Origin of the sequence: Xanthobacter sp. YC-JY1 (genome assembly GCF_021730305.1) — a bacterium.
Classification (GTDB): Bacteria; Pseudomonadota; Alphaproteobacteria; order Rhizobiales; family Xanthobacteraceae; genus Xanthobacter; species Xanthobacter flavus.
Map to the genome: position 1 here is coordinate 4788319 of NZ_CP032674.1, position 354182 is coordinate 5142500.

324 protein-coding genes, 3 tRNA genes and 8 pseudogenes (2 of these 335 only partly in view) are annotated in these 354182 nt (G+C 68.0%); 171 read left to right on the forward strand and 164 right to left on the reverse strand.

Annotation, left to right across the window (positions count from 1 at the left end; genetic code table 11):
* The 8 genes from D7006_RS22495 to D7006_RS22530 all read left to right on the forward strand — a co-directional run.
* Positions 1–251 carry the end of a phage major capsid protein gene (locus D7006_RS22495; RefSeq protein ID WP_237354635.1) on the forward strand. 964 nt of this gene lie to the left of the window's left edge, so only the last 251 of its 1215 coding nucleotides appear in the window; its start codon lies off the left edge, out of view; it ends in the stop codon at positions 249–251.
* Between the two features lie 12 nt (positions 252–263).
* The gene (locus tag D7006_RS22500; RefSeq protein WP_237354636.1) at positions 264–644 is read left to right on the forward strand and encodes a hypothetical protein; all 381 of its coding nucleotides are present in this window, start codon (positions 264–266) and stop codon (positions 642–644) included.
* A gap of 172 nt (positions 645–816) precedes the next feature.
* Entirely contained in the window at positions 817–1200 is a 384-nt protein-coding gene (locus tag D7006_RS22505; RefSeq protein ID WP_237354637.1) for an HNH endonuclease, read from the forward strand.
* Positions 1197–1496, forward strand: a complete 300-nt coding sequence (locus D7006_RS22510) for a head-tail connector protein (protein WP_237354638.1) — start codon at positions 1197–1199, stop codon at positions 1494–1496. Before D7006_RS22505 ends, D7006_RS22510 begins: the two co-directional genes overlap by 4 nt.
* A gap of 11 nt (positions 1497–1507) precedes the next feature.
* Positions 1508–1933 (forward strand): phage terminase small subunit P27 family, encoded by a 426-nt coding sequence (locus D7006_RS22515; protein ID WP_237354639.1) that lies wholly within the window; start codon positions 1508–1510, stop codon positions 1931–1933.
* Complete coding sequence (locus tag D7006_RS22520) at positions 1887–3494, forward strand: terminase large subunit (protein ID WP_237354640.1); 1608 nt, start codon at positions 1887–1889, stop codon at positions 3492–3494. The genes D7006_RS22515 and D7006_RS22520 overlap by 47 nt, the downstream gene beginning before the upstream one ends.
* Before the next feature lie 224 nt (positions 3495–3718).
* Entirely contained in the window at positions 3719–4480 is a 762-nt protein-coding gene (locus D7006_RS22525; RefSeq protein ID WP_237354641.1) for an ATP-binding protein, read from the forward strand.
* Positions 4474–4785, forward strand: a complete 312-nt coding sequence (locus D7006_RS22530) for an STAS-like domain-containing protein (RefSeq protein ID WP_237354642.1) — start codon at positions 4474–4476, stop codon at positions 4783–4785. Before D7006_RS22525 ends, D7006_RS22530 begins: the two co-directional genes overlap by 7 nt.
* Before the next feature lie 73 nt (positions 4786–4858).
* On the opposite strand, the gene D7006_RS22535 is transcribed toward D7006_RS22530, so the two are convergent.
* Complete coding sequence (locus tag D7006_RS22535; RefSeq protein ID WP_237354643.1) at positions 4859–5095, reverse strand: helix-turn-helix transcriptional regulator; 237 nt, start codon at positions 5093–5095, stop codon at positions 4859–4861.
* A 92-nt stretch (positions 5096–5187) separates the two neighbouring features.
* On the opposite strand from D7006_RS22535, the gene D7006_RS22540 reads away from it, so the two are divergent.
* The 7 genes from D7006_RS22540 to D7006_RS22570 all read left to right on the forward strand — a co-directional run bounded on the left by D7006_RS22540 (position 5188) and on the right by D7006_RS22570 (position 8695).
* Positions 5188–5586: a hypothetical protein gene (locus D7006_RS22540; protein WP_237354644.1), complete on the forward strand. Its 399-nt coding sequence runs from the start codon at positions 5188–5190 to the stop codon at positions 5584–5586.
* Positions 5579–6139 carry a hypothetical protein gene (locus D7006_RS22545; protein ID WP_237354645.1) on the forward strand — a complete coding sequence of 187 codons (561 nt, stop codon included), beginning with the start codon at positions 5579–5581 and terminating at the stop codon, positions 6137–6139. Before D7006_RS22540 ends, D7006_RS22545 begins: the two co-directional genes overlap by 8 nt.
* Positions 6140–6231: 92 nt before the next feature.
* Positions 6232–6915, forward strand: a complete 684-nt coding sequence (locus D7006_RS22550; RefSeq protein WP_237354646.1) for a hypothetical protein — start codon at positions 6232–6234, stop codon at positions 6913–6915.
* The gene (locus tag D7006_RS22555; protein ID WP_237354647.1) at positions 6915–7103 is read left to right on the forward strand and encodes a helix-turn-helix domain-containing protein; all 189 of its coding nucleotides are present in this window, start codon (positions 6915–6917) and stop codon (positions 7101–7103) included. Before D7006_RS22550 ends, D7006_RS22555 begins: the two co-directional genes overlap by 1 nt.
* 1 nt (position 7104) lies before the next feature.
* The gene (locus D7006_RS22560; protein ID WP_237354648.1) at positions 7105–7386 is read left to right on the forward strand and encodes a hypothetical protein; all 282 of its coding nucleotides are present in this window, start codon (positions 7105–7107) and stop codon (positions 7384–7386) included.
* Between the two features lie 4 nt (positions 7387–7390).
* A complete protein-coding gene (locus tag D7006_RS22565; protein ID WP_237354649.1) occupies positions 7391–7597 on the forward strand; it encodes a hypothetical protein in 207 nt (68 codons plus the stop codon).
* A 9-nt stretch (positions 7598–7606) separates the two neighbouring features.
* Entirely contained in the window at positions 7607–8695 is a 1089-nt protein-coding gene (locus tag D7006_RS22570) for a tyrosine-type recombinase/integrase (RefSeq protein WP_237354650.1), read from the forward strand.
* A gap of 23 nt (positions 8696–8718) precedes the next feature.
* Here D7006_RS22570 and D7006_RS22575 read toward each other — a convergent pair.
* The 5 genes and pseudogenes from D7006_RS22575 to D7006_RS22595 form a co-directional block, all read right to left on the reverse strand.
* Positions 8719–8803 (reverse strand) — tRNA-Leu (locus D7006_RS22575).
* 134 nt (positions 8804–8937) lie between these two features.
* Complete coding sequence (locus D7006_RS22580) at positions 8938–9708, reverse strand: enoyl-CoA hydratase (RefSeq protein ID WP_169121954.1); 771 nt, start codon at positions 9706–9708, stop codon at positions 8938–8940.
* A gap of 135 nt (positions 9709–9843) precedes the next feature.
* Complete coding sequence (gene mutM / locus D7006_RS22585; protein WP_169122220.1) at positions 9844–10722, reverse strand: bifunctional DNA-formamidopyrimidine glycosylase/DNA-(apurinic or apyrimidinic site) lyase; 879 nt, start codon at positions 10720–10722, stop codon at positions 9844–9846.
* Between the two features lie 123 nt (positions 10723–10845).
* Positions 10846–11197 (reverse strand): annotated as a pseudogene (locus D7006_RS22590) (DUF2200 domain-containing protein).
* Between the two features lie 9 nt (positions 11198–11206).
* Positions 11207–12361 carry a DNA recombination protein RmuC gene (locus D7006_RS22595; protein WP_169121956.1) on the reverse strand — a complete coding sequence of 385 codons (1155 nt, stop codon included), beginning with the start codon at positions 12359–12361 and terminating at the stop codon, positions 11207–11209.
* Positions 12362–12461: 100 nt separating this feature from the next.
* On the opposite strand from D7006_RS22595, the gene def reads away from it, so the two are divergent.
* On the forward strand, positions 12462–12980 hold the full coding sequence (gene def / locus D7006_RS22600; protein ID WP_229643429.1) for a peptide deformylase: 519 nt from the start codon (positions 12462–12464) through the stop codon (positions 12978–12980).
* A gap of 37 nt (positions 12981–13017) precedes the next feature.
* Positions 13018–13941: a methionyl-tRNA formyltransferase gene (gene fmt / locus D7006_RS22605; RefSeq protein ID WP_237354651.1), complete on the forward strand. Its 924-nt coding sequence runs from the start codon at positions 13018–13020 to the stop codon at positions 13939–13941.
* Here fmt and D7006_RS22610 read toward each other — a convergent pair.
* Positions 13934–14167: a methionyl-tRNA formyltransferase gene (locus D7006_RS22610; protein WP_169121959.1), complete on the reverse strand. Its 234-nt coding sequence runs from the start codon at positions 14165–14167 to the stop codon at positions 13934–13936. The two genes, fmt and D7006_RS22610, sit on opposite strands and share 8 nt — an antisense overlap.
* 30 nt (positions 14168–14197) lie before the next feature.
* Between D7006_RS22610 and truA the strand changes: the two genes are divergently transcribed.
* Both truA and D7006_RS22620 read left to right on the forward strand, forming a co-directional pair.
* Complete coding sequence (truA, locus tag D7006_RS22615) at positions 14198–14935, forward strand: tRNA pseudouridine(38-40) synthase TruA (protein ID WP_237354652.1); 738 nt, start codon at positions 14198–14200, stop codon at positions 14933–14935.
* A 142-nt stretch (positions 14936–15077) separates the two neighbouring features.
* Positions 15078–15428 carry a hypothetical protein gene (locus tag D7006_RS22620; protein WP_169121961.1) on the forward strand — a complete coding sequence of 117 codons (351 nt, stop codon included), beginning with the start codon at positions 15078–15080 and terminating at the stop codon, positions 15426–15428.
* 75 nt (positions 15429–15503) lie between these two features.
* Here the strand turns inward: D7006_RS22620 and trxA are convergent, their stop codons facing one another.
* From trxA to D7006_RS22660, 8 genes are all read right to left on the reverse strand, one after another.
* Positions 15504–15824, reverse strand: coding sequence for a thioredoxin (gene trxA, locus D7006_RS22625; RefSeq protein ID WP_024276966.1), 321 nt, complete (start codon positions 15822–15824; stop codon positions 15504–15506).
* Positions 15825–15909: 85 nt separating this feature from the next.
* Entirely contained in the window at positions 15910–19440 is a 3531-nt protein-coding gene (addA, locus tag D7006_RS22630; protein WP_237354653.1) for a double-strand break repair helicase AddA, read from the reverse strand.
* Entirely contained in the window at positions 19437–22484 is a 3048-nt protein-coding gene (gene addB, locus D7006_RS22635) for a double-strand break repair protein AddB (protein WP_237354654.1), read from the reverse strand. Before addB ends, addA begins: the two co-directional genes overlap by 4 nt.
* Before the next feature lie 98 nt (positions 22485–22582).
* Positions 22583–23284 carry a nucleotidyltransferase family protein gene (locus tag D7006_RS22640; protein WP_237356977.1) on the reverse strand — a complete coding sequence of 234 codons (702 nt, stop codon included), beginning with the start codon at positions 23282–23284 and terminating at the stop codon, positions 22583–22585.
* 77 nt (positions 23285–23361) lie between these two features.
* A complete protein-coding gene (gene tsaE, locus D7006_RS22645) occupies positions 23362–24933 on the reverse strand; it encodes a tRNA (adenosine(37)-N6)-threonylcarbamoyltransferase complex ATPase subunit type 1 TsaE (protein WP_169121964.1) in 1572 nt (523 codons plus the stop codon).
* Positions 24930–27449, reverse strand: a complete 2520-nt coding sequence (locus D7006_RS22650; protein ID WP_237354655.1) for a PAS domain-containing sensor histidine kinase — start codon at positions 27447–27449, stop codon at positions 24930–24932. The genes tsaE and D7006_RS22650 overlap by 4 nt, the downstream gene beginning before the upstream one ends.
* 147 nt (positions 27450–27596) lie before the next feature.
* A complete protein-coding gene (locus D7006_RS22655) occupies positions 27597–28031 on the reverse strand; it encodes a VOC family protein (protein WP_237354656.1) in 435 nt (144 codons plus the stop codon).
* A 14-nt stretch (positions 28032–28045) separates the two neighbouring features.
* The gene (locus D7006_RS22660) at positions 28046–29029 is read right to left on the reverse strand and encodes a tyrosine recombinase XerC (RefSeq protein ID WP_237354657.1); all 984 of its coding nucleotides are present in this window, start codon (positions 29027–29029) and stop codon (positions 28046–28048) included.
* Positions 29030–29268: 239 nt separating this feature from the next.
* Between D7006_RS22660 and D7006_RS22665 the strand changes: the two genes are divergently transcribed.
* The 8 genes from D7006_RS22665 (at position 29269) to D7006_RS22700 (ending at position 37441) form a co-directional block, all read left to right on the forward strand.
* Positions 29269–29865 carry a PadR family transcriptional regulator gene (locus D7006_RS22665; RefSeq protein ID WP_169121968.1) on the forward strand — a complete coding sequence of 199 codons (597 nt, stop codon included), beginning with the start codon at positions 29269–29271 and terminating at the stop codon, positions 29863–29865.
* A gap of 142 nt (positions 29866–30007) precedes the next feature.
* A complete protein-coding gene (locus D7006_RS22670) occupies positions 30008–30271 on the forward strand; it encodes a helix-turn-helix domain-containing protein (protein WP_237354658.1) in 264 nt (87 codons plus the stop codon).
* 1 nt (position 30272) lies between these two features.
* On the forward strand, positions 30273–32294 hold the full coding sequence (gene hyfB / locus D7006_RS22675) for a hydrogenase 4 subunit B (protein WP_237354659.1): 2022 nt from the start codon (positions 30273–30275) through the stop codon (positions 32292–32294).
* Positions 32291–33238, forward strand: a complete 948-nt coding sequence (locus D7006_RS22680; protein ID WP_371744984.1) for a respiratory chain complex I subunit 1 family protein — start codon at positions 32291–32293, stop codon at positions 33236–33238. Before hyfB ends, D7006_RS22680 begins: the two co-directional genes overlap by 4 nt.
* On the forward strand, positions 33238–33963 hold the full coding sequence (locus tag D7006_RS22685) for a hydrogenase-4 component E (RefSeq protein WP_156026286.1): 726 nt from the start codon (positions 33238–33240) through the stop codon (positions 33961–33963). The genes D7006_RS22680 and D7006_RS22685 overlap by 1 nt, the downstream gene beginning before the upstream one ends.
* Positions 33960–35417, forward strand: a complete 1458-nt coding sequence (locus D7006_RS22690) for a hydrogenase 4 subunit F (RefSeq protein ID WP_237354661.1) — start codon at positions 33960–33962, stop codon at positions 35415–35417. Before D7006_RS22685 ends, D7006_RS22690 begins: the two co-directional genes overlap by 4 nt.
* Positions 35418–35426: 9 nt before the next feature.
* Positions 35427–36929 (forward strand): nickel-dependent hydrogenase large subunit, encoded by a 1503-nt coding sequence (locus tag D7006_RS22695; protein WP_237354662.1) that lies wholly within the window; start codon positions 35427–35429, stop codon positions 36927–36929.
* A complete protein-coding gene (locus tag D7006_RS22700; RefSeq protein WP_237354663.1) occupies positions 36929–37441 on the forward strand; it encodes an NADH-quinone oxidoreductase subunit B family protein in 513 nt (170 codons plus the stop codon). Before D7006_RS22695 ends, D7006_RS22700 begins: the two co-directional genes overlap by 1 nt.
* 429 nt (positions 37442–37870) lie before the next feature.
* Here D7006_RS22700 and adh read toward each other — a convergent pair whose 3' ends face one another.
* Positions 37871–39391: an aldehyde dehydrogenase gene (gene adh / locus D7006_RS22705; protein WP_237354664.1), complete on the reverse strand. Its 1521-nt coding sequence runs from the start codon at positions 39389–39391 to the stop codon at positions 37871–37873.
* A 275-nt stretch (positions 39392–39666) separates the two neighbouring features.
* Here adh and D7006_RS22710 point away from each other — a divergent pair, with 275 nt between their 5' ends.
* Positions 39667–41601, forward strand: a complete 1935-nt coding sequence (locus D7006_RS22710; RefSeq protein WP_237354665.1) for a sigma-54-dependent Fis family transcriptional regulator — start codon at positions 39667–39669, stop codon at positions 41599–41601.
* A gap of 189 nt (positions 41602–41790) precedes the next feature.
* Here the strand turns inward: D7006_RS22710 and D7006_RS22715 are convergent, their stop codons facing one another.
* A complete protein-coding gene (locus tag D7006_RS22715; RefSeq protein ID WP_237354666.1) occupies positions 41791–42597 on the reverse strand; it encodes an RNA methyltransferase in 807 nt (268 codons plus the stop codon).
* Positions 42594–43691 (reverse strand): LacI family DNA-binding transcriptional regulator, encoded by a 1098-nt coding sequence (locus D7006_RS22720; RefSeq protein ID WP_229645564.1) that lies wholly within the window; start codon positions 43689–43691, stop codon positions 42594–42596. The genes D7006_RS22715 and D7006_RS22720 overlap by 4 nt, the downstream gene beginning before the upstream one ends.
* A 111-nt stretch (positions 43692–43802) precedes the next feature.
* On the opposite strand from D7006_RS22720, the gene D7006_RS22725 reads away from it, so the two are divergent.
* The 4 genes from D7006_RS22725 (at position 43803) to D7006_RS22740 (ending at position 48882) form a co-directional block, all read left to right on the forward strand.
* On the forward strand, positions 43803–44723 hold the full coding sequence (locus D7006_RS22725) for an NAD(P)-dependent oxidoreductase (protein ID WP_237354667.1): 921 nt from the start codon (positions 43803–43805) through the stop codon (positions 44721–44723).
* A 222-nt stretch (positions 44724–44945) separates the two neighbouring features.
* The gene (locus D7006_RS22730; RefSeq protein WP_237354668.1) at positions 44946–46082 is read left to right on the forward strand and encodes an OpgC family protein; all 1137 of its coding nucleotides are present in this window, start codon (positions 44946–44948) and stop codon (positions 46080–46082) included.
* Positions 46079–46768, forward strand: a complete 690-nt coding sequence (locus D7006_RS22735; protein ID WP_237354669.1) for an SGNH/GDSL hydrolase family protein — start codon at positions 46079–46081, stop codon at positions 46766–46768. Before D7006_RS22730 ends, D7006_RS22735 begins: the two co-directional genes overlap by 4 nt.
* 905 nt (positions 46769–47673) lie before the next feature.
* Complete coding sequence (locus tag D7006_RS22740; RefSeq protein WP_305852689.1) at positions 47674–48882, forward strand: site-specific DNA-methyltransferase; 1209 nt, start codon at positions 47674–47676, stop codon at positions 48880–48882.
* 106 nt (positions 48883–48988) lie between these two features.
* Here the strand turns inward: D7006_RS22740 and mutY are convergent, their stop codons facing one another.
* A complete protein-coding gene (gene mutY / locus D7006_RS22745) occupies positions 48989–50083 on the reverse strand; it encodes an A/G-specific adenine glycosylase (RefSeq protein ID WP_371745137.1) in 1095 nt (364 codons plus the stop codon).
* A gap of 87 nt (positions 50084–50170) precedes the next feature.
* On the opposite strand from mutY, the gene D7006_RS22750 reads away from it, so the two are divergent.
* Together D7006_RS22750 and D7006_RS22755 are read left to right on the forward strand one after the other, a co-directional pair.
* On the forward strand, positions 50171–50677 hold the full coding sequence (locus tag D7006_RS22750; RefSeq protein ID WP_229645556.1) for a DUF721 domain-containing protein: 507 nt from the start codon (positions 50171–50173) through the stop codon (positions 50675–50677).
* Between the two features lie 226 nt (positions 50678–50903).
* Positions 50904–51563 (forward strand): DsbA family protein, encoded by a 660-nt coding sequence (locus D7006_RS22755; RefSeq protein ID WP_024276938.1) that lies wholly within the window; start codon positions 50904–50906, stop codon positions 51561–51563.
* Positions 51564–51632: 69 nt separating this feature from the next.
* Here D7006_RS22755 and D7006_RS22760 read toward each other — a convergent pair whose 3' ends face one another.
* The gene (locus tag D7006_RS22760) at positions 51633–52040 is read right to left on the reverse strand and encodes a 4-oxalocrotonate tautomerase (RefSeq protein WP_237354671.1); all 408 of its coding nucleotides are present in this window, start codon (positions 52038–52040) and stop codon (positions 51633–51635) included.
* Between the two features lie 110 nt (positions 52041–52150).
* Between D7006_RS22760 and D7006_RS22765 the strand changes: the two genes are divergently transcribed.
* Positions 52151–53026: a LysR substrate-binding domain-containing protein gene (locus tag D7006_RS22765; protein ID WP_169121985.1), complete on the forward strand. Its 876-nt coding sequence runs from the start codon at positions 52151–52153 to the stop codon at positions 53024–53026.
* Positions 53027–53284: 258 nt separating this feature from the next.
* A complete protein-coding gene (locus tag D7006_RS22770) occupies positions 53285–54787 on the forward strand; it encodes a YdiU family protein (protein WP_237354672.1) in 1503 nt (500 codons plus the stop codon).
* A gap of 295 nt (positions 54788–55082) precedes the next feature.
* Here the strand turns inward: D7006_RS22770 and groL are convergent, their stop codons facing one another.
* The gene (groL, locus tag D7006_RS22775; RefSeq protein ID WP_029556584.1) at positions 55083–56729 is read right to left on the reverse strand and encodes a chaperonin GroEL; all 1647 of its coding nucleotides are present in this window, start codon (positions 56727–56729) and stop codon (positions 55083–55085) included.
* 70 nt (positions 56730–56799) lie between these two features.
* Entirely contained in the window at positions 56800–57090 is a 291-nt protein-coding gene (gene groES, locus D7006_RS22780; protein WP_024281106.1) for a co-chaperone GroES, read from the reverse strand.
* Between the two features lie 304 nt (positions 57091–57394).
* Here groES and D7006_RS22785 point away from each other — a divergent pair, with 304 nt between their 5' ends.
* Positions 57395–57934, forward strand: a complete 540-nt coding sequence (locus D7006_RS22785) for a hypothetical protein (protein ID WP_229645552.1) — start codon at positions 57395–57397, stop codon at positions 57932–57934.
* A 100-nt stretch (positions 57935–58034) separates the two neighbouring features.
* Here the strand turns inward: D7006_RS22785 and glsA are convergent, their stop codons facing one another.
* On the reverse strand, positions 58035–59033 hold the full coding sequence (gene glsA, locus D7006_RS22790; RefSeq protein WP_169121987.1) for a glutaminase A: 999 nt from the start codon (positions 59031–59033) through the stop codon (positions 58035–58037).
* Between the two features lie 429 nt (positions 59034–59462).
* Between glsA and D7006_RS22795 the strand changes: the two genes are divergently transcribed.
* Entirely contained in the window at positions 59463–61502 is a 2040-nt protein-coding gene (locus D7006_RS22795; protein WP_237356978.1) for a TonB-dependent siderophore receptor, read from the forward strand.
* Positions 61499–62764 (forward strand): PepSY domain-containing protein, encoded by a 1266-nt coding sequence (locus D7006_RS22800; RefSeq protein WP_237354673.1) that lies wholly within the window; start codon positions 61499–61501, stop codon positions 62762–62764. The genes D7006_RS22795 and D7006_RS22800 overlap by 4 nt, the downstream gene beginning before the upstream one ends.
* Positions 62765–62773: 9 nt before the next feature.
* Here D7006_RS22800 and lepA read toward each other — a convergent pair whose 3' ends face one another.
* From lepA to hemC, 5 genes are all read right to left on the reverse strand, one after another.
* Positions 62774–64579: a translation elongation factor 4 gene (gene lepA, locus D7006_RS22805; RefSeq protein WP_169121990.1), complete on the reverse strand. Its 1806-nt coding sequence runs from the start codon at positions 64577–64579 to the stop codon at positions 62774–62776.
* Between the two features lie 407 nt (positions 64580–64986).
* Entirely contained in the window at positions 64987–66765 is a 1779-nt protein-coding gene (locus D7006_RS22810; RefSeq protein ID WP_237354674.1) for a heme biosynthesis protein HemY, read from the reverse strand.
* Positions 66762–68309, reverse strand: a complete 1548-nt coding sequence (locus D7006_RS22815) for a hypothetical protein (protein ID WP_237354675.1) — start codon at positions 68307–68309, stop codon at positions 66762–66764. Before D7006_RS22815 ends, D7006_RS22810 begins: the two co-directional genes overlap by 4 nt.
* A 110-nt stretch (positions 68310–68419) precedes the next feature.
* Positions 68420–69118 (reverse strand): uroporphyrinogen-III synthase, encoded by a 699-nt coding sequence (locus tag D7006_RS22820; protein ID WP_237354676.1) that lies wholly within the window; start codon positions 69116–69118, stop codon positions 68420–68422.
* Positions 69119–69257: 139 nt separating this feature from the next.
* On the reverse strand, positions 69258–70202 hold the full coding sequence (hemC, locus tag D7006_RS22825) for a hydroxymethylbilane synthase (protein ID WP_237356979.1): 945 nt from the start codon (positions 70200–70202) through the stop codon (positions 69258–69260).
* Positions 70203–70288: 86 nt separating this feature from the next.
* Here hemC and tsaD point away from each other — a divergent pair, with 86 nt between their 5' ends.
* Together tsaD and D7006_RS22835 are read left to right on the forward strand one after the other, a co-directional pair.
* Positions 70289–71392 carry a tRNA (adenosine(37)-N6)-threonylcarbamoyltransferase complex transferase subunit TsaD gene (gene tsaD / locus D7006_RS22830; protein ID WP_169121995.1) on the forward strand — a complete coding sequence of 368 codons (1104 nt, stop codon included), beginning with the start codon at positions 70289–70291 and terminating at the stop codon, positions 71390–71392.
* Between the two features lie 36 nt (positions 71393–71428).
* On the forward strand, positions 71429–72379 hold the full coding sequence (locus D7006_RS22835) for an NAD(P)H-dependent glycerol-3-phosphate dehydrogenase (RefSeq protein WP_237356980.1): 951 nt from the start codon (positions 71429–71431) through the stop codon (positions 72377–72379).
* Between the two features lie 233 nt (positions 72380–72612).
* Here D7006_RS22835 and D7006_RS22840 read toward each other — a convergent pair whose 3' ends face one another.
* The gene (locus D7006_RS22840; RefSeq protein WP_210257620.1) at positions 72613–73362 is read right to left on the reverse strand and encodes a YkgJ family cysteine cluster protein; all 750 of its coding nucleotides are present in this window, start codon (positions 73360–73362) and stop codon (positions 72613–72615) included.
* Positions 73363–73548: 186 nt separating this feature from the next.
* On the reverse strand, positions 73549–73848 hold the full coding sequence (locus D7006_RS22845) for an antibiotic biosynthesis monooxygenase (protein WP_237354677.1): 300 nt from the start codon (positions 73846–73848) through the stop codon (positions 73549–73551).
* 150 nt (positions 73849–73998) lie between these two features.
* On the opposite strand from D7006_RS22845, the gene D7006_RS22850 reads away from it, so the two are divergent.
* Entirely contained in the window at positions 73999–74418 is a 420-nt protein-coding gene (locus tag D7006_RS22850; RefSeq protein WP_237354678.1) for an EVE domain-containing protein, read from the forward strand.
* A complete protein-coding gene (locus tag D7006_RS22855; protein ID WP_237354679.1) occupies positions 74379–75068 on the forward strand; it encodes a methyltransferase in 690 nt (229 codons plus the stop codon). Before D7006_RS22850 ends, D7006_RS22855 begins: the two co-directional genes overlap by 40 nt.
* A 249-nt stretch (positions 75069–75317) precedes the next feature.
* Here the strand turns inward: D7006_RS22855 and D7006_RS22860 are convergent, their stop codons facing one another.
* Positions 75318–75611: a helix-turn-helix transcriptional regulator gene (locus D7006_RS22860; RefSeq protein ID WP_229645500.1), complete on the reverse strand. Its 294-nt coding sequence runs from the start codon at positions 75609–75611 to the stop codon at positions 75318–75320.
* A 129-nt stretch (positions 75612–75740) separates the two neighbouring features.
* On the opposite strand from D7006_RS22860, the gene D7006_RS22865 reads away from it, so the two are divergent.
* From D7006_RS22865 to D7006_RS22880, 4 genes are all read left to right on the forward strand, one after another.
* Positions 75741–75944 (forward strand): DUF2892 domain-containing protein, encoded by a 204-nt coding sequence (locus D7006_RS22865; RefSeq protein ID WP_024281123.1) that lies wholly within the window; start codon positions 75741–75743, stop codon positions 75942–75944.
* A gap of 45 nt (positions 75945–75989) precedes the next feature.
* Entirely contained in the window at positions 75990–77018 is a 1029-nt protein-coding gene (locus D7006_RS22870) for an efflux RND transporter periplasmic adaptor subunit (protein ID WP_324255537.1), read from the forward strand.
* Between the two features lie 2 nt (positions 77019–77020).
* Positions 77021–80278, forward strand: a complete 3258-nt coding sequence (locus tag D7006_RS22875) for an efflux RND transporter permease subunit (RefSeq protein WP_237354680.1) — start codon at positions 77021–77023, stop codon at positions 80276–80278.
* Between the two features lie 113 nt (positions 80279–80391).
* Positions 80392–80467, forward strand: a tRNA-Ala gene (locus D7006_RS22880).
* 592 nt (positions 80468–81059) lie between these two features.
* On the opposite strand, the gene D7006_RS22885 is transcribed toward D7006_RS22880, so the two are convergent.
* Together D7006_RS22885 and D7006_RS22890 are read right to left on the reverse strand one after the other, a co-directional pair.
* Entirely contained in the window at positions 81060–82457 is a 1398-nt protein-coding gene (locus D7006_RS22885) for an MFS transporter (protein ID WP_237356981.1), read from the reverse strand.
* Between the two features lie 158 nt (positions 82458–82615).
* The gene (locus tag D7006_RS22890) at positions 82616–83548 is read right to left on the reverse strand and encodes a dihydrodipicolinate synthase family protein (RefSeq protein WP_168459619.1); all 933 of its coding nucleotides are present in this window, start codon (positions 83546–83548) and stop codon (positions 82616–82618) included.
* Positions 83549–83716: 168 nt separating this feature from the next.
* Here D7006_RS22890 and D7006_RS22895 point away from each other — a divergent pair, with 168 nt between their 5' ends.
* The 3 genes and pseudogenes from D7006_RS22895 (at position 83717) to D7006_RS22905 (ending at position 86085) form a co-directional block, all read left to right on the forward strand.
* A complete protein-coding gene (locus D7006_RS22895) occupies positions 83717–84793 on the forward strand; it encodes a LacI family DNA-binding transcriptional regulator (protein WP_237354681.1) in 1077 nt (358 codons plus the stop codon).
* 47 nt (positions 84794–84840) lie between these two features.
* Positions 84841–85014 (forward strand): annotated as a pseudogene (locus D7006_RS22900) (IS5/IS1182 family transposase); the annotation flags it as partial.
* A 120-nt stretch (positions 85015–85134) separates the two neighbouring features.
* Positions 85135–86085 carry a glutathione S-transferase family protein gene (locus D7006_RS22905; protein ID WP_237354682.1) on the forward strand — a complete coding sequence of 317 codons (951 nt, stop codon included), beginning with the start codon at positions 85135–85137 and terminating at the stop codon, positions 86083–86085.
* 19 nt (positions 86086–86104) lie between these two features.
* On the opposite strand, the gene D7006_RS22910 is transcribed toward D7006_RS22905, so the two are convergent.
* Complete coding sequence (locus D7006_RS22910) at positions 86105–86668, reverse strand: TetR/AcrR family transcriptional regulator (RefSeq protein WP_237354683.1); 564 nt, start codon at positions 86666–86668, stop codon at positions 86105–86107.
* A 191-nt stretch (positions 86669–86859) separates the two neighbouring features.
* Here D7006_RS22910 and D7006_RS22915 point away from each other — a divergent pair, with 191 nt between their 5' ends.
* From D7006_RS22915 to D7006_RS22925, 3 genes are all read left to right on the forward strand, one after another.
* Positions 86860–88395 (forward strand): efflux transporter outer membrane subunit, encoded by a 1536-nt coding sequence (locus D7006_RS22915; RefSeq protein ID WP_237354684.1) that lies wholly within the window; start codon positions 86860–86862, stop codon positions 88393–88395.
* A 73-nt stretch (positions 88396–88468) separates the two neighbouring features.
* On the forward strand, positions 88469–89590 hold the full coding sequence (locus D7006_RS22920) for an efflux RND transporter periplasmic adaptor subunit (RefSeq protein ID WP_237354685.1): 1122 nt from the start codon (positions 88469–88471) through the stop codon (positions 89588–89590).
* A 72-nt stretch (positions 89591–89662) separates the two neighbouring features.
* A complete protein-coding gene (locus tag D7006_RS22925) occupies positions 89663–92686 on the forward strand; it encodes an efflux RND transporter permease subunit (protein WP_237356982.1) in 3024 nt (1007 codons plus the stop codon).
* Positions 92687–93117: 431 nt separating this feature from the next.
* On the opposite strand, the gene D7006_RS22930 is transcribed toward D7006_RS22925, so the two are convergent.
* The 5 genes from D7006_RS22930 to D7006_RS22950 all read right to left on the reverse strand — a co-directional run bounded on the left by D7006_RS22930 (position 93118) and on the right by D7006_RS22950 (position 97574).
* Positions 93118–94050, reverse strand: a complete 933-nt coding sequence (locus D7006_RS22930) for a carbon-nitrogen hydrolase family protein (protein WP_237354686.1) — start codon at positions 94048–94050, stop codon at positions 93118–93120.
* Between the two features lie 5 nt (positions 94051–94055).
* Positions 94056–94742, reverse strand: coding sequence for a flavin reductase family protein (locus D7006_RS22935; protein WP_237354687.1), 687 nt, complete (start codon positions 94740–94742; stop codon positions 94056–94058).
* Between the two features lie 98 nt (positions 94743–94840).
* A complete protein-coding gene (locus D7006_RS22940) occupies positions 94841–95893 on the reverse strand; it encodes an ABC transporter substrate-binding protein (protein WP_229645479.1) in 1053 nt (350 codons plus the stop codon).
* A gap of 2 nt (positions 95894–95895) precedes the next feature.
* Positions 95896–96735: an ABC transporter ATP-binding protein gene (locus tag D7006_RS22945; RefSeq protein WP_169122004.1), complete on the reverse strand. Its 840-nt coding sequence runs from the start codon at positions 96733–96735 to the stop codon at positions 95896–95898.
* A 20-nt stretch (positions 96736–96755) separates the two neighbouring features.
* Positions 96756–97574, reverse strand: coding sequence for an ABC transporter permease (locus D7006_RS22950; RefSeq protein WP_237354688.1), 819 nt, complete (start codon positions 97572–97574; stop codon positions 96756–96758).
* 292 nt (positions 97575–97866) lie between these two features.
* Here D7006_RS22950 and D7006_RS22955 point away from each other — a divergent pair, with 292 nt between their 5' ends.
* Positions 97867–98610 carry a TrmB family transcriptional regulator gene (locus D7006_RS22955; RefSeq protein ID WP_229645477.1) on the forward strand — a complete coding sequence of 248 codons (744 nt, stop codon included), beginning with the start codon at positions 97867–97869 and terminating at the stop codon, positions 98608–98610.
* Between the two features lie 9 nt (positions 98611–98619).
* On the opposite strand, the gene D7006_RS22960 is transcribed toward D7006_RS22955, so the two are convergent.
* Positions 98620–100923 carry a heavy metal translocating P-type ATPase gene (locus D7006_RS22960; protein WP_237354689.1) on the reverse strand — a complete coding sequence of 768 codons (2304 nt, stop codon included), beginning with the start codon at positions 100921–100923 and terminating at the stop codon, positions 98620–98622.
* 65 nt (positions 100924–100988) lie between these two features.
* Here D7006_RS22960 and D7006_RS22965 point away from each other — a divergent pair, with 65 nt between their 5' ends.
* Positions 100989–101480 carry a helix-turn-helix domain-containing protein gene (locus D7006_RS22965; RefSeq protein ID WP_237354690.1) on the forward strand — a complete coding sequence of 164 codons (492 nt, stop codon included), beginning with the start codon at positions 100989–100991 and terminating at the stop codon, positions 101478–101480.
* A gap of 453 nt (positions 101481–101933) precedes the next feature.
* Here the strand turns inward: D7006_RS22965 and D7006_RS22970 are convergent, their stop codons facing one another.
* The gene (locus D7006_RS22970; RefSeq protein ID WP_237354691.1) at positions 101934–102974 is read right to left on the reverse strand and encodes an AraC family transcriptional regulator; all 1041 of its coding nucleotides are present in this window, start codon (positions 102972–102974) and stop codon (positions 101934–101936) included.
* A 579-nt stretch (positions 102975–103553) separates the two neighbouring features.
* Here D7006_RS22970 and D7006_RS22975 point away from each other — a divergent pair.
* From D7006_RS22975 to D7006_RS23005, 7 genes are all read left to right on the forward strand, one after another.
* A complete protein-coding gene (locus D7006_RS22975; protein WP_237354692.1) occupies positions 103554–104285 on the forward strand; it encodes a hypothetical protein in 732 nt (243 codons plus the stop codon).
* A gap of 122 nt (positions 104286–104407) precedes the next feature.
* Entirely contained in the window at positions 104408–105658 is a 1251-nt protein-coding gene (locus D7006_RS22980) for an Hsp70 family protein (protein ID WP_237354693.1), read from the forward strand.
* A gap of 123 nt (positions 105659–105781) precedes the next feature.
* A complete protein-coding gene (locus tag D7006_RS22985) occupies positions 105782–108316 on the forward strand; it encodes an alpha/beta hydrolase (RefSeq protein WP_237354694.1) in 2535 nt (844 codons plus the stop codon).
* 76 nt (positions 108317–108392) lie between these two features.
* Positions 108393–109247, forward strand: coding sequence for an alpha/beta fold hydrolase (locus D7006_RS22990; protein WP_237354695.1), 855 nt, complete (start codon positions 108393–108395; stop codon positions 109245–109247).
* Positions 109248–109411: 164 nt separating this feature from the next.
* A complete protein-coding gene (locus tag D7006_RS22995; RefSeq protein WP_237354696.1) occupies positions 109412–110449 on the forward strand; it encodes an AraC family transcriptional regulator in 1038 nt (345 codons plus the stop codon).
* A gap of 133 nt (positions 110450–110582) precedes the next feature.
* Positions 110583–111581: a formylglycine-generating enzyme family protein gene (locus D7006_RS23000; protein WP_371744985.1), complete on the forward strand. Its 999-nt coding sequence runs from the start codon at positions 110583–110585 to the stop codon at positions 111579–111581.
* An 11-nt stretch (positions 111582–111592) separates the two neighbouring features.
* Positions 111593–113062: an arylsulfatase gene (locus D7006_RS23005; RefSeq protein WP_237354697.1), complete on the forward strand. Its 1470-nt coding sequence runs from the start codon at positions 111593–111595 to the stop codon at positions 113060–113062.
* A 33-nt stretch (positions 113063–113095) separates the two neighbouring features.
* Here D7006_RS23005 and D7006_RS23010 read toward each other — a convergent pair whose 3' ends face one another.
* On the reverse strand, positions 113096–114535 hold the full coding sequence (locus tag D7006_RS23010; protein ID WP_237354698.1) for an ATP-binding protein: 1440 nt from the start codon (positions 114533–114535) through the stop codon (positions 113096–113098).
* On the reverse strand, positions 114532–115251 hold the full coding sequence (locus tag D7006_RS23015; RefSeq protein WP_237354699.1) for a response regulator: 720 nt from the start codon (positions 115249–115251) through the stop codon (positions 114532–114534). Before D7006_RS23015 ends, D7006_RS23010 begins: the two co-directional genes overlap by 4 nt.
* A 272-nt stretch (positions 115252–115523) precedes the next feature.
* On the opposite strand from D7006_RS23015, the gene D7006_RS23020 reads away from it, so the two are divergent.
* From D7006_RS23020 to D7006_RS23035, 4 genes are all read left to right on the forward strand, one after another.
* Positions 115524–117737, forward strand: a complete 2214-nt coding sequence (locus tag D7006_RS23020; protein ID WP_237354700.1) for a PepSY domain-containing protein — start codon at positions 115524–115526, stop codon at positions 117735–117737.
* 176 nt (positions 117738–117913) lie between these two features.
* Positions 117914–119425 (forward strand): efflux transporter outer membrane subunit, encoded by a 1512-nt coding sequence (locus tag D7006_RS23025; RefSeq protein ID WP_237354701.1) that lies wholly within the window; start codon positions 117914–117916, stop codon positions 119423–119425.
* Complete coding sequence (locus tag D7006_RS23030; protein WP_371744986.1) at positions 119422–120711, forward strand: efflux RND transporter periplasmic adaptor subunit; 1290 nt, start codon at positions 119422–119424, stop codon at positions 120709–120711. Before D7006_RS23025 ends, D7006_RS23030 begins: the two co-directional genes overlap by 4 nt.
* Positions 120712–120724: 13 nt before the next feature.
* On the forward strand, positions 120725–122725 hold the full coding sequence (locus D7006_RS23035; protein WP_237354702.1) for a MacB family efflux pump subunit: 2001 nt from the start codon (positions 120725–120727) through the stop codon (positions 122723–122725).
* Between the two features lie 7 nt (positions 122726–122732).
* Here D7006_RS23035 and D7006_RS23040 read toward each other — a convergent pair whose 3' ends face one another.
* Entirely contained in the window at positions 122733–123590 is an 858-nt protein-coding gene (locus D7006_RS23040) for a tetratricopeptide repeat protein (RefSeq protein WP_237354703.1), read from the reverse strand.
* Between the two features lie 476 nt (positions 123591–124066).
* On the opposite strand from D7006_RS23040, the gene D7006_RS23045 reads away from it, so the two are divergent.
* Positions 124067–126421 carry a TonB-dependent siderophore receptor gene (locus tag D7006_RS23045; protein ID WP_237354704.1) on the forward strand — a complete coding sequence of 785 codons (2355 nt, stop codon included), beginning with the start codon at positions 124067–124069 and terminating at the stop codon, positions 126419–126421.
* Between the two features lie 77 nt (positions 126422–126498).
* Positions 126499–127182: a Fe2+-dependent dioxygenase gene (locus D7006_RS23050; RefSeq protein WP_237354705.1), complete on the forward strand. Its 684-nt coding sequence runs from the start codon at positions 126499–126501 to the stop codon at positions 127180–127182.
* Positions 127183–127205: 23 nt separating this feature from the next.
* On the opposite strand, the gene D7006_RS23055 is transcribed toward D7006_RS23050, so the two are convergent.
* The 6 genes from D7006_RS23055 to D7006_RS23080 all read right to left on the reverse strand — a co-directional run bounded on the left by D7006_RS23055 (position 127206) and on the right by D7006_RS23080 (position 134693).
* Positions 127206–127649 carry an SRPBCC family protein gene (locus D7006_RS23055; protein WP_237354706.1) on the reverse strand — a complete coding sequence of 148 codons (444 nt, stop codon included), beginning with the start codon at positions 127647–127649 and terminating at the stop codon, positions 127206–127208.
* Between the two features lie 95 nt (positions 127650–127744).
* Positions 127745–129958, reverse strand: a complete 2214-nt coding sequence (gene paoC, locus D7006_RS23060; RefSeq protein ID WP_237354707.1) for an aldehyde oxidoreductase molybdenum-binding subunit PaoC — start codon at positions 129956–129958, stop codon at positions 127745–127747.
* Between the two features lie 3 nt (positions 129959–129961).
* Complete coding sequence (locus tag D7006_RS23065) at positions 129962–130912, reverse strand: xanthine dehydrogenase family protein subunit M (protein ID WP_237354708.1); 951 nt, start codon at positions 130910–130912, stop codon at positions 129962–129964.
* Entirely contained in the window at positions 130909–131553 is a 645-nt protein-coding gene (gene paoA / locus D7006_RS23070; protein ID WP_237354709.1) for an aldehyde dehydrogenase iron-sulfur subunit PaoA, read from the reverse strand. Before paoA ends, D7006_RS23065 begins: the two co-directional genes overlap by 4 nt.
* Positions 131554–131811: 258 nt before the next feature.
* Positions 131812–133407: a DHA2 family efflux MFS transporter permease subunit gene (locus D7006_RS23075; protein WP_371744988.1), complete on the reverse strand. Its 1596-nt coding sequence runs from the start codon at positions 133405–133407 to the stop codon at positions 131812–131814.
* Between the two features lie 35 nt (positions 133408–133442).
* Positions 133443–134693, reverse strand: coding sequence for an HlyD family secretion protein (locus D7006_RS23080; RefSeq protein WP_371744989.1), 1251 nt, complete (start codon positions 134691–134693; stop codon positions 133443–133445).
* 144 nt (positions 134694–134837) lie between these two features.
* Here D7006_RS23080 and D7006_RS23085 point away from each other — a divergent pair, with 144 nt between their 5' ends.
* Entirely contained in the window at positions 134838–135521 is a 684-nt protein-coding gene (locus tag D7006_RS23085) for a TetR/AcrR family transcriptional regulator (RefSeq protein WP_169122027.1), read from the forward strand.
* A gap of 106 nt (positions 135522–135627) precedes the next feature.
* Here D7006_RS23085 and lldD read toward each other — a convergent pair whose 3' ends face one another.
* The 5 genes from lldD to D7006_RS23110 all read right to left on the reverse strand — a co-directional run bounded on the left by lldD (position 135628) and on the right by D7006_RS23110 (position 140106).
* On the reverse strand, positions 135628–136803 hold the full coding sequence (lldD, locus tag D7006_RS23090; protein ID WP_237354710.1) for an FMN-dependent L-lactate dehydrogenase LldD: 1176 nt from the start codon (positions 136801–136803) through the stop codon (positions 135628–135630).
* Positions 136800–137552: an FCD domain-containing protein gene (locus tag D7006_RS23095; RefSeq protein ID WP_237354711.1), complete on the reverse strand. Its 753-nt coding sequence runs from the start codon at positions 137550–137552 to the stop codon at positions 136800–136802. Before D7006_RS23095 ends, lldD begins: the two co-directional genes overlap by 4 nt.
* 134 nt (positions 137553–137686) lie before the next feature.
* On the reverse strand, positions 137687–138610 hold the full coding sequence (locus tag D7006_RS23100; protein WP_237354712.1) for a cation diffusion facilitator family transporter: 924 nt from the start codon (positions 138608–138610) through the stop codon (positions 137687–137689).
* A 103-nt stretch (positions 138611–138713) separates the two neighbouring features.
* A complete protein-coding gene (locus D7006_RS23105; RefSeq protein WP_237354713.1) occupies positions 138714–139190 on the reverse strand; it encodes a zinc-binding dehydrogenase in 477 nt (158 codons plus the stop codon).
* Between the two features lie 40 nt (positions 139191–139230).
* Positions 139231–140106, reverse strand: coding sequence for a LysR family transcriptional regulator (locus D7006_RS23110; protein ID WP_237354714.1), 876 nt, complete (start codon positions 140104–140106; stop codon positions 139231–139233).
* Positions 140107–140351: 245 nt separating this feature from the next.
* Here D7006_RS23110 and D7006_RS23115 point away from each other — a divergent pair, with 245 nt between their 5' ends.
* A complete protein-coding gene (locus tag D7006_RS23115; protein WP_237354715.1) occupies positions 140352–141215 on the forward strand; it encodes an alpha/beta fold hydrolase in 864 nt (287 codons plus the stop codon).
* A 43-nt stretch (positions 141216–141258) separates the two neighbouring features.
* On the forward strand, positions 141259–141963 hold the full coding sequence (locus tag D7006_RS23120; protein WP_237354716.1) for an alpha/beta fold hydrolase: 705 nt from the start codon (positions 141259–141261) through the stop codon (positions 141961–141963).
* 176 nt (positions 141964–142139) lie between these two features.
* Here the strand turns inward: D7006_RS23120 and D7006_RS23125 are convergent, their stop codons facing one another.
* From D7006_RS23125 to D7006_RS23145, 5 genes are all read right to left on the reverse strand, one after another.
* A complete protein-coding gene (locus tag D7006_RS23125; protein ID WP_169122054.1) occupies positions 142140–143027 on the reverse strand; it encodes a MurR/RpiR family transcriptional regulator in 888 nt (295 codons plus the stop codon).
* Positions 143028–143143: 116 nt separating this feature from the next.
* Entirely contained in the window at positions 143144–144100 is a 957-nt protein-coding gene (locus tag D7006_RS23130; RefSeq protein ID WP_237354717.1) for an ABC transporter substrate-binding protein, read from the reverse strand.
* 13 nt (positions 144101–144113) lie between these two features.
* Positions 144114–145163: an iron ABC transporter permease gene (locus D7006_RS23135; RefSeq protein WP_237354718.1), complete on the reverse strand. Its 1050-nt coding sequence runs from the start codon at positions 145161–145163 to the stop codon at positions 144114–144116.
* Positions 145160–146218 carry an iron ABC transporter permease gene (locus tag D7006_RS23140; RefSeq protein ID WP_237354719.1) on the reverse strand — a complete coding sequence of 353 codons (1059 nt, stop codon included), beginning with the start codon at positions 146216–146218 and terminating at the stop codon, positions 145160–145162. Before D7006_RS23140 ends, D7006_RS23135 begins: the two co-directional genes overlap by 4 nt.
* Positions 146215–147054: an ABC transporter ATP-binding protein gene (locus D7006_RS23145; RefSeq protein ID WP_237354720.1), complete on the reverse strand. Its 840-nt coding sequence runs from the start codon at positions 147052–147054 to the stop codon at positions 146215–146217. The genes D7006_RS23140 and D7006_RS23145 overlap by 4 nt, the downstream gene beginning before the upstream one ends.
* A 440-nt stretch (positions 147055–147494) precedes the next feature.
* On the opposite strand from D7006_RS23145, the gene D7006_RS23150 reads away from it, so the two are divergent.
* Positions 147495–149690, forward strand: a complete 2196-nt coding sequence (locus tag D7006_RS23150; RefSeq protein WP_237354721.1) for a TonB-dependent siderophore receptor — start codon at positions 147495–147497, stop codon at positions 149688–149690.
* Between the two features lie 412 nt (positions 149691–150102).
* Here D7006_RS23150 and D7006_RS23155 read toward each other — a convergent pair whose 3' ends face one another.
* The 5 genes from D7006_RS23155 to D7006_RS23175 all read right to left on the reverse strand — a co-directional run bounded on the left by D7006_RS23155 (position 150103) and on the right by D7006_RS23175 (position 156054).
* Entirely contained in the window at positions 150103–151257 is a 1155-nt protein-coding gene (locus D7006_RS23155) for an acyl-CoA dehydrogenase family protein (protein WP_237354722.1), read from the reverse strand.
* A 10-nt stretch (positions 151258–151267) separates the two neighbouring features.
* Positions 151268–153376 carry an acetate--CoA ligase family protein gene (locus D7006_RS23160; protein WP_237354723.1) on the reverse strand — a complete coding sequence of 703 codons (2109 nt, stop codon included), beginning with the start codon at positions 153374–153376 and terminating at the stop codon, positions 151268–151270.
* Positions 153377–153510: 134 nt separating this feature from the next.
* Positions 153511–154365: a p-hydroxycinnamoyl CoA hydratase/lyase gene (locus D7006_RS23165; RefSeq protein ID WP_237354724.1), complete on the reverse strand. Its 855-nt coding sequence runs from the start codon at positions 154363–154365 to the stop codon at positions 153511–153513.
* Between the two features lie 187 nt (positions 154366–154552).
* Positions 154553–155488: a LysR family transcriptional regulator gene (locus tag D7006_RS23170; RefSeq protein ID WP_237354725.1), complete on the reverse strand. Its 936-nt coding sequence runs from the start codon at positions 155486–155488 to the stop codon at positions 154553–154555.
* 47 nt (positions 155489–155535) lie between these two features.
* Entirely contained in the window at positions 155536–156054 is a 519-nt protein-coding gene (locus D7006_RS23175) for a MarR family winged helix-turn-helix transcriptional regulator (protein WP_237354726.1), read from the reverse strand.
* Positions 156055–156347: 293 nt separating this feature from the next.
* On the opposite strand from D7006_RS23175, the gene D7006_RS23180 reads away from it, so the two are divergent.
* From D7006_RS23180 to D7006_RS23205, 6 genes are all read left to right on the forward strand, one after another.
* Positions 156348–157235, forward strand: coding sequence for a fumarylacetoacetate hydrolase family protein (locus D7006_RS23180; protein ID WP_237354727.1), 888 nt, complete (start codon positions 156348–156350; stop codon positions 157233–157235).
* Positions 157236–157248: 13 nt separating this feature from the next.
* Positions 157249–158229 (forward strand): cupin domain-containing protein, encoded by a 981-nt coding sequence (locus D7006_RS23185; RefSeq protein WP_237354728.1) that lies wholly within the window; start codon positions 157249–157251, stop codon positions 158227–158229.
* A gap of 93 nt (positions 158230–158322) precedes the next feature.
* On the forward strand, positions 158323–159525 hold the full coding sequence (locus D7006_RS23190; RefSeq protein WP_237354729.1) for an FAD-dependent monooxygenase: 1203 nt from the start codon (positions 158323–158325) through the stop codon (positions 159523–159525).
* Positions 159526–159663: 138 nt separating this feature from the next.
* Positions 159664–160641, forward strand: coding sequence for a tripartite tricarboxylate transporter substrate binding protein (locus D7006_RS23195; protein WP_237354730.1), 978 nt, complete (start codon positions 159664–159666; stop codon positions 160639–160641).
* Positions 160642–160907: 266 nt separating this feature from the next.
* On the forward strand, positions 160908–161369 hold the full coding sequence (locus tag D7006_RS23200) for a tripartite tricarboxylate transporter TctB family protein (RefSeq protein ID WP_237354731.1): 462 nt from the start codon (positions 160908–160910) through the stop codon (positions 161367–161369).
* A 10-nt stretch (positions 161370–161379) separates the two neighbouring features.
* Entirely contained in the window at positions 161380–162879 is a 1500-nt protein-coding gene (locus D7006_RS23205; protein ID WP_237354732.1) for a tripartite tricarboxylate transporter permease, read from the forward strand.
* Between the two features lie 230 nt (positions 162880–163109).
* Here the strand turns inward: D7006_RS23205 and D7006_RS23210 are convergent.
* Positions 163110–163466, reverse strand: a pseudogene (locus D7006_RS23210) (IS3 family transposase); the annotation flags it as partial.
* 383 nt (positions 163467–163849) lie between these two features.
* On the opposite strand from D7006_RS23210, the gene D7006_RS23215 reads away from it, so the two are divergent.
* Both D7006_RS23215 and rutC read left to right on the forward strand, forming a co-directional pair.
* On the forward strand, positions 163850–164653 hold the full coding sequence (locus D7006_RS23215; protein ID WP_237354733.1) for an alpha/beta fold hydrolase: 804 nt from the start codon (positions 163850–163852) through the stop codon (positions 164651–164653).
* Positions 164654–164714: 61 nt separating this feature from the next.
* Positions 164715–165098 carry a pyrimidine utilization protein C gene (gene rutC, locus D7006_RS23220; protein WP_237354734.1) on the forward strand — a complete coding sequence of 128 codons (384 nt, stop codon included), beginning with the start codon at positions 164715–164717 and terminating at the stop codon, positions 165096–165098.
* Here rutC and D7006_RS23225 read toward each other — a convergent pair.
* Positions 165091–165978, reverse strand: a complete 888-nt coding sequence (locus tag D7006_RS23225) for a LysR family transcriptional regulator (protein ID WP_237354735.1) — start codon at positions 165976–165978, stop codon at positions 165091–165093. The genes rutC and D7006_RS23225 overlap by 8 nt on opposite strands.
* A gap of 305 nt (positions 165979–166283) precedes the next feature.
* On the opposite strand from D7006_RS23225, the gene D7006_RS23230 reads away from it, so the two are divergent.
* The 9 genes and pseudogenes from D7006_RS23230 to D7006_RS23265 all read left to right on the forward strand — a co-directional run bounded on the left by D7006_RS23230 (position 166284) and on the right by D7006_RS23265 (position 173209).
* Positions 166284–166700 (forward strand): cupin domain-containing protein, encoded by a 417-nt coding sequence (locus tag D7006_RS23230; RefSeq protein WP_237354736.1) that lies wholly within the window; start codon positions 166284–166286, stop codon positions 166698–166700.
* A gap of 14 nt (positions 166701–166714) precedes the next feature.
* Entirely contained in the window at positions 166715–167413 is a 699-nt protein-coding gene (gene gstA / locus D7006_RS23235) for a glutathione transferase GstA (RefSeq protein ID WP_237354737.1), read from the forward strand.
* A gap of 73 nt (positions 167414–167486) precedes the next feature.
* Positions 167487–168479, forward strand: a complete 993-nt coding sequence (locus D7006_RS23240) for an SMP-30/gluconolactonase/LRE family protein (protein ID WP_237354738.1) — start codon at positions 167487–167489, stop codon at positions 168477–168479.
* A 64-nt stretch (positions 168480–168543) separates the two neighbouring features.
* On the forward strand, positions 168544–169800 hold the full coding sequence (locus D7006_RS23245) for an amino acid ABC transporter substrate-binding protein (RefSeq protein WP_237354739.1): 1257 nt from the start codon (positions 168544–168546) through the stop codon (positions 169798–169800).
* Positions 169801–169871: 71 nt separating this feature from the next.
* On the forward strand, positions 169872–170768 hold the full coding sequence (locus D7006_RS23250) for a branched-chain amino acid ABC transporter permease (RefSeq protein ID WP_237354740.1): 897 nt from the start codon (positions 169872–169874) through the stop codon (positions 170766–170768).
* A gap of 121 nt (positions 170769–170889) precedes the next feature.
* Positions 170890–171774, forward strand: coding sequence for a branched-chain amino acid ABC transporter permease (locus D7006_RS23255; RefSeq protein WP_237354741.1), 885 nt, complete (start codon positions 170890–170892; stop codon positions 171772–171774).
* A 95-nt stretch (positions 171775–171869) separates the two neighbouring features.
* Positions 171870–172199 (forward strand): annotated as a pseudogene (locus D7006_RS25455) (ATP-binding cassette domain-containing protein); the annotation flags it as partial.
* A gap of 151 nt (positions 172200–172350) precedes the next feature.
* Entirely contained in the window at positions 172351–172431 is an 81-nt protein-coding gene (locus tag D7006_RS25460) for a hypothetical protein (RefSeq protein ID WP_371745138.1), read from the forward strand.
* Between the two features lie 13 nt (positions 172432–172444).
* Positions 172445–173209, forward strand: coding sequence for an ABC transporter ATP-binding protein (locus D7006_RS23265; protein WP_237354743.1), 765 nt, complete (start codon positions 172445–172447; stop codon positions 173207–173209).
* 47 nt (positions 173210–173256) lie between these two features.
* Here D7006_RS23265 and D7006_RS23270 read toward each other — a convergent pair whose 3' ends face one another.
* On the reverse strand, positions 173257–173820 hold the full coding sequence (locus D7006_RS23270; protein WP_237354744.1) for a Spy/CpxP family protein refolding chaperone: 564 nt from the start codon (positions 173818–173820) through the stop codon (positions 173257–173259).
* A 261-nt stretch (positions 173821–174081) separates the two neighbouring features.
* Between D7006_RS23270 and D7006_RS23275 the strand changes: the two genes are divergently transcribed.
* From D7006_RS23275 to D7006_RS23295, 5 genes are all read left to right on the forward strand, one after another.
* Positions 174082–174381, forward strand: a complete 300-nt coding sequence (locus D7006_RS23275) for a helix-turn-helix transcriptional regulator (RefSeq protein ID WP_237354745.1) — start codon at positions 174082–174084, stop codon at positions 174379–174381.
* Complete coding sequence (locus D7006_RS23280; protein WP_237354746.1) at positions 174378–175442, forward strand: permease; 1065 nt, start codon at positions 174378–174380, stop codon at positions 175440–175442. Before D7006_RS23275 ends, D7006_RS23280 begins: the two co-directional genes overlap by 4 nt.
* Before the next feature lie 19 nt (positions 175443–175461).
* Complete coding sequence (locus D7006_RS23285; RefSeq protein ID WP_237354747.1) at positions 175462–175698, forward strand: thioredoxin family protein; 237 nt, start codon at positions 175462–175464, stop codon at positions 175696–175698.
* Between the two features lie 8 nt (positions 175699–175706).
* Positions 175707–176111, forward strand: a complete 405-nt coding sequence (locus tag D7006_RS23290) for an OsmC family protein (RefSeq protein ID WP_237354748.1) — start codon at positions 175707–175709, stop codon at positions 176109–176111.
* A 279-nt stretch (positions 176112–176390) separates the two neighbouring features.
* The gene (locus D7006_RS23295) at positions 176391–176963 is read left to right on the forward strand and encodes a hypothetical protein (protein WP_237354749.1); all 573 of its coding nucleotides are present in this window, start codon (positions 176391–176393) and stop codon (positions 176961–176963) included.
* Positions 176964–177109: 146 nt separating this feature from the next.
* Here the strand turns inward: D7006_RS23295 and D7006_RS23300 are convergent, their stop codons facing one another.
* From D7006_RS23300 to D7006_RS23385, 19 genes and pseudogenes are all read right to left on the reverse strand, one after another.
* Positions 177110–177583: an acyl dehydratase gene (locus D7006_RS23300; RefSeq protein ID WP_237354750.1), complete on the reverse strand. Its 474-nt coding sequence runs from the start codon at positions 177581–177583 to the stop codon at positions 177110–177112.
* Entirely contained in the window at positions 177576–178790 is a 1215-nt protein-coding gene (locus D7006_RS23305; RefSeq protein ID WP_237354751.1) for a CaiB/BaiF CoA-transferase family protein, read from the reverse strand. The genes D7006_RS23300 and D7006_RS23305 overlap by 8 nt, the downstream gene beginning before the upstream one ends.
* Positions 178787–179689, reverse strand: a complete 903-nt coding sequence (locus tag D7006_RS23310) for a CoA ester lyase (RefSeq protein WP_237354752.1) — start codon at positions 179687–179689, stop codon at positions 178787–178789. The genes D7006_RS23305 and D7006_RS23310 overlap by 4 nt, the downstream gene beginning before the upstream one ends.
* Positions 179679–180179 (reverse strand): MaoC family dehydratase, encoded by a 501-nt coding sequence (locus tag D7006_RS23315; protein ID WP_237354753.1) that lies wholly within the window; start codon positions 180177–180179, stop codon positions 179679–179681. Before D7006_RS23315 ends, D7006_RS23310 begins: the two co-directional genes overlap by 11 nt.
* A gap of 70 nt (positions 180180–180249) precedes the next feature.
* Complete coding sequence (gene dctP / locus D7006_RS23320; protein WP_237354754.1) at positions 180250–181287, reverse strand: TRAP transporter substrate-binding protein DctP; 1038 nt, start codon at positions 181285–181287, stop codon at positions 180250–180252.
* 36 nt (positions 181288–181323) lie between these two features.
* On the reverse strand, positions 181324–181695 hold the full coding sequence (locus tag D7006_RS23325; protein WP_237354755.1) for a cupin domain-containing protein: 372 nt from the start codon (positions 181693–181695) through the stop codon (positions 181324–181326).
* Between the two features lie 20 nt (positions 181696–181715).
* Positions 181716–183002, reverse strand: a complete 1287-nt coding sequence (locus D7006_RS23330; RefSeq protein WP_237354756.1) for a TRAP transporter large permease — start codon at positions 183000–183002, stop codon at positions 181716–181718.
* A 51-nt stretch (positions 183003–183053) separates the two neighbouring features.
* Positions 183054–183554, reverse strand: a complete 501-nt coding sequence (locus tag D7006_RS23335; protein WP_237354757.1) for a TRAP transporter small permease — start codon at positions 183552–183554, stop codon at positions 183054–183056.
* The gene (locus tag D7006_RS23340; protein WP_237354758.1) at positions 183551–184306 is read right to left on the reverse strand and encodes an IclR family transcriptional regulator; all 756 of its coding nucleotides are present in this window, start codon (positions 184304–184306) and stop codon (positions 183551–183553) included. The genes D7006_RS23335 and D7006_RS23340 overlap by 4 nt, the downstream gene beginning before the upstream one ends.
* A gap of 526 nt (positions 184307–184832) precedes the next feature.
* Complete coding sequence (locus D7006_RS23345) at positions 184833–185081, reverse strand: hypothetical protein (RefSeq protein ID WP_371744992.1); 249 nt, start codon at positions 185079–185081, stop codon at positions 184833–184835.
* A 169-nt stretch (positions 185082–185250) separates the two neighbouring features.
* Positions 185251–185464, reverse strand: a pseudogene (locus tag D7006_RS23350) (IS3 family transposase); the annotation flags it as partial.
* Positions 185465–185785: 321 nt separating this feature from the next.
* Positions 185786–186244, reverse strand: coding sequence for an AAA family ATPase (locus D7006_RS23355; protein WP_237354759.1), 459 nt, complete (start codon positions 186242–186244; stop codon positions 185786–185788).
* 27 nt (positions 186245–186271) lie between these two features.
* A protein-coding gene (locus D7006_RS23360; RefSeq protein WP_237354760.1) for an IS3 family transposase occupies positions 186272–187461 on the reverse strand; the annotation gives its coding sequence in 2 pieces (ribosomal slippage) (positions 186272–187212 and positions 187212–187461; 1191 coding nt in all).
* Between the two features lie 61 nt (positions 187462–187522).
* The gene (locus tag D7006_RS23365; protein WP_237354761.1) at positions 187523–188443 is read right to left on the reverse strand and encodes a hypothetical protein; all 921 of its coding nucleotides are present in this window, start codon (positions 188441–188443) and stop codon (positions 187523–187525) included.
* Positions 188434–188751, reverse strand: a complete 318-nt coding sequence (locus D7006_RS25465; RefSeq protein WP_371744993.1) for a DUF6538 domain-containing protein — start codon at positions 188749–188751, stop codon at positions 188434–188436. The genes D7006_RS23365 and D7006_RS25465 overlap by 10 nt, the downstream gene beginning before the upstream one ends.
* Before the next feature lie 277 nt (positions 188752–189028).
* Positions 189029–189361: pseudogene (locus D7006_RS23370) on the reverse strand (IS110 family transposase); the annotation flags it as partial.
* Between the two features lie 223 nt (positions 189362–189584).
* A complete protein-coding gene (locus D7006_RS23375) occupies positions 189585–190118 on the reverse strand; it encodes an autotransporter outer membrane beta-barrel domain-containing protein (RefSeq protein ID WP_063112050.1) in 534 nt (177 codons plus the stop codon).
* The gene (locus D7006_RS23380; RefSeq protein ID WP_082772844.1) at positions 190069–193353 is read right to left on the reverse strand and encodes a S8 family serine peptidase; all 3285 of its coding nucleotides are present in this window, start codon (positions 193351–193353) and stop codon (positions 190069–190071) included. The genes D7006_RS23375 and D7006_RS23380 overlap by 50 nt, the downstream gene beginning before the upstream one ends.
* A gap of 129 nt (positions 193354–193482) precedes the next feature.
* A protein-coding gene (locus tag D7006_RS23385) for an IS5 family transposase (RefSeq protein ID WP_133866454.1) occupies positions 193483–194240 on the reverse strand; the annotation gives its coding sequence in 2 pieces (ribosomal slippage) (positions 193483–193904 and positions 193904–194240; 759 coding nt in all).
* Positions 194241–195078: 838 nt separating this feature from the next.
* On the opposite strand from D7006_RS23385, the pseudogene D7006_RS25470 reads away from it, so the two are divergent.
* Both D7006_RS25470 and D7006_RS25475 read left to right on the forward strand, forming a co-directional pair.
* Positions 195079–195231, forward strand: a pseudogene (locus D7006_RS25470) (transposase); the annotation flags it as partial.
* Between the two features lie 29 nt (positions 195232–195260).
* Positions 195261–195935: an IS5 family transposase gene (locus D7006_RS25475; protein ID WP_371745139.1), complete on the forward strand. Its 675-nt coding sequence runs from the start codon at positions 195261–195263 to the stop codon at positions 195933–195935.
* A gap of 135 nt (positions 195936–196070) precedes the next feature.
* On the opposite strand, the gene D7006_RS23395 is transcribed toward D7006_RS25475, so the two are convergent.
* From D7006_RS23395 to D7006_RS23415, 5 genes are all read right to left on the reverse strand, one after another.
* Positions 196071–198752, reverse strand: coding sequence for a molybdopterin-dependent oxidoreductase (locus tag D7006_RS23395; RefSeq protein ID WP_063112045.1), 2682 nt, complete (start codon positions 198750–198752; stop codon positions 196071–196073).
* Positions 198749–200242, reverse strand: a complete 1494-nt coding sequence (locus D7006_RS23400; protein WP_063112044.1) for an NADH-ubiquinone oxidoreductase-F iron-sulfur binding region domain-containing protein — start codon at positions 200240–200242, stop codon at positions 198749–198751. Before D7006_RS23400 ends, D7006_RS23395 begins: the two co-directional genes overlap by 4 nt.
* Complete coding sequence (gene phnC, locus D7006_RS23405; RefSeq protein ID WP_082772846.1) at positions 200226–201029, reverse strand: phosphonate ABC transporter ATP-binding protein; 804 nt, start codon at positions 201027–201029, stop codon at positions 200226–200228. The genes D7006_RS23400 and phnC overlap by 17 nt, the downstream gene beginning before the upstream one ends.
* Positions 201030–201050: 21 nt before the next feature.
* Entirely contained in the window at positions 201051–201932 is an 882-nt protein-coding gene (gene phnE / locus D7006_RS23410; RefSeq protein WP_063112043.1) for a phosphonate ABC transporter, permease protein PhnE, read from the reverse strand.
* A 96-nt stretch (positions 201933–202028) separates the two neighbouring features.
* Positions 202029–202910: a phosphate/phosphite/phosphonate ABC transporter substrate-binding protein gene (locus tag D7006_RS23415; RefSeq protein WP_082772847.1), complete on the reverse strand. Its 882-nt coding sequence runs from the start codon at positions 202908–202910 to the stop codon at positions 202029–202031.
* A 332-nt stretch (positions 202911–203242) separates the two neighbouring features.
* Between D7006_RS23415 and D7006_RS23420 the strand changes: the two genes are divergently transcribed.
* Both D7006_RS23420 and D7006_RS23425 read left to right on the forward strand, forming a co-directional pair.
* Positions 203243–204112 carry a LysR family transcriptional regulator gene (locus D7006_RS23420; RefSeq protein WP_200671161.1) on the forward strand — a complete coding sequence of 290 codons (870 nt, stop codon included), beginning with the start codon at positions 203243–203245 and terminating at the stop codon, positions 204110–204112.
* A 26-nt stretch (positions 204113–204138) separates the two neighbouring features.
* A complete protein-coding gene (locus tag D7006_RS23425; RefSeq protein WP_063112041.1) occupies positions 204139–205134 on the forward strand; it encodes a phosphonate dehydrogenase in 996 nt (331 codons plus the stop codon).
* Between the two features lie 266 nt (positions 205135–205400).
* On the opposite strand, the gene D7006_RS23430 is transcribed toward D7006_RS23425, so the two are convergent.
* Positions 205401–205628, reverse strand: coding sequence for a conjugal transfer protein TraD (locus tag D7006_RS23430; RefSeq protein WP_063112040.1), 228 nt, complete (start codon positions 205626–205628; stop codon positions 205401–205403).
* A 1-nt stretch (position 205629) separates the two neighbouring features.
* Entirely contained in the window at positions 205630–205956 is a 327-nt protein-coding gene (locus D7006_RS23435; RefSeq protein WP_197430434.1) for a conjugal transfer protein TraD, read from the reverse strand.
* Between the two features lie 171 nt (positions 205957–206127).
* Between D7006_RS23435 and traA the strand changes: the two genes are divergently transcribed.
* The 6 genes and pseudogenes from traA to D7006_RS23465 all read left to right on the forward strand — a co-directional run.
* Positions 206128–209043: a Ti-type conjugative transfer relaxase TraA gene (gene traA / locus D7006_RS23440; RefSeq protein WP_063112038.1), complete on the forward strand. Its 2916-nt coding sequence runs from the start codon at positions 206128–206130 to the stop codon at positions 209041–209043.
* A 128-nt stretch (positions 209044–209171) separates the two neighbouring features.
* On the forward strand, positions 209172–209390 hold the full coding sequence (locus D7006_RS23445; RefSeq protein ID WP_063112037.1) for an AlpA family transcriptional regulator: 219 nt from the start codon (positions 209172–209174) through the stop codon (positions 209388–209390).
* Between the two features lie 85 nt (positions 209391–209475).
* Positions 209476–209622, forward strand: a complete 147-nt coding sequence (locus tag D7006_RS23450; protein ID WP_229644492.1) for a hypothetical protein — start codon at positions 209476–209478, stop codon at positions 209620–209622.
* Positions 209623–209708: 86 nt separating this feature from the next.
* Positions 209709–209957, forward strand: a complete 249-nt coding sequence (locus tag D7006_RS23455) for a type II toxin-antitoxin system Phd/YefM family antitoxin (protein WP_082772848.1) — start codon at positions 209709–209711, stop codon at positions 209955–209957.
* The gene (locus tag D7006_RS23460) at positions 209954–210415 is read left to right on the forward strand and encodes a type II toxin-antitoxin system VapC family toxin (RefSeq protein WP_063112035.1); all 462 of its coding nucleotides are present in this window, start codon (positions 209954–209956) and stop codon (positions 210413–210415) included. The genes D7006_RS23455 and D7006_RS23460 overlap by 4 nt, the downstream gene beginning before the upstream one ends.
* A pseudogene (locus D7006_RS23465) lies at positions 210412–212040 on the forward strand (recombinase family protein); the annotation flags it as partial. The gene D7006_RS23460 and the pseudogene D7006_RS23465, both read left to right, overlap by 4 nt.
* Here the strand turns inward: D7006_RS23465 and D7006_RS23470 are convergent.
* Positions 212011–212100 (reverse strand) — tRNA-Ser (locus D7006_RS23470). The pseudogene D7006_RS23465 and the gene D7006_RS23470 sit on opposite strands and share 30 nt — an antisense overlap.
* A 204-nt stretch (positions 212101–212304) precedes the next feature.
* Complete coding sequence (locus D7006_RS23475; RefSeq protein WP_371744994.1) at positions 212305–214743, reverse strand: transketolase; 2439 nt, start codon at positions 214741–214743, stop codon at positions 212305–212307.
* Positions 214744–214914: 171 nt separating this feature from the next.
* Here D7006_RS23475 and D7006_RS23480 point away from each other — a divergent pair, with 171 nt between their 5' ends.
* The 5 genes from D7006_RS23480 to D7006_RS23500 all read left to right on the forward strand — a co-directional run bounded on the left by D7006_RS23480 (position 214915) and on the right by D7006_RS23500 (position 221280).
* The gene (locus D7006_RS23480) at positions 214915–215379 is read left to right on the forward strand and encodes an Lrp/AsnC family transcriptional regulator (RefSeq protein ID WP_024281234.1); all 465 of its coding nucleotides are present in this window, start codon (positions 214915–214917) and stop codon (positions 215377–215379) included.
* Positions 215380–215404: 25 nt separating this feature from the next.
* Positions 215405–216214, forward strand: a complete 810-nt coding sequence (locus D7006_RS23485) for a DUF72 domain-containing protein (protein WP_237354763.1) — start codon at positions 215405–215407, stop codon at positions 216212–216214.
* A gap of 137 nt (positions 216215–216351) precedes the next feature.
* Positions 216352–217389, forward strand: a complete 1038-nt coding sequence (locus D7006_RS23490) for an HlyD family secretion protein (RefSeq protein ID WP_169122069.1) — start codon at positions 216352–216354, stop codon at positions 217387–217389.
* A complete protein-coding gene (gene rbbA / locus D7006_RS23495; protein WP_237354764.1) occupies positions 217386–220115 on the forward strand; it encodes a ribosome-associated ATPase/putative transporter RbbA in 2730 nt (909 codons plus the stop codon). Before D7006_RS23490 ends, rbbA begins: the two co-directional genes overlap by 4 nt.
* A gap of 1 nt (position 220116) precedes the next feature.
* Positions 220117–221280 carry an ABC transporter permease gene (locus D7006_RS23500; RefSeq protein ID WP_237354765.1) on the forward strand — a complete coding sequence of 388 codons (1164 nt, stop codon included), beginning with the start codon at positions 220117–220119 and terminating at the stop codon, positions 221278–221280.
* A gap of 217 nt (positions 221281–221497) precedes the next feature.
* Here the strand turns inward: D7006_RS23500 and D7006_RS23505 are convergent, their stop codons facing one another.
* The 3 genes from D7006_RS23505 to D7006_RS23515 all read right to left on the reverse strand — a co-directional run bounded on the left by D7006_RS23505 (position 221498) and on the right by D7006_RS23515 (position 223401).
* On the reverse strand, positions 221498–221944 hold the full coding sequence (locus tag D7006_RS23505; RefSeq protein WP_169122072.1) for an Rrf2 family transcriptional regulator: 447 nt from the start codon (positions 221942–221944) through the stop codon (positions 221498–221500).
* A 75-nt stretch (positions 221945–222019) separates the two neighbouring features.
* Positions 222020–222619: a septation protein A gene (locus D7006_RS23510; protein WP_237354766.1), complete on the reverse strand. Its 600-nt coding sequence runs from the start codon at positions 222617–222619 to the stop codon at positions 222020–222022.
* Positions 222620–222729: 110 nt separating this feature from the next.
* Positions 222730–223401, reverse strand: coding sequence for a transglycosylase domain-containing protein (locus D7006_RS23515; RefSeq protein ID WP_237354767.1), 672 nt, complete (start codon positions 223399–223401; stop codon positions 222730–222732).
* A 128-nt stretch (positions 223402–223529) separates the two neighbouring features.
* On the opposite strand from D7006_RS23515, the gene D7006_RS23520 reads away from it, so the two are divergent.
* Positions 223530–224456 carry a polyprenyl synthetase family protein gene (locus D7006_RS23520; protein ID WP_237354768.1) on the forward strand — a complete coding sequence of 309 codons (927 nt, stop codon included), beginning with the start codon at positions 223530–223532 and terminating at the stop codon, positions 224454–224456.
* Positions 224457–224508: 52 nt separating this feature from the next.
* Here the strand turns inward: D7006_RS23520 and D7006_RS23525 are convergent, their stop codons facing one another.
* The 7 genes from D7006_RS23525 to D7006_RS23560 all read right to left on the reverse strand — a co-directional run bounded on the left by D7006_RS23525 (position 224509) and on the right by D7006_RS23560 (position 229339).
* Positions 224509–225132, reverse strand: coding sequence for a 2,3-bisphosphoglycerate-dependent phosphoglycerate mutase (locus tag D7006_RS23525; RefSeq protein WP_169122075.1), 624 nt, complete (start codon positions 225130–225132; stop codon positions 224509–224511).
* 18 nt (positions 225133–225150) lie between these two features.
* Complete coding sequence (gene dapB, locus D7006_RS23530) at positions 225151–225978, reverse strand: 4-hydroxy-tetrahydrodipicolinate reductase (RefSeq protein WP_237354769.1); 828 nt, start codon at positions 225976–225978, stop codon at positions 225151–225153.
* A 26-nt stretch (positions 225979–226004) separates the two neighbouring features.
* Entirely contained in the window at positions 226005–226649 is a 645-nt protein-coding gene (locus tag D7006_RS25480; RefSeq protein ID WP_371744996.1) for a DUF1330 domain-containing protein, read from the reverse strand.
* Between the two features lie 13 nt (positions 226650–226662).
* The gene (pyrF, locus tag D7006_RS23545) at positions 226663–227385 is read right to left on the reverse strand and encodes an orotidine-5'-phosphate decarboxylase (protein WP_237354770.1); all 723 of its coding nucleotides are present in this window, start codon (positions 227383–227385) and stop codon (positions 226663–226665) included.
* Positions 227382–227963, reverse strand: coding sequence for a histidine phosphatase family protein (locus D7006_RS23550; protein WP_237354771.1), 582 nt, complete (start codon positions 227961–227963; stop codon positions 227382–227384). The genes pyrF and D7006_RS23550 overlap by 4 nt, the downstream gene beginning before the upstream one ends.
* Before the next feature lie 49 nt (positions 227964–228012).
* A complete protein-coding gene (locus D7006_RS23555) occupies positions 228013–228630 on the reverse strand; it encodes a class I SAM-dependent methyltransferase (protein WP_169122078.1) in 618 nt (205 codons plus the stop codon).
* Positions 228631–228694: 64 nt separating this feature from the next.
* A complete protein-coding gene (locus D7006_RS23560) occupies positions 228695–229339 on the reverse strand; it encodes a TetR/AcrR family transcriptional regulator (RefSeq protein ID WP_237354772.1) in 645 nt (214 codons plus the stop codon).
* A 107-nt stretch (positions 229340–229446) separates the two neighbouring features.
* On the opposite strand from D7006_RS23560, the gene D7006_RS23565 reads away from it, so the two are divergent.
* Complete coding sequence (locus D7006_RS23565) at positions 229447–230397, forward strand: NAD-dependent epimerase/dehydratase family protein (protein ID WP_237354773.1); 951 nt, start codon at positions 229447–229449, stop codon at positions 230395–230397.
* Between the two features lie 13 nt (positions 230398–230410).
* Here D7006_RS23565 and dnaJ read toward each other — a convergent pair whose 3' ends face one another.
* From dnaJ to dnaK, 3 genes are all read right to left on the reverse strand, one after another.
* Positions 230411–231553 carry a molecular chaperone DnaJ gene (gene dnaJ, locus D7006_RS23570; RefSeq protein WP_169122081.1) on the reverse strand — a complete coding sequence of 381 codons (1143 nt, stop codon included), beginning with the start codon at positions 231551–231553 and terminating at the stop codon, positions 230411–230413.
* A gap of 4 nt (positions 231554–231557) precedes the next feature.
* Positions 231558–231998 carry a hypothetical protein gene (locus tag D7006_RS23575; RefSeq protein WP_237354774.1) on the reverse strand — a complete coding sequence of 147 codons (441 nt, stop codon included), beginning with the start codon at positions 231996–231998 and terminating at the stop codon, positions 231558–231560.
* A gap of 85 nt (positions 231999–232083) precedes the next feature.
* Positions 232084–233979, reverse strand: a complete 1896-nt coding sequence (dnaK, locus tag D7006_RS23580) for a molecular chaperone DnaK (protein ID WP_169122082.1) — start codon at positions 233977–233979, stop codon at positions 232084–232086.
* Positions 233980–234197: 218 nt separating this feature from the next.
* Here dnaK and pncA point away from each other — a divergent pair, with 218 nt between their 5' ends.
* Positions 234198–234860 (forward strand): bifunctional nicotinamidase/pyrazinamidase, encoded by a 663-nt coding sequence (pncA, locus tag D7006_RS23585; RefSeq protein WP_229645198.1) that lies wholly within the window; start codon positions 234198–234200, stop codon positions 234858–234860.
* Positions 234861–234881: 21 nt separating this feature from the next.
* Here pncA and D7006_RS23590 read toward each other — a convergent pair whose 3' ends face one another.
* Positions 234882–235265 (reverse strand): VOC family protein, encoded by a 384-nt coding sequence (locus D7006_RS23590; RefSeq protein ID WP_169122084.1) that lies wholly within the window; start codon positions 235263–235265, stop codon positions 234882–234884.
* Positions 235266–235343: 78 nt separating this feature from the next.
* The gene (locus tag D7006_RS23595) at positions 235344–235871 is read right to left on the reverse strand and encodes a hypothetical protein (RefSeq protein ID WP_237354775.1); all 528 of its coding nucleotides are present in this window, start codon (positions 235869–235871) and stop codon (positions 235344–235346) included.
* 218 nt (positions 235872–236089) lie between these two features.
* Between D7006_RS23595 and D7006_RS23600 the strand changes: the two genes are divergently transcribed.
* From D7006_RS23600 to D7006_RS23650, 10 genes are all read left to right on the forward strand, one after another.
* The gene (locus D7006_RS23600) at positions 236090–236731 is read left to right on the forward strand and encodes an alpha-ketoglutarate-dependent dioxygenase AlkB (protein WP_237354776.1); all 642 of its coding nucleotides are present in this window, start codon (positions 236090–236092) and stop codon (positions 236729–236731) included.
* A 111-nt stretch (positions 236732–236842) separates the two neighbouring features.
* Positions 236843–237793, forward strand: a complete 951-nt coding sequence (locus D7006_RS23605; RefSeq protein ID WP_237354777.1) for a hypothetical protein — start codon at positions 236843–236845, stop codon at positions 237791–237793.
* A gap of 69 nt (positions 237794–237862) precedes the next feature.
* On the forward strand, positions 237863–239260 hold the full coding sequence (locus D7006_RS25355; protein WP_169122088.1) for a sensor histidine kinase: 1398 nt from the start codon (positions 237863–237865) through the stop codon (positions 239258–239260).
* Positions 239257–240267: a HupU protein gene (locus tag D7006_RS23620; RefSeq protein ID WP_237354778.1), complete on the forward strand. Its 1011-nt coding sequence runs from the start codon at positions 239257–239259 to the stop codon at positions 240265–240267. The genes D7006_RS25355 and D7006_RS23620 overlap by 4 nt, the downstream gene beginning before the upstream one ends.
* Before the next feature lie 10 nt (positions 240268–240277).
* Positions 240278–241735, forward strand: coding sequence for a nickel-dependent hydrogenase large subunit (locus D7006_RS23625; protein WP_237354779.1), 1458 nt, complete (start codon positions 240278–240280; stop codon positions 241733–241735).
* Positions 241736–241741: 6 nt separating this feature from the next.
* Positions 241742–244051 (forward strand): carbamoyltransferase HypF, encoded by a 2310-nt coding sequence (gene hypF / locus D7006_RS23630; protein WP_237354780.1) that lies wholly within the window; start codon positions 241742–241744, stop codon positions 244049–244051.
* A gap of 55 nt (positions 244052–244106) precedes the next feature.
* Entirely contained in the window at positions 244107–245066 is a 960-nt protein-coding gene (gene rsmI / locus D7006_RS23635; RefSeq protein WP_237354781.1) for a 16S rRNA (cytidine(1402)-2'-O)-methyltransferase, read from the forward strand.
* A complete protein-coding gene (locus D7006_RS23640; RefSeq protein WP_169122092.1) occupies positions 245059–245460 on the forward strand; it encodes a YraN family protein in 402 nt (133 codons plus the stop codon). The genes rsmI and D7006_RS23640 overlap by 8 nt, the downstream gene beginning before the upstream one ends.
* A gap of 70 nt (positions 245461–245530) precedes the next feature.
* Positions 245531–246475: a glutathione synthase gene (gene gshB, locus D7006_RS23645; protein ID WP_237354782.1), complete on the forward strand. Its 945-nt coding sequence runs from the start codon at positions 245531–245533 to the stop codon at positions 246473–246475.
* Positions 246476–246599: 124 nt separating this feature from the next.
* The gene (locus D7006_RS23650; protein ID WP_169122093.1) at positions 246600–246911 is read left to right on the forward strand and encodes a polyhydroxyalkanoic acid system family protein; all 312 of its coding nucleotides are present in this window, start codon (positions 246600–246602) and stop codon (positions 246909–246911) included.
* 6 nt (positions 246912–246917) lie between these two features.
* On the opposite strand, the gene D7006_RS23655 is transcribed toward D7006_RS23650, so the two are convergent.
* Positions 246918–247700 carry a class I SAM-dependent methyltransferase gene (locus D7006_RS23655; protein WP_237354783.1) on the reverse strand — a complete coding sequence of 261 codons (783 nt, stop codon included), beginning with the start codon at positions 247698–247700 and terminating at the stop codon, positions 246918–246920.
* Between the two features lie 143 nt (positions 247701–247843).
* On the opposite strand from D7006_RS23655, the gene D7006_RS23660 reads away from it, so the two are divergent.
* On the forward strand, positions 247844–249376 hold the full coding sequence (locus D7006_RS23660) for a YifB family Mg chelatase-like AAA ATPase (protein WP_237354784.1): 1533 nt from the start codon (positions 247844–247846) through the stop codon (positions 249374–249376).
* A gap of 24 nt (positions 249377–249400) precedes the next feature.
* On the opposite strand, the gene D7006_RS23665 is transcribed toward D7006_RS23660, so the two are convergent.
* Positions 249401–250009 carry a hypothetical protein gene (locus tag D7006_RS23665; protein WP_237354785.1) on the reverse strand — a complete coding sequence of 203 codons (609 nt, stop codon included), beginning with the start codon at positions 250007–250009 and terminating at the stop codon, positions 249401–249403.
* 322 nt (positions 250010–250331) lie between these two features.
* On the opposite strand from D7006_RS23665, the gene D7006_RS23670 reads away from it, so the two are divergent.
* Together D7006_RS23670 and arfB are read left to right on the forward strand one after the other, a co-directional pair.
* Positions 250332–251450: a GNAT family N-acetyltransferase gene (locus D7006_RS23670; RefSeq protein ID WP_237354786.1), complete on the forward strand. Its 1119-nt coding sequence runs from the start codon at positions 250332–250334 to the stop codon at positions 251448–251450.
* 55 nt (positions 251451–251505) lie between these two features.
* On the forward strand, positions 251506–251928 hold the full coding sequence (arfB, locus tag D7006_RS23675; protein WP_237354787.1) for an alternative ribosome rescue aminoacyl-tRNA hydrolase ArfB: 423 nt from the start codon (positions 251506–251508) through the stop codon (positions 251926–251928).
* 18 nt (positions 251929–251946) lie between these two features.
* On the opposite strand, the gene recN is transcribed toward arfB, so the two are convergent.
* The 8 genes from recN to murB form a co-directional block, all read right to left on the reverse strand.
* The gene (gene recN / locus D7006_RS23680) at positions 251947–253629 is read right to left on the reverse strand and encodes a DNA repair protein RecN (RefSeq protein ID WP_237354788.1); all 1683 of its coding nucleotides are present in this window, start codon (positions 253627–253629) and stop codon (positions 251947–251949) included.
* Positions 253630–253635: 6 nt separating this feature from the next.
* Positions 253636–254493, reverse strand: coding sequence for an outer membrane protein assembly factor BamD (locus D7006_RS23685; RefSeq protein ID WP_237354789.1), 858 nt, complete (start codon positions 254491–254493; stop codon positions 253636–253638).
* Between the two features lie 485 nt (positions 254494–254978).
* Entirely contained in the window at positions 254979–255914 is a 936-nt protein-coding gene (gene lpxC, locus D7006_RS23690; RefSeq protein ID WP_237354790.1) for a UDP-3-O-acyl-N-acetylglucosamine deacetylase, read from the reverse strand.
* 476 nt (positions 255915–256390) lie between these two features.
* Positions 256391–258175, reverse strand: coding sequence for a cell division protein FtsZ (ftsZ, locus tag D7006_RS23695; protein ID WP_237354791.1), 1785 nt, complete (start codon positions 258173–258175; stop codon positions 256391–256393).
* Between the two features lie 85 nt (positions 258176–258260).
* Positions 258261–259586: a cell division protein FtsA gene (gene ftsA / locus D7006_RS23700; RefSeq protein ID WP_210257633.1), complete on the reverse strand. Its 1326-nt coding sequence runs from the start codon at positions 259584–259586 to the stop codon at positions 258261–258263.
* Positions 259583–260401 (reverse strand): cell division protein FtsQ/DivIB, encoded by an 819-nt coding sequence (locus D7006_RS23705; RefSeq protein ID WP_210257634.1) that lies wholly within the window; start codon positions 260399–260401, stop codon positions 259583–259585. The genes ftsA and D7006_RS23705 overlap by 4 nt, the downstream gene beginning before the upstream one ends.
* Positions 260402–260574: 173 nt before the next feature.
* On the reverse strand, positions 260575–261495 hold the full coding sequence (locus D7006_RS23710; RefSeq protein ID WP_237356989.1) for a D-alanine--D-alanine ligase: 921 nt from the start codon (positions 261493–261495) through the stop codon (positions 260575–260577).
* A gap of 106 nt (positions 261496–261601) precedes the next feature.
* Positions 261602–262561, reverse strand: a complete 960-nt coding sequence (gene murB, locus D7006_RS23715) for a UDP-N-acetylmuramate dehydrogenase (protein ID WP_237354792.1) — start codon at positions 262559–262561, stop codon at positions 261602–261604.
* Between the two features lie 122 nt (positions 262562–262683).
* Here murB and D7006_RS23720 point away from each other — a divergent pair, with 122 nt between their 5' ends.
* Entirely contained in the window at positions 262684–263346 is a 663-nt protein-coding gene (locus tag D7006_RS23720; RefSeq protein WP_229645181.1) for a sulfite oxidase-like oxidoreductase, read from the forward strand.
* Positions 263347–263355: 9 nt separating this feature from the next.
* On the opposite strand, the gene D7006_RS23725 is transcribed toward D7006_RS23720, so the two are convergent.
* Positions 263356–264276: a LysR family transcriptional regulator gene (locus tag D7006_RS23725; RefSeq protein ID WP_229645180.1), complete on the reverse strand. Its 921-nt coding sequence runs from the start codon at positions 264274–264276 to the stop codon at positions 263356–263358.
* A gap of 152 nt (positions 264277–264428) precedes the next feature.
* Here D7006_RS23725 and D7006_RS23730 point away from each other — a divergent pair, with 152 nt between their 5' ends.
* The 4 genes from D7006_RS23730 to D7006_RS23745 all read left to right on the forward strand — a co-directional run bounded on the left by D7006_RS23730 (position 264429) and on the right by D7006_RS23745 (position 270766).
* Positions 264429–265271 carry an alpha/beta hydrolase fold domain-containing protein gene (locus tag D7006_RS23730; RefSeq protein WP_237354793.1) on the forward strand — a complete coding sequence of 281 codons (843 nt, stop codon included), beginning with the start codon at positions 264429–264431 and terminating at the stop codon, positions 265269–265271.
* Positions 265272–265297: 26 nt separating this feature from the next.
* Positions 265298–266563, forward strand: a complete 1266-nt coding sequence (locus tag D7006_RS23735) for an efflux RND transporter periplasmic adaptor subunit (RefSeq protein ID WP_237354794.1) — start codon at positions 265298–265300, stop codon at positions 266561–266563.
* Positions 266564–266796: 233 nt separating this feature from the next.
* Positions 266797–270006: an efflux RND transporter permease subunit gene (locus D7006_RS23740; protein WP_237354795.1), complete on the forward strand. Its 3210-nt coding sequence runs from the start codon at positions 266797–266799 to the stop codon at positions 270004–270006.
* A gap of 445 nt (positions 270007–270451) precedes the next feature.
* Positions 270452–270766: a hypothetical protein gene (locus D7006_RS23745; protein WP_237354796.1), complete on the forward strand. Its 315-nt coding sequence runs from the start codon at positions 270452–270454 to the stop codon at positions 270764–270766.
* A gap of 167 nt (positions 270767–270933) precedes the next feature.
* Here the strand turns inward: D7006_RS23745 and otnK are convergent, their stop codons facing one another.
* The 3 genes from otnK to D7006_RS23760 form a co-directional block, all read right to left on the reverse strand.
* Positions 270934–272223: a 3-oxo-tetronate kinase gene (gene otnK, locus D7006_RS23750; protein ID WP_237354797.1), complete on the reverse strand. Its 1290-nt coding sequence runs from the start codon at positions 272221–272223 to the stop codon at positions 270934–270936.
* Between the two features lie 238 nt (positions 272224–272461).
* A complete protein-coding gene (gene ppc, locus D7006_RS23755) occupies positions 272462–275242 on the reverse strand; it encodes a phosphoenolpyruvate carboxylase (RefSeq protein WP_237354798.1) in 2781 nt (926 codons plus the stop codon).
* Positions 275243–275345: 103 nt separating this feature from the next.
* A complete protein-coding gene (locus D7006_RS23760; RefSeq protein ID WP_237354799.1) occupies positions 275346–276296 on the reverse strand; it encodes a hypothetical protein in 951 nt (316 codons plus the stop codon).
* Positions 276297–276397: 101 nt separating this feature from the next.
* On the opposite strand from D7006_RS23760, the gene D7006_RS23765 reads away from it, so the two are divergent.
* The 3 genes from D7006_RS23765 (at position 276398) to D7006_RS23775 (ending at position 277720) form a co-directional block, all read left to right on the forward strand.
* Positions 276398–276736 carry a hypothetical protein gene (locus tag D7006_RS23765; RefSeq protein ID WP_371744997.1) on the forward strand — a complete coding sequence of 113 codons (339 nt, stop codon included), beginning with the start codon at positions 276398–276400 and terminating at the stop codon, positions 276734–276736.
* A 35-nt stretch (positions 276737–276771) separates the two neighbouring features.
* Positions 276772–277044 (forward strand): hypothetical protein, encoded by a 273-nt coding sequence (locus D7006_RS23770; protein ID WP_169122109.1) that lies wholly within the window; start codon positions 276772–276774, stop codon positions 277042–277044.
* 166 nt (positions 277045–277210) lie between these two features.
* Positions 277211–277720 carry a prolyl-tRNA synthetase associated domain-containing protein gene (locus tag D7006_RS23775; protein WP_237354800.1) on the forward strand — a complete coding sequence of 170 codons (510 nt, stop codon included), beginning with the start codon at positions 277211–277213 and terminating at the stop codon, positions 277718–277720.
* A 24-nt stretch (positions 277721–277744) separates the two neighbouring features.
* Here D7006_RS23775 and D7006_RS23780 read toward each other — a convergent pair whose 3' ends face one another.
* Complete coding sequence (locus tag D7006_RS23780; protein WP_237354801.1) at positions 277745–278371, reverse strand: hypothetical protein; 627 nt, start codon at positions 278369–278371, stop codon at positions 277745–277747.
* Positions 278372–278441: 70 nt separating this feature from the next.
* Here D7006_RS23780 and D7006_RS23785 point away from each other — a divergent pair, with 70 nt between their 5' ends.
* Positions 278442–278996, forward strand: coding sequence for a DUF2975 domain-containing protein (locus D7006_RS23785; protein ID WP_237354802.1), 555 nt, complete (start codon positions 278442–278444; stop codon positions 278994–278996).
* 22 nt (positions 278997–279018) lie between these two features.
* Entirely contained in the window at positions 279019–279255 is a 237-nt protein-coding gene (locus tag D7006_RS23790; protein ID WP_229645170.1) for a helix-turn-helix transcriptional regulator, read from the forward strand.
* A 15-nt stretch (positions 279256–279270) separates the two neighbouring features.
* Here the strand turns inward: D7006_RS23790 and D7006_RS23795 are convergent, their stop codons facing one another.
* A complete protein-coding gene (locus tag D7006_RS23795; RefSeq protein ID WP_229646796.1) occupies positions 279271–279603 on the reverse strand; it encodes a helix-turn-helix domain-containing protein in 333 nt (110 codons plus the stop codon).
* A 230-nt stretch (positions 279604–279833) separates the two neighbouring features.
* Between D7006_RS23795 and D7006_RS23800 the strand changes: the two genes are divergently transcribed.
* Positions 279834–280670: an SDR family oxidoreductase gene (locus D7006_RS23800; protein ID WP_237354803.1), complete on the forward strand. Its 837-nt coding sequence runs from the start codon at positions 279834–279836 to the stop codon at positions 280668–280670.
* 6 nt (positions 280671–280676) lie between these two features.
* Here D7006_RS23800 and D7006_RS23805 read toward each other — a convergent pair whose 3' ends face one another.
* The 3 genes from D7006_RS23805 to D7006_RS23815 form a co-directional block, all read right to left on the reverse strand.
* Positions 280677–281135, reverse strand: a complete 459-nt coding sequence (locus D7006_RS23805) for a GNAT family N-acetyltransferase (protein WP_237354804.1) — start codon at positions 281133–281135, stop codon at positions 280677–280679.
* Positions 281136–281152: 17 nt separating this feature from the next.
* Positions 281153–282844 carry an acyl-CoA dehydrogenase family protein gene (locus D7006_RS23810; protein WP_237354805.1) on the reverse strand — a complete coding sequence of 564 codons (1692 nt, stop codon included), beginning with the start codon at positions 282842–282844 and terminating at the stop codon, positions 281153–281155.
* 204 nt (positions 282845–283048) lie between these two features.
* Positions 283049–284251 (reverse strand): FUSC family protein, encoded by a 1203-nt coding sequence (locus D7006_RS23815; protein WP_237354806.1) that lies wholly within the window; start codon positions 284249–284251, stop codon positions 283049–283051.
* 158 nt (positions 284252–284409) lie between these two features.
* On the opposite strand from D7006_RS23815, the gene D7006_RS23820 reads away from it, so the two are divergent.
* A complete protein-coding gene (locus D7006_RS23820; RefSeq protein ID WP_169122118.1) occupies positions 284410–285282 on the forward strand; it encodes a YihY/virulence factor BrkB family protein in 873 nt (290 codons plus the stop codon).
* Between the two features lie 7 nt (positions 285283–285289).
* On the forward strand, positions 285290–285766 hold the full coding sequence (locus tag D7006_RS23825; protein ID WP_169122119.1) for an MmcB family DNA repair protein: 477 nt from the start codon (positions 285290–285292) through the stop codon (positions 285764–285766).
* Positions 285767–285776: 10 nt separating this feature from the next.
* Here the strand turns inward: D7006_RS23825 and D7006_RS23830 are convergent, their stop codons facing one another.
* Positions 285777–286475 carry a helix-turn-helix transcriptional regulator gene (locus D7006_RS23830; protein ID WP_237354807.1) on the reverse strand — a complete coding sequence of 233 codons (699 nt, stop codon included), beginning with the start codon at positions 286473–286475 and terminating at the stop codon, positions 285777–285779.
* Positions 286476–286607: 132 nt separating this feature from the next.
* Between D7006_RS23830 and D7006_RS23835 the strand changes: the two genes are divergently transcribed.
* Positions 286608–287501, forward strand: coding sequence for a DMT family transporter (locus D7006_RS23835; RefSeq protein WP_237354808.1), 894 nt, complete (start codon positions 286608–286610; stop codon positions 287499–287501).
* A gap of 66 nt (positions 287502–287567) precedes the next feature.
* Here the strand turns inward: D7006_RS23835 and D7006_RS23840 are convergent, their stop codons facing one another.
* Positions 287568–288116, reverse strand: a complete 549-nt coding sequence (locus tag D7006_RS23840) for an ActR/PrrA/RegA family redox response regulator transcription factor (protein WP_169122122.1) — start codon at positions 288114–288116, stop codon at positions 287568–287570.
* Positions 288117–288196: 80 nt separating this feature from the next.
* Positions 288197–289537 carry an ActS/PrrB/RegB family redox-sensitive histidine kinase gene (locus tag D7006_RS23845; protein WP_169122123.1) on the reverse strand — a complete coding sequence of 447 codons (1341 nt, stop codon included), beginning with the start codon at positions 289535–289537 and terminating at the stop codon, positions 288197–288199.
* A 188-nt stretch (positions 289538–289725) separates the two neighbouring features.
* Between D7006_RS23845 and D7006_RS23850 the strand changes: the two genes are divergently transcribed.
* Positions 289726–291150 carry a polyhydroxyalkanoate depolymerase gene (locus tag D7006_RS23850; RefSeq protein ID WP_305852697.1) on the forward strand — a complete coding sequence of 475 codons (1425 nt, stop codon included), beginning with the start codon at positions 289726–289728 and terminating at the stop codon, positions 291148–291150.
* 133 nt (positions 291151–291283) lie between these two features.
* The gene (locus tag D7006_RS23855) at positions 291284–291982 is read left to right on the forward strand and encodes a M48 family metallopeptidase (RefSeq protein ID WP_229645161.1); all 699 of its coding nucleotides are present in this window, start codon (positions 291284–291286) and stop codon (positions 291980–291982) included.
* A gap of 13 nt (positions 291983–291995) precedes the next feature.
* Here the strand turns inward: D7006_RS23855 and D7006_RS23860 are convergent, their stop codons facing one another.
* The 3 genes from D7006_RS23860 to D7006_RS23870 all read right to left on the reverse strand — a co-directional run bounded on the left by D7006_RS23860 (position 291996) and on the right by D7006_RS23870 (position 294805).
* Complete coding sequence (locus D7006_RS23860; RefSeq protein WP_237354809.1) at positions 291996–292403, reverse strand: DoxX family protein; 408 nt, start codon at positions 292401–292403, stop codon at positions 291996–291998.
* 96 nt (positions 292404–292499) lie between these two features.
* On the reverse strand, positions 292500–293573 hold the full coding sequence (locus D7006_RS23865; protein WP_237354810.1) for an AbrB family transcriptional regulator: 1074 nt from the start codon (positions 293571–293573) through the stop codon (positions 292500–292502).
* Positions 293570–294805, reverse strand: a complete 1236-nt coding sequence (locus D7006_RS23870; RefSeq protein WP_237354811.1) for a pyridoxal phosphate-dependent aminotransferase — start codon at positions 294803–294805, stop codon at positions 293570–293572. Before D7006_RS23870 ends, D7006_RS23865 begins: the two co-directional genes overlap by 4 nt.
* A gap of 274 nt (positions 294806–295079) precedes the next feature.
* Here D7006_RS23870 and D7006_RS23875 point away from each other — a divergent pair, with 274 nt between their 5' ends.
* Complete coding sequence (locus D7006_RS23875; protein WP_237354812.1) at positions 295080–295682, forward strand: malonic semialdehyde reductase; 603 nt, start codon at positions 295080–295082, stop codon at positions 295680–295682.
* A 63-nt stretch (positions 295683–295745) separates the two neighbouring features.
* Here the strand turns inward: D7006_RS23875 and D7006_RS23880 are convergent, their stop codons facing one another.
* The 9 genes from D7006_RS23880 to D7006_RS23920 all read right to left on the reverse strand — a co-directional run bounded on the left by D7006_RS23880 (position 295746) and on the right by D7006_RS23920 (position 307139).
* The gene (locus tag D7006_RS23880; protein ID WP_237354813.1) at positions 295746–297353 is read right to left on the reverse strand and encodes an ABC transporter substrate-binding protein; all 1608 of its coding nucleotides are present in this window, start codon (positions 297351–297353) and stop codon (positions 295746–295748) included.
* Positions 297354–297430: 77 nt separating this feature from the next.
* A complete protein-coding gene (gene truB, locus D7006_RS23885; RefSeq protein WP_237354814.1) occupies positions 297431–298537 on the reverse strand; it encodes a tRNA pseudouridine(55) synthase TruB in 1107 nt (368 codons plus the stop codon).
* Complete coding sequence (gene rbfA, locus D7006_RS23890) at positions 298534–298974, reverse strand: 30S ribosome-binding factor RbfA (RefSeq protein WP_237354815.1); 441 nt, start codon at positions 298972–298974, stop codon at positions 298534–298536. Before rbfA ends, truB begins: the two co-directional genes overlap by 4 nt.
* 20 nt (positions 298975–298994) lie before the next feature.
* The gene (locus tag D7006_RS23895) at positions 298995–299555 is read right to left on the reverse strand and encodes a hypothetical protein (RefSeq protein WP_237354816.1); all 561 of its coding nucleotides are present in this window, start codon (positions 299553–299555) and stop codon (positions 298995–298997) included.
* A gap of 54 nt (positions 299556–299609) precedes the next feature.
* Complete coding sequence (gene infB / locus D7006_RS23900) at positions 299610–302786, reverse strand: translation initiation factor IF-2 (RefSeq protein ID WP_237354817.1); 3177 nt, start codon at positions 302784–302786, stop codon at positions 299610–299612.
* The gene (locus D7006_RS23905) at positions 302783–303430 is read right to left on the reverse strand and encodes an RNA-binding protein (protein WP_237354818.1); all 648 of its coding nucleotides are present in this window, start codon (positions 303428–303430) and stop codon (positions 302783–302785) included. The genes infB and D7006_RS23905 overlap by 4 nt, the downstream gene beginning before the upstream one ends.
* A gap of 137 nt (positions 303431–303567) precedes the next feature.
* Complete coding sequence (gene nusA, locus D7006_RS23910) at positions 303568–305160, reverse strand: transcription termination factor NusA (RefSeq protein WP_169122133.1); 1593 nt, start codon at positions 305158–305160, stop codon at positions 303568–303570.
* Entirely contained in the window at positions 305160–306023 is an 864-nt protein-coding gene (rimP, locus tag D7006_RS23915) for a ribosome maturation factor RimP (RefSeq protein ID WP_237354819.1), read from the reverse strand. Before rimP ends, nusA begins: the two co-directional genes overlap by 1 nt.
* 603 nt (positions 306024–306626) lie before the next feature.
* Positions 306627–307139 carry a universal stress protein gene (locus D7006_RS23920; protein WP_169122135.1) on the reverse strand — a complete coding sequence of 171 codons (513 nt, stop codon included), beginning with the start codon at positions 307137–307139 and terminating at the stop codon, positions 306627–306629.
* A 183-nt stretch (positions 307140–307322) separates the two neighbouring features.
* Between D7006_RS23920 and D7006_RS23925 the strand changes: the two genes are divergently transcribed.
* The 5 genes from D7006_RS23925 to D7006_RS23945 all read left to right on the forward strand — a co-directional run bounded on the left by D7006_RS23925 (position 307323) and on the right by D7006_RS23945 (position 312027).
* Positions 307323–307760, forward strand: coding sequence for a heme-binding protein (locus tag D7006_RS23925; RefSeq protein WP_169122136.1), 438 nt, complete (start codon positions 307323–307325; stop codon positions 307758–307760).
* A gap of 331 nt (positions 307761–308091) precedes the next feature.
* Positions 308092–308361 (forward strand): 30S ribosomal protein S15, encoded by a 270-nt coding sequence (rpsO, locus tag D7006_RS23930; protein WP_024281319.1) that lies wholly within the window; start codon positions 308092–308094, stop codon positions 308359–308361.
* Positions 308362–308593: 232 nt separating this feature from the next.
* The gene (gene pnp / locus D7006_RS23935; protein WP_169122137.1) at positions 308594–310774 is read left to right on the forward strand and encodes a polyribonucleotide nucleotidyltransferase; all 2181 of its coding nucleotides are present in this window, start codon (positions 308594–308596) and stop codon (positions 310772–310774) included.
* A gap of 145 nt (positions 310775–310919) precedes the next feature.
* Entirely contained in the window at positions 310920–311300 is a 381-nt protein-coding gene (locus D7006_RS23940) for an antitoxin Xre/MbcA/ParS toxin-binding domain-containing protein (RefSeq protein WP_237354820.1), read from the forward strand.
* Positions 311260–312027, forward strand: coding sequence for an RES family NAD+ phosphorylase (locus D7006_RS23945; protein WP_237354821.1), 768 nt, complete (start codon positions 311260–311262; stop codon positions 312025–312027). The genes D7006_RS23940 and D7006_RS23945 overlap by 41 nt, the downstream gene beginning before the upstream one ends.
* A 2-nt stretch (positions 312028–312029) precedes the next feature.
* On the opposite strand, the gene D7006_RS23950 is transcribed toward D7006_RS23945, so the two are convergent.
* Positions 312030–312350 (reverse strand): YbaB/EbfC family nucleoid-associated protein, encoded by a 321-nt coding sequence (locus D7006_RS23950; RefSeq protein ID WP_169122140.1) that lies wholly within the window; start codon positions 312348–312350, stop codon positions 312030–312032.
* Between the two features lie 15 nt (positions 312351–312365).
* The gene (locus D7006_RS23955; RefSeq protein ID WP_237354822.1) at positions 312366–314225 is read right to left on the reverse strand and encodes a DNA polymerase III subunit gamma/tau; all 1860 of its coding nucleotides are present in this window, start codon (positions 314223–314225) and stop codon (positions 312366–312368) included.
* A 199-nt stretch (positions 314226–314424) separates the two neighbouring features.
* Between D7006_RS23955 and D7006_RS23960 the strand changes: the two genes are divergently transcribed.
* A complete protein-coding gene (locus tag D7006_RS23960) occupies positions 314425–315648 on the forward strand; it encodes a TIGR03862 family flavoprotein (RefSeq protein WP_371744998.1) in 1224 nt (407 codons plus the stop codon).
* On the opposite strand, the gene D7006_RS23965 is transcribed toward D7006_RS23960, so the two are convergent.
* From D7006_RS23965 to D7006_RS23980, 4 genes are all read right to left on the reverse strand, one after another.
* Positions 315638–316195 carry a DUF924 family protein gene (locus D7006_RS23965; protein ID WP_237354823.1) on the reverse strand — a complete coding sequence of 186 codons (558 nt, stop codon included), beginning with the start codon at positions 316193–316195 and terminating at the stop codon, positions 315638–315640. The two genes, D7006_RS23960 and D7006_RS23965, sit on opposite strands and share 11 nt — an antisense overlap.
* The gene (locus D7006_RS23970; protein ID WP_237354824.1) at positions 316192–317370 is read right to left on the reverse strand and encodes a GTP-binding protein; all 1179 of its coding nucleotides are present in this window, start codon (positions 317368–317370) and stop codon (positions 316192–316194) included. The genes D7006_RS23965 and D7006_RS23970 overlap by 4 nt, the downstream gene beginning before the upstream one ends.
* A 133-nt stretch (positions 317371–317503) precedes the next feature.
* Entirely contained in the window at positions 317504–318874 is a 1371-nt protein-coding gene (locus D7006_RS23975; RefSeq protein WP_237354825.1) for a D-alanyl-D-alanine carboxypeptidase family protein, read from the reverse strand.
* Positions 318875–319095: 221 nt separating this feature from the next.
* Complete coding sequence (locus D7006_RS23980; protein ID WP_237354826.1) at positions 319096–320892, reverse strand: glucan ABC transporter ATP-binding protein/ permease; 1797 nt, start codon at positions 320890–320892, stop codon at positions 319096–319098.
* 145 nt (positions 320893–321037) lie between these two features.
* Between D7006_RS23980 and D7006_RS23985 the strand changes: the two genes are divergently transcribed.
* Entirely contained in the window at positions 321038–321739 is a 702-nt protein-coding gene (locus tag D7006_RS23985) for a TetR/AcrR family transcriptional regulator (RefSeq protein WP_237354827.1), read from the forward strand.
* Between the two features lie 4 nt (positions 321740–321743).
* Here D7006_RS23985 and D7006_RS23990 read toward each other — a convergent pair whose 3' ends face one another.
* Together D7006_RS23990 and D7006_RS23995 are read right to left on the reverse strand one after the other, a co-directional pair.
* Entirely contained in the window at positions 321744–322760 is a 1017-nt protein-coding gene (locus D7006_RS23990; protein ID WP_237354828.1) for a phosphotransferase family protein, read from the reverse strand.
* Positions 322757–323974, reverse strand: coding sequence for an acyl-CoA dehydrogenase family protein (locus D7006_RS23995; RefSeq protein WP_237354829.1), 1218 nt, complete (start codon positions 323972–323974; stop codon positions 322757–322759). Before D7006_RS23995 ends, D7006_RS23990 begins: the two co-directional genes overlap by 4 nt.
* Before the next feature lie 366 nt (positions 323975–324340).
* Between D7006_RS23995 and D7006_RS24000 the strand changes: the two genes are divergently transcribed.
* Positions 324341–324835: a PRC-barrel domain-containing protein gene (locus tag D7006_RS24000; RefSeq protein ID WP_229645124.1), complete on the forward strand. Its 495-nt coding sequence runs from the start codon at positions 324341–324343 to the stop codon at positions 324833–324835.
* A gap of 205 nt (positions 324836–325040) precedes the next feature.
* The gene (locus tag D7006_RS24005; protein ID WP_237354830.1) at positions 325041–327917 is read left to right on the forward strand and encodes a response regulator; all 2877 of its coding nucleotides are present in this window, start codon (positions 325041–325043) and stop codon (positions 327915–327917) included.
* Positions 327918–328019: 102 nt separating this feature from the next.
* On the opposite strand, the gene D7006_RS24010 is transcribed toward D7006_RS24005, so the two are convergent.
* A complete protein-coding gene (locus tag D7006_RS24010; protein ID WP_237354831.1) occupies positions 328020–328322 on the reverse strand; it encodes a YqjD family protein in 303 nt (100 codons plus the stop codon).
* Positions 328323–328513: 191 nt separating this feature from the next.
* Positions 328514–329299: a response regulator gene (locus tag D7006_RS24015; protein WP_169122152.1), complete on the reverse strand. Its 786-nt coding sequence runs from the start codon at positions 329297–329299 to the stop codon at positions 328514–328516.
* Positions 329300–329689: 390 nt separating this feature from the next.
* Between D7006_RS24015 and D7006_RS24020 the strand changes: the two genes are divergently transcribed.
* From D7006_RS24020 to metW, 5 genes are all read left to right on the forward strand, one after another.
* The gene (locus D7006_RS24020) at positions 329690–331510 is read left to right on the forward strand and encodes a sensor histidine kinase (protein WP_169122153.1); all 1821 of its coding nucleotides are present in this window, start codon (positions 329690–329692) and stop codon (positions 331508–331510) included.
* Between the two features lie 199 nt (positions 331511–331709).
* Entirely contained in the window at positions 331710–332006 is a 297-nt protein-coding gene (locus D7006_RS24025) for a general stress protein (RefSeq protein WP_024281337.1), read from the forward strand.
* Between the two features lie 239 nt (positions 332007–332245).
* Positions 332246–332800: a sigma-70 family RNA polymerase sigma factor gene (locus D7006_RS24030; RefSeq protein WP_169122154.1), complete on the forward strand. Its 555-nt coding sequence runs from the start codon at positions 332246–332248 to the stop codon at positions 332798–332800.
* Positions 332801–332872: 72 nt separating this feature from the next.
* Positions 332873–334078, forward strand: coding sequence for a homoserine O-acetyltransferase (locus tag D7006_RS24035; protein WP_169122155.1), 1206 nt, complete (start codon positions 332873–332875; stop codon positions 334076–334078).
* Between the two features lie 2 nt (positions 334079–334080).
* Positions 334081–334734 (forward strand): methionine biosynthesis protein MetW, encoded by a 654-nt coding sequence (gene metW / locus D7006_RS24040; protein ID WP_237356993.1) that lies wholly within the window; start codon positions 334081–334083, stop codon positions 334732–334734.
* Between the two features lie 47 nt (positions 334735–334781).
* Here the strand turns inward: metW and D7006_RS24045 are convergent, their stop codons facing one another.
* The 3 genes from D7006_RS24045 to D7006_RS24055 all read right to left on the reverse strand — a co-directional run bounded on the left by D7006_RS24045 (position 334782) and on the right by D7006_RS24055 (position 336167).
* Entirely contained in the window at positions 334782–335126 is a 345-nt protein-coding gene (locus tag D7006_RS24045) for a hypothetical protein (protein ID WP_237354832.1), read from the reverse strand.
* 63 nt (positions 335127–335189) lie between these two features.
* Positions 335190–335423 (reverse strand): hypothetical protein, encoded by a 234-nt coding sequence (locus D7006_RS24050; protein ID WP_237354833.1) that lies wholly within the window; start codon positions 335421–335423, stop codon positions 335190–335192.
* A 12-nt stretch (positions 335424–335435) separates the two neighbouring features.
* Complete coding sequence (locus D7006_RS24055; protein WP_169122158.1) at positions 335436–336167, reverse strand: class I SAM-dependent methyltransferase; 732 nt, start codon at positions 336165–336167, stop codon at positions 335436–335438.
* Between the two features lie 138 nt (positions 336168–336305).
* On the opposite strand from D7006_RS24055, the gene gloB reads away from it, so the two are divergent.
* Positions 336306–337079, forward strand: coding sequence for a hydroxyacylglutathione hydrolase (gloB, locus tag D7006_RS24060; protein ID WP_237354834.1), 774 nt, complete (start codon positions 336306–336308; stop codon positions 337077–337079).
* 3 nt (positions 337080–337082) lie between these two features.
* Positions 337083–337523, forward strand: a complete 441-nt coding sequence (locus tag D7006_RS24065; RefSeq protein WP_237354835.1) for a cupin domain-containing protein — start codon at positions 337083–337085, stop codon at positions 337521–337523.
* Positions 337524–337535: 12 nt separating this feature from the next.
* Here the strand turns inward: D7006_RS24065 and D7006_RS24070 are convergent, their stop codons facing one another.
* From D7006_RS24070 to D7006_RS24080, 3 genes are all read right to left on the reverse strand, one after another.
* The gene (locus D7006_RS24070) at positions 337536–337754 is read right to left on the reverse strand and encodes a hypothetical protein (protein ID WP_237354836.1); all 219 of its coding nucleotides are present in this window, start codon (positions 337752–337754) and stop codon (positions 337536–337538) included.
* 120 nt (positions 337755–337874) lie between these two features.
* Complete coding sequence (locus D7006_RS24075; RefSeq protein WP_229645134.1) at positions 337875–338345, reverse strand: SRPBCC domain-containing protein; 471 nt, start codon at positions 338343–338345, stop codon at positions 337875–337877.
* A 178-nt stretch (positions 338346–338523) separates the two neighbouring features.
* Complete coding sequence (locus D7006_RS24080) at positions 338524–338967, reverse strand: hypothetical protein (protein WP_237354837.1); 444 nt, start codon at positions 338965–338967, stop codon at positions 338524–338526.
* A gap of 71 nt (positions 338968–339038) precedes the next feature.
* On the opposite strand from D7006_RS24080, the gene D7006_RS24085 reads away from it, so the two are divergent.
* Complete coding sequence (locus tag D7006_RS24085) at positions 339039–339368, forward strand: hypothetical protein (protein WP_237354838.1); 330 nt, start codon at positions 339039–339041, stop codon at positions 339366–339368.
* Between the two features lie 10 nt (positions 339369–339378).
* Here D7006_RS24085 and D7006_RS25485 read toward each other — a convergent pair whose 3' ends face one another.
* Entirely contained in the window at positions 339379–339885 is a 507-nt protein-coding gene (locus tag D7006_RS25485; RefSeq protein ID WP_371744999.1) for a type II toxin-antitoxin system HicB family antitoxin, read from the reverse strand.
* A 304-nt stretch (positions 339886–340189) separates the two neighbouring features.
* Between D7006_RS25485 and D7006_RS24095 the strand changes: the two genes are divergently transcribed.
* Complete coding sequence (locus D7006_RS24095) at positions 340190–341008, forward strand: exodeoxyribonuclease III (protein WP_237354839.1); 819 nt, start codon at positions 340190–340192, stop codon at positions 341006–341008.
* A 22-nt stretch (positions 341009–341030) separates the two neighbouring features.
* On the opposite strand, the gene D7006_RS24100 is transcribed toward D7006_RS24095, so the two are convergent.
* Positions 341031–341702, reverse strand: a complete 672-nt coding sequence (locus tag D7006_RS24100) for a hypothetical protein (RefSeq protein WP_237354840.1) — start codon at positions 341700–341702, stop codon at positions 341031–341033.
* 858 nt (positions 341703–342560) lie between these two features.
* Between D7006_RS24100 and D7006_RS24105 the strand changes: the two genes are divergently transcribed.
* From D7006_RS24105 to phoB, 7 genes are all read left to right on the forward strand, one after another.
* Positions 342561–343796 carry an ATP-binding protein gene (locus tag D7006_RS24105; RefSeq protein WP_237354841.1) on the forward strand — a complete coding sequence of 412 codons (1236 nt, stop codon included), beginning with the start codon at positions 342561–342563 and terminating at the stop codon, positions 343794–343796.
* A 119-nt stretch (positions 343797–343915) separates the two neighbouring features.
* Positions 343916–344956, forward strand: coding sequence for a phosphate ABC transporter substrate-binding protein PstS (gene pstS, locus D7006_RS24110; protein WP_237354842.1), 1041 nt, complete (start codon positions 343916–343918; stop codon positions 344954–344956).
* Between the two features lie 101 nt (positions 344957–345057).
* Entirely contained in the window at positions 345058–346035 is a 978-nt protein-coding gene (gene pstC / locus D7006_RS24115; RefSeq protein WP_169122167.1) for a phosphate ABC transporter permease subunit PstC, read from the forward strand.
* Positions 346036–346053: 18 nt separating this feature from the next.
* Positions 346054–346887 carry a phosphate ABC transporter permease PstA gene (gene pstA, locus D7006_RS24120; protein ID WP_169122168.1) on the forward strand — a complete coding sequence of 278 codons (834 nt, stop codon included), beginning with the start codon at positions 346054–346056 and terminating at the stop codon, positions 346885–346887.
* Between the two features lie 87 nt (positions 346888–346974).
* A complete protein-coding gene (pstB, locus tag D7006_RS24125; protein WP_169122169.1) occupies positions 346975–347799 on the forward strand; it encodes a phosphate ABC transporter ATP-binding protein PstB in 825 nt (274 codons plus the stop codon).
* 20 nt (positions 347800–347819) lie between these two features.
* Entirely contained in the window at positions 347820–348554 is a 735-nt protein-coding gene (phoU, locus tag D7006_RS24130; RefSeq protein WP_169122170.1) for a phosphate signaling complex protein PhoU, read from the forward strand.
* Between the two features lie 54 nt (positions 348555–348608).
* Positions 348609–349310, forward strand: a complete 702-nt coding sequence (gene phoB / locus D7006_RS24135) for a phosphate regulon transcriptional regulator PhoB (protein WP_024281354.1) — start codon at positions 348609–348611, stop codon at positions 349308–349310.
* 213 nt (positions 349311–349523) lie between these two features.
* Here phoB and D7006_RS24140 read toward each other — a convergent pair whose 3' ends face one another.
* The gene (locus D7006_RS24140; RefSeq protein WP_237354843.1) at positions 349524–350906 is read right to left on the reverse strand and encodes an FAD-dependent oxidoreductase; all 1383 of its coding nucleotides are present in this window, start codon (positions 350904–350906) and stop codon (positions 349524–349526) included.
* 190 nt (positions 350907–351096) lie between these two features.
* Here D7006_RS24140 and D7006_RS24145 point away from each other — a divergent pair, with 190 nt between their 5' ends.
* The 4 genes from D7006_RS24145 to D7006_RS24160 all read left to right on the forward strand — a co-directional run.
* On the forward strand, positions 351097–351588 hold the full coding sequence (locus D7006_RS24145; RefSeq protein WP_169122171.1) for a MarR family winged helix-turn-helix transcriptional regulator: 492 nt from the start codon (positions 351097–351099) through the stop codon (positions 351586–351588).
* Between the two features lie 216 nt (positions 351589–351804).
* A complete protein-coding gene (locus D7006_RS24150; RefSeq protein WP_237354844.1) occupies positions 351805–352557 on the forward strand; it encodes an SDR family NAD(P)-dependent oxidoreductase in 753 nt (250 codons plus the stop codon).
* 8 nt (positions 352558–352565) lie between these two features.
* The gene (locus D7006_RS24155) at positions 352566–353462 is read left to right on the forward strand and encodes a DMT family transporter (protein ID WP_237354845.1); all 897 of its coding nucleotides are present in this window, start codon (positions 352566–352568) and stop codon (positions 353460–353462) included.
* An 82-nt stretch (positions 353463–353544) separates the two neighbouring features.
* Positions 353545–354182: the 5' portion of a type 1 glutamine amidotransferase gene (locus D7006_RS24160; RefSeq protein ID WP_237354846.1), read on the forward strand. The gene runs 232 nt beyond the window's last position; the window shows 638 of its 870 coding nt (coding positions 1–638); the start codon lies at positions 353545–353547; the stop codon falls past the right edge of the window.

Below are 354182 nucleotides of genomic sequence, written 5' to 3' on the forward strand. Positions count from 1 at the left end.
CCGAGACCATCCTCGGCCGCCCGGTGGTTGAGGCGGTGGACATGCCCGACGTGGCGGCGAACGCCTTCCCCATCCTGTTCGGCGACTTCGCCACCGCCTATCGGATCGTGGACCGCCTCGCGCTCTCGATCCTCGTGAACCCGTATTCCCGCGCCACTGAGGGCGTCACCCGCATCCATGCCACCCGCAGGGTGGGCGCGGGCGTGGTGCAGCCCAAGGCTTTGCGCAAACTGAAGATCGCCGCGAACTGAGGAGGGCCGACCATGCGTGACCTGGTGCACAACATCTCCGCCGTCCCTGCTCTCGCACCGGCGGTGCAGGCTGCTGCCGCCGATGGCGCCGCCATCGATCTGCGTGGGTTCAACCGCGTCGCCTTCGTCGTCAATACCGGCGCTATCGTCGGCGCGGGCGACTTCGGCGTGAAGTTGCAGGAGGGCGACGACGGCGTGACCTTTGCCGATGCCGCGGCTGCCGTGGTGCAGGGCTCGGTGCCCGCGACGTTGGCGGCGGCAAGCACCTACAAACTCGGCTACGTCGGGTTCAAGCGCTTTGCGCGCCTGTCCCTGACGAAGGCCGGCGGCACCTCGCTCGCCATCGGCGCCGTTGCCGTGCTGGCGGATCCCGCGACCGTTCCCGTTTCGTAATCCCGGCGCGTTCAGGTGAGGGCGCGTAGCGGCCCGCCCAACAACGGTAATCCCACCTCCCCGGCGCCGGCCGAGCGATCGGTTTTCATGGCGGGGTCAAGGCGGGAACGGTCGCAATTCTAGGGGGGGGCCACGCCCGGCGCTGGCCTCCCCGTCATTCGGAGCAAACATCATGGCGGTGCGTCCCCCACGGATATGCTCTTGCGGCTGCGGCAAGGTGCTGCGCGACGGCGAGCGTTGCCCGGCCCGGGTGGCCCGCAAGAAAGCCGCCGAGCAGGCCGCAGATGCGGCACGCCCGACTGCCCGGGAGCGTGGCTACACCACCAAATGGCAGAAGGAGTCAAAGGCCTTCCTCGCCATCCCTGGGCATGAGCGGTGCGTGCACTGCGGAGGCGTAGCGACGCTGGTGGATCACAAGGTGGCGCACAAGGGCGACATGAAGCTGTTCTGGAGCCGCAGCAACTGGCAGCCGAGTTGCGGGCGCTGCAATCGCGCCAAGGCCGTCCGCGAGGAAGGCGCCTTCGGCAGGCCTGTCAAAGCCGGAGTGCTGGCATGACCGCGACCCTCGACATTCTCCCCCTCGCCGATCTGAAGGCCCATGCACGGATCGACACCAGTGAGGAAGATCCGGACCTCGCGCAGCTGATCGAGGCGGCGCGTGGCTTCGTGGAAGGTTGGTGCGGTCCCCTCGACGACTTCGCGAGCCCGGTGCCGCCGGCGCTGGTGCACGCCATGAAGCTCTATGCCGCGCACCTTTACGAAAACCGCGAGGCGACCTCTGCCGGTGGCGTGGCCGAAGTGCCCCTCGGCTTCTTCGACCTCATCGACCCGCATCGCCTGCGGGTGTTCTGACGGAGCCCGCCATGAAAGGCCGCAAGCCTGAGATCCCCGCTGCCCAAGAACCGCTTCCCGATGGCGTCCCGGAGCCGCCCGAATGGCTCACCGAGGACGCCCGCGCGGAATGGGCGCGCGTGTTGCCGGTGCTGCTGGTGGAGAGGCGCACCATCACCATGACCGACCTGTCCATCTTTGCGAACTATTGCACCGCCATCGGGCAGGTCGCGGAGGCCAACCGCATCTTGTCGGATGAAGGCCTCACCTTCAAAGGACCGAGCGGGCCTAAGCGTCACCCCGCCATCGCCATCCGCTCGGATGGCATGACACAGGCGCGTCAGATGGCAGCCGAACTCGGCTTGACGCCCGCCAGCCGTGGGCGCCCGGCCATCAAGAATGGAGGCGGCGATGACCTCTTCAGCGGCGGCCTGTTCGGCGACCTTGGCCTCAACTGAGCCGGTGGCCGATCCGTTCGGCTATGGCGAGCGGGCAGTGAAGTTCCTGCGCGCGCTGCGCCATCCCAAAAGCCGCCTCGCGGCGCGCGCCTTCCAGCTCGATCCCTGGCAAGAAGATATCGTGCGACGCATCTATGGTCCCTGCGATGAAGGCGGCGCGCGCATCGTGAAGACCGTGGTGCTGCTGCTCCCGCGCGGCAACCGCAAAACCTCCCTGTGCGCGGCGCTTGCCTTGCTCCACACCTTCGGCCCGGAGCGCCTCCCCGGTGGCGAAATCATCTCGGCCGCCTCCGACCGCAAACAGGCGCGCATCGCCTTCGAGGAGGCCCGCGGCATCATCGAAGCGACGGCGCCACTCAAGGCCATCACCGCCCCGCAGGAGTACAAGAACCGATTGGTGAACACGAAGTGGCGCAGCTTCTATGAGGCCATCAGTTGCGACGCTGGCACCCAGCACGGGCGCACCCCGGCCTTCGTCCTGGCCGATGAGCTGCACGCCTGGAAGAAGCGCGATCTTTGGGACGTGCTGAAGTCGGGCTTGGTGAAGACGCCCGGTTCACTCCTGATTGTCGCCACTACGGCAGGGCGCGGACAGGAAAACCTCGCCTTCGACATCGTGAACGATGCCCGCCGGGTAGCGCGCGGCGAGGTGGACGATCCTTCCATCCTGCCCGTCCTGTACGAGGCCGGGAAGGATGACGACTGGCGCGATGAGCGGGTGTGGCGCCGGGTCAATCCCGGCCTTGCCCACGGCTATCCCGACATCGCCGGCTTGCGTCAGCTTGCGCGCGAGGGCGAACGCCGGCCGGGCGACCGCGATGCCTTCCGCCAATTGAACCTCAATGTGTGGCTGGATCATTCCGTCGATCCATTCGTGGACATGGGTGTCTATGACGAGGGCGCGCAGCTCGTGGACCTCGACGCGCTCGTTGACGCCCCGTGCTGGCTGGCGGTGGACCTCTCCTCAAATGGCGACCTCACCTGCATTGTCGCCGCCTGGCGCGAGGGTGAGGATGGCTTCGTAGTGCACCCGTGGTTCTTCTGCCCCGCCGACAATCTGCGCCTGCGCGCCGAGCGCGACGGCGTGCCCTACCCCGCCTGGGCCGAGGCCGGCCACATCACGCCGACCCCCGGAAACGTGGTGGATTTCCGTCATGTCGAGGACACCATTCGCGACCTCTGCGAGCGCTTTCAGGTGCAGGAGATCGCGTTCGATCCCTACCTCGCCCGCAATATGATGATGAACCTCGCCGACGATGGTCTGCCCGCCGTCGAGATGCGGCAGAACTGGGCAACCATGGCGCCGGCCGTCAAGGAACTGGAGCGCGCGATTGTCGGCCGCCGGCTTGTCCACGGCGGCCATCCGGTGCTGCGGTGGAACTTCGACAATGTGGCCGTACACACGGACAGCGCCGGCAACCGCGTCTTCCACAAGGGCAAGAGCCGAGATCGCATCGACGGCGCCGTCGCCTGCGCCATGGCCGTCAGCCGCGCCTCTGCGGGCGATGGTGGCTCGATCTATGACAGCGAGGAGTGGTCGGCCGAGCTGATGGTGATGTGAGATCGGTACGGAAGCGCTTGATTTTCAAGTGAGTTGCTGAAAACAATCGGACAGGTTGTGTGTTGAAATCGATTCAAACGAGACTGGCCTTACAAAAAATGCCCGCGCCTGCGACCCCGATTATCAGAATACCGTACAGATTATGCGACTACACTCTCCCTAAGGTTTTGGCAGAAGTTTTGAGCCAATGCGGGGGTAACTTGCCTCCGACATTGGATTTCGACATGAGCTCTCTGTCGTTTATCGAGCCTGCTGGAGTGACATTTCTAAGCAATATTGGATACTGGCTGGTATCTCGCGGCTGCAATCCACGCTTTATCAATATTGATAACAGAAACCAATCTATTATATATCTCGATGATTCCCTATTTTTCGAACAGCATTGCGGCTCTCGGCTAAGGGTGGAAGCGTGCCCCCGTCGCACAACGCAGCCTCTCCAAAGGATCGACCACGATCGGATTCATAGCTGGCTTCGGATGGAATTGATCCCCTGGCTGAGCAGCTGCCTCGGGATGACGCAAAGTTCTCTATCTATGTTTCAAGTGTGTATCTCTGAATTATTCAATAATATTAATGATCATTCTATTCCTAATACGGGCAGTATTTTCGTTCAACATTATCCAAATAAGAATGAAATAAGGATTGCCGTTGCGGATTTTGGCCCCGGAATTCCATCTACTGTGGCTAGGAGGGCGCCAAACCTGACTGACGTTCAAGCTATTCTAAAGGCTGTTGAGCCGGGCTTTTCTTCTCTCAGTTCGCCCCGCAATCGAGGGGCGGGGCTTGATATTTTGCTTGAGACGGCGGTGAGGAGGAACGGCGGCAGGGTCACCATATTTTCGCAGAGTTCCTATGTTGTATTCTCTCAGCAAGGCTGCCATGTCCATGGTGGCGTCGGTTTCTGCCCCGGCACCACGATTGACATTTGCCTTAGAACTGACACGATCGAGCAGATAGAGGACGGCCCGGAGGATTTGGAATGGTAATCCGAGTTGTCGATTTTTTGCCGTCGGCCGACACTGCTGAGCAGGGCGCCGTGCTTCACAACATGCTGTTGGACGAGCTGAAGAGCGGCACGACAATCACGGTATCATTTTACCATATTCAGAGTGCCACTTCATCGTTCGTGAATGCTGCGTTTGTGGATCTGCTAAGCCATTTCGGCTTCGATGAACTAAAGAAGCGGCTTCGCATCGTAGAGTCGAGCCGGCAGATCAATGAAATGATTAAATCGCGCCTGTCTTTCGAGTCAGATCGAGTGTCGCGCGATGTGTCACGACTGCACGCATGATGCACAAGGTCCGAGAATGATTAAAAGCCCCGCTCTGGCGGGGTTTTTTGTGCCCATATGAGCTAAATATATTTTACTCCAAGCTCAACTTGTTCCTTAACCGCACTCCCGGCCCGCCGCCATTCTCCGGGATGAACTCGACGCCAGCAGCTTCGAGAGCGTGCTGGATGGCCTCGACGGTGCGGGGCTTCAGCTCTTCACCGGCTTCGAGGCGAGAGACGGTCGCCGGGGCAACCTTTGCAATCTCGGCCAATTCACGGATGCCGAGACCCAGCGCAACGCGCGCCATCTTGCATTGGACAGCCAGCATTTTAGAGCACCGCTCTCATTTTAGCTTGACGTTCTAATATCAACGCTCCATTTTTAGAGCGTCGTTATCATTCGTACCACAGGAGCACGCGCATGGGCACCCATGTTCGCGAACAGGAGAAGTGCGTCTCTCGCCGCCCGGTCCTCAAGAGCGTCGCAACTGGGCTGGTTGGAATGCCCCTTGGCATTTGGGTCGCGGCCGAGCCGGATCCGGTCTTCGCTGCGATCGCGTTGCACTCTCAGCTTTGGCGCGCCGTCGAGCAAGTCTGCTGCCAAGGCGGGTTGACCGATCAGGTAAAAAAGGCCTCCCTCCGGGAGGGCGAGGCCTTGCATTACTTCCTTGCAACCGTCCCCACGACCAGAGCGGGCTTGCTCGCCTACATCGATCATCTCGGCTCGCCCATGGGGTTCGGCGAGGACGGGCCATCCGATGAGGAGATGCCCGCGATCCTCAAGACCATCCGCGCCTTCGCGGAGGCTCGCCATGCGTAGCGCCTCGCCTCGCACCTTCGAGATGGTGGAGACGACACGTTTCCGCGCCCGCGTCGTCGCCGCCATCGAAACCCTTGTGGACCTCCTCGACGAGCTGGACCTCGATCCGGACCTTGAGCCGGACAATGACGATGAACCCTCCCTCGGCTGGCGCGAAGCGCGCGGGGGTAATGGCCTGTGCCCGACCTTCACTGATGAAGCCGAACTCGGCTCCTGGATCGAGGGCGCTCGGCAGCAGCATATCGGGCGCTTCACCGCGCATACCGAGGACGAGGAGCACACGGCCCCCGAGCGGTATGGGAAAGGCTTCGTCGATGCCGGTCCCGACGACGATGAAGACAGCGACCCCGGCGGCGGCGACATCCTCGATATCGCCGCGGATCAGGACGCGGTGGACCTCCTACAGGAAGAATTGGCCTTCCATCGCTGGATGGATGACACCCGCCCGGCGAGGCTCAAAGCCCATGAAGCCACTCGCGCACAGATCGCCAAAGCCACCGGCCGGAAGCCCGGATCGCACTGGTGCATCTCAACACGGATCCAGCCGCGGTGAGGAAACTCTCGGCCTATTGGATTTTATTTCCAATGGGGTTTTCGGCTCCCATTGGCTATGATATCTAATGGAGGTTCAAAGAGGATCTTCTTATGGCTTCCCCCGGAGATTTGGTTGCGGCTGTCGCGGCGGTGCTCGGCTATCCGCTGGTGACGATCTCCACCTATTACCGCCATCTCCGCGAGGCAGGGCTCGTGACCAAGGGCGGGCGTGGCCCCAGCGCCGCGCAGATGAGCCCGCGCGATGCTGCGCTTCTTCTGCTGGCCGTGGCGGCTTCGGACGAGGCTAAGACGGCAGCAGAGCGGACGCTGGCCATGGGGTTGATCCCCCTTGTCTATCGTTCCAGGGAGCGGGGACAGGAAACTTCCCTGCTCTCAGTTTTCGATGACTTGCCTGCCAGCCACACCTTCGCCGACGCACTCACCATGCTGTTGGATTGTGCCGGCCAAGGATCGTTGCAATCGGCGATCAACGCCACCCTGTCCTCTACCGATGGCAGCGTAAAGGTCTGGAATATCCGAGTCACGATCCTGGGACCTCTTCCTCAGGCGCGTATCGATATCTTCGTCGGTGGCAGGCATGAAACGCTCTCCTATTCGAGCATTCCCAGCGAACTATTCTCGGAATTCGATCCGGGTGAGGGGTTGGATGCCCTGAAGAATTGGAGCAGTGAAACCGAGCACTCGTTTCCCGGCGATATGAGCTTCACGCGTGAGTTCACCAGCCGGGCAATCTTGCGCATCGGCGCGCTGGTTGCGGGCAAGGTGAAGCAGTGATGTCTTCGGTCGTGCGCCCCCTCAAGACGGCGAAGCAAATCGCCCACGCGCTCGGCGTCTCCGAGCGCACAGTGAGCCGCATGGTTCGCAAGGGTCTCCTCCCCGCCACCAAGGGCGGCTGCGGCGGGCGCACGAGCCCGCTGGTGATCGAGCGCAAGGCGCTGGAAACCGTGAAGAAGGCACGCTGACATGGATGATCTCCCGATCCGCCATATCGCAGTGGGGTGCGCTTCCTGGGTGGGAAACGGCGGCTGGTCAAAGCGCCCGCCGAGCGCATCCGCAATGAGGCTTCAGCGCAAGCTGGATGCGGAGGCGGCGGCCGGCACTCTGCAATTTCCGCCCGAGAACGCCGTGCGCTCGATGCGCTTCGGTTTCCCCTGCCGCATTGTCCTGTGGGACTGGGAGGAGAACTTCAAAGCGCGCGCCGAGCGCGCTCGCGCGGCCCGGGCCAAAAAGCGTGGGAAGGGCTGAGGCCATGGCGCGCACGCCGTCCAACTTCGTCCAATCCGACCTCAGCCGGACCCTCCGCGCCTGCAAGGATGCCGGCGTGCTCGATCGTGTGGTGGTACGCGTCGAGAAGGGCGTCTTCATGATCATGCCAGTCGGAACGGCTTCGTCCATGCCCGCCACCTCTTCCGATGAGGAGCCTTCCGAGGATCTTCCCGAGCTGCCCGAGTTCTGAGGGTAACCCATGCCGCGGCCTCTTCCCCCATCCCTTCATCGCGAGCGCACGCGCCACGGACAGGTTGTCTATTACGTCCGGCGGAAACACGGGCCGCGCGTCCGTATCCGCGCCGAGTTCGGAACGCCTGCCTTCTATGAGGAGTACCGCGCGGCGCTCGCGGCGGAACCCACGCCCCGCGCGGGTAAAGGCCCGCAGGCGGGTTCTATCGAATGGGCGATCAAACGCTACATGGCCAGTTCGGCTTGGGCGGGCCTGTCGCCGGCAACGCGACGCGCACGTGAGAACATCTTCCACCAGATCACGGAGGCGGCGGGCGACAAGATGCTGTCGCAGGTGACCCAGCGCACAATCATCGGCGGCCGGGAAAAGCGGGCGAAGACGCCGCATGCCGCGAACAACTACCTCAAGGCCATGCGCGGACTGTTCGGCTGGGCGGCCGGCGACGGCGGGTTGGTCAAGGTCAATCCCGCTCTGGGCGTGAAGCTCCTCAAGGGCGCCAACGACGCCGAGGGCTTCCACACTTGGACGGAAGAGGAGGTTGCGCGCTTCGAAGAGGCTTGGCCCCTCGGGACGCGGGAGAGGCTCGCTCTCGACATTCTGCTCTATACGGGGCTGCGGCGCGGAGACGCGGCGAAGCTCGGCCGCCAGCACGTCCGCGATGGCGTTATCACGATCCGCACCGAGAAGACGGGGGAGGTGGTAAGCCTTCCCGTGCTTGAGCCCCTGGCGCGATCCATCGCAGCCACCACAACAGGCGACTTGACCTTCCTCATCACCGAGCGGGGCACGCCCTTCGCCAAGGAGAGCTTCGGCAACTGGTTCAAGAAGGCCTGCGTCAAGGCCAAGGTGCCCGGTTCGGCGCATGGGCTGCGGAAGGCGGGGGCGACGCGCGCCGCCGAGAACGGCGCCAGCGAGCGCGAACTGATGGCCCTGTTCGGCTGGAACACTGGGAAGATGGCTGTCCACTACACCAAGGCGGCGAGCCAGAAGCGCCTTGCCCAAGAGGCGGCCCAACTGCTGCTGCCGAAACGGACGCGGAACAAAAGCGCCCGTACCCCACGCCCCGGTGCGGGCGCTAGCGCTAAAAATCGTTGATTTTCAGGAGCTTAGAAAATGAATGGTGCCCAGGAGAGGACTCGAACCTCCACGGCTTTCACCACTGGTACCTGAAACCAGCGCGTCTACCAATTCCGCCACCTGGGCCCCGTCCGGTTGTGGCCGGCTGGGAGCGCGACACATAGAGGGGGGGCGGCTTGCTTGTCAACACGCTCTTTGCGCTCTTCCTCGGAAAGATGGGGAAGGCGGGTGCGGCCGGCTGGGCAGCACCCGCCTTGCCGTCAGGCCTTGAAGTCGGGCGGGCGCTTTTCGATGAAGGCACTCATGCCTTCCTGCTGGTGGGCGAGGCCGAACTGGGACTGGAACACCCGGCGCTCGAAGCGGATGCCCTCGGCGAGGGAGGTCTCGTAGGAGCGGTTCACCGCCTCCTTGGTCTGCATGGCCACGGGCAGCGACATGCCGGCGATCACCTTCGCCACCTTCAGTGCCTCGGTCATCAGCTCGGCGGCGGGGATGATGCGGGAGACGAGGCCGGAGCGCTCGGCTTCCACGGCATCCATCAGCCGGCCGGTGAGACACATTTCCATGGCCTTGGACTTGCCGATGAAGCGGGTGAGGCGCTGGGTGCCGCCCGAGCCGGGCATGACGCCGAGCTTGATCTCCGGCTGGCCGAATTTCGCGGTGTCGGCGGCGAGGATGAAGTCGCACATCATCGCGAGCTCGCAGCCGCCGCCGAGGGCGAAGCCGGCTACCGCCGCGATCACCGGCTTGCGGGTGCGCGAGAGGCGCTCCCAGGAGGTGATGTAGTCGTCGAGATACGTGTCGGGATAGGTGAAGTTCTGCATCGCCTTGATGTCGGCGCCGGCGGCGAACGCCTTCTCCGAGCCGGTGAGGATGATGCAGCCGATGGCGCGGTCGGCCTCGAGCACGTCGAGGGCGGCGTTCAGCTCGTTGATGAGCTGGGCGTTGAGCGCGTTGAGCGCCTGCGGGCGGTTCAGCCGGATGATGCCGACCCGCTCGTCCACCTCCAACAGGATCGTCTCGTAAGCCATCCCTATCTCCTCCTCAGCCGGCGTGACACCGGTCGATAGCCTCGGCGGCGCTTCGCGCGCACGGGTGACGTGCTCTAGCGTGTCCCGGCTTTGATGCGAAGTGGCAGCCTCGCACAGCGGCCGTGCGGAGCTGCGCTATCTCTGGCAGACCGGGCAATAGAAGGTGGAGCGCCCGGCTTGCACGATGCGCTGGACGATGCCCTTGCAATGCCGGGTCCGGCAGGGCTCGCCCTCGCGGCCGTAGACGCGGAACGTGTGCTGGAAATAGCCGAGTTCGCCGCTCACCTGCTTGTGGTCGCGCAGCGAGGAGCCACCCGCCTGGATGGCCTCGCGCAGCACGTCGCGAATGGCGGTGACGAGACGCTCCACCCGTGGCGTGGGCTTGCCGTCCTTGGTGACGATGGTGTGGGCCAGACGACGCGGCGAGAGACCGGCGCGGAACAGAGCCTCGCAGACATAGATGTTGCCCAGCCCCGCCACCAGCTTCTGGTCGAGCAGCGCGGCCTTCAGCGCGGTATTGCGGCGGGCGAACGCTGAAGCGAGATAGTCCGCATGGAAGGCGTTGCCCAGCGGCTCCGGGCCGAGCCCGGCGAGGAGCGGATGGCTCTCCAGCCGGTCGTAGGGAACGATCAGGATCGCACCGAAGCGGCGCGGATCGTTGAAGGTGACGGTGGTGCCGCCGGCGAGGTGCAGCACCACATGGTCGTGGGGGCCGGCCGCGGCGCGCGGATAATGGAAGGCGCCGGGCCGGCGGGTTTCCGTGCCCTCGACCCGGATGGAGCCGGACATGCCGAGGTGCAGGATCATCACCTCGCCGCCGTCCAGATCGGCGAGCAGATATTTGGCGCGGCGGCCGATGGCCTCCACGCGGCGGCCGGCGAGGCGTTCGGCGAAATTCTCAGGCAGCGGCCAGCGCAGGTCCGGGCGGCGCGCCTCGGCGCTTTCGATCACGGCGCCCTGCAAGACGGGCATCAGGCCGCGGCGGACAGTTTCCACCTCGGGCAGTTCGGGCATTTCGTCCTTAAGGGTCACGGGCGCGCCACAACCGGCGCGTGATTCATTTCGGCCTCCAGCATCCCGCCTTGGGCGGCGCGGCGCAAGATGCCGCAGCCCCGACAGGGGCCACATCAACAGGGCTCAGCCCTTGCGCAGGATCTTCTCCAGCGGCCGCCCCCGCGCCAGCTCGTCGATCAACTTATCCAGATACCTTATCTCGCGCATGGTCGGCTCGACGACCTCCTCCACCCGCACGCCGCAGACCATCCCGGTGATGAGCGCGCGGGCCGGGTTCGGCGCGAGCGCCTCGGCGAAGAAGGTCTCGAAATCGGTCTTTCCGGCGAGGAGGGCGCCGAGCGCCACGTCGGAATATCCGGTCAGCCAGCGGATGACCGCGTCCACCTCCGCCTTGGTGCACCCCTTCCGTTCCGCCTTGGCGACATAGAGCGGGTAAACGCTGGCGAAGCTGGGTGTAGATGCGGTGCTTCGGCATGAAGCCCTCTCACTCGGGCGGAGCGGAGGGCGCCGGGCCGGGGGTGTCGAAATCCAGCTGCTCCAGCCGGAGCCCCCGCCGGGCGATCTTGTCGGCGGAGATGATGACGCGCTGCACGTCGTCGCCCACCTGGGAAAAGTGCTTGGCGAGGTCGCCCACCCGCTCGCGCAGGCGGCTCACGTCGTCCACCAGCGCGGCCACCTCCGCACGCACGCGGTCGGCCTCCTCGCGCATGCGGGCATCCTTGGCGATGGCCTGTACCACCTGCACGGCCAGCATCAGCAAGGAGGGCGAAACCAGCACCACCCGCAACCGGTAGGCCTCCTGCACCACACCGTCGAAATGCTCGCTGATCTCGGCATAGACGGATTCGGACGGCACGAAGATGAGCGCCACGTCTTGCGTCTCGCCGGGGATGAAATAGCGCTCGGCCACGTCATAGACGTGCTTCAGAAGGTCGTTGCGCAGGCGCTGGCCGGCGGCCTTGCGGTGCTCGGCGGATGGCGCCTCGCGAAAGGCGGTGACGGCTTCCAGCGGGAATTTGGAATCGACGAGGAGCGGGCGCGGGTCCCCCGGCAGGAAGATGGCGCAGTCCGGCCGCTTGCCGTTGGAGAGGGTGTACTGGAAGGCGAAGCTGCCGCGTGGCAGGCCGTCGGCGACGATGGCCTCCATCCGCGCCTGCCCGAAGGCGCCGCGCGCCTGCTTGTTGGCCAGCGTCTCGCGCAGCGAAACCACCTGCGCGGAAAGATCGCCGAGCGTGCGCTCGGCCGTCTCCACCATCACGAGGCGCTCGGCGATGCGGGTCAGGCTCTCATGGGTGGCGCGGGCGGCTGTGGAGAGGGTCTCCCCCAGCCGGTGGGAGGTCTGGTCGAGGCGGTCGGAGACGGCGCGGGCGAGCTCGCTCTGCCTTTGGGCGAGGATCTCCGTCATGCTCTGCACGCGGCCGGCGGTCTCGGACTGGACGCGGACCAATTCGCGCAGGCGGCGGTCCATCTCGTCGCGCCGGAGCGCCTCCTCGGCGACCACGGCGGCGCGCGCCCGCGACTGGCGCACGAGGCTCACCAGCACCAGAAACAGCAGCAGCGCCAGCACCGCCGCGGCGACCGCAGCGGCCTCGGCCACGGTGAAGGGCCGTCCGCCGAAGGTGAACAGCACAACCGGCATGCCTTGCTCTTGCGTGAACCTTCTCTTCTTACGTGATTCTCTTCCTTGAACAAACGGCGAACATGTTGACCTATGCGGCAGCTTCGCTTATCTCGCTCGAATGACGATCCGGCCCATCCTCATCATCCCCGAGCCCAAGCTGCGCACGCTTTCCACCCCGGTCGAGACCATCGACAGCGAGGTGCGCAAGCTGGTGGAGGACATGTTCGAGACCATGTACGACGCCCCCGGCATCGGGCTGGCGGCCATACAGGTGGGTGTGCAGCGCCGCGTCATCACCATCGATGTCGCGCGCGACGGCGAGAACAAGAAGCCCATCGCCCTCATCAATCCGGAGATCATCGCCGCTTCGGAGGAGACCTCCGTCTACAGCGAGGGCTGCCTCTCCATCCCCGAATATTACGAGGAGGTGGAGCGCCCGGCGAAGGTGGCGGTGCGCTTCCTGGACATCGAGGGCAAGACGCGTGAGGTGGAGGCAGAGGGCCTGTTCGCCACCTGCGTGCAGCACGAGATCGACCACCTCAACGGCGTGCTCTTCATCGATCACATCTCCAAGCTGAAGCGCGACCGCGTCATCAAGAAGTTCACCAAGCAGGCGAAGCACAAGGCCGAGGCCTGATCCCGCCGCGGCGGGAGATCACGGGGCACGAGGGTTCATGCGCATCGTCTTCATGGGCACGCCGGATTTCGCCGTCCCCACCCTCTCGGAGATCGTCGGGCGCGGCCATGAGGTCGTCGCGGTCTACACACGCGCCCCGGCCCCGGCCGGCCGGCGCGGGCTCGACCTCACCCCCTCCCCCGTCCATGCGGTGGCCGAGCGTTTCGGCCTGCCGGTGTTCACGCCCAAGAGCCTGAAGGGCGAGGAGGCGGCGGACGCCTTCCGCGCCCACGAGGCGGACGTGGCGGTGGTGGTGGCCTATGGCCTCATCCTGCCGCAGGCCATCCTCGATGCGCCGCGCCTCGGCTGCCTGAACCTGCACGGCTCCCTGCTGCCGCGCTGGCGCGGGGCCGCGCCCATCCAGCGCGCCATCATGGCCGGCGACAGGGAGACGGGCGTCGCGGTGATGCAGATGGAGGCCGGGCTGGACACCGGCCCCGTGGGCCTCGTGGAGCGCATCCCGATCGGCCCGGACATGACCGCCGGCGAATTGCACGACCGGATGATGGTGATCGGCGCCGACCTCATGGGCCGGGCGCTGGCCGCGTTGGAGCGCGGCGGCCTCGCCTTCACGCCCCAGCCGGCGACCGGCGTGGAATATGCCGCCAAGATCGAGAAGGCCGAGACCCGCATCGACTGGTCGAAGCCCGCCCAGGAGGTGCACGACCGCATTCGCGGCCTCTCCCCCTTCCCCGGCGCCTGGTTCCCCCTCGGAGCGGAGGAGGCGCGGGTGAAGGTGCTGCGCTCGACGCTGGTGGAGGGTTCCGCAGCGCCCGGCACGGTATTAGACAACCGCCTCACCATCGCCTGCGGGGCCGGCGCGGTGCGTCTCGTGGAACTGCAGAAGGCCGGCAAGCAGCCCATGGGGGCGGAAACCTTCCTAAGGGGAAACAAGCTCGCACCTGGGTCGCAGCTCACTTGAAGCCGAATTCGGCCTTCAGAATTTCATAGAGCTGTCCAGCGCTCCGGCGATCCAGTTGCACCGATTGGCTTATCTTGTGCGGGTTGGCTCTCGTGCCACGGCCATAGGTGTCGATTTGAAGTACCCGCCCACCCTCGGCTTCGAAGGAGCAAACGTGTGCCTCAATGGCCTCATGAACTTTGAACCGCTCTTTGTCCTGCCTGACAAAATTCTCAATAAGTGCCACGAGCGTTCTCTCCGTTGGAATTAGCCGGAAGTGCCTAGATATAAGCTCACCATCGAATATGACGGCACCCCCTTCGCCGGCTGGCAGATGCAGGCGGATCTGCCCACCGTGCAGGGCGTGCTGGCCGAGGCTTTTCAGCGCTTCTGCGGGGAAAAGGTGACGGTGGCGGGCGCCGGGCGCACCGATGCCGGCGTCCATGCCACCGGGCAGGTGGCCCATGTGGACCTTGCCAAGGAGTGGCGCACGGACACGGTGCGCGACGCCATGACGGCCCAGCTTCGGCCCCACCCGGTGGCCGTGCTCTCAGCCGAGCGGGTGCCGGACAGCTTCGACGCCCGCTTCTCGGCCACCAAGCGGCACTATCTCTACCGCATCGTCAACCGCCGCCCCGATCTCGCGCTGGACCGCGACCGGGCGTGGCGCATTCCCCAGAAGCTCGATGCGGAGGCCATGCACGCGGCGGCGCAGCGGCTGCTGGGCAAGCACGATTTCTCCACCTTCCGCGCCGCCGAGTGCCAGGCCGCCTCGCCGGTGAAGACACTGGACCAGCTGGACGTATCCCGCCACGGCGACGAAATCCGGGTCGTCACCTCGGCCCGCTCCTTCCTGCACCATCAGGTGCGCTCCATGGTGGGCTCGCTGATGCGGGTGGGGGAAGGCCGCTGGAGCGCGGACGATCTCGCCGCCGCCCTCGCCGCCGCCGACCGCACGCGCTGCGGCCCGATGGCCCCCGCGGCGGGGCTCTATCTCGCCGCCGTCAGCTATTGAGGCTGCACGATTCCGACGGCTTGAGCCTCGCACTGGGCAACATCCTGTAAACGTTCATCGCGTCGCAGGTTGGAACGGTCCGGCCCTCTTGAGCATTTCCACTGGGAAGACACCTCAGGGGCGATAGAGGACAACGGGTCCGATGTTCAGTTTCCGTATGCCGCGCTGGCAGCCTTCGCGCCGCCGCGTTCCCCTCTCCCTCGCCCATCTGGTCGCCCGCGCCGTGCCGGGTGCGCCGTGCGGATGGATCTTCTTCGACGGCAGCGAAACCCGGATCGATACTCAGGAAGGCGAGGCCGTCATCATCCCCGGCGGCGCCTTCTTCCCGCGCGAGGCCCATCGCTTCGCCAACGAAAGCGAGGCGCAGGCGGAGGCCGCCCGGCTCAACGATGCCAGCCTCTGCCTCGACCGCCCGTGGCGGGTGCGCCCTGCCTCCGCCTTCGCGGTGGAGCGCGTCGCCGCCTCCGGCAAGATGCTGGAACGCCACGGCTGAGGCTGGTGTCGCCGGCCCAAACGCAAAAAAGCCCCCGGTGACGGGGGCTTTTTCGCATTCGGAGACTGGAAAAGCTCAGATCGAGCCGTTGATCCACTGCACCAGCTTCGCCTTGGGGGCGGCGCCCACCTGACGGGAGGCGATCTTGCCGTCCTTGAAGAGGAGCAGGGTGGGGATGGACATGATGCCGTACTTGGATGCCGTCTGCGGATTCTCGTCCACGTTCAGCTTCACGATGCGGACCTTCTCGCCCAGCTCGCCGGACACTTCCTCCAGGATGGGGGCAACCATGCGGCAGGGGCCGCACCACTCCGCCCAGAAATCGACGATGACCGGCGCGCTGGACTTCAGCACGTCCTGATCGAAATTCTGATCGGAAACTTTCTCGACGGCCATGACATACCTCGTAGGGCAGAACGGGGAGAACCACTGGATGTTGGGGAGAACGTAGGTAGCCGCTCCCCTCCCCGTCAAGGCGGGTTCACGCGCCCTTGACGCCGAGGGAGGCGAAAGGCGGGGACGGAACCCCCAGCCGGTCCAGCGCCGCACCGAGCCGGGAGGCGGCGAGCGGCACCACCAGCGGCCCGGCCGTATAAACAAGCCGTGCCTCCACCGGCCGCCCGCCGAACGCCTGCGACAGAATGGCGCCATAGACCGCAAGCTGGGAAACATAGCTTTCGCCGGCCTCCGCAGGGTCCCCTGGCGGCGTCCGATCGGTCTTGAAGTCGGCCACGAGGATGCAATCGGGCAGGACGACGAGCCGGTCGATGCGGCCGTTGACGGCGAACACCTCCCCGCTCCCACCCGTGATACGGCCGATCACCGGCACTTCGGCCCGGCTCCCGGCGCCGAACAGCTCCGCGAGGGGCGCATGGCCGAGCACGCCGAGCGCCTCGGCGAGAATCGCCCGGTGCGCCGCCTCGTCCACCCCGTCCGCCGCATGGCGCAGCAGGCGCAGGCCCACCGCCTCCCGCTCGGCCGCCGCCACCTCCGGCAGGCCGGCCAACAGCCGGTGGACCAGATCGCCGCGCACGGGGGGGGACAGCGCACTCTCGGGCAGCGGCGCCGGCATGGCCGGTCGCTCGGGCCGGGGGTCAGCGCCGTCGATGCCGGAGGGCCGCAGGCGCCGCAAGGCGGGCTCGGGCGGCGGGGGATTGGGGAACGATAGCGCCTCAGCCTCCTCGACCGCCGCTGGCACGGGCGCGCCCGCCTCTGCCACCTTCAGCCCAGGCCCCTTGCGCCAGCGCAGCACCTTGCCCTCGAAGCCCAGCGGCTCACCCTCGTCGGCGTCCGGCTCCAGCGCCGCGCGGGCGAGGTCGTACCAGCAGCCCTCGGGCCGGGCGTGGGGCTTGTCCTTGGCCGGCGCGCGGGTCTCGGCGCCACAGATCACCAGCGCATCCTCGGCGCGGGTGAGGGCGACGTAGAACAGGCGGCGATATTCCTCCAGCTCGCGCGCGGCGGCTGTAGCGCGAGCGGTGGCGAGCACCTCCGGGTCTTCCGCCTTGCGCGGTGCCAGCACCGGTACCCCCTCCCCCGGCAAGGTGAGCAGGCCGCCGGCGATGCGCGGGCGCGGCATGTCCACGGTGTCGGCGAGGATGACGAGGGGCGCCTCCAGCCCTTTCGCGCCATGGGCGGTCATCACCCGCACCTCGTCGCGGCCGCTCTCCATGTCGCGCTTGGTCTCCGCCCCGCCGCGCCTGAGGAAGGCGAGGAAGCCGGCAAGGCTCGCCGGCTCGGCGCCCTCATACGTGCGGGCCAACGCCATGAACTCGTCCAGCACGTCCGCCGCCTCGGGGCCGAGCCGCGCCAGCATGGCCCGCCGCCCGCCATCGCGGCCGAGGACGCGGCCGTAGAAATCGAACGGCCGCAGCCCCTCCGCTTCGCCCTTCCAGCCGGCGAGGCGGGCGGCGGCGGCGCGGTGGCGCGCGTCCTCGGAGGTGGCGAGGACGGAGGCGAGCGTGCCCTTGCGCTGCGGGCACAGGGCCATGAGATCGTCGTCGGTGAAGCCGAACAGCGGGCTCTTGAGCACGGACGCGAGGGAGAGATCGTCGTGCGGCGAGAGCAACGCGTCGCCCAGCGCCATCAAATCGAGGGCGGCGATGTGCTCCGGCACCACGAGCCGGTCGGCGCCGGCCACCTGCACGCGCGGGTCCTTCAGTTCCTTCAATGCTCGGATGACCGCCTCGAACACCCGCCCGCGCCGGCGCACCAGCACCAGCACATCGCCGGCCCGCATGGGCCGTCCGTTGCGGGAGGGGATGGCGAGGCCGTTCGCAATCCCCGCCTGGATGAACCCGGCGATGCGCGCAGCGAGCCGGCTGACCGGATCATCGGAGGGCACCTCGTCCAGCGGCCGGCGCCAATTGTCCGGCTCGGGATGGGGCTCGGGCACGGTGGTGGGCCAGATCTCCACCAAGGCCGGCGCATCGGCGCGGATGGCGGCGTGGACGGGGCCCACCCCATCCAGCGTCAGCCCCGCATGGGCCACCGCGCTCTTGAAGATGGCATCCACCGCCTCCAGCACACCCGGTGCCGAGCGGAAGGAATGAGGCAGCTCCACGCGGCGGAAGCCCTCGGCCCCCACCTTGCGTTCGAAGGTCGAGCGCATGGCGCCGAAGGCACGCGGATCGGCCCCCTGGAAGGAGAAGATGGACTGCTTCTCGTCGCCGACCACGAAGATGGTGCGCGTCACGCCCGCCCGCGCGCCTTCGCCGGAGAAGAAGTCGGAGGCGAGGCCCTCCACCACCTTCCATTGCTCCGGGCTCGTATCCTGCGCCTCGTCCACGAGGATGTGGTCGATGCCCTGGTCGAGCTTGAACTGCACGAAGGTCGGCTGCTCGGCGAGCAGGGCCGCGGCCTTGGTGATGAGGTCGTCGAAATCCAGCAGGCCCCGCGCCGCCTTCTCCGCCTCGTAGCGGCGGCAGGCCTCGGCGCCGAGGGTGAGGGCCGCGCCGGTGCGCTCCAGCGTCCAGGCCGCCTTGAGGCGGTCGTCCAGGCCGGCGAGGCGGTCGCGCTCGGCGGTGAAGCGGGCGAGAAGGTCCGGCTCGCGCGTGCCCATGCCCTTGGTGAGCAGGTTCTTGTCGGAGCGCGGACCATCCGAGCCGAAGAACACGCCGCGATAGGCGGCGAGCGCCGAGGCGTCGTCCCCAGCGGCAGCAGCGGCGGCGAGGTCGTCGGCGCGCTTGCGGTCGGTGGCCTTGTCGGAAGTGGCGAGCGTCGCCGCGACGCTCTCCCATTCCGAGCGCGGCAGATGCGGGCTCGCCAGCATCTCGGCGTCCACGTCCGCCACGGTCAGTCCCGCCGGCAGCCCCAGCGCCCGCGCCACGGCGGCGCGGCGGGCGGCGGGCGTGTCGCCCAGGGGCGAGATGCGCGCGCGCAGAGCCACCGCCGCCTCGATGAGGCCGGTCAGCCCGGTGTCGGACATTTCCTCGGTCAGCCGCGCCAGCGCCTCGCCGGCCGGAGACGCGGGGGCAAGGCTCGCCGCCACCACGAGGTCGGCGCGGATGCGCGCCATCAGCTCGCGGCGGGCCACCTCGTCCAGCTCGCGGAAGCCGGCCGCCACGTCCGCCTCGAACGGGAAGCGGTGCAAAAGGCCGCCGCAGAAGGCGTGGATGGTCTGGATCTTCAGCCCGCCCGGCGTCTCCAGCGCCGCCGCGAACAGCCGGCGTGCGCGGGCGCGCAAAGCTTCATCCGGCGCCTCGCCCACCGTCTCGACGATGGCGGAGTCAAGCGCGCCATCGTCCATGCGCGCCCAGCGGCCGAGGATGGCGAGCACGCGGTTGGCCATGTTGGCCGCCGCCGCCTTGGTATAGGTGAGGCACAGGATGCGCCCCGGCGGCGTGCCGGCGAGCAGCAGGCGGATAACCCGGCGGGCGAGTACATGCGTCTTGCCCGAGCCGGCATTGGCCGAGACCCAGGCAGAAACGGCGGGGTGGGAGGCCTCCGACTGGCGGCGGGTGGCCTCGGACTTGGGGTCGCGGGCCAGATCGGGGCTGGTGTCGGAGGCGCTCATTCGCCCTCCTCCCCGGCCAGCGCCCATTCGCGCACGCGGGCGAGGTGGTCATAATCGCCATAGCGGCCGGACCATTGCGGCGCGGCGAGTGAGCGATAGCCCTGCGCCACGTTCTCGAACGCCTTCAGCAGGCTTTCGAGGCCCGCGAGGGCATCCTCGGCGAGGTCGTGGGTGGAGCGGTCTTTCACCTTCACCGGCTTTTCCGCGCCACCGTCGGCCCCGCCCTTCAGTTCCACATAGGTGAGCTCTTCCACCGGCGCTCCCGGCACTCCCTCGAAACCGCCACGACGGGCCATAGCCGCTTCCAGCGGCAGTTGCGGGGAGAGGGAGGCGGCCTGCTTCGCGCTCGGCGCGGTGCCGGTCTTGTAGTCGATGATGGCCAGCGTCCCGTCGCGCTTGATCTCGATGCGGTCGGCGCGGCCGGTGAGGCGGAAGGTGGAGGCGGCGAGGGGAATGTCGAGGCTGCCCTTCGTCTCCGCGACAATGCGGTCCAGATGGAGGCGCCGCTCATGCTCGAAGGCGACGAGGAAGGCCGCCGCCCGCTCGAACCGCGCCCACCACAGAGCATGCTCGGCGGGGAACGCCTTCAGCGGCGCGAAGGCGCGGGCGCCCTCCTCGATCAGCCGCACCAGCGCGTCGGGGGGCAGCTCATCGGGAAACGCCTGCGTGAAGCGGCCCACCGCCTCGTGCAGCGCACTGCCGCGCTCCGCGCCGCCCGGCGGGGCGTCGAGGTCGTCGAGCGGGGACAGGCCGAGCACATGGCGGGCATAGATGGAATAGGGATCGCGCAGGAAGGTCTCGATCTCCGTCACCGAGAGCCGGCGCGGGCGAAGCTCCAGTGGCGGCGCGGGTGCGGGCCGGGTCGCACGGGGCACGGCCGGCGCCTCGTCGAGGCTTCGGGCGGCGCGGACGAAGCGGGCGCCCCGCGCGCGGGCGGCGTTCCACTCGGCCTCCCCGGCCACGGTCTTCAGCCGCTGCACGAAGCGCGAGGGGACGCTCTGTGTGCCGCCGACCTTGGCGGCGAAGCTCAGCACCAGCTCGCGCGCGCCGAAGCCTTGCGCGAAATCGTGGGCGGAAAGGCCGATGCGCCGCTCCGGCAGATCCAGCCCCAATTGCGCCCGCATGGGGCGGCTGAGCCACGGGTCGGTCTCCGGAATGGTCGGCCAGGAGCCCTCCACCAAACCACCAAGCACCATGCGGTCCACATGAACGAGGCGCGCCTCCAGCGGGCCGAGAATGCGGATGCGCGCATGGGGCTCGGCGCGCGGGCGGACCATGGTGTCGGAGAAGAGCGCGCCCGCCGCATCGGCATAGGATGAGAGGTCGAGGGCCGGGCCGTCGCCGGCCACGCGCTCCAGCGTGTCGAAGGTGCGGGCCAGCGCCGCCTCGGCCGCATCCTCGGCCTCGGGATCGAGACGGCCGGCGGTAGCCTCAACTGCGGCGCGATGGGCGGCGACGAGTTCGTCGAGGGGAACGGCGCCGTGCCGGTCGCCCAGCGCCAGCAGCGGGCCGAGAGCCGCCTCCAGCCGCTGCACCAGATCGCGCGCGGCCGCGACCGCTGTGCCATCGATGCGGCTGCGCGGATCGGAGCGGCGGTAGCCTTCCGGATCGTGTGCGTCCAACGCCGCGCGCAGCCCCGCGATGCCGGTGGCGGGGCGGGGTCCGCGCAGGGCCGCCAGTTCCAGCGCCCCCACCGCGTCCGCCTTTACCTGCCCATCGAGGCCGAAGCGCGCCAGCGGGTGGGTGAGGAGCGCGAACAGCGGCACCGGCGCCAGCCCTTCGGCCGCCGCCGTCACCAGCAGGCCGGCGAGGCGCCCGGCGGGAGCATCGGCCAGCGGCGTTCCGGCGGAATCGTCCAACGCCACGCCGAAGCGCGCCATCTCTGCCGCCACGCGCCGCGCGAGATCGCGCTCGGGGGTGACGAGGGCCGCCGTCTCGCTCGGCCGCTCCAGGCTGTCGCGCAGCAGGAGGGCCACAGCCAAAGCCTCGGCGCGGGGATCGTCCGCCTCCACCACGCTGATGCCAGCCATGGCGGCGGCGAGACCTTCCGGGGGCAGACGCTCGGGAAGGGTGGCCCAGAGGTCGGTCGTCTCGGCCTGCCGCAGGGCCTCGCCCATCAGCCGCTCGCGGCCGAAGGGGGCCGGCGGTGCCAGCGGGATCACCTCGCGCCGCTCTACGCCGAGCGTGCCGAGGAGACGGGCGAGGCCGTATTGCGGATGATCGGGCGCGCCGAGCACGGGATCGGCAAGGCGATCGAAGGACGGCACATCGAGATCGAGGTCCAGCCCCGGCAGCACCACGGCGCCGTGGGGCAGGCTGGCAATGGCCTTCAGCAGGCGCGCGGTGGCCGGCATGGAGCCGGTGGAGCCGGCGGCGATCACCGGGCCGGCCGCCGTGCCCAGCGCCGTCAGCCGGCGCGCCTCGGCATCCACCAGCGCATCGCGGCGGGCAGCGGGCTCCACCAGCCCTTCCTCTGCCAGATAGGCGGAGAAGGCGCGCCGGGCGATGCGCACGAAATCCAGCCCCACCTTGAAATAGCGATCCAGCTCGTCCGGCACGAGCCCATCCATCCGCTCGACGCCGAGGCCGGCGGTGGTGAGATCGTCGAACAGGGAGCCCAGCGCATCGGCCAGTGCGAAGGTGGAAGCGGTGCCGGCGGCGACCGCCTCCCGCTCCACCGCCTTGGACAGCGTATCGCGCCAGTGCGCCACGAGCCGTGCCAGCACCAGCCGGCGATGCACCGGCGCGATGGCGTGGGGCGCGGCGAGCACCGGGGCATCCTCGGAGAAGGCGAGCGCATCCTCGTCCACGTCGCCGAGGGGCACAATGCGCGGCAGCAGCAGCGCCGTTCCGCCGGACGCTTCCAGCAGCGCCTCGGCGAACAGCCGCCCGGCGCGGCGGGTGGGCAGGAAGACGGTGGCGCCGGCCAGCGCGAGCGGATCGTTACGCGGCGCGAAACCCTCCACAAGCGTGCCATCCAGCAAGGCGCGCGCGAGCACCGGCAGGAAGGGCGCGGAAGGCGGAATGGTCAGCACGCGCGGCACGGCTTCACTCCTGTCGAGGCGCGAGCGCCTCTTCGCTCAAACGCCGCGCGGGCTTTCTCGTGGTCCCCGCTCAGACGCCGCGCGGGCTTTAGGGGGCTTCAATCGCTCGACCGCTCGATGGCGTCCTCGGCCAAGGCGATGGCGTCCGGCGTGCCCACATGCATCCAGATGCCGTCGAGCCGCAAGCCGTAGAGCCGCTCCGCCGCGCCCGCGCGGTCGAACACGCGGTTCAGCGAGAAGGCGCCTTCCGGCGTGCCGTCGAACAGCTCCGGCTTGAGAATGGCGGCGCCGGCATAGACGAAGGGGGCGATGGTGCGCTCGCCCCGGCGCTCCAGATGGCCGAGCTTGTCCATCTGGAAATCGCCCATGCCGTCATAGCCGATGGAATGGGCGGCGGAGGCGAGCAACAGCAGCGCGTCCATGCGCTCCGGGTCGAACTGCTCCATGAGCCGCATGAGGTTCGGACGCGCGCCTTCGATCCAGATGGTATCGGAATTGATGACGAGGAAGGGCGTCTCGCCGATCAGCGGCAGCGCCTTGCGCACGCCGCCGCCGGTCTCCAGCAGAACCCCGCGCTCGTCGGAGAGCAGGATGTCGGGCGCGCCCGCGCGCGCCTTGAGGTGCGCCTCCAGCAGGTCGGCGTGGTGGTGCAAATTGACGATGGCGCGCGGAATGCCTGCGGCAGCGACACGGTCCAGCACATGGTCCACCAGCGGGCGGCCCTCCACCTCCACCAGCGGCTTGGGCCGGGTGTCGGTGAGGGGGCGCATCCGCGTGCCGAGGCCGGCAGCGAGCACCATCGCGGTGGCGATTCGGGCGGTATCGATCCGGACAATTCCGGCGGCGGGCTCGTCAAGCAGCGTGTCGGGGGCAGCGGTCACGCGGAGAGGTCCTTCGATGGCAGCACCGCCTCATACCACATGCGCAGCGATCCCAGCTCCTCATGGGCGAGGCAGCGGGCGAGATAGCGCCGGATGCGCGGCAGGTGCCGGAGATAATGCGGCTTGCCATCGCGATCGTTGAGGCGGGTAAAGATGCCGAGGATCTTGCTGGCCCGCTGGGCGCCCATGAGCGCGTAGGTGCGGGCAAAGCCGCGGGGATCGAAGGTGGGGTCCGCCTCGCGGCGCATCGCCACGTAGCGGCGCACGAGTTCGAGCTCCAGCTCCTCCGGCACGTCCACCCGCGCATCCTGCGCCAGCGACACCACGTCGTAGGCCGCCGGCCCCATCACCGCGTCCTGGAAATCGATGAGGCCGATGCGGCGCAGCCCCTCCCGCTGGGGCAGCCAGATGAGGTTGGGCGAGTGATAGTCGCGCAGCACCCAGGTGGGCGGCTCGGCCATGGCGGGGTTGAGCGCGCTGCGCCACAGCAGGCGGAATTCCTCCCGCACCACCCCGTCGAGCCGGATGCCGCGGGACGGCAGGTACCAGTCCAGCATCAGGTCGATTTCGGTGAGCATGGCGGCGACGTCGTAGGACGGCAGCGCCCGCTCGACCCGCGGCGCGATGTTCAGCGTGCGCGGCAACGGCCGGCTGTGCAGGGTGGCGAGCACTTCCACCGCGAGGCGATAGCGCTCCGGCACCGGGGCGGGCGGGGTGCCGGCCACCACGAATTCCGGTCCAAGATCTTCCAGCACGAGGATGCCGGCTTCCAGATCCGCCGAATAGATGAGCGGCGCGGACAGGCCCTGCGCCAGCAGCGCCCGGTCCATGGCGACGAACGGCTTCACATCCTCCGCCAGATGGACGAGCTGGCTGTAGGGCAGGCCGCGCTTCAGTGGCGGCCCGTCCGGCTGGCGCGGCGCGTTCATCACGATGGCCGAGCGGTCGCCGAGCACGAGGCGGCTGTAGGAACGGGCGGAGGCGTCGCCCTGCAGGAAGCGGTGGGCCGCCTCGGCAAAGCCGCTCTGCTCGATGAGCGACTGGGCGATCATCAGCCGGTCGAGGCGCGGGCCGAAGCTGCCATAGCCGGTGACGATGGCGATGCGCGCCTCCGGGCCGAGCGTGGCCGCGTCCCGGGTGCCGGCGGCGAGGTAGAGCGCGACGTCGAGGCGGTCGGCCGGCAGGCGCTCCTCGGCGCGCTCAGGCCATTCCACCATGAGGAGCGCGTTCTCGCGCAGCTCGTCCCAGCCGAGCTCGTCCAGCTCGTCCGGCTCCTGGATGCGGTAGAGGTCGGCGTGCACCACCCGGCCGCGGGGAAAGTCGTAGGAAATCAGGATCGGGAAGGTGGGGCTGGGCACGTCCACGCCAGCATCGTCGGCGAAGGCGCGGATGAGCGCGCGGGCCAGTTCCGTCTTGCCGGCGCCGAGGTCGCCGGTGAGGGTGATGGTGTCCTTGCCGCCGAACCAGCTGGCGATCAGCGAGGCGAGGCGGCTGGTGGCGGCGAGGTCCTTCAGCACCACGCGGCAGGCCACCGGCTGTCCTTCGAGGCGTTCCAGCACGATGCTCATTCGGCAGCCTCCCGCCGGCGCTCGCCGTCGAGCGGAAAGATGCAGGTGGCAAGCGTTCCGCGCGTGGCGGAGGCCGGCCCCACCGTGACCGAGCCGCCATGCAGGCTCACGAACGAGCGCACGATGGCGAGGCCGAGGCCCACCCCGCGATGGCGCGGGCCGGCGCTGCGGCTCTCGAAGCGGTCGAACAGCGTCTCCTTGACCTCCGCCGGCACGCCCGGCCCCTCGTCGCGGACGGTGAACACCAGCGCCCCGTCGCGCCGGTTGGCACCGAGCGTCACGGTGCCGCCCTCGGGCGAGACGGCGATGGCGTTGGACAGGAGATTGAACAGGATCTGCCGCAGCCGCCGCGCATCGGCGACGAAGACGCCGGCGGCGGGATCGATGTTCACGGCGAGGGAAAGCCGCGCCTCGTCCACGCTGTCGCGCACCGCCTCGGCGACGGAGAGGACCAGCTCGCGCACGTCCACCTCGGCGAGGTCCAGCTCCATGGCGCCGGCATCGATGGTGGCGAGGTCGAGGATATCGTCGATGAGGGCGCGCAGCAGGTCCGAGGACTGGCGCATGTGGTCGAGATAGTCGCGCTGGCGGTCGTTGAGCGGGCCGGCAAGGCCCTCACGCAGCATATCGGCATAGCCCATCAAGGTGTTGAGGGGCGTGCGCAGGTGATAGGAGACGTGGCCGACGAAGGCGTTCTTCAGTTTGTCCGCCGCCTCCAGCGCCTCCGCGCGCTCGGTCAGCGCCCGCTCCACCTTCACGCTGTCGGTGACATCGCGGAACGTCACCATGGTGCCGCCGTCCGGCAGGGGCTGGGTGGCGCCGTCGAGCACCCGGCCGTCCGGCCGCTCGAAGCGCAGGGTCATGGCCTCGCGCGGGCCGATGGCCGTCACCGCCTGCCGGATGCGGGAGAAGGCGGCCGTCTCGCCATAGAGCGGGCGACACATGGCCGCCACCGCATCCACATGGGGCTTGTCGCCCATGGCCTGGGCGTCGAGGGACCAGAGCGCGAGGAAGGCTTCGTTGTAGAGGTTGAGCCGCCCGTCGGCGCCGAACACCGCCACCGCCTCGGCGAGGCCGTCCAGCGTCTCGCCCTGGATGCGGATGAGGCTGTTGTAGCGGCTCTCCAGTGCCAGATGCTCGGACAGATCGTCGAACAGATAGGTGATGCCGCCTTCGGCATTGGGGGTGATGACCACGCGCAGCATCTGCCCGCCGGGCAGGTGCCACCAGTCGTTCACCGGCTCGATGGCGCGGTAGGCCTCGCGTAGTTGCGCGCGCCACGCGCGGAAATCGGCCTGCTCGGGCACCTTGCGGCGGCGGCGCAGGTCTTCGAGAATTTCGTTCTCCGGCGGGCGCTGGTCGAGGAGGCCTGGGGCGAGATCGAACAGGCGCTCATAGGCCGCATTGTGGAAGACGAGGCGCTCGTCGGCGCCGAAGATGGCCACGGCGGTCGTCAGCTGGTCCAGCGTGCGCTGGTGGGCGGCCACCGTGCGGGCGGTCTCGGCCTTCGCCACATCCTCGCCGGTCACGTCGATGGCGATGCCGGCGGTGCCGAAGGGCCCGGCCACCTCCACCACATCCATCTGCCGGCGCTGGCCGCTCGCCACCGCTTTCACCCGCTGGCGGAACGTGCCGGCCGTGCCTTCGGCGGTCAAAGCGGCGCTGCGGATGCGGGCGTCGAGCAGATCGAGACCAGCCGTGCGGGCCTCCGCGGCTGAAGGCGCGCCCACCGCGGTGGCGAAGGCGGGATTCACATAGACCAGCGTGCCGTCCGGCCGCCGGAGCCAGGCCGGCGCAGCAGCCGCATCGAGCGCGGCGGCGAGGCCATGGGCCATCCGCTCCGCCTCGGCGAAGTCGGCAGTATCGGCTTTTCCGGAGAGTTCCGCCGCATCGGCAGGACGCAGAAGCAGAACGCCCGCACCGCCGAGGCTGCGGCCTTCCAGCCGCACGGGACCGGCCGGGGTCTCCACCAACTGGGAGAGGGTGCCGTCTTCCCGCCGCAGCTGCTCCAGCGCCCGGTCGAGGGCGACGGAGGCGGCGCCAAGGCTGGCGCGGAAGGCTTCCGGCGTCGCGCCGTGCACGTCCACCGGCAGGGTGCGGCCGCTCCAGGCCATGAAGGCGGGCGCGCCGGCGGTGAGGAGGATGCGCGCGGCATGGGCTTCCGCCCGGGCCCGGGCGGCGGCGGCGCCGGCATCGCGGGCCTCCGCCTCGGCCTTGTCCATGCGCGCGCCGAGATCGGCGGCCACCCGGCGGGACCGCAAGGCGACGAGGCCGGCGACGGCGCAGGCCGACAAGGCGATCACCGGCCACAGCGCCTCTGCGGCGCCCATGGCGATGGTCCAGCCGTCGGCGGAAGCCGGGGTGCCGGCGAGGGCGGTGGTGGCGAGGAGAACTCCGCCGAACAGCGCGGTGCGGGAGCCGACGCAGAAGTTCGCGCATCCCGTCGCCGGGGCGGGCCCCTGCCTGCGCCCGCGCGCCGGGCGCCGCGCGCCGCTCCTCCGGATGCGCTCCGCCATTCGCCCCGGTGTCCTTCCCCTGCCCTGCGGTTGCCGCAGCCTCTCTGTGGCGCGCCGCGAATCACTTGCGAAGGATAACGGAGCGTTTACCAGCATTGAAAGGGCAGACCGCCGCCGGCCCACAGCCGGCAAATGGCTTTGCCGCTTCTAAACGTAGGTCAAGGCCTCGATGCGCCAGCCGTCCGGGTCCATGAGGAACGAGGCGTAATAGCCGGGTCCGTATTGGGGCCGCAGGCCCGGCGCGCCGTAGTCCGCGCCCCCATGGGCGAGGCCCGCCGCATGGAAGGCCTCCACCGCCGCCCGGTCCGTCGCACAAAAGGCGATATGAGTGCCCGGCGGCGGCGTCACCGGCCCGTCGCGCAACTGCACCCAGAAGGGCGCCGCGCCCGGCACACCCTCAGGCGCCGGCAAGGTGCCCGGCGGACCCCAGCAGGCGGAGGCGCCCTCCGGCTCGTCATAATCCGCCACCCGCACCAGACCGAGGGGCGCCAGCACCGCATCGTAGAAACGCACGGCGCGGGCAAGGTCCACCGTGGTCACGGACAGATGCTCGATGACGGGGCGGACGGGCGTGAACGTCATGCTTCAGCTCCTGTCTATGCGCGCGCCCTGGGATGGGCCGCGCGCCAGGCATTCATGAGGGCGGCGGCATCCACCTGCGTATAGATCTGCGTGGTGGAGAGGGAGGCGTGACCGAGCAGTTCCTGAATCGCGCGCAGATCGCCGCCGCGCGACAGGAGATGGGTGGCGAAGGAATGGCGCAAAGCGTGGGGCGTCGCGCTGTCGGGAAGGCCCAGCGCGCCGCGCATCCGCTCCACCGCCAATTGCACGATGCGCGGCGAGAGCGGCCCGCCCTTGGCCCCGCGGAACAGCGGCTTGTCCGGCGCCAGAGGATAAGGACAGAGGCCGCGATAGGCCTCCACCGCCGCGAGCACCGGGGCAATCAGCGGCACCATGCGTGTCTTGTTGCCCTTCCCCGTCACCGTGATCTGCGTGGTGCCGGGCGACATCATCCCGGCCGTCAGGCCCAACGCTTCCGAGATGCGCAGGCCCGCCCCGTAGAGAAGGCCGATGACCGCCGCGTCGCGCGCCAGCACCCAGGCCTCCCGTGCCTCGCCGGCCCGGGTATCGGGATCGGCCAGCGCACGGGCGGCGGCGACGGAGACGGGCTTGGGCAGGCCCTTCGGCACCTTCGGCGCGCGCACGGCCGTGAGCGCTCCCACCTTGCCCTGCCCTTCCCGCTCGAGATGCCGGCCGAAGGACCGCGCGGCGGCGAGCAGGCGCACCAGCGTGCGCGGCGCCACGCCCTCGGCCCGGCGGGAGGCGAGCACGGCGCGCACATCCGCCGGGGTCAGCGCGGCAAGATCGGGAAGCGTCGGGCGCTTGCCGAGATGGTCGGTGAGCCGGACGAGCACAACGGAGAGATCGCGCGCATAGGCCTCCAGCGTCTTGGCGGAGAGGCGGCGCTCGTGGGCGAGCCGCGCCAGCCAGCCCTCGACGGCTGCCGCCACATCGGGCGCTGCGGCAGCGGCGAGGCCGTGGGCCGCGCGGGCGGCTCTGTCCTGATCGGTCATGGCCATACGGGAACACTCCGGCGATCCGGCCGATCCTGCAAGCACGGGCCTTCAGAAAGCCTGAACGGAATTTTCGGAGAGCCCTCTTGCGCGATAGATATATCGAACGATATAACCATCGTCGCTATATCTAACGACATATCTAAGGAGACTTCCGAATGTTCGGATGCAGACGAGACTGGCGGGACGCCCGCCGTGGCCGCGGTTTCGGTGGCGAAATGGGCGGCGAGTTTGGTGGCCGCGAGATGGCAGAACATGAGTTCGCCGGCCGTGGCCATGGCGAGTTCGGCGGCCATCGCGGCGGTGGCGGACGCGGCGGGCGCGGCGGCGGCGACATGTTCCGCATCGGCCGCATGCTGGCCCAGGGCGACCTCAAGCTTCTGGCCCTGTCGCTCATCGCCGAGCAGCCGCGTCACGGCTACGAGATCATCAAGCTGATCGAGGAGAAGACCGCCGGCTGGTATTCGCCGAGCCCGGGCGTGGTCTATCCCACCCTCACCTTCCTGGAAGAGGCCGGCTACGTGACCGCCGAGGCGGACGGCTCGAAGAAGCGCTACGCCATCACCGAGGAAGGCCGCGCCTATCTCGCCGAGAACCGCGACTTCGCCGACGCCATCATCGGCCGGCTGTCCGAGATCGGCCTCAAGATGGGCCGCGTGAAGAAGTGGATGGGCTGGAGCGAGAACGGTCCGAGCCACGGCGCCGAGTTGCCCCGCCTGGTGGAAGCCGCGCTGGAGAACCTGCGCGACGTCTCCCGCGAGAAGCTGGAGCAGAATCGCGGCGCCGAAACGCGGATCGTCGAGATCCTCGCCCGCGTGGCCAACGACATCCGCGAGGCGTGAGCCGCGCGGCAAGGGCGGGCGCCGACCCCAGCGCCCGCCCTCGCGACGATGTGATGTTTTAAACATCACTAATAATGCTTGATCGCTTAATAGACCGGGTGTAAGCAGCATAAATCACGCTTCACGCCTGCCGTTGGCGATCATGATTACTGCTGCCCAGCTCCGTGCCGCCCGCGCCCTTCTCGGCCTCGACCAGCGCGCCCTTGCCGGCCTGTGCGGCCTCTCGCTCCCCACCATCCAGCGCATGGAAGCCAGCGACGGCGTGATCCGCGGCAACGTGGATTCGCTGATGAAGCTGGTGGGCGCGCTCGATGCCGCCGGCGTCGATCTCATTGGCGAAGGCGGCGTGAGCGACGGCGGCGGGCGCGGTGTGCGCCTCAAGGCGCCGCGCGTGACGGGGGAGTGAGATGACCCTCGCTCCCACATTCCAGCTTCTGGTCGCGCTCGCGGCGGTGGCCGCCCTGCTGCTGCTGGCACTGGCCGGCGCAGCGCTGGCGCGCGGACCTTACGGACGCCCCGTGGTCTATGGCGGCGCGCTGGTGGTGACGCTCCTTGCCGCCGTCTCCGCCCTCACCGCCATCCCGGCACCCACGGGCGGCCTCGTGCTGCCGCTGGGCATTCCGTGGATCGGCGCCAATCTCAGGCTCGACGCGCTCTCCGCCGTCTTCCTGTTCGTGGTGAACCTCGGCGGCGCGGCGGCGAGCCTCTACGGCCTCGGCTACGGCCGGCACGACCATGCGCCCGAGCGGGTGCTGCCCTTCTTCCCCGCCTTTCTCGCCGGCATGAGCCTCGTGCCGCTGGCGGCCGATGCCTACACCTTCCTCCTCGCGTGGGAATTCATGTCGCTGGCCTCCTGGGCGCTGGTGGTCTCCCACGACAAGGAGGCCGGCAACGTGCAGGCCGGCCTCGTCTATATCCTCATGGCCTCGTTCGGCACGCTGGCGCTGATGCTGGCCTTCGGCCTTCTGGCGGGGGGCGGCGGGGGCTTCACCTTCGAGGCCATGCGCGCCGCGCCACCCACCGGCTGGGCGGGAGCGGTGGTGCTGGCGCTCGCCATGCTCGGCGCGGGATCGAAGGCCGGCCTCGTGCCGCTCCATGTGTGGCTGCCGCTCGCCCACCCCGCCGCGCCGAGCCATGTCTCCGCGCTCATGAGCGGGGTGATGACGAAGGTGGCCGTCTACGGCTTCATCCGCATCGTGTTCGATCTCGCCGGCCCGCCGGACTGGTGGTGGGGCATTCCAGTGATCGTCGCAGGCGCCATTGCCGGCGTCGTCGGCGTGCTGCAGGCGCTGCTGCAGAGCGACACCAAGCGCGTGCTCGCCTTCTCCACCATCGAGAATATCGGCCTCATCTTCGTCGGCCTCGGCCTCGCCCTCGCCTTCAAGGCCTCGGGCTTCGGCGGCGCGGCGGCGCTGGCATTCACCGCGGCTTTGTTCCACGTGTTCAACCATGCGGCCATGAAGAGCCTGCTCTTCTTCGGCGCCGGCGCCGTGCTCACCGCCACGGGATCGCGGGTGATGGACCGCCTCGGCGGGCTCATCCACCGCATGCCCGTCACCTCGGTGGCCATGCTCATCGGCGCGGCCGCCATCTCGGCCTTGCCGCCGCTCAACGGCTTCGCCTCCGAATGGCTGGTGTTCCAGGCCATCCTGCTCAGCCCCGAGCTGCCGGCCTGGGGCCTGAAGCTCTCGGTGCCCGCAGCCGGCGCCCTGCTGGCGCTGGCCGCGGCGCTGGCGGCGGCGTGCTTCGTGCGGCTCTACGGCATCGTCTTCCTCGGCCGGGCGCGCAGCGAACAGGCGGCGAACGCCCATGAGGTGGACGTCTTCTCCCGCGCGGCCATGCTCGCCCTTGCCGGCATCTGCGTCGCCGCCGGCCTGTTCCCCGGCCTCGTCATCGATGCGCTGCAGCCGGCGGTGACGGCGCTGGTCGGGGTGAGGATGCCGGCGCAAAGCGAGGTGGCGTGGCTCTCCATCGTGCCTGTCGCGGAAAGCCGTTCGTCCTATAACGGCCTCCTTGTCTTCCTCTTCATCGCCTCCTCGGCGCTGCTCACCGCCTTCATCATCCACCGGCTCGCCACCGGAGCGGTGCGCCGCGCGCCGCCGTGGGACTGCGGCTTTCCCAATGCCGATCCGGTGACGCAATATTCCGCCGGCTCCTTCGCCCAGCCCATCCGCCGGGTGTTCGCCCGCACGCTGTTCGCCGCGCGGGAACGAGTGGAGATGCCGCCGCCCGGCTCGCTCGCCCCGGCGCGCATCGAGATCACCGCGCGCGATCCCGCCTGGGCCTTCCTGTTCCTGCCGCTGGCCGGGCTGGTGGAGCGCATCGCGACGCGGGCCAACCGCCTGCAATATCTCACCATCCGCCAATATCTGGCGCTGGTCTTCGGCGCCCTCGTCCTCCTGCTGCTGGTGCTGGCGCTATGGACATGATGGCGAACCTTCTGGTGCAGGGCACCCAGATGCTGCTGGTGCTGGCGCTGGCGCCGCTGCTCACCGGCCTCGTGCGCAAGGTGAAGGCGCGCCTCACCCGGCGGCGCGGCGCCTCCGTGCTCCAGCCCTATCGCGACCTCGCGCGGCTCCTGAACAAGGAGGCGGTGCTGGCCCACAACGCCTCCTGGCTGTTCCGCGCCGTGCCCTACCTCCTTTTCGCGGCGACGTGGGTGGCGGCGGCGCTGGTGCCCACCTTCGGCACCGGGCTCATCTTCTCCTGGTCGGCGGACCTCATCGTCATCACCGCGCTGCTCGGCTCGGCCCGCTTCTTCCTCGCGCTGGCGGGCATGGATGTGGGCACCAGCTTCGGCGGCATCGGATCGAGCCGGGAGGTGATGATCTCCTCCCTCGCCGAGCCGGCGATGATCATGATCGTCTTCTCCCTCGCCCTCGTCGCCCATTCCACCCAGCTCTCCACCATCGCCTCGGTGATGGTCGCGGGCGTCGGCCTGCGCGTGTCGCTGGCGCTGGCGCTCGTCGCATTGGCCATCGTGGCGGTGGCGGAGAACGGGCGCATCCCGGTGGACAATCCCGCCACCCATCTGGAGCTGACCATGGTGCACGAGGCCATGGTGCTGGAATATTCCGGCCGCCACCTCGCGCTCATCGAGCTGGCCGCGCAGCTGAAGCTGCTGCTCTTCATCTCCCTCGTCGCCTGCGTGTTCCTGCCGTGGGGTCTGGCGCCGGCCGGCGCCGGGGCGGGCGCGGTGGTGCTGGGCATGGCGAGCTATGGCGCCAAGCTCGCGGCGGGCGCGGTGCTGCTCGCGGTGTTCGAGACGTCGATTGCCAAGATGCGGGTGTTCCGCGTGCCGGACTTCTTGGGCGCCGCGCTGATGCTGGGGCTGCTCGGAACCCTGCTCCTCTTCGTGTCGAGGATCCTGTGATGGACCGCACGCTGGAAATCGCGCACGGAACGCCGCTGGACGCCGCCCTCTCGGCGAGCCTCGTGTTCGACGTGGCCCATCTGTTCGCCGGCGCGCTGGTGCTCATCAGCTTCCTGATGCTCTATCAGGACCGGCTCTATGCCCTCCTGAAAGTGTTCGCTTTGCAGGCGGTGGTACTGTCCCTCTCCGTGGGCTGGCAGGCGCTGGCGCAGGATGCGCCGCATCTCTACGTGACCGCCGCCATTGCCCTCGTCTTCAAGGCGGTGGTGATCCCGCTGGCGCTGGCGCGGATGGTGGCCCGCCTCGGCATCCACCGGCAGGTGGAGACGGTGGTCTCCATCGGCCCCACCATGCTCGCCGGCATCGCCCTCGTGGCGCTCTCCCTCGTCGTCATGCTGAAGGCCACCGCCGCGGTGGGCGGCGCGGCCGATGCGCTGGCGCGGGAAGACCTTGCCTTCGCCCTCTCCGTGGTGCTGCTCGGCCTCCTGATGATGGTGACGCGGCGCAATGCCGTCAGTCAGGTCATCGGCTTCATGTCGCTGGAGAACGGCCTCATCCTCGCCGCCACCGGCGCCAAGGGCATGCCGCTGGTGGTGGAGATTTCCGTCGCCTTCTCGGTGCTCATCGCCCTCATCGTCATCGGCATCTTCCTGTTCCGCATCCGCGAGCGGTTCGACACCGTGGACGTGGACGCCCTCGACCGCTTCCGGGGAGGGCGCGCATGAACCTCCTGTCCGGCCTCCTCGTAGATCCCGCCCCCGTGCTGGTGGCCGTGCCGGCCGCAAGCGCGGTGCTGCTGGCGCTGGTGCCCTCCTATCGCGTGGGGGCGTTCCTCAATGTCGCCGCCTGCGGCCTCACCTTCGCGCTGGCGCTGCTGCTGCTCGGCGCGCCGCGGATTCAGGGGCCGTTCCTCATCGTCGACGATCTCAACATCGTCTTCGTGGTGCTGAACACCTTCGTCGCCTTCACCACCGCCTGGTTCAGCGCCGGATACATCGCCCACGAACTGGAGACCGGGCGGCTGACGCCGCTCAACCTGCGCTTCTACCACGCCATGTATCAGGTGCTGCTCGGCGCCATGACGCTGGCGCTGCTCTCCAACAATCTCGGCGTCATGTGGGTGGCCATCGAGGTGGCGACGCTCACCACCGTGCTCATGGTCGGCCTCTACCGCACCGAGGCGGCCATCGAGGCGGCGTGGAAATACTTCATGCTCGGCTCGGTGGGCATCGCGCTCGCTCTGTTCGGCACCATCCTCGTCTACATGGTGGCGCAGCCCGTGGTGGGCGAAGGCACGGACGGGATGATCTGGAGCGTGCTGATGAAGCACGCCCGCGAATTCGACCCCGCCTTGCTCAACGTCGCCTTCGTGTTCCTGCTGCTCGGCTACGGCACCAAGGTGGGCCTCGCGCCGCTCCATGCCTGGCTGCCGGATGCGCATTCCGAAGGCCCCACCCCCATCTCGGCGGTGCTGTCGGGCCTCCTGCTCAACGTGGCGCTGTTCGCGGTGCTGCGCTTCAAGTCGCTGCTCGCCGCCCATCCCGGCACGTTGGCGCCGGGGCCGCTGATGATGGCCATGGGCCTCGGCTCCCTGCTGCTGGCCGGCTTCATGCTGTACCGGCGGCGCGACATCAAACGGCTCTTCGCCTATTCCTCCATCGAGCACATGGGCATCATCGCCTTCGCCTTCGGGCTCGGCGGGCCGCTGGCGAATTTCGCCGGGCTGCTGCACATGACCATGCACAGCCTCACCAAGTCCGCCATCTTCTTCGCCGTGGGCCATGCCTGTCAGGTGAAGGGCACGCAGGAGCTGGCGAAGATCCGCGGGCTCACCACCTCCCACCCGCTGCTCGGCTGGAGCCTGGTGGCCGGCGTCGTGGCCATTGCCGGCCTGCCGCCGGCCGGTGTGTTCATGAGCGAGTTCCTGGTGGTGACGAGTGCGTTCGCCGCGCGGCCCTGGCTGGCGCTGATCCTCGTCCTGGGGCTGCTGATCGCCTTCGGGGCGCTGATGGTGAAGCTCTCAGCCATCGCCTTCGGCGAGCCGAGCCCGGGCACCGATCCGGTGAAGGCGAGCTATGTGCCCATGGGCGTGCACCTCGCTCTGGTCTTCGCTGCCGGTCTTTATCTACCCCCGGAGCTGGTCGCGTGGTTCCGCCACGTGGCCGCGGTGCTGGGCTAGGAGGGCGGCATGGTCAACCTCTCCGATCTCTTCGCCCGCAACGGCTCCACCTGCCGCCCCTGGCCGCGCGTGAGCGTGAACGAGGCCGAATGGACCGGCCTCTGCGTGGAGCTGGCCGCTGGCCGCCTCACCCTCTCCGCTCTGTTCGGGGATAGCGGCGCCGTCCACATGGCGCTGCTAGAGGAAGCAAACGGCCGCCTCGCCCTCGCGAGCCTCCCCTGCCCCACCGGCGCCTTTCCCTCGGTGGCGCGCCACCATCCGCCCGCCGCCCGGCTGGAGCGGACCATCCGCGATCTCTTTGGCCTGGCGCCCGTGGGCGCGCCCGATCTCCGCCCGTGGCTGGATCATGCCCGCTGGGGCGTGCGCGCGCCGCTCGGCGCCGCCATCCCCGATGCGGGCGCGGGCGAGGCCTATCCGGTGCTGCCGGTTGAGGGCGAGGGGCTGCACCAGATCCCGGTCGGCCCGGTCCATGCCGGCATCATCGAGCCCGGCCATTTCCGCTTCTCCGCCTATGGCGAGACGGTGGTGCGGCTAGAGGAGCGCCTCGGCTATGTCCACAAGGGCATGGAAGGCCTGATGGCCGGCCGCACGCCGGAGGAAGCCGCCCGCATCGCCGGGCGCCATTCGGGCGATGCCACGGTGGCCTATGCGCTCGCCTTCTGCCGCGCCGTGGAAGCCGCGCGCGGCGTCGCCGTGCCGGAGCGCGCCCATGCCTTGCGCGGTCTGATGGCGGAACTCGAGCGCCTCGCCAACCATCTCGGCGACATCGGCGCCATCTGCAACGATGCTGCGTTCGCCATCATGCTGGCCCATTGCGGCGTGCTGCGCGAGCGTGTGCTGCGCGCCTCCGCCCGTGCCTTCGGCCACCGGCTGATGATGGACCGCGTGGTGCCCGGCGGCGTCGCGCAGGACATACCGACGGAGGCCATTGCGGGCGTGAAGGCGATGGTGGCCGAGGTGCGCCGCGCCTTCCCCGCCCTCGTCCGCCTCTATGACGAGACCGCCTCGCTGCAGGACCGCACCGTGGGGACCGGCTTCACCAAGCCGGACTATGTGCGCACATTCGGCGCCGGCGGGTTCGTCGGCCGCGCCTCGGGCCGCGGCTTCGACGCCCGCCGCGCCTTGCCCTATCCGCCCTACGACCGCCTGCCGTTCGAGGTGCCGGTGCGCGCGGATGGGGACGTGAACGCCCGTGTGTGGGTGCGCATCCGCGAGGTGGAGGAAAGTCTCGGCCTCATCATCCGCCTCCTCGACACACTGCCCAAGAGCGACATCCTCGCGCCCGTGCCGGCGGGCGGCGGCGAGGGCGTGGCGCTGGTGGAGAGCTTCCGGGGCGATGTCTTCGCCTTCGTGGCGCTGGAGGGCGACGGGCGCGTGCGCCGGGCGCATCTGCGCGATCCCTCCTGGTTCCAGTGGCCGCTGCTGGAGACCGCGATCGAGGGCAACATCGTCGCCGACTTCCCCCTCTGCAACAAATCCTTCAACTGCTCCTATTCGGGAGTAGATCTCTGATGCGGAAGCTCCTGCTCCAGGGCCTCCTCAAGGCCCCCCTCACCGAGACCGCCCCGGACGACGCGGCGGTGGAAGCGCTGGCGCGCGAGCTGGACGCGGCCGCCCGCGCGCGGCTCGGCCGCAGCCTCTCCATCCGCGAGGTGGATGCGGGCTCCTGCAACGGCTGCGAGCTGGAAATCCACGCGCTGGGCAACGCCTTTTACGATCTCGACCGCTTCGGCATCCGCTTCGTCGCCTCGCCCCGCCATGCGGACGTGCTCTTGGTGACGGGACCGGTGGCGAAGAATATGGCCGAGGCGCTGAAGCGCACCTATGACGCCACGCCCGGCCCGAAATGGGTGGTGGCGGCCGGCGACTGCGCCATCAATGGCGGCGTCTTCGCGGGCAGCTATGCGGTGACGGATGGCGCCGGGGCCGTGGTGCCGGTGGATCTCAAGATCCCCGGCTGCCCGCCGACGCCGGTGGACTTGCTCACGGGGCTCCTGGCGCTGCTGAAGGCGGGGAAGGGGTAGGCACCCGATCGTCCCGCGGTCTCGCGCGCCCTCGCATCCCGGCTGACTGCAACGGGCGCAGCGGAGTGGAAGGAGAGCCGGGATCCAGCGCTAGGGACTGCCGAAGGCGCTTCGCCGTCCAGCCACCGGCAAGGCATTGCCCGCTGCGCGGTTTTTCTCCTGGACCCCGGATCGGCGCTCCGGCTGCGCCGTCGCTGGTCCGGGGCGCCCCCAAACACCGACGCCGCAGACCCGGGGGAAACGGGTCTGCGGTCGAGGCGCATGGCTGTCGGCCCTCCGTGTTTTTCTTCAATCACTCACGCAAAGGAAAAGCCGGGGATGGCCGCTTTTTGAGGCCACCGCGCGCGCCGATGGGACGGTGAAACGAAACGCGCGCGGGGCCACGGCCACCCCCGGTTAAGCCCCGGGAGGGGGCAGTCGGATCGCCGCTCAGAAGAAGCCGAGCTTCTTGGGCGAATAGCTGACCAGCAGGTTCTTGGTCTGCTGGTAGTGATCGAGCATCATCTTGTGGGTCTCGCGGCCGATGCCGGACTGCTTGTAGCCGCCGAAGGCCGCGTGGGCCGGGTAGGCGTGGTAGCAGTTAGTCCACACGCGGCCCGCCTCGATCTCGCGGCCGACGCGGTAGGCGCGCGAGCCGTCGCGGGTCCACAGGCCGGCGCCGAGGCCGAAGAGGGTGTCGTTGGCGATGTGCAGCGCCTCTTCCTCGTCCTTGAAGGTGGTGACGGAGACCACCGGGCCGAAGATCTCTTCCTGGAAGATGCGCATGTTGTTCTTGCCAAGGAACACGGTGGGCTTCACGTAGAAGCCGTCCGCCAGCTCGCCGGTGAGCACGTTGCGCTCGCCGCCGGCCAGAACCTGCGCGCCTTCCGCACGACCGATGTCGATGTAGGAGAGGATCTTGTGCATCTGCTCGGAAGAAGCCTGCGCGCCGATCATGGTCGAAGGATCGAGCGGCGAGCCCTGCTTGATGGCGGCGACGCGGGCGAGCGCCTTCTCCATGAACTTGTCGAAGATGCTCTCCTGAACCAGCGCGCGGCTGGGGCACGTGCAGACCTCGCCCTGGTTGAGGGCGAACATGACGAAGCCTTCCACGGCCTTGTCGAGGAAGTCGTCATCCTCGGCCGCCACGTCGGCGAAGAAGATGTTGGGCGACTTGCCGCCGAGTTCCAGCGTCACCGGAATGAGGTTCTGCGCGGCATAGCCCATGATGAGCCGGCCGGTGCCAGTCTCGCCGGTGAAGGCGATCTTGGAGATGCGCGGCGAGGAGGCGAGCGGCTTGCCGGCCTCGAGGCCGAAGCCGTTGACGATGTTGAGCACGCCGGGGGGCAGCAGGTCGGCGATGAGTTCAGCGAGTACGAGGATCGAGGCGGGGGTCTGCTCGGCCGGCTTCAGCACCACGCAATTGCCGGCGGCGAGCGCAGGGGCGAGCTTCCACGCCGCCATCAGGATGGGGAAGTTCCAGGGGATGATCTGGCCGACCACGCCGAGGGGCTCATGGTAGTGATAGGCGATGGTGTCGTGATCGATCTCGCCAAGCGTGCCTTCCTGGGCACGGACGCAGGCGGCGAAATAGCGGAAATGGTCGATGGCGAGGGGGATGTCCGCCAGGGTCGTCTCGCGGATCGGCTTGCCGTTGTCCCAGGTCTCAGCGCGGGCGAGGAGTTCGAGATTGGCCTCGAGCCGGTCGGCGATCTTCAGCAGCACCAGCGCGCGGTCGGCGGCGGAGGTGCGGCCCCAGGCCTTCTTGGCGGCATGGGCGGCGTCGAGCGCGCGCTCGATGTCGTGCTCGTCGGAGCGGGGAACCTCACAGATCACCTTGCCGGTGATGGGGGAGGTGTTCTCGAAATAACGGCCGTTCACCGGCTCGACGAAGGTGCCGCCGATGAAGTTGCCGTAGCGCGGCTTGAAGGGCGAGGTGTGGGCGCTCGAGAGAAAGGCTGGGCTGTTCATTATTCCCTCCCATGGGTGGTGCCAGAGGGTTTGCAGCGGCCGTGCCAGTTCTCGAAGCTGCACCGCACGCCTTTATTTGCAGCGCGGGAAGATCCTGTCACATCTTGATTTTGTCGGCGCCAGACGGACCTACGCAGAAGCCCGACTTTACGCGCGACGAATAGTCGTGCGAGACTGTCGCGCATAAGAACAGGGTGCCGCGACACCTGTCGCAAAATGCGACAGTCGGCACCGCATAATGTCGCGTTGGGGAAGCGAAACGAGCCGAGGGACGAATGCCTGCGCCATTTCCGCCCCTCTCGCCGGTGCCGCCACCGGACGAGCTGCTCACCGCCCGCCGCCGGTTCTTTTCCGGTGCGCCCGGGGCGGAGCAGGCGCTTGCCCTTCCCATCATCCGCTCCTGGACCCGCTGTGCCGAGCGCGGCCTGCCCGTGGGCGGCCGGCTGAAGGCCGAGCCGCTGACGCAGGGGGAATTGTCCATCCGCCGCGAGCGGTATGAGGCGCTGCGCCGCCGCTGCCGGCCGGAGCTGGAGGCGCTGCATCTCAGCGCCAGCGCCGCGGGCGGCATCGTCATCCTCACCGATCCCACCGGCCTCGTGCTCGACACCGTGGGCAGCGCCGATTTCGCGGATCGCGCGGCGCAGGTGGCGCTGCGGCCGGGCGTGAGCTGGAGCGAGGCGGACAGCGGCACCAACGCCATCGGCACGGCGCTCATCGAGCGGCGGGGCATCGAGGTGCGCGGTGCCGAGCATTATGCCGAGCCGCACGGCATCCTCACCTGCGCCGCCGCGCCCATCCACGACCCCTTCGGCGAGCTGGTCGGCCTGCTCGACCTCTCCGGCCCGGCCGCCGTGCCGCATCATCATGCGCTGGCGCTGGTGGAACTGGCCGTGGGGCAGGTGGAGCACCGGCTGTTCGAGGGCGCCTTCCCCGGCCGGGACGTGGTGCGCTTCCACGCCGACCCCTCCTTCCTCGGCACCGCGCGCGAGGGCGTGCTGGTGTTCGAGGACCACCGCCTCGTCGCCGCCAACCGCCCCGGCCTCTCTCTGCTCGGCCTCGGCTGGGATGCGCTGGGCGCGCGGCGCTTCTCCGAACTGTTCGAGGGCAGCCTCGGCCGCCCGGGCGATGCCCGCCGCGCCCGCACGCCCAACGGCCCCGTCATGCTGCGGCTGGAGCGGCAGGCCCCCGCCCCCGTGCGGATGGCGGCGGTGCCCGCCGTCGCGCCGCCTGCTGCCCCGGCCCCTGCCGGCCCCAGCTTCGATGCGGAGACCGAGCAGGCGCTGGGCCGCGCCATCCGGCTGATGAATGCGGGCGTGCCCGTGCTGATCCAGGGCGAGACCGGCTCCGGCAAGGAGGTGTTCGCCCGCCAGATCCACGCCCGCGGACCGCGCGCGGACCGCACCTTCGCCGCGGTGAACTGTGCCGCGCTGCCGGAAGGGCTCATCGAATCCGAGCTGTTCGGCTATGAGGACGGCGCCTTCACCGGCGCCCGCCGCGCCGGCTTCAAGGGCCTGTTCCGCGAGGCGGACGGCGGCGTGCTGTTTCTCGACGAGATCGGCGACATGCCGCTGGGCCTGCAGAGCCGCCTGTTGCGCGTGCTGCAGGAGCGGGAGGTGACGCCGCTCGGCGGCGGCAAGGCGGTGAAGGTGGATTTCGCCCTCGTCTGCGCCTCCCACCGCGATCTGAAAATGCTGGTGGAGCAGGGCAGCTTCCGCGCCGACCTCTATTTCCGCATCGCCCAATACACCGTCACCCTGCCGCCCCTGCGCAGCCTCGCGGACCGGGAAGCGCTGGTGGAGCGGCTGTGGCGCGACATGGCCGGCCCGGGGGCGGACGCGCCCCTGCTGTCGCCCGCATGCCGCGAGGCGCTGGCGCGCCATACGTGGCCGGGCAATTTCCGCCAACTCACCGGCGTGCTCAAGGTGCTGCTCGCCCTCGCCGAGCCGGGTGAGACGGTGGGGCCGGAGGCGCTGCCCGCCGACATCAGCGCCGCCGATCTGCGCAGTCCTGCGCAGCCCGCCGCCTCAACGCTCCCGGCGTCTCAGGCGGGAGATCCCGCGCCCGGCCTGTCCGGTGATCTCGGCAGCGTCACCCGCGCCGCCATGGATGCCGCCCTGAAGGAATGCGACGGCAACATCTCCCGCGCCGCCCGCCGCCTCGGCATCCACCGCTCCACGCTCCACCGCCACCTCGCCTCGCGCGGGCATTGAGGGGCGGCTGGGGGAACCGCCCCGGCTTTTGCGCCGTCATCCCCGGCTGTTCACCGTCATCCTCCGGCTCGTCCGGGGGATCCACCCCTCCGCTCGTCCAGTTTTCGCCGATGGGCACCCCTTTCGCGGCATCGTGGATCGCCCGCATGAAGCGGGCGATGACCAGGGCGGGGCACGCGCATCGTCCGCTCAGACCCCCGCCAGATGGTGCAGCACGATCCCGGAGGTGGTGGCGACGTTGAGGCTGTCGAAGCCCTCCGCCATGGGGATGGCCACCGTGCGCACCCGCGCCATCACCGCATCCGGAAGGCCCGGCCCCTCCGTGCCGAACAATGCGGCGACGCGCGGCGGGCGGGTGAGACGGGACAACGTTTCCCGCCCGGACGGCGAAAGCGCCACCGCCTCGAAGCCCCGCGCGGCGAGAAGCGCGATGAGCACGCCGGCATCGGGCACCCGCGCGAACGGCACCACGAGGCTCGCCCCCACGGAGACGCGGATCGCCTTGCGATAGAGCGGATCGCAGGAGGCCTCATCGAGGATCACCGCATCGGCGCCGAAGGCCGCGGCATTGCGGAAGATGCCCCCCATATTGTCGTGATTGGTGAGGCCAAGGGCCGCCACCACCAGTGCGCGCGGCCCCAGCCTTTCAAGCAACGCGCCGGCTTCCGGCAGCGGGCGAGCGGCGCCCAGCGCGAGGATGCCGCGATGGATGTGAAAGCCGACGATGGCGTCCATCACCGCCTGCGGCGCCACAAGAACGGGCAGGTCTTCCGGCAGTTGCGCGATGAGGTCGGACAGCCGCTCCGCCTGCGCCTGCGACAGCAGCACGGAGGAGAGGCGATGGCCGCCGCGTGTCCCCAGCCGGCTGGCGAGGAGGCGCAGCACCACCTCGCCCTCGGCCATGAAGCCGCCCTGCCGCCCCACCAGATCGCGCTCGCGCACGGCGCGGAAGCCGGCGATGCGCGGATCGTCGGCCTCGGATACCGGAACGATCATAGGGGCCGGCGCTTCACCGGCACGGGGGCGCAGGTGCTGGCGCGCACCACCAGCTCGGGCGTCATCACCGCCCGCTCCACCGGCCGTCCGGGATCGGCGATGCGCTTGAGGGCCAGCGTCGCGGCGGCGCGGCCATATTCGGGAATGAAGGTGTGCACCGTGGTCAGCGGCGGGTGCCACACCCGCGCCTCCTCGATGTCGTCATAGCCGACGAGGGAGAAATCCCGACCGGCGGTAAGGCCGGCCGCCTGCAGCTCCATCAGCGCGCCGAAGGCGGAAAGGTCGTTGAAGCACACGGCGGCAGTGGGCGGCTCGTCCAGCGCCAGCAGGCGGGCCATGGCCTTGCGGCCCTCCGCGCGCAGGCCCGGCCCTTCCATCACCAGCGTCGGATCGAGCGGGATGCCGGCGGCGGCAAGGCCAGCCTTGTATCCGGCGAAGCGCTTGCGGCCGGTGGAGATGGCGCCGAAGCCGCCGATCATGCCGATGCGCCGGTGCCCCAGCGCCACGAGGTGCGCCACGCCCAGCGCCACGCCGGTCACGTCGTCGGAGCCGGCGAAGTCGAAGCCGGAGCCCTCGATCTCGCGCGTCACCTGCACCACGGCGATGCCGGTGGAGGCGAGCGCCTTCAGGTCCTCCACCCGCGAATGGGCGGCCGGAGAGACGAGGAAGGCGTCGGGCCGATATTCCGCCAGCGTGCCCAGTGTGCGGGTCTGGCGCGCCACGTCCTCCTGGCTCACGCCCAGAAGTACGGTCTTGCCGGCCTCGGAGAGAGCATCCTCCACCGCCGCCAGAAGCTCGGTGAAGGAGGGGTTCACGATGTCATGCAGGCCGAGGGCGACGATGTTGGTGCGCGCCGTGCGCAGCGCGGCGGCACCACGGTTCGCCACATAGCCGCGCGCCCGCGCCGCCTCCTGAACCTTCAGGCGCGTCGCCTCGGCGACCATTGGGCTGTCGCGCAGGGCCAGCGAGATGGTGGCCGTGGACAGCCCCAGTTCTCGGGCGAGGCCCTGGAGCGTCACCTTGCCGATGGGCGCACCGGCGGGAGATGCACCGGGGTGAGCGGCACCCGGCGGAGGAGGAATCGTCTCGTCCATGGGCCATCCCTATAGCGGATCTGTCGCGTCTCGCGCCGTCCTTTCGGCCATGCTAAACGATTTAGCGGCAACGGCAACGACAGCTGCGACGATACGAATCGGGAGGACGCCATGGCGGGTACGCGGGTTGGTTTCATCGGGGTCGGCCTCATGGGCCACGGCATGGCGAAGAACATCCTCGCCAAGGGCTTTCCGCTGGCCGTCATGGGCCACCGCAACCGGGCGCCGGTGGAGGATCTGGTCTCCCGCGGCGCCACCGAGGTGAAGACCCCCGCCGAGATGGCGGCCCAGTGCGACGTGATCGTGCTCTGCGTTACCGGCGCACCGCAGGTGAATGAGGTGCTCAACGGCGAGAACGGCATCCTGAAGGCCGCCAAGGCCGGGCTCCACATCATCGATACCTCCACCTCCGAGCCGACGCTGACCATGGCTCTGGCGGCAGAGCTCGCCAAGGACGGCATCTTCCTGTGCGACGCGCCGATGGGCGGCACGCCCATCCAGGCAGAGGAAGGCGCCCTTTCCGCGATGGTGGGGGCGGAAGATGCGGCGTTCGCCGTGATCGAGCCGGTGGTGGCGGCCTTCGCTAGCCGCATCGTGCGCGTGGGCGCGCCGGGCGCGGGCCACACCATGAAGCTGCTCAACAACTTCCTGTCGCTGGGCTACGGCGCCATCTATGCCGAGGCGCTGGCCATCGCCGGCAAGGTCGGCGTCACGGCGGAGGTCTTCGACAGCGTCATCCGCGGCTCGCGCATGGATTGCGGCTTCTACCAGACCTTCATGGGCTACGTGCTGGAGGGCAATGTGAATGCCCACCGCTTCACCATCACCAACGCCCACAAGGACATGCGCTACGTCACCAACCTCGCCACCAACACCGGTGCCTCGGCCTTCATCAGCGCCACGGTGAAGAACCTGTATGCGGCGGCCGAGGGCCTCGGCAATGGGGCTAAGAACGTGCCGCAGATCACCGACGTGCTGGCGCAGATGAACGGCCTGCCCACCGTGCTCGAGCTGAAGGCGGCGGCCGAGTAGCGTTACCGCAATTTACCGTCGCCCAACCCGGGGCTTCACACTTCCGACACCGCCCCACGCCAGCCTCTCCGGGCACGGCGTGCGGCGCGATGACTCACGGGCAAGGCGGAACCTTCGGGCCCCGAAAGCATTAGCTGCCCTATGGCGCCCCCTCGCCGGGGGGCCGTGCGTGGCAATCAGGTCGGGAGGCTCCTGGGCGTGTCGCAGAGCGGGCAAAGATTGGTGAGCATCGATTTCTGGCGGGGCTTCGCCCTGCTGACGATCTTCATCAACCATATTCCCGGCCACGTCTTCGGCGGCTTCACCTATCGCAATTTCGGCTTCTCGGACGCGGCCGAGCTGTTCGTCTTCCTCGCCGGCATCTCCGCCGCCTTTGCCTATCTGCGGCCTTTTTCCGCCGGCGAGCGCGTGCGCACCACGGCAAGGGTGTGGATGCGCGCCTTCACCCTCTATGCCGCCCATCTGGTACTGGTGGTGATGTCGGTGGTGGTGGTGGGCGGCTTCGTGGTGCTCACCGGCGACGAGCGCATGCTCGAATGGATGCACCTCGACATCATCCCGCAATATCCGCTGGAATCCCTCGTGGGCATCGGGCTGCTCACCTACCAGCCGGGCTATCTCAACATCCTGCCGCTCTATGTGGGGCTTTTACTGCTGGCGCCGATCCTGCTGCTGCTGGCGCGGCGCAGCCTGGGCCTTGCCCTTGTGGTCTCGCTCACGCTCTATCTCGTCACCCAGATCGCCGATCTCGCCTTGCCGGTATGGCCCGGGCCGGGCGGCTGGTTCTTCAATCCGCTGGCGTGGCAGCTCCTGTTCACCTGTGGCCTCGTGATCGGCGCGCTGATGGACCGGGGCCTGCGCTCCGCCGCCCACCGGGTGCTGGATGTCGCCGCACCGCTCTATCTACTGGTGGCGCTGGTGTGGGCGGTGCTCGGCTATCCGGTAACGCCGGATCTTTCCCCCGTGCCGCCCTTCCTGTGGGATTTCGACAAGACCAACCTCGCTCTGCCGCGCCTGCTGCACGTGCTGGCGCTGGCCTATTGCGTGTCGCGCCTGCCGCTGGAAGCCTGGCTGAAGAAGAGCGGATCGGCCGCGCCGCTGATCCTCATGGGCCGCCACGCGCTGCCGGTGTTCTGCCTCGGCACCGTGCTCAGCCTGGGCGCGCAGGTGGTGCGCCCCTTGGTCGATGGCGCGCTGGCCGTGGATTTGCTAATCGTTGCCGCAGGTTTCTCGCTCCAGTGGTCCCTCGCATGGGCACTCGAATGGCAGGCGCGCGGCCGCAAGCCGACGCAGGCGTCATCCCTCCAGGCGACGCCCGGTGCCGCTTCTCCGGCCCCGGCATTCGCGCACGGGCAGTGAGGCGCGCAGCCGGCGCCGTTCTCGCCGCATGGGTGCTGCTGTGCCCGCTCGCGGCCGGGGCCGCCATTTCCACCGCCTGCCGGGTGCCGGACATCTTCCTCACCTTCGACAGCGATCTCGGCCGCACCGAGCGGCTGGTGGACCGCTCGGCCCCCGTGCGCATCCTGATGATCGGCCCCCAGCCCGACCGTCAGGCGCTGTCGGACAAGAAGCGCAGCCGCCTTGAGGTAGAGCTGAGCCGCCGCCTGCCCAACATCACCTTCACCATCATCGACGAGGGCGCGACGCAGGGCCTCGCGCGGGATGATTTCGGCCGCATCCGCTCGGCCGTGGAGCGGGTGGAGCCGGACCTCATCATCTGGCAGGTCGGCACCGCCGACGCGCTCGCCGCCACCGATCCGGAAAGCTTCGCCCACACGCTGGAGCAGGCGGCCGACTGGCTGCGCGGGCGCAACATCGACCTCGTCCTCATCGACCCGCCCTTCGTGCCGGGCGTGGACCACGAGCACCTCTACGGCCGCATCGTGAGGCAGATCGATGCGGTGTCGGACAGGGAGCGCATGAACGTGGTGCAGCAATACGGCGCCACCTCCTATCTCCAGTCCTCCGCCCGCTCCCCCGCCGAGGGCCGCGCCTGCATGGCGGAACTGGTGGCAGAGGCCATCGTGAAGGCCGTGACGCGATAGGTGCAGGAAATCTCTATATGAAAGGTCTAAACAAGATTCGATTTCATTACTTAATTTTATCATAAACATAATTTGAAACAATACTGACAAGTATAGAAACAATTACGGAGAACAATACAAAATTTATTAGTCTATTTTTGTTATTATATTTAATAGAAGATCGTCCGATATTAACGATAAGCGGAGGAAATAAAAATCTATTTATCGGGTCAAAAATTGCAGATAATGTCATCATACATAGGAAAAATAGAGTACCAACTTGATTCATTATAAGATCGTAAAATTTGTAAAATAAAATGAACGATGCTGAGCTAAAAGCGAAGACAAAAGATAATCCGGAATATAGAGAAACTTCATATTGACTAAGAATGAAAGGAGAATACCACATCCTAATTGAATCAATTTCTTCAATTATTTCATTATAAATTGACTTTGAGCGATCTCGATCTCCGCTAACGTATAGCCGTATCGGTATACTCCTATTTACATCAAACGAAATGATCAATTTAAAATCTGAATACAATGATTCTATTTTAAATGCGTCTATATAACTTCTTTCTATATGGTTATCTGACAAAAGAGCGTCTATTGACGGGCAAATTATAGTAGTTGAATCGCTGAGTGTCATAGATAATGACAGCGGTAGATTCATTTTTTTATGCAAAAATTCAACGAGCCTTCGTATCGAAGCTTCGTCGAGAACAAAGCCGCCGCCAACCTTCCGCTCTATGGTAAGCGCGTTCTGCAAGAGCCCATCCCCAAAATTGACATGAAAATCGAATCTTAGCGCTCGCTTAGCCTACCGAATTTGAAATCGATCAACCAGCACCCCCTCCCCTTCACCCGCCCTTAACCCATTGCCGCCATTCTCACGATCGTGAGTAAGCGTTGCGTAGGGTTGCGTCATGCGTAGTGTGGCCAAGGGGGCGGCCGGGCGGACGGCGCGTCAATGTCGTCCGGAGTATCCCGCAATCGCCCCCTTGGCGGCCACACCGGCCGCACCTCGGGGAGCGGTTTCGGACCGCGCTCTCCCCCTCAATGAAATTCTGATCGGCGACACCATCGCCCGCATGGCGGCCCTGCCCGCCGGCTCGGTCGATCTCGTCTTTGCCGATCCGCCCTACAACCTCCAGCTCGGTGGCGAGCTGAAGAGGCCGGACGAAAGCCGCGTGGACGCGGTGGACGACCATTGGGACCAGTTCGAGAGCTTCGCGGCCTATGATGCCTTCACCCGCGCCTGGCTGCTCGCCGCGCGGCGGGCGCTGAAGCCCAACGGCACGCTCTTCGTCATCGGCTCCTATCACAACATCTTCCGCGTCGGCGCGCTGATGCAGGATCTGGGCTTCTGGATCCTCAACGACATCATCTGGCGCAAGGCGAACCCCATGCCCAACTTCCGGGGCCGGCGCTTCACCAATGCGCACGAGACCCTGATCTGGGCCGCCCGCAGCGCCGATTCGAAATACACCTTCAATTACGAGGCACTGAAAGCCGGCAACGAGGATGTGCAGGTGCGCTCCGACTGGCTCTTCCCGCTCTGCACCGGGCAGGAGCGGCTGAAGGACGAGAAGGGCCGCAAGCTCCACCCCACCCAGAAGCCCGAGGCGCTGCTCGCCCGCGTGCTCCTGTCCTCCACCAAGCCCGGCGACGTGGTGCTCGACCCCTTCTTCGGCTCCGGCACGACGGGCGCGGTGGCGAAGCGGCTGCGGCGGTCCTTCATCGGCATCGAGCGCGAAGAGACCTATGCCGAGGCGGCGCGCCAGCGCATCGACGCGGTTGAGCCGCTGTCGGAAGAGGCATTGGTTGCCCCGCCGAGCGCGCGGGAGGCCCCGCGTGTCGCCTTCTCGGCGCTGGTGGAGCGTGGCCTCGTCACCCCCGGCGCCGAACTCACCGACGCCAAGGGCCGCTTCCGCGCCGTGGTGCGGGCGGACGGCACCATCTCGCTCGCCGACAGCCCGAACGTGGGCTCCATCCATCGCGTCGGCGCCCTCGCCCAGGGGGCGGAGGCCTGCAACGGCTGGACCTTCTGGCATGTGGAAGAGGCGGGCCGGCGCCACCCCATCGACATCCTGCGCGCCCGCCTGCGGGCCGAGATGGGCATCGCGGCCGAATAATCTCTTGACCATCGGTCTCGGTGTTTGACCGAGACCGAGTGGGTTACGCTCAAGCGCCGCGCGGGCTCGACCAAATGCCCGTGAGTCAGGCTCACGGGCATTTGGTTCATTCCACGCCCCCGTGCGCCAGCACCTTGCGCATGACCGAGGGCAGCGCCTCCGCATCAAACCTATCCGGCGTCACCCAGCGGTGGCCCTCCGGGGCCGGCATTCCGGCCGGCAGATCGGCGCGGAGCACCTTCAGCGTCAGCGCGAAATGGGTGAAGACGTGCTCCACCGCGCCGGGCAGCGCCCGCCAGCGGGCCTTGAGCGGCGCGTGGCCCTCCGGCGCCTCCGGTTTCGGCCCCCAGGGGGTGGAAGGCACTTCCGTCATCTTCGCCAGAAGCCCCTTGTCGGGCCGGGTGCGCAGCAGCACCGCGCCATCCGCCCGCACGGCGAGGAAGGCGACGCCCTCCCGCTTCGGCTTGTCGCCCTTGGGCGCCTTCACCGGATAGAGCGCGGCATCCCCCGCCGCCCGCGCGTCGCACGGCTCCATCCACGGGCAGAGCGAGCAGGCGGGCGAGCGCGGCGTGCAGATGGTGGCGCCGAGATCCATCATCGCCTGCGCGAAATCGCCCGGTCGCTCAGCGGGCGTCAGCGCGGCGGCGAGCGCCTTGATGCGCGGCTTGGCGCCGGGCAGCGGCTCGGCCACCCGATAGAGCCGTGAGACGACGCGCTCGATATTGCCGTCCACCGGGCTCGCCTTGAGGTCGAAGGCGATGGCCGCGATGGCCGCCGCCGTATAGGGGCCGATGCCCGGCAGATCGAGCAGCGCCGCCTCGTCGTCCGGAAAGCGACCGCCATGCCGCGCCACCACCGCCTGCGCGCAGGCATGCAGGTTGCGGGCACGGGCGTAATAGCCGAGCCCCGCCCAGGCGGAGAGCACCTCCTCCAGCGGCGCGGCGGCGAGGTGGGAGACCGTCGGCCAGCGGGCGAGGAAACCGGTGAAATACGGGCCCACCGCCTTCACCGTGGTCTGCTGGAGCATGATCTCGGAGAGGAAGACGTGATAGGGGTCGGCCTGCCGGCCCGGCTCGGCGCGCCAGGGTAGGCGGCGGCGGTGGCGGTCGTACCAGGCGAGGAGCGCGGCGGGGGCCGGGGCTGCGGTTCCGGACTTTTGGGCACCGCTTGCGGCCGCGCGTGCGGCGGGGGAGGATGTCATGCGGCCAAGGTGGCCGCGCCCGCGTGCCGGGGCAAGGGGCTCCGGCACCACATCGTCCACCATTCCCATCCGTTCGCCGGAGACGCCTTGAACACGTCCAACTTCACCCGCCGCTATCGTGGCCCGCGCCCCCTCGCCGATTTCGTGGCGCCGGGGATCAGCGACCTGTGCGGCCGCGCCGGCTTCTCGGTGGTGGAGGTGGTGACCCACTGGGACGAGATCGTCGGCCCCGACCTCGCGCCCCGCTGCATCCCCCTCAAGCTGCAATGGCCGCGGGAGGACGGGGCGGCGGCGACCCTCGTGGTGCGGGTGGAGGGCGCCTACGCCATCGAGCTGCAATATGCCGCCGGCGTGGTGGTGGAGCGAATCAACGCCTATTTCGGCTGGCGCTGCGTCGGCCGGCTCACTTTGCGCCAGGGCCCGGTGCCCCCGCGCCACGCGCCGCCCCCCGTGCCGCCGAAGCCCGACAAGGCGGCGGTGGCGGCCGTGCGGCAGGAGCTCAACGAAGAGATCGGCACCTTCGAGGACGAGGCATTGGCGGACTCCCTCGCCAAGCTCGGCGCGCTGGTGCGGCGCGAGCGGAGCGGCGGCTGAGGCGCGCGACGCGCCGGTGGCGTTCACCGGTCCGTTATCTCGGCCGGACGGCGCAGGCCTTTCCCGCCATAAGGGCGACATGATAGAGCGCGAAAGCTCTCATGCAGGTTCGGCGGTGCAGCGCCGGACTGACCCCGTTTCCTATTCTGATGCCCTAACGGAACCGGCGATGCGGCCAAGATCGGGAAAGCCCGGTCGCCAGCCGCCGGACCATTCGGAGATGTCCATGATTGTCGATCGCCGCCGTTTCCTGGTCACCGCAGGTCTCGCCGCGCTGGCGGCCGGGCTCGGCCTGCCCCTCTCGTTTGATCCGGCCGCGGCCCAGACGGTGGAGCAGGCCAAGCTGATCGCGCCCGCCGCGAGCCCGCTGCCGGAGAAGGCGCTGGGCAGCGCCACGGCGCCGGTCACCGTCATCGAATATGCCTCGATGACCTGCAGCCACTGCGCCGCCTTCCACACCGGCACCTTCCCCGAGCTGAAGAAGAAGTACATCGACACCGGCAAGGTGCGCTTCATCTTCCGCGAATTCCCGTTCGAGCCGGTGGCCACCGCCGCCTTCATGCTCGCCCGCTGCATGCCCGAGGACAAATATTTCCCGATGGTCTCGACCCTGTTCGAGACGCAGAAGACCTGGGCCTACAGCACCGATCCGGCCGCCGGCCTCCTCGCCGTGGCCAAGCAGGCCGGCATGAGCCAGGCCGATTTCGAGAAGTGCCTCACCGACCAGCAGCTCGGCGAGAAGGTGCAGGAAAGCGCCCTCTACGCCAACAAGGAGCTGGGCGTGAACGCGACCCCCACCTTCTTCATCAACGGCAAGAAGGTCTCCGGCGCCCTCGGCATTGCCGAGTGGGACAAGGAACTGGCGCCGCTGCTCGCCGGCAAGTGAGGCGAGCCACGCTCATCTTCAAGGGTTCAAGGGCCGGCGCACCACGCCGGCCCTTTTGATTTAAAGGGCTCACGCCGCCCGGAGCTTCTTCTCCACATAGCGGCTTTCCTGCGTGCGCCCGCCATAGCCATAGGCATCGGCCTTCACCTCGCGCACGAGGATGTAGCTCTCCTCGTCCAGGTTCGGCAGCAGGCCGGACATGGCGGCGAACACCGCTTCCAGATAGGCGGCCTTCTCGTCCTTGGTGTTGGTGCCATCAACCACGAGGATGTCGAGGGAGAAGGACGAACGCCCCTTCGCCGACAGCGGCTCCCCGCCCACGAACCACTGCTCCGCCGGAACGAAGGAGACCGACACCGCCGTCACCTTGGGGTCCTTGCGCAGGGTGCGGGCGGTGAGATCGGACAGGGTGGCGGCGACGGTCGCCGCGAGGGTGGCATCCGGGGCGCCGGACAGTTGCACGTTCAGAATGGGCATCTCTTCCTCCATCGGCGCGATGACTTCGGCCGCGATGGCTGCTTGTACGCCGCCCCAACTCATGAGAAAAATTGAATTCTAAAATCCCAGAGTTTTGCTAATCTCATATCATGATCCGCAATCTCGACCTCGACCTCATCCGCAGCTTCGCCGCCGTGGCCGACCTCGGCTCCATCTCCGCGGCGGCGCGCAAGGTGGGTCGCAGCCAGTCGGCGGTGAGCCTGCAGATGGATCGCCTCGCCGAGGCGGTGGGCTTTTCGCTGCTGGAGCGGCGCGGGCGGGCCGTGTCGCCCACGCCGCGGGGCGCGGCCTTCCTGGAGGACGCGCGGCGTCTCCTCGACCTCAATGACCGCATCCTCACCCAGCACGTCCACGGCGCCTTCGCCCAGCCGCTGCGCCTGGGCTTCGTGCAGGATGTGGGCGAGCAGGTGCTCCAGCGCATCCTCTACCGGCTCTCGGCCAGCTTCCCGCAGGCGCCCATCACCGTGCGCGTCTGCACCACCACCCACATGCTCGACATGCTGCGCGCCGAGGAGCTGGACGTGGCCGTGGGCTTCCGCAGCGAGAGCGAGCTGCCGGCCTCCCTGCTGCTGCGCGAATCCATGGTCTGGATCGCGGCGCGACAGCTGCGCCTCGACCGGGAGGCGCCGGTGCCCCTCGTGCTGTTCGAGCACCCGTGCAGCTGCCGCACCGCCGCCATCGCCGCGCTCAACGCCGCGGGGCGGCCGTTCCGCATCGCCTTCACCAGCCCCAGCCTGCCCGGTTTGATGGCGGCGGTGGGGGCGGGCATGGGCGTCACCGTGCGCTCGCCCCGGGCGCTTCGGCCGGACCTCGCCGTCGTCGCTGACCTCGACCGCGCGGCGCTGCCGGACATGGAATTCCTGCTCTACACCCGCCCCGGCGCCCGCCCGCCGGCGCTGCAGAAGGTGGAGGAGGTGCTGCAGGAGGAATTGCGGCGCGAGCATCCGCTCTACGCCGTGGCTTAAGCCCGTGTTCGGACGATCATCCGGCGCGGGCAGCACGTCCACCCCGCACCCCCGTCATGGCCGGGCTTGTCCCGGCCATCCACGTGGCCCGGCCGGGCACACATTCCGGGCTAACCGCTCCATCGGCCCGACGTGGATGCCCGGGACTAACCCGGGCATGACGACACCGCAAATCTGGACACACCGGGACGAACCCGGCAGGCTTTTCCCATCGTTCGGTCCGGGACTGCCCATTTCGAGCCCGGCGGAGATTGCCCCATGAGCACCACACAGCCGACCCTCAAGACGGGCCCTGCCTTCCCGTTCGACAATTCCTATGCCCGCGACCTCGCCGGCTTCTACGCGCCCGTCCTGCCCACCCCGGTGGAGGCGCCAGCGCTGGTGAAGGTGAACACCGCGCTGGCCGAGCTGCTGGGCCTCGACCCCGCCGATCTCGCGACGCCGGAAGGCGTGGCGGTGTTCGCCGGCCTCGCGGTGCCGGAAGGGGCGGAGCCCATCGCGCTCGCCTATGCCGGGCACCAGTTCGGCCATTTCTCGCCGCAGCTGGGGGATGGCCGCGCCATCCTGCTCGGCGAGGTGGTGGGCCGGGACGGGCTGCGCCGCGACATCCAGCTCAAGGGCTCCGGCCCCACCCCCTTCTCCCGCCGGGGCGACGGGCGGGCCGCGCTCGGGCCGGTGCTGCGCGAATACATCGTCAGCGAGGCCATGGCGGCGCTGGGCATTCCCACCACGCGAGCGCTGGCGGCAGTGACCACCGGCGAGCGCGTGGTGCGCGATCGCGCTTTGCCCGGCGGCGTGCTGGCGCGGGTGGCGGCGAGCCACATCCGCATCGGCACCTTCCAGTTCTTCGCCTCCCGCAAGGCGTTCGACGCGGTGAAGCAGCTCGCCGACTACACCATCGCCCGCCACTATCCCGACCTCGTGGGGGCGGAGAACCCGTATCTCGCTCTGCTGGACGGCGTGATCGGCCGGCAGGCGGCGCTGGTGGCGCGCTGGCTGTGCGTCGGCTTCATCCATGGGGTGATGAATACGGACAACATGTCGGTCTCCGGGGAGACCATCGATTACGGCCCCTGCGCCTTCATGGACGCCTACGACCCCAACACGGTCTTCTCCTCCATCGACGAGATGGGGCGCTATGCCTATGGCAACCAGCCGGACATCGCCCACTGGAACCTCGCCCGCTTCGCCGAGTGCCTGATCCCCATCATGGGCGAGGATCGCGAGGCCGCCATCGCCGCCGCCAATGCGGCGCTGGGCACCTTCCCCGCGCGCTTCTATGCCGCCTACCACGCCGGGCTTGCCGCCAAGATCGGCCTGCCGGAGGCCAGCGAAGAGGATGTGGCCCTCGCCCATGACCTCCTCAACGTGATGAACGGCTCCAAGGCCGACTTCACCCTCACCTTCCGCCGCCTCGGCGCGCTGGCGGAGGACGAGGACGCGGGCGGGCCTGTGCGCGACCTGTTCCTCGATCGGGCGGCCTTTGACGCCTGGGCCGAACGCTGGCGCGCGCGCCTCGCCGAGACCGGCCGATCCGGCGCCGACATCCGCGCCGGGATGGATGCGGTGAACCCGCTCTTCATCCCCCGCAACCATCTGGTGGAAGAAGTCATCGCCGCCGCCATCGAGCGCGGCGACCTCGGCCCCTTCGAGCGGCTGAACACGGTGCTGGCGCGGCCCTATGCGGATCAGCCCGACTTCACCGCCTATGCGGGGCTGCCGCCGTCCATGGAGGGGTATCGCACGTTCTGCGGGACGTGAGGGGGGCTCCCTCTCCCCTTGCGGGAGAGGGCCGGGGTGAGGGGTATCGCGCCGCCCGAACCGACATCGGACATGCGGAGGCAGCCCCCTCACCCCCAGCCCCTCTCCCGCAAGGGGAGAGGGGAGCAGCGTCGCCCCATCGCTCGTCTGTACCGCACAGCCCAAAAGAAAAGGGCGCGGCCGAAGCCGCGCCCTCTCTCATTTCTGGACCGGAGGATGGATCAGAAGTCCATGCCACCACCGAAGCCGGCGCTGCCGGCTTCGGCACTTAACATTCCGGTCGGCGCGGACTTCCTCAGAAGTCCATGCCACCCATGCCGCCCATGCCGCCGCCGGGCATGGAGGGCATGCCGGAGTCGCGCTTGGGCAGCTCGGCGACGAGCGCCTCGGTGGTGACGATCAGGGCCGCGATGGAGGCGGCGTCCTGGAGGGCGGTGCGCACGACCTTGGCCGGATCGACGATGCCGGCGGCGATCATGTCCACATACTCTTCCGTCTGGGCGTTGAAGCCGAAGGACGGATCGTTGGACTCCTGCACCTTGCCCACCACGATGGAGCCTTCCACGCCGGAATTCTCGGCGATCTGGCGGATGGGGGCCTCGAGGGCGCGCAGGACGATCTTGATGCCGGCCTTGATGTCGGCGTTGTCGGAGGTGACCTTCTCCACCGCCGCCTTGGCGCGGAGCAGGGCAACACCACCGCCGGGGACGATGCCCTCTTCCACCGCAGCGCGGGTGGCGTTGAGCGCGTCGTCAACGCGGTCCTTCTTCTCCTTCACCTCGACCTCGGTCGAGCCGCCGACGCGGATCACCGCGACGCCGCCCGCGAGCTTGGCCAGACGCTCCTGGAGCTTCTCGCGGTCGTAGTCCGAGGAGGTCTCCTCGATCTGCGCCTTGATCTGGTTCACGCGGGCCTCGATGTCGGCCTTCTCGCCGACGCCGTCCACGATGGTGGTCTTTTCCTTCTCGAGGATGACCTTCTTGGCGCGGCCGAGCTGGGCGATGGTGACGTTCTCGAGCTTGATGCCGAGATCCTCGGAGATCACGGTGCCGCCGGTGAGGATCGCGATGTCCTCGAGCATCGCCTTGCGGCGATCACCGAAGCCGGGGGCCTTCACCGCCGCGACCTTCAGGCCGCCGCGCAGCTTGTTGACCACGAGGGTGGCGAGCGCCTCACCTTCCACGTCCTCGGCGATGATGACGAGGGGACGGCCGGTCTGCACCACGGCCTCAAGGACCGGCAGGATCGGCTGGAGGCCGGAGAGCTTCTTGTCGAAGATCAGGAGGAAGGGCTCTTCCAGATCGGCGATCATCTTCTCCGCATTGGTGATGAAGTACGGAGAGAGATAGCCGCGGTCGAACTGCATGCCCTCGACCACTTCGAGCTCGGTCTCGGCGGTCTTGGCTTCCTCGACGGTGATGACACCCTCGTTGCCCACGCGCTGCATGGCGCCGGCGATCATCTCGCCGATGGAGGCATCGCCGTTGGCGGAGATGGTGCCGACCTGCGCGACTTCGGCGGAGGAGGAGACCTTCTTGGCGCGGGCGCGGATGTCGGCGATGGCCGCGGCGACGGCGAGGTCGATGCCGCGCTTCAGATCCATCGGGTTCATGCCGGCGGCGACCGACTTGGCGCCTTCCTTCACGATGGCCTGGGCCAGAACGGTGGCGGTGGTGGTGCCGTCGCCGGCGAGGTCGTTGGTCTTGGAGGCGACCTCACGCACGAGCTGGGCACCGAGATTCTCGAACTTGTCCTCGAGCTCGATCTCCTTCGCCACCGACACACCGTCCTTGGTGATGCGGGGGGCGCCGAAGCTCTTCTCGATCACCACGTTGCGGCCCTTGGGACCCAGGGTGACCTTTACGGCGTTGGCGAGGATATCGACGCCGCGCAGGAGCTTCTCGCGCGCGTCGGAAGAGAACTTCACTTCTTTGGCAGCCATGACGGCCTCCTTATGATTCTGTTTCTGTGGAGCGGCTCAGCAACTCACACGGCACATCACTTGGCCAAGCTCACTTGGCGATGACGCCGAGGATGTCGCTTTCTTTCATGATGAGCAGATCCTGGCCGTCGATCTTGACCTCGGTGCCGGACCACTTGCCGAACAGCACGCGGTCGCCGGCCTGCACGTCGAGGGGGACGAGCTTGCCGCTCTCGTCACGGGCACCGGCGCCCACCGCGATCACCTCGCCCTCCTGGGGCTTTTCCTTGGCGGTGTCGGGGATGATGATGCCGCCGGCGGTCTTCTGCTCGGCTTCGATGCGCTTGACGACCACGCGGTCGTGCAGAGGACGGAAGGACATGGGTCGTTACCTCTTCGAGGGGAGCGCGGGCACTGGCCCGCCGTTCTGGCACTCCCGAATGAAGAGTGCCAAGCTCGTCGCGGAGATAAGGGCGCGCCCGGCCAACGTCAAGGCGCGCTGCAGCAATCAGGGAGCTAGCAAAGCGGTAACGAGCCGTGGGATAAGCTCTTTGGGAGCTGAGGCTTGACGGCGGACGGGGGCGGATGCAGACGGCATCGACGACGACGGCGCAAGCCTTTATGGTCAGGCGACTGTCTGGGTGGTCGCATTCTTGTTCCAGGCGGCGGGAGGCCTCGGAAAGCACATGACGAAGATGGTTGCGGGATCCAAGTCTGCTTTCGGGCGGTCCGCTTTCGGATGGACGGCCTTCGGGCGGCCGCGCGCCGCGCTGGCCGGCGCCGCCCTCACCGTGCTGGCCCTCGGCCTCGCCGGCTGCGAGACGACCCCCTCCGCGCCGCCGCCGGCCGCGCGCCCGGTCTATACCAGCCCGATCCCGCCCGACCGCCTCGTCGGCCGCTGGGGCCTTGCCGCCTACCACCGCCCGGACGACGCCACGCGCACCGAAGCCCAGGCCAAGGCCTCCTGCGGCAACCAGCCCTACGTCATTACCGCAGGGACCAATGGCGGCGTGATGATGTATCTCGCCGACGACAACAAGCTGACCGAGCTGGTCTCCAAGCAGGTGGGCAACGGCCCGGTCTATATCGGTCCGCCCGACGACCCGGCCGGCGGCGAGCGCGACCGTCAGGTGGTGCGCTTCGACAACAACATCCTGGTGCTGAAGTTCGTCGACCCGGAAGTGGCCAAGCGCTACGGCACCATGGTCTACGTGCGCTGCGCGTGACCTGAGGGGCCACGCGCCCTCTTTCGCGCCAAGCGCCCGACGGCGCTGAAGCATCCTGAAAAGCTCACCGCCCGAAGGCGGCGAAATCACAGTGATCAGCTCACCGCCCAAAGGCGGTGAGCATGGCAGACCCCCGGTTGGTGGGGTCGAACAGGTGCAGGCCCAGTTCCTCGGCCAGTTCCCGGAAGGCGGCGATGCCGCGCACGGAATTGCCCCGCCCGTCGAGCCGGGGTGAATAGGTGGCGATGCCGAGCTGGCGGTTGACCACCCCGAGGATACCGCCGCCCACCCCGCTCTTGGCCGGAACGCCCACGTCGAAGGCCCAGTTGCCGGCGAAATTGTACATCCCGCAGGTGAACATCACGGCGAGCGTTGAGCGCACCGCATCCACCGCGAAGGCCGTCGTGCCGGTGAGCGGGTTCTCGCCGATATTGGCGAGCGTCGCCCCCATGCGGGCGAGATCGCCGGCCGTCACCAATATGGAGCACTGGCGGAAATAGAGGTCCAGCGTCGCGTCCACCCCGGCGGTGAGCGCGCCGGCGCTGGTGAGGAGATGGGCGATGCCGCGGTTGCGGTGCGCCGTCTCGGCCTCCGAGCGGAACACCGCCTCGTCCACCACCAGCCGCCGCCCGGCCGCGGCGGAGAAGCGGTCCAGAACGAAATCCAGCGCCTCCGCGCCGAGATGCTCCACCAGCAGGCCCGAGACGGTGATGGCCCCGGCATTCACCATGGGGTTGAAGGGCCGGTTGGTCTCGGCATCGAAGACGATGGCGTTGAAGGCATCCCCCGAAGGCTCCACCCCGACGCGGGAGAGCACCTTTTCGCGGCCGGCCACCTCGAGGGCGAGACAGAAGGCAAATGCCTTCGAAATCGACTGGATGGTGAACGCCACGTCGGCATCCCCCACCGAGACCACCTCCCCCTCCACCGAGACGGCGGCAATGCCGAAGCGATCGGGGTCCACCAGCGCCAGTTCGGGAATGTAGTCGGCGAGCGCACCCGACGTGTCGGTGCGGGTGCGCTCATAGGTGTGGCGCACCACCGTCTCCAGCCCGTAGCCGGCCGGCACCGCGGGAGCCGCATGCAGGCTCGAATCCATCTCTTCCCCCTTGCCGACCACAGGCATGGACCAGGCGGCCGCGTCGCGGTGAGCAAAGCACAAGGCGTGCCACGACGGCCCGCGCGACCCGTCCAGCCCGTCGCGCCGCAAGGAGGAAACGGCATCAGCTGGAATTAGTCTATTTCGATTCTCGGGGAAGATCAGAACAGTTATCGTTTTGAGACAATCCAATATTACCCGACATCATCCCCCGCATATTGCCCCAGCGGTATCCGATTAATAAAAGAGCAGGAAGTCGCCTCAATTGCGTCGAGCCCCGCGATGCCCGTCTTTACACCTCATCCGTACGACCATCGCCGCCGGAACAAGGGCTCCTTGGGTCGCAAAAGCCGGCATAGTCTCGCCGGAAACCCATTCTCGACCATTGCGCTTACGGCCAGATCTCTGCTCGCCACGTCCGCCTTGATCGTGCCCGTCAGCTTCGGCATGGCGCAGGCACAGGAGGCGGCGCCGTCCGTCGCGCTGCCCACGGTGAACGTCGAGGGCGTGGCCGAGACCGCCTGGGGGCCGGTGGAGGGCTATGTGGCGACCCGCTCCGGCGCCGGCACCAAGACCGACACGCCGCTCATCGAGACGCCCCGCTCCATCTCGGTGGTGACGCGGCAGGAGATGGACGACCGGGCGGTGCAGAACGTGGTGGATGCCGTCTCCTACACCGCTGGCGTGCTCACCGGCGCCTACGGGTATGATCCGCGGTTCGACGACATCTACATCCGCGGCTTCGCCGTAACCTCGCGGGGCGACTTCCGCGACGGCCTGTCCCAACTCTCCGGCAATTTCGCCTATTGGCGCACCGACCCGTACGGCCTCGAGCGCATCGACGTCATCAAGGGACCGGCCGGCGTGCTCTACGGCCAGACCGTGCCGGGCGGCCTCATCAACCGCATCTCCAAGATGCCGGTAGACAAGACCTTCGCGGAAGTGGAGGCGCAGCTCGGCGACCCGGCCTGGTCGCAGGCCGCGTTCGACGTGGGCGGCCGTGCCAATGCGGACGGCAGCGTGCTCTACCGCCTCACCGGCCTCGCCCGCGCCGCCGACGGCACCGTGAGCTACACCACCAACAACGCCCTCTACCTCGCCCCATCGGTGACGTTCCAGAACGACACCACGCGCCTCACCATCCTCGCCAACGTGCTCGACAGCCGGGTGCCGTCCAACACCCAGTATTGGCAGACCCCCACCACGCTCACCCGCATCCCCATGGGGACCACCTACAACTCCATCCAGCAGACGCAGGAGCAGATCGGCTACCAGCTGGAGCACGCCTTCAACGACGTGTGGAGCGCCAAGCAGAACGTCCGCTACGGCCACATCGACAACCAGAGCCTGTGGATGGACGCCAACGGTGTCGTGACCGGCCCGCTCATCTCCATGACGGCGGCCAACTACATCGAGACCGTGGACAGCTTCCAGGCCGACAACCAGTTGCAGGCCAAGTTCACCACCGGCCCGGTCGAGCACAAGGTGCTGGGGGGCGTGGACTATCTCTGGCTGGACAGCTCCTACGGCATGGGCGACGGACCGGCAGGGGACGTGAACATCTTCAACCCCAACGTGCCCAACCTCCTGGTCATGCCAGCCATCACCTCGCGGGACGGCGCGGGGCTCAATCAGGTCGGGCTCTATCTTCAGGACCAGATGGCGTTCGGCGACGGCTGGCGTTTCCTCATCGGCGGGCGGCAGGACTTCGCCTCCACCAGCCAGAGCAGCTTCGGCATCGAGACCGCCGGCCGCGACGACCAGGCCTTCACCTGGCAGGCCGGGCTGCTCTATGCCTTCGAGAACGGCGTCTCGCCTTATGTGAGCTACGCGACGTCCTTCCTGCCCTCCATCAACGTGGACCAGAGCGGCCAGCTTCTGGAGCCGTCCAGCGGCGAGCAGTACGAGGCGGGCGTGAAGTATCAGCCCAAGGGCGGGCGCAGCTTCTTCACCCTCTCAGCCTATCAGATCACCCAGAACAATTACGCCGTGCCGGACCCGGTGAGCTTCTTCTACCTCCCGGTGGGCAATGTCCGCGTGCGTGGCTTCGAGGCGGAGGCGCTGGTGGAGCTGGCGCAGGGGCTTGATCTGACCGCCGCCTACACCTTCACCCAGGGCCGCATCATCAACAGCCTCGATGTTCCGACCATCGGCAACACGCCGCCCAACATGCCCGCGCACATCGCCTCGCTCTGGGCGAAATACACCGTGCAGGATGGCGACTGGAAAGGCTTCGGCGTGGGCGGCGGCATCCGCTATATCGGCCCGTTCTGGTCGGATACGAACAATCTCTACAAGAACGGCGCGCAATATCCGGTGGATGCCGCGCTTTATTACGAGAAGGGCAACTGGAACTTCCAGTTGAACGCGAAGAACGTCTTCGGGCAGCAGAACGCGCTGTTGAACGAGGGCTACTGGTACTGGCAGCAGGGACGCTCGGTGATCGCCTCCGTGCGCTATCGCTGGTGAGCCCCGGGGCAAAGCCGGCGCCGGCGAAGCGTTTCAGCCTACGGCCGGGGCTGGTGTGGGCGCATCGCATCCTCGGCCTGTCCACCGCGCTGTTCCTGGTGATCGCCGGGCTGACCGGCAGCATCCTCGCCTTCCACCACGAACTGGACGAGTGGCTGAACCCCTCCGCCTACCGCGCCACCGCGTTGGGCACGCCGCTGTCGCCGGACGCCTTGGCCCGGGCGGTGGAGGCCGGCCATCCCGACTTTCGTGTCTGGTACCTGTCGCTGCCCCACGAAGCCGGCGAGGCGGCGGAGGTCGCAGCTCTCGGCCGCATCGATCCGGCCACGGGCGAGCCGGTGCCGATCCCGGCGGATACCTTCCTGGTGGATCCGGTGAGCGGCGAGGTGCTGGCGGCGCGCCTGTGGGGCGCGTGCTGCTTCTCCGCGCTCAAGATCATGCCCTTCCTCTATGAGCTGCACCACAATCTGAGCCTGCCCGGCATCTATGGCACGCTGCTCATGGGCGGGGTGGCGCTGCTCTGGCTGGTGGACGGCTTCGTCGGCTTCGCGCTGACCCTGCCGCGCGGGCGGCCGTTCCTCACCAAATGGCGATCCGCCTTCACCATCAAGGGCGGCAGCGCCTTCCGCCTCAATATCGACCTGCACCGGGCGGCCGGGCTCTGGCTGTTCGTGGTGCTGATCGCCCTCGCGCTCTCCTCCGTGGCGATGAACCTGCGGCAGGAGGTGGTGGAGCCGGTGGTGGGCCTCGTCTCGAAGCTCACGCCCACGCCCTTCTCCGGCGGACCGCTGGCGCCCCTGCGCGAGCGCACCCTCTCCTTCGATACCGTGCTGGAGGCGGGGCTGAAGGAGGCGCGCGGACGGGGCTGGCAGGAGCCGGCGGGCGAGATCTTCTACTCGCCCCATTATGGGGTGTTCGGCGTCGCCTTCGGCGATCACGACGACCCCATGGACAGGCGCTGGCTCTATTTCGACGGTGCCACCGGGGCTTTCCGCAGTGCCAGCCTGCCGGGCGTGGGCACGGCCGGGGATGTCTTCATCCAGCTCCAGTTCCCCATCCATTCGGGCCGCGTCTTCGGCCTGACGGGGCGCATCATCATCGCCGTGATGGGCGTGGTGATCGCCGGCCTCGCCATCACCGGCGTCGCGGTGTGGTGGATGAAGCGCAAGGGACGCGTGGGCCGGAAGGGAAAGGCGCGGACGGCGCAGGCGGGAACGGGGAAAGAGCCCCGCGCCCGGGCCAAGGCGATGCCGGCGGAGTGAGGCTCAGCCTCACTCGTCCATCTTCAGCGCGGCGATGAAGGCTTCCTGCGGAATCTCCACCTTGCCGAACTGGCGCATCTTCTTCTTGCCTTCCTTCTGCTTGTCCAGAAGCTTGCGCTTGCGCGTGATGTCGCCGCCGTAGCACTTGGCGGTCACGTCCTTGCGCAGGGCCTTGATGGTCTCGCGGGCAATGATCTTGGCGCCGATGGCGGCCTGGATGGGGATGTTGAACAGATGCTGGGGGATGAGATCCTTCAGCTTCTCGCACATCACCCGGCCGCGCGCCTCGGCCCGCGTGCGGTGGACCAGCATGGAGAGGGCGTCCACCGGCTCGGCATTGACGAGGATGGACATCTTCACGAGGTCGCCGGGGCGGTATTCGGTGATCTGGTAGTCGAACGAGGCGTAGCCCTTGGAGATGGACTTCAGCCGGTCGTAGAAATCGAACACCACCTCGTTGAGCGGCAGGTCATAGGTGACCATGGCGCGCGCGCCGACATAGGTCAGCTCGATCTGGTTGCCGCGCCGGTCCTGGCAGAGCTTCAGCACGGAGCCGAGATAATCGTCCGGGGTGAGGATGGTGGCGCGAATCCACGGCTCGTGGATCTCCTCGATCTTCACCACGTCCGGCATGTCGGCCGGGTTGTGCAAATCGATGGTCGTGCCGTCCGTCATCTCGATCTGGTAGATGACCGAGGGGGCGGTGGCGATGAGGTCGAGATTGAACTCGCGCTCCAGCCGCTCCTGGATGATCTCCAGGTGCAGGAGCCCGAGGAAGCCGCAGCGGAAGCCGAAGCCCAGCGCGGCGGAGGTCTCCATCTCGAAGGAGAAGCTGGCGTCGTTGAGGCGCAGCTTGCCCATGGCGGCGCGCAGATCCTCGAACTGGGCCGCGTCCACCGGGAACAGGCCGCAGAACACCACCGGCTGGGCCGGCTTGAAGCCCGGCAGGGCGGCGTCGGTCTGGCGCTTGTCCTCGGTGATGGTGTCGCCGACGCGGGTGTCCGCCACTTCCTTGATGGAGCCGGTGAGAAAGCCGATCTCGCCCGGGCCCAGCTCGCTCATCACCACCATCTTGGGGGTGAACACGCCCACGCGGTCCACGTCATAGACGGCGCCGGAGCCCATCATCTTGATGCGCTGGCCCTTCTTGAGCACGCCGTCGACGATGCGCACCAGCACGACCACGCCGAGATAGGTGTCGTACCAGCTGTCCACCAGCAGCGCCTTCAGCGGCGCCTCGCGGTCGCCCATGGGCGGCGGCAGGCGGGTGACGATGGCTTCCAGCACCTGATCGACGTTGAGGCCGGTCTTGGCGGAGATGCCGATGGCGTCGGAGGCGTCGAGGCCGATCACGTCCTCGATCTGCGCCTTCACCTTCTCCGGCTCGGCGGCGGGCAGGTCCACCTTATTGAGGACCGGCACGATGTCGTGGTTGTTGTCGATGGCCTGGTAGACGTTGGCCAGCGTCTGCGCCTCCACGCCCTGGGAGGCGTCCACCACCAGGAGCGAACCCTCCACGGCGGCAAGCGAACGGTTCACCTCATAGGCGAAGTCCACATGGCCGGGGGTGTCGATGAGGTTGAGGACGTAGGTCTCGCCGTCCAGCGCCTTGTAGGAGAGGCGCACCGTCTGGGCCTTGATGGTGATGCCGCGCTCGCGCTCGATATCCATGTTGTCGAGCACCTGCTCCGTCATCTCGCGCTCGGAGAGCCCGCCGGTCATCTGGATCAGGCGGTCGGCGAGGGTCGACTTCCCGTGGTCGATATGGGCGACGATGGAGAAGTTGCGGATGTGCTTCTGGGCGGTGGCGGTCATCCGGGCCGCATAGCATCGGCGCGGGGCGGCCACAAGGCGAAGGCTGATCGAGGGGCCGATGCAAGGGGACTCTCGGGGGCCTCTCTCCCCTTCGCCGCACCGCCGTGAAGACCGGAACCGGCGTCCTCATCCGCCGTGGGAGAGCCATACCATCCGCTAGCGCCCCCTCTCCCTTGAAGCCGGCGATTGCCGGCTTCAAACTCCACGAGCCAAACTCGGCAACAGCCGAGTTTGGGCGGGAGAGGGCCGGGGTGAGGGGTATGCCTCTCCGGTTGCCGCGTCCTGCGAGGACCGGCGCCAGCCCCCTCATCCGCCGCGCGGCATACGCCGCGCGCCATCTTCTCCCGAGAGGGGAGAAGGGAAAGGCCTCGGCGGCGGGTCTTCAGGCTTCAAGAAAAAACCTGCGCTCAGAGCCCCATAAGGCGGCGGGACTTGGAACTGGGGTCCGGCTCCTCCGTCGCGTCCGCCTCGGGGCCGGGATCATCCGGCAAGGGCGGCAAGGCGACGATGGCGTCGGCCTTCTTTCCAGTCTCGGGCTTTCCGTTCTGCCGCGACCGGCCGCGGGCGTCCGCGCCATTGCCGGCGGGCGGGGCGAGGATGACCGGCACCGGCTCCGCGGCCTTGGGTTCGGGACCCTTGGGCTCGGGCGCCTTCGCTGCGACGGTCGCGACAGGCGCGGGCGCCTCGACGACGACCACCGGCGCCCCGGCAGCCACAGCTTCGGCCGAAGCGGCCGGCGCGGACTCGGCCGGCTTGGGCTCCGCAGCCTTGAGCTCGGCCAGTTTCTTCTCGGCGAGCTTCTGCTCCGCGATCTTCTTCTCGGCGACCTTGGCTTCCTCGCTGGCGCGCACGGCGGCAATCGCCGCCTTCACCCGCTCCGCCTCGTGCTCCAGGATCGGGGTCGCGGAGACGCCGGGCGGCACCTCCCACACGAAGGCATCGAGCCGGCCGGACACCGGCGAGACCGGCGCCCAGCGGTCAGAGACCACGCCATCGGCGATCCAGGCGGGATCGCGATTGGCGCGCACCGCGCGGGCGGTCCACTCGCGCGCCTTGCCGATATCTGCGTGCTCGGCCGCTTCCAGTTCCGCCATCAGCAGGCAGACGCGCTGGCTGGGATCGTCCAGCAGCGGCTCCAGCACGAGGCGGGCCTGGCGGAACTCCTGCGCATCGATGGCGGCGCGGGCAAGCGCGATGGCGCTTTCCCGCTGGGACGGCGCCCGGTTGGCGAGGGTTCGGATGCGCTTCAGCCGGTCGAGGGCTGCATCGCCGGGGCGCAGATAGGCCTCCACGTCGGCGAGTTCCGGATGCGGGTTGGCGGCGAACGCCGTCTCGACGATTTTCGCCGCCTTGCGCAGCTCTCCGGCGGCGCCCAGCAGGCGGCCGGCGCAGGCGGCGGCGGGCACGAGGGTGGGCGCGAGGCGCACCGCCTCCACCGCCTTCTCGCGGGCGACCAGCGGGTCGGTCTGTTCCAGCGCGATGGCCTCGGCGGCGAGCAGCACGGCGCGGCGGCGCTTGTACTGCGCCTTGTCGATGCCCTTCTGCGCCATCTGGCGTTCGAGCACCGCGCGGGCGCCAGCATAATCCCCGGCGGAGCAGCGCGCCTCGATCACCGCATCGGCGGCCCAGCCGAGCGTCGGGGCGGCCGAGGCGGCCTCCTCGGCGATGGCATAGGCGGCGGCCTTGTCGCCGGCCTTGCGGGCTTCCATGTGCAGCCCGCGCAGGCCGAGGAGGCGGGTGGAGGGATCGTCCACCATGGCGCGGAAGGCGGCGATGGCCACTTCCGGCTTGCCGTCGAGCTGGGCGGCCTGGGCGGTGAGGAGATGGGTGAGCGGCTCGTGCGGCAGGAGCCGCGCCGCGTCATGGCGCGCCTGACGCACGGCGGCATTGTCGCCGATGCCCACCGCGAGCAGGCCGCGCGACACCGCCTGCCAGCCCTTCTCGCGCTTGCGACGGCGGGAGAAGGCGGCGATCAGCTTGGGCGAGCGCACGAGCAGCGACAGCAGCCGCCAGAGCAGCAGCAGCACGCCGGAGACGACCGCGATGACGGCGAGGGCCACCGGCACGGTGGTCTCCACCCGCCAGCCCTCCCACACCACGGCGATCTCGCCCGGCCGGTCGGCGAGCCAGGAGACGCCGAAGGCGGCAGCGGCGAGGAGGATGAGGAGCAGGACGAGGCGGATCACGGCACCTTCCCCGAAATGGCGGCCAGCTGCTGCTGGAAGAGAGTTCCGGCGGCACGCACCGCGGCGGCCCGCGCCTCGATGTCGCGGAGAACGGCGAGGCGCTGCTGCACGCTTTCGGGCAGCTGCTTCAGCGTCTTCAGGGCCTCGTCGAGCTGGCCGGCGCGCACCTGGGTGACGGCGGTGGCGATGAGCCCTTCCGAATCCACCGAGCCGGGGCCGGTGGCGGGGCGCACCTTCACGAGGCTTTCGGCCGAGGACATCAGGCGGTCCACCAGCGAGGCCCTGGCATCGCTCGGGGCGGGGGCGGCGGCGCCGAGCGCGGCGGCCCCTTCCTGCGCGAGGCGGGCGGCGAGCGCAGCGGAGGGCGCGAAGCCCTTCTCCGCCGCCGCGGCGAAGGCGTCGAGCTGGCCGGCATTGGCGCCGAGCGTGGCGCGGGCGGCGGCGAGTTCGGCGGCGAAGGGGCGGCCGGAGACCACCGCATCGCGGAAGGCGGCGACCACCACGAGGCTGGACGCCGTGCGGTTGAACTGGGTGGCGGCGGCGCTCGCCTCCTCGATCTGCTTCTTCAGAGCGTCGAAGCGCGGGCCGATGGCCTCGGCCTGCTTCTCCAGCCCCTGCACCTGCGGCCCGAGGGCCTGGGTCTGGGTGGCGAGGGCCTGCACCTGCGGAGCGAGCGACTGGGTGGCGCCGATGAGCGCCTGCACCTGCGGGGCCAGAGCCTCGACCTTAGGAGCCAGAGCCTCCACCTTGGCACCGGCCTCGCGGGTTCCGGTGGTGGCGGCGGCGACCGCCGTGCGCAGGGCGCTGTCGCTGCCCTTCAGCGCATCCACGTCGCGGCGCAAGGCGGCCAGCGCCTCGCGGCCCTGCTCGGCGGCGGTCTTGAGATCGTCCACGCTTTTCACAAGCGCCGGCGGGATGGCCGGAGCTGCCGAGGCAGCGGACGGCGCGGCAGCGGGCGCGGTCTTCAGCCCGGCGAGGGCGTCCTGCACGGCCTTGAGCGCGGCCTCGTCGCGATCGAGCCGCTCGGAGAGGGCGGCGATGGCCCGGGGATCGACGGCGGGCCGGGCCTCCAGCGCGGCGATGCGCGACTGCAGCGGCGACAGATCGACCTTCGGCGCGGCCACCGGGGCCGGGGGATAAAGGATGGGCAGGGCGTACCACAGCCCGCCGGCCGCCGCGCCACCGCCGATAAGGCCGGCGATCAGCGCCGCGAACACGGTGCCGCCGCCGCCCTTGCGGGGTGCTTCCGGAGCCGAATGCGGCGGGGGCGGGGGGTCGGCCGGCGTGTCGCCGTCCTGCCGCACCTCGGTCTCGGCCACCTGCTCGGCGCTCTTCTCGGGGGCGTCAGTGCCGACGGAAGCGTCGGCCAAAGCGGGGGCCGCCACGGGCTCTTCAGCCGGCGTGCCGGACGCGGCCGGCTCGGACGTAACCGGCGCGCGGGCGATTTCCTGCGCCTTCAGGTCGAGGGTGGGCGGGGTGCGGGGCGGTCGGGAGGAGAAGTTCTCCGCCTTCGGATCGTCGCTCGCCGGCGTATTGGTGGCCATCGGCGTCGCTCGTGCCTCCCTATTGGGTTCGGACCCGTCTTCGGGACCGGGATAGACCGGCCGGGGCCGGGCCGCAACCGCGGCGCCCGCCCCCGTCCCTCACAGCCGCGTCACAGCAGCGCGAACAATGCGTCCTCATTGGGCGCGGCGGCGACTTCCACCGCCAGACCCTTGCGAACGAACGGCTCGGCCACCTGCTCGGACAGGCACAGTTCCCTCACACCGGTCAACGCGTCGTTAAGCCCCGCGCCTTCGACGCACCTGAGCAGCGTCTTCACCGTTCGCTGGGAGAAGTGCAGCGCGGCCTTAACGGTTCCGCTCGCCAGCGCCGCACGTGCCTCCTCGCTCAGCGCGTCGGCCGGTTCCGCGGCGTAAACGATGGCGAGGTCGAGCGAGATGCCGGGGGCGGCGAGCAGGCCGGCGAGATCCGCGGCGCGGTCCTCCCCCGCCGGGTTCAGCACCCGCGCGCCGGACGGGAGCACCGCCGCGATGCGCCCGGCCAGCGCCGAGGCGTCGCCGTCGCAATCGGTCACCTGGGCGAAGCCGATGGCGCGGGCCTCCTTGGCCGTGCGCGGCCCCACCGCGAAGGCCGGCAGATGCAGGAAGCGCTTGCCGTCGGGATGGGCGGCGAAGGCGGTCACCCCGTTGATGGAGGTAAAGGCCACCGCATCGAACGGGCGATCCGGCAACGGTGTCGTGGTGGGGGCGATCCGCAGCATGGGATCGACGATCACGTCATGCCCCAGCGCCCGAAGACGCTTGGCGGTCTGGTTCGCCGCAGGCAGCGGCCGAGTGACGAGAACATGCATGGGCAAAATCAATCGAGCGGAAGAACGGGGCAGAACAACGGCCGACGCGACCCGTGCCGCGCCGAAAAACACCGGACGCGGCAGCAGCCGCGCCCGAAACCCGAAATGCGGCGCGACCCGAAACGGCCACGCCGGAAACTCACAATCCCAACGCCCTGGCCGGGGCGCTGGCGCGCAGCTCGGTGCCGAGCGCCGTGCCCAGCGCCGCCGCGTCCGCGATGGGGGCGGCGCCGGAGGCCTCCGCCGCGTCCGCGCCATCGGGCGTCATGACGAGGCCGGAGAGGCGCACCTGATCGCCGTCCACCTTGGCAAGCCCGGCGATGGGGGTGCGGCAGGAGCCGTCGAGCGCGGTGAGGAAGGCCCGCTCGGCGGCAAGGGCGATGCCGGTGTCACGGCAGGCGATGGCGGCGATGGCGGCATTGGTGGCGGGGTCATGCACGCGGCATTCGATGGCCACGGCCCCCTGCCCCACCGCCGGCAGGAATTCCGATGTGGCCAGCACCGCGCTCGCCACCTCGGCGAGGCCGAGCCGCGTGAGGCCGGCGAGGGCGAGGAGCGTGCCGTCGAAATCCCCGTCCCTCACCCGCGCAAGGCGGGTGTGCACATTGCCGCGCAGCAATTCGACCTTCAGGTCCGGCCGCAGGCGCCGCAATTGCGCCTCGCGTCGGAGCGAGGCGGTGCCGACCCGCGCGCCGGCCGGCAGATCGGCGAGGCCGGCGCCGGATTTCAGGATCAGCGCGTCGCGCACATCGGCGCGCGGCAGGTAGCCGGCGAGGTGCAGGCCCTCGGGCAGGTAGGTGGCGACATCCTTGGCGGAATGCACGGCGAGGTCCACGCGGCCATCCAGCAGCGCTTCCTCAAGCTCCTTGGTGAAGAGCCCCTTGCCGCCGGCCTCGGACAGTGCCCGGTCCTGAATCTGGTCGCCGGTGGTGCGGATGACCTCGACGGCGACCTCGGCCGGCGCGACGTTCAGCGCCGTGGCGAGAGCCGCCTGCACCGCGTGGGCCTGCCACAGAGCGAGCGGGCTGCCACGGGTGCCGATGCGCAAGATTGGAGGCGCGACAGGGGATTTTCCGCCGGACATTTCTTCCAATTTCGTATTCTCGTTCAGGGATGCGTAGAATGCGCGAGGGATTCGAAACGGGATAGGCGGCGTTGCGGCGCAGCGCAATGGCGGCGCGCAAGGCTCTGGAGGATCAAGGTTTGCCCGATCTCATGGTGCTCGGCATCGAGACCACGTGCGACGAGACGTCGGCCGCGGTGGTGACGCGCTCGCCCTCGGGCGCGTCGGACATCCGCTCCAACGTCATCCGCTCGCAGGTGGAAATCCATTCGCCCTATGGCGGCGTGGTGCCGGAGATCGCGGCCCGCGCCCATGTGGAGGTGCTGGACCATGTGATCGCCGAGGCCATGCGGCAGGCGAACGTGGATTATTCCGAGCTTTCCGGCATCGCCGCGGCGGCCGGCCCCGGCCTCATCGGCGGGGTCATCGTGGGCCTCACCACCGCCAAGGCCATTGCGCTGGCGGCCAAGAAGCCGCTGGTGGCGGTGAACCATCTGGAAGCCCACGCCCTCACCGCCCGCCTCACCGATGGCGTCGCCTTCCCCTATCTGCTCCTCCTCGTCTCGGGCGGCCACACCCAGCTTCTCGCCATCGAGGACGTGGGCAAATACACCCGCCTCGGCACCACTTTGGACGACGCGGTGGGCGAGGCCTTCGACAAGGTGGCGAAGATGCTGAGCCTGCCCTATCCGGGCGGCCCGCAGGTGGAGGAGCAGGCCAAGCACGGCTATTCCGCCCGCTTCGCCTTCCCGCGCCCGCTTCTGGGGCGGCGCGAGCCCGATTTCTCCCTTTCCGGCCTCAAGACGGCCGTGCGGCTGGAGGCGGACCGCCTCGCCCCGCTCTCGGACGAGGACGTGGCGGATCTGTGCGCCAGCTTCCAGGCGGCGGTGGTGGACCTCATCGCCGATCGCGTGCGCGCCGGCGCCCGCGCCTTCCGCGACCGGCTGGGTCGCGGCCCCACCGCGCTGGTGGTGGCCGGCGGCGTCGCCGCCAATGGCATGATCCGCGAAAGCCTCGCCAAGGTGGCGGCCGAGCTGAACACCCGCTTCGCCATGCCGGCGCCGGTGCTGTGCACCGACAACGGCGCCATGATCGCCTGGGCCGGGGCCGAGCGGCTCGCCCGGGGCATCCGTGACCGGCTCGACGTGAGCCCGCGCGCCCGCTGGCCGCTCGATCCGGCGGCCGCCGCCTCTGCCACCGCGCGGGCCTGAACGGTGTCGGGTTCCAGCTTTCGCCGCATCGGCGTGATGGGCGCGGGCGCCTGGGGCACCGCGCTCGCCAATGCCGCCGCCCGCGCCGGGCGCGAGGTGGTGCTGTGGGGGCGCGACGCCACGGCCATGGCCGACATGGCGGCGGCCCGCGAGAACCGGGCCGATCTGCCGGGCATCGCCCTTGATCCCGCCGTCTCGCCCGTGTCGGACCTCGATCTGGTGGCCGATTGCGACGCCGTGCTGCTGGTGGTTCCGGCCCAGGCCTGCCGGGAGGCGCTGGGCCATCTCGGCGCCCGCGTGCCGGCGGGAATGCCGGTCATTTCCTGCGCCAAGGGAATCGAGCGCGGCACCCGCGCCTTCATGAGCGAGGTGATCGCCGAGGCCCTGCCCGGCGCGCGGCCCGCCGTGCTCTCCGGCCCAAGCTTCGCCACCGATGTGGCGGCGGGCCTCCCCACAGCGGTGACGCTGGCGGCGCGGGACGGGACGCTGGCGAAGGATCTCGCGCAGGCGCTCGGCTCGTCCACGCTGCGGCTCTATCACTCCACCGATGTGCGCGGCGCCGAGATCGGCGGGGCGGCGAAGAATGTGCTGGCCATCGCCGCCGGCATCGTCTCCGGCCGCAGGCTCGGGGCGAGCGCCGCGGCCGCGCTGGTGGCGCGGGGCTTTGCCGAGCTGATGCGATTCGGCGCGGCCTATGGCGCGCGGCCGGAGACCATCACCGGCCTCTCCGGCCTCGGCGACCTCATCCTCACCACCTCCGGCCCGCAATCGCGCAACTTCGCCTTCGGCCGCGCGCTGGGGGCGGGCGAGGCGGTGGCGGGCAAGCTGGCGGAAGGCGCCTTCACCGCCAGCGTGCTGGTGGAAATGGCAGCGGCGAAGGGCGTGGACGTTCCCGTCAGCGCCGCCGTGGACGCCGTGCTCGCCGGCCGCCTCGGCATCGACGGCGCCATCGAGGCGCTGATGGCGAGGCCGCAAAGGGCGGAGTGAGAGGCAGGGACGGGGAAACGCGCCGGCATTCGCAGCCGTCATCCCCCGGCGCGTTGTTCCCGCCGTCATCGCCCGCCTCGTGCGGGCGATCCACCGTGGGGCCGGAACGCTTCCGGAAGGTCGAAAACCGGACGAGCGGCAGGGTGGATCCCCCGGACAAGCCGGGGGATGACGCGCTGAGAAGACGTCGCGCGGGGTTTGCGAGCTGCCTCCGCTCAGGCGCCGCGCGGGCTTCAGGCTTTCAGCCGGTCGAAGGTGCGGCCCATCTCCTCGCGGCTCACATGGGCGATGATGGCGGGGTCGAGCACGTCCTCGCCGGCGCGGAAGGCGGCTTCGGCGTCGGGGTGGGCGAGCGCGATGCGCAGCGCGCCGAGAAGATCGTAGAGCGCCCAGGGCTTGCCGGCATCCCGCAGGGCCGATTGCAGCGCCCCCTGCACCAGCGCCCGCACCGTGCGATGAGATTCGGAGACCGGCACCTCGTCCGCCTCGCCTTCCAGCGCGGCGATGCAGGCCTCGGCATCGAAGGAGACATGGCCGCGGCAGGCCAGCGGGCGCACCGGATAGATCACGCAGATGCCCTCGGCGAGGAACGGGCATTCCCCGCCCAGCGCCATGGTGCCGGAGGCGGCGGGCGCGGTTGCCTGCGCGGCGGCGAGGCGGGCAGGCAGGTCGATGCCCACCTTGCGGAAGCCCTCGGACATGGCGCGGACATAGCGCGCCACCATCAGCACCTCGGGCATGGTCGCCGCCACCTGGATGCGGCAGCAGGTGCCGCAGCCCTTGTGGCAGGCCAGCGGCGGCAGATCCTTCGCCTGCTCGGCCACATTGTGCTCGTAGCTGGAGAAGGCCTGCATCCAGATGCGGTCGACGATCTCGGCCGAGCCCGCATGGGCGCCGAGGGTCGCGCCGAACGCGGCGTGCTGGGCACGGAAAAAGGCGGCAGGACCATCGGACGCGGGGTCTGTCCCGGAAGCGATCGCCACGGCAAGCCTCCAAAAATGCGTCGCGCCCCAAACGGGCGATCCGGCACGCTGGCCAAAAGCCGGAGCCGGAGCATTGAGATGGAACAAGCTATGTACGATCGGGAATAGCCAACAACTCCGGGAAACTGCGTAGGACCCCGCCCCCGTAACGGTGGGGGCGGGGAAAGCCGTCAGAACCGGTGCACCTCAGAAGTAGGTGGCCGCCACGCTGGTATGCTCCACGGACGGCGGATTGGCGAAGTGCGGGCCGGCGAGGCGGCGCCATTCCTGGAATTCAGGGGAGTTGCGGAAGTGCACCATATGGTCTTCCACGCTGTCCCAGGTGACCACGAGATAGTAGCGCGAGGGCGTCTCCACGCAGCGCTCAAGCGACATCCCGCGGCAGCCGCGCGACTTCTGGAAATAGGGCGCCGCTTCCTTCACCGCCGCCTCGAAGGCGGCTTCGGAGCCTTCCTTGATGTCGAGCGTGGCAATCTCATAGACCATCGTGCGTTTCCTTGTGGTGCGGCGCCCGTCCGCGCCGCCGCGGCGGAGATTAAGGCCTCGCGCGTCGCAGGCAAGCCGTGACAAGAAGCCTTGCCAAGCAAGGCGGGAAACGGCACATCCGCTCAATCGATTGCGAACGCGAGCATTGCCATGGCCCACTGGCTCTACAAGTCCGAACCCTTCAAATGGTCCTGGGAGATGCAGGTGAAGGCGGGCGCCAAGGGCACCCATTGGGACGGGGTGCGCAACCACCTCGCCAAGCAGCAGCTCCTCGCCATGAAGATCGGCGACACCGGCTTCTTCTACCATTCCAACGAGGGCAAGGAGATCGTCGGCATCGTCGAGGTCATCAAGGAGGCCTATCCCGACCCCTCCGACCCCACCGGCAAGTTCGTGATGGTGGACATCAAGGCGGTGAAGCCGCTGAAGACGCCCGTCACCCTCGCCGCCGTGAAGGCCGAGCCGCGGCTTTCCGAAATGGCGCTGATGAAGTTCTCCCGCCTCTCGGTGCAGCCGGTGACGGACGAGGAATGGGCCCTCGTCTGCGCCATGGGCGGCCTGAAGGCGTGAGCCGCGCGATCAGCGATCCCAACGCCTTCATCCGCGCCGAGACACGCCTGCGCCCGGTGCCGCTGGTGCCGGAGATCTCGCTCCATGTGGCCGACGAGGCGGTGCCCATCTGGCATCGCACGGAGGAGGAACTGGGCGAGCTCGGCCTGCCGCCGCCCTTCTGGGCCTTCGCCTGGGCCGGCGGGCAGGCCCTCGCCCGGCATGTGCTGGACCATCCCGAGACGGTGCAGGGCAAGCGCGTCCTGGATTTCGCCTCCGGCTCCGGCCTCGTGGGCATCGCCGCCATGAAGGCGGGAGCCACCTCCGTCACCTGCGCCGACATCGACCCGTTCGCGGTGGCCGCCATCGCCCTCAACGGGGCGGCAAACGGCGTCGCGCTCTCCCCCGCGCAGGACGACCTCATCGGCCGGGACGAGGGATGGGACACGGTGCTCGCGGGCGACATCGCCTATGAGCGCGATCTTTCGGAAAAGGTCTTCTCCTGGCTCCTCGCCCTCGCGGCGCGCGGCGCCAGCGTGCTCATCGGCGATCCCGGCCGCACCTATCTGCCCAAGGACCGGCTGACGAAGCTGGCCGAATACTCCGTCCCGGTGACGCGGGAGCTTGAAGACATGGAAATCAAGCGCACGGCGGTCTGGCGGCCGGCGTAAGGGCCTGTCTGGCGGGCAAGTAGGAGCCTCGCCGCAACTCCATCGTCATGCCCGGCCTTGTGCCGGGCATCCACGTCGGGCCGATGGGACGATGTCCGAATGATGTTTCCGGCCGCACCACGTGGATGGCCGGGACAAGCCCGGCCATGACGGCCTGTGTGGAACCATTCCGCTGCGCTCCATGCGTCCGGGGCGCGAGAGCGGTTCTCGGGACAAGCGACAGCGTGTCCGATACGCGAGGGCTGCCCCTCAGCACTCCACCCGGTTCGGGCAGAACGCCTTGTGAAGCGCGGCGATCACCGCCAGCACCTCCTCCCGGGCGATGCGGTAGAACACGCTCGTGCCTTCGCGCCGCGCCTCCACGAGGCCGTCGGCGCGCAGGCGCATGAGCTGTTGCGACATGGGCACCTGCTCGATGGCGAGTTCGTCGCGCAGCTGCGCGACGGATTTCTCGCCATCCACCAGCGCGCACAGAACCAGCAGGCGCTGCGGGTGGGATAGGCTGCGCATGAGTTCGGCCGCCCGCTCCGAAGCGGGGATCATATCAACAACATTCATAGTCTTGAATTTATGATAATTGAATGTTAGATGCAATGGCAACGCGGGGAAACCCGCACGCAAGGGGCGCCCGAACGGCGCGCCCCGACGAAGCAGGATTTCGGGAGCAGCATAATGTCTGTCGATCGCATCGTCATGATGTTTGCGGGTTTCATGGTGCTGGCGTCGCTCGGCCTCGGCCTCACCGTCTCCCCCTATTTCTTCTGGCTCACCGCCTTCGTGGGTGCGAACCTGATGCAGGCCTCTGTCACCGGCTTCTGCCCGGCGGCCATCCTGCTCAAGAAACTGGGCGTGAAACCCGGCGTCGCCTTCACCTGAACCGCTAGAGCCGTCCGGCACGAGGCCGGTCAGAGAGAGCCAACCATGTCCCTGCGCTTCACCCCACCCGCCGCGGCCCTCGCGGTGGCGATGGCTGTCCTTTTGCCTGCGCCCGGCACCGCCCACGCCGCCGATTTCACCGTGCGCAGCGTCGAGGTGCCGGAGCTGAAGGGCGTCTTCGGCGAGGTCAAGAGCCGCACGGTGGTGCCCGCCCGGGCTCGTATCGGCGGCACCGTGCGCTCCGTCACCGTGTCGGAAGGCGACAGCGTGAGGGAAGGCGATGAGATCGCCTTGGTGGTAGACGACAAGAATGCGCTCAACCTCAACGCCGCGGATGCGAAGCTCAAGGAGCTGCAGTCCCAGCTCGACAATGCAAAGCTAGAGCTCGATCGTGCCCAGCAATTGCTTGCCCGGGGCGCCGCCAGCCAGGCGCGGCTCGATACCGCAAAAACCCAGTTCGATGTCGCCACCAACCAGGTGACGGCCTCAGAAGCCGACCGCGCCGTGATCCTCCAGCGCGCCCGCGAGGGCGCCGTGCTCGCCCCCGCCGATGGCCGCGTCCTGACCGTTCCGGTCACGCCCGGCAGCGTGGTTCTGGCCGGCGACGAGATCGCCCGCGTCGCCTCCGGCCCCTATTCCCTCCGCCTGTCTTTGCCCGAGCGCCATGCCGCCTCCATCCGCGAGGGCGGCACGGTGCGCATCGGCGAGCGCGGCATCTCGCAGGACAAGGCCGGAACGCCCGCCACCGCCCGGCCAGGCCGGATCGTGAAGGTCTATCCGGAAATCTCCGCCGGCCGCGTCATGGCCGACGTGGAGGTGGACGGCCTCGGCAGCTACTTCGTCAACGAGCGCACGCTGGTGTGGGTGGAGATCGGCCGGCGATCGGTGCTGGCCGTTCCCGCCGCCCTCATCCGGACGCAGCACGGCATCGACTATGTGACGCTGGCGACCGCAGGCGGCCCGCTCGACGTGCCCGTCATCCTCGGCGAGCGGTTTGCCGGCGATGACGGCGAACGGGTGGAAATTCTCACCGGCCTCAAGGACGGGGACGTGATCTCCGCGGCGGGGCGCTGACCATGAGCGAGACTTCCAAGGGCGAGCCCCATGCGGGCGAGAACCGCCCCCTCGGCATCGCCGGCGTGCTCACACGCACCTTCATCGCCTCCCCCCTCACGCCGCTGCTGCTGCTCGCGGCCTTCGCCTTCGGCCTCATCGCGCTCATCACCCTGCCGCGCGAGGAGGAGCCGCAGATTTCCGTGCCCATGGTGGACATCCGCGTCTCGGCCCAGGGGCTGAAGGCCGAGGATGCGGTGAAGCTCGTCACCGAGCCGCTGGAAACCATCGTCAAGGCCATCGACGGGGTGGAGCACGTCTATTCGCAGACCGAGGACGACGGCGTCCTCGTCACCGCGCGCTTCCTCACCGGCACCAGCCCGGATGCCGCCATCCTGCGCGTGCACGAGAAGGTGCGGGCCAATCTCGACCGCATCCCGGTTGGGATCACCGAGCCCCTGATCGTCGGCCGATCCATCGACGACGTGGCCATCCTGGTGCTCACCCTCGTGCCCAAGCCCGAGGCCGCGAGCCGCTGGACCGCCAACGACCTCACCCGCGTCGCGCGGGAGCTTCAGGCCGACATCTCCAAGCTGCCGGACATCGGCCTCACCTACATCGTCGGCGAGCAGCCGGAGGAGATCCGCGTCGCGCCCGATCCCGAGCGCCTCTCCCTCTACGGCATCACCCTCGCTCAGCTGCAGGGCAAGCTGGAAGGCGCCAACCGCACCTTCAACACCGGCACCGTGCGCGAGGCCGCCGGCCAGCGCACCCTCGTCGCGGGCCAGACCCTGCAGACCCCCTCCGAGATCGGCGGCATCCTCCTCACCTCCCGCGACGGGCGCCCTGTCTATGTGCGCGACGTGGCGAACGTCACCCTCGCCACCCAGCCGGCCGAGCACTACGTCACCCATATCGAGAAGGGGCCGGATGGCCTCACCCGCCGCCCAGCGGTGTCCCTCGCCATCGCCAAGCGCCCCGGCACCAATGCGGTGGTCATCGCCGAGGAGGTGCTGCGCCAGATCGAGGCCGCGCACGGCTCCACCCTCCCCGCCGACGTGGAGGTGAAGGTCACCCGCAATTACGGCGAGAGCGCCAACGAGAAAGCCAACGAGCTGCTGCTGCATCTCGGCCTTGCCACGGTCTCCATCGTCGTGCTGGTGGGCTTCGCCATCGGCTGGCGCGAGGCGCTGGTGGTGGCGGTGGTCATCCCCACCACCATCCTCCTCACCCTCTTCGCCGCCCGCCTCATGGGCTACACGCTGAACCGCGTGAGCCTGTTCGCGCTCATCTTCTCCATCGGCATCCTGGTGGACGACGCCATCGTCGTCATCGAGAACATCGCCCGCCACTGGGCCATGAAGGACGGGCGCTCCCGGGCGCAGGGCGCCATCGACGCGGTGGCGGAGGTGGGCAATCCCACCATCGTCGCGACCCTGACCGTGGTGGCGGCCCTCCTGCCCATGCTGTTCGTTTCGGGCATGATGGGCCCCTATATGAGCCCCATCCCCGCCAACGCCTCGGCGGCGATGGTCTTCTCCTTCTTCGTCGCCGTCGTCCTCACCCCCTGGCTGATGCTGAAGATCGCCGGCCGGGCGGGGCAAGGTGATGCCGGCCATGGCGGCGACCATGGCGAAGCCGCCGATGGCGGGCGGCTGGGGCGCTTCTATGTGCGGGTGGCCCGGCCGATCCTCGCCTCCCGCGCCCGGGCGGGTGCCTTCCTCGCCACCGTGGGGGTCGCGACCCTCGCCTCCCTCAGCCTCTTCTACACCCACGCGGTGACGGTGAAGCTTCTTCCGTTCGACAACAAGACCGAACTGGCCGTCATTCTGGACATGCCGGCTGACACCCCTGTGGAACGCACCGATTCCACCCTGAATGCCATGGTGAACGCGCTGTCGGACCTGCCGGAGTCGGTTTCCTTCCAGACCCATGCCGGCACCGCCGCACCCTTCAATTTCAACGGCTTGGTCCGCCACTACGGCCTCAGGTCCGCGCCGAAGCAGGGCGACATCCAGATCAACCTCAAGGAGAAGGGCGAGCGCTCCCGCTCCAGCCACGAGATCGCGCTCGATGTGCGTAACAGACTGAAATCAATAGCACTTCCGCCGGGCTCGTCGCTCCGGGTGGTGGAGCCGCCCCCCGGCCCTCCGGTGCTCGCGACCCTCCTCGCCGAAATCTACGGCCCCGACCCGGACACCCGCCGCGCAGTCGCCCGAAAGGTGCGGCAAGCCTTTGAAAGTGTTCCATTTATCGTCGACGTGGACGACAGCTTCGGCACCCCCGGAGAGCGCGTCCGCCTGGCCATCGACCAGGACAACCTCGAATTTTACAAGGTGGAACAAGGGGATGTGTACGACGCCATTCGCGGCATCTTCGCCGGCGGCACCTTGGGCTATTCCCACCGCGGCGGCGGCCGGGCGCCGATCCCGATCCGCCTCGAAATGTCGAAAGGAAACAAGGCTGTAGACGAGCGCACCCTGGCGACCCCCGTCCCCGCCAACGCCCTGCCCGGCGGGCGCGGCGTGGTGGAACTCGGCGATGTCGTCCGCGTCGTCCGTGAACCCGCCTCCTTCCCCATCTTCCGCCACAACGGCCGCCCCGCCGAGATGGTGACAGCCGACCTCGCCGGCGCCTACGAAGCCCCGGTCTACGGCATGATGGCCGTGTCTAAAGCTTTGGAAAACATGGATTTCGGTATGCTGCCGAAGCCCGTCATCGCCCTCCATGGCCAGCCCTCCGACGAGACGAAGCCGACCCTCCTGTGGGACGGCGAGTGGGAGGTGACGTGGGTGACGTTCCGCGACATGGGCGGCGCCTTCATCGTCGCCATCCTCGGCATCTACATCCTCGTCGTGGCGCAGTTCGGCTCGTTCAAGCTGCCGCTCGTCATCCTAACGCCTATCCCATTGACATTCATAGGGATCATGACCGGCCACTGGCTGTTCGGCGCCCCCTTCTCCGCCACGTCCATGATCGGCTTCATCGCGCTTGCCGGCATCATCGTGCGGAACTCCATCCTGCTGGTGGACTTCATCCGCCACGCCCGCACCCCCGGTCGTCCGCTCGAAGAGGTGCTGCTCCAGGCTGGCGCGATCCGGTTCAAGCCCATCCTTCTCACGGCTTTGGCGGCGATGATCGGCGCGGCGGTGATCCTGACCGACCCGATCTTCCAGGGCCTCGCCATCTCCCTCCTGTTCGGCCTCGCCTCCTCCACGGCGCTGACCGTGCTGGTCATCCCGGCCATCTACGTGGTGCTGAGAGGCCGGCGCACGGACTGACCGAAGACGGTGTGACGCGGAACGGTGGACAGGCTGAAGATCCCGTCCTCGCCGGGATTTTCCCCGCTTGACAGCATAGGGCGCCAAATCATAAATGGCGCCTCCCACGGTTCGGGGCCGTAGCTCAGATGGGAGAGCGCTGCAATCGCACTGCAGAGGTCAGGGGTTCGATTCCCCTCGGCTCCACCATCCCGGACCGCATCTCAGATTTATAAAAAGCCAGATATTTGACGCACTGCGAAATCAGGTGCGTACCCAAGCTTGTACCCGCACTGCGTACCTGACCTTCCGCGGATAGCGCCTATGATCGCGCAATCGCGTCAGGGAGCAACTTCCTATTATCAATTTCATGCACCGCGTGATGCGGAAAACGGCTCAGCTTGGTAGCCGTTCGAGCAAGGCCCTCGATATCAGATCGGCAGAGCTTTGGACGTCGGAAGCTCAGAGAACCGCCCGGCGACGTGTCTATCTCTACGATCTCTATCAAATGTGGGGCGGCCATTTTATCTGCCCATGGACCATCATGTGCCGCGTCCACTCGCGCCGCAAAGCGATCCAGGAACAGATGGCCCATGCTGAGATAGGGAGCCCGCAGCCATGGAGCCCCGAGGAGCAATCTCCTGGCCCAGATACACGCCGCAGCCCTTCGGACCCTCTCCTTCGCATTATATTTGTCAGCCACCTCGAAACGGCCACCAACAGCCCACCCGGCCCACGCCAATACACCTGCCGGGCCTTCCGATCCGGCAGGTGCCATTCGTGACTGGCGCGTAGCCAACCGCTACGGAGAAAGCTCCTCCAGCACCCGGCCCTTCGTCTCGATGGCGAAGAGCATGGTGACGAGGGCGCCGACGATCAGGATGCCGGCGAAGGCAGCGAAGACGTACTGAATCCCTGCAGCGCCCATGATGGTGCCGACCACGATCGGACCGGCCGAGGAGCCGAGGCGCAGCCATGCGCTGCCGAGGCCGGTGCCGATGGCCCGGAGACGCGTCGGGTAGAGTTCCGCCGAATAGAGGTAGAGCGAGAAGGTGATGGTCTGCACGATCGCATAGGCGAGACCCGCGAGGATCAGAACCTCGGTCGGAGAGGTCGCCCCGATCCAGGCCAGGGCCAACAGCGGGATCGGCGCCGCGAGGAAGGCGAAGGTATACCAGCGCTTGCGGCCCACCTTGTCGATCAGGAGCGCGCAGGCCACCGAGGCCACCACGCCGGCCACCGAGGTCAGGAGCCCATAGAGCAGTGCCGTTTCCAGCGGCAGGTTGAAGGTCTGCCGGTAAAGGGTCGGCAGCCAGGCGATCATGCCATTTGCCACGAGGTAGGAGCAGAACCACATGGACCAGATGGTCAGCGTTCGCCGGCGATAGATGCCGGAGAACAGCTCCCGGACGCCCGAGCGCTCGACCGCCTTCATGGGCACCGGCTTCGGCTCCGGCAGCACATGGCCCCGCGCCGTGGCGCTGCGCTCCAGATCCGAGACGATCCTGTCGGCCTCGGCGTAGCGCCCCTTGGCGGCGAGCCAGCGCGGCGATTCCTTCATGAAGAAGCGCAGGGGAATGAGAATGGCGGCGGGCACGAGCCCGACGATGAACATGGCCTGCCAGCCATAAACAGGCACGAGCGCGCGGGCGATGAGGCCGGCCCCTACGAGGCCGAACAGGAACATCACTTCGTACAGCAGGAAGAAGCGGCCACGCCCCTTCGAACCGATGTACTCGTTGATGTAGGCGCTCGCCACCGGCACCTCGCCGCCGGTGCCAATGCCCTGGATGAAGCGGAACGCCATCATTGAGGCAGCGCCCCAGGCGAACAGGCAGGCGATGTCCATGCTGACGAACAGGAGGATGGTGAACAGCAGCACGGAGAGCCGGCCGATGCGCTCGGCCAGCCAGCCGAAGAAGACCGCGCCGATGAGCTGCCCGAGGTAGCCCATGGAGAGGATCAGGCCCGTCTGCTCAGGCTTGAGACCCCACTCCCGCACCAGCACCGGCATCGCATAGGCGATGGCGATGACGGTATAGCCGTCGAAGAAGGTGGCGGCGCCGATGATGTTGCGGGTCCAGAACACGCGTCGGGTGATTGGGAGCCGTTCCAGGCGGGCGCTGATGTCGGCTTGCCGCTCGGCATCGCTGCGCAAATCGGGTGTCCCGCCGGCACTAAGGTGCGGCGGCGTCTGCATGAGCATTGGCGTTTCCTCCAGGGATGATCTTGATTTTTCTTTTTGCCGGAGGCCAGAGGCACACCCGGAGATAGGGCGCGTTCCGGCCCGGAGCCGGCACGCGCTTCTCACCCGAAAGGGCCCGGAGGCGGCAGAAGCCGCCTCCGGGAGGGTAATGATCAGGCCGCGAGGGCGTCGGCGACCACGGTGAGGCCGGAGGCCTTCACCGCCGCGCGGATTTCGGCGTCGGCCGCTTCGCCGAGGGGCTTCAGGGGCTCGCGAATGTTCACGTTGTCGATGAGGCCGCGGGCGCGCAGCGCATGCTTGAGGGCAACCGTGCCCTCCATATGCGAGCCGCGGTGGTAGACGGCGCGGGTCACGGGCAGGAGCTGCTCATGATACTTGCGGGCGAGGGTGTAGTCCTGCGCCTTGCCGGCCTTGAGGTATTCGATGAGCAGCTCAGGCGCCATGTTGCCGTAGCCGACGAGCAGGCCGTCCACGTCGAACATGGTGGGCAGCAGCCACTCGTCATGGCAGGACATGATGGCGAGGTTCGGGAAGGCCTTCTTGAGGGCGGGGATCTCGTTGTACCAGCGCTTCATGTCGCGCACGCCGTTCTTGGTGGCGGTCACGCCCGGAATGGCGGCGATCTCGAGCTGGGTGTCGAGGTCGTAATTGGCCTTGGTCACGGCCGGGTACTGGAACAGGATGCACTCAAGGCCGGACTGGGCGATGGCCTTGTAGCGGTCCTGCGGGGCGCCCTTCTGGTAGCCGAAGCGCAGCCAACCGTGGTTGGGATATACGAGCGCGCCGCTCGCGCCGGCGTCGAACTTCTTCTTGGCCTCGATCTCGGCGACCTTGGTGCCTTCACCGGTGATGCCGGCGATGACCGGCAGGGGAGTGGCATCCTTGTAGACGCGGATAAGCTCGATCTGCTCCTCGAAGGTCAGGAAGGTGCCCTCGCCGGCATGGCCGAGGATGACAAGGCTCTTCACGCCGGGGATGGCGGCCAGCCACTTGGCGAGGCGCGCGTTGCCGTCGAAATCGACGTCGCCATTGTCCTTGAAGAGGGTGACGGGGGCGGGGTTCAGGCCCTTCCAGTCGATAGCCATGGTTTCAGTTCCTTCCTTGGGATCGTTCAGACCGAAATTCGGTCCCGCTTCCTCCGACCCGCAGTCTCCTTAGGATCGTTAGCGGGAACGTTCCCATAATTGCCCTTGTGTCCATCGTCTGTCAATCGCTAACGTGTCGCCGGGCCCCCGATCGAAGGACACACGCCGTTGAACGATGACGAACCGCAGGAGCGGCAGGGGCGCGTGACCATCCTGGATGTCGCGGCCGCCGCGGGCGTCTCCAAGTCCACCGTCTCGCGCATCCTCGACGAGCGCCTGCCGCGTTCGGAGAATGCGACCGCCCGGCGCGTGCGACAGGTGGCGGAAAGCCTCGGCTATGTGCGCGACGTGTCTGCCGCGAGCTTGCGCCGCGGCCAGACCAATACCATCGGCGTCATTGTCCCGCGGTTGACGGACACCGTAATGGCCATGCTCTACGAGGCCCTCGCCCGGGCCTGCGCGCGGACCGGACAGTTCGCCATCGTCGCTACCACCGACGACGAACCGCGCGCCGACCGCAAGGCGGCGCAGACGCTCCTGCAGCGGGGCGTTGACGGCCTCGTGCTCTCCACCGCCCGGCAGGGCGACGACTTCGCCCAGGAACTGGCGGAGCGCGGTGTGCCCTATGTGCTCGCCCTGCGCAGTGACGGGCGCAGTCTTGCATCCGTGGGCGACGACCGGCTGGGCGGATATCTCGCCACGCGACACCTGATCGATCTCGGCCATCGCCGCATCGGCCTCATTGCCGGCCCCTCTTATGCCTCCAGCAGCCGGGGGCGGGTCGAGGGTTACCGGCAGGCGCTCAAGGAGGCTCACATTGTTGAGGACCCGGCGCTCGTGGTCGAATCCACCTTCGACATCGATTCCGGAGCGGATGCAGCCGAGCGGCTGATGCGCCTTCCTCAGCCGCCCACTGCGCTCTTCGCGGTCAACGACAATACCGCCATCGGCGCCCTTTCCACGCTCGCACGGCTCGGGCTCTCGGTCCCCGGTGACGTCTCCCTGGTGGGCTACAACGACATCCCCATCGTCAGCCGCCTGCCGACCCCGCTCACCTCGGTGCGCGTGCCGTTCGACCAGATCGCCGCCGACGCGCTGGATCTCCTGACTCGGGGCGCCGCAACGCGCGCCGACCACCTGCGGATCGCCGCGCCGACCCTCATCCCCCGTCAGTCAACGGCGGTTCCGGGACCGACGCTCGGCAGAGCTGAAAAGGCCAGACACCGAGGGCGGGAACGCCACTAATTAACGGGATCGGTGCCGACGTTTTATTTAAAGTTCTGGTGAGTTGGCGCCGATTACTGGTCAAGACAAGTCACAATACTGGACTGATGCTGGACCTCGATCACGCTGGGCGCGAGGCGTACCCTCCGGCCGCCGTGATCGACAGTCAGTCGGCGAAGGCACCCAATGCCGGAACATGGGGTTACGATGCCGGCCAGAAGATCGTCGGACGCAAGCGCCATACAAGGCGGGGGAACGAACGGCTGCGGCCGCAGCGCGACTCAAATTGTGCTGGGCCACCTTCGGAGCGCTCTCCCATGAAGTGGCTCCCGAGATACCTACAGCCAGAGGGGCGATGACCGATGGGTGAACTCGTAGGCGGCAGGTGGCAGCGCGGCGGTATCGATACCGCCATAAAAGACGGGCAATTGCGGCGCCCTCCGTCCCTGTTTCGCAACTGGATCGTCGACGGCGAAGGACCTGCTGCGTTTCCCGCCGAACCTGGCCGATATCACCTCTACGTGTCGCTCGCTTGCCCCTGGGCGCACCGCACCCTCATCATGCGACGACTGAAAGGCCTCGAAGCGCTGATCGGCCTTTCGGTCGTACACTGGCTGATGGGAGAGGATGGCTGGTCATTTCAGCCGGGTGTCGGTGTCGTGCCGGACACGGTAAACGGCACCCAATGGCTTCATCAGCTTTATACCCTGAGCGAACCGCACTGCACGTCGCGAGTGACCGTGCCGGTGTTGTGGGACAAGGCGACCCGGAAAATCGTCTCCAACGAATCCGCGGACATCATTCGCATGTTCAATACCGCCTTCGATCGCGTGGGCGCGGCCGAGGGCGATTACTATCCGCTGCCGTTCCGCAACCAGATCGACGCCGTCAACACGCGGATTTATGACACTCTCAACAACGGCGTTTATCGCGCCGGATTCGCGACCACACAGTCCGCCTACGAGAATGCCGTGGCGGATGTCTTCGCGACGATGGACTGGCTGGACGAGCACTTGGCGCAGCGGCGGTTCCTCGTCGGCGAGCGGCTGACCGAAGCTGACATCCGGCTGTTCACCACGCTCGTGCGGTTCGATCCGGTGTATTTCGGCCACTTCAAATGCAATCGGCGGGCGCTCGTCGACTATCCAGCGCTCTGGCGCTACACGCGCGCGCTCTACCAACACCCCGCCATCCGTCCGACTGTCGATTTCGAGCACATCAAGCGGCACTACTACGCCAGCCATTCCTGGCTCAATCCGAGCGGCATCGTCCCCGTCGGACCTGACCTCGACTTCGAAACGCCGGTCACTTGACGTTGCCCTCACGTTTCGCTCAGGCCTTGTAGAAATCGAGGAACATGGCAACGCCGCTATCGATCAGCTGATTGGCATCACGGGCGCGCGGGGGTGGAAAGGCGAGCGCGCCTGCGAGTTTTGCATCTTCTGCGACGAGTGCGAGAAACTGGTGCGCAGCCAGGTCGGGATCGGGGATGCGCACGCGCGCGGTGTCGTTGAGCGCAGCCAGATAGGTTGCGATCTGGCGGATCGATGCGCCCGGGCCCTCGTCGTAAAACACTTCCGCTAGACGCGGAAACCGGGGCGCGACCGGAATCAGAATGCGGAAGATGTCCAGCCCTTCGCGCTGGGCGAAGATGCGCCGGTAATTGATTGCGACCTTTCGCAACTCCGACTCGACAGAAGCGTTCTGGGGGTCCGGCACATAAAGGTTCGCATTGACCGCGCGGCATTCGACACGGATCAGCTCCTCGAAGAGGGCGGCTTTGCTGGAGAAGTGCGCATAGAGCGTCGCTTTGGAAAGCGCGCCGACGCGGGCGATCGCGTCCATCGTCGCGCCGTCGTAGCCCGCCTCGAGGAACACCGCGCGGGCCGCCTTCAACGCCTCCCGAGCTTTGGGTCTCAGGCTGCTGGAGGCTTGCGGTACAAGGGTTGATGCGTTGCATTCCGACATGCCTTCAACTTAATCGAACTGTACGGTTCAGTCCATATTGACTCTCGATTTATCTGGCCCTAGTCGTTGGTCGAACTGAACGGTTCGGTTCAGATTGGTTGTATGCGGGTGCCTTTGATATGCGAGACCTGTCTGCCCTCTCCCGGCTCGCCCCCCGCCTCAAGGGGGGCGTCGTCGCCGCTTCCCTGCTGCTGATGAACGGCTGCATGGTCGGGCCGGATTTCGAGGCGCCCGATGCACCGCGCGTCAGCGGCTACCTGCCCGAAGGCACGCCCCGTCCCACGACCTCGGCTGACGTCCATGGCGGGCGCAGCCAGGTCCTTCTTCGCGGCCGCGATCTGCCCGGCGAGTGGTGGCGGGTCTTCCGCAACAAGCAGATCGACGCCTTCGTGGCGGAGGCGATCCGCAACCATCCGGACATCGCCGCCGCTCAGGCTGCGCTTCGGGCGGCGCGCGAAAACGCGCTGGCGGGAGAGGGCAGCCTGTTTCCGCAGGTGTCGGCAAACGGCAGCGCCACCAGGCAGGTCACCTCGCTGGCGAGCCAGGGCGAGAGCGGCAACACCAGCCCCTACAATCTCTACAATGCCTCGGTCAGCGTCAGCTATGTGCTCGACGTGTGGGGCGGCACCCGCCGGAATGTCGAGGCGCTGGAGGCGCAGGCGGACTACCAGCGCTTTCAGCTGGAAGCGACCTATCTCAGCCTCACCGCGAATGTGGTGACGGCGGCCATCACTGATGCCTCCCTGCGCGCGCAGATCGAGGCAACCAACGACATCATCAAGTCGGAGCAGGAGCAGCTCAAGCTCGTCCAACGCCAGTTCGAGCTGGGCGCGGTGGCCCAATCCGATGTGCTCTCCCAGCAGTCGAACCTCGCCCAGACACAGGCCACGCTTCCGCCACTGCAGAAGCAGCTCGCCCAGCAGCGCAACCAGCTGATGGCCTATCTCGGCCGGCTGCCGAACCAGGACCGGGGCGAGCACGTGACCCTCGCCAGCCTCACCCTGCCGCGCGATCTTCCCGTGAGCGTGCCGTCCGCTCTGGTGCGGCAGCGGCCCGATATCGGCGCGGCAGAGGCGAGCCTGCACAAGGCCACCGCCACAGTGGGCGTCAACGTGGCCAACATGCTGCCGCAGGTTCAGCTCACCGGCAGCTACGGCAGGGCCGGCCTCACCCCCGACAGCCTGTTCTCGCCGGGCACCGCCGCCTGGAGCATCGCGGGCAGCGTCGCACAGACGGTGTTCGACGGCGGGACGCTCTATCACGACAAGGAATCCGCCGTCGCGAGCAACGAGCAGGCGTTGGCGCAATACAAAAGCACGGTCATCACCGCCTTCCGCGACGTGGCGGATTCGCTGCGCGCCATCGAGGCCGATGCCAGCACGCTGAAGGCCCAACTCGCCTACGAGAAGGCGGCGCAGGAGAGCGTGAAGATTTCCCGCACCCAGTATCTCGCCGGGGCGGTGACCTATCCCTCGGTGCTCACCGCCGAGCAGAACTTCCAGCAGGCGGTGGTGGCGCGGGTGAAGGCGCAGGCCGCCCGTTTCACCGATACCGCGGCGCTGTTCCAGGCCCTGGGGGGCGGCTGGTGGAACCGGGTGGACCAGACGGCGCAGGCCGAGCCCCGCACCAACGCCGGCTATTTCCAGGACCACTGAGAGGGCTGCAACGCCCCTCGCGAGCGCGCCCTCAAAACGACCCCTGCGCCGCAGCCGCAAGAAGAGACGTCAGATGAAGAAACGAATGATCATCATGCTGGCCGCCGTCGCCCTGGTTTTCGGGGCGCTGTACGGCTTCCAGCTCTTCAAGGCGAGCATGATCAAGCAGGCGCTGGCCTCGCTGCGCGACCCGCCACAGACCGTCGCCACCACGGTAGCTGCCCTCTCGCCCTGGCAGTCCACCGTCAAGGCGGTGGGCAGCGTGCGCGCAGAGGCGGGCGCAGATCTGGCGCTTGAGAGCTCCGGCACGGTCGCGAAGATCAATTTCAAGTCCGGTGACGAAGTGCGCGAGGGACAGGTGCTGCTCCAACTGCGCGACGAGCAGGAGGTGGCCAATCTCGCCGCCCTGAAGGCGACGGCGGATGTCAGCGCCATCATCCTCAACCGCGATCAGGAGCAGTTGAAGATCCACGCGGTCAGCCAGGCGACCATCGACAGCGACACCGCCAACCTCAAGAAGGCGCTGGCCCAGGTGGCCGAGCAGCAGGCTGTGGTGGACAAGAAGACGCTGAAGGCGCCCTTTTCCGGCCGCCTCGGCATCCGCTCCGTCGATCTCGGCCAGTATGTGAGCGCGGGCACGACCGTGGTGACGCTGCAGTCCCTCAACCCCATCTTTATCGACTTCTACCTGCCGCAGCAGGCCCTCGCCGAGGTGAAGGCCGGGCAGACGGTGAAGGCCACGGTGGACACCTATCCCGGCCAGGCATTCGAAGGCACGGTGACGGCCATCAGCCCCAAGGTGGACGTCACGTCGCGCAACGTTCAGCTGCGCGCCGAATTCAGGAACGACGACCACCGCCTCACCCCCGGCATGTTCGCGACCGTCGAGGTCGCCGTGGGAACACCGGACGCGTTCGTCACCGTGCCGCAGACGGCCATCATGGCCAATCCCTACGGCGACATCGTCTTCGTCGTGGAGAAGAAGGAGGGGTCGGCCACGGGCCTCGCCGCGCGTCAGGTGTTCGTGAAGACTGGCGCGACCCGTGGCGACCAGATCGCCGTCCTCTCTGGCATCAAGGCGGGCGACCAGATCGTCGCCGCGGGACAGATGAAGCTGCACAACGGGTCCCTGGTCAGCGTGAACAATGCGGTGCTGCCGGCCAACGACCCCGCTCCCTCCATCGTCGATCGCTGAACGGAGGCGCCCGTGTCATCCTTCACCGACATCTTCATCCGCCGGCCGGTGCTGGCGATCGTGGTCAGCCTGATGATCCTGGTGCTGGGCCTGCGCGCCATGAGCTCCATGCCCATCCTGCAATATCCGCGCACGCAGAATGCCATCGTGACGGTCTCGACCACCTATCCCGGCGCCGATCCGGACGTGGTGGCGGGCTTCATCACGACGCCGCTGGAAAATGCCATCGCCCAGGCGAACGGCATCGACTACATGACCTCCACCAGCACCACCGGCACCAGTACCATCACCGCCAACCTGCGGCTCAACTACGATACCGGCAAGGCGCTGACCGAGATCAACACCAAGGTCAATTCGGTACTTAACCAGCTGCCCTCCGGTACTCAGCAGCCGGTGCTGACGGTCAAGGTGGGGCAGACCATCGATGCCATGTATATCGGCTTCCGAAGCGACGCCATTGCCGGCAACCAGATTACCGATTACCTGATCCGCGTGGTGCAACCGAAGCTGCAGGCGGTGCAGGGGGTGCAGACGGCGGAACTGCTCGGCAGCAAGACTTTCGCCATGCGCGCCTGGCTCGATCCCATCCGCCTCGCGGCCTATGGCGTGACCGCCTCGGAGGTCTCCACCGCGCTCACCCGCAACGACTACATTGCGAGCCTCGGCAACACCAAGGGCCAGATGGTGCAGGTGAATCTCACTGCGTCCACCAGCCTGCACAACGTGGAGGAGTTCAGGAACCTCATCGTCAAGGAGGCGAACGGCGCCATCGTGCGTCTGAAGGACGTGGCCAACGTCACCCTCGGTGCCGACGACTATGATTCCGCCACCATGTTCGACGGGCGGGAGTCGGTCTATATCGGCATTCAGATCGCCCCCACCGCCAATCTGCTCGATGTCATCAAGGGCGTGCGCGCGGTGCTGCCGGACATCGAGAGCCAGCTGCCCACCGGGCTTTCCATGGGCGTGATCTACGATTCCTCCGCCTTCGTGAATTCCTCGATCGAGGAGGTGATCCACACGCTGGTGGAGGCGCTCGCCATCGTGACCCTGGTGGTGTTCGCCTTCCTCGGCTCCTGGCGCTCGGTGCTCATTCCCGTCATCGCCATCCCCCTGTCGCTGATCGGCACCTTCCTGATGATGCTGGCCTTCGGCTTCAGCATCAATCTCCTCACGCTGCTCGCCCTCGTGCTCGCCATCGGCCTCGTGGTGGACGACGCCATCATCATGGTTGAGAGCGTCAATCACCACATGGAGGAGGGGATGAGCGCGCTTCAGGCCGCCTTCGCCTCGGCCCGGCAGCTCGCCAATCCGATCATCGCCATGACCGTGGTGCTGATCGCGGTCTATGTGCCCATCGGCTTCCAGGGCGGGCTTACGGGTGCGCTGTTCACGGAATTCGCCTTCACACTGGTGGGGGCGGTAACGATCTCGGCCGTGGTGGCGCTGACGCTGACGCCGATGATGTCCGCCTACATGCTGAAGCCGGTGGACCATGCGGGCGGGGATCTGGAATCCCGCATGGTGCTGGCAGTGGACCGGGTGATGGGCGCTGTCACCGCCGCCTATTCCCGCTCGCTTACGGGCGCGCTCAATTACATGCCTGTCACTGCCGTGTTCGCCGGCCTCGTGCTGTGCAGCGTTTACTGGCTGTACGGCACGGCGCAGAGCGAGCTGGCGCCCGAGGAGGATCAGGGCATCATCCTCGCCCAGAGCATTTCCGCCCCCAATGCGACACTGCAGCAGAAGTTGCTCTACAATCGGCAGACCTACGAGACCTTCGCCAAGCATCCCGAGACCGAGACGGTCTTCCAGGTGGAGAGCACCGGCACCAGCATCGCCGGCTGGGTGCTGAAGCCCTGGGACGAACGCAAGGCAACCACCAAGACCCTCCAGCCGATGATCCAGCAGGAGCTGAACGCCATCGCCGGCCAGAAGATCGTTGCGTTCCAGACATCGCCTCTGCCCGGCTCCAATGGCTTGCCCATGCAGATCGTGATCGGCACCTCGGATGGGTTCGACAAGCTTAACGAGGTGGCCGCGAAGTTCATGCAGGAGGCGCTGGACACCGGCCTGTTCATCTTCCTCAACAACGATCTCAAGATCGACCAGCCGCAGGCCTCCATCGTCATCGACCGGGAGAAGACCTCCCTCCTCGGACTCTCCATGAGCGACGTGGGCGGCGCCCTCTCCTCGCTGCTGGGCGGCGGCTATGTGAACTATTTCAGTCTGGACGGACGCTCCTACAAGGTCATCCCGCAGGTGAAGCAGGAGGCCCGGCTCAATACGGACCAAGTGCTCGACTATTACATGCGCATGAGCGACGGGACCATGATCCCGCTGTCGACGGTGGCGCGCATCGAGACCAAGACCGTGCCGGAATCCCTCAACCACTTCCAGCAGGTGAACGCCGCCACCATCGCCGGCGTCGTCGCGCCCGGGGTGACCACGGGTGATGCCATCACGGTGCTGAAGGATCTCGCCAAGCGCACCCTGCCCACGGGCTATACGCTCGATTTCGGCGGTGCCTCGCGGCAATATGTGCAGGAGAGCGGCGGCTTCGTGACGACGTTCGCGTTTGCGCTGATCGTGATCTTCCTGTCGCTGGCCGCACTGTTCAACAGCTTTCGGGACCCGGTGGTGATCCTGCTGTCGGTGCCCATGTCGCTCGCCGGCGCGCTGCTGTTCATCAGCGTCGGCATCGGCGGGGCGAGCATCAACATCTATACCCAGGTGGGGCTCACCACACTCATGGGGCTCATCAGCAAGCACGGCATTCTGATGCTAGAGGTGGCGAACGAGTTGCAGCTTGACGGCAAATCCAAGCGCGAGGCCATCATCGAGGCCGCCACGCTCCGCCTGCGGCCCATCCTGATGACGACGGCGGCTATGGTGCTCGGCGTCGTACCGCTGATCTTCGCGTCCGGCGCGGGCGCCGCCTCGCGCTTCAACCTTGGCCTGGTCATCGCCACCGGCCTCGCCATCGGCACGCTGTTCACCCTCTACGTCGTGCCCACGGCTTATGTGTTGATGGGCCAGACTCACCGCCGCGAGGAAGGCGAGGGGGCCACGCCGACATTGGCTACTGCCGAATAGGTTCCGGGTGGATGCGGGGCCGGCGAACTGACGGCGGTGGTGGAGATGCCCTGGTATCCGCTGGCGCTCGAAAACCCCTCCGATCGGGGGCTAACCCCAATGGGAATCTAAACAATCCAACCCCACTATAAACCCCGCCTCTTTCGCGCGTTTCCGCGCGGACGCTCCAGGATGGTTGGGGACAAGCGGTCTTTTATAGATCTATGTTTCCATGCATTTTCCCCACGTCGCCGAACGCCGATGGAGGATAGTTCGGCGGACTTCGGCCCCACCAATTAAATTCCCACATCATCGACTGCTCAGACGACCGCAAGCGGGCGCCATGGCATCCCTGTATCACGGCCACGCCAGTGCATCCCCGCCAGCTTCTGCCGATGGGGATGCACTTCAAAGCCTCGCTCCGTGGAACGCAATTTGCTGACCTGCGCGCCCTAGCCTTCGCCGCGGGCGATGACGGGGAGCTGCGGCGCTTCGTCGACATTGAGGCTGAACAGATCGGGCCGCGCATAGTGGCCGATGGGATCGAAATCCAGCTTGGCGCCGATGATGTCGTCGAGGTCGATCTCGGCGGTGAGGATGGTCTCCTCGTCCAGCACAGGTCCGGCCAGGACTTCGCCGAGGGGACCGACGATCACCGAGCGGCCGTGCATCATCCAGGCGTCGGGGGCAGCCTCGATGCGGCTGGCGTAGTCCTCCGGAAAATCGGAGCGACGCATCACCTGGCAGGCGCTGATCACGAAGCAGCGGCCTTCCATGGCCACATGCCGCATGGTGGAGATCCAGGTCTCCCGGTCGTCGGCGGTGGGCGCGGCCCAGATCTCGACGCCCTTGCCGTAATAAGCCGCGCGCAGCAGCGGCATGTAATGCTCCCAGCAGATGGCGCCGCCAAGCTTGCCATAGGGCGTGTCGACCACGGTCAGGGTGGAGCCGTCGCCAAAGCCCCACACCAGGCGCTCGGAGCCGGTGGGCATCACCTTGCGATGCTTGCCGAGAAGACCATCGGGGCCGAGATAGAGCACGGTGCAATGGAGCGTTCCGCCGTCCCGCTCGATGATGCCGACCACGACATGGATGTCATGCTCCGCACAAGCCGCGGCCAGCTGGTCCACTTCCGGCCCGGGCACCGTAATGGCGCCGCGCACGTAGCGGACGAAATCCGCCCGCCCCTCGGTCGTCCGCCGGCCAACGCTGCAGCCGAAATCCAGCCCCTTGGGATAGCCGCCGATAAAGGCCTCCGGGAATACCGCGATCTTAGCCCCCGTGGCGGCAGCCTCGGCGATGAGGGCGACGATGCGCTGGGTGGCGGCCGGGCCGTCGAAGGGGATGGTTGCGGCCTGGACAGCGGCCACCTTGATCCTGGGCATTTCGCTCATTCCTTGTTGTGTGCTGCGCCGTTCCACAGCGGGCGATCGAGGTCGAAGAGGTCGCGCGTGCGCGTGTAGGCGGTCGGGCCGTGCATCCGGGCGACGAGATCAAGGGCGAGGCCGTCCACGCGCGGGCGGGCGGGATCGCCGGTCAGCACATGGGCGGCATAATGGGCGTGCAAGACCTCGCCGACGACCAGAAGCTGGCCCGGGCCGGTCTCCAGCAGATGGGTCATCCGGCATTCGAGGGCAACAGGGGATTCGGCGATGCGCGGTGGACGCACACCGATGCTGGGGGCGGCGGAAAGGCCCGCCAGCGCGATCTCATCCACCTCGGGCGGCGCATCCACGCAGGTCGCGTTCATGGCCTCCACGAGGGCATGGGGAACGAGGTTGACGACGAATTCCCCGGTCGCGCGGATGTTGGCGGCCGTGTCCTTCTCCGGCTCCGGCCGCGCAAGGATGCCGAGGGCCACCACCGGCCGGTCCGCGCCGAAGACGTTGAAGAAGGAATAGGGCGCGGCGTTCACGACGCCATCGGCGCTCATGGTCACGACCCATGCGATGGGTCTCGGCAGGACGGTGGACGCCAGCAGCCGGTAGCGCATCTCGGCGGAGAGGAAGCTGAAGTCGAAATGGCGCGCGGCGGGGCCATCCGGGGGCGCCGCGGCCTGTGTCTGGGTATTGGTCATGATGTCCCTGCGGCCGGCGTCAGGCGCTCCGGCCAGCCGGCGGACGATGGCCCTCGCGCGGGGCGGGACCATCGTCTCCATGGTGACGGACGGTAGCCTCAGGCGCGAAGGATCTTCACGCTCTTCACATCGAAGCTGCCGGTGGCGATCTCCTTGTCCACCTCGCCGGCGATGGCCGTGTTGACGAACTTCGGCACATCCGGGAGACGCGGCAGGAGCTTGGCTTCCACGCCCCATTTGGCGAGGGTCTCCATCTGCGCGATCTGGGCGGGGGACAGTGCCACCTTGATGTCGGTGAAGGTCTTCGCGCTCCACGCCGGATCGTAGCTCGACGCCTTCTGGAGCACGGGCTCGGGAATGTTCTTGGCCGGCTCCAGCGAGCGGAACCAGCTGTTGGCAAGGTCATTGTTCTGCGCAGCGAAGAACAGGGCCTGCGCATTGGCGAGCAGCAGACGGCGCAGCACATCCGGCTTCTGCAGGAAGCGGTTGTTGGCGGCGAGCACGATGACCGGGCTCAGATTCTCCGAGACGACGACCGCATTGCCCGTGCTCTCGAAGAAGCTCACGAACGGATCGTAGGTGAAGAAGGCATCGATGCGCTGCGCGCCCACGGCATCGGCGAGCTCCGCCGGGCCGACGTTCACGAAGGTCATGTCCTTGCCGGGCACGAGGCCGGCCTTCAGCACGGCATCCTGCGCGTTCTGGAAGGCGGTGATGCCGAAGGTGCCGTAGACCTGCTTGCCTTTCAGGTCCGACATCTTGGTGATGCCGGACTTCTTCGTGGCCAGTACCGCCGAGCGGAAGCGGGCCTGCGAGGAAACCGTCGTCACCGGCGCGCCGATGGCCATGGTGGTCACGGCGGCGAAATCGGAGAGCGTGCCGACATCACCCGCGCCGGAAACCAGCGCCTCGGTGATGGCCGGCGAGGCGGCGAGCTGGATCATCTCCATCTTGAGCCCGTTGCGGGCGGGGATGTCCGTGCGCATCAGCACATGGGCGATCTGGGCCGACACGGTGGTCGTGTTGAACCAGCACATGCGGACCACGTCCCCCTCCTGCGCGCGCAGGATCGAGGGGGCGGCCAACGGGAGGGAGGCGGCAAAGCCGGCGGCCAGCTGGCCGAAGCGGCGGCGCGAAAGTCCTGAGGTCACGATTATTCCCCTTTCTGCCATTCCGGCTTGAGCGTTTCCCACAGGTCGTTGACCGTGGAGACGAACCATGGATCGGACCGCATCTCGGCCGTGCGGGGCCGCGGCAGCGGAACGAGAACCTCCTCGCGCACCCGTCCCGGACGCGGGCTCATGACCACCACGCGGTCGGCGAGGAACACCGCCTCGTCGATGCCGTGGGTGACGAAGATCACCGTCTTGCCGGCCTCCGAGGAGATGCGGGCGATCTCCTCCTGCAGCAGCACGCGGGTCTGCGCATCGAGGGCGCCGAACGGCTCGTCCATCAGCAGGATGTCGGGGTCGGGCGCGAGTGCGCGGGCGATGGCGGCGCGCTGCTTCATGCCGCCGGACATCTGGTGCGGGAACTTGTCCTCGAACCCGTTCAGGCGGACCGTCGCGATGAGGGCGCGGGCGATCTCGGCCCGCTCGGCCTTGGGCATGCCCTTGGCCTTCAGGCCGAATTCCACGTTCTGCTGCACCGTCATCCAGCCGAACAGGGCATAGTCCTGGAACACCACCGTGCGCGAGGGATCGGGCTTGGTGATCGGCCGGCCATCCTGGAGCAGTTGCCCGCTGGTGGCGGACTGGAAGCCGGCGATGATGCCGAGCAAGGTGGACTTGCCGCAGCCCGACGGCCCCAGCAGCGAGATGAACTCGCCGCGGCGGATGCGCAGCGTCACGCCATCAAGCGCGATGACCGGCGCCTCGACCTTGGACCCATAGACCTTGCCGACATTGCGGATGTCGATCTGCACGTCCTCGGGAGAAAACTGGGGCGCAAGGCCCGGCGCGGCGGGAGACATGAGGGAGGCGTTGGCAAGCATGGCTGTTCCTTTCGCTTTCCTCAGTTGCGTTCGGAGGGGGCCCAGGCATTCACCCGCCGCTCGATGCGCTCGAGGATGGCGGACATGGCGAAGCCGACGAGGCCAATGGTGACCATGCCGGCCACCACGTTATTGATCTGGAACAGCATGCGGGACTGCTGGATCAGGTAGCCGAGGCCGGTCTGCGCGGCGATCAGCTCCGCCGTCACGACGCACATCCAGCCGACGCCGAGAGCAATGCGCAGGCCCGGCAGGATAATCGGCAGCGAGGCGGGGATCAGCACGTCCCAGAACAGCTGCCAGGGCTTGGCGCCGAGGCACAGGGCCGCGTTCATCTGGTTGCGATCAAGCCCACGCACCGCGGTGTAGGTGGCGACGAAGGCCGGGAAGACGGCGCCGAGGAAGACGAGGAAGTAGGACGCCGCATCCCCGAGCCCGAACCAGAGGATGGTGATTGGGATCCACGCCAGCGGCGGGATCGGCCGCAGCGCCTCCACGACCGGCCGCACGAAATCCGATACCGAGCGCCACCAGCCGCAGACGAGACCCAGCGCCAGCCCGACCACGCAGGCGAGAAGGAAGCCGACGGCGACGCGCTGCAGGCTGGCGGCAAGATGGATCCACAATGAACCATCAAGGGCCATTTCCCACAGCGCCTGCGCCACGGCGAAGGGCGACGGCAGGAGGAAGCCGTCCACGAGGCCGAGCCCCGTCACCGCCTGCCAGAAGGCGAAGAAGGCGGCGAGCCCGAGGCCGGCACGGACCGACTTGTCGGCGAGCAGCCGGCTCCAGGGCATTTTCCGGGCCGCCGGGGCCGAACTGTCGGGAACTGCCGTCATCGCGCCCGCTTCAGCGTTCGCTCCCATCGAGACATCCTCCCTCACTCCGCCAGCCGGCGGCACGTCAGTGCGATCAGCCATGTTCAAAGGCTAAGATATGTCGGTGATTTCCGTCAATTCCTGGAAGTCGGGAAATTGATGATTGATAGGGCAATAGCGCCGACAAATGCGATCAAACGAGCATCAGCGCGCTCATTCTTTGGGCGCTACGTCGGTATTTTTATCGGCTAAAACCGACGATGGACGTCGCCGACGAGATCGGACATGCTGCATCCATCGGGGGAAAGTGACAGTGACGGCGGACATCGAAGAGAAGCTGGCCCGGATCGGCATCACCGGGACTCTCTACAAGCTCTATCTGACGGCGGTGGGCCTCGGGGGCGCGTCCATCACGGAGGTGGCGGCGAAGGCCGGGCTCGCGCGGACCACGGCGCACGATGCGCTGGCCAAGCTGGAGGAAGAGGGGCTGATCCGGTTCGTGGACCACGGCAAGCGCCGCTTCGTGGTCGCCCAGGATCCCGGCGTGCTGCTGGAGCGCATCGAGGCGCGCCGGCAGATGCTGGAAGACGTGATGCCGGTGCTGCGGTCCATGTACCACCACGAGACCGGCAAGCCGAACGTGCGCTTCCATCCCGGCCCGGAGGGCATCCGCACCACGCTGTGGGACACCCTTTCCGGCGGCGACACGGTGCTGCGGGCGACGCTTTCCATGAAAGAGCTGATGGCCGAGCCGGGCCTCGACGAAATGGAGCGCTATCTCACCGAGCGCGCGCGGCGGGGCATCTGGCTGCACGTCATCCGCTCGGCGGAGCGCGACATCGCCCCCATCTGGCCGTCGAGCCAGGAGCAACGGCGCGAACTGCGTTATGCGCCGCCGGCCCACCAGTTGGCGATGACCTGCTTCATCTACGGCAACAAGGTCGCGCTCATCTCCTCCGCCCGTGAAAGCTACGGCATGATCATCGACAGTGCCGAGTTCGCAGCCTTCCAGGCGTCCATGTTCGACGCGATGTGGAGCCTCAGCATCCCGACGTGACGCGGGGCATCACCCCTCCGTCCGTTGCAGAAGCCGCAGCGCATTGGCGGTCACCAGCACGGTCGCGCCGGTGTCGGCGAGGATGGCCGGCCACAAGCCGGTGATGCCGGCGACGGTGGTGACCAGGAACACGGCCTTCAACCCCAGCGAGATGCCGATGTTCTGGCGGATGTTGCGCATGGTCCGCCGGGACAGGTCGATCATGCCGGCAATGTCCCGGACGCGGCCATGCAGCACGGCGGCATCCGCCGTCTCCAGCGCCACGTCGGTGCCGCCACCCATGGCGATGCCGATATCGGCGGCAGCCAGTGCCGGCGCATCATTGATGCCGTCACCCACCTTGGCGACGATCTCACCCTGCCGCTTCAGCTCGGAGACGATGCGCTGCTTGTCCTCCGGCAGAAGCCCGGCGCGCACCTCGATGCCGAGCGCGCGGCCGATGGCGGCGGCGGTGCGGGCATTGTCGCCCGTCAACATCATCGTGCGCAGCCCGCGCGCCTTGAGCGCCGCAAGTCCTGCCGCCGCATCAGCGCGCGGCTCGTCGCGCATGGCGATGGCGCCCGCCAGCGCGTCGTCCACGATGAGAAGGGACACGGTCTTACCCTCGTCGTTCAACGCCGCGAGGCGGGCCTCCAAGTCGCGATCCAGCGCCACCCGTGCCGCGCCCGCCGCGACGGAGCCGAGGAACACATCGCGCCCCTCAACGAGGCCCGCCACGCCCTTGCCGCCCAGCGCACGACCATCGCTCGCAGCGGGAATAGCCAGACCTTCGGCGGCCGCACGCTCCAGGATGGCCTTCGCCAGAGGATGGCTCGATCCACCCTCCAGAGCGGCCGCAAGGCGCAGCACCTCAGGCTCGGGCAATACGAGGCAGATCACGTCCGTCACCTTCGGCCGCCCCTCGGTCAGGGTGCCGGTCTTGTCGAGACAGACCACGGTGACCTTGCCTGCCGTCTCCAGCACCGCGCCGCCCTTCAGGAGCAGCCCGCGTCGCGCGCCGGCGGAGAGGCCCGATGCGATGGCGGCGGGCGTGGAGATGACCAGCGCGCACGGGCAGCCGATGAGCAGGATGGCGAGGCCCTTATAGACCCACTCGCCCCAATCCCCGCCCAGCAGCAGCGGCGGGACGGTCGCCACCAGCCCACCGATGACCACGACAGCGGGGGTATAGACCCGCGAGAAACGGTCAATGAGCCGCTCCGTGGGCGCACGGGCCTCCTGCGCCTCTTCCACCAGCTTCACCACGCGGGCGATGGTGTTGTCCTCGGCAGTCGCCGTGACGCGCACGGTGAGCGCTGCATCCCCATTGACGGTGCCGGCGAAGACATTTGTGCCCACGCCCTTGGTCACGGGCGCGCTCTCGCCGGTGACCATGCTCTCGTCGATTCCGCCCTCTCCCGCGACGATCTCGCCATCGGCCGCGATGCGGTCTCCCGGGCGCACGAGCATGGTGTCGCCCACGGCAAGCTGCGCCGCCGGCACTTCCACGAAATCGCAGCTCCGCGCCACCAGCGCCGTCTTCGGCACCAGCGCGGCAAGTGCCTTGATCCCGTCGCGCGCCCGGCCTGCGGCGAAGCCTTCCAGCAGCTCGCCGACAAGGAAGAGGAACACGACGGCTGCAGCCTCCTCCGCCGCGCCGATGATGACGGCGCCCACGGCCGCAATGGTCATCAGCGTTTCGATGGTGAAGGGCATGCCGACGGCCGCCGCGGCGAACGCGCGGCGGGCGATGGGCACAAGGCCGACCAGCATCGCGGCGATGAACAGGGGCGTCTGAATCTGCGGCAGGACGAGGCCCGCCAGGAAGGCCGCTGCGAAGGCGCCACCGCTGGCAAGGGTCAGCCGCAGCTTGCCGTTGGACCATAAGCCGCCCGCGCCCATCTCCGCACCCCGGGCGTGATCGTGGCCTGCGGCAGTCGCCGTTCGATCTGGATGGCCGGAATGATCGTGTCCGGCGTGGTCGTGATCCGCGTGGGAATGGTCCGCGTGATCGTGGCCGCCACTGTCGTGGCTCCCGAGGTCGGAAGCGTGATCATGCCCGCAGCAGGCGTCATGCGCCGAAACCGGAGCCGGCACGCGGGCGGGCTCGGCGTTCGCAAGCGCGAGGCCATAGCCCATGGGCTTCAGCCGCGCCGGCAAGGCAGAGAGATCGGCATCAGAAACGTGCCGCACGACCAAGGTCGCCGCCGCCACGGACACGCTCGCCGCCGCCACCCCGTCCAGACGGCTTGCGACGGCCTCGATCTTCGCTGCGCAGGACGCGCAATCCATGCCCGAGACGCGATAGCGGGTCTGAACCTGCCCGGCTGTCATGATGCCGCCTTTCCTTTGGTCATGGTGGCAGCCTAGATGCTCTAGTAACTAGAGGAGCAAGCCCCATGGCCCCGGTGCAGGCGCACCTCACCATCGGCGATGCCGCCCGCATCAGCGGCGTGAAGGTGCCCACCATCCGCTTCTACGAGGAGACCGGCCTGCTGCCGCATCTGCCGCGCAGCGAGGGCAACCGCCGGCTCTATGACGACGCGCAGGTGAAGCGCCTCGCCTTCATCCGCCATGCCCGCGAGCTGGGCTTCGGCCTCGACGCCATACGAACATTGCTGACCTTGCAGGATCGCCCCGACCAGTCCTGCGCCGAGGCCGACGCCATCGCCGGCGCACGTCTCGACGAGGTGCGCCGGCGGATTTCCTCGCTCAAGGCGCTGGAGGCAGAGCTGGAGCACATGGTCCAGGCCTGCGCCCACGGCCGGGTGGCGGAATGCCGCGTGATCGAGACGCTGGCCGACCACGGCCAGTGTTCGTTCCACGGAGAGGCCGAGATTTCTTCCAGCCGGAACGACGGTTCCAGGTCCAAGATGCTCAGGCCGGCCTGATACACCCCCAACCGCCCGATCAGTCGGACGTTAGGAGCAGAAACAACAACAGCTGAGACGGAACCATAACGATGATCGACATCCGGAAAATCCAGACCTGCCTCACGAGGGTCGTATCACGAATTCCGAATGAGCCTGGCCTGAACGCCCGCCATCCAAGACGAAAGCCCGCGACCTTCTGCGCGACCTCGTAGGAAAGGCTCCGGTGAATTCGGAACCTCCGGGTATCGGGGGAGCCAAGGCGGGTCCACTCGGCGGGGGCAACATCCTTCAGCCGTCGCGCGATGGACCACTTGGCGCCACTTCCAACGAAGCCCGAGACGAGGGCGACCGCCAGCAGGACGAAAGGCAAGGAAACAAACATCGCTGTCCATCATTGCGCCGGGCGGCGGGTTGCGGAGACTGTCCAGCCGGCGAGACCAAACGAAGCGCCTCCGAGAACGCGACGATGCACTACTCAGCTACCTCCTCGGCGCCCGCCTGGCCAGAGAGCGCATTGCGCCTCAGGCGGCTGGGCGAGGTTTTCGTCCAGCGGCGGATGGCGCGGCTGAAGCTGGCATTAGAGCCATAGCCCACCTCCGCCGCCACGGTCCGGATGGCATTGCCGCTGGCGGTGAGGCGCGCGATGGCCTGTTCGGCCCGCATCTTATCGATCAGATCCGAAAGGCTCGTCCCCTCGGCCGCCAGCCGGCGCTGCAGGGTGCGCCGGCTCATGAACGCAAGCTCGGCGATGTTGGCGAGGCCCGGCTCCGCGCCGGCCTCCATCAGGCCCGGCAGGATGGTGGTGATCGAGCCGGCCAGCGTGCCGTCGCCGCGGATCACGGCGGAACCCGCGGGGATGACGACGTCGGCAACCTGGCGTCCGTTCACATAGGGCCGGTCGAGCACCGCGTCGGAGAACACCATGGTCACGGTACGGTTCGCCGACGGCACCACCTCGCAACCGAACTCGGCGCTCATGCCTTCCACCCCGTTGCGCGGGTGAGGCGTCAGTTCGACCCGCTCGATCAGCTGGCCCTCATGGCCCGTGCGCAGGACCACGGTGCGGATCAGCGCGGCCACATACTGTTGGACGAAAGACAGGCGCTCGCAGTCCACGGGCACGCGAAACGCGTGGCGGACCGCGCCGTTGCCGGAACCGGGCGTCAGGGTGAACAGCTCGTGAGAGCCGTGATGCAGATAGGCGCGCTCGACCTTGGTGAAGGCTTCCCGCGGCGTTCGGGAGGACATGACGATCTGGCCGAGGAGACCCAGCTCCTCGATCCCGGCATGGGCGACCATGCGGCAGGGCACGTCCTGCCCCTCCCGCGCTACGACCTCCATCAGCAGGTGGATGCCGGCCATCAGCGGGATCGGACGGTCGCGATCCTCGATGAGCCCGGCCGGCAATCCGGCGTCGAGCAGCATCTGGTCGAGCGGATAGCCGCTGTCGCGCAGCCAGACCATGAGCGGCGCGATGGCCGCGGCGCGCACCAGAGGCAGTGTCGTGGTCACGGGCGCCCTCGTCTCCGATCACAGTCTCGACCGACCTTGCTACCAGCGAGCCTGACGGCGGCCACCGCCGTTCAAGCCGGACAGTAACGAGGCCTGTTCACACGCTTTCGCCGTGGCGCGCAAGATCAAAACCCGCGCAGCGTGTGGAGTTGGCTTCACACCCGCGCGAACGCAGGCCCCATGACGAAACGTCAATGATTGCAACGACGCACGCGAAAAACCGCATTTCTGCAGAACTGCCCTTGCGCAAGCCGACGCCGCCGTGGCGGCGAGGCCACACCCGGCCGGGAATAGCGTGGGCGGGGCATTTCCACTTCCGCGGCTGCGCTAGGATGGCGCGGCCGGGGCGTGACAAGCCCCGGCGGGGCGCCCCGAGACGGCGCCGCTCAAGACGGGGGAATTATGGTCCGGGGGCATCAGTTCGAAACAACGGCCGCACACCGCTCGGCTGGCGCAGAGGGCATGGCTCCCACGCGCCGGGGGGCGCGAACAGGATTGCGCGCCCCCCTCGCCATGCTGGTCGGGGGCGCGATGCTGGCGATGGCACCCGCACATCCTGTCCACGCGGCGGACCTCGGCGTGGCACCCGCTTCGCAGCCCCAGGCGGCATCCGGCTGGCAGTATCAGGCCACCCTGTACCTGTGGGCGACCGGCATCGACGGCGACATCGGCATCCGTCGCCTACCGGCCATTCCGGTGGACATCACCTTCGGCGACGTGATGCAGAACTTCCAGGGCGCGGTGATGGGCAACTTCATCGCCAAGAAGGACAACTGGACCCTGTTCGCCGATGTGTTCTGGTCGCAGCTCGGCACCAGCAAGAACCTGTCGACCGCTGGCCAGCCCCTCCTCGATTTCTCCCAGCGCCTGTTCATCCTGTCCGGCGCCGCCGGCTACCGGCTGCCGGTGGGCGATGCCGATTTCGACCTCTCCGCAACGGCCGGCTTCCGCTATCAGCGCCTGTCGGCCAACACGTCCCTCAGCTCCATCTTCGTGCCCTTCGCCATTTCCGAGTCCGACACCAAGGACTGGCTCGACCCGACGTTCGGCCTGGCGCTGCAATGGAAGCTCAACAAGCAGTGGTTCCTGAACGCTCTGGCGGACGTCGGCGGTTTCGGATTGCCGGCGAGCTCCAAGCTCTCGGCGCAGGGCCTCGTGGCGGTGGGCTACAACTGGAATGAATCCTGGTCGACGGCGCTCGGCTATCGGGCCCTCTACACCGATTACGAATCCATCACCTCGCCCACCCGCGACTTCCGCTACAACACCACCATGCATGGGCCGTTCATGAGCATCGGCTACCATTTCTGAGGACGAACACCGCCCCGGGTGACGGCATCCACCCGGGTCTGCCGCCGCTTTCTCTTGCGCTGCAGCGAGACTTGGTCTAGCTAGCCCGGCCTTCCGCACCCGCATACGGCAAGGAGGCCCCGATGACCGCCTGCGGCCTCGATTTCGGCACCTCCAACACAACCCTCGGCCTGAACGGACCCAACGGCCCGCGCCTCGCACGGCTGGAAGGCACCGCGGATACGCTGCCGAGCGCCATCTTCTTCCCCTGGACCGGCACGCCACTGGTGGGCCGCGCCGCCATGGCCGCCTATGTGGGCGGCGAGCAGGGCCGCCTGATGCGGGCCTTGAAATCGGTGCTCGGCACCTCCCTCATCGAGGAGACGACGCCGGTCGGCCGCCGCCGGCTCGGCTTCAAGGGCGTCATCGGTGAATTCCTCGCCGAGGTGAAGGCTCGCGGCGAGGCCGAGACGGAGGGAGCGCTGAGCGCAGTCGTCCTCGGCCGGCCGGTACATTTCGTGGATGGCGATGCGGACGGCGACAAGCGCGCCGAGGAGACCCTGGGCTCGATCGCCCGCGACATCGGTTTCACCGCCCTCTCGTTCCAGTTCGAGCCCATTGCCGCCAGCCTCGACTACGAGCGGCAGGTGGCTGGCGAGGAACTGGCGCTGATCGCCGATATTGGCGGCGGCACCTCGGACTTCTCCATCGTGCGCATTGATCGCGGCCACCAGAACCGCGCCGACCGCGCCTCCGACATCCTCGCCAATGAGGGCGTGCGCATCGGCGGCACGGATTTCGACCGGCACCTGTCGCTCGCCGTGGTGATGCCGCTGCTCGGCCATGGCAGTCCGCTGAAGCGCAAGGGCCTCGCCATGCCCGCGGCGCTCTATCACGACCTCGCCACCTGGTCGGCCATCAACCGTCTCTATGACGGGCGCACCGCGCGCTCGATCCGCGAGCTGGAGCGCGCCGCGGCGCGGCCGGAGCTGGTCTCCCGCCTTGCCCGCGCGGTGGAGGAGGAGCGCGGCCACGGCCTCGCCCTCGACGTGGAGGCGGCGAAGATTCGCGTCGCGGAGGACGGCGCCACGGTGCTCGATCTCGCGGTGCTTGAGGCCGGGCTTTCGGTCGGCATTTCCCATGACGATCTCATCGCCCATACCGGCCTCCTCGCCGAGCGCATCGCCGGGCGCATCGCGTCGTGCCTTACGGCGGCGGGGCTCAAGGCGGAGGCCATCGACGCCCTGTTTCTCACCGGCGGCTCGACCCGGCTGGCCCATGTGCGCGCGGCCATCTGCGCCTGCGTCCCCCAGGCCCGGGTGATCGAGGGCGACACCTTCGGTTCGGTGGGCACCGGCCTCGCCATCGAGGCGGCGCGGCGCTACGGCGGCTAAGGGGTTCGCGCCGCCCACAGGTTGCGCGGACCCTCCCAACGGCCATGCTTCCCTTGGGCGCGCCGGCATGCTGTTCTCTCCTCCGGACGGCGGCGATGACAAAGACCGGCCGCAGGAGGAAACATGAGGTATGCCATAGCCTTGGGCCTCGCGCTCGCCGCGACGGCCCTGTCCGCGACCACCCCTGCCGCCTATGCCCAGACGCCGGCCGCACCGGCCCCGGCGGTTCAGGCGCCGCAGCCGCCCCTCACCGGCACGTGCTCGCAGCAGCGGCTTTGCCAGCTCAAGAAATTCTACGAGGTCGCCAACTTCAGGATCGGCGGCCGCTATGACCTGTCGAGCCCGGACAAATGGGTGAACGGCGGGGAAGGCGGCACCACGCTGGAATCCCTTGGCGGCGGCCCGGTGAAGACCGCCTACATCGCTTTGGGCACGCCGAAGCGCAACGCCGCGGGCGAGATCACCAACGCCGTGGTGGTGAACTCCTTCTATTCCGGCGACGCCACCGACATGTATGCCCAATGGGTGGAGGGCACGGCGCTTTCCGGCGGCTCGGTGATCGGGCCGGGCAAGCCCATCGACACCGACCAGTATTACGTTGTGCTGGTGGACGCCCTGGGCCTGTGGGGCACCAGCAAGCCCTCGGAAGGGCTTGGGCAGAAGTTTCCGCAATACAGCTACCAGGACATGGTGCAGGCCAATTACCGGATGCTGCGCGACCATCTGAAGGTGGCCCGCGCCTCCCTCGTCACCGGCGTCTCCATGGGCGCCACCCAGACCTATGTCTGGGGCGTGATGCATCCCGACTTCATGGACGGCCTGATGCCCATCGGCGGCACCAGCCAGTCGGACGGCGAGGACCCGGTCGGCAACTGGACCTTCCAGCTCATGTCGGCCGCCATCGAGAGCGACCCGCAGTGGCGCGCCACCGGCGGCAACTACTACAACCTGCCCAAGGACAAGCACCCCAACCAGGGCGTCGCCTTCGGCTGGTCGATCCTCAACCTCACCGGGTTCGACTTCCAGCACCGCTCGCAGCAGGACTGGTCGACGGTGCAGCGGGATGTCTTCTACTGGAACCCGCCCAACCCGCAGGCCGGCGCCTCCATCGCCGCCCGCTCGCTGCTGTTCGATGCGGTCGACCTGCTGTGGCGCAACCGCGCCGGCGAGACCTACAACATCAATGCCGAGCTGAAGCGCATCAAGGCGCGCACCCTCGTGATGCACATCGAGAACGACCAGTGGCTCACCTTCGACCGCGCCAGGCGCACGGTGGAGAAGGTGCCCGGCGCCGACTTCGTGCATGAGAAGAGCCCGGTAGCCCATTACGGCGTCTTCCCCATCCTGAAGAACCGCCAGTTCGATCCGACCGTGGCCGCCTTCCTCGGCGACGTCTCCCGCCTCACCCGCAATCGCGAGATGGCGGCGAAGACCTACCGCACGCCCTCGGTCGCGGCGGACATCACCCCCGACAAGTCGTTCTGGAACAGCTTCGTCACCTATCCCTTCCCGGTGAAGAAGACCAAGGCGAAGGACAGCCGCGGTGTCGAGTGGGACATCGGCTACATGGACGAATATGCCGGCACGGCCGCCAATCCGGATGTGCTGGTCATCGTCCACGGCAAGGGCGCGTTCGGCGGCCACTACGGCAACATCATGCGCATCGCGCTGGAGCGCGGGCTGCGCGTGATCGCCGTGGACATGCCCCATTACGGCATGTCCGGCCCCGGCAACCTCGACAAGAGCCCGGCCCGCACCCTGCAGGACATGCGCGACGTGCTGCACGAGGTGGTGGTGAACCAGCTGAAGGTTCCGAAAGCCGCCTATCTCGGCCATTCCATGGGCGGGCAGATCGTGCTCGGCTATGCCCTCTCCTGGCCCGAGGCGGTGACCAAGCTGATCCTCGAAGCCCCGGCCGGTCTTGAGGAATATCCCCGCGAGGTCACGATCGCGCCGGGCAAGAAGCTCGATTTGTTCGATCCCGCCTTCGCCCACGATTTCGACGCATGGAAGAAGGCGTGGGACCAGACCGGCCTGCGCGAGCGGGAAAAGAACCTCACCGCCCAGCAGATCGACGATTTCTACCACTTCCGCAGCCGCGATCCCGTCACCGGGGCGGTGACGCCCCAGCGCAACGGCTACTTCCTGCGCGACAGTGAATATGCCCGCCTCCACACCGCCCAGCGCATCGGCATGATCAAGGGTGATCCGCGCGAGCTGCAGCAGTGGGTGGACGTGTTCACCTTCGACATCTACGCCATGGTGGCGGAGCTGCAGGAGAAGGACCCCAAGAGCCTCTACAAGCGGCTGACCGAGATCAAGGCGCCCATTTTCCTCGCCTTCGGCGACAAGGAGCCCTTCATCCCCGGCACCGCATTCAACGGGCTCACCGATCTCTCCCGCCAGCTCGTGCTGCCGTTCATGCGCCGCATGAACACGGCGGGGCGCGACGTGCAGGTGAAGATCTATCCCGGCACCGCCCACTTCATCCACACGGACGAGCCGGTCGCCTTCGCCGAGGATGTGGTGGACTTCGTGGAGACCGGGCGCGTCCCGACCGGCGCGCCAGCCACCATCGACCGCCTCATCCACGGCGCCCCCGCCGCTGCGGAGGCCGCCCCGGCCAAGGCTGCGGCACCGACCGGCCTGAACAAGTAGGCGCCGGACGAAACAGCGGGCTTGCGCCCCGGTATCGGTGCGCAAGCCTTCCCCCGCACGCCAGAACGAGGCCTCAATGCAGACGCTCGACGTGAACGGCCTTCGCCTCGCCTACCGGGAATGGGGCGCGGGGGACACGACGGTCCTCTTCATCCACGGCAATCTCGCCAGCAAGGAGTGGATCGAGCTGGCGGCACCCCATTTCCCGCGCGGGGTGCGTACCGTGGCGGTGGACTGGCGCGGCTGCGGCGACAGCGACAAGCCGGCGCCCGCTGCCGACTTCTCCAACTATTCCATCGCCCAGCATGCCGACGACATGATCGCGGCCCTCGACGCGCTCGGCATTCCCTTCTGCCACCTCGCCACCCACTCCACGGGCGGCATCATCTCCACGCGCATGCTTCTGAAGCAGCCAGACCGCTTCGGCCGCGTGTTCTCGCTCTCGCCTGTCGGCCCGCAGGGCATCGACTTCCCGCCCGAGCAGTCCGCCTTCTTCGGCCAGATGAAGGAGAGCTTCGACCTCACCCGCCAGATCATGGCCGCCACCGCTCCCAGCCTGTTCGTGGACGAGACGCTGGCGAACGGCCCCGCCCGCTTCATTCCCGACGCCGGCCCGCGCGCCGGCCTGTTCGACAAGATCGTCGATCAGGTCTGGGCGGTCTCCGACGGCATCTGGTTCGGCACGCCCGACACCCTCACCAAGGAAGCGAAGAGCGGCGAGCTGAAGGGGAAAATGGCCTCCATCCGCCATCCCCATCTCGTGGTCTGGGGGACGCGCGACGTGGTGATCAAGGAAGCGGACCTGAAGGAGATGGCCGCGCTGATGCCTGATTGCCGCTTCGTCGCCGTGCCCGGCATCGGCCATTCCATGAACCTGGAGGCACCGGAGCTCTATGCCGGCTATTTCGGCGCCTGGTTCGGCGGGCTCTGAGCCTGCCGAACCGCCTCCAACAGGTGACGTAACCGGAACTTGACCACAGCGTCGCAGGTAGGGTTCAAAGGCAGGGGGGCGCCGGATCATCCGGAGACCGGTCGCGAGCGATGAACGCCCGACACACCGGACCCTGATGCCCGCCGATTTGGAGTCCGCAGCCCATGTGGGACCGCCATCCGATCCGGCTCTCGCTCGTCCACATGCTGCCGAAGGTCGCTGACGTCCGGGGCGTGCCGCTCGCGCCGCTGTTCGGCCGGGCCGGGCTTGCCGATGCGACGCCCCGTGATTGCGATGAAACTTCGCTCGGCGGCGATCGCGTCGTAGCCCGCGGCCAGATCTCGACCCTGCTATTCCACCTCGCCCGGCGCAGCGGCGAGGCCACCATCGGGCTTGATCTCGCCGATGCCGCCGACCCCATGCGGCTGGGCCTTGCGGGTCGCGCGCTCTTCGCCGGCCGCACCCTGCGCGACTGCTTTTCCGCCCTGCACCACCAGATGCCGGACCTGCAGGGCGGCGTCTCGGCTGCGATCGAGGAGCGCGACGGCGTCGCCGTCTGGCGCCATCGCCTCGCCGACAGCGATCCCGAGCACGCGCAGGTGCTGAACGAGGGCATCGGCGCCTTCACCCTGCGCGCGCTGCGCGCCATCGCGGGCGCGGACGCCGGTCCGGTGCACCTGCGCTTCGCCCATCGTGCCAAGGCGCCGGCAACGCTTTACGAGGATCGTCTCAATGCCGGCGTCAGCTTCGGCACGGGCGACGGCATCGAGATCAGGTTCGATGCCCGCTGGCTCGACCAGCCCAACCTGCTGTTTGTCCCTTCTCCTGAAGGCACCGCGACCGACCGGCCTCCCGCGCCCGTGTCCCTGGGCGACGACGCCCTCATCGCGATGATTGAGGCCCTGTTCGACAGCACCGCCCTCACCGGCACCCTCTCCCTCGTGGATACGGCCCGCAGCCTCGGCCTCTCGCCCCGTACTCTGCAGCGGCGGCTCGCCCGGCTGGGCACGTCCTACGAAGTGCAGTTGGACATCTGGCGGCATGCACAGGCGCGGCTCTATCTCGGCGGATCGACGACACCGGTCGCGTCGGTGTCGCGCGCTTTGGGCTATGGCCATCCGGCACATTTCGTCCGCGCATTCCGGCGCTGGGAAGGCCGCACGCCCCTCGCCTTCCGAACGGCCGCGCGGATAGACCGCTGAGCCTTCGTGGCGCCAAATGGCAATTGAGAAGCCCCCGCCCCTGCCGCTAGAGCAAAAGCCGGCTAAGACCGTGGCATGCGGGGGACATGAACGGGCCCAGGCCGAGAGCGGAACGGTCGCTGGCGGAGAGGTCATGGACGGGCAGAGCTGCACCGTCGCACATCAGGGGACTGGCTCCGTCGAGGACGCACCAGCCGCGGCCGGCGATCCGGAGATGATCCGGATCGCCGGCGGACTGTTCCGCATGGGCTCGGACGATCATTATCCGGAAGAGGCTCCCGTCCATCAGGTGCATGTGGATGCCTTCCTCATGGATCGCACCCCCGTGACCAATCGCGGCTTCGCGCGCTTCGTCGCCGCGACGGGCTACGTCACGGTCGCCGAGCAGGCGCCGCGGGCCGAGGACTATCCCGGCGCCGACCCCGACCTGCTGGTGCCCGGCTCGCTGGTATTTCGCATGCCCATCGATGCAGGCGATCCCGACGACTGGACACGCTGGTGGCAGTTCGTGCCCGGTGCATCCTGGCGCCATCCGCAGGGCCCCGGCAGCGATCTTTCCGGCATCGATGACCACCCCGTCGTCCACATATGCCACACCGACGCCGCCGCCTATGCCGCATGGGCCGGCAAGGCGCTGCCCACGGAGGCGGAGTGGGAATTCGCCGCCCGTGGCGGGCTCGAGGGAGCAGCCTTTGCGTGGGGGGACGAACTGGCGCCCGACGGCGTCCACCGCGCCAACACCTGGCAGGGGCGCTTTCCGGTGGAGAACCTCGCCGAGGACGGCTTCGTCGGCACCTCTCCCGTAACCGCCTTCCCGCCCAATGGCTACGGCCTCCTCGACATGATCGGCAATGTCTGGGAGTGGACCGACGACTGGTATCGCCCGCGCCATCCCGCTCCCGCGGCGAAGGCCTGCTGCCTGCCCCGGAACCCGCGGGGCGGCGCCCTTGAGGACAGCCTGGAATGGGTCGCTCCCGGTCTCGCCTTGCCGCGCAAGGTGCTCAAGGGCGGCTCGCACCTGTGTGCGCCCAGCTATTGCCGCCGCTATCGGCCGGCCGCGCGCCAGCCGCAATCCGTCGATACGGGCTCCACGCACATCGGCTTCCGGTGTGTGCGTCGCCTCACCAGCTGACGAGGTTTCAAGTGACCGATCGGACCGAGAAGACAGAAGAACAAGCGCCCAGCCGCCGCGACGTGCTGGCGGGCAGCGCGGGCTTCCTCGCAGCCGTTGCCGGCCTTTCCCTGCTCGCCCCCGGGGCGCGGGCGCAGGGCGCGACCCGACCGCACATCCTCTACATTCTCGCCGACGATCTCGGCTTCGCCGACGTGGGTTTCCACGGCTCGGACATCAAGACGCCGAACCTCGACCGCCTCGCGGCCGGCGGCGCGAAGCTCTCCCAATTCTACACCCAGCCCCTGTGCACGCCGACCCGCGCGGCGCTGATGACGGGGCGTTATCCGCTGCGCTACGGCCTGCAGGTGGGCGTGGTGCCCTCCGGCGGCACCTACGGGTTGGCCACCGATGAATTCCTGCTGCCCCATGCGCTGAAGGAGGTGGGCTACCGCACATCCCTCGTCGGCAAATGGCACCTCGGCCATGCGGACCGGAAATACTGGCCCCGCCAGCGCGGCTTCGACAGCTTCTACGGTCCGCTGGTCGGCGAGATCGACCATTTCAAGCATGAAGCGCATGGCGTCACGGACTGGTATCGCGACAACACGCTGGTGAAGGAAGAGGGCTACGACACCGAGCTGTTCGGTGCCGAGGCGGCGCGGCAGTTGAGCGCGCACGATCCCAAGACGCCGCTCTTCCTCTATCTCGCCTTCACCGCCCCGCACACGCCGTTCCAGGCGCCGCAGCGCTATTTGGACATGTATGCGAACATCGCCGATCCCTCGCGCCGGGCCTATGCGGCGATGATCACCGCCATGGACGAGCAGATCGGCAAGGTGGTCGCGGCGCTGGACGCGCGGGGCATGCGCGAGAACACGCTCATCGTCTTCCACTCGGACAATGGCGGCACCCGCAACAAGATGTTCGTGGGCGAGGGGGCGTTGGCCGGCGACCCGCCCGCCAGCAATGCCCCATATCGCGACGGCAAGGGCTCCCTCTATGAAGGCGGCACCCGCGTCGTGGCGCTCGCCAACTGGCCGGGCCGCATCAAGCCCGGGCAGGCGGATGGGGTGATGCATGTCGTGGACATGCTGCCCACCCTGGCGAAGCTTGCGGGCGCGGACCTCAAGCAGTCGAAGCCCCTCGACGGCACGGATGCCTGGGCGGCGCTGGCGGCGGGTGATCCCGGCCGCGGCGAAGTCGTCTACAACGTGGAGCCCACCACGGGCGCCTTACGCGACGGCAAGTGGAAGCTCGTCTGGCACGTCCTCCTGCCGCCGAAGGTGGAGCTGTTCGACCTCGACGCCGATCCGGAGGAGAAGACCGACCTCTCGGCCCAGAACCCCGCGAAGGTGGCCGAGCTGAAAGACAAGGTGGTCGCCCTCGCCCGCACCATGGCGCCACCCCTGTTCTTCGCCACCGCCCTCAAGGCCACCCTCTCCGCCCCGCTCGCGACGCCCGACGCCGCGCTCTACGAGCTGGAGATGCAGGACGATTGAGTTGCCGCTGCTAGTGGGCTGAAGATCGCACCTTCAGCTCCGCTCGGCCGTCGGAAGCACGATCTCGGCGCAGAGGCCGCCGCCGGGGCGGTTGGCGAGGGTCAGCTCCCCGCCATGCGCCTTGACGATGCTGCGGGCGATGGCGAGGCCGAGGCCGATGCCGCCGGTCTCGGTGCTGCGCGAGGGCTCCAGTCGCACGAACGGCTGGAAGGCCTCCTCGAAGCGGTGCTCCGGCAGGCCCGGCCCTTCGTCCTCGACCCGGATGGAGACCGCGCCCGCCCCCGTCTGGCCCACGGTGACTTCGGCGCGGCGCCCATAGCGCACCGCATTGTCCACGAGGTTGCGCAAGGCGCGCCGCATGGCGACCGGCCGGCAGGGCAGCAGGACGCGAGCCGCCGTTTGGTCCGCCATCCGGGCATCGGCGCCGACACTGGCGAACTCCTCCACCACGTCCGCGCACAGATCCTCGATGTCCACCGTCCGGGTCTCCTCGCTCGTCGCCTCGGCCCGGGTGAAGGCGAGGGTCGCCTCACAGATGGCGACCAGTTCGTCGATGGTGGCGACGATGTCGTTGCGCACCTCCGCATCGTCCACGAACTCCGCCTTGAGGCGCAGGGTGGTGAGCGGCGTGCGCAGGTCGTGGCTGATGGCGGCGAGCAGGCGCATGCGGTCGCGCACGAACTGGCTGAGCCGCTGCTGCATCGTGTTGAACGCCCGCGTCGCCGCCGCCACCTCGGAGGGGCCGCGCACATCGAGCGGCGGGACGCTCTCGCCGCGGCCAAAACGTTCGGAAGCATCGGCGAGGGAGCGCAGGGAGCGGGTCTGGAAGCGCACGCAAGCCACCGTCACCAGCGAGACGGCCAGTGCGGAGATGAGGAAGGAGAGCACGATGGGCCGGCTCCAGATGCCCGGCAGGCCCACCACCGCATCCACATGCAGCCAGCGCTGGCCCGACAGCGGCACGCTGAGCGCCACCACTCCGAGTCCCGGCCGCAGCGGCTGGCTGGGGCCGCCCGTGCCGCGGCGCAGCCAGGGAAAGTCCTCGCTGCTGCGCTCGGGGCAGCGGCGGTCCCACAGGCCGTCAGTGTCGATGTGAACGGCCGGCGCTCCATTGCCGACGCCGTGCAGGCGCCGCGACAGGAGGCGGGCAAGCCCTTCCTCCGTGGAGGTCATCTCGTGAGGGTCGGGCGGATCGGCGGAAACCCATGCGCAGGTGCCGCGCGTGGTGAAGGCGCCGGCCAGACGGTCGGCCTGCTCCTGCGGCATGGATTCGATGAGGCGGGTGAGCGTCACCGTCTGGCTGAGCGCCTGCCCGCGCACGATGCCCGCCACCACCGCGTCGTGCTCGTTCTGGAGAACCAGCACCAGGAGCACTTGCGCCAGCGCCAGCGTCGCCACCAGCAATAGCACCAGCCGCCCGGCGAGGCTCCCCGGCCAGAGGAACCGCAGCAGCTGCTTCAGCCGCCCGCTCACGCCTCCACCTCCACCGGCGCGGCGAAGACGTATCCGTCGCCCCACACCGTCTTGATGAGGGTGGGATTTTGCGGATCGCGCTCGATCCGGCGCCTCAGGCGGCTCACAAGGTTGTCTATGCTGCGGTCGAAGACCTGGGCCGGTCGGCCGGCGGTGATGTCCAGAAGCTGGTCGCGCGACAGCACCACCGAGGGGCGCGTGACGAAGGCAAGCAGCAGGCGGAACTCGGCGCTCCCGAGCCGCACCTCGCTGCCGGTCTCGTCCAGCAGCAGGCGCCGGCCGGGATCGAGCTGCCAGCGGTCGAAGCGATAGAGCGCCGGCTCGCCCTGCTGTGCCCGCGCCGGCCCCTGCGCCCGGCGCAGGATCGCGCGGATGCGGGCGAGCAACTCGCGCGGATTGAACGGCTTGGTGACGTAATCGTCCGCGCCCAGTTCCAGCCCGACGATCCGGTCCGTCTCCTCCGCCACCGCGGTCAGCAGCACGACGGGGATGTCGCTCGCCTGCCGCAGCTGGCGGCACAAAGTGAGCCCATCCTCGCCCGGCATCATGATGTCCAGCACGACGAGGTCGAAGGTGCCGGTGCGCATCTGCTGGCGCATGTCCACGCCGCCGGATGCGACGCTGACCCGAAACCCGTTCCGCGTCAGGTATTTGGCCAGGAGTTCGCGGATCTCGCGGTGATCGTCGACGACGAGGATGTGCGGCGTGCGTTCCATTTTCCCGTTGGGCTGCTGTTCTCTGGGGCGTGGACGCCGGGCGTGCCGCCAGTTCCCTTCGATGCGACTTGAGCCGACGGGCGGGCGCCCGGCCACCGTGAAATTGTATCCAACTGTATCAGCACCGCCCCGTGGGACGAACATTTACGAAGCGACCGCTGCGGGACAAATTTTCCGGACGCGGATGAGGCATGAACATCCGGAACGAACCCGTAGCCAGACCGCCCCGCGCGTCCAGCCAGCACGCTCAGGTTTCGTCTGGAGTTGCAAAGATGTCGTTTGCCGCCGTGCGCCGCACGCTGATCCTTCTCCATCGCTGGATCGCGCTGATCCTGACGCCCATCTTCCTCGTCATCATCCTCACCGGCGCGGTGCTGTCCTTCCGGCCCATCGTGAACAGCGGGCAAGGGCCGCGGCCGGGAGCCACGCTGGATGTGACGGCCCTGAGCCAGCTCGTCGGCGCCATCGAGAAGGCCGGGCAGCCGGCCGGGATCAGCGTAATAGAGGGTGGCCGCGCGCTTCAGGTCATGTCCCAGGACCCGGCGGTGGCAGGCCGCTGGGACATGGCCAGCGTCGCCCACACGCCCGCCCCCGCCGGCGGCATCGACATCTTCCGCACGGCCGAAGGGCTGCACAAGACGCTCCTGCTCGGCCTCGGCATCGTGGTGGAGGTGGCGAGCTTCCTCATGCTTGGAATCATGGTGGCCGGGCCCTTCCTCGCCTGGCTGCGCTTCCGCAACACCCTGATGGGCTGGCACACCGCCATGGGCTGGCTCCTGCTGCCGCTCACGCTGACCTCACCGGTCACGGCGGTGATGCTCTCGCTCCACATCGGCACCGGCTCGCGCCCCGAACTGCCGCGCACCAAGCGGCCGGTGGCCATCAGCCAGGCGCTCGCCATTGCCGGGCGCGATCTCGATTTGAACCGTCTCGCCGGAGCCCGCCGGTTTCGTGGCGGCACGGTGATGCTGCAGGTTGCGCCGGATGCGACCGGCAGGAACGGGGGCGGCTTTGTGGTCACCGATAGCGGCGTCACGCCGCTCGTCGGCGGCCCGAGCCTCGTCAAGCAGATCCATGAGGGTACCTGGGGCGGGGCGTGGTCGGGCGCCATCAATTTCGGAATTTCTCTGGTTCTTCTGGGCCTTACGGTTACGGGCCTCTGGTCCTGGGTTCGGCGCAAGTCCCGCAACCGGGTGCGGCCGGTGGCGGCGGGTGGCGAGATCCTCGTCGCGCACGCCAGCCAGACCGGCACCGCCGCGCGTCTGGCGGGGGTGGTCTTCGAGGGGCTGATCGCGGGCGGGGAGAAGGCGACGCTCGCGCCCATCGGCGCGCTGAAGCCGGCCGAGATCGCCCGCTTTCCCCTCGTCCTCCTCATTGCGTCCACCACCGGCGAGGGCGAGGTGCCGGACGGCACCCGTGCGCTGCTCAGGCAGTTGAAATCAAGCGATTTCAAGGGGGTCCGCTTCGCCATGCTCGCCCTCGGCGACCGCAGCTACGCCCATTTCTGCGGCGGCGGCCAGCGCCTGAAGGCGGCGCTGCTGGCGGCGGGCGCGGTCGAGGCGCTGCCGCTCCGGGAGGCCGATGGTGATCCCTCCGGCGCCTTCCTCGGCTGGGTGGACACGGTGCGCAGCGAACTTGCGCTGAACTGCAAGATTGCCGGCCTGCCCGCGGTCTCGCCGCCGGTGGCCCTCACCGTCGCCGACCGCCAGCGCCTCGATGTGCCCGGCACCGGTAACACTCAGGAAACATGGCGGATTTGGCTGGAAGGCACGCAGGACATCGCGTTCCGCCCTGGCGATCTGGTGCGGATCGCGGCGGGTGCGGGGGAGCGGCCGCGCTCCTATTCGGTGGGGAGTTCCAGCCGCGTCGATCCGCGACGCATCGCCCTCACCGTCCGGTTGCATGAATGGACCTCCGATGATGGCGCGCGGCGGCTCGGGCGGGTCTCCGGATTTCTGTTACGTGAGGCGGAACAAGGCGTTACGGTCGAGGCCCGGCTTGATCCGCATCCCGGCTTCAATCCCCCGACCGATCCTAAATGGCCCATCGTGATGATCGCCGCCGGCTCGGGCATCGCCCCCTTCCCCGGCTTCATCGCGGAGCGCCGCGCCTCGGGGCGGGCGGGGCCGGCGTGGCTGATCTTCGGCAACCGCCATCGTGACGGCGATTTCCTGTGGCGCGATGTGTTCGAGGAGGCCCTCGCCGACCGCACGCTGACCCGCATGGACACTGCATTCTCACGCGATCCCGACGACGGTGCGCGGGTGCAGGACCGGCTCCGGCAACATGCCCCGGAGGTATTCGAATGGCTCGTTGAGACGAAAGCCATCGTCTATATCTGCGGTCGGCGGGCCATGTCGGAGGCGGTGCTTGAGGCCCTTGCGGAGGTGCTGGTGACGGAGGGCGGGCTGAAGCCGGAGGCCGCGCGGGCGGAGATCGGGCAGTGGGTCGCCGAGGGGCGGGTCCGCGTGGACACGTTCAACTGATGCCCCATAGTGGCGCAGTTTCACCGGGTGTCAGGTGGGTGTCAGGCCGGCATTCAGGTGCAGGTTCAGTGTCAGGTTCAGATTCGGGGCGGGAAGGTAGGTTGCGCGTGCATCGTTCAGACGGCCAATCCGGCTCGGCGCCCCCCTCCCCCGCCGGCGGCTCCCCGCGCAGACCCATGCGGGCCGCCGTGGGCTGCCTCGCTCTCGGGGTGCTGACGGCCCTCACGCTCTCCGCCTGCGCGGTCGGGCCGGAATACGACACCCCGGACCTCACTCTGCCCGGCCACTGGGGAGCGACGGCGAAGCGGGCGGAGCCGGCCCCTAAGCTCAAGGCGTGGTGGCAGCGCATGGGAGATCCCATGCTTGATGCCCTGATGGCGGAGGCGGTGGCCGGCAATCTCGATGTCGCCACCGCGAAGGCCAATGTGCGCGCCGCCCGCGCCTCCTTCCGCCAGCAGGTGGGAACGCTGTTCCCGCAAGTCACCGGCAACGCCTCCGGCACAAGGGGCGACAGCGGCGGCGGGGTGAGTCCCAATGGCGACATCACCGTGTCCAACGGCTACGGCCAGTATCAGGCGGGCCTCGACGCCAGCTGGGAGATCGACCTGTTCGGCGCCAACCGCCGGGGGGTTGAGGCGGCGGCCTACAATGTGGATGCGGTGGTCAACGACCTCGACGCCGCGCTGCTGACGCTGGTGGGCGATGTCGCCTCCTACTATGCCGACGTGCGCGGCTACCAGGCGCAGATCGCTCTCGCCCGCCGCACCGCCGCCTCGCAGAAGGAGACGGAGGCGCTGACGCGGCGCAAGCTCGATGCGGGCGCCGCCTCGGCCGTGGACCTCGCCAATGCCTCCGGCCTCGTCGCCTCCACCGAGGCCAACATTCCGGAGCTGGAAGCCTCCCTCGCGGCGGCCATCCACCGCATCTCCGTGCTCACCGGCCAGCCGCCGGCGACGCTCATGCTGCGGCTGTCGCGGGTCAAGCCCATCCCCACCCCGCGCCTGCCGGTGCCGCGCGGCATTCCCGCCGACGTGCTGACCAACCGCCCGGATGTGCGGGCGGCCGAACGGCAGCTCGGCCAGACCACCGCCCTCATCGGCCAGGCTGAGGCGAACCGCTACCCGTCCATCAGCATCACCGGCAATATCGACACCACCGGCTCGCAGTTGGGCAATCTCGGCCGCGCCTCGTCCATCAGCTGGGCGTTCGGGCCGACGCTCACGGTGCCGATCTTCACCGGCGGCCAGCTCAAGGCGCTGGTGGATGTGGCGGAGGCCAATCGCGACGTTTCCTTCCTCGCCTACCGGGCGAGCGTGCTGACGGCGCTGGAGGACGTGGAGAACGCCTCCGTCTCCCTCTCCCAGCAGCGCCTCAAGACCGGCAAGCTGACCATCGCCGTCACCTCCTACGGGGAGGCGGCGCGGCTCTCCCGGACGCTCTACGAGAACGGCTCCACGAGCTTCCTCGACGTGCTCACCGCGGAGCGCTCGCTCTATTCCGCACAGACCCAGCTCATCCAGAGCCGGGTCGCGACCACCAAATATTACATTGCCCTCAACAAGGCGCTCGGCGGCGGCTGGGACGGGGTGGTCGACACCTCGAAGCCCGAAGTGGTGGACCAGAACACCGGCCCCCACTTCGCCCGCATCGTGCCGCCCGCGAGCAGTGACGGGAGCGCCCGACCGTGAATGCCCTGCCGCCCCTCGACGAAACCCGCACGGCGCCGGCCGCCGGCGCGACCCGCCCGAAGCCGAAGCCCCGCCGCCGGCTGTGGCGCTGGGGACTGCTCGCGCTCCTTATCGCCGCCGGCGCCTACGGCTACAGCCGCTACACCGCCCCGGTGCCCGGCACCGGGCTGATGACCGCGCCCGTCACCCGCGGCAATCTGGAGGAGACGGTGCTGGCCTCCGGCACGCTGAAACCCTCCAACCTCGTGGCGGTGGGCTCGCAGGCCTCGGGCCGCATCCTTTCCATCAAGGTGAAGCTGGGGGATGAGGTGAAGAAGGGCGACCTCATCGCCCAGATCGATTCCGTGACCCAGGAGAATTCCCTGCGCACGGCGGAGGCCGCCCTCGCCAACACCCGCGCGCAGAAGGCGGAGAAGGAGGCGACCCTCGTCCTCAACGAGCAGACGCTGGCCCGCCAGAAGACCATGGTGGCGCAGAAGGCGGTCTCCCAGGCGGATTTCGAGGCGGCCGATTCCGCAGTGAAGGTGACCCGCGCGCAACTTGCCGCGCTGGATGCGCAGATCATCTCGGCACAGGTGGCGGTGGACACCGCCCGCGCCAATCTCGGCTACACGCAGATCACCGCCCCGGTGGACGGCACCGTGCTCGCCCTCGTGGCGCAGCAGGGCCAGACGCTGAACGCCACGCAGACCGCGCCCACCGTGGCCATCCTCGGCCAGCTCGACGTGATGATGGTGCGCGCGGAGATTTCCGAGGCCGACATCATCAAGGTCGCGCCCGGAATGCCGCTCTGGTTCACCGTGGTCGGCGCGCCGGACGAGCGCCACAACGCCAAGCTCGGCTTCATCGAGCCGGCGCCGGAAAGCCTGAAGAACGACAGCATCTTTTCCACCACCAGCAGCAGTTCGTCGTCCTCGTCGTCGTCCTCCACCACGTCGTCGGCGATCTATTACATCGGCGTGTTCGACGTGCCGAACCCCAAGGGGCGGCTGCGCACCTACATGACGCCCGAGGTCCATATCATCCTCGGCCGGGCCGAGAACGTGCTCACCGTGCCCTCCACCGCGCTGGAGCGGGCCGGCAAGGGCTGGCGCGTGCGCGTGCTGCACGGCGACGGCACGGTGGAGCGTCGCCCGGTGGAGGTCGGCCTGAACGACAAGGTGACGGCGGAGATCCGCTCCGGCCTTTCCGAGGGCGAGCGGGTGGTGACGGGCGAGGCCGTGGGCGGAACGGCCGGCGCCGGGCAGCAACGGCGCCCGCCCGGCCCACCCATGGGCGGGCTGTGAGGGAGGGGCGGGCATGAACGTGTCCCTTCCTCCGCCCGTGGCGGAAGCCGGCGAGGCGCCGCTGATCCAGCTCAAGGGCGTATGGCGCGAATATCCCTCCGGCGAGGGCACCATTGCCGCGCTCAAGGGCCTCGACCTCGACATCGCCCGCGGCGAGATGGTGGCCATCGTCGGCGCCTCGGGCTCCGGCAAGTCGACCCTCATGAACATCCTCGGCTGCCTCGACCGGCCCACCTCCGGTAGCTACCGGGTGAGCGGCAAGGAGACCGCGGCGCTGGAGCCGGACGAGCTGGCGGCGCTCAGGCGCGAGCATTTCGGCTTCATCTTCCAGCGCTACCATCTGCTCGGGGAACTCTCTGCCCTCGGTAATGTGGAGATCCCGGCCGTCTATGCCGGCGCCAATGCCGAGGCGCGGCGCGAGCGGGCCGAAGCCATCCTCGCGCGGCTCGGCATGGCGGATCGCACTGGCCACCGGCCGGGCCAGCTTTCCGGCGGCCAGCAGCAGCGCGTGTCCATCGCCCGCGCACTCATGAACGGCGCCGACGTGATCCTCGCCGACGAGCCCACCGGCGCGCTCGATTCCCGCAGCGGCGCCGAGGTGCTGCGCATCCTCGACGAGCTGAATGCGGAAGGCCGCACCATCATCATCGTCACCCACGACATGAAGGTGGCCGAGCGGGCCCAACGGGTGATCGAGATCCGTGACGGCGAGATCGTCGCCGACCGCCCCTCGGCCGCCGCCCGCACCCGCATCGTGAGCGAGCCCAAGCCCGCCGCGGCACCGGCCTCGCGCCTCGCGCGCTGGCGGGCCTTCGGGGACCGGCTCTACGAGGCCTTCATCATGGCGCTGCTGGCCATGAACGCCCACCGGCTGCGCACCTTCCTCACCATGCTCGGCATCATCATCGGCATCGCCTCGGTGGTGTGCGTGGTGGCGCTGGGCGAGGGCTCGCGGCAGAAGGTGCTCGCCAACATCTCCAGCCTCGGCACCAACACGCTGGAGATCTTCGCCGGCCGCACCTTCGGCGATACGCGATCGGGCAAGATCACCACGCTGGTGGTGGCGGACGCCGACGCCCTCGCCCGCCAGCATTATGTGGCGGCGGTGACGCCCACCGTTTCCAAATCCACCACCGTGCGCTTCGGCGGCACCGAGGCCAGCGCCCTCATCAACGGCGTGGGCGAAGGCTATTTCGCCGCCAAGGGCGTGCGGCTGACGCAGGGCCGGCTGTTCGACGCCGACAGCGTGCGCGCCCGTACCCTCGAGGCGGTGATCGACGAGAACACCCGCAAGACCCTGTTCGCGGACGTGCCCGGCGGCCCGCTCGGCAAGGTGATCCTCATCGGCGACGTGTTCGCCCGCGTGGTGGGGGTGGCGGCGCCGCAGCAGGGCGGGTTCGGATCGAGCCAGAACCTCTCCGTCTACCTGCCCTACACCTCGGTGCAGTCGCGCTTCGTCGGCTCCAACTCGCTGCGCTCCATCACCGTGAAGGTCGCCGACGACGCGCCCATGGATGTGGCCGAGCAGCAGGTGACGCGCTTCCTCACGCAGCGCCACGGCACCAAGGACTTCTTCATCATCAACACCGACGACATCCGCAACACCATCACCGCCACCACCGAGACCATGACGGTGCTGATCGCGGCCATCGCCGTCATCTCCCTCATCGTCGGCGGCATTGGGGTGATGAACATCATGCTGGTGTCGGTGTCGGAGCGGGTGGGGGAGATCGGCGTGCGCATGGCGGTGGGCGCGCGGCAGAGCGACATCCTCAACCAGTTCCTCATCGAGGCGGTGCTGGTGTGCCTCGTGGGCGGCGTCACCGGCATCGCGCTGGCGCTGGGGTTCGGCGTGCTGTTCGCCTATTCAGGCTCCAACTTCACGCTGATCTATTCGGCGAGTTCCATCATCGCCGCCGTGGTGTGCTCCAGCCTCATCGGGGTCGGCTTCGGCTATCTGCCCGCGCGCAACGCCTCGCGGCTCGACCCGGTGACCGCGCTGGCGCGGGACTGACGCGCCCTCACCGCCGCCGCAGCCAGCGGCCGAAGCCGCGCCGCGGACGCGCCTTGCGGACGGCCGCCTCCCGCTGCGCGGCCTCCGCCTGCGCCGCTTCGGCCTCATCCGTCTCGGCCTGGCGCACCCGCTCCAGCGCCCGATCCGCGATGGCCACGAGGGCGGGATCGCCCGACGCGCGCAAGCCCTCCGCCGCCAGCCGGCAGAAATCCGGGACGGCGGTCTCCATCGAGCGGGCGAACCAGGCGATGGCCTCTTCCGCCGCGCCGTCCGCATAGCGCGTGCGGGCGTAATCGAACTGGCCGCGATAATCCCCGCCCAGCGCCGCGCGGCGATACCAGCGGCGCGCGGCCACGGGATCGGCCGGGCGGCCCCAGCCCTGCTCCAGGAAGCGGCCGACCATGGCCATGGCCTTGGGATGCCCCCGCCGCGCCGCCCGCACGAACCAGTGGAGCGCGCGGGCGGGATCGGCGGCGAAATCGTCCGCATTGACCAGCAGGGTGCCGAGGTTGAACTGCGCCCAGACATGCCCCTCGACTGCGGCCGCGCGATAGCGGCGCCCGGCCGCGTCGAAGTCGCGCGGCACGCCCCAGCCCAGCTCATGGCAGCGGCCGACCATGTTCACCCCGTCGAGGCTGCCCGCATCGGCGGCGATGACGAACCAGCGGTACGCGGCCTGCGGATCGCGCGCGACGCCGGTGCCGTCCAGCAGCATCTGGCCATACACCACCTGCGCGCTCCGGATGCCATTGTGCGCCGCCGCCCGCACCAGCGCGGCGCTCCGCGCCGGCTCGGCGGAAAGCTCCGCGCGCAGCTCATCCGCGCTCATGCCCTTCAAGGCGCTGTAGGAAATCCGCTCGTTCATGCTGCCGCCCCGTCGCCGCCCGCGAGGGGTCGGAAGACGGGCGATTGACCGTCGCACCGGGCCGCCCTGTCAACCCGGCGGCGGCAGTTCTTAAATGGAAGAATTATGAATTGGAATGGCTATAGCCGATGTAATCATGTGTAGCACTGCGTATTACATCGTCTCCATAAGCCGTTTTTCCGCCTTTCTTAGACCCGATCAAAAACATAATCGTTGCGCTGCGGAATGTGTGGACCTTATACCTCCTGCAACAGATTGATGACCGCGATTACATGGCCCCGATGAGAGCGGCCAGAGACTCCCTACAGCCAAGATCACGCCGGACAGACCAGGACTGCGTCTTGAAGCCATTCGTTTCTGCCAGATATTTCACCACAACTTATTCGCGAACATCCTCATCTCTCAAATATTGACGATGTGAGCCCGTGGCGCGCCGCCGCCGATTGCCGGGCCTTCTCACCTTACGGGGAAAGATCATGGGAGCGTTGAGCACACTTCGGCCCGCCATGTCGCGTTCGACGGTGAGCGCCGGCCTTGCGATGACCCTGTCGGCGGTGCCGCTGGCGGAGGCCTTCGCGCAGCAAGCGACCGCCCCCTCGGGCACCGACGCGGACCTGCCGACCATCGTCGTCGACGCCGATGGCGAGCCGGTCAATTCGCTCGAGGCGACCACCGGGCTCTCGCGCCTGCCCGGCACCCTCCAGGACACGCCGCAGACCGTCACCGTCATCTCCCAGCAGACCATGCAGCAGCAGGGCGTGACGACCTTGGAGCAGGCGCTGCGCAACGTTCCGGGCGTCACCGTCGGCATCGGCGAGGGCGGCGGCGGCATGAACGGCGACCAGTTCCGCATCCGCGGCTTCCAGGCCAAGGGCGACGTCTTCGTCAACGGCCTGCGCGACTTCGGCGTCTATGTGCGCGACAGCTTCGCCTACGAGAACGTGGAGGTGTTCAAGGGGCCAAGCTCGGAGAGCTTCGGCTCCGGCACCACGGGCGGCGCCATCAACATGCAGCTGAAGCAGGCGCATCGCGGCGACAAGTATGACGTGGACGGCCAGTTCGGCTCCGGCCCGCTCTATCGCGGCGTGTTCGACTTCAACAAGCAGATCGACGACACCACGGCGGCCCGCATCGTCGGCATGTTCAACGATCAGGACATCGTGGACCGCGACCATGTGGAGGCCAACCGTTACGGCCTCATGGGCTCGCTGGGCTTCGGCCTCGGCACCAACCAGACGCTCTATCTCAACTATCTCTACCAGCACGGCGACCGCACGCCGGATTACGGCGTGCCCGTGGTGACGCCGCTGTTCAACGACGTGAAGAAGTTCGGTGCCGTCGGCCAGCCGGTGACGGAATGGGGCGTGCCGCGCTCCAATTTCTACGGCAAGGAGACCGACCGCGACATCACCGACACCAACATGTTCACGGCGAACTACAAGAAAGAGATCAACGACTGGCTGACCTTCACCAACGACAGCCGCGTCGGCTACTACACGCGTGATTTCGCGACCTCCGTCCCCGGCTGCAGCAACGGCTCCACCAACACCGTGCCCGCGACGCCGAAGACCTATGCCGCGAGTTGCACCGGCCAGTTCTTCGCCGGCAACAACCCGGCCATCACCTTCGGCGGCGGCAATCCCGGCTATCTGCAGGAGAGCCTCGCGGCCGAGAATGTCGCGACCATGGTCGCCAAGTTCAACACCGGATTCCTGCGGCACGAGCTGGTGGCGGGCATCGACTATTACTTCGTCAACGACAGCCGCAACCTGATTGCCCTTTCCGGCAGCAAGGGCCTCTCCACCATCTGGAACCCGGTCTACGCCAATACGACCGGCTACTTCCTCTATGAGAACCCGTTTGGCAACAACGGCCAGAAGATCAGCAACACCTACGATTTCGGCGCCTTCGCCAGCGATCGCATCTGGTTCACCGACCAGCTCTCCATCCTCGGCGGCATCCGCTGGGACAATTACTCCACCGACTACAAATACTGGTGCGTGGACGCGCAGGGAACCTCCACCGTGCCGGGCTGCCTGAAAAGCAAGGGCACCTGGATCTATGCGGATTCCGACACCCGCTTCTTCAGCCCCAAGGCCTCGCTGATCTGGGAGCCCACCAAGACCCAGACCTATTATGTCTCCTACGCCAAGTCCTTCAGCCCGCAGGGCGGCTTCCCGACCAACGACGTGACCGTCGTCAATCCTGTGCAGAACAATCTCTCGCCGGAAGACAACGAGACGTGGGAGGCCGGCGCCAAGGTCTCGGTGCTGGACGGCAGGCTCGGCCTCACGGCCGCGCTCTTCCGCATCGACAAGAGCAACGTCTTCTACACCGATCCCGTCACCGGCGATTCCGTGGAGAGCGGCGAGAACCAGCGCGTGCAGGGCGTCGAACTGGGCGTGACCGGCACCATCACCGACGCCTGGACCATCCAGGCCGGCTACGCCTATTACGCCAGCGAAATCCTCACCTCGACCACGCTGAGCTATGTGGGCAATCAGGTACCCTTCGTCTCGCCCAACAACTTCACCTTGTGGACCACCTACGATCTCATCAAGGGCGGCGTGGTGCGGGCCATCCCCGGCCAGCTTCTGGTGGGCGGCGGCATCACCTATGCCGACGGCTATTTCACCAACAGCGCCAATACGGCCATCATTCCCGAGACCTTCTCGCTCGATGCGCTGATCTCGTACAAGCACGAGAATTACCGTGTGGCGCTCAACGGATACAACCTCACCAACGCGCTGAACTACTCGGCCGGCTGGGGCAACCGCGCCATTCCCGCCTCGGGCCGCTCCTTCACCCTGAGCGTCGGCTACACCTTCTAGTGGCCCTTCGCTGACCCCTCACGATCCGGCGGCGCGGTCAGATGGCCGGGCCGCCGCTCCCCGTTTTTGGATGCGCGATGCTCGTTGAAATCCCGAACCTGCTCAATGCGACCGAGGTCGCCCACTGCCGCCGCGTGCTGGAAGCTTCCGCGTGGGTGGATGGCCGCGTGACGGCCGGCGAGCAGGCGGCCAAGTCCAAGCAGAATTTGCAGATCCCCGTGGACTCGGCCGAGGCGCTCGAGCTGGGCGACCTCATATTGCGGGCGTTGGGCCGCAATCCGGTCTTCAACTCGGCGGCCATGCCGCTCCATGTGCTGCCGCCCCTGTTCAACCGCTACGACGTGGGCATGAAGTTCGGCGCCCATGTGGATGGCGCCATCCGCGCCGTGCCGGGCGCGGGCCGGCGGATGCGGGCGGATGTCTCCACCACCGTCTTCCTCACCGATCCCGCCGACTATGACGGCGGCGAACTGCTGATCGAGGACAGTTTCGGTGTCCACGAGGTGAAGCTGCCGGCCGGTCATGCGGTGGTCTATCCCGCCAGCAGCCTGCACAGCGTGCGCGAGATCACCCGCGGCAGCCGCTGGGGCTCCTTCTTCTGGACCCAGTCCATGATCCCGGACGATGGCCGCCGGGCCCTGCTCTACGACCTCGACCTCGCCATCATGGCCGTGCGCAGCCGCCTGCCGGACGAGGAGCCGGCGGTGCTCCAGCTCACCAACGTCTATCACAACCTGCTCAGGAGCTGGGCGCAGATGTGAGGAGGCCCGCGCGGCGCCGGCGCCTACTGGTTGATCTCCGGCTCCACCAGCTTCGCCAGATTGCGCAGGGATTCCTGCCAGCCGAGATAGCAGGCCTCGACGGGAATGACGTCGGGAATACCGGACTGCGTGATGTCCACCTCGGTGCCCATGGAGACCTTCTTCAGCACGATGGTCACCTCGATGTCGCCGGGCAAGGCGGGATTGTCGAAGCGGTCGGTGTAGCGCACCAGCGCGCCGGGAACGAGCTCGAGGAACTCACCCCCGAAGGCATCGCTGTGGCCGGTCGTGAAGTTGCGGAAGGACATGCGGAAGGTGCCACCCACCACAGGATCGAGATGATGCACCGTGCAGGTGAAGCCGTTGGGCGGCAGCCACTTGGCGAGGGCATCGGCCTCGATGAAGGCGCGATAGACCTTCTCCGGGCTGGCGGTGAGGATGCGGTGCAGGCGCGCGGTTCCGGGCATGTCTTGATCTCCCTTCCAGGGCGGCGGCGCCGCCCGTCACCCTGAAGGACGGACGGCGCAGGGCACTCCCGACAGTCGCGCGCGCGTTTTCCCGCTCACCCCACCTCAGGCAGGCGGTGGATGTATTTGTCGAGGGTGATGGGATAGTCCCGCACCCGCACGCCCGTGGCGTTGTAGAGCGCATTGGCCACCGCCGCGCCCACCCCGCACAGGCCGAGCTCGCCCACGCCCTTCGCCTTCATGGGCGAGGAGATGGGATCGGCCTCGTCGAGGAAGATCACCTCCTGATGCGGGATGTCCGCATGCACGGGCACTTCGTAGCCGACGAGGTCGTGATTGACGAAGAAGCCGTGCCGCGTGTCCACGGCCAGTTCCTCGAACAGCGCGGCGCCGACGCCCATGGTCATGGCGCCGATCACCTGGCTGCGGGCGGTCTTGGGGTTCAGGATGCGCCCGGCGGCGCACACCGCCAGCATGCGGCGCACCCGCGCCTCGCCGGTGGCCGCATCCACCGCCATCTCCACGAAATGTCCGGCGAAGGTGGATTGCTGGTAGCGCTTGGCGAGGTCGCCATACTCGATGGTGTCCTCGGCCGTCAGCCCCTCCGCGCCCGCCGCCTGCGCCAGCGGCACGGCGCGGTTGCCCGCGCGCACCTCGCCATCGGCGAACACCGCCTCCTTGGAATTGAAGCCGAGCTTGCGGGCCACCTCCTCGCGCAGCTTCACGCAGGCGGCATAGACGCCCGAGGTGGCGTTGTTGGCGCCCCACTGGCCGCCCGAGCCGCAGGAGGCGGGGAGCGCGGAATCCCCCAGCACCACGCGCACCCTGTCCAGCGGCACGCCCATCATCTCCGCCGCCGTCTGGGCGAGGATGGTGTAGCTGCCGGTGCCGATGTCGGTCATGGCGGTCTCGACCGTCACCCGGCCCTCGCCGTCGAGCCGCACCCGTGCGCCGGACTTCATGAGGAGGTTGTTGCGGAAGCCCACGGCCATGCCGATGCCGATCAGAAGATCGCCCTCGCGCACCTGTCCGGGCTTCGGACTGCGCCGGCTCCAGCCGAACCGCTCGGCGCCGAGGCGCAAGCAGGCGACCAGCTGGCGCTGGGAGAAGGGCCGGTCGGGATTTTCGGGGTCGCGCTCGGTGTCGTTGAGGATGCGGAACTCCACCGGGTCCAGCCCCAGCTTCTCCGCCATCTCGTCCATGGCCACTTCCAGCGCCATCAGGCCGGGCGCCTCGCCCGGCGCGCGCATGGCGTTGCCTTCCGGCAGGTGGAGGGTGGCGAGCCGCATGGCGGTGAGGCGGTGGGCGCCGGCATAGAGCAGCCGGGTCTGGTTGACCGCCGTCTCCAGCCCGCCGCCGGGCAGGTCGCCGGACCAGCTTTCGTGACCCATGGCGGTGATGCGCCCGTCGCGCTCCGCGCCGATGCGGATGCGCTGGATGGTGGCGGGACGGTGGGTGGTGTTGTTGAACATGAGGTGCCCGTGCAGCGCCACCTTCACCGGCCGCCCCGCCGCCCGCGCACCCAGAGCCGCGAGGAGGGCGTCGGCGCGGACGAACAGTTTGCCGCCAAACCCGCCGCCGATATAGGGCGAGATCAGGCGCACCTTCTCCTTGGGCAGGCCGAGCATCTTGGCGAGGTCGCCCCGGCCCCACTCGACCATCTGGTTGGAGGTCCACACCGTCAGCCGGTCGCCCTCCCAGGCGGCGGTGGTGGCGTGGGGCTCCATCATGGCGTGGGCCTGGTCGGGGGTCGAATAGGTGGCGTCCAGGCGGACCGGGGCGGCGGCGAAGGCGCCGTTGAAATCCCCCACCATTGTGTCGGCCGGCCCGCCCATGCCGTCGCCCTTCTCAGGTCTAACGGCGCCGTCCATGGCCTTGGCGAGATCGAAGGCGCCGGCGACGGGGGCATAGGCCACCTTCACCAGCGCCGCCGCCGCACGGGCCTGCTCGAACGTATCGGCCACCACCAGCGCGACCGCCTGGTGATAATGCTCCACCTCCGGCCCGGCGATGAGGTGGGCGGTGTTGAAATTGCCCTTCTTCAGCGGTCCGGCATTGGCGGCGGTGACGATGGCAAGGACGCCCGGCGCCGCCTCGGCCGCCGAGGCATCGATGGCGGTGATGCGGCCTTTCGCGGTGGTCGCGCCCACCACGAAGCCATGGGCGGCGGCGGGCGCCACGTCGTGGCGCTCATGGGCGTAGGGGGCCGTGCCGGTGGTCTTGAACGGCCCGTCGATGCGCGAAGCCGGCTGCCCCACGACCTTCATCTGGTCGATGGGATTGAGGGTGGCGGGATGCTCGAACTTCATCGCTCAGGTCCTCCCGTCCGCGAGCACGCCGGCGAGAGTGCGCTCCACCAGTGTCACCTTGAATGCATTGTCGGGGGTCGGCCTCGCACCGGCGAGCAGACGCTCGGCCACCGCCTTGGCACCCCGGGGAAGCTCGGCCTCGGCCGCCTCCACCCGCCACGGCTTGTGGGCGACGCCGCCGAGGGCGATGCGGCCTGAGCCATCCTCCCGGATCACCGCAGCCACGGAGACGAGGGCGAAGGCGTAGGAGGCGCGGTCGCGCACCTTGCGATAGACCTGCCGCCCACCCACCGGCTTCGGCAAGGTGACGGCGGTGATGAGTTCGCCGGGCTCCAAAGCGGTCTCGATGTGCGGGGTATCGCCGGGCAGGCGGTGGAAGTCCGCCATCGCGATCTGCCGGGTGGCGCCGGTGGGCCCCACCGTCTCCACCACCGCATCGAGGGCGCGCATGGCCACCGCCATGTCGCTCGGATGGGTGGCGATGCAGGCGTCGCTGCCGCCGATGATGGCGAGCTGGCGCGAATAGCCGCCCATGGCCGCGCAGCCGCTGCCGGGCGCGCGCTTGTTGCAGGCCTGCGCGGGGTCATAAAAGTAGGGGCAGCGCGTGCGCTGGAGGAGGTTGCCGGCGGTGGTCGCCTTGTTGCGCAACTGGGCGGAGGCGCCCGCCAGCAAGGCGCGGGAGAGCACCGGATAGTCGCGCCGCACCCGCGCGTCGGCCGCAAGGTCGGTGTTGCGCACCAGCGCGCCGATGCGCAGGCCGCCGTCCTCGCTCGCCTCGATGCGGTCGAGGCCGAGGCCGTTCACATCGATAAGGTGGGCGGGCGTCTCGATCTGGAGCTTCATGAGATCGAGCAGATTGGTGCCGCCGGCGATGAAGCGGGCGCCGGGGGTCGCGGCAGCCGCGCCCGCGGCATCGGCCGGGGTCAAGGCGCGCTCGTAGGTGAAGGGCCTCATGCGCGCCTCCCGGCCACCTCGACGATGGCCTCCACGATGTTGGAATAGGCGCCGCAGCGGCAGATATTGCCGCTCATGCGCTCGCGGATTTCCGCCTCGCTGAGGTCGATGGGCGCGGTGAGATCCTCGGTGACGTGGCTCGGAATGTCCGCCTTCACCTCGGCGATCACCGCCACCGCCGAGCAGATCTGCCCCGGTGTGCAATAGCCGCACTGGTAGCCGTCATGTTCCACGAAGGCCGCCTGCATCGGGTGGAGCTGATCGGGCGAGCCCAGCCCCTCGATGGTGGTGACGCTCTGGTGCTCGTGCATGAGCGCGAGCGACAGGCAGGAATTGATCCGCCGCCCGTCCACGATCACCGTGCAGGCGCCGCACTGGCCGTGGTCGCAGCCCTTCTTCGTGCCGGTGAGGTGGAGGTTTTCGCGCAGCAGATCGAGCAGCGTGGTGCGGGTGTCCACCTCCAGCTCGCGGATCACGCCGTTGACCGTGAGGGAGACCGTCGCGTGATTGGGGCCGGACCCCGCCGGCAGCGGCGCCGGCGCGGCTGCCGCCACGCCCGGAAGGGAGGAGGCCACCGCCGTTGCGGCCCCGGCGAGGATCACGTCGCGCCGGTTGATATCGAGATCATGGGGGCTCGCCATGGGTGCCTGATCCTCCTTCGGATGGGTGCCTGTGGCTGGAATCGGATGTGGTGCGGCGCGCAGGGCCGTTGCCGTCAGGATGCGCACGGATCGGCTCGGCCTGCCAGACCAGCCCGGCCGAACCGGCTTCCAACGCGAGTGAGAACGTGCGGTTCCGCAAATGGGATCACGGAAGCGTCAGGCCGCCTCGGCGCGCGGGATTGGCCGGGTCCAGCCCGGCCATGACGAGGATGAAAAGAGCGCCTGCGGCCGGACCCTTCAGTGGCCCCCACCGCCTCCGGCGCCGGGCTTCGGCCGGCGCATGAGCGGCGAGGCGATCACCAGCGCGAAGAACAGGAAGGTGAGGAGGTAGAAGACATCCGCGAAGGCCATCACCAGCGCCTGCTGACGCACCAAAGCGGCCATCTGCTTCAGCGCCGCCGCCGAGGCATCCGAGCCGAGCTTGGCGAAGCCGGCGGTGATGGTATCGAGCCGCTCCACCGCCGTGGCGCTCGCCCATTCCACATGCTCGTGCAGCCGGGCGATGTGCAGGTCCCAGCGGTTGTTCAGCACCGTGTTGATGAGCGCGAGGCCCACCGCGCCGCCAAGGTTGCGCATGAGGTTGAACAGGCCGGAGGCGTTCTTCATCTGCGCCGGTGGCATGGTGCCGAGGGAGATGTTGTTGATGGGGATCATCGCGATCATCAGCCCGACGCCGCGCAGGATCTGCGGGACGAACAGCTCCCAGAAGTCCCAGTCCTTGGTGATGAAGGTCACCCACCACGTACCGACCGCGAAGGCGGCGAAGCCCGCGCCCATCATGATGCGCGGATCGATCTTGGTCATCAGCCGCCCGGCGATGGGCGCGGTGAGGAACATGGCGATGCCGGTGACGAACATGGTCTCGCCGATCTGCAGCGCCGAGTATCCGCGCACCCGCCCGAGGAAGACGGGATAGAGATAGGTGAGCCCGTAGAGCCCGATGCCCATGATGAAGCTGAAGGCCGAGCCGATGGAGAAGTTGCGGTTCTCGAACGCCCTGAGGTCCACCACCGGATGGTCGGTGGAGAAGACGCGGGCGAAGAAGGCGAGGGACGACACGGCGCAGACGATGGCGAAGGCGACGATGTACTGGTCCTCGAACCAGTCGTTGGTCGGCCCCTCCTCCAGCACGAATTCGAGGCTGCCGAGGAAGCCCGCCATGAAGATGAGGCCCCACCAGTCGAACTTGTCGAGCAGCGAAAAGTCCGGCTCGTCGAAGTCGATCAGCGTCACCGCCGCCAGCACCACGAACATGCCGGGGATGACGTTGATGAGGAACAGCCAGTGCCAGGAGAACAGGTCGGTGAGATAGCCGCCCACCGTCGGGCCGATGGTGGGCGCCAGCGTCGCCACGAGGCCGATCATGGGCGCCACGATGGGCTGCTTCTCACGCGGGAAGACGGAGTAGGCGGCGGCGAAGACGGTGGGGATCATGCCGCCGCCGAGGAAGCCCTGCAGCGCGCGATAGACGATCATCTCGTTGATGGACGAGGCGGTCGCGCACATGAAGCTCATGATCGTGAAGCCCGCCGCCGAGGCCGCGAACAGCCAGCGGGTGGACAGCGCCCGCGACAGGAAGCCCGAGAGCGGGATCATCACCACCTCGGCGATGAGGTAGCTGGTCTGCACCCAGGAGATTTCATCCGAGGAGGCGGCAAGGCCGGCCTGGATCTCGGCCAGCGAGGCGGAGACGATCTGGATGTCCAGGATCGCCATGAACATGCCGAACACCATGCACAGGAAGGCGAACATGCGCCGCCCGTCCACATGCGCGGAGGGGGTGGCCGGAGGGGCGCCGGCCGCGGATGGCTTCAGTGTCAGGGTGTCGGCCATGGCCGCGACTCCTGTCCGGGCTCAGGGCGCGCGCGTCAGGACGCGGGCGAAGGGGTGGGCGCGGCGGCCGTGGAGGTGGCGGGGGCGGACTTGGTGTCCACAGTCGCCGTCACCGACATGCCGGGGCGCAGCTCGTGCTTGGCCAGCACCTTGGGATCGATGGCGATGCGCACGGGAATGCGCTGCACGATCTTGGTGAAGTTGCCGGTGGCGTTCTCCGGCGGCAGCAGGCTGAACACCGAGCCGGAGGCCGGGGACACGCTCACCACCTTGCCGGCGAAGTCGTGGTCCGGATAGGCGTCCACATAGACGTTGACGCTCTGGCCGGGCTTCAGGCGACCGAGCTGGGTCTCCTTGAAGTTGGCGTCCACATAGACGCTCTCCAGCGGCACCACGGCGACGAGGCGCGTGCCGGTCTGCACCAGCTGGCCCACCTGCGCGGCGCGGTTGCCGACCACCCCGTCGATGGGCGCACGCACGACGGTGAAGTCCAGGTCGCGCTTCGCCTGGTCGCGGGCGGTCTTCAGTTCGTCGAGCACGTGCGACGCCTCGGTGCGCTGGGCGGCGAGCACCACCACCTGCGCCTCGGCGGAGGCGATGGCGGCCTTGGCGGCCTCCACGCTCGCGGCGGTCTTGTCCTTGTCGGCGCGGGCATTGTCGAGGGTGGAGCGGCTGGCGAAGTCGGAGCGGGCGAGCTTGTCCTGCCGGTCGAATTCCGCCTGCGCGCGCCTCTGGTCGGCCTCGGCCGAGGCGAGCTGCGCCTTCATCTGGTCGACAGTGGCGCGGGCCGCCATCTCCTGCTGGTCGAAGCGGGACAGGGTCGCCTCCTGGGTGGCGATCTTGTTTTCCGCCGACTGGAGGGCGAGGCGATAGTCGCCGTCATCAATGCGGGCGATCACGTCGCCGGCCTTGACCCACTGGTTGGTATCCACGTCCACGCTCTTCACGTAGCCGCCGACCTTGGCCGCGATGACGGAAGTGTCGGCCGCCACATAGGCGTCGTCCGTCGACACCTGGAAGCGGCCCACCTGCCACCAGTTCAGGCCATACCAGCCGCCGGCCACCGCGAGGACGGCCAGGACCGTGCCGAAGATGAAGGGCTTGCGCGAGCGCGCCTTGGCCGGCGCCGGAGCCTCCGCTTCCACCGCAGGCGCGGCGGGATGGGTCTCCTCCCGCCGCGCCTTGAGCACGGTCACGCCAGCCGAGGGGGTTTCGGACTGGGCATCCGGCTGCGGTTCGGGTGCAAGAGCGGGCGCGGCCGCTTCCTTCTTGATGATCTGAGCCACCTTGGTCTCTCCCGGCCAGCTGGGGCCTGACTGAACGGTTTAGTCAAAATCTGCGGGCACTATATTGAACTGAACGGTTTAGTCAATTACTTTGACAAAATGTTGGAACGGTCCCATGCAGGAACCCGCCGAAGGAGGGCGGACATGAACGAGGCACTCGAACGCGCCAAGGAGCGCGCCACGGACGGCAACGCCCCCTCGCCCGCCGAACAGGATATGGAGGCGAAGAAGCGCCTCGACATCATCGACGGTGCGCGCCGCGTCTTCTTCCACAAGGGCTTCGACGGCGCGAGCATGGACGAGATCGCCCGCGCGGCCGCGGTCTCCAAGGCCACCATCTACGTCTATTTCCAGAGCAAGGCGGACCTGTTCCGCGCGCTGGTGGAGGCCGACCGCCGCCAGTCCGCCGAACGCCTGTTCGAGTTCGACGAAGCGGATGCGGATGTCGAGAGCCTGCTGCGGCGCATCGGCGTCACGTTCATGAACATGATGATCCGGCCGAACCACATCCGGCTCGTGCGCATGGTGTTCGGCGTGGCGGAGAAATTTCCGGCCATCGGCCAGACCTTCTTCGAGACCGGCCCCTGCCACGGTGGCCGCCGCCTCGCCGAGCTGCTTCAGCGGCAGGTGGAGCTGGGCCGGCTGGACGTGGACGACTGCCAGGCCGCCGCCTTCGAGTTCTTCAACCTCTGCCAGGGCAATCAGGTGAAGGCGCTCATGTTCGGCGTGTCCGAAGGGCCGACGCCCGAGGACATCGAGCGCACGGTCGGCCGCGCCGTCCGGGTGTTCCTGGCCGCCTACGGGCCCAAGGACAAGCCCGCCGGCTGATGCCGGGCGCGGGTCCATGAAAGTCGAGGTCGGCCAAAGCCGGCCCCGAGGAGCGTAAGGCGCGACCGCGCGGAGCGGTCGGCGGGGGCAGCTGAGCCCCCTCCCCTCACTCCGCCGCGGCGGAGATGTTCTTCAGCGGCTGTTCCACCTCGCGCACGAGGCTTTCGCTGGAGATTTCCGAGAGGTTGCGCGCGCCGGTGAGCGTCATGGCGACCCGCATCTCCTTGGCGAAGAGATCGAGCAGGTTTTCCACGCCCTTCTGGCCGTCGGTGGCCAGCGCATAGACGAAGGCGCGGCCCAGCAGCACGCCGTCCGCCCCCTGCGCCACCATGCGCACCACGTCGAGGCCGGAGCGGATGCCGGAATCGGCGAGAATGGCGAGGCTCCCCTTCACCTTGTCGGCGATGGGCGGCAGCGCGCGGGCCGAAGAAAGCACGCCGTCGAGCTGCCGGCCGCCATGGTTCGATACCACGATGCCGTCGGCGCCGAAGCGCACCGCGTCCTCCGCGTCCTCCGGATCGAGGATGCCCTTGATGACCATCGGGCCCTTCCAGAACTCGCGGATCCATTCCAGATCGCGCCAGCCGATGGAGGGGTCGAAATTGGCGCCGAGCCAGCCGACATAATCTTCCAGCGTGGTCTTGTTGCCGCGATAGGCGGAGACGTTGCCGAGATCGTGCGGCGTACCCATCAGGCCCACGTCATAGGCCCAGAAGGGATGAAGCGCGGCCTGCACCATGCGGCGCACGGCAGCGTTGGGGCCAGACATGCCGGAATGAGCATCGCGATAGCGCGCGCCGGGCACCGGCATGTCCACGGTGAAGACCAGCGTGCGGATGCCCGCCGTCCAGGCGCGCTCCAGCGCGTTCTTCATGAAGCCCCGGTCCTTGAGCACATAGAGCTGGAACCAGAAGGGCTTCTCCACCTTGGCGCGCACTTCCTCGATGGGGCACACCGAGACGGTGGAGAGGGTGAACTGGATGCCCTTGTCGAGCGCGGCCTTGGCCGCCTGCACCTCGCCACGGCGGGCGAACATCCCGCACAGGCCGACCGGGGCCAGCGCCATGGGCATGGCGAGCTTTTCGCCGAGCAGCGTCGTGGACAGATCCACCTCACCCACGCTCTTGAGCACGCGCTGGCGCAGGGCGAGCTGGGTGAGGTCGGAGACGTTGCGCCCGAGCGTCACTTCCGCATAGGCGCCGCCGTCGATGTAGTGGAACAGGAAGGGCGGCAGGCGCCGGCGGGCGGCTTCGCGATAGTCCGAGGCGGAGGAGATGATCACGGCGTCAGTTCTTTCTCTTGCTGGCGTAGGGCGACGCGGGACGAGCGACGGCGGCGCGCCGCGTCGTCCTCGATCTCCCGCAGGGTTTCCTCGACGAATTCGAGATGCAGCAGCGCGGCCTTGCGCGCCTCTTCGGGCCGCCCCGCGATGATGGCGGCGGCGATGGCGCGGTGCTGGTCGTCCAGCGCCTGCGCGGTGCTCGCAATGAGGTAGAGCTTTTCGAGGCTGCGGGAGATGGAGTGGCGCAGCAGGTCGAAGAGGCCCGCCATCACCTGCCGCATCACCGCATTGTGGGAGGCTTCCGCCACCGCCATGTGGAAGGCGGAATCGGCTTTCGCCTGCGTGGCCGCATCGGTGGCGCCGGCGGAGATGACATTCTCCAGCGCCGCCTGAAGGTTCGCCTTGTCCTGCGGGCCGGCACGCAGCGCGGCGTGGAAGGCCATGTCCGCGTCCAGCGACTTGCGGATTTCCATCACGTCGTGCCAGTAGCCCGGCTCCCCCGCCGCCTCCGCCGCCAGCGGACCGAGCGCCTGGGCCAGCGGCGCATCGGCCGGCGCGGCCACATAGGTGCCCCCGCCCCTGCGGCTCACCAGCCGACCGCGACTCGCAAGATGCCGGATGGCCTCGCGCAGCGTGGGCCGCGACACGTTCAGCTCCGCCGCCAGCGCCCGCTCGGCCGGCAGGCGCGCGCCGGGCTGAAGGCCGCGTTCGGCGATGAGGGCTTCGATGGTGTCGGTCAGGTCGGCCAAGGGGCGGCTCCCGCGCGGCATCAGGATATTGGTCAGTCCAATATCGTCATATGGCACGTGAAAACTCTATGAACGGAGTGACGCCATGCCGCAAGTGGAAAATTGGCCTGACCAATTCACGCGACACCGAAGGCTCAGTCCGCCCATTCCGGATCCGTGGTGAAGGCGATGGTCAGCCAGCGGTCGGGCGTGTCGTTGCCGATGGCGGCGCCGATCTCGTCGCGGATCACGTCCCACTGCTCCAGCCGCATGGCCGGCCAGCCCTGGGGCACGATGAAGTAGAGCTCGATCTGCCGCCCCCGCCCCACCCGCGCGACATAGGAGCGGAAGGAGAGGAAGCCGTAGCGCGCGACGATGCCGGCGGCCACGGCATCCACGTGCTCCTTAAGCGCCGGCGGGGTGACGAGGAGGATGTCCGCCAGCGCCTGCTTCACCGTGGCGAACGGCAGGGGGATGATGACGAGGCAGACCACCGCCAGCGCCACCGGATCGATATAGGGCGAGATCCACGCGCGCGGCGTGCCCTGCACCGCGAGGCCGACGAGGAACGCCACCAGCAGCGCGAAGGTGAGCCCGGCCGACATCAGCCACGCCTTGGCGTCGAGCGCGAGGAAATCGGAGCGGATCGTCCGGTTCGCCCGCCGCACGAACAGCGCCATGAAGAGCGCCACCGCGACCGTGATGACCGCGTAGAGGATCGCCTGATCGAAATCGAGCGCCCGGCCACCCGACATGAGGCTGCCCACGGCATTGATGAGCGCATAGACTGACGCGCTCATGAGCAGGATGCCGTTGAGCCCCAGCACCATGGGCTCCAGATGCCAGAACCCCATGGTGAAATGCGCGACGAGCCCCTTGGCCGACGCCCCCGGCGCGGTGGAGGTCGCAATCAGCCGCGCCACCACGAGGGCGAGCACCGTCATGCTGGCGTCGGTGAGGGCGTAGACGCCATCGAACACGATGGCATAGGAGCCCGACAGCAGGCCGAACACGATGCCCAGCAGCGCCAGCAGCAGGGTGACGCCGATGGATATGCGCAGCACCCCCTGCTCGGTCATCCCCGCCCCTCCCCCACCCCGGTTCGGGCCCACACTAGCCCGGGCCGGCGCCGGCTTGAAATCGCCACGTTGAAGCTGGGCACGCGGAGGGTTCGCCGCGGCTCTACTCCGCGACCTTGAGAACGATCTTTCCGAACCCGCCGCCCTCTTCCATGGCGCGATGCGCCTCGGCGGCCTGTGCGAGGGGATAGACCCTGCCGACCAGAGGCGTCAGCCGGCCATCGGCGAACAAAGGCAGCGCGCCTTCCGCGAAGCGCCGCACCATGGCGCGTTTCTCGTCCGCCGTCCGCGATTTCATCACCGTCCCGATGAGGCGAAGATGATTGTGCAGCAGGAGGGCCAGCGGAATGGTCGTGCTGTCCTGCCCGCCCAGCAGACCGACCTGAACGAGACGACCGCCCGGCGCGAGGCTCCGCAGATTGCGCGGGAGATAGTCGCCGCCGACGAAGTCGACGACCACGTCGACCCCTATTCCCCCGGTGGCGTCGCGCACGCCCTTTTCAAAGTCCTCGGACCGATAGTCGAACACCGCCTCCGCGCCGAGGGCAAGAACGTCGTCGCGTCGCTCGGCATCGACCATCTGCCGTGTCCACACCAGGAAGCACACTAAACAATCGCGCTCACCTCTTGAGCCGAGCCGCCAGCGCGTCGATGAACAGGCGGACCTTCGACGGCACCATCCGGCTGGTGGGATAGACGGCCCAGACATCCAGCGGCTCGGGGTGTGCGTCCTGAAGTTCGATGACCTTCACCCGGCCGTCGGCGATCTCGTCCCGCACAAACCAAAAGGACAGGTTGGCGACACCCAGTCCGCCCATGCAGGCCTGTAACAGGCCTTCGATGGAATTGGCCGAGAACCGCCCCTCGATCCTTGCCGTGGTCAAGAGTTCAGCAGTCTTGAAAGACCAGTGCGTCGTCCCGCTGATGGCGAGGCATTCGTGCCGCGCGAGATCGCTCAGTCTCTCCGGCACGCCGTGCTGTTCCATATAGTCCGGTGAGGCAAGCAACACGCGCGGATTATCGGCGAGCCGCCGCGCGACCAGGCTGCTGTCGTTCAGCTTGGCGATGCGGATGGCGAGGTCCAGCCCCTCGGTGACGAGATCGACGAGGCTGTCGGTCATCATCAGATCCACCTTCAGCGCCGGATTGGCGCGCATGAAGTCGGGGATCATCGGCGCGATGACCTTGCGCCCGAAAGCGACCGAGCTGGTGAGCCGCAGCAGGCCGAAGCCGCCTTCAGTGACCGGGCGCACGCTCGCATAGGCGCTGGCGCGCTCCTCGAGCAGGGCCCGTGCATGCGGCAGGAAGGACTGGCCCTCGGGGGTGAGGGCAAGCGAGCGGGTGGTGCGGTGGACGAGCCGGGCGCCCACTTCGGTCTCCAGCGCGGAGAGCTGGCGCGTCGCCGCCATGGGGGTGATGCGCAAGGTCCGGGCCGCCTTGGACAGGCTGCTCCCCCCGGCCACCTCGGCAAGGATCGACAGGGCGAGGAAATCCATTCTAACGGCTCGCGATATAATCCTTATCCGGCGACCGTATCACACCCGCGCCCGCAAGCCGCTAAGTTCGCTCGCGACGAACAGCATTCCACGGCGTCCAGCAAGCAGATTGAGAATGGCCCATCGCGCCCGGTGTCTCACCGGCTGCATGGACTTTCCGTGCGGCGCGCGGCCGGCGGACCCGACCGCCGGGACGGCGTTTCAGAACCGCCCCGTCCCGCGCCGCCATCCCGAAAGCACATCCGATGACCGAGATCCGCCACCATACAGTTCGCGCCAACGGCATCCGCCAGCACTATCTGGAAGCGGGTGCGGGCGCCCCCGTCGTGCTGCTGCACGGCTTTCCCGAGACCAGCTTCGCGTGGCGCCACCAGATCCCGGCACTCGCCGCGCATTACCGCGTCATCGCTCCCGATTTGCGCGGCTACGGCGAGACCGACAAGCCCGCTGCCGGCTACGACAAGCGCACCATGGCGAACGACCTCGTCGCGCTCCTCGAGAGCCTCGATATCGAGAAGATCGCCTTGGTCGGTCATGATCGCGGCGCCCGTGTCGCCACCCGCTTCGCCAAAGACCATCCCGAACGGCTCGACCGCCTCGTGGTGATGGACAATGTGCCGACCCGCATCGTCGCGGGCTCCATGAATGCGCAGATCGCCAAGGCCTACTGGTTCTTCATGTTCCATCTGGTGCCCGACCTGCCCGAGGCGCTGATCGCCGGGCGCGAGGACCTCTGGCTGCGCCACTTCTTCTCCGACTGGTGCTTCAACCCGCACACGATCAGCGGCGCGGATTTCGACACCTATGTCGCCGCCTATCGCGCCCCCGGCGCCGTGCGGGGTGCAATGGCCGACTACCGCGCCAATGCCGAAGACAATGCGCAGGACCTCGTTGACGCTGAGGTGAAAATCGCCTGCCCCGTGCTTTCGCTCTGGGGCGCGGACTTCGGCGCGGTGGGCAAGAGCTTCGACATGGCGCAGGTGTGGGCCGAGATGGCCGAAAATCTTGTCGCCGTCCCCATCGAGCGCTGCGGCCATCTCCCCCACGAAGAACAGCCGGCGGTCGTCAACCGCCTCCTCCTCGACTTCCTCGACGGCTGGCGTGGCTGACGCCCGCTTCATCGAGCCCCCTCAATCCAAGAGGAACACGTCCATGACCACCCCCTCGAAAGACGTCGCCGTCGTCCTTGTCCACGGCGCCTGGGCCGATGCGTCCAGCTGGCGCCTCGTCATCCCCTATCTCCAGCGCGAGGGCATTGCCGTCGTTGCGGTGCAGAACCCCACCACGTCTCTCGCGGACGACGTGGCCGCCACCCGGCGCACGCTCGCCACCATCGACGGTCCGGTTGTTCTGGTCGGCCACAGCTGGGGTGGCACCGTGATCACCGAGGCCGGCAACGACCCGAAGGTGAAGGCTCTGGTCTATGTCGCGGCGTTCGCCCCCGATGCCGGCCAGTCGACCGGCGACCAGGTGAATGCGCATCCCACCCCGCCCGGCCTCGGCGGCGTCACCCCGTTCGGCGAGGGTTTCCTCAAGATGAGCGAGGCGAGCTGGATCGCCAATGTCGCGCAGGACCTTCCCGAACAGGACGCGCGCGTGCTCTCCGCCGTGCAGACCCCGCTCTCGCTGACCACGTTCGGCGACAAGATCAGCACGCCGGCCTGGGCCGACCGTCCCAGCTGGTACATCGTGTCGAGTCAGGACCGCGCGGTGAGCGTGGAGCTGCAGCGCGATCTCGGCCGCCGCATCAACGCCCAGACGGTGGAACTGGTGGCGAGCCACATGTCGCTATTGTCCCTGCCGCAGGCGGTCGCCAACATCATCCGCGACGCCGTGAACCACGTCTCGGAGGGTTGAGGGAAGGTGGGGTGCCACCACGCCATGATCGGGCGTGGGCGCTGCCGGAAATCGCTCCCTGGGGGGTCTCAGCTTCGCCGAGGTGAAAGCGGGCGCGGGGCAGCTCCACAGCCAAGCGCCGGATGCTTCCGGCTCATGCCGGGGAAGCAACCGATAGACAAGGCCTTCGCCGCCCTTCAATTCCCGCGCGGGGGGCGGCGGATGTCTTCATAAAGCACGTGCAGCCGCTCCAGCGACCGCAGCGAGCGTTCCGGCTCCGCCGCGGCGAGGCCGAACACGATCATCTCCAGGCAGGCGAGCACCACCCCGTGCAGCGGAACAGTCTCCGACTTGCCCCGCGGCACCTTCACCACCACCTGGGCCTGCTTGCCGAAGGCGGGCGAGGCGGCGCCGGTGAGCAGGATCATCGGCACGTCCAGCCGCCGCGCCTCCTCAAGCGCCGCCACGCCCTCGCGATGGGCGCTCGCCTGTCCCATCATGATGAGCACATCGCCGCGCCGCATGGCGAGCAACTGCTCTCCGAGCGCGATGCCGGTACGGTTCAGCGCGTAGGCGTGACGGCCGTTTCGGACCAGGAGACGGGCGACATAGTCGGCGAGAATGGCGGATGCGCCGATCCCGAAGATACCGATCCCCTCTCGCGCGCGCATCAGTTCGATGGCCGCGGCGATGGCCCGCCGATTCTCGGGGCGCGTGACCTCTTCGATGCCGGCCATGTGTCCGGCGCGGACGAAATCGATGGAGGCGTCCACGTCGCGGGCAAGCTGCTCGGTCGTGGAGGTCATCTTGTCGGCCGAGGAGACGATGCCGCCCAGGAAGCCGGCGAGCGTACCCTTGAGGTCCTTCAGTCCATCGAAACCGAGTGCCTGCACGGCGCGGATGACGGTGGCGTCCGAGGTGCCGGTCTCCGCCGCGATCTCCAGCGCCGACTGGCCGAGCACGGTGCGGCGGTTCTCATTGATGTAGTCGGCAACGACCTTGAGCTGCGGCGAGAGACTCGCGCCCCGGCTGCGCAGCCGCGCGCCGAACCTGTCCGTCCTGGCCTTGCGTCCCTGTGACGTCATCCCCCTGCCGGCCCTGCCCCGCCTGCCTTCCGAGGCCGGGATGCTGGCACAGGCGAACGCGGTTTTCCATGCGTGCGCAAATGTTTGGAACGAGTCCGAAGTGATGCGGGGCCGCGCTAGCGGCGCGCGAGCCGGAGCCGGATGACCTCGGCCTCCACCACGGCCGCCACCAGATTGAGCGCGGCAAAGGTATTGGAAATGGTTTCATCACGCGGCAGCAGCACGTAGCGGCCCTCCCGGCATGCCTTCATCAGGCGGCACCAGCCGGGCATCACCTTCTCCATGTCCGCCATTTCCGCCGCCGGTCCGTGGCCGAGGTCGGAACGGAAGGTGCCGAAGGCGAGATCAGCCTCAAGGTCGGGCAGGCGCTCGGCGCTCACGTCCATGCGCCCCCCCTCGGGGATGCCCTCCACGATCTTCGGAAAGCGGAAGCCGGCATCGCGCAGCACCCTGCCGAGGGCGCGGTCGGTATGGAAGACGGTGATCTTGCCCTGGTTCGCCTGGAAGCTCACCACGGTGATGCCTGCCGTGTCGACGAGCCCGCGCAGCTGCGCGATCTGCGCCGCATAGCGGGCCTTGAGGGTCGCCAGCCGGCCCTCGGTGCCGGTGAGCGCGGCGAGCTTCCCATAAATGGCGTCCGGCCCGCCCTTCAGGTGCTCGATACTGACGGTGGGGGCGATGCGCTCCAGCTGCGAGACGGGCGTGTCGCGGGTGGGCGACGTAATGATGAGGTCGGGCTTCGCCGCGGCCACCGCCTCGATGTCGATGGCGTTGGCGCCGATAAAGGCGATGGGCGCGGTGTCGAAATCGACGCCGGTCAGCAGCTTTCCCGCCCGCAGGAAGCGCGTGCCGTCCGAGCGCACCCGGCCATGGCTGGCCACCGGCAGGACGCCGAGCTCGATCAGCGGCAAGGTGATGTCGAGGTCGTGCAGGGAGACGATGCGCTGCGGGCGCGCCGGCACCTCCACCGTCCGGCCGAGATCGTCGGTGAACAAGCGGGTCTGCGCGTGGGCGGGGGCCAAGTGGACGGCGAAGGCGAGCGCGAGGGCCGCGAGGCGGAGCAGGGCGATCATGGGCTGGATCCGGTCATATCTGGTCGCGCCGCCGCCACAGCAGGAAGAGGAAGAGCGGCACGCCGGCCAGCGTCATCACGATGCCGGCGGGGATCTGCAGCGGGGCGAACAGGAGACGGCCGGCCGTGTCCGCCACCAGCACCAGCGCCGCGCCGAGGAGACCACTGGCGGCGAGCACCGCAGCCTGCCCGCCACCCACCACGAGCCGCGCCATGTGCGGGGCGATGAGGCCGACGAAGCCGAGGCTGCCCACGCAGGACACCGCAGCCGCAGTCATCAGCACCGGCGCCGCCAGCCCGAACAGGCCGGTGCGTTGGAGGCGCACGCCGAGCCCGGTGGCGGCGGCGTCGCCCAGCAGCGCCACGTCGGCGGCGCGGGCGGTGGCGAACAGCGCGCCCGCGCCCAGCGCGCCCCACACTGCGAGGGCGGGGATAAGCGTCCACTCGGCGGCATGAAGGCTGCCGGCGAGCCAGACGAGCGCCGTCTCCACATCGTTGATGTCGGCGGTGGTGATGAAGACGAGCAGCGCCGAGGCCAGCAGCCACGACACGCCGATGCCCACCAGCACGAAACGCACGCCCGACAGGTCGCGGGCGATCAGCACCACGGCGAGCGCCACCGCGAGCCCGCCCGCCATGCCCACCGGCAGCCGCCACGCCGCCCCGAGGGCCGGAAAGGCGAGGATGAGCACCAGCACGGCGAGGCTCGCTCCCTCCTTCACCCCCACAAGACCGGGATCGGCGAGCCCGTTGCGCGTGAGCGCCTGCAATGCGGCCCCGGAGAGGCCCAGCATGGCGCCCGCGATCAGGGCCAGCACCACCCGCGGCAGCCGCACGCCGGTGATCACGTGGGCCACCTCTGGCGGCACGTCGCCGCCGAGGAGCGCCGCCATCACGGCGCGCAGCGGAATAGGCAGGCTGCCCGAGGCGAGGGCGAAAGCGGCTCCGGCGCAGATCAGCGCCACGAGCGCTGCCGCCACCCCCGCCGCGCGGGGCCGCAGGCGCAGGCTCACGGGGCCGGCGCTGAACCGGCGGTAGCCCGCCGCGCGGGCGACGGTCCTCATGGTCGCCGCCGTGCGGCGAGGGCGATGAAGACGGGCACGCCGACAAGCGCCGTCACGATGCCGGTCGCCAGCTCCCGCGGCGCGAACAGGCTGCGCGCGGCGAGGTCCGCCGCCACCAGCAGCGCCGCGCCGGCCAGCGCGCTCAGGGGCAGCACGACCCTCATGTCGCGCACGCCCAGCGCCTTGACGACATGAGGCACCACCAGCCCGACGAACCCGATGGGCCCGGCCAGCGAGACGGCCGCGCCGCAGAGCAGACCGGCGGCGACAAGCGCCATCAGTCGGGTGCGTGCCACGTGGATTCCCAGCCCCGCCGCCATTTGATCGCCCATGGCCAAGGCATCGAGCCGGCCCGCGAGCACCAGCGCGAGCGCGAGGCCGGCCATGGCGGGCGGCAAGGCGGCCCACAGCGCGCCATAGCTGAGGCCGGAGAGGTCTCCGGCGAGCCACAGGCGCACGGTCGCGAGCGTCTGGTCGTCCAGAAGCAACTGCGCGGAGGTGAGGGCCGCGGCGAAGGCGGAGAAGGCGACCCCGCACAATGTCACCTTCAGGGGCGTCATGCCGGTGCGCCCCAGCGCGGCAACGCCGAGCACCGCCGCGCACAGAAGAATCGCCCCGAGGCCGGCCACCAGCGGCCGCCCGGCGGCGAGCGCCGGAGCCGGCAATACCGGCCCGAGGAACGAGGAGAGCGTGAGCGTCGTAACCACCGCCAGCGCCGCACCGGCGTTCAGCCCCAGCACATGGGGCTCTCCCAGCGGGTTGCGGGTGACGGACTGGATGAGTGCCCCGGTGAGGCCGAGCCCCGCGCCCACCACCAGCGCCGCGAGGAGCCGCAGCAGGCGCAGCTCGACAATCACGTTGTGGTCGAAGCTGTCGGCATCGAAGGCGATCAGCGCACGCACCACCACCTCCGGCGCGATGGCCCGCGCGCCGAAGCCGAGATGGGCGATGGCCAGCCCGACGAGCAGCAGCATGAGGCCAGATGCGATGAGGACGGGGCGCGCGAGACGCCTCCGGGGCCGGGTGGTGGCGAGGCCCGTCACCGCGAGGCTCACGTGCCCGCTCCGCGTGCAGCGCCGAGGGGCACGAACACCGGCTTGCCGGTGCGCGGATGGATGAGCGCCTCCACCTCCACGCCGAAGATGTCGGCCACGTCCGCCGCAGCAAGGCTTCGGCCCTCCCCGGCCACGGCGCGGATGCGCCCGTCCTTCAGGCAGAGCACGGTGTCGGCATAAGCGAGGGCCATGTTGAGGTCGTGCAGCACCACCACCACGGTGCGTCCGAGATCGCGCGCGAGGCGGGCGAGCAGATCCAGCACCTCCACCTGATAGCGCAGGTCGAGGAAGGTGGTGGGCTCGTCCAGCAGGATCACCGACGTTTGCTGCGCCATGGCCATGGCGATCCAGCAGCGCTGGCGCTGCCCGCCCGAGAGCGCCGCCACCGGCGTCGCGGCGAAGTCGCGCGTGCCGGTGAGGTGCATCGCCTTCTCCACGGCCGCATCGTCCGCGTCGCTCCATTGGCTGAGGAAGCCCTGATGGGGGTGGCGCCCGCGGGAAACCAGCTCGTAGGCGGTGAGCCCCTCCGGCACCAATGGGCTCTGGGGCAGGAGGCCCAGCTCCCGCGCCAGCGCCCGCGTCGGCTGCCCATGCACCGCGCGGCCATCGAGCAGGACTGTTCCGCCCATGGGCTGGAGCAGGCGCGCCATGGTTGCGAGCAGAGTGGATTTTCCGGAGCCGTTGGGACCGATGAGCGCCGTCATGCGGCCGGCCACGACGGTGAAGCTCACCCCGTCCACCACCAGTCGCTGGCCATATCCGGCCTTGAGCGTGTCGATGCGCAGGCGGACGGCCTCCGCTCCCGTGACATCTTCCGCCCGCGCCGTGTTCAGCACAGCTTCCTCGCAATACCTGATCGCCGCAGTGCCCGCGGCTAAAAAAATCGGCGCCCGACCGTTGGCCTCGCCCCCTCTCCTGTGTCGCGTGCCCATGTAGTAGTCAAAGCGCGTGACGGCGGACATGTTTGAGGAAATCCAAGCTCATCCACAATAGGCGGCCATGCGGGGCTCGGCATATTTATATTGGAATAATTTAAATGTGAGATGTCCGCTTCATGACAACACTGGACCGGGGGACATTCGCGGGATTTTCTGTCGCGAAGCTGACCTCATTTGCATTGGAGTGCATCTTCGGCTTGGATGCGCGCAAGCTTTCATTCCGGCGCCTTTGATGGGTTCCAGAATTTACTACTACATCTGGGTTTGAAGAACTCGGCCTGACACGAACGCGGATCGGCTCTCGCCGCCGCGCGGCTCGGACCGGGATTTTGGGACTGATGACTTCTCCTTTGCCATTGGGCGCGCGCCTATCCCTTTCGGCCTCACTGCTTGTGCTGGCTCAGCTCGGCGCCGGCACGGCTGAGGCCCAGACGCCACCCGCGCAACCCACCGCCCCGCCCGCCTGGGATGTCCCCGGTTCCGACACCGACCTTCCGACCATCGTGGTGAATGCCGAACGCGGCGACGGCGTCGTGGTGGGCTACCAGGCCATCACCACCTCCACAGCCACCCTCACCCAGATGCCCGTGCTGGACATTCCAGCGGCCATCAACACGGTGACGCAGGAGGTCATCCAGGACCAGAACGCCACCACGCTCGAACAGGTGTTGCAGAACATCTCGAACGTGACGGTGGCCAACACGCTCGGCGGCACGCAGGATGCCTTCATCCGCCGCGGCTTCGGCGACAATCGCGACGGCGGCGTGCTCACCAACGGCCTGCGCACCGTGCTGCCGCGCAGCTTCAACGCCACCACCGACCGGGTGGAAGTGCTCAAGGGGCCGGCCTCCACCCTCTATGGCATCCAGGAGCCGGGCGGCATCATCAACGTCATCACCAAGAAGCCGCAGGAAACCTTCAACGCCTATCTCAACGGCTCGCTGTCGAGCTTCGGCGGGGGATACGGCGATTTCGACGTCACCGGCCCCATCAACGGCACGGGGCTCGCCTTCCGCTTCATCGGCGAGTGGCAGGACCAGAACTACTGGCGCAATTTCGGCGACATCGAGCAGGGCATCCTGGCGCCCTCGCTGGCCTGGTACGGCGAGAACACCACGGCCACCCTCGCTTATACCCACCGCGAATATTCCGTGCCGTTCGACCGCGGGACCATCTTCGATCTGACCACCGGCAAGGCCGTGCCGGTAGACCGGCGCATCCGCTTCGACGAGCCCTACAACGTCACCAACGGCACGTCCGACCTTGTGCTCGCCGGTGTCGAGCATGCCTTCAACGATGCCTGGAAGCTGAAGGTGAATTACGCCTGGAGCCAGGACGTCTACGCGGACAACCAGGCCCGCGTGATCGCCTACGATTCCGCCACCGGCATCCTCACGCGGCGGGCGGACGCGACCCAGGATTCCACCCAGCACGACCAGAACCTGCGCGCCGACCTCACCGGCACCGTGACGATCGCCGGCATGAAGAACGAGCTGCTGTTCGGCGCCAACGTCAACGACTACGACGTGCTGCGCACGGACATGATCCGCTGCAAGAACAAGAAGGGCTTCAACATCTACCACCCGGTGTACGGCACCCTGCCCGCCTGCACCACCGTCTCCGCCGCCGACAGCGACCAGCAGGCCAACCAGACCCTCTACAGCGGCTATGCGCAGGACGCGATCTACCTGACCGACCAATGGATCGTCGTCGCCGGCGGCAGCTATGCCTGGTACACGCAGACCGCCGGCAAGGGCCGCCCGTTCAACCTCAATACGGATGGCGAAGGCGGCGAGTTCATGCCGCGGGCGGGCCTCGTCTACAAGGCCACCGACAAGCTCTCCTTCTATGCCAACTACGCCACCTCCTTCGTGCCGCAGATCTCCATCGCCAGCGAGATCGGTTCGCTGCCGCCGGAGACCGGCGTCTCCTACGAGGCCGGCATGAAGTTCGAGGTGCTGAAGGGCCTCACGGGCACCGTCGCCATCTTCAACATCGAGAAGGAGAACGTGCTCTACAACGAGGTCATCAACGGCGAGACCTTCGCCCGCACCGCCGGCAAGGTGCGCTCGCGGGGCTTCGAGTTCGACATTTCCGGCGCCGTCACGGACCAGATCAATCTCATCGCGAGCTACGGCTACACCGACGCGAAGATCGTCGAGGATCCCCAATATGCCGGCAACGTGCCAGCCAACGTCGCCGCGCACACCTTCTCGCTGTTCGCGACTTACGATTTCGGCAAGGTGTGGGGCGAGAATTCCCTGAAGGTGGGTGGCGGCTTCCACGGCCAGAGCGAGGCGCCGGGTTCGGCGGCCAACAACTTCTGGCTGCCGGGCTACGTGGTGTTCGACGCCATGGTCGCCTACACCATCGAAAAACCGACCCCCTGGGCGGTGACCCCGCTCACGATCCAACTCAACGTGAAGAACCTGTTCGACACAACCTACTACGTGTCGTCCATCGGGACCAACAACCTCGGCGTCGCCGTGGGCGCTCCGTTCGAGGCCGTTCTCTCCGCCCGGATGAAGTTCTGACGGATGTGTTCTGAGTCACCTCAACCGATGATGGGCCGGCGTCCATCCACCTCGGGCCGCAGCTGGCCGACGTGCTGAAGTTTTAAGGATATCTGGCGGCGGCCGCAGTCGGCTGCGAACTCGTCTCCGCTGAATTTCCCTGTTTCCCGGTAATTTGCAGGAAATTTTCCGATTCCGGATCTCATTCAGGACTTTTGGCTCGTATATGATATTGATATCATGATTTTCTATCGAAAATTCCAATAAATTGGAACAGCGAATATTTTTCAGAAAACAGGGAACGTGCAAGCACCTGCAGGGAAAGGTCCGCCGAGATCGATTCTATCGCTCAATGCGTCTTGTCCAGCGCTATCGTGCCGCTAATCTGACACGCCGGAACACACCGCTGGGTGCCCTGTGTCCGTGAGCAGCCTCACCTTCGGGCCTTCAGTCCCATGAGCCCGGCCACCAGGGTCCGCAGTGTCTCCGATGTCCCGGCCGCGATGGTCGCCGAGCGGGCATCCCGATAGTGCCTCTCCATGGCATATTCGGTGCTCAGCCCGTAGGCCCCCATGATCTGCACGCCCTGGCCGGCCACCTTCACGAAGGTTTCGGAGGCGAACAGCTTGGCCTCGGTGATCTCGCGCAAGGCGTCGCGCCCACGGGTCACGAGGAAGACGGCGCGCAGCATCAGCATCCGTGCCGCGTCTACCGCCGTCTGCATGTCTGCGACGGCGTGGCCGATGGCCTGGAAGCTGCCGATCGGCGCGCCGAACTGATGGCGCTGGCGCGCATAGGCCACGGCGAGGTCCACCACCGCCTGCGCGCCGCCGCAGCTGCTCGCGGCCGAGACCGCCCGTTCCAGCTGAAGTCCGGACATGAGGCAGCCCCATCCACCGCCCTCTCCGCCGACGAGGCGGGTGGCGGGCACGCGGACATCGTTGAAAAAGACCTCATAGGTGCCCGTGCAGCGCCGTCCCAGCATCTCCAGCTTGCGCAGTTCCACCCCGCTCGTGTCATTGTCCACCAGCAGCAGCGACATGCCGTCCCGGAACGGCGCGTTGCGATCCGTCTTCAGATAGACGTTGAGCACCGCATCCTGGAGACCGGCGCCGGTGTTCCAGAGCTTCTGGCCGTTGACGACATAGTCCTCACCGTCCTGCCGGGCGTGGGTGGTCATGGCGCCCACGTCGGTTCCGGCGCCGGGCTCGGAGATGGAGATCACGTGTTTGACGGCACCCGACATGATGCGCGGCAGCCAATACTGCTTCTGGTCTTCGCTTCCCTTGCGCAAGACGTTGAGGCCGCAGAACACCGTGCTGGAATAGTTCATCGACAGGTCTGTACTGAAGCGCGAGATGGCCTCCACCGCCAGCGCCACGTCCATGGCATCGCCGCCGAGGCCGCCATATTCGACCGGGAAGGGCAGCTGAAGCAGGCCCGCCGTCACCCATTCGCGATATAGCGCCTCGGGAAAGCTACGCGCCGCATCCCAGGACCGCAGCCGTTCCTCGGGTGCATGCCGCCGCATGAGGGTGTCGATGCTGGCAACCAGCAGTTCCTGTTCCTCGGTCAGGTCGAGATCCATGGCGCCCCCCTCAGCGCACGACGATCAGCGCGTCGAGGGGGAGCGCGCCCTCCCCCTCGGCGAATACCATCAGCGGATTGATATCCACCTCCGCCACCTCCGGATGGGCGCGCATGAACGCGCCGAGCGCGGCGGCGATCCGCCCCACCGCCGTCACGTCGCGGGCCGCGGCGCCGCGGAAAGGGCCAAGCACCTTCGCACTCTTTAGCTGCCGGAGGGCGAGGACGATATCGGCCGGCTCGGCGTCTGCGGGAACAAGGCGGACATCGCCCAGCGCCTCCGCGAACACGCCACCGAGCCCCACCGCCAGCACCGGTCCCCAATCGGGATCATTGCGGGCGCCGAGGATCAGCTCCGTGCCGGCCGACGCCATGCGCTCCACCAGCACGCCATCGAGCGCGATGCCCGGCGCCGCCGCGGCAATGTTGGCGTTGAGCTTCTCCCAGCCCTCGGCCAAGGCGGCGGGATCGCGCAGGTTCAGCACCACCCCGCCCACGTCGCTCTTGTGCGGCAGGCCGGGAGCCTGCGCCTTCAAGGCCACCGGATAGCCGAGCGACTCGGCCGCGGCACCCGCCGCCTCGACGGTAGGGGCGAGGATACGCGGCGGCATGGGCACACCGGCGGCCTCCAGCACGGATTTCGACGCATATTCCGGCATCACCCCCAGCGGCAGGGGCTCGCCGGCCGGCACGGGCGCACTTTCGCGCACCGGCCGAGCGGCCCAGGCCGAGAGGCGCGCGAGGGCGCGCAGGGCGCGCTCGGGCGAGCGGAAAAAGGGCACGCCCAGAGCGCGCACGGCATCAATGTATGCGTCGCCGATGCCTGCATCGTCGCCGAGCATGGCGAAGATCAGCGCCCGACGGTCGGCAAACGTGCGAATGAGGTCGAGCAGCGGCGGCATCTTCCGCTTCGCCATGCCCGGACTGGTGAGGCTGATCGCAAGCAGCACGGCGCCGCTGCGCGGGTCTTCAAGCAACGGCGCGAGAGCACGCGCGTAGAGGCTCGGATCCACCAGAGCCTGGGCGGTGAGGTCGAGCGGGTTCACTGGCAGGATGAGGCCTGGCGCGAGGCTTGCCAGGGCCTGCGCGACCTGCCCCTCGGGCTGGGGCAGGACGAGGCTGATCTCCTCGCAATAGTCCAGGATGAGGGCCCTGAGCGCCCCGGACTCGCCTAGGACCGAGACGCCGCCGAACGGCCGCTGCCGACATCGCTGCAGACATTCGCTGAGGTCGATGAGTTCCTCGAGCGTGTCGGCCACGAGCACTCCGGCGGCCTCCGCCAACGTGCGCATGACGGCATGATCGCCCGCCATCGCGCCGGTGTGGGTGCGCGCCGCCTCCCGCGCCGGGCCCGACTTTCCCGGATGCAGCAGCACAATGGGCTTGCCCGCCGCATGCGCGCGCCGGGCGAGGTCCAGAAATCTACGCCCTTGACGGAAATGCTCCACGACAAGGACGATCACCCGTGTCTCGTCGTGGTCCACAAGGTATTCGACATAGTCCTCCACTCCGCTCGCCGCCTCGTTGCCGGTGGAAACGGAGAGCGACACGTCGAGACCGCGCCCGTGGAGTGCTGCGCGCACGCCCGCCGCCATGATGCCGCTCTGGGAAACGACGGCGATTCCGGGTCCCGCCAGCGGATGCGGCTCGGTGGCGCTGAAGCTGAGGGGAATGCCGTCCGCATAGTTCAACGTGCCGAGACAGTTCGGTCCCTCGATGACCATGCCCGTGGCGCGGCTGATGGCGGCGAGCTCTGCCTGCGCCGCCCGGCCATCCGCGTCCTGCTCGGCAAAGCCGGCGGCGAAGATGATGACGCCGCCCACCTTGCGCGACGCGCAGCCTCTGACCGCCTCCAGGACCCCCGCGGCCGGAATGGCGAGCACCACGCAGTCGACGCCCTCGGGCAGATCCGCCGTGGATCGCACGCAGCGCCGGCCGCGGACCTCGGCCTCGCGGGCGTGGACCAGATGGATGTCGCCGGCAAAGCCGAAGCGTTCGAGATTGTCGAGCACATCGCCGCCGAGCGATCCGGGCTTCGATGAGACCCCGACGATGGCCACCGAGCGGGGCCGCAGCAGCCGGTCGAGGAGCCGGCGCGCGGGGCGCACTTGCTGTTCCAAGGTTTCCTCCCTGCTGGCGCGGGCCGATGCCCGGCGCCGGTCCTGTTTCCCCTGCCCCGCGCGCCCTGTGGCCGGGCGCTGCATTCTCTTCGCGAGGCTGCCGCAGGAGTAGCCCGCACGGCAGCGCCCGAACGTCAGCGCTGATAGGCGCCGAGGCCGGGCTTGTAGGTCTTGTCGTCGAGGAACTGTTTCAGGCCCTGCTCACGCCCGCGCTCCGGGTCGAGCGCCGTGGTCTGGTCGCCCTTGGCGTGCAGATATTCGGCCGCCTGCTCCCAGCTCATGTCCTGGGCGAAACGGTAGGAAATCTTGGTCGCGCGCAGCACCGCGGGATTCTTGCCGAGCAGCACCCGCGCCAGCGCCCGGGTGCGCTCCACCAGCTGCGCCGCCGGAACGGATTCGTTGACGAGGCCGAGTTCGGCCGCCTTGCGTCCGTCGAACTGCTCCCCGGTCATGGAGTAATAGAGCGCCTGCCGATGGTTCATCAAAGTCGAAATGGCCTTCGGCACCACGCCGCCCGGGATGATTCCCCAGTTGATCTCGGAGAGACCGAAGACCGCCTCGTCCGCGGCGATGGCCAGATCGCAGCACACGAGCGGCGTGAAGGCGCCGCCGAAGCACCAGCCGTTGACCATGGCGATGGTGGGCTTGCCGTAGACCATCAGCTTTCGGAACTGCCAGTCTCGGTTCTTGCGGTAGGCCTGGATGCGCTCCACGTCCGACATGGCATCGACCGTCCGGAAGAAGCCCTTGAGATCCATGCCGGCGGACCAAGCCTCGCCCTCTCCGGTGAGCACCACCACCCCGGCGCGGTCATCGACCTCAAGCGCGTCCATGACCTCGTTCATCTCATAGGCGAGTTCGAGGCTCATGGCGTTGCGCTTCTCGGGGCGGTTGATTTTCAACCAGGCGATGCCGTCCTCGAACTCCACCTTCACCGTCTTGCCGCCCGGAACCGGCCGCTCAGCTGCCTGCGCGTCGTTGCTGCCCATGGTCGTGTCCTTTCCCTGCGGTGATCATCCCCCGCCCCGGGGACCGGCGCGAAGGTGCACTATAATCAGGATTCCTGATATAAGGATTCCTTATATATTCCGCGCGATTGGCGTCAACGCAAAAAATCTCGTCGCCGAGATCCCGTCCCGCAGGCGGAAGCAAAGCAGGTGGGCGCGGCGCGCCGACTCAGGCGGGATTGCCGCGCCAGAAGCCGCGGGCGCGGAGCACGTCTACCTGCTCGGTGATGGCCTTACGCACCTCCACGAGCGCCCGGGAGATCTGGGTGGATCGCCGCTCGGCCATGGCTAGCGTCCAGTAGAGTGGGGGCGTGAAGGGAATGGTCTTCAGTGTCCCGGCGTTCACTTCCTCATAAACGCCCGCATAGCTGAAGGCTGTGAATCCGAGCCCTGCCTCCACCACCGCCTTGGTGGCGCGCATGCCGTCAATCTCGGTCACGATGTCGAGCGCGACCCGGTGCTCGGCCGCGGAGCGTTCCATGAGCGCACGCAGGCTGTGCGTCGGTCCAGGCAGGACCAGCGGCAGAGCGCCGATCTTCTTCAGTCGGAAACGCCCGCGACCCATGGTGCCCTCCGGAAAGGGCGGATGGTCCGCGGGGGCAATCAGGTAGACCGGCTCCCGCAGGAAGGGCGTGATCACCAGTTCCGCGCTATCCTCCGGATTGTAGAGAAGAGCGATCTCCACGCGTCCTTCGAGTAACCAGTCGTGGATCGCCCCGCTGAACCCCTCGCGGATGTGCAGCCTCACCCGCGGGAATTTGCGCCGGATCTGGGCGAGGACCAGCGGCGCCAGCACGGTGGCAGTGGTGGGTGGAAGAGCGATGCGGATCTCCCCGCTCGCCTCCTCCGCGCGAGAGAGCATGTCGCGCTCGATCTCCTTCAGTTCAGCGACGAGGCCGCTGGCCCGGTCGAGCAGCGCGATGCCGTGCTCGGTCAGCCGCACGCCGCGGCCGTGCCGCTCCAGGAGGCGCACGTTGAGGTGATGCTCCAGCCGCATGACGCGCTTGCTCAGGGCGGACTGGGCGACCCGGCGCTGGGTGGCCGCGCGGGAAAAACCGCCGTGCCGCGCCACCAAGATGAAGGCTTCCAGATCCTCGAAGTTCATGGCCGGATGTCCGAAGGGGCCGGCAGCTGCGCCGGGCGCTTCACGGGTCAGCCCGCCTCGTCCGTATCCGGCGAAAGGGCATTCAGCATGCGCTTCAGGGTCACGCGGAAACGCTCCAGCTCGTCGGCCTCGATGTCGGCGAAGAGGTCCGCCTCCAGCGCCTGCACCATGGCGTCGCAAGCCTGCAGCGTGGCATCGCCGGAATCGGTCAGCGTGATGCGCAGCGTGCGGCGGTTGCGGGGATCGGGCGTGCGGCAGATCAGGTCGCGCCGCTCAAGGGCGAAGATCACCTCGTTCATGGACTGAGGCTTCACATGATAGTGCCGTGCAATGTCGGCCGACGAGAGCTGCGCGCGGCCCTTCAGCAGGCTGAGGATGGTGTATTGCACCCCGGTCAGCCCCGCCGACGACAGCACATGATCGATGCGCCCGCGCACCGCATAGTGCGCGCGCGACAGGAGGTAGAGCGTCCGCGTGGACGCAGGCGCGCCTCCCGGGCGGGGCGCGGCCTTCGCGGGCTTCGCCGATCTGCGCGGCACCACGGCCTTCGATTTCGCTGTCGCCATGGCCGGGTTGGCCCTTCTGAATAAGGAAGCCTGATACCGGATGCTAGCCGATGCCGAGCGTCGCGACAATGCGGAAGCCGGAGCCTCGACCATTCTCGATCCGAGATCGGTTCCATCCCTTTATGCGTCTTGTTCGACGGCATCGCGCCGCTAACGTGACCCGTGACGAACGCAGCTGCAGACAGGTCGTTTCCAGTTGTCTGCGGTCCTTGCGCAAATATCCGAGGAAAAGAAATCCGCGATCTACTGCTGCACCGCAGCATGGACAACAGCGGCGCGGAAGGAGACCCTAGATGAAGCTGGTGCGGTTCGACGGTTGGCGTGTGGGCGTGACCGACGGGGTGAAGATCGTCGATCTCAGTGCCCTATGTGGCGCCTCCGAGGCGGATTGGCCGCCTGTCGCGATGAACCGGCTGATCCGCGACTTCGATACGCTGCGACCGCGCATCGCCGCCCTGCTTGCGGGGGAGGTGGGCGTCCCCCTCGCCGGCGCGCGGCTCGAAACGCCGGTGCCGTGGCCGAACAAGCTCGTCGCGTTCCCGGTCAACTATCACGACCATGCACGAGAGATGGCATCGACCGGCCTTGCCAACATCCAGGGCTTCTTCCTGAAGGCCAATTCCTCGCTCTGCGGCCCGCACGACGCCATTGAGTTACCGGACCTGCCCGGCCGCCAGATCCACCACGAATGCGAGATCGGGCTTATCATAGGCAAGACCGGACGCGAGATTCCGCCCGAGAAGGCGCTCGACCACGTGTTCGGCTATTGCTGCCTGCTCGACATCACCGTGCGCGGCAAGGAAGAGCGGGTGATGCGCAAGTCCTACGAGACCTTCACGCCGGTCGGCCCTTGGATCGTGACGGCAGACGAGATCGCCGACCCCGGCAATCTCGACATGCGGCTTTGGGTGAACGACGAGTTGCGGCAGTCGGCCAACACGCGGGATCTCATCGTCGACATCCCGAACATGATCGCCATCACCTCCTCCGCCACCACGCTCCATCCCGGCGACATCTTCGCCACCGGCACGCCTGCGGGGGTCGGACCCATCGTCGATGGCGACGTGGTGACGATTGAGGTCGGCGGCGTCGGGCGCATGAGCGTGCCGGTGGTTCAAGGCCGGCGCGGCCACAACGTCGTCTTCGCCAAACCTTACGATTTCCAGAAGATGCCTGTCTGAGGCGGGGCAGAAGATGAAAAGCACGACAATCTCAGAGATCCGCGCCGCCGACAGCCTTGACGATCTCTACAGGATCTTCAGCGAGAACTGTCTGACGGCGGGCTGGCACAAAAAGCGTTCCTCCCTGTGGTCCGAGCCGCGTACTGCGTTCCGCCCGCGCAACTGGCGCTACGCCGAGGCCGCCGAGGCCATGGACCGCGCCGGCGAATGGATGAGCACCGAGGATGCCGAGCGCCGCAACCTGCTCATGTTCAACCCGGTCGACGACAACGACTACGACACGGTGCGAACCATCGTTTGCGCCTACCAGATGATCAAGCCGGGCGAGCATGCCCGCGCCCATCGCCACACCGCCAACGCCATGCGGCTCATCCTCGATGCGCAGGAGGGCGTCCATACGGTGGTGAACGGCCTCAAGCTGCCCATGCGCGCTGGCGACTTCCTCCTCACCCCCAACTGGCATTGGCACAGCCATTTCAACACGGGCGGCGCCAACGCCTACTGGATCGATTTCCTCGATGTGCCGCTGGTGCATCGGCTGGAGCCGATGTTCTGCGAGAACCTGCCCGGCGGGCACCAGACGGTGGTCGAGGAGCCCGATCCGGAGGCATCGCCGTTCGTGTTCCCGCTGGCGGCGATGCGCGCGCGTCTCGCCTCTACGCCGCGGAGTCCGGACGGCAGCCGGCGCCACCGCATCGAGATCGATCGGCATATCCCCACGCTCGCCGTGACCTATATCGAGATCCCCGCCGGGTCCGAGGTCGCCACACCCCGCACCACGGCGAGCCGCATCTTCGCAGTGATCGAAGGCGAGGGCTCAGCACAGGTGGGCGGGCACGCCTTCGAATTTGGCCGGGGCGACGTCTTCTGCGCCCCCTCCTGGCACGCCTCCACGGTGAAGGCGGCCACGGACATCCTCGTCCTGGAAGTCAATGACGAGCCGACGCTGAGCAAGCTCGGCTTCCTCATCTCCGACGCGGCACGGCCCGCCTGAGGGCCCCCCTTCGCATCAACTGCCGGAACCGCCGGCCCCGCGCATCGCAGCACGGTGAGCGGGTGGTGGCGTCCGCAACCAAACGAGAGTGTCATGGGATCGCAATCGGGTCGTATCTTGATCGCCGGCGGCGGCATCGGAGGCATGGCCGCGGCGCTGTCGCTGCTCCGGCGCGGCTTCGACGTGGACGTGTACGAGCAGGCCGGAGCCCTGCGCGAGGTGGGGGCCGGAGTGCAGATCAGCCCCAACGGCAACCGCGCGCTCCAGGCGCTCGGCGCCTTCGAGCCGCTCCGGGCCCTGTCCTGCGATGCAGACGGCAAGGAAATCCGGCTCTGGAACAGCGGCCAGACCTGGAAGCTGTTCGATCTCGGCGAAGAGGCGGAAGCCCGTTACGGCTTCCCCTATCTCACAGTGTTCCGGCCAGACCTCTTGCAGGTGCTGGTGGACGAGGTGCAGAAGCTGAAGCCGGACGCCCTGCACCTCGGCAGCCGGGTCGCCGGCCATGTCGAGACAGGGGAGAAGGTGGCACTCCTGCTGGAAGACGGCACGCGCATCGAGGGCGATGCGCTGATCGGAGCCGATGGCGTGCATTCGTGCATCCGCCGAAGCCTGTGGGGCGACAGCGCGGCACAATTCTCCGGCATGATGGCGTGGCGTGGCGTCATTTCCATGGAGCGCCTGCCCGACCACATGAAGCGCCCGGTCGCGACCAACTGGGTAGGACCTGGCGCGCACGTCGTCTGCTATCCCCTGCGCGGCGGCGCGCTGATGAACTTCGTCGCCACGGTGGGCCGCGACGACTGGCAGGTGGAATCCTGGAGCACGCAGGGCACACGGGAGGAATGCGCGGCGGACTTCGTCGGCTGGCATCCGGACATCCAGACCATGATCGCCACCGCGCCCTCCCTGTTCAAATGGGCGCTCATGGGACGCCCGCCGATGGCGGCGTGGACGCGCGGGCGAGTGACGCTGCTCGGCGACGCCTGCCATCCCACCCTGCCCTTCCTCGCACAGGGCGCAGTCATGGCCATCGAGGATGCGGTGGTGCTTGGGCGGAGCTTCGAGAGGCACACAGGCGACATTCCAGCGGCACTGGCGGGCTACGAGGCGGCACGCATCGAGATCACCGCCCGCAAGGTGCGTGGCGCCTCGGCGAATACGGAACGCTTCCATAACGCCGCCCTCGCCACGCAGGACGGCGCCGAGGCCTACGTGGACAAGGAGTGGAGCCGCGAGGCGATCCTCAACCGCTATGAATGGATCTTCACCTACGACGTCGACACTGTGGCGGTGTAGCGACCGGACGAGGGGAGGAACGCGGGCCGCGCAGCCCGGACGAAGACGGAGAGCGCGACGATCCGCCGGCAAGCGGGCCGGACGACGCGCGCTCCCAAAGATCAAGGCCGGCTCGATCCGGCTCCAGGGAGGACCAGGATGTTCCGCTTCATTGCCTCTGCGGCTTGCGCCTTATCGCTGCTCGCCGCGCTCCCGCATCCGCTCGCGGCGGCGCAGAATTATCCGTCCCGCGCGGTGACGGTCATCGTCCCGTTCGCTGCGGGCGGCCCGACCGACGCGGCAGGCCGCATCATCGCGCGCGCCATGCAAGGCCTTTCGGGCGAGCCGTTCGTGGTGGAGAACGTGGCCGGCGCGGGCTCCACAATCGGCGCCGCTAAGGTCGCCCACACCCAGCCGGACGGCTACACGCTGCTGCTCGCAACATCGAGCGCCATGGTGGTGGCGCCGCATCTCTATGCGAAGATCGCCTACGACGGATTCAGGTCCTTCGCGCCCATCGGGCTCATCACCGAAGCCCCCTTCATCCTGCTGGTGCCGGCGAATTCCCGGTTCGACAGCTATGACGCGCTCGTCGCATACGCACGGGCTCATCCCGGGCAGCTGAACTACGGGACCCCCGGCCTCGGCACCGTCCAGCATCTTGGCCTCGAGCGCCTGCTGGAAGCCAGCGGCGTGAAGGCGACCCATGTACCCTACAAGGGCACCGCCCCCTCGCTCATTGGCTTCCTGGGCGGCGAGGTGGACTTCATCGTCGAAACGCCGAACGCGGCCATGCCCATGATCAAGGGGGATCGCGCGCGGCCACTGGCAGTGACCGGCCCGGCCCGCCTGCCCGCCCTGCCCGACGTTCCAACCGTCGCGGATCTCGGGGTCAAGGGGGCAGACATGCGCTCCTGGTTCGCCCTGATGGCGCCGCGGGACACCCCGGCTCCCGTGCTTGCCACCCTGCGGTCGATGCTTGAAAGGTCCCTCGCCGACCCGGCGAACGTGAAGGCGCTCCGCGAAGCGGGCTTCGAGGTGGCGACAATGGACCTGCCGTCCCTCCAGAAGATGATGGAGCAGGAATACGGCCAGTTCGGCCAGATCATCAAGGCTCAAAACCTGGTCATCCGCTAGACGACCAGCCTGTTGTGAGGGCGCGGCAACCCGCCGGGGGAGCGCGTCCTCTCTTGCCGAAAAGCCCTCCAGAGCTTTCTCCGCCGGAAACGATTGATAAACGCTCCGGATACTCGTCCTCGCGAAGGCATTTCGCGCGAACGCTGGCCCGCCTCGCCCGAAGAACCTCTCAGACAGCGCGGGATGGTGCCGATCGCACGGGGCTGGCTTCCGGCAAACGCAGGCGCGTGATCGCGCCGGCTCCCCCCTCTCGGCGATCCGGACACATGAAAACGATCATCAACTCAAGAGACGTCCTCTCGGGGCTCCTTTTCATCGCCCTCGGGCTGCTGTTCGGCTGGCAGACGCAGGAACTGCCGATGGGCACGGCGGTGCGCATGGGGCCGGGCTATTTCCCGCTCCTGCTCTCGGCCCTCCTCGGCCTGCTCGGGCTCATCATCCTCATCAACGGACTGCGCTTTCCCGGCGAGATGCCGAGCGGCATCGCCTGGCGGGCCCTGCTCATCATCACCGGTGCGTTGGTGTTCTTCGGCTTCGGTGTACGGCCCCTCGGCTTCCTCCCCGCCCTCGGCGTCTCCGTGTTCGTCTCGGCGCTGGCCTCGCGCCTGTTCACCTTCAGGACGGCGCTGCTGAACACCGCCGTGATGGTGGTGTTCGCCTGGGCCGTCTTCATCAAGGGCCTCGGCCTGCCGCTGCCGCTGCTCGGCCCGTGGCTCGGCGGATACTGAGGAGGGCGGGATGGAACTGTTTGACAACCTCGCCCTCGGCTTCTCCGTCGCGCTGTCGCTGCAGAATATCTTCTACTGCTTCGTCGGCGCGCTGCTCGGCACGCTGATCGGCGTTCTGCCCGGCCTCGGCCCGGTGGCGACCATCGCCATGCTGCTGCCGCTCACCTTCGGCCTGCCGCCGGTCTCCGCTCTCATCATGCTCGCCGGCATCTATTACGGCGCGCAATATGGCGGCTCCACCACCGCCATTCTCATCAACCTGCCGGGCGAATCCTCATCGGTGGTCACCGCCATCGACGGCCATCAGATGGCCCGCAAGGGCCGGGCGGGCGCGGCGCTCGCCACGGCGGCGCTGGGCTCCTTCTTCGCCGGCTCGGTGGCCACCCTGCTGCTGGCCCTGTTCGCGCCGCCGCTCGCCAACCTCGCGCTGCAGTTCGGGCCACCGGAATATTTCTCGCTGATGGTGCTCGGCCTCATCGCCTCGGTGACGCTGGCCTCGGGCTCGGTGGTCAAGGCCATCGCCATGATCGTGCTCGGGCTGATCCTCGGCCTCTCCGGCCAGGACATCTACACCGGCACGCCGCGCTTCACCTTCGATCTGCCCGAGCTCTCCGACGGGTTCGATTTCGTGGCACTGGCCATGGGCATGTTCGGCATCAGCGAGATCATCCGCAACCTCGAGGACGAGCACCAGCGCTCGCTCGTCGCGGCCAAGGTGAAGAGCCTGATGCTCACCAAGGAGGAGTTCAAGCGCATCATCGCCCCGGTGCTGCGCGGCACCGCGCTCGGCTCCTTCCTCGGCATCCTGCCGGGCGGCGGCGCCATGCTCTCCTCCTTCGCCTCCTATTCCATCGAGAAGAAGCTTTCGCGCCATCCGCAGGAGTTCGGGCGCGGCGCCATCGAGGGCGTGGCGGGGCCGGAGAGCGCCAACAATGCCGGCGCGCAGACCTCCTTCATCCCCATGCTGACGCTGGGCATCCCCTCCAACCCGGTGATGGCGCTGATGATCGGCGCGCTGATCATCCAGGGCATCACGCCCGGCCCCAACGTGGTGACGGAAAAGCCCGACCTGTTCTGGGGCGTCATCGCCTCCATGTGGGTGGGCAACTTCATGCTGGTGCTGCTCAACCTGCCGCTCATCGGCATGTGGGTGAAGCTGCTCACCGTGCCCTACCACGTGATGTTCCCGGCCATCATCGCCTTCTGCTGCATCGGCGTGTACAGCGTGAACAACAACGTGTTCGACGTGTACACCATGGCCCTGTTCGGCCTGCTCGGCTACGCGCTGGTGAAGCTCGATTGCGAGCCCGCGCCGCTGCTGCTGGGCTTCGTCATCGGCCCCATGCTGGAAGAGTATCTGCGCCGGGCCATGCTGATCTCGCGCGGCGATCCCACCGTGTTCGTCACCCGCCCCATCTCGGCCGTGCTGCTGCTGCTCGCATTGGCCGCTCTGGTGGTGGTGCTGCTGCCCGCCGTGCAGAAGGGCCGCGAGGAGGCCTTCAAGGAGTAGCGTTTCTGGATGCCGGATAGTCCGAGAAACCCGGAACAGGGTTTTCCAGATCGTGCCGTCCGCTAGTGGAAATCGAACCCGCGGTGGAAAGCGCCTGGCGAGGGGCCTGGCAACGGGCGTCTTCCAGACCGATCGGACCGTCGCCTTCGAATACCCATCGCAACCTCCTTAGCTCAGGGCTGCAACGACCGATTGAATCCGCATTGGATGGCACGATCTGGGTGTGCAGGGGTCTCGCGCATGGACCAGCCGACCAGCTTGCGGGTGTGCATGTCGAGCGCGCCGGCCAGGTAGAGCCACCCCTCGCCGGTTGGGAGGTCGGTCAGGTCCGCCAGCCAGACCTGGCTCGGAGCCGTGGTCGTGAAGTTCCGGGCGAGCCTGTTGGAAGCGATCGGATAGGAAGGCCAGCTGGTCGTCCTGGCGCGACGCGGCAAGACGGCCATGCTCCGGATGCCGGAACGGCGCATCAGCCGCTCGATGCGGGCACGGCCCACGCGCCGGCCGTGCCCTAGCAGGACCGCATGGATCCGCGGGGCACCATAGGTCCCACTACTCTCAGCGTGGATCATCCGGATGTCATCGATGAGCTCCGGCCGGCGCCGCTCACCGGGAATCGCCCAGCTGCAATGCTCGCCGCTTCCAGCCGCTCGCATGCGTGACCGCATTCACAATCGGCGCGCCGGCCGGGCCCATGGCCGCTTCGCCGACACCCAGATAGCGCGCCCGGATGGTCGATCAGGCTAACGGCGATGTCGGGCGCCTCAGGGATGCTCATCCTGAACTCAGCGGAATACGTGTTGCCCGTTTGGCAACGCGGCGTTTCCGACAAGCTGTTACATGCCCGACGGATTGACATCTAACATGTGCGCAGCATGTTTGGCTCGCAGCATCGGCAAATAAATCAAGCAACATGCGGCGGGACGGGACGGTTTAACGTTAATTATTTGGAATATATATTCGGAGGTACGCTGTGTCTTTAGCGCCGATCGGGGATGCAGAAATTTACTATGAAGTCGACGGCTTGGGTGAGCCGTTGATCCTGATCACGGGGATGGGTGGGCTGGCGTCATATTGGGCGCCGCAGGTCCAAGCGTTCGCGAAGCACTTTCGTGTCTACCGATTTGATCACCGCGGGGCCGGTCGATCAACACATAGCGATGTTGCGTATTCGATCGAGCTTCTCGCGTCGGACACGATCGGGCTCATGTCAGCGCTAGACATACCGTCCGCACATTTCGTCGGGCATTCGACGGGCGGAATGATGCTGCAGGTTATCTCCTCGCAGCATCCTGAAATGGTCGCGAGTCAGGTCCTCTATGGCACCCGAGGCCGAACCGACGCATTCTCCCGCCGCGCCATGGGGCTGCGCAAGGAAGCTGCGCTGCACATTGGGGTAGAATCCTATGTGCGTTCTTCGCCCATTTTCCTTTATCCGAGCGCGTGGGTGCATGAGCACGATGCAGAGCTGACTCAAGCCGAACGTCAAGCGGTGGCATCGTCGGCACCGGCTAAGATCATCGCCAGCCGTCTCGATGCGGTGCTGCAGCATGACCAGATGCATGCGTTGGGGAAAATCATGGCGCCGACACTTGTCACCTGCGCACGCGACGACTTTCTCACCCCGCCCTACTACTCGGAAGAACTGGCGGCGGCGATACCCAATGCCACCCTTGAGTTCGTATCAAAGGGGGGGCATGCATGCTCGATTACGAACGCTGGAGAATTCAACGACCGTGTTCTGAACTTTCTGCGCCAGCAGAGCAGCATCGCATAGCCGTCCAGCCCGATCAGAACGCCCGCGACCACGATCCCGCACCTCAAGACAGGAACACGCCATGCCGAAGCAGATCATCCTTCCCCCCGGCAGCCCGCCGCCGCTGGCGCCCTATTCTCCTGGCACGCGGGCGGGCAATGTCGTCTACGTCTGCGGCGTGCTTGCCATGGCATCGGACGGCACGACCGTCGGCGTCGGCGACGTGGAAGCCCAGACTCGTTATGTGCTCTTGACGATCAAGTCCGTCGTCGAGACCGCTGGCGGAACGATGGACGACATCACGTTCAACAGTATTTTCTTGAAGTCGCTCGACGATTACGCCGCCATGAACCGTGTCTATGCGGAGTTCTTTCCCTCCAGTCCGCCTGCCCGCTACTGCATCCGCGCCGATCTCGTGCGGCCGGAGTTCCTGGTGGAGATAGCGTCCATTGCGCACCTCAGTTGAGGGCGCGTTCAAGATGGGACAGGAGCGCGTGGGCGGCGAACGGAAGTCGCCGATCGCGGTGAGCTTGAACCTCGAGACGATACGGACCAAGCGGCTCAGGAGTCACCGGCCGCGCGCACAGCACACCCCGTGAGAGCTCGTCGCCGATGAACATTGGTGACATGAAGGTCAGGGCGCCCCCGTGCTGGACCATGGCCTTCAAGGCGACGACCGAGTTCGATGTCAACAGTTCGCGCGGCGCGAGACCTCGCCGCGCGAACTGCGCGTCCATGAACTGGCGCGCGCCGAAGGATGGCTGCAACAGCGCCATGGGATATGCTGCCGCTTCCTCCACTGTGATCGACGCACGTTCCGCGAGCGGATGCCCGGGCGCAATGACCACTTCGAGGGTGTCGGTCCGCGACGCAACGGTCTTGATATCCGGCCTGGCTATGGCATTGATGGTGATGCCGAAATCACACTCGTCCTTGACGATGGCCTCGATGATGCGGTCCGTCGGCGCGGTGACGACGCGATAGTCGATGCCAGGGTTCTCGCCATGAAAGGCGGCAAGAACCCTGGGCAGGAATTCTACCACCAGACCCTCGACACAGAAGATGTCGATCTGGCCTCGGCGCAGCCCCTTCAGGTCGTCGACGAGGGCGCGGATGCGCTGGAATTCCCGGAACGTCGACCGGCAGTGCTGTGCCACGACCTCCCCGGCCGCAGTCAGGCGGATGCCGCTCGGACCGCGCTCGATCAGTTCAGCACCCAGCTCATGCTCCAGATTGGCAATCTGCCGGCTGATCGCGGAGGCCGCGACATGCAGCCTGTTGGCCGCCTGCCGGATTGAGTGGCAATCGGCGACCTCGACGAAATAGCGCAGGGCCGTGTGGTTCATCTTCCCTCAGTGCGCAACGAAGGCGCCGCACAAGCCCGAAACCTGCCCGCGTCGATGCGAGTCAGCGCGCGGCGTTGGCCGGACCGCGGCCTGAGCAAAGCACAGGCGCATACCTATCGCAATTGACCGCGAAGGGGTGATGCCGATTCGGCAACAGCGTGTACAGCACACGGTTCTACCCGCCAGCGCGCGGGTGATGATCTATTCTCGTGAATGACCGGGGTCTGCCACAGATGGAGCTGATGATGACAGTAAACCAGATGCGTGACGGCGTCACGAAGAGCTTGCGACTGCCGGAAGGCAAAATGCGGATCGCTTCTCCCACAACGGCGCAGAAGATCGTGTTTGCACCGCGCTCGTACTACAATCCGTTGATCGACCGGGGTGAGACGCCCGTCTTCATCGGCATGCAGACATGTGAGCCCGACTATCAGATCGGCCCTCACTGGCATCCCTACACCGAATGCCTCGTGGTGCTGGAGGGGGAGGCTTTTGCGTGGCTGATCGGCAAGGAGGACGAAGGTGGCGTCGCCCGCGCCGGCGACGTCATCGAATTCCCGCCGATCCTGCCCCACGCCTTCCGCACCCATGGCGACAAGCAGCTTCGCTTGCTCGGCATCCACTGCTCGCCCACGCGGATCGTGCACTTCCTGGACGAAAGCCTCGTCCTCAAGAACGGCTACCAGGTGCTGAACGACGAGCTCCAGCCGACCTACATGTGACGCCTCCCGTCCACGTGGCTGGCCATACCCGACTGGATACCGCGCCGGCTTCGTCCGGCGCGGGCTTCCGGACCGGTTACGATCTCGAGGAAGCGATGAAATTTTATTCCGCTGAAAACACCTGCTCGCTCTCGCCCCATATCATCCTGCGAGAGCTTGGTCTCGACTTTGATCTGGTGATGATCAACAACAAGACGAAGCAGACGGCGACAGGCGAGGACTTCCGCACCATCAATCCGAAGGGCTACGTCGCCGCGCTGCAACTCGATGACGGCCAGGTGCTGACAGAGGGGCCCGCCATCGTGCAGTTTCTCGCCGACCTCAAACCGGAGGCAGGTCTCGCCCCGCCGTCCGGATCGTGGGAGCGGGTCCGGCTCCAGGAATGGCTCAATTTCATCACCAGCGAGGTGCATTCGGGTTCGGCGCCGCTGTTCAACGCCTGGCTGCCCGAGGCGGTGCAAAGTCATTTCAAGGACCGGCTGTTCCGCCGCTTCCGCGAGATCACGGCGGTTCTCGATACGCAGCCCTATCTGCTGAACGGCCATTTCAGCGTGGCCGACGCCTACCTCTACACCGTCTTGCGCTGGATGAAGTTCTTCGCCATCGATCTTCGGGACTGGCCAGCCATCTGGGCCTTTATGGAGCGGGTCGAGGCGCGTCCGTCGGTGCAGGCGGCGCTAGAGGCCGAGCGGCTCGCCCCGAAGCCGGACTGACTCCCTTTTTTGTTCGAAACACGCGGTTCTTGCGACCGGGCGCCTGACGCGTGCTCGGCGAGAGGAGATTGTCATGTCGTCTTCCCCTGTCAGGGCTCTCGATCCCCGCTTTGCCGGCCTCGTGTCGGCCACGGCAGACCTGCAGCAGGTCGCCACCGGATTCGGCTTCACTGAGGGCGTGACTTGGGTCCAAAAGGGCGCCCATGGGCATCTCCTGTTCAGCGACATTCCCGCCAACGTGATCTACCGCTGGACCCCGGACGGGGAAGGCACCGGTACCATCGACGTGTTCCTTGAGAAGGCCGGGTACCAAGGGCACGATGTCTGGCGCGTTGGCATGCCGTTCACCAACGGCAAGGCGCCGGATGATCCCGGCTACGAGCAGTTCAACATGTTCGGCTCCAACGGCATCACGCTCGACCCGGAGGGGCGCGTCGTCATCGCCACGTGGGGTGGCAGATCCATTGATCGGATCGAGCATGATGGCAACCGCTCCGTGCTTGCCGACAGCTTCGGCGGAAAGCGATTCGGCGGTCCGAACGACGTGGTTGTCTGCAGGAATGGCGACATCTATTTCACCGATACGTTCGGCGGCATGCTCGGGCTTGGCGAGGACCCCTCGCGGGAGCTCGACATCAACGGCATCTACCGTATCCGCGGAAGCGAGGTCGTCCGCGTCATCGACGACATCCCCAATGTGAACGGTCTCGTCTTCTCGCCCGACGAGACGGCGCTCTACGCCAACGGCTCGATCGACAATTACATCAACCGCTACACCGTCGACTCCTCCGGCAATATCGGCAACGGCACGCTGTTCTACGACTTCGCGGATACCCCCGGTGCAGGCATCACCGACGGGATGCGGGTCGACGTCGCGGGAAATCTCTGGACGACCGCGCCGGGGGGCGTCTGGGCATTGTCGCCCGATGGTGCACCGCTCGGAATGATCGCGCTGCCGGAGGGCGGCAGCAATCTGGTGTTCGGCGGCCCCGACCGCAAGACGCTCTATATTTCGGCGGCCACCAGCATCTACCGCATCGAGACCAAGATTGCGGGCGCTCGGTAACGATAGCCGCAACACGACTGCGAGAAGAAAGACTCATAAAAACTAATAAATCCAGGGGAATTCAATGAAACGGCGTCAGTTTCTGAAGATGTCGAGAGGCATCGGATTTCTTGCGGCCGGAGCGGCGGTCGGACCGTTCGTCGCTCCGACGCATGCGCAAACCAGCGGGCGCAAGTCGATCCGGATCGGCATGTCGGTCGCTTCGACGGGGACATTCGCGCACGATTCCCAGTCCGGCCGTCGGGCGATCGATCTGTGGCTCGAACAGGTCAACGCGCAGGGCGGCCTGCTCCATCAGGGGCAGCGCTACCAGGTCGAGCTTTTGGTCCGCGACGACCGCAGCGACAAGCAGCTGGCGCCGCGCGTTTACGAGAGCCTGATCTTCGACGAAAAGGTCGACCTAGTGCTCGCGCCCTACGGTTCGACCCTGACGGCGGCTGCGGCGACGATTACCGACCGCAACGACATCTTCATGATGGGGTGGGCCGTCGCCGCCGATTCCGTGTTCATGCAAGGCTACAAATATATCGTCAACGGGGGCACCACCCCCGTGTCGCGGGTGCCGGAGATGCCGGTTCAGGCGCTGAAGCGCTTCGGCGGCAAGGTCGTTTCCACCATCGCGGTCGACGAGCCCTATTCGGACGCGCTCGCCGGCAGCTTCCGTGCGACGGCCGAGAAGCACGGCCTCGCCATCGGCGCTACGGAGAAGTACAGCCGGGGCGCGAAGGATTTCACCACCATCCTCAACAAGGCTGCGGCCGCAAAGACCGGTCTCCTGTGCATCACGTCCTACGACACGGACATGATCGTCATGCTGCGGCAGATGAAAGAAAACGACATCAACTTCCCGGCGATTTTTTCGACCTTCTCCCAGAATTCATCCATCCTCGCGCTCGGCAACGATGCCATCGGCCTCTGGGGACAGTCGAACATCGATCCGCGCGTCGCCTACGCGGTCAATCTCGGACCCACCGCCGCGCAATACCTCGACGCCTACAACGCGAAGTATCCGAACGGGCCGCAGTCCGACATCAACTCCGCAGTCGCCTTTGCGAGCCTCATGGTGCTGGGGGCGATGATCGAGCGTGCGCCGAGCCTGAAGGCGCGCGACCTCAAGGCTGCAGCCCTTGATCTCAGCGGCCATCTCACGGTGCTGAACGGCACATACCGGATCGACGAGACGGGCTTCCAGACCGGCTACGACATCCTGGTCATTCAGAATACCGCGAAGGGTGGAAGGGAGGTCATCGCGCCGGCTGCGGTCGCGACTGCGGCGCCGCTCTTTCCCATGCCCACCTGGGACCAGAAGGCGAAGATGTAGCCTTGCCTCGCCTGCGGCGGATGGATCCGCCGCTCCTCGTCCTGAATACGGCGGCCACGCAGGAAGTCTCGATGTCCATGGTCATGCAATCTGTCCCTCCAGCCGAAGCCGCCCCATCCGTGCGGCAACGTGCGCCGCTGTTCCGGCTGCATCGCGCCAGTGTCTCCATCTGGTGTCTCACGCTTGTAGGTATCGGCCTCATTGCGGTCTCGATCCCGGCCGTCTCGGCGGGTGTCTCGTTCTGGTTCTACCTGTTCCAGTGGATCGCGCTCGCGTCCGCGCTCAATCTGATGGCTGGGATGACAGGCTATGTGCCCTTCGGTTTTGCCGCCTTCTTCGGCATCGGCGCCTACGCCGCAGCGGTGCTGAACCAGTTCCACCACGCGCCGACCTGGGCGGCGCTCGTCGGAGCTACGGCAGCCGGAGCGCTGCTCGCGGTGCTGTTTGCACCCACGCTGCGGCTGCGCGGCGTGTTCTTCTCGGTGGTCAGCCTGTCGCTCGCCATCGTGCTGCGCAGCGTTATCGTCCTCCTGCCGGAGGACGTTGCCGGGGGCAGCAGCGGGATCACCATCACCGGGCGGCATGATCCGATCCTCCTCTATTATCTGATGGTCGCCGTCTCCATGGGGGCGGTGGCGATCGCCACGGCGATCTCGGTCACGCCCCATGGGCTGCGGCTCAAGGCGATCGGCGACGACCTCGATGCGGCGCAGATCATCGGCGTCAACGCGAAGGGGCTGCGGCTCGCCATGTGGGTGCTTTCCGGCACCATCGCGGCGGTGTGCGGGGCGATCGAAGGCCTCTATTCCTCCGCCATCGACCCTGCGGCCGCGTTCAACATCCTGATCTCGACCAAGGCGATCATCTATGCAGCGCTGGGCGGCCTCGGCACCGTGATGGGGCCGGTGGTTGGCGCTGTCATCATGACCATCACCGACGAGCTCATCTGGGCGCTTTCCCATTGCTAGCCTCTTCATCCTCGGGTTGATCGTCTCGGCGACGGTCCTGTTCTTCCCAAGGGGCATCGTTGGCTCGCTGCTGCAGCGCCAACCGCGGTTCCTCCGCAGCTGGTTCTTCTAGGAGCGCCCCATGCCCCCCCTGATGACAGGCGCTATCGTCAACGCCGTCGCCCTCGGCATCCTCTACGGCCTGCTGGGCCTCAGCCTCACCATCATCTACGGCGCCATGCGCATCGCCAACCTGGCCCATGGAGAGATGGTCCTGGCCGGCAGCTACGTGGCCTACGTAGTGACAACCCAGCTCGGCTATTCGCCTCTGGCGGCGATCCCGGTCGCGTTCACACTGCTGTTCCTGCTGGCGTTTGCGCTGTTCGCCGTCGCCGGACGCCGACTGCAGACGGCGCGCGATCCGGAGATGGCGTCCTTCCTATTCTTCTACGGCGTTTCGCTGATGGTCGGGTCGGGGCTGCTCTTTCTCTTCGACGCGGATGCCCGGTCAGTCATCTTCCAATTCCAGCCCATATCGTACCGGGTGCTGGGGCTGGTGATCCCCAAGGCGCGGGCCGTCGCGGTGGGCGTCGCCCTGGTGCTGGTTCCGGCGCTGTTCCTGTTCCTCTACCGCACGACCCCCGGCAAGGCGCTGCGCGCAGCCGTCATGAACCGCGACGCGCTGCGGATCGTCGGCGTCGATGTCGAGCGCCTCTCGCTCGTCGCCTTTTCGGTCAGCGCGGGGATCGCCGGTGTGACCGGGGTGCTTCTTGCGCTCGTCTTCCCGGCCTTCACGCCGTTCTCCGGGCTGGACTACACCATCACCGGCTTTGTCGTGATCGTTCTGGGTGGTCTCGGTAGTCCTCTTGGAGCGTTGCTCGGCGGGATGCTCTTCGCCTTCTCGGAGCAGCTCACCACCCTTTGGATCGGGCAGAGCGCGGGCGTCCTCGCCGGCTTTCTGATCCTCGTCCTGGTCGTCGCAATCCGTCCCGCGGGCCTCATCGGCCAAGCCGAGTGGAAGTCATGAGCCTTCAGATCTCCAATCTCTCCAAAAGCTACGGCCGGGTCCGCGCGCTGAACGACGTATCTCTCGCCGTCAATCCCGGCGAGGTCCTCGGCATCATGGGGGTGAATGGTGCCGGCAAGTCCACCCTTCTGAACTGCATCTGCGGTTTTGCCACGCCGGATGCAGGAGCCATCGAACTGGGCGGCCGTGGCATCTGCGGGCAGCGGCCCGATCACGTCAGCCGTGCGGGCGTCGGGCGAACCTTCCAAGTCCCGCGCTCGTTCCGGAGCCTCACAGTGCTGGAAAACCTGCTCGTGGTTCCCGCGCGTGGGGAGCCCTCCGGCATCCTGTTCGACCGGGCGCACCACGCCCTCGAAAAGGTGAAGCTCGCGACCCTCGCAAATAACTATGCAGGTGAGCTTTCCGGCGGCCAGCAGAAGCTGCTGGAACTCGCCAGGATCCTGATCCTCGAGCCGCAGGTGGTCCTGTTCGACGAGCCGCTGGCGGGGATGCATTCCGATCTGTGCCGCGTCTCCCTCGATGAGGTAGCAGAGATGCTGTCGCGGTCCGTCGCGGTCATGCTCGTCTGCCACGATCCTGGCATCCCCTACCGGCTCGCCTGCCGCGGTCCGAAACGACCCGGCCGTCATCGAGGCCCATCTGGGCGTCCAGCATTGATCGGGGGCTAATCTTGAACGACTTGGCACAAATTGCATCCGATCCGGCCCTGATCTCGTTCCGCAATGTGTATGCCGCCTATTTCGGCGACATCCATGTTCTGAAAAATCTTACCCTGTCCTTCCGCTCCGGCGAAGTGACCAGCATCATCGGCCCCAATGGCGCGGGCAAATCGACCGTCCTCAAGACGCTGATGGGCTTCTTGAAGCCCATCGCCGGGGATATCGTGTTCGATGGCCGCTCATTGCTCGGAACACCTTCGCACGGCATGGTGCATGTCGGCGTCGGCTACGTGCCCCAGAACAGCAGCCTCTTCCTCGACTTGTCCGTTGAGGACAATCTGATCCTCGGGTGCTGGCCGATTCGTCGCGATGGCGCGCGGGTGCGGCGGGCCATCGACAGGGTGATCGGCGACTTTCCCATGCTGGCCCCCGTCCGCCATGGGCTGGCGGGCGAGTTCAGCGGAGGCCAGCGCCGCTTTCTGGAGATCGCGCGGGCGTTGCTGCTCGAGCCCAAGGCCCTACTCTTCGACGAGCCGACGGCGATGATCGCTCCGAGATATGCCTCCGAGGTCTACGATCACATCGCTCGACTGGCGCGCCAGGGCATTGCCGTAATTCTCGTGGATCAAAACGTGCGCCCCTGTATCCAGGTCTCCGACTATGTCTACATCCTGGAACTTGGACAGAAGACCATGGAAGGCGATGCGAATGCGTTTCGCTCCGACGAGCGCATCCGTGCCGAGATCGGCCGCTGGCTCGAAGTGTCGGCGGGCTGAGGACACTTTTGACGGGCCTTCCGGCGGCGCGTCTCGTTCCGTCACGCTCACATCATGCATCCCATGCCGGTGAGCAGGTCGTTGGCCTTCTTCTTCTGGCTATCGCTGAGCGCGGCGTAGAGGTCACTTAGCGGCTGCTTCATGTCCTTGAGAGCGGCGGCGCGGGCTTCCATCACCGCGATACGGGACTCCAGGCGCTCCACCGGCGTGTCGGCGTCAAAGCTGGCGCGCATGGCCTGACGCAGGCCCTGCATGCTGATGAAATTGTTCTTCATCGCCGCCACATAGACGTCCCACACCTTGGCCTGCGCATCGGTGATGCCGAGCTCGGCCTTTAGGAAGGCGACACGCCCCTCGATGAAAGTGGGCAACGGGGCGTCGGCATCACCCGCCGTCCAGCCTCTGCAGCCACCCATCGTGCTCCGAGCCGAGCGATGGAATCCTGAGCCCCAGCCCCCCTGGCCGGGACCCATATAACCCTCACCCTGGCCCATCATGCCCGGACCATAGCCGAGCCCACCGCCCATCTGGGCACTCGCCGGCACAGCGTACAACGCCGCGGCCAGCGCGAACGCTGCGAAGCGTGCAACGGAAACGGATTTGATCATCATGACACTCTCCCTACCTGCGGGCGGACATGTCCGCCCCTCCGAATTACGCTGGGGGCGAGCCCGAATATCTTAGGCCGCGCTTGCGCCTTCCTGCCGTATCGATCAGTCGCGGCGCCACACTCGTGATGCGCCGCGGACCGCTTCTTCATCCTCCCGTGCGAAGCAGGGCGGCGGGTTGTCGGACCCGAACCGGTCGTCATCGATGGCCGAAACTCCGCTAATGCGCTTGCGCGCATATGCGCATGAGAGTAACTTCATCCCATGCAGTCCGCCCTCACCCTCCTGTCGGCCCTGGCCGAGCCCACCCGCCTCGCGGCGGTCCGCCTCCTGTGGGACGGGCGCGAGCATTGCGTCTGCGAGCTCGTGCGCGTCCTCGGCGTCACCCAGTCCCGCATGTCGCGCCATATGGCGGTGCTCAAGCAGGCCGGCGTGGTGGTGGACCGGCGGGATGCCCAATGGGTGCGGTACCGTCGCAATCCCGAATTGCCGGCCGAACAGGCCGCCATCGTCGATGCCGTCATCAACAGCCTGAATACTTTGTCCGATAGGAGAGCCGCATGAGCGCTGACCTGTCATTGACCGAGCGCAAGCCGCCGCGGGAGGCATCGCCTTTGGCCTGGGCGGCGGTGACGATCGCGGCGATCGCCCTGTGGTTCGTGGTCTATGCCCAGCTCGCGCCATTCTCCCAGTGGCTGGTGGCCCGCCTGCCGGTGGAGCCGGGCAGCCATCTTGCCGAGGCGGTCACGTTCTTCATCTACGACACGCCCAAGGTGCTGATGCTGCTGACGCTGGTGGTGTTCGCCATGGGCGTGGTGCGCAGCTTCTTTTCCGCCGAGCGCACCCGTGCGCTGCTCGCCGGAAAGCGCGAGGGACTCGGCAACATCGCGGCGGCCGGCCTCGGGATCGTGACTCCCTTCTGCTCCTGCTCGGCGGTGCCGCTGTTCGTCGGCTTCGTCTCCGCCGGCGTCCCCCTCGGCGTGACGTTTTCCTTCCTCATCGCCGCGCCCATGGTCAACGAGGTGGCGCTGGGCCTGCTGTTCGCGCTGGTCGGCTGGAAGGTGGCGCTCACCTATCTGGCATTCGGCCTTGCGGTGGCCATCGTCGCCGGCTGGGTCATCGGGCGGCTGCATCTGGAGGGCTGGCTGGAAGACTGGGTGCGCAACGTGCGCGCCGCTCCGGTTGATCTGCCGCCGAACGGCATGACGCTGGTGGATCGCATCAAGGCCGGCCTCGAGGCGGTGCGCGACATCGTCGGCAAGGTGTGGATGTGGATCATCGCCGGCATCGCCGCGGGCGCCTTCATCCACGGCTACGTACCGGCAGACCTTCTGGCCTCCATCATGGGGCGGGATGCGTGGTGGTCGGTTCCGGCTGCGGTTCTGCTGGGCATTCCCATGTATTCCAACGCCGCGGGCATCATTCCGGTGGTGGAGGCCCTGCTGGCCAAGGGGGCGGCGCTGGGCACCGTGCTCGCCTTCATGATGGCGGTGATCGCCTTGTCCCTTCCGGAAATGATCATCCTGCGCAAAGTGCTGAGCCTGAAGCTGATCGCCGTGTTCATCGGCGTGGTCGCCACCGGCATCCTCGCCGTGGGCTTCCTGTTCAACGCGCTGTTTTCTTAAGACAAGAAAGGCAAAAGCCATGAAAGACGTGAAGGTGCTCGGCCCCGGCTGCTCCCGCTGCGAGGCAACGGCACAGATGGTGCGGGACGAGGCGGCCAAGCTCGGGCTCGACGTCACGGTGGAAAAGGTCACCGACTATGCGGTGATCGCCGGCTACGGCATCGCCTCGACCCCCGGCATCGTCATCGACGGCAAGGTGGTGCACGCTGGCGGCCTGCCGAAGCCGGACGATGTCGCCCGCTGGCTCGCGGCGTGAGCGCCGCCATGCTGGAATACAAGGTTCGTGCGTCGCGCATCGACGCTCACGGCAGCCTCGCCCGCACCAAGGAAGCCGAGATCACTCTCGACACCGACATTGGCGGGCGCGCCGATGCGTTCAACCCGGCGGAACTGTTTCTCGCCGCCATCGCGGCCTGCATGATCAAGGGCATCGAGCGGGTGACCCCGATGCTGAATTTCGAGTTGCGCGGGGTGGATGTCACGCTCCACGCCGTTCGGCAGGACGCGCCACCGAAGATCGTCTCGGTGGATTACGAACTGATCATCGATACCGACGAGACGGAGCAGCGCCTGGCTTTGCTCCACACCAACGTCCGCAAGTACGGCACGATTTCGAACACTGTGGCGGAAGCGGCCCGATTGGACGGCACCATCCGAAGGAAGGCGTGAGCGTCGTCGGCGCGCCGGTGCGTACTCCGATCAGCATACCCCTCCGGCGGTAGTGATCTGTTAGGCATCACCCACAAGCAGACGTTCCCTAGGTCCGCAAAAGGATCAGCGGCGCCTGCAATCCTTCAACTGCCGGCGCCAAGCGTCAGATCTCGGTCTGCTCCGATATGTTAAAGGCATCGTCAACCAACCACCAGGGCGAACTCAGAGCTGGGTAAAGCCTGGGGGCAACTTCAGACGGCCTGAACGGCCTGACCCGCACCTCGTGTGCCCGACGGGATGCTGCCCAAGCTGAAGCGGGCCGCCAGCCTGTTTGCAGGGGATCAGAAGGTCGACGTGCAGGCGATCGTCAATGCCAATGCCAACGTGGTGGATGTCGAGATCGCTTTTCCGGCCGAGGCCGGCAGCCGCAGCGTGCCCCGAATCGACATCGCCACCGTCGAGGACGCCGGGACGAGCGTAAAGCTGATGTTCTGGGAAGCGAAGATGCTGGGCAACCCAGAGCTGCGCACCTCCGGGGAGAAGACCATCGTCCGGCAGATCGAGACCTACCGCACGCGTCTTGGACAACGGGCGGCAGCGGTAATCGATAGCTACGCGCTCATCGCCCGCAACCTCGTAGCCCTGGCCCATATGAGCGAGGGCGCGCGGGCTGTGGCACCGGTGGTGCGCAAAGTAGCGGAAGGTGCTGCGCTCACGCTGCCCTCCCCTCCCGATGTCCGCATGATCGTCTACGGCTTCGACAAGGACCAGCACGACAGCGTCTGGAAGAAGCTGTTGGCCGACAATGCGGAACAATTCAAGAGCATCGAGATTCTGGCTCGCGGCAATCCGGGGGACATCAGGCTGTAGAGGTCGGGTCACCCGATGACCGCGATCTCCGCTGCGATGGCGTGCACGAGTTGCTCGGCGTCCGCCCCGGCCCGGTGCCGGGGCGGGGCGGCTTCCAGAACCGCCATGGCGCGTTGGCACGGGCCCCTTTTGGGCGCAAGGCTCGGTCAGCTGCGTACCTTGATCATGCGCAAGGGATTGTAGGTGAGCACTTCCTTGCCGTCGGCGCGGCGCACGCAATTGAGGGTGCGCACCAGGCCGCGGTCGCCGCGGGAGGTGAGGCGCGCCTCCACCACCTCGCAATAGACGGTGATGGTGTCGCCCACCACGGTCGGCCCCTTCACCTTCACGTCCGCCTCAAGGAAGGCGAGCCCGGTGTCCTGCATCATGGGGAGCATCAGCCCTTCGGCGAAGGCATAGACCAGCGAGCCCGGCACCACGGCGGAGGGCAGCGCCATCCCGTCGCGGTGCGCGGCGTTGGTGAACAGCTCCTCGGTGAGCCAGGTGAGATTGCAGAAGGCTGAAAGATCGGATTCCAGGATGGTGCGCCCGGCGCTGCGGAACCGCATGCCGAGCGTCAGATCCTCGAAGTGGAAGCCGGTGCCGATCTTGGGCCAGAGCGAATCGGCTGCGTCAGACATGGTCGGTCTCCCGCGCGCGTCCCACTGCACCCTCGTCCTGAAGGGCGGTGATTTCCGCCGCACTGTAGCCGAGACCGTCGAGCACCGCGCGCGTATCGGCGCCGATACGGACCGCCGGCCGGTCCGGCACCGTCTCCGCGCCGCGGAACACCACCGGCTGGCGCAGGGCGCGGGTGGCGCCGGCCGCCGCCTGGGGACCTGGGGCGAAGAAACCCACGGCAGCCAGGTGCGGATCGGTGAGCAGGTCGTCCAGGTCATTGACCTTGGAATAGGGAATGTCGAGGCGCGCGAACGCCTCCAGCCAGTCCGCCGTACTGCGCTCCACCACCGCGGCGCCAAGCACGGCATAGAGCTCGCCCACCCGCCGGCTGCGCTCGCCGGCGTCCTGGAACCAGGGCTCGGCGGCCACGTCCTGCCGGCCGATTTCATGGAGCAGCCGGCGCCACTGGTCGCCGGTATAAGGCAGCGCGGCCACCCAGCCGTCCTTAGTCCGGTAGGGCTTGCGGTCGGGCGAGAACAGGCGGTGATAGCCCGCCCCCTTCGGCTCGGGCGCGAAGGATGCGGCCGCCAGATGCTCGTTGAGCAGGAAGCCCACCAGGCTTTCGAACATGGGCACCTCCACGTCAACCGCCTCGATCAGGCCGCGCGCCTGGGCGGAGACGGCGGCGAGTACGCCATAGACCGCATAGAGCGCGGCCACCTTGTCGGCCACCACGCTCGGCACGTAGGCGGGGGTGCCGCCCACATGGGCGGGGAGCATGGCGAGGCCGCTCGCCGCCTGGATCACGTCGTCATAGGCCGGCCGGTCGCGATAGGGGCCATCCTGGCCGAAGCCGATGGCGGAGCAGTAGATGATGCGCGGATTAATCGCCTTCACGGCTTCGAAGCCGAAGCCAAGGCGGGTGATGGCGTCCACGCGCATGTTGTGCAGCAGCACGTTGGCGGAGGCGACCAGCCGGCGCAGGACCGCCTTGCCCGACTCGGATTTGAGGTTGAGCGCGAGGCTCTTCTTGTTGCGGTTGTTGTTGGCGAACATGGCGCTCATGCCGTCCGGCGAGACCGGATGGACCGAGCGGGCGAGTTCGCCCTCGAGCGGTTCCACCTTGATGACCTCGGCGCCGAGATCGGCCAGCACCTGCCCCGCGAAGGGCCCGAGCACAATGGAGGTGATGTCGACAACGCGAATGCCGGAAAGCAGCGGGGTCATGGCACCTTGATCCGAGAGAGGATGGCCTGGGCGGTCTTGATGTGCGGCCGGTCCACCATGCGTCCGTCAAGCTTGAAGGCGGAGGCGCCGGGATTGTCCGCGGCGAGCGCAAGCACGCGGCGCGCCCAGTCGAGGGTGGCTTCGTCCGGCGCGAGGCCGGCATGGATGGGCGCGATCTGCGCCGGATGGATCGCCATTCGGGAGCGGAAGCCGAGCTCGGCGGCCCGGCGGGTATCGCCTTCCAGCGCAGGCAGATCGCGGAAGTTCGCATCCACCGCATCGATTGGGGTGATGCCGGCTGCGGTGGCCGTCAGAAGGCAGAAGAGCTGTACGTGGCTGGCGAGTGTCCGCTGCGCATCGGTGCGTCCGGGGAGCGGCGCGCGCCCCAGTTCAGCGGACAGGTCCTCCATGCCCCAGGTATAGCCGGTGAGGCGCGGGTGGCCCCGACCGAGGTCGGCGCCCGCGAGAAGGGCGGCAGCGGTCTCGGTGATGATGCCGACGATCCCCACATGGCCAGGCGCGATCCTGTCCCGGGTCTCCAGTGCGTCGAGGAAGCTGGCGACCGGCGCGAGCTGGGCGATGGCGGCGAGCTTCGGCCAGACGATCCCGGTGAGCGGCGCGAGGGGCAGCGCCGCGAGCTCGCTCAACGCGCGCGCAGGCTCTGTACCATTGAGCCGCACGAAAAGCTGCGGCCCGGCGTCCTCCCCGCGCGCGGCGTGCGCCGCCAGCAGGTCGGCCACCATCCCCACCGCCGCATCCTTGCGCTCGGGAGCAACGGAATCCTCCAGGTCGAGGATGACCGCGTCGGCGGCGCCGGCGAGCGCCTTAGCCATCTTCTCCGGCGCGTCGCCCGGCACGAACAGATAGGAGCGCGGTACGCGCCTCAGATCAAGCGACATGGGTCGATCCGGGCTGGCTCGCTCTGGTCAGGCTCTCACCGGCTGGCCGGCGCCGCATGAACGCCTGGCGGCGGCAGATCGCCACCTCGACGCCGCCCTGGTTGAACGCCTTGTGTTCGAACTCCACCAGCCCGGCATCGGGCCGCGAGCGGCTCTCGCGCTTCGAGACCACCGTGGTTTCCACGCGGATCGTGTCGCCCTGGAACACGGGCTTGGGGAAGCGCACGTCGCTCATGCCGAGATTGGCGATGGTGGTGCCGAGCGTGGTGTCGGCGACCGTGATGCCGATCATAAGACCAAGCGTGAACAAGCTGTTCACCAGCGGCTGGCCGAACTCGGTCTTGGCGGCGAAGTGCCGGTCGATGTGCAGCGGCTGGGGGTTCATGGTCAGGCAGCTGAACATCATGTTGTCGTATTCGGTGACGGTGCGGGTGATCGCATGGGCGATCACCCTGCCCTCCACGAACTCTTCGAAATAGAGGCCAGCCATGGGTCGGCTCCTCGGCGTTCGATCGAAGGGGGCGGGACGGACGGACCCTGCCGCCCGTCCCGCGACGGGCTTAGCGCTGGGCGGCGATGGCGGTGCGGAAGGCGGCGAGCACCTGGTCCGCCGGCTTGCCGCGCTTCTGGAGGTTGGCGGCCCAATCCTTCGAGACTTCCTCGAAATTCTGCTGGAGCACCTTCTCCTGGTCCGGCGTGAACTTCACCAGCAGGGCGCCCTCCTTCTCGAGGCGCTTGGCCAGCTCGCCCTCCTCGGTGTCGAACTTGCCGCAGGCGTGCGAGACGGTCTCATCGCCGGCCTTGGTGAGCGCGTCCTGCACGTCCTTGGGCAGCGCGTTCCACTTGCTGAGATTGATCGAGTAGGTGATACCGACCGTGCCGAAGTTCTGGCCGACGGTGGCCGACTTCACCACTTTGTCAAGGCTGTAGGAGAAGGTGGAGGTGAAGGGCAGCAGCGCGCCGTCGATCGTCCCCTTGGTCATGGCGTCGAAAATTTCCGGCGGCGTCATGCGGATCGGCACCGCGCCGAGATTGCGCAGGCCGAGCTCCATGGGGCCAGGATTGGAGCGGATCTTGCGGCCCTTGAAATCCTCGAAGCCCTTGAAGCCGGCCTTCTCGGAGAACACCGCCTGGTAGGGCGAGAGCGCCACCACATAGAGCACCCGCACGCCGTTGGGCTTGAATTCCAGGGTGTCGAGCAGGCCGCCGGGTTTGGCCAGCGCCCAGAACGCCTTGGCGCCCTCGCAGGAGGAAGTGAAGCCGCCGGGCAGTTCCGCCACGGCGCCGAGCGGCATCTTCTCCGAGGCATAGCTCGGCACGACGTAGCCGATGTCGGCGAGGCCGGACTGGGTGACGGACAGCAGATCCTTGGCCTTACCGAGCTGCTCGGCCGGGAAGTGTTGGAAGTCCACCTTGCCGCCCGAAAGTTCCTTCACGCGGTCGAAGAAGAAATGGGTGGCGTTCTTGGTGATGGAATGGCCCGCCGGCAGGGAGTCGGCGAGCTTAAGCGTCACATCGGCGGCGGAGGCCGGCAGCGCAGCGAGGGCGAAGGCGGCGGCACCGGCGGCGAGGCCGAGGCGCTTGGAAAGAGTGGTCATGGGGTGATCCTCCTTGAGATTGGGCGGGGTCGTTGGTCAGACCTTCTCGGCGTATGGCGGGGCGTAGATCACCAGCACGCGCACCGGCTCCTCGCTGGTGGCGATGAACACGTGCTCCATGCCTGCGGGAAAAAAACAGCTGTCTCCCGGCCCCATCTCCAGCACCTGCCCGTCCACCTCGGCGCGCGCGGAACCGGCGAGGATGTAGCAGACCTGCTCTATGCCGACGTGATGGTGCGGCTGGGCGCCGTGGCCCTTCTCGATGGTGCCAAGCACCACTTCGAGCTGCTGCGCCCCCACCGTCTCGCGGCTGATGAGCCGGCGGTTGACGGTTCCAGAATGGTTGGCGGGCGAGTAGGTGCACACGTCGGCTTCGCGCACCAGGTAGTTGCGGGCGGGTTCGGACAAGCTCTCCTCCTTTTATGGCTTTAGTTCATGGTGCTCGGCAGCCAGAGCACGAGGCCCGGCCAGGCGATGAGCGCGGCGATGACGAGCAGGTGCGCGACCACGTGCGGCGCGATGCCGGCGAAGATCTCCTCCAGCGGGCGTCCGCTGTAGCGCGCGACGACGAACACGTTGAGGCCCAGCGGCGGCGTCACCATGCCTACCTCCGCCGTCACCACCACCACCACGCCGAACCACACCGGATCGAAGCCGAGCGCGGTGATGGCCGGCACCACGATGGGAACGGTCAGGATCAGGATCGCCAGTTGGTCCATGAAGCAGCCGAGGATGATGTAGACGAGCACGATCATCGCCATGATCACGTAGGGCGACACGTCGAGGCTGGTGATGAAGGAAACGGTCATCTGCGTGACCTGGCTGAGGGTCAGGAAGAAGCCGAAGATGTGCGCGCCGATGACGATCATCAGGATCATGCAGGTCGCACGCGCCGAGCGGGCGAGCACGTGGCGCAGCGTCGGGTAGCTGAGCTTGCCCACCGCCGCCGTGAGCACCAGCGCCCCGAACGCCCCGAGTGCAGACGCCTCGGTGGGCGTGGCGATGCCCACATAGATCACCCCGGTGACGAGGAAGAGCAGGAGCAGCATGGGCCCGACCTGCTTCAGGACGACGAGCTTCTCCTTCCAGGAATAGGAGCGTCCCGCGGGAGCCAGCGAAGGATCGTGCCAGAGCAGCGCATAGACCGTGGCGATGATGGCCAGGGTGACGAGGATGCCGGGGATCACGCCGCCGATCAGAAGGTCGGCGATCGAGACCTCGGCGATGATGCCGTAGAGCACCAGCGCGATCGAGGGCGGGATCAGCATGGCGAGCGTGCCGGAGATGGCCACCACGCCGCAAGAGAAGCGCGGCTCGTAGCCGGCCCGCAGCATGGCCGGGATGGAGGTGGCGGACAGCGCCGCGGCCGAGGCGGTGCTCGACCCGGAGATGGCGCCAAACCCGGCGCCGGCGAGGGCCGTCGCGACCGCAAGCCCGCCCTTCACCCGCCCGATCCAGACCGCCAGGGCGTGGAACAGCCCGTCGGCGACGCCGCTCGCCACCACCAGCTCGGCCATGAGGATGAACATGGGAATAGCGATCAGCTCGTAGGAATTGGTCACCGAGAAGGGCGTGGTCTCCAGCACGCCGACGGTCGCCGCCACGCCGGCGGTGGCGAGCAGGCCGAGTGCGCCCGACACCGCCATGGCGAAGCCGACCGGCATGCCGATGGCGAGCAGCGCGAACAGCAGGCCGATGATCGCTAAGGATGTCATGACGTCTCCCTGGAGGCCATTTTTTGATCTTCGTTTCGTCGGGCGCGGCGCTCAGGCCGGGTGCTGGGCTTTCCCGGGCGGAGTGATGAAACGCAGCAGGCACAGGAGCACGATGGGCGCGGTGCCGACAGGCACGATCCAGTAGGCCACCCAGATCGGCCACGGGATGAGCGTCGCCATCACCTCGCCCTGTGCGGTGCTGTGGACCGCCCGCAGCAGGCCGGTCCACAGCACGACGGCGAACAGGACGGCGCTCAACCCGTAGGAGATGCGGTCGCACAGGCGTCGCACACCCTCCGGCATGCGCAGATAGAGGATGTCCACGCGCACGTGTTCGTCGTGGCGCAGCGTGTCGGAGAGCGCGAAGAAGAACACGCCCACCATCAAATAGAGCGAGATGAGATCGTAGGAGAAGCCGAGCGGACTGTTGAAAAGATAGCGCATGGCCACGTCGACGAAGACGATGACCATCATGGCGAACAGGCAGATGGCGCCGAGCGCCAGGAGCGCCGCCTCGTAGCGGGCGAGCGCGAGGGAGATGCGGCGGATCATCGGGTGTCGGCTCCCTTTTCGAACAGCGATTGGATGCGGCCGACCGCCTCGTGCGCGCAGGCCGCGATCTCCGCCCGGCGGTCGAGCAGGCGGAAATTGGGTCCTGCCACGGAAACTGCGAAGCGCTCTCCGTCCAGCACCATCGGCACGCCGACGCCGAGCACGTCAGGCGTGTATTCGGACAGGTTCTCGAACCAGCCCCGCTGTGCCGAGGCGACCACGTCGGCCTCCACCGCGGCGGCGTCGGGCAGTGTCGCGTCGCGGAATTTCGTGAAGGCGATGGTGTCGTACAGGCGCGCGCGCTCGGCCGGCGTGTAGAGGCTGAGAATGGCTTTGCCTGCCGAGGTCACCTGGAGCGGACGGCGGTCGCTCACCTGCGCGAAGTAGCGCACCGGGTGCTGGCTCGCGACCACCTCCAGATAGACGATCTCCGCATCCACCCGGTGGGCGAGGAGCACCGTCTCGCCGGTCTGCTCCTGGAGCCGCACCAGTTCGGGGCGCACGCGGTCCACGAACGGATCGTTGCTGGCGATATCCTGCGCCAGAACCAGCAGGCGCCGCGTCGGATAATAGCCGCCCCACGCCCGCATTTCGTGGATCAGGCCCTTCGCCTCCAGCGTCGCCAGCAGGTTGAAGGTGGAGGATTTCGGGAGGCTCAACGCCTCGCTGATCTGCGACAGAGTGCGCGGACGGCGCACCGCCGCGAACAGCTCCAGGATGGAAAGGAGGCTTTCTGCTTGTTTCACAATCATGAACTTTTTTTCATATATCAGAACAAAAGAGTCAAGATAGGTATTATATTGCGGCGCAACCGTGTTTCCCGCGGCGCACAATGGATTGTGATGGTCAGTCGGACCTGTGCAGCCAGCGCATCTTCGCCAGCGCTCGACGGCATGGTCCTGGCGGCGGGGCGCGGCCGACTGCATCGTGCCGTTCTCTTCCGACCTTCCAGCGAATGGCGTTGCTGACGCAGCCCTTGTCGCGTTGGAGGTCGCCGTGGAGAACGCGCGCGGCGGGCATCGGCTTCAGTCGGGTCGCGCCGGGCGCCCATCGGCGATATGGCCGCGCGGATTCGGCGGGAACGCTGTCAGCAGCGACAGTGCAGGCACGCTGAGCACGGTTCGTCTCGCCCGTGCTCTATTGCGATCGAAATATCATCGAGTGCAGGTCCTGCCGCCACAAGGACTTTCGCCGCGTCGCCACACATTCTCTATCCTGGAGTTGAGATGGCACTCCAATCAAATAGATTGGATCTGATCGGAGCGCGATTCAAGTAATTCAGGCATGTATCATCTGTCGCAAAATAGAGGGGGATGCTTTTCGACAAGGGCTGCCATTCCCTCTTTTTTGATCCAGGATTGCCAACAGGGCTTGGAAGGTCCGACGCTCGAACAAGAGCCCCTCCGAAAGAGAGGTCTCAAAGGCACGGTTGACGGCTTCCTTGATCGCCATCGTATTGATGCGGGATTTTGCCGAAATCTCTTCGGCGACCGCCTGGGCTTCGGCGAGCAGATCCGAAGCGGGCACAATACGGGAAACCAGCCCGGACCGCTCCGCCTCCGCGGCGTGGAAAGCTCGATCTTCTCCAGGCCCGCTTGGTTAGCGCCCTTTAGCTCTTCACCACCAAAACTGCGTCAGACCCAGGTTTCCACGCCGATTGGCACCCCACATCGCTGTGACGCTAGCGATAGCCTTAGACCTTGCCGCTCTCGCTACATGCCGCGCGGATCAGCTCGGTCTGTCGTTTGTCTTCCTGCGCGCTTGTTCAGCGGGTCCTTCTGCCAGGCATAGAAGCCGCTGGACTGGACTCGGAGGCACCAACACATGGCGCGGATCGAATATAGCAGGCGACGCTCGGCGATGAACGCGTACTTCACTTTGCATCCTTGGCGAAATACGCGGCCGCTTTCATGGAATGGCACGCCCCTCAGTTCCCGGCATCATGACGATGTCGGATTTGGAGGAGACGACCGATGACGAAGCACTCTATCGCCGTGCTCGGGATCGATCAATGGTTTCAAGCTATCGAACATTCGCATTCTTACCTTAGAGCCTACTTCCAGATCAAAAATTTGCTGCATTTGCACGATATGATGATGAATTTCTTGGCATACTTAAATCTAATATTCATTAATTCTGGAATATCGCCACATGCTCTTGGATCGGCGCGGGCAACGACATTACTTATTCGAATACAGCTGTATTCGAGACCTTTCCTTTCCCTGAAGGACTCACGCCCAATATCCCCGCCGCCGAAACCGGGCGGCTTCGGGCTTGGTCATGCGAGACAAGGCCCGGCCGGATCGAGCCGCCGCCATGAGCGCCGAACCGCCCCGGGCTTCTTCGATCGCGGCTTCCGCGCCGGTGAGCTTTCGGACGTGGTGCACCAATTCGACGGCGGCACCGGAGGAGTTCGCGATTGATGCCCATCGCTTCGCCACAAGATCGATGTCGCCATTGTCGTTCTCGGGCACGCGGTGGGAAGAGACGAACGGATCTATGATGACGACATCAATCTGGTTGTGCCGGATCGTCCCGAGCGTTGCGGCTTCGACGGGTTCGGCGATCTTCGTCCCGTCGCGCGATGTCGTAGCAAGCGCAATCTCCATATCCCGTCCGCAGTTCACGAACAGGCGGGAAGAGCGGTCGGGGTCGCACAGATCCGCGCTCGTCAGGCCGTAGTGCAGCATGGCGGCGATTGACGTTGCCCCCAACTTCTATCCAGCTTTGAGTTCGTTCTGGCGGTTGGATTTGCCCTTTCGGGCGTGCTGGGCGGCGGGGGCAGACGCGGAACCACTCATGTTGCGGAGCGTCTGATCCCGCCGCGGGTGGAACGTTGAGGCGAAAGCGCTTGGCGTCTGCCATCCGAGCTTCGAGTGCGGCCGGTCGGTGTTGTAATCGACCTGCCATCGGGCGAGGGCGGCCCTGGCCTGGGACAGGCTGGAGAACAGCGTCTCGTTCAACAGCTCGTCCCGCAGGCGGCCGTTGAAGCTCTCGATGAAGCCATTCTGCATCGGTTTGCCGGGCGCGATGTAGTGCCACTCGACCCGGGCCGCGTCGGTCCAGGCCAGAATGGCATTGGAGGTGAACTCGCTGCCATTGTCGCTGACGATCATCTTGGGCCGGCCGCGCTCTGCTAGAAGCCTGTCGAGTTCGCGAGCGACCCTGACCCCGGACAGCGACGTGTCCGCCACCAGCGCCAGGCACTCGCGAGTGCAGTCGTCCACGATGGCCAGCATCCGGAAGCGCCGGCCATCGGTCATCTGGTCGGCGACGAAGTCGAGCGACCAGCGCTCGTTCGGTCGCAGCGGGATCATCATCGGCGCCCGCGTTCCGATGGCCCGCTTGCGACCACCGCGCTGGCGCACCATCAGCCGTTCCTCACGATAGAGCCGGAACAGCCGCTTGTGGTTGACCGTGAAACCCTCCCGCCTGAGCAGGACGTGGAGACGGCGATACCCGAACCGCCGCCGTTCCTGGGCGATGGCCTTCATCCGCTCACGCAGCAAAGCGTCATTCCCGCGCTTGGCTCTGTATCTCATGGTCATGCGGCAGAAGCCGGTGGCTTTACACGCCCGCCGTTCGCTCATCCCGTGATGCTCCACGAGATGGGCGACAGCTTTGCGCTCGGCAGCGGGCGTCACCACTTCTTTCCCAGGAGATCCTTCAGCGCGACGTTGTCCAGCATGACGTCGGCGAGCATTCGCTTCAGCTTGGCGTTCTCGTCCTCCAGCGCCCGCAGCCGCTTGGCCTCTGATATGTCCATCCCGCCGAAACGGGCCTTCCACTTGTAGATGCTGGCGTCGCTGACCCCGTGCTTCCGACACAGGTCCGAGACCGGCACCCCGGCCTCGTGCTCCTTCAGGATCCCGATGATCTGCTCCTCGGTGAACCGGCTGCGCCTCATGTTCTGGTCCTCTCATTGGGCCAGAACGAACTCAAAGCTGGATTAGCCAGGAGGGGCAACGTCAGACGCCATCGATTTCGATCACGTCCGCAGCCTTCAGCCCGAGCAGTTCGGCAAAACGCGCGCCAGTGAAGAGAGCAATGCCGGGCAGCCAGTACATCCAGCCTTTGCCTCGCGCGGACGAGAAGGCCGGCGCCGCAAATAGGCGGTTCAGCTCGTCCACCGTGAACGGGCGTCGATCTGTCTCGGCCGGGAGTGGTGGGGCCTTCAGTCCAACAGCCGGGTTGCGCTGGGCCAGCTCTTCCTTGGTGAGCCAGCGGAATAGCGCCGACAGCGCCTCCACATAGAGGCCGACGCTCTTCGGAGACATCGGCTCTAGGCCATTCTTGTCCGCGATCTCGGCAACCTGTCGGAGGCCAATGTCGGGAAAGCGTTTGGTCGCATTTGGCGGGAGCTTCATCAAGAGATCGCGGACCTCCCGAACATCCGCTCTGCTGATCTCGTCGACTGCCTTCTGAGGCCCTAGCAGTTCCAGGAGCATCGCAAACCGAAACTCATAAGCAGCGCGGGTCTTCGGAGACACCCCTACCCTGTCAGGTTCGGCCTTGTACAGCTCGACCGCTCGCGCAAGAGTCAGGCGCGAAGTCGGTGGCGGTGACATGCGATCGACGTTGGCGAAAAGCGGATCGTAGGCCTGCTCCTTCGCGAGGTCGGCTCGATCGATCTCACGCGAGTAGTGCTCGATCAGCGCCCTCTGCACATACTCCGCCAGCCGCGGAATGATAGTGGCGTCTCGGCCGAGATCGATAAGGGCCTCCTCGGCCAACGCCGTTGCAACCCGTTGCAGCGAAGCGTCTTCCGGGGATTGGCCGACGAGCATAATTTTCTCGGAGGCTTCAGACGCAAGGTCTCCCCGCAGGGACGCACCCAAAGGCATCGGCTCCGCCCCCGCCTCCAGCCGGTGGAGATAGGTCAGCGCCAAGTGCTGGAGATCCGCATCGGAGATTTGGCTGAGAGCGATCTTGGATGCGGGCGCGCGAGCCTCGCAAACAGGGCATCAGCTTTCACGCTTTCGATACGCGCCAAGCGGCGTGCCTCAGCGTGGGGAACGTCGCCGAGCGACTTCCAGATTTCCTTCTTGCCGATTTTGCCTTGGATGTCGGCCGGAACCCGAACGCGAAAGGTCCACTTTCCTGCTCTTTTGAAGAGCCTGCTATCCCTTGCCATTTCGCCGCCTTGTGTAGCAGGCGTGCGTAGCAAGCGGCTTCGTAAGCTCTTGATCTTTCGCATCAAACAGCGATTTCAATGCGTTAGGGGAAACTGGCGGGCCGCGTCCGATAGTGATGATCACTACGTTTTCGCTATAGCACTATGAAATCGCTCGCCGCCCCATGTTGCGCGCGAGATCGAACGAATTGCGCAGCGTGTGGCTTTGATTGTATGGGGACCACCTCAAGTCGGACGACGCGAAATTCAACATGACTTTCGTATTTTCGATATGGCATTTCGCGTTCGCGGTTGCTGGCGTGCGAGGGTACGTGCTTTCCCATGCAGCCATGACTTTTCAAACCGCGACGCAATGCATGTTCGGACGCAGCGCGGCTTCGGCGATCGCGGCCGCGTCAGCGGCATCATTCTTCTGCCGCTTCACAAAGGGCTTCACGTAGATCGGCGGAACCAGCCGCACGTGGCGTCCAAGGCCTTGAGCGACGCGGCCCCAATAATGGCTCGTTGCGCAGGCCTCCATCGCCACGATGCAAGGCGGCTGCGCGCTCAACAGTTGGATCAGCTTCGCGCGGGACACCGTCCGGTTGAACAGAACCGCCCCGCCCCGATCCGTGCCGCAGACCTGGAAACTCCGCTTGGCCAGGTCGATCGCAAGGACATGAACATCTGGCATGTGCCCCTCCCTTGAAAGCGCCACCACGGCGCTGCCCGGACACAATACGAGCCCGCAGGAGGGGGCATCCACCCCATCAGTTCACGCCCTCCAGGCTCGGAACATCCCCTGTAACCTTACGTAAAAAAGGTGAGCCAGGACACCCACTTACCCATACATGTTATCGGCAGTGATGAGGACGGCATCCGATGCAGGATGCCGTCCTCTTTGTCTGGGGGATGGCTCAGAAATTGACCCGCAGATTGCCCTTGAGCGTGTTGCTCTGCGCATCGGAGCCGAGCACGCCGTCATAGGCGAAGCCGGCGCTGACCGCGTCGTTGAAGGCATAGCTGAGGCCCACATTGAGCGCCAGCGCATCGCGGGCGATGGGCGTGCCGGAGACCAGGAACGGGGTGGAGCCGTTCAGCCACATCACCGACGTCGTGTCCACGTCGCCGAAGGCATGCTGCCAGCCCAGCTTGAGGCTGGGGGTGAAGAGGCCGTTGCCCACCACCATGTCGGTGCTTAGCCGCGCGCCCAGGGTGGTAAGCGTGGTGCTCATGGACTGCGCCGAGCCTGAGAGTGCGGCGGCGCCGCCGGTTTCGGAGAAGGCGTCGAAGTTCTGGTTCACATAGGCCACCGCCGCGAACGGCGACACCTGAGCCGGTCCGAAAGCGAACGGACGCGAGACTTCGCCGAACACCTGGGCGGTGTTGCCGTTGTAGCTGCTACCCAGGCCGTTGGAGAAGGTGCCGAAGGCGACGTTGCGAGACGCCATAGAGCGCCAGGTCGGTGTGGCTGTTGTCGGCCTTGGAGTTGAGGCTGTCCACATGGCCATCGGACTGGCCGAAGCCGGCGGCGATGCCGAGGCGGGTGGTGTCGAACACCTTGACGTCGGCACCGGCGATGAAGCCGCTCTGGGTCCAGCCCAGGGAGGCGAGGCCGTCGCCGGAGGCATTGCCCCAGCCGCCGTAGCCGGTGGCCCACACGGCGACGTTCAGGCTCGACGAGAGCTTGGCGGTGGCCTTGTCGGGCTTGGGCCCGGTGGCGTCGTCCAGGCGCTCGTTGATGGCGGCGCGCACCTGGCGGGCGTCATCGAAGGTCTGGGCGGCGGTGGAGGCATAGACCTCGCCGGTCATCTGGCTGAGGGCGGCGGCCAATGCCGTCGGGGCCAGGCTGTAGAGGCTGTTGAACAGCCCGGCATTGGCTCCGGTCAGAGCAATGCCGGCCACCGGGCGAATGCTGTCCACCGCGCTGCCGAGCGCGCTGGCATTGGCGGTGGTGGCCAGGCCGTTGGCCGCCAGGTTGCCGTACCACAGCGGGGTGACCACCAGCGCCAGGCTGGTGGGGCCGTAGAGGGCATCGAAGCGGGTGGAGGCGGGCAGGCCGCTCGCCGGCTGGGCCAGGCCGGCGAAGGAGCCGGAGAGGCCGGCGCTGCTCTGGATCACCGTGAAGCTGGTGCCCAGCGGCGGGGTGTAGCTGTTGGTTGCGCTGCCGGTGATGCCGCGCAGGGTGGGCGCCAGGGTTCCGGCCACGGTGACTGTGCCGTTGGTGCCGGTGGTGACGAGGCGGGAATAATTGCCCGCGCCGGTTCCGGTGCCGGTGCCGTCGATGTCGGTCTGGAAGGTGGAGGTGCTGGCGAGCGTCACCGGCCCGTTGACGGTGAGGGTGCCGGGCGAGTTGCCCGGCGCCAGCCGCCCGGCCACCACCAGCGGGCCGGAGAGGGTGCCGGAGCCGCGCAGGGTGCCCGAGGTGCCGATGGCCAGCGTCGAGGAGAAGGCGCCGTTCACCGACAGCAGGCCGCCGGTGACGGTGGTGAGGCCGGTATAGGAGTTGTTGCCGGTGAGGGTGAGGGTGCCGGCACCGGCCTTGGTGAGGCTGGTGCGGCTGGCGCCATCGACGATCTGTCCGGCATAGCTGGCGGAGCTGCCGTCTGTGCCTACCGTGAGCTGGCCATTGCCAATAACGGCGGTGGCTGTGGTGCCGGTGAGCGATCCGACCGTCAGGGCGGTGCCGCCGAGATCGATGGCGCCGTTATTGCTTAGGCGGGTGATGCCTGTGGTGCTGCCGGTGAGGGCGACGGCTGCGCCGGAGGCATTGCTCACCGTTCCGGCGAGCACGCCGGCGGCCTGGACAAAGCCGGTATTGCTGAGCCCGCCGGCAATGGTGCCGGTGGTGATCAGGGTGCCGGCATTGGTGACGCCGCCGGCCAGGGTTCCTGCGTTGGTGAGGGTGGTTCCTGCCAAGGTGACGACCGGGGCGATGAGGCTCGCGGTTTCGGTAAGCTGGAGGCCGCCGCCGGCGAGGGTCGCCTGGCCGGTGAAGCTGTGGGTGGCGGTGAAAACCAGGGTTCCTGCCCCGAGCTTGGCGAGGCCGCCGGTGCCGGAAAGGGACTGGTTCAGGGTGAAGGTATTGTCCAGGCTGGCAATATCGAAGCCGCCGCCGCCGTTGCCCCAGGTGATGGCCCGGCCGGTGGTGGTGAAGCTGGTGCCGGTGACCTGGAGGATGCCGCCGTCAAAGGTAAGGCCCCCCGCCGCCGCGCCGAGGTTGGCGTCACGGGCCACCGACAGAATACCCCCAGCGAATGTGGTGCCGCCGGAATAGCTATTGGTTCCGGTGAGCGTGAGAATGCCGTCTCCGGCCTTAATCAGGCTGCCGCGGGTAGGGACATCGGCGAAAGCCGCGACGCGCGTGGTCTCCACCTGAATCTCGGTCTGCCACTCGGGGGTGAGTGTCGGATCATGGGCGGCCTTGCGGGCTGCCCATGCGGCCGCCGCTGCGTCATTCTCCTGCTTGCGCTGGATGAGGGCGTCCTCGGAGATGTTGTTGGACCAGGTATCGCGGGTGCCGGCCGGGAGGTTCGCGGCGACTGAGCCAAGAAATTGCCCTGGGCCATTCATGGCCTTATTGAGATCGATCACGCCCCAACCCCAGACGGCGTTGGGAGCATTGGGATTGGCATCCGCCACGCCGGCGACCACGTTGCGGTGATAGGCCGTGGTGAGCAGGACATCGCGGGCCTGCTGGTTGGTCATATAGGGAAATCGCTCCATGATCAGGGCCAGCGCGCCAGTGGCATGGGGCGCGGCCATGGAGGTGCCGTTCACTGTTGTGTAGCCGGTCTGCTTGTTTGGATTGATAGCCCATTCACCGAGATTCCATCGAGCGCCTGGCGCATAGGTAGGAACCGTACTGTTGATAGCGCTGCCTGGTGCGACAACGTACCAATATTTGGCGACGCCGGCTCGATTTGAATAGCTCGCGAGGACAAGATCTCCGGGATTTAGGCCGCCATTGCCCCCCTTAGCAGCTGCGCCTACGGCAAGCCAATTGCTCTCAAGATCCGGTCTGAAATAAGGTAGCGAAGATCTAACGTTTGGGTTGCTGTATCCGGTGTTTCCCGCCGCAAATACCTGAATAATATTGTATTGTTTTGTGGTCTCGGAAAGCGCGTCGACGTAGCTGAGCTTGCCAGAAAATTTAGAATAAGCTGTGCGTAAGCCTTGGATGGTGTTGTAATTGTCTCCAGTAGGCGGGCTGCCCCAAGAGGAATTAATCACACGTGCGCCGGCCGCCGCTAGGCTACCATAAGCGTTTTTGAAGTAGGCATAATCAACGTTCGTTCCGTATCGTGCCGAGTCGTTCGTTTGTGTGTTGGTGACGTAGACATTGGCATTGAACGCCACGCCTTGCATGCCGACGCCGTCTCGGGAGGCCCCGATCGTCCCTGTGACGTGTGTCCCGTGTGGATCGTTGTAGATGGGGCTGTACGTTCCCGGAGCGGTATAAGAATCACCCGCCTTGAAGAAGCTTGGTTGTGGCGACTGATTCTGCGGCTTTCCGGACCCGTCCATAAAATAGAAGCCGTCCGATCCGAAGGTCCCGGTGATGGTGAGCGGCTTGACGCGGCCATCGGCGAATTCCGGGTGGGCACTATAGACACCTGAATCAACAACACCCACCGTCACACCCAGGCCGGTGTAGCCCGCCGCATAGGCGTTGGCGGCGTGCATGGCTTCCAAGCCCCAATCGGCCTTGTATTCCGGCGTGCGCCAACTCGCGGGATCGGCGGTGGACAGACTCTGCGCCAAGGCGTTATGCGACACCGACGCGCCGAGCGCGGCCAGCCCTAGGGTCCAGACTCATAACCAGTAGCTGACGGTTGCCGCGATGCTGACTGCTGCAAGGAAGTTGATGGCGAGGCGGTCATATCGTGTGGCGATGCGCCGGAAGTCTTTCAGGCGGCAGAACATGCGCTCGATGGCGTTTCGGTCGCGGTAGAGCACGGGAGAGAAGCAGTTCTTCCAGAGCCTGTTGGAGCGGGGCGGAATGTTCGGCATGGCGCCCATGCCCTCGACCTGTCGGCGGATCGCATCGCTATCGTAGCCCTTGTCACCATGGAGGATGCGGGCACTGGACATCTGGCGCAGCAGAACCGCTCCAGCGGTGCAATCTGCGACCTGTCCGCCGGTCAGCAGGAATGCGACCGGTCGGCAGTGGCGGTCTGTCAGCGCATGGATTTTGGTCGTGCGCCCGCCCCGCGAGCGGCCGATCGCCTGACTGCTCTCCCCCCTTTTCCACCAGAAGCGGAGCGATGAGCTTTGACCGCAGAACTGTCGATCAGCACCTGGGCGGGAGGACCTCCTGCGCTGGCGAGAGCATGGAAGAGGTCTGTCCAGATCCCCTTGGCAGCCCATCGGACAAAGCGGTTGTAGAGCGTCTTGCGCGGCCCATATTCGGGCGGCGCGTCGATCCATCGGCCGCCCGATTTCAGGACATGCACGATGCCGCTGATCACCCGCCGGTCATCGACACGCGGCTTGCCGCGCGTGTCCCTGGGCAGATACGGCTCAAGCCGCGCAAACTGCGCATCCGTGAGCCAGAAACGGTCTCCGCTCATCATCAGATCCTCCACGGACTGATGAATCACAACATGCTGCGAAGGCCAATTATTTTATGGGTCCGAGCCCTAGGCCGGTGTGCCGCAGCAGCGAGGCGATAGATGTCCGCCGGCCCCTGCGATCCGTTGGGATTGATCGAACAAGCCTTTTCACGCGCATTCCACTCACCGCTTGATAGGAAACAGGATCGGCCATCCGTGACGGAGTGGACCGAATGCTCGAAATTCAGGTCAGCTTGCCGGTCACCCGCGACTTGGGCGTGGGAGGGTCTATGATGGCAGAAAGGGGACGCGACGATTGCCTTCGGCGCCAGACATGGCACATCAGTCGCGCAGGAATCTTGATGCGCACACGTGCAGCCAATCGCTCTCTTGGGTGCTTTTTTGTTGAGCTATCGCTCAGTTTGAGTGCTGGTGCCAGGGATGTGAAAGCCCTGGTCGGCGGCTGCCGGTAACATGGCATCGCCTGTCGCTCGCCGCTGGTGGAGAGCGAGCGCAGCCCAGCATGTCAGGCATTGTATCTCTATCCCTTTGTCACTCATTGGCTCGGAGAGCCATCGAGCATGGCGGCAATGGAAAAATTCGTCACCTAATTAGTCTAGGTTACGGTTCATAAAATCTGCTTGTCCAGAAAATTTAAGCAACTTTCAGAAACTATCTCTGGATATATTGGGTTGCGGTCGGATCGATATTATAATCAATTGGTGTAAGGCCTCGACACCTCACGCTAGGCCGTGTGGACGGATTGCGGTGGGTTTAGGCAGAGGGGATTCCCTTCTGCCCCTTTCGGTGATTCATAGCGGGTCGGCTTTTGGCGAGATCGACCATGCTGACGCGGATGACGGACGAGGATTGGGCGCTGGCGCTGGAGGTGTTCCGCGCCTGCCGTTCACGGCGCGGCGACAAGGGTCGCGACGATCGCAAGTTCCTCGAAGCCATGCACTATTTCACTGTGCACAACATCACCTGGCGGGCACTGCCTGCCGAGTTCGGCGCGTGGAATAGCGTCTGGAAACGGTTCTGGCGGCTACGTCAGGCCGGCGTGTTCGAGCTTTACTTCGAAACCCTGGCCTCGCTGAGCCGCACGGCCCATCTGGTCCAGATGTTCGATTCCACCGTGGTGCGCGCCCACGTCTCCGCCGCCGGAGCAAAAGGGGGCAGGACGGCCAAGCCCTCGGCCGTTCGCGCGGCGGCTTCTCCACCAAGATCCACCTCAAGAGCGACTTCGACGGCCTGCCGATCGCCTTCCACCTGACCGGCGGGGAAGCCGGCGACAGTCCGCTCTTCAAGCTGCTGCTGGATCTGGGTCCCGATGTCACGCCGCGCGCGGCGCTCGCCGACAAGGGCTATGACGCCAAGGCCAACCGGGCCATCGCCCGGGCGCGCGGCATCGCGTCCGCCATCCCTTTCAAATCCAACGCGAAGGAGCGCCCAGCCTTCTTCCCGAAGGCGCTTTACAGGGGGCGCGCCCGCATCGAGCAGTGCTTCGGAAAGCTCAAGCGCTTCAAGCGCGTCGCCCTGCGCTGCGAGAAGACCGAATGCGGCTTCGCCGCCATCGTCGCTCTCGCCTTCAGCTTCATCCTCATCCTCATCCTCATCCTCATCCTCATCCTCATCCTCATCCTCATCCTCATCAAAATCCGTCCACACAACCTAATATGGCGCAGTGGCACTCCACAAACCGATTACACATGAATTGCGCAAGATGGTCAATTAATTTCCAATTCGGTGCCAATTATAAACGATAAGATATAGTATTATTATATGAAGATCTGGCCATTAATATGGCAGCGATCGGCAGTGTGTCGTGGAACTTATAGTCTATCGTGGTCAGGTATATGTTTTTTTCTCCACCGCCGCCGCGCAGAACTTGAAGTCCGGCACGCGGGTGGTGGGATCCAGTCGGTTCACCGTCAGTTCGTTCGCAGCCGCCTCGAAGAAGGACATGGCCATCCACACGACGCCCGGCCGCACCGCCCGATCGGGCATAGCGGCGAGATGCACCATCCCGCGGCGCGTGCGTACCTCCACTTCCCCTCCGACGGTCACGCCCAGCCGGGCGAGGTCGTCAGGATGCATGTGGGCCTGCGGCTCCGGGCTCAGGGCCTCCAGCACCGGCGAGCGGCGGGTCATGGTGCCCGTGTGCCAGTGTTCGCGCAGGCGGCCGGTCATCAGGATGAAGGGATAGTCGGCGTCCGTCATCTCGTCCGCACCACTCGCGTCGAGAGGCACGATGGCGGCCTTGGCCCCGCGGGGAAAATCATCGCCGAACAGGCTCTCGCCGGCGCCGGCTGGGCGCAAGGGGTAGCGCGCATGGTCGTCTTGGACCATCATCCGCCAGCTGAAGCCGGCAAGGGTGGGCAGTTCCTGCGCCATGTCCTCGAACAGGCTCTCCACAGTCAGATTTGCCCACGATAGGCCGAGGCGCGCGCCGATGTCGCGAATGATGCGCCAGTCCGGTCGCGCGCCGCCGGGCAGGGGCAGCGCCGGTGCGATGCGTTGCACCAGTCGGTCGGTATTGGTCACGGTACCCGCCCGCTCCGCCAGCGCCGCTGCGGGCAGGATCACATCGGCGAAGGCCGCGGTCTCGGTGGGGAAGATATCCTGCACCACCAGATGCTCCAGGCAGGCCAGCCCGGCGCGGGTGACGGCGAGGTCCGGGTTGGCCATGGCCGGGTTGCCACCCACCACATAGAGCCCGCGCACCGCCCCTCGACGGGCCGCATCGAACATTTCCACCACCGTGTGACCTGCCTGCGCAAGCGGCCGGTAGCCGGGGAGATAGTTGGGCAACAGGCCGGCGTCGCAGGAGCCCTGCACGTTGTTCTGCCCGCGCAGGGGATGGAGGCCCGCGCCGGGACGACCCACCTGCCCGCACACGAGAGCGAGGGCGATGACGGCCCGGATGTTGTCCGCGCCGAAGGCGTGCTGCGAGGCACCCATGCCCCAGAAGGTCATGGCCGCGCGCGTCCCGGCGAACAGGCGGGCGGCGGCCACGATGTCCTGCGCCGGAACGCCCGTGAGGCCGGCCGCCATCTCCGGCGTGAAAGGTGCGACCCGCGCGCGCAGCGCCTCGAAGCCCTCCAGCCGCCCAGAGACGAAATCCCGGTCGTGGAGCCCCTCCTCAATCACCACGCGCGTCATGGCGGAGAGCAGGGCCACATCCGTCCCCGGGGCCGTCCTGAGGTGATGGGTGGCGAACCGCGACAGGGCCTGAATGCCGGGATCCACCAGGATGAGCTTCGTCCCACGCCGAAAGGCATTCTTCATGAAGGAGGCGGCCACCGGATGGTTGCTGTCCGGGTTGCTGCCCACCATCAGCACCACCTCGGCGCAGGCGATCTCCTCGATGGGGGCGGTCACGGCGGCGAAGCCGGTGGCCTCCGCCAGCGGCGGCACCGAGGCGCACAAGCGTGTGCAGTGGTCAACATGGGGGGTGCCCAAGCCCATGCGTGCGAGTTTCTGCAGGAGATAGGCATCTTCGTTCGAACCCTTTGCCGACCCTAGCACCGCCAGAGATCCGGGGCCGTGCGCCGCGCGCAACCGGGCGAAGCCACGAGCGGCGGTGTCCAGCGCCTCGTCCCAGTCAACGGGACGGAACAGGTCCAGCACCGCGGCGCCGCGCAGGGCGAGGGCCGGATCCTTGGGCGCATCCGCCCGGCGCACCAGGGGCACGGTGAGGCGATCCGGATGCCTCAGGTAGGAAAAGCCGAAGCGGCCCTTGACACACAACCGACCGCGGTTCGCCGGGCCGTCGGCACCTTCCGCCCACGCCACCTCGTCGTCGACCATATGCAGGGTGACCCGGCAGCCGACGCTGCAGAAGGGGCAGACCGTTTCGCCCTTGGCCGTCACCGCGGTCCGTCCACCGGCCCGCTCCAGCGCCTTGGGCGCCAGCGCGCCGGTGGGGCAGAGCTGGGCGCATTCCCCGCAGGAGGCGCAGTTGCTCTCCCCCATGGCCATCCCGGCATCGAATGTCACGTGGATGCCGTCGCCTCGCCCGGCGAGGGCGATGACCCCATTCACCTGCACGTCACGGCATCCCGCCCGGCACTTGCCGCAGCGGATGCACGCCTCCGGGTCGAGGACAATGGCGGGGTGGCTGGCATCCGCGGGACGGCCTGCCGCCCGGTGGCCGAAGCGATCGGGATCGGCTCCGGTGCGCGCGACGAGATCGAGGAACGGCGTGTCGGGGTGGCGCGCCTTCGCCGCGGCGCTCATCTCGGAGGCGAGCAGGCTGACCGCGAGCCGCCGCACCCGCGCGGCGCGCGGCGTGTCGGTGCGCACGGCGAGTCCGGTCCGGACCCTGTGGCGGCAGGCAGGAACCAACTCGGCTTCGCCCTCCACCTCCACCAGGCAGGTGCGACAGCTGCCCATGGGCGCGAAGCCATCGCGCGTAGAAGCGCACAGGTGAGGTAGGTCGAGTCCGGCGGCGGTGGCCGCCTGCAGCAGGCTCTGCCCGTCCTGCGCGGCAACGGGCTGGCCGTCGATGGTGAAGTTGATGAGGCTCATGCGCTAACACCGCGGCCGGGGATGGACAGCCGCCCGAGGAAGCGGCCCGCATTGCGCCCGAGCGCGCACAGGGAGGCTTCGCCCATGACCGCTGCGAGGTCTTCGAGAAGATGCTGATCCAGCGGGCCCGGCGCAGCCAGGGCGCGCGAGGCGTGCGCGGTGCCGATGCGGCAGGGCCCACACTGGCCACAGCTCTCCCGTGCCAGATAGGCCGCCATGCGGGCGGCAATGGCGCGCGGCTCGTCTGTCGCGCCGAACACGATCGCCCCGCCCGTGCCGAGGCGCAGCCCTTCGTCCAGCAGATCGGCAAGCGGCCTGTAGCAGTCTGCGGCGCTCACCAGCGCCCCCGCCGATCCGCCGATCACCATGCCGCCGAGGGCATGGCCGTCCTGCATTCCACCGGCGATCTCCACCAGGTCGGCGAGGCGCAACAGACCGCGCATCGGCTTCGGCCCCGGTGCGCACACCCGGCCCGAGACGCTGAACAGCCGAACCTCGGGATCCAGGAGGGCCGAGGCAGGCGAGCCCAGCGTGCCGCCCCACGCTGCAGTGACGCGATAGAAGGTCTCCACGTTGTGCAGCAAGGTGGGCCGGCCGAGATAGCCGCAGGCGGTGGGAAAGGGCGGGCGCTCGACAGGGCGGGCCGGGCGTCCCTCGAGGCTCGCGATGAGCGCCGTTTCCTCGCCGCAGATGAAAGCACCACCGCTGCGCCGCAGCTCCAGGGCGAGGCCCTCCGCGAGGCCGGCCCCCGCCACCTCCATCAGCGCTTGACGCAGGATGGCGTGGATGGGGACGTAGTCGTCGCGCACGTAGAGGAACACCTGGTCCGCGCCTATCACCCGCGCGGCCACCAGGGCCGCCTCGATCACGCCGTGCGGGTCGTTCTCCAGGATGAAGCGGTCCTTGAAGATGGCAAGCTCGCCCTCGTCGCCGTTCACGATGACCACCGGCGTGCCGCCGGCAGCGATCACCTGCCGCCACTTCTCCGCCACCGGGAAGCCGACGCCCGCCCGCCCCACCGCCTGGTGCACCGACAGCCGCTCCAACATCTGCGCCGCCGCGCCGGGATCGGCCATGATGCGGCCGAGCTGCCCGTAGCCCCCTGCCGCCCGGTAGGCCGCGAAGGAGCGCGGAACGGGTTCGGGGCGGGGCCCGTCACAACGGTTGCGGCACACTCCGGCGCCGAGCGCGCCGTGCAGCAGGCCGCACACCAGATCGCCGCAGCCGTCGGCGGCATAGGGCGTGGTGGCGGCGTAGTTCACCGCCGGAAATGCGGTGGCCACCTCGTATGCCTCGGAGGGGAACAGGCGCAGGCGCTCGGCCAGCGCCAGAAGCCCGGCCTGAGAGATGCCGATCCCGCCCTTGGCGTCGCGGACCTCCAGCAGGATTTCCAGAAGCCGGCCGCGATCATCGCCGCGGGCAAGCACGGTGGCGATCGCGGCCCATTCTGCGGTGTCAGCGGGCGTCGCGGTCTCAGGAACGGGCGGCACGATACAGGTCCTCCCGCAGGCCGGGGGTGAAGGCGGCCGCCGGGCCGTCGAAGAACAGGCGCCCCTGGCGCAGGGCGATGATGCGGTCGGCGTAGCGCACGGCGAGATCCACCTGATGCAGGCTGCACAACACCGAGAAGCCGCGCTCCCGCGCCGCCCGCTGCAGGATCTGCAGCACGTTCTCGGAGGATTCCGGATCGAGGCTGGATATGGGCTCGTCGGCGAGGATCAGTTCCGCCTGCTGGGCGAAGGCGCGGGCGATGGCGACCCGCTGCTGCTGCCCGCCGGAAAGACGCTCCGCGCGCTGATAGGCTTGGTCCATGAGGCCCACGCTGTCGAGGCAGGCGAGCGCCAATTGCCGGTCCCGCGCGCGGAAGCGGCGCAGCAGCACCCGCCACAGGGGCGTCGTCGCGAGCCGGGCCGCCAGCACGTTGTCGATGGCGCTGAAGCGCTTTACCAGATTGAACTGCTGAAACACGAACCCCACCTCCCGGCGCAGCGCCTCAAGGGCAGCGGGCTTCAGGGCAGTCACCTCGGTGCCGCGGATGGTGACGCTTCCGGCATCCGGCTCCACCAGGCGGGTCAGGCAGCGGAACAGGGTGGACTTGCCGCACCCGGAGGGGCCGAGCAGCACCACGAACTGGCCGGCAGGCACGGTGCAGGAGACGCGATCCAGCACCACGCGACCGTCGAACGCCTTGCTCAGGTCGCGCACGACGATTGCGGCACCCTCCTCCTCGCCCAGGGAACGGTCGTGCGGCAGATGCGCAGGGGCGATGCTCTTCATCGGTCAACTCCCATGGGCCGCTCAGGCGCGGCTTTCGCCTTCGAAAAGGCGCGTCGGCGTGCCGGCGCGGGTGGCGGCGGTCTCGGGGCTCAGCACGAGACGGCGCAAGTGGGCGCTCAGGGTGTCGATGGCGATCACCATGGCGAGGATGACGCCCAGCACGGTGGCCAACTTAGGAAAGTCGAGCAGGTCGATGGAGTCCTTCAGCGTCTGGCCGATGCCGCCGGCACCGACGATGCCCAGCACCGTGGAGGCGCGCACGTTGAACTCCCAGATGTAGAGGGTGACGGCGACGATGTTCGGCCACACGTCCGGCAGGAGGGCGTAGCGGAACGCGCGCACCGGGCCGGCACCGGTGAGCTCCAACGCCTCCACCGGGCCGCGATCGGCCGGCTCGATCACCTCAGTGAGCAGCTTGCCGAGGGCGCCCACCATGTTGAACATGACGGCCAGCACGCCAGTGAAAGGGCCGAACCCCACCGCCGCCACGAAGATGAGGGCGAATACCAGGATCTCGGTGCCGCGCAGCACCCCGAACACCGCCCGCACCAAACGATAGACCAGAAGATTCGGCGTGGTGTTGCGCGCGGCAAGCGGCACCAGTGGGATGCACACGAGAAGGGCGCCGATGGTGCCCACCGTGGCCATGGCGAGGGTCTGGAATGCGTCGCGCAGCACCCGGTCGATATCCCGTACGTCCGGCGGAAACATCTGCTGGAACCAGGAGGCGATCTTCGGCAGCCCGTCCACGAGCTTCGCCAGGTCCACCTTCGCCGCCGCGAAGCACATCCCGAGGAACAGGGTCACGGCGAGGAAGACGAGCCCCCGCCGCAGATTGTGCCACGTTAGTAGCGACCGGGCCGGCTCGACGTAGCGTGTCTCCTCGAAGCTTGCGATGGTCATGGACGGTCTCCCCTGGCTCGGCGCGCTATGAAACGGACGCCCGGCTTCATGCCGGGCGCGACGTGGCCGGTGCCCGAAGGCACCGGCCCGCGCGGATCAGGACTTCAGCTTGCCGGTGACGCGGCCGGCTTCCTCTATGATGCCGTAATCGGCATGGGTGGCTGGCACGAAGCCGTTGTAGCCGCTGCCCATGAGCGCCTGCGCCTTGTCCTCCGGGAGGGAGACGAGAATGTCGCGGATCTTCGTCTTCAACGCCGGGTCGAAGCCCTTGGGCACACAGATTGCGTCATTGGGCAGTTCCTGGGAGGTCCAGTAGACGACCACCTTGGCCGGATCCATCTCGCCGGCCTCGATCATGCCGTTGCGGCCGCGGTCCATGTCGGAACCGAGGTCGATGAGGCCCTGCTGGATCATGGACACGTTGTTGCCGAAGGTGGCCCCCTCGCGCAGTTGGAAGAAGTCGCGCGGATCGATGCCGCTCTTCACCAGGAAGGCGTAGGGGATGAGCCAGCCGGAGGTGTTGCCCTGGTCGCTTAGGGACAGCTTCATGCCCCTGGCATCCTTTGGAAACTCCTTGATGGGGAGATCCGGCCGCCCCTCGATGATGGCGTGGTAGAACGGCTTGCCGCGATACTTGGCGGTGGCGATCACCTCGGTGCCGGCGTGCTGGTTGGCCAGCACGTAGCCCCACGGGCCGAGCCAGCCCACATCCACGTGGCCGTTGCTCATGGCCACCGAGATGGCAGCCCAGCTCTCCGGGCTGACCAACTCGTAGGTGGCGCCGAGTTCGCCCGCCAGATAGCGGAACACCGGTTCAAATTCCTTGATGGTGATGGCGGGAGTTGGCCGCAGGGGGGCGATGGCGAAGCGCAGGTGGAGCTTGCCGTCGCGCATCTGCTGGCCGTGCGCGGCACCGGAAACGAGGGGAAGCGAGAGCGCGGAGGCGGCAAGCGCCCCGAAGCGACGACGCGTGATCATGTCGACCTCATGGGTTTATGGCGTGCGCGCCGAGACGGCCCGCCGGCGGGGCTGCCGCACGATGCAACTCCGTGGGCGCCTTCTTGGCGGCAGATAGATTACATATCTCAATGAAAAATAGACAACAATTGCATTTCATTTTGATGACGCTGGCGGCGAAGAGGGCGCGCGGATGCGATTTTATCCATATGTTTCCGACACAATATGAATGAGCTCACCAACGTGCGGGAAATGCCAATTAAATATGAAGTTGCAACATACATTCGTTTAATGCATACATTCCGGTGCAAGGGATGGAGCGGCTGTGGCCGCACAAGGGCGGGGGCATGCGCATGCTGAATCTGTCTCAGGTTCAGACCTTTCTGGCGGTCATCGATGAGGGCGGCATCCAGTCGGCAGCGGAGCGCCTTGCCTGCTCGCAGCCGGCCGTCTCGCAGCAGTTGCGCAAGCTCGAGGAGTTCGTCGGCGTGCCCCTCGTGGTGCGCAACCGCAGCCGCGCGGTCCCCACCCGTGACGGCGAGTTGTTCCTGCCGAAGGCCCGCTCCCTCATAGCCAGCGCCGACCGTGCCCGCGCCGTCGTCTCCGATCGCCGCCTGGTGGTGCATGCCAGCGGCAACGTAGGAGTCTATCTTGCGCCGCGCCTCATCGCCGTGTTCGAGCGCGACCTGGATCGGCCCGGCACGGTGGACCTCGTCATCACCACCAACCGCCATGCGGTGGACGCCCTCATCGCCGGCGAGGCGGACATCGCTCTCACCGAATGGAGCGAGGACCACCCGGCCGTGGAATGGCAGGGCTGGCGCCGAGAGAAGTTGGTGGTGATTGCCGGCCCCGACCATCCGCTCGCGAAGGAGCGCTGCATTCCGCGCCAGGCACTGCTCGACCATCCCATCATCGGCGGCGAGCCCGGCACCGGCACCGGCCGGGCGCTCGCCGGCATGTTCGGGCCCGATGCTGGGCGCCTGCGCGTGGCACGCCAACTCGGCAGCACCGCCGCCGTGAAGGAGGCGGTCAAGGCCGGGCTCGGCCTTTCCGTGGTGTTCGCCTATTCCGTGGCCGAGGAGGTGAAGGCCGGCACGCTCACCATGCTGGAACTGGAGGAGGCCGACATCTTCAAGACCTTGTTCATCGGCCTCGGCCGCGAAAGCCCGCAATCCTCCATGGCCCGGCGCTTCGCCACCTTCTGCCTCGCCTCCGCTTGATCCCACTCCTGCCGCAAGAGACATCCATGGCTCGCAAGACCCTCGTCACCAACTGGGTCCACCCCGAGGTGCTAGATCTGCTTTCCACCCGCGGTGCGGTAGAGGCCAACACCACCCGCGAGCCGTGGCCGCGCGCGGAACTCCTGCGCCGCGCGCGCGACGCCGACGCCATCCTGGCCTTCATGACGGACCACGTGGATGGCGCCTTCCTCGAAGCCTGCCCGGATCTGAAGGTCGTCGCCTGCGCCCTGAAGGGAGCAGACAATTTCGACATGGAGGCGTGCCGGGCGCGCGGCGTCGACGTGACCATCGTGCCCGACCTGCTCACCGCGCCCACCGCAGAACTCGCCGTCGGCCTCATGATCGCCCTCGGCCGCAATCTGCTCGCCGGCGACCGGCTGATCCGCCAGCACCCGTTCGCCGGCTGGCGGCCGGTACTCTACGGCATGGGGCTCGATGGGGCGGAGGTGGGCATCGTGGGCATGGGTGCCGTGGGCCAGGCCATCGCCCACCGCGTGCGGCCATTCCGCTGCCGCATCTCCTATTGCGACGCGCACCCGCTTTCTCCCGCCGCGGAGGATGCGCAGGGGCTCCTGCGGCGCGATCTGGCAGAGTTGCTGGCACGCAGTGACTATCTGGTGTTGGCGCTGCCATTGAACGCGGAGTCGCGCCACCTGATCGATGCGGCGGCGATCGCGGCCATGAAGCCGGGCGCGCTCCTCATCAACCCCGCCCGCGGATCGCTGGTGGACGAGGCGGCGGTCGCCAACGCCCTAGAGGCGAACCATCTCGGCGGGTATGCGGCCGACGTGTTCGAGACGGAGGACTGGGCCCGGCCTGATCGGCCCGCCGGCGTCGAGCCGCGACTGCTCTCTCATGCCCGCACGGTTCTGACCCCCCACATTGGCTCGGCGGTCGACAGCGTGCGGCGGGACATCGCCCTCGCCGCCGCTCGCAACATCCTGCGCCATCTGGACGGATTGCAGCGGGAGCCACCTTCGCACGATCGCTCTGCCGCCTGACACGGCCCGTCGGTGGCCATCAAGCAATACCAGCGCGACAGCAGCCTTCAAAGCATCATCATGACCAATGCGGAAATTGCGATCGCATCTTCAATCACCTCTTCAGCCGGGCCTTGCGCGAGGTGCGCGAAACCTCGAGCCCGTGATGTGCGTCGCCGTTGCGCGGCGTTGCCGCGCGATGACGGGTGGCGCTGCGATATGTGATGTCTCCGCGCCGCCCGCCATCGGTCATACCCTGCCATGCCGATCCTGCGCGGTGATGGGATTCATGCCGTAGCTTCATGCTCGAACGCCTGCTTTCCCTTGTCGGCCCAGAGCGCCAACGCCTTGTCGCGTTCATCGCTTTGGAGCTTGTCGGCCGCCCAGAGCAGGGCGCCGTAGATGATGGCGCGATCATCGCAGGTCAGGTCCACGATCCCGGCTTTGACGACGAGACCGCCGAGTTCGATCAGATGCCGCGTGCGTTGGCGGCGTTCGACCTGCCAGGTTCGCATATCATGCCGCGCTCGTGCTGCCTGATGCCGGTTGCGCACCGTCCGGTTGCGGTTGAGCGCCGCCCGCGTCGCGGTCAGATGCCGATGCAGATCGCCGCGCCCGGCTTTGAAAGAACGCGGCCCCGCGCTTGGCCCACGCCTCCCTCTTTCCGGCGTCCTTGGTTTCGGCCAGCACGATCAGCGCGCCCGCCAGTTCGTCGACGGTGAGCGCGTCGGCTCCGGTCAAGATCACCAGTTCGCCGAGTTGCTGCACCTTGCGCGTTTTAAGTTCCCGCGCCTTGTCCTCCAGCGCCTTCAGTTCAGCGCCATAGTCCCGTGGTTTCCGCATCGTCGTCTCCATAAGCAATGGATGGAGCGATGATAGTTTCGTGTCGGCCGGAATGCTGTAAGGTTGCCGGGACGGCCTGGAACGGCGCGGACCGTCCCGAGAAATTCATTTCGAGGGCGCGCTTATACGTCGTTCCGACGTGCGCTTGGGAGCAGTATCTGGTCGGTCGCCATGGCGATCTACCATTTCTCCGTTCAGGTCATCGGACGCGCGGCGGGCCGCAGCGTGGTGGCTGCCGCCGCCTACCGCTCGGCCTCGCGGTTGCGCGACGACCGGCTGGGCCGCGATCAGGACTTTTCCGCCAAGCGCGGCGTCGTCCATTCCGAGGTCATGCTGCCGGAGAACGCACCGGAGGAATGGAACGACCGCGAAAAGCTTTGGAACGATGTCGAGGCGTTCGAGAAAAGGAAGGACGCCCAGCTTTGCCGCGAGGTGGAGTTCGCCCTTCCGCGTGAGATGACGGAGCGCCAAGGCGTCGAACTGGCCCGCGATTTTGCCCAAGCCGAATTTGTCGATCAGGGCATGATCGCCGATGTGAACGTGCATTGGGATATCGGCGAAGACGGAATGCCGAAACCCCATGCCCATGTCATGCTGACCATGCGCAGCGTGGACGACAACGGGTTCGGCCAGAAGGTGCGGGAGTGGAACCGCACCGAGCTGGTCGAACGTTGGCGCGAACGCTGGGCCGATCACGTCAACGAGCGTCTTGCCGAACTCGACATCGACGCGCGGATCGACCACCGCAGCCTTGAGGCGCAGGGCATCGGTCTTGAGCCGCAGACCAAGATCGGCGCACCGGCGCAGCGCATCGAGGCTACCGGGATCGAGGCCGACCGCGCCGAGGATCACCGGCGCATCGCCCGCGAGAACGGCGCGCGCATCATCCAGAACCCGAACATCGCCCTGGACGCGATCACCCAGCAGCAATCGACCTTTACACGGCGCGACATGGCGATGTTCGCGCACCGGCACAGCGATGGCATCGACCAGTTCAACGAGGTCATGGGCGCGATGCGCGGCGCGCCCGATCTTGTCGAACTCGGCAAGGACGATGTTGGGCAGGACCGCTTCACCAGCCGCGGCATGATCGAGGCCGAACAGCGCCTGCATCGCGCCACCGCGATGATGGCCGAGCGCGAACGCCATGAGGTGAATGACAGGGGCCGAGAAGCCGCGTTGGCGCGCGCGGCGGATCGCGGGCTGACCCTTTCCGGCGAGCAGACCGAGGCGCTGGCGCATGTCACGGACGGGCGCGACCTTGGGATTGTCGTCGGCTATGCCGGGACGGGGAAGAGCGCGATGCTGGGTGTGGCGCGCGAAGCCTGGGAAGCGGCGGGCTATGAGGTTCGCGGCGCGGCGCTCTCCGGCATCGCCGCCGAGAGTCTGGAAGGCGGATCGGGCATCGCCTCGCGCACCATCGCCAGCCTGGAGCATCGCTGGTCGCAGGGCCGCGACATGCTCACCAGCCGCGACGTGCTTGTCATCGACGAGGCCGGGATGGTCGGCACGCGGCAGTTGGAGCGCGTGCTGTCCCATGCCGCCGAGGCCGGCGCGAAGGTGGTGCTGGTCGGCGATCCGGAACAGCTTCAATCCATCGAGGCGGGCGCGGCGTTCCGCTCGATCCACGAACGCCACGGCGGCGCGGAGATCAGCGAGGTTCGCCGCCAGCATGAGGACTGGCAGCGTGAGGCGACCCGCGACCTCGCCAGCGGCCGGACGGGCGAAGCCCTGAACGCCTACCGCGCCCGCGACATGGTGCATGAGGCTGGAACGCGGGAAGAAGCGCGGCGTGACCTGATCGACCGCTGGGACCGTGACCGGCAGGCCAGCCCAGACGCAACCCGTATCATCCTCACCCACACCAATGCTGACGTGCGGGAATTGAACGAGGCGGCCCGCGAACGGGTGCGCGATGCAGGCGAGCTTGGCGCGGATGTGCATATCGCCGCCGAACGCGGCGTGCGGAATTTCGCCACCGGCGACCGCATTATGTTCCTGCAAAACGAGCGCAGCCTTGGCGTGAAGAACGGCACGCTCGGCACCATTGAGCAGGTCAGCGGGCAGAGCATGACCGTCCGCGCCGACGATGGGCGCAATGTCACGTTCGACCTGAAGGGCTACAACAAGATCGACCACGGCTATGCCGCCACGATCCACAAGGCGCAGGGCATGACCGTGGACCGCGCCCATGTGCTGGCGACGCCCGGCATGGACCGCCATGGCAGCTATGTCGCCCTGTCAAGACACCGCGACGGCATGGACCTGCATTACGGCCACGACGACTTCGCCAGCCGGGACCGGCTTATCAACACCCTGTCGCGCGACCGCGCCAAGGACATGGCAGCGGATTACCAGCGGATCGACCCGGCCCAGGATTACGCCGAGCGGCGCGGCATCACCTTCCGCGAGCACGTCGAGCGTGTTGTGGAGATCGCCCGCCGAGTTCCCGAGAAGGTGCGCGGCATCTTCGACGACTTGCGCCTGCCCGCCGCAGACGGACAGGGGCCGGAAAGGAAGGTGGAGGAAGACCCGGAGGCGGCGTTACGCCGGGCGCGTGGGCGGGCGCTCGTCCGTCATGCCCGCGCCGTCGATGCGATCTTCGCGGCGCAGGATCAGGGCGGCGAGGCCAGACCTGATCAGGTCAGGGAATTGCAGGAGGCGCGCCAGCGGTTCGAGGAGGTGCGCCCCCACGGCTCGCATGACGCCGAAGCGGCCTACAAGAAAAACCCGCAGCTTGCGGCGGAGGCGGCGTCAGGTGACGCCCGGCGCGCGATCCACGCCCTGCAACTGGAAACCGAGTTGCGCACCGATCCCGGCCTGCGAGCCGACCGTTTCGTGGAGCGCTGGCAGAAACTCCACCGGGCCAGCGACCAACGCTATGCGGCGGGCGACTATGCAGGTCACAGGGCGGCGCGGGCGGCGATGGGGAACATGGCGCAGAGCCTCGAACGCGACCCGCAGATGGAATCCCTGCTCGCCAACCGCAAACGCGAACTCGGCATCTCATTCGATTCGGGAATGGGCGTCGCCCGTGACCTCACCCTCACGTTCGGGCTTGGCCGGGGCCGGGGTCTCGGGCTGTAAACCGTCCTATTTACCGCCCCCTCTGCGCCACGGCCCTACGACGGCTAAATCCCTATTGCACAACAATAAACCCTTGCCTTTGCCTCTCCTGGCAGTCCCACGAAAAGCCAGCAGGAGGCAGCCCAGCCATGCGCCAGCCAGATCGTATCATCCGCATGAACACCGTCCGCGACCGCACCGGCCTGTCCCGGTCCACCATCTACCGCAAGATCGCCGAGGGTACGTTCCCGCCCCAGATCAAGATCAGCATCAACGGCGCGGGCTGGCGGGAATCCGACATCGACCGTTGGGTCGCCAACCCCGTGGCGTGGCGGCCCGGAAGCGGGCGCGGCCGCGATGGCGTCTGATCGCGGAGCGCGCTCCCGCGCCCGGCGCGTCAGGCCGCCCACAGCGTCGGAGCAGCTTGAGGCGCTGCTGGGATACCATGTTCCCATGGGCCGACCGCCCAAACACGACCTGTCCATCTGGACCGTCACCGACGATTGGCCGCGCCCCGTTCCGGTCACAGAGGCTGAGATCGAGGTGTTCGAGCAATGGTTCGGCGACCTGTTCGATGAACTATTCTGTTCCGGCGGCTGATGCTTCAGGCGTCGAAATCGACGTTGAAATCTGCCCTCCGACAGACTACTTGTAGTCACAAGTGTCTACATATGTGAGGGCGCAACATGCTGACCATCAACCTCAGAGACGCCAAGGCTGGATTTTCGAGCCTGGTCGATGAAGCCGTCAAAGGAGAAATCGTGACCATCACCCGTCATGGCAAACCCGTTGCGGCCCTGGTCTCGGTTGAGGCGGCGGAGATCGCGCGCAAAGCGCTCGAACGTAAACGGGCGGGCCTTGTCAGTTATCTCAGGACGTTCCCAGGCGGAGAGTTCCCGCGCAACCGCAAACCATCGCGGGATGTCGAGCTTTGAGCGGCTTCCTTCTCGACACCAACGTCGTCTCCATGCTCGCGCCGTCGAAGGCGGAAGCATCCACTGACTTCCTCACCTGGCTGGACCGTATGGACGCCGATGGTCGGCTATTTCTGTCGGTCGTTTCTATCCACGAGATCGAGAAGGGAATCGCGCTCCTCGACCACAAGGGGGCGACGACGAAAGCCGCGAGCCTGCAAGCATGGCTCAGTGGTCTCGTCTCCACATACGATGACAAGATCATTGGCTTCGACGCGCAGGCCGCCGCAATCGGCGGGCGGCTGGAGGCGAAGGCGCTTGCGGCCGGTCACGACCCCGGAATGGCCGATGCCGTGATTGCCGGTATCGCCGCAGCGCATGAACTCGTCATCGTCACCCGAAACACGAAGCATTTCCTTCCGTTCGGCGTCGCCGTGTTGTCGCCTGACGAGGCGGCTGCACAAGGAGGCCCGGCATGACCGCTTCCACAATCCCTCTGCGTGCCGCCCTTTATCTTCGGGTTTCGACGGCGCGGCAGGCCGAGCATGACGTTTCCATCCCCGACCAGAAGCGGCAGGGCGAAGCCTACTGCGCCTCACGCGGCTATCAGCTTGTCGAAACCTATGTGGAGCCAGGCGCATCCGCCACCAACGACCGCCGCCCCGAGTTCCAGCGCATGATCGAGGCGGGGACCAGCAAGCCCGCGCCATTCGATGTCGTCGTAGTCCATTCGTTCAGCCGCTTCTTCCGCGATCACTTCGAACTGGAGTTCTATGTCCGCAAGCTGGCGAAGAACGGCGTCAAGCTGGTTTCGATCACTCAGGAAATGGGGGACGACCCCATGCACGTCATGATGCGCCAGATCATGGCTTTGTTCGATGAATACCAGTCGAAGGAAAACGCCAAGCACGTCATGCGCGCCTTAAAGGAGAACGCCCGGCAAGGCTTCTGGAACGGCGCGCTCCCACCTATCGGCTACCGGGTTGTCGCCGCCGAGCAGCGCGGGGCCAAGGTCAAGAAGAAGCTCGAAATCGATCCGCTGCACGCCGACACGGTACGGCTGATCTATCGGCTTGCGCTGGAAGGTGACGGCACCACCGGCCAGATGGGCGTCAAGAACATCGTCTCCTATCTCAACAGCCGCCGCATCTTCACCCGCGACGGCGGGCGCTGGGGCATCGGTCAGGTTCACCGCATCCTGACCCGTCGCACCTATATGGGCGAGCATGAGTTCAACAAGCGCAGCAAGACCAAGGAACTGAAACCCGTCAGCGAGATCGTCACGGTTCCGGTGCCGCCGATCATCGACCGCGAGACGTTCGACACCGTGCAGGCGCTCTTGAAGGCCCGCAACCCCAAGCTCATCCCTTCCGCCGTTATCAGCGGCCCGACCATGCTCACCGGCCTGATCCACTGCGCCAAGTGCGGCGGCGCCATGACCATCCGCACCGGCAAGGGCGGGCGTTATCGTTACTATGCCTGCTCCATGAAGGCGCGGCAGGGACCGACCGCCTGCGAGGGCATGGCTGTGCCGATGGACAAGCTGGACAATCTTGTCGCCGATCACCTTGAAAGCCAGCTTCTCCAGCCCGAGCGGTTGGAAGCCATCCTCGCCAGTGTTCTCGACCGCAGGCAGGAGCAATCCCAGCGCCGCCGCGAGCACATCGCCGAACTGAACAAGCGTGCTACCGAATCGGAACTGCGCCTGAAACGCCTCTACGATGCCATTGAGGCGGGCGTGGCCGACATCGACGATCCGGCGCTCAAGGACCGCATCGACGGCCTCAAGGCCATCCGCGATCAGGCCAAGGCCGACGCCGAGCGCGCCCAGGCCATGCTCGACAGCTCCGGCTCCAAGGCCGTCACCCCGCAAATGGTCCGCACCTTCGCCAAGACAGCCCGCCAGCGCATCCGCCTCGAAGGCGGCGGCTACCGCCGCGACCACCTGCGCGCGCTAGCCCAGCGTGTCGAGGTCGCGGACGGCGAGGTTCGGATCATGGGATCGAAGACCCAGCTGCTTCAGGCGCTGGTGTCGGGCGGCGGCGTAAGCGCAGTGCCCACTCAGGGACTGAAGTGGCGGAGAGGGGGGGATTCGAACCCCCGATACGGTTGCCCGTATGCCGCATTTCGAGTGCGGTGCATTCGACCACTCTGCCACCTCTCCGCAGAGCCGGCGCCGGAGGAGGTCCGCGAGGGATCCGTGGGCGCCGGTGGCGTGGTTCTGCGCTTCTAGCGGACGTTGGCGCGAAGGACAAGCGGTCGCGCAAAGGTCCGGCGTGGAGACACGAACCGATCTTCACGGCCGGGACGGGGAGCCACCGCCCGGGCTGCCGGAGCCCAACGACGCCATGGGGTGCCGCGCCGCCCCTCACACCGCCTTCAGGTGCCGCAGCGGCCGGCCCGACGATATGCCCTGGGCGGCGGCGATGATGGCGGCGGTGTCTAGGCCGTAATGGGCGTAGAGGTCGGCCAGCGTTCCGGTCTGGCCGAAATGCTCCACCCCCAGCGCCCGCACCCGGTGGCCGGCCACCGCGCCGAGCCAACCCAGCGTCGCGGGATGCCCGTCGATGACGGTGACGAGCCCGCAATGGCGCGGCAAGGGCGACAGCAGCCGCTCCACATGGCTCTGCGCCCCGGCAAAGCCGCGCTCGCGGGCGCGGGCGGCAGCGGTCCAGCCAGCGTTGAGGCGATCGGCGGAGGTGACGGCGAGGAGCCCCACGTCGCGCCGGTCCTCGGCGATGAGGGCCACCGCATCGATGGCCTCGGGCGTCACCGCGCCCTGCACGGCGATCACCACGTCGCAATTGGGGCCGGGCTCGCGCAGCCAATAGGCGCCATCCACGATGGCGCGCTTCTGCGCATCGCTGAAGACGCGCTTCGGCTGCTCCAGCGGGCGGGTGGAGAGGCGGAAATAGACCGAGCCGCCGGTCTCGTCGCGCAGCCAGTTGCGCTCGTCGGCGGCGCCTTCGCCGTCCCGCTGCACATAGTCGAACGCGAATTCCATCAGCACCGCCAGCTCGTCCACGAAGGCCGGCTCGAAGGCGGCGAGGCCATCCTGCGCCATGCCGATGAGCGGAGTGGCGATGGACTGATGCGCCCCGCCCTCGGGGGCGAGGGTGATGCCGGAGGGCGTCGCGACGAGGATGAAGCGGGCATCCTGGTAGCAGGCATAGTTCAGCGCATCGAGCCCGCGGCAGATGAAGGGGTCATAGAGCGTGCCCACCGGGACAAGGCGGGCGCCGAACAGGGAATGGGAAAGGCCGAAGGCGGAGAGCGTCAGGAACAGGTTCATCTCGGCGATGCCGAGTTCCATGTGCTGGCCCTTGGGCGAGAACTCCCAGGCGAAGGTGGAGGGGATGCGCTCGCGCCGGAACACGTCGGCCAGCGCCTCATGGGCGAACAGGCCGCGCCGGTTCACCCACGGCCCGAGATTGGTGGAGACGGTCACATCCGGCGAGGTGGTGACGATGCGGTCCGCAAGCGGGCTCTCGCCCTTGGCGAGGTCCTGCAGGATGAGGCCGAAGCCGGCCTGGGTGGAAATGCTGGGATTGGGCGGCGGGGCGAGCGCCGGCACCTTGAGCGCCGGGTCGGCATAGCGGCGCGGGCCGCCCTGCGCGAAGGGCACGCGATCAAGGAAGGCGCGCAGCTCGCCTTCCGGGCGCTTCAGCCCCTCGAAGGGCTCCCACTCGCGGCCAGAGCCCACGTTCATGGACGCGCGCAGCGCCTCCATCTGGGTCGGGGTCATAAGGCCGGCGTGGTTGTCCTTGTGGCCGGCCAGCGGCAGGCCGAAGCCCTTCACCGTGTAGCAGAGGAAGGCCACCGGCCGGTCGTGATCGATGGCATCGAAGGCGGCGATGAGGGAGGCGATGTCGTGGCCGCCGAGATTGGTCATGAGCGCGGAGAGCTCGGCGTCCGAGCGGCGGGCGATGAGGGCGGAGACCTCGCCCTGGTCGCCGAGGTCGTCCATCAGGCGCTTGCGCCAGGCAGCACCGCCCTGGAAGGTGAGCGCGGAATATTCGGCGTTGGGGCAGGTGTCGATCCAACGCTTCAGCGCCTCCCCGCCCGGCTCGGCGAAGGCGGCCTGCTGCAGGGTGCCGTACTTCAAGACGACCACCTGCCAGCCCATGGCCTCGAAGATCCCGGTGAAGCGCTCGTAGAGGCCTTCGCGCACCACGCCGTCGAGGCTCTGGCGGTTGTAGTCGATGATCCACCAGGTGTTGCGCACCTCGTGCTTCCAGCCCTCCAGAAGCGCCTCGAAGACGTTGCCTTCGTCCAGTTCCGCATCGCCCACGAGGGCGATCATTCGCCCCTTGGGGCGGCCGCCGGCGAGGCCGTGGGCGTGGACGTAATCCTGCGCGAGGCTGGCGAACAACGTCTGCGCGACGCCGAGGCCCACCGAGCCGGTGGAGAAGTCCACGTCATCGGCATCCTTGGTGCGCGAAGGGTAGGACTGCGCGCCCTTGAAGCCGCGGAAATTCTCCAGCCGCTCCCGGCTCTGGCGGCCGAACAGATACTGGATGGCGTGGAAGATGGGGCTGGCGTGGGGCTTCACCGCCACCCGGTCCTCGGGGCGCAGCACATGGAAATAGAGCGCGCACATGATGGCGGCCAGCGAAGCCGAGGAGGCCTGGTGGCCGCCGACCTTCAGGCCGTCGGTGCCGGGCCGCAGGTGATTGGCGCTGTGGATCATCCAGCTCGCCAGCCACAGCACCTTCTTCTCCAGCTCGGCCAAAACCGCGAGATCGGCGGCCGAAGGCGGGGCGAGCGGGGGCCGGGGGGCGGGAGCGGCGGAACGGGGGGAGGCCATAGCGTTTCCTCGGCGCGTTGATATTCGGCGGTTTCTTCTTCAGCCGGCGGGCCGGGAGCACCCGCGGCAACCCGATTGTAGCGTGGGCGGAGCGGCGTTTCCGGTCGAATCGGCCTTACCTTGCCACGACCTGAGCCATAAAATGCCGCGCAACGCAGCCAACGGAGCAGGATCATGCGCCTCGACGCCATCGACCGGAAGATCCTCGCCGTCCTGCAGGCGGATGGGCGCAAGAGCATCGCGGAACTGTCCGGCGAGGTGGGGCTTTCCCCCTCGCCGTGCCTGCGGCGGGTGAAGGCGCTGGAGGAGGCGGGGCTTATCTCGCGCTATGCGGCGGTGCTGGACCAGCGCAAGGCCGGCCTGCCGGTGAGCGTGTTCGTCTCCATCAAGCTGGAGCGCCAGCAGGAGGAGGCACTGGATGCGTTCTCCGCCGCCATACGGGGCTGGCCGGAGGTGCTGGAATGCTATCTGATGACCGGCCCGCGCGATTACCTTTTACGGGTGGTGGCGGCCGATCTCGACGCCTATGAGCGCTTCCTGAAGGAAAAGCTCACGCGGCTCGACGGCATCGCCTCCATCGAAAGCTCCTTCGCGCTGGAACAGGTGAAATATTCCCACGTCCTGCCGCTGCCGTGACGGCCGGATGCGCAAGGAGGAAGCGATGGCCATACGCGTCGGCATCGGCGGCTGGACGTTCGAGCCGTGGCGCGGCGTCTTCTATCCGGAAGGCCTGCCCCACGCGAAGGAGCTGCCCCACGCGGCTTCCCTGCTGAAGACCATCGAGATCAACGGCACCTTCTATCGCACGCCCTCCGCCAAATCCTGCGCCGACTGGGCGCGGCAGGTGCCGGACGGCTTCGTGTTCGCGCTCAAGGCGACGCGCTACGTCACCCAGCGCCGCGTGCTGGCGGAGGCGGGGGAGAGCGTCGGCAAGTTCATCACCAGCGGCATCGTCGAGATGGGCGACCGGCTCGGCCCCATCAACTGGCAGTTCGCGGCGACGAAAGCCTTCGATCCGGACGACATGGCCGCCTTCATGGCGCTGCTGCCGAAGGCACACGAAGGCGTCGCCCTGCGCCACGCGCTGGAGGTGCGGCACCCCTCCTTCGTCGTGCCCGAATTCGTCGAGCTGGCACGGAAGCACGGCGTCGCCATCGTCTTCGCCGATCATGAGACCTATCCTGCCATCGCCGACCTGACGGCGGACTTCACCTATGCCCGCCTCCAGCAGACCGCCGAGGAGATCGAGACCGGCTATAAGGCCGCCGACCTCGCGCGCTGGGCCAAGGCAGCGAAAGACTGGGAGATCGGCAAGGTGCCCGAGGGCCTGCCGCAGGCGGGGACGCCAGCCAAGGCCGCGAAGGGCAAGAAGGCCGACACGCGCGATGTCTTCCTCTACCTCATCGGCGGTGCGAAAGTGCGCAACCCGGCGGGCGCCATCGCCCTGCAGCGGGAGGTGGACGGCAGGTGAACAGCCGTTGACCTCAATCAACGCCAGGCGTGTGCGCTGCGGTAAAGTGTTGACACAGAGACGGTTCCCGACGCCCCGCGGGAGTGCCATTCTCGATCGGCATCGCGGGGGCGTGCCAGCCCCCTGAAGGTGTCCTCATGAAGCGCTCCCTTGCCATCCTCGCCGTCATCGTCGCCCTCGCGGCCGCAGGCGGCGCCGGGGCGTGGTATCTCGCGCACCGCAGCCGCGCTCTGCCCCCCGGATTCGCCGAAGGCAACGGGCGCATCGAGGCCACCGAGGTTGACGTGGCCACCAAGGCCGCCGGCCGCCTGCTGGACGTGCTCGCCGAGGAAGGCGACTTCATCAAGCAGGGGCAGGTCATCGCGCACATCGACGTCTCGGACCTCGAGGCGGCCCTTCGCACGGCGGACGCGCAGGCGGCGCAGGCGCGCCAGTCCCGCGACACCGCCTTCCATGTGGTGGAGCAGCGCAAGGGCGAGCTGGACCTCGCCACCAAGGAGCTGGAGCGGCAGGAGACGCTGGTCGCCAAGGGCTTCGCCACCGAGCAGAAGGTGGACCAGTATCGCACCACCAAGCTCACCGCCGCCGCCGCGCTCGCCGCCGCCCAGTCGAGCCTTGCGGCGAGCGAGAGCGCCATCCGCGCGGCGGAAGCCGAGGTGGACCGCCTGAAGCGCCTCGTGGCCGACGGCACCCTCATCGCCCCCAAGTCCGGCCGGGTCATCTACCGGCTCGCGGAGCCGGGCGAGGTGCTGGGCGCGGGCGGCAAGGTGCTGACCTTCATCGACCTCTCCGACGTCTACATGACCATCTTCCTGCCCGCCGCCGACGCCGGACGCATCGGGGTCGGCACGCCGGCGCGCCTGCTGCTGGAGCCCCTGCCCGACCGGGCGGTGCCGGCCGCCGTCTCCTTCGTGTCGGCCCGCGCCCAGTTCACCCCCAAGCAGGTGGAGACCCAGCGCGAGCGCGACCGCATGATGTTCCGCGTCAAGCTCCGCGTCGCCCGGCCGCTGGTGGAGAAGTATCTGGAGCAGGTAAAGACCGGCGTCACCGGCGTCGGCTATGTGCGGCTCGATCCCGCCGCCCAATGGCCCGCCTGGCTCGATTCCGACCTCGTGCAGGAATTCGGCGAGCCCGGAAAGGACGCCGGAGCGAAGGATACGGGAGCAAAGAAGTGAGCGAGGCCGCTCCGGCGGCACGCCCGGACGCCGTCCGGCTCTCCGGCATCCGCCACGCCTATGGCCGGACGCAGGCGGTGGACGGGGTGGACCTCGCCATCGAGGAAGGTTCCGCCGTCGCCCTCGTCGGGCCGGACGGGGTGGGCAAGTCCACTCTCCTCGGCCTCATCGCCGGGGCAAAGCGCATCCAAAAGGGCGGGGTCGAGGTGCTGGGCGCGGACTTCGCGTCGCGCAAGGCGCGGGAAGAAGCCCAGCCGCGCATCGCCTTCATGCCGCAGGGGCTGGGGCGCAACCTCTATCCCAACCTCTCGGTGGCCGAGAACATTGCCTTCTTCGCCCGCCTGTTCGGCGAGGATGCGGCGACCAAGGGTGCCCGCGTCGCCCCGCTGCTCGCCGCCACCGGGCTCGACCCCTTCGCCGACCGGCTCATGCGCAAGCTCTCGGGCGGCATGAAGCAGAAGCTCGGCCTGTGCTGCGCGCTGGTGCATGACCCTGACCTGCTGCTGCTGGACGAGCCGACTACCGGCGTCGATCCCCTCTCCCGCCGCCAGTTCTGGGACTTCGTCGACACCATCCGCGCCGACCGGCCGCACCTGACCCTCCTCGTCGCCACTGCCGACATGGAGGAGGCCGCCCGCTTCGGCCGCGTGGTGCTCATGGACCAGGGCCGCATCCTCGCCGACGGCAGCCCGGCCGAGCACCTGGCCCGCACCGGCCAGCCGACGCTGGAGCGCGCCTTCATCGCTTTGCTCCCAGAAGGCCAGCGCGGCGACGGCGAAGCCGCGCTCCCGGTGGCGGCCATCCCGGCCGATGCGCCGGTGGCCATCGAATCCCGCGGCCTCACCCGTCGCTTCGGCGATTTCGTGGCGGTGGACGATGTGAGCTTCACCATCCGCCGCGGCGAGATCTTCGGCTTCCTCGGCTCCAACGGCTGCGGCAAGTCCACCACCATGAAGATGCTCACCGGCCTTCTGCCGGCGAGTTCCGGCGAGGCGCTCCTGTTCGGCGTGCCGGTGGACCCGAAGGACATCGAGACCCGCCGCCGCGTCGGCTACATGTCGCAGGCCTTCTCGCTCTATGGCGAGCTCACCGTGCGGCAGAATCTGGAGCTGCACGCCCGCCTGTTCTCCCTGCCCGAGGAAGCGGCGGCCAAGCGCATCGCCGATCTCGTCGCCACCTTCGACTTGAAGGACCATTTCGACGCCCTTTCGGACGGCCTGCCCCTCGGCGTGCGCCAGCGCCTGTCGCTGGCGGTGGCGGTGCTGCACGAGCCGGAGGTGCTGATCCTCGACGAGCCCACCTCCGGCGTCGATCCGGTGGCCCGGGACGGTTTCTGGGACCATCTCCAGCGGCTGTCGCGGGACGAGGGCGTCACCATCTTCGTCTCCACCCATTTCATGGGCGAGGCGGAGCGCTGCGACCGCATCTCCTTCATGCATGCCGGCCGCGTCATCGCCACCGGCACGCCGCAGGCCCTGAAAGAGGCGCAGCACGCAACGAGCCTGGAAGAGGCGTTCGTCGCCTATATGGAGATGGGTGGCCGCGCCGCGGGCACCGAGGCCCGCCTGCCCCCGCCCCTGCCACGGCCCGCCGGGCGGCCCTCCGCCTTCTCCCCCCGCCGCCTCGCCGCCTATGCCTGGCGCGAGACGCTGGAGCTGAAGCGCGATCCGGTGCGCCTCGCCTTCGCGCTGCTCGGCACGGCCTTCCTGATGATCATCTTCGGCTACGGCATCACGCTGGACGTGGACCGCCTGCGCTTCGCCGTGCTCGACCGCGACCAGACGCCGGAAAGCCGCGCCTATATCGACGGCTTCGCCCACTCCACCTATTTCCGCATCCAGCCGCCGCTGACCTCGCCCGACGACCTCGACCGGCGGCTGAAATCCAACGCCATCGCCTTCGCCATAGAGCTGCCGCCGAGCTTCGGTGCCGATCTGCGCTCCGGCCGGCAGACGGAGGTGCTCGTGACCATCGACGGCGCCATGCCGTTCCGCGCCGAGACCATCAAAGGCTATGTGGAGGCGGTACACACCCTCTTCCTCGCCGATGCGGCGCAGGCGGCCGGGCGCGCCTATTCCGCCTTCGCGGGGCTGGAGATGCGCTACCGCTACAACCAGTCCTTCCGCAGCCTCGACGCCATGGTGCCGGCCAACATCGCGCTGATGCTCATCTTCATCCCGGCCATCCTCACCGCGCTCGGGGTGGTGACGGAGAAGGAGCTGGGCTCCATCACCAATCTCTACGTCACCCCGGTGACGAAGCTGGAATTCCTGCTCGGCAAGCAGGCGCCCTATGTGGGGGTGGCGCTGTTCAATTTCGTCGTCATGGTGCTGATGGCGCTGTTCCTGTTCGGGGTGCCGCTGAAGGGCTCGTTCCTGGGCCTGGCGCTCGGGGCCTTCGCCTATGTGCTGGCGACGACCGCCATCGGGCTCGTCTCCTCCACCCTCACCAACACCCAGGTGGCGGCGCTGTTCGGCACGGCCATCGGCACCATGATGCCCGCGACGCAATTCTCCGGCATGCTTCAGCCGGTGACCTCGCTGGAGGGCGGGGGATGGGTGCTCGGCACCTTCTTTCCCACCACCTATTTCATGCGGGTGAGCGTGGGCGCCTTCACCAAGGGGCTGAGCTTCACCGAGCTGCTGCCTTTCATCATGGCCACCGCCGCCTTCTGGCCGGCGCTACTCGCCATCGCCTTCCTCATCCTTCGCAAGCAGGAGACCTGACATGGCCGCGCCTGCTCCCTCCGCGAAAGCCGCCCCCCGGCGCCTGCCCCTCGGCAACGTGCGCTGGCTGGTGGGCAAGGAACTGCTCGGCCTGTGGCGCGACCGCGCCCTGCTCGTGCTGGTGGTCTACGCCTTCACCCTCGCCATCGTGCTGCAGGCGAATGGCATGAAGCACGATCTCAACCGCGCCGCCGTGGCGGTGGTGGACGAGGACAATTCCGCCCTTTCCAACGCCATCCTCGACGCGCTGCTGCCGCCCTCCTTCCAGCGCCCGGTGCCCATCGCCCCGCAGGACGTGGACCCGATGATGGACGCGGCGCGCTACACCTTCGTGCTGAATTTCCCGCCAAACTTCCAGGCGGACGTGCTGGCCGGCCGCAGCCCCGAGGTGCAGCTGCTCATCGACGCCACGGCGCTGATGCAGGCCGGGCTCGGCGCCAACGACATCTCCGCCATCTTCCAGACCGAGGTGAACCGCTTCGTGCTGCGCCATTCCGAAGGGGTGGCGAGCCCGGTCAATCTCCAGATCCGCGCCGCCTTCAACCAGGGGCTGGAATCCTCCTGGTTCACCGGCACCATGGGCCTCATCACCAACATCACCATGCTGTCGGTGCTGCTCGCCGGCGCCGCGCTGATCCGCGAGCGCGAGCACGGCACGCTGGAGCATCTGCTCGTGCTGCCGGTGCGGCCGTCCGAGATCATGCTGGCGAAGGTGGTGGCGAACGGGGCGGTGATCCTCGTCGCCACCCTCGTCAGCCTCGTCGCGGTGCTGAAATGGGTGCTGGGCGTGTCCATCGCGGGCTCGATCCCGCTGTTCCTTGCGGGGGCCGCGCTCTATCTGTTCTTCACCGCGTCGCTGGGCATCTTCCTCGGCACGCTGGCCGGCTCCATGCCGCAGTTCGGCCTGCTGTTCTTCCTCGTGGTGCTGCCCATGAACATGCTGTCGGGCGGGTTCACGCCGCTGGAAAGCATGCCGCAATGGCTGCAGGTGACCATGCAGGCCTCGCCCTCCACCCAGTTCGTGGCCTTTGCGCAGGCCATCCTCTATCGCGGGGCGGGGCTGGAGACGGTATGGCCGCGTTTCGCCGCCACCTTCGGCATCGGCGCTTTGTTCTTCGCCGTGGCGCTGGCCCGCTTCCGCACCTTCCTCGCCGCGCAGCAGTGAGGGAAGCCGCCCTTGCCGGCCCGTCATCCCCCGGCTCGTCCGGGGGATCCACGCCTCCACTCGTCCTGTCCCCGGCAATCCGGGCACCGTGGCGCACCACGGTGGATCGCCCGCACAAGGCGGGCGATGACAAAGGGAAGAACAGCGAGGAATCGGTTTGTTTCGGCTCAGGCGCCGCGCGGGCTTGGGTTGCCTTCGCTCAAGCGCCGCGCGGGCTTCAGATGTAGTCCACGAAGGAGGCGAGCTGCTCCTGGGAGAGGTCGCGCATCTGGGCGAGGGTGTAGGTGTCGAGCACCGTGCCGATGGCGTCGCGCACCCGCACCATGAGCAGGCGCACCTCGCAGGTGGCGATGTCGCAATCCTCGCACGGCTCGTAGGCGTTGCGGCTGGCGCAGGGGAAGGGTGCCAGCGGACCGTCGAGGGCGCGGATCATTTCGCCGACGATGATGTCGTCCGCGGGCTTGGCCAGCCGGTAGCCGCCGAGCTTGCCCTTCTTGGACGACAGGAAGCCGGCGTTGCGCAGCTCGCCCAGGATCACGTCGAGGAATTTCTTCGGGATCTGGTTGGTCTCGGCGATATCCGCCACCTGCGTGGAGCCGCCAGGCGGCAGACGCGCCAGGTGGACCGCCGCCTTGAGACCGTATTTTCCCTTTTTCGTCAGCATGGAGCGCCCTCTTTCGGGCTTATGGGGACATAGCGCGACGCCGTCAACGGCGACCGAGTGAAATTTCGCGCGGCATCACTGGGGGCCGGAGGCATCCTTCAGCTCATAGCGGCTCATCAGCGGCGCCTGGGCGATGGCGAAGGCGAAGGTCAGCGGCAGGTAGCCGAAGGTCTTGAAGGTGACCCAGGTGTCGGTCGAGACCGACCGCCACACGATCTCGTTGAGCACCGCCATGACCAAGAAGAAGATGCCCCAGCGGATGGTGAGCTTGCGCCAGCCCTCCTCGGTGAGCTTCACCATCCCGTCGAAGACGTAGGGCAGGAGCGGTTTCTTGAAGTAGAGCCCGCCCAGCAGCAGCACGCCGAATAGGGCATTCACCATGGTCGGCTTCAGCTTGATGAAGTGGTCGTCCTGCAGCCAAAGCGTCAGGCCGCCGAACACCATCACCACCAGCGCCGACACCAGCGGCATCACCGCGATGCGCCGCGCCAGCACCCACATGGCGCCGAGCGCCAGCAGCGTCGCCACCATGAAGACGCCGGTCGCCACATAGATGCCGCCGCGCCCGTTGGCGATGAAGAACAGCACCAGCGGGCCGATCTCCAGGCCGATCTTGAGCCACGGGCTCATCTTGCGGGGGGCGGACGCGGGCACTGGGGCTTGTGATTGGGTCATTCAGGCGGGCCGGCAGGAGAAAAATACCGCCGGGCCCGGTGGTTCAGCCGGAACGGCGCGACGTCCCCCATGTGGCGCGTGTCGGGCCAACAATCAAGCGGGGCGCGGGTTCAGCGCAGCGGACCGAGGCACGCGACCAGTTCCGGCCCCTCCTTCGGCACCCGCGCCTGCAGCCGGGCGGCGAGCCGCTGGACGCCGGCGGTGGGGTTGCCGGCGTCGCGCCGGTGCGGATTGGGCAGCATCACCGCCAGCAGCGCCGCCTGCCGGGCATCCACCTGGGCGGCCGGGATGCCGAAGGCACGCCGGGCCCCCGCCTCCACGCCGAATTCCCCGTTCGGGCCCCATTCGGCGATGTTGAGATAGATCTCGATCAGCCGCCTTTTGCTCACCACTAGATCGAGCCAGATGGCGAGCGGCATCTCGATGGCCTTGCGGATGTAGTCCCGCCCCGGCCACAGGAACAGGTTCTTGGCGATCTGCATGGGGATGGTGGAGGCGCCGCGCGTGTCCTCCAGATCGTCCGCCTTCTCGATGGCCTCGCGCAGCTCGGCAATGTCGATGCCGATGTTGTGGCAGAAGCTCGCATCCTCCGAGGCGATGACAGTGCGCACCAGCGCCGGCGACATCTTCTCGATGGGCGTCCACACGCGCTCCACACGCTCGCCCGTGAGCCAGCGGCCGATCATCAGCGTCGAGACCGGATTGACGACGTTGTAGAGGACGGCGAGCAGCAGCGGGATGGCGGCGAGGACGAGCACCACCCGAAGCACCAGACGGATCATCCTCAGCCCTCCCCACCGCCATGCGGCTTGACCTTGCCCCCTGGTTGGGGCACCCGGTGGCCCCCGTCAACGGTGCGCCCCGCTTGGGCGTTCCCACCTTGCCCTTCTCAGCCACGCTAGGCCAAACGGTGACCTCTTCCCTCAAGGATCGGCTCGACGCCGCCGCCGCCATCACCGAAACCCGGCTCGCCGCCGCGCTCGGCGATGCGGCGCTGCCCGGCGAACGGCTGCGGCCGGAGCGCCTGATGGGCGCCATGCGCCACGGCGCGCTGGGCGGCGGCAAGCGGCTGCGGCCCTTCCTGGTGATCGAGGGGGCGGCCCTGTTCGGCCTCACGGCGGAAGCCGCCGTGACCACCGCCACCGCCATCGAGTGCGTGCACTGCTATTCCCTCGTCCATGACGACCTGCCGGCCATGGACGACGACGACCTGCGCCGCGGCCGGCCCACCGTCCACAAGGCCTATGACGAGGCGACCGCCATCCTCGCCGGCGACGGTCTGCTGACGCTCGCCTTCGACCTGCTGGCCGGCGAGGATGTCCATCCCGATCCGGCCGTGCGCATTGCGCTGGTGCGGGCGCTGGCCCGGGCGGCGGGCATCGGCGGCATGGTGGGCGGGCAGATGCTGGACCTCGCCGCCGAAGGGCGCTTTTCCGGCGGCACGCCCCTCGCTCACGGCGAGGACGCCATCCGCGACCTGCAGGCCATGAAGACCGGCGCCCTGCTCGCCGTCTCGGCCGAGGCGGGCGCGCTCCTCGGCGGCGCGGACGCGGGCCAGCGCGCGGCGCTCCTCGCCTATGGGCGGGCGCTGGGCGCGGCGTTCCAGATCGCCGACGACATCCTCGACGTGGAAGGCACGGCGGAAGAGGTGGGCAAGAAGGTGGGCAAGGATGCCGCCGCCGGCAAGGCGACGCTGGTCTCCCGCCTCGGCCTGCCGGAGGCGCGCCGGCTGCTGGACCGTCTCGTGGCGGAAGCGGCGGACGCCCTTGCCCCGTTCGGCGCGCGCGGCGAAATCCTCGCCGAAGCCGCCCGGTTCGTGGCCGCGCGGCGCAGCTGAGATCGTTTCGGGATGGGAGCGGCCGGCGAACCGGCCGCCTCCGCAGGCGTCCTCAGACCGCGAGGTCGCGCCGGTCCTCGACGGTGGAATCGGCGCGCATCCGGTAGACCATCGGCACGCCTGTGAGCACCTCGCGCTTCATGATGCCTTCGGGAGAAAGCTTCTCCAGCACCATTATGAGGGCGCGCAGCGAATTGCCGTGGGCGGTCACGATCGTGGTCTGGCCCCTCAGCACGCGCGGCAGGATCTCCTGATTGTAATAGGGCAGCGTGCGGGCCACCGTATCGCGCAGGCTCTCGCCGCCGGGCGGGGGGATGTCGTAGGAGCGGCGCCACACATGCACCTGCTCCTCGCCCCACTTGGCGCGGGCGTCGTCCTTGTTGAGGCCGGAGAGGTCGCCGTAGTCCCGCTCGTTCAGCGCCTGGCTGGCCAGCGTCTCCACGCCCTCCTGCCCCATCTCGCCGAGCACCAGCGACAGGGTGCGCTGGGCGCGGGAGAGGAGCGAGGTGAAGGCGACGTCGAACTTCAGGCCTTCGGCCTTCAGGAGCGCGCCCGCCCGCTTCGCCTCCGCGACGCCCTGCTCGGTGAGGTCGGGGTCACGCCAGCCGGTGAAAAGGTTCTTCAGGTTCCACTCGCTCTGCCCGTGACGGACGAGGACGAGGATGCGATCCGACATGGAAAAGTCTCCAGACACTCAGAAATCGGCGAGGCCGAGCACGTCGGCCATGGAATAGAGCCCCGGCTCCCGCTTGGTCTCTCCGCATTTCGTCCAACGGGCGGCGACAAGCGCGCCATTGGCGAAGAGCGCGCGGTCCTCGGCCTTGTGAACCAGCTCGATGCGCTCGGAGGTGCCGGCGAAGATCACCATGTGCTCGCCAACCACCGAGCCACCGCGCAGGCTGGCAAAGCCGATATTGCCCTTCACCCGCGGGCCGGTGATGCCGTCGCGGCCGCGCTCGGAGCAGTCGTCGAGCTTGCGATTGCGGCCCGCCGCCGCCGCCTCGCCCAGAAGCAGCGCGGTGCCCGAAGGGGCATCCACCTTCCGGTTGTGATGCATCTCCACGATCTCGATGTCGAAATCGTCGCCCAGTGTCGCCGCCACCCGGCGGGTCAAGGCGGCAAGGAGATTCACGCCGAGGCTCATGTTGCCGGACTTGACGATGACCGTGCGCAGCGCCGCATCGGCGATGGCGGCGTTGTCCTCGTTGGACAGGCCGGTGGTGCCGATGACATGGGCGATCCCGGCCTCGGCGAGGCGGCCGGCGAGGCGCACCGTCGCGGCGGGGGTGGAGAAGTCGATCACCACGTCGGCGCCGTTCAGCGAGGGCGCGACGTCGCTTTCGACGGTGACGCCGTTCGGGCCCGCACCCGCCATCAGGCCTGCATCCTCGCCGAGATGGGCGGAACCGGAATATTCCAGGGCGCCCACGAGCTTCAGCCCCTCGCTCTCGGAGATGGCGCGGATGAGGGTGCGGCCCATGCGGCCGCCGGCCCCGGCGATGACGATGCGCAGATCAGTCACGGGTGAGGTCCTTCGAATGGCCGCCCTCAGGCGGGTGGCAGCTCGTGCCCGGTATAGCCGGAGATGATCAGGAGGTCGGCGACCGATGCCTCCTGCCGGATCGCCCGCGCCTTCTGGTAGCCGGGAGAGAAGTAGCAGGCGCGCGCGGTCGCCAGGTCCTTGAACGCGGTGACGACATACCGCGAACGGCCACGGCCTTCCAGCAGGTGATTGCGCCCGCCGCGCACCAGGAACCAGGCGCCGTACTCGGCGAAGGGTTCCGCGGCGGCCGCGACGTAATCCTTGTAGCGGTCGGGGTCGGTCACATCGACCTTGGTCATCCAGTAGCCGCGCGGATGCTCCGGCGTGCCCTCGGGCGGCGGGGCCGGTGACAGCTGGGCGCCGTCGAAGCCTTCCACCGCGGCGAGGTCGGCAATGGCCGTGTTCCGGCGCAGATCGCGGATATTCTGGTAATCCGGCGCGCTGTAGAGGCTCAGCGCGTCGTCGTAGGATGGCAGTTCCACCAGCACGTTGCGATGGCGCTTGATGCCTTCCAGCTGCTCGAAGTCCCCGCCGCGGATGACGAAGCGCAAGTCGTGCGTCCGCGCATAAGCGAGGTTTGCCTCCCGGTAGGTGATGTAGTCCACCGGGTTGACCACATCCAGATTGAGGAACCAGTAGCCCTTCGCCATCGCTCCGCCCCCGTCACGCGCCCTGAAGTTCGGCAAGGATCGCCTGCGCCGCCGCGACCGGGTCCTCGGCCGCCGTCACCGGCCGGCCCACCACGATGCGGTCGGCGCCCGCCGCCAGCGCCTCGGCCGGCGTGGCGATACGCTTCTGGTCGCCTACCGCAGCGCCCTTCGGCCGCACGCCCGGCGTCACCACCCGGCGGTCGGGACCGAGGATGGCGCGCACCATGGCGGCATCAGTGGGGGCGCAGATGACGCCGGCGATGCCGGCATCCCGCGCCTGCCCGGCGCGCAGGCGCACCGTCTCGGTGACGCCGCCAACGACGCCGGTGGCGGCGAGGTCGGCATCGTCATAGGAGGTGAGCACGGTGACGCCCAGCACCTCCAGCTTGCTCCCGGCGGCGCCACGCGCGGCGGCGGCCATGGTCATGGGATAGGCGTGGACGGTGAGGATGTCGAAGCCCCGCTCGGCGGCGGCGGCGGTGGCCCGCTCCACCGTATTGCCGATGTCGTGGAGCTTGAGGTCGAGGAACACCTTCTTGCCGGCGGCGATGAGGTCCGCGGCGAGATCGATGCCGCCCGAGACCGCCAGCTCCAGCCCGATCTTGTAGAAGCTCACCACGTCGCCAAGCTGGGCGACCGCGGCCTCGGCGGCGGCGACGGAGGGATAGTCGAGGGCGACGATGAGCTTGTCGCGGACATCCGCGCGGATCGGGGTGCCCTGAACAACCTGCGTCATGCCGTCTCCTCCATTGCGCGCCAGCGGTCCGGCCGTCGCGCGGGACCCGCGCGGAACCAGCAGCCGCCCCCGACCGGTGGCTGGTCGTGGACGCGGGAGATGGGGTAGCCCGCCAGGTGGCACAGAAGCAAGGTGCCCACGCCGCCATGGCCGACGAAGAGAAGGCGCTGTCCCGCCCCGCCATAGGCCGCGAGCGCCGCCTCCACCGCCGCGACGATGCGCGCCTGCGCGTCCACCGCCCGCTCCCAGCCCCGCACGCTCTCGGTGGGGCGGGCGAAGAAGGCGTCGGCCATCTGCTGGAATTCGGCTTCGGGCAGGTAGCCGGTGGCGGAGCGGTCGTTCTCCTCCATTCCGTCGCGGATGACGACCGGAAGCCGGAGGGGCGCCGCAAGGAGCGCTGCTGTCTCCTTCGCCTTCTCCTCGGTGGAGGAGATGACATGGCTGATGCCGGAGAGATCGAAGCGCGTGGCAAAGGCCAGTGTGCGCGCCCGCCCCACGGCGGACAGGCCCCAGCGCGGCACGGGGACGGCGGGGTCCACCTGGACCTGGGGATGGGTCAGATACAGGAAATCCGTCACGGGCGGCACCGGCGGCGTAAGGCCGGCGCCGGACCGGCCGGGAAGAGGATCAGGGCCGGCGATAGGCCCAGACACGGGCCGGGGGGATGTTGCGCCACACCCGCGGCGAACGCTCGCCCTCGATGGCGCCCGGCAGCAGCGGCACGGGCGAGACCACCGCATAGGTGAACTGCACGAAAGGCATACCAGAATGGGAGAGGTCGAACGCCTCGTTGACCATCCGGTGGCGCTCGCTCTCCGGCATGGTGAAGAGCGGCAGCGAGGACACGGTGCCCACCGCCTTGCCGGGCAGGCGGTCCTTCAGCGTCTTGCCGAGCTGGTAGGCATCGCCGTTGATGACGGTGACGCCGGGATAGCGCAGGCGCAGCAGGGCGCAGAATTCGGGATTGTACTCGATCAGGAACAGGCGCTCGGGGGCAAAGCCGCGCTGGAGCAGCGCCTTGGTGACCGGGCCGGTGCCGGGTCCAAGCTCGATGACCGGGCCGTCCATCTTGGGATCGAGATAGCTCGCCATCATCTTGGCGAGCGCCGGGCTCGAAGGCGCGACCGCGCCGGTCTTGAGCGGATTCTGGAACCACGACTGCAGGAAACGCACCTCGTCCTTGAGGTTCGGCTTCTGGAGCAGGGGCTTCTGGAGCGGCCTGCGGTGGTCGTGGGACTGGAGCATCAACTGCACCTCGGGCGCCCGAGCGGGTCGGATATCAGGCGCTTAGACGGGAAAGGGGGCCGGGTCAAGGTTCGCGGTTCGGGCGCAGGGCCCCGTGAAGCAGGTTGTCGAGGGCTGCCGCTAGGAGATCCTCCTCGGGAGCGACGAGAAAGGCGGAGCAGGTCAGCTTCAGGCTCACCATGCCGTGCAGGACGATCCAGAAGGTCAGGGCAAGGCCCTCCAGGTCGAGCCCGTCCCGCAGCCGTCCGGCGGTGGTGAGATCCTGGAACACGCCGCCGATGAGCGCGAAGGCCGCCGCCCCGGCCGCATCCTTGCCGCCCAGGGCGGTGGTCGCGAAGCCCGGCTCCATGAAGATCAGCCGGTAGGTCTCGGGCTCGGCGCGCCCGAACGCCGCATAGGCCAGTGCGAGGGCCTTGAGCCGCTGCAGCGGATCCACCGTCTTGCCGGCCTCGGCCAGGGCTTCGAGGAGGGCGCGCATGCCGGCCTCGCCGAGTTCGCGGGCGATGGCCTCGCGATTCTCGAAATGCAGATAGAGCGCGGCCGCCGAATAGCCGGCGGCCTCGGCGATCCGGCGCATGGTGAGCGCTTCGAACCCCTGGTCGAGAACGATCCGGCGCGCCTCGGCGAGGATCCGGGCGCGGGCGTCTTCCTTCCGGCGGGCGCGCGGCGAACCGCCGACGGGCGGAGGCGAGGACTTCACTTCGGACACGACGGATCCCTGCCGCTTGACATGAACGACGTTCAGTTTATGAACGATGTTTAGTGAACACTGTTCAGGGCCCCACCTTAATGACCTCCCCCGCCCCCCTGCAAGCCGTGGACGCGCCCCGAATCGCACTCGTCGGGGCGACCGGCGCCATCGGCGGCAGCATCGCCCAGGCCCTGGGCGCGGCCGGCACGCCGTTCGCCGTGATCGGGCGCTCCGCCGCCAGCCTCTCCGCCGCCTTCCAAGCGCATCCCCTCGCCACCCCGCGCGTCTGGAACCCCGAGGACATGACGAGCCTGCGTGACGCCGTGCGCGGGATGGATACGCTCGTGTACATGGTGGGCGTGCCCTATGACGCCTTCCACCTCCACCCCCGTCTCATGCTGGCCGTGGTCGAGGCGGCCGAGGCGGAAGGGGTGCGGCGGGTGCTGCTCATCGGCACCGCCTATCCCTTCGGCCGGCCGCAGGCGGCGCGCGTCGACGAAAGCCATCCGCGCCTGCCGCATACCTTCAAGGGGCGGATGCGCAAGGAGCAGGAGGACATCCTGATGGAGGCGGACGCGCGCGGCGCGCTCAAAAGCCTTATCCTGCGCCTGCCCGATTTCTACGGCCCCGGCGTGGAGCGCAGTTTCCTCGCCGACATTTTCGCCGCCGCCGCGGCGGGGCGCCGGGCCAAGGTGGTGGGGCCCATCGACACCCCGCACGAATTCGTCTTCGTGCCGGACGTGGGGCCGGTGGTGCGGGCCCTGCTCGGCCGGGAGGACGTTTTCGGCCGCAGCTACAATCTCGCGGGGGCGGGCACCATCACGGTACGGGAGGTGGCGCGGCAGGCGTTTGCCTACGCCGGCCGCGCGCCGAAGCTCATGGTCGCGGGCAAGACCATGCTGCGCCTCGCCGGACTGTTCGATCCGGTCATGCGCGAACTCGTGGAGATGCACTATCTGATGACCACGCCGGTGATCTTCGACGGCAGCGCCCTCGAACGGGCCATCGGCCCCGTCGCGAAGACGTCCTATGCGGACGGCATCGTCCAATGCATGGCAGCGGCGCGCGCCGGCTGACCGCCGGCGCCGATCACGCCCCCTCGCCGGCCGCGCCCTGGAAGAATTCCTTCACCTTGGCGAAGAAGCCGGCGGATTCGGGATGGGTCTCGCCGGAACTTTCCTTGTCGAATTCGGCGAGGAGCTCCCTCTGACGCTTGGTCAGCTTCTGCGGCGTCTCCACCACCACCTGCACATACATATCGCCAGCGGAGCGCGAACGCAGGATGGGCATGCCCTTGCCGGAGAGGCGGAAGCGCTTCTGCGACTGGGTACCCTCGGGGATCTTCACCTTGGTCTTGTCGCCGTCGATGGTCGGCACTTCCACCGCGCCACCCAGCGCCGCCGTGACCATGGAGATGGGCACGCGGCAATAAAGGTCCGCCCCCTCCCGCTGGAAGAAGGCGTGCTGTTCGATGGACAGGAAGATGTAGAGGTCGCCCGCCGGCCCGCCGCGCACGCCGGCCTCACCCTCGCCGCCGAGGCGGATGCGCGTGCCGTCCTCGACGCCGGGCGGGATCTGCACCGAGAGGGTGCGCTCGCGCGTCACGCGCCCCGCGCCGGCGCAGGCGCCGCACGGGTCCTCGATGACGCTGCCGCGGCCCTGGCAGGTGGGGCAGGTGCGCTCCAGGGTAAAGAAGCCCTGCGCGTGGCGGATCTTTCCGGCGCCGCCGCAGGTGCGGCAGGCCTTCGGCTGGGTGCCGGGCTTGGCGCCGGAACCGTTGCAGGCCTCGCAGGCGACGGAGGTGGGGATCTTGATCTGCGCTGTCTTGCCGACGAACGCTTCCTCAAGGGTGATCTCCATGTTGTAGCGCAGGTCCGAGCCGCGCCCGCGCTGCTGGCCGCCGCCACCGCCACGCCCGCGGCCCATGGCGCCGCCGAAGAGGTCGTCGAAGATATCCGCGAAGGAGGAGGCGAAATCGTTGCCGAAGCCGGGGCCGCCGCCGCCATTCTCGAACGCGGCATGGCCGAAGCGGTCATAGGCGGCGCGCTTCTGGGGGTCCTTCAAGACCTCGTAGGCCTCGTTGACCTCCTTGAACATCACCTCGGCTTCCGCATCGCCCTGGTTGCGATCGGGATGCCACTTCATGGCGAGCTTGCGGTAGGAGGCCTTCAGCACCGTCTCGTCGGCGCCGCGATCGCAGCCGAGGGTTTCGTAATAGTCGCGCTTGGCCATGACCTCAGAAGACCTCACTCAATTTCTCCGGCAGCGTCCGGTCAAAGACCACCACGCCGGGCTGTCTCTCGCACTGCGCAACATCCCGCCGATAATTCATCCAGGCGCTGTTGGCCATACTGGAAGGCGCGGTCCGCTTTTCAACGTCGTCGTGGACGGCCGCCGCGACCACGGCCAGCGCTGAGATCAATCGGGCACACAGGCGCCCATCTGTCTCTGCCGCCCGGCCCCACGTGACCTCGTACTCGTCAAGGAGCGCGTCATACAGCGTCTGGAGACGACGCGGCTTGTTGCTCCGGATTGCGTCGACGAGAACCATCTCCACCACGATAGCCCGGTCGTAAAACGACTGGGCTGTCAGGCGTTTCGGCTGGTCAGCGCCCGCCGATGAAACAAGAAGGGCGCCTACTGCGGCGCCCATGATGACCTTCGCCGCGCCCTTCATCCCTCACGCCCCGATGCGATGCCTGCCCCGGCAAGGAACCGGGACAGGCATCATATTGCCATCACCTTCGCTCTTGGCGAAGGGATCAGGCCGACTTCTTCTTGTCGTCGTCGACCTCGGTGAACTCGGCGTCCACCACGTCGTCCTTCTTGGCCGCGCCGGGCTCCGCGCCGCCCTGCTGGGCCGCGTACATGGCCTCGCCGAGCTTGAGGGAGGCCTGGGCCAGGGTGTTGGTCTTGGCGGTGATCGCCTCCACGTCGTCGCCTTCCAGCGAAGACTTGAGATCGGCCAGAGCCGCCTCGATGGCACCCTTCTCCGCCGCGCCGACCTTGTCGCCATGCTCGGCGACGGCCTTCTCGGTGGAGTGGACGAGCGCTTCCGCGTGGTTCTTGGCTTCCACCAGGGCCCGGCGCTTCTTGTCCTCGGCCGCGTGGGCCTCGGCGTCCTTCACCATCTTCTCGATGTCGGCGTCATTCAGGCCGCCCGAGGCCTGGATGCGGATCTGCTGCTCCTTGCCGGTGCCCTTGTCCTTGGCGGAGACCTGCACGATGCCGTTGGCGTCGATGTCGAAGGTCACCTCCACCTGCGGCACGCCGCGGGGCGCCGGGGGAATGCCCATGAGGTCGAACTGGCCGAGGATCTTGTTGTCCGCCGCCATTTCGCGCTCACCCTGGAACACGCGGATCGTCACCGCGGTCTGGCCATCCTCAGCCGTGGAGAACACCTGGCTCTTCTTGGTGGGGATGGTGGTGTTGCGGTCGATGAGGCGGGTGAACACGCCGCCCAGCGTCTCGATGCCCAGCGACAGCGGGGTCACGTCAAGCAGCAGCACGTCCTTCACGTCGCCCTGGAGCACGCCCGCCTGGATGGCGGCGCCGATGGCGACCACCTCGTCCGGGTTGACGCCCTTGTGGGGCTCCTTGCCGAAGAACTGCTTCACCACTTCCTGCACCTTGGGCATGCGGGTCATGCCGCCGACGAGGACGACCTCGTCGATCTGCCCGGCGGTGAGGCCGGCATCCTTCAGCGCGAGCCGGCAGGGCTCGACGGTCCGCTGGATGAGGTCGTCCACCAGCGCCTCGAACTTGGCGCGGGTGAGCTTCATGGTGAGGTGCTTCGGGCCGGTCGCATCCGCCGTGATGAAGGGCAGGTTGATCTCGGTCTGCGTCGCGGACGACAGCTCGATCTTGGCCTTCTCGGCGGCTTCCTTCAGCCGCTGGAGGGCGAGCTTGTCGTTGCGCAGGTCGATGCCCTGCTCCTTCTTGAACTCGTCGGCGAGGTAGCCGACGAGGCGCATGTCGAAGTCCTCGCCACCGAGGAAGGTGTCGCCATTGGTGGACTTCACCTCGAACACGCCGTCGCCGATCTCCAGCACCGACACGTCGAAGGTGCCGCCGCCGAGGTCATAGACCGCGATGGTGCCGGCCGACTTCTTGTCGAGGCCATACGCCAGAGCAGCCGCGGTGGGCTCGTTGATGATGCGCAGCACCTCGAGGCCGGCGATGCGGCCGGCGTCCTTGGTGGCCTGGCGCTGGGCGTCGTTGAAGTAAGCGGGGACGGTGATGACCGCCTTTTCCACCTTCTCGCCCAGGAACGACTCGGCCGTCTCCTTCATCTTCTGAAGGATGAAGGCGGAGATCTGCGAGGGCGAATACTTCTTGCCGTCCGCCTCGACCCAGGCGTCGCCGTTGTCGGCGCGCACGATGGAGTAGGGAACGAGCTTCTTGTCCTTCTCGACGGTCGGATCGTCGTAGCGGCGACCGATGAGGCGTTTCACCGCGAAGAAGGTGCGCTCGGGATTGGTGACGCTCTGCCGCTTGGCAGGCTGGCCGACGAGACGCTCGCCGTCCTCCGTGAAGGCGACGATGGAGGGCGTGGTGCGCGCGCCCTCGGCGTTCTCGATGACTTTCGGGGTGGACCCCTCCATCACCGCAACGCAGGAATTGGTGGTGCCGAGGTCGATACCGATGATCTTGGCCATATGGTTCTCCTTGCCGGCAGGCCGACCGGGCCCTTGCGGCGCCCGAGGTGGAACGTCGCGAGCCCCTCCCGCGACCGATCCGCCGGCCCCCTGAAACTTAGAATTGGGGTTCGCCGCGAAAACGGCGATCGAGGCGCATATAGGGGGGGTGATTTGGCCCCGCAAGGCGTGGTAGCAGGCGCCACGCTCCATTTTTCACAGCCGCGCGAGGAAATCGGATGGCCCTTTCGAAGCCAACCGCCGTGCCGGGTCCCGGAGCCGATCCGCGCGCAGCCCTCATCCTCGTCGATCTCCAGGTGGACTTCCTGCCCGGCGGTGCCCTTGCGGTACCCGGCGGCCACGAAGTGGTGCCCCTCGCCAACCGGCTCGCCGCCGGTTTCCGCAACGTCGTCCTCACGCAGGACTGGCACCCGCAGGGGCACATTTCCTTCGCTTCGACCCATCCCGGCCGGGCGATCTACGACATGATCGACCTCGCCTACGGCCCGCAAATCCTGTGGCCGGACCATTGCCTGCAAGGCACGCCGGGCGCCGGCTTCGCGCCGGGCCTTGAGGTGCCCCATGCGCAACTGGTGGTCCGCAAGGGCCACCACAAGGGCATCGACAGTTATTCCACCTTCTACGAGGCCGACCGCACCACGCCCACCGGCCTTGCCGGATACCTCCGGGAGCGAGGGATCGATGCCGTCTATCTCGCCGGCCTCGCCCTCGATTTCTGCGTATCGTGGTCGGCGGTGGATGCCGCGCGGCACGGTTTTACCACTTACGTGATCGAGGACGCCTGCCGGTCCATCGACGTGGACGGCTCGCTCGCGGCCGCCCTGGCCGACATGGACAGGGTCGCGGTCCGCCGGCTGGCGGCGGCGGACCTTCTCGCCTGAGCTTGGGACCGGGACGGCGGATTATCCCTGATCGGCGGCGGTCATCATGCCGAAGGGGGCGCCGGTGGCGTCGCAGACGATGGCGATGCGGCCGACGCCGGGAATGTCGAACGGCTCACGCACCACCTGCCCGCCGGCGGCCTTCAGAAGCTCCACGCGCGCACCCACGTCGTCCACATTGATGTAGCTGAACCAGTGGGGCGGCACCTGCGGCGGCAGGATGTCGGTCTTGTCCATCATCCCGGCCACGGGCTCGCCGCCGAGGGTCGCGACATAATAAGCGTGGCCGCCATCCATGGGCATCTCGCTGAAGGTCCAGCCCAGCGTCGCGGAATAGAAGGCCCGCGCCTTCTCCACATCGTCGGTCAGAAGCTCGTTCCAGTAGAATTTCCCGTGCGGGCCCATCGGCGCCTCCCTCGAACCGGCCGGATGGCCGGCGGCACTATGCCCGAGGCACGGCGCCGCCGCCACGCGGCCGGAGCCTTACTCCACGATCAGGATGATCCGGCGCGAGCGCGGCTCCACCACCGCCGCCTCATTGCCGGGCAATGTGACGTAGCGGTATTGCGAGAGGCCGGCGCCGGGCGCGTATCCAGCCTCGTCCAACGTCTGGTAGCCGTCATCATCGTCGAAATCGGGCTCATATCCCGGCTGGCCATAGCCCGGCTGCGCCACCGCCTGACCGTAGCGGCCATAGGGCTCGGGAGCGTCGCCGAAGCGGCGCAGGTCCACGTCGGGCGGCACCACCGCCCCGACCTCGGCCACGAAACCGCCGGGGATGTAAGCCGGCGGAACCGGGTGGCGCACCACATAGGTCTCGATGTAGCGCCGCTGCACCGGCGTGAACGTCACATAGCCGCCGGGCACCGCCACCGTGGTCTGGGCGGAGGCCGGGGAGACACCGGCGGCGAGCACGATCGGCACGAAGGCGACGGCGGCAAGGCCGGCCATCAGCAGCGGACGCGTCCGACCACGAGGGAAAAGACCATTCGACAGGAGATGATTGCGCATGACGACAACTCCTCTTCCCGAGCCCAGCCCCGGGAAGACATCGTCCGCGTGGATTCTGTCGGCATATGGCCGAAACTTCAGATGAAATATATAGTTACTACCTTGTTAAAACCGGCGCCAGGACAAGTGAAAGCCACCATGCCGCTGCCGCTTCCTCTTCAATCCGCCAAGATCATGTGCGCAAGGGTCACGTGCGCAAAGATCCCAGCGTTCCGGCGATGACGGGATCTGCGGCGATAGCGCCGGCTCCCCTCGAACTGCAGCCCGGCGCCCTCTGGTTCCGCGAGGCGCTGGACCGGGAGGCGCAGACGGCATTGATCGCCGACATCCGGGCAGTGCTGGACGAAGCGCCCCTCTTCACCCCCACCATGCCCCGCTCCGGCCAGCCGTTTTCCGTGCGCATGAGCAATTGCGGGCCACTCGGCTGGGTGTCGGATGCCGCCGGCTACCGCTACCAGAGCTTCCACCCGGACACGCGCCGACCCTGGCCGGCCATGCCGCCACGGCTGATCGCGCTTTGGGAGCGCCTCGCCGGCGGGGCGCCGCCGCCCGAGGCGTGCCTCATCAATTATTATGCGCCGGACGCCCGCATGAGCCTGCACCAGGACCGCGACGAGGCGGATTTCACCGCGCCGGTGCTGTCGGTGTCGCTGGGCGATACCGCCATCTTCCGCGTGGGTGGCGAGACTCGACGGGGGCCGACGCGCTCCATCCACCTCTCGTCGGGCGACGTCTTCCTGCTGTCGGGACCGAGCCGCCTCGCCTTCCACGGCATCGACCGCCTGCTGCCCGGCACCTCCCGGCTGGTGGAAGAGAGCGGGCGTTTCAATCTCACGCTGCGGCGCGTCACCGCCGCGTGATCGGCCACTTTTCCGCCACGTCATTCACAGAAAAGCCGGATTGCCGCCGGACACAGGCAGACCGGCCCGCAGGCGAAGGCCCGCTTTGGCCGGGTCCCGCCGGAGCCCTCGATGCGCCTCGCTTCCAAGTCCGCCTTCCTCTCCGCCGCCTTTGCTGTCCTTTTCGCCTTCGCGCTGGTCCTGCCGGCGGGTGCGACGGAGGTGATGTTTCCGCGCGGCTCGGCCCTCGGCCTCGTGCCGCCGCCGGGCATGGTGGAGAGCAACCAGTTCGCGGGCTTCGAGGACGACGCGACGAAGTCCTCCATCCTGGTGGTGGACATGCCGGCCGATGCCTATGACCAGCTCCTGCCCGGCTTCAGCGAACAGGCCCTGAACACGCGGGGCGTGACCCTGGAAGACCGCGAGGACTTCCCGCTCAAGGACGCGAAGGCGGTCCTGTTCATCGGCCGCCAGACCGCAGGGCCGGTCACCGTGCGCAAATGGGTGCTGCTGGTGGGCAGCGAAAAGGGCACGGGCATCGTCACCGTGCAGGTGCCGGAGGCCGGCGTCTCCACCTATCCCGACAAGGTGGTGCGGCAGGCGCTCTCCACCGTCACGTTCCGGAGCGTCGCCGATCAGGCGAACTCCCTGCCCTTCGCCGTCACCAATCTCGCCGGCTTCCGCCCCGTGCGGGCGCTGGGCGGCACCACCCTGCTCCTGACCGACGGACCGAAGGATGTGCTGGACGGCCCCGACCAGCCGGTGTTCGTCGTCTCCATCGCCGGCGGCGCGCCGCGCGACGACGAGCGCCGCCAGTTCGCTTTGCGCGCCCTCTCCACCATTCCCGGCGTGAAGGACCTCAAGCTCGACCGCGCCGAACCCCAGCGCATCAACGGACAGGCCGGCTTCGAGGTGATGGCCACCGGCGCAGACGCCCGCACCGGCGTGCCCATCAAGGTGGTGCAGTGGATCCGCTTCGGACCCACCGCATACATCCGCATGGTGGGCGTGACCAAGCTCGACGCCTTCCCGGATGTCTACGACCGCCTGCGCGCGCTGCGCGACGGCGTGGAGGCGCGCTGAGGGGCGCATTGCGCCGGTACCACCCGCGGGACTACGCTTCGCGGTCACTTCCTCCGACGGGGACCGCTCATGCCCATGTCCGGGCGCAAGGATACGCCGAGGGAACAGCTGCCCGACAGTCCGCTCGCCGGCGCGCTTTCCCTGCCGCGGGCGGGGTCGGACTTCGGCGCCATCGATGCGGACGAGGCGTGGATCGCCGTCATCCGCAAGATGGACGAGACCTATGCGGAGCTTGTCCGCCAGCAGGTTGAGCTGGAGGCCAAGAACACCGCGCTGGAAGAAGCGCAGGGCTTCATCGCCGGCCTGCTCGGCTCCATGACCGACGTGCTGGTGGCGTGCGACCTCTCCGGCCGGGTGGAGCAGGTGAACCTCGCCGCCGAGCGCGCCTTCGGCCTCAGGGCCGACGCCCTCCTCGGCCGTCCCCTGTCCGATCTGCTCGACCCCTCATCCGAGACCACGGCGGCCGACGTGCTCGCCACCGTCGCCCGCCGCCAGCGCATCGCCGACCGCGAGTTCACATTGGCGACGCCGGACGGGCCGCTCGCCATCGCCGTCAACGGCGCGCTCAGGTTCGATCCGCGCGGGCGGGCGGTGGGCATCGTGCTGGTGGGCCGCCCCATCGGCGAGCTGCGCGCCGCCTACGGGGCCCTCGCCAAGGCCCATGAGCATCTGAAGCGCACCCAGCAGCAATTGGTCCATGCGGAGAAGATGGCGTCCCTCGGCCGCCTCGTGGCCGGCGTCGCTCATGAGCTCAACAATCCCATCTCGTTCGTCTACGGCAACGCGCATGCGATGAAGCGCTATGCCGAGCGGCTGATCGCCTATCTCGATCAGGTCCATGCCGGCGCGGACGCGACCGCCCTCGCCAAGGCGCGGGGGGAATTGCGCATCGACCGCGCGCTGTCCGACATCCCCGCCACCCTCTCCGGCATGCTGGAGGGCGCCGAGCGGGTGCGCGACATCGTGGCGGACCTACGCCGCTTCTCCTCCGACCGGCGCGAGGCGCGGGAGGTGTTCGACCTCGCCGGCGTGGTGCGCTCGGCGGTGGACTGGGTGGCAAAATCCCAGATGCCAGACCTGCCCATCACGGTCGCCGTGCCCGAGGGGCTGGAGGCGGTGGGGCATCCCGGCCATATCCATCAGGTGATGATGAACCTCGTGCAGAATGCCGTGGACGCCATGGAGGGCCGCGCCGACCGCCGTCTGGAGATCACCGGCGCGCGCTTCGAGACGCCGGACGGGCTGCAGGTGGCGGTGCGGGTGCGCGACACCGGGCCGGGCATTCCTGACGCCCTCATGGACCGCATCTTCGACCCCTTCTTCACCACCAAGCCGGTGGGGAAGGGCACCGGCCTCGGCCTCTCCATCTGCTACCGCATCGCTGAGGAACATGAAGGGCGGCTTGAAGCCGCGAACCATCCAGAAGGTGGCGCCATCCTCTCCCTCGTGCTCCCGGCAGCTCCATGAGAAATGCACCCTTCACCGTGCTCTGGCTGCAGTCGGGCGGCTGCGGCGGCTGCACCATGTCGCTGCTCTGCGCCGAGGCGCCGGACCTCGCCGCGACCTTGGCCTCCGCCAACATCCGCTTCCTGTGGCACCCCACCCTCTCGGAGGAGACGGGGGACGAGGCAATCGCCCTTTTCGAGGCGGTGCTTTCCGGCGACATCCGGCTCGATGCCCTGTGCATCGAGGGCGCGCTTTTGCGCGGGCCGAACGGCACCGGCCGCTTCCATACGCTCGCCGGCACCGACACGCCGACCATCGACTGGGTGCGCCGGCTCGCCGCCGTGGCGGAGCATGTGGTGGCGGTGGGCACCTGCGCCGCCTATGGCGGGGTGACGGCGGCGGGCGTCAATCCGGCGGATGCCTGTGGCCTGCAATATGACGGGCGCCGGCCGGGCGGCGCACTGGGCACCGACTTCCGCGCCCGTGCCGGCCTGCCGGTGATCAATGTCGCCGGCTGCCCGACCCATCCCAACTGGGTGACGGAAACGCTGATGCTGCTCTCCGCCGGCCTGCTGCACGGCGGCGACCTCGACAGCTACGGCCGCCCGCGCTTCTACGCCGACCACCTCGTGCACCATGGCTGCCCGCGCAACGAATATTACGAGTACAAGGCCAGCGCCGAGAAGATGAGCGATCTCGGCTGCATGATGGAGCACCTCGGCTGCCTCGGCACCCAGGCCCATGCGGACTGCAACACCCGCCTGTGGAACGGCGAGGGCTCCTGCACCCGCGGCGGCCACGCCTGCATCAACTGCACCGCGCCCGAGTTCGAGGAGCCGGGCCACGCTTTCATCGAGACGCCGAAGATCGGCGGCATCCCCGTGGGCCTGCCCACCGACATGCCCAAGGCCTGGTTCATCGCCTTGTCGTCCCTCGCCAAGGCGGCGACGCCCGAGCGCCTGCGCCGCAATGCGGTGAGCGATCATGTCGTCACCCCGCCCGCCGTCCGGGACATCAGGAAAAGATGAGCCGGACACTATGAACGACGGTACCAAACGGCTCGTGGTCGGCCCCTTCAACCGCGTGGAGGGCGACCTGGAGGTGCGCCTCGACGTGGCGGATGGCGCCGTGCAGCAGGCCTTCGTCTCCTCGCCTTTGTTCCGGGGCTTCGAGCGCATCCTGGAAGGGCGCGACCCGCGCGATGCTTTGGTGATCGCGCCACGCATCTGCGGCATCTGCTCGGTGTCGCAGTCGCACGCGGCGGCGCTGGCGCTGGCGGGGCTGGAGGGCGTCGTTCCCACCGACAACGGGCGCGTCGCCACCAATCTCATCCTCGCCACCGAGAACGTGGCCGACCACCTCACCCACTTCCACGTCTTCTTCATGCCGGACTTCGCCCGCGCGGCCTATGCCGACCGGCCGTGGTTCGCGGAGGCCGAGCGGCGGTTCAAGGCGGCCCACGGGCTGAGCGTGCGCGATGCCCTGGCCACCCGCACGACGCTCCTCCACGTCATGGGCCTGCTCGCCGGCCGCTGGCCGCACACCTTGGCGCTCCAGCCCGGCGGCGTCGCCAAGGGGGCGGACGCACGGGACAAGATGCGCCTAATGGCCACGCTCGGCTCCGTACGGGCGGACCTTGAGGCGCGGCTCTTCGGCGCCCCGCTGGAGCGCGTTGCGGCGCTCGCCGACGTTGAAGAGCTGGACGCCTGGCGCCGCACCGGGCCGGACGGCGACTTCCGCCTGTTCCTCACCATCGCCGAAGACCTCGGCCTCACCGCGCTGGGCCGGGCCGACGACCGCTTCCTCTCCTACGGCGCCTATCCGCAGGAGGAGGGCCGGCTCTATGCGGGCGGCACCTTCGCGGCGGGGCGCGTCGGCACGGTCGATCCTTCTGCCATCGCCGAGGATCATTCCTTCGCCCGGATGGAGGGGCGGGAGGCGCCGCACCATCCGTTCGAGGGCTCGACCTTTCCCGATGGCGCCGACGAGATCGGCTACACCTGGTGCAAGGCCCCGCGCCTCTCGGGCCTGCCCTTTGAGACCGGCGCCTTCGCCCGGCAGGTCATCGCCGGCCAGCCGCTCGCCCGCGATCTCGCGGCGAAAGAGGGGGCCAACGTGCGCGCCCGCGTCGTCGGGCGGCTCATCGAGACCGCGCGCACGCTCCTCGCCATGGAGGGCTGGGTGCGGGCCTTGAGGCCCGGCGAGCCCTGGTGCGCGCAGGGCTCCCTGCCGCAGGAGGGGCGCGGTTTCGGCCTCACCGAGGCGGCGCGCGGCGCGCTCGGCCACTGGATGGTGGTGGAGCGGGGCCGCATCGCCCGCTACCAGATCATCGCCCCCACCACCTGGAACTTCTCCCCCCGCGACGCCTCCGGCCAGCCCGGACCGCTGGAGACCGCCCTCGTCGGCGCGCCGGTGCGGCAGGGGGAGACGACGCCCCTCGCCGTGCAGCACATCGTGCGCTCGTTCGATCCCTGCATGGTCTGCACGGTGCATTGAGGGGCCATGGACGCGGGCGAAATGGACGAGGCGCTGGGCGAGACCTTCGAGATTTCCGGCATTGTGCAGGGCGTGGGCTTCCGGCCCTTCGTCTATCGCCTCGCCTTGCGCCTCGGCCTCGACGGCACCGTCTCCAATGCCGGCGGGCGGGTGCTGATCCATGCGGGTGGCCCGCGCGCGGCCCTTGAGGCCTTCGCCGCGGCTCTGGTGGCCGAGGCGCCGCCGCTGGCGCGCATCGAGCGGGTGGAGCGCCGACCGGCCGCCTTGCCGGAGCCGGGCTTCCGCATCGTTGAGAGCGGGGCCGGCACCGTCTCCATCGGCGTGGTGCCGGATGTGGCGACCTGCCCGGCGTGCCTTGCGGAGATCGCCGATCCCACCGCCCGGCGGCATCGCTACGCCTTCACCAATTGCACGGATTGCGGCCCGCGCTTCTCCATCGTCGCCGGCCTGCCCTATGACCGGCCGGCGACCACCATGGCCGGCTTTCCCATGTGCCCGGCCTGTCGCGCGGAATACGAGAACCCCGCGGACCGTCGCTTCCACGCCCAGCCCATCGCCTGCCCCGCCTGCGGCCCACGCCTGTGGCTGGAACGGGAGGGGACGGAGATCGCCTCCGTCGATCCGATCCTAGAGGCGGCCGAATGGCTGCGGGCGGGCGGCATCCTCGCGGTGAAGGGCATCGGCGGCTTCCACATCGTCTGCGACGCCACCGATGCCGGGCCCGTCGCCACCCTGCGTGCCCGCAAGCACCGCCCCACCAAGCCGCTGGCGGTGATGGCGGACCTTCGCACCGCACACCGCCTCTGCGTCATCTCACCGGAGGAAGAGGCGGCGCTGCTCGCCCCCTCCGCACCCATCCTGCTGCTGCCGCTCCGGCCAGACGCAGACCTTCCCCCCGGCCTCGCGCCGGGCCAGAGCCATCTCGGCCTGATGCTGCCCTATACGCCGCTGCATCATCTGCTGATCGCGGCGGCCGGCCGCCCGCTGGTGATGACCTCCGGCAACCGCTCCAGCGAGCCGCAGATCTTCCGCGATGACGAGGCCCGCGCCGGCCTTGCCGGCATCGTGGACGGCTTCCTCCTGCACGACCGCCCCATCGCCCGCCGGCTGGATGACAGCGTGGCGCGCATGGCCGGCGGCGGACTGCGCGTGATCAGGCGGGGGCGCGGCTTCGCTCCGCTTCCCCTCGCGCTGCCGGAGGATTTCGACGGGGCGCCGCCGGTGCTCGCCATGGGCGGCGAGCTCAAAAGTGCGCTCTGCCTCACCCACGGCGCCCGCGCCCTTCTCTCCCACCATCTCGGCGACCTCGACGAGCCGGCCACCGGCGACGCCTTCGAGACCGCATTGGCCGATTATTCCGTCCTCTTCGCCCATGTGCCGCAGGTGATCGCGGCGGACCTCCACCCGGACTATCGCGCCAGCCGCCTGGGCGCTGCCCTTGCCGAGGCGCGCGGGCTCCCGCTGGAAAGCGTGCAGCATCACCATGCCCACATCGCCGCCGCCATGGCCGAGAATGGCTGGCCGCGTGCGGACGGCAAGGTGGTGGGCATCGCCCTCGACGGGCTGGGGCTGGGCGAAGACGGCACTGTCTGGGGCGCCGAGGTGCTGGTCTGCGACTATCGCGAGAGCCGCCGCCTTGCCCGCCTCTCCCCCATCCCGCTCGCTGGCGGGGATGCGGCGAGCCGCGAGCCGTGGCGGGTTCTGCTCGCCCATCTGGATCGGGCGCTCGGCCGCGCGGCGGTGGACGGGGACGCTCGGCTCGCCGCGCTGTTCGCCGGCAAGCCCGTGCCCACCCTGCGGGCGATGATGGACAAGGGCCTCAACGCCCCCCTTGCCTCCTCCGCCGGCCGCCTGTTCGATGCCGTGGCGGCGCTCCTCGGCCTCGCGCCCGACCGGCTCTCCCATGAAGGCGAGGCGGCCATGGCGCTGGAAGCCGTGGCGGAGGGCGAGGCGGCGCCCTATCCCTTCGCCATCGCCGCGCAGGGCGACCTCATGGAGATCGATCCCGCCCCGCACTGGCGCGCCCTCCTCGCCGACCTCGCCTCCGGGCGCCCCCTGCCCGCCATGGCCGCCGCCTTCCATGCCGGTCTGGCGGACGCCTTCGTCTCGGTCGCGGCAAAGGCGGCGGACGAGGCCGGCATCCCCGCCGTCGCCCTGTCCGGCGGCGTGTTCCAGAATGTGCGGCTGCTGGAGGAAACCGTCGCCCGGCTGCGGGCGCGCGGCCTCACGCCCCTCATCCCGTCGCACGTGCCGGCCAATGACGGCGGCCTGGCCTTTGGGCAGGCGGTGGTCGCCGCAGCGCGACAAATGGCGTGAAACCATGCGGGCGGGGCCGTTCCCGTCCGGCGCGGGCGGGACTATGGTGGGGGTCATGACCACGCCCCATCGTCCGCACCCGCACAGCCGCCCCGAAGGCCGCGCCGCGGGAGCCGTGAAGACCTTCCTCCTCGCCGGCTCCACCCTGCCCGCCCCCGGCCTCTCGCCGGGCCTGCATGTGGTCGCGACGCCCATCGGCAACCTCGCCGACGTGACGGTGCGCGCGCTGGAGACGCTGGCGGCGGCCGACGTGATCGCCTGCGAGGACACTCGCATCTCCCGTCGCCTGCTAGACCGCTACGGCATCCAGACGCATCTCGTGGCCTATCACGACCACAACGGCGCCAGCGCCCGGCCGAAGCTGCTCGCCCGCCTCGCCGCCGGCGAGCGGGTTGCGCTCATCTCCGATGCCGGCACGCCGCTGGTGTCGGACCCCGGCTTCAAGCTGGTGGTGGAGGCGGCCGAGGCGGGCTTCCCCGTGCACCCCGTGCCCGGCGCCTCCGCGCTGCTCGCGGCCTTGGTGGCGGCGGGCCTGCCCACCGACTGCTTCCTGTTCGACGGCTTCCTGCCGCCCAAGGCCGGCCAGCGCCGCAACCGCATCTCCGCCCTCGCCGGCGTGCCGGGCACCCTCGTCTTCTACGAAACCGGCCCGCGCCTCGCAGAGAGCCTCGCGGACCTTGCCGACGTACTCGGCCCGCGCCCCGCCGCCGTATGCCGCGAGCTGACCAAGGCGTTCGAGGAGGTGCGGCGCGCCGACCTGACCGCCCTCGCCGCCCATTATGCGGACGCCGAACCGCCCAAAGGCGAGATCGTCCTCGTCATCGGGCCGCCCCTGGAAGAGGCGGCTGGCGATGCGGACGTGGACGCGGCGCTCATCCGCGCGCTGAAGGACACGTCCCTGAAGGATGCCGTCGCCGCTGTCGCCGGCGCCACCGGCCGGCCGAAGCGCGAGGTCTATGCCCGCGCCCTCGCGATCACGCAGGCGAAAAGCGGGGACGCCGACGCGGATGCCTGAGACGCCGGCTGGCCCTCCGCCCGACGCGGGAAAGCTGCGCCGCCGCGCGGCCCACGATCGCGGCCTTGCCGGGGAGGAGCGCGCCGCGACGCTGCTCGGCGCCCACGGATTCCACATCCTCGCCCGGCGGGTGCGCACCAAGGCGGGCGAGATCGACCTCATCGCCCGGCAGGGGGATCTGCTGGTCTTCTGCGAGGTGAAGCTGCGGGCGCGGCTCGATGATGCCGCCTTCTCCCTGCAGCCCCGCCAGCGGCGGCGCATCGCGGCGGCGGCGGAGGCCTACCTCGCGGAGCACCCCGAGCTTTCTGCGCTGAACATGCGCTTCGACGCCGTGCTGCTCGCCCGCACCGGAGAGGCCGAGCACCTGCCCGGTGCCTTCGAGATGGACGTGTGAGCCGAGTGGCGGTGGGCGCCGCCCGACTATAGATAGGATCCAAGCCCCCATGGGGCAGCGGGAGATTGCCATGGCCCTGAAGGTCGCGGTCCAGATGGACCACATTGCCAGCATCAATATTCAAGGGGATTCCACCTTCGCCCTCCTGCTGGAGGCGCAGCGGCGGGGCCATGCGCTGTTCCACTACACGCCCGACCGCATGGCCATGCGCGACGGCGAAGTGTTCGCCGCCGTGGAGCCGCTGACCGTTAAGGACGAGGCCGGCGCCCACTTCACCCTCGGCGCGCGTGAGCGCATTCCCCTCACCGAGATGGACGTGGTGCTGATGCGCCAGGATCCGCCCTTTGACATGGCCTATGTGACGGCGACCCACCTGCTGGAGCGCATCCACCCCAAGACGCTGGTGGTGAACGACCCCGGCCATGTGCGCAACGCGCCGGAAAAGATCTTCGTCACCGAGTTTCCGGACCTGATGCCGCCGACCCTGATCTCGCGCGACCTCGCGGAGATCAAGGCCTTCCGCGCCGAGTTCGGCGACGTGGTGATGAAGCCACTCTACGGCAATGGCGGCGCCGCCGTGTTCCGCCTCACCGCCGACGACCTCAATTTCGGCTCGCTCTACGACCTCTTCTCCGCCACCTTCCGCGAGCCGTGGGTGATCCAGCGCTTCCTGCCGGCGGTGAAGCACGGCGACAAGCGCATCATCCTGGTGGATGGCGAGGCGGCGGGCGCGGTGAACCGGGTGCCGAGCGAGGGCGACCTACGCTCCAACATGGTGCGCGGCGGTGCGGCGCGGCCCACCGACCTCACTGATCGCGAACTGGAAATCTGCGCCCGCATCGGCCCCTCCCTGCGCGAGAAGGGGCTCATCTTCGTTGGCATCGACGTGATCGACGGCAACCTCACCGAGATCAACGTGACCTCCCCCACCGGCCTGCGCGCCATCAAGCGGCTGGGCGGACCGGACATCGCCGCGCAGATCTGGGACCGCATCGAGGCCCGCCGCGCCGCCTGAGGCCACACCAGCCATCAAGCTCCAACTTCGTCGCGGCGGCCCCCACGGCCCGCCGCGCGAACCGCTGTGCGGGGACAGGCGTTGTCCAACGAAACGCTCTGCCGGGACATAACAGGACCGATTCATGGGACAGCCCTTCACCGCCTCCATCCCCCACCGCCTTGGCAAGGCCGAGGCGACACGGCGCCTGCAAGTGGGGCTGTCAGGGGTACGCGAGCGCTTCTCGCGCCACATCTCCATTATCGAAGAAAACTGGACGGGCGATCACCTGAACTTCCGCATCGCGGCGCTGGGGCAGACCGCGAGCGGCAAGCTCCAGGTGGCGGACGACGCGGTGCATCTCTCCGTGGAGCTGCCCTTCATGCTGGATCTGGTCGCCCGCAAGGCGAAGGACCTCATCCAGAAGCAGGGCCGCCTGATGCTGGAGAAAAAGTAGGCCGGCTCAGGCCGTCTCCAGCTCCAGCGTCAGCGTGTCGATGGAGAAGGAGCCGTCCGCCTCGAACTCGAAATGAGCCGCCACATCCGCGCTCGCGCCCGCCATCAGCGAGCGGATGGCGGCGACATGCAGTTCCGGCGTGCGGATGCGCGCCACCCAGGAGGCGAACTCCAGCCTCAGGCGCCGATGTGCCGTGCGCACCACCCGGAACCCCGCCTCCTCGGCGAGGCGGGTCCATTCGGAGGCGCTGTAGTCCCGCCCGTGGGAGGGATCGCGCAGCAACTCCACCGTCTGCAGGAAGGTGTCGGCCACCGGCCATTCGGGGGCGATCACGTCCATCATGACGAACTGTCCGCCGGCCTTCACCACCCGCCGCACCTCCGCGAGCGCCTGCGGCACGTCACGCCAATGGTGCGCGCTGTAGCGCGAGGCCACCAAGTCGAAGCTGCCGTCGGCGAAGGGCAGGCGCTCGGCGACGCCCTGCCGCGTGGCGATGTTGGCAAGGCCGCGCGTCTTGGCCTCGGCCGCGACGGCGCCCAGCATGTCCTCGGAAAGATCGTAGGCCACCACCTCGCCCGCGAAGGGTGCGGCGGTGAAGCTCACATGCCCGCCGCCACAGCCGAGATCGAGCAGCCGGGCGGGCCGCGCCTCCTCCACCAGGGCCTTCAGGGCGTCGAGATCAGCGCCGCGCGCATGGACGGCGCTCGCCACATAGGCCGCCGCCTGCGGGCCGAACATCTCGACCACATGAGCCTCATGACTGCGCACGCCTGCACCTTCGGCGGCCATGGCCGTTCTCCCAATCCTCTTGCTACCTCCAGCATAGACACGGCGGTGCCGGGCGCAAGCACGCCTGTTCCGCTTTCGTTCTTGCCTGCATGGGCGCCCTCCGCTACCTTGGGATGCAGACAGGCAGCAGGCAGGGGGCGGCTGTGATCCAGCGGGTGGCGACGGTCGCGTTCGAGGGCGTCGAGGCGCGCCCGGTGGATGTGCAGGTGCATGTGGCCGCGGGCCTGCCGGCCTTCACCATCGTTGGCCTGCCGGACAAGGCGGTCACCGAGGCCAAGGAGCGGGTGCGCGCGGCCTTGATCGCGTCAGGACTCGCCCTTCCGGCGCGGCGCATCACGGTGAATCTGGCGCCTGCCGACCTGCCCAAGGAAGGCTCCCATTACGACCTGCCCATCGCGCTCGGCCTGATGGCGGCCATCGGCGCCATTCCCGGCGACGCCCTCACCGGCTTCACGGTGGTGGGCGAGCTGGCGCTCGACGGTGCCATTGCGGCCGTGGCGGGCGTGCTGCCGGCGGCCATCGGCGCTAACGCCCGCGGGCACGGCCTCATCTGCCCCGCCCCGTGCGGCGCCGAGGCCGCGTGGGCCAGCCCCGACATGGACATTCTTGCCCCGCAATCCCTCATCCAGCTCGCCAACCACATGACCGGCCGCCAGGTGATGGGCCGGCCCGAGCCACGGATGAAGCCGCCGGGAGACACCATGCTCGACCTTCGGGACGTGAAGGGCCAGGAGACCGCCAAGCGGGCGCTGGAGGTGGCCGCGGCCGGCGGCCACAATCTATTGTTCGTCGGCCCGCCCGGCGCCGGCAAGTCCATGCTGGCGCAGCGCCTGCCCTCCATCCTGCCGCCTTTGTCGCCGGCCGAGATGCTGGACGTCTCCATGATCGCCTCGGTGGCCGGCACCATCGAGGACGGCGCGCTGATGGACCGGCGCCCGTTCCGCGCCCCGCACCACTCCGCCAGCATGGCGGCCATGGTGGGCGGCGGCGCCAAGGCGAAGCCGGGCGAGGTCTCGCTCGCCCACAATGGCGTGCTCTTCCTCGACGAACTGCCGGAATTTGCCCCGCAGGTGCTCGATTCCCTCCGCCAACCGCTGGAGACGGGCGAGGTGCTGATCGCCCGCGCCAACCATCGCGTCACCTACCCGGCGCGCTTCCAGCTTATCGCCGCCATGAATCCGTGCCGCTGCGGCCGCGCCGGGGAGCCCGGCTTCACCTGCAAGCGCGGGCCGCGCTGCGCCGACGAATATCAGGCGCGGCTCTCCGGGCCGTTCCTCGACCGCATCGATATCCATCTGGAGGTGCCGTCGGTCTCGGCCTCCGACCTCGTGTTGCCGGCGCCCACCGAAGGCTCGCGGGAAGTGGCGGCGCGCGTCGCCATGGCGCGGGAGATCCAGCTGGAGCGCTACGCCGCCCTCGGCCGGCCCGATGTGCGCACCAATGCGGAGGCCTCCGGGCCGTTGCTGGAGACGGTGGCGACGCCCGATTCGGCCGGGGCGGTGCTGCTCCGCGATGCCGCCGATGCCATGCGGCTCAGCGCCCGAGGCTACCATCGCGTGCTGAAGGTGGCGCGCACCCTCGCCGATCTCGAGGGCGCGGAGGGGGTGGGCCGCCGCCATCTGGCGGAAGCCCTCGCCTATCGCGCCGCAGCCGAGCGGCCCCGGGCCGCGGCGTAGACCGGGAGCGGAACGACCGCCGCCTCAGCGCATGGCGTTGACGGCGAGGCCCTCGATATAGGTGATCTGGGCGAGGTCGCCCGGCTGCACCTTCTGCACGTCCGCGAGCACTTTGTCGTTGGCCGCCCGCACCACGCGGACATTGCCGTCCGGACCCTCGAAGGTGACGGTGCCGGCGGCCGGGTCGAGACCCACGAAGATGGAGGTCAGCCTGACCTCGCGGATGCCGAAGCCCTCCGGCCAGCCCGGCAGGCCGTCATTGATGGCGACCTCGGCCATCACCTCGCCCGGCTTGCCCTGATGCGCCTTGCCGAGCGCCGTGACGACGCCCGGCGCCACACGGATGAGCAGGTTCTCGCCCACCCGGTACAAGGAGAGGTCGCCGAGCAGCGGGGGCGCGATCACCGCCCAGCGGCGACCGGCGGGATCCTCCAGCACCACGCGGCGGGTGACGGGATCGGCCGACACGAACTTGGCCTTGTAGGCGAGCACGTTGACCTGCCCGATGCCCTGCACGAACACCTGGGTCACCTCCACCGGCATCGGCCGCTGCTGCGCCTGCGCCCCCGCCGGCGCGAGGAAAGCGAAGCTGGCGAGGAGCGCGGCCGTAAGGTGCATGCGCGTGAAAGTCATGGTGTCCCCCAACGAATCACAGGCGCCGACGCGCCGTCACCCTGCCGCTAACACCTGGGGCACCGTAGCGGCAAGGCGCGATCGCAAGGCTCTGGCGCGACCGGTCCACCCATTGTCACAGTGGCGTCGGAAAACTATGGTGATGCTGGCGTTCAAGTCCTGGGCACCCGCAAAAGCGGGCCATCTTCCAGGTCGCTCCTCGCAGCCATTGCGGCGCGTCTGCCGGGCCGGAAGACCCGGCGGCGCACTGGCGGAAGGGCGATACCAGCGTTGGTTGAGGCACGCCCGCCGACGGCGGCGGCCCGGAGTGGGGGTCGTTGCAATGAAACGAATGGGACAACCGGATCCCGGCTTCAACCTGCCAGCTTTGTTCGGCCGCGGCTTCGACGTCGCCCGCGACGCCGCGCGGGATTTCGCCCGCGACTTCGCCAAGGACCTGAAGAAGGATTTCGGCCGCGAGGGCGCCGCGCCCATGTTCGGCACCGAGCCCGGCGCCTTCCCTTTCCTACGCGCCCAGCAGGCGACGCCCGCCGGCCGCCCGGTGCTCCCCGGGCCGCAGAAGCTGGTGACGGATTTCCGCGCCTATTCGGGCCTGCGCCACCGCGATGCGGTGCCGACTGAGCCCGAGAGCATCGTCCTTGGCCGGCTCGGCGCGCTTGAGGTGCGGCTCGCCCGTACCGCACGCGACGTGCGCCGCGCCCAGCGCCTGCGCTACAAGGTGTTCTACGAGGAGATGTCGGCCACGCCCGACGCCACCACGCGCCTCGCCCGGCGCGACATGGACAGCTTCGACACCATCTGCGACCACATCCTGGTGCTGGACCACGACGCCGGGAAGATCGTTCTCGGCCGGCGCAAGCCCAAGGTGGTCGGCACGTACCGCCTGCTGCGGCAGGAGGTGGCGAACCGCCACGGCGGTTTCTACACCCAGGGCGAGTTCGACGTGGGCGGGGTCATCGCCGCCCATCCCACCCTGCGCTTCCTGGAACTCGGCCGCTCCTGCGTGCTCAAGCCCTACCGCAACAAGCGGACCGTCGAGCTGCTGTGGCACGGGGTGTGGACCTACATCCTGCGCAACAAGATCGACGCCATGTTCGGCTGCGCCAGCCTCGAGGGCACCGACCCCGCGGAACTCGACCTGCCCCTGTCCTTCCTGCATCACAACGCCATGGCCCCGGAAGAATGGCGCGCGCGGGCCGTCGAAGGCCGGCATGTCTCCATGGACCGCATGGCCAAGGCCGACATCGACATGAAGAAGGCGCTGCAGGCCTTGCCACCCCTCATCAAGGGCTATCTGCGGCTCGGCGGCTTCGTCGGCGACGGCGCGGTGGTGGACCACCAGTTCGGCACCACGGATGTGCTCATCATCCTGCCGGTCTCGGTCATCAGCCCGCGCTATGTGGAGCATTTCGGACCCACCGCGAATCGCCACGCCATCTGAGCGTTGGCAGCCCGTGCCGGGCCGTGCATAAGCTGCGCCCTCAGGAGAGGGCGCCATGATCGAGATCACGCCCCGCATCGCCATCGCCGAGGACGAGATCGAGCTCGTCTTCGTGCGCGCGTCCGGGCCGGGCGGGCAGAACGTCAACAAGGTGTCGAGCGCGGTCCAGCTGCGCTTCGACGCGGCGCGCTCGCCCAACCTGCCCGAGGGCGTGAAGATGCGCCTCGCCCGCCTCGCCGGCCGGCGCATGACGCAGGATGGAGTCATCGTCATCCAGGCCCAGCGCTTCCGCACCCAGGAGCGCAACCGGGAAGATGCCATCGAGCGGCTGGTGGAGCTGATCCGCGCCGCCACGGTGGTCATGCCCGTGCGGCGGCCCACGCGCCCCACCCTCGCCTCCAAGGAGCGGCGCCTTGCCGCCAAGGACCGGCGGGGCCAGGTGAAATCCATGCGGCAAACGAAGCCGGACGCGGACTGAAGCGCCTTCAGGAGCCGGTCAGCGCGCCGCCTTCAGCAGGCGGTCGGCAGCGGCCCGCGCCTCCTGCGTCACGGTCGCCCCGGCAAGCATCCGGGCGATCTCCTCGCGCCGCGTGCTGGCGGTGAGGGCGTTGACGCGGGTGGTCACCGGCGCGTCCGGGTCCACCACGTCCTGGGCGCTCGCCTTGGCGATGAGCAGGTGGTTGCGCGCGCGGGCGGCGACTTGCGGCGCGTGGGTGACGCACAGCACCTGCACCCGCTCGGCGAGGCGGCCGAGGCGCTGGCCGATGGCGTCGGCCACCGCGCCGCCCACGCCGGTGTCGATCTCGTCGAAGATCAGCGTCGGGGCCGAGCCGCGATCCGCCAGCACCACCTTCAGCGCCAGGAGAAATCGTGCCAGCTCGCCGCCGGAGGCCACCTTCATTAGCGCACCCGGTCGCGTGCCGGGATTGGTGCGCACCCAGAACTCCACCTGATCGTGCCCGGCCGGCCCGGCCGCGGCGGGATCGCTGGTGACGCGGGTGATGAAGCTCGCCCGCTCCAGCTTGAGCGGCGGCAGCTCCGCCGCGACGGCCTTGTCGAGCACGGCGGCCGCGCTGTGGCGGGCGCGGGAGAGTTCTTCCGCGGCGGCGTGATAGGCGGCCCCGGCCTCGTTCACGCTCGCTTCCAGCCGCGCCAGCGTCGCGGCGCTGCGGTCGAGGCGCTCCAGATCGGACTGGTAGCGGGCGGCGAGGGCGGGCAGGTCGTCGGCACTGACATGATATTTGCGGGCGGCGGCGCGGAGCGCGAACAGTCGCTCCTCGATCCGCTCCAGCTCGCGCGGGTCGAACGCCGCATCGGCACGGGCGGCTTCCAAATGCTGGCGCGCCGTCTCCAGCGCATCCAGCGCCTGGTCGATGGCCTCGACCGCCGGACGCACCAGCGCCTGCGCTTCGCCCGCCCGGCGCTCCAGCCGGCGCACGGCGGCGGCCAGAGAGGGTATGGGCGAGCTGCCGCCGGAGACCGCATCCAGCGCCTCGTCGAGATCGCCGGCGATCTTCTCCGATCGCATCATCGCGGTGCGCCGCTCGGACAGGGCCAGTTCCTCGCCCGGCTCCGGACCTAGCGCGGAAAGCTCTTCCACCGCGTGGCGAATAAAATCGGCCTCGCGGGCGGCGATCTCCAGCCGCTCCCGCTCGTCCTTCGCCTCGGCAAGGGCGGTCCGCCATGCGCGCCAGAGGTCTCCCACGGCCGCGACCTGTGTTGCGAGGCCACCGAAGGCGTCGAGCAGGAGCCGGTGGCTCGCGGCGTCCACCATGGCGCGGTCGGCGTGCTGGCCGTGCAGCTCGATGAGGCTCGCGCCGATGAGGCGCAGCGTCTGCACGCTCACCGCCTCCTCGTTGACGCTGGCGCGGGTGCGCCCGTCAGCCATCTGGATGCGGCGAATCACCAGCGGCCCCTCGTCGGGCAGCTCGGCGGCGGCAAGGATGTCGTGGGCGGGATGGTCGAGGGCGAGATCGAAGGTGAGCGTCACCTGCCCCTTGGGCTGCCCGTGGCGCACCAGGGCTCCGTCACCCCGCCCACCAAGGGCGAGGGACACGGCATCGAGCAGTATCGATTTGCCGGCACCCGTCTCACCGGTCAGGACCGTGAGGCCCTCCGACAGGGTGAGATCGAGCTTCTCGATGAGGACGATGTCCCGGATCGAGAGCGTCGCCAGCATGGAATATCAGCCAAGCCCCATCTTCTTGAACGCCTGGCTGATCCAGGACGCCTTGTTCTCCTGCGGCTCGGCCCCACCGGACTGAACCAGCTTGTAGGCGTCCTTATACCACGAGCTGTCGGGGAAGTTATAGCCAAGCACGGCGGCCGCCGTCTGCGCCTCGCCGATGATGCCCATGGCCATGTAGCACTCGGTGAGGCGATAGAGGGCCTCCTCCACCTGCCGCGTGGTCTGGTACTGGGTCACGACCACCTTGAAGCGGTTGATGGCGCCCGTGTAGTTGCGCTGCTCCAGATAGTAACGGCCGATGGCCATTTCCTTGCCGGCGAGCTGATCGCGCGCGACTTCGATCTTCCGCTTCGCGGTGGCCGCGTATTCCGTATTGGGATACTTGCGCACCACGGCCTCGAGCGCGTCGAGCGCCTGCCGCGTCTTGCGCTGGTCGCGGGTGATGTCGGGAATGTTCTCGTAAAGCGCCGAAGCGACGAGATACTGGGCATAGGCCGCGTCAGCCGAGCCGGGATAAAGCGCGATGTAGCGCTTTCCGACGCCAATGGCCTCGTCGTACTTGCCCGCCTCGAAATACGAGTAGGTGGTCATGAGCAGCGCCTTGCGCGCCCATTCCGAATAGGGGTGGGCCCGGTCCACGTCCTCAAAGCGCTTGGCTGCCTTTTCCGGCTCCTGCCGGCGCAGCAGGGTGAGGCCCTCGTTGTAGATCTTCTCGGCCGGCTCGTCAGGGGGGATGGTGTCGTCCTTGTCGCTGGCACAGCCGGAGACGAGGAGACCCATGGCCAAGGCAAGCACCAGCATCCCGCCGCGCACGAGCGCAGACGCCAGCGCGGCACCTCGCAGAAGGGTGCGCATGGGCAGGACATCGTTCAAGAATCGCATCACGGTTCAGCTTCCGTCCCGCGCCTCAAGGCGCCGCTTGTAACCGAAGGATCGCGCCGGGTAAAACCGCTCGGCCGGCAGGCTGCCAGCCGGGCGCCTCCGCCCACTCCTCGACACGCTCCCCTGCTCGTTTCCCCCATTTCCGCCCGCCACAGGCATCGCCTGCACACGTCCGGAATGCCTCGGCCCCCGCGCCCACGGCCACGGCAGGAAAACAGCCCCTCCGCGCTATCGGTGCTTTCAGTCGGCAATGTGGCGGCGGGCGCTCCCACCCGCCTTCGGCGACAGGAGTGTGGCCGCCCCGCAACGCCGGCTCACGCAGCGCGAGGTGCGAGCGGCATCTAAATCGAGACGAGGTTAAGACTTCGCAAGCGCGCGGCTGCCAGAGCCCGCGACGCAGGCGGCCAAAACAGAAGCGGCGCCCGAGGGGGCGCCGCAGCTTCAGGATGCGAGGAAGATCAGATTTCCGGGGCGAACACCGGCACCGGGCTGGACACGCCGATCTCGGCACCCACGGTGTCGCGGACGGGCCGGACCGGAGCCTCGACGATGGCATAGTTGGAGCGGTCGGCGAGCAGGGCGTCCACCACCTGGAAGTTCAGCTTGTGGCCGCCGCGGAAGGAGCGGTAGCGCGCCATCAGGGGCATCCCGGCGAGGGCGAGGTCGCCCACCGCGTCGAGCGCCTTGTGGCGGACGAATTCGTCGGAGAAGCGCAGGCCATCGGGGTTCAGCACGCCGCTCTCGTCGAGGCAGACAGTGTTCTCAAGGGCGGCGCCGCGGGCGTAGCCGGCAGAGCGCAGGCGCTCCACATCCTTGAGGAAGCCGAAGGTGCGGGCCGAAGCCAACTCACGGCGGAACACGGCCGGAGACATGGTGGCGGCGAAGCGCTGGCGGCCGATGAGATCGTGGCCGAACTCGATCTCCACTTCGAGGCGGAAACCGGCTTCGTAGGGCAGAAGCTCGCCGAAGGACGCGCCGTTCTCGACGCGGACGGGCTTGAGCACCTTGAGGAACTTGCGGCGGCCGCGCACTTCGGTGACGCCGGCGGCGTCGATGGCGGCCACAAAATCGCCCGCGCTGCCGTCGAGGATCGGAACTTCGGGGCCGTCGATCTCGACCGTGGCATTGTCCACGCCGAGGCCGCTCAGGGCCGCGAGGACGTGCTCGACGGTGGAGACAAGGGCGCCGGAGCGATCGCCGAGAACGGTGGCGAGGTCGGTGGCCTGCACGGAACGGCGGCTGACGGTGGCCTTGCGGGGCGCCTGATCGGCGAAGGAGCGGATGAAGACGACACCAGTGTTCGCGGACGCGGGCTTCAGGGTGATGGTCGCTTCGACCCCGGCGTGAACGCCGACACCCTTGAGTGCGATTTCGCGAGCCAGAGTGGTCTGCATCTTTGGTGCGTCCCGTTTCGGGGAAGTTTCCGGCTAACGGGTGTGTCCCGCTTGCCGCACTCCTTCCCTCAAACCTTCACCTTGGGTCCCAACTTTCGCCCCGGTTGTACAAAGAAATTGTCAACACGGTCGGCGAGTCGGTCCCTCAGGATGGGTGCACCCTAGTCGTCACGGGGGGTGACGCCAAATCACGCTTGCTTACCCTCTGTTACGAACACCCTTTCTCAATTTCCCATTAACTATCAGATAGTTAGCGGCGAGTTTCAAGGTGCCGGAGAGGCCTCTGTTACAGCCTTCCGCGGGGGTGAAGCCACACGAATCGGGGGAGATGTGGCGCGAAAGCCACAGGGTTGCAGCGTGATCAAGCCAGCGCGTGGGCGTCTGATCGGCTGCCGCGGAATGGACGCGAAAACGGCGGGAGGGCGGCCGGCAGCCGGCACCGGAGAGACCAGCGCCGGCTAAGCCTTCATCGAACTTCAGTTCGCCTGGCGACGCAGGAAAGCCGGGATTTCCAGCTGGTCGTCGTCATGGTGCGGGCCGGGACGCGAGGGCACTTCGGCGGCCGGACGCATGGGCGGACGCTTGGCGAACTCGGACACCGGCGGCTCACCGCCACGCGAGGGCATGGTCGGGCGGGCATCGCGGGGCTCGCCACGGCCTTCACCGCGGGGATCGGGCCGCTGCTGCTCGGGACGACGCTCGGGGGCACGCATGCTGGGCTGTTCGCGGCGCGCGGGCTCGGGTTCGGGCTCCTCGCGGCGACCAACGTGCGCAAGACGCTGAAGAAGGGTCATGCGCTTCTTGTCCGGCTGGGCCTGCTCCACCGGCGGCTCGCCCCGCTGGGCGCGGATCTGGTTCTGCGCGGGCAGCGGCAGCTCGTCGACACGGGGCATGCGCGGGGAACGCGGACGCTGACCGGCCGGCGGGATGTAGGGGGCGAACTCGTCTTCCACCATCGGCGCGGGCTGGGGCGCGGGCTCCGGCTCGGCGAAATAAGTGGGCTTGGGCGGCGCGGTGCGGATGGTCACGTCGTCGATGGCGACGGCGCGGTCGGCCGGGGCCTGCTGGGGCTGAGCCGGCGGGGCATAGGACTGGGGCGCATAGGCCTGCGGGGCGTGGCCCTTCTGGGCGGCGTCTTCCATGGCGATCAGGTCTTCGGCCTGGATCGCGGCCACGGCGCTGCGGATCTGCGCCTCGCGGGTGGCCTCGACGGCAGCCCGGCCGGCGTTGGAGATCTTGCGACCGGCGAGCTCCGGGAAGCGGTCGGCGACCGGCTGGAGCTGCTCGGGGATCACCGCCGGGTCGATGCCGGTGGCCACCACCGAGACGCGGATGATGCCGTCCAGCATCTCGTCGAAGGTCGCGCCGAGGATGATGTTGGCGTCGGGATCCACTTCCTCGCGGATGCGGGTCGCCGCCTCGTCCACCTCGAACAGGGTCATGTCCTTGCCGCCGGTGATGGAGATCAGCAGCCCGCCGGCGCCGCGCATGGAGGTCTCGTCCAGCAGCGGGTTGGCGATGGCGGCCTCGGCGGCCTGGATGGCGCGCTTGTCGCCGGAGGCTTCGCCCGTGCCCATCATCGCCTTGCCCATGTCGCGCATCACGGCGCGCACGTCGGCGAAGTCGAGGTTGATGAGGCCTTCCTTCACCATCAGGTCGGTGATGCAGGCGACGCCCGAATAGAGCACCTGGTCGGCCATGGCGAAGGCGTCGGCGAAGGTGGTCTTCTCGTTCGCCACCCGGAACAGGTTCTGGTTCGGGATGACGATGAGGGTGTCGACGCTCTTCTGCAGCTCGCTGATGCCGTGCTCGGCGACGCGCATGCGGCGCTGGCCCTCGAAGTGGAAGGGCTTGGTCACCACGCCGACGGTCAGGATGCCGAGCTCGCGGGCGGCGCGGGCCACCACTGGGGCAGCGCCGGTGCCGGTACCACCGCCCATGCCGGCGGTGATGAAGACCATGTGCGAGCCGGACAGGTGGTCGCGGATTTCGTCGATGACTTCCTCGGCGGCGGCCCGGCCGACCTCCGGCTGGGAGCCGGCGCCGAGACCCTCGGTCACCGCCACACCCATCTGCACCACGCGCTCGGCCTTGGTGAGGGCGAGGGCCTGGGCATCGGTGTTCGCCACCACGAACTCCACGCCGTGGAGCCCGGAGGTGATCATGTTGTTAACGGCGTTGCCGCCGGCGCCGCCCACACCGAACACCGTGATCCGGGGACGAAGCTCACGAATGTCGGGCATCTGAAGGTTGATCGTCATGCTATTGCTCCGTCCCGATCGGCCCTGTCCGCCGCTCGCGAATCCTTGATGACCTCTTTGTTACGGCAGCTTTCGTTAACCATGTCTAAAAGCTGTCCTTCAGCCAGCGGCCGACGCGACCGAAATAGCCCGGTCCCTCACCCACTGCCGCCTGCCGCCGGCGCGGCTCGAAATGCTCGAGCCCTGCCACCTGCGGATAGACGAGAAGACCTGCCGTCACCGCGAAGGCCGCGCCGCGCGCAGCCTCGGGAAGACGGGAAACGCCAAGCGGGCGGCCGATTCTGACCTGCGGGCCGATGACCCGCGCCACCAGATCGGCAAGCCCCTGAAGTTGCGCCGCGCCGCCCGTGAGCACGATGCGCCGGCCGGCATCCCCGGCATGGCCGGAGGCCCTGAGGCGATCGCGCAACAGTTCGACGATTTCCTCCGCCCGCGGCTTCACGATGGTGACCAGCCGGGACTTCGGGACCATGTGCGGCTGGTCGCGCGAATCACCCGACAAGGGCGGCACGGTCAGCATGTCGTGGTCGTCGGAGGAGACCGCCACCACGGCACCGTGCAGCGCCTTCAGGCGCTCGGCATCGGCAAGGCGCGCGGGCATGCCACGGGCCACGTCGTTGGTGATGTGCTGGCCGCCCAGCGCCACGCCGTCCACATAGACGCAGTGGCCGCCGGCGACGATGGAGAAGGTGGTGGTGCCGGCGCCCATGTCGATGAGGGTGACGCCCAGCTCCATCTCGTCGTCGGTGAGCGAGGAGAGCGCCGCCGCATAGGGCGCCGCCACCATGGCCTCGATGGAGAGATGGCAGCGCTCGACGCACAGCACGAGATTCTTCAGGGCGGTGAGGTCGGCGGTGATGACATGCATGTCGGCGCCGAGCTCGCGGCCGAGCATCCCGCACGGCTCGCCGATGCCGCGCCGGCCGTCCAGCGAATAGCCCACCGGCAGCGCGTGCATCACGGCGCGGCCGTCGCCCACCGCATAGGTGGAGGCAGCTTCCAGCACGCGGCGGATGTCGAATTCCTCCACCGCCGGGGCGGAGAGGCGCACCGCGGCCTCGTAGTGCTGGGAGGCGAGCCGGCCGCCGGAAACGCCGACCACCACCGAGGCGATCTGCACCCCCGAGGCGCGCTCGGCCATGTCCACCGCCTGGCGGATGGCGAGTTCCGCCTTCGCCATGTCCACCACCGCGCCGCCCTTGATGCCGTGGGCACGGGTGTGGCCGATGCCGAGGACGTCGATGGCGTGGGTGCGGCGCGTCAGCACGTCGGATGCGCCGCGCGGCTTCAGCCGGGCGATGGCGCAGACCACCTTGCTGGTGCCGATGTCGAGCACCCCGACGATGCCGCCCTTCTTCGGCGGCAGCGGGCGCATCTTCGGCGCGAAGCCCTGAGCGAGCCGTCCCCTCATGCGGGGCCTCCCTTCTTTGCCTTGGCGCGGGCCTTGAGCATTTCGGCGCGGGCGGCGGCGGCAGCGTCGGACTGGCGCACCACCACGCGATCCGGCAGGCGCAGGTCGACGATGGTGATGTCGCGGCTGAGCAGTTTCTTCTCGCGGTCGAGGTCCATGAGGGCGACGAGGGCGCCCTCCAGATTCTCTTCCGGCAGACGCACGTCGATGCCGTTGCGGGTCTTCAGCGTCCAGCGCCGCTCCGCGACGAAGATGGCGGCGCGGACCTGTTCCTTGAGCGCCGGCAAGCGGGCGAGCGCGTCAACGATCTCGCCGACATGGTTCTGCGCGCCTTCGCCCACCACGATGGGCAGTTGCACGTAACGCGGATCATCCGAATAGGGCGCGATGGGGATGCCGTCGCGGGCGATCACCTTGATCTCGCCATTGACCTGCCAGAGCGCATAGGCCTGGCGCTCGGTGATCGCGATCTCGATCCGGTCGGGATAGAACTTGCGCACGCTGGCGCTGGCGATCCACGGCATCGCCTCCAGGCGCGCGCGCATCTCGTCCGCGTTCAGGAAGAGGATGGAGGTGGAGGACTTGATGCCCGCCGTCTCCAGGATCTGCGCCGGCGTGACGTGATTGTGCCCGGCGATGTTGACTTCCTTCACCTTGAAGCCGGCGAGGTTGCCGGCGGCGTCCGCCACGTCGATGACAATGCCCTTCGCCTCTTCCACATGGCCGCCGAGCACCGTGCCGTAGGCAGAGAAGCCGCCGATCACCGCGATGGCGAGGAGGCTCGCGCTGCGCCGGCCGAGGCGCGAGGTGGACATGCGCACCGACAGGCGGCGCAGGAAAAGCGCGAGCCGGCTGGCGGGCCGGGTGTCGATGGCGAGGCGCTTGTGCCGCCCGGGGGGCGGCGCAGGGGCGCGGGGCGCATCGGGCTTTGCGCCATAGCCTGCACCGGGGCGCTGCGGGGGTCGCCTTCCCGCGCCGGGGCGGGGTCCTAGCGATCCAGCGACGCGTCCTCCACCATCCATGTCACAAGCTCGCCGAATGAGATGCCCGCGTGAGCGGCCAGTTCTGGCACCAGAGACGTCCGCGTCATGCCGGGCTGGGTGTTGACCTCGAGACAGACGAGGCCAGAGGCATCGCCCTTCGACGGGTCGAAGCGAAAATCGCTCCGCGACACCCCCCGGCACCCGAGAGCTCGATGCGCCGTGAGGCTTAACATCTGCACCCGTTGGTAAATTTCAGGTAAAATGCGGGCCGGAAGGATGTGGCGCGAGCCACCCGGTGCATACTTGCTTTCGTAATCGTAAAACGCCTGCGTCGATTCGATTTCAATGACATCGAAGACCTTGTCGCCCATCACGGCGCAGGTCAGCTCGAGCCCGGCAATGAATTCCTCCACAAGAAGATTTTCGCCGAGGGTCCAGTCCTCGCGCGTCAATTCCTGCGGCGGATGCTCCTGGTCCTCGCGCACGATGAAGACGCCGACGCTCGAGCCGCCGGTATTGGGCTTCAGCACGTAGGGCCGTTCCATGGCATGGGCCTTGGCGGCCGCGGCCCGGTTGACCAGCCCGCCCTTCGCCACCGGCACGCCGGCGGCGGCGAGCATGATGCGCGCCTGCGCCTTGTCCATGGCCAGCGCCGAGGCCAGCACGCCGGAATGGCTGTAGGGGATGCGCAGGATTTCGAGGATGCCCTGGATGGTGCCGTCCTCGCCCGGCGCCCCGTGCAGCACGTTGAACACCACGTCCGGCTTGAGCCGCGCCAGCACCTCGGCGACATCGCGGCCCACGTCGACCGGCGTCACCCGGTAGCCGGCACCTTCCAGGGCGGCGGCGCAGGCGGCGCCCGAATTGAGCGATACCTCCCGCTCGGAGGACCATCCGCCCATCAGCACCGCCACGTGTTTGGCCATCGACGTCATTCCCGTTCCGAATCCGGCGCGCGCCGGCGCCTGCTCTGAAGAGAGCAGCTTTGCGCCAGCACCATGGCGCGGTCCGGTTTTAGGTTTTGCTAATGGCTCAGGCCGGCGGGAGCGGAAGACCGATCCGCTTGATCTCCCACTCCAGCGTCACGCCGGAGGTCTCCTTCACCCGCCGGCGCACCTCCTCGCCCAGCCCCTCGATCTCCGCCGCCGTAGCGCCGCCGAGATTGATGAGGAAGTTGGTGTGCAGCTCCGACACCTGCGCGCGACCGATGGTGAGGCCCCGGCAGCCGGCGGCGTCCACCAGCTTCCAGGCGCTGGTGCCTGGCGGGTTCTTGAAGGTGGAGCCGCCGGTGCGGCTCTTGATGGGCTGGGTCGCCTCCCGGCTCTCGGTGATCTTGGCCATCTCGGCGGCGATCTCCGCCGGATCACCGCGGCGGCCCTCGAAGACGGCGCGGGTGAAGATCACGTCATCCGGCACGCCGCAATGGCGGTAGGTGAAGCCCATGTCGGCATTGGTAAAGCGCACCTTCGCGCCGGCGCGGGTGACGCCCTCCGCCTCCACCAGCACGTCCTTGGTCTCGCCGCCATAGGCACCGCCATTCATGCGCAGCGCGCCGCCGATGGCGCCGGGAATGCCACGCAGGAAGGAGAAGCCGGCCAGCCCCGCATCCGCCGCCGCGCGAGCGACCTTCACGTCCGGCACGCCGGTGCCGGCCACGATGCGCGTGCCCTCGACGTTCACGTCGGTGAAGCCGCGGCCGAGACGGATCACCACGCCGGGCACGCCCCCATCGCGCACGATGAGGTTGGAGCCGAGGCCGATCACCGTCACCGGAAGATCGGCCGGGATATGGGCCAGGAGATAGGCGAGGTCGTCGGCATCGGCCGGCAGGAACAGGAGCTGGGCCGGGCCGCCGACGCGGAACCAGGTGAAATCGGCGAGCGGCGCATTGGCGTTAAGCGTGCCACGCAGCTCCGGCAGGAGCGGCCGCAGGGCGGGCAGAAGATCAGGGAATGCGGCGGGGGCCGCCCCGCTGGTCTCGGCCATGCTCATGGTGTCACCGGTCCTTCGGGCGTGCCTCTCCCACACATGCGGCGACAGGGCAAGCCGGGCGATTTCCCCACCGGCCACGGCCGTGGCATCATGCGGCTCCGTTCGCCTGGAGCTGCCCCACCATGAGCGAAGACGCGCTCCCCCCCGACACCAAGCTCACCACCACCAAGCAACGCTGGGCCGAGGAAGGCCGCTTCCTCACCGGCCGCATCGCCCGCCCGGATGCCGAGCGCCTGCCGCCCGGCCAGCATCTGGTGCGCGACTGGCCGGTGCTCGACCTCGGCCTCCAGCCGGTGGTGACGCGCGAATCCTTCCGCCTCGACGTCACGGGCGCGGTGGAGAACGCCCTCTCGCTCGACTGGGCCGCCTTCTCGGCGCTGCCCCAAAGCCGCAGCCTCAGCGACATCCACTGCGTCACCACCTGGTCGCGCTACGACAATACGTGGGAAGGCGTACTGACCCGCGACCTGCTGGAGGTCGCGCGCCCCGCGCCCCATGCGGCGGCGGTGATGCTGCACAGCTATGACGGCTACACCACCAACCTGCTGCTGGCGGACTTCGCCTCCGAGGACGCGCTCATCGCCCACAGCTGGGAAGGCCGGCCGCTGACGCAGGAACACGGCGCCCCGGCGCGCCTCGTGGTGCCGCATCTCTATTTCTGGAAAAGCGCCAAGTGGATCAAGGCGATCGAGTTCATCGCCCGCGACAAGGCCGGCTTCTGGGAAGAGCGCGGCTATCACATGCGCGGCGACCCGTGGGGCGAGCAGCGCTATTCGGACGACTAGGCCCCGTGCTTAGGCCGCCCGGCGGCGGGTGACCTCGGAGCGGGCGAAGAGTTCTGCCACCCAATCCACGAACACGCGCAGCCGGCTGGTGAGATGCCGGCTGGGCGGATAGACCACGTGGATCGGCATCTCGCCGGCCTCCCACTCGGTGAGGATCGGCACCAGCGTGCCCGACGCAAGGTGCTCTTCCACCTGGAAAACCGGTGACATGATCGCCCCGAGCCCGGCCAGCGCCGCGGCGATGTAGGCATTGCCGTCATTGGTGGCAACGCTGTAGCGCCCGGACAACTCCACCACCTCGTCGCCACGGGTAAAGTCGAAGGGGTGATACCGGCCGCTCTGGGCGCTGAAATAGCGGATGAGCTTGTGCGTCTCCTCGAAATCGAGGGGATGCTGCGGGGCGCCGTACCGCGCGATGTAGCCGGGCGAGGCTACCGTGATGAAGCGCAGCACGCCGATGCGCCGGGCCACGAGGTTCGGATCCTGGATCTCGCCGACGCGGATCACGCAGTCGACATTCTCGCTCAGCAGATCCACAGGCCGGTCGGTGCAGCCCACGTCGAGCGTGATGTCGGGATAGCGGTCGATGAAGTCCGGCAGCGCCGGCATCAGCAGCCGGGTGGCAAGGGAAGGCGAGATGTCGATGCGCAGCTTGCCGCGCGGCACCGCCTGCGCCGAGGAGAGCGAGCCGTCGAGTTCGTCGATGTCGTGGAGAATGGCGAGCGCCCGCTCGTAATAGGCCGCCCCGTCGGGCGTCACCGTCACCCGCCGCGTGGTGCGGTTGAGGAGGCGGGTCTGCAGGTGCGCCTCCAGCGTCTGGACGTGCTTGGTCAGCGTCGCCTTGGGCATCCGCAGGAGGTCGGCGGAGCGGGTGAAGCTGCCGGTTTCCACCACGCGGGTGAAGGCGCGCATTGCAGCAAGCTGGTCCATCCTCGGCCCTCAAATGCACCATTGTTCCTATATGTGAACAATGAACTCATGAACTCGCGGTTTATCCCCTTCTAGATCGCCAATATGGTTTCTGCATCGCACAAGGGCGTGAGAGCCGCAGACCGGCTCATGCGCACGCAAGGACGAGACAGATGACCCCGATCAGCCAGACCATCACCCTCGAGACCGGGACCGGCGCGCTGCCGGCACGGCTCTATGGGTCGCGTCCGGCGAAGGGGTTCGCGCCGCTCGTCTTCCACCTTCATGGCGGCGCGTTCACCAGCGGCAATCTGGAATATGGGGCCTATATCTCCGGCATTCTCGCGGCGGCCGGGGCGGTGGTGGTCTCGGCGGATTATCCGCTTGCCTGCGAGCACCCGTTCCCCTTCGCCCTGACCGCGCTGTTTGCCGCCGTCACCGACGTCTACCGCCGCCGGGCCGCCCTCGCCGGGCGCGGCGCACCGCTCTATCTCGCGGGGGAGGAATCGGGTGGCAACCTCGCCGCCGGCCTCGCCATGATGGCGCGTGACCAGCGCTCCCCTCCCATCGCCGGGCAGATTCTCGTCTCGCCCATGCTTGATCCCAGCCTCGCCACCGCCTCCATCCGCCGCGCCGATGCCGGCAGCTGCGGCTGCAAGTGGGCGGACGGCTGGCAGACCTATCTCGGCTCGCCCGAGAAGGCGGCCCACCCCTATGCCGCGCCCCTCGCCTCCTCCCGCCTCGGCGCGCTACCGCCGGCTCTGGTGGTGAGCGCCGAGGACTGCCCCATGTGCGACGAGAGCCGGCGCTACGCCGACGCGCTCGCCTCGGCCGGGGTACCCACCTGCGTGCACATCCTGCCGGGGCCGACCGAGTGGCCCGACAGCATCTCGTGTCCGGCCCCGAAACCGGCCGCCTGGAGCAGCGCGATGCGCGACCTGTTCCGCGATTTCTTCGTTTCCACGCGTCCCGCTTCACGGTCCGGTCGGCTCAAGGCCGATCCGGCCGTCCTCTGACAGACCGACCGCCAAGGACTGCCCCCATGACCGCCCCGAATTCCGCCCCGAACGACACGCCCCCCACCCTCGGAACCACCAAGCCCGCCGCGAGGAAGCCGCGCCTGCGGGAGGCCCTGCTGCTGGGCACCGCTGCGCTCCTCGCGGTGTTCGGCGTGCTCTATGGCCTGCCCAAGGAAGGCGGCGCCCATGCCGACAAGCCCGCCGCGGCGGCGGCCCCGCCGGCCGTGCCGGTCTCGGTCGCCACCGTCGAGCAGCGCGAGGCGCGCCTGTTCGACACCTTCTCCGGTCGTCTGGAGGCGGTGGAGCGGGTGGAAGTGCGCTCCCGCGTCGCCGGCGCCATCAAGGCCGTGCACTTCCGCGAGGGTGCGCTGGTGCGGGAGGGCGAACTCCTCGTCTCCATCGATCCCGAGCCCTATGAGGCCGACGTGGCCGAGGCCGAGGCGCAAGTCGCCTCCGTCCAGGCCCGCCTCGACCTCGCCCGCAACGAGCTGGAGCGCGGCGAGAAGCTGTTCACCACCAAGACGCTCTCCCAGAGCACCCTGGACGAACGCCTCAATGGCCAGCGGGCCGCCGAGGCCGGGCTCAGGGCCGCGCAGGCGAAGCTCGCCGCGGCGAAGCTCAACCTCTCCTACACCAAGGTCCGCGCCCCCGTGTCGGGCCGGGTTGGCAAGTCGGAGATCACGGTGGGCAATCTCGTGGCCGCCGGCCCCGGCGCGCCGGTGCTCACCACCCTCGTCTCGGTGGACCCCATCTACGCCAGCTTCAGCGCCGACGAGGCGACCGTCGCCCGTGCCCTCGCCGGGCTCGGCGGCGGCGGGGACGTGGCCGACCGGCTCGACCAGATCCCGGTGCTGATGACCCTCGCCTCCGGCGTGCCGCCGGTGGAAGGCGTCATGCAGCTGGTGGACAACCAGGTCGATCCGCGCACCGGCACGGTGCGCGTCCGCGCCCGCTTCTCCAATCCGGACGGGCGGCTCCTGCCGGGCCAGTTCGTGCGGCTGGAAATGGGCCAGCCCAAGGCCGCGCCTGCCGTGCTCGTGAGCGAGCGGGCCGTGGGCACGGACCAGGACAAGAAGTTCGTCTTCGTGGTCGATGCCTCCAACAAGGCCGTATGGCGCGAAGTGACCCTCGGCGCCCCCGTGGACGGCCTGCGCGTCGTCACCAACGGTCTTGCGGCCGGCGAGCGCGTGGTCGTCAACGGCCTGCACCGGGTGCGCCCCGGCGCGGCGGTGACGCCAGAACCCGTCGCCATGCGCGTGAGCGAAGCGGCGGCGACCCGCACGAACTGACGTACCGCCTTCCCGGCCAAGACCGGGAGGGCCTCCAGCGAATTCGCCTCGCCCCCTCCCCGCACGGAGGGGGTCGGGAGAGGGCTGCGCCGGGCGTAATCGCCCCCCTCGTCCGGCGCAGCCCCTCACCCCCCATTGCCGGACCGATCCCGCGCACAGACCGCTGCGGGGACGGCCGGTTGCGTCCCGCGTTCCGCCCCTTTCATCCAGCCGCCCCGAGGCGGGAGGGTTCCATGAACCTGTCCAGATTCTTCATCGACCGCCCGATCTTCGCCGGCGTGCTCTCCGTTCTCATCTTCCTCGCCGGCCTCATCGCCATGCGGGCCATGCCCATCTCCGAATATCCAGAGGTGGTGCCGCCGCAGGTGGTGGTGCGCGCCACCTATCCCGGCGCCAACCCCAAGGTGATCGCCGAAACGGTCTCGACCCCGCTGGAGGAATCCATCAACGGCGTGGAGGGCATGCTCTACATGTCGAGCCAGGCCACCACCGACGGCATCATGACGCTGACCGTCACCTTCAAGCTGGGCACCGACCCGGACAAGGCGCAGCAGCTCGTCCAGAACCGCATCTCACAGGCCGAGCCCCGCCTGCCGGAAGAGGTGCGGCGCCTCGGCGTGACCACGGTGAAGTCCTCGCCGGACCTCACCATGGTCGTCCACCTCATCTCCCCCAACAACCGCTACGACACCACCTATCTGCGCAACTACGCGGTGCTGAACGTGAAGGACCGCCTCGCCCGCATCGACGGCGTGGGGCAGGTGCAGTTGTTCGGCGCCGGCGACTATTCCATGCGCATCTGGCTCGACCCGCAGAAGGTCGCCGAGCACGGCCTTTCCGCCGCCGACGTGGTGCGCGAAATCCGCGCCCAGAACGTTCAGGCGGCGGCCGGCGTGGTCGGCGCATCGCCCGGGGCGCCGGGTCTCGATCTCCAGCTCTCCATCAACGCGCAGGGCCGCCTCGCCAACGAGGAGGAGTTCGCCAACATCGTGGTGAAGAGCGGCACCAACGGCGAGATCGTGCTGCTGAAGGACGTGGCGCGCATCGAGCTGGGCGCGTCCGAATATGCCCTGCGCTCGCTCCTCAACAACACCCAGGCGGTGGCGGTGCCGATCTTCCAGGCGCCCGGCTCAAACGCCATCCGCATCGCCGACGACGTCCGGCTCGTGATGGAAGAGATCAAGGCGAACATGCCGGAGGGCGTGGACTATTCCATCGTCTACGACACCACCCAGTTCGTGCGCGCCTCCATCGACGCCGTGGTCCACACGCTGCTCGAAGCGGTCGCGCTGGTGGTGCTGGTGGTGATCGTGTTTCTCCAGACCTGGCGGGCCTCCATCATCCCGCTGCTCGCGGTGCCCGTCTCCATCGTCGGCACGTTCGCGGTGATGTACGTGTTCGGCTTCTCCATCAATGCGTTGACGCTGTTCGGCCTGGTGCTCGCCATCGGCATCGTGGTGGATGACGCCATCGTCGTGGTGGAGAATGTGGAGCGCAACATCGAGGGCGGCCTCTCCCCGCGCGAGGCCACCTACAAGGCCATGCGCGAGGTGTCCGGCCCCATCATCGCCATCGCCCTCGTGCTCATCGCGGTGTTCGTGCCGCTCGCCTTCATTACCGGCCTCACCGGGCAGTTCTACAAGCAGTTCGCCCTCACCATCGCCATCTCCACGGTGATCTCGGCCGTCAACTCGCTGACCCTCTCGCCCGCTCTGTCGGCGCTGCTGCTGAAGGGTCACGACGCGCCGAAGGACTGGCTCACCCGCACCATGGACCGGCTGTTCGGCTGGTTCTTCCGCGGCTTCAACAAGGCCTTCGTGCGCGGCTCCGGCGCCTATGGCGGCATCGTGCGCCGTGTCATCGGGCAGAAGGTGCTGATGCTCGGCCTCTACATCGTGCTCGTGGCGCTGACCGGCGTGCTGTTCAAGGCGGTGCCCCCCGGCTTCGTGCCCGGGCAGGACAAGCAGTATCTCGTCGGCTTCGCCCAGCTGCCGGACGGCGCCACCCTCGACCGCACCGAGGAAGTGATCCGCAAGATGAGCGACATCGCCCTGAAGGAGCCGGGCGTGAAGTCGGCCATCGCCTTTCCGGGCCTTTCCATCAACGGCTTCACCAACTCGTCCAACTCCGGCATCGTCTTCGTCGGCCTCGACGAATTCGAGGCGCGCCGCGACCCGTCGCTGAACGGCAACGCCATTGCCATGAAGCTCAACGGCAAGTTCGCCGGTATCCCGGATGCGATGATCGCCATGTTCCCGCCCCCGCCGGTGCAGGGGCTCGGCACCATCGGCGGCTTCAAGTTCCAGATCGAGGATCGCGCCGGCCTCGGCTATGCCGCCCTCGACGAGGCCACCAAGGCCTTCCTCGGCGCGGCGCGGCAGGCACCGGAACTGGCCGGCCTGTTCTCCTCCTATCAGGTAAACGTGCCGCAGCTCTTCGCCGACATCGACCGGGTGAAGGCGCGCCAGCTGAATGTGGCCGTCACCGACGTGTTCGAGACCATGCAGATCTATCTCGGCTCGTCCTACGTGAACGACTTCAACAAGTTCGGCCGCACTTACACCGTGCGGGTCCAGGCCGACGCCCCCTTCCGCGCCCGCGCCGAGGACGTGGGGACGCTGAAGGTGCGCTCGGCCACCGGCGAGATGATCCCGCTCTCGGCGCTGCTCAAGGTGCGCTCGTCGGCGGGGCCCGAGCGGGCCATGCGCTACAACGGCTTCCTCTCCGCCGACGTGAACGGCGGCGCCGCCCCCGGCTTCTCTTCGGGCGAGGCGCAGCAGGCGGTGGAGCGCATCGCGAAGGAAACCCTGCCCAAGGGCTTCTCCTTCGAATGGACCGAGCTGACCTATCAGGACATCCTGGCCGGCAATTCGGCGGTGTTCGTGTTCCCGCTCGCCATCTTCCTCGTCTTCCTGGTGCTGGCGGCGCAATACGAAAGCCTGATGCTGCCGCTCGCCATCATCATGATCGTGCCGACCGGCCTCTTCGCCGCCATGACCGGCGTGTGGCTCGCGGGCGGGGACAACAACGTCTTCACCCAGATCGGCCTCGTGGTGCTGGTGGGGCTCTCGGCGAAGAATGCGATCCTGATCGTGGAATTCGCCCGCGAGCTGGAATTCGAGGGCCGCACGCCGGTCCAGGCGGCCATCGAGGCGAGCCGGCTCCGGCTTCGCCCGATCCTGATGACCTCCCTCGCCTTCATCATGGGCGTGGTGCCCCTCGTCACCTCCATCGGTGCGGGTGCGGAGATGCGGCAGGCCATGGGTACGGCGGTGTTCGCCGGCATGATCGGCGTGACGGTGTTCGGCATCTTCCTGACGCCGGTCTTCTACGTGATGCTGCGGGGGCTGGCGGGCAACCGGCCGCTCACCCAGCACGGGCACGGCCTGGCAGGGAGCACGCCGGCCGCGCACGCCCCCCACGCGCTCCAGCCGGGGGAGTAGGAGGCGGCCAACCCGCCATTCCGGGCCCAGACCAGCCTCCAGACCGCTCACCCGCCTGCACAGCTCCGGCATCGCAAGATGCCGGAGCTTTTTTACTGCGCTGAACACTTAGGAGATCGCTGGAAGCGCGATTCACATATTCATCTAATCAGAGAAATTTCATTCATTCTTATTGTAAAATGTAGATAAAATAAAATGTTTGTAGACAAACGATATAAGTATAAATCGCATCCGTTTTCCGCAATGTGGAGATAAATTCCGCGCTCATGTGCACGAATGCAAAGCGACCTTCGCACAGATGACGATGACAATTTTGTTATTGCAGCGCACACGCCGTCGTGATTTGCGATAATTTTCCGAATACATAAGTTCGCAACGAGACGAAGCCGAGCACACACGGCTCGTCGCCACCTCGTGTACTGGTGGATGTATAGGAAAGAAGACAATGAAGACCCTGAACACTGCGAATATTATTGCGGCGGCGTTGATTGCCACGGGACTTTCCGCCTCCGCAACTTCCGCATTCGCCGACGAATACGTGACCGCGCTGAACAACGAAGCGCACGCCGTCGCCGCCGCCGCATATAGCGATGAGGCCCGCCTGCCGATCAATGCTGCGCCTGTGAGCCTCGAGCGTCAGGCCGCCGGCTCCCGCATCCAGGAGCAGCGCGCTCAGCAGTTCCGCGACAACGCGGAAGCGACCGCTTCCGGCCCGTTCTCGGATACCGACCCGCATTCCGGCGCCGCCCACGGCGGCTGAGGAGGGGACTGAGCCGGGTCTCGCCCATCTGGGCAGAGCACCGCATTCATCAAAATTGAAGACCGCTCCGCGACGTGACCCGCGGACGAAGCCCGGCCGAGCGGACTGCCCCGTTCAGCCGGGCTTTCTTCTGTGCGTCGGCTTGGCCGGTTACTCGGGCGAACGTGTCACCCCACCCCCATCATCCCCAACGCCTTCGCGAAGAAGTCCGGCCCGCCGAAATTGCCGGATTTCAGTGCCAGCACCATGGCTTCCCCCGGTTGGCCTTCGGTGCGGAGCAGCGGCACGCCGGGGGCGATCTCGGGGCCGACGAGGAAGGCGGGGATCTTCAGCCGGTCCACGCTCGCGCCCGAGGTCTCACCGCCGGCCAGCACGAGCCGGCGCACGCCGGCCGCCACCAGCCCCTCGGAAATCGCCGCGGTACCGTGCTCGATGGCAACGCCCGCCGCATGACGGCCGAAGCGGGCCTGCACCTCGGCCACCTGCTCGGGCGCTCCGCTCGCGGCGATCAGCACCGGCCCGGACGCGAGACGGGCCTTCGCCCAGTCCAGAGCCGCGGCGACCTCCGCCTCGGGATGGGTCACGAGCCGTTCGGCGGAAAGCCGCAGCACGGGCATCTGACCTTCCGCGATGGCAATCTGCTCCAGCGTCGCCTTGGAACAGCTTCCCGCGACCACGGCCGCATAGCCGCCGATGCCGGCCGCCAGCGCCGCGCCGTCGCTCTGCTGCCGCAATACCCGCCCTTCCGCGATGAGAGCGCGCGCCAGTCCGAGGCCGAGGCCCGAGGCGCCGGTGGAGAGCGGCAGGGCTGCCGCCGCGACACCTACCGCCTCCAGATCCCGGTCGAACACGGCATCCACAATGGCCGCGGTGCGCCCCTCCAGCGCCAGCTTTTCCAGCCGGGCGGAGACCGCATCGGCCCCCGCCGCCACGTCCTTCAGCGGCACCAGCCCGACCCGGCCGGCGCTCTGGCGCGCCAGCACGCGCTTCAGGTCCGAATCCGTCATGGGGTTGAGGGGGTGGTCCTTGAGCGGGCTTTCATTCAGCGGCACGTCACCGACGAAGAGGTGGCCCATATAGACGGTGCGCCCGGTCTCCGGGAACGCCGGCGTCACCGGCACGATGGCGGCGCCGGTGGCGATGCGCAGCGCATCGGTGACGGGGCCGATATTGCCGTCGTCGGTGGAATCGAAGGTGGAGCAGACCTTGAACAGGATATGCGACGCGCCCCGCCCCTTGAGCCACGCAAAGGCCGCCAGCGACTGCGCCACCGCCTCGTCCGCCGGGATGGACCGGCTCTTGAGCGAGACGACGACCGCGTCGGCATCGGGCAGCGCCAGCGCGGCATCCGGCACGCTGATGGTCTGGACGGTGCGCACGCCCTCCTTTGACAGCGTGTTCGCGAGGTCGGAGGCGCCGGTATAGTCGTCGGCGATGACGCCGAGGGTGAGGGGCATACGAAATCCCTTGGGCTGCTTCTGTTGGGGCGTGGCCGTCGGAGTCGGGCCTTCCCTAATCGTTTCGATTAGAGCGCCAAGCGCGGCCTCGGGGAAGACCCCGCGCCGAGGGAAGTGCCATCGCAGAGAGAACGAACCCGGAAAATCCGGTCGCGGCCGATTCGGTCACGCCCCGTTCCCGCTGCGTCCCCGCCGCCCGCCCCGGGCTGTGCCGGAACGGGACAGGTCGCGGCCATCCTCAGCCCGAGTTGCGCAGGCCGGCCGAGATGCCGTTGATGGAGAGCTGGATGCCGTGCAGCACCTTGTCGTCGCCGGGACTGGCCCGGTGCTGGCGCAGAAGTTCCACCTGCAGGTGGTTCAGCGGATCGAGATAGGGGAAGCGGTTGCGGATGGAGCGATCCAGCAGCGGATTGCCCTCCAGCAGCTTCTGCTGGTCCATGATGGCGAGCAGATGCTTCAGCGTCAGCTCGTACTCCGCGCGGATTCGGCCGAAGATGGCGGTGCGCAATTCCACGTCCGGCACCAGCTCCGCATAGCGCGAGGCGATGGCGAGGGAGCTCTTCGCCAGCACCATGTCCATGTTGGACAGGAGCGTGCGGAAGAACGGCCATTCGTGCTGCATCGCCTTGAGGAAGGACAGGCCATAGTCCGGCCGGCGCGCCACGAACGCCTCCACCGCCGTGCCGAAGCCGTACCAGGCCGGCAGCATCAGCCGGCACTGCGCCCAGGAGAACACCCACGGAATGGCGCGCAGCTTCTCGATAGAGCGCGTCCTGGCCCGCGAGGCCGGGCGCGAGCCGATGTTCAGCGTCGCGATCTCGTTGATGACGGTGGAGGACCAGAAATAGTCCTCGAAGCCCTCGGTCTCGTAGACGAGGTTGCGATAGGCCGCGAACGCCGTATCCGAGATGTCCTCCATGGCGGTGAGGAATTCGGTGCGCGGCGCCTTGTTTTGCGGCTGGAGCAGGGAAGCCTCCAGCGTCGCCGAGACGAGAATCTCGAGGTTGCGGCGGCCCACATCGGGGTTCGAATATTTGGAGGCGATGATCTCGCCCTGCTCGGTGATGCGGATCTGCCCGTTCACCGCCCCGCCCGGCTGGGCGAGGATGGCGTCATAGCTCGGCCCGCCGCCGCGTCCCACCGATCCGCCGCGACCGTGAAACAGGCGCAGCCGCACCTTGTGCTCGCGGAACACCTCGATGAGGCCGATCTCCGCCTTGTACAATTCCCAGCCGGAGGTGACGAAGCCGCCGTCCTTGTTGGAATCCGAATAGCCGAGCATCACCTCCTGCTCGGCGCCGCGGCTTGCCACCAGCTTGCGATAGGCGGGAAGCGAGAAGGCGCGGTCCATCACCTTGGCGCAGGCCTTCAGGTCCGAGATGGTCTCGAACAGCGGGATGATGTTCACCTCGCTGGTCAAGCCCCCCGTCCCGTCGCTGGCGACGAGGCCGACCTCCTTCAGCAGCAGCGCCACCTCCAGAAGGTCGGAGACACCCTCGGCCTTGGAGATGATGGCGTTGGGGATCACTTCCCGCCCGAGCGCATGGTGCGCCGCAGCCGCCTCGCGCAGGATGTCGAGCTCGGAGCAGGTCTCTTCCGAATAGGCGATGAATGGCGAGGCGAGCGGCCGGGGCGTCGCCAGCTCCTTCAGCAGCAACGCAATGCGCGCCTCCTCGTCGAGGCCCGCATAATCGGTGCCGGGCACCGCCTTCTCCAGCAGCTCCGCCACCACGCGCTCGTGCACGTCCGAGTTCTGCCGTAGGTCGATGCATGCGAGATGGAAGCCGAAGCAGTCCGCCGCCCGGCGCAGCAGCCGCAGCCGCCCGCGGGCCAGCACCTTCGATCCGTTCGCCACGAGCGAGTCGTGGATCACGTCGAGGTCGGCGCGGAACTCCTGCGCCGTGGCATAGGGCGCGAGCGCCTCGACCGTCGCCAGCGGCTCGCCGCGCAGCTTGCGAGCGGTCTGGCGCAGGCGCTCCAGGACGTAAGCGAGGGCGAGGCGATAGGGCTCCTCGCGGTGCTCCTGGGAGCGGTCCGGCGAGCGGGCGGCGAGTTCCGTGAGGGCATCGGATACGGTCACGAGGCGCTGGGCGAGAGACAGTTCCGCCCCGAGCGCCACCAATTCTTCCTCATAATGGGCGAGGATGCGGTCGCGATGCAGGCGCACGGTCTCCTTCAGCACCTCGGCGGTGACGAAGGGGTTGCCGTCGCGGTCGCCGCCGATCCAGCTGCCGATGCGCAGGAAGGAGGGGAGCTGCACCTCGTCCCCCGCCTCGGCGAGACGGTCCTCGATGGCGCAATAGAGGCGCGGCACCTCGGTGAGGAAGGTGTAGTCGTAATAAGAAAGGCCGTTCGCCACCTCGTCCAGCACGGTCAGCTTGATGCGGCGCAGCAGCGCCGTCTGCCACAGGGTCAGCACCGCCCGGCGCAGGATCTCCTCGCCCTCCTCCCGCTCCTGCGGGGTGGGCACCACGCGCTCGCGGCGATCGAGCTCGGCGGCGATCTCCATCTCGCGGTTGAGGGTGCTCTTGCGCCGCACCTCGGTGGGGTGGGCGGTGAGCACCGGGCTCATGCGCGCGCCGGAGAAGAAGTGCGCCAGCGTCTCGCGATCGATCCCCATCTGCTCCGCGCGGGAAAAGGCATAGGCGAGGCTGCCCGCACGCGGCGCCGAGCCGGCGATGGCGTGGGCGCGGTTGCGGCGGATGTGGTGCTGGTCTTCGGCGATGTTGGCGAGGTGGGAAAAGTAGCTGAAGGCGCGGATGGTATCGAGGGAGCGGTCGGCCGGCAGCGCGCCCAGAAGGGTGCCCAGCTCGTCGCGGGCGGCCTGGTCGTCGTCGCGGTGGAAGCGGATGGACAGCTGGCGGATGCGCTCCACGAGGTCGAACACCTCGTCGCCTTCCTGGTCGCGGACGGTGTCACCGAGAATGCGGCCGAGCAGCCGGATGTCGTCGCGCAGCGGCTGGTCCTTCACGTCCTCTGCGCGCGGCGCGAGGCCGCTCGAAAGTGCCAAATTCGTCATCCGACTCCCCCGGACTCGTCCGCTGCTGCGGCGCACGTCTCTTTCGACCTTAGTCTTAAGGAAATTGTGCAGGAGCGAAAGGGCGTTCCGGGCGAAGGTGATTTCACGCGGAGAGAAGACGGGCCTCGGCGACCCGGGCGGCACCGGACATCACGGCGAAGATGGAGGAGAAGAATCGCTCCACCGCATCCCGCCCGAGCGGTGAGAGGCAGCCCGTGCCGCGCGCGCCACGTTCCACCAGCCCGCGCTCCTCGCTCAGGCGCAGCAAATCGAGCACATGCGCCCGCGACAGGTGGAAGCGGCGGGAGAGATTGGCGATGGAGGGCGGCTCTTCGCGGGCGGATTCGGCGGTGAACAAAGCGAGAAGCACCATCAGGCCGCCGTCCCGGTCCACCAGATCGAGCAGCTCCGGGGCGGCGGAGACGGGCCGGAAGCCGGAGAGGAAGGCCTCGCCCAGCGTCACCGCGAGAACCCGCGTGAAGGCGGGATCCGCGAGGCGGGGGGCGAGCCGGGCGAGTTCCGGATCGAACGCGCTGCCGGCGTCGAACACGAGGCGCCACCGCTGGTGCTGGAGCGCGACGAGCTTCTCCTGCGGCATCAGCGGCTTCACCCGGCGATCCTCGGCCGGCTCCGCCGACGTCAGATAGCCGCCCCATCGCATGAGGGCGAGCATCGCCTTCGCGCGTCCCCGGCTGCACAGGCCGGTGGAGGTGCACAGGGCCACGATCCGCGCGGCGGTGAGCCCGCCGCCCTCGGCCGGCGGCAAAGCGTCGAGATAGAGCACCATGAGGCCGAACATGTTGCGGCCGCGATCACTAAGCACGCGGTTGAGCAGCCGGTTGCCGCTGTAGAGCGCGCTGATCTGGCCGACGAGTTGCGCCACCGCCCGCGGGAAGGCGGGATGGGCGAGGATCGCGCTCCGCGCCTCGTCACCGCACGCCGCATTGAGCCAGTCCACGGCCGTCCCTGCCCGCACAGCCACCAGCCCCAGCACCCGCGCCTCCGCCACATCGTCCCGCAACGGCCCAATGCCAGTGGGGCCAAGAATCGCCATTGCGGTATAGCAGGATGACGCCTAGCTGACCCGAAGTCACCTCGGCGCGATGTCAACCCGGGCGTCACGCACAGGTGTCTGCTAAGGATGCCGAGGCTGCCATGCGCCTGCTGACACGTTCCGCTTTCCTCGCCGCCACCCTCGCCGCACTGCCGCCGGCCGCCGTCGTCACCTTCGCGACGACCGCCCCTGCCGGCGCCGTCGTCTATTGCAGGACCGTCGGCGTGCCGAAGGGCTGCGTCGCCCGTCCCACCGCCCCCGCGGCGCGCGCTGCCGTCCATTGCACCCGGCCCGGCTATCCCGCAGGCTGCGTGCCGGGCGCCGGAGCCCCGGGCGTGGGCGTCACCCCCGGCGTCGGCGTCGGTGCGCCCGGTGTCGGTGTCGCGCCCGGAGTCGGCGTGAATGCCGGCGGCCCGGTCAACCGCGTCGGCGTGCGCTGATCGCGCATCCTGAAATCCACTGGAGGCAACACCCCATGAAGTCCCTGCTCTGCGCCGCCGCCCTCACCCTCGCCTGCGCCGCCCCCGCGCTTGCCGACAAGGCCTCGGCCGACCAGTGCGCCGCCAATCTCGGCGCCGACGCCAAGGCCATCTATGCCGCCGCTGCCCCGGGCTTCGCCAGCGCTGCCGATCCGCGCGCGCTCGTGACCGAGAAGACCAAGGCCCTGGTGCAGTCCGGCGCCGTCTCCATGAGCGGCGCCCGCCCCGCCGCCGAGGCGGCCGGCGCCTGCCTCACCCAGCTGCGCTGAACCATACCGGCCGTCGGCTCCAGGCGAGCCGACGGCCTTTTCTTGCGTTCGAGGCCGGCGGCGTGTTGCGCCCGAGACGTTGGCCGGGGCAATGGCCCAGAGCGCTTGCCCGAAGCGGCCGCGCGGGTCTAAGGCTGGCGTCTTCCCCGCCTAGACCGACCGGCCCATGCCCCACACGCCCGACACCCTTCTCGCCTTCCTCGCGCAGAACGACATTTCCGGCACCACCTACGAGCATCCGCCCGTCCACACAGTGGCCGAATCCCAGGCGCTGCGCGGCGACATTCCCGGCGCCCATACCAAGAACCTGTTCCTGCGCGACGGGAAGAAGACCTATTTCCTGCTGACGCTCGCCGAGGATACCCCGGTGAACCTCAAGGCCCTGCGCGGCCCGCTGGGGGCTAAGGGCTCGCTCTCCTTCGCCTCGCCCGAGGCGCTCATGGAGCATCTCGGCATCCTGCCCGGCTCGGTGAGCCTGCTCGCGCTCGCCAACGATACCGAAGGCCGGGTCCGCTTCGCCATCGATGCGGCGCTCATGCGCGCCGACTTCGTGGGCTGCCACCCGCTCACCAATGCCCGCACCACCGTGCTCACGCCGGAGGCGCTACGCGCTTTCTTCCGCCTGACCGGCCATGAGGCCATGGAAGTGGAGATTCCGTCGGCCGGCGAGGCGTGAGCCCCGCTTAATTGGCGCATGGCTTCAATTTGCGCATGGCTTCATGGCGCTCTCGTCGCTGCCGGCCTGGGCGAGGAGCGTCCTGAGGTCGATGTCCTGGATCAGCGTCACGAAATTGCCGCCCGGCTTCAGCCGGAGATACGTGCTGAGCAGCAGCGGCCCGGCGGGTAACGCGCCGCGCACGCAACCTTCAGCGGACACCGCGAGCGACCCGCTGGCGCGCCGTCCCTTCGCCAGTTCGTCCGATTTCAGCGCCAGCGCCTCGCTGCGCGCCGCCTCCAGCTTGCGTCGGCCCTCGTCGGTCAGCCGGAAAAGGGTGATGCGCATGCCCGCGCGCTCCTCCTCCTTGAGCGCCGCGAGGGCCTTCGGGTCCGTCTCCACCTCCAGCGCCGCCTGCACGGTCGTCTTGCGGGCCTCATCGCCCTGGCGCCAGTAGGACATGACCACGAACGCCCCGCCGGGCACCGCCACGATCTCCTTGGGCGCACGCACGGCGGCGCGCAGGACGGTCAGATCAGCCGTTTCGAGATCGAGGGTGGCCAGCTGCGGCAGGGAGCTGACGGGAACATGGGAGCAGGCGCCCACACAAAGAACGGCCACCAGCAAGGCGAGCGTCCGTACGGGGCGCGAGAGGGCGAGAAAGAAACGCATCCGATCTCTCATTTTGGGTTGAATAATTACTGTTTTACGATAAAAAATGAATGCGTCAAGGAAAGCTCGCATGTCTTCAGATCGCATCGACCCCAGACTTCACCGCGTGGTGCGCCTCGGCCGCACCCTCTCGATCGCCACCCTCGTGATCCTTCTGCTGCTGATGGCGTCCGGCCTCGGCATCTGGCTGTCGCCTGGGCTGGTGGAACGGGTGATCGTCCCGCGCATCGGCCTCGCCGGGCATCCGGTGGCGCTGGATGGCGCGAGCCTGTCCGCCGGCCTCGCGATTTCCGCGATTCCGCTCGGCATCCTCGCCTATGGCCTGCTTCAGGTGCGCCAGATCTTCCGCGATTTCGGCCGCGGCGAGATCATCTCCGCCTTGCTCGCGGTGCGGCTGGAGCGCTTCGGCGCGGCCGTCGCGCTCCAGGGCCTCCTCGCCCCCTTCGTCGGGGCGGCGCTGAGCATCGCCCTCACCCTCAACAATCCGCCGGGCACGCGCGCCATCGCCGTCTCGATCTCCAGCCACGACGTGGTGGCGGTGATCGTCGGCCTGCTCGTCATCGGGGTGGGGGCGGTCATGCGCGAGGCGGCGCGCATCGCCGAAGAAAACGCGAGCTTCGTCTGAGCGGGGAGGCTATGGGACCACCATGCCCATCATCGTCAATCTCGACGTGATGCTGGCGCGCCGCAAGATGCGTTCGCGCGAGCTTGCCGAGCGCATCGGCATCACCGAGCAGAACGTTTCCCTGCTCAAGTCCGGCAAGGTGCGCGGCGTGCGCTTCGACACGCTAGCGCGCATCTGCGAAACCCTCGGCTGCCAGCCCGGCGACATTCTGGAATATGTGCCGGGGAACGAGGAAGCGGACGAGGAGGCGGCGGACTAGCGCCCCGCTTCGTCGTCAGCCCGGATCGCCCCCCGCCCGGGCGTCATAGGCGGCCTGCGCCGCCAGCACCGCATCCATGTTGCGCTCGGCCCAGTGGGCGATGGCCGCCACCGCGTCGGTCAGCGTCCGGCCGAGCGGCGTCAGCGCGTATTCCACCGTGACCGGCACGGTGGGGAAGACCGCCCGCGAGAGGAGCCCGTCGCGCTCCAGCTTCTTCAGCGTCTGCGACAGCACCTTCTGCGAGATGCCCTTGATGTCCCGCCTGAGGTGGTTGAACCGCACCGGGCCGTCGCGCAGCCGGTCGAGGATCAGCACCGCCCATTTGTCGGCGATGCGGTCCAGCACCATGCGCGTCGGGCATTGCGCCTCATAGACATCGAAGGGCCACGGAAGCCGGCAGCTCTCGCCGGCAGGCTCAGGCGCGCCCTGCGGTTTCCCGGAAGTGACCATGTGAGTTCAAGGTGCTCTCTTTTGGGCTTGCTCGACCAAGAGTATGTATCCAATCGGAAGCTGGTTTCCAATGGAAACCTATCCTTGAATGCCCGCGCCACCGTGCGCCGGCGAGCAGGAGAGCGATCATGTCGGGTCAGATTCTGGTTTTCGCGGCCAACGGCAATGTGGGCCAGCCGCTGGTGCAGGCCCTTCTCGCCAAGGGCGAACAGGTGAAGGCGGCATCCCGCACGGGCAAGGCCGTGGGCGGTGCGCAGGGTGTGGCCATCGACATGGATGATCCCTTCACCTTCGCGACGGCCTTCGCCAGCGTGGACCGACTCTTCCTTCTGGCGCCCACCGGCTCCCTCGACATCACCGGGCGCCTCCTGCCCGTGATCGAGGCCGCTGCCGCCCGCAAGGTGAAGGTGGTGCTGATGACCGCGCTCGGCGTCGATGCGGACGACGCCATTCCCTACCGGCAGGTGGAACTGACGCTGGAGCGCTCGGGCACGCCGTTCGTGATCCTGCGGCCGAACTGGTTCGCGGACAATTTCCACACCTTCTGGAAGGCCGGCATCGACCATGGCGTGATCGCCCTCCCGGCGGCCGAGGGAAAGACGAGCTTCATCGACGCCCGAGACATCGCCGAAAGCGCGGCAGCAGCCCTGACCACCGATCGCTTCGACGGGCGCGCCTTCAACCTCACCGGTCCCGAGGCGCTGACCTATGGCGAGGCGGCGGCCATCCTCTCGTCGGTGACGGGCAAGCCCATCGCCTACACGGCTGTGAGCGACGACACCTTCGTCGGCATCCTCACGGGCGCGGGCGTGCCGGAGCCCTATGCGCGCTTCCTCGCCACGCTCTTCCATCCCGTCCGCGAGGGCCGGACGGCGCACGTCACCGCCGACGTGGAAACCCTGACGGGCCATGCGCCGCGCACGCTTTCGACCTATGCGCAGGACAACGCCGCGCGGCTCGCCTGAGCCGCGTCACAGGTCCATGCGGTAGCGGACGAAATCGTCTGCCGCGACGAAGCTGTCGTAGAGCCGGCGGGCGGGATTGTCCTGCCTTGTGTGCCAGTAGAGGAGCGACCAGCCCCTCTCCTTGCCGAGGCGCACGAGGTCGGCGATCAGCGCGCGGCCGATCCCGCCGCCGCGGCAGGCGGGATCGACGAACAGGTCTTCAAGATAGCAGACCGGCGCGGCAACCCAGGTGCCCTCATGCAGGATGCTGATGGAGAAGCCGACCGGCTCGCCGCCGCGCCGCGCCATCCGCCCGATCATCGGCACCGAAGGGTCGAGAATGCGCGCCCAGGTGCGGGCGGTGATGTCCGCCCCCACCTCGGTCTCGTAGAAGGCGTTGTAGCCCGCCCACAGGCGACGCCATGCGGCCTCGTCCTGCGGCGCAGCGTCCGCGATCAGCAGGGGTTCGCCCGTGACCTCGCTCATCGTCTCGCCCGGCCCGCTCAGTTGCCGCCGTCCAGCAGGCGGCGGGCGATGACCTGGGCCTGAATCTCCGCCGCACCCTCGAAGATGTTGAGGATGCGCGCGTCGCACAGGATGCGCGACACCGGATATTCCAGCGCGAAGCCGTTGCCGCCGTGGATCTGCAGGGCGTTGTCCGCCGCCGCCCAGGCGACGCGCGCGCCGAGCAGCTTGGACATGCCGGCCTCGAGGTCCGTGCGGCGCCCCTCGTCCTTGGCGCGGGCGGCGAAATAGGTGATCTGGCGGGCGATCATGGTCTCCACCGCCATCATCACGATCTTGTCGGCGACGCGGGGGAAATTGATCAGCGACTTGCCGAACTGGATGCGCTCCTCGGCATATTTCAGGCCCACCTCCATGGCGGCCTGGGCCACGCCCACGGCGCGGGCGGCGGTCTGGATGCGGGCGCTCTCGAAGGTGGTCATGAGCTGCTTGAAGCCCTGCCCCTCCTCGCCGCCGAGCAGGTTCTTCGCCGGCACGGTGAAGCCGTCGAAGCCGATCTCGTATTCCTTCATGCCGCGATAGCCGAGCACCTCGATCTCGCCGCCGGTCATGCCCTCGGCGGGGAACGGGTTCTCGTCGGAGCCGCGCGGCTTTTCGGCGAGCAGGATGGACAGGCCTTTGTAGCCGGGCTCGGCCGGATTGGTGCGCACCAGCAGGGTCATGATGTCGGCGCGGACCGGATGGGTGATCCAGGTCTTGTTGCCGTTGACCTTGTAGACATCTCCCTCCTTCACCGCGCGGGTGCGGAGCGAAGCGAGGTCCGAGCCGGTGTTGGGCTCGGTGAACACCGCCGTGGGCAGGATCTCGCCCGAGGCGATCTTGGGCAGGAAGTGGCCCTTCTGCTCATCCGTACCGCCGGCGAGGATCAGCTCCGCCGCGATCTCCGAGCGGGTGCCCAGCGAACCGACGCCGATATAGCCGCGCGATAGCTCCTCGGTGACGACGCACATGGCCTCCTTCGGCAGGCCGAGGCCGCCGAACTCCTCGGGGATGGTGAGGCCGAACACGCCCATCTCGGAGAGTTGGGAGATGATCTCCAGCGGAATGTAGTCGTTCTTCAGATGCCATTCGTGGGCATGGGGGGCGACTTCCGCCTCCACGAAGCGATGCATCTCGGTGCGCATCGCTTCCGTGGTCTCGTCGAGGCCCGCCTCGCCGATGGTGCCGGCGAGGTGCGCGTCGCGGATGATGTCGGCGAGCGCGGCGCGGCTGGCCGCCGTATTGCCGTTCTCCACCAGTGCCGCGATGGCAGGCTCGGCGGCCAGCGCCGCAATGGTCGCGCCGGAGACGTAGAGATCGGGAAGCCGGACGATCTCGCCCTGGCTCATGGGAATGCCGCCGAGGATCTGCGCGATGTACTCGCCGAGGCCGATCTGCACGATCAGCTTCTCGGTGTCGCCGAACTTGCCCATCTCGGTCAGGCGGTCGGCATAGTGCACCAGCTCGCGCACGGAGAAGACGTAGGTGGCGAGCCAGGCGAGGCCGTGGGTGGCGCGCTGCTCCTTCTCCAGCAAAGCGGAAGAGATGCGCCCGCCATCCGTCACCTTGGCCTTCACCAGGGAGGTCGCCTCGGCCAGCAGCTTCTCCAGGCTGTCGGTCGCGACACGCCCGAGCGCCACGGCGTCGAATTCCCCGGTGGGCACGGACTGAACGGCGGCGCTGGCGGACATGAACTCTCCCCCTTGATTGTGCATTGCGCAATTGACCTATCCTTGCCCCGGAACCGGGCCAAGGCAACGCCTGATTACGAAAGCCGGGATCGGCCCGGATCAGGTGCCGCGCCGCAAATGGTGCGGCGCATGCGCCTTGATACGGCATCCGCCGCCGCGGTCGATCCGACTTTCGCCGTGAGGGGAGAGGGCCGGAGTCAGCCGTCAGGGCGCTTCGCCCTGCACCTCGGCGAGGCGGGCGGCGAGCTCCTCGAGGTTCTCGCGCATATGGACGCAGGCCGAGACCGCCGAGAACAGGGCCGTCAGCGTCTCCGCACCCACGGCACCGAAGGCGCCGTGGGTGTTCAGCTCCTCCACCCGCGCCTCCAGCGCCGCCACCGCCGCGCTTGCCGCATCGGCACGGGTGGCGAGGTCGGCAACGGGCTGGCCGTCCAGCCGGTCGGCGATGGCTGACATCTGGGCGGAGAGTGCCGTCGTCGCGGCCGTCAGGGTGGCAGAGACGAGGCCGGCGACGGGCTCGTCCAGCGGCCGGTCGGCGTTGCGCAGCAGGATGATGGCGGAATGCCACAGCCGCCGGGCGCCGCGCACTACGGGCGCAGGATCGGTCTGGGTGGTCAGCCGCCCGGCCTGCTCGGCCCGCACCTCCACGAGGCGCAGGTCCGCCGCGCGCAAAGCGAGGCGTGCCCCGCCGTTGAGCCGGTCGATGACCGAAGGGTCGATCCCCTGCCCGAGCAGCCCGCCCCGCCCGAGGTCCAGCAACTGGGCGGTCAGCCGCAGCGCCTTGGCGCAATAGGGAAACATTTTGCCCAGCGCGCGTTCCGGCAGGATGAGGATAGCGCACAACAGGCCAACCACCCCGCCCAGCGCGATTTCCGCCACCCGCGTGAGCCCCGACAGCCACGGCGCGACATCGCCGGGATGGGCCAGCATGACGATGACCACTGTGACAGGCGCCAGCTTGAAGCTGGTCGAGCGCGCCGCCAGCGCCGCCGCGATGAACAGCGCCACCGAGAGCACGAGCAGGGTCTCGAGCGGCGACTTGCCCGCCAGCATGGCCCCGGCCACGCCGACGACGCCGCCCGCCAGCGTGCCCAGCGCCCGGTCGATGGCGACCGACAGGCTGGCGCCCAGCGTCGCCTGCACCACCAGCACCGCGGTCAGCACCGCCCAATAGCCGTTAGGCAAGGCAAACTGCTCCGCCAGCAGATAGGTGACGATGCCGGCGATGGTGGCGCGAAGCGCGAGCTTGAGGTGGGCGAGGGCGATGACCTTGCTCAGCCGATCGCGCAGCGTGGGAACGCCGGATGCGGCTTCCGTCGTTGCATCCTCGGGCGCGACCTCAGAAGGCCCGGCGGCCGGGGATGCAGCCGGTGGCGGTTCAGCCGGGGAATTGGGCTGGCGCGGCATGGGAAATCTCGGCCGGTCCGGACGCCGGATGGGATGGCGCCGTGTCCTCGCTGTCTAGCCGAAGGCGGCCGGCGCCACCAGCCGGACGGTGGACGGGCGCGCCCGGCGCTTGCCATTCCCGCCGGAAAGCCCGATGTGAACTTGAAACGGGAGACCCCATGCTGCGGCGCATCTACCATATCGTTCTGGATGCGTTCTGGACCTTCTCCGCCGATGACGGCTGGGCGATCGCCAGCCATATCGCCCTGTCGGCGCTCATGTCCCTGTTCCCGTTCCTGATCTTCGTCACCGCGCTGGCCGGCTTTCTCGACCTTCGGCCGCTGGCGCAGGAGACCATCCAGCTCATTCTGGAGACCTGGCCGGAGCAGGTGGCCGGCCCCATCTCCCGCGAGATCTACAACGTGGTGAACCAGGTGCGCACCGATGTGCTCACCTACGGCGTGGTGCTCGCCCTCTATTTCTCCTCCAACGGCGTCGAGAGCCTGCGCATCGGCCTCAACCGCGCCTATGGCATGAAGGAGATGCGCTCGTGGTACTGGCTGCGGCTGGAATCCATCGGCTACGTGCTGATCGCTTCCGTCGCCATGCTGGCGCTGTCGTTCCTCGTGGTTCTCGGGCCGCTGCTGTGGCAGACGGCGGTGGCGCAGGTGCCGGCGCTGAAGCGGTTTTCGGGCACCATCACCGTTCTGCGCTTCGGCGCCACGTCCATCATTCTCGTGGTGTCGCTGCTGGTAGCGCATCTGTGGCTTCCGGCGGGGCGGCGCAAGCTCGCCGAGGTGGCGCCCGGCATTCTGGTGACGCTGGTCATGTGGCTGGTGGCGGCCACCGCCTTCGGCTTCTATCTGGCGGAATTTCCGGCCAATTATGTCACCACCTATGCCGGCCTCGCCTCGGTGATGATCGCGCTGGTCTTCCTTTACCTCACCGCCTCCATCTTCGTGTTCGGCGGCGAACTCAACGCCGCCATCAAGCGCGCCTTCGCGCCCGAGCCCTCCCACGACGAGGCCGAGGCGATGAAGGCGGTGTCCTGAGTCGGCGATGCGCGCGCTCCTCCCCGAGCCGCGGCCCGACGGCCGCCAGTCGGAGACCGCCCGGGCGGTCCAGCGCGGGGTGCTGCGCCATCTGGCGCTGGCGGGCATGGCCGGGCTGCCGGAATTCTCGCTGGTGAGCGGACGGCGGGCCGACATCCTCGCCATGGGGCCGAAGGGCGAGATCACCATCATCGAGATCAAGTCGTCGGTGACGGATTTCCGCACCGATGCCAAGTGGCACGAATACCGGGATTTCTGCGACCGGCTGATGTTCGCGGTGCCGGTGGACTTCCCGGTGGAGATCCTGCCCGAGGAGACCGGCCTGTTCGTTGCCGACGCCTTCGGCGCCGAATGCCTCCGGCCCGCCCCACTCCATCCCTTGCCGCCGGCGACGCGCAAGGCGCTCACCCTGCGCTTCGCCCGCGCCGCCGCCATGCGCCTCGCCGTGCTCTACGACCCGGACCTGCTGCGAGCGGAGATGTAGGGTCAAAGGATCACGGCCGTGGCGCATCGCGCCAGTCGGCCGAGAGGCCGAAGGCGCTGGAAAAGCCGCGTTCTCCGGCCGGCGTCAGCCGCAGCGCCCGGTTGTCAGCCGCGCGGTGAACCCATCGCAGATCCAGCAGCGCCGCGCCCAGGCGACCGGCGAGATGGGGCCGGCGCTCGCTCCAGTCGAGGCAGGTGCGGCAGAGCGGCCGGCGGCTCTGCGCCGCGTCATCGAGAGCGACGCCGAAATCGCAGAAGACGCGGCGGCCTGTGTCCGTCACCAGGCCCGCCCCATCGGTGAGGATCACATGGCCGTTGGCGCAGAGGGTGTCGGCAAGGGCGACGGCAAGGCGGCCGGCCATGTGGTCGTAGCAGGTGCGGGCGAGCCGCAGCGCGGCATCTTTCGGGCCGATGGGGTGATGGCGTTTCGGCCCGCCCGCGGCGATGGTCATCAGGGCGTGGAGCGCCTGCGCAACCTCCGCAGAGGCGAGGCGGTAGTAGCGGTGGCGCCCCTGTTTTTCGACCTTGACCAGCTCCGCCTCGGCGAGCCGTGCGAGATGGCCGCTGGTGGTCTGCGGCGTCACACCGGCGCGCTGCGCCAGTTCGCCCGCCGTCAGCGCCTGCCCGCCCATCAGGGCCGAGAGGATGTTGGCGCGCGCCACGTCCCCCATGAGGCGGGCGACTTCGGCAACGGTATTTCCCGAAACCATGTTCGACATGCGGGGACGCTAGCCGCCTGAACCACGCCCGTCACCACCGGACGTTTCGGCCACCGCCGAAGCATTGCCGGGACACCGTCCGCTAGAGAGCCCGACGAATGTCCTCGCGAGACCGGATCCTCAATGGCCCAAACACCCCGCTTCGGCACCGAGCTTCTTCTGCTGCTGGTGCTCTCGACCCTCTGGGGTGCGTCCTACACCTTCATCAAGATCGGGGTGGAAACCATCCCGCCTTTGACCTTCATCGCCGCCCGGACGCTGATCGCCGGCGGCCTGCTTGCCGCCATCCTCCGGGCGCGCGGTATGCGCCTGCCGGGTGATCGGGCCAGCTGGGCACGCTTCCTGTTTCAGGCCGGATTGAACAGTGTCGTGCCCTTCACTTTGATCGCCTGGGCCGAGCAGACCGTGGATGCGGGCGTCGCCACCATCCTGAACGCCACCTCACCCATCTTCGCCTTCCTGCTGACGGCCCTCGCGACTCGGCATGAGGCCGTGACCGCCCGCAAGCTGCTCGGGGTCACGGCGGGCCTTGCAGGGACAGGCTTCATCGTCGGGTTCGAGGCGCTGGAGGGGATTGGCCAGCAAGTGTGGGCTCAGCTCGCCATCGTCGCGGCCACGGTCTGCTATGCGGGCGCCGCCATATTCGGCCGGTCGTTCAAGGGGCTCGACCCGATGGTGCCGGCGGCGGGCTCCCTGCTCTGCGGGGCGGCGGTCCTTCTGCCGGTGAGTATCGCCGTGGACCGGCCCTGGATGCTTACGCCGAGCGCCAGCTCCCTCATCGCGCTCGGGCTGCTGTCCGTCTTCTCCACGGCGCTGGCGTTCGTCATCTATTTCCGGCTGGTGCGGACGCTCGGCTCCATCGGCACCACGGCGCAAGCCTATCTCAGGGTGCCCATCGGCGTGGCCATCGGCGTCCTGTGCCTCGGCGAGCGGCTGGCCCCCGATGCCTGGATCGGGCTTGCCTGCGTGGTTGCGGGTGTCGTCGCGATGACCTGGCCGACCCGCAGGAGCGCCTGACGCGCAGGAGAAGGGCCACGGGCGAACCGCTAGCGCGGCGCCCGAACCCCTGTCTGGCGGGCTCCGCTAGCGCGGAGCCCTTTTGGCCAGAATGCGCTGCAGGGTGCGGCGGTGCATGGAGAGTCGGCGGGCGGTCTCGGAGACGTTGCGACCGCACAGCTCATAGACCCGCTGGATGTGCTCCCAGCGCACCCGATCCGCCGACATGGGGTTCTCGGGCGGGGTCGGCTTGTGGTCGGCATTGGCGAGCAGCGCCGCGACCACGTCGTCCGCGTCGGCGGGCTTGGCGAGATAGTCCACGGCGCCGAGCTTCACGGCGGTGACGGCGGTGGCAATGTTGCCGTAACCGGTGAGCACGATGGCGCGGGCGCCGGGGCGGTTCTTCTTGAGGGCGGAGATGACATCGAGGCCGGTGCCGTCGCCGAGGCGCATGTCCACCACCGCATAGGCCGGGGCCGAGGTCTCGACGCGGGCGAGGCCATCCGCCACCGTCTCGGCGGTGGTCACCTCGAAGCCGCGGGCTTCCATGGCCCGCGCGAGGCGCTGGAGGAAGGACCGATCATCGTCAACGATCAGAACCGACCGGTCGTCCCCCACCTCAGGCATCTCGTTCATCGCGTCTTCCTCAATCCCTGATCGGCAATGCCGGCAAACAAGCACGAGCGATGCGGCTTTTACGCCGATCCGCCCGTAGATTAATCCAATGCGCGTCCCTTTGTCGCGTCTCCATCCACCTCGATCGCCAGCGCCTTGCGCGGCCAGTGGATGCCGATGACCGCGCCGGTGGCCGGCGGGACGCGGTTTTCAAAGGTCAAATTGGCCCCGGTGCGCTCCAGAAGCGTCTTGGCGATGAAGAAGCCAAGACCGAGGCCGCTTTCCGCCTCGAGGTCCGCATCCTGCCGCTCGCGGGCGCGGGATGTGACGTAGGGCTGGCCGATACGGCCGGAGATTTCCGGCGAGAAACCCGGCCCGTCATCGGCGACAACGATATCGAGGCCCGAAGGAGTCCACTGGGCGCTGATATCCACCCGCGTCGCGGCGAAATCGACCGCATTCTCCACGAGGTTGCCGAGGCCATAGAGCAGCCCGGGATTGCGGGCGATGACCGGGGCGTCGGGATCGTCCTTCACCGACACCGCGATGGTGATGCCGAAATTGCGGTGCGGCTCCACCACCTCCTCCAGCAGCAGAGCGAGGGGCATGCGATCGAACGGCGCGTCGCCGGATCTCAGCGAGGTCAGCGTCTGCAGGATGTCTCGACAGCGCGCGACCTGGTCGCGCAGCAGTGCCACGTCCTCGCTATAGGGGCTGTTGTCGCCGATGGAGCGGTGCATCTCCTTCACCACGAGGGCGATGGTGGAGAGGGGCGTGCCCAATTCGTGGGCAGCAGCGGCGGCGAGGCCATCGATGGCCGTGAGGTGCTGCTCGCGGGCCAGAACCAGCTCCGTGGCGGCCAGAGCATCGGCCAGTTCCCGCGCCTCCTCGGCTACGCGCCACGCATGCATGCCGATGAATCCCACGGCCACCGACAGGGACACCCAGATACCAGCTAGGTAAAGGTCCGGCAGCATCGGCACATCCGCTCCGGCCCACGGCAGCGGCCGGGTCCACAGGCCGACCGCGCCCGCGCAGGCCACCGCGAGGATGCCGAGCATCACCGTCGTGCTCCAGGCGAGCGCGGTGGCCGAAATCATCACCGGCGCGAGATAGAGCAGCACGAACGGGTTCTTCAGCCCGCCCGTCAGGTACAGCAATGCCGTAAGCTGGAGCACGTCATAGGCGAGCAGCGGGCCCGCGGCGGCGTCACCAAGCCGCCGGGCGACCGGATACTTGACCCGCAGGAGCACGTTCACCAGCGCGGAGAGGCCCACCACGGCGAGGCAGGAGGTCAGCGGCAGGGGGAAACCGAGGCCGAGATTGACCACGACCAGCGCCGCAATTTGGCCGGAAATAGCCAGCCAGCGCAGGCGAATCAGGGTGTCGAGGCGCAGGCCGAACGATCTGCCATGGGGCGGCGTTACAAAGGCGGTGGTCATGGAGTAGCGTTTCCGGTGTCCCGATGTGTGGAAGCGAGCCTCACGAAAGGGAATAGTGACCCTACTGCCATAGCAGCGGAACAATAGCGGTCTATGTCTTTTGTCGGCATTGACCAACCTTGGAAGTCGGCTCACGCTTGCGTCAACGTGCCGCCTTTCTAGGCAGCCAGCAATGGTGAGGACCACTCATGGCAATCGGCGAGTTCGCAAGTGCCACCCGGCTGCCGCGGCAAGGCGACATCGGTCTCTCGACTCCGCTCTACTGGATGTACGAGATGGGATACGCTGCGCTTAACCCATCCCGGGCCATGGCGGACGCCAGCCGTCTGTTCCTGAAAAACCCGATCAACCCGGTCTCGCATACCACCATCGGCAAGTCCATGGCGGCCGCCTGCGAGCTGTTCGAGCGCACCACCCGCCGCTACGGCAAACCGGACTGGGGCATCACCCACACTTCGGCCGGCGGCCAGACCGTGCCGATCCACGTCAACACCGTGTGGGAGCGGCCATTCTGCCGCCTGCTGCACTTCGAGCGCGCGTTCGAATATCCGCCGCGCCGCCCGCAGCCGCGCCTGCTCATCGTCGCCCCGGTGTCCGGCCACCACGCCACGCTGCTGCGCGGCACGGTCGAGGCCATGCTGCCCACCCACGACGTCTACGTGACCGACTGGATCGACGCGAAGCTGGTGCCCATGTCCGAAGGCCGCTTCAGCCTGTCGGACTATGTGGATTACCTCATCTCCATCTTCCACCGCATGGGCGGAAACTGCCACGTCATGGCCGTGTGCCAGCCGGCCGTGCCGGTGATGATGGCCATCGCCCGCATGGAAGCGGAGGAAGACCCCTTCGTTCCCCGCTCCATGGTGCTCATGGGCGGGCCGATCGACACCCGCGAGGCGCCCACCGCGGTGAACACGCTGGCTCAGGACCGCGGCATCGAATGGTTCCGGCGGAATGTCATCACCACCGTGCCCTGGCCGCACCCGGGCGCCCTGCGCGAGGTCTATCCGGGCTTCCTGCAGCTCAACGGCTTCATGTCCATGAACCTCGACCGGCACCTGCAGGCCCATTGGGACCTGTTCCGGCACCTGGTGCAGGGCGACGGCGACTCGGCGGAGAAGCACCGGGATTTCTACGACGAGTACCTCGCCGTCATGGACCTGACCGCGGATTTCTACCTGGAAACCGTGGAGAATGTCTTCATCACCCATGCCCTCCCCAAGGGCGAAATCATGCATCACTCCCAGGTGGTGAAGCCAGACGCCATCCACCGCGTGGCGCTGATGACGGTGGAAGGCGAGAAGGACGATATCTCCGGCATCGGCCAGACCAAGGCCGCGCACAAGCTCTGCCCCCGGATCCCCGAGGACATGCGGGCCCATTGGGAGCAGCCGGGCGTCGGCCATTACGGCGTCTTCAACGGCTCGCGCTTCCGTTCCGAGATCGCGCCGCGCATTTCCGACTTCATCCTCTCGCAGGAATTCCGCAGGGATGGCCGCGCCCGCCCCATGCCGGACCGCCCCGCGCCGGTGACCGCGGGGGAGGAAGAACCGGACGTGTTCGCCCTCAACAAGAATGTGACTGCGCTTTATCCCCGGATTGCGCCGACTTAGTACTGGCGGCGCGGCGAAATTCTTGGGAAGATGCCGGAGGTAACTTTGCCCCGGCTGACCAATGCTGTTTCGCCGCCAGACTCGCAATGAGGACCGCAAATCGTCGCTCCCGCCCAGCGCGGAGACGATCGAGTTGTTGCTCGACGACGAGTTGCTGCGCGTCATGGTCCGGCGCCATCCGCAGGCGCGCCGGCTGACGCTCCGGGTGCGCGCGACCTCCCGCGACGTCACCCTCACCGCACCGCCCCATGTGGCGCTTTCCTTCGCCCGCGCCTTCGTGGAGCGGCATCGCGAATGGGTGCGGGTCCGCCTCGTGCGCCTGCCGGAGGCCGTGCCCTTCGCGGATGGGGCGGTCATTCCCCTGCGCGGGGAACCCCACCGCATCGTCCACCGCCCCGATGCGCGCGGCACGGTCTGGATCGAGCCGGCGGTGCGCGGGATGCCCACGCTCTGCGTGGCCGGCGAGGCGCCGTATATGGCGCGCCGCGTGCAGGATTTCCTGAAGAAGGAGGCGCGGCGCGATCTTGCCGCCGCGGTCAAGCACTACACGCAGGCGCTCGGGGTCGAGGTCGGACGGCTCACGCTGCGCGACACGGCGAGCCGCTGGGGCTCCTGCTCGGCGCGCGGCGACCTCTCCTTCTCGTGGCGGCTGATCCTCGCACCGGCCTTCGTGCTGGATTACCTCGCGGCCCACGAGGTGGCGCACCGCTTGGAGATGAACCACGGGGTGCGCTTCTGGCGGCTGGTGGAGCAGGTCTGCCCCAACCGCAAGGAGGCGGAGGCGTGGCTGAGGCGCCACGGCTCCGAGCTCCATCGCTACGGCGAAGGTTGAGCTTCGCGGTGCCTCAGAGGGTCTTCTTGCGGCCGAGGCTGAACGCGCCGGGGCCGGCGGCGAAGTAGAACAGGAAGCCACCGATGATGGCGACATTCTTGAAGAAATGGATCTGCTGCCCGGCCTGAGCGGCCTCGGGGAACGTCCAGAACAGGTGCGACAGCAGTGTCGCGACGACGGTGAAGCCGGCAAGCCAGATCGCGGTGAAGCGCGGCCAAAGCCCGGCGATGAGGAGCAGACCGCCGATCACCTCGGTCGCTGCGGCCAGTCCCCCGAACACCATCGGCGCCGGAACCCCCTTGGCAGCGAGGGAGCCCGCAAATCCGGCCAGATTGCCGAGCTTGCCGATTCCCGCCGGCAGAAACAGAGCGGCGATGCAAAGTCGGCCCACCAGAAGGGCGAGATCATCAAGGCTACGCAAGTCGTCCTCCAACGCACACTTCCCGGAGCGGAAGCCGCAGAGTGTGTGATACCGCCGACGCTGCACTGCAACATCGGACAGGGAGGTTTCAGGACACTATTGCGTGTGGTCGCGCCCCGCCTGCTCGGCGGCGGCGAACATCAAACGGGCCGCCACGGGGAGCGCAACCGAGAGCCCGGCAAAGCGGAAAAGATGGTGCGCGCTCATGAAGGCCGGGTCGTAGCCCATGGCGAAGCCGAGGGCCGTCATGGCCTCCAGCGCCCCCGGCGCGAACGCCGTGACCAGCTTGCCGAGATCGTCTCCCGTCAGCCATGCGGCCAGCAAAGCGAACAGGGTCGAAATCGCCACCGCCACCAGGAAGGCCCCCAACGAGGCGAGCACATAGGCCCGGATGGTCGAAAGCGACGTGCCGATGAAGCGCACGCCCACGCTTCCCCCCAGAACCACGAAGGCCGGGATGAGCAGTTCCGCCGGCAGCACGGCGGTGGACAGGCGCGTGGCATGGAGCACGGCGCTGCCGGCGAGCGCGCCGAGGATGAGGCCGCCCGGCAGCTTCAGCCGCGCCGCGAGCAGCGCCGCGGCGGTGCAGACGACGAACAGGACGACGATCTCGCCGAGGGTCGAGACATGGGGTGGCGGCGGCACGCCGCCCGCCGTCATGCCCAGCGCCGCAAGCACGTTGGGCAGGGCCGCCACCAGCAGGAACAGCCGCAGCGTCTGGGCGAAGGCGACCTGCCGCAGGTCCGCATTGGTGTCCGCCGCCATGGCGACCACGGTACCGAAGGCGCCGGGCGCGGAGGCCCAGAAGGCGCTTTCCCGGCTCCAGCCGGCCACACGGGTGAGGAAGAGGGTGCCGCCCGCCATGGTGCCGAGCACGCTGGCGCCAAGGCAGGCCATGCTCACCGGCCAGGTGGCGGCGCGGGCGAAGGTCTCCGGCGTCAGCATGGTGCCCATGGAGGTGCCGAGCACCACGAAGGCGAGGAAGCGCAGCCATTCCGGCACGTCGATGCGCATGCCCGCCAGAGCAAGGCCGATGCAGGCGACCAGCGAGCCCGAAATCCACGCCGCCGGCAGGCCGAGCAGCGCGAAGATCAGCCCACCGAGGGCGCCGGCCCCCAGCGTCACCGCCGCCGAGGCGGCAGAGCGCATCCGGAAGGGCAGTCCCCTCACGCGGCGTCCGATCCCACAGGCCCGGTCCGCTCCAGCCAGGCGACGAGCCGCCGGCTCGCCTCGGCGAGCTGCGCATCGCCGCGCGCGAAGCACAGGCGCATGAAGCCCTCGCCGCCGAGGCCGAAGGCGGTTCCGGGGGCGAGGCCCACATTGGCCTCGTCCACCAGCGTGAGGCCGAGGCTGCGCACGTCGCGCCGGCCCTCGATGCCGAAGAACAGATAGAAGGCGCCGGGCGGCTTCACGAGGTCCACGCGCCCGGTGGCGAGCAGCGCATCGCCCACGAGATCGCGGCCACGGCGGGCGCGGGCGATCTGCTCGGCGACGAAAGGCTCGCCCTGATCCAGCGCCGCGATGGCGCCGCGCTGCATGAAGGCGGCGACGCCGGAAGTGGAATACTGGATGAGATTCTCGATGATCTGGCCGAGGCGCGGATGCGCCTCCAGCCAGCCGATGCGCCAGCCGGTCATCGCCCAGTTCTTGGAGAAGGTCTGGACGAAGAGGATGTGGTCCTCCTCGTCCATGATGTCATGGAAGGACGGGGCCCGCGCCTCTTCGCCGTAATAGAAACGGCCATAGATCTCGTCGGCGATGATCCACAGACCGTGGCGGCGGGCGAGGGACAGCACCGCCTTCAGGTCATCCAGCGTCGCCACGAAGCCGGTGGGATTGGCCGGCGTGTTCAAGAAGATGGCGCGGGTGGCCGGCGTCACCGCCGCAGCCAGCCGGTCGTGGTCGAGGGTGAAGCCCTCCGGCCCGTAATTGAAGGGCACATAGACGGCGCGCGCGCCGGCCTTCTGCGCCGCCGCCGCGGCATTGGGCCAGGTGGGGGAGGGAATGATCACCTCGTCCCCGGCCCCGGCCACGAGGGCCATGGCCACATGGATGGCCTGCATCCCCGATCCGGTGACGAAATAGCGCTCCGGCGCTTCCGGCACGCCATAGAGCCCGCTCATGTAGCGGGCGATCGCGGCGCGCAGCTCCGGCAGTCCCCGCTGCCAGGTGTAGAAGGTCTCGCCCGCGTGGAGGGCGGATGCGGCCGCCTCGCAGATGAAGGGCGGGGTGGGCACGTCGCCCTCGCCGGCCCAGAGCGGGATCATGCCGGGCCGATCGCGGCCGTAATTCATCACCTCGACGATGCCACTCTCAGGCAGCGCGCGCACGTGCTCGCGCACACGCTCCAGATAGGGATCCTCCACGGGCAAGGCGGGAACGGGCGCAGCAGGGGACATCATGACTTGCTCGCGGACACGAAGCGGGGTGGCGGCGCGGAGGGAAACCGGCGGATGCGCCGGCGCGACTTATAGAGCTTCGGCGCGCCCGTGCGCCATCAAATGAAGTGGCGATCCGATCAGTCCCGGTGATGAATCGCGCCTCCCGTTGCGGCATTGCACGGATGCAATGGCATCTTGCGAAGCGGGGCCGTTGCCGGTGCGGGGGTGGAGTTCTACGTCCTCAGCACCACACGCGCACCTTCGCGCCTTCGCCGGTTCAAACAGGATGCCCCCCATGTCGCAGACCGTCACCCCGGCCATCGATGCCGCCGCCATCGACCGCCTGTTCCTTTCCGCCCGCACCCAGAATGGCTGGACCGATGCCCCGGTCAGCGAAGCGGAAGTCCGCGCCCTCTATGATCTCGTGAAGTACGGCCCCACCTCCGCCAACACCCAGCCGGCCCGCTACGTGTTCCTCACCACCCCGGAATCCAAGGAGCGCCTGCGCCCTGCCCTGCCGGAGAGCAACCACAAGATCCTCGCCGCGCCGGTGGTGGCCATCATCGGCTACGCCCTCGACTTCCACGACAAGATCCCCGAGCTGTTTCCGCACTATCCGCAGTTCCGCGACCTGTTCGTCAACAATCCGGGGATGATCGAGCCCCACGCCTTCCGCAATTCCTCGCTGCAGGGCGCCTATCTCATCCTCGCCGCCCGCGCGCTCGGCCTCGATGTCGGCCCCGTCTCCGGCTTCGACGCGGCGAAGGTGGATGCTGAATTCTTCCCCGGCGGCACCACCAAGACCAATTTCATCGCCGCCATCGGCCATGGCGATGCCTCCAAGGTGATGCCCCGTCTGCCGCGCCTCGCCTTCGACGACGCCGCGCAGATCCTCTGATCGCGCCGCCATAACGAAAAAAGGGCGCCCCGCGGGGCGCCCTTTACGTTTGTGCCGGCGGCCTCAGTTGAGGCCGATGGTGGTCAGGTCCTGGAACCAGTGCTGGGCCTGCACGAAGCTCTTCACCTTGGGGGAGAGGGCGTGCGGGTTCACGTCGTGCACCACCCAGACCAGAACAGCGTCGTCCACCACCTGCTGGTGGACCTGGGCGAGCAATTCGTCCTGCTTCTTGGTGTCGAAGGTGCGCTTCGCCTCGTCGATGAGGGCGTCCACCTTGGGGTTCGAGTAATAGCCCCAGTTCACGCCCACCGGCGCCACCTGCCGCGAATCGAAGAAGCGGATGAGAGCGTAGAGCGGGTCGGAGGTGACATAGGCGATGTTGTTCGAGGTGATGCCCTCGTTCATCGGGTCCTTCGCCCCCTTGCGCCAGGCGGTGTAGAGCGCTTCCAGCTCCACCACCTTGAACTCCACGTCGATGCCGATCTCCTTGAAGCTCGCCTGCAGGAACTCGTTCATGGGCAGGGAGAGCATCTGGCCGGTGCCACCGGCGGCGATGATGAAGGTGGTCTTGAGCGGCTTTTCCTTGGAGTAGCCCGCCTCCTGCACCAGCTTCTTGGCGGCCTCGGGATCATACTTGAGGTCGAATGTGGGCTTGCCGAACCACGGGCTGGTCTTGTCCACCTGCCCCTTGGCCGGCTGGGCGAGGCCGTTCATCAGCTCCACCACGCCCTCGCGATCCACCGCAAGGTTCAGCGCCTTGCGCAGGCGGATGTCGGTCCAGGGCGAGCCGGGCAGCACGGAGAGGTGATAGTTCCACACGTGGGGCGTGACGTTGGTCACGAGCTTCATGCCGGCCGACTTCAGTTGCGGCACGGCGTCGGGCGCCGGCGTCTCGATGAGGTCCACCTGCCCGGCAAGCAGCGCGTTGGTGCGGGTCAGCGCCTCCGGCATGGGGATGAGAATCATCCGGTCGGTCTTGGGCAGGCGGGACTTGTCCCAGTAGTCGGGGTTCTTGACCAGCTCCAACCGCTCGCGCGGCACCAGCTTGTCCTGCTTGAAGGGGCCCGTGCCCGACGGGTTCTGGGCGAACTTGTCCCAGTCCTTGCCGAGCTTCTCGTACTGGGCCGGGCTCGACACCAGGAACCAGAGCATCTGGTAGGGGAAGAACGAGTCCACGTCCTTGGTGGTGATCTCCACCGTCATGTCGTCCACCTTGCGCCAGGAGGCGATGGACGGCAGGCGGGTCTTCACCTGGGCGGACTGGCGCTTGTCGAACTGGGGCGCCTTCTCGTCCAGCACCTTGTCGAGGTTCCACACCACGGCATCGGCATTGAAGTCCGAGCCGTCGTGGAACTTCACGCCCTTGCGCAGCGTGAACAGCCACTTCTTGGGATCGGCCGGATCGACCTTCCATTCGGTGGCGAGGCCGGGCACCAGCTTGCCGGGCCGGTCGGCCACGTTCATCTCCCAGGCGACCAGTGGGTCGTACAGGGTGTAGCCGGTGAATTGATAGGCACCTGCCCCACGATCAGGCTGGCCCGTGGTCTGCGGAATGTCCGCCATGGAGATGCCATAGCGGACCACGCTCTCGGCGCCAGCCGGCGCCGCCCCGGCAAGACCGAGGAAAAGCGCGGCGGCAAGAGAGGTTCGAAGCGTCCGGAAACGCAGCATCTATCATCCTTCCGTGAGTAAGCCCCACGGAAGGAAGGCAAGAGATATGCCGTATGCTTCGCTTTGCGAAACGGGCGTCAGCGGTTGCGGCGGGGCGGCCTGTTCGAGGACTTGCCCGAGGATTTGCCCCAGTTGAACACGCGGTGGGGGAACACCTCTCCGTTCTCGCCGTCGCCGATGGCGATGAGCGCGCCCTGGCAGGACACCGCCACATGGCCCTCGACGATGGGCGCGTCGCGGCCGCGCAGGATGATGCTCTGGCCGCAGCGCAGGCGATGGGCCTCCTGCGGCGTCACGTTGAGCTGGGGAATCTCCTCCAGCGCCACGGCGACCGGATCGAGCGCGTCCATCAGCGCCTCTTCGCTGGCCTCGGCGCGGTCACGCAGCTCGTCGAGGGGCACGAGGCGCTCCTCCAGGAACGGCCCGACGCAGGCGCGGCGCAGCTGGCAGATGTGGCCGCGCGAGCCGAGCATGCGGCCGAGGTCGCGGGCGATGGCGCGCACATAGGTGCCCTTGCCGCACTCGGCCTCCAGCACCGCATGGTCGGCGTCCGGACGGTCCATAAGCTCGATGCGGAAGATGGTGACGGGGCGCGCCTCCAGCTTCACCTCCTCGCCCTCGCGGGCCAGGTCATAGGCCCGCTCGCCGCCGATCTTCAGCGCCGAATAGGCCGGCGGCACCTGCATGATCTCTCCGCGGAAGGTGGGCAGGGCGGCGATGATCTCGTTGTCCGAGGGGCGCAGGTCCGAGGTTTCGACCGCCTTGCCCTCGGAATCGTCCGTGTCGGTCTCGACGCCGAAGCGCACGGTGAAACGGTAGGTCTTGCGGCCGTCCATCACGTAGGGAACGGTCTTGGTCGCCTCGCCGAAGGCGATGGGCAGGCAGCCGGAGGCCAGCGGGTCGAGGGTGCCGGCGTGGCCCGCCTTCTTCGCCCCGAAGATGCGCTTCACCACCGCCACCGCCTGGGTGGAGGTCATGGCGGTGGGCTTGTCCAGCAGCACCCAGCCGTCGAGGTCGCGCTTGGGCGCGCGGGGGCGGTTGTCCTGCTCGCGGCTGGGGCGGGGGGCGTCGCCGCTGTGGGGCGCTTCGACCGCTTCAGCAGCGACGGCGGTGTCGACAACGGATTCAACGATGGGCTCGGCGGCGGCTTCAGCCGCGGCTTCGGCAGTGGCTCGGACGGTCATTCGGCGTCGGTCTCTTTGTCGGTCGGATTCTGGTCGGGCGCATCCTCGCCATCGAGGTCGCGCTGCACCTGGGGGGAGCGCAGGAGGGCGTCCATACGCGCGCCTTCGTCGAAGGACGTATCCTTGCGAAAGCGAAGCTCGGGCACGCTCTTCAGCTCCACCCGCCGCGCCACCTCCCCCCGGAGGCGGCGGGCATTGTCGGCCAGCGCCTTGATGACGGGGGTGATGTCCTTGCCGCCGAGGGGCATGACGTAGCAGGTGGCGATCTTGAGGTCCGGCGACATGCGCACTTCGGGCACCGTGATGATGTGCCCGGCGAGCACCGGATCGATATGGTCGCCGCGGGACAGCACGTCGGCCAGGGCATGGCGGACAAGCTCGCCCACGCGCAGCATGCGCTGGGAGGGGCCAGCGGAGGGTTCGGCTCTTCTGTTCATTTTCGTTTCTTCTTGTCGTCTCATACAGCAGTGCTGCGGCGCATCCGGCCGCAAATCAAAATGAGCCCCGCCCCCGCCAGAAAGACAAAGGCTTCGAAACCATCTCGCGCACGGGAGCGGCAGCCCTCCAGCACGGCGGAGCGGTATGTCGCGTGGTCAAGCCACATGTCGGACACAGCCAACACCGCCAACAGGAGGAAGGCTGCCGCACCAGCGGTCGCGATCCAAAGACTGCGCGTGAACCAGGACAGCCCGCAGGCGAGAACCAGGCCCGCCACGGCAACGGGACCGAGAAAGCCGGTCGGGGCGTCCGCGCTCCCCCACTGCCCGGCGACCTTGTCGCAAACTTCCGCCAGTGCAGAGGCTTGCGGCAATGTGACGAGCAAAACGAGAGCGCCCGGCCACGCAAGGGCCGTTCCTGCCGCCCGGACTCGGGCAGAAGCAATTCGCCGTTCCATCACCAGACCTTTGGGCCGCGTGCCGCAGCGCGCTGTTGCCCGATGACACAGGGAATGGCCGGGTTTGGACCGTACCGCTCCGGTGGAGGGTGATGCGGCGTCGCCGTATTCACCCAGATACACGAGAACCTTTCTCCCGCGTGCGGGAGAAAGGTATTGCGTGTCTTGAGCCTCGCCTCACAGCGAGCGCTGGATCACCTCGACGCGGTAGCACTCGATCACGTCGCCAGCGCGCATGTCCTGGTAGTTCTCGAAGGACATGCCGCAATCCTGGCCGGCGTTCACGGTGTTGACCGCATCCTTGAAGCGGTTGAGCGTCGCGAGCTTGCCCTCGTGGATCACCACGTTGTCGCGGATGAGGCGCACGTGCTGGCCCTTCTCCACGATGCCGTCGGTGACCTGGCAGCCCGCCACCTTGCCCACCTTGGAGACCAGGAAGATCTCCTTGATGAGCGCGTTGCCCAGCATGGTCTCGCGGTTGATGGGCGCGAGCAGGCCGCTCATGGCCTTCTTCACGTCATCCACGAGGTCGTAGATGATGTTGTAGTAGCGGATCTCGATACCCGCCCGATCGGCCGCGTCGCGCGCTTCCTTGTTGGCGCGCACGTTGAAGGCGATGATCGCGGCGCCGGAGGTTTCCGCCAGCGTCACGTCGCTTTCGTTGATGCCGCCCGCGCCGGAATGGATGATGCGGGCCTGCACCTCGTCGTTGCCGACCTTCTCCAGCGCGCCGATGATGGCTTCCACCGAACCCGACACGTCGCCCTTGATGATGAGGGGGAATTCCTTCCGCCCCGAAGCCTTCACCTGGCTCATCATCTGCTCCAGAGAGCCGCGGATGGTGGCGGAACGGGCCGCCGCCTTCTCGCGCTTCTGGCGCTGGCGGTAATCGGTGATCTCGCGGGCGCGGGCCTCGTTCTCGACCACGGCGAGGCGGTCGCCCGCCTCAGGCGTGCCGTTGAAGCCCAGCACTTCCACGGGGAAGGAGGGGCCTGCCGCGTCCACGGTGGCACCGGTGTCGGAGATGAGGGCGCGCACGCGGCCCCACTCGGCGCCGGCCACCACGATGTCGCCCACGTGCAGGGTGCCGCGCTGGACGAGAACGGTGGCCACCGGGCCCCGGCCGCGATCGAGCTTGGCTTCCACCACGGTGCCTTCGGCGTCGCGGTTCGGATTGGCGCGCAGGTCGAGCAGTTCGGACTGGAGGGCGATCGCCTCCAGGAGCTTGTCGAGGTTGAGATGCTCCTTGGCGGAGACCTCCACCTCGAGCGTCTCGCCGCCCATGCTCTCCACCTGCACTTCATACTGAAGCAGTTCGGAGCGCACGCGCTCGGGCTTGGCGCCGGGCTTGTCGATCTTGTTGATCGCCACGATCAGCGGCACCCGCGCCGCGCGGGCGTGGTTGATGGCTTCCACCGTCTGGGGCATCACGCCGTCGTCGGCCGCCACCACCAGCACCACGATGTCCGTCACCTTGGCGCCACGGGCGCGCATGGCGGTGAAGGCGGCGTGGCCGGGGGTGTCGATGAAGGTGATCTTCGAGCCCGAGGGTGCGGTCACCTGGTAGGCGCCGATGTGCTGGGTGATGCCGCCGGCTTCGCCGGACACCACGTTCGCCTTGCGGATGGCGTCAAGCAGCGAGGTCTTGCCGTGGTCGACGTGGCCCATGATGGTCACGACGGCCGGACGCGGCAGCAGGGTCTCGGGGGCGTCCGGGGTATCGAACAGGCCTTCCTCGACGTCGCTCTCCGACACGCGGCGCACGGTGTGGCCGAGATCCTCGGCGATGAGCTCGGCGGTATCGGCGTCGATCACGTCGGTGATCTTCACCATCTGCCCCTGCTTCATCAGCATGCGGATCACGTCCACGGCCCGCTCCGACATGCGGTTGGCGAGTTCCTGGATGGTGATGGTCTCCGGCAGGATCACCTCGCGGGCGATCTTTTCCTTGCTCTCCTGCTGCCGGTGGCCGGTCATGCGCTGGGTACGGCGGCGGAACGAGGCCACCGAACGCTGGCGCTCTTCCTCACCCGACTGGGCGGTGACGAGCGTCAGGCGGCCGCGCTGCTTCTCCTGGCCGGCGGGGGCGCGGGGCACCTTGACCGGGGCGACCGGACGCGCGGGACCACGGCGCACGGCGCCGCCGCCACGGCGTTCCTCTTCTTCGCTGCCACCCTCGGTCGGGGCGGTGGTGCCGGCCGGACGGGGGGTGAGCGGACGCGCGGTGGTCGTGCCGGCGGGACGGGCGCTCGCGCCCTGGTCCTCGCCGCCGAAGCGCTTGCGCGCTTCCTGCTCGGCCTTGCGCTTCTTGTCTTCTTCCTGGGCGCGGCGGGCCTCGTCCTCGCGCTTGCGGGCCTCGGCGGCCTCACGCTCGGCGCGCTCGGCACGCTCGCGCTCGGCGCGGCGACGGGCCTCCTCCTCGGCCGCGCGGCGCTCCTCGGCCATGCGCTGCTCTTCGACCGCGCGGACGCGGGCGTCGGCAAGCGCGCTGGCGCGGGCGTTGCGCTCTTCCTCGGTCAGGGTGCGCAGCACCACGCCGGAACCGCCGGGACGCTGCTGGCCGGGACGGGCCGGACCACCACCACCGGGACGGCGGTCACGATCCGAACCGGGACCACCGGAACGCGGCGGCTGGCCGGGCCGCGAGGGCTGGCCGGGGCGCGACGAGGACTGGCCAGCGGAACCGGGACGCGAGGTCTGGCCGGACGCGGAACGCGGTCCCTCGGAGGGACGCGCGCCGGACGGCGCGGACGGACGGGCCGCGGTAGGCGCAGACGGAGCCGCCGGCTTCGGCGCGGGAGTGGGAGCCGGAGCGGCGGCCACGGGAGCGGCGGGCGCAGCCGCCTCGACCTTGGCAGGAGCCGGCTCGGCCGCGACCGGAGCCGCAGGCGCCGGAGCAGGTGTGGGGGCGGGAGCAGCCGGTGCGGCAGGCGCCTTCGCTTCCACCGGAGCGGCCGGCGCAGGCGCGGCGGCAGCCGGAGCGACAGGAGCGGGAGCGGCCGGAGGCGCAGCAGGCGCCTTCGCCTCTACCGGGGCGGCCGGTGCAGGCGCGGCGGGAGCCGGAGCGGACGGAACGGGAGCAGCCGGTGCGGGGCGGGCGGGAGCCGCCGGAGCGGCAGGCGCCTTCGCCTGTGCAGGCGGGGCAGCCGGAGCCGGCGCCGCTGGCGCGCTCCCGTGGCCTGCCTCACCTGGGGCGATGACGCGGCGCTTCACCTTCTCGACCACGACCGCCTTCGAGCGGCCATGGCTGAAGCTTTGGCGCACCGTTCCCTGCTCCACCGGGCGCTTCAGCGTGAGCGTCTTGCCGGGGGCGGGATGCAGCGTCTTGTCGCCTGGGGTCTTGGTGTCGTTCATTCCGTATCCGTTCCTTGCATCCGGCCGGGGTCATGCGGGAGATCAGCACCATGGCTCAAATCGTTGCCATGGCTGGGGTTTGGACCCTGCCCGAGCGTCTCGCCGATGGACGTACCCGTCCGCCAGCGCGAGAGCCTGTGGCAGCGCTCCAGAAACCCTTTGGCCGTCGGATGCGCGAGCAGCGCCGCATGTACCACATTTGACCGCCCTAACGCCAAGTCCAAATCGATGCCGGGAAAGCAATCGACCACGGCAGCCGCGCGGAAACCGGCAGCCTCGACCTGTCGCAGGAGGGCATTGAGCTTGCGCACCCCGTCCGGGCGCGCGTCACTGGCGTTGAGGACGACCAGCACATCGCCGGTGCCCAGGGCCGCCTCGACCTTGGTGTGCCCCGTCACGACCCGTCCCGCCTTGTTGGCGAGGGAGAGGGCGGCGAGGGCGTCCTTGTAGAGAAGCCGATCCACCAGATCGGCGAGATCGGGCGCAGCCTTGCCGCGGCCCTTGAAGGCGCGGCCGAAGGCCTTTTTCTTCAGCGCCGTTTCGAGATCGGCCCGCGTGGCGCCCACCCAGGCACCGCGGCCGGGGAGCTTACGCGAAAGATCCGGGATGATGGCGCCATCGGGCGCCATCACGAAACGCAGCATGTCGGCCACCGGCAGCACCCGCCGCGTGGCGAGGCACAGGCGCGACAAGGGTGCCCGCGCCGCAGACAAGCTGCGCGGCCCTCCGTCCGTCTCGTCCTCGTCCAGTATCGCGAGCACCAGTGGTCATCTCCTTAGGCTCAGGCGTCTTCGGCCGGGGCTTCTTCACCCTCGGCTTCAGGCTCGGCCTCGATCCAGCCCGCGGTGACGCGGGCCTGCATGATGAGCGCTTCCGCGTCCTCGCGGGAGAACTCGAATCCGTCCAGCGCGCCGGCATGGCGGATGGTCTCGCCATCCTTACGCTCGCTCCAGCCGATGAGATCGTCGGTGGCGCAGCCGGCGAGGTCCTCGACGGTCTTGATGTCGTTCTCGCCGAAGGCCACCAGCATCTTGGAGGTGACGCCGGGCACGTCCTTCACCTCGTCCTCGACGCCCAGCTCCTTGCGGCGGGCATCGAGCGCCTCTTCCACCTCGGCGAGGTGCTTGAGAGCGCGGGACTGCAGTTCGGCGGCGGTGTCCTCATCGAAGCCTTCGATGGAGGCGAGTTCGGAGATCGGCACGTAGGCGATCTCCTCCACCGAGGTGAAGCCCTCGGAGGTGAGCAGCTGGCCCATCATCTCGTCGAGATCGAGGGCCTCGGAGAACATCTTGGTGCGCTCGGCGAATTCCTTCTGCCGCCGCTCGCTCTCCTCCTGCTCGGTCATGATGTCGATGTCCCAGCCGGTGAGCTGGGTGGCAAGGCGGACGTTCTGGCCGCGGCGGCCGATGGCCAGCGACAGCTGGGCGTCGGGCACCACCACCTCGATGCGCTCGCGATCCTCGTCGAGCACCACCTTCACCACCTCGGCGGGGGCAAGGGCGTTGACGATGAAGGTGGCGATGTCCGGGTTCCAGGGGATGATGTCGATCTTCTCGCCCTGCAGCTCGTTCACCACCGCCTGCACGCGCGAGCCGCGCATGCCGACGCAGGCGCCGACCGGGTCCACGGACTGGTCGCGGGAGATGACGGCGATCTTGGCGCGGGAGCCGGGATCGCGGGCCACCGCCTTGATCTCGACGATGCCGTCATAGATCTCGGGCACTTCCTGCGCGAACAGCTTCGCCATGAACTGGGGATGCGTGCGGGAGAGGAAGATCTGCGGGCCGCGCGGCTCGCGACGCACGTCGTAGATGTAGGCGCGGATGCGATCGCCGGTCTTCACCGTCTCGCGCGGCAGAAGCTCGTCGCGGCGCAGGATGCCTTCGCCGCGGCCGAGGTCCACGACCACGTTGCCGTACTCGACGCGCTTCACGAGGCCGTTCAGCACGTCGCCGATGCGGTCCTTGTACTCGTCATACTGCCGGTCGCGCTCGGCCTCGCGCACCTTCTGCACGATGACCTGCTTCGCACTCTGCGCGGCGATGCGGCCGAAATCGAAGGGCGGCAGCGTGTCGGCGATGGTGTCGCCCACCTGCGCCGCGGGATTGTGGCGGCGGGCGCCGTCCAGCGTGATCTCGGTGGCGGTGTTCTCCACCTCGTCCACCACGAGCAGGTGACGCGCCAGGCGCAGCTCGCCGGTGCGCGGATTGATGTCGGCGTGGATGTCCGTCTCCTGGCCGTAGCGCGAGCGCGCGGCCTTGGCGATGGCATCTTCCATGGCGGCGATCACGATGCTGCGGTCGATGGACTTCTCCCGCGCGACCGCATCGGCGATCTGCAGGAGCTCCAGCCGGTTTGCGCTGACGGCGACCATCAGTGCTTCTCCTTCACGCTGCTGGCGTTGGCCGAGGAGGCGGACGTCTCGAGGCCCGCCTTCTTCTTGGCATTGGACTTCTTTCCATCGGGCTTCTTGCCCGCGACCTTGGATTTCTTCGCCTTCTTGCCGGCGACCTTGCCGGTGGCGCCCTTGTTGGCGACCGGGCCGCGCGCCGACTTGGCAGGCGCCTCTGCCGGCTCGCCGTCCAGATCGCCCGGCTCGAACGTGTCGTCGGCCTCCAGCGGATCAACCTCGGAATCGAGGAAGTCCTCGGCGTCCTCGTCCAGCTCCTGCCCGGCGGCCTTGGCCGCGCGCAGTGCCTCGCGGATGAGGGCATCGGTGAGCACGAGGCGGGCGTCGTGGATATCGCGCAGGGGCAGGCGGACGGTGGGCTCCTCGTCGGCGCGCGCATCGGTGCGGCGCACCAGCGCATCGCCGTCCTCGGCACCGGTGAGGATGCCGCGGAAGCGCTTGCGGCTATCCACCGGCACGCTCATCTCCACCTTCACCTCATGGCCCGCCCAGCGCACGAAATCAGACAGCCGCACCAGCGGCCGGTCGATGCCGGGAGAGGACATTTCCAGGCGGTAGGCGCTGGCGATGGGGTCTTCCACGTCAAGCACCGGCGACAGGGCGCGCGAGGCGGCCTCGCAATCGTCGATGGACATGGTGCCGTCGGGGCGCTCGGCCATGATCTGCACGGTGCCGCCGTCGCGGTTCGTCACCTTCACGCGCACCAGGCGATAGCCAAGGCCGCCGAGCACGCCGGAAGCGATGGCGGCGACGCGGGCCGCCACTCCGGTCTCGGTGATGAGGCGCGGCTCGTTGGGATCGTCGAGCACGGCGTTGATCTCGGTCATGTCACTCCGGGCGCGGATCGCTTCGCACCGGCTGTCCGCCGGGCGTCGTCCGCTGGTTCATTTTCCGCCGGGCGCGGCGGCTCGGCACCGGCGCCCGAAATTCATATGGCCATCAGGCCCGCCCGGCACCCCGGAGGGCGCATTCCGATGTCGCTGGACACCGGATAAGCAGAAAAGGAGCGGGTCCCGACCGGGGCCCACTCTCATCACCTTCGACTGCGATGGCGCTGAGGCATCCCCATGGGGGACGGCGCTAATATAGACGGAAATGCCGGAGGCGCAAGTCTGCCGTTGCGAACCGGCGGGACCCGCGCCCAGCGCATGGCACGTCCGCCATACCCGAACCCGCCCGCCGCAATTGCGCCGCACGCAGGGTGTTGAAGGCCGCCGACCGCGCTCCGCCTCGACCCGTCGACGGAGACGCCAGCGCCGAAGAGCCCGCCATCGCCGCATCGTGATGGCCCGTCAGCGCCTGATCCGCCACCGCTGCCGGATCAACCAGACATTCGAACCGCCGGCCCGAGCGAGGATCAAGTCCTTGCGTTTCTCGACCGGACCGCGCGACCGCCGGGATGGAGCGCTCCATCCCGGCGGTGCATGCCTTCAGGCCAATCCATCCAGCTCCTGATCGGTCAGCGCGCCCGGCACGATGGTGACCGGAATGGGAAACCGCGCCGCATGGCCGGCGGCGAGGGAGGCCACCAGCGGCCCCGGCCCGTCCTTTCCGGTCCCGGCGGCCAGCACCAGGATGGCAATGTCGCGGTCCTCGTGGATCACGGCTCCGATGGCTTCCGCCAAGGCGCCCTCGCGGATCACGGTTTCCGGGGCGACGCCGGCCACCTGCCGCGCCCGCGCGACATATTTGGCGAGCCGGGCCTCCATCTCCTCATGCGCCTCGGCCCGCATCAGGTCAGCGACGCCGAGCCATTGCTGGCTGACGCCTTCAAGTTCCAGAACCCCCAGCATCACCACCCCGCCCTCGGTGCCGGCGGCGCGGCGGGCGGCGTAATAGACGGCGCGGTCGCATTCCGGGGTATCGTCCACCACCACCAGGAACTTGCGACGATGCCCGGGTTCGCGGCTCTGGCGCGGGGCTACGGTCCGCGTGGGGATCATGACGGCTCTCCCGGATCGGATCTCTGGGGCGGGGCCGCCCATGGTGGCACGGCGGCGGGGGCGCGGGGGAGAGGATTTTCCAGCCCTCCCCACCCGGTTCGCATCGGGCGCCGCATGGGCTAGAGGGAGACGTCAGAGGCAATCGCGACGCCGCCCGGCGTCCGAAGGGGAAAGGACCAAGGCGTGTCGGAACTCAAGCTCGATCAGGCCCAGACCATCGTCACGACCGCGCTCGCCCATGCCCGGGCCGGCAGCATGAACCCGCTCGCGGTCTGCGTGCTCGACGCGCGCGGCGCGCTCAAGGCGGCCGGCTCCGAGGACGGCACCAGCCTCAACCGCATGGACATCGCCCTCGGCAAGGCCAAGGGCGCGCTGGCGCTGGGCATGGGCTCGCGCGCGCTGTTCAAGCGGGCGAAGGACCAGCCCTTCTTCATCGCCGCCGCCACCTCGGCTATCGGCGGCTCGCTGATCCCGGTGCCGGGCGGCGTGCTGATCCGTTCCGGCGACGGCAAGGTGATCGGCGTGGTCGGCATCTCCGGCGACACCTCCGACAATGACGAGGCCTGCGCCATCGCCGGCATCACCGCCGCCGGCCACATGCCCGACCAGGGTGCCGACTGAGCGCCATTGCCCGTCCACGCACGGGCGGGGCGCGCGCCCGGAGGCGGCGAAACATTCCGCTGGCCGGGCGCGGAAATTTGGCTATAGTCCGCCGCGCGGACGGTGCCCCTCGGGGCGCCGCGTTTCCTGTTGGCGGCATAATATGCTGATAACCATACGGAAACGGCAACGGGCGGTCGCTGGACCGCACCCGCGTTTCGCACACCCTCGACCGTGCTGGACGACATCCCGGCCCGGCCGACCGGAGACCGAGAGCCTGCCGCTACCTCCTGGAGGGACCCGGCGCCAGGGCTTCCGGCTCCTTCCCACTCTCTGTTGAAAGGATTGACCGATGTCGATCACGGCAGAGCGCAAGCAGGCGCTCATCAAGGACTTTGGTGCCAAGGACGGCGACACGGGTTCGCCCGAGGTGCAGGTGGCGATCCTCACCGAGCGCATCACCAACCTCACCGAGCACTTCAAGTCCCACAACAAGGACAACCACTCGCGTCGCGGGCTGCTCAAGCTCGTCTCGCAGCGGCGCAGCCTCCTCGACTATCTGAAGAAGAAGGACGAGGGCCGCTACAAGTCCCTCATCGGCCGTCTGGGCATTCGCCGCTGACGCCGGTTACCGGCGCCGGCCGGCGACAGGCTGGCGCCGCGCGCCCCCGCCACGGGGGCGCGTATACGCAGCGGGCATGGGGCCTGCTGCGGGTCCGTGAATGGAAGAAGCCATGGCAGGATCGCCGGACGCAACCGTCGGAGCCCCCGTATGAGGGTTTGGCTTCGCGCGGCGCGTCCGGCCGTCTTGCTCATGGCTTTTTTCGTTCGCGCCTGAACTGAAAGAGCAAGACATGTTCGACATCCACCGCGAAGAGCTGGACTGGGGCGGAACCACCCTCACCCTCGAGACGGGCAAGATGGCCCGCCAGGCCGACGGCTCCGTGCTGGCCACCTATGGCGACACCAAGGTTCTCGCCACCGTCGTTTCGGCCAAGGAGCCGAAGCCGGGCCAGGACTTCTTCCCCCTCACCGTGAACTACCAGGAAAAGACCTACGCGGCCGGCCGCATCCCCGGCGGCTACTTCAAGCGCGAGGGTCGTCCGTCCGAGAAGGAGACGCTGGTCTCCCGCCTCATCGACCGCCCGATCCGCCCCCTGTTCCCCGAGGGGTACAAGTGCGACACCCAGGTGGTCGTCACCGTGCTGGCGCATGACCTCGAGAACGATCCGGACGTGGTCGCCCTGGTCGCCGCCTCCGCCGCGCTGACCCTCTCCGGCATTCCCTTCATGGGCCCGGTGGGCGCCGCCCGCGTCGGCTTCATCGACAATGAATATGTGCTGAACCCCACCGTCGACGAGGTGAAGGAAAGCTCCCTCGACCTCGTGGTCGCCGGCACGGGCGACGCGGTGCTGATGGTGGAATCGGAAGCCAAGGAGCTGCCCGAGGAGATCATGCTCGGCGCCGTGATGTTCGGCCACCGCCACTTCCAGCCGGTGATCGAGGCCATCATCAAGCTAGCCGAGAAGGCCGCCAAGGAGCCCCGCACCTTCGCGCCGCTCGACGTCTCGGAGATCGAGGCCAAGGTGAAGGAGATCGCCGAGCACGATCTGCGCGCCGCCTACAAGATCAAGCAGAAGCAGGACCGCTACGCCGCCGTCGGCGCCGCCAAGTCCAAGGTGAAGAAGTATTACGAGGAGCTCGCCATCGGCGGCACGACCGTGCCGAACCCGCAGGTGGTCTCCGAGGTGTTCAAGGCGCTCGAAGCCAAGATCGTGCGCTGGAACATCCTCGATGACGGCATCCGCATCGACGGCCGCGACGTGCGCACCGTGCGCCCGATCGTCTCCGAGGTCGGCATCCTGCCGCGCGCCCACGGCTCTGCTTTGTTCACCCGCGGCGAGACGCAGGCCCTCGTGGTCGCCACCCTCGGCACCGGCGAGGACGAGCAGTTCATCGACAGCCTGGAAGGCACCTATAAGGAGCACTTCCTGCTGCACTACAACTTCCCGCCCTTCTCCGTGGGCGAGACCGGCCGCATGGGCTCGCCCGGCCGCCGCGAGATCGGCCACGGCAAGCTCGCCTGGCGCGCCATCCGCCCCATGCTGCCGGCCAAGCACGAGTTCCCCTACACCCTGCGCGTGGTGTCGGAGATCCTCGAGTCCAACGGCTCGTCCTCCATGGCCACCGTCTGCGGCACCTCGCTGGCGCTGATGGATGCCGGCGTGCCGCTGCGCCGCCCGGTGGCGGGCATCGCCATGGGCCTCATCCTCGAGGATGAGAAGTTCGCGGTGCTCTCCGACATCCTCGGCGACGAGGACCACCTCGGCGACATGGACTTCAAGGTGGCCGGCACGGAGCAGGGCGTGACCTCGCTCCAGATGGACATCAAGATCGCCGGCATCACCGAGGAGATCATGAAGGTCGCCCTCACCCAGGCGAAGGACGGCCGCGTCCACATCCTCGGCGAGATGTCCAAGGCCCTCACCACCGCCCGCGCGGAGCTCGGCGAGCACGCCCCGCGCATCGAGGTGATGAAGATCGCCGTGGACAAGATCCGCGAAGTGATCGGCTCCGGCGGCAAGGTGATCCGCGAGATCGTCGAGAAGACCGGCGCCAAGATCAACATCGAGGACGACGGCACCATCAAGATCGCCTCCGCCTCGGGCGACTCCATCAAGGCCGCCATCAACTGGATCAAGTCCATCGCTTCCGAGCCGGAAGTGGGCCAGATCTATGAGGGCACGGTCGTGAAGGTGGTGGACTTCGGCGCCTTCGTGAACTTCTTCGGCTCCAAGGACGGCCTCGTCCACGTGTCGCAGATGGCCAACGAGCGCGTCGCCAAGCCCTCCGACGTCGTCAAGGAAGGCGACAAGGTGAAGGTGAAGCTCATGGGCTTCGACGAGCGCGGCAAGACCCGCCTGTCCATGAAGGTGGTCGACCAGACCACCGGCGAGGACCTGGAAGCCAAGGCCAAGGCCGAGCGCGAAGCCGGCCGCACCGCCTCCGAAGGCGAGGCCGGCGCGGCGGAGTGATCCTCCGCATCAGCGTTGAATTGAGAAGGGCGGCCGCGAGGCCGCCCTTTTCTTTTCAGGGTCCCACAGCGCTCCTAAGCGCGACAATGTTCCCACAGAAATCTTCTCGTGCTATTCTTTCCACATGAATGCACAGGGAGCTCCTATGCGTGCTGCCCCTCTTGCCGACGCGCCGCTGAGCCAGGGCGCCGTGCTGACCAAGGCGGTGCTCCGCGCCGCCGACCGGCTTGGCGTGACGGGGGCGACCCTCGCCGCTGTCATCGGCCTCAGCCCCGCCTCGCTGACCCGCATGAAGAAGGGCGAGTTCGCGCTGGAATCCGGCACGAAGCCGTTCGAGCTGGCCATCCTGTTCGTCCGCCTGTTCCGCTCGCTGGACGCCATCGCAGGAGGAGACGAGCGCATCGCCCGTGCATGGCTCGCCAACCCCAACACCGCGCTGGACGCCGCCCCCATCGACAAGATCAGGACCATTGCGGGATTGATGGATGTCATCGCCTATCTGGACGCCCGACGCGCTATCGTCTGAGGCGCGGCCCTATGCCGGGCGCTGCTGGCGGCTGGTCGAGGCGCAGCACCTGTCGTCCACGCTCAAGCTGGTGGACGACACCGACGAGCAGAAGGTGCTGGAAGACCTCATCGAGGCCACCAAGCCACCCCTCCCGCCGGAGTGCCGGCACCTCGACTACCTTCTGTTCACGCCCTTCCGCTACGAGCCGCCCTACCCCCACGGCTCGCGCTTCCGCCGTGCGGGGCGCACGCCCGGCGTCTATTACGCCGCCGAACGGCCGGAGACGGCGCTGGCGGAGTTGGCCTTCTATCGCCTGCTGTTCTTCGCGGAATCGCCGGGCACGCCCTGGCCTCGGAGCGCCGGCCAGTACACCGCCTTCGCCGCCGAGGTGCGGACGGACCGCCATCTCGATCTCACCGCGGAACCGCTCTCAAGGGATGGCGCGGCCTGGACCCACCCCGTCGACTACGCGCCCTGCCAGCACCTCGCGGATGCGGCACGGGCGGCGGCGGTGGAGATCATCCGCTACCGCTCCGTGCGCGATCGCGATGCGGGGGCGAACCTCGCCGTACTGGCCTGCGGGGCGTTCGCCGCGCCGGCTCCAGTGGAGCGCCGGACGTGGCACATCTTGCTGGGCCGCACGGGCGTCTCAGCCGTGTGCGAGGCGCCGCGCCAGCGGCTTTCCTTCGGGCGGGAGGCGTTTTCCGCCGACCCGCGCCTCGCCGGCATGCTCTGGGAGCGCTGACCTCAGAATAGCTTCAGGCCGGGTGGCAGCGCGAGGCCGCCGGTCAGGGACTGCATCTTTTCCTGCATCACCCGCTCGGCCTTGCCGCGGGCGTCGGCCAAGGCGGCGACGATGAGGTCTTCAAGGATTTCCACCTCGTCCGGCTTCACCAGCGAAGGGTCGATGCGCACCGCCTTGCATTCACCCTTGGCCGTGACGCGCACCGAGACGAGACCGCCGCCAGAGGCACCGTCCACCTCGACGGTCTCCAGCTCCGCCTGCATCTGCTGCATGCGTTCCTGAAGTTCCTTGGCCTGCTTCATCATGCCCATGAGGTCGCGCATGGTGCTTCCACCTTTCTAGAATTCGATCTCGTCGTCGGCGCCGGGACCAGCGAGGTAATCCTCCTCCGAAGGCGCGAGGCCCTCGTCGGCGGGGGGCTCCTCGCGGGTGCGCACGTCCACCACCTCGGCGCCGGGGAAGCGGGCGAGCACGGCGGCCACCAGCGGATGGGCCTTGATGCCCTCCTCCCGCTCGGCTTTCACCGCCGCATTCTCCTCCGCCAGCGTCGGCCCGCCGGACTGGGAGGAGACCGAGACCATCCAGCGCCGGCCGGTCCATTCGTTGAGCTTGCGGGAGAGATCCTGAATGAGGCTGCCCGGTGCGCCGGGCACCAGCGCCACCTCGATGCGCCCGTCCTCCACATGCACGGGGCGCAGCTGCGTCTCGATGCCGTGCTTCAGGGCGAGGTCGCGGCGGGCCGCGGCGAGCGCCGCCACGTCGGCCAGGCTGCCGAGCCGCGGCCCTTCGGCCGGCATGGCGGCGCGGGCGTCGACGCGAATGTCCGCGCGCGGCTGCGGCCGGGGCTCCGCCGGACGGGGCGCGAGAGAGAGGCGGGGGCCGCCACCGCCACCACCGCCCGAGGGCAAGGAGGGCGCGGAGGGCGAAGCGGACGGCGGGGGCTGATCCTTCAGCCGGCGCAGCGCATCGTCGGGAGTCGGGAGGTCGGCGGCATAAGCGAGGCGCACCAGCACCATCTCCGCCGCCTGGGCGGGCTTGGGCGCCTGCTGCACCTCGCCGATGCCCTTCGAGAGCATCTGCCAGGCGCGGGCCAGCACACGCATGGAGAGCCCCTGCGCCATCTCGGACCCGCGCACCCGCTCGGCCTCCACCAGCGCGGCATCATCCGCCGCGTCGGGCACGATCTTCAGCCGGGTGACGAGGTGGGTGAAATCGGCGAGATCGGTGAGGATGACGGCGGGGTCGGCGCCGGAATCGTACTGGTCGCGGAATTCCGCCAGCGCCCGGGCGATCTCGCCCTTCATCAGCGCCTCGAACAGGTCGATCACGCGCCCCTTGTCGGCGAGGCCGAGCAGGCGGCGGACCTCATCCGCGCTCACCGTGCCGCCGCCGTGGGCGATGGCCTGATCCAGCAAGGACAGGCTGTCGCGCACCGAGCCCTCGGCCGCGCGGGCGACGATGGACAGGGCCTCCGGCTCGATGGTGACGCCCTCGCGGGCGCAGATGCCGGAGAGGTGCGCGGCCAGCGTGCCCGCCTCCACCCGGCGCAGATCGAAGCGCTGGCAGCGGGACAGCACGGTGACGGGCACCTTGCGGATTTCGGTGGTGGCGAAGATGAACTTCACATGCTCCGGTGGCTCCTCGAGCGTCTTCAGCAGCCCGTTGAAGGCCGCCGTGGAGAGCATGTGCACTTCGTCGATGATGTAGACCTTGTAGCGCGCCATCACCGGGCGGTAGCGGGCGCTCTCGATGATCTCGCGGATGTCGTTGATGGAGGTGTTGGACGCGGCGTCCATCTCCATCACGTCCACATGGCGGGATTCGATGATGTCGCGGCAGTGCTTGCCCATCACCGCGAGATCGAGGCTCGGCCCTCCGGCGGCGCCGTCCGCCGGTTCGTAATTGAGAGCGCGGGCGAGGATGCGGGCGGTGGTGGTCTTGCCCACGCCGCGCACGCCGGTGAGGATGTAGGCCTGCGCGATCCGCCCCGACGAGAAGGCGTTGCGCAGGGTGCGGACCATGGCCTCCTGGCCGATCAGGTCGGCGAAATTCTGCGGGCGATATTTGCGCGCCAGCACCCGGTAGGCGCCGGGTGAGGCCGCTGCAGGCGCGGCGGTGACAGCCGGCGCAGCTTCGGGCAGGCCGAGGTCGAAGCCCGGTCCGTCCTGCTGGTCGTCGGTGTGCTGCTCGTCGCTCATCTGGCCGCCTTCAGGGCCGGCGCTGGCCCACCCCATACATAGCATCGCGCGCCCGCACGTCGATGGGCGGGGCGGCAAATCCCCACCGTCCACGCTCCCAGGCGGGGGCGAGGGCAAGAAAGCTGGCGTCCGGCGCGCCGCCGTGCTTACACCCGCCCATGTGGCGCCAGCCCGACCCCTTGCACCTGCGGACCCGATCGTGACCCCATCTCCCCGTTCCATCGCCATTGTCGGCGCCGGCCCCGCCGGGCTCGCGGCCGCGGAGGTGCTGTCGGCGGCGGGGTTTCGGGTGGCGCTCTACGACCGGATGCCCTCCGCCGCGCGGAAATTCCTCATGGCGGGGCGCGGCGGGCTCAACCTCACACATTCCGAACCGGCCGACGCCTTCCGCGCCCGCTATGGCACGGCGGCGGAGCGCCTCACCCCCGCGCTCGCCGCCTTCCCGCCGCAGGCCCTGCGCGACTGGGCGACGGGGCTGGGGGAGGAGACCTTCGTCGGCTCCAGTGGACGCGTCTTCCCCAGGAGCTTCAAGGCCTCGCCGCTGCTGCGCGCCTGGCTGGGCCGGCTCGCAGCGAACGGCGTCACCTTCCATCCCCGGCATGATTGGCGGGGCTTCGACGCCGCCGGCGCTCTGCTGTTCGAGACGCCGGACGGCCCGGCCGAGGTGAAGGCGGATGCCGTCATCCTCGCCCTCGGCGGAGCCTCGTGGCCGCGGCTGGGCTCGGATGGCGCCTTCGTGCCGGCGCTGCGCGCCCTCGGCGTCGAGGTAAAGGATTTCGTGCCGGCCAATATGGGCGTTCTCGTCCCGTGGTCCGAGGTTTTCCGCCAGAAGTTCGCCGGCACGCCGCTGAAGCGCATCGCCCTCACCTTCAACGGCGTGACGGTGAAGGGCGAGGCCATGGTGAGCGCGGCCGGACTGGAAGGCGGGGCCATCTACGCCCTCTCCGCACCGCTCCGGCGGGCGCTCGCGGACGGCCCCGTGACGCTGCACGTGGATCTACGGCCCGACCTTGATGGCGCGGAGCTGGCGCGGCGGCTCGGCGGCGGGCCGGGCAGCGCCTCGCTCTCCACCTTCCTGCGCAAGGCGGCGGGGCTCGCGCCGGTGGCGGTGGGGCTCATCCGCGAGACGACCGGCCCGGCCAAGCCCGATCCGGCGACGCTCGCCCGCCTCATCAAGGCGCTGCCGCTGACCATCACCGGCCATGCCGGCCTGGAGCGGGCCATCTCATCGGCCGGCGGCATCGCCTGGGAGGGCGTCGGCCCGGACTTTTCATTGCTGGGCCTGCCGCCGCATCTTCCGCCGGTGTTTGTTGCCGGCGAGATGCTGGATTGGGAAGCGCCCACGGGCGGCTACCTCCTTCAGGCGGTCATCGCCACCGGCCGGACCGCCGGAGAAGGCGCAAAGGCCCGCCTCAGCCGCTGAAGCCGCCGTTCGCGAGATAGTCTGCCTCTTCCGGCGTCGTTTCGCGGCCGAGGATGACATTGCGGTGGGGGAAGCGGCCGAAACGGTCGATGCTCTCCTGGTGGATGAGCGCATAGCGCAGCCCGTCCTCCTGCCCCAAAGCACGATAGAGCGCGACGCATCTCGCCTGCGCCGCCCGGTCCTCGGCATGCATGAAGGGCAGATAGAAGAAGCTGCGCAGCACGTCCGGAATGGACGGGTCCTTGTCGAACCCCCGATCCAGCGCCTTCTCCGCCGCCGCCAGCGCCATGGCATCGGTGGCGAAGGCCTGCGGCGTGCCCCGGAAGACATTCCGCGGCACCTGATCGAGCAGGATGATGCGGGCGAGCGCGCCGGGCGCCGTGCCCTGCCACCCGTCGAGAGCGCTTTGCGCCGCCGCCTCATGGGCCGGCAGCAGGGCGGCGCGCACCTCCGCGTCGAAGGCCGGGCCGCCGCCGAACCATTTCTCGCGTCCGGCGGCCTGCCAGAAGGAGAGCACCGCCTCGGAAGTGGGAACGCGCGCGCTCATCGGCCCATCCCCGGAGGGGCCAGCGGATTGTCGGTGAGCGCGGCGCGGTCCGGCATGTCCACCTGCGGAATGCCGAGGAAGGCGTTGAACAGGCGGGCGATCACCTTGGGGTCGAGGTCGCGCACGATCATCACGAGGCGGCTCCTGTGGTCGTCGTCGGGCCAGCCGGCGAGGCGGGCCGGCGGGTGCATCACATGCTGCACCGCATGAATCACCACGGGCGTGTCCGGTTCCTCGGAGAGCTTCACGATGCCCTTCATGCGCAGCAGTTTGGCGCCATGGGTGCCGCGCAGCAGCTCCAGGAACAAATCAAGGGTCGAGGCCGGAATGGCGGCGTCCGTGGCGAGGGTGAAGGCGCGGATGCGGCTGTCATGCCGGTTCGGATCGAGGCTGGAAGGATCGACCTCGGCTTGCGCCGCCGCCACGTCCTCCGCCGCCAGCCAGCGGGCGACGTCCGGTATCCGCGTCTTGGCGTCGAACAGGCCGGCGCCGAGCAGGGCGTCCGCCGTCGCCTCCCCCGCCGCCGCATCGACGATCTTCGCCGCCGGGGCGAGGCGATGCAGCCGCGCCTTCAGCGCATCGAGGGCGGTGCGGCCTTCGGCGTCCACCACGAGATCGGACTTGGTGAGGACGATGCGGTCGGCCACCGCCGCCTGCTTCACCGCCTCGTCATGGGCATCGAGGGTCGCGTCGCCGTTCACCGCGTCCACCACGCAGACGATGCCGTCGAGCCGGTAGCGCAGGCCGAGATAGGGATGGGTCATCAGGGTGTGGATCACCGGCGCCGGATCGGCGAGGCCGGTGGTCTCGATGACGACGCGGGAGAAGGGCGGCAGGCGATCATTGTCGCGGCCGCGCAGCAGATCCTCCAGCGCGGCGACCAGATCGCCCCGCACCGTACAGCACAGGCAGCCGGACGAGAGCATCACGATGCCCTCCTCCACCGGCCGCACGAACAGATGGTCCAGCCCCACCTCGCCGAACTCGTTGATGAGCACGGCGGTGTCGGCCAGAGCCGGGTCGGCGAGCAGCACGTTGAGGAGCGTCGTCTTGCCAGCACCGAGGAAGCCGGTAAGCACGGTGACGGCGATGGGATCGGGCGGCCCGCGGCGGGACGCGACAGGTTCTGCGGCGGATGCGCCTTCCGTCGGGAAGGCGTCGGAGGAGCCCGGCATGGGGTGTCTCCCAGACAGAGGGATGGATTGCCTCCCTGCCTCTACGAGACGGTCTGCCGGGTCAAGGGTGAGGTTGGCAGCGGGCGAAGACCTGCCGCCTTATGTCGCCGAAACGCCCCGGTGAGCCGGCGACTTAGGTCGCCGGTTTGGGCGCCGGGGCGGCGGCCTCGGGATTGGCGGGCGCGGGGGCCGGCTTCGGCTTGGGCTTCGGCGTCGCAGAGCTGCCGGCCGCGACGGCGCCCTTTGGCTGGGCCGGCTTCTTGTCGGCGGTGGACGCCGGCTTCTTCGCCGCATCCCCGCTCGCCTTTTCACCACCCGTCTTGGGCTTGTCGGCGGTGGAGGCCGACTTGCTGTCCTGCTTCGACCCAGCGGCGGCCTTGGGCTTCTTCGGCGGGTCCGGCTCGTAGGCGGTGGCGTAATCCTCCACCGCATTGCGCGTGCCCACATAGACCGGAACCGGCGGCATGGAGGGCGGCAGGGTCTGCAGCAGCTCCGCGCCGGACTTGGGCAGAGCGGGCGTCGCGAAGGAGAAGCTGGAGCTCGCCTGCGGATCGGGCTCGTCGTCCGCCTCGGAGGCGGTCACGGCGCGCTTGCCGCCGCATACCTCGGCCCGCATGTCATAGATCGGCCCGCCGCTGTTGGGGATGGCGGACAGGAGCGGAGCGGCGGCGCCGAACACCGACCAGGATGACTGGAAGCCCTTCTCGAACATCAGCGCCGCCTGCTCGGTGCGGGCCGTGCCGGAACGGGCGCCGAGGATGACGGCGATGAGGCGCTTGTTGCCCCGGGTCGCGGTGGCGACGAGATTGTAGCCGGAGCCGCAGACGAAGCCGGTCTTCATGCCGTCCGCGCCGGGATAGCGGTCGATCAGGCGGTTGTAGTTGCGCAGCACCACCTTGCCGATCTTGATGGCCGGGATGCGGAACAGGGCTTCCTGCTCGGGGAAATGGTAGATGATGGCGCGGGCGAGGATGGCGAGGTCGCGGGCGGTGGTCACCTGCGCCGGGTCCGGCAGGCCGTTGGGGTTCTCGAAATGGGTGCCGGTCATGCCGAGGTGCGCGGCGGTGGCGTTCATCTCGGCGACGAAGGCGGGCATGGAGCCGGCGACGCCCTCACCCACCAGCCAGGCCATGTCGTTGGCCGACTTCACCAGAACCATCTTCAAGGCATTGTCGAGGGTGACGACGGTGCCGACCTTGAAGCCCATCTTGGAGGGCTGCTGCGCCGCCGCGGCGGGCGAGACGGTGATCGGTGTATCGAACTTCAGCCGGCCGTTGCGCACGGCGTTGAGCGCCACATAGACCGTCATCAGCTTGGTGACGGAGGCGGGATGCCAGGGACGCCCGGCCTCCTTCTGCTCGATCACCCGGCCAGTATCGGCTTCTACCAGCAGGATCGGGTTGGCGCGGGCCGGGATACCGGCAGCAAGCACAAGCCCGAAAGCGGCCAGCAGGCAGCCTGCAAACGAGGCTCGGAGGGCGAAACGTGATGTCGTGGGCGCCAACCGATCCGCTCCCTGTTGAGAAATCGCGCGCAGGAACTGTCCTTCCATAACCGGTTTCGCTTGCGCGGAAAAGGCGGAAGCGAGCCAATGGCCGGTCCGGCACAGGTCGTGGGCCGGCTTTGTCTGCCACAATTCAGCCGCACTCCTTTAAAACGCATAACCTTTACATGAAGGCTTCAGCTTGTCCTTGACGGTGCGCAACCCCGGACTGTCGCACCCGCTCATGTCTCGACGATCACTGCAGGCGCGGGCCGGGGCGCCTCTTCCGCCCCTGCCATGAACTGGGCGCGGGCCAATCCCGCGAAGCGCCCGCCGAGGCGCACTAGCTCGTCGAAGGAGCCGGCCTCCACCACCCGCCCGTGCTCGAACACCAGGATGCGGTCGGCATTGCGCACGGTGGCGAGGCGGTGGGCGATGACGAAGGTGGTGCGGCCTTTCATCACCTCGTCCAGCGCCGCCTGCACCTTCACCTCGGTGGCGGCGTCGAGGGCGCTGGTCGCCTCATCTAGGATGAGAATGGGCGGGTTCTTGAGGAGCGCTCGGGCGATGGAGAGGCGCTGGCGCTCGCCGCCGGAGAGCGCGCGGCCACGCTCGCCCACCACCGCCTGAAGGCCGAGCGGGTTGCGCTCCACCAGCTCCAGCGCCTGGGCGCGGGCGAGCGCCTCGCGCATCTCCGCCTCGGTGGCGTCTGGCTTGCCGACCTTGAGATTGTCGGCGATGGAGCGGTTGAACAGCAGCGGCTCCTGGAACACCACGCCGATGGCGTGGCGCAGGGAGGAGAGCGTGACGTCGCGGATGTCCTCGCCGTCGATGCGGATGGCGCCGGACTGGGGGTCGAACACCCGGTGCAGCAAAGCGAGCGCGGTGGACTTGCCCGCCCCCGTGGTGCCCACGAAGGCGAAGGTCTGGCCCGGCTCGGCGTGGAAGGAGACGTCCGCCACCGCCGTGCGCTTGCCGTCATAGGAGAAGGACACGTCGTCGAACGTCACGTCGCCCTTCACCGGCGGCAGGGGCTTTGCCCCCGGCCGGTCGCGCACCGCGCCCACCGTGTCCAGCACATCGAAGAACTGGGCGAGCTGCGGCGCCGACATCATCAGCCGGTTGAAGAAGGACACCGTGTGGTCCAGCCGGCCGATCAGCATGTTGGCGAAGGCCACGTAGGTGACGATGTCGCCGATATTGGCGAGGCCCTGCATGTAGAGCCAGGTGCCGATGAGCAGGATGGCGAGGATGGTCAGCGTCGTCGCCGCCTTCGTCGCCATGGACACCATCGCCCACCACGACAGCACCGGGATCTGCACCGCCAGCACCCGGTTCACCGTGTCGCGCAGGCCCGAGACCTCCGCCTCCGTGCGAGTATAGCTCTGGATGACCGCCACATTGCCCAGCGCGTCGGAGGTCTGCTCGGCGAGGTCGGAATTGTATTCCTCCACCTGCCGCTGCATGGCCTCGGTGCGGCGGATGACATAGCCGGTGACGATGCCGAACACCGCCATCAGCACGATCAGCACCAATCCCAGCCGCCAGTTGAGGTAGATGCCCACCGGCACGAGGATGACGAGGGAGAGGATCGCCGCGCAGTCCTCCCGGAAGAAGGAGAGCCAGAGGCCCCACAAAGCGTCGACGCCCTCCAGCATCACCTTCAGCAGGCGGCCGGAATGGGTTTCCCCGTGGAAGCTCAGAGGCAGCTGCAGCACATGCTCGAAATACTGCGTCAGCACCCCAAGGCGGCGGCGGTGGGAGAGCCGGTCGGCGTGGAGCGAGATCAGCACCCCGGCGCCGATGTTGAACAGGCCGAAGCACACCCAGGCGGCCAGCAGCGGCACAAGGTCGTCCTGATGCGGCAGGCGCTGGGCGGCCTGGGCGGTCGCCAGCGCATCGATGATGCGGCCGAACAGGATGGGTTCGGCGAACTGCGACACCGCCAGAGCGAGGTTCGAGCCGGCCAGCAGCGCCCCCAGCCGGGCCTCCGGCCCGAGGAGGCTGATGGTGCGGGCATAAACGCGCAGAAGGCTCATGCGGACGGGCTCCGGTCCCTTTCCGGCAGCAAAGCGAAGGCAGAGCCATGATGCAAGGGGATGGGACAACTCCGCTAGTGCAGCGCCTCGCTTGACATTCGCCGGCCCGCCCGCAGTCTGCACACAGCTTTAGCGGGGGTCTCGATTGGGCGAGGAACAGGCGGCGCACGCGCAGATCGCGGATTCTCACGCGCCGGATCATTCCCTCGAGGCCAGCGCCGCGCGCATCCTTGCCCGGCATCGCGACGCCATCAAGGTGCGCAAGCCCCATCTGGCGGTGGCGAACCTCGCGCGCATCCTCGGGGCGGCGCTGACGCTGGCCAACCGCCACGGCTTCCATGCCATGACCCTGCGCCAGCTGGCGGAGGAATCCGGCCTCAGCATGGGCGGGCTCTATTCCTACCTCGACAGCAAGGACACGCTGCTTCTCATGATCCTGGAGGAAGTGGCGGAGGCCGCGGAGGGCGCGCTCGCCGCGGCGCCGGAGGCGGTGCGCGCGGACCCGGCCCGGCACCTCGCCTGGCTCATCGAGCGCCATATCCTCCTCACCGAGGCCATGCACCCCTGGTTCGTGTTCGCCTACATGGAGGCGAAGGCGTTCCCGCCGGAGGCCCGCAAGCGCGCGGTGGAGAGCGAGCGCACCACCGAGCGCATCCTCGCCGGCGCCGTCGCCGAGGGCATGCGGCGCGGCACCTTCGCGGCCGGCGACCCGCTGTTCGCGGCGACGCTCATCAAGCCGCTGCTGCAGGACTGGTACGTGAAGCGCAGCAAGTATCGCGAGCGCGGCATCGAGGCGCCGGCCTATGCGGCCGAGGTCAACGCCTTCGTGCGGAAGGCGTTGACCTGATCCCTCAGATGAATGCCGCGGCCCGCGCGGCGAAGGCTTCGGCGAGGCGGCCGGTGTCGGCCGCGCCCTCGGCCGCCGCATTGCCCGCCTTGGCGCGGGCAGCGATGCCCTCGAAGATCACCGCCCAGCGGAACAAAGCGAAGGCCATGTGGAAGTCGGTGAGCTGAGCCCCATGGGTCGCTGCCGCCTGATAGGCCGCGACGAAATCGGCACGTGCGGGAATGCCCAGCGCAACGAGGTCGAGCCCGTCGATGCCGCCATATTCCTCCGGCCGCGACACCCAGGCCATGGCGCAATGGGCGAGGTCCGCCAGGGGATGGCCGAGGGTGGACAATTCCCAGTCCAGCACCGCGACCACCTCGGGGCGGGTGGGGTGGAACATGAGATTGCCGATGCGATAGTCGCCATGCGCGATGCGGCTGGTCTCGTCTGCCGGCACATGCTCCGGCAACCACGCCACGAGGCGGTCGATGTTGGCGTCCTCGCGGGTCTTCGAGAGGTCCCACTGGCGGGTCCAGCGCGCGATCTGGCGGCTGAAGTAATTGCCGGGCCGGCCGAAGTCCGCGAGGCCGACGGCGGCAGGGTCCACATTGTGCAGGGCCGCCAGCGTCGTGGCCATGGCCTCGTACATGGCCCGGCGCTCCTGCGGCGTCACGCCCGGCAGGGTGCAGTCGTGGAACACGCGGCCGTCCACCTTCTCCATAACGTAGAAAAGGGTACCGATGACGGACTTGTCCTCGCACAAAGCGAGCACGGGCGGCACCGGCACGCCGGTCCCGGCCAGAGCGTGCATGATGCGATACTCGCGATCCACCGCATGGGCGGAGGGCAGAAGCTCGCCCGGAGGCTGCTTGCGCAGCACCAAAGCGCGGTCGTCATAGGTGACGAAGAAGGTCGGGTTGGACTGCCCGCCCGAAATGGCCTGGAAGCGCGGCGTGCCCGAAAGGCCGGGGACGCGAGCCTTCAGCCAGGCGTCCAGCGCGGCGGCATCGAAGCCGAGGGAGGAGGCCTGGTCGCTCACGCTTTCTCTCCCGCCACCGGCCAGTTCCAGAAGCCGTCGCCTTCCTTCTCCAGGAAGCGGTTGAGCACCATTTCATGCACCGCATCGGCCCCGTCCACGATGCGGGCCTGCCGGGCATAGCGGTAGATCCACTCCAGCACCGTATCCTTGGAATAGCCGCGCGCGCCATTGATCTGGATGGCGGTGTCGGCGGCGAGGTGCAGGGTGTTGGCGGCCTTGATCTTGGCCATGGAGATTTCCTTGCGGGCGAGCCCACCGCGATCCAGCTCATAGGCCGCCTTCATGACCAGCAGGCGGCCGATCTCGATCTCCATGGCGATGCGCCCGAGCATGGTCTGCACGCTCTCGCGATCGGCAAGGCGAATGCCGAAGCCCTCGCGCACCGCCGCATAGTCGCGGGCGATGGCCACCGAGCGCATGGCGAGGCCGAGCCACCGCATGCAGTGGGTGAGCCGCGCCGGGCCGAGGCGGATCTGAGTGACCTTCAGGCCGTCGCCCTCCTTCATCAGCACGTCCTCGGGCGGGATGGTGAGCCCGTCGAACTCCAGCTCGCAATGGCCGCCATGCTCCTCCGGCCCCATGATGGGGATGCGCCGCACGATGCGCCAGCCCGGCGCGTCGCGATGGAAGGCGAAGGCGGTCAGGCCCTTGCGCGCATCATCGGAGGTGCGGGCGACGATGATGAAGTGCGCCGCCTCCTCCGCGCCGGTGATGAACCACTTGCGGCCGTAGATGCGATAGGAGCCGTCCGGCTGCTTCTCCGCCCGCGTGAGCATCATGGAGGGGTCGGAGCCACCGCCGGGGTGGGGCTCGGTCATGACGAAGGCGGAGCGGACCTCGCCGCGGGCGATGGGGGCGAGCCAGCGGGCCTTCTGGTCGGCCGTGCCCACCTCTTCCAGCACCATCATGTTGCCGTCGTCGGGCGCGGCCGAATTGAACACTACCGGGCCGAAGATGGAGCGGTTCATCTCGGTGTAGCAGACCGCCATGCCCATGCGGCCGACGCCGAGCCCGCCATTTTCCGGCTTCAGCTGAAGGCACCACAGCCCCTCCGCCTTCGCCTTGGCGCGCAGGCGCTCCAGCTGCGCGGGGGCGATGTTCTCGTGGGCGTCATAGGCGGCGGGATCGCTTTCCAGCGGGATGATCTCGTCCGAGACGAACGAAGCGATGCGGCGGCGGAGATCTTCGAGGGCCGGGGAGATCGAGAAATCCATGAGTGCGCCCTTCCAAGAGCAAAAACGAGCGAGCGCTCGCTTTCTATCCCATCAGCACTCCGATGGCAACGGCCATCGGCGACCCCGACGCGAGCGTATCGCAGACAATCGAACTTGGCCGCAGAGAACCTCCCGGCCGCATCAAACGCAAGGGAACCGGGCGGCGCGGTTCGAGTTGATAGGCCAGCAGAGACAAGACTTCTACTCGAAGACTTCAACTTGTCTTTGCGCGCAGGCCAGTCGAGCCGGCGCTTCATTTCATGCACACGATGAGCAGGGCCTTGCGCGAATGCGTTCAGGGCAAGTGCTTCGGTGCACCTTGAACAGGGCCATAGGGCTAGAACACGTTCTCACCAGGAGGATACCATGAAGATGATGCCGATCTACGCTGCGACCGCAGCCGTTCTTCTTTCCACCACCGCCATGGCGCAGACCGCTGCGCCCACCGGCACCATGGGCACCACCGCGACCGCAGCCACCGGCATGGCGCCCACCTTCGTGACCCGTCAGATGGCTGACCAGCATATGGCGTCCAACCTCATCGGCACCGCCGTGCGCGGCCCGGCCGACGAGAATCTCGGCGAGATCAACGATCTCCTTATCGACCGCTCGGGCAACGTGGCGGCCGTGGTGATCGGCGTCGGCGGCTTCCTCGGCATCGGCGAGAAGGATGTGGCGGTGCCGTTCCAGACGGTCGAGATGACCCGCGTCGACGGCAAGAACCGCCTGGTGCTGCGCAAGACCAAGGACGAGCTGAAGAACGCGCCGACCTTCACCGAGATGGACGCGACCCCGTCCACCACCGGCAGCGTGAACCGTCCGGCCACCCCGCCGGCGACCACGGCTCCCGTCGCCCGCTGATCCGGGAGGGGGACGGGGCGCGGATCTTTCATCCGCACCCCGCAAGCCCTTGGGACAACAGGCTTGCCGACCCTGGCTTCCGGCCAGGGCCGGCTTCGCCACGTCTGCTCGGCCAGGTCGGGCAGGAATGAACAGGGGCAGCGGCGGTTGATCCCGCGGCACATGCGGGGGCAATGTGGCGGCCCGATCGCCACAGGGAGCAGGCATGGACCTGTCCAGTCGAGGCCCCGCGGGCCTCTTCCTGAGAATCATCGCAGAGCCCCGCCCCCTGTGGTGGCGCTTCGCCTTCGCCGGCACCGTGGTGGCGGCGGCGCTGGTGCTCAGGCTCGGCCTCCTCGCGTGGATGGTCGAATTCCCACCCTATCTGCTCCAGCTGCCGGCGATCATCGTGGTCGCGCTGGTGTGCGGCGCCGAATGCGGCCTTGCGGCCATCGCCGTCCTGGTGGGCGTCAATGCCGCCCTGCTGCCGGAAGGCCCGGACGGTGGTGTCGCCCCCTCCGCGCTGGCCTCGCTTCTTTCCTTCACCGTCAATTCCTTCGCCGTGTGGGCCATTGCGGGGCTCGTCCGCACCACCCTGCGGCGGCTTGATTCGGCCCATGCCGCCTTGCTCTCGGCCGCGTCCGAGCAGACCGCCGTGGTGGCGACGCTGGAAGCGCTGCTGCAGCACGCCCCCGTGGGCTTCGCCTTCTTCGATGCCCAGCGGCGCTTCATTCGCGTCAACGAGATGCTGGCCCGCATCGACGGCATTCCCGCCCGCGAACATGCCGGGCGCTCCCTTGCCGACATGCTGCCCCAGCTCGCCGATGCAGTGACGCCCTCGCTGGAGCGGGTGCTCGCCACCGGCGAGGTGATCGCGGACGTGGAGCTGGAAGGCGCGACGCCCGCCGCCCCCGGCGTATGGCGCCATTTCCTCGTCAGCTATTTCCCGGTGCGCACCTCGAGCGAGGCCATCAACCTCGTCGGCATGATCGTGGTGGAGATCACCGAGCGCAAACGCGCCGAGAAGGCCATCGCCGCCAGCGAGCAGCGCTATCGCCTGCTGGCCGAGGCCCTGCCGAAGATGGTCTGGACCTCCTCCCCGGCCGGCACCGGCGACTATTACAACCACCGCTGGGCCGAATATACCGGCGTCGAGGCGCCGCCCGGCGAAGTGGTGGAATGGCACGCCTTCCTCCATCCGGAGGAGAAGGGTGGCGTCATGGGGGCCTGGGAGGCGAGCCTCGCCAGCGGCAACCCCTTCTCGCGCGAATGCCGCTTCCGCGCCAAGGACGGCAGCTATCGCTGGTTCCTCTGCCGCGCGGTGCCGGTGCGCGACGAGGACGGGCGCGTCGACCGCTGGTACGGCAGCTGCACCGACATCTCCGAGATCGTCGCCGCCCGCGAGGCCCTGTCCCGCACCAACGAGGACCTCGAACGCCTCGCCGCCGCCCGCACCATGCAGCTCGCCGAGGCCAACACCTTGCTCAAGCAGGAGATGGAAGAGCGCCTGCGTGCCGAATCCCAGCTGCGACAGGCGCAGAAGATGGAGGCGGTCGGCCAGCTCACCGGCGGAATCGCCCACGATTTCAACAATCTGCTCACCATCATCATCGGCAATATCGAGGCCGCCGAGCGCCGGGTGCCGGCCGACCCGCAGGACACCCGCACCCAGGAGATCAAGACCCAGGAAATCCGCCGCTTCCTCGATTACGGTCGGCAGGGCGCGCTCCGGGCCGCCATTCTCACCCAGCGGCTGCTCGCCTTCTCCCGCCGCCAGCCCCTCGATCCCCGCCCCACCGACGTCAACCGCCTCGTCACCGGCATGTCCCACATGCTGCGCAGCGCGCTGGGCGAGCGGGTGATGGTGGAGACGGTGCTCGCCGGCGGACTGTGGCGCACCGAGATCGACCATAACCAGCTGGAGAACGCCATCCTCAACCTCGCGGTGAACGCGCGCGATGCCATGATGGACGGCGGCAAGCTCACTATCGAGACCGCCAACGCCTATCTGGACGAGGCCTATTGCGCCGAGCACGAGGATCTGGAGCCGGGACAGTATGTGGCGATCTTCGTCAGCGACACCGGCATGGGCATGTCGGATGACGTGCGTGCCCGCGCCTTCGAGCCCTTCTTCACCACCAAGGGGCCGAAGGACGGCACCGGGCTGGGGCTCAGCCAGGTCTACGGCTTCGTGAAGCAGTCCGGCGGGCACGTGATGATCTATTCCGAGCGCGGCGACGGCACCACGGTGAAGCTCTATCTGCCCCGGCTGGAGGAGACGCCCTCCGTGCCCGAGCCCGCTCCGCCGCGGACCGATGGCGAGACCCGCGCCGCGCCCGCCGTGGTGCTGATGGTGGAGGACGACGACCAGCTCCGCACCATGGGCGCCGCAACCCTGCGGGAGGCCGGCCATACGGTGATCGAGGCCGAAAACGCCTCAGCCGCCCTCGACGCCCTGTCGCGCGGCGCCCGCCCCGACCTCCTCTTCACCGACGTGCGCCTCGGCGATGGAATGGACGGGCGAGGCCTCGCCGACGAGGTGAAGCGGCGGCTGCCGCGCACCCGCGTGCTGTTCACCACCGCCTATGCCCGCAACGCGGTGGTCCACCAGGGGCGGCTCGATCCGGGAATGAAGCTCCTGACCAAGCCCTACAGCCAGTCGGAACTGGTCACGAAGGTGAACGGAATGCTCGACGAACCCGCCCTCAGGGGGGCCGTCCTCCTGGTGGAGGACGAACCTTTCGTCGCCATGGTGGCGAGCCAGATCCTGGAGGACCAGGGCTTCAAGGTCACCGTCGCCTCCCACGGCGAGGCGGCGCTCTCCCACGCGCGCAATGCGAAAGCGGACATCGGCCGCGACGCGCTGGTGCTCGCCATCGTGGATATCGGGCTACCGGACATGCGCGGCGACGAGGTGGTGCGCCGGCTGGGCGAGATCGCGCCCGAGCTGCCGGTCATCGTCGCCACCGGCTATGCCACGCAGGACATCTCGCAAATGTTCGGCGGCCGCGTCGACGTGGGGGTCATCTCCAAGCCGTATGACGGCGCCACACTGGTGGCGGCGCTGGAGCGGCTCGGTTTCCGGCCGCAGGGCCAAGGATAAACGGAAGCGGATAAGCGGAAGCCGCCGGCGGGAGAGCCCGCCCGGCGGCTTCGGGAGTGGCGTGATGGCCCGGCACGACAGAAGCGGCGCCGGGGAACTGGATCAGCGGCGCAGCAGGATCTGGCCGAGGATGACGCCGACGCCCGCGGCAATGGCGCAGGCGGTGATGGGCTGCTCGCGGATGCTCTCGCGCAAGGTGAGGAACTGCTCCTCGGCCCAGTCGCCCACCTCGCCGGCGGCGCTCTCGGCCTCGCCCTTGGCGCCCTTCACCGAGTGCTTGGCGGTCTTGCCGAGGGTATCCAGCAGCTGGGTGAAATCGGCCTTGAGCTGGTCGAGGTCCGACTTCACGTCGTTCAGGTTGGCCTCGGCGGCGGGGGCGGTCACGATCTGCGGCTTGTCGACCATGGTTGTCTCCGGCAGGGTTTGTCACGCGGCGCGGTGGGAGCGTTGGCAACCGGCTGGCCGCCGATCGGGTCTCGCTCCGGGTCCGCTCGGGAGTGTAACGACCGACACGGCAATTGCGTGCCCGGGAAAGTTCGTAGTCCCCGCGATTTCCGCGGGGAGGCGGCTCACGCGCTCAGCGCGCGAGCCCTCGTTCAGGCGCTGCGCGCGGTTTCGGGCTCGGCGCGGGCCTCGTGGAAGAACAGCGCCTGCGCCACCGTCGCCTTCACCGTCTCGGTGAGGAAGGGCTTGGTGATGAGATAGGTGGGCTCCGGCCGCTCGCCGGTCAGGAGCCGATCGGGGAAGGCGGTGATGAAGATCACCGGCACGTTGAAGCTCGACAGGATCTCGGTCACCGCCTCGATGCCGGAGGAGCCGTCGGCAAGCTGGATGTCGGCCAGCACGAGGCCGAAATTGCCGCCCTGAGCCAGCTCCACCGCCTTGGAATGGGTGGGGGCGACGCCGATCACCTCATGCCCCAGCTCGGTGACGAGGGTCTTCAGATCGAGGGCGATCACCCATTCGTCCTCGATGATGAGAACGCGCGTCGCGAGCTGGCGGTCGATCTCGCGCTGCGCCGCCACCACCTGCGCCTCCACGTCGGACAGGGTGGTGCCGAGAATGGTCGACGCCTCGGCGAAGGAGAAGCCTTCCATCGCGGTCAGCAAAAGCGCCACGCGGGAGCCGGGGTCCATGGCCTGGAGGCGCGCATCGGCGCGGGAGGGCACCTGTCCGCCGGTGGGCTGGCGGTTCCATGTCTCGTGGAACGCCTTGTAGAGCGCGACGCGGGGCGACACCGCGGGATCGACCGCGACCTTGCCGTCGAGAATCGCCTGCAGCGTATTCTGCACCAGGAGGTCGCCGGCCGCCTGCGATCCCATCAGGGCGCGCGTGTAGCGGCGCAGGAACGGGAGCTGCTTGATAAGCGGATTGGAAGCCATGCGAGAATTCCCTGCCAAGCTGAACGGGCCGAAGGAGTGATGGCCTTTGGGAGCCACGTGAGTCTTGGGCCAAGTTGAAGCCAAAGCCCGGTAACGCTTGCGTGCACGACAAGTTCCACGCGCGTGGAACCGGGCGCCGCAAATCGCATTATAGTCCTAGCCGAGCCCGGCGGGAGCGGAACGACATTTCGCGGGCGCTCGGCAGGCAACGTAACGTAAAGATGGGCGGCCGTACCGAGGTCGAGCCGCCAGCGGTTCCATCGCGCAGCGTCCGGATCGCTCTTTCGGGGCGATCATCGCGAACAGCCGGACGAGCGTTCGCGCCAGAGGTATCCGTGCGGAGCGGCATGCCTCTCTGGCGCTTAGTAAAAGTGGTGTGGCGGAGCGACGATGGATCTGGAACGGGCGCAGGCCGCCAAATCCCGCGAGACCGGTTCGCGCGAAAGCGCTCCGCGTGAGGATCAGTCGGACAGGACGCGCGATGTCGGCCCCAGCAGCCGGGACCGCGCGGCCCTCTTTGCGTCCGCCGGCGCCCAGCCCCGTACCCTGTTCGACAGCGTCCGCCGCCGCCTGATCCTGATGGTGCTGCTGGCGCTCGCCCCCATCGCCGCCCTCAACATCGTGCAGGGCGTGATGCAGCTGTCCGCCGCCGAGGAGGATGCCCGGCAGAACCTGCTGCGCCATGCGCTGGCTGCCGCCGCCTCGCAGCAGAACGTGATCGCCTCGGCGGAGAATGTGCTCTACGCCCTGCAGAATGTGGACGAGGTGCGCACCGCCGGCCCCACCTGCCGGGCAACGCTGCGCGGCGCCACCATCTCCCTGCCCTTCGTCGCCAATATCGGCGTCATTGACGCCGCCGGGCAGCTCACCTGCACCGCCCTGCCCACGGCCGACACCGACATGAGCGACGACGCCTGGTGGCTTCAGGCGATCCGGCAGCCCGGCTTCAGCCTATCGGGCCGGGTGCGCAGCACCGCCACCGACCGGGACGTGGTGGTCGGCCTTCTCCCCCTGCGCGACGCCGCCGGCCGGCTGGAGGGCGGGCTGGCGCTGGGCATCGAGATCGGCTGGCTCGACAATCTCCTGCGCCAGCAGGTCCCCCCGTCCGAAGGCGTCGTCGCGGTCTTCACGGCGTCGGGGGAGGAGCTGGTCTCCAATGCGCGCGCGCTCAGCGGCGCCCTGTTCCAGGCTGCCCCCTTCGCCGCGCCGGACAATTCGCTGCGGGAGAGCACCGATCCTTCGGGGCGGCGCTGGACCTATGCCACCACCCCGCTCGGGCGCGAGGGGCTGGTGGTGGCCTATGCCTCCCCGTCCGACCGGCTGTTCGGCTGGACGCTGGTGACGGTGGCGGCAAGCTTCGCCTTGCCGGCGCTGGTGATGGTGGCGTCCCTCATCGCCCTGTGGGTGGCGGTGGACCGCATCGTGCTGCGCTGGCTGCTGTATCTGCGCCGGGTCACGGCGGTCTACGCCCAGGGCCATTACGGCTTCCGCCCCACACGGCTCGATGCCGCACCGAGCGAGTTCCGCATGCTCGGCCAATCGGTGGAGAACATGGCCTACGCCGTGCGCCAGCGCGATGCGCGCCTGCGCGAGAACCTCGCCGAGAAGACCGCTCTGGTGCGCGAGATCCACCACCGCATCAAGAACAGCCTTCAGGTGGTGGTCAGCCTGCTGTCGCTCTATGGCGGCGGGATGGGCAAGGGCGAGGACCGGCGCCGCTTCGATCAGCTGCGCACCCGCGTGAACACCCTCGCCCTCGTCCACCGCATCCTCTACGAGGCCAACGACGGCTCGCAGGTGCGCCTGCGCGAGTTGCTGGGGGAGCTCGCCTCGCTGATCGAGGGCTCTTCGGACAAGAATCTGCGCCTCGTGGTGGAGGCGGAGGAGGCGCGCCTGCCCACCGACATGGCCGTCCCCCTCGCCCTCATGGTGGTGGAGCTGGTGCTCGGGCTGACGCTACGGCCCGGCAGCACCTCCCTCGGCATGCTCATCACCGGCACGGTGGACGACGACCGCCTGCGCCTCGTCCTCACCGGCACCGCCGAAGCGCCGGAAGAGCCCTCCGGCCTCGCCGGGGGCTTCGCCACCCAACTCGGCGGCACGCTCACCCGCAAAAGCTCCGGCGACACGCTGGTGATCGTCGGGGATTTTCCTTGTCCCTCAGTCGCTTCTCCGGATACCGCCGGAGGGTCCGGGCCGAATGGGACCTGACACGCGACGTCCGCGTGTTTTTATCGGAACCACAGCCGTCCCTGCTTCGTTACTGCTTGGACCGTCCTGGCCACCCCACCGGCCGGAGGGCGGCCTATTGGCTTCAGTGCGGGTCGTTTCGCTCCGGCAAACACAGCGCCGGGTCGAACCGGCCGGGTGCCGCGATGAGCGGCCGATCGCAGTCGGAGGAACAGGGCATATGGACAAGGCGCGAACCAAGGGCACATCCCAGCGCGGCTTTGCGGCGATGGACGCGGAAAAGCAGCGGGCGATCGCGCGCAAGGGGGGCGAGAGCGTCCCGGCCGAGAAGCGCAGCTTCTTCCAGAATCGCACGCTGGCCGCCGAGGCCGGCCGCAAGGGCGGACAGAGCGTCGCTGACGACCAGCGCAGCTTCTCGCGGGACCGCACCCTCGCCTCGCAGGCGGGACAGAAGGGCGGCCAGAAGAGCGGCCAGGCCACCGGCACGGGGCCGGGGACCGGCAACGGCGGCGCCTGAACGCGCCGCCTATGAGGGGCGTAACCGGAACCGCCGTCCGCGGTGAACCGCGGGCGGAACCGGAACCGCAGCTGTAGCGTTAGGCTCAGGTCACGCTCGAGGGACGTCTCCGCGAAGGGGCGCTTCGCCGACCACACCCGGGAGCCGGGCGGACATAGCCGCCAGAAAAGTCACGATTGCCGGAAAGAATAGGCTGCCTGATGGACCTGCCCGCGCCGAGCGAAAGGACCCGCACAGAGATGGACGCCGCCGCCCTGCGCACGCAGGTGCTGGAGTTCCTTCCAGCGGTGCGCGCCTTTGCGCGGTCTTTGACCCGCAACCGAACGGAGGCCGACGATCTGGTCCAGGAGACGCTGCTGAAGGCGCTCTCCAACATGGACAAGTTCGACCCCGGCACCAATCTGCGTGCGTGGCTCTTCACCATCCTGCGCAACACCTATTACACCGAGATCCGCAAGCGTCGGCGCGAGAATGACGGCATGGCCGCGCTCGCCCAGCAGGATTCCAATATCGGCCCGAGCCAGGAATGGTCGGCCACTCTCACCTCTCTCAAGGACGCCCTCGCCCTTCTGCCGGACGACCAGCGCGAAGCGCTGGTGCTAGTGGGCGCGGCGGGCTTGTCTTACGAGGAAGCGGCGGAGGTCTGCGGCTGCGCGCTCGGCACCATCAAGAGCCGCGTCAACCGCGCCCGCGCCAAGCTGCTCGTGCTCATGGGCGCCGAAGTCACCGCCGACGTGGTGGAAGGCGACGCGGTCGCCATGTCCGCGGCGCGAAGCTCGCTCTCCACATCCTGAGCCACACACGCCCGCGTCGCCGTCGGCGCGTGGGTGCTTGACAGGCGCGTCCCGGCGTCGCTTGGTTCGCCCATGACATCTTTCGTCCGGAAGGACGTCGCCTCGAACACGGCCGCCGAGGCGCGGCGCGAGGCGGACGAGCCCCATTCCCCCGTGGTGCGCTTCGGCGCCGGTGCCCCGCTCAGGTTGGATGCGGGCGTCGAGCTGAACCACCTGCAGATCGGCTACCAGACCTACGGCGAGCCCAATGCCGCCGGCACCAATGCGGTGCTGGTGTGCCACGCGCTGACCGGCGACCAGCACGCCGCGAGCCTCAATCCCGTCACCGGCAAGCCCGGCTGGTGGGAGACCATGGTCGGCCCCGGCAAGCCCATCGACACCGAGCGCTTCTTCGTCATCTGCGCCAATGTGCTCGGCGGCTGCATGGGCACCACCGGCCCCGCTTCCACCGATCCGATGACCGGCCGGCCCTACGGCCTCGACATGCCCCTCGTCACCATTCGCGACATGGTGAACGCGCAGGCCATGCTGCTCGACCATCTCGGCATCGAGAAGCTCCTGTGCGTCGCCGGCGGCTCCATGGGTGGCATGCAGGTGCTGCAATGGGCGGCGAGCTATCCCGAGCGGCTGTTCGCGGCCATGCCCATCGCCACCGGCGCGCGGCACTCGGCGCAGAACATCGCCTTCCACGAGGTGGGCCGGCAGGCGGTGATGGCCGATCCCGACTGGCGCGGCGGGCGCTATCTGGCGGAAGGGGTGACGCCCCATCGCGGGCTCGCGGTGGCGCGCATGGCGGCGCACATCACCTACATGTCCGACCAGTCGCTGCACAACAAGTTCGGCCGGCGGCTGCAGAACCGCGAGATGCCCACCTTCGGCTTCGACGCCGACTTCCAGGTGGAGAGCTATCTGCGCCATCAGGGCGAATCGTTCGTGCAGCGGTTCGATCCCAACTCCTATCTCTATGTGACGCGAGCCATGGACTATTTCGACCTCGCGGCGGACTATGGCGGCGTGCTGGCCAATGCCTTCCGCGGTTCGAAGACGCGCTTCTGCGTCGCCTCGTTCACCTCGGACTGGCTGTTCCCCACCGAGGATTCCCGCGCCATCGTCCACGCGCTGAACGCCTCCGGCGCCAGTGTCTCCTTCACCGAGATCGAGAGCGACAAGGGCCACGACGCCTTCCTCTTGGAGGAGCCGCAATTGTTCGCCATCGCCCGCGGCTTCCTCGACAGCGCCGCCCGCGCCGTGGGCCTGCCGGCCGGGAGGGGCGCGTGAGCATCGCGTTGCGCCAGCCGGTGCTGGATGAAAGCGCCGTCCGTGACCAGGGCGGGCGCGTCGATCTCGTGGTGGTGGCCGAGATGGTCGCCCCCGGCTCGCGCGTGCTCGATGTGGGCTCCGGCGACGGCGCGCTCCTCGAACTCCTCGCCACCACGCGCAATTGCGACGCGCGCGGCATTGAACTGTCGCGCGAAGGCGTGAATGCCGGCGTGGCGCGCGGCCTCGCCATCATCCAGGGCGACGCGGACGTGGACCTCGCCCACTATCCCGACGACGCCTTCGACTATGTCATCCTCTCCCAGACGCTCCAGGCCACCCGCCGTCCGCGCTGGGTGATGGAACAGATGCTGCGCATCGGCCGCCGGGCGGTGGTGTCCTTCCCCAATTTCGGCCACTGGCGCTCGCGGCTCGACCTGCTCGTCAACGGCCGGATGCCGGTGACGGACAACATGCCCATCGCCTGGTACGAGACGCCCAACATCCACTTCTGCACCATCCGCGACTTCGTGGCTTTGGTGGAGCTCTTGGACGCGCGCATCGAGAAGGCGGTGGCGCTGGACTCGTCCGGCCACCGCGTGCGGGTGAACATGCCGTGGTGGGTGTGGAACCTGCTCGGCGAGCAGGCGGTGTTTCTGCTGACGCGGAAGGCCTGAGGGCTGCGTCCCCCCTCCCCCCGCACGCGGGAGGTCGCGGCTGCGCATCAATCGCTATTCTCCGTCAATAGAAGGATCGCGGGATTAAGGCTGGATCGCTCGCGGGTCATCCCGGCCCAGTCGACGAGACCATCCAGCGCGGGCGGGTCGGCGGCAATCCGATTGAGATTCCGCTGGGTCGCGTCGATCGGATAGACGCTCTCCGTTAGGAGATGCCGCGACCATTCGCAATCCAGCCCCAGTGCGCCCAGCGCCTTCACATAATTGGCCAGTCTCGACGCGAGGATATCGCTCTTGTTGAAGCGCCCTTCCTCCGCGAAATAGTTGTCACGCGCGATCGCGTCCAAAGCCGACTTGAGGGTCGGGCTCGGCTCCAGCCGCGTGGCAATCATCGAGACACGCTCGCACACCATGCCGCCGGCCTGATGCTTCAGCGCAAGCCATTCCCGCCCCGGTCACAGGACTGGCACAAGCTCCGTGAACGCAAGGACCAGGACCACCTGAAGGTTCTGCTCCGGGTTGTCGCGGGCCGAACCACTCCACCAGAGCGGACCAAAGAACTCGTCGCTGCTCGAAAACAGCTTCGTCGGCACGGAAGGCGAGCGAGACAGCGCGCCACCGAAGGGCCACAGGCGCAACGGCCCCACATCCAGGCGATGAGGCGCCAGCATCTCTTCCGTGACAATCATCTGGGATTCCCCTCACCCCGCCGGCACCCCGCCCGGCACCAGCACCGGCTCCAGCGCTGGTTCGGCGATGCGGCTGGGGCGGCGGACGGCGACGGGGCGGTAGAGCTGCTTGGTGGCTTCCACCACCAGCACGCCGGAGAAGGGCAGCGACAGGCGGGCGCCGATGCGTTCCCACGCCACCGCCGTATTGAGGAACCAGCGGCTCGGCGGCGCATAGAGCGCCTCGTCCCAGCCCACGGGGGTGAACAGGGCCTCGCGCAGCAGGCTCACCACCTGCCCGCGGGAGAAGGGGCGGCCATTGCCGAAGGGGGTGGTATCGAGCCGCGCCCATACGCCGCGCCGGTTGGGCACCACCGCCAGAAGCCGCCCGCCCGGCGCCAGCACGCGCCAGACCTCGCGCAGCATCTCGGCGGCATTGGGCGTCATCTCCAGCGCGTGGACGATCACCACCCGGTCCATGCTGGAAGTGGGGAAGGGCAGCAGCGTCTCGTCCGCGAGGGTGGCCAGCGTCGGCGCGGCGGAGGGCCAGCGCACCACGCCCTGCGCCGCCGGCATCACGGCGAGGCAGCGCTCCGCCTCCTCGCGGAACACGCCGAGATAGGGCGTGGGATAGCCGAGCCCCAGCACGCGCATGCCCGTCACATTGTCGAAGCGGGCGCGGATGGCGCGGCCGAGCAGACGGCGCGTCATGATTCCCACGGGCTGGGCGTAGAAATTGCGCAGGTCGACGACGTCGAGAAACATGCACCCTCTCTGTGGACAGCGGCCCGCCGGCCACACTTCCGCTCACCCCCTTAATAGAGGATCATGCGCGCCGGGTCCGCAACCCGAGCCGCCAAGCCCGTTCTTCCTCGACCGTCCTTTCTCCCGGAGATCGACACAGTGCCGGCCGACATCCGCCTGATCCCCTGCCTCAGCGACAATTATGCCGTCCTCATCCACGATCCCGTCACCGAAGCGACGGCGGTGGTGGACGTGCCCGAGCCGGGGCCAGTGATGACGGCGCTGGAGAAGGAAGGCTGGACCCTCACTCACATTCTCGTCACCCACCACCATGCCGACCACACCCAGGGCATCACGGCGGTGAAGGCGCGTTACGGCGCCACCGTCGTCGGCCCGAAGTCGGAGGCGGACAAGATCCCCGGCCTCGACGTGGCGGTGGTGGACGGTGATCCCGTCGCCGTGGGCTCGCTGGTGGGCCGCGTGCTGGAGACACCCGGCCATACCGCCGGCCCGGCCTCCTATTTCTTCGAGGGGGAGAAGCTGCTGTTCGCCGGGGACACGCTGTTCACGCTCGGCTGCGGGCGGACGCTGGAGTGCGATCCGCCGGTGCTGTGGCACTCTCTGCAGCGGCTGCGCGCCTTGCCGGAGGACCTCGACGTCTATTCCGGCCATGAATACACGCTCGGCAACGGCCGCTTCGCCCTCTCGGTGGATCCGGACAATGCGGACCTGGCGGCCATGTACGCCAAGGCCCAGGAGCAGCGCGCCAAGGGCGAACCCACCATGCCCTCGAAGCTCGGCGACGAGCTGAAGGCCAACCCCTTCCTGCGTTCGGACGATCCGGCCATGGCCGAGCGCCTCGGCATGCCCGGCGCGGACCCGGCCGAGGTCTTCACCGAGCTGCGCGAGCGCAAGAACAGCTTCAAGGGCTGAGGGATGGGCGAAACCGGCCTTCAGGCGCTCACCGCGGAGGCGGTGATCGCGTTGCTCGAGCTTCAGCCCCATCCCGAGGGCGGGTTTTTCCGGGAGACGTTCCGCGAAAAGGCGGCGGACGGCGGACGCGGCGCGTCCACGGCCATCTATTTCCTGCTGCGCGCGGGAGAGCGCTCCCACTGGCACAAGGTGGATGCCTCGGAGATCTGGCACTGGCACGCTGGCGCACCGCTGAAGCTGCGCATCGCGGACGCCGGGGGAAAGCGGGATGTGATGCTGGGGCCGGATCTCGCCGCCGGCGAGCGGCCGCAGGGCGTGGTGCCGCCCTTCGCGTGGCAGGCGGCGGAAAGCCTCGGCGCCTGGACGCTGGTCGGCTGCACCGTGGCGCCGGCCTTCGATTTTTCAGGGTTTGAACTCGCCCCGCCCGGTTGGGAGCCGGGCTAGGCTTTCAGCCCCTCACACCATCGCGCAGAGGGCTTCCATGCGGGCGCACACATCGCCGAGGCTCGGCGGGTTGGTGCCGCTGCCATCCGCCATGAGGAAATCGGCAAGATCGCCGGCTTCCTGCTGGCGCAGGAACTTGACCACGTCCTCGACACTGGACACCCGGGTCTCGGCGTCGCCAATCACGATCCGCAGAGAGGTCGGGGTATTCAGAGGAAGGCTCTGGCCCATGGTCGTCTCCGTTTCGTCGGTCTGGTGCCACCGGCGGCGGCACAAGAAATCAGCCGGAGAGTAAACGCGGCCTTATGGCAGCGGTTCCACCGCTCCGCGCGATCGTGAGTCAATTTCCGCTCACGCCCCGTGGGCGATGAGATCCGGCAGGCGCCGCGTGAGGGTGCGCAGCACGCTCTGCGAGCCCTTGGACATGACGTCGAACACGCCGTCATTGGCGGAATCGGTGCCGAAGCCGTCATGGAAGAAGCGGAAATGGGTGCCGCCGGAGGGCGTGGGCGTCAGCGTCCACGTCACCACCGTGTCGATGTAATGGCCGAAGCCCTTCAGCTCCTCGTGCCCGCCCTTCCAGCTGAACGACAGTTCCTTCTCGGGGATGCAGCTTTTCACCTGGCACTGGAATTCGCCGTCCCACCGCTCGATGGGCCGGCCCCAGATGGTGAATTTGTGCCCCTCCAGCGGCTGGATGTCGTTGGGAAAGAACCAGACGGCGAGCCATTCGGAATCGGTGATGGCGCGCCACACGACATCCACCGGCTGATCGAACTCGGCCTCGGAGAGAATGGAGCGGGTTTCGACAACATCCGACATGGGGGGCCTCCAAAATCAATCAATGAAATGCCGGCGCGGGCCTTTGGCTCGCCAAGCAAAAAGCGGACCTTGAGCGCGATCCGATCAGATCGAGGTCGATCTGATCGGTGAATCGCCTCCAACGTGAAGCTGGAGCACGCGTCCCTCCGTTTGCCCTCCAAACGAAGGGACGCGTGCTTTAGGCGGTTTCCGACACAGGCTCCCGACCAGCCAGAGCCTCAGCGAAGGCCAGCGCGAAGCCGGCACGGTCGGCCTCCTCCGGGAAAAGGATGTCGGCGCTCCATTCAGTGGTGAGCGTCCCGCCCGGCCATGTGCGCGGGGCGCGGTGCCAGGCAAGGGCCGGCCAGCGCGGGTTGCGCTGGGTCTCGCCGGAAGCGTCCCGCCAGGCGGGGCGGCCGAGAGCCTGATTGAGCCACGCCATCATGTCCGGGCCGAAGGCGAGGGCGAAGGCGACGCCATGGCGGATGCTGCGCGGCGGGGCGCGCACCAGCGTCTGGCCGATCACCGCATAGGCCGGCGGGCCGTCGTCCAGCGCCAGCTCGCGCATCACCAGCAGGCGGAAGCCGCCCGCGATGGGGAGCGCCGGCACGGCGGCGACGGCGGTGGGATCGTCCCCGCTCATGCCTCAGCCCCCGCCGCTGGCACCGATCCTGCTACGCCGGACCAATAAATCCCGACGCGAGCGGAGGCGGCGTGACCAAGGCGGACTACATTCCCGAACTGAGCGAAGTGCGCATGGAGCGCCGCGCGCCGGAGGCGCCGTATCAGCTGGAGAACGAGGATCATGTCTATGTGCATGGCTGCCTCCGGCAGGTGGAGGCGGCGTTCGGCCTCGATGCCTTCCCCGGCGTACCGTTCGACGCCATCTCCGGCCGCGCGCTGATCCAGCGCTTCATCGTGTGGTGGCGCACCCTGGAGCCGGAGAACCCGCAACAGGTGGAAGCCCACGCCCAGCTGCCCGGCGCCATCCGCCTGCTCGACACGGTGTCCGCCTTCTTGGAGGAGCGCGGAGGGCGAGGCTGAGCCGGCATCCTCACGCCTCCGCCTTGGCCCCCTCGACCGCCCCCGGCTCGGGCGGCGCGCGGTCGGCGGCCTTCAGGGCATCGATGGCGGCGAACAGAGCGAGCCGCCCGTCCGCCTCCGCGGCCTCGGGTGTCTCACCGACACCGAGACAGCCCGGCACATCGGCGAAACTGGCGACGAACCCGCCGCCCTCGGCCTCCGGGATCGGCGCGATCGCCGAGGGATAGGCAGCCACATCCACCGCCGTGCCCGGCGCCACGGTACGCACGCGCACCGGCGCGGTGCCCTCGTCCATGCGGTCGACCATGGCAACGAACGCCTTCACATGGGCTGCGCGGATCTTGCTTTTCATGGGCACGGCCACGCAGTTCGGCACGGCGGGATGGGTGAACACCACGTGGGTCCCCGTCACCTTCCGGAACTTGATGGCGTATTGGGAGGCGATGATCTCCAGATCCGCCGGCCGCCGCTCGTCGCCGGGGCTGGCACGCAAGGCCTCGAGCCTCTTGTTGTGCATGACGCTCAATCCATCAAAGAATGAAAGGGTGGAAAAAACCACGAACTGGAAAGGCTTCAGTGTAGGCCTGCCGGGAAAAGCGGCAAGCCGAAATGGTGGGCAGGGGCGCGGCCGGAGCGCTGATCCGGGATATGCGAGACTCCCGGAGGGAGCGACGCCACAGTCGGCGCGACCCCGCACAAAACTCAAGTTGCGCAAGGGCAGACGCGCGCGCCTCCCTCAGTGCACCCCCTTCTTCTTGCCTCGCCCGCCTGCGCAGGTGTAAGCGTCGATCTTCCCGCCCTTTTTCAGTCTGCCATTGCCCGTGTCCCTCACAGTCTGCACCTGGAACATCAATTCCGTCCGCATCCGCCTCGACATCGTGCGCGCCGCCGTGGAGCGATTGCGACCGGATGTCCTGTGCCTGCAGGAGACCAAGTGTCAGGATGACAAGTTTCCCCTGAACGCCATCCGCGACATGGGCTTTCCCCACATCGCGCTCAACGGGCAGAAGGGCTGGCACGGGGTGGCGACATTCTCGAAGCGCCCGTTCGCGCGCATCGAGAAGGGCGAGTTCTGCGGCAAGGGCGATGCCCGACACATCGCGGTGACGCTCGATGGCGCGCACGCGCTGGGCAAGCCGCTCACCATCCATAATTTCTACGTGCCGGCGGGCGGCGACGTGCCGGACCCGGAGCTGAACCCCAAGTTCGCCCACAAGCTGGCCTTCCTCGACGAGATCACCAGCTGGCCACCCCTGAAGCCCGACGCCGGCAATGGCGACCACGCCATCGTAGTGGGCGACCTCAACATCGCCCCGCTCGAAACCGACGTGTGGAGCCACAAGCAGCTCCTCACCGTGGTCAGCCACACCCCCGTCGAGGTGGAGCGGCTCGGCGCGTTGCAGGCCTCCGGCCCGTGGGTGGACGTGATGCGCCGCTTCGTGCCGCCGCAGGAAAAGCTCTTCACCTGGTGGAGCTACCGCTCGCCCGACTACACGGCGAACGACCGCGGCCGACGCCTCGACCATGTGTGGGCGTCCGAGAGCCTCGCGCCCTCCGCCACCGCCATGACCGTGCTGAAGGAAGCCCGCGGCTGGGAAAAGCCTTCGGACCACGTGCCGGTGGCCATGACCTTCGGCTGAGGGTCCTTAGGCCGACCGCCCCTCAGGGCTTTGTGGCAGCTCCGGGGGCCTGAGGTGCGGGCGCCGGGGGCGCCTCCGCCGGCCCGCCGCCGAGGCCGGGAATGCCGAGGGCGGAGCCGATCTTGCCCTTGGGCACCTTCACCACCTGGATGCCGGGCGGCAGCTGGAACTGCGCCTGATCCTGCGGCCCGCGGGTGAGGGTGGTCGCCTCGAACACTGTCTGCTTGGTGCCCTTGATCTCCACCGCTGTGCGCAGGGCGATGCCATCCGGCGTGATGCAAGCGGTGGTGGGACCGAGCGCCGACTTCATCTGCGGATCGATCTTCCAGAGGTCGCACGCCTCGCCCGCCACCTTGTCCTCGCCCACCCTGAGGCCGGTGCCGGTGAGGGCGCCCAGCACGTATTCCGGCGGCAGCTCGATCTCCACCGCCATGGTCGGAAGGTTGGGCGTGCGCACCACCATGCTGCGCGCCTTCAAATCGATGATGCCCACCATGCTGCCGGGAATATTGGGCTTCTGGATCTCCACCCGCATCCGGCCCTGGCTGTGGGCGATGTCGATGGTGCCACCGCGCTTGAGGTCGGCTTTCAGGGAAAAATCGGTGGTGGGCAGGGGCACGGGATCGGCGCTGGCGGGCGACACCGACGACAGGCCAAGGCCCAGCACTCCGGCCGCGACAGAGAGCGCCGGCACCGAAATACCTGCGACAGCACGGCGGCGGCCGCATCCGCCCGTCCGGCGCCGGTGACCCTGACCCATAGTCAACTCCTCCGCCCCCTCCCGTCATAGCAGATGGGCATGCCCATTGGGCAAGGGCATGTCCGCAGCGACACGCCTTTCCAACGCCTGACGGAACGCCCCGGGGGCATCTCCTGCAACGGCATGACGCAGCAGACGCGCCCCGGGGCCCGGACGCAACCCTTCCGCGCAGGCCTGACGTACGGAACTGGAAAAAACCCCGATCAATCAAATATCCGGAGGGTCGGTTGTCGTAATGCCTTCTTGGAGGGGCGCGAGCATCGCAGCCTGATCGAAGGGCCGCCGCGCCGGGGCGATTCGCCACAGGTGGGCGGTCGGACGGGCGGTCGCGAAATGCGCCGGGAAGAAGCAGCGAGGCCGTGTAGGATGACGCGAAAGGGAGGGCGCGCCAGAATGATGCCGGAAGGGCCAGCGCAGGAAGGTCGCGAGGCCGAGGGACGCGAGCCGGACAAGCCCGCGCGGGAGCGGCGTGCGCCGGAGAAGCGCGCGCGGCCGGCCGAAACGCCCGCCCCCGAGGTGTTCGCCCCTGAGCCAATGGCGACGCTCCCTGTTGCGCCCGCGACGCCGACGACAGTTCTTACGCCCGCCCCGCTGCCGGAGATCGCGCCCACCGCTGCGCCGCTGCCGAACCCTGTCCCCGCATTCGCCAGCATGTCCGCGGCCCCCCCTGCGGAGCCCACGCCCGTCCGCCCGTCTCCCGCTCCTGCGGCTCCGCCCGCTTCCTCGCCTGCGCCGGTCGCGGCGCTGCTTCCCGCGCCCAATGGCCGGAGCGGACGGCGAAGCCTTGCCCTCGTGGGTGCCATCGCGGCAGTGGTCATCGTCGGTGCCGCCTCCGGCGCGACCGACCCGCTGCTGGCGGTCCTGATGGCGGTGCTTCTGGTGCCGCTCTGGCTGTCGCTACGTCCGGTCCCGCCAGTACCGGTGCCCGTGGTGACGCCCTTGCCGACAGCTCCGCCTCCGACGCGGGATACGCAGGCCTGCGCGGTGGTGGCGGCGCTGCCCGAGCCGGCGCTGCTGCTCTCCGCCGCCGGCAACATCATCACCGCCAACCAGCGCGTCGCCCTGGCCCTCGGCCCGACGCGGGTGGGCGATCCCCTCTCCTTCGTCGTGCGCGTGCCGGAGGTTCTGGACGCGGTGCGCGCGGCGGCGGCGGACGGTGTGCCGCGGCGCGTGGAGTTCGCCGAACGCATCCCCCTCGACCGCTGGCTGGAGGCGCATGTGGTGCCGCTCCGGCTGCACGTCTCCCCCGAGCGTGCGCCGGACGCCGTGCTGCTGACCTTCCGCGACCTCACCCAGCAGCGCCGGGTGGAGCAGATGCGGGCGGACTTCGTGGCCAATGCCAGCCACGAGCTGCGCACCCCGCTCGCCTCCCTCTCCGGCTTCATCGAGACGCTTCAAGGCCCGGCCCGCAACGACACGCCGGCGCGCGAGCGCTTCCTCGCCATCATGGCGGCGCAGGCGCGGCGCATGTCGCGCCTCATCGACGACCTGCTCTCGCTGTCGCGCATCGAGCTGAACGCCCATGTGCAGCCGCAGACCAAGGTGGACCTTTGCGCCATCATCGCGCACGTCTGCGACACCCTCTCCCCCCTCGCCCGCGACCGGGGCGTGGAGCTGGAGCAGGTGCGCGAGTCCGGCGACATGGAAGTCCTCGGCGATCGCGACGAGCTGATCCGCCTGTTCGAGAACCTGGTGGAGAACGCACTCAAATACGGCGCGCCGGGCAAGAAGGTGGAAGTGCGCCTCGCCCGCGAGAACGGTACGGCCGTGGTGAGCGTGCGCGACTTCGGCCCCGGCATCTCGCCGGAACACCTGCCGCGCCTCACCGAGCGCTTCTACCGGGTGGACGTGGCGGCCAGCCGCGACCAGGGCGGTACGGGGCTCGGGCTCGCCATCGTCAAGCACATCGTGGCCCGTCACCGCGGCCGGCTGGGGGTGGAAAGCGAGCTGGGACAGGGCGCAATCTTCTCCGTGCGCTTGGAAGCTTTGCCGAGCTCAGAAAAAACGCTAGAAAACGCAAGAGCGTAGGCTGTCATGTCCACGTCACGGATGCGTCATAGAACCTTGGCGCGCCGGGGCTAAGAGTCCTGAGCCCAGTTGCCCCGGCTCCTGCCGGAGCGGCAACCGATTTGGCAAGGAGAGATATCGTGAAGCTCACCACCGCTCTCGGCGTGATCGCCGTAGCTGGCTCGCTGTTTGCCGGCAGCGCCCAGGCTGTCGATTTCACCGGCGCTGGCGCGTCCTTCCCGGCCCCCGTCTACCAGTCCTGGGGCGCGAAGTTCAAAGAGAAGACCGGCTCGACCCTGAACTACCAGTCGATCGGCTCCGGCGGCGGCCAGAACCAGATCATCAACCGCACCGTGGACTTCGGCGCGTCCGACGCGACGGTCCCGGGCGAGAAGCTCGCGGCCAACAACCTGCTGCAGTTCCCGACCGTGATCGGCTCGGTGGTCGCCACCGTCAACCTCGACGGCATCACCACCAACCAGCTCAAGCTCACCGGCCCGGTGCTCGCCGACATCTATCTCGGCAAGATCACCAAGTGGAACGACAAGGCCATCGCCGACCTCAACCCCGGCGTGACCCTGCCCGCCAACGCCATCGTCCCCGTCTATCGTTCGGACTCCTCGGGCACGACCTCCATCTTCACCGCCTACCTGTCGGCCGTGAGCCCGGACTGGAAGTCCAAGGTCGGCTCGGCCACCTCGGTCCAGTGGCCGACCGGCGCCGGCGCCAAGGGCAATGAGGGCGTCACCGGCACCGTAAAGAACACCAAGGGCGGCATCGGCTACGTCGAGTTCATCTACGCCGCCGCCAACAAGCTGGTCGTGACCCAGCTGCAGAACAAGGCCGGCAAGTTCGTCAGCCCCGAGGTCGCCGGCTTCCAGGCCGCCGCCGCCTCCGCCGACTGGAAGGGCGCCAAGGACTTCGCCGCTTCCATGATCGACGCCCCGGCCCCCGAGGCCTGGCCGATCGTCTCCCCCACCTACATCCTGCTGCCGAAGAACCCGAGCAACGTCGAGGCTTCGCGCGAAGTGATGAAGTTCTTCGAGTGGGCCTACACCAAGGAAGGCGCGGACATCGCCGAGGGCCTGCACTACATCCCGCTGCCCGCGGCTGTGGTCGAGCAGGTGAAGGCCGCCTTCAAGTCGGAAGTGAAGGGTCCGGACGGCAAGCCCGTCCTCTGATCTGAACAAGATCGCGCCGCTCTCGAAGGAGGGCGGCGCTTTTCCATCTGGCGACAGGTCCGGTAGCGCACACGCATCGACAAGCCGGGGCAGGGGATACAATGGACGCGACGGTGGACGGCATGCGGTCTGGCTCGGCAGAGCCCATCAGCAAGGCCAAGGGCACGGGGCGGATCGCCGATCCGATCTTCGTCACCCTCCTGTGGGCGAGCGGCATCTTCGTCCTCATCCTGCTCGGCCTCATCATCGCCGAGCTGTTTAAGGGCGGCCTGCCGGCGCTCCAGCACTTCGGGCTCGACTTCATCTGGTCGTCCGCCTGGAACCCCGTGACCGAGAATTTCGGCGCGCTGGTGATGATCTACGGCACGCTGTTCTCGGCCATCATCGCGGTGGTCGTGGCGCTGCCGCTCTCCTTCGGCATCGCCTTCTTCCTCACCGAGATCGCGCCCCAGCCGCTCAAGCGGCCCATCGGCGTCGCGGTGCAGCTGCTCGCCGCCGTGCCCTCCATCATCTACGGCATGTGGGGCTTCTTCGTCATCGTCCCGCTGATCGCCGCTTATGTGCAGCCGCCGCTGATCGACCTGTTCGGCGACCTGCCGGTCATCGGCGCCCTGTTCGCGGGCCCGCCGCTCGGCTCCGGCATGCTCACCGCCGGCCTGATCCTTGCCGTGATGATCCTGCCCTTCATCACCGCCATGTTCGTGGAGACGCTGGAGAGCGTGCCGCCCATGCTGAAGGAATCGGCCTACGGCATCGGCGCCACCACCTACGAGGTCTACAAGAACGTCTCGGTGCCCTACGGCAAGACCGCCATGGTGGGCGCCATCATGCTCGGCCTCGGCCGCGCGCTGGGCGAGACCATGGCCGTGACCTTCGTCATCGGCAACGCGACGCGCATGTCCGCCTCCCTGTTCGCACCGGGCGCGACCATCGCCTCCACCATCGCCAACGAATTCCCCGAGGCCCCGATCGGATCGCTGAAGCTCACCTCGCTGCTGCAGCTCGGCTTCATCCTGTTCGTGATCTCCTTCATCGTGCTGGCTTTGTCCCGGGCGCTCGTGCGCTCGCGGCTCGACTGACCGGGAGCTTTAAGAACCATGGCTTCCCTCGCTGCACGCCGCGCCACCGACCGGGCCGTCAAGGCGATCTCCACCGGCTTTGCCGTGTTCGCCCTGTTCCTCCTCGGCTGGATCCTCTGGACCCTGCTCTCGCGCGGCCTCCCCGCGCTGGGCTCCAACGTCTTCACCCAGGTCACCAAGCCGCCGGGACAGGGCGGTGGCCTGCTCAATGCCATCGTCGGCTCGCTGATCCAGATCGGCATCGCCATGGTCATCGGCGGCCCCATCGGCATCTTCTGCGGCACCTTCCTCGCCGAGAACGGCAGGGGCACGAAGATCGGTGCCGCCGCGCGCTTCGTGAACGACATCCTGCTCTCGGCGCCGTCCATCCTGGTCGGCCTGTTCATCTACACTTTGCTGGTGGTGCCCTTCGGCGGCTTCTCCGGCTGGGCCGGGTCTCTGGCGCTCGCCATCCTGGTCATCCCGGTCATCGTACGCACCACCGAGGACATGCTGAACCTGGTACCCGTCGGCCTGCGTGAAGCCGCCTTCGCGCTGGGCGCCCCGCAGTGGAAGGTGGTGATGTTCATCACCTGGCGCGCGGCCCGCGCCGGCATCGTCACCGGCGTGCTGCTGGCCATCGCCCGCGCCGCCGGCGAGACCGCGCCGCTGCTGTTCACCTCGCTCGGCAACAACGCCATGTCGACCGACCTGTCGAAGCCGATGGCAAGCCTGCCCATCGCCATCTACCAGTTCGCCGGCAGCCCGTTCGACGACTGGGTCTCCCTCGCCTGGGCCGGCGCGCTGCTCATCACCGTGGGCGTGCTGGTGCTCAACGTGGCGTCCCGCCTGTTCCTGGCCCGCGGCCACTGATTTCCGGCGCGGGCCACCGAGGCCCGCCGCCTTCCGCCCTTTCCGCAATTCCTCCGAAGCACGGCCATACGCCCAAGCGAGGACAAGATGACTTCAGCCGTCGATCCCACCTTCAATCTCGCGTCCGCCGTGGGGGCCAAGCCCGACGCGCCGCAGGCTCCCGCCAAGATCAAGGTGGAGAACCTGCAGTTCTACTACGGCAGCAACCATGCGCTCCGGAACATCAACTTCGAGGTTCCCGAGAAGCGCGTGACCGCCATGATCGGCCCGTCGGGCTGCGGCAAGTCCACGCTGCTGCGCGTGTTCAACCGCATGTTCGACCTCTACCCCGGCCAGCGCGCCGAGGGCTCGGTGATGTTCGACGGCGTGAACATCGTCGGCAAGGAGCTGGACCCCACCATCGTGCGCACGCGCATCGGCATGGTGTTCCAGAAGCCCACGCCCTTCCCCATGTCGATCTATGACAACATCGCCTTCGGCGTGAAGCTGCACGAGCGGCTCTCCAAGTCGCAGATGGACGAGCGGGTGGAATGGTGCCTGCGCAAGGCCGCCATCTGGGACGAGACCAAGGACCGCCTGCACACCTCGGCGCTCGGCATGTCCGGCGGCCAGCAGCAGCGCCTGTGCATCGCCCGCACCATCGCGGTGAAGCCCGAGGTGATCCTGCTCGACGAGCCCACCTCGGCCCTCGACCCCATCTCCACCTCGAAGATCGAGGACCTGATCGACGAGCTGAAGCAGGACTTCACCATCGTCATCGTCACCCACAACATGCAGCAGGCCGCGCGCTGCGCCGACATGACCGCCTTCTTCTACCTGGGCGAGCTGATCGAGGTGGCGCCCTCGGACGTGATCTTCACCAATCCGAAGGAGATCAAGACGCGCGACTACATCACCGGCCGCTTCGGCTGACGGATTGAAGGATATCTGAGATGCCGGATCATATCGTCGCTTCCTTCGATCAGGAGTTGAAGGAAATCGGCCGCAAGGTCGTCGAGATGGGCGGACAGGCCGAGCGCCTCGTCGCCGACAGCGTCACTTCCCTCATCCGCCGCGACACCGCCCTCGCCCAGAAGGTGGTGCTGCTCGATGCGACCGTGGACCAGGTGCAGCGCGAGATCGAGGACCGGGCCATCCTGGTCATCGCCAAGCGCCAGCCGGTGGCCATCGACCTGCGCGAGATCGTCGCCGCCATCCGCATCGCCAACGACCTCGAGCGCATCGGCGACCTCGCCAAGAACGTGGGCAAGCGCGTCATCGCCATCGAGGGCGAGTATCATCCGGCGAAGCTGGTGCGCGGGGTGGAGCACATCTCCGACCTCGTGCTCGAACAGCTGAAGGAAGTGCTCGACGCCTATGCCGGCCGCAACGAGGCCAAGGCGGTGGACGTGTGGGGCCGCGACGGCGCCATCGACACCATGTACACGTCCCTGTTCCGCGAACTCCTCACCTACATGATGGAGGATCCGCGCAACATCTCCGTGTGCACGCACCTCCTGTTCTGCGCCAAGAACATCGAGCGCATCGGCGACCACGCGACCAATATCGCGGAGATCGTCTACTACATGGTGACGGGCCAGAACCTGCCGGAGAGCCGCCCGAAGGCGGACGCCTCCAGCGACACCACCCTGCCCTTCCCGGGCCGCACCACCACCGTTCAGAGCTGATCAACCAGACCTGAAGACGGGGCGGAGAGCCCCGATAGTGACGGATAGACCAAAGTGCCGGCGCGTATTCTGATCGTCGAGGACGAAGAGCCGTTGACCCTCCTGCTCCGCTACAATCTGGAGTCGGAGGGTTACGGGGTCGAGAGCGTGGGTCGCGGCGACGAGGCCGAGACCCGCCTGCGCGAGAGCGTGCCGGATCTCATCATCCTCGACTGGATGCTGCCCGGGCTCTCCGGCATCGAGCTATGCCGGCGCCTGCGCACCCGGCCGGAGACCGAGCGCCTGCCCGTCATCATGCTCACCGCCCGCGGCGAGGAGACCGAGCGGGTGCGCGGCCTCGCCACCGGCGCGGACGATTATGTGGTGAAGCCGTTCTCGGTGCCCGAGCTGCTCGCCCGCGTGCGCGCCTTGCTGCGCCGGGCCAAGCCCGAGCATGTCGCCACCCTCCTGCGCGCCGGCGACATCGAACTGGACCGCGAGACCCATCGCGTCCATCGCGCCGGCCGCGAGATCCATCTCGGCCCCACCGAGTTCCGCCTGCTGGAATTCCTGATGCAGAGCCCCGGCCGGGTCTTCTCCCGCGAGCAGCTGCTCGACGGCGTGTGGGGCCAGGACGTCTATATCGACGAGCGGACCGTGGACGTGCATGTGGGCCGCCTGCGCAAGGCCATCAACCGCGGCCGCCAGTCCGACCCCATTCGCACCGTGCGCGGCGCCGGCTATTCCTTCAACGAGATGTTCGCCCGCGCGCACTGAGTGTTGCCTTCGCTCAGGCGCCGCGCGGGCTTTTTGGGCGATGCGCCTCAGCATCAAAAGGAACCGTCATGGCCGGGCTTGTCCCGGCCATCCACGTCGTGCCGCTAGCGCTGCTGCCCGAGATCCATTCCCAGCCGAACCACGTGGATGCCCGGGACAAGCCCGGGCATGACGGCGGGAAAGGAGAGCGAAGACGGCGGATCGCCGGCCCCCTCACCCCGTTCGCACCCCCAACAGCCCCAGCGCCTGCTTGGCGGCGCGCTCGCCGGAGAGCCAGGCGCCTCCCACGGTGCCCCAGAGCGTCTCATGGGTGTGCTCGCCGGCAAACACGAGCCGACCGCCCACCGTCTCGGTGAAGGCGCGGCGCATGTTGCCGAAGCCCGGCAAAGCACAGGAGAAGGCGCCCAGCGCCCAGGGCTCCTTGCTCCAGCGGGTGGCGAATACCTTGCCGACGCGGGCGGCGGTATCGGCGCCGAACTCGCGCGTCAGCGCCGCCTTCACGAAGGCCGCGGCGGCTTCAGGCGGGCTGTCGGCGAGGCCGGCGGCCACATCGCCCCCCACTTCGAGGCTGTAGAGATCAGTGCCGCCGATGCGGGCGCGCAGCGCATAGGCGCGCGGGCCGTCGGCGCGGAAATAGATCAGCTCGTCGGCACCGAGATTGCCGGGATTGCGCGGCAGGCGAAAGCCGATGTGGTCGAAGGCACCCAGCGTGATCTTCTCCACCGCCGTGCGGTAGCGCTGCGGCAGTGATGGCCCGATGCGCAGCTTGCCCGCTGCGATGAGGCTCGGCGGCACGGCGACGATCACCGTGCGCCCGGTCACCGTGCCCTTGTTGGTCTGCACCGAGACGAGGCGCGGGCTGAGATCGATGGCGCGCGCCGCCACCTCAAGGCGCACCGTCAGCGGACGCGCGAGCTGCGCCACCAGCGTGCCCACGCCCTGCCGGCAGATGTCGTCGCTCTCGCGCTCGTCGAAGCGGGAGACATCCACGGTGGAGACCTGATCCAGCTCCTTGGCGCAGTTGAACGGGCCGAGGACGAAGCGGGCGCTCGCCCCCCAGGGTCCCAGGTCCGGCAAGGCGCGGGAGGCGGCCATGTCGCGGTTGGCGTCGCCCGCGGCAACGATGGCCCGCTCGCCGCGGCGGACCGTGGCGATGAAATCCTCATAATCGGTGTCGCCCGCCTCGCGCCCGCCCACATAGAGCCGGCCGCCTTCCGGCGCGCGATAGATGTCGAGCCCCTCGGCCCGGCCGAAGGCGGCCATGGGGCGCGCCGCCGGCATGTTGAGCCGCGCCGCGCCGAGGTCGAACGGCACGCCGAACTGGGTGGTGTCCGTCACCGTGCGGCCGCCCACCTGCTTGGCGGCTTCCAGCAGCACATAGCTACGCCCGGCCTCGGCGATGCGCCGCGCGGCGGCGATGCCGGCCGCGCCCGCGCCGATGATGATGACGTCCGCATCGGTCTGCTGGCCGAGCGCGCGCGAGGTCGCAAGGCTCATGCCCACGAGCGGCGTGGCCGCCAGCGCGACACCACGGGCGAGCAGCGCGCGGCGGGATAGGCCACGGCCGGGATGGGGGGGGCGATCGGGTCCGGTCACGGGCTGGACGCTACCATGGGGCGTGCAACGGGGCGAGAGGGCGGACCGCCCTGCGGTTAAAGGCGCGACACCACGCACTTTCCGGCCTTTTCGGCCTCAACCTTCGCAAAATTGTAAGCCGGCATGTGGATAAAGGGGGCGCGCGGCCGGCGCGGCTTCGCTCGCGTTCGGGACACGGCGGGGGAGACCCATGAAGGATCCGGTTCAGAAGACCATCGGCTACAGGCTCACTCACACGGCGCGCCTGCAGAAGGCGCTGTCGGCGCGCCTGCTCGCCGCGCTCGGGCTGTTTCCGGGGCAGGAATCCGTTCTCAAGCTTTTGTGCGAGGCGGACGGCCGCACCATGGGCGATCTCGCCTCGGCACTGCGGGTGCGCCCGCCCACTGCCTCCAAGACCATCGCGCGCCTCACCACACAAGGCCTCGTGGAGCGCCGCGCCACGGACGGCGACGGCCGGCTGGTGCGGGTCTTCCTCACCGATGCAGGACGCGAGCGCGGCGCTTCCATCGACAATGTGTGGGACCAGCTGGAGGCCGAGATGGTGCTCGGCCTCGACAGCAAGGAGAAGAAGCGGCTGCGCAAGCTCCTGCGCAAGGTGGAGAAGAACCTCGCCTTGCGCCTCGGCGCCGATGGCGGCCTCGACGACGAAGCCGAACCCGGCGACGAGGACGAGGACGCCTGAGCGGCTGCGGCGCGCTCCCCTCTCGCGCGGGCCCGCCTTGCACCGAACGCATGGAGCGCTCCGCCCCCATGCGTCACCGGCCTTTTCTCCAGCTCGCTCGCGCGCTATGCGTTGGATGATCGATTTTCAATCGATTAAGGCCAGACTCGCCCAACCGCCGCGCCAACGGCAGAACCTAAGGATCGCCGGCCGGATCGGCGACGCACCGGGGGAAACATGTCCAACGCCATCGATCTCAAAGACCGCTTCGCCATCGTTACCGGCGGCGCGCAGGGCATCGGCCGCGCCGTGGTCGAGCGCTTTCTCGCCTCCGGCGCCCGTGTCGCCATCTTCGATCGCGACACCGACCTCGTGGTGAAGACCGCCGACGAGCTGGGCCGCGCCCGCGTGATGCCCGTGACCGTGGACGTCAGCCGCCTGGCCGACGTGGAGCGCGCGGTGGCCGAGGTGCATGCCGAATTCGGCCGCATCGACATTCTCGTCAACAATGCCGGTGTCGCCGGGGCGAACCACAAGACCTGGGACTATCCGGAAGAGGAATGGAAGAAGGTGATGGCCATCAATCTCGACGGCCCCTTCTTCTGCTGCCGCGCGGTGGCGCCGCACATGATCGCGCAGAAATACGGGCGCATCGTCAATGTCGCCTCCATTGCCGGCAAGGAGGGCAACCCCAACGCCTCCGCCTATTCGGCCTCGAAGGCGGGGGTGATTGCCCTCACCAAATCGCTGGGCAAGGAGCTGGCCGAGCATGACATCGCAGTGAACTGCGTGACGCCCGCCGCCGCGCGCACCGCCATCTTCGACCAGATGAGCCAGCAGCACATCGACTATATGCTCTCCAAGATTCCGCGTGGGCGATTCGTGCAGGTGGAGGAAGTGGCGGCGACCATCGCGTTTGCCGCCTCGGCCGACTGCTCCTTCACCACGGGCGCGGTGTTCGACCTGTCCGGCGGCCGCGCCACCTACTGAGGACCACCATGCGTGCGCCGGGAGACAGCAAGGTCACGCCGTCCCCGGCGCCGCTGGTCGGCATCGCGCTCATGTGCCTCGCGGTGATGAGCTTCGCGGTCACCGACACTACGGCCAAATGGCTGAGCGCCCATATCAACGTGCTGATCGTGGTGTGGGCGCGGTATGTGATCCACTTCGCTTTGTCGCTGGTGGTGTTCAATCCCTGGACCGTGCCGGGGCTGATGCGCACCAAGCGGCCGGCGCTTCAGATCATCCGCTCGGCGCTGCTGTTCGCCACCACGGCGCTCAATTTCACGGCCCTCCAGTTCCTGCAGCTGGACCAGACCGTCTCCATCATGTTCTCCATCCCCTTCTTCGTCGCCCTGTTCGCCGGGCCGCTGCTGGGGGAACGGGTGGGGCTGGAGCGCTGGCTCGCCATCATCGTGGGATTTGCCGGCATCCTGCTGGTGGTGCGGCCGGGGGCCGGCGGCATCCATCCCGCCGCGATCCTCTCGCTGGTGGCGGCGGCCACCTACGCCCTTTATTCCATCACCACCCGCATGCTGGCGCGCACGGATGCCAGCAAGACGACCCTGTTCTACACCGCGCTCGTCGGCTCGGTGGTCGCGAGCATTCCCCTGCCCTTCGTGTGGGAGACGCCCCGCGACCCGGCAGTGATCGGCGCCATGGTGGGCCTCGGCGCAGTGGCCGGCGCGGGCCATTTCGTGCTCATCCTCGCCCATGCCCGCGCGCCGGCGGCGACGCTCGCGCCTTACATCTACACGCAGATTCTGAGCATGATCGCGTTCGGCTGGCTGGTGTTCGGCCAGGTGCCGAGCCTGTGGACGCTGGCGGGCGCCGCCATCGTCATCGCGTCCGGCGCCTATCTGCTGGTGCGCGACGCGCAGATGCGCCCCCATTGAGAAGAAAGGGCGAAAGCCTTCTCGGTTTCGCCAGATTGCAGCTTATGCTGGTCGCTAGTCTTCCTCAGTCCGCAGGATCATCATGAGCGCCGCCCGTCTTCTCGTCGTCGAAGGAAACACCGCAGAGGCCCGCGCCCGGCAGGTGGCTTTCGGTGGACAGGCGGCGAGCGAGGGCTATGCCCAGCTCCTGCGCGAGCTCTTCCCCGGCGCTGTGACGGTGGACATCTGCTATCCGGCCGACGCCGGCGCGAACCTCCCCGATGCCGGCGGCATCGAGGGCTATGACGGCATCGCCATCACCGGCTCCTCGCTGAACATCTATCATGGCGGGCCGGAGATCACGCAGCAGATCGAGCTGATGCGCACGGCCTTCACCACCGACGTGCCGATCTTCGGCAGCTGCTGGGGCCTGCAGCTTCTCACCGTTGCGGCCGGCGGTGCCGTGCGGCGCAATCCGCGCGGGCGCGAGGTGGGCTTTGGCCGCCGCATCCGCATGACCGCCGAGGGTGCGGAGCACCCAATCTTCGACGGCAAGCCGGCCGTGTTCGAAGCCATGACCGTCCATCTCGACGAGGTGGAGACGCTGCCCGAAGGCGCGCGGCTGCTCGCCAGCAACGACCATTCCGTCGTGCAGGCAGCGGAGATTCCGGTGGGGCGCACGACGTGCTGGGGGGTGCAGTATCACCCCGAATATCCCTTCCGCGAGATGGCCGCCATCTT

Coding starts and splice junctions, on each gene's coding strand:
- D7006_RS22500 (WP_237354636.1), top strand. CDS start 264: ATGCGTGACCTGGTGCACAACATCTCCGCCGTCCCTGCTCTCGCACCG.
- D7006_RS22505 (WP_237354637.1), top strand. CDS start 817: ATGGCGGTGCGTCCCCCACGGATATGCTCTTGCGGCTGCGGCAAGGTG.
- D7006_RS22510 (WP_237354638.1), top strand. CDS start 1,197: ATGACCGCGACCCTCGACATTCTCCCCCTCGCCGATCTGAAGGCCCAT.
- D7006_RS22515 (WP_237354639.1), top strand. CDS start 1,508: ATGAAAGGCCGCAAGCCTGAGATCCCCGCTGCCCAAGAACCGCTTCCC.
- D7006_RS22520 (WP_237354640.1), top strand. CDS start 1,887: ATGACCTCTTCAGCGGCGGCCTGTTCGGCGACCTTGGCCTCAACTGAG.
- D7006_RS22525 (WP_237354641.1), top strand. CDS start 3,719: ATGAGCTCTCTGTCGTTTATCGAGCCTGCTGGAGTGACATTTCTAAGC.
- D7006_RS22530 (WP_237354642.1), top strand. CDS start 4,474: ATGGTAATCCGAGTTGTCGATTTTTTGCCGTCGGCCGACACTGCTGAG.
- D7006_RS22535 (WP_237354643.1), bottom strand. CDS start 5,095: ATGCTGGCTGTCCAATGCAAGATGGCGCGCGTTGCGCTGGGTCTCGGC.
- D7006_RS22540 (WP_237354644.1), top strand. CDS start 5,188: ATGGGCACCCATGTTCGCGAACAGGAGAAGTGCGTCTCTCGCCGCCCG.
- D7006_RS22545 (WP_237354645.1), top strand. CDS start 5,579: ATGCGTAGCGCCTCGCCTCGCACCTTCGAGATGGTGGAGACGACACGT.
- D7006_RS22550 (WP_237354646.1), top strand. CDS start 6,232: ATGGCTTCCCCCGGAGATTTGGTTGCGGCTGTCGCGGCGGTGCTCGGC.
- D7006_RS22555 (WP_237354647.1), top strand. CDS start 6,915: ATGTCTTCGGTCGTGCGCCCCCTCAAGACGGCGAAGCAAATCGCCCAC.
- D7006_RS22560 (WP_237354648.1), top strand. CDS start 7,105: ATGGATGATCTCCCGATCCGCCATATCGCAGTGGGGTGCGCTTCCTGG.
- D7006_RS22565 (WP_237354649.1), top strand. CDS start 7,391: ATGGCGCGCACGCCGTCCAACTTCGTCCAATCCGACCTCAGCCGGACC.
- D7006_RS22570 (WP_237354650.1), top strand. CDS start 7,607: ATGCCGCGGCCTCTTCCCCCATCCCTTCATCGCGAGCGCACGCGCCAC.
- D7006_RS22580 (WP_169121954.1), bottom strand. CDS start 9,708: ATGGCTTACGAGACGATCCTGTTGGAGGTGGACGAGCGGGTCGGCATC.
- mutM (WP_169122220.1), bottom strand. CDS start 10,722: ATGCCCGAACTGCCCGAGGTGGAAACTGTCCGCCGCGGCCTGATGCCC.
- D7006_RS22595 (WP_169121956.1), bottom strand. CDS start 12,361: ATGCCGGTTGTGCTGTTCACCTTCGGCGGACGGCCCTTCACCGTGGCC.
- def (WP_229643429.1), top strand. CDS start 12,462: ATGACGATCCGGCCCATCCTCATCATCCCCGAGCCCAAGCTGCGCACG.
- fmt (WP_237354651.1), top strand. CDS start 13,018: ATGCGCATCGTCTTCATGGGCACGCCGGATTTCGCCGTCCCCACCCTC.
- D7006_RS22620 (WP_169121961.1), top strand. CDS start 15,078: ATGTTCAGTTTCCGTATGCCGCGCTGGCAGCCTTCGCGCCGCCGCGTT.
- trxA (WP_024276966.1), bottom strand. CDS start 15,824: ATGGCCGTCGAGAAAGTTTCCGATCAGAATTTCGATCAGGACGTGCTG.
- addA (WP_237354653.1), bottom strand. CDS start 19,440: ATGAGCGCCTCCGACACCAGCCCCGATCTGGCCCGCGACCCCAAGTCC.
- D7006_RS22640 (WP_237356977.1), bottom strand. CDS start 23,284: ATGGTGCTCGCTGCCGGCCTCGGCACGCGGATGCGCCCCCTCACCGAC.
- tsaE (WP_169121964.1), bottom strand. CDS start 24,933: ATGAGCATCGTGCTGGAACGCCTCGAAGGACAGCCGGTGGCCTGCCGC.
- D7006_RS22650 (WP_237354655.1), bottom strand. CDS start 27,449: ATGGCGGAGCGCATCCGGAGGAGCGGCGCGCGGCGCCCGGCGCGCGGG.
- D7006_RS22655 (WP_237354656.1), bottom strand. CDS start 28,031: ATGACGTTCACGCCCGTCCGCCCCGTCATCGAGCATCTGTCCGTGACC.
- D7006_RS22660 (WP_237354657.1), bottom strand. CDS start 29,029: ATGGCCATGACCGATCAGGACAGAGCCGCCCGCGCGGCCCACGGCCTC.
- D7006_RS22665 (WP_169121968.1), top strand. CDS start 29,269: ATGGCAGAACATGAGTTCGCCGGCCGTGGCCATGGCGAGTTCGGCGGC.
- D7006_RS22670 (WP_237354658.1), top strand. CDS start 30,008: ATGATTACTGCTGCCCAGCTCCGTGCCGCCCGCGCCCTTCTCGGCCTC.
- hyfB (WP_237354659.1), top strand. CDS start 30,273: ATGACCCTCGCTCCCACATTCCAGCTTCTGGTCGCGCTCGCGGCGGTG.
- D7006_RS22680 (WP_371744984.1), top strand. CDS start 32,291: ATGATGGCGAACCTTCTGGTGCAGGGCACCCAGATGCTGCTGGTGCTG.
- D7006_RS22685 (WP_156026286.1), top strand. CDS start 33,238: ATGGACCGCACGCTGGAAATCGCGCACGGAACGCCGCTGGACGCCGCC.
- D7006_RS22690 (WP_237354661.1), top strand. CDS start 33,960: ATGAACCTCCTGTCCGGCCTCCTCGTAGATCCCGCCCCCGTGCTGGTG.
- D7006_RS22695 (WP_237354662.1), top strand. CDS start 35,427: ATGGTCAACCTCTCCGATCTCTTCGCCCGCAACGGCTCCACCTGCCGC.
- D7006_RS22700 (WP_237354663.1), top strand. CDS start 36,929: ATGCGGAAGCTCCTGCTCCAGGGCCTCCTCAAGGCCCCCCTCACCGAG.
- adh (WP_237354664.1), bottom strand. CDS start 39,391: ATGAACAGCCCAGCCTTTCTCTCGAGCGCCCACACCTCGCCCTTCAAG.
- D7006_RS22710 (WP_237354665.1), top strand. CDS start 39,667: ATGCCTGCGCCATTTCCGCCCCTCTCGCCGGTGCCGCCACCGGACGAG.
- D7006_RS22715 (WP_237354666.1), bottom strand. CDS start 42,597: ATGATCGTTCCGGTATCCGAGGCCGACGATCCGCGCATCGCCGGCTTC.
- D7006_RS22720 (WP_229645564.1), bottom strand. CDS start 43,691: ATGGACGAGACGATTCCTCCTCCGCCGGGTGCCGCTCACCCCGGTGCA.
- D7006_RS22725 (WP_237354667.1), top strand. CDS start 43,803: ATGGCGGGTACGCGGGTTGGTTTCATCGGGGTCGGCCTCATGGGCCAC.
- D7006_RS22740 (WP_305852689.1), top strand. CDS start 47,674: ATGCGTAGTGTGGCCAAGGGGGCGGCCGGGCGGACGGCGCGTCAATGT.
- mutY (WP_371745137.1), bottom strand. CDS start 50,083: ATGACATCCTCCCCCGCCGCACGCGCGGCCGCAAGCGGTGCCCAAAAG.
- D7006_RS22755 (WP_024276938.1), top strand. CDS start 50,904: ATGATTGTCGATCGCCGCCGTTTCCTGGTCACCGCAGGTCTCGCCGCG.
- D7006_RS22760 (WP_237354671.1), bottom strand. CDS start 52,040: ATGCCCATTCTGAACGTGCAACTGTCCGGCGCCCCGGATGCCACCCTC.
- D7006_RS22765 (WP_169121985.1), top strand. CDS start 52,151: ATGATCCGCAATCTCGACCTCGACCTCATCCGCAGCTTCGCCGCCGTG.
- D7006_RS22770 (WP_237354672.1), top strand. CDS start 53,285: ATGAGCACCACACAGCCGACCCTCAAGACGGGCCCTGCCTTCCCGTTC.
- groL (WP_029556584.1), bottom strand. CDS start 56,729: ATGGCTGCCAAAGAAGTGAAGTTCTCTTCCGACGCGCGCGAGAAGCTC.
- groES (WP_024281106.1), bottom strand. CDS start 57,090: ATGTCCTTCCGTCCTCTGCACGACCGCGTGGTCGTCAAGCGCATCGAA.
- D7006_RS22785 (WP_229645552.1), top strand. CDS start 57,395: ATGACGAAGATGGTTGCGGGATCCAAGTCTGCTTTCGGGCGGTCCGCT.
- glsA (WP_169121987.1), bottom strand. CDS start 59,033: ATGGATTCGAGCCTGCATGCGGCTCCCGCGGTGCCGGCCGGCTACGGG.
- lepA (WP_169121990.1), bottom strand. CDS start 64,579: ATGACCGCCACCGCCCAGAAGCACATCCGCAACTTCTCCATCGTCGCC.
- D7006_RS22815 (WP_237354675.1), bottom strand. CDS start 68,309: ATGGCCACCAATACGCCGGCGAGCGACGATCCGAAGGCGGAGAACTTC.
- D7006_RS22820 (WP_237354676.1), bottom strand. CDS start 69,118: ATGCATGTTCTCGTCACTCGGCCGCTGCCTGCGGCGAACCAGACCGCC.
- hemC (WP_237356979.1), bottom strand. CDS start 70,202: ATGTCCGGCGGAAAATCCCCTGTCGCGCCTCCAATCTTGCGCATCGGC.
- tsaD (WP_169121995.1), top strand. CDS start 70,289: ATGGCGGCGCGCAAGGCTCTGGAGGATCAAGGTTTGCCCGATCTCATG.
- D7006_RS22835 (WP_237356980.1), top strand. CDS start 71,429: ATGGGCGCGGGCGCCTGGGGCACCGCGCTCGCCAATGCCGCCGCCCGC.
- D7006_RS22845 (WP_237354677.1), bottom strand. CDS start 73,848: ATGGTCTATGAGATTGCCACGCTCGACATCAAGGAAGGCTCCGAAGCC.
- D7006_RS22850 (WP_237354678.1), top strand. CDS start 73,999: ATGGCCCACTGGCTCTACAAGTCCGAACCCTTCAAATGGTCCTGGGAG.
- D7006_RS22855 (WP_237354679.1), top strand. CDS start 74,379: ATGGGCCCTCGTCTGCGCCATGGGCGGCCTGAAGGCGTGAGCCGCGCG.
- D7006_RS22860 (WP_229645500.1), bottom strand. CDS start 75,611: ATGATCCCCGCTTCGGAGCGGGCGGCCGAACTCATGCGCAGCCTATCC.
- D7006_RS22865 (WP_024281123.1), top strand. CDS start 75,741: ATGTCTGTCGATCGCATCGTCATGATGTTTGCGGGTTTCATGGTGCTG.
- D7006_RS22870 (WP_324255537.1), top strand. CDS start 75,990: ATGTCCCTGCGCTTCACCCCACCCGCCGCGGCCCTCGCGGTGGCGATG.
- D7006_RS22875 (WP_237354680.1), top strand. CDS start 77,021: ATGAGCGAGACTTCCAAGGGCGAGCCCCATGCGGGCGAGAACCGCCCC.
- D7006_RS22885 (WP_237356981.1), bottom strand. CDS start 82,457: ATGCAGACGCCGCCGCACCTTAGTGCCGGCGGGACACCCGATTTGCGC.
- D7006_RS22890 (WP_168459619.1), bottom strand. CDS start 83,548: ATGGCTATCGACTGGAAGGGCCTGAACCCCGCCCCCGTCACCCTCTTC.
- D7006_RS22905 (WP_237354682.1), top strand. CDS start 85,135: ATGGGTGAACTCGTAGGCGGCAGGTGGCAGCGCGGCGGTATCGATACC.
- D7006_RS22915 (WP_237354684.1), top strand. CDS start 86,860: ATGCGAGACCTGTCTGCCCTCTCCCGGCTCGCCCCCCGCCTCAAGGGG.
- D7006_RS22920 (WP_237354685.1), top strand. CDS start 88,469: ATGAAGAAACGAATGATCATCATGCTGGCCGCCGTCGCCCTGGTTTTC.
- D7006_RS22925 (WP_237356982.1), top strand. CDS start 89,663: ATGATCCTGGTGCTGGGCCTGCGCGCCATGAGCTCCATGCCCATCCTG.
- D7006_RS22930 (WP_237354686.1), bottom strand. CDS start 94,050: ATGCCCAGGATCAAGGTGGCCGCTGTCCAGGCCGCAACCATCCCCTTC.
- D7006_RS22935 (WP_237354687.1), bottom strand. CDS start 94,742: ATGACCAATACCCAGACACAGGCCGCGGCGCCCCCGGATGGCCCCGCC.
- D7006_RS22945 (WP_169122004.1), bottom strand. CDS start 96,735: ATGCTTGCCAACGCCTCCCTCATGTCTCCCGCCGCGCCGGGCCTTGCG.
- D7006_RS22950 (WP_237354688.1), bottom strand. CDS start 97,574: ATGACGGCAGTTCCCGACAGTTCGGCCCCGGCGGCCCGGAAAATGCCC.
- D7006_RS22960 (WP_237354689.1), bottom strand. CDS start 100,923: ATGACAGCCGGGCAGGTTCAGACCCGCTATCGCGTCTCGGGCATGGAT.
- D7006_RS22965 (WP_237354690.1), top strand. CDS start 100,989: ATGGCCCCGGTGCAGGCGCACCTCACCATCGGCGATGCCGCCCGCATC.
- D7006_RS22980 (WP_237354693.1), top strand. CDS start 104,408: ATGACCGCCTGCGGCCTCGATTTCGGCACCTCCAACACAACCCTCGGC.
- D7006_RS22985 (WP_237354694.1), top strand. CDS start 105,782: ATGAGGTATGCCATAGCCTTGGGCCTCGCGCTCGCCGCGACGGCCCTG.
- D7006_RS22990 (WP_237354695.1), top strand. CDS start 108,393: ATGCAGACGCTCGACGTGAACGGCCTTCGCCTCGCCTACCGGGAATGG.
- D7006_RS22995 (WP_237354696.1), top strand. CDS start 109,412: ATGTGGGACCGCCATCCGATCCGGCTCTCGCTCGTCCACATGCTGCCG.
- D7006_RS23000 (WP_371744985.1), top strand. CDS start 110,583: ATGGACGGGCAGAGCTGCACCGTCGCACATCAGGGGACTGGCTCCGTC.
- D7006_RS23015 (WP_237354699.1), bottom strand. CDS start 115,251: ATGGAACGCACGCCGCACATCCTCGTCGTCGACGATCACCGCGAGATC.
- D7006_RS23020 (WP_237354700.1), top strand. CDS start 115,524: ATGTCGTTTGCCGCCGTGCGCCGCACGCTGATCCTTCTCCATCGCTGG.
- D7006_RS23025 (WP_237354701.1), top strand. CDS start 117,914: ATGCGGGCCGCCGTGGGCTGCCTCGCTCTCGGGGTGCTGACGGCCCTC.
- D7006_RS23035 (WP_237354702.1), top strand. CDS start 120,725: ATGAACGTGTCCCTTCCTCCGCCCGTGGCGGAAGCCGGCGAGGCGCCG.
- D7006_RS23040 (WP_237354703.1), bottom strand. CDS start 123,590: ATGAACGAGCGGATTTCCTACAGCGCCTTGAAGGGCATGAGCGCGGAT.
- D7006_RS23045 (WP_237354704.1), top strand. CDS start 124,067: ATGGGAGCGTTGAGCACACTTCGGCCCGCCATGTCGCGTTCGACGGTG.
- D7006_RS23050 (WP_237354705.1), top strand. CDS start 126,499: ATGCTCGTTGAAATCCCGAACCTGCTCAATGCGACCGAGGTCGCCCAC.
- D7006_RS23055 (WP_237354706.1), bottom strand. CDS start 127,649: ATGCCCGGAACCGCGCGCCTGCACCGCATCCTCACCGCCAGCCCGGAG.
- paoC (WP_237354707.1), bottom strand. CDS start 129,958: ATGAAGTTCGAGCATCCCGCCACCCTCAATCCCATCGACCAGATGAAG.
- D7006_RS23065 (WP_237354708.1), bottom strand. CDS start 130,912: ATGAGGCCCTTCACCTACGAGCGCGCCTTGACCCCGGCCGATGCCGCG.
- paoA (WP_237354709.1), bottom strand. CDS start 131,553: ATGGCGAGCCCCCATGATCTCGATATCAACCGGCGCGACGTGATCCTC.
- D7006_RS23075 (WP_371744988.1), bottom strand. CDS start 133,407: ATGGCCGACACCCTGACACTGAAGCCATCCGCGGCCGGCGCCCCTCCG.
- D7006_RS23085 (WP_169122027.1), top strand. CDS start 134,838: ATGAACGAGGCACTCGAACGCGCCAAGGAGCGCGCCACGGACGGCAAC.
- D7006_RS23100 (WP_237354712.1), bottom strand. CDS start 138,610: ATGACCGAGCAGGGGGTGCTGCGCATATCCATCGGCGTCACCCTGCTG.
- D7006_RS23105 (WP_237354713.1), bottom strand. CDS start 139,190: ATGGTCGATGCCGAGCGACGCGACGACGTTCTTGCCCTCGGCGCGGAG.
- D7006_RS23110 (WP_237354714.1), bottom strand. CDS start 140,106: ATGGATTTCCTCGCCCTGTCGATCCTTGCCGAGGTGGCCGGGGGGAGC.
- D7006_RS23115 (WP_237354715.1), top strand. CDS start 140,352: ATGACCGAGATCCGCCACCATACAGTTCGCGCCAACGGCATCCGCCAG.
- D7006_RS23120 (WP_237354716.1), top strand. CDS start 141,259: ATGACCACCCCCTCGAAAGACGTCGCCGTCGTCCTTGTCCACGGCGCC.
- D7006_RS23125 (WP_169122054.1), bottom strand. CDS start 143,027: ATGACGTCACAGGGACGCAAGGCCAGGACGGACAGGTTCGGCGCGCGG.
- D7006_RS23130 (WP_237354717.1), bottom strand. CDS start 144,100: ATGATCGCCCTGCTCCGCCTCGCGGCCCTCGCGCTCGCCTTCGCCGTC.
- D7006_RS23135 (WP_237354718.1), bottom strand. CDS start 145,163: ATGAGGACCGTCGCCCGCGCGGCGGGCTACCGCCGGTTCAGCGCCGGC.
- D7006_RS23150 (WP_237354721.1), top strand. CDS start 147,495: ATGACTTCTCCTTTGCCATTGGGCGCGCGCCTATCCCTTTCGGCCTCA.
- D7006_RS23155 (WP_237354722.1), bottom strand. CDS start 151,257: ATGGATCTCGACCTGACCGAGGAACAGGAACTGCTGGTTGCCAGCATC.
- D7006_RS23165 (WP_237354724.1), bottom strand. CDS start 154,365: ATGGGCAGCAACGACGCGCAGGCAGCTGAGCGGCCGGTTCCGGGCGGC.
- D7006_RS23170 (WP_237354725.1), bottom strand. CDS start 155,488: ATGAACTTCGAGGATCTGGAAGCCTTCATCTTGGTGGCGCGGCACGGC.
- D7006_RS23175 (WP_237354726.1), bottom strand. CDS start 156,054: ATGGCGACAGCGAAATCGAAGGCCGTGGTGCCGCGCAGATCGGCGAAG.
- D7006_RS23180 (WP_237354727.1), top strand. CDS start 156,348: ATGAAGCTGGTGCGGTTCGACGGTTGGCGTGTGGGCGTGACCGACGGG.
- D7006_RS23185 (WP_237354728.1), top strand. CDS start 157,249: ATGAAAAGCACGACAATCTCAGAGATCCGCGCCGCCGACAGCCTTGAC.
- D7006_RS23190 (WP_237354729.1), top strand. CDS start 158,323: ATGGGATCGCAATCGGGTCGTATCTTGATCGCCGGCGGCGGCATCGGA.
- D7006_RS23195 (WP_237354730.1), top strand. CDS start 159,664: ATGTTCCGCTTCATTGCCTCTGCGGCTTGCGCCTTATCGCTGCTCGCC.
- D7006_RS23200 (WP_237354731.1), top strand. CDS start 160,908: ATGAAAACGATCATCAACTCAAGAGACGTCCTCTCGGGGCTCCTTTTC.
- D7006_RS23205 (WP_237354732.1), top strand. CDS start 161,380: ATGGAACTGTTTGACAACCTCGCCCTCGGCTTCTCCGTCGCGCTGTCG.
- rutC (WP_237354734.1), top strand. CDS start 164,715: ATGCCGAAGCAGATCATCCTTCCCCCCGGCAGCCCGCCGCCGCTGGCG.
- D7006_RS23225 (WP_237354735.1), bottom strand. CDS start 165,978: ATGAACCACACGGCCCTGCGCTATTTCGTCGAGGTCGCCGATTGCCAC.
- D7006_RS23230 (WP_237354736.1), top strand. CDS start 166,284: ATGCGGATCGCTTCTCCCACAACGGCGCAGAAGATCGTGTTTGCACCG.
- D7006_RS23240 (WP_237354738.1), top strand. CDS start 167,487: ATGTCGTCTTCCCCTGTCAGGGCTCTCGATCCCCGCTTTGCCGGCCTC.
- D7006_RS23245 (WP_237354739.1), top strand. CDS start 168,544: ATGAAACGGCGTCAGTTTCTGAAGATGTCGAGAGGCATCGGATTTCTT.
- D7006_RS23250 (WP_237354740.1), top strand. CDS start 169,872: ATGTCCATGGTCATGCAATCTGTCCCTCCAGCCGAAGCCGCCCCATCC.
- D7006_RS23255 (WP_237354741.1), top strand. CDS start 170,890: ATGCCCCCCCTGATGACAGGCGCTATCGTCAACGCCGTCGCCCTCGGC.
- D7006_RS23270 (WP_237354744.1), bottom strand. CDS start 173,820: ATGATGATCAAATCCGTTTCCGTTGCACGCTTCGCAGCGTTCGCGCTG.
- D7006_RS23275 (WP_237354745.1), top strand. CDS start 174,082: ATGCAGTCCGCCCTCACCCTCCTGTCGGCCCTGGCCGAGCCCACCCGC.
- D7006_RS23280 (WP_237354746.1), top strand. CDS start 174,378: ATGAGCGCTGACCTGTCATTGACCGAGCGCAAGCCGCCGCGGGAGGCA.
- D7006_RS23285 (WP_237354747.1), top strand. CDS start 175,462: ATGAAAGACGTGAAGGTGCTCGGCCCCGGCTGCTCCCGCTGCGAGGCA.
- D7006_RS23290 (WP_237354748.1), top strand. CDS start 175,707: ATGCTGGAATACAAGGTTCGTGCGTCGCGCATCGACGCTCACGGCAGC.
- D7006_RS23295 (WP_237354749.1), top strand. CDS start 176,391: ATGCTGCCCAAGCTGAAGCGGGCCGCCAGCCTGTTTGCAGGGGATCAG.
- D7006_RS23300 (WP_237354750.1), bottom strand. CDS start 177,583: ATGTCTGACGCAGCCGATTCGCTCTGGCCCAAGATCGGCACCGGCTTC.
- D7006_RS23305 (WP_237354751.1), bottom strand. CDS start 178,790: ATGACCCCGCTGCTTTCCGGCATTCGCGTTGTCGACATCACCTCCATT.
- D7006_RS23310 (WP_237354752.1), bottom strand. CDS start 179,689: ATGTCGCTTGATCTGAGGCGCGTACCGCGCTCCTATCTGTTCGTGCCG.
- D7006_RS23315 (WP_237354753.1), bottom strand. CDS start 180,179: ATGGCTGGCCTCTATTTCGAAGAGTTCGTGGAGGGCAGGGTGATCGCC.
- dctP (WP_237354754.1), bottom strand. CDS start 181,287: ATGACCACTCTTTCCAAGCGCCTCGGCCTCGCCGCCGGTGCCGCCGCC.
- D7006_RS23330 (WP_237354756.1), bottom strand. CDS start 183,002: ATGACATCCTTAGCGATCATCGGCCTGCTGTTCGCGCTGCTCGCCATC.
- D7006_RS23335 (WP_237354757.1), bottom strand. CDS start 183,554: ATGATCCGCCGCATCTCCCTCGCGCTCGCCCGCTACGAGGCGGCGCTC.
- D7006_RS23340 (WP_237354758.1), bottom strand. CDS start 184,306: ATGATTGTGAAACAAGCAGAAAGCCTCCTTTCCATCCTGGAGCTGTTC.
- D7006_RS23355 (WP_237354759.1), bottom strand. CDS start 186,244: ATGCTGCACTACGGCCTGACGAGCGCGGATCTGTGCGACCCCGACCGC.
- D7006_RS25465 (WP_371744993.1), bottom strand. CDS start 188,751: ATGCGAAAGATCAAGAGCTTACGAAGCCGCTTGCTACGCACGCCTGCT.
- D7006_RS23375 (WP_063112050.1), bottom strand. CDS start 190,118: ATGGCGTCTCGCAACGTCGCCTTCGGCACCTTCTCCAACGGCCTGGGT.
- D7006_RS23380 (WP_082772844.1), bottom strand. CDS start 193,353: ATGCACGCCGCCAACGCCTATGCGGCGGGCTACACCGGCCTGGGTGTG.
- D7006_RS23395 (WP_063112045.1), bottom strand. CDS start 198,752: ATGAGCCTCATCAACTTCACCATCGACGGCCAGCCCGTTGCCGCGCAG.
- phnC (WP_082772846.1), bottom strand. CDS start 201,029: ATGAAGAGCATCGCCCCTGCGCATCTGCCGCACGACCGTTCCCTGGGC.
- phnE (WP_063112043.1), bottom strand. CDS start 201,932: ATGACCATCGCAAGCTTCGAGGAGACACGCTACGTCGAGCCGGCCCGG.
- D7006_RS23415 (WP_082772847.1), bottom strand. CDS start 202,910: ATGATCACGCGTCGTCGCTTCGGGGCGCTTGCCGCCTCCGCGCTCTCG.
- D7006_RS23420 (WP_200671161.1), top strand. CDS start 203,243: ATGCTGAATCTGTCTCAGGTTCAGACCTTTCTGGCGGTCATCGATGAG.
- D7006_RS23425 (WP_063112041.1), top strand. CDS start 204,139: ATGGCTCGCAAGACCCTCGTCACCAACTGGGTCCACCCCGAGGTGCTA.
- D7006_RS23430 (WP_063112040.1), bottom strand. CDS start 205,628: ATGCGAACCTGGCAGGTCGAACGCCGCCAACGCACGCGGCATCTGATC.
- D7006_RS23435 (WP_197430434.1), bottom strand. CDS start 205,956: ATGCGGAAACCACGGGACTATGGCGCTGAACTGAAGGCGCTGGAGGAC.
- traA (WP_063112038.1), top strand. CDS start 206,128: ATGGCGATCTACCATTTCTCCGTTCAGGTCATCGGACGCGCGGCGGGC.
- D7006_RS23445 (WP_063112037.1), top strand. CDS start 209,172: ATGCGCCAGCCAGATCGTATCATCCGCATGAACACCGTCCGCGACCGC.
- D7006_RS23450 (WP_229644492.1), top strand. CDS start 209,476: ATGGGCCGACCGCCCAAACACGACCTGTCCATCTGGACCGTCACCGAC.
- D7006_RS23455 (WP_082772848.1), top strand. CDS start 209,709: ATGCTGACCATCAACCTCAGAGACGCCAAGGCTGGATTTTCGAGCCTG.
- D7006_RS23475 (WP_371744994.1), bottom strand. CDS start 214,743: ATGGCCTCCCCCCGTTCCGCCGCTCCCGCCCCCCGGCCCCCGCTCGCC.
- D7006_RS23485 (WP_237354763.1), top strand. CDS start 215,405: ATGGCCATACGCGTCGGCATCGGCGGCTGGACGTTCGAGCCGTGGCGC.
- D7006_RS23490 (WP_169122069.1), top strand. CDS start 216,352: ATGAAGCGCTCCCTTGCCATCCTCGCCGTCATCGTCGCCCTCGCGGCC.
- D7006_RS23500 (WP_237354765.1), top strand. CDS start 220,117: ATGGCCGCGCCTGCTCCCTCCGCGAAAGCCGCCCCCCGGCGCCTGCCC.
- D7006_RS23505 (WP_169122072.1), bottom strand. CDS start 221,944: ATGCTGACGAAAAAGGGAAAATACGGTCTCAAGGCGGCGGTCCACCTG.
- D7006_RS23510 (WP_237354766.1), bottom strand. CDS start 222,619: ATGACCCAATCACAAGCCCCAGTGCCCGCGTCCGCCCCCCGCAAGATG.
- D7006_RS23515 (WP_237354767.1), bottom strand. CDS start 223,401: ATGATCCGTCTGGTGCTTCGGGTGGTGCTCGTCCTCGCCGCCATCCCG.
- D7006_RS23525 (WP_169122075.1), bottom strand. CDS start 225,132: ATGTCGGATCGCATCCTCGTCCTCGTCCGTCACGGGCAGAGCGAGTGG.
- D7006_RS25480 (WP_371744996.1), bottom strand. CDS start 226,649: ATGGCGAAGGGCTACTGGTTCCTCAATCTGGATGTGGTCAACCCGGTG.
- pyrF (WP_237354770.1), bottom strand. CDS start 227,385: ATGACGCAGGTTGTTCAGGGCACCCCGATCCGCGCGGATGTCCGCGAC.
- D7006_RS23555 (WP_169122078.1), bottom strand. CDS start 228,630: ATGCTCCAGTCCCACGACCACCGCAGGCCGCTCCAGAAGCCCCTGCTC.
- dnaJ (WP_169122081.1), bottom strand. CDS start 231,553: ATGGCCAAGCGCGACTATTACGAAACCCTCGGCTGCGATCGCGGCGCC.
- D7006_RS23575 (WP_237354774.1), bottom strand. CDS start 231,998: ATGAAGGGCGCGGCGAAGGTCATCATGGGCGCCGCAGTAGGCGCCCTT.
- dnaK (WP_169122082.1), bottom strand. CDS start 233,979: ATGGCCAAGATCATCGGTATCGACCTCGGCACCACCAATTCCTGCGTT.
- pncA (WP_229645198.1), top strand. CDS start 234,198: ATGGCCCTTTCGAAGCCAACCGCCGTGCCGGGTCCCGGAGCCGATCCG.
- D7006_RS23590 (WP_169122084.1), bottom strand. CDS start 235,265: ATGGGCCCGCACGGGAAATTCTACTGGAACGAGCTTCTGACCGACGAT.
- D7006_RS23595 (WP_237354775.1), bottom strand. CDS start 235,871: ATGCGCAATCATCTCCTGTCGAATGGTCTTTTCCCTCGTGGTCGGACG.
- D7006_RS23600 (WP_237354776.1), top strand. CDS start 236,090: ATGACGGGATCTGCGGCGATAGCGCCGGCTCCCCTCGAACTGCAGCCC.
- D7006_RS23605 (WP_237354777.1), top strand. CDS start 236,843: ATGCGCCTCGCTTCCAAGTCCGCCTTCCTCTCCGCCGCCTTTGCTGTC.
- D7006_RS25355 (WP_169122088.1), top strand. CDS start 237,863: ATGCCCATGTCCGGGCGCAAGGATACGCCGAGGGAACAGCTGCCCGAC.
- D7006_RS23620 (WP_237354778.1), top strand. CDS start 239,257: ATGAGAAATGCACCCTTCACCGTGCTCTGGCTGCAGTCGGGCGGCTGC.
- D7006_RS23625 (WP_237354779.1), top strand. CDS start 240,278: ATGAACGACGGTACCAAACGGCTCGTGGTCGGCCCCTTCAACCGCGTG.
- hypF (WP_237354780.1), top strand. CDS start 241,742: ATGGACGCGGGCGAAATGGACGAGGCGCTGGGCGAGACCTTCGAGATT.
- rsmI (WP_237354781.1), top strand. CDS start 244,107: ATGACCACGCCCCATCGTCCGCACCCGCACAGCCGCCCCGAAGGCCGC.
- D7006_RS23640 (WP_169122092.1), top strand. CDS start 245,059: ATGCCTGAGACGCCGGCTGGCCCTCCGCCCGACGCGGGAAAGCTGCGC.
- gshB (WP_237354782.1), top strand. CDS start 245,531: ATGGCCCTGAAGGTCGCGGTCCAGATGGACCACATTGCCAGCATCAAT.
- D7006_RS23650 (WP_169122093.1), top strand. CDS start 246,600: ATGGGACAGCCCTTCACCGCCTCCATCCCCCACCGCCTTGGCAAGGCC.
- D7006_RS23655 (WP_237354783.1), bottom strand. CDS start 247,700: ATGGCCGCCGAAGGTGCAGGCGTGCGCAGTCATGAGGCTCATGTGGTC.
- D7006_RS23665 (WP_237354785.1), bottom strand. CDS start 250,009: ATGACTTTCACGCGCATGCACCTTACGGCCGCGCTCCTCGCCAGCTTC.
- D7006_RS23670 (WP_237354786.1), top strand. CDS start 250,332: ATGAAACGAATGGGACAACCGGATCCCGGCTTCAACCTGCCAGCTTTG.
- arfB (WP_237354787.1), top strand. CDS start 251,506: ATGATCGAGATCACGCCCCGCATCGCCATCGCCGAGGACGAGATCGAG.
- recN (WP_237354788.1), bottom strand. CDS start 253,629: ATGCTGGCGACGCTCTCGATCCGGGACATCGTCCTCATCGAGAAGCTC.
- D7006_RS23685 (WP_237354789.1), bottom strand. CDS start 254,493: ATGCGCACCCTTCTGCGAGGTGCCGCGCTGGCGTCTGCGCTCGTGCGC.
- lpxC (WP_237354790.1), bottom strand. CDS start 255,914: ATGCAGACCACTCTGGCTCGCGAAATCGCACTCAAGGGTGTCGGCGTT.
- ftsZ (WP_237354791.1), bottom strand. CDS start 258,175: ATGACGATCAACCTTCAGATGCCCGACATTCGTGAGCTTCGTCCCCGG.
- ftsA (WP_210257633.1), bottom strand. CDS start 259,586: ATGAGGGGACGGCTCGCTCAGGGCTTCGCGCCGAAGATGCGCCCGCTG.
- D7006_RS23705 (WP_210257634.1), bottom strand. CDS start 260,401: ATGTCCACCTCGCGCCTCGGCCGGCGCAGCGCGAGCCTCCTCGCCATC.
- D7006_RS23710 (WP_237356989.1), bottom strand. CDS start 261,495: ATGGCCAAACACGTGGCGGTGCTGATGGGCGGATGGTCCTCCGAGCGG.
- murB (WP_237354792.1), bottom strand. CDS start 262,561: ATGAGCATGGCCGAGACCAGCGGGGCGGCCCCCGCCGCATTCCCTGAT.
- D7006_RS23720 (WP_229645181.1), top strand. CDS start 262,684: ATGAGCGAAGACGCGCTCCCCCCCGACACCAAGCTCACCACCACCAAG.
- D7006_RS23725 (WP_229645180.1), bottom strand. CDS start 264,276: ATGGACCAGCTTGCTGCAATGCGCGCCTTCACCCGCGTGGTGGAAACC.
- D7006_RS23730 (WP_237354793.1), top strand. CDS start 264,429: ATGACCCCGATCAGCCAGACCATCACCCTCGAGACCGGGACCGGCGCG.
- D7006_RS23735 (WP_237354794.1), top strand. CDS start 265,298: ATGACCGCCCCGAATTCCGCCCCGAACGACACGCCCCCCACCCTCGGA.
- D7006_RS23740 (WP_237354795.1), top strand. CDS start 266,797: ATGAACCTGTCCAGATTCTTCATCGACCGCCCGATCTTCGCCGGCGTG.
- D7006_RS23745 (WP_237354796.1), top strand. CDS start 270,452: ATGAAGACCCTGAACACTGCGAATATTATTGCGGCGGCGTTGATTGCC.
- otnK (WP_237354797.1), bottom strand. CDS start 272,223: ATGCCCCTCACCCTCGGCGTCATCGCCGACGACTATACCGGCGCCTCC.
- ppc (WP_237354798.1), bottom strand. CDS start 275,242: ATGACGAATTTGGCACTTTCGAGCGGCCTCGCGCCGCGCGCAGAGGAC.
- D7006_RS23760 (WP_237354799.1), bottom strand. CDS start 276,296: ATGGCGATTCTTGGCCCCACTGGCATTGGGCCGTTGCGGGACGATGTG.
- D7006_RS23765 (WP_371744997.1), top strand. CDS start 276,398: ATGCGCCTGCTGACACGTTCCGCTTTCCTCGCCGCCACCCTCGCCGCA.
- D7006_RS23770 (WP_169122109.1), top strand. CDS start 276,772: ATGAAGTCCCTGCTCTGCGCCGCCGCCCTCACCCTCGCCTGCGCCGCC.
- D7006_RS23775 (WP_237354800.1), top strand. CDS start 277,211: ATGCCCCACACGCCCGACACCCTTCTCGCCTTCCTCGCGCAGAACGAC.
- D7006_RS23780 (WP_237354801.1), bottom strand. CDS start 278,371: ATGCGTTTCTTTCTCGCCCTCTCGCGCCCCGTACGGACGCTCGCCTTG.
- D7006_RS23785 (WP_237354802.1), top strand. CDS start 278,442: ATGTCTTCAGATCGCATCGACCCCAGACTTCACCGCGTGGTGCGCCTC.
- D7006_RS23790 (WP_229645170.1), top strand. CDS start 279,019: ATGCCCATCATCGTCAATCTCGACGTGATGCTGGCGCGCCGCAAGATG.
- D7006_RS23795 (WP_229646796.1), bottom strand. CDS start 279,603: ATGGTGCTGGACCGCATCGCCGACAAATGGGCGGTGCTGATCCTCGAC.
- D7006_RS23800 (WP_237354803.1), top strand. CDS start 279,834: ATGTCGGGTCAGATTCTGGTTTTCGCGGCCAACGGCAATGTGGGCCAG.
- D7006_RS23805 (WP_237354804.1), bottom strand. CDS start 281,135: ATGAGCGAGGTCACGGGCGAACCCCTGCTGATCGCGGACGCTGCGCCG.
- D7006_RS23810 (WP_237354805.1), bottom strand. CDS start 282,844: ATGTCCGCCAGCGCCGCCGTTCAGTCCGTGCCCACCGGGGAATTCGAC.
- D7006_RS23815 (WP_237354806.1), bottom strand. CDS start 284,251: ATGCCGCGCCAGCCCAATTCCCCGGCTGAACCGCCACCGGCTGCATCC.
- D7006_RS23820 (WP_169122118.1), top strand. CDS start 284,410: ATGCTGCGGCGCATCTACCATATCGTTCTGGATGCGTTCTGGACCTTC.
- D7006_RS23825 (WP_169122119.1), top strand. CDS start 285,290: ATGCGCGCGCTCCTCCCCGAGCCGCGGCCCGACGGCCGCCAGTCGGAG.
- D7006_RS23830 (WP_237354807.1), bottom strand. CDS start 286,475: ATGGTTTCGGGAAATACCGTTGCCGAAGTCGCCCGCCTCATGGGGGAC.
- D7006_RS23835 (WP_237354808.1), top strand. CDS start 286,608: ATGGCCCAAACACCCCGCTTCGGCACCGAGCTTCTTCTGCTGCTGGTG.
- D7006_RS23840 (WP_169122122.1), bottom strand. CDS start 288,116: ATGAACGAGATGCCTGAGGTGGGGGACGACCGGTCGGTTCTGATCGTT.
- D7006_RS23845 (WP_169122123.1), bottom strand. CDS start 289,537: ATGACCACCGCCTTTGTAACGCCGCCCCATGGCAGATCGTTCGGCCTG.
- D7006_RS23850 (WP_305852697.1), top strand. CDS start 289,726: ATGGCAATCGGCGAGTTCGCAAGTGCCACCCGGCTGCCGCGGCAAGGC.
- D7006_RS23870 (WP_237354811.1), bottom strand. CDS start 294,805: ATGATGTCCCCTGCTGCGCCCGTTCCCGCCTTGCCCGTGGAGGATCCC.
- D7006_RS23875 (WP_237354812.1), top strand. CDS start 295,080: ATGTCGCAGACCGTCACCCCGGCCATCGATGCCGCCGCCATCGACCGC.
- D7006_RS23880 (WP_237354813.1), bottom strand. CDS start 297,353: ATGCTGCGTTTCCGGACGCTTCGAACCTCTCTTGCCGCCGCGCTTTTC.
- truB (WP_237354814.1), bottom strand. CDS start 298,537: ATGACCGTCCGAGCCACTGCCGAAGCCGCGGCTGAAGCCGCCGCCGAG.
- rbfA (WP_237354815.1), bottom strand. CDS start 298,974: ATGAACAGAAGAGCCGAACCCTCCGCTGGCCCCTCCCAGCGCATGCTG.
- infB (WP_237354817.1), bottom strand. CDS start 302,786: ATGAACGACACCAAGACCCCAGGCGACAAGACGCTGCATCCCGCCCCC.
- D7006_RS23905 (WP_237354818.1), bottom strand. CDS start 303,430: ATGCTGCGTTTCGTGATGGCGCCCGATGGCGCCATCATCCCGGATCTT.
- nusA (WP_169122133.1), bottom strand. CDS start 305,160: ATGGTCGCCGTCAGCGCAAACCGGCTGGAGCTCCTGCAGATCGCCGAT.
- rimP (WP_237354819.1), bottom strand. CDS start 306,023: ATGACCGAGATCAACGCCGTGCTCGACGATCCCAACGAGCCGCGCCTC.
- D7006_RS23920 (WP_169122135.1), bottom strand. CDS start 307,139: ATGATCCCCACGCGGACCGTAGCCCCGCGCCAGAGCCGCGAACCCGGG.
- rpsO (WP_024281319.1), top strand. CDS start 308,092: ATGTCGATCACGGCAGAGCGCAAGCAGGCGCTCATCAAGGACTTTGGT.
- pnp (WP_169122137.1), top strand. CDS start 308,594: ATGTTCGACATCCACCGCGAAGAGCTGGACTGGGGCGGAACCACCCTC.
- D7006_RS23940 (WP_237354820.1), top strand. CDS start 310,920: ATGCGTGCTGCCCCTCTTGCCGACGCGCCGCTGAGCCAGGGCGCCGTG.
- D7006_RS23945 (WP_237354821.1), top strand. CDS start 311,260: ATGTCATCGCCTATCTGGACGCCCGACGCGCTATCGTCTGAGGCGCGG.
- D7006_RS23950 (WP_169122140.1), bottom strand. CDS start 312,350: ATGCGCGACCTCATGGGCATGATGAAGCAGGCCAAGGAACTTCAGGAA.
- D7006_RS23955 (WP_237354822.1), bottom strand. CDS start 314,225: ATGAGCGACGAGCAGCACACCGACGACCAGCAGGACGGACCGGGCTTC.
- D7006_RS23965 (WP_237354823.1), bottom strand. CDS start 316,195: ATGAGCGCGCGCGTTCCCACTTCCGAGGCGGTGCTCTCCTTCTGGCAG.
- D7006_RS23970 (WP_237354824.1), bottom strand. CDS start 317,370: ATGCCGGGCTCCTCCGACGCCTTCCCGACGGAAGGCGCATCCGCCGCA.
- D7006_RS23980 (WP_237354826.1), bottom strand. CDS start 320,892: ATGAGCCTTCTGCGCGTTTATGCCCGCACCATCAGCCTCCTCGGGCCG.
- D7006_RS23995 (WP_237354829.1), bottom strand. CDS start 323,974: ATGGATTTCTCGATCTCCCCGGCCCTCGAAGATCTCCGCCGCCGCATC.
- D7006_RS24000 (WP_229645124.1), top strand. CDS start 324,341: ATGAAGATGATGCCGATCTACGCTGCGACCGCAGCCGTTCTTCTTTCC.
- D7006_RS24005 (WP_237354830.1), top strand. CDS start 325,041: ATGGACCTGTCCAGTCGAGGCCCCGCGGGCCTCTTCCTGAGAATCATC.
- D7006_RS24010 (WP_237354831.1), bottom strand. CDS start 328,322: ATGGTCGACAAGCCGCAGATCGTGACCGCCCCCGCCGCCGAGGCCAAC.
- D7006_RS24015 (WP_169122152.1), bottom strand. CDS start 329,299: ATGGCTTCCAATCCGCTTATCAAGCAGCTCCCGTTCCTGCGCCGCTAC.
- D7006_RS24020 (WP_169122153.1), top strand. CDS start 329,690: ATGGATCTGGAACGGGCGCAGGCCGCCAAATCCCGCGAGACCGGTTCG.
- D7006_RS24025 (WP_024281337.1), top strand. CDS start 331,710: ATGGACAAGGCGCGAACCAAGGGCACATCCCAGCGCGGCTTTGCGGCG.
- D7006_RS24030 (WP_169122154.1), top strand. CDS start 332,246: ATGGACGCCGCCGCCCTGCGCACGCAGGTGCTGGAGTTCCTTCCAGCG.
- D7006_RS24035 (WP_169122155.1), top strand. CDS start 332,873: ATGACATCTTTCGTCCGGAAGGACGTCGCCTCGAACACGGCCGCCGAG.
- D7006_RS24045 (WP_237354832.1), bottom strand. CDS start 335,126: ATGATTGCCACGCGGCTGGAGCCGAGCCCGACCCTCAAGTCGGCTTTG.
- D7006_RS24050 (WP_237354833.1), bottom strand. CDS start 335,423: ATGATTGTCACGGAAGAGATGCTGGCGCCTCATCGCCTGGATGTGGGG.
- D7006_RS24055 (WP_169122158.1), bottom strand. CDS start 336,167: ATGTTTCTCGACGTCGTCGACCTGCGCAATTTCTACGCCCAGCCCGTG.
- D7006_RS24065 (WP_237354835.1), top strand. CDS start 337,083: ATGGGCGAAACCGGCCTTCAGGCGCTCACCGCGGAGGCGGTGATCGCG.
- D7006_RS24070 (WP_237354836.1), bottom strand. CDS start 337,754: ATGGGCCAGAGCCTTCCTCTGAATACCCCGACCTCTCTGCGGATCGTG.
- D7006_RS24075 (WP_229645134.1), bottom strand. CDS start 338,345: ATGTCGGATGTTGTCGAAACCCGCTCCATTCTCTCCGAGGCCGAGTTC.
- D7006_RS24080 (WP_237354837.1), bottom strand. CDS start 338,967: ATGAGCGGGGACGATCCCACCGCCGTCGCCGCCGTGCCGGCGCTCCCC.
- D7006_RS25485 (WP_371744999.1), bottom strand. CDS start 339,885: ATGCACAACAAGAGGCTCGAGGCCTTGCGTGCCAGCCCCGGCGACGAG.
- pstC (WP_169122167.1), top strand. CDS start 345,058: ATGGACGCGACGGTGGACGGCATGCGGTCTGGCTCGGCAGAGCCCATC.
- pstA (WP_169122168.1), top strand. CDS start 346,054: ATGGCTTCCCTCGCTGCACGCCGCGCCACCGACCGGGCCGTCAAGGCG.
- pstB (WP_169122169.1), top strand. CDS start 346,975: ATGACTTCAGCCGTCGATCCCACCTTCAATCTCGCGTCCGCCGTGGGG.
- phoU (WP_169122170.1), top strand. CDS start 347,820: ATGCCGGATCATATCGTCGCTTCCTTCGATCAGGAGTTGAAGGAAATC.
- D7006_RS24145 (WP_169122171.1), top strand. CDS start 351,097: ATGAAGGATCCGGTTCAGAAGACCATCGGCTACAGGCTCACTCACACG.
- D7006_RS24150 (WP_237354844.1), top strand. CDS start 351,805: ATGTCCAACGCCATCGATCTCAAAGACCGCTTCGCCATCGTTACCGGC.
- D7006_RS24155 (WP_237354845.1), top strand. CDS start 352,566: ATGCGTGCGCCGGGAGACAGCAAGGTCACGCCGTCCCCGGCGCCGCTG.